Source organism: Halobacillus shinanisalinarum (genome assembly GCF_022919835.1).
In the GTDB taxonomy this organism is placed as follows: Bacteria; Bacillota; Bacilli; order Bacillales; family Halobacillaceae; genus Halobacillus_A; species Halobacillus_A shinanisalinarum.
This window is the reverse complement of record NZ_CP095074.1, coordinates 922,177-1,383,549: the sequence shown is the minus strand read 5'-3', so window position 1 is coordinate 1,383,549 and position 461,373 is coordinate 922,177. Positions and strand designations below refer to the sequence as shown.

At 40.8% G+C, this 461,373-nt stretch carries 399 protein-coding genes, 1 tRNA gene, 1 other RNA gene, 16 pseudogenes and 2 riboswitches (2 of these 419 cut by a window edge); of the genes and pseudogenes, 320 read left to right on the top strand and 97 right to left on the bottom strand.

The features are described from left to right. The 8 genes from MUO14_RS06985 to MUO14_RS06950 all read left to right on the top strand — a co-directional run. Window positions 1-901: the 3' portion of a M6 family metalloprotease domain-containing protein gene (locus MUO14_RS06985; protein WP_244754528.1), read on the top strand. It extends 1,091 nt beyond the left edge of the window; the window shows 901 of its 1,992 coding nt (coding positions 1,092-1,992); its start codon lies beyond the left edge, outside the window; the stop codon is at window positions 899-901. Between the two features lie 415 nt (window positions 902-1,316). Then, window positions 1,317-3,374 (top strand): BglG family transcription antiterminator, encoded by a 2,058-nt coding sequence (locus MUO14_RS06980; protein ID WP_244754527.1) that lies wholly within the window; start codon window positions 1,317-1,319, stop codon window positions 3,372-3,374. A gap of 39 nt (window positions 3,375-3,413) precedes the next feature. Further along, entirely contained in the window at window positions 3,414-3,899 is a 486-nt protein-coding gene (locus MUO14_RS06975) for a PTS sugar transporter subunit IIA (RefSeq protein WP_244754526.1), read from the top strand. A gap of 2 nt (window positions 3,900-3,901) precedes the next feature. Continuing rightward, complete coding sequence (locus MUO14_RS06970; RefSeq protein WP_244754525.1) at window positions 3,902-4,186, top strand: PTS sugar transporter subunit IIB; 285 nt, start codon at window positions 3,902-3,904, stop codon at window positions 4,184-4,186. Window positions 4,187-4,242: 56 nt separating this feature from the next. After that, window positions 4,243-5,502, top strand: coding sequence for a galactitol-specific PTS transporter subunit IIC (locus tag MUO14_RS06965; RefSeq protein WP_244754524.1), 1,260 nt, complete (start codon window positions 4,243-4,245; stop codon window positions 5,500-5,502). A gap of 45 nt (window positions 5,503-5,547) precedes the next feature. Continuing rightward, window positions 5,548-6,579: a zinc-binding dehydrogenase gene (locus MUO14_RS06960; RefSeq protein WP_244754523.1), complete on the top strand. Its 1,032-nt coding sequence runs from the start codon at window positions 5,548-5,550 to the stop codon at window positions 6,577-6,579. A gap of 29 nt (window positions 6,580-6,608) precedes the next feature. Beyond that, window positions 6,609-6,767 (top strand): hypothetical protein, encoded by a 159-nt coding sequence (locus MUO14_RS06955; protein ID WP_244754522.1) that lies wholly within the window; start codon window positions 6,609-6,611, stop codon window positions 6,765-6,767. A gap of 29 nt (window positions 6,768-6,796) precedes the next feature. Then, complete coding sequence (locus tag MUO14_RS06950) at window positions 6,797-7,849, top strand: galactitol-1-phosphate 5-dehydrogenase (protein ID WP_244754521.1); 1,053 nt, start codon at window positions 6,797-6,799, stop codon at window positions 7,847-7,849. A 65-nt stretch (window positions 7,850-7,914) separates the two neighbouring features. Here MUO14_RS06950 and MUO14_RS06945 read toward each other — a convergent pair whose 3' ends face one another. Next, entirely contained in the window at window positions 7,915-8,763 is an 849-nt protein-coding gene (locus MUO14_RS06945; RefSeq protein ID WP_244754520.1) for a coiled-coil domain-containing protein, read from the bottom strand. Between the two features lie 634 nt (window positions 8,764-9,397). Here MUO14_RS06945 and MUO14_RS06940 point away from each other — a divergent pair. Then, complete coding sequence (locus MUO14_RS06940; protein WP_396265811.1) at window positions 9,398-10,957, top strand: BCCT family transporter; 1,560 nt, start codon at window positions 9,398-9,400, stop codon at window positions 10,955-10,957. A gap of 497 nt (window positions 10,958-11,454) precedes the next feature. Here MUO14_RS06940 and MUO14_RS06935 read toward each other — a convergent pair whose 3' ends face one another. The 5 genes from MUO14_RS06935 to rbsK form a co-directional block, all read right to left on the bottom strand. Next, on the bottom strand, window positions 11,455-13,560 hold the full coding sequence (locus tag MUO14_RS06935) for an SA1320 family protein (RefSeq protein WP_244754519.1): 2,106 nt from the start codon (window positions 13,558-13,560) through the stop codon (window positions 11,455-11,457). Between the two features lie 15 nt (window positions 13,561-13,575). Then, the gene (locus tag MUO14_RS06930) at window positions 13,576-14,499 is read right to left on the bottom strand and encodes a DUF1672 family protein (protein ID WP_244754518.1); all 924 of its coding nucleotides are present in this window, start codon (window positions 14,497-14,499) and stop codon (window positions 13,576-13,578) included. A gap of 706 nt (window positions 14,500-15,205) precedes the next feature. Continuing rightward, window positions 15,206-15,469 carry a hypothetical protein gene (locus MUO14_RS24535; RefSeq protein WP_318036017.1) on the bottom strand — a complete coding sequence of 88 codons (264 nt, stop codon included), beginning with the start codon at window positions 15,467-15,469 and terminating at the stop codon, window positions 15,206-15,208. Window positions 15,470-16,087: 618 nt separating this feature from the next. After that, window positions 16,088-17,011 carry a nucleoside hydrolase gene (locus MUO14_RS06920; protein ID WP_244754516.1) on the bottom strand — a complete coding sequence of 308 codons (924 nt, stop codon included), beginning with the start codon at window positions 17,009-17,011 and terminating at the stop codon, window positions 16,088-16,090. Window positions 17,012-17,063: 52 nt separating this feature from the next. After that, entirely contained in the window at window positions 17,064-18,002 is a 939-nt protein-coding gene (rbsK, locus tag MUO14_RS06915) for a ribokinase (protein WP_244754515.1), read from the bottom strand. 478 nt (window positions 18,003-18,480) lie between these two features. Here rbsK and MUO14_RS06910 point away from each other — a divergent pair, with 478 nt between their 5' ends. After that, a complete protein-coding gene (locus MUO14_RS06910; protein ID WP_244754514.1) occupies window positions 18,481-19,125 on the top strand; it encodes an excalibur calcium-binding domain-containing protein in 645 nt (214 codons plus the stop codon). 199 nt (window positions 19,126-19,324) lie between these two features. Then, window positions 19,325-19,930 carry a class D sortase gene (locus MUO14_RS06905; protein ID WP_244754513.1) on the top strand — a complete coding sequence of 202 codons (606 nt, stop codon included), beginning with the start codon at window positions 19,325-19,327 and terminating at the stop codon, window positions 19,928-19,930. A 106-nt stretch (window positions 19,931-20,036) separates the two neighbouring features. On the opposite strand, the gene MUO14_RS06900 is transcribed toward MUO14_RS06905, so the two are convergent. After that, window positions 20,037-21,257 carry a DUF819 family protein gene (locus MUO14_RS06900; RefSeq protein WP_244754512.1) on the bottom strand — a complete coding sequence of 407 codons (1,221 nt, stop codon included), beginning with the start codon at window positions 21,255-21,257 and terminating at the stop codon, window positions 20,037-20,039. A gap of 400 nt (window positions 21,258-21,657) precedes the next feature. On the opposite strand from MUO14_RS06900, the gene MUO14_RS06895 reads away from it, so the two are divergent. The 4 genes from MUO14_RS06895 (at window position 21,658) to MUO14_RS06880 (ending at window position 26,761) form a co-directional block, all read left to right on the top strand. Then, window positions 21,658-22,053 carry a YndM family protein gene (locus MUO14_RS06895; RefSeq protein WP_244754511.1) on the top strand — a complete coding sequence of 132 codons (396 nt, stop codon included), beginning with the start codon at window positions 21,658-21,660 and terminating at the stop codon, window positions 22,051-22,053. Between the two features lie 459 nt (window positions 22,054-22,512). Further along, window positions 22,513-22,665, top strand: coding sequence for a hypothetical protein (locus tag MUO14_RS06890; RefSeq protein ID WP_244754510.1), 153 nt, complete (start codon window positions 22,513-22,515; stop codon window positions 22,663-22,665). 131 nt (window positions 22,666-22,796) lie between these two features. After that, the gene (locus tag MUO14_RS06885; protein ID WP_244755495.1) at window positions 22,797-24,713 is read left to right on the top strand and encodes a BglG family transcription antiterminator; all 1,917 of its coding nucleotides are present in this window, start codon (window positions 22,797-22,799) and stop codon (window positions 24,711-24,713) included. A 95-nt stretch (window positions 24,714-24,808) separates the two neighbouring features. Next, on the top strand, window positions 24,809-26,761 hold the full coding sequence (locus tag MUO14_RS06880) for a PTS fructose transporter subunit IIABC (RefSeq protein WP_244754509.1): 1,953 nt from the start codon (window positions 24,809-24,811) through the stop codon (window positions 26,759-26,761). Window positions 26,762-27,126: 365 nt separating this feature from the next. Here MUO14_RS06880 and MUO14_RS06875 read toward each other — a convergent pair whose 3' ends face one another. Further along, window positions 27,127-27,846, bottom strand: a complete 720-nt coding sequence (locus MUO14_RS06875; protein ID WP_244754508.1) for a GntR family transcriptional regulator — start codon at window positions 27,844-27,846, stop codon at window positions 27,127-27,129. Window positions 27,847-27,947: 101 nt separating this feature from the next. After that, window positions 27,948-29,042, bottom strand: coding sequence for a tartrate dehydrogenase (locus MUO14_RS06870; protein ID WP_244754507.1), 1,095 nt, complete (start codon window positions 29,040-29,042; stop codon window positions 27,948-27,950). Window positions 29,043-29,235: 193 nt separating this feature from the next. On the opposite strand from MUO14_RS06870, the gene MUO14_RS06865 reads away from it, so the two are divergent. From MUO14_RS06865 to MUO14_RS06820, 10 genes are all read left to right on the top strand, one after another. Then, window positions 29,236-30,870, top strand: coding sequence for an SLC13 family permease (locus MUO14_RS06865; protein ID WP_244754506.1), 1,635 nt, complete (start codon window positions 29,236-29,238; stop codon window positions 30,868-30,870). Window positions 30,871-31,220: 350 nt separating this feature from the next. Then, window positions 31,221-31,967 carry an SDR family NAD(P)-dependent oxidoreductase gene (locus MUO14_RS06860; RefSeq protein WP_244754505.1) on the top strand — a complete coding sequence of 249 codons (747 nt, stop codon included), beginning with the start codon at window positions 31,221-31,223 and terminating at the stop codon, window positions 31,965-31,967. 582 nt (window positions 31,968-32,549) lie between these two features. Continuing rightward, window positions 32,550-32,696, top strand: coding sequence for a hypothetical protein (locus MUO14_RS06855; RefSeq protein WP_244754504.1), 147 nt, complete (start codon window positions 32,550-32,552; stop codon window positions 32,694-32,696). A gap of 202 nt (window positions 32,697-32,898) precedes the next feature. Continuing rightward, on the top strand, window positions 32,899-34,239 hold the full coding sequence (locus tag MUO14_RS06850; protein ID WP_244754503.1) for an alpha/beta hydrolase family protein: 1,341 nt from the start codon (window positions 32,899-32,901) through the stop codon (window positions 34,237-34,239). A gap of 367 nt (window positions 34,240-34,606) precedes the next feature. Beyond that, on the top strand, window positions 34,607-35,329 hold the full coding sequence (locus MUO14_RS06845; protein ID WP_244754502.1) for a cation diffusion facilitator family transporter: 723 nt from the start codon (window positions 34,607-34,609) through the stop codon (window positions 35,327-35,329). Between the two features lie 41 nt (window positions 35,330-35,370). Then, window positions 35,371-35,508, top strand: coding sequence for a hypothetical protein (locus MUO14_RS06840; RefSeq protein WP_244754501.1), 138 nt, complete (start codon window positions 35,371-35,373; stop codon window positions 35,506-35,508). Between the two features lie 520 nt (window positions 35,509-36,028). Then, complete coding sequence (locus MUO14_RS06835) at window positions 36,029-36,943, top strand: DUF4047 domain-containing protein (protein WP_244754500.1); 915 nt, start codon at window positions 36,029-36,031, stop codon at window positions 36,941-36,943. After that, window positions 36,918-37,475: a signal peptidase I SipW gene (sipW, locus tag MUO14_RS06830; RefSeq protein ID WP_244755493.1), complete on the top strand. Its 558-nt coding sequence runs from the start codon at window positions 36,918-36,920 to the stop codon at window positions 37,473-37,475. Before MUO14_RS06835 ends, sipW begins: the two co-directional genes overlap by 26 nt. 74 nt (window positions 37,476-37,549) lie before the next feature. Then, window positions 37,550-38,143 carry a CalY family protein gene (locus MUO14_RS06825; RefSeq protein ID WP_244754499.1) on the top strand — a complete coding sequence of 198 codons (594 nt, stop codon included), beginning with the start codon at window positions 37,550-37,552 and terminating at the stop codon, window positions 38,141-38,143. Between the two features lie 61 nt (window positions 38,144-38,204). Further along, window positions 38,205-39,869, top strand: a complete 1,665-nt coding sequence (locus MUO14_RS06820; protein WP_244754498.1) for a M4 family metallopeptidase — start codon at window positions 38,205-38,207, stop codon at window positions 39,867-39,869. Between the two features lie 41 nt (window positions 39,870-39,910). Here MUO14_RS06820 and MUO14_RS06815 read toward each other — a convergent pair whose 3' ends face one another. The 3 genes from MUO14_RS06815 to MUO14_RS06805 form a co-directional block, all read right to left on the bottom strand. Next, window positions 39,911-40,132, bottom strand: coding sequence for a hypothetical protein (locus MUO14_RS06815; RefSeq protein WP_244754497.1), 222 nt, complete (start codon window positions 40,130-40,132; stop codon window positions 39,911-39,913). 47 nt (window positions 40,133-40,179) lie between these two features. After that, the gene (locus MUO14_RS06810) at window positions 40,180-41,142 is read right to left on the bottom strand and encodes a helix-turn-helix domain-containing protein (protein WP_244754496.1); all 963 of its coding nucleotides are present in this window, start codon (window positions 41,140-41,142) and stop codon (window positions 40,180-40,182) included. Between the two features lie 461 nt (window positions 41,143-41,603). Further along, window positions 41,604-43,727, bottom strand: coding sequence for a helix-turn-helix domain-containing protein (locus MUO14_RS06805; RefSeq protein WP_244754495.1), 2,124 nt, complete (start codon window positions 43,725-43,727; stop codon window positions 41,604-41,606). Between the two features lie 219 nt (window positions 43,728-43,946). On the opposite strand from MUO14_RS06805, the gene MUO14_RS06800 reads away from it, so the two are divergent. From MUO14_RS06800 to MUO14_RS06790, 3 genes are all read left to right on the top strand, one after another. Next, entirely contained in the window at window positions 43,947-44,657 is a 711-nt protein-coding gene (locus tag MUO14_RS06800; RefSeq protein ID WP_244754494.1) for a DUF5058 family protein, read from the top strand. Window positions 44,658-44,918: 261 nt separating this feature from the next. After that, window positions 44,919-45,632 (top strand): small-conductance mechanosensitive channel, encoded by a 714-nt coding sequence (locus MUO14_RS06795; protein ID WP_244754493.1) that lies wholly within the window; start codon window positions 44,919-44,921, stop codon window positions 45,630-45,632. A gap of 30 nt (window positions 45,633-45,662) precedes the next feature. Continuing rightward, window positions 45,663-47,027: an amidohydrolase gene (locus tag MUO14_RS06790; protein WP_244754492.1), complete on the top strand. Its 1,365-nt coding sequence runs from the start codon at window positions 45,663-45,665 to the stop codon at window positions 47,025-47,027. 424 nt (window positions 47,028-47,451) lie between these two features. Here MUO14_RS06790 and MUO14_RS06785 read toward each other — a convergent pair whose 3' ends face one another. From MUO14_RS06785 to MUO14_RS06775, 3 genes are all read right to left on the bottom strand, one after another. Continuing rightward, window positions 47,452-48,003, bottom strand: a complete 552-nt coding sequence (locus tag MUO14_RS06785; RefSeq protein ID WP_244754491.1) for a hypothetical protein — start codon at window positions 48,001-48,003, stop codon at window positions 47,452-47,454. 32 nt (window positions 48,004-48,035) lie between these two features. Then, window positions 48,036-48,386 carry a hypothetical protein gene (locus tag MUO14_RS06780; protein WP_244754490.1) on the bottom strand — a complete coding sequence of 117 codons (351 nt, stop codon included), beginning with the start codon at window positions 48,384-48,386 and terminating at the stop codon, window positions 48,036-48,038. A 333-nt stretch (window positions 48,387-48,719) separates the two neighbouring features. Then, window positions 48,720-49,100 (bottom strand): hypothetical protein, encoded by a 381-nt coding sequence (locus MUO14_RS06775; RefSeq protein WP_244754489.1) that lies wholly within the window; start codon window positions 49,098-49,100, stop codon window positions 48,720-48,722. A 346-nt stretch (window positions 49,101-49,446) separates the two neighbouring features. Here MUO14_RS06775 and MUO14_RS06770 point away from each other — a divergent pair, with 346 nt between their 5' ends. From MUO14_RS06770 to MUO14_RS06725, 10 genes and pseudogenes are all read left to right on the top strand, one after another. Beyond that, window positions 49,447-50,961: an AbgT family transporter gene (locus tag MUO14_RS06770; RefSeq protein ID WP_244754488.1), complete on the top strand. Its 1,515-nt coding sequence runs from the start codon at window positions 49,447-49,449 to the stop codon at window positions 50,959-50,961. A 621-nt stretch (window positions 50,962-51,582) separates the two neighbouring features. Then, complete coding sequence (locus tag MUO14_RS06765; RefSeq protein ID WP_244754487.1) at window positions 51,583-52,332, top strand: DeoR/GlpR family DNA-binding transcription regulator; 750 nt, start codon at window positions 51,583-51,585, stop codon at window positions 52,330-52,332. Between the two features lie 13 nt (window positions 52,333-52,345). Further along, on the top strand, window positions 52,346-53,629 hold the full coding sequence (locus MUO14_RS06760; RefSeq protein ID WP_244754486.1) for a four-carbon acid sugar kinase family protein: 1,284 nt from the start codon (window positions 52,346-52,348) through the stop codon (window positions 53,627-53,629). A 17-nt stretch (window positions 53,630-53,646) separates the two neighbouring features. Further along, a complete protein-coding gene (gene pdxA, locus MUO14_RS06755) occupies window positions 53,647-54,648 on the top strand; it encodes a 4-hydroxythreonine-4-phosphate dehydrogenase PdxA (protein WP_244754485.1) in 1,002 nt (333 codons plus the stop codon). 29 nt (window positions 54,649-54,677) lie between these two features. Continuing rightward, window positions 54,678-56,048 carry a GntP family permease gene (locus MUO14_RS06750; RefSeq protein WP_244754484.1) on the top strand — a complete coding sequence of 457 codons (1,371 nt, stop codon included), beginning with the start codon at window positions 54,678-54,680 and terminating at the stop codon, window positions 56,046-56,048. 630 nt (window positions 56,049-56,678) lie between these two features. Next, the gene (locus MUO14_RS06745) at window positions 56,679-58,499 is read left to right on the top strand and encodes a sigma-54-dependent Fis family transcriptional regulator (protein WP_244754483.1); all 1,821 of its coding nucleotides are present in this window, start codon (window positions 56,679-56,681) and stop codon (window positions 58,497-58,499) included. Between the two features lie 135 nt (window positions 58,500-58,634). Then, entirely contained in the window at window positions 58,635-59,831 is a 1,197-nt protein-coding gene (locus MUO14_RS06740; RefSeq protein ID WP_244754482.1) for an iron-containing alcohol dehydrogenase, read from the top strand. A 4-nt stretch (window positions 59,832-59,835) separates the two neighbouring features. Beyond that, window positions 59,836-59,991, top strand: a pseudogene (locus MUO14_RS06735) (GntP family permease); the annotation flags it as partial. A 22-nt stretch (window positions 59,992-60,013) separates the two neighbouring features. After that, window positions 60,014-61,474, top strand: coding sequence for a CoA-acylating methylmalonate-semialdehyde dehydrogenase (locus MUO14_RS06730; RefSeq protein ID WP_244754481.1), 1,461 nt, complete (start codon window positions 60,014-60,016; stop codon window positions 61,472-61,474). Window positions 61,475-61,774: 300 nt separating this feature from the next. Next, a complete protein-coding gene (locus tag MUO14_RS06725; protein ID WP_244754480.1) occupies window positions 61,775-61,996 on the top strand; it encodes a YczF family membrane protein in 222 nt (73 codons plus the stop codon). On the opposite strand, the gene MUO14_RS06720 is transcribed toward MUO14_RS06725, so the two are convergent. Genes MUO14_RS06720 through MUO14_RS06710 form a run of 3 tightly spaced genes read right to left on the bottom strand, consistent with a single transcriptional unit; the run spans window position 61,993 to window position 65,897 of the window. Beyond that, entirely contained in the window at window positions 61,993-63,087 is a 1,095-nt protein-coding gene (locus MUO14_RS06720) for a GerAB/ArcD/ProY family transporter (RefSeq protein WP_244754479.1), read from the bottom strand. The genes MUO14_RS06725 and MUO14_RS06720 overlap by 4 nt on opposite strands. Window positions 63,088-63,102: 15 nt before the next feature. After that, entirely contained in the window at window positions 63,103-64,308 is a 1,206-nt protein-coding gene (locus MUO14_RS06715; RefSeq protein ID WP_244754478.1) for a Ger(x)C family spore germination protein, read from the bottom strand. Between the two features lie 26 nt (window positions 64,309-64,334). Next, window positions 64,335-65,897, bottom strand: a complete 1,563-nt coding sequence (locus MUO14_RS06710; protein WP_244754477.1) for a spore germination protein — start codon at window positions 65,895-65,897, stop codon at window positions 64,335-64,337. A 389-nt stretch (window positions 65,898-66,286) separates the two neighbouring features. Here MUO14_RS06710 and MUO14_RS06705 point away from each other — a divergent pair, with 389 nt between their 5' ends. The 4 genes from MUO14_RS06705 to MUO14_RS06690 all read left to right on the top strand — a co-directional run bounded on the left by MUO14_RS06705 (window position 66,287) and on the right by MUO14_RS06690 (window position 71,246). Then, the gene (locus MUO14_RS06705) at window positions 66,287-67,204 is read left to right on the top strand and encodes a proline dehydrogenase family protein (RefSeq protein WP_304654216.1); all 918 of its coding nucleotides are present in this window, start codon (window positions 66,287-66,289) and stop codon (window positions 67,202-67,204) included. 30 nt (window positions 67,205-67,234) lie between these two features. After that, window positions 67,235-68,782, top strand: coding sequence for an L-glutamate gamma-semialdehyde dehydrogenase (pruA, locus tag MUO14_RS06700; RefSeq protein ID WP_244754476.1), 1,548 nt, complete (start codon window positions 67,235-67,237; stop codon window positions 68,780-68,782). Window positions 68,783-69,081: 299 nt separating this feature from the next. Beyond that, window positions 69,082-70,344, top strand: a complete 1,263-nt coding sequence (locus MUO14_RS06695) for a PucR family transcriptional regulator (protein ID WP_244754475.1) — start codon at window positions 69,082-69,084, stop codon at window positions 70,342-70,344. 440 nt (window positions 70,345-70,784) lie between these two features. After that, complete coding sequence (locus MUO14_RS06690; protein WP_244754474.1) at window positions 70,785-71,246, top strand: hypothetical protein; 462 nt, start codon at window positions 70,785-70,787, stop codon at window positions 71,244-71,246. On the opposite strand, the gene MUO14_RS06685 is transcribed toward MUO14_RS06690, so the two are convergent. Then, window positions 71,234-71,455 carry a hypothetical protein gene (locus MUO14_RS06685; protein ID WP_244754473.1) on the bottom strand — a complete coding sequence of 74 codons (222 nt, stop codon included), beginning with the start codon at window positions 71,453-71,455 and terminating at the stop codon, window positions 71,234-71,236. The genes MUO14_RS06690 and MUO14_RS06685 overlap by 13 nt on opposite strands. A 131-nt stretch (window positions 71,456-71,586) precedes the next feature. Further along, window positions 71,587-71,892 (bottom strand): PTS sugar transporter subunit IIA, encoded by a 306-nt coding sequence (locus tag MUO14_RS06680; RefSeq protein WP_449768901.1) that lies wholly within the window; start codon window positions 71,890-71,892, stop codon window positions 71,587-71,589. Between the two features lie 695 nt (window positions 71,893-72,587). On the opposite strand from MUO14_RS06680, the gene MUO14_RS06675 reads away from it, so the two are divergent. The 16 genes and pseudogenes from MUO14_RS06675 to MUO14_RS06600 all read left to right on the top strand — a co-directional run bounded on the left by MUO14_RS06675 (window position 72,588) and on the right by MUO14_RS06600 (window position 87,463). Continuing rightward, on the top strand, window positions 72,588-73,757 hold the full coding sequence (locus MUO14_RS06675; protein WP_244754471.1) for an acyl-CoA dehydrogenase family protein: 1,170 nt from the start codon (window positions 72,588-72,590) through the stop codon (window positions 73,755-73,757). 55 nt (window positions 73,758-73,812) lie between these two features. Next, the gene (gene fabG / locus MUO14_RS06670) at window positions 73,813-74,577 is read left to right on the top strand and encodes a 3-oxoacyl-ACP reductase FabG (protein ID WP_244754470.1); all 765 of its coding nucleotides are present in this window, start codon (window positions 73,813-73,815) and stop codon (window positions 74,575-74,577) included. Between the two features lie 70 nt (window positions 74,578-74,647). Beyond that, window positions 74,648-75,097, top strand: a complete 450-nt coding sequence (locus tag MUO14_RS06665; protein WP_244754469.1) for a MaoC family dehydratase N-terminal domain-containing protein — start codon at window positions 74,648-74,650, stop codon at window positions 75,095-75,097. Beyond that, on the top strand, window positions 75,094-75,495 hold the full coding sequence (locus tag MUO14_RS06660; RefSeq protein ID WP_244754468.1) for a MaoC/PaaZ C-terminal domain-containing protein: 402 nt from the start codon (window positions 75,094-75,096) through the stop codon (window positions 75,493-75,495). Before MUO14_RS06665 ends, MUO14_RS06660 begins: the two co-directional genes overlap by 4 nt. A 51-nt stretch (window positions 75,496-75,546) precedes the next feature. Then, window positions 75,547-76,752, top strand: a complete 1,206-nt coding sequence (locus tag MUO14_RS06655; protein WP_244754467.1) for an acyl-CoA dehydrogenase family protein — start codon at window positions 75,547-75,549, stop codon at window positions 76,750-76,752. A gap of 20 nt (window positions 76,753-76,772) precedes the next feature. Further along, a pseudogene (locus tag MUO14_RS06650) lies at window positions 76,773-77,545 on the top strand (SDR family oxidoreductase). Window positions 77,546-77,580: 35 nt separating this feature from the next. Then, window positions 77,581-78,749: pseudogene (locus MUO14_RS06645) on the top strand (thiolase family protein). A gap of 72 nt (window positions 78,750-78,821) precedes the next feature. Continuing rightward, window positions 78,822-79,391 carry a TetR/AcrR family transcriptional regulator gene (locus MUO14_RS06640; protein WP_244754465.1) on the top strand — a complete coding sequence of 190 codons (570 nt, stop codon included), beginning with the start codon at window positions 78,822-78,824 and terminating at the stop codon, window positions 79,389-79,391. Between the two features lie 78 nt (window positions 79,392-79,469). Then, window positions 79,470-79,871 carry an acyl-CoA thioesterase gene (locus MUO14_RS06635; RefSeq protein WP_244754464.1) on the top strand — a complete coding sequence of 134 codons (402 nt, stop codon included), beginning with the start codon at window positions 79,470-79,472 and terminating at the stop codon, window positions 79,869-79,871. Between the two features lie 77 nt (window positions 79,872-79,948). After that, on the top strand, window positions 79,949-80,737 hold the full coding sequence (locus MUO14_RS06630) for an SDR family NAD(P)-dependent oxidoreductase (RefSeq protein WP_244754463.1): 789 nt from the start codon (window positions 79,949-79,951) through the stop codon (window positions 80,735-80,737). Window positions 80,738-80,995: 258 nt separating this feature from the next. Further along, window positions 80,996-82,675 (top strand): long-chain-fatty-acid--CoA ligase, encoded by a 1,680-nt coding sequence (locus MUO14_RS06625; RefSeq protein ID WP_244754462.1) that lies wholly within the window; start codon window positions 80,996-80,998, stop codon window positions 82,673-82,675. A gap of 106 nt (window positions 82,676-82,781) precedes the next feature. Continuing rightward, entirely contained in the window at window positions 82,782-83,645 is an 864-nt protein-coding gene (locus tag MUO14_RS06620; RefSeq protein ID WP_244754461.1) for a branched-chain amino acid ABC transporter permease, read from the top strand. Further along, window positions 83,646-84,683 carry a branched-chain amino acid ABC transporter permease gene (locus tag MUO14_RS06615; protein ID WP_244754460.1) on the top strand — a complete coding sequence of 346 codons (1,038 nt, stop codon included), beginning with the start codon at window positions 83,646-83,648 and terminating at the stop codon, window positions 84,681-84,683. It abuts the gene before it with no gap. 3 nt (window positions 84,684-84,686) lie between these two features. Continuing rightward, complete coding sequence (locus MUO14_RS06610) at window positions 84,687-85,451, top strand: ABC transporter ATP-binding protein (RefSeq protein ID WP_244754459.1); 765 nt, start codon at window positions 84,687-84,689, stop codon at window positions 85,449-85,451. Beyond that, window positions 85,444-86,151: an ABC transporter ATP-binding protein gene (locus tag MUO14_RS06605; protein ID WP_244754458.1), complete on the top strand. Its 708-nt coding sequence runs from the start codon at window positions 85,444-85,446 to the stop codon at window positions 86,149-86,151. The genes MUO14_RS06610 and MUO14_RS06605 overlap by 8 nt, the downstream gene beginning before the upstream one ends. Window positions 86,152-86,239: 88 nt before the next feature. Beyond that, a complete protein-coding gene (locus MUO14_RS06600; RefSeq protein WP_244754457.1) occupies window positions 86,240-87,463 on the top strand; it encodes an ABC transporter substrate-binding protein in 1,224 nt (407 codons plus the stop codon). Between the two features lie 377 nt (window positions 87,464-87,840). On the opposite strand, the gene MUO14_RS06595 is transcribed toward MUO14_RS06600, so the two are convergent. Together MUO14_RS06595 and MUO14_RS06590 are read right to left on the bottom strand one after the other, a co-directional pair. Next, window positions 87,841-89,043, bottom strand: coding sequence for an iron-containing alcohol dehydrogenase (locus tag MUO14_RS06595; RefSeq protein WP_244754456.1), 1,203 nt, complete (start codon window positions 89,041-89,043; stop codon window positions 87,841-87,843). Window positions 89,044-89,174: 131 nt separating this feature from the next. Beyond that, window positions 89,175-90,044, bottom strand: a complete 870-nt coding sequence (locus MUO14_RS06590) for a R2-like ligand-binding oxidase (protein WP_244754455.1) — start codon at window positions 90,042-90,044, stop codon at window positions 89,175-89,177. A gap of 124 nt (window positions 90,045-90,168) precedes the next feature. On the opposite strand from MUO14_RS06590, the gene MUO14_RS06585 reads away from it, so the two are divergent. Further along, a complete protein-coding gene (locus tag MUO14_RS06585) occupies window positions 90,169-90,855 on the top strand; it encodes a LuxR C-terminal-related transcriptional regulator (protein WP_244754454.1) in 687 nt (228 codons plus the stop codon). Window positions 90,856-90,924: 69 nt separating this feature from the next. Here MUO14_RS06585 and rpoN read toward each other — a convergent pair whose 3' ends face one another. Then, entirely contained in the window at window positions 90,925-92,244 is a 1,320-nt protein-coding gene (rpoN, locus tag MUO14_RS06580) for an RNA polymerase factor sigma-54 (protein WP_244754453.1), read from the bottom strand. A gap of 399 nt (window positions 92,245-92,643) precedes the next feature. Between rpoN and MUO14_RS06575 the strand changes: the two genes are divergently transcribed. The 30 genes and pseudogenes from MUO14_RS06575 (at window position 92,644) to MUO14_RS06430 (ending at window position 128,649) form a co-directional block, all read left to right on the top strand. Further along, entirely contained in the window at window positions 92,644-93,855 is a 1,212-nt protein-coding gene (locus tag MUO14_RS06575) for an acyl-CoA dehydrogenase family protein (RefSeq protein ID WP_244755490.1), read from the top strand. 112 nt (window positions 93,856-93,967) lie between these two features. Then, on the top strand, window positions 93,968-94,300 hold the full coding sequence (locus MUO14_RS06570) for a DUF3870 domain-containing protein (protein WP_244754452.1): 333 nt from the start codon (window positions 93,968-93,970) through the stop codon (window positions 94,298-94,300). Between the two features lie 236 nt (window positions 94,301-94,536). After that, a complete protein-coding gene (locus tag MUO14_RS06565; protein ID WP_244754451.1) occupies window positions 94,537-95,802 on the top strand; it encodes a hypothetical protein in 1,266 nt (421 codons plus the stop codon). 54 nt (window positions 95,803-95,856) lie between these two features. Continuing rightward, window positions 95,857-96,108 (top strand): hypothetical protein, encoded by a 252-nt coding sequence (locus MUO14_RS06560; RefSeq protein ID WP_244754450.1) that lies wholly within the window; start codon window positions 95,857-95,859, stop codon window positions 96,106-96,108. Next, window positions 96,069-97,553 carry a sigma-54 interaction domain-containing protein gene (locus MUO14_RS06555; RefSeq protein WP_244754449.1) on the top strand — a complete coding sequence of 495 codons (1,485 nt, stop codon included), beginning with the start codon at window positions 96,069-96,071 and terminating at the stop codon, window positions 97,551-97,553. The genes MUO14_RS06560 and MUO14_RS06555 overlap by 40 nt, the downstream gene beginning before the upstream one ends. Window positions 97,554-98,077: 524 nt before the next feature. Beyond that, complete coding sequence (locus tag MUO14_RS06550) at window positions 98,078-99,226, top strand: acyl-CoA dehydrogenase family protein (RefSeq protein ID WP_244754448.1); 1,149 nt, start codon at window positions 98,078-98,080, stop codon at window positions 99,224-99,226. A gap of 54 nt (window positions 99,227-99,280) precedes the next feature. Next, a complete protein-coding gene (locus tag MUO14_RS06545) occupies window positions 99,281-100,546 on the top strand; it encodes an MFS transporter (protein ID WP_244754447.1) in 1,266 nt (421 codons plus the stop codon). A gap of 54 nt (window positions 100,547-100,600) precedes the next feature. Next, window positions 100,601-102,232: a long-chain-fatty-acid--CoA ligase gene (locus MUO14_RS06540; protein ID WP_244754446.1), complete on the top strand. Its 1,632-nt coding sequence runs from the start codon at window positions 100,601-100,603 to the stop codon at window positions 102,230-102,232. Beyond that, window positions 102,222-103,085, top strand: coding sequence for a 3-hydroxyacyl-CoA dehydrogenase family protein (locus MUO14_RS06535; protein WP_244754445.1), 864 nt, complete (start codon window positions 102,222-102,224; stop codon window positions 103,083-103,085). The genes MUO14_RS06540 and MUO14_RS06535 overlap by 11 nt, the downstream gene beginning before the upstream one ends. A 24-nt stretch (window positions 103,086-103,109) precedes the next feature. Next, window positions 103,110-103,883 carry an electron transfer flavoprotein subunit beta/FixA family protein gene (locus MUO14_RS06530; protein ID WP_244754444.1) on the top strand — a complete coding sequence of 258 codons (774 nt, stop codon included), beginning with the start codon at window positions 103,110-103,112 and terminating at the stop codon, window positions 103,881-103,883. Window positions 103,884-103,901: 18 nt separating this feature from the next. Then, window positions 103,902-104,878: pseudogene (locus MUO14_RS06525) on the top strand (electron transfer flavoprotein subunit alpha/FixB family protein). Window positions 104,879-104,884: 6 nt separating this feature from the next. Continuing rightward, a complete protein-coding gene (locus MUO14_RS06520) occupies window positions 104,885-105,730 on the top strand; it encodes a 3-hydroxyacyl-CoA dehydrogenase family protein (RefSeq protein WP_244755488.1) in 846 nt (281 codons plus the stop codon). 104 nt (window positions 105,731-105,834) lie between these two features. Beyond that, entirely contained in the window at window positions 105,835-106,983 is a 1,149-nt protein-coding gene (locus MUO14_RS06515) for an acyl-CoA dehydrogenase family protein (protein WP_244754443.1), read from the top strand. Window positions 106,984-107,094: 111 nt separating this feature from the next. After that, window positions 107,095-108,279: a thiolase family protein gene (locus MUO14_RS06510; protein ID WP_244754442.1), complete on the top strand. Its 1,185-nt coding sequence runs from the start codon at window positions 107,095-107,097 to the stop codon at window positions 108,277-108,279. Further along, on the top strand, window positions 108,266-108,541 hold the full coding sequence (locus MUO14_RS06505; RefSeq protein ID WP_244754441.1) for a hypothetical protein: 276 nt from the start codon (window positions 108,266-108,268) through the stop codon (window positions 108,539-108,541). The genes MUO14_RS06510 and MUO14_RS06505 overlap by 14 nt, the downstream gene beginning before the upstream one ends. A 904-nt stretch (window positions 108,542-109,445) precedes the next feature. Beyond that, entirely contained in the window at window positions 109,446-110,225 is a 780-nt protein-coding gene (locus MUO14_RS06500) for an enoyl-CoA hydratase/isomerase family protein (RefSeq protein WP_244754440.1), read from the top strand. A gap of 14 nt (window positions 110,226-110,239) precedes the next feature. Beyond that, entirely contained in the window at window positions 110,240-110,641 is a 402-nt protein-coding gene (locus MUO14_RS06495; protein WP_244754439.1) for a PaaI family thioesterase, read from the top strand. 356 nt (window positions 110,642-110,997) lie between these two features. Further along, window positions 110,998-112,161, top strand: coding sequence for an ROK family transcriptional regulator (locus tag MUO14_RS06490; protein WP_244754438.1), 1,164 nt, complete (start codon window positions 110,998-111,000; stop codon window positions 112,159-112,161). 16 nt (window positions 112,162-112,177) lie between these two features. Then, window positions 112,178-113,290, top strand: a complete 1,113-nt coding sequence (locus MUO14_RS06485; protein ID WP_244754437.1) for an extracellular solute-binding protein — start codon at window positions 112,178-112,180, stop codon at window positions 113,288-113,290. A 30-nt stretch (window positions 113,291-113,320) separates the two neighbouring features. Next, window positions 113,321-114,424 carry an ABC transporter ATP-binding protein gene (locus MUO14_RS06480; RefSeq protein ID WP_244754436.1) on the top strand — a complete coding sequence of 368 codons (1,104 nt, stop codon included), beginning with the start codon at window positions 113,321-113,323 and terminating at the stop codon, window positions 114,422-114,424. Between the two features lie 7 nt (window positions 114,425-114,431). After that, window positions 114,432-116,117: an ABC transporter permease gene (locus tag MUO14_RS06475; RefSeq protein WP_244754435.1), complete on the top strand. Its 1,686-nt coding sequence runs from the start codon at window positions 114,432-114,434 to the stop codon at window positions 116,115-116,117. A gap of 29 nt (window positions 116,118-116,146) precedes the next feature. Further along, window positions 116,147-117,544 carry an argininosuccinate lyase gene (argH, locus tag MUO14_RS06470; RefSeq protein ID WP_244754434.1) on the top strand — a complete coding sequence of 466 codons (1,398 nt, stop codon included), beginning with the start codon at window positions 116,147-116,149 and terminating at the stop codon, window positions 117,542-117,544. Window positions 117,545-117,639: 95 nt separating this feature from the next. Then, on the top strand, window positions 117,640-120,153 hold the full coding sequence (locus tag MUO14_RS06465; protein ID WP_244754433.1) for an NEW3 domain-containing protein: 2,514 nt from the start codon (window positions 117,640-117,642) through the stop codon (window positions 120,151-120,153). A gap of 356 nt (window positions 120,154-120,509) precedes the next feature. Beyond that, window positions 120,510-120,818, top strand: a complete 309-nt coding sequence (locus tag MUO14_RS06460) for a PTS sugar transporter subunit IIB (RefSeq protein WP_244754432.1) — start codon at window positions 120,510-120,512, stop codon at window positions 120,816-120,818. A 22-nt stretch (window positions 120,819-120,840) separates the two neighbouring features. Next, window positions 120,841-122,142: a PTS cellobiose transporter subunit IIC gene (gene celB / locus MUO14_RS06455; RefSeq protein WP_244754431.1), complete on the top strand. Its 1,302-nt coding sequence runs from the start codon at window positions 120,841-120,843 to the stop codon at window positions 122,140-122,142. A 27-nt stretch (window positions 122,143-122,169) separates the two neighbouring features. Next, window positions 122,170-122,490 carry a PTS sugar transporter subunit IIA gene (locus MUO14_RS06450; RefSeq protein ID WP_244754430.1) on the top strand — a complete coding sequence of 107 codons (321 nt, stop codon included), beginning with the start codon at window positions 122,170-122,172 and terminating at the stop codon, window positions 122,488-122,490. A gap of 15 nt (window positions 122,491-122,505) precedes the next feature. After that, entirely contained in the window at window positions 122,506-123,894 is a 1,389-nt protein-coding gene (locus tag MUO14_RS06445) for a glycoside hydrolase family 1 protein (protein WP_244754429.1), read from the top strand. Between the two features lie 49 nt (window positions 123,895-123,943). After that, window positions 123,944-125,278 (top strand): 6-phospho-beta-glucosidase, encoded by a 1,335-nt coding sequence (locus MUO14_RS06440; protein ID WP_244754428.1) that lies wholly within the window; start codon window positions 123,944-123,946, stop codon window positions 125,276-125,278. A 106-nt stretch (window positions 125,279-125,384) separates the two neighbouring features. After that, window positions 125,385-127,322 (top strand): BglG family transcription antiterminator, encoded by a 1,938-nt coding sequence (locus MUO14_RS06435; RefSeq protein WP_244754427.1) that lies wholly within the window; start codon window positions 125,385-125,387, stop codon window positions 127,320-127,322. Between the two features lie 460 nt (window positions 127,323-127,782). Continuing rightward, window positions 127,783-128,649 (top strand): ROK family protein, encoded by an 867-nt coding sequence (locus MUO14_RS06430; RefSeq protein ID WP_244754425.1) that lies wholly within the window; start codon window positions 127,783-127,785, stop codon window positions 128,647-128,649. Between the two features lie 54 nt (window positions 128,650-128,703). Here the strand turns inward: MUO14_RS06430 and manA are convergent, their stop codons facing one another. Continuing rightward, window positions 128,704-129,660: a mannose-6-phosphate isomerase, class I gene (gene manA / locus MUO14_RS06425; RefSeq protein WP_244754424.1), complete on the bottom strand. Its 957-nt coding sequence runs from the start codon at window positions 129,658-129,660 to the stop codon at window positions 128,704-128,706. 151 nt (window positions 129,661-129,811) lie between these two features. Here manA and MUO14_RS06420 point away from each other — a divergent pair, with 151 nt between their 5' ends. From MUO14_RS06420 to MUO14_RS06405, 4 genes are all read left to right on the top strand, one after another. Further along, entirely contained in the window at window positions 129,812-130,540 is a 729-nt protein-coding gene (locus MUO14_RS06420) for a MurR/RpiR family transcriptional regulator (protein ID WP_244754422.1), read from the top strand. 131 nt (window positions 130,541-130,671) lie between these two features. Beyond that, a complete protein-coding gene (mngA, locus tag MUO14_RS06415; RefSeq protein ID WP_244754421.1) occupies window positions 130,672-132,630 on the top strand; it encodes a PTS 2-O-a-mannosyl-D-glycerate transporter subunit IIABC in 1,959 nt (652 codons plus the stop codon). A 24-nt stretch (window positions 132,631-132,654) separates the two neighbouring features. Then, window positions 132,655-135,270, top strand: a complete 2,616-nt coding sequence (mngB, locus tag MUO14_RS06410) for a mannosylglycerate hydrolase (RefSeq protein WP_244754420.1) — start codon at window positions 132,655-132,657, stop codon at window positions 135,268-135,270. Between the two features lie 867 nt (window positions 135,271-136,137). Further along, on the top strand, window positions 136,138-136,911 hold the full coding sequence (locus MUO14_RS06405) for a putative hydro-lyase (protein ID WP_396265810.1): 774 nt from the start codon (window positions 136,138-136,140) through the stop codon (window positions 136,909-136,911). Window positions 136,912-136,965: 54 nt separating this feature from the next. Here the strand turns inward: MUO14_RS06405 and MUO14_RS06400 are convergent, their stop codons facing one another. From MUO14_RS06400 to pxpB, 4 genes are read right to left on the bottom strand one after another with little or no spacing between them, the layout of a single operon-like run. Continuing rightward, complete coding sequence (locus tag MUO14_RS06400) at window positions 136,966-138,153, bottom strand: NRAMP family divalent metal transporter (RefSeq protein WP_244754417.1); 1,188 nt, start codon at window positions 138,151-138,153, stop codon at window positions 136,966-136,968. Window positions 138,154-138,176: 23 nt separating this feature from the next. Next, window positions 138,177-138,947 carry a LamB/YcsF family protein gene (locus tag MUO14_RS06395; RefSeq protein ID WP_244754415.1) on the bottom strand — a complete coding sequence of 257 codons (771 nt, stop codon included), beginning with the start codon at window positions 138,945-138,947 and terminating at the stop codon, window positions 138,177-138,179. After that, complete coding sequence (locus MUO14_RS06390; RefSeq protein WP_318036016.1) at window positions 138,948-139,955, bottom strand: 5-oxoprolinase subunit C family protein; 1,008 nt, start codon at window positions 139,953-139,955, stop codon at window positions 138,948-138,950. It lies immediately after the preceding gene. Next, the gene (gene pxpB, locus MUO14_RS06385; protein ID WP_244754412.1) at window positions 139,942-140,655 is read right to left on the bottom strand and encodes a 5-oxoprolinase subunit PxpB; all 714 of its coding nucleotides are present in this window, start codon (window positions 140,653-140,655) and stop codon (window positions 139,942-139,944) included. The genes MUO14_RS06390 and pxpB overlap by 14 nt, the downstream gene beginning before the upstream one ends. Window positions 140,656-140,746: 91 nt before the next feature. Between pxpB and MUO14_RS06380 the strand changes: the two genes are divergently transcribed. From MUO14_RS06380 to MUO14_RS06355, 6 genes are all read left to right on the top strand, one after another. Further along, a complete protein-coding gene (locus tag MUO14_RS06380; RefSeq protein WP_244754407.1) occupies window positions 140,747-140,887 on the top strand; it encodes a hypothetical protein in 141 nt (46 codons plus the stop codon). Between the two features lie 417 nt (window positions 140,888-141,304). Then, a complete protein-coding gene (locus tag MUO14_RS06375; protein WP_244754405.1) occupies window positions 141,305-141,691 on the top strand; it encodes a YwqH-like family protein in 387 nt (128 codons plus the stop codon). Window positions 141,692-141,703: 12 nt separating this feature from the next. Further along, window positions 141,704-141,988, top strand: a complete 285-nt coding sequence (locus tag MUO14_RS06370; protein WP_244754404.1) for a YwqI/YxiC family protein — start codon at window positions 141,704-141,706, stop codon at window positions 141,986-141,988. Beyond that, on the top strand, window positions 141,985-143,403 hold the full coding sequence (locus MUO14_RS06365) for an LXG domain-containing protein (protein WP_244754403.1): 1,419 nt from the start codon (window positions 141,985-141,987) through the stop codon (window positions 143,401-143,403). The genes MUO14_RS06370 and MUO14_RS06365 overlap by 4 nt, the downstream gene beginning before the upstream one ends. Before the next feature lie 146 nt (window positions 143,404-143,549). Continuing rightward, complete coding sequence (locus tag MUO14_RS06360; RefSeq protein WP_244754402.1) at window positions 143,550-144,233, top strand: hypothetical protein; 684 nt, start codon at window positions 143,550-143,552, stop codon at window positions 144,231-144,233. Between the two features lie 270 nt (window positions 144,234-144,503). Further along, the gene (locus MUO14_RS06355) at window positions 144,504-144,932 is read left to right on the top strand and encodes a hypothetical protein (RefSeq protein WP_244754400.1); all 429 of its coding nucleotides are present in this window, start codon (window positions 144,504-144,506) and stop codon (window positions 144,930-144,932) included. A gap of 123 nt (window positions 144,933-145,055) precedes the next feature. Here MUO14_RS06355 and MUO14_RS06350 read toward each other — a convergent pair whose 3' ends face one another. Further along, the gene (locus MUO14_RS06350) at window positions 145,056-145,541 is read right to left on the bottom strand and encodes a hypothetical protein (protein ID WP_244754398.1); all 486 of its coding nucleotides are present in this window, start codon (window positions 145,539-145,541) and stop codon (window positions 145,056-145,058) included. Window positions 145,542-145,660: 119 nt separating this feature from the next. Further along, complete coding sequence (locus MUO14_RS06345) at window positions 145,661-145,876, bottom strand: hypothetical protein (RefSeq protein ID WP_244754396.1); 216 nt, start codon at window positions 145,874-145,876, stop codon at window positions 145,661-145,663. Window positions 145,877-146,326: 450 nt separating this feature from the next. Between MUO14_RS06345 and MUO14_RS06340 the strand changes: the two genes are divergently transcribed. The 9 genes from MUO14_RS06340 (at window position 146,327) to MUO14_RS06300 (ending at window position 157,373) form a co-directional block, all read left to right on the top strand. Next, window positions 146,327-146,620 (top strand): WXG100 family type VII secretion target, encoded by a 294-nt coding sequence (locus MUO14_RS06340; protein WP_079527526.1) that lies wholly within the window; start codon window positions 146,327-146,329, stop codon window positions 146,618-146,620. Between the two features lie 503 nt (window positions 146,621-147,123). After that, window positions 147,124-147,399 (top strand): YwqI/YxiC family protein, encoded by a 276-nt coding sequence (locus MUO14_RS06335; protein ID WP_244754394.1) that lies wholly within the window; start codon window positions 147,124-147,126, stop codon window positions 147,397-147,399. Window positions 147,400-147,590: 191 nt separating this feature from the next. Then, window positions 147,591-147,830: an ESX secretion system protein YukD gene (locus MUO14_RS06330; protein ID WP_244754392.1), complete on the top strand. Its 240-nt coding sequence runs from the start codon at window positions 147,591-147,593 to the stop codon at window positions 147,828-147,830. 23 nt (window positions 147,831-147,853) lie between these two features. Beyond that, window positions 147,854-149,077, top strand: coding sequence for a type VII secretion protein EssB (essB, locus tag MUO14_RS06325; RefSeq protein ID WP_244754391.1), 1,224 nt, complete (start codon window positions 147,854-147,856; stop codon window positions 149,075-149,077). 21 nt (window positions 149,078-149,098) lie between these two features. Further along, a complete protein-coding gene (gene essC / locus MUO14_RS06320) occupies window positions 149,099-153,577 on the top strand; it encodes a type VII secretion protein EssC (RefSeq protein ID WP_244754383.1) in 4,479 nt (1,492 codons plus the stop codon). Continuing rightward, a complete protein-coding gene (gene esaA / locus MUO14_RS06315; protein WP_244754374.1) occupies window positions 153,574-156,495 on the top strand; it encodes a type VII secretion protein EsaA in 2,922 nt (973 codons plus the stop codon). Before essC ends, esaA begins: the two co-directional genes overlap by 4 nt. Continuing rightward, window positions 156,476-156,952 carry a type VII secretion protein EssA gene (gene essA, locus MUO14_RS06310; protein ID WP_244754369.1) on the top strand — a complete coding sequence of 159 codons (477 nt, stop codon included), beginning with the start codon at window positions 156,476-156,478 and terminating at the stop codon, window positions 156,950-156,952. The genes esaA and essA overlap by 20 nt, the downstream gene beginning before the upstream one ends. Before the next feature lie 24 nt (window positions 156,953-156,976). Next, window positions 156,977-157,171: a DUF5344 family protein gene (locus MUO14_RS06305; protein ID WP_244754360.1), complete on the top strand. Its 195-nt coding sequence runs from the start codon at window positions 156,977-156,979 to the stop codon at window positions 157,169-157,171. Next, the gene (locus MUO14_RS06300) at window positions 157,155-157,373 is read left to right on the top strand and encodes a DUF4176 domain-containing protein (protein ID WP_318036035.1); all 219 of its coding nucleotides are present in this window, start codon (window positions 157,155-157,157) and stop codon (window positions 157,371-157,373) included. Before MUO14_RS06305 ends, MUO14_RS06300 begins: the two co-directional genes overlap by 17 nt. Window positions 157,374-157,477: 104 nt before the next feature. Here the strand turns inward: MUO14_RS06300 and MUO14_RS06295 are convergent, their stop codons facing one another. Both MUO14_RS06295 and MUO14_RS06290 read right to left on the bottom strand, forming a co-directional pair. Next, window positions 157,478-159,394 (bottom strand): TRAP transporter permease, encoded by a 1,917-nt coding sequence (locus MUO14_RS06295; protein WP_244755486.1) that lies wholly within the window; start codon window positions 159,392-159,394, stop codon window positions 157,478-157,480. Between the two features lie 122 nt (window positions 159,395-159,516). Beyond that, on the bottom strand, window positions 159,517-160,533 hold the full coding sequence (locus tag MUO14_RS06290) for a TAXI family TRAP transporter solute-binding subunit (protein ID WP_244754356.1): 1,017 nt from the start codon (window positions 160,531-160,533) through the stop codon (window positions 159,517-159,519). Window positions 160,534-161,034: 501 nt separating this feature from the next. On the opposite strand from MUO14_RS06290, the gene MUO14_RS06285 reads away from it, so the two are divergent. The 13 genes and pseudogenes from MUO14_RS06285 to MUO14_RS06225 all read left to right on the top strand — a co-directional run bounded on the left by MUO14_RS06285 (window position 161,035) and on the right by MUO14_RS06225 (window position 177,547). After that, complete coding sequence (locus MUO14_RS06285) at window positions 161,035-162,795, top strand: sigma-54-dependent Fis family transcriptional regulator (RefSeq protein ID WP_244754354.1); 1,761 nt, start codon at window positions 161,035-161,037, stop codon at window positions 162,793-162,795. 177 nt (window positions 162,796-162,972) lie between these two features. Continuing rightward, on the top strand, window positions 162,973-163,977 hold the full coding sequence (locus tag MUO14_RS06280) for a 2-keto-3-deoxygluconate permease (RefSeq protein WP_244754347.1): 1,005 nt from the start codon (window positions 162,973-162,975) through the stop codon (window positions 163,975-163,977). Between the two features lie 30 nt (window positions 163,978-164,007). After that, entirely contained in the window at window positions 164,008-165,339 is a 1,332-nt protein-coding gene (locus tag MUO14_RS06275; RefSeq protein WP_244754345.1) for a four-carbon acid sugar kinase family protein, read from the top strand. Continuing rightward, a pseudogene (gene pdxA, locus MUO14_RS06270) lies at window positions 165,302-166,296 on the top strand (4-hydroxythreonine-4-phosphate dehydrogenase PdxA). The gene MUO14_RS06275 and the pseudogene pdxA (MUO14_RS06270) overlap by 38 nt, the downstream one beginning before the upstream one ends. Before the next feature lie 333 nt (window positions 166,297-166,629). Then, window positions 166,630-167,673, top strand: coding sequence for an asparaginase (locus MUO14_RS06265; RefSeq protein WP_244754344.1), 1,044 nt, complete (start codon window positions 166,630-166,632; stop codon window positions 167,671-167,673). Between the two features lie 275 nt (window positions 167,674-167,948). Continuing rightward, window positions 167,949-168,692 carry an IclR family transcriptional regulator gene (locus MUO14_RS06260; RefSeq protein ID WP_244754342.1) on the top strand — a complete coding sequence of 248 codons (744 nt, stop codon included), beginning with the start codon at window positions 167,949-167,951 and terminating at the stop codon, window positions 168,690-168,692. A gap of 16 nt (window positions 168,693-168,708) precedes the next feature. Beyond that, window positions 168,709-169,662, top strand: a complete 954-nt coding sequence (locus MUO14_RS06255; RefSeq protein WP_244754340.1) for a sugar kinase — start codon at window positions 168,709-168,711, stop codon at window positions 169,660-169,662. 13 nt (window positions 169,663-169,675) lie between these two features. Further along, window positions 169,676-170,311 carry a bifunctional 4-hydroxy-2-oxoglutarate aldolase/2-dehydro-3-deoxy-phosphogluconate aldolase gene (locus MUO14_RS06250; RefSeq protein WP_244754333.1) on the top strand — a complete coding sequence of 212 codons (636 nt, stop codon included), beginning with the start codon at window positions 169,676-169,678 and terminating at the stop codon, window positions 170,309-170,311. A 5-nt stretch (window positions 170,312-170,316) separates the two neighbouring features. Next, on the top strand, window positions 170,317-171,465 hold the full coding sequence (gene dgoD, locus MUO14_RS06245) for a galactonate dehydratase (RefSeq protein WP_244754331.1): 1,149 nt from the start codon (window positions 170,317-170,319) through the stop codon (window positions 171,463-171,465). 91 nt (window positions 171,466-171,556) lie between these two features. Then, window positions 171,557-172,915: a GntP family permease gene (locus MUO14_RS06240; RefSeq protein WP_244754329.1), complete on the top strand. Its 1,359-nt coding sequence runs from the start codon at window positions 171,557-171,559 to the stop codon at window positions 172,913-172,915. Window positions 172,916-173,504: 589 nt separating this feature from the next. Continuing rightward, window positions 173,505-175,166 carry a catalase gene (locus MUO14_RS06235; RefSeq protein ID WP_244755485.1) on the top strand — a complete coding sequence of 554 codons (1,662 nt, stop codon included), beginning with the start codon at window positions 173,505-173,507 and terminating at the stop codon, window positions 175,164-175,166. A 186-nt stretch (window positions 175,167-175,352) separates the two neighbouring features. Continuing rightward, the gene (locus tag MUO14_RS06230; RefSeq protein WP_244755483.1) at window positions 175,353-176,678 is read left to right on the top strand and encodes a D-serine ammonia-lyase; all 1,326 of its coding nucleotides are present in this window, start codon (window positions 175,353-175,355) and stop codon (window positions 176,676-176,678) included. A gap of 227 nt (window positions 176,679-176,905) precedes the next feature. Continuing rightward, window positions 176,906-177,547 carry a YczE/YyaS/YitT family protein gene (locus MUO14_RS06225; protein ID WP_244754328.1) on the top strand — a complete coding sequence of 214 codons (642 nt, stop codon included), beginning with the start codon at window positions 176,906-176,908 and terminating at the stop codon, window positions 177,545-177,547. A gap of 81 nt (window positions 177,548-177,628) precedes the next feature. On the opposite strand, the gene chbG is transcribed toward MUO14_RS06225, so the two are convergent. Beyond that, entirely contained in the window at window positions 177,629-178,366 is a 738-nt protein-coding gene (gene chbG, locus MUO14_RS06220) for a chitin disaccharide deacetylase (RefSeq protein WP_244754326.1), read from the bottom strand. Window positions 178,367-178,381: 15 nt separating this feature from the next. Next, entirely contained in the window at window positions 178,382-179,098 is a 717-nt protein-coding gene (locus tag MUO14_RS06215) for a GntR family transcriptional regulator (protein WP_244754325.1), read from the bottom strand. Between the two features lie 175 nt (window positions 179,099-179,273). Here MUO14_RS06215 and MUO14_RS06210 point away from each other — a divergent pair, with 175 nt between their 5' ends. The 14 genes and pseudogenes from MUO14_RS06210 (at window position 179,274) to MUO14_RS06145 (ending at window position 193,677) form a co-directional block, all read left to right on the top strand. Further along, window positions 179,274-180,599 (top strand): 6-phospho-beta-glucosidase, encoded by a 1,326-nt coding sequence (locus tag MUO14_RS06210; RefSeq protein WP_244754324.1) that lies wholly within the window; start codon window positions 179,274-179,276, stop codon window positions 180,597-180,599. Further along, a pseudogene (gene celB, locus MUO14_RS06205) lies at window positions 180,596-181,932 on the top strand (PTS cellobiose transporter subunit IIC). Before MUO14_RS06210 ends, celB (MUO14_RS06205) begins: the two are co-directional and overlap by 4 nt. After that, window positions 181,929-182,258, top strand: coding sequence for a PTS sugar transporter subunit IIA (locus MUO14_RS06200; protein ID WP_244754323.1), 330 nt, complete (start codon window positions 181,929-181,931; stop codon window positions 182,256-182,258). The pseudogene celB (MUO14_RS06205) and the gene MUO14_RS06200 overlap by 4 nt, the downstream one beginning before the upstream one ends. Next, window positions 182,258-182,560 (top strand): PTS sugar transporter subunit IIB, encoded by a 303-nt coding sequence (locus MUO14_RS06195; protein WP_244755481.1) that lies wholly within the window; start codon window positions 182,258-182,260, stop codon window positions 182,558-182,560. Before MUO14_RS06200 ends, MUO14_RS06195 begins: the two co-directional genes overlap by 1 nt. 157 nt (window positions 182,561-182,717) lie before the next feature. Continuing rightward, window positions 182,718-184,499: a helix-turn-helix domain-containing protein gene (locus MUO14_RS06190; RefSeq protein ID WP_244754322.1), complete on the top strand. Its 1,782-nt coding sequence runs from the start codon at window positions 182,718-182,720 to the stop codon at window positions 184,497-184,499. Between the two features lie 126 nt (window positions 184,500-184,625). Next, the gene (locus tag MUO14_RS06185) at window positions 184,626-185,792 is read left to right on the top strand and encodes a hypothetical protein (RefSeq protein WP_244754321.1); all 1,167 of its coding nucleotides are present in this window, start codon (window positions 184,626-184,628) and stop codon (window positions 185,790-185,792) included. 20 nt (window positions 185,793-185,812) lie between these two features. Further along, a complete protein-coding gene (locus MUO14_RS06180; RefSeq protein WP_244754320.1) occupies window positions 185,813-187,072 on the top strand; it encodes a metal-dependent hydrolase family protein in 1,260 nt (419 codons plus the stop codon). Continuing rightward, entirely contained in the window at window positions 187,065-188,363 is a 1,299-nt protein-coding gene (locus MUO14_RS06175; RefSeq protein WP_244754318.1) for a M20 family metallo-hydrolase, read from the top strand. The genes MUO14_RS06180 and MUO14_RS06175 overlap by 8 nt, the downstream gene beginning before the upstream one ends. A gap of 71 nt (window positions 188,364-188,434) precedes the next feature. Beyond that, window positions 188,435-189,253, top strand: a complete 819-nt coding sequence (locus tag MUO14_RS06170) for a DUF3100 domain-containing protein (protein ID WP_244754316.1) — start codon at window positions 188,435-188,437, stop codon at window positions 189,251-189,253. Between the two features lie 2 nt (window positions 189,254-189,255). Further along, window positions 189,256-189,708, top strand: a complete 453-nt coding sequence (locus MUO14_RS06165; protein WP_244754315.1) for a hypothetical protein — start codon at window positions 189,256-189,258, stop codon at window positions 189,706-189,708. A gap of 197 nt (window positions 189,709-189,905) precedes the next feature. Next, window positions 189,906-190,901 (top strand): dihydroxyacetone kinase subunit DhaK, encoded by a 996-nt coding sequence (gene dhaK, locus MUO14_RS06160; RefSeq protein WP_244754313.1) that lies wholly within the window; start codon window positions 189,906-189,908, stop codon window positions 190,899-190,901. Between the two features lie 19 nt (window positions 190,902-190,920). Next, window positions 190,921-191,541, top strand: coding sequence for a dihydroxyacetone kinase subunit DhaL (gene dhaL / locus MUO14_RS06155; RefSeq protein WP_244754311.1), 621 nt, complete (start codon window positions 190,921-190,923; stop codon window positions 191,539-191,541). Window positions 191,542-191,546: 5 nt separating this feature from the next. After that, a complete protein-coding gene (gene dhaM, locus MUO14_RS06150; protein WP_244754309.1) occupies window positions 191,547-191,927 on the top strand; it encodes a dihydroxyacetone kinase phosphoryl donor subunit DhaM in 381 nt (126 codons plus the stop codon). 475 nt (window positions 191,928-192,402) lie between these two features. After that, entirely contained in the window at window positions 192,403-193,677 is a 1,275-nt protein-coding gene (locus MUO14_RS06145) for a glycosyltransferase family 2 protein (RefSeq protein ID WP_244754301.1), read from the top strand. 26 nt (window positions 193,678-193,703) lie between these two features. Here the strand turns inward: MUO14_RS06145 and MUO14_RS06140 are convergent, their stop codons facing one another. The 4 genes from MUO14_RS06140 to MUO14_RS06125 form a co-directional block, all read right to left on the bottom strand. Next, window positions 193,704-194,828, bottom strand: coding sequence for a DegT/DnrJ/EryC1/StrS family aminotransferase (locus tag MUO14_RS06140; RefSeq protein WP_244754300.1), 1,125 nt, complete (start codon window positions 194,826-194,828; stop codon window positions 193,704-193,706). A 15-nt stretch (window positions 194,829-194,843) separates the two neighbouring features. Further along, complete coding sequence (locus tag MUO14_RS06135) at window positions 194,844-196,145, bottom strand: nucleotide sugar dehydrogenase (RefSeq protein ID WP_244754298.1); 1,302 nt, start codon at window positions 196,143-196,145, stop codon at window positions 194,844-194,846. A 472-nt stretch (window positions 196,146-196,617) separates the two neighbouring features. Next, window positions 196,618-196,998, bottom strand: a complete 381-nt coding sequence (locus MUO14_RS06130; RefSeq protein ID WP_244754292.1) for a glycosyltransferase family protein — start codon at window positions 196,996-196,998, stop codon at window positions 196,618-196,620. A 26-nt stretch (window positions 196,999-197,024) separates the two neighbouring features. After that, window positions 197,025-197,843, bottom strand: coding sequence for a glycosyltransferase (locus MUO14_RS06125; RefSeq protein WP_244754291.1), 819 nt, complete (start codon window positions 197,841-197,843; stop codon window positions 197,025-197,027). Between the two features lie 237 nt (window positions 197,844-198,080). On the opposite strand from MUO14_RS06125, the gene MUO14_RS06120 reads away from it, so the two are divergent. The 3 genes from MUO14_RS06120 to wecB all read left to right on the top strand — a co-directional run bounded on the left by MUO14_RS06120 (window position 198,081) and on the right by wecB (window position 201,170). Further along, window positions 198,081-198,836, top strand: coding sequence for an SDR family NAD(P)-dependent oxidoreductase (locus MUO14_RS06120; RefSeq protein WP_244754290.1), 756 nt, complete (start codon window positions 198,081-198,083; stop codon window positions 198,834-198,836). 28 nt (window positions 198,837-198,864) lie between these two features. Further along, window positions 198,865-199,602 carry an NAD-dependent epimerase/dehydratase family protein gene (locus MUO14_RS06115; protein WP_244754289.1) on the top strand — a complete coding sequence of 246 codons (738 nt, stop codon included), beginning with the start codon at window positions 198,865-198,867 and terminating at the stop codon, window positions 199,600-199,602. Between the two features lie 485 nt (window positions 199,603-200,087). Continuing rightward, window positions 200,088-201,170, top strand: a complete 1,083-nt coding sequence (gene wecB / locus MUO14_RS06110) for a non-hydrolyzing UDP-N-acetylglucosamine 2-epimerase (RefSeq protein WP_244754283.1) — start codon at window positions 200,088-200,090, stop codon at window positions 201,168-201,170. Window positions 201,171-201,256: 86 nt separating this feature from the next. Here the strand turns inward: wecB and MUO14_RS06105 are convergent, their stop codons facing one another. The 4 genes from MUO14_RS06105 to MUO14_RS06090 form a co-directional block, all read right to left on the bottom strand. Beyond that, complete coding sequence (locus tag MUO14_RS06105; RefSeq protein WP_244754281.1) at window positions 201,257-202,261, bottom strand: glycosyltransferase family 4 protein; 1,005 nt, start codon at window positions 202,259-202,261, stop codon at window positions 201,257-201,259. 70 nt (window positions 202,262-202,331) lie between these two features. Further along, on the bottom strand, window positions 202,332-203,555 hold the full coding sequence (locus MUO14_RS06100; protein ID WP_244754279.1) for a glycosyltransferase: 1,224 nt from the start codon (window positions 203,553-203,555) through the stop codon (window positions 202,332-202,334). Window positions 203,556-203,637: 82 nt separating this feature from the next. After that, on the bottom strand, window positions 203,638-204,318 hold the full coding sequence (locus tag MUO14_RS06095; RefSeq protein ID WP_244754272.1) for an N-acetyltransferase: 681 nt from the start codon (window positions 204,316-204,318) through the stop codon (window positions 203,638-203,640). Window positions 204,319-204,336: 18 nt separating this feature from the next. Continuing rightward, window positions 204,337-205,257, bottom strand: a complete 921-nt coding sequence (locus tag MUO14_RS06090) for a glycosyltransferase (protein WP_244754271.1) — start codon at window positions 205,255-205,257, stop codon at window positions 204,337-204,339. A gap of 147 nt (window positions 205,258-205,404) precedes the next feature. Here MUO14_RS06090 and MUO14_RS06085 point away from each other — a divergent pair, with 147 nt between their 5' ends. Then, complete coding sequence (locus MUO14_RS06085) at window positions 205,405-206,346, top strand: Gfo/Idh/MocA family protein (RefSeq protein ID WP_244754269.1); 942 nt, start codon at window positions 205,405-205,407, stop codon at window positions 206,344-206,346. A 376-nt stretch (window positions 206,347-206,722) separates the two neighbouring features. Here the strand turns inward: MUO14_RS06085 and MUO14_RS06080 are convergent, their stop codons facing one another. From MUO14_RS06080 to MUO14_RS06070, 3 genes are all read right to left on the bottom strand, one after another. Then, complete coding sequence (locus MUO14_RS06080) at window positions 206,723-206,935, bottom strand: hypothetical protein (RefSeq protein ID WP_244754267.1); 213 nt, start codon at window positions 206,933-206,935, stop codon at window positions 206,723-206,725. A 13-nt stretch (window positions 206,936-206,948) separates the two neighbouring features. Further along, window positions 206,949-207,329 carry a DUF2642 domain-containing protein gene (locus MUO14_RS06075; RefSeq protein WP_244754265.1) on the bottom strand — a complete coding sequence of 127 codons (381 nt, stop codon included), beginning with the start codon at window positions 207,327-207,329 and terminating at the stop codon, window positions 206,949-206,951. A 176-nt stretch (window positions 207,330-207,505) separates the two neighbouring features. Then, the gene (locus MUO14_RS06070; RefSeq protein ID WP_396265834.1) at window positions 207,506-208,900 is read right to left on the bottom strand and encodes an NADP-dependent glyceraldehyde-3-phosphate dehydrogenase; all 1,395 of its coding nucleotides are present in this window, start codon (window positions 208,898-208,900) and stop codon (window positions 207,506-207,508) included. 281 nt (window positions 208,901-209,181) lie between these two features. On the opposite strand from MUO14_RS06070, the gene MUO14_RS06065 reads away from it, so the two are divergent. The 4 genes from MUO14_RS06065 to MUO14_RS06050 all read left to right on the top strand — a co-directional run bounded on the left by MUO14_RS06065 (window position 209,182) and on the right by MUO14_RS06050 (window position 214,251). Next, window positions 209,182-209,973 carry an SDR family oxidoreductase gene (locus tag MUO14_RS06065; protein WP_244754263.1) on the top strand — a complete coding sequence of 264 codons (792 nt, stop codon included), beginning with the start codon at window positions 209,182-209,184 and terminating at the stop codon, window positions 209,971-209,973. Window positions 209,974-211,027: 1,054 nt separating this feature from the next. Continuing rightward, the gene (locus MUO14_RS06060; RefSeq protein WP_244754262.1) at window positions 211,028-212,029 is read left to right on the top strand and encodes an ABC transporter substrate-binding protein; all 1,002 of its coding nucleotides are present in this window, start codon (window positions 211,028-211,030) and stop codon (window positions 212,027-212,029) included. 265 nt (window positions 212,030-212,294) lie between these two features. Next, entirely contained in the window at window positions 212,295-212,930 is a 636-nt protein-coding gene (locus tag MUO14_RS06055; RefSeq protein ID WP_244754260.1) for a YczE/YyaS/YitT family protein, read from the top strand. Window positions 212,931-213,360: 430 nt separating this feature from the next. Further along, a complete protein-coding gene (locus MUO14_RS06050) occupies window positions 213,361-214,251 on the top strand; it encodes a DMT family transporter (protein WP_244754259.1) in 891 nt (296 codons plus the stop codon). A 34-nt stretch (window positions 214,252-214,285) separates the two neighbouring features. Here MUO14_RS06050 and MUO14_RS06045 read toward each other — a convergent pair whose 3' ends face one another. Beyond that, window positions 214,286-215,062: a hypothetical protein gene (locus tag MUO14_RS06045; protein ID WP_244754258.1), complete on the bottom strand. Its 777-nt coding sequence runs from the start codon at window positions 215,060-215,062 to the stop codon at window positions 214,286-214,288. Between the two features lie 222 nt (window positions 215,063-215,284). Here MUO14_RS06045 and MUO14_RS06040 point away from each other — a divergent pair, with 222 nt between their 5' ends. Beyond that, the gene (locus MUO14_RS06040) at window positions 215,285-215,521 is read left to right on the top strand and encodes a hypothetical protein (RefSeq protein WP_244754257.1); all 237 of its coding nucleotides are present in this window, start codon (window positions 215,285-215,287) and stop codon (window positions 215,519-215,521) included. A gap of 158 nt (window positions 215,522-215,679) precedes the next feature. Beyond that, window positions 215,680-216,309, top strand: coding sequence for a LysE family transporter (locus MUO14_RS06035; protein ID WP_244754256.1), 630 nt, complete (start codon window positions 215,680-215,682; stop codon window positions 216,307-216,309). 11 nt (window positions 216,310-216,320) lie between these two features. On the opposite strand, the gene MUO14_RS06030 is transcribed toward MUO14_RS06035, so the two are convergent. After that, window positions 216,321-217,640 (bottom strand): amino acid permease, encoded by a 1,320-nt coding sequence (locus tag MUO14_RS06030; RefSeq protein WP_244754255.1) that lies wholly within the window; start codon window positions 217,638-217,640, stop codon window positions 216,321-216,323. A 233-nt stretch (window positions 217,641-217,873) separates the two neighbouring features. Here MUO14_RS06030 and MUO14_RS06025 point away from each other — a divergent pair, with 233 nt between their 5' ends. Next, window positions 217,874-218,713: an MBL fold metallo-hydrolase gene (locus tag MUO14_RS06025; RefSeq protein WP_244754254.1), complete on the top strand. Its 840-nt coding sequence runs from the start codon at window positions 217,874-217,876 to the stop codon at window positions 218,711-218,713. A gap of 212 nt (window positions 218,714-218,925) precedes the next feature. Here the strand turns inward: MUO14_RS06025 and MUO14_RS06020 are convergent, their stop codons facing one another. Then, a complete protein-coding gene (locus tag MUO14_RS06020) occupies window positions 218,926-220,347 on the bottom strand; it encodes a hypothetical protein (RefSeq protein ID WP_244754251.1) in 1,422 nt (473 codons plus the stop codon). A gap of 478 nt (window positions 220,348-220,825) precedes the next feature. Here MUO14_RS06020 and MUO14_RS06015 point away from each other — a divergent pair, with 478 nt between their 5' ends. The 5 genes from MUO14_RS06015 to melA all read left to right on the top strand — a co-directional run bounded on the left by MUO14_RS06015 (window position 220,826) and on the right by melA (window position 226,600). After that, complete coding sequence (locus tag MUO14_RS06015; RefSeq protein ID WP_244754249.1) at window positions 220,826-221,893, top strand: LacI family DNA-binding transcriptional regulator; 1,068 nt, start codon at window positions 220,826-220,828, stop codon at window positions 221,891-221,893. 253 nt (window positions 221,894-222,146) lie between these two features. After that, window positions 222,147-223,400, top strand: coding sequence for an ABC transporter substrate-binding protein (locus tag MUO14_RS06010; protein WP_244754247.1), 1,254 nt, complete (start codon window positions 222,147-222,149; stop codon window positions 223,398-223,400). Between the two features lie 87 nt (window positions 223,401-223,487). Further along, window positions 223,488-224,420, top strand: a complete 933-nt coding sequence (locus tag MUO14_RS06005) for a carbohydrate ABC transporter permease (RefSeq protein ID WP_244754240.1) — start codon at window positions 223,488-223,490, stop codon at window positions 224,418-224,420. Next, complete coding sequence (locus MUO14_RS06000; RefSeq protein WP_244754238.1) at window positions 224,420-225,250, top strand: carbohydrate ABC transporter permease; 831 nt, start codon at window positions 224,420-224,422, stop codon at window positions 225,248-225,250. Before MUO14_RS06005 ends, MUO14_RS06000 begins: the two co-directional genes overlap by 1 nt. Before the next feature lie 30 nt (window positions 225,251-225,280). Further along, window positions 225,281-226,600, top strand: a complete 1,320-nt coding sequence (gene melA / locus MUO14_RS05995) for an alpha-glucosidase/alpha-galactosidase (RefSeq protein ID WP_244754236.1) — start codon at window positions 225,281-225,283, stop codon at window positions 226,598-226,600. A gap of 74 nt (window positions 226,601-226,674) precedes the next feature. Here the strand turns inward: melA and MUO14_RS05990 are convergent. Continuing rightward, window positions 226,675-227,996: pseudogene (locus MUO14_RS05990) on the bottom strand (short-chain fatty acid transporter). A 370-nt stretch (window positions 227,997-228,366) separates the two neighbouring features. After that, a complete protein-coding gene (locus MUO14_RS05985) occupies window positions 228,367-229,503 on the bottom strand; it encodes an IscS subfamily cysteine desulfurase (RefSeq protein WP_244754234.1) in 1,137 nt (378 codons plus the stop codon). A 98-nt stretch (window positions 229,504-229,601) separates the two neighbouring features. Here MUO14_RS05985 and nadB point away from each other — a divergent pair, with 98 nt between their 5' ends. From nadB to MUO14_RS05965, 4 genes are all read left to right on the top strand, one after another. Further along, window positions 229,602-231,161, top strand: coding sequence for an L-aspartate oxidase (gene nadB, locus MUO14_RS05980; RefSeq protein WP_244754226.1), 1,560 nt, complete (start codon window positions 229,602-229,604; stop codon window positions 231,159-231,161). Then, the gene (gene nadC / locus MUO14_RS05975) at window positions 231,142-231,996 is read left to right on the top strand and encodes a carboxylating nicotinate-nucleotide diphosphorylase (protein WP_244754224.1); all 855 of its coding nucleotides are present in this window, start codon (window positions 231,142-231,144) and stop codon (window positions 231,994-231,996) included. The genes nadB and nadC overlap by 20 nt, the downstream gene beginning before the upstream one ends. Next, window positions 231,993-233,099, top strand: coding sequence for a quinolinate synthase NadA (gene nadA / locus MUO14_RS05970; RefSeq protein ID WP_244754222.1), 1,107 nt, complete (start codon window positions 231,993-231,995; stop codon window positions 233,097-233,099). The genes nadC and nadA overlap by 4 nt, the downstream gene beginning before the upstream one ends. 171 nt (window positions 233,100-233,270) lie before the next feature. Further along, window positions 233,271-234,281, top strand: a complete 1,011-nt coding sequence (locus MUO14_RS05965; RefSeq protein WP_396265809.1) for a class I adenylate-forming enzyme family protein — start codon at window positions 233,271-233,273, stop codon at window positions 234,279-234,281. 81 nt (window positions 234,282-234,362) lie between these two features. Here the strand turns inward: MUO14_RS05965 and MUO14_RS05960 are convergent, their stop codons facing one another. Beyond that, on the bottom strand, window positions 234,363-235,457 hold the full coding sequence (locus tag MUO14_RS05960) for a PRK06851 family protein (RefSeq protein ID WP_244754219.1): 1,095 nt from the start codon (window positions 235,455-235,457) through the stop codon (window positions 234,363-234,365). A 213-nt stretch (window positions 235,458-235,670) separates the two neighbouring features. On the opposite strand from MUO14_RS05960, the gene MUO14_RS05955 reads away from it, so the two are divergent. The 20 genes from MUO14_RS05955 (at window position 235,671) to MUO14_RS05860 (ending at window position 258,370) form a co-directional block, all read left to right on the top strand. Beyond that, on the top strand, window positions 235,671-235,952 hold the full coding sequence (locus MUO14_RS05955; protein ID WP_244754217.1) for a YhdT family protein: 282 nt from the start codon (window positions 235,671-235,673) through the stop codon (window positions 235,950-235,952). Continuing rightward, window positions 235,949-237,418, top strand: coding sequence for a sodium/pantothenate symporter (panF, locus tag MUO14_RS05950; RefSeq protein WP_244754215.1), 1,470 nt, complete (start codon window positions 235,949-235,951; stop codon window positions 237,416-237,418). The genes MUO14_RS05955 and panF overlap by 4 nt, the downstream gene beginning before the upstream one ends. A 238-nt stretch (window positions 237,419-237,656) precedes the next feature. After that, window positions 237,657-238,097, top strand: a complete 441-nt coding sequence (gene hutP / locus MUO14_RS05945) for a histidine utilization transcription antiterminator HutP (protein WP_244754213.1) — start codon at window positions 237,657-237,659, stop codon at window positions 238,095-238,097. 93 nt (window positions 238,098-238,190) lie between these two features. Continuing rightward, window positions 238,191-239,708 carry a histidine ammonia-lyase gene (gene hutH / locus MUO14_RS05940; RefSeq protein ID WP_244754204.1) on the top strand — a complete coding sequence of 506 codons (1,518 nt, stop codon included), beginning with the start codon at window positions 238,191-238,193 and terminating at the stop codon, window positions 239,706-239,708. Window positions 239,709-239,738: 30 nt separating this feature from the next. Further along, window positions 239,739-241,070, top strand: coding sequence for a Na+/H+ antiporter family protein (locus MUO14_RS05935; RefSeq protein ID WP_244754203.1), 1,332 nt, complete (start codon window positions 239,739-239,741; stop codon window positions 241,068-241,070). 221 nt (window positions 241,071-241,291) lie between these two features. After that, window positions 241,292-242,161: a YitT family protein gene (locus MUO14_RS05930; RefSeq protein ID WP_244754201.1), complete on the top strand. Its 870-nt coding sequence runs from the start codon at window positions 241,292-241,294 to the stop codon at window positions 242,159-242,161. A gap of 153 nt (window positions 242,162-242,314) precedes the next feature. After that, window positions 242,315-243,352 carry an acyltransferase gene (locus MUO14_RS05925; protein WP_244754199.1) on the top strand — a complete coding sequence of 346 codons (1,038 nt, stop codon included), beginning with the start codon at window positions 242,315-242,317 and terminating at the stop codon, window positions 243,350-243,352. 271 nt (window positions 243,353-243,623) lie between these two features. Then, complete coding sequence (locus tag MUO14_RS05920; RefSeq protein WP_244754198.1) at window positions 243,624-245,027, top strand: TcaA NTF2-like domain-containing protein; 1,404 nt, start codon at window positions 243,624-243,626, stop codon at window positions 245,025-245,027. A 20-nt stretch (window positions 245,028-245,047) separates the two neighbouring features. Next, entirely contained in the window at window positions 245,048-245,878 is an 831-nt protein-coding gene (locus MUO14_RS05915) for a DUF6574 domain-containing protein (RefSeq protein ID WP_244754196.1), read from the top strand. Window positions 245,879-246,359: 481 nt separating this feature from the next. Continuing rightward, window positions 246,360-247,655 carry an ABC transporter substrate-binding protein gene (locus tag MUO14_RS05910; RefSeq protein ID WP_244754194.1) on the top strand — a complete coding sequence of 432 codons (1,296 nt, stop codon included), beginning with the start codon at window positions 246,360-246,362 and terminating at the stop codon, window positions 247,653-247,655. Window positions 247,656-247,840: 185 nt separating this feature from the next. Continuing rightward, complete coding sequence (locus MUO14_RS05905) at window positions 247,841-248,701, top strand: carbohydrate ABC transporter permease (protein ID WP_244754192.1); 861 nt, start codon at window positions 247,841-247,843, stop codon at window positions 248,699-248,701. Next, on the top strand, window positions 248,701-249,525 hold the full coding sequence (locus MUO14_RS05900; RefSeq protein ID WP_244754190.1) for a carbohydrate ABC transporter permease: 825 nt from the start codon (window positions 248,701-248,703) through the stop codon (window positions 249,523-249,525). The genes MUO14_RS05905 and MUO14_RS05900 overlap by 1 nt, the downstream gene beginning before the upstream one ends. 34 nt (window positions 249,526-249,559) lie before the next feature. Beyond that, window positions 249,560-250,594, top strand: coding sequence for a LacI family DNA-binding transcriptional regulator (locus tag MUO14_RS05895; RefSeq protein ID WP_244754188.1), 1,035 nt, complete (start codon window positions 249,560-249,562; stop codon window positions 250,592-250,594). Between the two features lie 73 nt (window positions 250,595-250,667). Further along, window positions 250,668-251,387: a ThuA domain-containing protein gene (locus MUO14_RS05890; protein WP_244754186.1), complete on the top strand. Its 720-nt coding sequence runs from the start codon at window positions 250,668-250,670 to the stop codon at window positions 251,385-251,387. 11 nt (window positions 251,388-251,398) lie between these two features. Next, a complete protein-coding gene (locus tag MUO14_RS05885; protein ID WP_244754185.1) occupies window positions 251,399-252,430 on the top strand; it encodes a Gfo/Idh/MocA family protein in 1,032 nt (343 codons plus the stop codon). 6 nt (window positions 252,431-252,436) lie between these two features. Next, window positions 252,437-253,477 (top strand): Gfo/Idh/MocA family protein, encoded by a 1,041-nt coding sequence (locus MUO14_RS05880; RefSeq protein WP_244754183.1) that lies wholly within the window; start codon window positions 252,437-252,439, stop codon window positions 253,475-253,477. A gap of 20 nt (window positions 253,478-253,497) precedes the next feature. Continuing rightward, window positions 253,498-254,466 carry a sugar phosphate isomerase/epimerase family protein gene (locus tag MUO14_RS05875; protein ID WP_244754181.1) on the top strand — a complete coding sequence of 323 codons (969 nt, stop codon included), beginning with the start codon at window positions 253,498-253,500 and terminating at the stop codon, window positions 254,464-254,466. A gap of 31 nt (window positions 254,467-254,497) precedes the next feature. Next, window positions 254,498-255,205: a YesL family protein gene (locus MUO14_RS05870; RefSeq protein ID WP_244754180.1), complete on the top strand. Its 708-nt coding sequence runs from the start codon at window positions 254,498-254,500 to the stop codon at window positions 255,203-255,205. Between the two features lie 270 nt (window positions 255,206-255,475). Continuing rightward, window positions 255,476-257,854 (top strand): immune inhibitor A domain-containing protein, encoded by a 2,379-nt coding sequence (locus tag MUO14_RS05865; protein ID WP_244754179.1) that lies wholly within the window; start codon window positions 255,476-255,478, stop codon window positions 257,852-257,854. Window positions 257,855-258,193: 339 nt separating this feature from the next. Next, window positions 258,194-258,370 (top strand): DUF7685 domain-containing protein, encoded by a 177-nt coding sequence (locus tag MUO14_RS05860; protein WP_244754177.1) that lies wholly within the window; start codon window positions 258,194-258,196, stop codon window positions 258,368-258,370. 97 nt (window positions 258,371-258,467) lie between these two features. Here the strand turns inward: MUO14_RS05860 and MUO14_RS05855 are convergent, their stop codons facing one another. Continuing rightward, complete coding sequence (locus tag MUO14_RS05855; RefSeq protein ID WP_244754176.1) at window positions 258,468-261,119, bottom strand: MMPL family transporter; 2,652 nt, start codon at window positions 261,117-261,119, stop codon at window positions 258,468-258,470. Continuing rightward, complete coding sequence (locus MUO14_RS05850) at window positions 261,116-261,568, bottom strand: MarR family winged helix-turn-helix transcriptional regulator (RefSeq protein ID WP_244754174.1); 453 nt, start codon at window positions 261,566-261,568, stop codon at window positions 261,116-261,118. Before MUO14_RS05850 ends, MUO14_RS05855 begins: the two co-directional genes overlap by 4 nt. Before the next feature lie 250 nt (window positions 261,569-261,818). Here MUO14_RS05850 and MUO14_RS05845 point away from each other — a divergent pair, with 250 nt between their 5' ends. The 8 genes from MUO14_RS05845 (at window position 261,819) to MUO14_RS05810 (ending at window position 269,334) form a co-directional block, all read left to right on the top strand. Then, window positions 261,819-262,091 carry an AbrB/MazE/SpoVT family DNA-binding domain-containing protein gene (locus tag MUO14_RS05845; protein WP_244754169.1) on the top strand — a complete coding sequence of 91 codons (273 nt, stop codon included), beginning with the start codon at window positions 261,819-261,821 and terminating at the stop codon, window positions 262,089-262,091. Between the two features lie 264 nt (window positions 262,092-262,355). Next, window positions 262,356-263,129, top strand: coding sequence for a glutamine ABC transporter substrate-binding protein (locus MUO14_RS05840; RefSeq protein ID WP_244754167.1), 774 nt, complete (start codon window positions 262,356-262,358; stop codon window positions 263,127-263,129). A 92-nt stretch (window positions 263,130-263,221) separates the two neighbouring features. Further along, window positions 263,222-263,878, top strand: coding sequence for an amino acid ABC transporter permease (locus MUO14_RS05835; RefSeq protein ID WP_244754165.1), 657 nt, complete (start codon window positions 263,222-263,224; stop codon window positions 263,876-263,878). Then, window positions 263,878-264,600, top strand: coding sequence for an amino acid ABC transporter ATP-binding protein (locus MUO14_RS05830; RefSeq protein ID WP_244754163.1), 723 nt, complete (start codon window positions 263,878-263,880; stop codon window positions 264,598-264,600). Before MUO14_RS05835 ends, MUO14_RS05830 begins: the two co-directional genes overlap by 1 nt. A gap of 627 nt (window positions 264,601-265,227) precedes the next feature. After that, a complete protein-coding gene (locus MUO14_RS05825; RefSeq protein ID WP_244754157.1) occupies window positions 265,228-266,718 on the top strand; it encodes a peptide MFS transporter in 1,491 nt (496 codons plus the stop codon). 267 nt (window positions 266,719-266,985) lie between these two features. Continuing rightward, entirely contained in the window at window positions 266,986-267,912 is a 927-nt protein-coding gene (locus MUO14_RS05820; protein WP_244754155.1) for an LCP family glycopolymer transferase, read from the top strand. 69 nt (window positions 267,913-267,981) lie between these two features. Continuing rightward, window positions 267,982-268,392 (top strand): VOC family protein, encoded by a 411-nt coding sequence (locus MUO14_RS05815; RefSeq protein WP_244754149.1) that lies wholly within the window; start codon window positions 267,982-267,984, stop codon window positions 268,390-268,392. A 66-nt stretch (window positions 268,393-268,458) separates the two neighbouring features. After that, entirely contained in the window at window positions 268,459-269,334 is an 876-nt protein-coding gene (locus tag MUO14_RS05810) for an NAD(P)-dependent oxidoreductase (protein WP_244754147.1), read from the top strand. A gap of 93 nt (window positions 269,335-269,427) precedes the next feature. Here the strand turns inward: MUO14_RS05810 and MUO14_RS05805 are convergent, their stop codons facing one another. Further along, window positions 269,428-269,853, bottom strand: a complete 426-nt coding sequence (locus tag MUO14_RS05805; protein WP_244754145.1) for a YkvA family protein — start codon at window positions 269,851-269,853, stop codon at window positions 269,428-269,430. Between the two features lie 121 nt (window positions 269,854-269,974). Here MUO14_RS05805 and MUO14_RS05800 point away from each other — a divergent pair, with 121 nt between their 5' ends. After that, on the top strand, window positions 269,975-271,894 hold the full coding sequence (locus MUO14_RS05800) for an SEC-C metal-binding domain-containing protein (protein ID WP_244754143.1): 1,920 nt from the start codon (window positions 269,975-269,977) through the stop codon (window positions 271,892-271,894). Window positions 271,895-271,982: 88 nt separating this feature from the next. Here MUO14_RS05800 and fdhA read toward each other — a convergent pair. Next, window positions 271,983-273,196 (bottom strand): annotated as a pseudogene (gene fdhA / locus MUO14_RS05795) (formaldehyde dehydrogenase, glutathione-independent). A 360-nt stretch (window positions 273,197-273,556) separates the two neighbouring features. On the opposite strand from fdhA, the gene MUO14_RS05790 reads away from it, so the two are divergent. Continuing rightward, on the top strand, window positions 273,557-274,462 hold the full coding sequence (locus MUO14_RS05790; RefSeq protein WP_244754141.1) for an EamA family transporter: 906 nt from the start codon (window positions 273,557-273,559) through the stop codon (window positions 274,460-274,462). 95 nt (window positions 274,463-274,557) lie between these two features. Here MUO14_RS05790 and MUO14_RS05785 read toward each other — a convergent pair whose 3' ends face one another. Further along, entirely contained in the window at window positions 274,558-274,809 is a 252-nt protein-coding gene (locus MUO14_RS05785) for a GlsB/YeaQ/YmgE family stress response membrane protein (protein ID WP_244755480.1), read from the bottom strand. Between the two features lie 262 nt (window positions 274,810-275,071). Between MUO14_RS05785 and MUO14_RS05780 the strand changes: the two genes are divergently transcribed. Then, a complete protein-coding gene (locus MUO14_RS05780) occupies window positions 275,072-275,980 on the top strand; it encodes an acetamidase/formamidase family protein (protein WP_244754140.1) in 909 nt (302 codons plus the stop codon). A gap of 68 nt (window positions 275,981-276,048) precedes the next feature. Here the strand turns inward: MUO14_RS05780 and MUO14_RS05775 are convergent, their stop codons facing one another. The 3 genes and pseudogenes from MUO14_RS05775 to MUO14_RS24525 form a co-directional block, all read right to left on the bottom strand. Next, window positions 276,049-277,416: a TrkH family potassium uptake protein gene (locus tag MUO14_RS05775; protein ID WP_244754138.1), complete on the bottom strand. Its 1,368-nt coding sequence runs from the start codon at window positions 277,414-277,416 to the stop codon at window positions 276,049-276,051. A gap of 417 nt (window positions 277,417-277,833) precedes the next feature. Next, window positions 277,834-278,064 (bottom strand): LCP family glycopolymer transferase, encoded by a 231-nt coding sequence (locus tag MUO14_RS24530; RefSeq protein ID WP_318036052.1) that lies wholly within the window; start codon window positions 278,062-278,064, stop codon window positions 277,834-277,836. 72 nt (window positions 278,065-278,136) lie between these two features. Then, window positions 278,137-278,456 (bottom strand): annotated as a pseudogene (locus MUO14_RS24525) (LCP family glycopolymer transferase); the annotation flags it as partial. A gap of 542 nt (window positions 278,457-278,998) precedes the next feature. Between MUO14_RS24525 and MUO14_RS05765 the strand changes: the two are divergent. Further along, a complete protein-coding gene (locus MUO14_RS05765; RefSeq protein WP_244754136.1) occupies window positions 278,999-279,373 on the top strand; it encodes a hypothetical protein in 375 nt (124 codons plus the stop codon). A gap of 142 nt (window positions 279,374-279,515) precedes the next feature. Next, window positions 279,516-279,701: riboswitch (cobalamin riboswitch) on the top strand. A gap of 134 nt (window positions 279,702-279,835) precedes the next feature. Then, the gene (locus tag MUO14_RS05760) at window positions 279,836-280,309 is read left to right on the top strand and encodes an acyl-CoA thioesterase (protein ID WP_244754134.1); all 474 of its coding nucleotides are present in this window, start codon (window positions 279,836-279,838) and stop codon (window positions 280,307-280,309) included. 86 nt (window positions 280,310-280,395) lie between these two features. Here MUO14_RS05760 and MUO14_RS05755 read toward each other — a convergent pair whose 3' ends face one another. Next, window positions 280,396-281,121: a DsbA family oxidoreductase gene (locus MUO14_RS05755; protein WP_244754133.1), complete on the bottom strand. Its 726-nt coding sequence runs from the start codon at window positions 281,119-281,121 to the stop codon at window positions 280,396-280,398. Window positions 281,122-281,446: 325 nt separating this feature from the next. On the opposite strand from MUO14_RS05755, the gene MUO14_RS05750 reads away from it, so the two are divergent. Continuing rightward, entirely contained in the window at window positions 281,447-284,557 is a 3,111-nt protein-coding gene (locus tag MUO14_RS05750) for a chitobiase/beta-hexosaminidase C-terminal domain-containing protein (protein ID WP_244754132.1), read from the top strand. A 73-nt stretch (window positions 284,558-284,630) separates the two neighbouring features. Here MUO14_RS05750 and MUO14_RS05745 read toward each other — a convergent pair whose 3' ends face one another. Beyond that, window positions 284,631-285,485 (bottom strand): MurR/RpiR family transcriptional regulator, encoded by an 855-nt coding sequence (locus MUO14_RS05745; protein ID WP_244754130.1) that lies wholly within the window; start codon window positions 285,483-285,485, stop codon window positions 284,631-284,633. 289 nt (window positions 285,486-285,774) lie between these two features. On the opposite strand from MUO14_RS05745, the gene MUO14_RS05740 reads away from it, so the two are divergent. The 5 genes from MUO14_RS05740 (at window position 285,775) to MUO14_RS05720 (ending at window position 290,017) form a co-directional block, all read left to right on the top strand. Further along, window positions 285,775-286,653, top strand: a complete 879-nt coding sequence (locus tag MUO14_RS05740) for a BadF/BadG/BcrA/BcrD ATPase family protein (RefSeq protein WP_244754128.1) — start codon at window positions 285,775-285,777, stop codon at window positions 286,651-286,653. 41 nt (window positions 286,654-286,694) lie between these two features. Continuing rightward, entirely contained in the window at window positions 286,695-287,603 is a 909-nt protein-coding gene (gene murQ / locus MUO14_RS05735; protein WP_244754126.1) for an N-acetylmuramic acid 6-phosphate etherase, read from the top strand. 234 nt (window positions 287,604-287,837) lie between these two features. Beyond that, window positions 287,838-288,023 (top strand): hypothetical protein, encoded by a 186-nt coding sequence (locus MUO14_RS05730; protein ID WP_244754118.1) that lies wholly within the window; start codon window positions 287,838-287,840, stop codon window positions 288,021-288,023. A 29-nt stretch (window positions 288,024-288,052) separates the two neighbouring features. Further along, window positions 288,053-288,346, top strand: coding sequence for a DUF4212 domain-containing protein (locus MUO14_RS05725; protein WP_244754115.1), 294 nt, complete (start codon window positions 288,053-288,055; stop codon window positions 288,344-288,346). Between the two features lie 15 nt (window positions 288,347-288,361). Further along, window positions 288,362-290,017, top strand: coding sequence for a sodium:solute symporter family protein (locus MUO14_RS05720; protein ID WP_244754114.1), 1,656 nt, complete (start codon window positions 288,362-288,364; stop codon window positions 290,015-290,017). A 40-nt stretch (window positions 290,018-290,057) separates the two neighbouring features. On the opposite strand, the gene MUO14_RS05715 is transcribed toward MUO14_RS05720, so the two are convergent. Continuing rightward, window positions 290,058-290,612, bottom strand: a complete 555-nt coding sequence (locus tag MUO14_RS05715; RefSeq protein ID WP_244754113.1) for a transposase — start codon at window positions 290,610-290,612, stop codon at window positions 290,058-290,060. A 198-nt stretch (window positions 290,613-290,810) separates the two neighbouring features. On the opposite strand from MUO14_RS05715, the gene MUO14_RS05710 reads away from it, so the two are divergent. Beyond that, window positions 290,811-291,707: an AEC family transporter gene (locus MUO14_RS05710; RefSeq protein WP_244754112.1), complete on the top strand. Its 897-nt coding sequence runs from the start codon at window positions 290,811-290,813 to the stop codon at window positions 291,705-291,707. A gap of 67 nt (window positions 291,708-291,774) precedes the next feature. Here MUO14_RS05710 and MUO14_RS05705 read toward each other — a convergent pair whose 3' ends face one another. The 6 genes from MUO14_RS05705 to MUO14_RS05680 all read right to left on the bottom strand — a co-directional run bounded on the left by MUO14_RS05705 (window position 291,775) and on the right by MUO14_RS05680 (window position 296,744). Next, on the bottom strand, window positions 291,775-291,933 hold the full coding sequence (locus tag MUO14_RS05705) for a hypothetical protein (RefSeq protein WP_244754111.1): 159 nt from the start codon (window positions 291,931-291,933) through the stop codon (window positions 291,775-291,777). A 187-nt stretch (window positions 291,934-292,120) separates the two neighbouring features. After that, complete coding sequence (locus MUO14_RS05700; protein WP_244754110.1) at window positions 292,121-292,405, bottom strand: hypothetical protein; 285 nt, start codon at window positions 292,403-292,405, stop codon at window positions 292,121-292,123. 523 nt (window positions 292,406-292,928) lie between these two features. After that, a complete protein-coding gene (locus MUO14_RS05695) occupies window positions 292,929-293,300 on the bottom strand; it encodes a hypothetical protein (protein ID WP_244754109.1) in 372 nt (123 codons plus the stop codon). A gap of 186 nt (window positions 293,301-293,486) precedes the next feature. Further along, entirely contained in the window at window positions 293,487-294,395 is a 909-nt protein-coding gene (thrB, locus tag MUO14_RS05690) for a homoserine kinase (protein ID WP_244754108.1), read from the bottom strand. Next, entirely contained in the window at window positions 294,392-295,447 is a 1,056-nt protein-coding gene (gene thrC, locus MUO14_RS05685) for a threonine synthase (RefSeq protein WP_244754107.1), read from the bottom strand. The genes thrB and thrC overlap by 4 nt, the downstream gene beginning before the upstream one ends. A 1-nt stretch (window position 295,448) precedes the next feature. Further along, window positions 295,449-296,744: a homoserine dehydrogenase gene (locus MUO14_RS05680; protein ID WP_244754106.1), complete on the bottom strand. Its 1,296-nt coding sequence runs from the start codon at window positions 296,742-296,744 to the stop codon at window positions 295,449-295,451. Window positions 296,745-297,013: 269 nt separating this feature from the next. On the opposite strand from MUO14_RS05680, the gene MUO14_RS05675 reads away from it, so the two are divergent. From MUO14_RS05675 to MUO14_RS05660, 4 genes are all read left to right on the top strand, one after another. Continuing rightward, window positions 297,014-297,241, top strand: a complete 228-nt coding sequence (locus MUO14_RS05675; RefSeq protein ID WP_244754105.1) for a hypothetical protein — start codon at window positions 297,014-297,016, stop codon at window positions 297,239-297,241. A 201-nt stretch (window positions 297,242-297,442) separates the two neighbouring features. Beyond that, window positions 297,443-297,898, top strand: a complete 456-nt coding sequence (locus MUO14_RS05670) for an IDEAL domain-containing protein (protein ID WP_244754104.1) — start codon at window positions 297,443-297,445, stop codon at window positions 297,896-297,898. A gap of 348 nt (window positions 297,899-298,246) precedes the next feature. Continuing rightward, window positions 298,247-298,744, top strand: coding sequence for a VanZ family protein (locus tag MUO14_RS05665; RefSeq protein ID WP_244754103.1), 498 nt, complete (start codon window positions 298,247-298,249; stop codon window positions 298,742-298,744). Between the two features lie 316 nt (window positions 298,745-299,060). Continuing rightward, complete coding sequence (locus tag MUO14_RS05660) at window positions 299,061-300,776, top strand: phospho-sugar mutase (RefSeq protein ID WP_244754102.1); 1,716 nt, start codon at window positions 299,061-299,063, stop codon at window positions 300,774-300,776. A 138-nt stretch (window positions 300,777-300,914) separates the two neighbouring features. Here the strand turns inward: MUO14_RS05660 and galU are convergent, their stop codons facing one another. Then, complete coding sequence (gene galU / locus MUO14_RS05655) at window positions 300,915-301,805, bottom strand: UTP--glucose-1-phosphate uridylyltransferase GalU (RefSeq protein ID WP_244754101.1); 891 nt, start codon at window positions 301,803-301,805, stop codon at window positions 300,915-300,917. Between the two features lie 213 nt (window positions 301,806-302,018). Between galU and MUO14_RS05650 the strand changes: the two genes are divergently transcribed. The 7 genes from MUO14_RS05650 to murJ all read left to right on the top strand — a co-directional run bounded on the left by MUO14_RS05650 (window position 302,019) and on the right by murJ (window position 309,188). After that, on the top strand, window positions 302,019-302,951 hold the full coding sequence (locus MUO14_RS05650) for a glycosyltransferase family 2 protein (protein WP_244754100.1): 933 nt from the start codon (window positions 302,019-302,021) through the stop codon (window positions 302,949-302,951). 1 nt (window position 302,952) lies between these two features. Continuing rightward, window positions 302,953-304,698 (top strand): DUF6020 family protein, encoded by a 1,746-nt coding sequence (locus tag MUO14_RS05645; RefSeq protein ID WP_244754099.1) that lies wholly within the window; start codon window positions 302,953-302,955, stop codon window positions 304,696-304,698. Then, window positions 304,691-305,041 (top strand): EamA family transporter, encoded by a 351-nt coding sequence (locus MUO14_RS05640; protein ID WP_244754098.1) that lies wholly within the window; start codon window positions 304,691-304,693, stop codon window positions 305,039-305,041. The genes MUO14_RS05645 and MUO14_RS05640 overlap by 8 nt, the downstream gene beginning before the upstream one ends. After that, entirely contained in the window at window positions 305,034-305,363 is a 330-nt protein-coding gene (locus MUO14_RS05635; RefSeq protein ID WP_244754097.1) for an EamA family transporter, read from the top strand. The genes MUO14_RS05640 and MUO14_RS05635 overlap by 8 nt, the downstream gene beginning before the upstream one ends. 192 nt (window positions 305,364-305,555) lie before the next feature. Further along, entirely contained in the window at window positions 305,556-306,653 is a 1,098-nt protein-coding gene (locus MUO14_RS05630) for a glycosyltransferase family 4 protein (protein ID WP_244754096.1), read from the top strand. 62 nt (window positions 306,654-306,715) lie between these two features. After that, the gene (locus tag MUO14_RS05625) at window positions 306,716-307,450 is read left to right on the top strand and encodes a 7-cyano-7-deazaguanine synthase (protein ID WP_244754095.1); all 735 of its coding nucleotides are present in this window, start codon (window positions 306,716-306,718) and stop codon (window positions 307,448-307,450) included. A 220-nt stretch (window positions 307,451-307,670) separates the two neighbouring features. Next, complete coding sequence (gene murJ / locus MUO14_RS05620; RefSeq protein WP_244754094.1) at window positions 307,671-309,188, top strand: murein biosynthesis integral membrane protein MurJ; 1,518 nt, start codon at window positions 307,671-307,673, stop codon at window positions 309,186-309,188. A gap of 589 nt (window positions 309,189-309,777) precedes the next feature. On the opposite strand, the gene MUO14_RS05615 is transcribed toward murJ, so the two are convergent. Continuing rightward, window positions 309,778-310,794, bottom strand: a complete 1,017-nt coding sequence (locus MUO14_RS05615; RefSeq protein ID WP_244754093.1) for a glycosyltransferase family 4 protein — start codon at window positions 310,792-310,794, stop codon at window positions 309,778-309,780. A gap of 92 nt (window positions 310,795-310,886) precedes the next feature. Continuing rightward, window positions 310,887-312,320 (bottom strand): O-antigen ligase family protein, encoded by a 1,434-nt coding sequence (locus tag MUO14_RS05610; protein WP_244754092.1) that lies wholly within the window; start codon window positions 312,318-312,320, stop codon window positions 310,887-310,889. A 254-nt stretch (window positions 312,321-312,574) separates the two neighbouring features. Here MUO14_RS05610 and MUO14_RS05605 point away from each other — a divergent pair, with 254 nt between their 5' ends. Genes MUO14_RS05605 through MUO14_RS05595 form a run of 3 tightly spaced genes read left to right on the top strand, consistent with a single transcriptional unit; the run spans window position 312,575 to window position 315,935 of the window. Next, on the top strand, window positions 312,575-313,921 hold the full coding sequence (locus MUO14_RS05605; protein ID WP_244754091.1) for a phenylacetate--CoA ligase family protein: 1,347 nt from the start codon (window positions 312,575-312,577) through the stop codon (window positions 313,919-313,921). Beyond that, on the top strand, window positions 313,918-315,213 hold the full coding sequence (locus MUO14_RS05600; RefSeq protein ID WP_244754090.1) for a nucleotide sugar dehydrogenase: 1,296 nt from the start codon (window positions 313,918-313,920) through the stop codon (window positions 315,211-315,213). Before MUO14_RS05605 ends, MUO14_RS05600 begins: the two co-directional genes overlap by 4 nt. Beyond that, window positions 315,210-315,935, top strand: a complete 726-nt coding sequence (locus MUO14_RS05595; RefSeq protein WP_244754089.1) for a WecB/TagA/CpsF family glycosyltransferase — start codon at window positions 315,210-315,212, stop codon at window positions 315,933-315,935. The genes MUO14_RS05600 and MUO14_RS05595 overlap by 4 nt, the downstream gene beginning before the upstream one ends. 170 nt (window positions 315,936-316,105) lie before the next feature. Here MUO14_RS05595 and MUO14_RS05590 read toward each other — a convergent pair whose 3' ends face one another. Both MUO14_RS05590 and tagD read right to left on the bottom strand, forming a co-directional pair. Then, the gene (locus tag MUO14_RS05590) at window positions 316,106-317,296 is read right to left on the bottom strand and encodes a CDP-glycerol glycerophosphotransferase family protein (RefSeq protein WP_244754088.1); all 1,191 of its coding nucleotides are present in this window, start codon (window positions 317,294-317,296) and stop codon (window positions 316,106-316,108) included. Next, the gene (gene tagD, locus MUO14_RS05585; RefSeq protein WP_244754087.1) at window positions 317,289-317,687 is read right to left on the bottom strand and encodes a glycerol-3-phosphate cytidylyltransferase; all 399 of its coding nucleotides are present in this window, start codon (window positions 317,685-317,687) and stop codon (window positions 317,289-317,291) included. The genes MUO14_RS05590 and tagD overlap by 8 nt, the downstream gene beginning before the upstream one ends. Window positions 317,688-318,034: 347 nt before the next feature. Here tagD and MUO14_RS05580 point away from each other — a divergent pair, with 347 nt between their 5' ends. Further along, window positions 318,035-322,657 carry a PA14 domain-containing protein gene (locus tag MUO14_RS05580; protein ID WP_244754086.1) on the top strand — a complete coding sequence of 1,541 codons (4,623 nt, stop codon included), beginning with the start codon at window positions 318,035-318,037 and terminating at the stop codon, window positions 322,655-322,657. Between the two features lie 44 nt (window positions 322,658-322,701). Here the strand turns inward: MUO14_RS05580 and MUO14_RS05575 are convergent, their stop codons facing one another. Continuing rightward, window positions 322,702-324,276: a glycosyltransferase gene (locus MUO14_RS05575; RefSeq protein WP_244754085.1), complete on the bottom strand. Its 1,575-nt coding sequence runs from the start codon at window positions 324,274-324,276 to the stop codon at window positions 322,702-322,704. Between the two features lie 172 nt (window positions 324,277-324,448). On the opposite strand from MUO14_RS05575, the gene MUO14_RS05570 reads away from it, so the two are divergent. The 9 genes and pseudogenes from MUO14_RS05570 (at window position 324,449) to MUO14_RS05530 (ending at window position 334,769) form a co-directional block, all read left to right on the top strand. Beyond that, window positions 324,449-325,918, top strand: coding sequence for a glycosyltransferase (locus tag MUO14_RS05570; protein WP_244754084.1), 1,470 nt, complete (start codon window positions 324,449-324,451; stop codon window positions 325,916-325,918). Between the two features lie 131 nt (window positions 325,919-326,049). Next, the gene (locus MUO14_RS05565) at window positions 326,050-328,098 is read left to right on the top strand and encodes a CDP-glycerol glycerophosphotransferase family protein (protein ID WP_244754083.1); all 2,049 of its coding nucleotides are present in this window, start codon (window positions 326,050-326,052) and stop codon (window positions 328,096-328,098) included. A gap of 155 nt (window positions 328,099-328,253) precedes the next feature. After that, on the top strand, window positions 328,254-329,072 hold the full coding sequence (locus MUO14_RS05560) for an ABC transporter permease (protein WP_244754082.1): 819 nt from the start codon (window positions 328,254-328,256) through the stop codon (window positions 329,070-329,072). Window positions 329,073-329,088: 16 nt separating this feature from the next. Next, on the top strand, window positions 329,089-329,895 hold the full coding sequence (gene tagH / locus MUO14_RS05555) for a teichoic acids export ABC transporter ATP-binding subunit TagH (protein ID WP_244755479.1): 807 nt from the start codon (window positions 329,089-329,091) through the stop codon (window positions 329,893-329,895). A gap of 255 nt (window positions 329,896-330,150) precedes the next feature. Next, a complete protein-coding gene (locus tag MUO14_RS05550; RefSeq protein ID WP_244754081.1) occupies window positions 330,151-330,882 on the top strand; it encodes a WecB/TagA/CpsF family glycosyltransferase in 732 nt (243 codons plus the stop codon). A 40-nt stretch (window positions 330,883-330,922) separates the two neighbouring features. Continuing rightward, window positions 330,923-332,050, top strand: a complete 1,128-nt coding sequence (locus MUO14_RS05545) for a glycosyltransferase family 4 protein (protein WP_244754080.1) — start codon at window positions 330,923-330,925, stop codon at window positions 332,048-332,050. Between the two features lie 53 nt (window positions 332,051-332,103). Beyond that, a complete protein-coding gene (locus MUO14_RS05540) occupies window positions 332,104-333,150 on the top strand; it encodes a glycosyltransferase family 4 protein (protein WP_244754079.1) in 1,047 nt (348 codons plus the stop codon). Between the two features lie 170 nt (window positions 333,151-333,320). Beyond that, a complete protein-coding gene (locus MUO14_RS05535; RefSeq protein ID WP_244754078.1) occupies window positions 333,321-334,079 on the top strand; it encodes a YveK family protein in 759 nt (252 codons plus the stop codon). Then, window positions 334,069-334,769 (top strand): annotated as a pseudogene (locus tag MUO14_RS05530) (CpsD/CapB family tyrosine-protein kinase). Before MUO14_RS05535 ends, MUO14_RS05530 begins: the two are co-directional and overlap by 11 nt. 198 nt (window positions 334,770-334,967) lie before the next feature. Here the strand turns inward: MUO14_RS05530 and MUO14_RS05525 are convergent. Beyond that, window positions 334,968-335,711 (bottom strand): glycerophosphodiester phosphodiesterase family protein, encoded by a 744-nt coding sequence (locus MUO14_RS05525; protein ID WP_244754077.1) that lies wholly within the window; start codon window positions 335,709-335,711, stop codon window positions 334,968-334,970. Between the two features lie 252 nt (window positions 335,712-335,963). Between MUO14_RS05525 and MUO14_RS05520 the strand changes: the two genes are divergently transcribed. From MUO14_RS05520 to MUO14_RS05510, 3 genes are all read left to right on the top strand, one after another. Continuing rightward, window positions 335,964-336,176 carry a YkvS family protein gene (locus tag MUO14_RS05520; protein ID WP_244754076.1) on the top strand — a complete coding sequence of 71 codons (213 nt, stop codon included), beginning with the start codon at window positions 335,964-335,966 and terminating at the stop codon, window positions 336,174-336,176. A 47-nt stretch (window positions 336,177-336,223) separates the two neighbouring features. Further along, window positions 336,224-336,336: riboswitch (cyclic di-GMP riboswitch) on the top strand. Window positions 336,337-336,379: 43 nt separating this feature from the next. Beyond that, window positions 336,380-336,484, top strand: a complete 105-nt coding sequence (locus MUO14_RS05515; RefSeq protein WP_244754075.1) for an anti-repressor SinI family protein — start codon at window positions 336,380-336,382, stop codon at window positions 336,482-336,484. Window positions 336,485-336,778: 294 nt separating this feature from the next. Next, complete coding sequence (locus tag MUO14_RS05510) at window positions 336,779-338,041, top strand: TcaA second domain-containing protein (protein ID WP_244754074.1); 1,263 nt, start codon at window positions 336,779-336,781, stop codon at window positions 338,039-338,041. Between the two features lie 44 nt (window positions 338,042-338,085). On the opposite strand, the gene MUO14_RS05505 is transcribed toward MUO14_RS05510, so the two are convergent. The 3 genes from MUO14_RS05505 to MUO14_RS05495 all read right to left on the bottom strand — a co-directional run bounded on the left by MUO14_RS05505 (window position 338,086) and on the right by MUO14_RS05495 (window position 341,508). Further along, window positions 338,086-339,546: an APC family permease gene (locus MUO14_RS05505; RefSeq protein ID WP_244754073.1), complete on the bottom strand. Its 1,461-nt coding sequence runs from the start codon at window positions 339,544-339,546 to the stop codon at window positions 338,086-338,088. Window positions 339,547-339,912: 366 nt separating this feature from the next. Further along, the gene (locus MUO14_RS05500; protein ID WP_244754072.1) at window positions 339,913-340,824 is read right to left on the bottom strand and encodes an LCP family protein; all 912 of its coding nucleotides are present in this window, start codon (window positions 340,822-340,824) and stop codon (window positions 339,913-339,915) included. Window positions 340,825-340,875: 51 nt separating this feature from the next. Beyond that, complete coding sequence (locus tag MUO14_RS05495) at window positions 340,876-341,508, bottom strand: YigZ family protein (RefSeq protein ID WP_244754071.1); 633 nt, start codon at window positions 341,506-341,508, stop codon at window positions 340,876-340,878. Window positions 341,509-341,675: 167 nt separating this feature from the next. Here MUO14_RS05495 and MUO14_RS05490 point away from each other — a divergent pair, with 167 nt between their 5' ends. From MUO14_RS05490 to MUO14_RS05405, 18 genes are all read left to right on the top strand, one after another. After that, window positions 341,676-342,815, top strand: coding sequence for a sensor histidine kinase (locus MUO14_RS05490; RefSeq protein ID WP_244754070.1), 1,140 nt, complete (start codon window positions 341,676-341,678; stop codon window positions 342,813-342,815). A 160-nt stretch (window positions 342,816-342,975) separates the two neighbouring features. Next, window positions 342,976-343,653 (top strand): response regulator, encoded by a 678-nt coding sequence (locus MUO14_RS05485; protein WP_244754069.1) that lies wholly within the window; start codon window positions 342,976-342,978, stop codon window positions 343,651-343,653. A gap of 171 nt (window positions 343,654-343,824) precedes the next feature. Then, on the top strand, window positions 343,825-344,670 hold the full coding sequence (locus tag MUO14_RS05480; RefSeq protein ID WP_244754068.1) for a DegV family protein: 846 nt from the start codon (window positions 343,825-343,827) through the stop codon (window positions 344,668-344,670). Between the two features lie 106 nt (window positions 344,671-344,776). Next, entirely contained in the window at window positions 344,777-346,201 is a 1,425-nt protein-coding gene (locus tag MUO14_RS05475; RefSeq protein WP_244754067.1) for an ATP-dependent helicase ComFA, read from the top strand. 173 nt (window positions 346,202-346,374) lie between these two features. After that, a complete protein-coding gene (locus MUO14_RS05470; protein ID WP_244754066.1) occupies window positions 346,375-346,872 on the top strand; it encodes a ComF family protein in 498 nt (165 codons plus the stop codon). 66 nt (window positions 346,873-346,938) lie between these two features. Beyond that, window positions 346,939-347,361: a TIGR03826 family flagellar region protein gene (locus MUO14_RS05465; protein WP_244754065.1), complete on the top strand. Its 423-nt coding sequence runs from the start codon at window positions 346,939-346,941 to the stop codon at window positions 347,359-347,361. 63 nt (window positions 347,362-347,424) lie between these two features. Then, on the top strand, window positions 347,425-347,694 hold the full coding sequence (gene flgM, locus MUO14_RS05460) for a flagellar biosynthesis anti-sigma factor FlgM (protein WP_244754064.1): 270 nt from the start codon (window positions 347,425-347,427) through the stop codon (window positions 347,692-347,694). Next, window positions 347,648-348,193, top strand: coding sequence for a flagellar protein FlgN (locus MUO14_RS05455; RefSeq protein WP_244754063.1), 546 nt, complete (start codon window positions 347,648-347,650; stop codon window positions 348,191-348,193). The genes flgM and MUO14_RS05455 overlap by 47 nt, the downstream gene beginning before the upstream one ends. A gap of 19 nt (window positions 348,194-348,212) precedes the next feature. Continuing rightward, window positions 348,213-349,748: a flagellar hook-associated protein FlgK gene (gene flgK, locus MUO14_RS05450; RefSeq protein WP_244754062.1), complete on the top strand. Its 1,536-nt coding sequence runs from the start codon at window positions 348,213-348,215 to the stop codon at window positions 349,746-349,748. A gap of 10 nt (window positions 349,749-349,758) precedes the next feature. Beyond that, complete coding sequence (gene flgL / locus MUO14_RS05445; RefSeq protein WP_244754061.1) at window positions 349,759-350,634, top strand: flagellar hook-associated protein FlgL; 876 nt, start codon at window positions 349,759-349,761, stop codon at window positions 350,632-350,634. A 109-nt stretch (window positions 350,635-350,743) separates the two neighbouring features. Continuing rightward, window positions 350,744-351,295, top strand: a complete 552-nt coding sequence (locus MUO14_RS05440; protein WP_244754060.1) for a DUF6470 family protein — start codon at window positions 350,744-350,746, stop codon at window positions 351,293-351,295. 19 nt (window positions 351,296-351,314) lie between these two features. Then, window positions 351,315-351,767 carry a flagellar assembly protein FliW gene (gene fliW / locus MUO14_RS05435; RefSeq protein ID WP_244754059.1) on the top strand — a complete coding sequence of 151 codons (453 nt, stop codon included), beginning with the start codon at window positions 351,315-351,317 and terminating at the stop codon, window positions 351,765-351,767. Next, window positions 351,754-351,981, top strand: coding sequence for a carbon storage regulator CsrA (csrA, locus tag MUO14_RS05430; protein WP_244754058.1), 228 nt, complete (start codon window positions 351,754-351,756; stop codon window positions 351,979-351,981). Before fliW ends, csrA begins: the two co-directional genes overlap by 14 nt. Before the next feature lie 125 nt (window positions 351,982-352,106). Further along, the gene (locus MUO14_RS05425; RefSeq protein ID WP_304654214.1) at window positions 352,107-353,165 is read left to right on the top strand and encodes a flagellin N-terminal helical domain-containing protein; all 1,059 of its coding nucleotides are present in this window, start codon (window positions 352,107-352,109) and stop codon (window positions 353,163-353,165) included. 256 nt (window positions 353,166-353,421) lie between these two features. Continuing rightward, entirely contained in the window at window positions 353,422-353,619 is a 198-nt protein-coding gene (locus tag MUO14_RS24700; RefSeq protein ID WP_396265808.1) for a flagellin, read from the top strand. A 73-nt stretch (window positions 353,620-353,692) separates the two neighbouring features. Next, window positions 353,693-353,944 carry a hypothetical protein gene (locus tag MUO14_RS05415; RefSeq protein WP_244754057.1) on the top strand — a complete coding sequence of 84 codons (252 nt, stop codon included), beginning with the start codon at window positions 353,693-353,695 and terminating at the stop codon, window positions 353,942-353,944. A 222-nt stretch (window positions 353,945-354,166) separates the two neighbouring features. Next, window positions 354,167-354,535, top strand: coding sequence for a zinc-ribbon domain-containing protein (locus tag MUO14_RS05410; protein ID WP_244754056.1), 369 nt, complete (start codon window positions 354,167-354,169; stop codon window positions 354,533-354,535). A 265-nt stretch (window positions 354,536-354,800) separates the two neighbouring features. Further along, window positions 354,801-354,995: a hypothetical protein gene (locus tag MUO14_RS05405; protein ID WP_244754055.1), complete on the top strand. Its 195-nt coding sequence runs from the start codon at window positions 354,801-354,803 to the stop codon at window positions 354,993-354,995. Window positions 354,996-355,061: 66 nt separating this feature from the next. On the opposite strand, the gene MUO14_RS05400 is transcribed toward MUO14_RS05405, so the two are convergent. Genes MUO14_RS05400 through MUO14_RS05390 form a run of 3 tightly spaced genes read right to left on the bottom strand, consistent with a single transcriptional unit; the run spans window position 355,062 to window position 357,614 of the window. Further along, window positions 355,062-356,060, bottom strand: coding sequence for an ABC transporter substrate-binding protein (locus MUO14_RS05400; RefSeq protein WP_244754054.1), 999 nt, complete (start codon window positions 356,058-356,060; stop codon window positions 355,062-355,064). 17 nt (window positions 356,061-356,077) lie between these two features. After that, the gene (locus tag MUO14_RS05395; RefSeq protein WP_244754053.1) at window positions 356,078-356,839 is read right to left on the bottom strand and encodes an ABC transporter permease; all 762 of its coding nucleotides are present in this window, start codon (window positions 356,837-356,839) and stop codon (window positions 356,078-356,080) included. Further along, window positions 356,817-357,614, bottom strand: coding sequence for an ABC transporter ATP-binding protein (locus MUO14_RS05390; RefSeq protein ID WP_244754052.1), 798 nt, complete (start codon window positions 357,612-357,614; stop codon window positions 356,817-356,819). The genes MUO14_RS05395 and MUO14_RS05390 overlap by 23 nt, the downstream gene beginning before the upstream one ends. 330 nt (window positions 357,615-357,944) lie before the next feature. On the opposite strand from MUO14_RS05390, the gene MUO14_RS05385 reads away from it, so the two are divergent. The 13 genes from MUO14_RS05385 (at window position 357,945) to MUO14_RS05325 (ending at window position 371,372) form a co-directional block, all read left to right on the top strand. Next, window positions 357,945-359,489, top strand: a complete 1,545-nt coding sequence (locus MUO14_RS05385) for a flagellar hook-associated protein 2 (RefSeq protein WP_244754051.1) — start codon at window positions 357,945-357,947, stop codon at window positions 359,487-359,489. Between the two features lie 26 nt (window positions 359,490-359,515). Further along, a complete protein-coding gene (gene fliS, locus MUO14_RS05380) occupies window positions 359,516-359,905 on the top strand; it encodes a flagellar export chaperone FliS (protein ID WP_244754050.1) in 390 nt (129 codons plus the stop codon). 5 nt (window positions 359,906-359,910) lie between these two features. Next, window positions 359,911-360,258, top strand: a complete 348-nt coding sequence (locus MUO14_RS05375; RefSeq protein WP_244755478.1) for a flagellar protein FliT — start codon at window positions 359,911-359,913, stop codon at window positions 360,256-360,258. Window positions 360,259-360,270: 12 nt separating this feature from the next. Then, entirely contained in the window at window positions 360,271-360,654 is a 384-nt protein-coding gene (locus MUO14_RS05370) for a DUF8042 domain-containing protein (RefSeq protein WP_244754049.1), read from the top strand. Between the two features lie 280 nt (window positions 360,655-360,934). Further along, window positions 360,935-361,489, top strand: a complete 555-nt coding sequence (gene hpf, locus MUO14_RS05365) for a ribosome hibernation-promoting factor, HPF/YfiA family (RefSeq protein ID WP_244754048.1) — start codon at window positions 360,935-360,937, stop codon at window positions 361,487-361,489. A 284-nt stretch (window positions 361,490-361,773) separates the two neighbouring features. Next, the gene (locus MUO14_RS05360) at window positions 361,774-361,974 is read left to right on the top strand and encodes a hypothetical protein (RefSeq protein ID WP_244754047.1); all 201 of its coding nucleotides are present in this window, start codon (window positions 361,774-361,776) and stop codon (window positions 361,972-361,974) included. A gap of 199 nt (window positions 361,975-362,173) precedes the next feature. After that, on the top strand, window positions 362,174-364,693 hold the full coding sequence (secA, locus tag MUO14_RS05355) for a preprotein translocase subunit SecA (RefSeq protein WP_244754046.1): 2,520 nt from the start codon (window positions 362,174-362,176) through the stop codon (window positions 364,691-364,693). A gap of 73 nt (window positions 364,694-364,766) precedes the next feature. After that, window positions 364,767-365,868 (top strand): peptide chain release factor 2 gene (gene prfB / locus MUO14_RS05350; protein ID WP_244754045.1). Its coding sequence is split into 2 segments (ribosomal slippage): window positions 364,767-364,838 and window positions 364,840-365,868, totalling 1,101 coding nucleotides; the frame shifts between segments, so codons are not numbered across the junction. A 418-nt stretch (window positions 365,869-366,286) separates the two neighbouring features. Beyond that, complete coding sequence (gene cccB, locus MUO14_RS05345) at window positions 366,287-366,655, top strand: cytochrome c551 (protein WP_244754044.1); 369 nt, start codon at window positions 366,287-366,289, stop codon at window positions 366,653-366,655. A gap of 358 nt (window positions 366,656-367,013) precedes the next feature. Further along, entirely contained in the window at window positions 367,014-367,700 is a 687-nt protein-coding gene (gene ftsE / locus MUO14_RS05340) for a cell division ATP-binding protein FtsE (protein WP_244754043.1), read from the top strand. After that, window positions 367,690-368,583, top strand: coding sequence for a permease-like cell division protein FtsX (gene ftsX, locus MUO14_RS05335; RefSeq protein ID WP_244754042.1), 894 nt, complete (start codon window positions 367,690-367,692; stop codon window positions 368,581-368,583). Before ftsE ends, ftsX begins: the two co-directional genes overlap by 11 nt. A gap of 24 nt (window positions 368,584-368,607) precedes the next feature. Next, window positions 368,608-370,056, top strand: coding sequence for a murein hydrolase activator EnvC family protein (locus MUO14_RS05330; protein ID WP_244754041.1), 1,449 nt, complete (start codon window positions 368,608-368,610; stop codon window positions 370,054-370,056). 164 nt (window positions 370,057-370,220) lie between these two features. Further along, a complete protein-coding gene (locus MUO14_RS05325; protein WP_244754040.1) occupies window positions 370,221-371,372 on the top strand; it encodes a D-alanyl-D-alanine carboxypeptidase family protein in 1,152 nt (383 codons plus the stop codon). Between the two features lie 66 nt (window positions 371,373-371,438). Here the strand turns inward: MUO14_RS05325 and MUO14_RS05320 are convergent, their stop codons facing one another. From MUO14_RS05320 to MUO14_RS05305, 4 genes are all read right to left on the bottom strand, one after another. Further along, the gene (locus tag MUO14_RS05320) at window positions 371,439-371,798 is read right to left on the bottom strand and encodes a spore coat protein (RefSeq protein WP_244754039.1); all 360 of its coding nucleotides are present in this window, start codon (window positions 371,796-371,798) and stop codon (window positions 371,439-371,441) included. A gap of 29 nt (window positions 371,799-371,827) precedes the next feature. After that, window positions 371,828-371,971 (bottom strand): hypothetical protein, encoded by a 144-nt coding sequence (locus MUO14_RS05315; protein WP_244754038.1) that lies wholly within the window; start codon window positions 371,969-371,971, stop codon window positions 371,828-371,830. A gap of 164 nt (window positions 371,972-372,135) precedes the next feature. Then, window positions 372,136-373,209, bottom strand: a complete 1,074-nt coding sequence (locus MUO14_RS05310; protein WP_244754037.1) for an NAD(P)H-dependent flavin oxidoreductase — start codon at window positions 373,207-373,209, stop codon at window positions 372,136-372,138. A 230-nt stretch (window positions 373,210-373,439) separates the two neighbouring features. Further along, window positions 373,440-374,429, bottom strand: coding sequence for an ABC transporter substrate-binding protein (locus MUO14_RS05305; RefSeq protein ID WP_244754036.1), 990 nt, complete (start codon window positions 374,427-374,429; stop codon window positions 373,440-373,442). A 190-nt stretch (window positions 374,430-374,619) separates the two neighbouring features. Between MUO14_RS05305 and MUO14_RS05300 the strand changes: the two genes are divergently transcribed. The 7 genes from MUO14_RS05300 (at window position 374,620) to MUO14_RS05270 (ending at window position 383,100) form a co-directional block, all read left to right on the top strand. Continuing rightward, the gene (locus tag MUO14_RS05300; protein WP_244754035.1) at window positions 374,620-375,624 is read left to right on the top strand and encodes a FecCD family ABC transporter permease; all 1,005 of its coding nucleotides are present in this window, start codon (window positions 374,620-374,622) and stop codon (window positions 375,622-375,624) included. Then, window positions 375,621-376,652: a FecCD family ABC transporter permease gene (locus tag MUO14_RS05295; protein ID WP_244754034.1), complete on the top strand. Its 1,032-nt coding sequence runs from the start codon at window positions 375,621-375,623 to the stop codon at window positions 376,650-376,652. The genes MUO14_RS05300 and MUO14_RS05295 overlap by 4 nt, the downstream gene beginning before the upstream one ends. Before the next feature lie 275 nt (window positions 376,653-376,927). Beyond that, window positions 376,928-378,427, top strand: a complete 1,500-nt coding sequence (locus MUO14_RS05290; RefSeq protein ID WP_244754033.1) for a S41 family peptidase — start codon at window positions 376,928-376,930, stop codon at window positions 378,425-378,427. Between the two features lie 210 nt (window positions 378,428-378,637). Continuing rightward, window positions 378,638-379,819 carry a PDZ domain-containing protein gene (locus MUO14_RS05285; RefSeq protein ID WP_244754032.1) on the top strand — a complete coding sequence of 394 codons (1,182 nt, stop codon included), beginning with the start codon at window positions 378,638-378,640 and terminating at the stop codon, window positions 379,817-379,819. A 223-nt stretch (window positions 379,820-380,042) separates the two neighbouring features. Further along, complete coding sequence (locus MUO14_RS05280; RefSeq protein WP_244754031.1) at window positions 380,043-380,888, top strand: ABC transporter ATP-binding protein; 846 nt, start codon at window positions 380,043-380,045, stop codon at window positions 380,886-380,888. 139 nt (window positions 380,889-381,027) lie between these two features. Continuing rightward, window positions 381,028-381,297: a hypothetical protein gene (locus tag MUO14_RS05275; protein WP_244754030.1), complete on the top strand. Its 270-nt coding sequence runs from the start codon at window positions 381,028-381,030 to the stop codon at window positions 381,295-381,297. Between the two features lie 63 nt (window positions 381,298-381,360). Then, the gene (locus MUO14_RS05270) at window positions 381,361-383,100 is read left to right on the top strand and encodes a sensor domain-containing protein (RefSeq protein ID WP_244754029.1); all 1,740 of its coding nucleotides are present in this window, start codon (window positions 381,361-381,363) and stop codon (window positions 383,098-383,100) included. A gap of 49 nt (window positions 383,101-383,149) precedes the next feature. On the opposite strand, the gene MUO14_RS05265 is transcribed toward MUO14_RS05270, so the two are convergent. Continuing rightward, complete coding sequence (locus MUO14_RS05265; protein ID WP_244754028.1) at window positions 383,150-383,806, bottom strand: haloacid dehalogenase type II; 657 nt, start codon at window positions 383,804-383,806, stop codon at window positions 383,150-383,152. Window positions 383,807-384,199: 393 nt separating this feature from the next. Between MUO14_RS05265 and MUO14_RS05260 the strand changes: the two genes are divergently transcribed. Next, the gene (locus MUO14_RS05260) at window positions 384,200-385,081 is read left to right on the top strand and encodes a COX15/CtaA family protein (protein ID WP_244754027.1); all 882 of its coding nucleotides are present in this window, start codon (window positions 384,200-384,202) and stop codon (window positions 385,079-385,081) included. A gap of 132 nt (window positions 385,082-385,213) precedes the next feature. Here the strand turns inward: MUO14_RS05260 and MUO14_RS05255 are convergent, their stop codons facing one another. Beyond that, complete coding sequence (locus MUO14_RS05255; protein WP_244754026.1) at window positions 385,214-388,414, bottom strand: DEAD/DEAH box helicase; 3,201 nt, start codon at window positions 388,412-388,414, stop codon at window positions 385,214-385,216. Between the two features lie 310 nt (window positions 388,415-388,724). Here MUO14_RS05255 and MUO14_RS05250 point away from each other — a divergent pair, with 310 nt between their 5' ends. The 31 genes and pseudogenes from MUO14_RS05250 to MUO14_RS05100 all read left to right on the top strand — a co-directional run bounded on the left by MUO14_RS05250 (window position 388,725) and on the right by MUO14_RS05100 (window position 420,333). Continuing rightward, window positions 388,725-390,308, top strand: coding sequence for a peptide chain release factor 3 (locus tag MUO14_RS05250; RefSeq protein ID WP_244754025.1), 1,584 nt, complete (start codon window positions 388,725-388,727; stop codon window positions 390,306-390,308). A gap of 291 nt (window positions 390,309-390,599) precedes the next feature. Further along, the gene (uvrB, locus tag MUO14_RS05245) at window positions 390,600-392,585 is read left to right on the top strand and encodes an excinuclease ABC subunit UvrB (protein WP_244754024.1); all 1,986 of its coding nucleotides are present in this window, start codon (window positions 390,600-390,602) and stop codon (window positions 392,583-392,585) included. Window positions 392,586-392,592: 7 nt separating this feature from the next. After that, window positions 392,593-395,465, top strand: a pseudogene (gene uvrA / locus MUO14_RS05240) (excinuclease ABC subunit UvrA). A 72-nt stretch (window positions 395,466-395,537) separates the two neighbouring features. After that, window positions 395,538-395,909 (top strand): YojF family protein, encoded by a 372-nt coding sequence (locus MUO14_RS05235; protein ID WP_244754023.1) that lies wholly within the window; start codon window positions 395,538-395,540, stop codon window positions 395,907-395,909. Next, window positions 395,902-396,558, top strand: a complete 657-nt coding sequence (gene bshB2 / locus MUO14_RS05230) for a bacillithiol biosynthesis deacetylase BshB2 (protein WP_244754022.1) — start codon at window positions 395,902-395,904, stop codon at window positions 396,556-396,558. The genes MUO14_RS05235 and bshB2 overlap by 8 nt, the downstream gene beginning before the upstream one ends. Before the next feature lie 102 nt (window positions 396,559-396,660). Continuing rightward, window positions 396,661-397,692, top strand: a complete 1,032-nt coding sequence (locus MUO14_RS05225; RefSeq protein ID WP_244754021.1) for a DUF4097 family beta strand repeat-containing protein — start codon at window positions 396,661-396,663, stop codon at window positions 397,690-397,692. Between the two features lie 26 nt (window positions 397,693-397,718). After that, on the top strand, window positions 397,719-398,063 hold the full coding sequence (locus tag MUO14_RS05220; RefSeq protein WP_244754020.1) for a phage holin family protein: 345 nt from the start codon (window positions 397,719-397,721) through the stop codon (window positions 398,061-398,063). A 123-nt stretch (window positions 398,064-398,186) separates the two neighbouring features. Continuing rightward, window positions 398,187-399,122 (top strand): HPr(Ser) kinase/phosphatase, encoded by a 936-nt coding sequence (gene hprK / locus MUO14_RS05215; protein WP_244754019.1) that lies wholly within the window; start codon window positions 398,187-398,189, stop codon window positions 399,120-399,122. 14 nt (window positions 399,123-399,136) lie between these two features. Next, a complete protein-coding gene (lgt, locus tag MUO14_RS05210) occupies window positions 399,137-399,970 on the top strand; it encodes a prolipoprotein diacylglyceryl transferase (protein ID WP_244754018.1) in 834 nt (277 codons plus the stop codon). Window positions 399,971-399,983: 13 nt separating this feature from the next. Then, on the top strand, window positions 399,984-400,940 hold the full coding sequence (locus MUO14_RS05205) for a nucleoside recognition domain-containing protein (protein ID WP_244754017.1): 957 nt from the start codon (window positions 399,984-399,986) through the stop codon (window positions 400,938-400,940). Then, a complete protein-coding gene (ppaX, locus tag MUO14_RS05200; RefSeq protein WP_244754016.1) occupies window positions 400,915-401,553 on the top strand; it encodes a pyrophosphatase PpaX in 639 nt (212 codons plus the stop codon). Before MUO14_RS05205 ends, ppaX begins: the two co-directional genes overlap by 26 nt. A 3-nt stretch (window positions 401,554-401,556) precedes the next feature. After that, a complete protein-coding gene (locus MUO14_RS05195) occupies window positions 401,557-402,090 on the top strand; it encodes an acyltransferase (protein WP_244754015.1) in 534 nt (177 codons plus the stop codon). Between the two features lie 4 nt (window positions 402,091-402,094). Next, window positions 402,095-402,640 (top strand): glycerol-3-phosphate responsive antiterminator, encoded by a 546-nt coding sequence (locus MUO14_RS05190; protein WP_255822163.1) that lies wholly within the window; start codon window positions 402,095-402,097, stop codon window positions 402,638-402,640. Between the two features lie 204 nt (window positions 402,641-402,844). After that, window positions 402,845-404,338 carry a glycerol kinase GlpK gene (gene glpK, locus MUO14_RS05185; protein WP_255822162.1) on the top strand — a complete coding sequence of 498 codons (1,494 nt, stop codon included), beginning with the start codon at window positions 402,845-402,847 and terminating at the stop codon, window positions 404,336-404,338. A 241-nt stretch (window positions 404,339-404,579) separates the two neighbouring features. Further along, a complete protein-coding gene (locus MUO14_RS05180) occupies window positions 404,580-406,247 on the top strand; it encodes a glycerol-3-phosphate dehydrogenase/oxidase (protein ID WP_244754014.1) in 1,668 nt (555 codons plus the stop codon). 95 nt (window positions 406,248-406,342) lie between these two features. Next, window positions 406,343-407,164, top strand: a complete 822-nt coding sequence (locus MUO14_RS05175) for a hypothetical protein (protein WP_244754013.1) — start codon at window positions 406,343-406,345, stop codon at window positions 407,162-407,164. Between the two features lie 288 nt (window positions 407,165-407,452). Beyond that, complete coding sequence (locus MUO14_RS05170; protein ID WP_244754012.1) at window positions 407,453-408,637, top strand: ATP phosphoribosyltransferase regulatory subunit; 1,185 nt, start codon at window positions 407,453-407,455, stop codon at window positions 408,635-408,637. After that, window positions 408,630-409,268, top strand: coding sequence for an ATP phosphoribosyltransferase (gene hisG / locus MUO14_RS05165; RefSeq protein ID WP_244754011.1), 639 nt, complete (start codon window positions 408,630-408,632; stop codon window positions 409,266-409,268). The genes MUO14_RS05170 and hisG overlap by 8 nt, the downstream gene beginning before the upstream one ends. After that, window positions 409,265-410,539, top strand: a complete 1,275-nt coding sequence (hisD, locus tag MUO14_RS05160; RefSeq protein WP_244754010.1) for a histidinol dehydrogenase — start codon at window positions 409,265-409,267, stop codon at window positions 410,537-410,539. Before hisG ends, hisD begins: the two co-directional genes overlap by 4 nt. Continuing rightward, window positions 410,536-411,129 carry an imidazoleglycerol-phosphate dehydratase HisB gene (gene hisB, locus MUO14_RS05155; protein ID WP_244754009.1) on the top strand — a complete coding sequence of 198 codons (594 nt, stop codon included), beginning with the start codon at window positions 410,536-410,538 and terminating at the stop codon, window positions 411,127-411,129. Before hisD ends, hisB begins: the two co-directional genes overlap by 4 nt. Then, on the top strand, window positions 411,130-411,759 hold the full coding sequence (hisH, locus tag MUO14_RS05150; protein ID WP_244754008.1) for an imidazole glycerol phosphate synthase subunit HisH: 630 nt from the start codon (window positions 411,130-411,132) through the stop codon (window positions 411,757-411,759). Between the two features lie 12 nt (window positions 411,760-411,771). Continuing rightward, a complete protein-coding gene (gene hisA, locus MUO14_RS05145; protein WP_244754007.1) occupies window positions 411,772-412,503 on the top strand; it encodes a 1-(5-phosphoribosyl)-5-[(5-phosphoribosylamino)methylideneamino]imidazole-4-carboxamide isomerase in 732 nt (243 codons plus the stop codon). After that, window positions 412,503-413,261 (top strand): imidazole glycerol phosphate synthase subunit HisF, encoded by a 759-nt coding sequence (hisF, locus tag MUO14_RS05140; protein ID WP_244754006.1) that lies wholly within the window; start codon window positions 412,503-412,505, stop codon window positions 413,259-413,261. The genes hisA and hisF overlap by 1 nt, the downstream gene beginning before the upstream one ends. Next, complete coding sequence (hisIE, locus tag MUO14_RS05135; RefSeq protein WP_244754005.1) at window positions 413,258-413,887, top strand: bifunctional phosphoribosyl-AMP cyclohydrolase/phosphoribosyl-ATP diphosphatase HisIE; 630 nt, start codon at window positions 413,258-413,260, stop codon at window positions 413,885-413,887. The genes hisF and hisIE overlap by 4 nt, the downstream gene beginning before the upstream one ends. Window positions 413,888-414,218: 331 nt before the next feature. Further along, a complete protein-coding gene (locus MUO14_RS05130; protein WP_244754004.1) occupies window positions 414,219-415,235 on the top strand; it encodes a tetratricopeptide repeat protein in 1,017 nt (338 codons plus the stop codon). Window positions 415,236-415,316: 81 nt separating this feature from the next. Further along, window positions 415,317-416,267: a thioredoxin-disulfide reductase gene (gene trxB, locus MUO14_RS05125; RefSeq protein WP_244755475.1), complete on the top strand. Its 951-nt coding sequence runs from the start codon at window positions 415,317-415,319 to the stop codon at window positions 416,265-416,267. A gap of 267 nt (window positions 416,268-416,534) precedes the next feature. Continuing rightward, complete coding sequence (locus tag MUO14_RS05120) at window positions 416,535-417,002, top strand: 8-oxo-dGTP diphosphatase (RefSeq protein ID WP_244754003.1); 468 nt, start codon at window positions 416,535-416,537, stop codon at window positions 417,000-417,002. A gap of 16 nt (window positions 417,003-417,018) precedes the next feature. After that, window positions 417,019-417,903, top strand: coding sequence for an RNase adapter RapZ (gene rapZ / locus MUO14_RS05115; protein WP_244754002.1), 885 nt, complete (start codon window positions 417,019-417,021; stop codon window positions 417,901-417,903). Between the two features lie 3 nt (window positions 417,904-417,906). After that, window positions 417,907-418,859, top strand: a pseudogene (locus MUO14_RS05110) (gluconeogenesis factor YvcK family protein). A 125-nt stretch (window positions 418,860-418,984) separates the two neighbouring features. Continuing rightward, the gene (whiA, locus tag MUO14_RS05105; protein WP_244754000.1) at window positions 418,985-419,944 is read left to right on the top strand and encodes a DNA-binding protein WhiA; all 960 of its coding nucleotides are present in this window, start codon (window positions 418,985-418,987) and stop codon (window positions 419,942-419,944) included. Between the two features lie 137 nt (window positions 419,945-420,081). Then, window positions 420,082-420,333: an HPr family phosphocarrier protein gene (locus MUO14_RS05100; RefSeq protein ID WP_244753999.1), complete on the top strand. Its 252-nt coding sequence runs from the start codon at window positions 420,082-420,084 to the stop codon at window positions 420,331-420,333. Window positions 420,334-420,463: 130 nt separating this feature from the next. On the opposite strand, the gene clpP is transcribed toward MUO14_RS05100, so the two are convergent. Continuing rightward, window positions 420,464-421,084 (bottom strand): ATP-dependent Clp endopeptidase proteolytic subunit ClpP, encoded by a 621-nt coding sequence (gene clpP, locus MUO14_RS05095; protein ID WP_255822198.1) that lies wholly within the window; start codon window positions 421,082-421,084, stop codon window positions 420,464-420,466. Window positions 421,085-421,341: 257 nt separating this feature from the next. Here clpP and MUO14_RS05090 point away from each other — a divergent pair. The 11 genes and pseudogenes from MUO14_RS05090 (at window position 421,342) to MUO14_RS05040 (ending at window position 431,228) form a co-directional block, all read left to right on the top strand. Beyond that, window positions 421,342-421,417, top strand: a tRNA-Arg gene (locus MUO14_RS05090). Window positions 421,418-421,769: 352 nt separating this feature from the next. Further along, window positions 421,770-421,997: a hypothetical protein gene (locus MUO14_RS05085; protein ID WP_244753997.1), complete on the top strand. Its 228-nt coding sequence runs from the start codon at window positions 421,770-421,772 to the stop codon at window positions 421,995-421,997. A gap of 70 nt (window positions 421,998-422,067) precedes the next feature. Next, on the top strand, window positions 422,068-422,301 hold the full coding sequence (locus MUO14_RS05080) for a glutaredoxin family protein (protein ID WP_244753996.1): 234 nt from the start codon (window positions 422,068-422,070) through the stop codon (window positions 422,299-422,301). Between the two features lie 142 nt (window positions 422,302-422,443). After that, window positions 422,444-423,472 carry a sugar-binding transcriptional regulator gene (locus MUO14_RS05075; RefSeq protein WP_244753995.1) on the top strand — a complete coding sequence of 343 codons (1,029 nt, stop codon included), beginning with the start codon at window positions 422,444-422,446 and terminating at the stop codon, window positions 423,470-423,472. A gap of 35 nt (window positions 423,473-423,507) precedes the next feature. Beyond that, the gene (gene gap / locus MUO14_RS05070) at window positions 423,508-424,515 is read left to right on the top strand and encodes a type I glyceraldehyde-3-phosphate dehydrogenase (RefSeq protein WP_244753994.1); all 1,008 of its coding nucleotides are present in this window, start codon (window positions 423,508-423,510) and stop codon (window positions 424,513-424,515) included. A gap of 184 nt (window positions 424,516-424,699) precedes the next feature. Then, window positions 424,700-425,880 (top strand): annotated as a pseudogene (locus MUO14_RS05065) (phosphoglycerate kinase). Between the two features lie 20 nt (window positions 425,881-425,900). Then, on the top strand, window positions 425,901-426,662 hold the full coding sequence (gene tpiA / locus MUO14_RS05060; protein ID WP_244753993.1) for a triose-phosphate isomerase: 762 nt from the start codon (window positions 425,901-425,903) through the stop codon (window positions 426,660-426,662). Beyond that, a pseudogene (gpmI, locus tag MUO14_RS05055) lies at window positions 426,655-428,189 on the top strand (2,3-bisphosphoglycerate-independent phosphoglycerate mutase). The gene tpiA and the pseudogene gpmI overlap by 8 nt, the downstream one beginning before the upstream one ends. A gap of 15 nt (window positions 428,190-428,204) precedes the next feature. Beyond that, the gene (gene eno, locus MUO14_RS05050; protein ID WP_244753992.1) at window positions 428,205-429,491 is read left to right on the top strand and encodes a phosphopyruvate hydratase; all 1,287 of its coding nucleotides are present in this window, start codon (window positions 428,205-428,207) and stop codon (window positions 429,489-429,491) included. A gap of 538 nt (window positions 429,492-430,029) precedes the next feature. Further along, on the top strand, window positions 430,030-430,614 hold the full coding sequence (locus MUO14_RS05045; protein ID WP_244753991.1) for a YdcF family protein: 585 nt from the start codon (window positions 430,030-430,032) through the stop codon (window positions 430,612-430,614). Window positions 430,615-430,628: 14 nt separating this feature from the next. Continuing rightward, window positions 430,629-431,228, top strand: coding sequence for a nitroreductase family protein (locus tag MUO14_RS05040; RefSeq protein ID WP_244753990.1), 600 nt, complete (start codon window positions 430,629-430,631; stop codon window positions 431,226-431,228). Here the strand turns inward: MUO14_RS05040 and ytzI are convergent. The 6 genes and pseudogenes from ytzI to MUO14_RS05010 form a co-directional block, all read right to left on the bottom strand. Further along, window positions 431,225-431,392 carry a YtzI protein gene (gene ytzI, locus MUO14_RS05035; RefSeq protein WP_244753989.1) on the bottom strand — a complete coding sequence of 56 codons (168 nt, stop codon included), beginning with the start codon at window positions 431,390-431,392 and terminating at the stop codon, window positions 431,225-431,227. The two genes, MUO14_RS05040 and ytzI, sit on opposite strands and share 4 nt — an antisense overlap. Before the next feature lie 76 nt (window positions 431,393-431,468). Beyond that, complete coding sequence (gene ptsP, locus MUO14_RS05030; RefSeq protein WP_244753988.1) at window positions 431,469-433,187, bottom strand: phosphoenolpyruvate--protein phosphotransferase; 1,719 nt, start codon at window positions 433,185-433,187, stop codon at window positions 431,469-431,471. Window positions 433,188-433,191: 4 nt separating this feature from the next. Continuing rightward, window positions 433,192-433,458 carry a phosphocarrier protein HPr gene (locus tag MUO14_RS05025; RefSeq protein WP_244753987.1) on the bottom strand — a complete coding sequence of 89 codons (267 nt, stop codon included), beginning with the start codon at window positions 433,456-433,458 and terminating at the stop codon, window positions 433,192-433,194. A gap of 57 nt (window positions 433,459-433,515) precedes the next feature. Next, window positions 433,516-435,401: pseudogene (locus tag MUO14_RS05020) on the bottom strand (PTS fructose transporter subunit IIABC). Beyond that, entirely contained in the window at window positions 435,388-436,329 is a 942-nt protein-coding gene (pfkB, locus tag MUO14_RS05015) for a 1-phosphofructokinase (protein ID WP_244753986.1), read from the bottom strand. Before pfkB ends, MUO14_RS05020 begins: the two are co-directional and overlap by 14 nt. Next, complete coding sequence (locus MUO14_RS05010; RefSeq protein ID WP_244753985.1) at window positions 436,326-437,075, bottom strand: DeoR/GlpR family DNA-binding transcription regulator; 750 nt, start codon at window positions 437,073-437,075, stop codon at window positions 436,326-436,328. Before MUO14_RS05010 ends, pfkB begins: the two co-directional genes overlap by 4 nt. Window positions 437,076-437,639: 564 nt before the next feature. Here MUO14_RS05010 and secG point away from each other — a divergent pair. The 3 genes from secG (at window position 437,640) to rnr (ending at window position 441,113) form a co-directional block, all read left to right on the top strand. Then, on the top strand, window positions 437,640-437,873 hold the full coding sequence (gene secG / locus MUO14_RS05005) for a preprotein translocase subunit SecG (protein ID WP_244753984.1): 234 nt from the start codon (window positions 437,640-437,642) through the stop codon (window positions 437,871-437,873). Between the two features lie 168 nt (window positions 437,874-438,041). After that, window positions 438,042-438,785, top strand: a complete 744-nt coding sequence (locus tag MUO14_RS05000) for an alpha/beta hydrolase (RefSeq protein WP_244753983.1) — start codon at window positions 438,042-438,044, stop codon at window positions 438,783-438,785. Window positions 438,786-438,824: 39 nt separating this feature from the next. Beyond that, window positions 438,825-441,113 carry a ribonuclease R gene (gene rnr / locus MUO14_RS04995; RefSeq protein ID WP_244753982.1) on the top strand — a complete coding sequence of 763 codons (2,289 nt, stop codon included), beginning with the start codon at window positions 438,825-438,827 and terminating at the stop codon, window positions 441,111-441,113. Between the two features lie 36 nt (window positions 441,114-441,149). On the opposite strand, the gene MUO14_RS04990 is transcribed toward rnr, so the two are convergent. Further along, complete coding sequence (locus MUO14_RS04990) at window positions 441,150-442,013, bottom strand: GNAT family N-acetyltransferase (protein ID WP_244753981.1); 864 nt, start codon at window positions 442,011-442,013, stop codon at window positions 441,150-441,152. 159 nt (window positions 442,014-442,172) lie between these two features. Between MUO14_RS04990 and smpB the strand changes: the two genes are divergently transcribed. The 3 genes from smpB to MUO14_RS04975 all read left to right on the top strand — a co-directional run bounded on the left by smpB (window position 442,173) and on the right by MUO14_RS04975 (window position 444,120). Beyond that, a complete protein-coding gene (smpB, locus tag MUO14_RS04985; RefSeq protein WP_244753980.1) occupies window positions 442,173-442,637 on the top strand; it encodes an SsrA-binding protein SmpB in 465 nt (154 codons plus the stop codon). Between the two features lie 90 nt (window positions 442,638-442,727). Continuing rightward, window positions 442,728-443,089: a transfer-messenger RNA gene (gene ssrA, locus MUO14_RS04980) on the top strand. 236 nt (window positions 443,090-443,325) lie between these two features. Next, window positions 443,326-444,120 (top strand): DUF2935 domain-containing protein, encoded by a 795-nt coding sequence (locus MUO14_RS04975; RefSeq protein WP_244753978.1) that lies wholly within the window; start codon window positions 443,326-443,328, stop codon window positions 444,118-444,120. A 194-nt stretch (window positions 444,121-444,314) separates the two neighbouring features. Here MUO14_RS04975 and MUO14_RS04970 read toward each other — a convergent pair whose 3' ends face one another. After that, complete coding sequence (locus MUO14_RS04970) at window positions 444,315-444,674, bottom strand: DUF2512 family protein (RefSeq protein ID WP_244753976.1); 360 nt, start codon at window positions 444,672-444,674, stop codon at window positions 444,315-444,317. A 327-nt stretch (window positions 444,675-445,001) separates the two neighbouring features. Here MUO14_RS04970 and MUO14_RS04965 point away from each other — a divergent pair, with 327 nt between their 5' ends. Continuing rightward, window positions 445,002-445,838, top strand: coding sequence for a manganese catalase (locus MUO14_RS04965; RefSeq protein ID WP_244753975.1), 837 nt, complete (start codon window positions 445,002-445,004; stop codon window positions 445,836-445,838). Between the two features lie 45 nt (window positions 445,839-445,883). On the opposite strand, the gene murB is transcribed toward MUO14_RS04965, so the two are convergent. Further along, window positions 445,884-446,804 (bottom strand): UDP-N-acetylmuramate dehydrogenase, encoded by a 921-nt coding sequence (murB, locus tag MUO14_RS04960; protein ID WP_244753974.1) that lies wholly within the window; start codon window positions 446,802-446,804, stop codon window positions 445,884-445,886. A 339-nt stretch (window positions 446,805-447,143) separates the two neighbouring features. Between murB and MUO14_RS04955 the strand changes: the two genes are divergently transcribed. The 10 genes and pseudogenes from MUO14_RS04955 to MUO14_RS04910 all read left to right on the top strand — a co-directional run. Then, window positions 447,144-447,974, top strand: coding sequence for an MIP/aquaporin family protein (locus MUO14_RS04955; protein WP_244753972.1), 831 nt, complete (start codon window positions 447,144-447,146; stop codon window positions 447,972-447,974). 68 nt (window positions 447,975-448,042) lie between these two features. Further along, window positions 448,043-449,535 (top strand): annotated as a pseudogene (gene glpK, locus MUO14_RS04950) (glycerol kinase GlpK). Between the two features lie 226 nt (window positions 449,536-449,761). After that, on the top strand, window positions 449,762-451,456 hold the full coding sequence (ilvD, locus tag MUO14_RS04945) for a dihydroxy-acid dehydratase (protein WP_244753971.1): 1,695 nt from the start codon (window positions 449,762-449,764) through the stop codon (window positions 451,454-451,456). A 773-nt stretch (window positions 451,457-452,229) separates the two neighbouring features. Continuing rightward, entirely contained in the window at window positions 452,230-452,808 is a 579-nt protein-coding gene (locus MUO14_RS04940; RefSeq protein ID WP_244753969.1) for a histidine phosphatase family protein, read from the top strand. 279 nt (window positions 452,809-453,087) lie between these two features. Next, entirely contained in the window at window positions 453,088-454,440 is a 1,353-nt protein-coding gene (locus tag MUO14_RS04935; protein WP_244753968.1) for an aspartate aminotransferase family protein, read from the top strand. Window positions 454,441-454,446: 6 nt separating this feature from the next. Beyond that, window positions 454,447-455,970, top strand: a complete 1,524-nt coding sequence (locus MUO14_RS04930; RefSeq protein ID WP_244753967.1) for a pyridoxal phosphate-dependent decarboxylase family protein — start codon at window positions 454,447-454,449, stop codon at window positions 455,968-455,970. Continuing rightward, entirely contained in the window at window positions 455,967-457,757 is a 1,791-nt protein-coding gene (locus MUO14_RS04925) for an IucA/IucC family protein (RefSeq protein ID WP_244753965.1), read from the top strand. The genes MUO14_RS04930 and MUO14_RS04925 overlap by 4 nt, the downstream gene beginning before the upstream one ends. After that, on the top strand, window positions 457,747-458,313 hold the full coding sequence (locus MUO14_RS04920; RefSeq protein ID WP_244753964.1) for a GNAT family N-acetyltransferase: 567 nt from the start codon (window positions 457,747-457,749) through the stop codon (window positions 458,311-458,313). Before MUO14_RS04925 ends, MUO14_RS04920 begins: the two co-directional genes overlap by 11 nt. Beyond that, window positions 458,300-459,652: a lysine N(6)-hydroxylase/L-ornithine N(5)-oxygenase family protein gene (locus tag MUO14_RS04915; protein WP_244753963.1), complete on the top strand. Its 1,353-nt coding sequence runs from the start codon at window positions 458,300-458,302 to the stop codon at window positions 459,650-459,652. Before MUO14_RS04920 ends, MUO14_RS04915 begins: the two co-directional genes overlap by 14 nt. Beyond that, window positions 459,636-461,373, top strand: partial view of an IucA/IucC family protein gene (locus tag MUO14_RS04910; protein WP_244753962.1) — the 5' portion only. 62 nt of this gene lie beyond the right edge of the window; the window shows 1,738 of its 1,800 coding nt (coding positions 1-1,738); the start codon lies at window positions 459,636-459,638; the stop codon falls past the right edge of the window. Before MUO14_RS04915 ends, MUO14_RS04910 begins: the two co-directional genes overlap by 17 nt.

The window sequence follows — 461,373 nt, the reverse complement described above, 5'->3', positions numbered from 1 at the left end:
TCTTGATATTAGTCGAGACGAGCTTGCTGAAACTGGACCAGTATTTGCTGACATTATAACTCGCGAAGTTCCAACTGGTGAAGCATTTGGACGTACAGGGTTCCAAGGCATCAACATAAATATGGTCGATTTAACACCTGAGAACTCCTTAGAAGACGATTGGCGCGCGGATATGCAACGCGGCGAAAAGTGGTACGATAACTACACAATCGAGGTAGTTGATCAGGTAGGGTTTGACTCTTTTCTCCCGGATTCTGGCGTACTCATGGCCAAAACAAAAGATGAGGAAAGAGCGCCGAACATCTGGGTTATTGACTCTCACGAAGAGGATATCGATCAAGTAGACTTTGTGAGGCCTGACGGAACTAAAGCAATGTACTCCAAGGGCGACTATCGCCAGTTAGCAGATGCCCTATTTAAAGCAGGAACTGGGGATGGAGTGATTAGTGAATACAAGGACGAGCACAACCGTCTCCATTTCTATGTATTAGGGAAAAATCGTGACGATGAAGATGTACTTTCTTATCGAGTAGCTGTACGGCACATGGATGGAGCAGGTCCGTATGAGCGTGGGATCGATGCAGCCAGCGGTTCAGTCGACTTTGCGGTCCCGGGTCAAGTAGCTGCTTATCATTTCAGTGTAACAAACACAGGCGAAGCAACCGACCTTATCCGGATTAATGCAGAAACGGAAGCTGGTTGGGACGTTCAGTTGCAGCATGAAGTGATTGAAGTAGAGGCTGGTGAAACGGTGGATGTTCCCGTTTATACGAAGATACCTAAAGGGGGGCAAGGTCCTAAGCCGGCTCCAACAGAACTTACTTTTACGAGTACGTCAGAGACAGACTCTAGCAAGATGGCTACTGTGACTCGTCGGGTGGGTCCTGGAAAAGGGAGATAAAGATGTATATCTCATTCCCAAAGCGTTAAAATTTTTGAATAAACATACTAAAAAAGTCCGACAACTGAGCATACATTGCTCAGTTATCGGACTTTCTTGTCTCCATGTAACAGCGAATAAAATGTCAGGACCATTAAGAATTTACCTCTCCATTATGTTACAAAACAAATTATGGAATATAGTTCAAAATTTAAGGCTGTCTCTTAATTAAGGAGGCAGTCTTTTTTGAGGTATGCTTGGGGAGTTGTGGTTAGTACCCCTTATACTAATGAATTACTGAATAAACTTGTGCATCAACTGTGTTTTTTAATGTTAATCACTATGTTGTACATTAAATGTACGTTTGTTTGAGATGAAAGCGTATACATTCAGCTTTTTCTGAATGCTACAATAAATTTTGAAAGGGGGCCTAAGGTTGTCACTTGATGACAGAAGTAAGCGGATTTTGGATAAATTGGTCAGCAATCCAAGCATCACTAGTATGGATCTTGAGAAGAAATATGACTTAACTCGTCGACAGCTCGGATATAGCTTCAATAAAATCAATGAGTGGCTGATGACCAAGAACCTTCCAGTGATAGAGAGAACGAGAAGGGGTCACTTTATCATTGAACAATCCGTTTTTACGAAGCTTAATGGTGAAGAAGAAAGTCCCGCCCTAGACAAAACTGTTCTTTCGGAGAATCAACGAGTTTATCTTATTATCATGATGCTGCTAAGCAGCGAGGAAGAGCTTTCCCTTAATCATTTTACGATCGAGTTGGATGTGAGTAAAAATACCATTCTTAGTGATATGAAGCGTGTAAAGAACGAATTAAACGATTATGACTTGACCATTCAGTATACAAGAAAAGCCGGTTATTTACTTGAGGGTAATGAGTTTCAGATTCGAAAACTACTTATTCATGTCACCTATCAATTGCTGCAAGTGCATAGTGGGCAAAATAAGATAAAAGAATTAGCCAATATTGAAAAAAAACAATTACATGAATTTAATCAACGAATTGAAAAAGTAGAGAGCAAGCTGAACTTGAAATTTACCGATGAAAAATTGGCAACGATGCCTTATATTCTTATTTTAAATTTAAGAAGGATTGAGCAAGGCAATGAAATTAACTCCTTTTCTATCGAGTATGAGGAATTATCCGATACGAAAGAATATCAGGCGACAGAGGAAATTTTCCATGACTCCAGGCAAATCCCTGTTGAAGAACGCTTGTTTATCACACTGCATCTATTGACGACAAATGTATATTGGTCGGAATATTTAACGGATGATGATGCGATCCCGAGATTGGTCCCAGCCATCGATAACATGCTGCGTTTATTTGAAAAGAGTGCCTGTATTTATCTGCAGGGCCGTGAGCAGTTGATGAATAAACTGCTGCAGCATATCAAGCCCGCCTATTATCGAATTAAATATCAACTTACTGAAACGATGGATATGCAAGATTCTTTAAATAAGGAATTCAAGGAATTGCACCATCTGGTCAAACGGTCAACTGGGCCTCTGAAGGATTTAATCGGCAGTGATATTCCTGAGAGCGAAACAACCTATATCACTATGCTGATTGGTGGATGGATGACGAAGCAGGGTGACAGCATTGAGAAAAAGATAAAGGCGATTGTTGTCTGTCCCCAAGGAGTGTCGGTTTCAAGACTGATGTTTACTGAATTAAGGGAGCTATTTCCGGGATTTGTGTTTCTAGATTCCTTGTCTGTACGAGAATTTCTTGACTACGGCTTGGATTACGATATCGTTTTTTCTCCAACATCTTTGGAGACAGATAAAAAACTGTTTATTTCCAATGCTTTTCTTGGGCACGAGGAAAAATACCGGCTGCGCAAACAAGTCATGCTTGAGCTGCACGGTTATATTCCAAGGGACATTAACGTTGATCATTTAATCGACATTATAAGAAATAATGCAGTGATCAAAGATGAAAAGACTCTGACCGAAGATTTACAAAAGTATATTGATCGAGATGAAGAAGCATCCGTTAAACAACCTATGAAAACTAGGGAGATAAATCTAAATGACCTCATTCCGGCAAATCATATAACAATTAGAAATTCAGTCCAATCTTGGGAGGAAGCCATCCATGTAAGTGCAAAGCCATTAGTTGAGAGCGGTAAAATTGAGCGGGAGTATGTGGAAGCGATGATACGTCGTACGGGTGAGGATCCCTACATTGTCATTGGTCCAAACATCGCGATCCCGCATGCAGCCCCTGAAGAAGGCGTCAATGAAGTGGGAATGAGCCTTTTAAGGTTGGAAGAGGGCGTGAATTTTACAAAGGATTACAGGATAAATCTAGTGGTTGTCATCGCTGCAGTAGATAAGCAGCAGCATATCCATGGATTAATGCAGCTAATGAAGCTTGCTGGTTCGGAAACAGACCGAAATCGTGTCATAAGCGCTGATTCAGTCGAAGAGATTCAAAAGATGATTGCATTATATTCCGTCGATTGAACAAGCCGCCATTATAAAAGCAGATCGTGAGGTTAGAAAATGAGAGATGTCTATTTGGATGAATCTGTCATTCTACTCGATGTAGAAGGTGTCGCGAAAGAAGAAATTTTAACAGTAATGGGCCGAAATCTAGTGGATAAGGGGCTTGTTAAGGAAAGCTTTATCCAAGCTATTATTGCACGAGAAGGGGAATTTGCCACAGGTTTACCAACAGCCGGTATTTCTGTAGCCATTCCACACACTGATGTAGAGCACGTAAACAGAAAAACCATCAGCGTAGGAGTTTTAAAAAAAGCTGTTGATTTCGGGGTGATGGGGGATGAAAGTGAGATCACACCTGTGAAACTAGTATTTATGCTGGCCATGGATGAAGCTCATTCCCAACTATCCCTGTTACAACAGTTAATGCAAATCTTCCAAAGTGAAGAGACTTTGAAGTATTTAGTAAGTGAAAAAGATAAAACCAGCATTAAACATCTACTAGAAGAAAAATTAGACTTTATGGCATGTAAAGGAGATGAGTAAGAATGGAGAAGAAACAAGTATTGGTCGCGTGTGGAGCAGGGATTGCAACATCTACGGTGGTTAACGGGGCTATTGAAGAAATGGCAAAAGAACATAACCTTAAGGTTGATTTAGTTCAAATTAAAATTGCTGAAGTAGACAGCTATGTAGATACCGCAGATTTACTCGTAACAACTGCGATGACGAAGAAAGAATATCCATTCCCAGTTATTAATGCACGTTCATTCCTAACCGGTATTGGAACAGAAGATACGAAAAAGCAAATATTAGAGGAGCTGCAGAAATAAAAAAGCTCGATTTTTGACGGAGAGGTTCGCTTTAAAATGTGGGGAGGATGAAATAGATGCAAGGGTTTGTTGATATTATACAAGGCTTTTTAGATTTAGGAGCAACAGTAATCCTGCCGGTTGCCATCTTCTTATTAGGTTTACTATTTGGTCAGAAACCAGGTAAAGCCTTTCGCTCCGGTTTAACGATCGGTGTGGCTTTCGTTGGTATTTTCTTAGTTGTAGATTTACTTGTTAATAATTTGGGGCCTGCAGCCCAAGGGATGGTTGATAGATTAGGAGTAGAATTAAACGTTATTGATGTAGGTTGGCCGGCGACATCGTCCATTGCCTGGGCATCAGTGGTCGCAGCTTTTATCATTCCGCTTGGTTTAGCTGTAAACGTTATCATGCTCGTTACGAAGACGACGAAAACCATGAACGTGGACATTTGGAACTATTGGCACTATACATTTATGGCTGCCTTGGTATACGCGATTTCAGGGAGCATCATCCAAGGTCTCATCGCTGCAGTACTATTCCAGATTGTCTGTCTTAAAGTCGCTGACTGGACAGCACCTATGGTTAGCGAATTCTATGAATTACCTGGGGTCTCCATCGCAACGGGCAGTACCATTTCCTATGCCCCAGGGATCTTCCTCGTAAAGTTACTGCAAAAAATCCCTGGAGTTAGAAATTGGAATGCTGATCCTGATACGATTCAAAAACGATTTGGCATTTTTGGTGAATCGATTTTCATAGGGCTGTTTTTGGGAGCGGCTATCGGGGTCCTTGCAGGTTACAATGCTGGGGAAGTGATCGAAATTGGTATGGCCATGGCTGCGGTTATGGTATTGATGCCGCGTATGGTAAAGATTCTTATGGAAGGGTTAATGCCTGTATCCGAATCAGCCCGAGAATGGTTATCCAAGCGATTTGGTGATCGAGAAATTTATATCGGACTTGATGCAGCTGTCGCCCTCGGGCATCCCGCGGTCATTTCCACAGCCCTGATTCTCGTTCCGATTACAGTTGTTTTAGCCGTCATTTTACCAGGGAACTCCCTACTGCCGTTTGGTGACTTGGCTACAATTCCGTTTATTGTAGCCTTTATTGTCGGCGGTGCCAGAGGGAATATTGTTCATTCCGTTATTGTAGGGACAATTATGATTGCGTTGTCGCTCTATATGGCAACAGATGTGGCACCAGTTTTCACAGAGATGGCGATCAATACTGACTTTAATATGCCGGAAGGGTCAGCCAAAATTTCAAGTATTGACCAGGGTGGTAACTTAGTCAACTGGATTATCTTTAAGTTATTTAGCCTATTTAATTAATCCGATTAAATCACACAGAAATAGATTGAACTGGAGGAGTTCAACATGAAAGCACTAGTAAAAACAGAACTCGGATTTGGACATTTAGAAATTCAGGATAAAGAAGAACCACAAGTCGGTAAAGATCAAGTGAAAATTGAAGTGATCTATGCAGGAATCTGTGGGTCTGATATTCATACCTATGAAGGGCATTACAAAGTTGGCGTCCCCGTGACATTAGGGCACGAATTTTCCGGAAAAGTTGTTGAAGTTGGCGAAGGGGTAACAGAATTTAAGGCTGGCGACCGCGTGACTTCAGAAACGACATTCTATATTTGCGGTGAATGTGAATATTGTAAGGCCGGTGATTACAACCTCTGTAACCATAGAAAAGGACTGGGCACCCAGCAAGATGGCGGCTTTGCAAAGTATTTAATTGCCCGTAAATACAGTGTCCATCACCTTCCTGATCATGTAGATGACCAATCCGCAGCCATGACAGAACCGTTGGCATGTACACATCACGCCGTTATGAAAACGGAGATCAATGAGGGAGACATTGTCGTTGTCATTGGCCCTGGACCGATTGGTTTGTTTACGGCCCAGGTTGCTAAAAGCCAAGGGGCTAAAGTTCTGATCACAGGATTAACGAACGATAAGGTCCGTTTAGATAAAGCGAGAGAATTAGGAATCGACTATGCAGTGGATACGCAAGAAAAGGATATTAATGAACTGGTGAACAGCCTGACAAATGGCTATGGGGCAGATGTTGTTTTTGAATGCTCGGGCGCAGCCCCTGCCGCCAAACAAGGACTTGATCTGTTACGTAAAAAAGGGCAATACGGCCAGGTGGGAATTTTTGCTCAACCAGAAGTTTCCTTCGATCTTGAAAAAATCATTCAAAAAGAAATCCGCGTTGTAGGGAGCAGAAGTCAAAAGTCAGCGGACTGGGAACCCTCTCTTGAATTAATGAATAACGGAAGTGTCAACGCCAAAGCGATGGTGACACATCAATTTGATATTACCCAATGGGAAGAAGCATATCAGGCCATTAAAAGTGGGAAAGCGATCAAAGTATTATTAACTCCTGTTGATTAAATGGATTCTTAACGAAATGAGGGGATACGATGACAGATGCACTGTTGGATTTTATGTTAGGCCCCATGCGGGTCATCGGTGATGTTTACTATGAATACCAAGTGATCTTCAACACACTTGTCGTAGGTTTCGCCTTATATAAAATGATTTTCAGAGGAAAGAAAACTCAACAATCATCAGCCAACTAGTAAAGGATCGATAGAAAGGGGGAAGAAAGATGAGAGCCCTTAATCTTTATGACGAACAAGATATACGTTTTGAAGAATCGCCAGAACCGATCATTGAACAAACAGATGACGTTATCGTCAAAGTAAAAGCGGTTGGGATTTGTGGTTCAGATATATCTAGATACAAAAAGCTAGGCCCCTATGTAGAAGGGATGACATTTGGCCACGAATTTGCAGGAGAAGTTACTGAAGTTGGCGCGGATGTTGAAGGCATTAAGGTCGGTGATCGCGTGGCAGGCTGCCCAACTTACTATTGTGGTGAATGTCTAAGCTGTCAAAAAGGTGAGTTATCACGCTGTGAAAAACTAACCGTAATAGGAGCTCGTCATCCCGGCGCCTATGCCGAATATGTAAAACTGCCAGCAGAGCATATCGTCCCACTTCCAGACAATGTAGATTACGATACAGCAGCATTGGTGGAACCATCTTCTGTTGTAGCCCACGGTTTTTACCGTACAAGTATTCAGCCAGGGGCAGAAGTAGCGATTATGGGATGTGGAAGTATCGGGTTACTAGCCGTCCAATGGGCAAAAATTTTCGGCGCAAAAAAAGTGTATGCTATAGATATTGACGATACAAAGCTCGAAGTGGCCAAGCAAGTGGGGGCTGATGTATTAATAAATTCGCTAGATAAACCAGCACATGAGCAGATTCTTGAACAAACAAAAGATATCGGGGTTGATTTAGCAGTAGAATCAGCAGGATCTCCCATTACTTCTGCCCAAGTATTTGCTGTTCCTAAAAAAGGCGGGGAAGTCGTCTTCATGGGGATCCCTTACTCTGATATTAATATTGAACGTTTTTATTTTGAAAAAATTGTACGGAATGAGTTAAAAGTATTGGGGTCGTGGAATGCAATTTCGGCTCCTTTTCCAGGGAAAGAGTGGCGATCTTCGATTCACTATATGAGTACGGGTCAGATTAACGTTAAACCGATGATTTCTCATCAGTTGGACTTGAAAGACGGACCTGAAACGTTTGATCATTTGATTAATAGAAGGGGTTCTTATGTGAAGGTGTTGTTTTATCCTGAGAAAGGGTAAGTAAGAATAGGGACAGAATTGTGTGTTTTCCACAACGCTGTCCTTTTTTGCACTGCACACTAATATTAATCAACTGGAATTAACTTTATTTTTCCGTGCGTCTCTATGACATTTCCTTCTTCAGTAAAAAATACATAATCCCCACTACCGTGATCGTTCCCTAATATTGTATTAACGATTGCATAACCATCGGAATCATATACGAAGAAGTTGGTTCCGCGGCCAACATTGGTTACTTGATACCGTCCCACTGGTATATCGGGGCCTACCGTGTACTGACCGGCAATGAGCGAAATTGGTTCAGTTTTCTTTTTATTAATTACATTCCCGATGTTTTCTAATTCGCTTTCTTTAGTTTGAATTTTGTCTTCGAGTGCAGTTAACTCATTTTCTTCCGTTTTAATTTTATCTTTAAGGGTAATTAACTCACTTTCTTTAGACTTAATTTCACTATCTTTACTACCGATTTTATCATTTGCTGAATCGACCTCCTTCCCCAGTTTTTCAATCTCTTTTAGGAGTGCGTCCTTTTTGTCTATATAAGATGTGACTTCGACAAATTCCTCTTTTTTACTGTTTAGGTTATCCTTCTCAACTTCAATCTCATCTTTTATTTTCGTTAATTCCTTTTGAGAGTCACTAATTTCATCTTTCACTTGCTCAAATTCAACTTCAATTTTCTTAACTTCTTCTTTCATTTTCTCCTTTTCTTTGTAAATCGTAGATGCCCTTAAAGTCTCCTCATGAGTAGGGGGTGGGGAAGTGGTTATACCTACAAAGAAACTAACAACGAAAATAGTTAAGATTATGGCATTTCGTTTAAGTTTACCGTTTTTCATAATGAGTCCAAATAGTAACACTACAATCATTACGACAACACCTGCAAGCCCTAACATCATTAGAAACATGGACATTGTTCAAACCTCCCATTTCTCTTTATTAAAATAATTATACTCACGGCCCCTGAAATGTATATAATTATTTTTTGAAATTTGGGGGATTTTCTATGCGTACGAGCACAGGTCTAACATATGTTGGGTAAGGTGCGCATCTATCCCGACCTTGCTGTTTGAGCTGGGAAGGTCATGGGTGCTCTAATTCAAAAATTCCGCGGCTGCCTTCTTCCTCGCGTTCCCAAGTCAGTTTCCTTACAAAGAGTATGTACCACAGACACCCACGGAAAACTGATGCACCCTCGTTTCACAGGGCTGGGGGATAGCCTGTTGCACTTCATTTCACCTAAATGTGTTGTGGACTTTTACACGGGTGTTGAGCCGGAATAACTGGCAATTCCCCGCCAAAAGGTAACATTCACTTTATACGATTAGGGTTGGAGGGGCAATTGCTGTATAATGAAAAACTGCTGTTATTTGTGCTGTTCCTTTCATCCACTATAGGATAGAAGCCATCGGTTTTTGTAGATGCAATAACTTAGGGGGAAGCAGGACCGTAACATTAAATTGTCCAAGTTCTTGCGCGAAACAATGAACACTAGAGTGAAAATTAGAAAGTCTATCAATCAAGCAATTACTTACATGAGGTGAATGAATGTCAAATCGTTATTGGATTTCTTTAAGGGAAAGAGTGAATTGGCCCGTTTTTATTTTAAGTGGCGGTCTTCTGCTTCTCTTCGTTTTACTTTCAATCTTTAAGGTAGATATGGTGAAAAATTATGTGGATATAGGTTTTGAATTATCGATTCGTTATTTTGGAGTTTATTGGCAATTTCTTTTGTTAGCGACGTTTATTGTAGGGGCTGTGATCGCTTTCTCAAAATATGGACAAGTAAAGCTTGGTAACCCGAGTAAACAGCCGGAGATGAGCCTTTTCAAATTTATTGCTATTGTCGTTACTTCAGGACTCGGAGCTGGCGGAGTTTTCTGGGCTGCCGCCGAGCCGATGTATTATTTCATGGAAGTTCCACCTATGTACACAGGGATTACGGCTGGGACGAAAGAGGCGGTGGCGCCGGCACTTGCTCAAAGTTATATGTCATGGGGGTTTACGGCTTGGGCAGTTTATGGTGCTATCAGCACAATTGTGATTATGTATACCCATCATCATAAGGGCATGCCCCTGAAGCCGAGAACACTTTTGTACCCTATTTTTGGCGAAAAAATTCGTAATAGTATTTGGGGAACACTGGCTGATGTTTTTTGTATTATTGGAGCGGCTGCTGGAACGATCGGCCCCATCGGGTTCCTTGGCTTACAAGTGAGTTATGGGGTCAACGCTGTGTTTGGATGGCCTGACACGTTTAGTACGCAGGTTGTCATCATTTTAGCACTCATCACGGTTGTTTTAATTTCTACATTAACTGGTATTGAGAAGGGGATTCAATGGTTAAGTAAAGTAAACATTGTTATGGCAGTTATCATTGCTTTCTTCTTATTATTATTTGGCCCTGGTGGGTTTATCATTGATTCCTTCCTTTCATCCTTTGGGATGTATACCAGCGAATTTATATCGGTTAGTACATTTCGCGCAGATCAGGAGTGGTTAGGAAGTTGGATGCTCTTTTTCTTCGGCTGGTTCATAGGTTTTGGCCCGTTAGTTTCTCTGCTTGTCGCGAGAATCGCTGGGGGACGAAAGATTAGAGAGGTCTTCCTTGTGGTGGCTATTATCGCACCTTTAGCAGCCAATTTTTGGTTTACCATTCTAGGCGGGACAGGAATTTTCCAGGAGTTGAGGAATGCAGGTTCCATCAGTGCTCCTTTAATGGAAGGTGGGCTGCCTGCGGCGATCATCGCCATCGCAGAAAAGATGCCATTAGGCTCCATTATGCCGTTTGTCTTTCTGATTTTAACTATGCTCTTTGTCGTCACTACTGTTGATTCAATGGCCTATTCAATTTCGATGAGTGTGACAGGGGCAGGGAACCCGCCGAAAGTGATTCGTGTGTTCTGGGCAGTGATTATGGCTGTGATTGCTACGATTTTAATTAAAATTGGTGGGGGAGGAATCGGGGCATTGCAATCATTTGTTGTGATTGCTGCTGTTCCCGTCTCCATTTTAATGCTCCCGTTGCTGTGGCATGCGCCCCGGATCGCGAAACAATTAGCTAAAGAACAAGGAATAATAGCAGGAAAATCTGAGAATAAAAGATAAGTGTATAGCTAGTAAACTGTGGAACTTCGAACCCTTTATGAGAAGGGTATCGGGGTTCTTTTGTTTGCCTGTATTTCCCTCAATGGTGAGAGTCACTTGGGCTCACACCTCATTCAGCTTGAGGAAAAAGGTTATATTTTGAAACACATTTTAAAATTCCATGTCACCTTTCCTAACACAAAGATTTAAAGGCTTTAAATAAGATGCTATCTTTATATTAATCAGAATAGGGAAAAAAAGGAGGGATGTAAGATGAAAAAAAACAAAAATGTTAATCCATTTACATTTATAGTGCTGGCTATCAGGCTATCACTGGCTAAAAATTTCTGATAGGAAGGTCAGGAGAGGGAGTGAAAATTACGGTAGGAAAATTAGTAGAGGAGCAATGGGGGGGCGTGCCGTGTTTAGGGAACGAGTCAGGGTAGTTAAAAAACAAAGCCGGAGTTTACATCTCCTTTGGCTTTGTTTTTTATTTATTGGAGTTAGCCTCCAAAAGATTAGCTCATCGTTCCGCGGTTGACTTGCTGATTTAGTAGATTCATATTCCCTAACACACTCTCAGATACTTTTCTTAGGGCAACAACAGCATCTGCTTTATGATCGGATAATTGGTGGACAATGTCTGTGAAAAGCAATTCCATTTCTTCGATAATAGACATGGCTGCAACATTATAAAGGTGCACATTCTGATACCCTGAGTCATGGAAGAGAGCATTGTCTACGTAAGGCTTTAAATTCGTTAATAATACGGGGTAACGGATCATGAGACTGTCAACGCCTTTTCTGATTCCCTCAATGTTGGCGGCAACTTCGTCAAGTGGCTGCAATGTGCTTGCGACACTGCTTTTCACTTTATCATCAAAGTCGGTAAAAATGCTAATCAAAGTCCCAGGCAAACTTCCATGGAGGAGCAATTTGGTTGCTCCTTTAACAGTGCTAGATAAAATTTCTAATGTATTTTCGATAATGGTGAGAAACCATTTCAATCCATTGAATATGGGAAATAAAATACCATGGGTTGAACCAGCGAAAGCTCCAAACGCTGCATCCAGGTGGATATCCTTCATGCGCATTCTTTCTAACATATATGGAGATTCCGCAATGGTGTAAACATTCGTTGGCTGGACCTTGACTCCCCCTTCAATTCCCCCCGTTTTCCCCTCAATAGCCTGCCCTAGACCTTGGTCCTCGCTTTCAAAAGCTGAAGCGATGTCGTGAACCTGTCTTTGATATTCTGTTAATTGATGCAGGACCTTATCCTTATTCCCGTCAATAATTTGATAATGAGCCTGCAATTCGCCAACAACGGCATCAATAAATAGCTCTTTTCCACCTTCAAACAATTCGGGGATTTTGTCGGTAATGATATGTCCTGTCGCACTGGTTAGTTCACTGACTTTGTCTTTTAGGCTGTATAAATAACTTCTGGCTTCGCCAAACAAACTTTCAACGCTGACATTCGTGGAGGCTATATGCTCGAGCAGTTCGGCTGGGGGAGAGTTCAAGATGCCATTTAGGAATCTGCACTGTTCTTCCGCAACGTGCAGTAGGCTAATAAGTCCATCAATGTGGGTCTGGAGGATGTAACCTGATGTTGCAATGCCGTTAAATAACGGATCGCCGATCGTCGCTTCAAAAGCATCTTTAAATATTTCTTGCAGTTGACTGACACGTGTAGTAAAATGATTTCCTTCATGTTCCACAATATCAGTAGAGTTACCTAAGTAGTCTTGAACTAAACTTACTTTATGGATCACACGGTCTTCTAGAGCGGTTGCCAGCAAATGAAGGTTTTCTGGATTAATGTCGATGCGTTCAGTCTGTCCCCCGCCATAAAGAGGCATTCCCGACCAAATACTCGTCACAATGTGTTCGTCTGCTGCCATATAAATTTTCCCGAAACCAGGCTGGCCCTTAACACCAATTGTGTAAAACTGTCCCTCGCCTCCACTTGAGATCCCTGTTGTTTTTTTATAGCCCGTATGGTTTGTGGGAAGGTGTGAAAACTCAGGTACGCCATTATTAATTTCGTAGTGTTTGCCGGGAATTCGATCTCCTAGATTTAAAGATACTTCTGTCTTGGTGAGGACGTCATACTTGCTAAAATAATTGGTGATGTTGTCGTATGTCTTGTTAGGGTCCACCATCCCTTCAGGCAATAGGGCAGGGTTTAAGTTAACTGCCTTTACGTCAGGATTTTTGATCGCCACTGTATTTGTATAAGCCCCTGCTAATGAGTTTCCACTTACGGAACTAATCCCGTATTTCTCATCCATCTCGTTATAATAATCTACGGCGTGTTCGAGTTGGACAGGAGGGATGTCACCGAGCAGTTTGGCGTCGGTGATAACATCTTGTTTATCTCCAGTTCCTGTGTAGACGATGGTATATTCTTTGGTTTCTATGTTTTGAACGGTTATAGCGTCCATACCCGTGGGGTCATCGTAATTTACATCTTTGACAACGAAATCTTTTCCATTAACGGTAAGGGTACTACGCAACTCATGTTTTAAATAGGCACTGTAACCTGATAATTCAACTAAATCTCTATCACTAGTAACAGGTTTTATCATATCTTCTGATGTAGATGTTGATACACCCATTTTACTTTTCACCCCCTATTTTTTGATTATTGGGTCGACTAATCCTTTTTCTAACGTGTTATCTTTGCTTCCCTTACCTGACGACTTAGATATCTTATTGTCATTTAAGAAAATCCCATATGATCCACTTGGGAAATCTGCCGCCTCTTCTATATGTTTACAAATCTCTTCAAATAACTTTTTGTCTGGCTGCACTTGTTTTTTTTCCATAAATAATTGTATAGTAATAAATATCTTTTCCGGCTCAACGGTATCCGGTTGATAAACACTCTGAAGTTCTTCGTTTGTGATTTGAGGATTATCCATATAAGCTTCATATAAATGCTTCAAGGAATCACCGGCAACGTCTGCATAATAATAAGGAGTCATAAGGCCGACAGCCCCGGTATTTTCTATTGCTTCCTCGGTTTTACCTACGACAGGTTTATTTCGTACTAAGTTTTCAAGGTATTTGTCTAACTGGTTAAACGCCTCTTCATTAACTATTCGATAAAGGCCTGTTTGGATCGCTTGTTCCACCTGGCCTTCCTGGGACCATACTCCGTCTAATAAGGGTTGCTCATTCTTTATTGGAATAATGGCATAGGTGTAAAAATGAGGGGCGCCTTTGGATTCAACGAACACAGTAGCTCCGTCTTTCGCGCCTATCAGGTTATGAACGGTTACCTCTGTTTTATATTCGTTTAGAAAGAACTCTTCGACAGCCTTGTCAACCTCTTCACGATGAGCTTCGGCAATCTTATCTGTCTCTTCACCACCATTAAGATCGTAGCCTTGCCCTTTGTAATCTTGGACGCTTACGTATGTACTTCCTTTTTGTGTTTCTTCAGCTGAGTTGCTGTCACCATTTTGGTCATTATTTGATTCGCTCACACCACAACCTCCGATCAGTAACGATATTCCGATAGTAAGTGCCATTATTTTTTTCTTATGTTTCATTAAGTTAAGCCCCCTAAGTATGGTAGGTAGGTGCACAGTTGTATGTATAATTTCTTGTTTAAGAGGATGTTCAAAAAGTCACCAAATGATAAAAGGCGAATGTGGTCGTTGCTCGGTTTTTTTCCGGTCCTCACGTATGAAAGGTCCTTAAACCTTCGCGCCTCGAACTCCTTGCGACGCACAAGGAACGTGCTCGTGTCGACTTTGTCACAGGATGTGACGATCTTTGTCGACATTCTCATTCGTCAGCTTTTTGAACACACACTTTAAATACATAACAAGAAAATCCATGAATATCCATTTCATTATAATAAAACAAGGAGGCCTTGTGAACATAATACAGTATTTTAGTAATAACTAACCCCGCTAAACTGTTCGGTGCAGGGCTTTTTACCCTTTCGCATCATTTTTTCCTTTCTTTACAACTACAACATTGTCTGACTTCACTTGCTTCAAGTGTTACTTTTTATGGCGGCGGCCGGGCTTGTTTTTTAAGAACATGAACTTATTCTTTCGCATTAACAGCTAATTCAAGTTGTGTAGTTATTCTACATAGGATTGCAATCGTGTATTTTCAGGGGACTCATTGATACGCTCTGTACTTCAGTATAATGTAGGTTTAACGATCCGATCGCATTAGTGGGTTGTTCTTTTATACTATAGAGGATATTTTCCAACATTCTAATACAGTTAGGATAATAGTCATTTATAAGCCTCTTATTAGCATCCCATCCTCTTCTCGTACTTTGTCATAGGACTCCAATAGCTGTTCAGGTACCAATGTTCTCCCATATTCCCAAGCATTAGTTTCTATTATTGATTTTAGATTTGCTATTTCTTCTTCTTCCCCATACATTAAAGTCTTTAAATCATGTTTGTGTTTCTTAAAAGTTAAATAATAACCAATCTCATGATAAAGAATAATTTTAACGAAGTCTTCATCAGTCTCCTTAATTCTAATTTTACTCATATAACCGTTAACTTGAAGATAATGAAAGTTTATAGTATTTGTCGATACGTTATAACTCATAGGTGCAGTTAGATTGTTGTTAGATACAAAATCTATATCTAAATTATGCTCTTGTAAGGTGCTTTTAATTATCTTCTCGATATTCCATATGTATAGCATCCCATTAATCACTATCCTTTCAAGTACTTATTTCATTCAGTATAATTTAAGACATTCTTGTTTATCAATATAACTGAATTTTTCGTCAATTGAAACTGTTACGGATCATATAAAGGAGGTAAAAGTACTTTTAGAAATGTTTTGTATTAAATATTCTTTTGAGCACACAGGTGTTAAAAGCGCTACTGCGGTGAGGCGTCTCTCTCTGCTTCACCAGGTGTATAGATCAGGTTTAAGGTGGATGGTTTCATGAGATCCCTAATTAGGAAAAACTTTATACTAAAAAATTTATCTCCTTTTAATTGTGACCCTTCCCAGTGAAGAGAATATAAAAAACACGTCTTGATCCACAGTGGTCAAGACGTGTTACATATGGCTTTCTTTAAGGATTGACAAACACTCATCTTTATTTCAACGATAATGAAATAGTAACAAGTCATTTATAATAATGTCTGACCTTCAGGTAATTCTTTGCAAAAAATGGGATACAAACCGGTCCACATCGATTTCAAGACAAACATCGACGTTCCGCATTCCTTGTTTAACCTCATGAGTATTCCCTAATGACTCTCCCCGTTCTAAGTCAACCTCAACGTGCATTGGTACAGTTTTTACAAACGATGGATCGATCAGAACCCCAACAGCCAGCGGATCATGCAAGGCACAACCACCTAAAGAGGAATCAAATTGATGATAGGCGTCGATATAATAGTTGCAGATGGTTTGCAAAAATTCGTTATAAGCCGATTTAACGTTACTCCATTTGCTCACTTGCTCTGAACTTAGTAGCGTCTGCATGGTCACATCAAGACCAACGAGTGTCACGGGCATGCCTGATTTAAACAAAACAGAAGCCGCTTCTGGGTCGGCGTATATATTTGCCTCTGCGTGGGGTGTGACATTTCCCGGAACGGTAACGGCACCGCCCATGATGACAACACGTTTGGCAAGGTTGACAATGTCGGGATCCTTTTTAATCGCCGTCGCAATATTGGTCTGGGGTCCCACAGCTATAACAGTGACCTGGTGTGGATGTTGTTTGACTTGTTCTATGATGAAGTCGGCTGCTTCAGACGGTAATGGCTTGCGTTCCGGAAGTGGTAAGCCACTGTTGCCAAGCCCGTCTTCTCCGTGGATGCTGGTAGCTTTTGCTTTTATATGGGTACCAGCTAATGGTTTATCTGCTCCTGGAATCACTAGGATCTCGCTTTCAACATTCAGCACATCAAGAACTTGGAGTGTATTTCGGGTCGCCTCTTTTTCTGAAACATTTCCAAAGCTCGTGGTGATTCCTAGTATATTCAATTCAGGGGAATGGACAGCATACGCAATCGCCAGTGCATCATCAATCCCCGTATCGACATCTAAAATAACGTGTTCCATTGTTGTCACCTCTCCAAAATAATAATCTCTGCATAATTATTTAATCAGTAAATCAGTTACCATCTTTGTTGAGTGGGGGCGTGTCAAACGCTTCAACTGCTTTCCTATCAGGCATTCCGGCTTGTGCACCAAACTTTGTAACAGACAAAGCAGACACTTTACTTGCAAAGCTTACCGCTTCAGAAATATCCTTATCCATACCAATAGCGTAGCTAAGACCGGCATTAAAGGCATCGCCTGCCCCTGTAGTATCGACAACAGGAACTTGATAGGCAGGGGCTGTTTTTACAGCTGATTCCTGACTTTTATAAGTCGCCCCTTCCGATCCTAAGGTGGTAATCACATTGTCCACGCCGGATCTCTGTAATATCTCCATCGCTCTGTTCAAATCAAAGCCCTCTTGGTCCATCTTTGATAGAATACCTAACTCAGAGTGATTTGGAGTTATGTAATCAACATTTTGTAATAATTCCTCGGGCAATGAGCGTGCAGGAGCGGGGTTTAAAATAACAGTCTTGCCGAATTTTTTTGCAATCTTAGCCGTAGTTATCACCGTGTCAAGCGGGATTTCCAGCTGAAGGAGGACCAGATCTGCTTTTTCAATAAGGTCTTCGTGCTCTCTTATATCCTCGGGAAGACAATCATCATTGGCACCTGGCACCACAACGATCCGATTGTCGCCTTCAGCTAACAGGATAGATGCAATTCCTGTCGGGGCATGATCGACTTTTTTTATTTGGCCAGTTTCTACTCCGTTATCTTTGAGCGAACGTAAGAGACTGGTACCAAAAGGGTCGTTTCCTACCGCGCCAAGCAACGTAGTCTGGGCGCCGAGTTTTGCTAAAGCTACGGCTTGATTAGCTCCTTTTCCACCGGGAATAAAACTGGAGTGTTGGCCCATGATTGTTTCGCCTGCTAAGGGTGCACGATCTGCCTCGATAACAATATCCATATTCAAACTGCCAACAACTAAGATATTTGGCTCTTTCATGGAGAAGTCCTCCTTTGTAGATGTTCTCGGTTTCATATTATCTTTATCAGCAATCGGTTTCAATTCTTGGTTACATTCCATTTCAGTCGTTCGCTATTATTAATACTGAACCTCACTATTTCGTTAACAAAAACATATAGTTATGGTTACCACTATGGTTGTAACCTATTTGGTAGAATACATGAATAGGTATAGTTAGTCAAATGATAGTTTAGATGAACGATCATTAACGCTTGTGTACGGGGACTTTAAGTAGAGGACTTTTATCTAATCCCAATTTGTAAAACACGTAAAAGTTTGTCTTATCCCCTCTTTTATAGTAGATAATTATCTTTTTCCCTATAGAAAAACGCTTTTTCTATGAGACTAATAAACTATTTTTAGGGTTTACATGTAAAGTAATCTAGTTTATTCTTGTGGTATAGGAAATATATTCTTTGGAAGGGATGATTTTCTAAAAAAAGGGGTATATATTTTAATGATGAAGAAATTAATAGCAGGGATTTTTGCCTTTGTTTTAACAATTGGTGGATTTTCTACATTAAATGTGGCCTATGCAGCTGACACTAAGAATTGTAGTGACTTTGATACACAACAAGAGGCCCAAAGTTTTTGGGATGAAAATGGGTACACTAATGACAATGACCCCCACCAGTTAGAGGGGAATGACGATGATGGTCTCGTATGTGAAAGTCTTCCAGATGGTACTGACAGCCCAGCTGACACAGAGGACACTCCAGAAAATGAGGAGTCGGCAGAAGAAGCTGCTCCAGTTAGCGATAAGGACTGTAAACATTTTGCCACACAGCAAGAAGCACAGAATTTTTGGGAAAAGAATGGTTATTCCAAGGACAACGACCCGCATCGCCTAGATCGAGACAAGGATGGAATCCCATGTGAAGAAGACGGTTCCGATGTTTCTGAGCAATCTGGCGAGCAAGGTACTTCAGAAGAGGGAACCACTCAACAAGACGATACCACTGCTGGAACAGATAGTAGCGATCAAGAACAAGGCGGAGAGCTTCCAAACACATCTACTTCATATGCTACATACACATTATTTGGATTAGCACTTGTTGTTTTAGGTGGATCACTTTTCGCGATTCGTAAGCGTTACCAATAATATATTAATAAAATCATCCTTTCCTGGGTGGGCGCATATGCCTACCCTTTTATTTTATATTGATTTAAGTGAAGACTTTAAGACGAGGATGAAGTTTGATTATTCTAATGTTTCGGTTGATTATTGATGGTAATATATAGGTAGTATATGGATAGGTGTAACTTCCTGTTTTTTATAACTCCAAAAAGTTGGTGAACACATGAAGTATGTAGCAATGGCACTCATATTGATTGGTCTTTCTTTTGCGGGATGGAATGCTTTCTTGTGGTGGCAAGGAACACAATCAGTATCTGAGATTGAGTCTTCCACCTCAACTAAATCAGTTCAAGCGAAGGAAAAAGAAACGACGGAGAGTGAGCCGAGATCAGATAATCCCATACAAACTCTCTCGTACAACCATGATAAGGGCGAGAATATAGCCAAGTTAAAAATCCCTTCAATTAATCAGCAATTTGAAGTCTTTTGGGGAACAGGTGAGGATACTTTAGATAAAGGAGTAGGAATGTACGTCAGCAAATGGACGTCTGTTCCAAACAAGGAGAAGGGTCACACCGTATTAAGTGGCCACCGGGATACCGTATTTACTGAACTAGGCAATGTTGAAGAAGGAGATATAATGACGACAGTTTATGATGGAGAGGAATATAAATATAGCGTCGATAAGATTTGGATCACCGATGCTGATGACCGAACCGTTATTGTTAAAAAAGATCAACCGACTTTAACGTTAACTACATGCTATCCATTTGACTATATTGGTGATGCGCCAGATAGGTATATCATTCAAGGACACCTCGTTAAATAAGAGGTGTCCTTCGGTTTCTTCTTAAAACCTAGGGAGAGCTATCCATGCAAGCGTGAAATAGCATTAGAAAAGACTCCAACTTCATAAACGAAAAACTAGTAGAGTGCTAAAATCCACTAAACCATACACCGATTCCTGTACCAATATAATTTCCAACAATATAACCCAGCGTACCTACTAATAAAATAGGAACAACCAATCTCGTCCAACCTTTGGCAATCGCCATCGCAGCAGCTGTTGTCGGCCCGCCGATATTAGCATTTGAAGCTACAATCACTTCCTCAAGGCTAAATTTGAATATCCTGCCTAGTAAGAAGGAGATGATCATATTACTCGCTACCACGATAAATACAAAGACTAGGAGAAGCGGAGCATTTTGAAAAATGAGAGCAATAGAGGCTGGTACTCCAATGACGACGAAGAAGATGTAAATAAGGTATGTACCAAGCTCCTGAGATCCTCGAATTCCTTCAAAGTATTTTGGGAAAACGGTGACCGCAATCATGGTTAGCGTTGTCAGCATGAGGTAGTCGTCTCCTAATATCCCGTTAAAGAGGTTAGCTATAAAGTTTACGTCATCACCTGAAGGAATAAGTTCATCCATCCAGCCTGCAATGAGAAAGGAAACAGCGACAAGGGCAAAGGAAGTCCCGATAGCCATACCAATGTCCTGTAACGATATTTCCTTCCTGCGCCAATAAGAAGCAGCCTCCGTTTGATTGGTATCATCCCCATTTTGTGCTCGTTCATCCATGTAAGGTGTTTTAAATTTTTCTGTAAAAAATTTGATAGCTGGCAATGCCATTAACACGAAAAAATATAAGGCCATCATCATGTTGTCGGCTACTACAGCGGAAGAAACCAATTCCCCTGGGGCTTCGAACTTGGTGGAGAGGGCGGCGAAATTAACGCCCCCTCCTATGTATGATCCAGTCATCATCGCTCCTACTTTATCAAGTCCGGGAACAAATTCTTTCAATAGGAAGAAACCTATAATGGCTCCAGCCACAGTACCTGCTGCACTTAAGAAAAAGATGAGCAGAAGTCTGCCACTTTCGTTCCATATTTTTCTGATATTTGCCTGAAAGAGTAGAAGGGGAATGGCTAGGGGGACCACATAGTTCCACACTGTATCGTAAACAGGAGATTCAAGTGGGATGATTTGCAAGTTAGCTAAAACCATCGCCCCCACCAAGGCGATAATAGCTCCAGAAACCTTTGAAGCCCACTTAAAGTTTTGTTCAAGATAAATGCTTATCGCAGCCCATCCAGCTAGAAAAGCACAAAGTAACCAGATGTCACCAGATTGAATGAGAGAGTTATCCATAATAAAACCTCCTAATTTGATATATCATTTTATACGTTTGGTATGCCTTAATCAACCCTGCATTTACCTTGTTAAAACAATAACTGGACAGAACTTCTATTGCTTTATGGTGTACAGAGCAGCAAACGTCTCCTTTTACTCGAGAAAGGCTACGTGTAGCTTTGTCAGCTTAAGTATCTATCCCATTAGTTGCCGAATCGCATTATAAATTTTTAAGTGGAAAGTTAAAATTCTCATTCCTAAGTGTGATCCTGGTTAAGTGATTGAAATTTTTTATATGATCTCATTTTTCTTACAGTTATGTTTTTACTCCTGACATAAAGAGTCAGGTTAAAGAAGAAGAAATGGGACAAAATAACGTGAGAATAGGAATTCTAATGAATGAGTAAAGGAGTACAAAATGAAGTATATACAAGCATTATTAATAAAATTTGTTATGATGACAGCTGTATTATGGTTCTTTCTAGGAGTATTTTTTGGGATTTCCTTTTTCGATATTCTAATCACAAGCATTGCATTAACTGTCGTTTCATATATTATTGGCGATCTGTTGATTTTACCTAATATAGGAAATACAGCAGCTACCGTGGCTGACATGTTCCTAGCCTTTGTTGGGGTGTGGGTTTTGGGCTCTTTGTTATTTGAAACATCTGTATCGTTAGGAACTATTTCGTTTTTCCTGGCAATTGCTATTACGATTGGAGAGTTCTTTTTCCATGGTTATATGAAGAAATTAATTTTGAAAGGCTTATCATCGGAAGACAAAGCAAGTACGGACTTGTTTGCGGAAAAATAAAGGAACCCCTCTTGGAAAGTAAATAAGTGGAGTATAGACATTTTTAATTCTACATTCGAGCAAATGCTAAACCATAGCCTAACGAGAATTTTCGACTAAAGCACTTTGGCTGGGCAGACCCAGGTACTCGACTAGAAAAGTTTCATAGGTATTCAAATCTTGATCCCGAGGCAAAGCAGGGAATCTGCATCAATCCAAATCTTATTCCTTGGATTAAATAGTAGTCCATTATCGTATGTTACGGGCGCTCAGACGTTTTTCTGGGCGCCCTATTTTTGGTGAGAATTAGTTACCTAATCTGTTTTACTGATATAGACTTCAGGAGAAAAAATAGGTTCGCCATAGTAAGACTTGCCATACATAGGGCAAAAGGTTTTAGAAAATGACAGAGCTATGATTCGTACATCGATGAGGAAAGGGATAAGATAGATTCACTAAAAGCAGAGGGGGCAGGGAAGTGTGAAGGTAGTGAAATGTGTATTCTGCAATAAACCGACAGATCAATTAAGGGTCGTGCCTATCACAAAGGATCAAAAACTTTGGGCAAAGCTGTGCCTGGAGTGTTGTGACTTTTACATTATGTTGTTCGAAGATGATCCTGTTCAATCATAAACTAGCTAATTTTCTGCCGTTGGGTACTCTTTCTAGAGGGGGGCTCCAGCAAAAAATAAGCGAAGATTTGTCGATCTACTCTCTATGAGATAGAATGAAAGTGATTTCATAGGAGGCGGAAGGTGTACGGAATGAATGATCGGCAAAAAGAACTGGTGCGTACGTTGATACTAAACTCGAACGAATTCAGTCATGTGCAAGATTTATCAGTATCTCTTGCTTGTTCAGAAAAAACGGTGCGTAATGATTTAAAAGTCGTGGAAGAATTTTTGAAGGGATATCCCACTGCTACACTCGTCCGTAAACCAGGTGTAGGTGTACATCTTTCCATCGAAGTGGAAGAAAAATCTCGCTTGTTCGATCGGCTCTCCCAATCAAAAACGAAATCTCAAGAGGATCGTCTGATTGAAATTACGTATCAGTTACTGGTTAATGATCGTCCTGTTACATTGAATGATCTGGCTAAGCAGTATTACACGAATAAACCTGCGATTAAAAGTGACTTAGGTCAAATCGCACGTTGGCTTAAAAGGTTTGAACTGGAGTTGATATCTAAACAGCGTCTTGGTCATATCGTCAAGGGCAGAGAATTGCAGAAACGCAATGCGTTAGCACGTCTTCCGGATATCGTCTCTTCTACTTTTACAAAAAGTACCGAGATGTTAAATCTATTCCCTGCGAGCGAAGTGAATGTTGTGCGTAAATTGCTTGGTGATATGCAGCATCATTTTTCTATTATTTCTACAGAGGGTGACTTTGAAAGCTTGCTCATTCATGTACTCGTCATGCTTAAGCGGACGAAACAGCGATCTCCCATTATGCTTGAAGACTCGATGGGATCATCTGTTTCTGAAACGGAGGAGTATGGAATGGCTACGTGGTTCTTGAACCGGTTAGAACGAATGCTTCGTGTGTCATTTCCGGAGGATGAACGGAGATATTTCACTAGGCATCTTCTCAGTAGTAGGGGAAGCCACTACTCATCGAAAAGGAACTCCAATATCCTCGCAGCTAATGTTGTCGATCAACTGATTTCTCAATTAGAGAATGTTACGGTGTTAGATTTTTCAGATGATCAGACCTTGAATGATGGTCTTCATACTCACTTGGAATCGACCATCAATCGTCTCCAATATGGCTTCACTATTCATAACCCCATGTTAGAGGAAATTAAGAAAATGTACCCTTATATGTTTAGCATGGTGGTCCTCTCTCTTGAGAAAGTGGGGAGGGCACACAATCTGATCATTCCGGAAGATGAAGCGGCTTATCTGGTTTTGCATTTTCAAGCCTCCATCGAACGGTTACAGAAACAGCGGGACAAATTGAAGAAGGTACTGATCGTCTGTGATTTGGGTGTCGGCATGTCTCATTTGCTGCAAGCAAAGTTAGAACAGACGTATAAGGGATTCGATATCATCGGTTGTATAGGGGAGTGGGAAATCGATGAAGTATTGACACAGTCATCCGTCGATCTCATCATCTCTACAAAAGCCCTACAAAACATCGAAGCCCCCATCATTGTTGTTTCGCCCCTTTTGGAAGCTGAAGACAAAAAAAGATTGGATCAGTTCTTAAAAACTATGGAACGTGGGAATAGAGAGGATAAAGGGGTAGGAGCCATTGGGCACTTTCTGAATGAGGAGTTTATCTACCTTGATGTCAGACTTGAACATCGGTTTGAAGTCGTCGAAATGCTCGCAAATGGTTTAGTAGAGAAGGGGAGGGTCACGAAGGCCTTCCCACATAGTGCGTTAGTAAGAGAACGATCGTCTGCTACTTCAATTGGAGGAGCAATCGCCATCCCCCATGCCCACCCCGAAGAGGTTCAACGTTCAACTGTCGCTACGGCCATTCTTCACGAGCCATTGGAATGGGGGAGTGAGCGAGTTTCGATTGTGTTTCTTTTGGCAATGACCAGAGAAGATAAAATGATGACAAAACCGCTCATTCAAGCGATATCCACTATCAGTAGAAGACCAGAGCTCATACAAAAGTTAATAGAGGCACAGGGGGCAGGATCAATACGCCGATTGCTGAATCAATAATTCATTTTTACCGTAGTTCCGGTAAAAATGAATTATTTTTTATGAATAAATCCGCCGTAAACTAGAGATACAAATAAAGTGAGGGAGGAAATGTTATGAAAGTACTAGCTGTTACTGCTTGCCCAGTCGGGATTGCCCATACTTATATGGCTGCTGAAAATCTGCAGAAAGCAGGCGATGAGATGGGGGTCGACATCAAAGTCGAGACACAGGGTTCTATCGGTGTTGAGAATGCACTGACAGAGAAAGATATCGAGGAAGCAGATGGGATCATTATTGCGAGTGACAAAGAGGTATCTAAAGAACGTTTTGCAGGAAAAAAGCTGATCGTTGCCGGTGTTCAGGAAGGGATACGTCAACCTGAAAAATTAATACAGCGTATTTTGGACGGGAATGTAACCATTCACAAAGGCGAAACGCCATCAGCTGACGCCATCAAGAAACAAAAGAAAGAAAAGGAAAATCCGATCTACCGCCACTTGATGAACGGGGTTTCCTACATGATTCCCTTTATTGTCGTTGGCGGGCTACTGATCGCCATTTCGTTGGCCTTAGGAGGCAAACCAACGGATGCAGGACTTGCCATTCCTGAAGACTCGTTCTGGAAACAAATCGAGAGTTTAGGTGCCGCCTCATTTAGCTTTATGGTACCCATTTTAGCTGGGTTTATCGCAGTAAGTATAGCGGATCGTCCAGGTTTAGCACCTGGTATTATCGGTGGTTATATTGCAGCTAATGGAAGTTTTTACGGAAGTGAAGCAGGCGCTGGGTTCATCGGAGGAATTATCGCTGGGTTTCTAGCAGGGTATGTCGTACTAGGAATTAAGAAAATTAAGGTGCCTAAATCCGTGCAACCGGTTATGCCGATCATTTTCATTCCTGTTTTTGGTTCATTAATTGTCGGATTGTTGTTCATATTTGTTATCGGTGCACCTGTTGCCGGTATTTTCGAAGGATTGACACAGTGGCTTGAAGGGATGCAAGGAACGAGCTCAATCGTACTGGCTCTCATTCTTGGCGGGATGATTGCCATCGATATGGGGGGACCATTTAATAAGGTAGCCTTCTTATTCGGAGCGGCCATGATCGCGGAAGGAAACTATGAGATTATGGGGCCGATTGCGGTCGCCATTTGTATTCCGCCACTTGGGATGGGGCTGGCCACATTTTTGAATAAGAAAAAGTATAACCAAGCTGAGCGTGAAACTGGAAAAGCATCATTTACGATGGGGTTATTCGGGATTACAGAAGGAGCGATTCCTTTTGCTGCCCAGGATCCTATTCGCGTAATCCCGAGTATTGTCGTCGGCTCTATGGCCGGGTCAGTTGTGGCGATGCTTAGCAGTGTGGGCGACCGTGTCGCGCATGGAGGTCCAATCGTTGCTGTCTTAGGAGCTGTTGATAACGTGCTTATGTTTTTCGTAGCAGCGGCAGTTGGTGTAGTGATAACAGCCTTTATGGTAAATGCTTTGAAAAAAGATGTCGTCACAGCAAGCGTTTCAGCAGGTATAACATCCTATTCTACTTCAAATGATGAAAATATAGACTTAGATAACCAACCATCTGAAGAAAAAGAAGAACAAGTAGAGATCACGAAACTGACTGATATCACAACACCTGAACTCATCGATGTCGATTTGACTGGATCAACCCGAGATGACGTGATTGACGAATTGATTCAAACGTTGGATGCAGAGAATGTGTTGAATTCACGAGAATCATTTAAAGAAGCCATTTTGAACCGTGAAAAGGAAAGCACTACAGGACTTGGGATGAACATCGCTATTCCACATGGGAAATCTTCAGCCGTTAAAAAGCCTGCTGTCGTTTTTGGCATCAAACGTGAAGGTGTCGATTGGGATAGTATGGACGGAACGGATGCGAAACTAATTTTCATGATCGCTGTTCCGAAAGAAAGAGAAGGAGATGACCATTTGAAGATTCTCCAAATGCTTTCAAGACGGTTGATGGATGAGGGATTTAGGGAAGAGTTGTTAAGTGTTTCTACCAAAGAGGAAGCTTATCAGTTGCTGGAAACGATACAGTAAGAAGCACGTCGAGTGTTTTTAACCTACTTTAGCTCGTCCGTGACTTTCATGTCTTGGCATATGTAAAGATTTCCACTGTTAGTTAGAAGCATCTTTTGGTGAACTAAGGTAAAGGTTTTGCTTTCCTTGATTGCCCATTTTTTTGAAAGAAAGAATAAAGAAGCATCAAATCTTAGATGAATGCATCGATTTTTTGGCAAACAAATATCTATAGGTTCTCTTTTGATGTTTGTTTAAGAATTATAAAGGATCGTACATATTGGTAAGGACTAATATGTACGATCCTTTATTTTTTCGCGCAAAATAATGTTCATCGCCCTTTCTAACATTCTTATATAACCATAAAAAAGTTTCATACACTTTTTTCATAAAGCTTTAAGAATTTCATTTCGTGCTCGCTTTCGATGAGATTGCATGGATTCTTGAGCTGCTTTTCCGTCGTTTGCCCGCATGCAGGCTATTATTGCTCTATGTTCAACGATTGAGCGAAAAGGCAGTGGACGTTTATTTATTGTAAATAGACGAGTTCGATATAATTGATCTGCGTGTACTTCGATAACATTCGTTAATCTCTTATTATCGGCGTAATTTATAATTTTGAAATGAAATAGGTCATCGTGTTTAGCCCATTCAGTCAGGTCATTTTCTTTTAAGGCTCTTTCCTGTTCGTCAATGAGGGCTTCAAGATCATCTAACTCTTGATCATCAATTTTATCAGTTGCTAATTTTGCGGTTAACCCCTCCAACACCTCTACCACTTCGTATGTTTCACGTAGATCATCTGTCTCGATGGGTTCAACAATAAAGCCCCTTCGAGGTATAAGCCTAACAACCCCCTCTGTCTGTAAGCGAATCAATGCTTCTCTTACTGGTGTCCGACTCATCCCCAGAACTTCTGCCATTTCTCGCTCAAGAAAAGTTTTCCCTGGCATAAGCTTTAAATCTCTAATTGCTAATCGTAAAATTTGATAGGCACGTTGTGGAAGTTTGGTATCCTTTACATTATTCATGATATGCACTAATTCTTCTTGAACCTTTTTAATATTAATAGATGTTTCTGAATTCTTATCATTGTGCTCTTTCATATTTTCACCACTTCATCATTTATATCTTCATGTTAATTATAAATCTATTATAACTAATTATGAAGAGAGTAGTTATAAAAAGAGGGGGCGTGGCCCTCTTTTTATACATTTGTGTACATTTTGGATAAGTGAGATATGATTGAGTCAGTAACTTCTTTCGTTGTATTTTCACCTCCGATATCGGCAGTTACTACTCCATCTTCTGTAGTTGCCCTAATAGCTTCATTTATCATCTTTGCTTCATCAGGCAATCCTAAATGTTCTAACATTAATGCTGCACTTCCTATAGTTCCAATAGGATTGGCTATACCTTTTCCAGCGATGTCCGGAGCAGATCCATGAACCGATTCGAACATACTAGGGAAACGACCTTCAGGATTAAGGTTTGCACTTGCTGCTATTCCAAGACTACCGGCTAAAGCGCTTCCTAAATCAGATAGGATATCAGCTAGTAAATTAGAAGCTACCACGACTTCTAACTCCTCAGGATGAAGAACAAACTGGGCTGCCATAGCATCTACTAGCCATTGGTCTGTTTCCACTTCGGGATATTCTTTACTTACTCTTTCAAAAACTTCGTCCCATAAAACCATCCCGTATTGTTGAGCATTGCTTTTTGTAACACTGGTCACTTTTTTCCTTTTTCGTTTAAGGGCTAATTGGAATGCATGCCTGATTACTCTTTCGCAACCTTCTTCCGTGAAAATGGATGATTGCACGGCAACTTCTTTCCTATTCCCTCTTCCAGTGAAGTTACGTCCTCCAATACCAGAGTACTCACCTTCTGTATTTTCTCTGACTAGTATCCAGTTTAAGTCTTCTTTATTGGGATGATTCAGTTTACTTTGGATACCAGGGAGAAATTCGACTGGTCTAATATTCGCCCACTGGTCAAACCCCTGACAGATTGCTATTCGAAGTCCCCAAAGACTGATGTGATCTGGCACAGTTGGGTAGCCAACTGCCCCAAAGTAAATAGCGTCATGATTTTTAATTTCCTCCAATCCATTTTCCGCCATCATTCTTCCATGGTCTAAATAATATTGACAACCCCAAGGGAAGTAATCGCTTTCAAATGAGAACTTGTTAGATGTATCTGCTAGATGTTCAACAACTCTTAGCCCTTCGTTTACTACTTCTTTACCAATGCCATCTCCGGGAATCACCGCTATACGAAAATGCTTTTTATTTTCCATGACTATTCCTCCTAAATAATTTTAATTTTGTGTCACTAACACCTAATATAGATAATGTATACGTAAATGTCAACATAACTAGGTGTTTTAGCGTTAAAACTTAATTTAAGAAAATAAATTGACATTAACGTATACATAAAGTAAGGTGTGTTTATGAAAGCGCTAGCAAAAATTAAGGAGGGGAAGGGGTAAAATGTTTTTACAGTCACTATGGGGACGATTATGGCAATGGGATGCTGAAGTTAGAAGGGATGTAAAGAAAACTACAACATTATTATTTTCTAAAAATCCAGGGAATGCAGCTGTACGTGAAGAAGTTGATACTTCCCAACATAAGGTTAATGATGATAGACCTCCGCAACCCGGAAATTACTCTTCGGCTCAAAAAATTGGATTATTTGTCGGTCCTTTATTGTTTCTTTGCATTTCTTTATTACTTAATCCGGAGGGAATGACTAGGGATGCTGTACTGATGCTTGGTCTCATTGCTTGGATTGCTACTTGGTGGGTAACAGAAGCTTTGCCTATACCAATGACTTCATTGCTTCCACTTATTTTATTTCCGATGACGGGTGTTATGGAAATAGGGGACGTATCCTCTTCGTATGGGGATCCACTCATTTTCTTATTTGCTGGTAGTTTTATGATTGCTTTAACAATGGAAAAATGGAATCTTCATAGACGTATTGCTCTTGCTATTATTGCTTTTATTGGAAGCAGTCCCAGTATGATTGTTTTAGGATTTATGGTTGCTACAGGATTTTTATCCATGTGGATTTCGAATACTGCTACTACAATGATGATGGTTCCAATTAGCTTAGCTGTTACTAAACATGTGGCCGAATCGTTTGGAAACGATTCAACAATCGCTACCTCTCCAGGAAAATTCCCGTTTGGAACTGCGTTAATGCTTGGAACTGCCTATTCAGCCACTATAGGTGGATTCGGCACTCTCATTGGAGCCCCGGCCAATACAATTTTAGCTGCAACAGTTAATAATTTGTATGGCATAGAGATATCATTTGCAAGATGGATGATTTTTGGTTTGCCCATGGTTGTCTTACTAATACCGATAGCATGGTTTTATCTTGTTAAGATCGCCTACCCGATGGATAAAAAAAATATACCAGGGGGGAGAGGGATTATTAAAAAGGAACTTCAGGAACTTGGGAAGATGAGTTATGAAGAAAAAGTTGTGCTAACTATATTTACTCTGACAGCAATTGGTTGGATCACACGAAGCTTGCTACTTGAAAAACTCATTCCAGGAATAGATGATACCATTATTGCTTTACTGGGTGCTTTCGCTTTATTTTTGATACCGGCTAAAAATAAAAAAGATAAAATTTTAGATTGGGATACGGTGTTAAAGCTTCCATGGGGAATATTATGGCTTTTTGGCGGAGGACTAGCTCTTGCTGCTGGAATCATGAGTACCGGTTTGGATAAATGGATCGGAAATCAGCTTGTTAACTTCAGTGATGTCCCCTTCTTTATCACGATAGCACTAATCGTTGGTGTTATAACCTTACTAACGGAGTTCACCTCTAATACTGCTACATCCACTATGGTTTATCCGATCGTCGCGGCGGGGGCTGCTGCTTTGGGGACTGATCCAATTATACTTATGGTAGCTGCATGTATGGGTGCAACATTTGCATTTATGTTCCCTGTTGCTGCCCCGCCAAACGCAATTGTATTTGCTACAGGGTATGTAAAGATGAGCAGAATGGCACTGACTGGTGTGTGGCTAAACCTATGCGGAATTATCTTTTCCGTCATTATTATTTACTTTTATGTTCCTCTTGTCTTTGGTGGATTGATGTAATAGACACTAAAATAAGATGATAAAAACATTTATTTCTACGAGGCACTGAAAAACTGCTGAACATCCATTTCAAATTATAAAAACCGGCTCGCTTCGGAATAATTTTCTCCGAAACGAACCGGTTTTTTCATGTTTAAGGTGTTGAAATAATAGTGGCTAATAATAATCCTAATATAGAAGGTATCAAAAAATTATCCCGGAAGAAGACGCCACTATCTGTTCAAAAGAAGTAAACCTCTCCACCTAAATCTTAGATTTTGGTGGAGAGGTTTACGGACCATAATAATAAATGCTGTATTTGGACATTGTATGTTAAAGTATCATAAGACAAGACTAAGGAGAGAAAGAGTATGCCTGACTTAAAAGAACAAGTAATCCTTATTACTGGTGCCAATCGTGGTCAGGGAAAAGCTATCGCTGAGCACCTTGCCTCATTAGGTGGCATTGTGGTGGTTGGGGCCCGGAATTATGACAAGGCTCAGGAAGTGGCAGTGGCTATAGGTAAAGACCACGCATATCCAGTGCAGTTGGATGTCACAAAGGAATCACAGTGGAAAGCAGCTGTGGATGTGATTATGGACAAATTCAGTAAAATCGATGTGCTCGTTAATAATGCCGGAGTTCTAAAACGCAAACCATTCACAGACACAACTATAGATGATTACCAACAGTTGATTGATGTGAATCAGCTCGGAGTATTTCGGGGAATGCAAGCAGTTATTCCGCATATGGAAAAACAGCAAAAAGGTTCTATTATAAACAATTTATCGATCTCTGCGTTTGCCCCAATCGGTAATTCTTCAGCCTATGCCGCGACAAAAGCATCCGTAGTTGCTATGTCTAAAGCTGCAGCTATTGAATTGGGGCAAAAAGGAATCCGGGTAAACATGGTCCATCCGGGTGGAATCGAAACAGAAATGGCCACCCAAGGTAAGGGTGTTCCGGATTTTTACAATTCAGTTCCACTGGGACGTATCGGGCGGCCGGTTGAAATTGCCCGGACTGTAGCGTTCCTTGCTTCTGATGAAAGTTCATACTGTACGGGAACAGAGATTGTGGTTGATGGTGGGATGACATTGGGGACCGAGGAAGAATAAGAAAAGAAATAAGCCCGTATTTAAAAAAGACTTTTTAAGTTCAAGAAATGTCTTTATTTTTGTGTAGCATTGATATTAGATCGCCACTGGGCGTTTCTGCAATAGACAAAAATATAATGGCAAGGGTTACTACTGAGGCTGCAAAAATTGATTGTAAAATATGCATTTGATGATTGAAATTGCATCGTATAGTAGCTGGAGTACAGCCGTATAATATTAGCTCTATACGGGATTAGGAAAATCGGGTTCTATCAAGAAGCCATTACCAAAAAAATGAAACAATTACTTTTTGAAAGTGCGCGATTATTCAATAAGAATAGTCGCCGCTAAAGCTGGCGTTTTTGATGTGCCCTAACATGGCACGCTGGGAACTCCAATACCGTCATGAATATGAGTATGCAGGCAAGCTTATCCTCCTTTACCGAAGATGGACAATTGTTTGCTGAAGGGCTGGCGAAACGATAAAGTCAAAAAATACGACCGGTACATGGCGATCCAGTAGATGAGTGACTACCAACGAACTTCTCCTACGATAAACGATTAGCTGGAAAGTCTATTCAAGGTTCAACCGATGTTGGAGATGTGAGCTGGATTACGCCAACAGGGATGATCAGCACTACCTGTCCGCCAGTCGGTGTACAGCTTCATTCTTGGCAGGCCACCGCTTCTTTTGGAACCTCCATTGGCTACCCAAGGCATGCACTTAGCGGCAAAAACCATTTGATATAAACAAGAAAAAGATCACCTTTCTCTAAAAAATGTGAGGGTGGCTTTTTTTCTTTAATATGGGTGGTGAAACCCATATTCAGTGTGTGTTTTTGTATTTCATGTTAATTGTTGCCTGCTATGAAACTTTTTTAACCTTCATTCGTAACTTTAGAAAGGTAAAGTGAAAAGTCTCGAGTTTGGTTTTTCATGAGGGGGAGAGTCAATGAAAATGAGTGGGATGAAAATCAGTTTGCTTTTAGCTGTCATGATTTTTATCGTTGGTTGCAGCGATCATTTGGATCCAAAAAAACAAGAGCAGAATAAATCCAAAAATGGTGGGACATCCGTCGAAGGTTTAGCAGGTGTTTGGAGGGGTACGATAAACGTACCGAACCAACCGTTACCTATTATGGTTACCTTTGAAGACAAGGGTGGATGGAATGGAACGATTAGCATTCCGGTTCAGGGCGTAAAGGATTATCCGCTTTCTAAAGTAAGGACTGACCAATCAGCCATTTCTTTTCACATAGAAATGGCAGGACAAACCATCACCTTTAATGGGGAGAAAGGTGGGGGAACAATAGCGGGCACTTTTACTCAGGCGGGTCAATCATTCCCTTTTGAATTAAATAAAGGAGAGGCCGAAAAAAATGGCACGGAGCAAGAAGAGGGGCAATTTCTAAGTGTTGATACCAACGAAGGAAAGCTGTATGGGGAGTTGGAGACACCTAAAGAAAAAGGCCCGCATCCAGTTGTCATCATTATTCCAGGCTCAGGTCCCACCGATCGAGATGGTAATTCCGTTACTTTACAAGGGAAAAACAACAGTTTGAAACTTTTAGCAGAAGAATTAGCTGAACAGGGAATAGCTAGTGTACGTTATGATAAACGCGGTGTAGGAAAAAATCAAAGTGCCGCTATACCTGAAAAGGAACTTCGGTTTGATCAATTTGTAAAGGACGCTGCTGCATGGGTGGAAATGTTAAATAAAGACGAACAATTTTCAAAAGTCGGTGTCATTGGCCACAGCCAAGGGTCTTTAGTTGGAATGGCAGCAGCCGCAGAAACAGATGTTGATGCTTTTGTATCCATTGCAGGAGCTGGCCGACCGATAGATGAAGTCCTTTATGACCAGCTGAAAGTAAATCTCACTGAAGAATTGAAACAGGAAAGTAAAGAGATTCTAGAAAAGTTAAAGCAAGGCGAACAGGTTGAGAGTGTAAGTAAAGAATTACAAAGTATGTTTCGGTCATCTGTTCAACCCTTTCTGGCTTCATGGATACAATATAACCCTGTGAAGGAGATACAGAAATTAGAGATCCCTGTCCTAATCATTAACGGGAAACATGATCTTCAAGTACCTGTTAGTGAGGCTGAAAATCTCTATGAAGCAAAAGTGGAGGCTGAACTTTTACTTATAGATAGAATGAACCATGTCTTAAAAGAGGCTCCTAAAGATCGAGCAGAGAATTTGCAGTCCTATTCTAATCCGGATCTACCTTTATCAGATGGGTTAGTCAAAGGGATTGTAAGCTTTTTAAAAGATGCTGAATTTATAGAATGAATGAATTTCATAATTGAATACCCTGTGCCCCAAGTATTCAAAACGTAAAAAAAGGAAGTACCTCCCCATGTCTTGTATAATGGTAGGCATCTGCCAAAAAGTTTATTAAAATTACGACAGGTTTACGTCGGTACACAGCGCGAGCTCGCGGGTCAAAGGCTTGTAAACAAGCTTTATAAAAAAGACAGTAAATATTGATAGAAGTGAAGAAATAGAAAGTCAAATAGATCGCTTTTTGCCAAATTGCCTCTATCGATGAACAAGTAGGATATTATACAATCGTCTGTTTGAGAAAGTACTTACTATAAAATCAATATATTAGGGGATTATAAGGATATCGATTTTCACAAGCAAGGAGAAAGTTAGTATGGAGAAGAGAAACGACTCGAGAATTTTACGATTATCAATAGCAGGTTCTTTAGTTTTTACGGCCATAGGGGTCATTTGGGGAATTGCAGCCAATTCTCAAATGATTATCTTTGATGGATTATATTCTTTCATCAGCTTGGCCTTATCCGCTCTATCTTTGATAGGGTTTTCTTTTATACAGAAAAAAGAGCCTCAGCGTTTCCACTATGGAAAAGAGATCGTCGAACCTTTAATCATTACATTTAAGGCAAGTGTAATTGCAGCGTTGTGTTTATACGCTTTATCTTCTTCTTTAATTGATATATTCAGAGGTGGAAGGGATGTGGAGCTTGGGTCTGCTACGATCTATGCTTTGGTGGCTACCATACTTTGCTATGTCGTTTATAAGTTCATGAGTAAAAATAGAAATGGATCTGAGTTCGTGAAAGCTGAATCTGTCCAGTGGTTAATGGATACTTTGTTAAGTGCAGCCGTTTTGATTGGGTTTATCATCGCTGTCTTACTCAGTCATACAAAGCTTGATTATCTTACGCCCTATATAGATCCGGGGATGGTTTTCATTGTTTCTCTCTATTTTTTAAAAACGCCGGCTAAGATGTTTAGTCAAAATATCAAAGAGATCTTAATGATGCCTCCTCCCCGAAAACACTTGATTTCATTCAACAAAAGATTGACAAAGTCAAGGAATTTTACACTATCCAGGAAGACGTCACAAGAGTAACTAAGGTCGGAAAAACGATCTATATAGAAACAGACTTTATTTTGGATGACTATTCGAGTGTTCGTAATGTAGAAGATATGGATGAAGTGAGGGAAATGGTCGATAGAGAACTCACTTTTGACGGCCGTGCCAAGTGGCTAACGATCTCCTTTACGAAGAATAAGAAATGGGCTTTATAGGTGAGAGCTTGGTTGTAATAAGCGGGTTGATTAGAGCTGTCTTTAGTAAAAAAACGTCGTCGGAACTTTTTTGAAGTTATTAAGTAATAAGACCTGTGTGCGGTGATAAAGAGAGTTAATGTAGGTGAATAGAAGTAGGTCTGGATGATCTTAAGAAGTACCAGCTGTTTTTCTCAGGGTTATAGCAAGGTCGTAAAAATCGATGTGAAAGTGCTCGCCTGGTATTTGGGCGAGTGCTTTTTTTTCGGCCGAAAGTTACAATTTTTTAGATGATTATGTCATAGATGGTATGAACTATTTCGCATCTGAGAACTTATACCTTATTAGGGGGATTATTGTGGTGCTTACTTAGTGCTATTAAGATTGTAACCCTATATATGACAAATTAGCAAATGATTTTACAATTTATTCAAGGAAGATTCCCCCATTTACACTAAACGGGAATCAGCTTATTGTATTTCCTAAGGGCAAATGAAATCTAATAGATTCCAAAAGAATCAAGCGAATTGCAGGTGAAATCATGATTCTTCGAAAGGTTACAGTGCTGACATGTTTATGTAGTATTACATTTTATTTAACCTCTAGTGTTGTAGATGAAACAGAGGCCGGATTTACTGAACAGGAAGTAGCGACATCAATGATCACCGCTGCAGTTGTGTTTCCTGAAACGATTGACGAACTGGTGAAAGAGGCTGAGAAGTTATCCACTCGATTGAATGATACATATGATCACGTGTTACATGTTGCCCTTGATGGTTTAACCATAAATCAGACTGAAGCTAAGCTTGAGGAAGTGCAAGGAGAGCGGAAGGAGATCAAAAGCCATCTACAATCGTTAAGAGACATTTACGATAAAGTGAAAGAGTATGTGGAAAGGGCCCGAACGTCAGATCTCGGAGAGGATTCACACAAGTATGTACAAGCTGGTTTGAATAAGATCCAAAAGCTCTTTGAAAAAGCTAGTGAGAGAGAAGACTCACCGCAATTAGATCGTGTAATAACGGCTTTACAGGAAGAACTCGGGGCACTCAAGCAAAAACATGAGGAGTCCGGACAGCCATCACCGGCAATAAAGAAACAGTCTGAAACAACAAATAAGAAGACAAATGACCAAAAGCAAACCACTGAAGAGCCAGTACCACAAAAAGATCAATCCACCAAGAGATCGACCACGAAGGCAGAATCCAGTAAGGAATCAGGAACGCAAAAAGCCGAATCCACCAAAGACACTCCAACGCAAAAAAACGAGTCCATCAAAGCCTCTATAACGCAAAAAGAACAACCCACCAAAGAAGCAGTACCACAAAAACAAGACAAAACGTCAGCAACAGAAGAACAGTCAGAATCTGTGGAAGCGAGTGATAAGCAAGAAGAAAGTAAACCAAAAGAGGGGGAAAACGATAAAGATGATGAAGAAAATGTTAAAAGTAACTAGCAGTCTCCTTACGTTGCTTATGATTGGGATCATGATCTGTCTAGCTATTGTAGTCATTTCCTCGAAGGCAAGCGGCGGAGAACCAGCCATATTTGGTTATCAGTTGAAGACGGTACTTTCCGGGTCGATGGAGCCTACCTTCCAGACGGGCTCGATTATAGCTATAAAACCGACAAAAGAGGGGATGACATACGAAAATGGAGATGTCATTACATTCCGTGCGGAAGACGACAAAGTGATTACACACCGAATTATTGACACTAACAAAGTAGACGGAAAATCGATCTATACCACAAAAGGTGATCATAACGAATCAGCCGATGTAGATCCTGTTCTTTCACAGAACGTCATTGGTAAATATGTCGATTTTACCATCCCATATGTTGGGTACTTGCTAAGCTATGCAAGTTCGAAAGCTGGTGCTGCATTATTACTCGTTGTGCCTGGTATCATTCTATTCTTGTACTCTATCGTTTCCATCTTTAACACAATAAGAGAGATCGATGGAAAAAAAGAAAGTCCATCTGTTTAATCTGGTTATTCTTCTTTTGTATTTTTCCATATACATAGGAGTTTAATATAACAATCAATTGGGAGGAGATTCATATGGGTATGAAGAAAAAATTGGGGATGAGTGTTGTCACGGCATCACTTGGTATATCGTTAATCGGAGGAGGGACGTTCGCATATTTCAGCGACACAGAAGCCACAAGCAATACGTTTGCAGCAGGGACGTTAGATTTATCTGTAGATCCTCAGAAGATTATCGATGTTAGCAATCTGAAACCGGGGGACAAAATGGTCCGGGAATTTAAGCTAACCAATGACGGAACCGTGAAAATTGACACTGTGAATCTGTTAACGGACTACACAGTAGTAGATGCGCAAGGTGACAATGCATCCGCAGACTTTGGAAAGCATATCAGAGTGAATTTCATATTTAACTGGGAGCAGGAAAGTGAACCTGTCTTTCAAACCACTCTACATGAGCTAAAGAATATGGATCCTGATGTCGTTCAAAGAGAAGTATGGGACCCACTATGGGAACAGAAAGGCGGACTTACTTCCGGTACGATGAATGAATTATGGGTGGAATTTGAGTTTGTTGATAATGGCGAAGACCAAAACATGTTCCAGGGCGATCAGCTTGAACTGGACTGGGAGTTTAACGCAACACAAGGAGAAGGCGGAGATAAATAAGTCGATTAAGCTAAATCCCTAAAGATGTTTCATCCTAAATAAACTGAAGGAGTGGTTTGTCGTGAACAAAAAAATAGTATCTTCCACATTGGCACTATCCCTTGCATTAGGAGGGTTTGCCTCACTAGGCACAACCGCCTATGCTGACGAGAAAAAGGTTGAGTTCAACGAGAAATACAATACGCCATCCTATATCATTGGAAACTGGCAAGCACCGCAACCAAAGAGTTTAACAAAAACAGAACCGTTGAGTGAAGAGGAAGTCGCGTTGGCCTTCATGAAAGCTAACGGTAAATTGTTTAAGTTGAAAGGGGATATGAAACAACATTTCAAAGTCGTAAAGCAAAAAGCGAGTAAGAAAAATGGAACCCACCATCTCAGACTTGTTGAACAATACAAGGACATACCTATATATGGGTCGGACCAAACCATTACCTTGGATGAAAATAACCATGTGACATCTTTCTTTGGGCAAGTTGTCCCTAACCTTGATGAGAAAAAGATTCCAACTGAGCCTTCGATTTCAGATGATGAAGCCGTAGAAATCACTAAGCAGGCGATCGATAAGAAAATCGGTCATGTCGAGAATTACGACGGCGATATTAGCAGCAAGCTATATATCTTTGAACATGAAGGGGAGTTTCATCTTACTTACCTTGTGAAAGCCTCGACTTCAGAGCCTGAACCAGGCTATTGGCACTATTTTATTGACGCTACGAATGGAAATGTTATTCAAATGGTTAATGAAATAGATCACGTAACCGGTTTCGGGAAGGGTGTGCTCGGTAATAAACAGATGTTTGAAGTGACCAAGGGCGATGAAGGAAACTATTTCCTATTTGATGGAACGAGAGGTGAAGGGGTTCATACATTCCACGCGCAGCATATTGATCCACTTATTTTCAATCTTCTATCCCAGCTTACTGATTATACGGGAGAAGAGCTGACGAGCGACCATAAATATTTCTCTGACTCTGCTGCGGTTTCAGCACAAGTAAATGCAGCAGACGTCTACGATTACTACAAAGAAACATTCGGACGCGACTCTTACGATGATCAAGGAGCGAAATTAATTTCTTCCGTCCATGTGGGTGAAAACTGGAATAATGCGGCATGGAACGGAAAGCAAATGATGTATGGTGACGGAGACGGGGAGACGTTCATCTCGTTATCTGGGGCAAAAGACGTCATCGCCCATGAACTTACACATGCTGTCACAGATACTACTTCAGATCTGGTTTACGAAAACGAATCAGGAGCATTAAATGAATCCATCTCTGATATCCTCGGTGTCATGGTTGACCGTGAAGATTGGAAGATTGGAGAAGATGTTTATACCCCGGAGATTGAAGGGGATGCCTTACGTACATTGAAAGATCCAGCTTCCGCAACAAACGCTCTGACAGGCCCTTATCCTGACCACTACAGCAAAAAATACACCGGTGAAGAAGACAATGGCGGCGTTCATATTAACTCAAGCATTAACAACAAAGCAGCCTATCTTATTTCTGAAGGTGGTACACACTATGGAGTTACTGTTGAAGGAGTCGGACGAGAAGCCACAGAACAGATCTATTATCTCGCTAACACGCAATACTTAACAGCTTCATCTGATTTCAGCATGATGCGTCAGGCAGCAATCGAAGCTGCGACAGCGATCTATGGTGAATCTTCAGCAGAGGTAGAAGCCGTGAAGAAGGCGTATAAAGCTGTAGGCGTACAATAACTATTTATGAACGACACTGCCACACAAATGGCGGTGTCGTTTTAGTTTTCATAATTCATGACGGGTTGTGCGAGGGCTACTGCTTTCTTAAATTGACCGATCTTGGAGTAGTGGTTGAAGAGTTCTTTTTCGGATCGTTTGATTAAATAAACATGGCCGTATCGTTTAAAGAAGGGTAAGGCATGGTCATTTAAGTAGGTATAATACCCTGCGTACTCTTTTTTTATTAAAAAAATGGTAAGTTTAAGAATATAACTATACAATGGCGTCTCCATTTCATTAGCCGTGTCTATCCCTTCTTGAGCAAGGCTTAATAGCTTACCAGAAGGTGTTTGCTCCCCTTTAAGCAGCTTTGAATGTACCCCTCTAAGGACAATAAATATTTGCCCGATTTTTTATCCTTCAGATCCATAGATTGTTTGTATAGTTTTCCCGCTGTTTCATAATACTTTATAACAAAATATTCGAAAGCCATATTATGTAGCATTACTGCCTTTCTTGCCGAGGTATGGCACAGCTCACAACTTTGGATTAAAGCTTCGTATTTTCTGCACCTATCATTGAAATCGTGGTGTTTGTCATGACTTTTCAGAATTAAAATAAGCATTTCTACATCGATGATTCTTAAGAAGTTACTTGTTTCTTTAAAGTATCGAAGCGCTTCTTTAGCACAGGAGTAGGCCATATGCTTAGCGTCATTAGCCTCGTAAGCAATCGCCAAATGATAAAAATACTCTGGGTTTTTGTATGTGTCATTATTAATCGATTTCAAGGTTTCAATGGCTTGCTGATATTCCTGATTTTTTAAAAGAAGGATCCCCAGAACGTGTTTATATAGGTTGCTTTCATATGGAGGAAGTTCTTTATCGCCCTTTTTAAAAATTCTTATGATGTCACAGGCCACATCGTGCTTTTCGTTTAAAAGATAGTATCTGGCTAAGAGTAATTTGTAGAAAGAATGATACTCAGATATTTCAATGATGTTATTGTTCTCAAACTCGCTCTTTATGGTTTCTACTTCCTGCTTCCTTTCCATAATCATGGCATTAAGCCATTGGTCAAGCCCTTGTTTTGTCTTTTTAAAAGCATTGATTTCTTCTTTAATATTGATGTTGAGACGTTTGGACACCAGTGTTATGATTTCCGGAGAGTAATGGGTTTGCCCGAGTTCAATTTTGCTGATATGCGTAACAGAACAAACTCCTTTTCCAAGCTGTTCCTGTGTCATTCCCGACTGCTCACGGTAAAATTTTATAATCTTCCCTTCATTCATAATGAGATCCCCTTATATTAAATTAATGAGTTTAAAATAGGTCTTTATAGAACGAATCAATCCATTTTCATTTACTTAGAGCTATTCACGCATTATGAGTGAGTTTTTGTGTTTAGAATTTTCAGATGTATTTATTAAATTAGCGTTTGGTTATACAAATTCTCTCGTAATCTTACATTTCCCCTCCCATATACTAACAATTTTACAGTAAGGATCTTTCTTGCGCTACTAAAAAAGGAAATTATTGGAGGCGATGCATGATGTAATTGAGGGATAAATTGGAGTAAATGAAGACCTTAAATCATTAAATATAACAACAGAGGTTTAACAAACAAAATCGCCTTAAACGATTTTAAGACGATTTCATGACAGCAAAATATGTTTACGAAGAGCAAATAGAGCAACTCCTCAACCAAGGGATTATCCCTGGCTAAAGTTAACTCGTAGAACTCGATTTTTATTTAGTTTCTGAGTACAGCCATATGAGATCTTTTGAGATGGCAAGCAAGCTGTATTTCCAACATATCTTCACTATCACGTAAATCAATATTCAGTAAGTCTTCAATTTTTTTTAATCGTTGATAAAGTGTATTAATGTGAATATGAAGATGATCAGCTGTTTTATTGGCAGAACGGTTCAGCTCCATGTAGATAAGCAACGTTTCTTCCAGCTCCTTATGCTTCTCGTTAGTAGGGGAGAGGGGCGAGAGCGTTTCATTAATAAATTGTTCAATTTCTTCTGTAGGCTGGTTTAAAAATAATCGATTTAATCCAATGTCTTCATACCGAATAATTTCTGTCCTGTTGCGATGATTTAGATAATCCAAGGTTTTATTGGCCTCCTCATAGCATTTCTGGATATTCTCAAGCCCATCATAAACATTACTTAGCCCGCCGCGAAGGATCTGACTATCGGTGTTCTTCCATTCTTCTCTCACCACATACAGCCTTTCATGAATACGCTTTAATTCGGCTGGTCCTGGAAGCGAGATCAGTAAAATTACTTTGTTATAAAAACCATAGGCCAGTTTTTCTGTAGAGGGAAATTCTGTATTTACGCCAGAAATGAGTTGATATATGGCTACATCTAAATACTGAGTATCAACGGAATACTTTGGTATTTCTAGGATGCAAATCATCCAATAGGAAGACGGATTGAGACCAGACTCTTTTCCTAATTTCCGCAAGTGGGAAAGATCTTCACACTGGAGTAACTCTTGAAATTTCTCATAGGTTTTTCGGTTGTAAATAGTTGTAACTGTCTGTTTTTTTACTAACTCCAACGCTATAACCGAGCTGCCTTGTTCAAGTGTAATTCGGTCAGATTTAGAAAGTGAATGGTTTAGTTGGATGATTAGGCAGCCAAGAAACACAGACCCATTATAAATGGGGAATAAATAAAACATATTCTCCGTTTGTACAACGACTTTCACGTGAACAGCCTGGCGTTTCTTCGAAAAAATTGTTTTAACCTCAAATATGCTGAAATATGGTATTGAACTTGGATCAGTAGAATAAAACGTATTGTCAAGGCCGTTAAATAACCATACTTTCCTATCAATCATTTTTTCCAGCTCATCAACCAGCAGATTCATTCCTTTATTTCTCAAAGAAATGCTCATTAATGTTTCATGGACTTCCTGCCGTTGTTCCAGTTGTGAATTTTTTTTTGTTAACTCACTACTTAATGCCGTAATTTCCTCGAGTCTCTGGCTGGTTTCTGTGTGAAATCGGGCATTTTGGATGGCAATGGCTGCCTGTACGGCAAAACCTTGTAACAAATTTAAATCATGTTCAGTCAGTTTTCGCTTGATTTTCCACTGGTGAATAATCATTACACCGATTCTTTCTTCATCAATTGAGATAGGAACACAGATGGCTCCCTCAGTAAATTTGGATGAATGAATAATATACTGAAGGTTTTCAGCTGATATATTGTTTGTATGCATCTCATCAAAAAGCTCTTTTCGGGAATTGAAGATCCTCCCTTTTCCGTCTTCAAAAACCTTCCCTGTGATGGCTTCACCTACTTTTACATTAAATTGATAAATTAAGTCATTAAATCCTACAGGGGCTTTCGACTTTAGTTTTTTCTCATCAGGATCATAAAGCATTAAATAGCCTGCATCTGCTGCCGGGATTACCTTTAACGCATTCCTAATAATGTTTTCCAACACTTGATCAAGATGGAGGGTGGAGGTGATCGAACGAATGCTATCCACCATTGTCTTCATTTCTGTTGTTTTTAGTTGGATCGTTTGTTCAAGATCGAATACACGCATGAGGTGATAGGCGTGCTCCACGTCCTCGTTCGTCAGTGGAAATGAGTCGTGAAAAATACAAATCGCTACCTGAGTTCCCTGTTCGTAATAAAAATACAAAGTTACTTTATTGTGCTGCCTTTTTATTTTATACCTAGAATCACCGGGTGGGGACTTGGGAAAACTCGGTGGTGCACCCTTTTGGTGACCAGAATCATACATTAAATAAATATCATTTTTATAGTAGTCATAACTCCAAATACAAAAGTTGTTATTTTTTAACTTGCTCTTTAAAAAGCGGTACCCATATTCAAGCGTACTCATCTATTCCTCTCCTCACGCAATGTAAAAACCTACATATAATCATTATAAATTATAGATAAATATACATTGTATTCTCATCATCCTAATTGTATAGTAAACTGAATAGTTTGAAAATATCTAAGGGTTAAATGTAAGTGCTTACATGATTTTCTAGTTGGACCATCACCCGCAAGAGTGGTGTAGATTAATTAAACTTTTTTAGAAAAGAGGCGATGATTTTTGGAAGAGGTAATGAGGTTAGCTAATAGTGGTATAGTTTGGATCATTGCAACACTCGTTCTGGCTATTGTTGTTTTTCAGGCTATAAAGTTTATCATGTTGGCTGCTAAAACAAGCAAAGAGATAGGCATGAGTACGGAGGAAGTACATAGCGCACTTAAAACGGGAGCCATTGCAGCAATAGGTCCTTCGTTTGCGATAATAATCGTCGCTATTTCTCTTATTCCGCTCCTTGGGGATCCCCTCACTTTAATGAGAATTGGAATTATTGGTTCTGCTCCAATAGAATCCGTGGGAGCGAGTCTTGGTGCGGATGCCTATGGGACTGGCTTGGGCAGTTCCGATTTTAACTATCAAGCATTTACCACCGTTGCCTGGACCTTATGTCTTGGAGGAGTAGGTTGGTTAGTATTTACCGCTTTGGCCACTAAGTCGATGAGTAAGGTAGAGAAAAAAGTAACAAATAAAAGTGAAAAAAGTAAAAAAACGATGATGGTTGTCACAACTGCGGCGATGGTTGCAGCCTTCGGTAATTTAGCAAGTGCTGAAATGATCAAAGGTTTCGCCTACATCTTGGTTGTCATTACAGCGAGTATAACGATGATCATTTCAACTTCACTTGCCAACAAACATCAACTTAATTGGTTACGAGAGTGGTCACTAGGATTTTCGATTATTGCTGGTTTATTCGTCGGTTACTTCGCATTATAAGAGGTTTGTTCAAAAAGTCACCAAATGATAAGAGTCGAATCTCTTCGTTGGTTTGCTTTTGAAGTACGTGTGCACCTGCGTCTACAAGCCTATTCAAGAAGTAAATTCCTCGGTGCTCAAAACTACGCCACCTTGATCTTCTTGCGATGCACAGGACGTGCTAGTGTCGACGTTGCTCGCGTGTCGTGGTGACCTTAGTCGACCTTCTCATTTGGCAACTTTTTGAACACTCACTATTAGGAAACGAGGAGGGATTGTATCATGAGCGTAAACCAAGAAACTGTTGAGAATAAGGAACTTTCCACAAATACTCAAAATTTCGCCATGGACAAGTTTCATGGTAAGGCTCACTTCTGGGGGCGACTAACGCTGTGGGCTGCTATCATTTTAACGCTGTCGCTGCCTGTATATCTTTCATTTGTTCTCGGATATCACCCTGGTTGGACGATTATTCTCGCAGGATTTGTTGCCTATGCTGGAATCGTTGCGGTTGTGTGGGTACTGGAACCTATCATGTATTTCCCTGTGTTGGGTGTATCAGGAACGTATATTAGTTTCCTTACAGGGAACATAGGAAACATGTGTCTGCCTTCTGCTGCAGCGGCCCAAAATGCGATTGGTGCCGAGCCAGGGACAAAAAAAGGAGAAATTACAGCCACCTTAGGAATAGGAGCAGCCTCACTAGTTAACAAGGTGTTTCTTATTCCTATCATCTTAGGTGGATCCGTTCTCATTTCAGCTATCCCGGAAAATATTCAACAAATTTTCCCGCTTGTTTTACCAGCGATCTTCGGTGGAGTGTTAGCCCAGTTCGCAATTAAAAAACCAATTTACGGAGTCATAGCATTATTGATCGGACTTATCATAAACATGACTGCACTTGTTGTTTATTTAAAAATGTTACTATGTATTGTGTTGACGATCGGCATTTGTCTTCTATTAGAAAAAAGAAACGATGCTAAGCAATCAGTATAGATTCCATTAGAAAAAGAGGAGGGGAACATCTTGAGTAGAAGTGATTTATTACAATGGATCGAACAAAATCAAGACAAATTCACGGAAATAGCACAAAATATCTGGGACAATCCCCAGCTTGCTTATGAAGAAAAATATGCTTCTAACCTGCAAATGACTACATTAAAGGAGGCAGGTTTTCGCATAGAGAATCCAGTTGGTGATGTGAACACAGCATTTGTGGCTGAATTTGGCAGCGGCAAACCTATTATTGGAGTGTTAGGTGAGTTTGATGCTTTACCGGGACTTTCCCAAAAAGCGGGTTTTACACAAGAAGAAGTTGTTCCGAATGGTCCTGGTCACGGGTGCGGCCATAATTTACTTGGGACTGCCGGAGTCGAAGCAGTTATTGCTTTAAAAGAAAAAATGACAGAGGAAGACTTAAGTGGCACGATCCGCTATTATGGTTGCCCGGCGGAAGAAGTCCTTGCCGGGAAAACCCACATGGCTAAAGCTGGCGTTTTTGATGATTTGGATTGTGCCTTAACATGGCACCCTGGGAACTCCAATACCGTCATGAATATGAGTATGCAGGCGATGGTTTCCATTAAATTTCACTTCAAAGGGATTACGGCACACGCCGCAGCCGCACCTCATGCGGGTAGAAGTGCTCTTGACGGTGTGGAACTCATGAATGTCGGAACGAACTATCTTCGGGAACACGTGCCAGATGGGACACGGATTCACTATGTCATAACAAATGGAGGGCTGGCACCTAATATTGTTCCTGAAGCAGCGAGCGTCTGGTACTATATAAGGGCCTCATCCAAAAATCAGGTCGAGGACATCCTTACAAGAGTAAAAAATATTGCCAAAGGTGCGGCCCTGATGACCGAAACAGAGGTCGAACATGAAGTTTCGGCATTCCCTTATGATACGTTGCCAAATGACAGTTTAAATGAGTTGATGTTCAGCACTATGCAAGAAGGTAGCTTGCCCTCCTTTACCGAAGAAGAACAATCGTTTGCTGAGAGGCTTGTAGAAACGATAAAGTCAAAAAACACGACCGGCACATTTGGTAATCCAGTAGATGAGTTACTACCAACGAACTTCTCCTATGATAAACAATTAGCCGGAAAGTCTATTCAAGGTTCAACCGATGTTGGAGATGTGAGTTACATTACGCCAACAGGGATGATCAGCACTACTTGTGCGCCTGTCGGTGTACAGCTTCATTCTTGGCAGGCCACCGCTTCTTTTGGAACCTCCATTGGCTATCAAGGCATGCACTTAGCAGCTAAAACCATGTCATTAACAGCTTATGATCTATTATTGAATAGGAACAATATACTCGAAAGAGCGAAGGAAGAGTTTAACGAACGGTCAGAAGGCAAAAAGTATGTAGCTGGTATATGAAATAATAGAAAAAGCGCCACTATCTTATGAGCCTTTGTATCCATTGCTAGAATTAAAATGTTTAGGTCATCATTAGAAGGAGTGAAGGTAACGATTAGACCGAGTAAGAACTGAAAGCAAAAATAGGAAAGCGCCTCTTGATTAAGAGTATCAGGAGGCGCTTTTTAACTTAGCCCTCTCACCCTGGGATTAGTCATTCCCTTTGTTTGATATTTAATCAGAATTCATAAAAGGAGCGAAGGTTGTATGTATTGATTTGTTTCCCCGCAAAAATTCATTCTAATTTAAAGACTTATTTTGCAATTTTATTTAGGTTGGTTGAAAGAATGAGAAATAATCTAAATGGGGAAGAGTGAGATTTTAATTTGGTTTCTGTATTCCAAGGTAGGGATTGAAAGCAGAGAGACCTTCATCCTCCTGCTATTCACTTCTTCCTCCACTTACCCAAGTATTTCTTCCGATACTTGCTATCTTCTACTGTATCCACTAACTCCATTGCTTTTTGTTCAATTTCATCATCTTCCACTTCATCATATAAGTGTCGCAAACCTTGAATAATGTCACTTCGAATCAGGGTATAATTCTTTTCATCCTCACAGTTTCGAAAACGGTCTACAAGATGATCGACCACCATCTTCTTTTGTTTAGGACCAGCCAAACCTACTTTCCAAATGGCTTGCAAGCTGTGTCTTGCAGTAACAAACTTAGGGTCTTTCGTCACTTCCCATACAGCCGGAAAATCTTCCAGTATTATCCTGGAAGGATCACTTTTGGATAAGCTGGCTAGGAATTGGGCAGCCCTTGAACGCCGATGATGATCGGGGTGAGTCAGGTCTTCTTTGAGCTGATCCCATACGTCATAAGCCCAATCTACTTGTTCATTGGTAGCTTCCATAATATTGGTATAAGCATCGTATTGAATGTTCTTGTCTTCCGAATTTAGATTTTCAAAATACATTTGGGTGTTCTCGTCCATTTGAATTCACCTCTTTTAGAGGATGATTAATCTTAGGAGTTATAGGATTGGATGTCGATGTTTTTTATGCCGTTTGAAATGAATTCTTCTTCATATTTTCCTTCTAACTCATATAATCTCCGAAAATATTCATCCTGGTCCTGAATGACAGCTCTTTCCTTTTCCAGATCTCTTTTTGCCAGGCGCTGACCGAGTTGATCCCAAAATACTTCGTTATCATTTTCTTCAATGACAACATGTAATCGTTCTTCAAATTCCAATGATGGGAAATATCCATCCAACTGTTTATCATAGATGATCACATCATCATAACCGAATTTTTTAGCAAAAGATAATACATATTGGAACAAGGCCTCGTAATCTTCGTTTCTATCATCTTCCACTTTAGAAGAATTTACCGTCCATTCCCCTAAATGGAGTAGCTCTATTAAATGGTGATATTGTTTTTTTTGTGAAGTTGATTTTTATAATAAATTCTCCTCTTTACTGTGACTTGCTCGAAATATGAAGAATAAGCATTTTCCTATTTGTAAGAACTAAATATAAGAGGATATCATCCAAGATAGTTCCAGCCCAAATTTAAGAGTGATGAATTAAAAGATGTGTTGAGAATAAAAAATGGGGGGCAACTTAGTGTATCGTTCGAGGAAGGAAAAGTCGTGAGCTTTAGCTTTTTTGTGATTGGGATCGTATTCACGACGATGAGAATGTTTTAATTATTTTACCTTCTTTTTCAAAGTGAATATTTCTTGTTCATTCTCCCGCGTTTTGTGTGAAAGAAATTCAACATGTTCTTCCATGTTTTCAAAACGTTCATTTGTTTCTTTTCGAAAACTTCTCATTTCTTCCTGAAAGCCCATCGAATCTTCTTTATAGCTTGTCATTTCCTCTTTAAAGCTCAACATATCCTTCTTAAAACTTGACATTTCTTCTTTAAAGCTCAACATATCCTTTTTAAAGCCTGTCATTTCTTCTTTAAAGCTCAACATATCTTTCTTAAATCCTGTCATTTCTTCTTGAAATTTTTCTGCTGTTCCTTGATTTGACTTTACTTCTTTGTGAAGCTCTTTGATGGCTTGTAAAATTTCCTTTTCCACTATGTTTCCTCCTCCCCTGCTTAACTCAATCTATTATAACAAGAAAAAAGAGTAGAAACCATTTTTATATTAAGGGGGAAGACCATGAATGTTTCTGGGTAGAAGTTCATTTCCGCGGGTCCATAAACATGGTCATGTCATCCATAGAATAGCTATTTTTAATAAAGGTAAAGTTTGCCTCCATGTCCTAATAAGGTTTTCCCCTTTAAATCGTACTATTATACTTGGTATTACACGTCGTGTATAATATTTAGCAGTTCAAACAAGTATGCTTTATGCAGTGATGAAACGCACATACTAATTGTACTAGTTGACATAGAAAAACAACAGCTGAGAGGTGAACTAAATGAACAAACAAGAGGGTAACACTAAATTATCCAAGCTCTTAAATGGAATTGAACGGGTTGGCAATAAATTACCCGACCCTTTTATACTTTTTGTTTATTTGGCAGTCGGCGTTATTATTTTATCATGGATTATTTCCTTATTTGATGTCACTTTTACCCTTCCAGGTAAAGAAGAAGAAACGGCCATAAAAAACTTAATTTCTGGTGAGGGTCTTCAGTACATGTTGACCTCCATGCTAGATAATTTTGTTGGATTTAAACCACTCGGCATTGTGTTAGCAATGATGCTCGGGATTGGTTTGGCAGATAAAGTTGGCTTAATTGAAACATTTATTAAAAATACGATTTTAAAAGCACCAAAATCGCTCATTACCTATGCAGTCATTTTCACAGGCATCTTAGGAAACCTTGCTGCAGATGCTGCGTTTGTTATTGTTCCTCCATTAGCGGCAATGGTTTTCTACAACGTAAGGCGACATCCATTAGCAGGGCTAGCAGCCGGATTTGCTGGGGTAGGGTCTGGTTTTACGGCAAACATCCTCGTTACCAACACGGATGCAGTTCTATCCGGAATATCTTCCGAAGTTATGCAAACACTTGATACAGCAGTTACCGTTACCCCGGTAGATAACTGGTATTTTATGATTGCATCAGTTGTTGTTCTATCCGTGACAGGGGCAGTGATTACAGAAAAAGTTGTTGAACCACGTCTTGGTGTCTATCAAGGAAATGTACAGAAAGAATTTGAAGATACCACTCAAGTCGAAAGAAAAGGGTTACGTAATGCAGCTATAGCCAGCATAGTCTATATTGGCTTGCTCGTACTTGCTATAACTTTGCCGAACTCGGCACTTAGGAACGAACAGGGAGGACTTGTTCCATCACCATTTCTTGATGGAATTGTCCCAATCATTATGCTTTTCTTTATTACCGCTGCCGTAGCATATGGTGTAACGGTGAAGAAAATTGAATCCACCCGCTCCATTGCTAAATTTATGGGGGAAGCGATGAAGGACATGTCCGGATTTATCGTTCTCATCTTTGCAGCCGCCCAGTTTATCGCATATTTCGAATGGACAAATATCGGATCATGGCTAGCTGTAAGTGGAGCCGAGTTCCTGGAGTCGGTAGGTGTGACGGGGATAGTAGTCGTCATAGGTTTCGTGTTCCTAACAGCTCTACTCAATTTACTGGTATTTAGCGGATCAGCACAATGGGCATTAGAAGCACCGATTTTCTTGAAAATGTTCTATTTCCTTGGTTATCATCCAGCATTTATCCAGACCGCTTATCGTATTGCAGACTCATCAACAAATATTATTACTCCGATGAACCCATATATTATTATCGTGTTAGCATTCATGAGGGAATATGACAAAAAGGCGGGCTTAGGTACACTGATTGCTCTTATGCTTCCGTATAGTGTGACTTTCTTGTTAGTATGGATTGTCTTATTATTAGCTTTCGTATTCTTAGGCATTCCGTTTGGTCCTGGTGTTGAAGTGTATTTATAGTGCACAGTTAAAACTGCCTTTTTATGTATTTGTTACATTTGAATGGCGGACGGCTCCTTGCAAAGAAGGCGGAGGCAGCCATGTGGGTACGAACCCTCGGTCGAAACCCATAGCTTGAACTCCTTTCTTAGAGAGTGGGGGTAATTATTTACGTCATGGGAATGTAAGAACGAGATTCAAAACATAGGATGCCTGGATACGAAGGAGGCTATGGATGGTACAACTAGGAAGTTGGCGTTATGGTAAAGAATCTCCACAGCCTTTTTAGAAAGAAATGAGTATTGTGGAATTTGCGTAAAAATTGATTTTCATAGGACTGTGCACCGTATCGAATTAACTTTATTATACTTTCCGATTCCGAACCTGAACATAATCTATCGTTGTCACATAGACAAGGTTTGGGTCAAACTGCCAGTGATTGTGTTTATTTAATCCCTGCTAATAAACAATTTTGTGATCTGACCGTAGATGCACCTACATCTGCGGTTTTTTCTATTATAATCACAAAAAAACAAATTATTAAACAAAAGTGAACATTGATTATCAATAACTTATTGACTAATTGTGATTGTAGTATTATGATATAACAAAATCGAACATAAAATAACAAGGGTGAACAATATGCTGCAATTAGAAAGACGTCAACATATTATGAATAAGCTCGGAGCGCAAGGAACAGTTCATATTGAACAAATTGCATCAGACTTGGGAGTGTCCAGTATGACCATAAGGCGTGACCTGGCCTCCCTGGAAAAAGAGGGAAAGCTTGTGCGCTCTCACGGTGGAGCCATACTTCCTGAAAGAATGGCTCAGGAAATCCCTTATCAAACTAAACTTTCGAGCTATAAGGGCGAAAAAGAATTCATCGCAAAAAAAGCAGCTGAAATGATTCCCGAGAATGCAAAGGTTTTGTTAGATTCTGGAACAACGAATCTTGAAATCGCAAAATTAATCAAGACACGCGGTGATTTGCTTATCGTAACGAATGACGCCAAGATATCTATGGAATTGCTGTACTCAGACTCTGAAGTGATTTCCACAGGCGGTGAACTTCAAAAAGATATTGGAGCGTTTATGGGGACCCACGTACAAGCGCTATTAAATCAAATCAGAGTAGATGTGGTGTTTTTAGGAGCTAATGCTATCGATTTGAATGGGGGTATATCCGCACCTTCTATGGAAAAGGCTTTCATTAAAAAACTTATGTTGGAAAGCGCTACGATGAAATGGGTAGTAGCAGACCACAGTAAATTCAATCGACGAGCTTTCGCCCACGTGTGCCACTTGAATACAATTAACGGAATTATTACAGATAACCAACTCGAAGAACATGATCGAAAGAAATTAGAACAAGAGACAAATCTTTATTAGGGAGGTGAACAGAATGGATGTAGTTGTTGTGTGTGATGACTTAACTGGTGCGAATGCAACCGGTGTCAAACTATCAAAAAAAGGATTAAAGACTGCGACCGTTGTACATGGACTTCCTGTACCCGAGAGTGGTTATGATGCGCTTTGTTTGGATACAGATAGCAGATATGTGTCAGAAGAGCAAGCACGCTCCCGTGTGAAAAGTGCCCTTGAAGCCAGTGAAAGTAATGGAAGGGCTATTGTTTACAGTAAGAGGATTGATAGTACATTAAGAGGAAACGTCGGAGCTGAAATAGAGGAGATGCTCCATTTTTCTGGTGAAAATTCAGTAGCAATTGTGGTGTCTTCTTTTCCTGAATCCGGAAGAAGTACTGTGGGGGGATATTTGTTAGTCGATGACGTTCCTCTACAGGAAACGGATGTAGCTAAGGACCCTGTCAGTCCGATCAAAACTTCTAAGGTAAAAGAAGTGATCCAAAATCAAACCAATCTCTCTATTAGTTCTGTTGGTCTTGATATTGTAATGGAAGGACATGAATCCTTGGCAAAATCTCTAAAAAACTTAGGGGCGGCATCCAAGGTTATTTGTATAGATGCCGTAACTGACGAACATATTGAAATGATTGCAAATGTAGTTAAAGAATGCTCATTCCCAGTTGTAACTGTTGACCCCGGGCCTTTTACTGCAGTTTACTCAAGTAAGTATTTGGGTGGTGTGAAAAAGGATAAAAAGTACTTGGTTACAGTCGGAAGTGTCACTTCACAAACAGGACAACAATTGGATTATTTCATTAATAAATGGAAAGTCAAACCGATTTATGCCAAACCTCAGAATCTCGCTAGCTTTACGGACAAATGGCAGAAAGAGGTTGATCGTGTCATTGTAGAAGCGGAAGAGCAAACCGGTCAGTCCAAAATCCTCTTAGTCACCACCTATCACCCGGGGCAGAAGCATCTTGATCTAGCAGAAATTGCTGAAGCCGAGAATACGACGGAAGAAGGATTAGCTAAGAGAATTACCGACGGACTGGCTTCCATCAGCAGAAGAGTTTTGGAAGAGAATAAAGAAGACTTTGCGGGGTGTTATTTGAGTGGTGGTGATGTTACGGCATCTGTATGTTCGATCACGAGAGCACAAGGAATTGAACTTGCGGATGAGGTTATTCCCTTAGCTGCTTACGGAAAATTCATAGGTGGGTATTTAGATGGTATGAATGTCATTACTAAAGGGGGAATGATTGGAGACAAGAAAACGCTCAGCACCTGTATGAACTATTTGGTTTCAGTAACTCATTAATAGAGAGGAAGATTTATATGGAAAACAAATCAATTATCGTAATACCAATCGGAGACCCAGCGGGAATAGGACCTGAAATTGTCATAAAGTCACTAGCAGAAAAAGAAATTTATGAAATCTGTAAACCTATCGTTGTCGGAGATCGTGACGTACTAGAGAAAATCATGGATGCAGTTGACGTGCACTTGCAAGTGAATGTAGTTAATGAATCCTCCCAAGGTAAGTATCAATTCGGCACAATCGACTTGATCAATCTCGATAATATTGACATTGAGAAATACGAAATGGGTGTTGTCTCCGGAATGTGTGGACAAGCCTCTTATGAGTACATTCAGAAGGCAATCCAAATGGTACAGGAGGGGGAGGCGGGATCGATCTGTACACCGCCGATCAACAAGGAGTCCCTTCAAGCAGGAAAAGTGCCTCACATCGATCATACAGCGATGCTTTCAGCGTTCACTAATTCAGAAGATCCTATGACAATGTTTGAAGTGAATGACCTAAGAATATTCTTTTTGACTCGTCATTTATCGTTGAAAAATGCTATCGGGCAAATGACAAAAGAAAGAGTACACACTTACCTTAACCGCTGTAAAGGTGCGTTGGAGCTATTAGGAATTGAAAATCCTACATTAGCACTTGCGGGGTTAAATCCTCATTCAGGTGAAGGTGGTCTATTTGGAAGAGAGGAAATAGATGAGTTAGTACCAGGTATCGAAGCTGCCCGAAAAGATGGTGTAGATGTAACAGGTCCAGTTCCGGCTGACTCTGTATTTCACCAGGCACTTCATGGAAAATATGATGCTGTACTGTCCCTATACCATGATCAAGGGCACATTGCTGCAAAAATGGCAGATTTTGAACGTACCGTGTCTCTTACCAATGGACTCCCATTCTTAAGAACTTCAGTCGATCATGGAACGGCATTTGATATTGCAGGTAAAGGAATTGCGAGCTCAGTAAGTATGGTTGAAGCAATTAAAGCTGCTGCAAAATATACTCCATATTTCAACAAATAAATAAAATTTTCGAGGGAGGGGAAGTAATCATGGAAGCACCAGGTGGTCAAATTATTTTAGGACTTGTTATTGGTGTAGCGTTATTAGTGTTCCTTGTAATGAAAACAAAGATTCATGCGTTCATAGCTCTGATTATTTCTGCTTCTGTCATCGGATTGATTGCGGGGATGACCCCGCCTTCCGTTGCGGAAGCCATTACATCAGGTTTTGGAGGGACTCTTGGCTCAATCGGTATCGTTATTGGATTTGGGGTTATGTTAGGACGTGTGATGGAAGTAGCGGGTGCATCTGAACGTTTAGCCTATTCTTTCGTAAAAATGCTAGGTAAGAAAAGGGAAGACTGGGCAATGGCTTTGACAGGGTACGTCGTGTCCATCCCCATCTACGTAGACTCAGCCTTTGTTATTCTTGCACCATTAGTGAAAGCGATTTCTAGAAAAACAGGACGCTCGGTCCTAACATTAGGAGTCGCATTAGCAATAGGTCTTGTCGTTACACACTCATTAGTACCACCTACTCCGGGACCTCTAGGTGTCGCAGGAATTTTCGGAGTAAGTGTAGGAGTCGTAATTCTATGGGGGCTATTATTTTCAGTTCCTCTTATTATTGTAGGTGTACTGTATGCGAAGTGGCTTGGAAAGAAAATCCACCAAATTCCTGATGAATCAGGTTTAGGTTGGATCCGTCCGGAGCAAGCATCTAGTTATGAAGAATTCGTGGAACAACAAGAAAGCAAGAATTTGCCTTCATTATTTATATCCATGGCACCAATCCTTATTCCCATCATTTTAATTTTTGCCAATACAGTGGTAACCGCATTGGAATTGAGTGAAGGTGTGTTTGGTTATATCCAATTCGTGGGTAATCCAGTCATCGCTGTAGGCATCGGCCTTATTTTCGCAATCTATACGCTGACATCCCAATTGAATCGTACAGATGCAATTGACAGGATGGAAGAGGGCATCAAGTCAGCGGGTATTATCCTTCTCGTGACAGGTGCAGGTGGAGCATTAGGTAATGTGCTAAATGAAAGCGGTTCCGGTGATTATGTAGCTGAATTAATCGTTGGTTTTTCCGTACCACTTGTTTTGCTGCCTTTCTTTGTTTCAAGTTTTGTCAGATTGGTTCAAGGAAGTGGAACAGTTGCTATGATTACTGCGGCATCTATAACTGCCCCGATCTTGTCAGGGGTTGACGGCGTGTACATGCCTTTAGCCGCAATCGGTGCTACAACAGGTTCATTGTTATTCTCCTATTTCAATGATAGTTTTTTCTGGGTAGTGACCCGTATGTTGGGGATCAGAGATACAAAGGAGCAAATTTTAACATGGTCGGTCCCGACTACTTTAGCTTGGTTAATGTCATTAATATTACTAGTTGTTTGTTCTTTGTTCGTCTAATAGAAGGCAGGTCATATTCAACGAATGATCGAGGTTCTGCAATAAACTGGTTCCTGTATTCTGCAGGGGCCATTTTTTTATTGGAAACAATTAAAATTATAGACTGTCATGTTTGGTAGCTTCTCCAAATTTAAGGTCTTGAGTTAACTCAAAAACCAACTTTTTTCAGTAATTTTGCAAAAATATAATTGAAATTCAACTTATCTGTTCAGTTGAGTGTACCCGGTACACTTTAATGCCAGGAGCATTCTTGTTATGAAAAAATTTGAGGTCTGGATACGTTGCGTCGATACCTTGTTATCGTAACAAGGGACTCCATTTGTGGAGGACTTGAAACGAATCATAATCAAGAAAAAACTTGCAAATCACACCATCAAGGATGATCATGAGGTTGATGTGGACCAAAAACCATCTGGCAAACGGGTATACTTTGAAAATCGGATAAAAAGGTTTGAGACCTTTTTGACATGGAGAAGAGGCATACTAAGGATAAAGGTAAAATACATAATTGTTGACCTCCATGGAGCCTGCAGGCTATTACCGTAAGAACTTTGCCCACTACCTTGCAAGGGATATGATATTGTGCTTATGAAAACAAAGAATAATTAACCTCATTGAGGGGGGAGATTGATGATTCAGGATTTCGTTCAAAGTTCAGAACATGAGCTTGAGAAGGAAGAGCTGTTGAAAGTCGAGAGATGGATGATACCGGATCACTGCTCTATTCCAAAAGATAAATCGTTACGAGAAGCGGCGGAAATGATCGAACATCTAAACGTAGAATGTCTGCCGGTGGTTGATGGGAATAAGCATCCTATTGGAATGGTCACATTACCAATACTGCTGAACCGTTTTATTTACGGCCATGCAGAAGAGTCAGTAGCAGATTGCTGCACAAAAAAGAATCATTCTGTTGTTCATTCAAATGTCTCACTTTTGGAAATATCAGCTATGACTTCAGCTCATTTCTCTATCGTTGACGAGCAAGAACGTTTAATAGGTGTGCTATCAAGAAAGGAAATTTTGAAAGGGTTTTCGTTATACATTCGAGAGCTTAATCAGATGGAACATACAGCAGAAATTTTAAATGGCATTTTGGAAAGTGCCTATGAAGGTGTGGCTGTAGTGGATGAAGATGGAATTTTACGGGAGTTTAATGAAGCGTATAGCCGTTTTACAGGGATTGCAGCAAAAGATGCCATTGGACGGCATGTTAATGAAGTAATTGATAACACTAGATTACCTTATACAGTGCAAACTGGTATGCCTGAACGAGGAGTTGTCCAATATATCCAAGGTCAGGCCATGATTGTCCACCGCATTCCCATATGGAAGAACGAGAAAGTTGTTGGCGCTATCGGTATGTTGATTTTTGAGGGTGTCACAGAAGTGTATCGTATTTATGAAAAGCTCCAGGAAAATTCGCTTCATAAGCAACCAAAACCTTTTCCATCCCAAGCCAAATTAAAGGAAAGCCGTTCCATGACACTTGATCAGATTATTGGCAATAGCGAAAGTACGGCTCATATCAAGCGCTTAGCCAGAAAGGTTGCCAAATCGGAGGCTACCGTTTTAATTACTGGTGAAAGTGGGACGGGAAAGGAGATGTACGCCAAGGGCATTCATCATCTCAGTCCTTTTTCATCCGGTCCGTTTATCAGTTTGAATTGTGGGGCGATTCCTGAACATTTATTTGAATCAGAGTTATTTGGTTATGAAGAAGGGGCTTTTACCGGGGCGAAAAAAGGTGGAAAGCTTGGTAAATTCGAATTAGCTCAACATGGCACATTGTTTTTGGATGAAATTGGCGAAATGCCGCTTATGATGCAAACCAAATTATTGCGAGTTCTTCAGGAGAAAGAGGTGGAACGTGTCGGTGGCAATCAACCATACGAAATTGAGACAAGAATCATTGCAGCTACCAATCGGAATTTAAAAGATATGATCGAAGCAGGAGAATTTCGTGAGGATCTCTATTATCGAATAAATGTTATCGAGATCCCTCTGTCCCCTCTTCGTGAGCGGACAGAGGACATCCCCCAATTGGTCTCCTATTATTTACATGCCATCTGCAACAAGTATCAAATGTCAGTGAAAGTTTTCACCTCAGAGGCGATGGCTGTCTTCCTGCATTATCATTGGCCTGGTAATATAAGAGAGCTTATGAATACACTTGAAAAGCTTGCTGTTTTGGTTGATGGGAATACCATTAACAGTCATCACTTACCGGATTATATGATAGATAAAGAGACTTTCAGAAAGGAAGAATCCAATGAAATTACAACTCTGATGAAGCAAGCCAAAAGTCTCGAAAATGAAAAAGAGAGAGAGATTATTCGAACAGTATTAAGGAAAACAGGTGGAAATAAATCAAAGGCAGCGAAACAATTGGGGATTCATCGGACCACTTTATATCAAAAATTGAAAAAGTATGATCTAAACGAACTGTAGTGTAGTTGATCCGCTATAAAATGTAGGTAAAATACTACACAAATAATTCTTAAGTGTCAGTATAATCAGTCATTTAACTTGGCGCGTTTCTTGCATTTGATATAGGTGAATTTATAAAAAAGGAGTGTCAGTTAAATGGACAACTATGCTGTCCTTCGTATGCCGCGGATGATTACCTATGGACGCCATGCACTTGAGAAGGTTGGTAAGGAAGCAGCTGCAAGAGGGAAGAAGGCGCTTATTATCAGCGATAAAGTGATGGATGCTCTGGATTATGTAAGTGAAGGGCGGGACTATCTTACAAAAGCCGGAGTTGAAAGTGTCGTTTATTTAGGGGTTGAGTCCGAGCCAACAGATACCTATGTTGAGGAGGCTCTAGAATTATTTAAAAAGGAAAACTGTGATCTTGTGATATCGCTTGGAGGCGGAAGCTGTATTGATACGGCGAAGGCCATTGTTGTACTCGCTACGAACGGTGGTTATATCGGGGATTACATGGGCGAGAAGAAAGTGGCCGAGGTCGCACCGATCCCACATATCGCCATTCCAACGACAGCCGGAACCGGCTCAGAGGCAACAGATGCGACAATCATCACAAACACTTCCAATGATGTAAAAATGATGATTAAACAACCGGCATTTATGCCGGATGCTGCAATTGTTGATCCCATGTTGACACTGTCTTCACCACAGCACGTAACAGCAGCTACAGGAGTTGATGCACTTAGTCATGCAGTAGAAGGTTATATTTCTAAGCGTTCTCATCCGATGACAGATATGCTAGCGCTCTCAGCGATGAAGCTGATTGTAGAAAATATCCAAGCAGCATATGAGAATGGGGATAATCTTGACGCAAGAGAAGCCATGTCACTAGGGTCTTTACAAGCTGGTATTGCCTTTTCGAATTCGTCCGTATGCTTAGTGCATGGGATGTCTAGACCAATTGGAGCGCTATTTCACGTTCCTCACGGATATTCGAATGCGATGCTATTGCCAGCCGTTTTAGAGTTTAGTAAAGAACACGCTATTAAAAGGTTGGCTGATTTAGGAAGATTTTTCTCAGCTGAAGCTGAACAGTATTCCGAGAAAGAAGCTGCCGATTTAGCTGTTTCTTCTGTAAAAAATCTATGTTTACAGTTGAATATCCCGAATTTAAGTGGATGGGGTATTGATAAGCAAGCATTTGAAAGCGCTGCTGGGAAAATGGCATCAGATGCATTAGCAAGTGGCAGCCCAGCAAACAATCCAAGAGTACCGATACAGTCAGAAATCGAGGAACTCTATAAAGTCTGTTATGAGTATAAGTTTTCAACAGAAAGTACAGTAGGCTAAGAGGATTGATTCACTTCCACGTAATGGCTACGTTGTTACGACAGTTCGCGCTATTTGTGGAGAATCGCATAAAAGAGCCTATAAACCTATTTTTGTGGTAAGCGTCGTTGTGCCTTTAGTTATTATGTTCTTAGCAGTATTCTTATATTCTATTTTATAATCTATTTTAGGGGGAATTTGATATGACTCAAACAAAAGTAAAAACACTTCAGAACTATGTTGGTGGAGAATGGATAGACGCTAAATCAGACGAAACTGAAGCAGTATATAACCCGGCAACAGGTGAGGTTATAGCCCATGTCCCTATTTCATCACAAGAAGATGTAGACCATGCCGTTAAAGTAGCGGACGAAGCTTTTAAAGAGTGGAAGGAAGTACCTGTCCCCAAACGTGCACGTATTCTATTTAAGTATCAGCAATTACTTGTGGATCACTGGGATGAGCTTGCAGAAATCGTAACCATTGAAAATGGGAAAAACTTTAAAGAGGCACAGGGTGAAGTATTACGTGGCATTGAAAATGTTGAATTTGCATCTGGTGCTCCATCACTCATGATGGGTGAACAATTACCTTCCATTTCAAATGGCCTTGACTCAGGTGTCTACCGTTATCCAATCGGGGTTATTGGTGGAATCACACCATTTAATTTCCCAATGATGGTTCCCGCTTGGATGTTCCCAATGGCTATCGTGACAGGAAATACATTCATACTAAAACCGTCCGAGCGTACACCATTACTTGCTAATCGCTTAGCAGAATTACTTGAAGAAGCTGGATTACCTAAAGGTGTATTTAATATCGTACACGGGGCACATGATGTGGTAAATGGCTTATTAGACCATAAAAATGTGGCGGCCATTTCTTTCGTAGGTTCTCAGCCTGTTGCTGAATACGTATACAAACGCGGTACTGAAAATCTTAAACGTGTCCAAGCACTTGCTGGAGCTAAGAACCATTCCATTGTATTAAAAGATGCGAACCTTGATAATGCGACAACACAAATTCTTAATGCCGCCTTCGGTTCCGCCGGCGAACGGTGTATGGCCGCTTCTGTTGTGGCCGTCGAAGACTCCGTTGCCGATGAATTCATTGAATTGCTGACGGAAAAAGTAAACGAAGTGAAGATTGGGAACGGACTAGATGAAGGGGTATTCCTCGGACCAGTTATCCGTGATACCCATAAAGAGCGTACCCTTCAATATATTGAAACAGGGGAAAAAGAGGGCGCGAAACTTGTTCGTGATGGGCGTAACGATGAAGATGCTCAAAAAGAGGGCTATTTCGTCGGACCGACTATTTTTGACAAAGTTACAACGGAAATGAAAATTTGGCAGGATGAAATCTTCGCACCGGTTCTCTCGATTGCACGAGTGAAAGATCTTCACGATGCTGTTGAACTAACCAATACGTCACGTTTTGCCAATGGTGCTTGTCTCTTTACAAATGACGGCGGAAGTGTACGCCAATTTCGCGAAACCATTGATGCAGGGATGTTAGGTGTAAATATTGGTGTACCAGCTCCTATGGCATTCTTCCCATTCTCTGGCTGGAAAGATTCCTTCTATGGTGATCTTCATGCCAATGGAAAAGACGGACTTGAATTCTATACACGTAAGAAGGTTCTTACGACTTGCTGGGTGTAAGGGGAAACTTAGAGACGGATTCCGTGCTTTACTGTACGGGTCCGTCTTTTTTTAAAAAGGATGTGGTGACCATGAACCAAGAAGTTAGTGAGAAACTTAAAAAAAGTAACTATTTGGTTGACCTGAGAAAGTCTTTAGTCAAGCATGAACGTTAACAAAAGCCTTATGGACAGTGGTTTATTCTTCATCTAGTAGTAGATCACCATATAGGCACCAATTAAAGATTCAATTATAATGACTTATAATCTGAATAAGATTCTTCCTTAAGACAGATGATAACCAAAAATGTGGGTGTTTGGCATGAAAGTTCTTTTAATCTTTCTATTTACGCTTCTCGGCATGATATCGATTCATTATGGAATGGATTTATTGATGGGCTTTGATAGAAGTATCGCTATAATCAATTTGTTTAATCCTTTTTGGGTAATGACACCTTTCGGTTATTTGCTTATCACTGTTTTATTCTTAAGTTTCTTTTTCAGCCTGATCATTTCTTTTATTAGAAAAAAGTCAAAAGGTTAACGGGTCTTAAAGTGTCTCCGGATCAACGCAATAACGAGAAGAAGCAACGGGATTCCCGTCTGCAACGGAAGGCTGACATAATAAGTGGTGGCTTTGAGGCCCTCTTTAATATGACCAGCATAATTATTGGCCACCGTCATCGATGAAAGTAAAATGACAATACTAAAAGGTAGAACTAGCCTAGTAAATGTCGATACACGAAATATTTCTGTCGCACTTATAAGTGCAGCGTAAAAAAAGACGGCGATCTTAAAAAAACCACCAATGATGAGGGTCAATACGACAACGACATCTAGTCGCTGAAAGAATCCGGTCATATTAACCAGCCCGATGGACGATAGCAAAGGAAAGGTTGAACGAGTGGCTACGTAAACACCTAGAACGGCAATGTCCATGGCCACGACCCACATTAATAGGATTCCGCTGAAACTCATTGCTGACCAGCCTACCCTGATGCCTAGTTTGGGACGGTTTAAATAAGGTAGTAATACAGTGAACGCGATCATTTCTCCAAAAGGAAATGTATAGGTGACTGGCCACGTAGTTAATACAGGTTTCCAGCCATTTTCCAAGACGGGAAGGAGTTGTTTGACCTCGAGCATTCCGGAAACAAATACCATAATGGTCCCGACAATTCCTACGAACATTAAGACAAAAAAGAAAATCTCACCCGTTCTAGCGAGCACCTCGATTCCGTGACGCAGAACAAAAGCAACAGCTAGAATCATGATGGCATTGATCACAAACATCGGCGTATAGATATAAGTGGAAGCAGTCAACAGTTCACCAAAATCACGCAGGTCTCTTGCTGCAACATATAGAAAGTAAAAGAGGTATAATATTCCGACAATACTCCCTATATATTTCCCAAGTATTTCCTTTGTATACTCCGTTAAGGGTTGGTCGGGGTAGAAACGGTAAAGCGTATAATAGGCGAGAAAAAGAATCATACCCGTGATTAAGCCGAGCAAAACGGCTAACCAAGCATCCTTTTCGGCCCCAAGCCCCGGCCCGATCACGATAGCAGTGCCAAGTTCAAATAGAAACATTAATATAAACAATTGTCCTCCGCTGATTTTAGCCTTTTCCATGCCTTCCCCCCTTTTTTAGTTTCCCTGCAAAATTAAAGGTTGTTTTCGTAGCCCTGTACCACGGATGAAAAACTCGACATTTATTTGGACATCCATGTCAGCAAACGTTTCGTCCCACTGTTTCTTCATTTGTTTCCAGGCTTTCGGATTAGCACGATTGATTGCTTCACCAAAACCAAAGACGTCGTTTTTCTGTTCCTGTGCGATCTTCACAGCTGTGGTTATTTCTTGTTCAATTTGTGACTCGAATGTGTTATTGAGTTGGAAGATAAGCTTAGGATTGGTAAGGTCAATCGGACACGTGATTTCTTCCAAATGGCCTTCCCCACGGATCGCTACTGTTATCTCAGGTTTGCCTTGCTTCACTGTTGCCTTTATTTTTGTATTGGAACGAAGGACTTCAATCGCCATGGTTCCGTCATTCTTCTTACATTTTGATGACAGTACTGTTTTTTTGATTTTATTTTGAATCCATGCCACACCGCGGGCTTCTTTATCATCTAGCCAGCCTTTCAGTTTTCCATCTTTGAAGAGGGCTAATCCGTTAATCTTAACAAGGGTGGTCGGTACGGCTTGTTTAGTGTTTGCTGACGTCTGTCCCTCCGTCAAATTTCCAACGAGAGAAATCCCACCTAATGAAAGTCCCTTGCTTTTACTGGATAACGTTTGAACCACATCATTGATGTTCCGCTGAGGTGTTTCTCCCCATACTCTTTCTGTTTTTTGCACAGTCTCTTGAATTTTCATGGCGGGTATTCTTTCCAAGGGACTAAGAATACTTAAAATTGGAAGGGCTTGTCCCTCCCTTGCAACAAGCACAAGGGCTGTCGAGCGAAAGTCGTAATATCTTTCGGAGAAATCCAAAATCATGGGGAGTCCGCCTTCCGTTGCTAAATCCTCTCCGATGATAAGAACCACAGTGTGCGAAAAACTAAGTAGACGTGGCACTTTTTTTGATATTTTGCGTACAGTTTCAAATATGGTCCTCCCTGTTTCACTATAGGTAGTAACAGCTGTGCCTCGACCTTGTCCCGTTTCTCCACCGGCTACTTGTCCTGGATTCACAATCTGGAATGAAACACGGTATAAATTGTCCTCCTCCGTCTTATCGATCCCCATTCCCATAACCAATGCAATGTCCCCTGATTCCCGATGATCCCAACAGGCTGTTAACAGAATCATTCCCGATAAAAGCCATAACAGCAAAATCATATGTTTCATTATCTCATCACCACTCTATTCCTTTCCTAAGCAGAGTTGTCTGTGTCTGGCGGGGTTGGTTTTTGACTTTTATCTTGCCGTTTAAGATTCTGTTGGTTGATCAGTTTGGGCCTGAGAAGCAAGGACCATAACGGCTGACGCACAAGAGTATCTTTAATATCTGACCAAACAAACGGTGCAAAAGGACTTAGATAAGGGATTCCAAAAGAGCGCAAGCTGCTCAAGTGGGCTACAAGAATAAATAATGCCATTGCCACACCATAGAGACCTAAGCTTCCTGCTAGGATCATCATTAAAAAGCGCAGTAGTCGCGCAGGAACACCAATAGTATAGGAAGGGAACGCAAAGCTTGCGATCCCTGTAAGCGAGACAACAATAACCGTTGCTGCAGAAACAATTCCAGCTTGGACGGCGGCTTGGCCAAGTACAAGTCCACCAACAATGGAAACAGCTTGACCAACGGCACGCGGCATACGGACACCAGCTTCACGTAAAATCTCGAAGGTGATTTCCATCAGCATGACCTCGACAAAAAGAGGAAAGGGAACGCCTTCATTTTGGGCAGCCAAGCTGATTAATAGACGTGTCGGAATCATTTGCGGATGGAAAGTTGTTAAGGCTATATAAAGTGCTGGCGTGAGTAAGGTAATAATATAGGTGGATAGTCTTAACAATCGTAAAAATGAACCAATAAAAAACTGTTGATAATAATCGGCAGGAGATTGAAAAAACTGAATAAATAAAGCTGGTATAACTAACACAAAAGGCGTGCCATCTACCAGGATAGCTATCCTTCCCTCAAGTAAATTACCTACAATAGCATCTGGTCGTTCTGTATTATAGATGGTTGGAAAAGGGGAATAGGGATGGTCCTGAATAAGCTGTTCGATATAACCAGACTCAAGAATTCCATCGATATCAATTCTGCCTAAACGCTTTTTTGTCTCTTTAAGCACCTTCTCATTAGCCACACCTTTTATGTACATAAGAGCGACATCCGTTTGGGTGGTACTTCCAATTTGCATCGTCTCAAGCCATAAATTCGGGGTTTTAATTCGTCGTCGAATCAAGGCTGCATTTGTCCCGATCGATTCAGTAAATGCTTCTTTTGGCCCTCGAATGACGAGTTGGGAAGTAGGTTCTGACACCTGTCGAGTTTCTCCGCCTTTTGTATTGCCAGTGAGGATCTTCGCACAACCATCAACCAAAATTGCCGTATGCCCCGATAAAATGGCCAGAATTAATGTGTTCCATTCTTGAATGACTTTAACTTCTCCAACCGAGATGGCGTGGGTGTTAATAAATTCAAAAACATTTTTCTGATTGATCGCTCCCTCCTCAGAGGACTCAACCTTTATCGACTCCAATACAAATTCATTAACGGTCTTTTCATCCACCAAGCCGTCCATGTAGATTGCCGCTGCATTTAGGCAAAGGTCATCACCTATCGTGAATTTGCGCACAATTAAATCACTACTATTGCCGAGTTCTTTTTTTATTTTTTTTAGATTATTCGCTAACTCATTGTCAAAGTGATCATTTCCTGTATCAGTTGTATTATTTTTATCACGCTTTCCTTCTGAGGTCATTGGATCTTCTCCCGTTCTAGTACTATGAACTTATTATTGACAGAGGCAGGAGGAATTTAAACATATTAGATAGTTATAGGTGTTATTAGCACATTTGGTGAGAAAAAATGTATCTTTTAATCAAGTGTGAGGGATGGCAAAATCGTAAGTGTTCGCTACGTGACGGATCATTGAAATTCTTATGTTTACTTGACCCCCTCAGTGGATAAACATGAAGTGAACCATTTGTGTAATAACCATAAAACCATGTAGGAAAGTTTGTGGTTGGAGCACGTTGTCTCCACCCGGACATAATCGTTATAATTTTCTTAACAGATGAAATTCAATACATTCCATCTGAAAACCACATGGTTACAGTTAATAGAAGAAGATAAAGGAGTGTGATGATCTTGGAAGCCATTAGTAAGAACTTTTTCTTATATCTTTCCAATAACAAGTTATTAGATCGCTTAGCTAAGCGTTTTGGAACGAGTTTTGGGGCTGACAAGATTGTAGGGGGAGAAACATTTTCTCAAGCAATTCCGTTGATTAAGCAGCTGAACCATGATGGGTTGCAAGTTACTGTTGACCACCTTGGGGAATTCGTTGAATCCGAGGCAGAATCGAGAAAGCGCTGTCAGGAAGGTGTTGAGACGATCCAGGCGATTGCTCATCATCAGCTGGATTCCGAGATGTCTTTAAAATTGACTTCACTTGGTCTTGATATTAGCAAGGAATTGGTCATGGAAAACATGGAACGAGTACTTGAGGAAGCTGCAAAATATGATATTACGGTGACCATTGATATGGAAGATTCTTCTAGATGTGAGCCGACCCTTGAGATTTACAAAGCATTAAAAGAAAAACATGCAAATTTGGGAACGGTGATCCAATCCTATCTTTATCGTTCCAATGATTATGTAGATGAGCTGCAGGCTTACGATCCTTATTTAAGACTTGTAAAAGGAGCCTATAAGGAATCGGGCAAGGTGGCTTTTGTTGATAAGCAAGAGGTTGATGCAAACTTGAAACGTCTCATCGAAAAGAATCTGTTGAACGGTCATTATACGGCCGTAGGGAGTCATGATGATGCTATGATTGATTTCACTAAAAAATTGGTGAGAGAACATGGAATTTCAAAAGATCAATTTGAGTTTCAAATGTTATATGGCATGAGAAATCAAACGCAATCAGAGCTGGTGAAGGAAGGGTATACTGTAAGAGTTTACCTTCCTTATGGCGAGGATTGGTACGGGTACTTTATGAGGCGTTTAGCTGAAAGACCTGCGAACATCGCCTTTGCTGTAAAAGGAATGTTCAAGAAATAATTTTTCAAAAATGGAGAGGGGAATTTTATTATGGTAACAGCTTACAAACACGAACCATTTACAGATTTTACTGTCGAGGAAAATAAAAAGGCTTTTGAAGAAGCGTTGAAGCAAGTGAAAGAGGAATTAGGTCAAAAACATGATTTACTTGTAAACGGGGAAAGAATTAGAACAGATGACCAAATTGTTTCCACGAACCCTGCCAATACAAAACAAGTCGTTGGTTCGGTATCAAAAGCGAATCAGGACATTGCTGAAAAAGCTGTTCAATCCGCTGCAGAAGCATTCAAAAGCTGGAAGAAGTGGGATCCAAGAGCACGCGCAGAATTACTTTTCCGTGCTGCCAGCATTATTAGAAGACGTAAGCATGAATTTTCCGCGTATTTAGTATATGAAGTAGGGAAACCGTGGAAGGAAGCGGATGCTGATACGGCAGAAGCCATTGACTTCCTAGAGTATTACGCTCGCCAAATGATCGAATTGAAAGACGGAAAGCCTGTTGAAAGCCGTCCAGGCGAACAAAACCGCTACATTTATACGTCTACAGGTGTGGCTGTAGTCATTCCACCTTGGAACTTGGCTTTTGCGATTATGGCAGGAACAGCCGTTGCACCGCTTGTAACAGGAAGCACAGTGGTGATGAAGCCTGCTAGTAACAGTCCTGTTATCGCAGCAAAATTCGTTGAGGTACTTGAAGAAGCTGGCCTTCCTAAAGGTGTCTTGAACTTTGTACCAGGAAGCGGCGGAGAAGTCGGTGACTATCTTGTCGATCATCCAAAAACAGCGCTGATTTCCTTCACAGGCTCACGTGATGTTGGAACTCGCATCATTAAACGTGCCGCTGAAATTCAAGAAGGTCAGAATCATCTGAAACAAGTAATCGCTGAAATGGGTGGTAAAGATACTGTCGTTGTTGATAGCAGTGCCAACCTAGAGACAGCTGCTGAAGCCATTATCGTGTCTGCCTTTGGTTTCTCCGGGCAAAAATGTTCTTCAGGTTCTCGTGCCGTCGTCCATGAAGATGTCTACGATGAGGTGCTCGACATGGTCGCGAAGCGTGCAAAAGAACTGACTGTTGGAAATGCTTCTGAGGACAATGTTTACATGGGTCCTGTCGTTGACCAAAGTGCTTATGATAAAATTATGAGCTATATCGAAATCGGTAAAGAAGAAGGACGTCTAGTAACAGGTGGTAAAGGTGATGATTCTAAAGGATATTTCATCGAACCGACTATCTTTGCTGACCTTGCTCCAGATTCCCGCATGCAGCAAGAGGAAATTTTTGGTCCAGTCGTCTGCTTCACTAAGGCAAAAGATTTTGACGAAGCAATTGAAATTGCCAATAACACAGAGTATGGCTTAACAGGGGCCGTGATTTCCGATAACCGCGAACACCTTGAACAAGCGAAATATGATTTCCACGTTGGTAACCTTTATTTCAACCGTAATTGCACAGGCGCCATTGTTGGATACCAGCCATTTGGTGGATTCAAAATGTCCGGTACTGATTCAAAAGCCGGCGGTCCAGATTACTTGGCCCTGCATATGCAAGCGAAGACAATCTCAGAAATGTATTAAGAGTTATTTCAGAAAGCTCTCCCATCACGGGGGAGCTTTTTTAACGTGTGAAAGTGATAAGCGCCGATAAAAGGAAGAATTGCGCCGGTAAAAGGGGAGAACGCGCCGATAAAAGAAAGGATTGCGCTGATAAAAGAGGAGTAAGCGTTGATAAATAGAGTAAGTGCCGGAAATATAAGCTAGTTAGAAGCAGTTAAACAAATGTTTTCCTTTCTCTTTCCTCGACAACTCGCTATAATAGTGTGTAATTAGGTGACCTATACAGTAAAAATAACCTGCTTGGAAAGGGAAGGGTTCATATGGAAGCAAGACAATTGATCCTCCAAGTAGAGGATATTCATAAAGCCACTGAACTGATCAGTTCGAAATTACGAAAGCCCGTCATTATAGAAAATAAAAATTTCGAATTAATTTCGTACAGTTCATCCATTGAGGAGTTTGATCAGACCCAGCAGAAGACTATTCTTTCAAAAAAGTGCCCGATCTTCATTATCGATCGGTTGAAGAAGGAAGGAATCGTGCAGCGGCTAGAAAGTCATCCTGATCCAATCCGTGTCCATCCTATCGAAGAATTAGGGTTTCATCAGCGTGTCGTGGTGGCTGCCCAGCACCTCGGCCATACAATGGGATATATTTGGGTTCAAGAATCTGACCATCTCCTAAAAGACGAGGAGCTCGGCTTCCTTGAGGAAATTACCCCACACCTAGGCAAACTGATCTATGATGTTTATGAAAGGATCAATGCCAAAGAAGGAAAGAGAGAAGAGTTGTTGTGGAAGCTTCTTCATCATGAGTACGGAAGCGAAAGTCAATTCCGTCATGACGCATCCCTAACCAAGCTTACCTTACCAGAGCGTTTTTCCGTTGTCGTTTTTTCTGTGACAACACCTCAATATAAATATATGCTCGATTATCTTGAGAAGACAGTTCACTACTCATCCAGTAAGAAACAAATTCATTACTTGAAAACAGAATTCCAAGTGATTTTAATCCTTTATGGTGAGCCAGGAGAAGAAGTATCTTCGCGTAATTTAGCCAGAGAAATAATTGAAAAGGTGAAAAGTGAAGCAGGAGAAGAGGAGTTTTACAACTTTTTGATCGGGGTAGGGAAAGAATATACAACTTTGTATCATATGAGAAAAAGTTTTCTCGAAGCCCTCGAAGTGATTGAAATAGCAAACTTCATAACCCCTAGACCTGAATCCATGCCTCGAGAGTTCACAAAACTAGGGATTTACCGTTATTTAGCTACACTGTATGAAAAAAACAGTTCAGAAGACTATTACAGTGATGATTTATTGACCCTCATCCAGAATGATACAGAAAAGCAGACTGATTTACTGCGGACCCTTGAAGTGTACTTGGCCAATAATGGCAAAGGTAAGCAGACAGCCAATCAATTATTCATCCACCCCAACACGTTAAATTACCGAATTAAAAAAATACAGGAACTCACGACGATTGATTTCCATGATTTCAATATGAAAACCTACTTATATACTGAATTGTTGCTACTTAATAATGTGGAGGCATATTATCAGCGTTATAGGGATGCCCTGTAACCTACCCCATTGAAGTAAAAACACAAAAGCGTCGTCAACGTTGTAGGAAGAAGGCTTGAGAGATATATAAGCTCAAGTAAAAAAATTAATTAAGCGTTTGACCAATTTGGGGTTTTATTACAATAGGGAACACTATTCGTCACAACATGAGAAGAGATACGGAATTATTCTCTGTAAGGTAATGGGGGGACACAAGCTAGACAACAAAATAAACGATCAATTTTAATGAACGTAGCGAATCACTTCTTGCTTGGAATATAGAAAATAGATTTGGAAAAGACGAACCAATAAGTTTGTTTTCATTCTGGAGTCTTGCAAAGAGAATCTTTGCAAGGCTATTTTTATAACACCCAATTAGATGTGGCTTCCGCTCTTGTACCTAAATTTAGGTTTTTGTGCATAGATTAGTCGTACAAGGCAACGAGGCGGGAGCGATTTTAGTGAGGAAGAAAAGTAAATTTAAGATGTTCGTAGCTTTAGCCTTTTTAATTGCAGTTATTATTCTGATTGGTGCACTTTTCCTACGTCAGACGCCAAGTCAACAAGCCAAAAAGACAGTGCAATCCTTCTATGAGTATGAGCAAGAAGCGCGGTTCGCGGAATCTTGGGGGCTGTTTCACCCATTAATGAAAGAAAAATTTACTAAGGGACATTACATTCAGGATCGCGCCCATGTATTTATGAATCACTTTGGTGTTACCACATTTTCTTACTCATTAAGTAACATGGAAAAAGTTGAAGGCTGGTCAATGACAAAGGATGCTGATTCCATAGGGGTTGTTTATGCCACGACCGTTGTTCAAACCTTTAAAGGAAAGTATGGTACATTCGATTTACACCAGGAAGTATTTGTGACTGAAGTGGAAGGGGACTGGCTGATCTTGTGGGATTATAACAAATGAATAGGTTCTATATCTGAATGATCTATAGCCAGTGGAACCACAGTAAAGGATATAAAAAGCTCCTTGACACACGTAATTTCAGTTTGTTTCCCAAGGCCAATAATACTTGACGTTAATCTATCCTTCTTCCATTTCTTTAAAAAACTAAATCCAGCGGGGTGAATATTCATTCTCTTATAAATAGAAAGCACATGGGCAATGTACTCCATGTGCTTCTACTGCTAACTAAAGAATTTGTGATAAATGATACAATCCCTTAGAAACCATACACTCCGCCTTTCACTATTAGTGTATATAATTGACACAAGTTAGTGGAGCCACTGATTTTTAATATCGTTTGTTAAAAAAGTTTTCTATGAATCTTAATGATTTCTTCCGCCAGATCTGTAATCGTCATTGCATTCATCAAGTGATCCTGTGCGTGAATGAACAATAAACTTATGTCTTTTTTTTCCCCTCTTGCTTCTGCTTGGATGACCTCTGTTTGAACTCGATGTGCTTCTCTTAGTTCTTTTCTTGCTTCACCTATACTTTCTTCAGCGGACCTGAAATGTGTTTCTCTTGCAGAGTGGATGGCTTCCATAGCGGAACTTCTGGCGTTTCCTCCATGTGAAATCAATTGGAAAATAATCTCTTCCGTGTTCACGATGACTCCCCCTGTCGAATGATTTGGTCTTATCATGACTTTGTTTTTCCTCTAGATGTTTTTAACGACCTTGAAAAGGAAAATAGAAAGATACGGTAACTAATACGACTTGTAAAATCGCCCCAGAGATACTTCCGGTAAGGATATAGCCTTGAAGGATAGAAGGCATTGTCCACGGCGGAATGACACCAATCGGCTTGGCAACTAACCCTATATCCAAAGCGACATAATTACGAAAACTCCTTGTGTTAGCATAAGGAAATAATCATTAATGGGCTTAAGCGATTTAGTTGTTTCATCTACTAGCTTTTGGCTACAAATAACACAGTTAGGATGCTAAGCTGATTCCCTGCCTCTAGAAAATGAATAAACTTGGCACAATCTAGTTAATCAAACTTTGTGAAAAATGCTCTTTTAGCTATATATATCAATTTTGATTGGGATTTATGAAAGAAATATAATATCCCTACTTAAGGGAACGAGCAATAGAAGACTCGAAAAAATAAGTGCGATTATGGACTTATTTTTCCGGTTATTCGACATAAAAATCTATACTTATGGGTTGTATTTTCTGAAATTTTAAAATAGTATAGAAACATAACATACTAACCAGTAGGTATGTGAAAATGGTTCAAACTATTTCAGCACAAAAAAGCTGATTCTGAAAAAATACTTAAAAGAATGGGGATCGTTTCATGCATTTACGTTTAACGGATGAACAACAAATGGTACAAAAAACGATACGAAAGTTTGTAGAAAAGGAATTAATGCCTCTAGAAAATGAAGTCTTGCGAAACGAGAGGGAAGGAAAGCCGAGTCTTCCTCCTGAGAAAATGAAGGAATTGCAACTAAAAGCAAAAGAGGCTGGTTTTTGGGGGATCAATACTCCGGAAGAATATGGTGGGGCTGATTTAGGACAGATGATGATGGCGATCGTCCTCATGGAAGTTGCCAAGACGTTCGTTCCATTTCAATTCGGGGGATCGGCTGATAATATTTTATACTATGGAAATGAGGAGCAAAAGGAAAACTACCTCATTCCAACGATCAACGGCGAGAAGAAATCTTGTTTTGCGATGACAGAACCTGATGCCGGCTCTGATACGAGGAATATCCGAATGACAGCTGTGAAAGACGGCGATGAATGGGTGTTAAATGGGGAGAAGACCTTTATTACCGGGGGCAATGAAGCGGACTTTGTCATGGTGATTGCGATCACGGATAAAGAGCTGCATCAGTCCTCTTCAGGTCGAAAAGGGGTGACCTGTTTCATTGCGGATCGATCCATGGGCTGGAAATCTGAATACATCGATACGATGGGAGAGTGGGGTCCTGCTGGGCTCGTCTTCGATAATGTTCGTGTGCCAGACGAGAATATATTAGGTGAAGTTAACGGTGGGTATGATCTGGGACTTGAGTGGATTGGATTTGCGCGATGGATAGTCGGTGCACGTGCTGTAGGGGCGTCTGAAAGATTATTGAACATGGCGATCGATTATGCGAATGAACGTAAAACATTTGGCAAACCGATTGCTGCTAGACAGGCGATCCAATGGCAAATTGCAGATTCTGCAGTGGAAATCGAAGCGGCCAAATGGCTTGTACTCAATGCAGCGTTTACCCTCGATCAAGGTGAAGATAACCGCCATGCTGCTTCGATGGCGAAATTATACGGTTCCAATATGGGGAATCGAGTTGTTGACCGTGTCCTTCAGATCCATGGGGGGATGGGCTACACAAGGGAATTGCCGATTGAACGTTGGTATCGTGAAGCAAGGTTGTGGAGAATTTATGATGGCACAGATGAAATCCAGCGTTTAATCATCTCAAGGAATCTATTAAAAGGACATGTAAAGCTAGGATAATATGTCAGCTAATTTTGTAGACTAGTGCATCTAATTAATACTGGAGGAATGACATATGGCAGGTAGATTTGATGGAAAAATAGCTTTTGTAACAGGTGGGAGCCGAGGAATCGGTAAGGGAATTGTCCAGCGGTTCGCTGAAGAAGGAGCCAAAGTAGCTATTATTGATGTAAATGAAGAAGCGTTAAATGAAACGGCAAACGAGTTCAAGGAAAAAGGGTTTGAAATTTTTCCACAGGTGGCGGATGTGGTAGATTTTGAACAAGTTGAATCGGCTGTGAAAAAAGCTCATGAGAAGTTTGGATCGATTGATATTCTTATAAATAATGCCGGAGTTATCCGTGATAACATGTTATTTAAAATGACCGATTCAGACTGGGAAACCGTCATGAATGTTCATTTGAAGGGTTCTTTTAATGCAGCACGTGCCGCTCAGAAATATATGGTCGAAAATAAATATGGGCGGATTATCAACATTTCCTCAACTTCCGCTCTCGGTAACCGTGGCCAAGCAAACTATGCCACTGCAAAAGCAGGATTACAAGGATTTACGAAAACGCTTGCTATTGAATTGGGGAGGTTTGGAATTACAACAAATGCAGTTGCGCCAGGATTTATCGAGACGGAAATGACAAAGGAAACGGCGGCTCGCATCGGTATTTCGTTTGAGGATTTAGTGAAAGCAAGTGTTGACAACATCCCTGTAGGAAGAAGCGGGAAGCCTGCGGATATTGCCAATGCTGTAGCCTTTTATGCTGATGAGAGTTCATCGTTTGTTAATGGGCAAGTATTGTATGTAGCTGGAGGTCCAAAAGATTAAAGGGGCTATCTATGCCACGAAATTATGATCTGGTAACTTTTGAACATATTTTTTAAGTGAGGTGGTCGTTGTGTTAAAACATGGCATTGGAAAAAGATCTAATAAAGTGAAGAACACAGTTGAAAGAGGAGCTGTGAAAAAGTTTGCTGAAGCGATTGGCGACTTGCATCCGATTTTTATTTGTGAGGAAACTGGAAAACAATCGAGGTATAAAAATAATATTGCCCCACCTACGTTTCCAAGGGTGTTCGACTATGGAACCATCGAAGAGTTGAACTTACCCGCAAAGGGTTTGATCCACGGGGAACAAATCTATCATTATGAACGGCCGCTAATGGTTGGAGAAAACATTAACTGTTATTCGGAAGTGAAAGATTACTATGAAAGAAATGGAAAAAGTGGTGAAATGGGATTTCTACTTTTGAAAAGGTATGGGGAAGATCTTGAAGGAAATCTCATCTTTACGGAGGAGCAGGTTGTCATTATAACGGAAGCGGTGCGGAAGGAGATGATGGTGTGAAGGAGCTAAAAGATTTACAAATCGGTGAATCACTTGAGGATGTAACCCTTTCGCCCGTTTCCAGGCTTGACCTGATTAAGTATGCTGGTGCTTCAGGCGACTACAACCCGATCCATACTATAGACGAAGAGGCAGAAAAGGCGGGATTACCTGGGATCATCGCCCATGGGATGTGGACGATGGGCAATCTTGCAAAACTTTTTACTCCCTATTATGAAGAAGGGTTTATTGAAGATTACACGATCAGATTTAAAGGGATGGTCTTTTTAAATGACGTGATCACCCTGAATGCGATTTTAGATGACAACAAAGAAGAAAAAATGAAATTTAAAGTGAACGCGACCAATCAGGATGGAAACGAAGTGATCAAAGGAAATGTGGTGCTTTGTAAGGTTTAAACAATAAACCCTACATAAACGGTTGGTTATTTATAAGGAGGTGCTGAATGTATGAACTTTGAATATACGGAAAAAGTACAGGAATTGCAGAGGAAACTGAATGCATTCATGGAGGAATACATTTATCCTAATGAGTCGGTCTATGGGGAACAACTTAACAAGGAAGCACGCTTCGCTTCCGTTCCGCCAATCATGGAAGAGTTAAAGGAAAAGGCGAAAGAAAAAGGGTTATGGAATTTATTTTTACCTAATAGTGAGTATGGAGCTGGATTAACAAACATGGAATATGCTCCGTTATGTGAAATTATGGGGCGTTCAAGCATTGCTCCGGAAGTTTTCAATTGTGCGGCACCTGATACAGGCAATATGGAGCTTCTTGAGCGGTATGGTTCCAAGGAGCAGAAGGAAAAGTGGTTAACCCCATTATTGAATGGGGAAATCCGGTCTTGTTTTTCCATGACGGAGCCTGACGTCGCTTCATCGGATGCAACGAACATTAAGACAAGTATTATTCGTGATGGTGACGAGTATGTCATCAATGGGACGAAATGGTGGTCATCTGGAGCGGGAGACCCGCGCTGTAAAATAGCGATTGTAATGGGCAAAAATGATCCGGATGCGCCTAAGCACGAGCAGCAATCGATGATCCTGGTTCCACTTGATACGGCTGGGGTCGATATTAAGCGAACGCTTCCGGTCTTTGGTTATGATCATGCTCCACATGGTCACGCTGAAATTGAGTTTAACAATGTGCGCGTCCCTGCTGCCAACCTTATATGGGGAGAAGGGAAAGGATTCGCCATTGCTCAAGGAAGGCTCGGTCCAGGAAGAATCCATCATTGTATGAGAACAATTGGTGCGGCTGAACGGGCATTGGAGGATATGTGTAAGCGGGTAAATGAACGGGAAGCTTTCGGGAAAAAGCTTGCGGATCAAGGTGTGATAGGAGAATGGATTGCGGAATCGAGAATTGATATAGAACAGGCCCGGTTACTTACATTAAAAGCCGCCTATATGATGGATACCGTTGGAAATAAGGAGGCGAAGGCAGAAATCGCCATGATTAAAGTCGTAGCCCCTAACATGGCACTGAAAGTAATCGATCGAGCGATTCAAGCCTTCGGAGCAGCTGGCGTTAGCGACGATTATTCATTGGCAGCGAAATGGGCGAACATTCGAACATTACGTTTAGCCGATGGCCCCGATGAAGTGCATCGTAGAGCAGTTGCAAAATATGAGCTGAGAAAAAACCAATAACGATCAAGGGAGGAAAACCCATGCATATAAAGGAACTGTTTGACCTTTCGGGGAAAACCGCGATTGTAACTGGTGGAGGCAGAGGGTTAGGAAAACAGATTGCTGAAGGATTTGCTGAGTCAGGGGCTAATGTTGTTGTCTGTTCAAGGAAAGAAGAGGCCTGTCAGGAAGTCAGTGAACAATTGACCAAATTAGGTGTAAAATCCCTCGCATTAAAATGTGATATCACGAATCCTGATGATATCCAGCATGTAGTGGATAAGACCGTGGAGCAATTCGGACGGATAGATATTCTCGTGAATAACAGTGGGGCGACATGGGGAGCTCCTGTCGAAGAAATGCCGATAGAAGCATGGCAAAAAGTCATCAATGTAAATGTGACGGGAACATTTTTGATGTCCCAGGCAGTTGGGAAGGTCATGCTTGAGCAAGAGTCAGGAAAGATCATCAATATTGCATCTGTGGCGGGGCTTAAAGGTTCCAATCCGGAGTATATGGATACGATTGGCTATAATTCAAGCAAAGGAGCAGTCATTACTTTTACGAAGGATTTGGCTGTCAAATGGGGCCAAGGGGTATTTATGTAAATGCGATTGCTCCAGGATTTTTCCCTACTAAAATGTCCAAAGTTTTAATTGAAAAAGGAGAAGAGGCCTTTCTTAAAGGAACACCTCTAAGAAAGTTCGGTACGGAAAATGATTTGAAAGGTGCGGCGGTCTTCCTAGCTTCCCCTGCATCAAATTATATTACAGGCGACATTATGGTCATAGATGGTGGTTCTCATGCAATGTAATCATCTTATTAAACAGGATAAGGGAGCGGAAATAGATGAATAGAGATGCAGTGATCGTATCTGCTGTTCGAACAGCTATTGGCAGACAGGGTGGAACGTTAGCTTCCATACCAGCCCATGTCTTAGGGCAGAAGTGATCAAGGAGTCGGTAAAACGTGCTGGCGTTTCACCAGAGCTGATTGAAGATGTGATTTTTGGTAATGTCTTGAGCGGCGGAGGAAATATTGCTAGATTGTCTGCCTTACAATCAGGGCTCTCTATCAATTTGCCTGGATTGACCGTTGATCGTCAATGTGGATCAGGGTTAAATGCTGTAAATCTAGCAGCACAGGCTATCCGGGCAGGAGACGGAGATGTGTATGTGGCGGGTGGAACGGAAAGTATGAGTCGAGCGCCATATTTAATGGATCGTCCTGAGAAAGCGTATAGCCCCATTCCCCCTAAATTCAGAAAATCTCAGCTGTCACCACAAGAAATAGGCGACCCCCCAATGGGGATTACAGCTGAAAATCTGTCAGAAAAATACAAGATTAGTAGAGAGGAACAAGATGAATTTGCCTACCAGAGCCAGCAGCGAATGGCAAGTGCCATAGAAGAGGGTCGGTTTGATGAGCAAATTTTATCTTTAACTGTTCCTGTTCGTAAAAGAGATCCGATTGAATTCAAAACAGATGAACATCCAAGGCCGCAAACAACGATGGAAGCACTGTCCAAACTGCGACCGGCTTTTCTTGAAGGTGGGTCAGTAACTGCCGGGAATAGTTCAGGTTTAAATGATGCAGCTTCTGCCTTGACATTGATGTCGAGGGAAAAAGCGGAGGAGTTGGGGTTTACTCCTTTAGTCACTGTGCGCGAATCAGCAATAGCAGGTGTGGATCCAAACATCATGGGGATTGGTCCGGTTCCTGCGACAAAGAAGGTTTTGCAAAAGTCCGGGCTTACGCTTGAGGACATGGATATCATCGAAATCAATGAAGCCTTCGCTGGGCAGGTTCTTGCCTGTAACAGGGAGCTTGAGATGAACCTAGATAAGGTGAATGTTAATGGGGGAGCGATTGCCCATGGACACCCGCTTGGAGCCACGGGAGCCATTCTAACGACGAAAGCGATTTACGAACTGGAACGGTCAGGTGGCAGATATGCTCTTATCACGGCATGTATCGGCGGCGGTCAGGGAATTGCAACCATTATCGAACGTGCATAATATCTGGGTAAAGTAGAGTGGTTTAGATATGATATACTCTTATAACATATCTAAGTGAGGAGAACATTCTAAATGAGACAAAAGATTATAGATAAAAGTATTGGTTTATTTGATAGAAAAGGGTTCACGGAAACATCGATCCAGGATATTGTGGATGAACTCGAGGTAACTAAGGGCACGTTTTATTATTATTTCAAAAGTAAACAAGAGCTGCTTCGTGATATTCATCTCGGCTTTATTGAATATTTGCTGAAACACCAAGCAGTTATTATAAATGATGACTCTAAGGATAGTAGGACAAAACTCCACGATGCGATTTACATGATTATTCACAGTATTAAGCATCGGAAACAAAGTGCCAGGATTTTTTTCAGGGAAATGCGAAATCTTGGCCCGGAGTACCTTGAACAGAATGTAGAAAAAAGGGACCAGTTTCGAAGGAATTTGCAAAGTCTCATAGAAGAAGGGATAAGCAAAGGGGAGTTTCAAAGTGATCTGAATTCCGATATGATTACCCGTGGAATTCTTGGGGTGACGAACTGGAGTTACTATTGGTTCAATCCTGAAGGGGACGTTTCGGATGAAGAGCTTGCCAGCATTTATCTTGAGATGATCTTAAATGGGATTAATAAAAAAGATTGAGTCATTTGATCATGCCGTAAGAAGGGATAAAGTCAGCATACTGACTAGTTGGTTTGTTAAAGAGCGGAGGTGAAATTCATGAGCCATGATATAGATGTCACGGTGAGGTTTTGTGAAACAGACGCTGCTGGACATGTAAACAATACGAGTTACTTCATATATTTAGAGGAAGCACGTGGGAAATTTTTCGAAAATGTTCTACCGAATAATGAAACGTCAGGAAGGTTTATCATAGCTGGGACGGAATGTAACTTTCTGAGTCAAGCCTACTTTAATCAAAGATTAACCGTTTCCACGTGGGTTTCGAAAATAGGCACGAAGAGTTTCCGTTTCAAACATACCATTAAGGCAGCTGACACAGGAGTGTTGATTGCTGAAGCGGAAGCAGCTATCGTTTGCTTCAATTATGAGGAGCAAAAGAGTGAACCTATCCCATTATCTATCAGGCAAGTGTTAGAAGAACAACTTATGGCCAATTAGCGGTTACAGTATCTAAAAATAAAACATGTTGAAGTTCGTTTTCAGGAATTATGAATGGAAAAGGTGGTGGAGAAGGATTGAATAGATTTATAGACTCTATAGCGGTTGTGACAGGAGCGGGCAGTGGTATCGGGGAACAGACAGCCATTCAATTGGCTGAACAAGGAGCTAGGGTAGTGTTAGTAGGGCGCACACCTTCTAAGCTTGAGAGAGTGGCAGATACAATTAATAACTCTTTTCCTGAACCCGTCGCAGATATTTTTCAAGCCGATGTGACAAAGGAAGAAGAGGTTCAGGAGCTTGGGAAGTTTATTCAACAAAAATATGGTGACCTCCATGTGTTGGTGAATAACGCAGGGGCTTCAGGTAAATCTACCATATTAGAGATGGAAGCAAGTGAATGGGAGCGGATTCAGGACACGAATTTAAAAAGTGTCTTTCTCGTATCGAAAATACTTGGCAAGATGATCATAGAGAGCAGTGAGAAAGAGGAACAGAACGAAAATAAAGCCAACCGTTCCATTGTCAATGTTGCTTCGTTGTCAGGTCATAAAGCGGGAGCTAAGATTCCCCATTACAGCTCTTCAAAAGCGGCTGTCATCAACTTTACAAAAGCATTAGCAGTGGAGTTTGCTCCATATGGAATACGAGTCAATTCAGTATCCCCAGGTTTTGCTGAAACCCCGCTAACTGAAGAAGGATTAAAGAACAAGCGATTTGAAGAAGCCATTCAAAGGAATACAGCGTTGAACCGGGTTGGGAAGCCGGAGGAAATCGCAAGTGTCATTTCATTTGCAGCTTCGAGTGAAGCTTCCTATATGACAGGAACCGATCTATTAGTAGATGGTGGATGGCTGGTTACTTAGAGCCATAGAAAAAAGCGCATCTTAAATTTACAGAATATTAAACCTATTAAAAATAGGAGTTTTTTGAGACTGAAAATGACAGCGTTTACAAAGAGCGCGGATGATTCGGTAGTTGGGAATAACTTGTGAATATTCGTGCATGACGGAAACTTTAAGTATGGGGCGAGAGACGTCCAATTTAAGGATCAATCCATAAGGGAGGTATTGAATAATAGGCTGCTCGGTCATCTATCAAAAAGTAAAAAAGGAGAGATACTCATGCAAACCCGTCACTTTGAATTTTGGCCAAAATTATCAAAGTCCATAACTTTCCCTGAAACTCCTCTTATTGATAATCTAACTGTTTCTGCTGCCAGATACCCTGATCATGAGGCCATTTATTATTATGGACAAATCATAACGTATCGTCAGTTGATGGATGAGGTTACATCATTGGCTGGATACTTGCAGCAAAACTTAGGGGTTGCAAATGGGGAAAAAGTATTGTTGTTTATGCAAAACTCTCCTCAGTTTGTGATCGGCTATTATGCGATTTTAAGAGCGGGTGCTGTTGTGGTCCCGATCAATCCAATGCTGAAGACAAATGAGCTTGAGTTTTACGTGAAGGATTGTGGAATCGAAAATGGAATGATCGGTCAGGAGCTGGTTGAACAAGTTCAGCCTTTAATAGACATCACCTCCCTTCAGAACCTTGTGATCGCATCTTATTCGGATTACAAGGGTGACGAATTTGACGAGATGTTACCGGCAGAAGTGGCTGCACCTCGGGCATCTTTTGAACATCCCGGTTTCTTTTCATGGGAGGATGCTGTACAAACAGGAGCAAAACCAGGGGAGCAAACTAGCAATGCCGATGACCTTGCCGTTCTTCCTTATACATCCGGGACGACCGGTCTTCCTAAAGGATGCATGCATACGAACCGAACTGTCCAGGCAAATACAGTGGGAGCGTATCACTGGTCTCGTTCCACAACGCATTCGAAGAGTCTTATGACCTTACCATTGTTTCATGTAACCGGCATGGTCCACAGTATGCACATGCCAATTTTTAGTGGGAGCACAATGGTGATTATGACGAGATGGAATCGTGAAACGGCGCGGAAGCTAATAAGGGAACAACAATGTACGCACTGGGTGACCATTAGTACAATGTTAATTGATTTCCTTGCCAATCCGGATGTGAAAGCGGAGGATCTTACTTCACTCTTGGGTATTTCTGGCGGAGGAGCTGCCTTCCCGAAAGCTGTCGGCGAGAGGCTGTATCAACTAACAGGACTGGAGTTTGCGGAAGGCTATGGTCTGTCCGAGACGATTGCCCAAACACACTTTAATCCACCAGAGCGTCCAAAAATGCAATGCTTAGGAATTCCTTCGTTTGATGTAGATTCTCGTATTATTGATCCGGTAACAAACGATGAAGTGGGAACAGATGAAATTGGAGAAATTGTCGTCAACGGCCCTCAAGTTATGGTCGGTTACTATAATCGGGAAGACGAAAACGAAAGCTCGTTTATTGAAATTGAAGGAAAATCTTTCTTCAGAACGGGTGATATAGGTCGTGTGGATGAAGAAGGTTATTTCTTCATTGTTGACCGTGTCAAACGAATGATCAACGCTTCGGGGTATAACGTCTGGCCTACGGAAGTAGAATCCCACCTATATGATCATCAGGCTGTCAAGCAAGCCTGTGTAGTTGGAATTCCTGATCCACGCAAAGGGGAGAACATTAAGGCTTTTGTCATTTTGAATGAAGAGTTCGAAGGCGAAATAACGGAAGAGGAAATGATTGAATGGTCTAAACAACATATGGCTGCTTATAAATATCCACGAGTTGTTGAATTTAAAAAGGAATTTCCAACAACGAACAGCGGAAAAATTTTATGGCGTAAGCTGCAGGAAGAGGAAAAGGAAAAAGTTGAGGGGGCCAATAAGCCGTAATCGAAAAGTGGCTAGCAAGAAAGGAATAACTGTTTTAAGCAAATGGGGTCAAAGGGGGACATCCTGGCCTCATTTTTTAAAAATAACCGGCTGAAGGGGGAGTAAAATGGATATTTTAACACAGCAACTTTTTAATGGGTTAACGATAGGGAGTGTTTACAGCCTTGTAGCTTTAGGCTTAACCCTCGTTTATGGGATTTTACACATTCCTAACTTTGCCCATGGAGCTTTGTATATGCTGGGGGCTTATATAACGTTAACCTCCATGCTTTTATGGAATTTTAATTACTGGCTGGCCATGGCCATTTCCATCCTGGTTGTTGGGTTGCTTGGTGTATTGATGGATCGACTTGTTTTCCATCAATTGAGAAATGCACCACCCATACACGACAAAATCGCTGCAATAGGAATATTATTGTTTCTTGAGGCCTTGGCCCAGTTAATCTGGGGGGCTGATTACCGCAGTATGGATACCCCTTATGGGCAAGTTGTGGATGTTTTTGGCTTAACAGTAACGATGCAGAGAGTTCTCATCAACGTTGGGGCGATTGCTGTCATGGTTGTGTTGTACCTGTTTTTGAAAAAGACATTCATTGGTTCAACGATTATCGCGATGGCTCAAAATCGTCAAGGAGCTCATCTGGTAGGAATTAACACAAATAAGGTGGCCATGTTGACCTTTATGATCTCTGGTGGTTTAGCCGCTATTGCTGCTTCGCTTTCGGCCCCCATTAATCTCGTTTTCCCGGGTATGGGACACCTTGTTATTTTGAAAGCATTTGTCATCATCATTCTTGGTGGAATGGGGAGTATCCCAGGGGCAATTATTGGCGGTTACATCCTCGGCTTTAGTGAGAGCCTTGGTGCTACTTATATATCTAGTGATTATAAAGATATCATTGCCTTTGTGTTATTAATCCTTATTCTATCGATCAAGCCAAAAGGGTTATTTTCCAGGGAGGGATTCTAAATGTCATCACTTCTAAGGAAAAGAATAATGATCATTGGCTTAATTGTCATTGCCGGGGTTTTTCCGTTTATCACGCAAAATGAGTATTGGCTTCATATTTTAACCTTAGCGTTTATCTGGATGATTGCCGTATATGGACTGAACTTATTAGCGGGTTATACAGGTTATTTATCTCTTGCCCATGCAGGTTTCTTTGCGATCGGAGCTTATTCACTAGGATTGTTAACAGTCAAAGCTGGTATGGGTTACTGGTCTGCGCTGGCTTTAGCTTGTTTGATTACTAGCTCGATTGGTCTTTTAATTGGATTAGTTGCCCTAAGAACAAAAGAACACTTTTTTGCAATCTATACACTATGTGTTGGATATGTTATCTATCTAGTCATTGACAAATGGGATAGTTTAACGGGAGGGGTCCGCGGTTTAATTGGCATTCCCGCACCTTCTAATATTGGTCCGATATCCTTCCAGAGTCCACTCTCACAATATTATCTTATTCTATTTTTCCTTTTACTTACTGTTTTTGTTATGTATCGAATCGTTCACTCTCTTACTGGGCGAACATTCATCGCGATTAGAAATAGTGAGGAACTGGCTCAGACAATAGGAATATCAACAATGAAAAACAAGTTAACCGTTTTTGTCTTATCTACCTTTTTCGCAGGTTTAGCTGGTGCTTTGTATGCCTCCTTTATTCGATTTATCGGTCCAGACATCGGCTACATTACCATTATCTTTGACTTTCTTACGTATTTGCTGGTGGGAGGAATCGGTACACTCGCAGGGCCGATCGTTGGTACGTTCCTTGTTGTTTGGGTATCACAGTCCCTTCAATTTTTACAGGATTATCGAATGCTCATTTTCGGACCTCTTTTAACATTGCTTATCATCTTTTATCCAAGAGGAATTGTAGGAGCGTTTTTTGACTGGAGAATTAAACGGTCATATAAGAGGACGAAAAGATCCTCAAAAGCCAGGCATTCGAAAGGACAATATACGGATTCTCAATCAGAGTCTGAGCAAAAGATTAAGGAGGGGTGAGTCTTGTTTTTAGAAACGAAGAATGTAACGAAAAAATTCGGTGGTCTAGTTGCTGTAAACAATGTGGATTTTTCCATAGAGAAAGGGAAGGTCAACGCGATTATTGGTCCAAACGGGGCAGGGAAATCAACATTCTTTAACTTGGTTAGTGGAACCTACCCTTTAAGCTCTGGTCAGGTTATTTATAAGGGGAAGGATATCACAAGACTTCCTCCTAATAAGATTGCCAAACTTGGTATCGCACGAACGTTCCAGACAACCAATCTATTTGAAAAGTCCACTGTACTCGATAACGTTATTGTAGGGCATCGATTACGTACAAAATCAAATTTGATTGATGCTATTTTAAGGACGAAACGATTCAAAAGGGAAGAACAAAAATGTAGGGAAAAAGCGATGGAGGTTTTAGAGTTTGTCGGATTAACAGGTATAGCTGACAAAATGGCTGCCAATGTAACACAAGAAGAGAAAAAACGTGTTGCCTTCGCGCTTGCTCTGGCAACTGATCCAGAAATTGTTTTTTTAGATGAACCAGCAGCGGGCATTAACCCAGATGAAACAGAAGGCCTTGCTGAATTAATGAGAAAAATGGTGGAAAACGGAATAACCGTTTGTTTAATTGAGCACAAAATGCAAATGATTATGAAACTGGCAGACCACATTATGGTTTTAAATTACGGTGAAAAAATTGCAGAGGGTACCCCAGAGGAAATTATGAATAATCAGACGGTTATAGAAGCTTATTTAGGGGGCGACGCCAGTGCTTAACCTTTCAGACCTAACTGTTAAATATGGCAGCTTTACCGCAATAGAAGATGTGAATGTCGAGGTAGGGGAAGGTGAATTTGTTGTTTTGCTAGGTTCGAATGGCGCAGGAAAAAGTACGATATTCAAGGCAATCAGTGGTCTTGAGAAACCTAGTGAAGGGAAAATTCTTTTTGAAGGTAACTCGATAGGTGGGCTATCACCGGAGCGTCTTGTCAAATCAGGAATTGTTCATTGTGCGGAAGGCCGTGAATTATTCCCGAGAATGACAGTTAATGAAAATTTGATCATGGGGGCATACGTTCACCGAAAAAAGAAAAAGGAAATCAAACAGTCGATAAAGGATGTCTATGAGCTATTTCCGATTTTACATGAAAAAAGAGAGGATGCTGCTGGATCTTTAAGTGGAGGACAACAGCAGATGCTGGCGATTGGAAGGGCTCTCATGGCAAAACCGAAACTGATGCTGTTAGATGAACCATCGATTGGTTTGGCTCCATTAATTGTTGAACAAATGTTTAATGTGATTCAACAGATTAATAAAGATGGGACGACGATTCTATTAGCCGAGCAAAATGCCAATGCAGCATTAAAGATTGCCAATCGAGGCTATGTTTTTGAAAACGGCTCGATTGTTGTACAGGGGACATCTGATGAACTGTTCACGAATGATGAAGTGCGCAAGGCATACATCGGTGCCTGAAGCTAATTTATACTCAGGAAGGGAGTTGATCCTTTACTAGCATTGTCCGTTAGGTTATGTGAATACCACTTTAAGAGGAGGAATTAGAATGAAGCAGTTCCGATTACTAGCCTTATTGATTGTATTAGCCTTTGCGTTTGTTTTGGCAGGATGTGTTGAAAATCCGGATAATGAAGAGGCTAGTGGGGGTGAAGTAGAAACGGAAACAGAGGCTCCTGCTACGGAAGAAGGGGAAAAGGTAGTAAACATCGGCTATAGTGGTCCATTGAGTGGTCCAGCGGCTTACTATGGAGAACGTACACTGAATGGTTTGAAAATGGCAGCCGAGGAAATTAACGAAAATGGTGGTTTTGAGGTTGATGGGCAAACGTATAAACTTAACCCAGTTGCCCTAGATGATAAATATTTACCTAATGAAACGGCAGCGAATGCGAAAAGGTTACTGCAAGAAAGCCAAACACCAATTATATTTTCACCACATAGCGGTGGAATAAAAGCCATGCAAGTGTTCAATGAAAAAGAAGAATTCCTGATTGCAGCTTATTCGAGTGAACCCGCTATCACAGAGGCCGAAAACTCCTTAACTGTCAGAATTCCTCCTCGATATGATGGGTACATGGAGCCTTTCACAAACTACTCTATGGAGCGATTTGGTAAGAAAATTGCTGCGATCCCAACTGCCTCCCAGTACGGTAAAGACTGGACGGAAATGTTACTACCTTACTGGAAAGAGCAAGGAGGAGAAGTCGTTTATAATTCTTCCGTTGATTTTTCCAAAGATACGGATTTCTTCACGATGGTAACGAATGCATTAAAGGAAGAGCCTGATGTTCTATTTATTGGCGGTCCTTCTGAACCAACAGCAAAATTAGCTGAACAAGCCAGGAAACTTGGGTTCGAAGGCGGATTTATCATTATGGACCAAGCCAAGCTTGATGAGATGAAGAATGTAACAGGAACGTATGAAACATTTGAAGGGGCTATTGGAGTCATGCCGCTCGTAAATGCAGATTACCCGGGTACACCGGAATTCGTAAAGAAATATAATGAAAAATACGGAGAAAATCCGGGGTCGGAAGCAGGTTTCCATTATATTGCAACCTATATCTTTATGGAAGCCATGAAAGCAGCTGGCACTGTCGATGATGCAAAAGCGATTCGAGCTCATATCGAAGAAGGAATAGCTCAAATACCTGAAGATAAACAAGTATATTCGATTTCTGGCATTGGGGAAGATGGAGGATTTATAACAGGTTTAAGTGTCGCAGCTGTTGAAGATGGAGAAATTGTATCCATCGAAGTTAAACAATAGTATAGGGAAGTTTACAAAAAGAAAAAAGCCAATCGATGCTCGACCTGCATCGATTGGCTTTTTGTATTTACTGTCCATTCCAACTTGCACTCAAAGTGGCTACGCTGCTTAATTGGATAGTTAACTGGTGAACGTAACTGAATCTGAAGCTGATAGTACATGGAAGTGGTAGGTGAATGAGATTCTCACCTAAATCTTATCGATTCGGATTCTTACCAAACCGTTAAAGATTCTACCTAAATTCAAGCAGATTTTTCTCTAATTGGAAAAAGGAACAAATCCAGGTACCTGGATTTGTTCCTTTTATAAAACTACCGCTAGAAAAGCTTCAAGACTAGAATTGGGTGCCTCCACTACCCAAAAACAGACTATCTCACTTATAATTTAATCTCGGATCCCGCTACTTCATTTACAACATTCGCAATAATTTCTTCTGGAATACGGAAGAAAACTCCTGAAGGGTCTGATTGGACAGCCGTCACAATCTCTTCTAACTGCTTATGATCGATGGCCACTTCCTCAAATGTGTTCGCTAGCCCAATCTGACTTCTGAGGTCGCGAATATAGGTTGTCACTTGTTCAAGACACTTTTCAGGGGAATCTGAGATATTTTCGATCCTTAAAGCCTCCGCAAAACCCTTGATTCTTGGTAAATATATAGATGGCAGACTTTCCATGACATTTGGCAAAAGGACAGCATTGGCCAGGCCATGAGGGATTCCGTATCTAGCACCTAATGCATGGGCGAGGTTGTGAACGGGGATCGCATTAAGAGCAAGGCTGAACGCAGAGATTGCCATCGAACTGGCCATCAGCATATTTGCTCGTGCCTTAATATTTTCGCCCTCATGTACAGCCGTTTCAATGTTTTCTTTGATCATTCTGGTGGATTGCAATGCATAGGCATCTGTCATTGGGTTGGCATCAGGAGAAAAATAGGCTTCAATTGCATGGGTCAGGGCATCGAACCCAGTGAATGCCGTGATCTTTGGAGGCAGTCCAACGGTTAATTCCGGGTCCAGAACGGCCAGGTCTGCATTAATAAAAGGGTGAATGATACTTACTTTCACGTTAGCATTTTCATGAAATATAACAGAAATCGGCGAGACCTCTGCGCCCGTTCCAGCGGTTGTCGGCACCGCCACATGTGGAATAAAACTTGGCTGTACATCGGGCCAGGATTCGAGTACGCTTCCTAAGAGATGTTCATGGATGTCTGAGAACTTGTTGTCCAGCATCCATTTCACCCCTTTGACTGTATCTAGCACACTGCCGCCTCCGAGGGCTAATAAAGCATCCCCATTGTTTTCTTTGAAAAACCGAACGGCTTGGTTAATAACAGACGATTTTGCATCCTGGACAATATCATCAAAAACCCCTGCAAGTTCGACATCTCCAGGCATCAGTTCAAATAAATCGGTGATTTTTTCAGTCACCCCTGCCTTTGTTAATCCTTTATCCGTAAATAATATCACCCTTTTACCGCCGAGGTCTTTGATTAATTCAGGGAGCTTTGTACGTGAGCCGGCTCCGTTGTGAATAACGGTACGGACAGAAAACTGGAAATAAGATGTTACCATAATATCACCTGCTTCATTAGATTTGGTCAATCATCATTACGAATCTGTTCCTAATAGACGCCATACCATGCTCTTCAAGCTCGGTTAAAGAGAAGAATGGACGTGGAACAGGACATCATTGTAACTTTACTTTATACACTTTCCTTCGGCTTATAGATTTCCTCGATCGTTTTTCCTCTTGCACGAGCGACTTTTTCAAGACGGATCGATAACTGGTTTTGAGAGAACTTGACCGTTTCCTCAAGTGGAACATCGTAAGCGGATTGCTCGGCTCCTTCCTGGTTTAATTGCAGTGACAGTGGTGCAAGGTCGTTCAATTTTTGCGTAATATGGTCATACAGATGCGGGTGTTCGCAGACAAGGCGTTGCAGCAAGAAAGTCCCATAAGCAATATGCCTCGATTCATCACGCTTTAAATACTCAATCCCCTTCATTAGACCAGGCATTTTTCCAAATGAATCTAACATTCTATAAAAGGACCAGTAGCCTGTTTCTGCCAAAACTCCTTCAACAAACATGTTATACACGACGGCTGCTTCCGCGAGCGCTTCAGGGGATTCATCGGTGCGGAGACGGTTCATCGCTTCAGGTAAAATTTCATAAAAAATCTGCTTATACGTATCACTATGGAAGTGAGAGAGATCTCCTTCTGCACCAATTACGTTCAAAACGATCCGAAAGAACTCTGTATGTTTGGCTTCCTCAAATAGAAACGTTGTTAAAAACATTTCTTCTTCGATCCGGCCTTGTTTAGCGATTAACATGATCTCGGGTAAAAGATCGAGCGTAACAGCTTCTTCACCTGCCTGAAACTGAGAGATGAGCCGTAGTATGGACTGTTGCTGTGGTTGAGTTAATGCCTTCCAATCTTCTTTGTCCTGTGTGAAATCAATATCCCTTGGATCCCATACACCTAACCTTTTTGCCTTTTGATACAATCGAAACGGGAATGAGTCCTCTTTGAGCCCACGTGCGCTTGTCGTCAAAATTTCCTTTCTCATTTTTCAGCTCCTCTGTTAAATTTTGAATTTACTGATTATTTTTGTTAAAATGTAAACACTTACATTGATGATAATATAAGTCTATGTCCATTTATATCCCTGAAAATGTAGGGAGGGGGAGCCGATGAACGCTGAAGTGATTGGAAATTATGTGAAGGAGATTCATCCTGCCGAACAACACGATAAGAAGATTCACATCGCAGTGAAAGGGTTTGTTGAGTTGTTTCCATTTTTGCGTGTCTCGTTATTTGCCTATTCACCGTTAAGTTTTATCGGTGAGGGGATCATTAGAATGGACGAATCGGGATCCTATGGAATGAGTGATATTCGTGAAGATGTCAGAGGAATACCACCAGTATATTCGGTTGTCCACTCAAAAAAAGCGACGTTTGTCAATAATGTAAGAGAGGCTAATTCCTTCCCTGACAAGTATGTTAAACGGTTTAATTTGTCTTCTCTGATTATCGTACCAGTCATTCAATCTTCGACAGTCGTCGGTGCTATTTTTTTGGACAGATATACGGGAACCGGCCCGCTCACAAAAGAATTGATCACCTCCCTGGAACAGTACGGGAAGTGTTTGGGACAGCTCTTATATGAACCAAGCGAGAAGAAAGTAATCCTTAGCAAACGTGAAACAGAGGTGCTGCAAGAATTGGCATTTGGTTATTCTATAAAAGAGATTGCTGGCTCGTTTGGAATTAGTCCGTTTACTGTAAGGGATTATGTTGGCTCTGCTTTGAGAAAGCTGAATGTGAAACATCGTGGTCAGGGGATAGCTGAGGCGATCCGGTTGGGGTTGATTCATTAAAAGATTCCTACTTCTATCTATAAAAAGCCCTAGTCAAACTAGGGCTTTTTATCATGAATTCCACTGGAGCTAGAAGCTAGACCCCTTACGCTTTGATGATGATAGAATATTTAATTCTTCTCTATACTTAGAGATCGTTCTCCGTGACACCTTAACCCCTTCTTGATCGCTAAAGTATGCTGATATTTTTTGATCTGAAAGTGGTTTTCTCTTATTCTCATTCTTAACTAATTGCTTTAGCAATGCTTTTACTTTAGCCGTAGAAGTTCCGATCTCGTCTTTTCCAAGTTTGGAGGAAAAAAACATTCGAAGTTCAAATGTCCCCTTAGGTGTTTGGATGACTTTATTTTTTGTTGCGCGGCTGACCGTTGATTCGTGAACATCTATTTCCTCTGCAACGTCCTTTAACGTAAGCGGTTTAAGTGAAGCAGTACCGTTGTTTAAAAAATCAATTTGTTTATCGACCATTACCTCGGTAATTTTTAAAATAGTGGCCCGCCGTTGTTCGATACTATTTACTAACCATAAATATTTTTGATAATGTTTTTTCAAGTAGTGGGATGTTTCGTTATTTTGCCCAAGGTATGATGTGTATTGTTTGTTCATATTTATAGTTGGTGTGAATTTGTCGTTAAGTGAAATGGTATATTTGTCTTTCACCTTTTCAATGATAATATCTGGAACCTGATATCTTACGGGTACGTGATAAATATCTGCACAAGGTTTAGGATCAAGGCTTTGTATGAGTGTAACAATAGATTTCACCTCTTCAAGTGAAATCTTGAAGCAGGAAGCAATTTCCTTCCATTTATTATTAGCGACCAGTTCGAGATAGTCGGTGATTACTTGCTCGGTCATTCGTTCGTTTGGGTGATACGTTCGTAATTGCAGCAGCAGACATTCCTTTAAACCTCTGGCTCCAACACCTGCTGGCTCGAGTTGTTGAAGGAGATCGATGGCAGATATGGCTTCTTGTTCAGGTACATTTAATAATTGCGAAATCTCTAATGTACTCAATGGTAAATAGCCATTTTCATCCAGGTTAAGGATTAGATAACGCAATATAGTTCGTTCTGTTTCTTCAATATCAAGAAACTGTGCTTGTTGTAATAAATGCTCCCACATCCCTTTTTCTTCACTTTTCAGATAGTCAAGTGGGTTTACTTCGGAATGATGACTTGAAAAGTTAGATTGACTTTTAGAAATAGGAACGTCTTCCTTGAACGAGATCTCATGATTATTTTCTTCCAACTCAATCAGCGGGTTTTCCATTGCCTGTTCCTGTATGAACTGTTCCATTTCAACCGTACTATATTGAAGCATTGTAATTGCTTGGTTTAAATCGGGTGTCATCACCATCTTTTGTTTTTGTAGAAGTTCTAATTTCAATCCCTGTCACCCCTTTGAATACGCTTACAAAAAATGTATCTGTACTGGTGAGCCATTGTATATCCCCTTGAAGTTTTCTTCGTCAGTTGACGTCTTTCTAATAATAAAAGGCTTTACATTTATTATATATGTTTTTGTCGATCATTTCATTTTATAATTTTTAAGCTAGACAGAAAATTAAAATAATTATATAATGGTTATACAATGTTCACTCCTAGAAAGATAACCTCTTTCATGATCAGTGAACCCGAGATTCCGTTTAGCAAAATGAATGACTACGACTGTGAATCTTCGTGTCCTCATTATCGTGGGGAGTTTAACGTGGATCTAAGCCAGTTATATCAAGCTTTTTTGATATGGCTGGCTTTTTTACTTTAAAAAATTGGAGGGTTTAGGATGATGAACTTTGAATTAACGGAAGAACAAGAAATGGTTAGAAAAATGGTGCGGCAATTTGTGGATAAAGAAATTAATCCTTATATACAGCAATGGGATGCTGAAGGACACTTTGAGCCGTCGATCATGAAGCGATTAGCTGATCTTGATTTAATGGGAGTTTGTATTCCTGAACAATATGGTGGCAGTGGAATGGACTATAATACACTGGCCATAGTATGTGAGGAGTTAGAGCGCGGAGATACAGCCTTCAGAACCGCCGTGTCCGTCCACACAGGATTAAATAGTATGACACTATTACAGTGGGGAAATGAAGCACAAAAGCAAAAATATCTCACTCCGCAAGCGAAAGGGGAAAAGGTCGGAGCATTTGGCTTAACGGAGCCCAATGCTGGCTCTGATGTTGCCTCGCTACAGACAACGGCTGTCAAAGATGGCGATCATTATATTTTAAATGGGCAAAAGACGTGGATCTCGCTTTGCGATCACGCCGATCACTTTCTCGTTTTTGCCTATACAGATAAAGATGAAAAACATAGAGGGATCTCTGCCTTTATTGTGGAGAGGACCATGCCAGGCTTTTCCTCCAAAGCGATTAAAGGAAAATTGGGGATTAGAGCCGGAAACACAGGAGAATTATTTTTTGACAGTGTGAAGGTGCCAAAAGAAAACCTTCTTGGGGAAGAAGGGGAAGGTTTTAAAATTGCTATGGCCGCTTTAGATAACGGCAGATTTACCGTCGCAGCTGGTGCTTGTGGTCAGATCCTTGCGTGCATTGAAGAGAGTATTAACTACTGTCATGAAAGAAAAACCTTTGGAAAAGAAATCGGAAAACATCAGTTAGTCCAACAAATGCTAGCTAAGATGGAGGCAGGTTACGAAATGTCTCGTCTACTTGTCTTTCGTGCCGGTTCCTTAAAGAATCAAGGAAAAAGGAATACGAGAGAGACATCACTGGCTAAATGGCAGGCTTGTGACTATGCCAATGAAGCGGCCAACGACGCTGTTCAAATTCATGGAGCTTACGGCTATTCAAACGATTATCCAGTTGAACGGTTTTTGAGAAACTCTAAGGCACCTGTTATCTACGAGGGCACAAGAGAGATTCATACCGTGATGCAAGCTGAATATCTTCTTGGATACCGATCAGATAAGCAACTGTCCAACTCCTTACCTGTTTGGCCTTTTGAAGAAACGAAAGAAGAAGTGAAATAGAGAAAGCCATGAATATGTGATGAGTTTCCCATAATCTACTTTGTAAAGAAGGAATTTTTTAGATAAAGGAAGAATTGATTAAAGACGATCATTCATACAAAGGGGTAGAAAAATGGGAAACTCACAGATACTTTTTATTGCCGGCCATGCAAGATTGCCTGAAGGAATGGCGGCCCAAAATATGTATGAAACCATTACGGTCACTGCCGAAGTGGATCGTGTATATGGAGTTGTTTTAGAGGCATCATGTACACTAGCTACTGAGCATGGCAGAGACTATATCGGAAGGATCTTAAAAGGGTTTAGTCTGCGTCATAATATAGAGGCAGCTATTACATGCATAGAAGAACAGTATTATGGAAAGGCAGCGAATGCGATTATTGCTGCATTAAAAGACTTACACTATCAATTTCAGCAAGTGAAACAAGTACAGTCTCCCCGTTAGAGTGGGTTATCTGTAATAAGCTAAATAGCCAGAACAAAGCTTTCGCTGAAAGACCGGCGAAAGCCTTCGTTTTTGTGTCAGAAAAAGAATGGGTGAGATGGGTGAAAATGACCTATATGTTTAGCATTCAGAAATGGAAAGCAATTATTATCTTAACTATGTGCTTTCTATATATATTTCACTTCTTTTTCCCATCGGAACCGCTTTTTTACCTGGTGTCAAGTTTTGGGGTTTTTGTGTTTTTAATCAGTGCGTTTTTTGTTCGTGGGGTCCCAAAGTACGTTACTCTGACGTTACTGTTACTAGGTTTTGCAATTAATGGGATCTACAAGGAGCAACCAATTATTGCGAGCCTTCAGGGGATCCAACAAAACCTGCCGCTTTTAACCTTAATCATCCTAGTGCCCATGCTGTCGCTCCCATTAAAGACGGGCGGCTATTTCCATTCACTCAATTATTTTATAAAAAAGTGGGAAAATAATCCTAGACTTGCTTTCTTCGGTCTTTCCAGCTTTATTGCGTTAATAAGTCCGATCTTAAATATGGGTTCAGTCAAAATGGTTCATGAAATGGTTGACAAATTAAATATTAATCCAATGATCCTAGGCAAGTCTTATTTAATTGGGTTTTCATCCGCTATGCTTTGGTCACCTTACTTTGCTTCAGTGGCTATTGTATTACACGAAGTAGGAGGAGAGATTAGCAGATACATAGGAATAGGGTTGACTGTAGCTATCATTCAATTAGCAATCGGGAACCTATTATTCAGGAACTCCTCCAAAAAGTTGTATTTACCTGATGACGAGAAGGATGATAAGGAAGGAATGGAGGCTTTTGGGAAAGAGGGAGGGAATACAAGTACCCATCTGAGAATTATTGTGAAGCTTCTTGGAATGCTCGTAGCTTTAATCACGTCTTTATTAGTACTAAAATATCTTACTCACCTTTCCATGCTTATGCTCGTCAGTTTAATAGCAATCATCATGCCAATCTTGTGGGGAACGCTCACTTTTAAATGGAAGAAGCTATTCGATGAATGGAAAAATTACACCCGATCTGTTTCATTGATGGATAATGAAATTACATTATTTTTAAGTGCCGGATTATTTGGAAGTGCTATCACAAATACGGTGTTTGCTGATTGGATTCAGTCTTTTTTGATGGGATTTGCAGAAGCTTCCCTCTTATTATTTGTTCTTGTGATTTTTGTGGTTGTCCTCATATTTGCCTTCGTGGGTGTTCATCAGATTGTAGTCATCCCGATTCTGGCTGCCCAAGTTTCAGCGACAGGTCTTGGTATTTCACCGGAATTTTTAGCTCTCATTTTCATTATTTCCTGGTCAATGACGGCTGTATTGTGTCCGTTAAATGCGATTAATATTATTGTGAGTAAATGCCTGCGGCGTAATGGGCTGACCATAGGTTTTCGGTGGAATGGTGCCTATATTATGAGTTTGGTCAGTTTGGTGATCGTCGCGATTACTGTCTACGGATTTTTGTGAAAAAGCGTCAGTTATCTACCTAGAGAAGTCCTTAAAAAAGGAGGCGGTGAAACAGTGATTCTCATTGATGTAGTCGAGCAAATTCCTCTTCCAGCTGTCGTCATTAATCAAGATGGACTCGTTCTTTCCTATAATCATTTGATGGAATCTAGCTTACAAGGGAAAATGGAAACAGGGGTAAGCTTGAAGGATGCTTTTTCACGGTGGGAAACGAGTGCCCGTTCCAAAATTATAATGGCAGAGTCCATGGGAAGCGTTTTGTTTTTATGGAGGGTTCCTTACATGCCTCGAATGATGTTTTACTGATTGGTACAGAAACATCGGAACTGTCTGCACTAATAAACGAGAACAAAGAGCTTAAAAAATTGACCCGAGAGTTAGATGCCATTATCGAAAATTCATATGACGGTATTTATATTACTGATCATACAGGGGTAACATGGAAAACGAATTCAGCAATCGAAAGAATCACAGGCATCCCGAAGGAATATTATATCGGTAAACATGTGGATACTTTGATTAAAAGGGGAATATTAAAAAGCTCCGTTACTCCTAAGGTGGTCAAACAGCGGAGGACGGTTTCGCTCGTCCAGGACAATTATGCTGGAAAAGAAACCCTAATCACGGGAACCCCAGTTTTTAATGAAGAAGGGGATGTTGAAAAGGTTGTCACCAATATTAGAGACTTATCGGACCTAAATGAACTGCAAGCTGAGTTAAGTAAAGTGAATGAGCTAAATGATAAATACAAGAGAGAATTGGCTTTGCTAAAAAATAAGTCGGATCGGTTAGATGGCATTGTTGTGAACAGTGAACGAATGAAAATGATTTATGACACGGCTGACCGAATAGCAGATGTGGATGCCACTGTATTAATATTAGGGCAAACGGGTGTCGGCAAAGACATTCTCGCCAAACACATCTTCACAAATAGCATGCGTTCAAAGGAAGGAGAGTTTATTAAAATAAATTGCGGTGCCATCCCACCTGACCTCTTAGAATCTGAATTATTCGGCTATGATGGCGGTGCTTTTACAGGGGCTAATCGACAAGGGAAGCCTGGCATGTTTGAGGTGGCAGATAAAGGCGTGCTTTTTTTAGATGAAATTGGTGAACTACCATTAATGCTTCAAGTTAAATTACTGAGGGTTCTTCAGGAAAACGAGATTCAAAGAATTGGCGGAACAAAGCCAAGAAAAATAGATGTTCGAATCATTGCCGCTACGAATCGAAATTTGAAGGATATGGTGGAAAAAGGTGATTTTCGTGAGGATTTATATTACAGGCTGAATGTGCTGCCGATTTCTATTCCGCCGTTGAAAGACCGTCGGGATGACATTTTACCGTTGATCCAAACTTTTTTAAAACAGGCGAATGAAAAGTACCATATGACCAAAATGATAGACAGCAAGCTGAAGGATTTCTTTTTCACCTATGATTGGCCCGGAAATTTAAGAGAACTTTCCAATCTGATTGAAAGATTGGTTGTGACCACGCCGAAAGACATCATAAAAATGGAGAATCTCCCCTCTGAATATAGTGAATCTAATGAAACGGCTATAAGTCCAACCCCTATTGTGTCATTAAAGGAAGCAGCAGAAATGGCAGAAGCGAAAGTGCTGCGTCTAGCGGTAGAAAAATATCCGAACACTTACGAGATGGCAAAAGCATTAGATACAAGTCAGCCGACAATTGTTAGAAAGTTGAAGAAATACAACCTTAATTGTAAAAAAGGGGAGGAGTATGAATGAACATTGGTGTTGCTGGGGCAGTAGGTTGTTAATTTGGCGGGTTACTAAAAAATGCAGGTTATCAATTCATAGAGAGAACGATGACTTACATATTACTAGTGAATTTACCGATAACCCAAAGGACCTGGCTAGCAAGCAGATGCCCTCGAAATGGCCACACCAACACTCCAAACCATTTACGGCATTCTAAACTTTATGGACAAACAATCATAGAAGCCGGAGCCGATCTGGTTTTCCTGAGGGGATAACCAAGTATTTAATTCATTTATGAATCGGATCATTCATTTTTAAATCATGCACGAACCCTTTAAATCGTCAAAATGATTTGCTTTTGAATTATCGGTGTCGATTTGAAAATGTAGAAGCTATATAATTTTCTTAATTTTTAAAAACTAAAATTCTTGACTTATGGGCTAAGGCTGCAATTTGCAGTCTTTTTTATATGCTCTTAAAAAGGGAGTTTCGATTTGGCATGATTATTGCATTCTAAACAGTGACGATAAAAACAGGAAGGGTGTTCTAACATGCCGGTTACAGTGACAGATGAGCTACAGCAAATGAAAACGATGATTAAGAATTTTGTAGAAAATGAAGTCGAACCGTATGCACAACAAATTGAAGATGAGGATGCGATTCCACAGCATTTAGTTGAGCAGGCGAAAGAACTCGGGTTGTTTGGCATGAGCATTCCAGAAGAATACGGAGGAATTGGTCTAAACACAGTCGGGAAAGCGACAGTGCTAGAGCAGCTCGGGAGAACACATAATGGATTTGTTTCTTTAATCAGTGCTCACACAGGAATTGGCAGCACCGGGTTAGTGAAACTTGCCTCTGAATCATTGAAACAAAAGTATCTACCAGATATGGCTGCTGGAAATAAGATTGCAGCATTTGCCTTATCAGAACCAGGTGCTGGCTCAGATGCGACAAATTTATCAACCCAAGCTGAGAAAAAAGGGGATCAGTGGATTGTTAACGGGACAAAGCATTTTATTACGAATGCACCTGTTGCAGATGTATTTACAGTATTTGCCCTAACCGATAAGGATAAAGGTGCTAAAGGCGGGATTACAGCATTTTTAATAGAAAAAGACTTTCCGGGGCTCATTGTTGGTAAAAAAGATAAGAAGATGGGGCTGCGAGGATCCTATACTGCCCAAGTCATTTTTGATAACTGTATTGTGCCGGAAGAGAATGTTATCGGTGAAGTAGGCATGGGGTACATGAACGCTTTAAAGATTCTCGGTGAAGGCCGTATCGGTTTGGCAGCGAGAGCAGTAGGCTCTTGCGATAAGTTAATTGAACTGTCAGCAAGCTATGCCAAGGAACGCATACAGTTTGGGCAGCCGATTGCTAACAACCAAGCGATCCAGTGGATGTTAGCCGACATGGCGACCGAAACAGAAGCTGCCCGGACTTTAACAATGATGGCGGCTGAGAAGGTGGATGATGGAAAGAAAGTAATTAAAGAGGCATCGATGGCCAAACTGTTCGCTTCCGAAGTATTTAATAAAGTGGCCGATAAGGCTGTTCAAATCCATGGTGGGATTGGCTACATAGGGGAATACCCTGTCGAGCGTTTTTATCGTGACGCAAGAATCACGAAAATTTATGAAGGTACGAATGAAATTCAACGGCTGGTCATCGCTAGACGTATTCTTGAAGAAAATTGAACGGGAAAACCGATGCCTTACATTTAACTAAACTTTAAGAAAAGAGGGGTTCACATGCGTTGGGTTGTTCTCGTTCTCTTATTCTTTGGAATGATCATAAACTTTGCAGACAAGTCCATCATCGGTCTTGCTGCTGTACCGATAATGGAGGATTTAAATCTTAGTTACGCCGAGTGGGGGCTCGTCGGAAGTGCCTACTACTGGCTCTATCCTGTAACTGGCATTGTGGGCGCCGCGATTGGTGACAGATTCGGTGCTAAAAAGGTGCTTGGGGTCATCATGCTTGTATGGGCGGTGCTACAATTTGGGGTGCTGGCCGTTGCCGCTTTACCACTATTAGTTGTTTATCGTATTTTACTAGGTGCTTTTGAAGGTCCCTTTAGTCCGATTGCCTATAGCCATGCGAATAAATGGTTCCCGCCAAAGCTCCGGGGTTTCGCCAATTCAGTGGTTGTATCTGGAGGAACTGTAGGGGCGATGATTGTTGCACCTGTTCTAGTTGCTTTAATTAGCATTTTTGGGTGGAAAATAGCTTTTGCCTGTTTAGGAGCGACCAGCATTGTCTGGGCAATAGCCTTCCAGTTTTTGACGAAGGAAAACCCTGTTAAAGCTTATGAACAAACGAAGAAGAAAAAGAAAGCTAAGTTAGAAAAATTAAAGCTTAAAGATTTCGGGAGATTACTTGTTTCACCTCCAGCCTTGTTTACGACACTAGCCTATTTCTCCACCTACATTTTAGTTGTATGGATTGCTGTGTGGCTCCCTGTTTACCTTGTTGAAGTCGTAGGGATGTCTCAGGGTCAAATGGGATACGGGGTGATGATTATCGGGATCGCCTCTGTGCTCATTTATATGGGAGTTTCCACATTATCAGATCGTATGTTTAAGAAGAATCAGAATTGGCGTATATCGAGAGTTTATGTAGTAGGGACATCTATGATTATCGGAGCAATATGTTTGGCCTCTATTATGATTTTTCAACATCCGGTTTGGGTCGTTGCAGCGATGTGTATTGCCAAAGGATTAACTTATGCAATTTTGCCGATTGGTCCAACGATTATGATCAATGAACTCCCTGAAAGAGGGGGATTGATGACTAGTATTTTAACCTCATCAGGGAATATTGCTGGAATTGTTGCCCCTTTGATTACTGGATTTATCCTCAATCTAGCTGGAGCAGATGAGATCTTAGGGTACAATCTTTCTGTATTGTTCATGGCGATTCTCGTTTTTATCTTTGCGATTTTATTTTTAACATTAGTGAAACCAACTATCCGTAAACAAGAAGAATCATTGGAGTCACAAGCATCTGGAAATTAGACAATCGTTTGGAGTAGTTAAGATATCTTTTCAATCTGTTAGGAGGGACTATTTATGCAAGGATTAACAAGCCGACCTTGGCATAAGTATCACCACGGACAACGGTTTCAATCGGAGTTTCCTGAAACCTCTCTTTATTCAATTTTGACGGAATCCACAAAGAAATATGGAGAGCATACGGCGATTACTTTTGCAGGTGAGGCAATGACTTACCATGAATTGAAAAGCCGAACGGATCAATTAGCAGGAAGCTGGCAGAAAATGAACTTTAAAAAAGGAGAACGGATTGGATTGATGGTTGGCAATCATCCCGATTACATTGTCTCCTATTATGCAGCGCAGTCGCTCGGGTTAATTGTTGTTCAACTCAATCCTTCGTACACAACAAGGGAACTGCTGCAAATCTTAACGGATGCTGATGTTTCTTATATCGTGGCAGATGCCACCTCGTTACAAACCGTTTGTGAAGTCGATAAGCTTTATTCCTTTAAGGAAATGATCGCTTCGCAAGTAGACATATCTGAATGCCGTGATCGATTTTGGCAGCTGGAGGAGTTAGTTCATTCAGATACAGTACTTGATTCTCCTGCATCAGTGGACATGGAGGATGTGGCTGTGATTCAGTACACAGGAGGCACGACAGGCAAAGTAAAGGGCGCTATGCTGACCCAGCGTAATTTAACAACAAATGTCTATCAAAGTTTTACGATGTATAGGCAAAGGGCAGTTCTAGGTGGGGAAACGATTTTGACCGCTACACCGCTCTATCATGTTTACGCGATGACCAGTGCTATGAATCTAGGGATCTATATGGGGGCCAATATATTATTGGTTGCGAAATTTAATGTAGATGACGTGATGGATCTTATAAAAGAATACCAGCCTACTTTCTTTCCAGGCGTACCAAAAATGTATATATCATTCGCAAACTACCCAAACGCAGAAACCTATGGATTAGATTGTTTCAACGTTTGCTCCTCGGGGTCTGCCCCACTGCCTATTGAGGTGATTAAAAAATTTGAAGCTGTATCCGGTGCGAAAATTCTAGAAGGGTTTGGCATGTCGGAAACTTCACCGACCACCCATCGAACGCCCATTAATGGAGAAAGGAAAGTGGGAAGCATAGGCATCCCCGTCCCTGACACAGATTGCTGTATTGTTGACCAGGATCAAAATGTGCTTGAGGCCAATTTTGTTGGTGAATTAGTAATAAAAGGTCCCCAAGTCATGAAAGGGTATTGGAATAACGAAGTGGAGACGAGCCATGCCCTACAGAGCGGCTGGCTGTTTACAGGTGATCTGGCGATGATGGATGATGACGGTTACTTCTATATTGTAGGAAGAAAGAAAGAGATGATTATTAATGGTGGATTTAATATTTATCCGCAAGAAATTGAAAGCGTTTTATATGAACACCCAGATGTAAAGGAGTCCGCTGTTGTAGGGATACCTGATCGGGAAAAAGGAGAGGTGGTAAAGGCTTATATTGTACCAAAGGCCGGTCATACCATTGATATCGAAGAATTGAAAGGTCATTGTTACCGTAATTTAACTCGTTACAAAGTTCCAAAAAGGTATGAAATTATGGACGAACTGCCTAGAAACACAGTAGGGAAGCTTTTAAAGCGAACACTTGTTGAGGAAGAAAAGAGGAAATTGGAGGAGGAATTAAACAATGGCAATTAATGAGATGGAGACAGTTGCCGTGATCGGCGCAGGCGCAATGGGTTCACAGATTGCGATGGTCTGTGCTCTTAAGGGGTATAGCGTCATTCTAAATGATATTGAAGAAGATAGCTTAACAAAAGCAAAGGAATCGCTTAAGGGTCACATGAATCGCCGCATTCAAAAAGGGAAGCTGACTGAACAACAGGTTGAGGGTGCCTTTGGACGACTGACCTTCGATGCCAATCTTGCGTCTGTTAAGGATGTGGATCTTGTCATCGAAGCCATTGTGGAGAAGCTTGATGTGAAAAGGGAATTGTTTGCAACACTTGATGAAATTACGCCAGACCACACGATTCTTGCTACAAATAGCTCAACCATCGTCAGCTCAAAAATCGCCGATGCAACGACAAGGCCAGATAAGGTCTGTAATGTGCATTTCTTTAACCCCCCACTAGTGATGGAATTAGTTGAAGTTGTCAAAGGACCGCATACCTCTGATGAAACGGCCCAGGCTGCCTATGAATTTATTGAAAAGATAGGGAAGGCTCCTGTCCTGTTAAAGAAAGAGATTTCTGGATTCATTGCCAACCGTATCCTTGGGAAGTTAATGGATGAAGCGCTCTTCCTTTTGGAAAATGGATACGCGACCCATGAAGAGATCGATACCGTCTGTACAAAAGCATTAAACCATCCGATTGGTCCCTTTGCCTTAATGGATCTAACGGGCATTGACGTGAACTATTTTGTCAGGATGCAACGGTACCAGGAATCTGGAAACGAATCAGATAAACCTGCAAAGATCGTAGAAGAAAAGGTGGAAAAAGGTGATCTTGGGCGTAAAACAGGCAAAGGTTTTTACCAATATAGCTAAACGGAAATTGAAGGAGGATGAACTATGAATCTATTTGTACTTATGAAACGCACGTTTGATACCGAGGAAAAGATTGTCATTGAAAATGGTGGGATTGCCGAGGAGAGTGCCGAATTTATCATTAATCCTTATGACGACTACGCCATAGAAGAGGCTGTTCAATTAAAAGATGAACACGGTGGGGAAGTGACCGTTGTGACGATAGGCGGTGAGGACGCAGTAAAGGAACTGCGGACCGCACTCGCGATGGGAGCAGATAAAGCCGTGTTGATTAATACGGAAGATGATCTGGAAGACGGGGATGCGTACACAACAGCTAAGATTTTAGCGGAATTTTTCAAAGAAAAAGAGGCGGATCTGATACTGGCTGGAAACGTCGCTATTGATGAGGGCACAGGCCAAGTGGGTCCAAGGCTGGCTGAATTTCTCGGGATTCCATCTATCACTACGATAACGAACCTTGAAGTAGAGGGAGATCGAGCTGTGATTGAACGAGATGTGGAAGGTGATGTCGAAAAAATTGAAGCTGAACTGCCTCTGCTAGTTACGGCACAGCAAGGGCTAAACGAACCTCGTTATCCTTCTCTTCCTGGGATTATGAAGGCGAAGAAAAAGCCGCTTGAGGAGCTGGAATTAGATGATCTTGACCTTGAGGAAGAGGATGTCGAAGCTAAAACAGAGACAGTAGAAGTATTCCTTCCTCCTGAAAAAGAGGCTGGAAGAATACTAGAGGGAGAAGTGGGCGCACAAGTAAATGAATTAGTGTCATTACTGCAAAAGGAAGCAAAAGTAGTTTAATAGAGGAGGCGGACACATATGAACAAAAAAGTAGTAGTACTGGGAGAAGTTAGTGAGGGAAGCCTGAGAAATGTCTCATTTGAAACGATAGCGGCTGCTAAAGCAGTTGCCGGTGACGGGGAGATCGTAGCGCTACTAGTCGGCGAAAGCGTGGAGTCATTTGCACATGAAATGATTCATTATGGCGCAGACCGGGTCCTTACGGTTGAGCATGAGAATCTTAAAAACTATACTTCCGATGGCTATACACAAGCATTAAGCCATGTAATTGAATCAGAAAATCCAGAAGGGCTTATTTTTGCCCACACGGCATTAGGAAAAGACCTTGCCCGAGACTTGCGAGCAAATTAGAAACAGGGCTCATATCTGATGTGACAGAGATTGAGCAGCAGGGGGAAGAGGTTCTTTTTACAAGACCTATCTATTCTGGTAAAGCCTTTGAGAAGAAAGTCATTAAGGAGGGAACGATTTTTGCAACGATCCGTCCTAATAATATAGAACCACTTGAAAAGGACGAAACACGTACTGGCGAGATAATCTCAAGTGATGTAGAGATTAAAGATTTGCGAACGACCATAAAGGACATTATCCGCAATACAACCGATGGTGTGGACTTATCCGAGGCCAAAATAATTATCGCGGGCGGCCGAGGTGTAAAAGGTGAAGAAGGTTTTGAGACGCTGCAAGAATTGGCAGATGTTTTAGGTGGGGCTGTAGGAGCTTCCCGTGGAGCATGTGATGCGGAATATTGTGACTATGCACTGCAGATTGGTCAAACAGGGAAGGTCGTAACACCAGACCTCTATATTGCCTGTGGAATCTCTGGGGCCATTCAACATTTGGCGGGAATGTCAAACTCTAAAACGATTGTGGCGATTAATAAGGATCCTGAAGCCAATATCTTCAACGTAGCCGACTATGGAATTGTTGGCGATCTATTTGAAGTGGTTCCATTGTTGACGGAAGAATTCAAGAAATTGAAGGTCGGTGTGTAAGCAGTGATCCATCATGTGAGTGTGATTGGTGCAGGGACCATGGGAAGGGGGATCGCCTTTTCATGTGCCCTAGCCGATTTATCCGTTTTCGTTCAAGACATTTCTGAGCAAGGCCTTGAGGATTGTAAGCAATATATCGAAAAGCAATTTCAAAGAAGTATTCAAAAAGGGAAGATAACAGAGGAGCAAGCGAAACAGCTACGAGGGAATATTCACTATTCCCTCAGCATTGAGGAAGCGGTAGCAAATGCTGACTTAGTCATAGAAGCTGTGCTCGAAATAATGGATGTAAAAGTGGAGACGTTTAAAAAGCTCGACATCTATGCGCCGAAGCACGCTATTTTAGCAACAAATACGTCGACTATGAGTCCCACTGAAATTGCGGCACAAACCAATCGTCCTGACCAATGTATTGCCTTGCACTTCTTTAACCCGGTACCTAAAATGAAACTCATCGAGGTCATTTGCGGACTCGAAACATCTGAAGAAACGATAGCGAAGTCCTTCCAACTCGGTGAAAAGATGGGCAAAGAATCCGTGCGAATCAATGAATTCCCTGGATTCGCCGTCAGTCGTATGAATTGCCTGATTGGAAATGAAGCGATGAATATGGTCATGGAAGGTGTTGGATCAGCTGAGGATATCGACAAGGCGATGAAGCTCGGGTTAAACCACCCCATGGGCCCGTTAGAGTTGGCTGATTTAGTTGGTTTGGATACGAGGCTGCGTAACATGGAGTACTTATATCAAACATTGGGAGAAAAATATCGTCCCTGTCCGATTTTGACAAAGTATGTGAAAGCAGGTCATTTAGGTAAGAAAACGGGCAGAGGATTTTACAGCTATTCATAAAATGGGTGTTTAAAAAGTTACCAAATTAGAAGCAAGCCAACGAAGAGATTCGCCTCTTATCATTTGGTGACTTTTTGAACACACACTTAAAGGGAGTGAAGCAGTTGAATTTCAATTTAGAGGAAGACATTCAATTTTTAAAAAAGAATGTGCATGATTTTGTCCAAACAGAAGTAGAAGCTGTCGCGATGGATATTGAAAAAGAAGACAAGATCCCTGAACGAATTATTGAAATGTCTAAAGAAATGGGACTGTTCGGCCTAAGTATCCCTGAAGAATACTGCGGATTAGGGATTGGAATGGTAGGCAAGTGTGCTCTATATGAAGAAATAGGAGCAACCCACAATGGGTATACAACATTGATTGGTGCACATACAGGAATTGGCACAGTGGGCATTGTTGAAATGGGAAATGAGCAGCAAAAACAAAAATACTTACCGAAACTTGCGAGCGGTGAATTCATAGGTGCCTTTGCTCTCACAGAGCCAAGTGCTGGGTCGAATGCGACGAATTTAAAGACCACAGCTGTTAAAAACGGAGATCACTATATTTTAAATGGCACAAAACATTACATCACTAACGCAACGGAAGCCGATGTCTTCACAGTCATGGCGGTGACCGATGCTAGTAAAGGGGCGAAAGGAATTACCTCTTTCATTGTTGAAAAAGATTTCCCTGGCTTTCAAGTTGGTGCGATCGAGCCGAAGATGGGGTTGCACGGTTCCCAATCTGCTGAAATTATTTTAGAAGATTGCAAGGTTCCAGCTGAGAATGTGCTCGGAGTTGAAGGTCAAGGCTACGTCAACGCCTTAAAAATACTGGCTAACGGCCGAGCTGGTCTGGCAGCTAGAAACCTTGGCTCCTGCCAAAAGCTGTTAGACTTGTCGATGGAATATGTCCAAGAACGTGAGCAGTTTGGCGTGCCTATTATCGACCATCAGGCGGTCGGTCATATGGTATCTGAAATGGCCGTTGAGATTGAGGCACTGCGATCATTTACCTATCGAGTGGCATGGATGGTGGATGAAGGACAGAAAGTTATCAAGGAAGCGGCGATGCTGAAGCTATACGGATCAGAAGTCTATAATCGCGTGGCTGATAAAGCGGTTCAGGTTCACGGAGGGATCGGGTATATTTCTGATTATCCAATTGAACGATTTTTCCGCGACGCACGGATTACTAGGATTTATGAAGGTACATCGGAAATCCAAAAGAACATTATCACTGGTCAATTGAAAAAAGAGTATAGCTAATCTTGTTATGGACAGTTCCACCGATCTGAAGGTCATAGGTTTTACTTCTGCTTTCTTTAGGAGGAGGGGGCTGTCATTCATGCCGACCAAACCATTGAGGAGGATCAACATATGAAAGAGGATATTGTCATTGTTAGTGCTGTGAGAACACCGATTGGCCGCTATGGTGGCTCCCTAAAAGGCATATCTTCCGGCCATTTAGCCTCTATCGCTATAGAAGAATCTATAAATCGAGCCGGGATTTCCCCTGAACAAGTAGATGAAGCCATCATGGGCGAGGTGCGGCAAACGACGGAGTCATCGAATGTGGCGAGAGTAGCCGCGTTACGGGCAGAGATACCGGAATCGGCCACCGCTTATACAATTAACCGTCTATGTGCGTCAGGTATGCAAGCTGTGGCTTCAGGTGTTCAGCAAATCGCTTTTGATCAAGCGGATATTGTGGTGGCTGGCGGAGTCGAAAGTATGAGTCGTTCCCCTATTTATCTAAGAAACTCAAGGTTTGGCGGGGATCAGACGACGCTAATTGACTCAAACTCAGAAGCGGGTCAACAGCCACAAGAAATTTACGGAAAGAACTTAGGAATGGGGATGACGGCCGAAAATGTTGCCGAAAAATATGCTGTTTCACGAGAAGACCAGGATGCCTTTGCGATTGAAAGCCAAAGACGAGCTTCACAGGCGATTGAGGAAGGAAAGTTCAAGGATGAAATCGTTCCTGTAGAGGTAAAAGAAAAAAAGAAAACTCATGTCGTCGATACAGATGAGCATCCCCGCCCTCAAACAACGATCGAAAAGCTGGCGTCACTACGACCAGCATTCAAAGAGAATGGAACGGTAACAGCCGGGAATGCCTGCGGCCGAAATGATGGTGCGACAGCCTTAGTCATTATGAAACAATCTCAAGCAAAAGCTTTAGGCCTAAAACCACTTGCACGGATTGTGGATTGGGCGACAGCTGGTGTTTCACCGGAAGTCATGGGAATCGGACCCGTACCTGCCGTGAAAAAGCTGCTGGAGAAAACCTCTAAACAAGTACAAGACATCGGATTACTCGAGTTAAATGAGGCATTTGCTTCCCAATCCTTAGCCGTTATTCGAGAGCTCTCCTTAGACCCAGAAAAAGTAAATGTAAATGGTGGAGCGATCGCGCTTGGCCATCCGGTCGGTGCGAGTGGGGCACGAATTATCACTACACTTTTACATGAAATGATAAAAAGAGACGAACAACTTGGAATTGCTACCCTATGTGCAGGTGGTGGTCAAGGGATGGCCATGATGATTGAAAGGATTTAAATTTGAAAAGTCCCAGGGCGGGGCAAAAGTTCATGGAGGGCCTAAGCATATGAACGATCAATCTTCTTTTTTTGACTATATGGGCTATAAGAAAAATAAAGATGAAAAAGGTTATGTCACCATAGTTTTAAACGTGAACGAGGATGTATTAACTGCAGAAAAGACGATCCCAGCAGGCGTATTTGCAAGCATGCTTGATGGCGTTATTGGTTCCACATTTGGTACCGAGATTGATCAACCGACAACCGAATCAATTTTATAATTGCTCTTTTTAAATGCCAAAGACTGGCATAATATAAGGCTCTTTTCGAAAAGGTTCAAAATTGGATTCTTATCCAGCAGATTTTAGTTTCCGTTTTATAAAGAAGTTTGATCACTTTCTATCCATGTTGCTTCACATCGCCGCCTTATCCTGGAGACTCAGCTCCGAGACACTTAGGTCCGTTTCCCAGCCACTCCACTTGTTTTGTGATGAACGGAGCCATTCGTATTCCGAATGAGTATCCAATGTTCAGAGGGCTTTATCCATCATGATGTGGCATAATAACCGCGTCACAGAGAGATTTTTAGCTCTCTGATAAGAAGTTCTTCTGTCGTTTTGGGTGACTTGTGAACCTGGAGTGTTTCCGTTCTTCTCACAAACACAAGGAGGTCCGGGAAATGGCGAGGCAGGTGAGACCCCGGAGGACAGAGTCCGAGGAGGCTCAGCGCATGCCTACGGAAAGCGAGTGATTTCCCGGACCTCCTTCTCCGTTCAAGGAAACGGAAACCTATCTCGAGATGGAGTCTTCCAGATTACTGTCCTTAACCTAATAAAAATGATTTCAAATACTTGGCTAGATTTGTGGAGGCACATCCTTTTCCTTGGGACAGAAGGGGCTTAAATTATGAAATTTATTCAATCACGGTACATTTAAATTTTACCTTTTTTGACCTAACAAATAAGGGACCCTATACATCTTCAGCGTCTATTACGAATCATGACGGAAAAATGATCACAGGTGAAGGAATCGTTGTGGATAGGAATGAGAGCATTGTCGCAAAAGCGATCGGAACGTTCAAGGTGCTTTCTTCTATCAGACATGACTAAGTTCCTTATGTGTGACCGGATTCATATACTCGTCACCGAGGTTAACATCATCAATCAAAAAGAAAGGGATGACAACATGCCATTTGAAAACATCGAATTAACAACGAAGGATCAGCTTGCCTACATTACGATTAATCGACCGGAAGCACGTAATGCATTAAATAAGGAAACGTTAGATGAGATGGTCGAGGCTTTGGAAAGGTTATCCCAGCAAGAGGAAGTAGGAGCGGTTGTTTTTACCGGGCAGGGGGAAAAATCCTTTGCTGCAGGTGCCGATATTAAACAACTAACAGAAAAATCTGCGATGGATGCTTTAAACCCTCAAGGAATGCAATATGTTTATGACATGATTGAAAGCTATGAAAAACCTACAATTGCAAGGATTAATGGGTATGCCCTTGGTGGCGGCTGTGAATTGGCGATGGCTTGTGATATCCGTATTGCCTCTACAAATGCAAAACTAGGACTACCTGAGCTTAACTTATCGATAATTCCAGGTGCTGGCGGTACACAAAGGTTAGCGAGATTAGTCGGAAAAGGAAAAGCCCTTGAGATGATTTTGACAGGAAAAATGATGGGTGCCCAAGAAGCGGTACAGTTTGGATTGGTATCCGAAACAGTAGCACTAGAGGATTTAACTGCGAAGGTAGAGGAGGTAGCCTCAAAGATTCTCGATAAAGGGCCATTAGCTGTGAAACTTGCGAAACTGTCTGTTCATATGGGGACAGAAACAGATATGAAAACAGGCTTAATGCTTGAAAAGCTTTCCCAGGCGATTTTATTTAACTCAGAAGATAAAAATGAAGGAACACAAGCTTTTATTGAGAAACGTAAAGCAGTCTTTCAAGGGAAGTAGTGGAGGGTGTTAGGATGACGAAGGTAATTGATGAGGTGCGTGAAAGCTTTGAATCTAGTCCATTTTTCTCGCATATAGGCTTTGAGATCCTCAATTTTGAAGAAGGAAACGTTTTTCTTAAGCTTCCTATTAAAGAGCAGTTATTAAATGTAAATGGAACGCTGCACGGTGGTGTTCATGCCACAATGCTTGATTTGATCTTAGGTATGGCCATCCGATCGACCACGAAAACCCGGTGCACAACGATAAATCTTAATGTGAACTATCTTGCCCCTTCCTCAGGTGGGGAGGTTTTTGCAAGGGGAAGGATTTTGCAACAGGGGTATCGGACCGTAACGGCAGAGGGTGAATTATATGATCACGAAGAGAAGATGCTCGCGAAAGGGATAGGGACGTTTAAGCTCATTCGTGATTGAAGAATATAAAGTGATTGTTGTTATTAACAAAGCAATATGAGCTCAAAATAAAGCTTACCCGAATTAATAGATGGGTAAGCTTTTTTGTCTTACCACTAAAGAAATACATAAATCCGAGTATGAACCCCGTCATTAAAGATTCACTCCCTATGTTTGTAAGGAATTATATTCATGATGCACTATGTGAACTCTGAAAGGCTTTTAGCCATTCAGAGTTTTTTAATACGGATTTCCAAAGTTCTAAGTCCATACTTACTGGCATATCAATGAATCAAACGAGTTAGTAAGTAAACTTTACTAACTGATATCTCTTAAAAATAAAACCTTTAAATACGAAAGGCTAAGGGGCATGTTCAATGCGGAAAGGAAATGCGGGTTACATTAAGAATATGAATCAAAAGATGATCTTAAAGTGCATTATGGAAGAGGAATCTGTCTCTCGGGCCAATATTGCTAAGAAACTTTCATTAAGTAAACCTACAGTATCCACACTTGTTGACGTGCTTTTAGAAGATGAATGGATCTATGAGACCGGTAACGGTGAAGCGTCAACAAATGGAGGGAGAAAGCCCGTAAATCTAGCATTTAACCCGAAAAAAGCATTTATTATCGGGATGGACATTGGTGGTACAAAGGTAGCAATAGGGATAACGGATTTATACGGCGAGGTATGCGTCTATAGGGATTTTCCTACCCAGGATCACTTGGAACGCGACTTGTTCGAGGTAATAAAAGACCAGGTAGAAATGATGAAAGAAGAGTTGAAGATTGATGATACAAAAATTCTAGGTGTTGGTGTAGGGATACCTGGCATCACAAATATAGAAGAAGGAATGGTTAAAGAAGCTCCTGCTTTAAAATGGAACCGTTTTCCTATTCGTAAAAGGCTCCAGGAGATTTTTGACCTGCCAATATATATAGATAATGACGTGAATATAAATGTCTTGGGTGAACATTGGAAAGGGGTTGGAAGGAACAAAAATAATCTGATATATATTGCAATTGGTACAGGGATTGGCAGTGGGTTAATGATCAATGGAAGCCTATACCGAGGGAGTACTTATAGTGCTGGGGAAATTGGTTATTTGGTCACTGATCGAGTCCATGCAAAGAACTACCACCCAGTATATGAGGGGTATGGTTTTTTAGAAAGTATCGCTAGTGGTTCTTCGATTGGAAATCAATTGTCTGAGCGCCTAGGAAAAGCAGTTTCCGCAAAAGAAGCTTTTGAACTTTATCAACAACAGAATAAGGACGCCCAAGAGGTGATTGATTTTGCTATCGAGAATTTGGCGCTTGGTATTGCGAATTATGTGTCGCTTTTCGATCCTGAGCTCGTGATTTTAGGGGGTGGTGTCAGCGGGTCTTATTCTGTCATCCGTAAGCAGATGATGAACGTCATAGAGCGGTACACTCCAGAAACGTGTGAGGTTGTACAAACAACATTTGGGAAAGAATCGGGAGTTGTCGGGGCGGTGGCGTTATTCCTGAAAGAGTTTGATACATTAATTGACATTTAATTGGGGGTATTTTGTCATGAAGAATCTAAGAAAATCATATGTGATTTCATCATTATTATTAGCTGCATTAGTCTTTGTCCTTGCAGGATGTATGGCGGGTGGATCGAGTGATGAAGCAAGTGATGAACCAGATACTGATAAGAATTCAGAGTCGGCTAATGATCTGGAAGAAAAAGTCGTGGTGTATTCTCCACACGGGAAGGATATATTAAGCGAATTTGAGAAGCAGTTTGAAGCAGAATATGATGTGGATATGCAATTTTTAGACATGGGTTCCCAGGAAATATTAGACCGTGTTCGCTCTGAGAAAAATAACACGCAAGCTGATGTATGGTGGGGAGCTCCTCAGGTAAACTTTGATAAAGCCAAGGAAGAAGAGTTATTGGCCGAATATAAACCTTCCTATGCAGATACTCTCCCTGATATGTACCATGACGAAGATTGGATGTGGTCAGGAACGTCCATTACTCCAGAGGTCATTTTATACAATACAAAAGAAATTTCCGAAGAAGAGGCACCTAAGGATTGGGATGATCTCCTTGACCCTAAATGGAAGGATGAAATCATTATTCGCTATCCATTAGCGTCAGGAACGATGCGTACCATCTTCTCATCCATGATTTATCGTACGTATCAAGATACCCAAAGTCCTGAAGAAGGCTACGAATGGCTACAAAAGCTCGATGAAAACACGAAAGAGTACTCTGCAAATCCAGAAATTATGTATAACCAGGTTGCCAAGGGTGTCGGCTCCTTATCCGTATGGAATATGCCAGACACAGTCATGTTAGCTAAGGAAAAAGGCTATCCTTTTGACTATGTTATTCCTGAAAGTGGAACACCAGTTTTAACAGAGGGGATCGCCCTCATTAAAGATGCTCCACATCCAAAGGCTGCAAAAGCTTTTTATGAGTTTGTGAATACGAAAGAAGCTGCCAAATTACTAGCCGAAACATATTACCGTATTCCTACACGTGAAGATATCGAAGACCTGCCTGCTTGGATAACAGAGACCGACATTAAGCCGATGGAGATTGATTGGACTCTATTCCAAGAGAAGTCTCAAAATTGGATGGAACATTGGGATAACAAAATCAAGAACACAGAGAAAGATAAGAGCGGAGAATAGAATGCTCTAAATGAGGGGAGTTGTTGTTATATGTCAACAGTGAATTTATCTACCATTACAAAACGTTTCGGTAACGTGACGGCAGTTAAAGGGTTGGATCTAGTTATCGAAGAAGGCGAGTTCTTTACCTTTTTAGGTCCAAGTGGATGCGGGAAAACAACAACTCTTCGAATGATTGCCGGCTTCTATTACCCTTCGAGCGGAAAGGTCAAGTTTAATGAAAGAGATATGACGACTGTTCCACCTGAAAAAAGAAATACGGGCATGGTTTTTCAAAACTATGCCTTATTTCCTCATATGACCGTATTTGAAAATGTTGCCTTTGGCTTAAATGTAAGAAAAATTAATAAAGCCAATACGAAAAAAAGGGTAGAAGATGTGCTGAATAAAGTTCGTCTCGATCAATATATTACTCGCCAAGTAAGTCAACTGAGCGGGGGACAGCAGCAACGAGTAGCCTTAGCAAGAGCTCTTGTAATTGAACCCGATATTTTACTATTAGATGAACCTTTGAGTAACTTAGATGCTAGATTGCGAGATGAAATGCGTACGGAAATACTAAGGTTGCAACGTGAGTACGGCATTACCACCATCTATGTGACGCATGATCAAGTGGAAGCACTGACCATGAGTGATCGAATTGCCGTGTTTAACTATGGAGAGTGCCAGCAGATAGGCACCCCAACCGACATTTATAATAAGCCGGTTAATGACTTTGTGGCTGAATTTATTGGAGAAACGAATTTATCACCGATTATATTTGAAGAAAAAGCATTGGGTGATGATCTGGTTTTTCACTCAAACCTATTAGAAAGTTCGATCCATGTTAACCATTCGGAATTAAACATAGCTGCTTACGATGGAAGTGATGAACTTGTGATGTCGATCAGGCCAGAAGCTATTCATATTGATGGAAATCAGACCACAGGTAAGAATAATGTATTCACAGGTGAAGTTTCGCTTGTGCAATTTACCGGTGCATCTGTTCATACGTTTATAAAACTGAACGATAATTTTACGATTAAGGCGACGGATTTAAATCGAGGTCCTAGTACGTATTTTAAAGAAGGAACAGAGGTCAGTGTTCATATGCCAGAAGATCAAATACGAGTAATCCCAAAGGCAAGGGAGTGACAAGGGGATGCTAAATGCAGAAAAGAGAAAAACACTTTTCTTATTGATTCCAGTACTATTAGTATTGATTGGATATGTACTCTACCCGTCGATTGAGACGATACTTGAAAGCTTTAGAAAAAATGAAGGCTTTTCCGTCCAAAATTATACGGACTTTTTCGGGGAAAAAGCGGCTGCCAATTTAGAGGCATTGTGGAACTCCGTATATATTTCTCTGTTGTCCGTTTTCTTTAGTGCCTTAATCGGAATTCCTTTAGCCTATATTTTCAATCGCTACGATTTTCCTGGACGTCAGTTTTTCTCAAATATTGCCATCATGCCTATTGTCCTCCCTTCATTAGTCGGTGTTATGGCTTTCATGTTCCTATATGGCGAAGCAGGATTAGTTCCAAATTTCATAAAAGATGTCTTTAATCTGTCGGAAATCCCCTTTAGTATCGGTGGGGTTTCGGGTATTCTGTTAGTCCATGCGTACACGATGTATCCCTATTTTTATATGACCACGTCATCCGCTTTAAATAACATTGATCCATCTTTAGAAGAAGCGGCTTATAATCTAGGTTCCAGTAAATTTACAGTATTTAGAAAAGTGACCTTTCCTTTGTTAACACCTGGATTAGTTGCAGCTTCTTTATTAGTTTTTATGGTTTCGATGGCTTCTTTTAGTGCCCCCTTTCTACTAGCTGGTGGTTATCGGGTCTTAAGTTTACAAATTTACTTTTCCAAAGTGAATGGTGACTTAGAAATGGCTGCAACCCAGTCTGTAATTTTGTCTGCCGTCTCGATCTCCTTTCTCTTATTTATGCGCTGGTATCAAGGTCGAAAAGATTATCGAATGGCAAGCAAGGGGATTGGGGCTCATCGCAGCGAAGTGAGTCATCCATTATTAAAGTGGTTTATGGTAACACTTGGCGTCATCGCGATGATCATCTTGCTATTGCCGCATATGACCCTATTGGTTTTATCTCTTGTACCTGAAGGAGGGTGGACGTGGCAAACCTATCCACAAACCTTTAGCTTAGAGAACTTCAGATTGTTGTTTGAAGACCCTAATATATGGGATCCTGTGAAAAACAGTTTAATTATGTCCGTTCTTGCCTGTGCAGGTGTGTTTGTATTTGGCATTATTACATCTTATGCCCTTGTGAAGCGCAGTTTTATTGGAAAAAACTTGCTAGATATTTTGGTAATGATTCCTTGGGCATTACCAGCTACAGTTGTCGGGATGAATTTAATTTTAGCCTTTAATCAGTCGTCACCGTTTTCGTTTGGAAAAGTTCTTGTCGGAACCTTCTGGATTTTGCCGCTTGCCTATTTTATCCGATTTATTCCACTTGTCGTAAGGTCGACATCGGCCGTACTTGAGCAAATGGATGACTCGATCGAAGAAGCTGCACAAAACTTAGGAGCAAAGTGGATCTACACCTTTAGACGTATTGTCATACCAATCATCATGCCGGGGGTGTTGAGTGGTACGTTACTAGCTTTTGTTCAGGCTGTAGGAGAATTTCCGACATCTGTCTTGCTTTACACCATAGGCAACCGTCCTATTTCCATCGAAATCATGAACCAATTGAGACAATTTAATATCGGTCAGGCGGCAGCTTTCGGAATGATTCAAGTTGGTTTAATAGCGATCGTCATGTACGTGGCTTATCGGTTTTTTGGCGTCAAATCAGAAAACACATTATAAATTTTATTGATATATTGGGGTGCTTTTTGATGAGTAATGCAAAGCAGCAATTTGAATTAAGTGACGGTATTGCATTTCCAGGTAAAACATACGTGGAATCGTTACTAAAGCCCGTATTTTACGATCAAAAAGAACATCTAATTGATGCGATGTTCATGATTCATAAAGCGCATACGATCATGCTTACGGAACAAGGGATGCTTACCCAAGCGGAAAATGAACAAATTTTAAAAGGCATGGAGGTAGTAAAAGGGCTTGATCAAAGTCAACTAGAATACTCAGCGGCGTGCGAAGATTTATTTTTTCTAGTGGAGTCCAAAATTGGTGAACGAATTGGTGACGATCTTGCAGGAAAGATGCACATAGCTAAAAGCAGAAATGATATGGGCGAGGCGATGTATCGAATTGTCATCAGGGATTACATCAAAAGGGCGATAAGCGATGCAGAGCAACTTAGCGAGGCTATTCTAGATCAGGCTGAACAGCATGTGGAGACGGTTATGGCCGCCCATACCCATACACAGCCTGCCCAACCTACAACGTTTGGTCATTACTTAGTAGCCATTTATGATAATTTGCAAAGAGATGTGACGAGGCTGAAACAAGCCTATCGAACAGTGAACCAATCACCCATGGGAGCGGTGGCTATTACAACCACCGGCTTTTCCATAAATCGTGAACGAATGGCAGAGCTGCTCGGGTTTAATGGACTAATCGAAAACTCATATGATGCGATTGCCACAGGTGATTATTTGATTGAGGCTGCTCAAGGCTTAGTGAGCTTGATGACCAATATAGGGAGATGGACGCAAGAATTTTTGCGAATGGCATCAAAAGAAGTCGGTTTGTTAAAAGTGTCTGATGCCTATGTGCAAGTCAGCAGTATCATGCCGCAAAAAAGAAATCCCGTTTCAATTGAACATTCACGCGCCATAGCAAGCAGTGCAGCGGCGGAAGGAATGGCAGTCGTTCACATGATTCACAATACACCATATGGAGATATCAATGATACCGAAGATGATTTACAGCCGCACATCTATGGAGGATATAAGAAAGCGATTCGTGTATTACGTTTAATGCGTGCTGTAGTACTGACGATGGATTTTAATAAGGAGAAGGCCCATCAACAAGCAAGGGAAAATATGATTACGATCACTGAGCTTGCCGACGTACTCGCACGCGATTATGGTGTTTCATTTAGAAAAGCTCACCACAAAGCAAGTGTAATCGCGAAAAAAGCTATTCAAATGGAAAAGGAACTATACGAAATTTCTTTGAGCGAAATAAATGATTGGATAGAAGGCGTTGCGATAACCGAAAAGGATTGGCAATGTATTATTGATCCCGTTTGTTTTGTGGAAAGACGAAAGATTACAGGGGGACCAAATCCAAATGTGGTAAAAGCTATGATTAGAGCAAGGAAATGATTCGGTGTTTGTGCCAAGTATTATATCTTATGGTAGGTGGTTCATCTCTTCTAATTCGTTCCATCTCTTTACCAAACTTTGAAAGGGGAAATTCAATGGGAAAGCTTTTATCATTATTCCTGATTTTGATTTTAATCGTTCCAATGGTGACGCCTAAAACATCACATGGGGAAGAAAAAACAAAACCTGATGTTGACTTATGGAACACACTTAAGCCGCTAGACACCACATTAAGTTTCTTAAATACTGGAGCTCACCCTGACGACGAACGTAGTCACCTTCTTGCCTACTTGTCGAGGGGACTTGGGATAAGAACGGCAAGCCTCATAGCCAATCGTGGTGAGGGCGGACAAAATGAAATCGGGAAGGAACTTGGTAATGCACTGGGGATTATCCGTTCAAATGAACTCATTGAAGCATCCGAGGTTACAGGTGTAGAGGTGTTTCATTTAAGTGAAACGACGAACGATCCGATTTATGACTTTGGTTTCTCAAAAAGCCCTGAAGAGACATTGGAAAAATGGGGAGAAGAACTTACTTATGAACGATTTATCCGTAAAATCCGAACATATAAGCCTGATATCCTTTTCCCTTCTTTCCTGGATATCGATACACAGCACGGACACCATCGGGCCATCAATCAACTTACAGTAAGAGCATTTGAAGATGCAGCCGACCCAAACGTCTTTCCAAAACAACTTGAAGAAGGTTTGTCTACCTGGCAAGTAAAGAAGTTATACCTTCCTGCTGAGTCAGACCATGCGACGACTTTATTGGAAATCGGTACGTATGATCCGATTTATGGCATGACCTATCCGCAATTAGGTGAAAAGTCACGCTTTCTCCACAAAAGTCAAGGAATGGGTGACGACATTCCGGCAGAACCAGAAACCATCAACTTGAGACTTGCAAAATCGGTTACGGAGATCCCAAAAGAAGAAAACATGTTTGATGGTCTGGCTTACGACTTTACTGAAATAGCAGCTCGTTTAACGGATAACAATCCAGCTATTGGTTCAAAACTCAAGCATTTTCAAAAAACGCTTGATAAGGTAATCGATCAATATCCAAATCGTTCCCAGGCTCTGAAAAAGGCTCACATCGCCCTTAAAGAAGCTAGAAAGCTACAATCAGAAATCCAAGAAGCTAATTTAGAAACAAACATAAAAGAGGACATCTTGTTCCGTCTTGACGTTAAAGAGAAACAGCTACTTGAGGTCAGTAAAGTTGCTTCCAGTTTAGCAGTAGAAACAGTTGTTGAAGACGTTACTCTCGTTCAGGATGGTCAAACAACAGTGACAATCGTTGTCGAAAATAATGGTAAACACCCCTTGAAAGATGTTCAGGGAGCACTAAGTCTTCCTAAAGGATGGACCGTTAATCATACTCCTAAGCCATTTCGTCTGAAAGCAGGTGAAAAGAAAACAATTGAATATCTTGTCCAGGTCCCTGAAAATGCGGAATACTTCGAGCCTTATGATGAACCGAAGATGAATTCGAAACTCTCCTATTCGGTAGGACCTACAAAAGTTGAACAGCGTTATCAAACTGAAAGGACAGTGGCTGTTTTACCGGACGTATCAGTGCAGACGGACCCAACGAAGCTAGTGGTGAATACACTAGACATTCCGGAAAAAGTCAACGTCAAAGCAGAAGTCCAAAATAATACTTCGGGTTCTCTTAATGCATCTGTTGAACTAAATGTTCCTGAAGGATGGACTGTAAAACCTGAGTCAAAGTCTGTTAATTTTAGTGAAGAAAACGAAATAAAAACGGTTTCCTTCACAGTATCCCCGGGAACTGAAGTAAACAAAGGTGAGTTTTCTTTAGAACCAATAGTAAAGACTAACGGAAAATCGTTAAGCACTTACGTTCAAAAAATTCAGTATGACCATATCTCGACTTCTTATTACCTACAACAAGCTAAGGTAAAAGGAGTAGCCTTTGATCTGAACCTGCCGGATAACTTAAAAGTCGGCTATATCGACAGCGGCTTTGATAAAGTAGCAGAACGATTACAAGGAATTGGTATGAATGTGACAAAACTAGGATCCGAAGATTTACAAACAGGTGACTTATCCAAATACGATACAATCGTAACAGGCGTCAGGGCCTACCTTTCCCGCGAAGATTTAAGAAACAATAATGAAAGACTTCTTCAATACGCCGAAGACGGAGGTCATCTGGTTGTTCAATATAACAAACCATGGGACAACTGGAACCCAGAGCAAACCGCACCATATAAACTTGTTATCGGTCAGCCCTCCATCGAGTGGCGGGTAACCGACGAAACCGCCGCAGTCGATGTACAAAAACCGGATCACCCACTTTTTAATTTTCCAAACACTATTAAGGAAGATGATTGGTCCAATTGGATCCAGGAACGTGGATTGTACTATCCAATGGAATGGGACGAAAAGTTTGAAACATTTGTCAGTATGGCTGATCCAAACGGAGAACCGTTTAATGGTGGTATATTGATGGCGGACTATGGAGAAGGAAGTTACTTATACACGAATCTCGTCTGGTACCGCCAAATTCAAAATCAAGTACCAGGTGGATATCGTATTTTCACTAACCTTGTGAGTTACCCGCTTCATAATGAATAATTAAATTAAACTAGTACGAAAAGCCACGGATGGTGACCATCCGTGGCTTTTTAGGTTGTTTACAGTCAACCTGCATATTCCTTCTTAAAAAACTGAAGTAATTGATTTTCTATAGACTTTATTTGGCCTTTAAATAAAGAACTTTGATTGCTTACGGAGGCCATTTTAATGGGGATACGTTACTGATAAGGTTCGTTATTAAGATGGAGTTATAGAAAATGATTCGGAGCCCCGCATGACTACTACATGGTCAACAATTTCCGCTTCTTAACGGAAAAAATATAGGTGTAAATGTAAGCGCTTATAAAATAGACTGAAATTAGTTCAAAAAATATCTATTAAGGGGGAAACTTATTATGAATCGAATATTATTAGCTTGTTCTGCTGGAATGTCTACTAGTCTTTTAGTTACTAAAATGAAAGAAGCCGCTAACGAAAAAGGAGTGGATTGTGAGATATGGGCAGTGGCCCAGGATAAAGCTCCAAAAGATATGGAGGAAGCGGATGTGTTATTGATTGGTCCGCAAATGAAGTTTATGAAAAAGAAATTCGAGAAAACCGCGCAGGAAGTTGGTATACCAGTCGATGTCATTGATCCAATGTCTTACGGGAGGGTGGACGGAAAAGCCGTCTTGGAGAAAGCTCTTGAATTAATGGAGAGATAACTTTATAAGGGGGAGATGAACAGTGAGCAGATTCATGGATGTATTGGAGAATATTTTAATGCCTATTGCAGATAAGTTGAATAATAATCGTTATTTAACCTCTTTGCGAGACGGCTTTATGATTGCATTGCCATTAATTATTTTTGGTTCGATCTTTGTTGTTATTGCAAATTTACCATTCCTTGATAAGTTGATTGGAGCGGAAGCGTATGCTGAATATCAATCAGCGCTAGGCGCTGCTTCTGCTGGAACACTCTCTATTATGGCTACTTTTGTCATTGTAGGTATCGGATACAAATTAACGGAATATTACAAGGGGGAGGCGGTCTATGGAGGGGTAACGGCTCTTGCGGCATTCCTTATTCTAACTCCCCAGATAGTAGGAGATGTGACGGGAGTAATCGCTGCCGAAAACTTAGGTGCTAAGGGGATGTTTTTGGGGATTTTTACAGCCTTTGCTTCCGCAGAGTTATACCGATTCTTCACGGAAAAGAACTGGACGATTAAAATGCCTCAAGGCGTCCCAGAAGCTGTGTCACGTTCTTTTAGTGCACTTATTCCTATCACCTTTACATTAACGATCTTTTTAATTATACGAATTATTTTTAGTTATACAACATTTGGGGACGTGCAAAACTTTATCTATACAGTCGTTCAAGCACCACTAACTTCACTTGGGAGTGGACTACCGGCTACCATTGTAGCTGTCTTACTCATTCAAATATTTTGGTTTTTTGGTCTGCACGGACAGATCATCGTCAACTCCGTCATGGACCCGATTTGGTATTCACTTGCTACGGAAAATTTGGCGGCATTTAAAGCGGGAGAAGCCGTTCCTCATATTGTGAACAAGCAATTTATTGAGTCATTCATTGTGGGAATGGGTGGCTCGGGAATGACCTTGGCTGTTATACTTGGAATCTTTTTAATAGGACGAAGCAGACAAATGAAGGATATTGGAAAGTTAGGGGCCCCGGCTGGTATTTTCAATGTGAATGAGCCGATTATCTTTGGTCTGCCGATCATTATGAATCCTCTTGTCCTTATTCCATGGTTAGTGGCCCCGGTAGTTGTAGCTATCATTACGTACCTTGTAATGGCATCCGGATTAGTTCCGCCACCGACAGGGGTAATCGTACCATGGACAACACCAACCATCTTAAATGGAGCGATTGCTACCAATTCGTGGCAGGGAGGGGTTCTTCAGGCCTTTAATATCGGAGTCGTGTTCCTCATTTGGTGGCCGTTCTTAAAAATCATGGATAATCAATATTATGAATCTGAAAAAAATGATAATGGAGAATCAAACGATAAAAGTGCCTAATTTATTATGAACCTCAGGGGTGAACAAATGGAAAACAAAACTGAAAACAATATTACGGAAATAGCCTTTCAAATCATATTATATGCTGGCAACGGCAAATCAAACGCAATGGAAGCGATTCAGGAAGCGAAAAAGGGCAACTTTGAGGAATCAGATCGTTTAATCGAAGAAGCTGGAGAAGAACTAGTCAAATCACATAAATATCAAACAGAATTATTACAAAAAGAAGCAAGCGGGGAAGAGAATCCTGTGAATGTATTGTTGATTCATTCCCAGGACCACTTAATGACCTCGATGACTGTCCGGGACTTAGCTCAAGAAATTATCGAAATTTATAGAAATAAGTAAGGGGAGGAAGCAATTATGTCAGTCGATTACACATTTCCTGAAGGTTTTTGGTGGGGGAGTGCCACGTCAGCCACGCAAATCGAAGGAGCAGCATCACAGGGGGGGAAAGGACAGAATATATGGGATTATTGGTATGCTAAAGAGCCTAACCGCTTCTTTGAAGGCGTAGGACCGGAAACAACTTCTAATTTCTATTACACTTATCAAGAAGATATTAAAAGAATGAAAGAAATAGGGCATAATACGTTTCGCTTCTCTATATCCTGGTCGAGATTAATTCCAGGGGGCAAGGGGGAAATCAATCAAGAAGCAGTGCAATTTTATAACCGTGTCATTGATGAATTAATGGCTCACGATATTGAGCCGTTCGTTAATCTTTTCCATTTTGATATGCCGCTTGAAATGCAGGAAATTGGCGGTTGGGAGAACAGAGAGGTTGTAGACTTATTTGTAGAGTATGCGAACACATGCTTTGAACTTTTTGGAGATCGAGTGAAGAAATGGTTCACCTTTAACGAGCCAATCGTGCCGGTCGAAGGCGGATACCTTTATGATTTTCATTATCCCAACGTTGTTGATGCGAAGCGTGCCATTCAGGTCGGCTATAATACTATGATTGCTAACGCCAAATCTATCAAGGCATTCAGGTTCCATCAATTTGATGAAAGTCAAATCGGTGTCATATTGAATCTAACCCCTTCTTATCCGAGAAGCCAAAATCCTGCTGACCTAAAAGCATCCCAGATTGCTGACTTATTTTTTAACAGAAGCTTTTTAGATCCGGCAGTGTTAGGGAAGTATCCGCAAGAGTTAATTAAGCTCTTAGAAGAACATGGACACCTTCCCCAAACAGAGGAAGGTGATGCAGTCTTAATGGAAGCAAATACAGTTGATTTGCTGGGAGTAAACTATTATCAGCCTCGTCGAGTCAAAGCAAAAGATCATTTGCCTAACCCTTATAGCCCATTTATGCCAGATTGGTTTTTTGACAACTATGAAATGCCAGGTAGAAAAATGAACAAATACCGTGGCTGGGAAATCTATGAAAAAGGGATATACGATATTATGATGAATCTTAAGGAGAATTATGGGAACATAGAATCGTTTGTTTCAGAAAATGGAATGGGCGTTCAAGATGAAGGACGTTTTATCCAAGATGGCATTATTGAGGATGACTACCGCATTGAGTTTATTAAGGGTCACCTCCAATGGCTTCATCAAGCGATTGAAGAAGGTTGTAACGCAAAAGGCTATCATTTATGGTCCTTTATGGACAATTGGTCATGGATGAATGCTTACAAAAATCGATATGGATTCTTCTCAGTAGATATTGAAACCAAAGAACGCAAACCAAAGAAAAGCGCCTATTTTATTAAACAAGTTGCTGACAAGAATGGTTTTTAACTATAGAACGGATATAATTTTCTGGCAATAGGTTATAAGGGGTGAACTGATGGAAGAGATTAAAGTAGTCACGATCGGGGGAGGATCAAGCTATACACCTGAACTTGTCGAAGGGTTTATTAATAGATATGAAGAACTGCCGATCAAGGAACTTTGGCTGGTAGATATTCCAGCAGGAAAAGAAAAATTGGAAAGCGTCGGGGCATTGGCCAAGCGGATGGTCGAGAAAGCTGAAGTCCCGATAGAAATACATTTATCCTATAATCGTAAAGAAGCCTTGGAGAATGCGGATTTTGTGACAACCCAAATTCGTGTCGGACTTCTTGAAGCTAGAGCCTTAGATGAACGTATTCCTTTAAAATATAACGTTATTGGACAAGAAACAAACGGACCAGGCGGCTTATTTAAAGGACTGCGAACCATTCCAGTGATCTTGGATATTTGTCGTGAGATGGAACGGTTGTGTCCTGATGCATGGCTTATTAACTTCTCAAATCCTGCGGGAATGGTGACGGAGGCCGTTTTACGATATAGTAATCTAACTAAAACCGTCGGCTTGTGTAACGTCCCTATTGGTATGAAGATGGGTGTGGCTGAGATGCTCGGAGTTGATTCTGAACGTGTTTACATTGAATTCGCTGGTTTAAATCATATGGTTTTTGGAACGGATGTTTATTTAGATGGTGAACGAATAACGGATTTGGTGTTAGATAAACTTAGCAATGGTACTGGTTTAACAATGAAAAACATTGTGGATTTGGGATGGCAGCCAGAATTTATTCAGGCACTCGGGATCTTACCTTGTCCCTATCACCGCTACTATTACCAGACAAGTGAAATGCTGGAGGCCGAACTGCAGGAAATGAACGAAACAGGCACCAGAGCCGAAGTGGTCAAAGAGCTGGAAGGTGAACTATTTGAACTGTATAAAGACCCGGACTTAGCAACCAAGCCTCCCCAATTAGATGAACGAGGAGGAGCGTATTATAGTGACGCAGCTTGTCGTTTAATCAGTTCGATATATAATGATAAAGGGGACATACAGCCTGTAAATACAAGGAATAACGGAGCAATCAAAAGTTTACCTTATGATTCTGCGGTAGAAGTGAACTGTGTCATTACTAGAAGCGGACCGAAGCCTATTAGTGTTTGTGACCTACCTGTAGCAGTAAGAGGGCTTGTCCAACAAATCAAGTCGTTTGAACGCGTTGCATCAGAGGCAGCTGTGACAGGTAACTATAATCAGGCTTTGTTGGCGATGACGATCAATCCACTCGTTCATTCTGACTCTATTGCAAAACAAATGTTAGATGAAATGTTAGAAGCTCACCAAGATTACTTACCTCAATTTTATTCAACTGAGCTCAGCCTGAACAAGGATTAATAACCATGAAAGTTTGCTTGGTGCAGGAAAAGGTTCTGATGGTCTCATCAGAACCTTTTTGCACACTTGTAGGACATTACGGAAAATAGAAGTGAGAGGATTCAAAATGCTAAACTACCGAATGACCACTATATTACGCGAACTCATGGCTGCTGATACAGCCATAACGAGTCAATACTTGGCCAAAGTGACCGATGTAACCTCTAGAACGACTAGGGATGACATCAAACATTTGGATGAATTACTTGAGGGGGCAAAGATCGACTCCATCAGAGCGAAAGGTTATCAACTTGATATTCAAGATAATCAGAGATTTCTTCATTACTTAAAGAAGGTCTACCAAGAACAAGTGGTGACTGACTCCATTATCCCCAATTCTCCCGAAGAGAGAATACGATATATGATTAAACGTCTTCTTTTGGAAGACAGCTACATTAAGTTAGAAGATTTGTCGGAAGATATGCATATTAGCAAGTCAACGATTCAAAACGATTTGAAACGTGTAAAAAAAATACTGAAAAAATATGATATCGATATGGATAAACGCCCAAACTACGGATTAAAGCTGCAAGGAAGTGAACTGAAATTGCGGTTTTGCATGTCAGAGTATGTATTTGATCGAGCTAAGAAAGCCGAAGCCTCGAATGAGATACGAACTGATCAACTTTTTTCGTTAACAGAAACTGAATTATCAGTGATATGGACAATAATGATTGAAGAAATCCAAGAAAACGAAATCACGCCTTCTGATATTGCAATAAAAAATTTATATATCCATATTGCGATCGCCTGTAAGCGAATAAAATCAGGTAACCATGTTTCCATTTATAAGGCAAATTTAGAAGAAATCAGAAATCAAAAGGAATATAATGTCGCAGATCGCATCGTTGCTAAAGTAGAATATTGTCTTCAGCTCACATTTCCACATGAGGAAGTTGCTTATATTGCCATTCATTTAATGGGGACAAAAATGATTTCACAGACGAATATGAACGAGGAAAAAATCAGGGATTTTCTTGATGAAGACATTCAACAGGTTACCTTAGCGATCTTAAATAAAATAGAGGAGAAGTTTGATCTAGGTATTCGTCATGATCGCGAACTCATTGTTGGCTTAGCCCTCCATTTAAAACCAGCTATCAATCGTTATCGCTATGGGATGAATATCCGTAATCCTATGATTGATGATATTAAAGCTAACTATCCTCTAGTTTTTGAAACTGGAATCGTTGCGAGCATGGTTCTCGAAGAGGTGATGGGTGTCACGATAGACGAAAATGAAATAGGATATCTTGCGCTTCATATTGGTGCGGCGATCGAACGAAGAAAGATGAAAAAGGGACCTAAACGTTGCCTGATAGTTTGTGCTTCGGGATTTGGGAGTGCGCAATTATTAAAGTACAAATTGCAATCTGAATTTGACTCCAAATTGGAGATTGCTGCTACGACAGAGTACTATAAACTCCAGCAATGTTCCCTTGAAAACATTGATTTTATCGTAAGTTCGATTCCTATTCCAGATTCCCTTCCTATACCTGTTATAGAGGTTAATACGATTTTAGGGGAAAATGATCTAGAGAGAATTAAAACCATGGTATTTAAAAATTCAATCAGCCTATTTGATTATGTTAAGGAATCTCTCGTATTTCTGGATCAACCCTTTTCAACACAAGAGCAAGTGTTGAATTTTCTATATGATGAATTGAGAAATAAAGGTTTAGTACACCATGGTTTTCTTAAAGCTTTATACGAAAGAGAAGCGGTGGCGCCTACTGCATTTGGAAATTTAGTTGCCGTACCTCACCCGATCACACCTCTGTCCGAGCAGACCTTTTTAACCTTTTGTACACTGAAAAGACCGATTGAGTGGGGAGAGAAGCGTGTTCAATTCATTTGTTTATTATCCGTGAAAAAGGATAGCACCGAAGATTTACAATCCATGTACGAGATGCTCGGTAAAATAATTGATGATGTGTCATTAGTTGAAGATCTAATAAGGAGCAAATCCTGTAGTGAATTTATTAAATTACTTGTACCAAAATAAACTCCTTAGCCTTCCCCATTGGAATTGCTGATGGGGTTATTTTGTTCGATTAGGAGTCACCCCTTGATAGATAGACATTCTTTCCCATTTCCCATAAAATAAGTGTAGATATAGCATACCCGCTTTGTAGAGTTGGAACGAAGATTTGAATTCTATGCCCTGCAAACGACGTGTGATGATAAAGGAAGACGACTGCAGCCGACCCATGATTACCACTGGATACACAGTATGACGATCCCAAGGGAGTGTCGCATGCCTCAAGGGTTAAAACAGCTGCAATTGTATATCGATCGTTCCGATTTTTATTAATGGTGGAGAAGAATTGTTCACATCAAGGATGTTTGCTGACCCTGAGTAACGAGGGCTTGAACTTAAGACTAGCAACTCAACCTCAATGAATGTGCAGGTTTGGAGTTTGAGAGAAGACGCGGTCTATATTTAATAGAGAGGAAATGATGGAATGAAATTAGGTGCAATTGAAGCTGGCGGTACGAAGTTTGTCTGTGCGATTGGCAATGAACAAGGAGATATTTTTGAGAAAACAGTCATACCGACAGAGCATCCGGATGTAACGATGCCTGCTGTTTATCAGTTTTTCAAAGGAAAAGGGATCGAGCGGATCGGGATTGGCAGCTTCGGTCCCATTGATGTAAATCAACAGAGTGATAGTTATGGAACGATTCAAAACACACCGAAGATCGACTGGGTGGACTTTCCGCTTGCCAAAAGGCTTGCTGACCAGTTAAATGTATCAGTGAAGGTGGACACAGACGTCAATGTAGCCGCTTTGTCTGAGGCGGAGTGGGGAAATGCAACAGATGTGGATTCCTGTCTCTATATTACTGTAGGCACGGGCATTGGAGCAGGAGCAATCGTGAATGGGACGACTTTGAACGGGTTATCACACCCAGAGATGGGGCATATTGTCGTGAAACGTCACGAGGACGATTCGTTTGCAGGGGCCTGTCCTTACCATAATGATTGCTTAGAAGGAATGGCTTCTGGACCCGCACTTGAGAAGCGTTGGGGGAAAGCAGGACAGGAATTGGCTGACGACGAGAAAGTATGGGAAATCGAAGCACATTATTTAGCCCAAGCTCTCGTTAATTATATTTATATTTTGTCACCAGAGCAGATTATTATGGGTGGCGGTGTGATGCAGCAGGAACACCTTTTTGACCTGATTCGAAAAAATGTAATTGAAAGCTTAGCGGGTTATGTAAGCTCACCGTTTCTATCTGCAGAAAACATAGATCGATATATTGTCCCTCCTGGATTGACGGATGAAGCAGGGATTAAGGGTGCGCTTCTTTTAGCATCAGAATGAAAAAACAAGCCACATTCCAATTGGTAAAAAGGAATGTGGCTTGTTTTTGTATCGTTACTTATTTGAATGTGAAGTAATGAGTGAAGCTTTTCCCTCTATCGTATAGGATTCAACGGTTGCAGGGATGATGAAGTGATCCCCTTTAGTGAATGGAAAAATCCCTTCACCCGTGGTAATGTTGCCTTCACCATCTAAAACGCTGAAAAGTTGATAGTTCTCGTAAGTTATTGGATTACTTTTCCCATCTAAACTTAGGTGATGAACAGTGAAATAGGCTTCCTCCACTAACATCTCAGTACGGACGCCAGCTTCTAGTTGATGCTCTCGTTCAAGAAATGGATTCACGTGCGGCACATTCGTCACATCAAGTGAACGATCTAAATGCAGCTCGCGTTTCTGGCCATCTTTGTCTGTGCGATCGTAATCGTAAACACGATAGGTAATATCAGAACTTTGCTGTGTTTCCAAAATTTGAATGCCTTCACCGATCGCATGAATCGTCCCACTTGGAACATAGTAGAAGTCCCCTGGCTTGACAGCTATACGATGAAGCAGGTCTTCCCACTGGCCATTCTCAATCATTGTGGCTAGCTCTTCTTTGCTGTTAGCATTGTGGCCAAAGATAATTTCGGCCCCTTCCTCACAATCGATGACATACCAGCATTCCGTTTTCCCATAAGTTTCATTTTCAATTTTCCTGGCATACTCGTCGTCAGGATGAACTTGAACAGATAAATCCTTTTTTGAATCCAGTATTTTAACGAGTAGTGGAAACTCATCGCCTTCTTCATTTGCGAAAAGTTCTCTATGATTACTCCAGGCTTCAGCTAATGTTTTGCCCTGAAGTGGTCCATTCTTTATCTGGTTTGATCCATTAGAATGTCCTGAAATCCCCCAGCATTCGCCGGTGGTTTCCGAGGGGATCTCGTAATTGAAAATCTCTTTAAGTTTCGTTCCGCCCCATAGGCGTTCTTTAAATTCGGGTTGTAGAAAAATAGGTTGATTATACATTGTTGTTTTACACCTCTTTGAATAGTTCAGTTCATTAAAAGTCATTGTATCATAATAACGCCTTCTCACAGGAAGATATTTTGCAAGCTGTCGTATCATGGCATGTTATAATAGGATTACTTTGAACACGAACGATAGAGGTGAGTTAGCGATGAACCTGCAGGACCGTGCTCATAAATATGAGTACAAATTGAATGATACAGATGATCAGATTATTGACTATATACTTGGGAATAAATCCACTGTGGTTGCGATGTCCATTCAATCTTTAGCGAAAGCACTGTACACGGTGCCTAATACGATCACTCGTTTATCAAAAAAGTTGGGGTACGACGGCTTTTCGCAGTTGAAGAATAATCTTAAGGAAGAAGTACAGGAAGAAGACTTAGACCAGGACAACAGTATTCAATACAATATGAAACGTACCCTCGAGCTGATGGATCACGATAGGCTCGCTCAAATCGCAAAGAAGATTCATCGGGCCGACCACGTCTACGTTTTTGGCGTCGGGGATACAGCTCCATTTTGCGAAATTCTTTCTACTCACCTTAAAATCGGGGGAAAAGCAGCAGAGTTTTTTCTGCACCGTCATGATGCAGTTTATGCGATTAACCATGCCAACAAACAAGATGTTCTCTTTTTAATCAGTATGTCCGGCGAAACGAAGCAAATCATTGAAATGGTTGACTTAGCTAAGTCAAGAGGTGTCACGATCATCTCGTTAACCCACTTTACACGCAATACATTACAGGATAAGGCGGACTACAAATTTTTCTTTTATTCCCCTAAGCGTATGCTTGAGAACTATAATACCTCTGATAAAACTCCAGTGATGCTTGCCCTTCAAGTATTATCTTCTATTATTTGGGAAACCGTATAGTGTGTATAAATACACATGAAAACGGTTTCCTTTTGTTTATTCGTGTACTTTTTTAAAAATGAGCAAGCGCTTACTTGCCCTATGCTAAGCTGAGGTCAAGTTTCAATTATGCACTTGAGGAGGCAAAAGTGATGAGATTACAAAGTTTGACCTCATCTAACTTAATAAGTACGAATCAGCCCTTTTCTACAAAAGATGAAGTGATTCGTTATTTGGTAGAACAGCTGAATAACAATGGCAAACTTCACTCCCAAGAGGATTTCTACCAGGCTGTTCTCGAAAGAGAGTCTCTATCTCCTACGGGGTTTGAAGGAGGTTTAGCCATTCCTCACGGAAAATCTACTGCAGTAAAGGAAGCAGCCTTTGCGGTTGCTACACTTGAAACCCCTTTAGAGGATTGGGAGAGTATTGACGAGGAGAACAAGGTTGAGCTCGTTATGCTGTTAGCGATCCCGGAAAATGAAGCCGGATCGACTCACCTGAATTTGCTTGCTGAGCTCATGACAAGGTTGGCGGATCCAGCTTATAAAGAAAGCCTTATGCAAGCGAAAACAAGTGAACAATTTTTTGAGGCTCTTGACCATGAAGATGAGAAGCAAGAGGTTACCGAAAAACAAGTTGATAAAACAATTCTTGCTGTTACGGCGTGTCCTGCAGGGATCGCTCACACATACATGGCTGCTGAGGCTCTAGTTAGAGCAGGGAATGAATTAAATGTAAAAGTTTCCGTTGAGAAACAGGGCGCAAACGGCATCGAGGATCGTCATTCGAAAGGCCAAATTGCCCGGGCTGATGCGGTGATTTTTGCAGCAGACGTTGCTGTGAAGGATCAGGAAAGATTCTCGCGCTTGCCACGGGTTACGACAACGGTTGCTGCTCCTTTGAAAAATGCTAAGGGGATTCTTGAAGAAGCGATAGAAAAGTCGAATCAATCCCCGAAGGCAGCAGAAGACGTCCAAGAAACAATAGAGGACGACGAGCCTGAGAATAAACCGTTTAAGACAGAGATAAAAGACTCAATTATGACTGGTATTTCATATATTATTCCGATTATTGTAGCAGGGGGAATGACGCTAGCCTTTGCTGTATTAGTTTCTCAAGCGTTTGGATTACAGGATGTCTACGCAGAGGAAGGCTCCTGGCTTTGGCTGCTTCGTCAATTAGGTGGAACGATGCTTGGCACAATCATGGTCCCGGTACTGTCTGCTTACATGGCCTACTCTATTGCCGATAAACCAGCACTTGGACCAGGTTTTGCTGCTGGTATCGCTGCGAACTTGATTGGCAGTGGCTTTTTAGGCGGTATGCTCGGTGGTTTTCTAGCTGGTTATATTATTAAGTTTTTGAAGAAAAATGTACAAACGTCCGGCACATTTGCAGGCTTCGTAAGTTTCTGGCTCTATCCTGTTGTGGGGACGCTTTCTGTCGGTGCGATTATGCTGTTCGTTATTGGAGAGCCTCTGGCTGCACTAAACAATGGACTAATCAGTTGGCTTGAAGGGTTATCAGGGGGAAATGCTATTTTGCTTGGAGTGATTCTAGGTGCGATGGTTTCCTTTGACCTTGGTGGACCTGTCAATAAGGCTGCCTACACGTTCTGTATTGGAGCGATGGCAAGCGGTAATATTATGCCATACGCTGCCTTCGCTTCTGTCAAAATGGTTTCAGCTTTTGCCGTAACAGGAGCTACGATTATCGGCAAGAAGTATTTCACGAAGCCTGAACAAGAAGTTGGAAAACAGACGTGGCTGCTTGGTCTAGCCGGAATTACGGAGGGAGCGATTCCGTTCATGATTAATGATCCGCTCCGAGTTATTCCTTCATTAGTTGCCGGTTCAGCAGTGACAGGCGGAATTGTGGCTTACTTTGGAATAGGGTTAAATGTTCCAGGAGCCGGAATCTTTTCCCTGGCCTTACTTGAAGGGCCGCCATTACTAACCGCTGCAAGCGTCTGGTTTGGTTCTGCTTTAATCGGTGCATTTATATCTATGGTACTACTGATTATTACACGTAAGAATAAATTAAAAAAGCAACCTAGAACAAAGACACAAGCTGAGGAAAACGTACAAATGGAAACAGCTGTGAACTAAAAGAAGTAAGGGAAGGGATTACGAATGAAGCAGGTGCACATCGTCCCCCATATGCATTGGGATCGTGAATGGTATTTTTCTACAGAGGAATCACGTATTTTACTCGTTAATAATATGGAAGAAATCATGGACCGTTTAGAAACTGATCCTGACTATCCCTACTATGTATTGGATGGACAGACCTCAATACTAGAGGACTATTTCGCTGTTAAACCTGAAGCTAAGGAACGTGTAAAGAAACTTGTGCAAGCAGGGAAACTCATCATTGGTCCATGGTATACGCAAACCGATGAAATGGTGGTAGGCGGCGAGTCGATCGTAAGAAACTTATTGTACGGGATCAAAGACAGCAAGGAATTTGGTAATCCGATGATGATCGGTTACCTGCCTGACTCCTTTGGGCAGTCGGCACAAATGCCTCATATTTTTAATGGGTTTGACATTAAGTACACGATTTTCTGGCGTGGTACGTCCGAACGACACGGGACCGATAAAACAGAATTTCATTGGGAGACGAAGGATGGATCTAACGTTCTCGTGCAACTGCTGCCACTTGGTTATGCAATTGGCAAATACTTGCCGCAGGACGAAACGGCTTTACAGCAGCGAATGGAGAAATATTTCCCGGTACTTGACCGCGGAGCTACAACTGATCATCAGTTACTTCCAAATGGTCATGATCAAATGCCGATTCAAAAGGATATCTATGAGGTTATGGAGAAGCTGAAGCAGCTCTATCCAGATCGTGAGTTTTTCCTTAGTAAATATGAAAATATCTTTGCTGAAATTGAAAAGCAAGCGAACCTCGCCACTTTAAACGGTGAATTCTTAGACGGAAAATATATGCGTGTTCACCGCAGTATTTTTTCAACACGGATGGATATTAAAGCAGCCAATACTCGTGTCGAAAACAAGATTACCAATCTACTAGAACCGTTAGCTTCGATGGCTTACGATTTAGGCTTTGAGTATCACCATGGATTGATCGAGTTGATTTGGAAGGAAATTATGAAAAATCACGCCCATGACAGTATTGGCTGCTGTTGTTCCGATAAAGTTCATCGTGAAATAGCAAATCGTCTGTTTTTAGCGGAGGAAAAAACAGACCAGCTGATCGAGTTTTACAAACGGCAGATTGTCGATTCTATGGAAACGAGCCATGACATGGATCGCTTAACCCTGTTCAACTTTCTTCCTTTTGAACGAGAAGAAGTGGTAACGACGGAGATCATCTCGAAGTACAGTGCCTTTTCGTTGGTAAATGAAGAGGGAGAATCAATAGATTACGAGATTCTTCAAGCTGAGGAGATCGATCCTGGCTTGATTGATAGACAGATTGTTCATTATGGAAATTATGAACCGTTTATCAAGTATAAAATCCAGCTTAAAGCAACACTTCCGGCGATGGGCTATCGAACCTTTTTTATCAAAGAGGCTCAGAATATTCATGGCGATAGCAATCAACGTAAACAGTCTATCGAAACAGACTATTACACCATTTCAGTTAATGAAAATGGTACGTTGAATATTTGGGATAAACAACTGGAGAAATCCTTTGATCAAGTTCTTTTATTAGAAAATGGCGGCGATGATGGAGATGAGTATGATTATTCTCCACTTGAAAACGAAGAGCTGATTTTCAGTGATGATGTGGATGCTGAGATTTCCCTTGAACAAAACGACTACGCGGCAACCATAGATATTCGCTACTCCTTGGATGTGCCAGAAGACATCAAGGAACGAAAGGTTGGGAAACGAACAAGTAAGGTGGATGTACAATTTAAGCTTTCCATCTCAAATCATAAACCAACTATTGAGATTACTTGTGAATTAGACAATTTTGCTAAAGATCATCGGTTGCGTGCGTATATTCCAACAGGACTTAGCTCGTCCTTCTCCATTGCTGATAACCAGTTTGGTCATATCAAAAGAGATGTCTATGATTCGGCTATGGATGTGTGGCAAGAGGAAAACTGGAGTGAACGTCCAGATTCGATCTATCCGATGTTGAGTTTTGTTGGCTTATCCAATGAAGAGTACGGGGTAAGTGTTCTGACAAACAGTACGAGGGAGTATGAAATCGTAGGAGAGTCTTATGATACGATTGCACTAACATTGTTCAGAAGCATTGGCCATCTAGGGAAAGCTGATATGGTACGCCGGCCGGGCAGACCCTCAGGAATTAAACTTCCTACACCAGACTCTCAAATGTTAGGAAAGCTTAAGCTGGACTTTGCCTTATTGCCACACGAAGGAAGTACGCTGCAAGCAAATGTGGCTAGAACAGCAAAAGAATATCTAACCCCTGTTCATACGTATAACAAGATTCCTTATAATGCGATGAAATTAAACGAATCAGGCATTAAAACACCTCTATCGTTTCAACTTTTGAAAGAGGAAAGTACACACGCTATACTAAGTACACTGAAAAAATCTGAACAGGATGACTCTTTGGTCTTAAGGGTATTCAACTCATCCGATAAAGCTTCTGAAGCTATCTATCATTTTGGAGACGAAGTAAAAGAAGCTTATCAAACCAATTTGAATGAAGAGCGTAAGAAAGAATTAATTCAAGATCAAGGAACTCTGACTGTTCCATTAAAGGTAAATCAATCACAAACGATTTCGATAAAAAGATAAGAAGTGAAGGCCAGGGAGCATACCCCTGGCCTTCATTTTAGTGTCCTATTTGATTCTGATAAAATAGGCGATGACAAAAGATAGTAATCAGGTTATTCGAGGTTAAAACTCAAATTTTATTATAGTGAAAATTAGAAGTGCATAAAGATGTAAGAGTAAAGGATGGTAGTCACTTTGATAATAGTGACTTTTTGAACAACCTCTAATAGTCTTTTATATAATCTGATATAAAATCGTAATAGCAACTATATAGGCAAGGTGGCGGCTGATTCCCCGCAAGAAAGGGGGAGGCTTATGACGGCATATGAAGCATTCAGTCTAATCGCGCAATTAGCTTAGTGCTAACCGCGGTATTGACATTAATTGTGACCATTGTCGTCTATCTAAACAAAAAGAAATAGCCACCTGCTCAGCAAAGTGAGGTGACTATTTCTTTTAGAGTAATCTTACTTTGTCAGCCGCTGCTCATGCGGCGTGTAGTTGCTTCGACCGGGTGTTAGCGCACTCGGTCTCTTTTTATTATAGGTTTTATCTAACTAAATTGTAACGGATCGCGGTTGTGTTTTCAATATTTCAGTACTAATGCGTGTCCATCCTCCTTGTATGATTCGGGAATGGAGCCATCCAAAACTGAAAGGATTCCTATTCTTACTAAAATAACAATGATTCTACCGAAAATCACGAGGATTCTTACTTAACTTGCAATGATTCTACCCAAACTCACTGCGATTCTTCCCAAATTGTAAGAAACTGCTTTCAAGACACAAAATTGAGGGTTTGTAATTTAAGTTATGGCAATCTTCTTTTATAATGAAGTAAATTTTAAATATAATCATGTGAAGTACGGTTCAGTGAAGATCAAAGTAGATGGAGGCGATATATATGAAACCGAAACAGCAACGTGAAAAATTTCGTTCAAACCAATACACGGGCACGACGTCCGGAATGTGTGACAACTATTTACAAGCTAACATGATCATTTTGCCGAAAGAGTATGCCTTTGAATTTCTCCTGTTTTGCCTGCGGAACCCTAGGTCATGCCCTATAGTAGATGTGCTGGAAGAAGGGGTGACTCAACCTCGTATAGCTGACGCTGATATACGAACCGATTTACCGAAATATCGAATTTATCGTAAGGGGAAACTAGAAAAAGAAGTCGTTGATATTACAGATGAGTGGAGGGACGATTTTGTTACGTTTCTCATTGGCTGCAGCTTTACATTTGAAAAGTCCTTGATAGGGGAGGGGATCGGGCTCCTTCATCAGGAACAAAACAGGGTCGTTCCAATGTTCAAAACAACTATTCCTTGTGAGAAAGCAGGCCGCTTTGAGGGGAACATGGTTGTTAGCATGCGTGCTTTGAAAGAGGATGAAATCGAAAAAGCGGTTCAAATTACTGAGAAGTTTGAGACCTCTCATGGTGGACCTGTCCATATCGGTCACCCTGAAGAAATTGGCATTGCTGATATCCAGAAGCCTGATTATGGGGAAAGTGTTTCGTTTGATGAAAATGAAAGAACCCCTGTCTTTTGGGCCTGTGGTGTAACACCGCAAAATGTAGGACTCAATGTCAAACCATCAATCATGATTGCCCATGCGCCTGGACACATGCTAATTACTGACCAACTGGAAGAACAGTAATCTAATAAAAAAGAAGTCAACAGACGTGTTCGTTCTGTTGACTTCTTTTTGTATTTAACTGAATAATTGCGGAATGCCATTAATGAGGGTAAGAGCACCCATGTAGGCCATCGCGACAACGATGATTGCTCCAAATATTGTCATCCAAGCTGGATGTCGGTAGTCCCCCACAATTTTTGTTTTATGTGCAGCAATAAGCATCACACCTAAAGCTATTGGTAAAATTAATCCGTTTACTGAACCAACTAATACTAGAATACTTACAGGCTGACCGACAAACACGAAAACAAGGGTAGAGATCGTGATAAAACTGATTGTCAGCCATCTGTGGTATTTTTCTAATACTGGACTGAACGATCTTAGGAATGAAACGGACGTATAGGCAGCTCCTACAACAGAAGTGACAGCTGCCGCCCACATGACGACACCGAAGATTTTATACCCTATATTTCCAGCTGCGTGCTGAAATACGGAGGCAGGCGGATTGCCATCGTCTAAAGGCAGGCCTTGGGATACAACACCTAGAACGGCTAAGAATAGAAAGATTCTCATGATCGAAGCAACCCCAATGGCGTAAACAGAGCTTTTGGTCACTTCTGGAAGGGCTGCTTTCCCTTTCAACCCAGCATCGATCAAACGATGCCCGCCGGCAAAAGTGATGTAGCCGCCAACTGTTCCGCCGACTAACGTAACAATAGCTAAAAAGTCAATCGTATCGGGCACGAATGTTTTGGCAACTGCTTCACCTATAGGGGGCTGGGCCGTGAACATCACATAAATGGTAAGAGCAATCATGACAAATCCGAGAAGCTGTGTAAAACGGTCCATCACACGCCCCGCTTCTTTCACTGTGAAAATTCCAATAGCAAGTACACCGCTTAGAATCGCTCCCAGTTTAGGATCTATGCCGAGCAAAACATTTGTTCCTAATCCCGCACCGGCGATGTTTCCAATATTAAAAGCGAGTCCGCCGGCGACGACTAGGGCGGCGAGGAAATACCCTAATCCCGGGAGGACGTCATTTGCGATATCTTGGGCTCGTTTTTCACTGACGGCAATAATCCGCCATATGTTCATTTGTGCTCCGATATCAATAATAATTGAAATGAGAATAACAAATCCAAAACTCGCTGCGAGCGTTTCAGTAAATACAGTCGTTTGTGTTAAGAAACCTGGTCCTATGGCTGAAGTAGCCATTAAGAAAGCGGCACCAATCAAAATACTGCGGTTGGTCGTTTTCATCGGATTGTACTCCTTCTTTGGTGTTATAGTATATCTTGGATTTTTTCAACTGCAATATCGGCTTCTTTAAGCGTTGCTGATATATTTTTAGCGAAGTCGAGCGCGGTCACACCGTCACCGTGGATACAAATCGTATCGGCCTGTATCGTAACGTCTGAACCTTGAACACTCATCACTTGTTTTTCTTTGACCATACGAATGACTTGTTTGATTGCTTCTTCCGGATTGGTAATAAGGGCATTTGACTCAGTTCGTGACGTAAGAGACCCATCCATTTGATACGTTCGATCAGAGAAGACTTCGTTCGCTGTTTTTAATCCAACTTTTTTCCCTGCTTTAACGAGTTCGCTTCCAGATAAACCGAATAGAATCATCCCTGGGTCGACGTTATAGACCGCTTCTGCGATGGCTTCAGATAGCTCAGCGTCTTTAGCAGCCATATTGAATAAAGCTCCGTGTGGTTTAACGTGCTGAATGCGACCTCCTTCTGCTTTTACAAAACTGGAAAGGGCGCCGATTTGATAAACGACTAAATCATAGGCTTCCTTAGGCGAAATGGCTATATTTCTTCGGCCAAAACCTGCTAAGTCTTGAAGGCCCGGGTGGACCCCAATCCCTACATTTTTCTCGAGAGCGAGCTTGACTGTTTTTCTCATTGTTGACGGGTCACCTGCGTGAAAGCCACAGGCAATGTTTGCTGAGGTCACGTAATCGAGGATTTCCTCGTCACGCCCCATTGTGTAGGCCCCGAAGCTTTCACCCATATCACAATTGATGTCTACTAGATAACTCATTTAGACTTCCTCCTGTTCTTTTAATGTAATCGATCTCTTTAAGAGTTGAATCGCCTTTTCTTGATGGATTAAAGCTTTTTGAGCATCTTCCAGTGTTACCTCTTTGAAGGTGATTTGATCACCTGGTTTGAGCTGACTTACAAGAGGTAAATCAACGGAAGCAATCTGTCCAATTTTTGGGTAACCACCTGTCGTCTGCCGATCTGCCATCAGGATAATTGGATTTCCGTCAGGTGGAACTTGGATCGAACCAAAGGCCACAGCTTCCGAAATGAGCTCTTTAGGATCTTGTAATGAGAGGGCAGTTCCATTCAAACGATAGCCCATTCGATCTGATTGGGAGGAGATAGAGAAAGGTTCTTCATAAATATTCCGCTGACTCTCTTCATTAAAGAGCGAATATTGGGGTCCTTTGATTAGTTGGATCAGCGGCTGGGAAGAATATTCAGGGATCATATCGGCCGACGGTGTCCAATCCGTTTCATAAAAATGGCCGTTTTGCATTTGTTTACGCATATGGGCCAGTTTGCTTTTTTGCTGATGATCTGGTGGCCGAATCGCAATCTCATCACCGGATTTTACTGCCCGTCCTTGATAACCTCCGATTTTTGCCCTTATATAGGTAGACTGACTGTCCATAACATTTGGTATATCCATGCCGCCGGCTACCGCGATATACGCTCTGCACCCTGACTGACTTTTACCAAATTTTAAAATAGAACCTGCCTTTACATAAATTGCTCTCCACATGTGTACTTTTTCCCCGTTAATTGTTGGAGAAAGGTTCCCGCCACAAATGGATAGGAGGACATCGTCTTGACATTCGATAGCAGGACCAAGCAGCGTGGCCTCAAGCGTAGCCTCGGCTTCATCGTTTCCAACTAGTAAGTTAGCCATTCGATGGGCATATGGATCCATACTGCCACTTACAATCACACCATATTTCTGATAGCCTGTCCGGCCTAAGTCTTGCACACTTGTCAGCAATCCTTCCTTAATTATTTTCATCAATAGGGCCCTCCCAGTTGTGGTACTCTTCTTCACTAATTTCTTTAAAAGTAATCAAATCCCCAGCACGCAGTAAACTTGGGGTCTCTTGTTCGGGAGTGAATAATCTCATCGGCGTTCGGCCAATCAATTGCCAGCCCCCAGGTGTTTCAATAGGGTAGACACCAGTCTGCATCCCAGCAATTCCAACCGTTCGTTCAGGAATGGCGAGCCTAGGTGAGTCTCTTCTCGGTGCAGCAATTTTCTCAGACATTCCACCTATAAAAGGGAAGCCAGGCGCGAAACCAATCATATAGACGGTGTACTCACCACTGCTGTGAATGTCAATCACTTCTTTTGTTGAAAGGTTATTATGCTCGGCTACGAATTCTAAATCAGGACCAAACTCACCACCGTAACAAACAGGAATCTCAATGGTTCTAGCTGACTCAGCTTCACCTGCTTTCACAGTTGAGAGCAGGGATTCAACCTTCTTCTTCACTTCTGAGTAAGGTGCTACACCATCGCTAGCTAGTTGAAGAGGATTATAAAAAAGTGTGACCGTCGTAAATGCGGGTATGTATTCAACCATCCAATCAGGCTTTTCTTGATCGAACAAATGGGAAAGGATACGGACTTTATTTTGTGCATCTTCATTAATTTCATCACTAACAGTAATAACAATGGCCTGATCACCAAGGGGGGATAAGGAGTAATTCACTGTTTCACCTCAAATCGGTTAGGTTGTTTAATTTTTCTGAAAGATAATTTAATTATAGATCATTGAAAAAAATGTGACAAATTGTTGATGAATGTGCTGGGCTGGTGAAGGGGATTACTCTGGAGAGGTTTTCAGCTATTCAGTTGATACAGGTAATGACTTATGGGGCGAAAGTGTTGATAATGGCAATGATGAATGGAGTGATTATGTAGAGGAAGGAAACGATCGATAAAAAGAATCAACAATAACGATAGTCACTGTACAGATGATCATGTTAACGATAATATTGAAGTCGTCTTGTCTATAAAAGAGAACGTTTCTTATAGCCCATTACTTAAGCGTGAACTGTTAAGTTGTGGGCTTTCTATTTGCCCCCCCTGTAATAAAGGATTGATCCGCCGTACCCCTCGAAAATAACCATGTTGTTTCTAAAGGAAAGAGCATCAACGTATTTCTTTATAAGCCAATTTTCTATATACTAAATGTTAATAATATGGAAAAGGGTTGGTCCACATGAAAGTGTTGGATGTTACCTTAGGGAAGATAAAAGAGAAAGTGTACATATTCAGCAGTATAAGAATTTCCAACTTAATAAGCAACATGTGCATATAATCTTCTCTAGGGTATCAATAAAAAAGAGGTGAACGAATTGTCAGAAAATGAAATAAGGGTTATGAGTTTGTATAATGATATCTCCTTGCTTCGTAATAATTTGCATGATAATCAGGAAAAATTACAGCGCTTGCGTCTTGCAAAAAGTGAAATATCAAATGAACAGGGAGAACTCTCAGCACAGAAAAGACTCCTATCTGAACCAGATCTATCTCATTCTCTTTGGGCAGGGAAACATGCTACTGAATTTCTAAACATACGTGAAAATATAGAGCAATCCTATGTAACTATTATTACACAACAGGTAGAAGCTTTGCTCGAAGATATCGAAGGGAAAATTACACAGTTAGAGCATGCTAATAATGGGATTTCAACTAGCATAGTGTCAAAAAACGAAACTATAGACCAATTAAAAACTAAATAGCGGGGTGATATGATGGCGGAAATAAAGATCAACCGCAGCGTTGCTGAGCCGGTCTTTAACGATTTTAAATCAAACACGAATGACTTAGATACCACGAAACCAAATCTAGAATTTAACCAATCAACACTCGATTTTATTCAAAAAATAGAAGAGATTGAAAGCACCTACTCTCAAACAATACGTGATTACAAGGATGTCCTGTTAAAAGCAGAGAGTGATGCATGGTCAAATATTGAATCATTCATTCAAATAGAGGAGGCCATCGGGAGCAATATTAGTAAGGGGTCCGGACGATGAAAGTATTAAAGGCTTCGGAAGTTCTAACCGGTATCGAGCAATCGATTAGAAAAAAAGAACAAGAACAAGAACAACTTCTATCCCTACGTGATTCAATGCACAAGGTGATAGATTTAGATGATGCATTAAAAGGAGAAGGCGGGGCCGCAATCAAAGAGTACTTCAAAGTTCTACATATCCCAGTCCTTCTGCTTCTCAATCAATTCTTAGATCAATATATAAAAAGTTTAAAAGACATACAAATGAATGTTAGAAATTACGAGACAGAAGATGGTGTGGTAAGAGAAGATTTTATTACAACAGAAGTAAAAAATGGCCTCGATAGGGCTGTTCAGGTGACTCAAGACTCTGTCGGTACTATAAATGATCGATTCATGGGAATCAGTGATTTGATTGGTGGTTCGCCAGTCTCTACATCTCAATTCGATTCACAGGTAGACGGTGCAAGGAGCCATAATCAAAAAACGATTGAAGATTTAAAGACTGTAGATGAAGAAAATACTTCGAAACTTGATGAACCTGCCAATGAGTTACAAGGGGTTCGGCATCTTGTTAGTAAAATTCAAGGGTGGTCTAAGAGTGGAATATTCCTAAACAGTCAAGAAATTAATGAAGTAACAGACTATTACCTGAAAACAGATTCCTTAAGGGATATGATTATAGAAGGAGAAATATTATCAGCACCAATTAATTCGACAATGGGTGGTAATCATCGTAGCATAGATAGTGCAATGGTAGATTCAGCTAAATTCGGAGCACTTGCCACTATGCAAAGAGTAAAAAACAATTTAACGGTATCTAACCCACAAGCATCTGTACCAGAGGAATATAGAAAGAGTTCAGAACCGATGTTAGGTAATGGATTAGAGACTTTAGGATTGGTTGCTGGCAGACCGGTCAAATCTGGTAGTACTTTAATGCAAAATATTTATGGTGCTTCTCAAGCCGCTAAACATGCGAAAATCAAGGCTTTGGGAGGTAGCGTTAGAAAAGAGACATACTTTACTGCGCAAGGTGAGCAAAGATTTAGACTTAGACTTACAAAACCTGAATTATTTGGAGTTAAGAAAAATACTTACACAGGGTATAACACTAATCAAGGTAAGGTAGCGGATGTTCGTAATTTAGTTGACGGTAAAAGTAGTTTTAAAAACAGTTTTAAAGGTGTTGCTGGAAAGGTTGGTTATCTAGGAATAGGACTTTCTGCAATTTCCGATGTCACCTATGGTTTTAACCATAATCAATCAGGAAGTCAAATAGCGGGAAATGTGGTTAGTAGTACAACAGTCGGTGTTGTTTCAATAGCATCATCAGCGTATCTTGGGGGCAAATTGGTGCATATGCAGGTGCTTGGGCAGGTCCTGTTGGAGTGGCAGCTGGTTTCATTGTTGGTATGGGTGTATCTTATGTGTTAAGTGAGGTTAAACCATTAGATATAGATGGTGATGGGGAGTTTGATTCATTAGGAGATATTATTCAAATAGGGACCACTAACGCGATCGAAGGTGTTAAAAACTTTTTTGGGCACGTATTTTAAAGAGGAAGATGTGATTATAGTAGCATGAAAAAAAGTATTTACAACAATTATTTAAAACTAGAAGACCATGGTGAAGTTAGGTCGAGAGGTATTCTACATGTTTTAATTTTAACTGACTTGATGGGACTTTTTGCTTTACTTGGTCCTTCAGAATTAACATTTGCATTACCGATCGCAACTGTTCTTGGAATTATTTTGAACGCTTGGGCTTTGTTATATTTGATTGCCCCTTACAGGTTTGAAAGTTCGTTTTATTTATTCTTCGGCGTCTGGGGATTGTTTACTTCATTTATAATGTTTTTAGTTATTCAAAAGTTCCTTTACAATATTTTTCAGTATCAATCACTTCAATTTTTCTATATTTCTTTAGCCCTATATGTTCTATGTATTATTGGTGTACAAGTGCTTCATTTATTATTTCTATATGAAAGGCTGAACCCTCCCAAAGGTCCAAAGAGAAACTGGACTCCTCTGGTGGCTATCACTCCTGCTTTAAGTTACGTAGTAGGGCAGCTTATTTATTCAATTATAGTAAGCGAAGACATTAAAGCATTAATCTTTGTAGCATGTGAATCTCTACTTATTCTTTATCCTATTTTTTGTATTAAATTTATTCACCAATATTATTTTTTAAGAAAAAACAAACAAACTTTGAATGAGAAGTATCCGAATTTGAATTTGCCTAAAAAAAATAGGAGGTTGGGTTAGAAGGTAGAATCAATTACATTATCTATTTAAGACAGTAATAAGCCCTCTCGATGATCGAAGTACGGCATCACTTTGAATTCTTAAGGATTGCAAAAGTATGACTGAAAAACCTTGAAAAGTATTTAACAATTGGATATATACCTCATGAACAATTTTTCATATAACGCTTTTCACCGATTTTATGGGCTTTTGCATGGTATAGATAGAATTCGATAGAAAAGTACAAAGGGATTAATGAACTGAAATAATTGCAAATAAGGAGTGGTGTTATTGACTGCATACCCTGAGTTTCATTATGGAGTTTATATTCTGGATCTAAATGATGATCTTTCTGATGAGGGAATAGAAGATGTAGTCCATGAAATTGGATATTATTCTGAAGCAGATGACCTTGAATTACATGTTTTGAAACACGAACATGTTACGGAAGAACAAGACCGAGTTCTAAAAGAACAAATAAAACCTAACCAATATCCATATTTCCTAATTATTAGAGGTGAAAATGAAGAGTTAAATAGAATTAAAAACAGCTATAAAAAAAACCATCCAATACGAAATTTTTTTAAGATGATACATCCAGATGAATTACAATATTCTACTCAAGATTATATGCTCAATTTTGAACGTACCGTATATCATGCTGATAACACTAAAGATACCATAGCGTATCTGGTTGAGTATTTAGAAATTCTTGATTAGTGTTTTTTATAAGAGAGTTAATATTAGTTCTCAAAATAAATGTACATAAAAAGACAATTCAGTACCTTGAAGGTACTGAATTGCTTGAAAAGCTTCTAGGAATTCTCAAAAAACTTGGTTTGGTTAGTTTAGTATTATGTGATTTTTATCTTTTAGTGTGCGTTCCAAAACTGCACCATATTCCTTCGTCAGTCCAAATAAATCAACTTGTTTAGCTTGAAGGTACTCCTTGTTGTTTCTTTCAGTCATTCTTAGCGTCCAATTATTTGAAGGTGAAAACAAGGAATAAACACCTTCTACTCTCCAATTATTATCAATGAAGTAATACATCATCATTCGGTTAACACGCTCAGTTCGGTTTAGAGATTTTTTTAGGTCTTTCCATAGGCCTGAGCTTTGAATATTATTATTTATAGTACTAACAATTTCATCGAATACATTGAGATTACTATTGTTGTTAAGCCACTCATTTATAAGTGTTCCAGGTAGAGTTAGCGTTCCCGATTTGGATGCCTGTTTATGATCAAGACCTGCTCTAGGAAAAATCACATTCTTGATAGATACTCTTGGTTCATCATGTTGTTGCAGCCTATATAGATTATTATTCACTTTTTCACACTCTATAACAAATTCGTGGGTGACATAGAAGGTAGACTGTGATGTGATTTTGTAAAGGGAGTCAACTTGTATAACCATATTGGAATAAGTCATAACGGATAGTGCGGTAATCATTTCTTCATCGATCCAGAATACTCCATCTTCCCCTTTCCAACCAGCTCTCGATCCTTTAGGTCGATAATAACTTCCTCCCACTCTGTCTTTATCTTTTGATCCGATAAAGCAGAAAAAGGATCTTCTATCCCAAAGGCAATTGGTGCTTCGAGTAAACCTAGCAATACATAAATTTCCTTATGGTTTAAATATAACGCTTCCATATCCCCCATGCATTTGCATCCTTTCATTTATCCAGTAATCAAGTTCCAGATTTTAAATAACTGTTAGCTTGATCTCTATAATACTAGACTAGAAAAAATGTTGCATACCTAAAATGTTTTTTAAAACATAGTTTGAAGCGGATTCATCCCGGTCTTCAACCGTCATTTACTAGAATTCGTCTGACAGTAAATTGAAAGTGCTGTACAATCCTTAGATGATCAAGTAGAAGAAATGAAGACTTGAAAACTAACGATCACTTATGAGAACACTTCCTCAGCATAGTGATCAGTTTTCAGAGGGAGGCCTGAGTTGTTATGTAATTAAATGGTACTAAAATAGCTATTATTATGTGTGCTTACACGAAACGAATGGGTAATTATTACTGATTGCATATAATCAATTGACTGGTAAAAATATCAAGGGTACCATAAAATTAAACTGGAAAAGGAGTGGATTTTATGTCGAATAACATTCGTTTGACACCTGATGAACTTAGAGAGTTTGCTAGACAGTATAATACCGAAAGTTCCAATGTACAAGAATTGATCTCCCGTTTGGATGGCATGAGCGGCCAGCTGCAAGAAATTTGGGAAGGTGCTTCCAGCGAAGCGTTTGCTTCTCAGTATCAGGAGTTGCGTCCTTCATTTGAACGAATGAGCACGCTGTTAGCTGAAGTATCACAACAATTGAACAGTACAGCTACAACATTAGAAGATACGGATCAGCAAATTGCCGGACAAATTCGCGGCTAATGAATGGTTTGACAGGAGAAAGCACCCTTTTTGCGGTGCTTTTTCCTTATATTTCTTTTTTGTATTACAGGCGCGGATACAAAAAAGAAATATAACTAAACCTTGAGAAAGGAGTTTGAACATTCTAGCGAACACTTTATATTACTATAAATGGTTACATACCCAAAAGCAGGATGAGTTACAGCGGTTGCGTAAAGCGTAGCGGTCAATAAGTACTTATTGAGCAGAATTTGCAAGTCACAAAAAACTCTGCTCACGGCCTGATCTCTCCAATCATTCAGGAGCAAAGCAGCTCGCTGAGCAATTTAAAGGCTTTAGAGAAACCGAAGTTTTACACAGTTCAATAGAGAATCAGCAGTTTTCTAATCTAATCGAAACGATTGAAGGTAAAATAAATCTTCTTCAGCAGGATATTTCTTTCTATAATCAAAGGATTTCATTTTTGCGCCAGGAGGTTGAAAATTTAGGCCAGAAATAATCTCACTGAAAAAGGGGGAGTGGTTGTGAGTCATGAAATCAAGATAAGAAGTAGTGAAGTGGAGCAAGCATTGTCTAATTTACAAACGACCGTACAAGTGTTGCAAGCTCTATTAATAAAAGATATGGCTGCAGAAAATCAATTAGAAACGGCTGATCAGATAAACGAATTGAATGCAGATCTTGTTCAGTTGATTGAAAATTATAAAGCACTGCTTTTAAAAAATGAAAAGGAGACTAAAAAATCTGTAGAAGCCATGTTCAAGGCTGATGAGTTGCTAGCTGGTCCTATGAAAAGGTGAGTTTTATCCCATGGCTATGAAACTCACCTTTGAATGGCAATCACTAAAAAAGTACCGAACAAAAGTAACTAATTGATGAAATATGGAGAATTTTAGGGTGGATTGATGTATCATTTAACTATGGTTTTTAAATTAAATGATCCTACATAATGCTAGGGAAAGTCATAACGATATAACAGGGAGGGTGGCTCGTGTACATCCAAGTATCTATCGATTTACAAAACTATCATAAGAAAGAGCTAGATTTACGATTATCTAACCGTTCAAGCGTAAAGAGGTTAATCGATATCGTTTGGCAGGTGTCTCAATTGGAAACGCCCCCTCATGATGGAGACTGGATTCGTATTGTTAATAAACAAATGGTTTGCGCCGGGAGCGCTACTCTGGAAGAAAGTGGCATTACTTCCGGTGACAAAATAGAAATCTTGTGAGCATTTAAAAGGAGCAGCGTGCGATGTCAGATGTAAAACATTCCTATTTTCATGAAAAAACGGAAGCAGTTCTAGAGAAGAAGGATGATGCTTATCTCCTTACGTTTCAAAAGGCTCGTCTGAGGTTGCAGGAGGAGCTTGAGATCGAGCTGATTCGTGAGGTTGATCATGAATTGAAAAAAGAGATTCAAGTGGATGAAGATGAGGTTAACATAACGATACATACTCCTTCGTCGTTCATAGATTTTAAACAAATTCACAACAAGCCATCGTATGCCAAATGGCTGCTTGCTGATCAATTGATAAAAAAAGTGGAAGACCATCGTGTGAGAAGGTTGAATCTGTTGATTTGTCCTGAAAATATTGTGATTGATTCTAGTATGGAACCGCATTTTCTTCACTATGGTGTGACAGAAAGTTTGCCCCCTTATGAAAAGGAGGAGGAGCGGGTATTTGAGGAGCTTAAGGCTGCGGTGGCAGCAGCGGTCGATCGTTCACAGAGCTTCGAAAGGTACTTGAAATACCGGGACACGTTAAAGTTATCAGATGTTATAAAAGAAATCCTGTTTGCTGAAGATACCAAAGCATTGCGTGAATTGATTGAACGCCATATTCGGGGCCTTGAAAACAAAGAAAAAGAGCTGATTAAGGAGCCGAAAAAGAAATGGAAAATACGCAAGTATATGTTTATAGGGAGTATCGTGCTTCTCGTACCTGCATTTGCATTTGTGGTTTATTCGTTATTTTTTATCCAGCCTAAACAAGCAGCCTACATAGAGAGTAGTGAGTACTTTTTAAACAGTAATTATAGTGAAGTCGTTGCGACATTAGATCGTTATGATTCAAAAGATATGCCATACGTTACACAGTTTCAATTGGCATCCTCCTATATCGTTAATGAATCATTGACGGACGAGCAGAAGAAAAACATTCAGAACACGATCACTCTTCAGTCTGACAACAGATATTTTCTATATTGGATTTATATTGGCCGTGGCATGAACGAAAAAGCTGTTGATTTGGCAAGGTCTCTCGAAGATCGTGATCTAATTATGTTGGGGCTTCTGAAGCTTCGGGAGGATATTAAAGATGATGATAGTCTTTCAGGTGAAGAAAAACAACAAGAATTAGACAACATACAAGCAGAATTGGATGAGTACGTAAAGGAAAAAGAGCAGCAGGAAGAAGAACAAAACCAGCAATCTGAGAATCCTCCTAATGGGGGACAGGAGAATAATGAGGAATAACTCTTTCCGGGAGAGAATGTTATGAGTCAATTATATATATTTTATAAGAATCAATATCAATGTTACCCGATCAATGATGATCAAGAACTTGATATCCAGATTGGAAATGGTGAACATTTTGACCTCTCTTTACGAACTTTAGAGTTAGATGAAGAGCCTATCCGAATACAAAAAGGCATCCGCGAGAACAATTTGAAGGTTATCCAAGGTGAAAAACAACAAGAAGCGCTAATGGACGGGGAAACTTCTACGATCGTCACAGGTTCTGATACACTATCTATTGTTCATAAGTCCAGTAACCGCTCGGATGCCACCTATTACGTTGGCCATCATAATGAAATCACGATTGGTTCCCACGATGGGGCTATGATTAGAAAGGAGCCTGTTTCTCCTAGCGAGGACAGCCCTTTCGGTTTTAGCCTTTTTCGCAGAAAGCAAGGCTGGATTTTAAAGACTAAATCTAGTAGCAGCGTATTTGTTAATGGTCAGGAGATTGAAGAGAGAATGAACATCCAGGTGGGAGACGTGATATTTTCCCCCTTTTTGACGCTCACTTTTACAGATGACGATATGTTAATGGCCAGTAGTGAAGAGAATTACAAAAGTCAATTGACTCTATCGAAACTTCCTATTTCAGAGATGAAAAAACAATACCCTCACTACCGGAGAACCCCTCGGATGATTTATGACCTTCCCGAGGAAAAAGTGACGTTCTCCTCTCCTGGGCAAGAGGGGGATGACAATCAGCGCTCATTGTGGTTGATCATTTTGCCTCCATTAGTCATGTTGATTGTCATGGGAGTTGTGGCATTAGTCATTCCAAGAGGGATTTTTATTCTTATCTCGATTATGATGTTTACTACGACTTTAATCACATCGACTGTTCAGTATTTTAAGGAACGTCGTCGGACAAAAGAAAGAGAAGAAAAACGTCACCGGGTTTATAACAATTACTTAGAGCAAAAACGGGAAGAGTTGCAATCCTTGAGAGAAAAGCAGAAAGAAGTGTTGTTCTACCATTTCCCTTCTTTTGAACGGATGAAGTACCTAACCTCTTATATAAGTGATCGCATTTGGGAGCGAACGTTAGAAAGTGAAGACTTTTTAGAGTTAAGAATGGGCAAAGCTACTGTACCTGCAAGATATGAGGTATCGGTAGGATCAGGAGATTTCGCAAACCGCGAAATCGATGATCTGCTAGAAAAATCTCAGCAAATGGTCCAAGCTTATAACTATGTAAATAACGTTCCTTTATCCATTCGTCTTGCTGAAGGTCCTTTAGGCATGGTTGGCAAGAGAAGTATTGTTCGAAAAGAGATTCATCAATTAATCGGGCAGTTAGCCTTTTTCCATAGCTATCATGATGTAAGATTCATCACAATTTTTAACGAGGAAGAGTACGAGGAATGGAAATGGATAAAGTGGTTACCTCATATCCAACTTCCTCAGTCCTTCGCTAAAGGATTGATTTATAACGAACAAACGAGAGATCAACTTCTTTCTTCGATTTATGCGATGGTAAGGGATCGTGATCTGGATGAGGACAGGAGTAAAAAGATTTTCACACCACATCTCATCTTTATTGTTACGGACCAGCAATTGATCTCAGAACATGTGATCATGGAGTATTTAGAAAGTGAAGCAGAACATCTTGGAATTTCCGTTGTTTTTGCCACGGATACGAAGGAAAGCTTATCTAACCATATTCACACATTGGTGCGTTATGTGAATGATCGAGAAGGAGAAATTTTAATTGAAGAAGGAAAAGCGGCTCATAAGCCATTCGCTTTAGATGACCACAATCATGAAGGTAATGAGTCTTATGCTAGAATGCTGCACTCATTGGAACACTTGACTGGGGTTAATAATTCGATTCCAGAGGTGGTTTCCTTTTTAGAACTTTTACATGCTAACGATGCCGGTCAATTGCCAATTCAGCAAAATTGGGTAACGAATCAATCTTCCAAATCACTAGCTGTTCCTATTGGTTTAAAAGGCAGAGAAGATGTCGTTGAATTAAATTTACATGAGAAAGCTCATGGGCCACATGGATTGCTTGCAGGTACGACGGGATCTGGTAAGAGTGAATTGTTGCAAACGTACATTTTGTCACTCGCTGTTCACTATCACCCACACGAAGTAGCTTTTCTATTGATCGACTATAAAGGTGGCGGCATGGCCCAACCTTTTGAAAACATTCCACACTTACTGGGAACAATTACAAACATAAATGAGAGCAGTAACTTTAGTGCTCGCGCTCTAGCATCGATCAACAGTGAGCTTAAACGACGTCAAACTCTTTTTGACCGTTATAAAGTCAATCATATTAACGACTACACGAATCTTTATAAAGAAGGAAAAGCTGACGACCCCTTGCCGCATCTGTTCTTGATCTCCGATGAATTCGCAGAACTGAAGAATGAAGAGCCTGAGTTTATTCGTGAATTGGTAAGTACAGCGAGGATTGGACGTAGCTTGGGGGTTCATCTGATTTTGGCTACACAAAAGCCTGGTGGAATTATCGATGATCAAATCTGGAGTAACTCCAGGTTTAGGATTGCCTTACAGGTTCAAGATGCTAATGATAGTAAGGAAATCTTGAAAAATAGTGATGCGGCTGATTTGAAAGTAACGGGGCGCGGCTATTTACAGGTTGGTAACAACGAAATTTATGAGCTGTTTCAATCCGCGTGGAGTGGTGCTCCTTATCAATCGGATACATATGAGGGAGAGAATGAAGTCTCGATCGTGACAGATTTAGGACTGATTCGTGTTTCAGATGTTGAAGCACCAACTGATCAGGGACAGTCTCGTAAGCTTACCGAAATTGAAGCCACTGTTGAACAAATTTCAGAGGTTCAAGAAACCATGGGTCTAAAGAAATTAGCTAGTCCATGGCTGCCTCCTTTACCTGCAAGATTATTTAGACAGGAAGACATGAAGCTTGAAGAGGGACAATTCGCAGTTGCGTTTAAAGACGAACCAGAGAAACAAAGCCAAGATCCATATATCTATGATTTTATTAATGATGGAAATATCGGTATTTTCGGATCTCCAGGCTTTGGAAAATCTACAACAGCGATGACATTATTACTCGATTTTGCGAAAGTCTATAACCCAGAACAACTTCATTACTATATGTTTGATTTTGGAAATGGTGCGCTTTTGCCTTTGCGTCAGCTGCCGCATACGGCGGATTATTTCCGTTATGATAATCATAGAAAAATAGAGAAATTCATGAAATTGATGAAATCCGAAATCGAACATCGCAAACAGCTTTTCTTGGAATCAGAAGTCAGTACGATTCGATTATATAATCAATTGAATGAGGAAAAGCTGCCGATCATTTTCATTACGATTGATAATTTTGATTTAGTCAAGGAAGAGCTGCAAGACTTAGAAAATCAATTTATTCAATTTGCAAGGGATGGCCAAACGCTTGGAATATTTATGATCTTTACGGCTACTCGAATTAATTCGGTTCGCCAGCCGCTGATGAATAATCTAAAAACGAAAGTCATTCATTATTTGATGGATGCCTCAGAAAAGTATTCATTAGTAGGTCGTACCCCTTATGAAGTAGAGGCCGTTCCAGGAAGAGCGATTATTAATAAGGAGACATCCTACTTGACCCAAATCTTCCTGCCCGCTCATGGCGATGATGATTTAGCCGTTCTTTACCATGTTAAAGAGCAGGTTCAAGAGATACAACAGAGCTGCCGGGGCATGAGGGAGCCAGACACAATTCCGATGCTTCCTGCACGCCTAGACTATGAATCTTTTATCGAGTCCTATGTGACAGCGCCGTCTGATGATCGAGTAGCTGTAGGACTGGATGAAGAAACGGTTAAACCGATTACGATTGATTTAACTTCTCATTGTCTAGTAACAGGCCAATCCCGCAATGGAAAAACAAATGTTCTTCGAGTCATCATCCAGCAATTGTCGGATCAGCCGATAGAATCTATGGCCATCTTTGATGGTATGGACCGTGGCCTTTCTGAGTTTAATAAAGTGGAGAAAGTGTCCTATATCGAAACAAAAGAGCAAATCCAGGATTGGTTGAATCATATTGAACAGCTTTTGATCCAAAGAGAAAAAGCGTTCTTGGATACCATTCAGGAAAAATCGAATCATCATGAAAGTCAAGGTGCAATCTGTCTATTGGTAGACAGCCATTCAAGGTTTCAGCAAACCATCGACAGTACAATCCAAGGTAAAATTGCTTCATTGATGAAGCAATACAGTCATTTAGGCTTTAGGCTTATTATTGCTGGCAATGTCAACGAATTTACGAAAGGCTTTGACCCGTTATCTAACGAATTGAAACAAATTCGCCAAGCCGTTCTTCTCATGAAAAAATCGGAGCAAAGCTTGTTTACCTTACCATTCTCACGCAAAGAAGCGGAGATACAACCAGGGTATGGCTATTACGTTTTAAATGGAAAAGAAAGAAAAATACAAATTCCTTCAAGTGAGTCAGTAGGAGTGAAAATATGAAAAATAAAGGGAGCACAATAAAGCTAATTATAGTTATGTTGGCCATTCTAATCTTGCCTACGTTGTATTTTACCTACATTGGTGAAAACCCTTTGCAGGAAAGTGAAAAGGCGACAGGTAAAATTGCTGTCGTTAACGAGGATAATGGTACAAAGATTGCAGGTGAGTCTGTAACTTTTGGGCAAGACCTTACAGCGTTAGTATCGAATCAATCTGACTATGAATGGGAAACAGTAAGTCGTGCTACGGCACAAGGAGGTCTGTCAGATGGAGAATATGATGCTATTTTTCATGTGAAATCTAATTTTTCGGAGCATGTTATGTCGTTTGAGGAGCAACAGCCGACAAGAGCTTCAATTGATTATCAGATCCAGCCCAATTTAGAAGTAAATAATCAAGAAGAAGTAAAAAGCGCATTAGAATCAGCTGGAAAAATCATTAACGGAGAAATTTCCTCTTTGTATTGGAGTAATGTTTCACAGGAAATTGAAGATCTTCGCAACAAGTTCGATAACATCGTGGAAAGAGAAATTGAATTCCAACAAACGATGTATGCTTTTTATTCACCGAACTCTCAAGATATTGCCCAAGAAATTGACAAACAGCGCAGTATGCTGAAGGACTTGTTCTCAACAGTAGAAGATGCAGAGAATACTTCGTCTAGTTCGAAGGAGTCTTTGCAAGCCGCGGAAGATCAAGTAGCCTCCTTTTTAAATAACGTGGAGCGTTATCAGGAATACCAAAAGCAGCAGCAACAGCTTTTTCTAGAAACAAACAATGAAAACGTGCAACTCATAGAAAACAGAGGAAGTAATCTCAATTCCAACCTGCAAGAGGGGATTCAATCAATCGGGCAAGATATTCTTAATAAACGGATGACCATGCAGGAGATGGGACTACGAGATAATGTTTCTTCTGTTTCTTCTAATTTAAATGGCCTGTTACAGCAAAATCAATCTTTGCAAAATAGATTCGGTACTGTGAAAAATAATGTAAGCCAATTGCAGACCTCTATTAAAGAGCAAGGTTTGCTTTTGAAAGAGAAAGAAGCAATGATCACAAAGCAACGAGAGATTTTAGAAAAGGTTAGCGGAGTTGTAAGCGATATAAGTGGCAAAAAGGCTGATTTAAGAGATGATGTAACAAATAATTACCAAGCAGTTATAAGTGAATCAGGTCCAGATCCACAACCAGAAGTTCCAGATGATTTCGTTCCTACACCTCCTGGAGAAATAGTTTCAGGAGAAGAAGGATCTCAAGAACTTGAACAGATGAAGAAGAGTAATCTAAGTGGCGGTCTGGCAACTCTTGAAAAAAACTTGGAACCTCTCATTCAGGGAATAGATAAGCCGCAAGAACAAAAGCCTCAAGAAGATAAGAATGCCGCCTGGAATACTATTCAAAAGAATATTGATACCATACGCGTTCAAATCGGCAAACTTGGCAAATCCTCAGAGAATACAGGCGACAAAGGTATAATAGAAGAATACAGGGTTCTTTACAACCAATATCAGGACTTAATAAAACAGTTAGGTAAGCTTCCAGACGATAAAGCGAATCTAGCGAAAGTCAAGGAAATGATCAAAGGAAAAGAGAGTGAAGTCCTTTCAAAGGATCCATATTTGCAAAATAAGATCGGCGGAGAGATATCAAGCAACAATATTGCATCACTTGCTGCATACTATGGTTCTCTAACAACGTACGCTGAACATCTCGAGTATGCCTCTAGTCTAGAGGGGGTTAATGGTCAAATTCAGTCACTGCTTGCTGATGAAAGCATGGGCGAGAACCCTAGTGTAGAAAAACCACATAAAAGCACGGTCAATAAAAATTTGAGCAATGTTGAGCAAGGTTTAACTACAGTTGAAGATGGTCTGTCAAGCTCAGAAAAAAATGCGGATTTAATTTTATCGCAAATGAAAGAATATGATGCTTCTATAAAAGAACAGCAAGAACAAATGAGGTCTGCCCTCGCTAATATCCAGGAAAGTGGTCAACAAATTACCGCTTCTATTCAAGAAGATATTGTACAGCTTGAACAAGAACCACCTCCAGTCGAACAGTTGAATGGAGAAATTGTTCTTGAGACTCGGCAGTCAACAGTGGGCTCTGTTGATCAAATTGCTGATCTAGTCAATTCATTATCAGAACGTCAGTCGAACGTGATTGAATACACTGGTGACTTGCAAGCACAGATAAGTTCTGTACAAGGGCGAGCTGACAGCCTTAATAACAAATGGGCATCAAACGTTAATGCAACAGAAAAAGTTCAAGGAGACGTTAATGATATTTTGGATAATACCGTGGTTGACGGCCAAGTAAACAACTATGTTTACGACTACTTATCCACTCCTGTTAACGTAGTCGGTTCGGCTACAGATGATACAGAAGAGACTCCGATTTCTCCTGTGGTTATGTTAATTATTATTTTAATTAGTGGTTTAATCATAGGGTTCTTTGTCAATTATTATTCCAATGTTCCTGCGCTAGTTAACCTATCGTTATTCCTGCTATTAACTATATCTGTAGGATTAATTATTAGTATTTATGGTTTAAACATTTATTCTTTAGAAGAAACAGAGTCAATCAAATGGACGGCATTCACAGTACTTGTATTGTTTATGTGTTCAAGCCTGGTTAGATTGGCCTTTTCGGTTGGGCCATTTTTGGGATGGTTTACCGGACTGTTGTTAGTGGTATTTTTCGTCACCCCGTTATTAAATGTGATTTTGCCTAATTTCAGCATCAATCACCCTATCGCTGAAGTGTATATGTCGATTCAGTATGGTGATCAATCAAGTTTCTACCCAGCTGTCATTATTTTAGCTGTGATCACCGTAGTTGCCGGGTCCATTCCTTATATAGTGAAATATTTTCAAAGGGAAAAGGAAGAGTCCGATGACATTCAAGAAGCTTAATATTTATTTGATCATAAGTATGGCGGTGCTTTTATTCCCCGCGGTGACGAAGGCCGATGAAGGAGAATTAAATATAGAGCCTCATTACTATGAAGAAAACAGAATTATTTTAGAGATTGATCGTCACTCAGACGGTCAATCTCAACAAATTGAATCCTTGCCGGAGGAACTAAAGAGTCTTACCTTTGACAGCGGGCAAAGAGAAACCTATAAGGATATTAGTACTATTCTTTTTACTAGCAGTAACACGGAAGAGGATTCGATTACGTCAAAAGCGAAGAAAATGAGTCTTTTTGCATCAGAGGGAGGAAATAATCGAGCGATAACTCAAGAACAAGAGGGAGATCCAACTGAGGGGAGCCTAATGCTGCCCTTATTGTTAGGGATTATCGTTATGGCTCTTGTTTTGATTATGTTCTTTGTGCTTCTTCCTAAAATGAAAGAGAATGCAAAATAGATACATAGAAAAGGATGGACTTTAATGAGTGAGGAAATTAAAATTGATAATTCATCTATTAAAGGCGCGTTGGCTGAGTTGAAATCATCTATCCACTCCCTGGAAACTTCTATTTCAAAAGAAGTAGTTAATGAAAATGTGTTAGACATGACTGATAAACTTAATGAGACCAAGCGGTTATTTGAAGAGATCATAGCATCCTATAATGATCTATGGTAGAAAGCAATTGCTCATGGATGAAGAAAAAGCAGAGAATGATGAATTGACTATGTATGATTATTTGGGAGTTCCTTATCCAGAGGGCTACGTCAATCCAGAGTATACATATGTATTTAACGACTCAAATATAAATAAAATTATTTTTACAGGTTATGCGAATGAAGAGGAGGATGAATTTCAACATATTTTGCGGCAAGCATAAGATATAATTGGTTAAGTTACAGCTATCTCAAATAATTTTATACAAAAAGAAGGGTTTGTCCCAGGTATTCATGAACCTATGGACAGACCCTTTTACATATATTTTTATAAAGTTGTTGCCTCTTGTTGCCCAGGACCACTCTTATTATTTCGAATAAGTTGAAGAACAGTCACAATACCAAAGATAGCTAAACCGGCTAAAGAGATCATATATGCAGGATAGACGAGCAATAATCCGCCTGCGAATAAAATGATACGTTCAAGCCAATTCACCTTGCTGACAAAATAACCAATCATGGCAGCGCTAATACTGGCCATTCCTAACAAAGCTGTAACGACCGCAATCGAAACATTCATGACGTTGGCATCTCCCTGCAAGAGCAAAATAGGCTGGGAAACAAATACATAAGGAATAATGAAAGCTGCGATAGCCAGTTTTACCGCTGTGACTCCAGCCTTCATTGGGTTCGCCCCTGCAATCCCCGCTCCAGCATAGGCGGCTAAACAAACAGGCGGTGTGATATCCGCTACGATTCCAAAATAAAATACGAACATATGAACAGCGATAACTGGAACATCAAAGGCTAACAAGGCTGGTGCTGCCATCGTTGCTGTTACTACATAGTTCGCTGTCGTAGGGAGCCCCATACCTAGAATTATACAGGCAATCATCGTAAAGAACATGACGAGGAAAAACTGTCCTTGCGCAAGGTCGATAATGCCACCTGCAATTTTCGGTCCAAGCCCGGTCGTCGTTACCGTTCCTGCAATAATTCCGGCCGTTGCACAGGCAGCAATGACAGGAAGCGCTACTCTCGCACCCTCTTCCAGTAACTTTATGATGCCTTTTAAGGACATTCGTGTATCGTTTCGGAAAAAGCTAATCACAAAGGCTGTTCCTATCGCAAATAACGCAGCATAAGTTGGTGTGTAACCGATAAGTAAAAAACCAATAATGATGACCAATGGCAAAAATAAGTCGATTCGTTTTGCCAGTTTTTTTGTTTTCGGGAGTTCCTCTTTTTTGAGACCCATAATCCCTTGTTTCCGCGCTTCAAAGTGAGTACCTAAGAACACCCCTGCAAAATATAAGACGGCCGGAATAATGGCTATGACGATGATCTCGTTATAAGGGATCCCTGTGTAAGAAGCCATAATAAATGCGGCAGCACCCATAATAGGCGGCATGATTTGTCCACCTGTTGAGGCAGAGGCTTCAGATGCAGCTGCAAAATGTGGTTTAAATCCAGCGTTTTTCATCATAGGAATGGTAAAAGATCCGGAGCCCACTGTATTTGCCACAGAACTTCCGCTTACCATTCCTTGCAACCCACTGGCTGCTACGGCTGCTTTAGCTGTACCACCTGTGTAGCGTCCTGTTAAACGTAAAGCAATATCGTTAAAGAATTGCCCGATATTCGTTTTAACTAAAATAACTCCAAAGAAAAGGAATAAATAAATATAGGTTGATGATATTTGAATTGGGATACCGAAAATGGAACTAGAACTATAGAACATCTCTGTTGCTAGTGTAGGCCAGTCATAACCGGCGTGACCGATGATCGGGATAAATTGTCCAAACAGCCCATAGAGCAAGGCCGCGATTGCAATAATGACAATAGGAAGTCCAACGACACGGCGTGTTGCTTCTAGCAATAAAAGTACACCAGCAGTTGCGACAATCTGGTCCATATAAGTAAAACCAAAAATAATCGCTTCATTTATTAAGCGGTTATAGTTGTAGATAATGTAGTAGTTAGCAAATAATGCGGCAATCGCTAAGAGTGCATCATACCATGGGACCCCGCGATTCTTAGTCATGGAAGATTTGATTGGGTATAAGAGATATACCAAACATAGGGCTGCCCCTAAGTGAATTGCCCCTTGGATCAGCGATACATAAGCTCCTCTAAAAGCTGTATACAGCTGAAAAATAGTCAAGGCACCGCCGAGGATCAATGTCACCCATCCCCATGGCCCTAAATTCGTACGAAAGGCACTTTCTTTATCATACTTGGCCATCAGTTCGTGTTTGTCTATTTCTTTATTATCATGTGTAGCCACTGTTCAACCTCCGTTTCCCTGTGAAAAATAGCAATGAGGTGAAAGAACCGGACATCGATGTCCGGTTCTTACGCCAACTACTATTCGATGATTCCTGCTTCCTTAAAGTACTTCTCAGCACCCGGGTGAAGAGGAAGATCCTTAGCGCCAGTCAGCGCGCTATCATTTGTAATTAATTTTGCTTGTGCAATCGTCATTTCGCCAGCTTGTTCATAAAGTGTCTTCGTCATCTTGTAAGCTAAGTCCTCACTTACTTGATCCTTAGATGCTAATAATAAAGCCATAGCTGTAACTGTTTGTACAGGCTCGTCTTGCCATTCGTATGTGCCCGGCTCTACTGTATAAGCTTCATATTGGCTGTTTTCAGTTACTTTTTTGAGTGCTTCTCCTTCGATGTCAAGGAAATTCACTTCATTAGTAGCTGCAGCTAGCTCATCTGTTGTTGATGAAGGCACACCGACAACGGCAAATGAAGCATCAATTGTACCGTTTTGTAATTTACTTTTAGCGTCACCGAAACCTTCTTCGTACGCTTCGTAATCGCCTTCTTCCAGACCATAGGCTGATAAAACAAGTTCGGCTGCTTCACGAGTCGCTCCGCCTGGCGGTCCAATCGCAACACGCTTTCCTTTTAAATCCTCAATTGACTCAATTCCAGTCGAGTCCAATGTAACAACTTGCAATGCTTCAGGATAAAGGGACCCGATCACTCCTACATTATCCATTTTCTTCCCTTCGAATTCTCCTTTACCTTCTGTAGCGTTAATCATCGTTGTATTTTGAGCAATCCCAAGCTGGAATTCACCCGCTTGTATTTTAGCGATGTTCTCAACAGAGGCACCAGACTCGACAGAACTTACGTCAAACCCTTCTACATCAATATTATCTGTCCAAAGGTTTGCCATTTCTCCACCTAGCGGATAATAAACGCCTCCAACACTACCTGTTCCCATAGTAAGGTTAGTCTTTGCTTCTCCGCCTTCGCTTCCACCCTCACCATTGCTGGAACCGCCGCCTTTTCCGCTCTCGCCACAGGCACTTAGAATCATGCCGATAGTCAAAACTAATACGAATAAAAATAACGTTCTTTTCTTCAAAAGAATACCCCCTTATAATTTTTTATGCATATTTAAATCATATTGATAGATTACCAATATGTTTAAAACAAAAATTATTAGCTTTCAGAAAAAGAAAGCGTTTTATTTCGTATTCTACCTTCTATTCAGGAAAATAACAAGCTTAATAGCGCAGTTTCATATGCATTTAAACCCCTTTTTTAATTCTACTAGTAGTGCTTCTCGAAATCAGTTATGAATAAGGTAGAATTTTGCAGTTGATAAAATGTACGATAACATGCGTAGCTGTTCCTAAAGGGATAGCCTATTTATGCGGATGTATGAATCGTGAGGGGGCAACCCACTAGGACTATTTTATTATACGTGTTTCTAAGCTGAGTTATAACTTGAAAATGTACCGAAAGAATAATACCTATAGAATACAAGGTACTTTTCTAAAAGTGTTTCCTGCTTCTTGCTAATCCGATTAAGTTGTGAAACAATAAAATTGTTGAAAAATGCAACAAGTAATGAGGGATGATTATGATAAAAGTTCTGGTGGTAGCACCTTACCAGGGATTAGCGGAAGCGATGAAACTTTGGAAGTTTGAGCAGGATCAATTAAGCATTGATATTCATATTGGAAACTTAGAAGAAGGGGTAAAGATTGCCCGTAACGCAGAATCACAAGGATATGATGTGATTATTAGTCGTGGAGGTACAGCCTCTTTAATTGAAGAAGCTGTTGGAATGCCAGTTGTCGATATAAAAGTAACGGGATATGATATGTTACGTGTTTTTACTTTGCTTAAAGGAATGCGAGGTAAAGCAGCTCTAGTCGGTTTTCCTAATATCTCTCAAGGGGCCTCCACGATATGCAGTATTTTAGATATGGATGTTAAAACGGTAACTATTCAAAATGAAGAAGAAGTTGCTGGGCACTTGAAGGTGTTGAAACAAGAGAAATACGGGGTCGTAATTGGTGATGTGGTAACTGTTCAAAATGCAGAGAAAGTTGGGCTTCAAGGTATATTGATCACCTCAGGAAAAGAGGCGATTATGGAAGCATTTGATGAAGCGAAAAGAATGCATAAACTTTTTGATAGATTACATCGCCACCATTCGTTGCATGCACAGTTATTGGATACTCTACCCCAGGCTCTTCTCATGGTAGATGCCAATGGAAAAATCATTGTAGAAAATAAAATTTTAAAAGAAGTATTGGGAGCAAAAGATGTGATGGAGCTCCCCATGATCAACCAGATGTTAAGCCGAGTTCTTGAGGATAAGCGTAGTCAATGGAGTAAAGTTGAAATAAATCATACGATGTACGAGGTCTACGGGTATTTAGCAGATATAAAAGAGCGAATTGTGTGTTTTTTATTTCAAAAATCGTACTTTAATAAACGTGTAGAGGGAATGCAAGTAGCTACACATACGTCACATGTACCCATTTCAGGGAGTAGTTCGATAGCTATACAGATGGAGGACAATTTAGCGGATTATGCTAAGGTGGATTCTTCTATATGGTTGGAGGGAGAACCAGGTACGGGGAAAATGACCTTTGCCCGTAATCTACATTTTGAAATGTTTGGTCAATCTGCGCCTATTGTTTTAATGGATGCAGAGTATTTATCTTCTCAGGATCTGAAAATATTAATCGAAAATGAACACCCTCCTTTGCTTGAACCAGGTACTTTCGTCTGCAATAATATTCATAAACTTAATTTAGATGCCCAAGGTCTTATGCTGAAATTGCTCTATCGATTATCCAGTCAATTTCGCATCATAGCCGTTTCTGATCATTCCGTGCATTCCCTCCTAGAACAAGGGCTGTTTAGTCATGATTTGTATTATAAAATGGCAAAGCTAAATATGCATTTTCTTCCGCTGAGAGAACGTATGGAAGATATACAGGAGTTTATACAATCGTTTATCACAGAAGCTCATACAAAAAATGGTTGTGAAACCATCGGAATACGGCCTAAAGCTTTAGAAATACTCCAGAATTATCATTGGCCGGGCAACATTGATCAATTAAAACAAGTTACGGAAGAGTTAATCCTAAACAGTAGCGGCTACTACGTTGAACCATCAGGTGCTGCGAAAGTGATCAGCAAGTTAAAACAAGGTCATTCTACCGAAGAGGATTCATCCGAAAATCTTCACATAGAGGGTGATCTAAAGCATATGGAAAAAACGATTATCCGAAAAGTCATGGAGCAAGAAGGTATGAATCAATCGAGAGCAGCTAAAAGACTTGGAATAAATAGAACGACATTGTGGCGCAAGCTTAATTCATAAGCTTGCGTTTATTGTTGCAAAAATAAACATATTTATGATTGGTCTAGTATTTTCATTTATTATTTCTTTTTAATTTGTTGCATATTAAGACTTTTTATTTTAAAATGGAATATGAAAACGTTTTAATTATATTTAGTGTTTAATTATTCAACAAAAATAAAAGAGGGAGGAAGAAAGATGAAAATCAAAGCAACTTTGGAGAAGATTCCCGGCGGTATGATGGTAGTACCGTTGCTATTAGCAGCAATTCTTAATACACTCGTCCCCGATTTACTGCGGATTGGCAACTTCACGCAAGCATTGTTCGTAGATGGTGCCAGTACGTTAATTGCCTTGTTCCTTTTATGCACAGGGGCTCAAATCAACTTGAAGACTGTAGGGGTCAGCCTTGGTAAAGGAGCTACACTTCTAACGACTAAATGGATAGTGGGAGCTGCTTTTGGCCTGTTGGCATACTTCTTTGCTGGTGAAAACGGACTTTGGCTGGGTCTTGCTCCTATCGCCATCATCGCTGCAATGACCAATAGTAACGGTGGTCTTTATATTGCAGTAGTTGGGCAATACGGTAATAAAACAGACCGAGCCGCGTATTCATTGCTAGCTCTAAACGATGGACCTTTCTTTACGATGGTAGCCTTATCTATTTTTGGTGCGATGGGATTTGTTGATGGATTATTCTCTATCACTTCATTTATCGCCGTTTTACTGCCTATTATTGTAGGGATGGTGCTAGGTAATCTTGATGAAGAAATGAGATCGTTCCTCGACCAAGGAAGCTCCATGCTCATTCCGTTTTTCGCTTTTGCACTTGGTATGGGCATTGATTTTAGCAAAATTATTGAAGGTGGCTTATCAGGAATATTACTAGGTTTGGCCACTACATTTGTTACAGGTACAGCAGGATACTTTGTATTTAAAGCCTTCAAATGGAACCCTATAGCAGGAGCAGCTGAAGGATCAACGGCTGGAAATGCTGTCGCGACACCTGCGGCCATTGCAGCAGCTAACGCGGGTTTTGCTGGGGTTGTTGAACTAGCAACAGTCCAGGTTGCCGCATCCACTGTAACGACAGCGATACTACTTCCGATTTATGTTGGTTTCTTAGTCAAACGATTAGAGAAAAAAGGTGTCAAATTACCTGATGACTATGCAGAAGATTATAAACGTAATGCCACAGCATAGTTAGTTTTCGATGGAAGTGAGGAGTTGCGGATGAACTATAAATTTGGAATTATTGCAGACGATCTAACTGGTGCTAATGATAGTGGTGTGCAATTGAAAGAGAAAGGCTTGGAAACCTCTGTATTTTTCCAGATTCCTGATCAAGATCAGAAACTCGATGAAACCATTGTCATTGATACAGATTCAAGGGCCCTTAGCAAAGACCAAGCCTATCAAACTACTAAAAAATCAGCTCAATTCTTATTTGAAACTGGTTATCAGCATATTTATAAGAAAATGGATTCGACGTTAAGAGGGTATATAGGAGTTGAACTACAGGCAATGAAGGAGGTTTTTGCCCCTACCTTCCTTGTAGTTGCCCCTGCCTTTCCCCCTTACGGACGTACTACCGAAAAGGGGGTCCATTTGCTGAAAGGAACCCCTATTTCGGAGACGGAGCTTGCACAAGACCCGAAACATCCTGTAAAAGAAGCTCGTATTGCTTCTATTATTCAAAAGCAAACAAACGAGAAGGTAGTAGAGATTGACACACAGGTATTATCAGGGGGCACAGAAGCTTGGCAGGAGAAATTAAAACGTTTAGAGCAAGAAGGTGTTCACTACCTAGTTTGTGACGCGCGGGATCAGGGCGATTTAAAAGAGATTGCGGAGCAGATAAATAAGTACACTGATCAAGTTGTGTGGGCAGGGTCTGCGGGTTTGGCGGAAGTGCTTCCAGATGTTCTTCAGATTAGCGGGGAAAAAGTTCATAAAGAAACGATTCCATATTCACAGGTTCTTACCGTATGCGGAAGTCTTTCTCAAACTACACAAGGTCAAATTAAATATGCTGTTACGCAACAAGACACGCAATCGGTAGAAGTAGAGACAGAACAAATTTTTCGAGACGAATGGGATAAATATAAACAGATATATATAAATTCTTGTGTAGAAGCATTTAACAACCAAAAAAGTGTTGTTTTATATGTACCTTCTACACAAGAGGCAAGAGAGAAAGTGAAAGCTTTAGCTAAGCAAATGAAAATGACGCCGATGGAAGTGGGAAGCAGAATCTCACAAGCATTAGGAGCAATTACAAAAGAAGTGATAGAACAAGTTTCTGATTTGCGTGCCTTAGTTTTAACTGGAGGAGACACGGCAAAGTATGTTGCTCATTGTTTAGGCGCTACAGGATTCAGACTCACCCGTCAACTTGAAGCGGGGATCCCTCAAGGAAGCCTGCTCGGTGTAGAAACTTCAATCCAGGTTATTACAAAAGCAGGAGCCTTTGGAGAACCTGCGTCTATTTACAATGCTATTCAACAGTTGAAAGGAGAAAGTGAAAATGAGCAAGAAACCAATCATCGGTATCACTATGGGTGATGCAGCAGGTGTGGGGCCGGAAATAATCATGAAAAGCCTGGCTCACCACCGTATTAATGACCAAGCCATTCCATTAGTCATAGGGGATCAAAAAATGCTTGAGCGGGCGGCTCGGGTGCTTGACATTGATGTCACGTTCAAGACAGTGAAAAAAGACGAGGAATTCAAAATTCAAAATGATGATATTCTCTGTCTTGATCTAGATCTCTTACCGGAAAATCTAGCCTACGGAGAGGTATCTACTGAAGCAGGTCATGCTGCATTTGAATATTTGAGTACAGCTATTGAACTTGCTAACAAGGGGAAAATCGATGCGATTTGTACCGCTCCTCTTAATAAGGAAGCTCTTCACAAAGGGGGCATTTGTATCCAGGTCATACGGAAATACTAGCAGAACTGACAAACACGAAAGATTTTTCAATGATGCTGTCCTCTCCTAAATTAAAAGTGATTCATGTGACAACTCATGTTGGATTACTAGATGCAGTGAAAATGATTAATCCTGATCGTGTCTATGATGTAGTGAGGATGGCCCATGATACACTAAAAAGCGCAGGGAACAATCAGCCAAAAATTGCGGTGTGCGGGATTAACCCTCATGCTGGTGAAAATGGTTTGTTTGGAAATGGCGAAGAAGAAGAAAAAGTGATTCCTGGAGTGGAGCGTGCCCAGCAAGAAGGGATTGACGTACAAGGTCCCTTGCCTGCAGATACCCTGTTCTTTAGGGCTGTAAGAGGAGACTTTGATATTGTGGTGGCTATGTACCATGATCAAGGGCACGGGCCAATCAAGGTTCTGGGGCTTGATGCAGGAGTGAATATCACAGTTGGTCTTCCGATCATACGTACAAGTGTAGATCACGGGACAGCATTTGACATTGCCGGCTCAGGGGTGGCTGATGAGAAAAGTATGCTTGAAGCTTTAAATCAAGCGATTGAGTTAGCTCCTGCAAAATAAGAAGTTGATCTTTTGTTTTATTGGAAGAGTAAAGTCCATGGCTTGGGTAGTTTATAAAAAGTCATGGGCTTTTTATCCTATAATTTATTCGAAGTACTTAACCCCTTATAGTGAGTGTTCAAAAAGTTGCCAAATTAGAAGCAAGCCAACGAAGAGATTCGCCGCTTATCATTTGGTACTTATTGAAACAACCTCTTATAGTGTCAAAGCCTACAATAGCATTTCACTGGAACATGACCATATAGGTTCTAAGTTAATTGACAGAAAATTATTGTCGACGTATATTCACACTAGTTAGTATATATTTGCTAATAAGTTCCGGGGGTTTTACGTATGTCATATAAAAAAGTTATTGAAGTACATAGAGGCGGTAGAATGGAAAGTTCTCACTTTGGTCATGCTGCGATTGTAAACACTGACGGTGACCTGTTATATTCTATCGGTAATCCGCAGCGAGTCACTTATGCTCGTTCATCTGTCAAACCGATTCAAACGATTCCGATTGTAGAAACGGGGGCTGCAGATTATTATAACTTGCAGGATAAAGACTTAGCACTGTTTTGCTCTTCCCACAGCAGTGAAGAACAGCATACTTCAACGGTGTCCAACTTATTAAAAAGGGCTGGTCTATATGAAGAAAATCTTCAGTGCGGAAGTCACATTCCTTTCTCGGATGATGTTTATCGCTCTTTGATTCAACAAAAACAAGAACCAACACCGCTTTACAGCAATTGCTCTGGGAAACATACGGGGATGCTGCTCACAGCTAAGTACCTCGGGGAATCCTTGGATGATTATTATAAGCAGGAACATCCTGTCCAACAACGAATTTTGAATACAATGGCGGAAGCAGCACAGTATCCTAAAGCAGAAATAGCAATTGGATTGGATGGCTGCGGTGTGCCTGTGTTTGGGCTGCCGATTGATAAACTGGCTCATACTTTTGCCAGACTTGCCCGCCCAGAGGCGTTTGGTGAAAAACGTGCGAATGCAGTCGCACGTATTACGGGCGCTATGACAAAGCATCCTGAGATGGTGGCTGGTACAGATCGATTCTGTACGGACTTCATGAACGTAGGAAGTGGAAGGTTTTTTGGAAAATTAGGGGCGGAATCTGTTTATTGCATTGGTGATAAAGAAACAGGGCTCGGGATAGCTGTGAAAATAGAGGATGGGGATTATAAGAGAGCCTTATACCCATTTGTAATGGAAATCCTAGTTCAATTAAACATACTTACAGATTCTCAGGTGCAAGGATTAGACAAGTACTATCAACCAAAGATTCGAAATGCGAGGAATGAAATTATTGGTGAAATCATCCCGTCATTCGTACTGGAAAAGTCGCAATCAGGGTTTAATTCAAATCATTTATCATAATCCTTGAGAACAGGTTTTAAGATTAATAGAGAAAGAAAAATAGTCGATGGATTTAGTTTACTCCACTAAATCCATCGACTTTTCTCTATTCTAAATGGGTAAGAAGCTGTGTGTACATAAGCTTGAAAGTTGATGTGACTCAGCCCCATCAGAATGGTCTGAACGAAACATAATGTATTTTGTCTATTGATGAAAGCGTTTTATTGTGATAGCATTTATTTAGAATTCATATATAAGAAGTTGATTCACATACGTGAATAAAAGGGTGTGAAGCGATGACAGTTAAGTCTGCTGATCGTGTGATGAATATACTAGATTTATTAAAGGAGTTTCCGGGAGGACTGACACTTAGGGAAATTGCTGATAAACTATCGCTGCCGCAAAGCAGTACCTTTCATTTGCTGCAAACGATGGAGATGAGCCAGTTTTTATCAGTAACAGAGCGAAAGACCTATAAACTCGGTCCGAAGCTGATTCAGATCGGGACAAGAGCGCTGGAAACCCTGGATGTGAATGCTGAGGCCCAGCCGTATCTCCGGCAGTTAATGGAGAACGTGGAGGAGACCGTTTTTATGGCGGTGATGTTAGAACAGGAACTCGTCTATCTTGCAAAGGTTGATAATTATCGATCGGTTCGTACGAGTGCGCAAATCGGGATGAGAAAGCCGATGTACTGTACAGGACTCGGGAAAGCCTTTCTCGCCTTTTTACCAGAACAAGTCAAAAACAATATCCTATCACAAATGGAGATGCCGGCGATTACAAAAAATACAATCACAGACCCAGATGCATTAAATGAACAGCTTTTACAATTCCGCGAACAAGGCTATTCCATTGATGATGAAGAGAATGAGGGCGGTCTTTATTGTTTAGCTGCGCCAATATTCAATGCAGCTGGAGAAATGATTGCAGCAATTAGTGTTGCTGGACCAAAAAACAGAGTGTACCCACGCCAATCGGAAATTGCTAAAGAGTTATTGTCTACAGCAAAGACGATTTCTGAACGGACTGGGTTTTAGAGAGGAGGCGAACGTTATGGATGTGATTACACTTGGGGAAACGATGGTGTTGTTCACTCCGAAATCTTCCGGACTTATGCGTTACGCTGGTGATTTTTCAACAAAAGTTGCCGGTGCTGAATCCAATGTGGCGATTGGACTTGCCAGGCTCGGCCATCAGGCAGGTTGGATCAGTCGGCTTGGAAAGGATGAATTCGGCGAAAAGATCCAATCCTTTATACGAGGAGAAGGGGTCGATGTCAGTCAAGTTACGTTTGATGATTCTGCATCGACGGGGCTTTATTTTAAGGAAAAATTAACGGCCAACGAATTAAGGCTGAAGTATTATCGAAGTGATTCGGCGGCGAGCCGGATGTCAGATGATGACTTAGATGAAACGTATATTTCGAACGCGAGGTTTCTTCATGTAACAGGCATTACCCCGGCACTAAGTGAGCATTGTTTTGAAACCGTTTTAAAAGCAATGGAGTATGCCCGTAGAAATGGTGTGACGGTTGTCTTTGACCCTAATTTGCGACGAAAGCTATGGACTGATAGCTACGCTAGACAGGTGCTTCGTAAGTTATCAGGGATGGCTGATATTGTTTTGCCGGGTATTGATGAAGCAGAATTTATATTTGGTCAATCAGATCATGAGTCATTAGCTCAAGCGTTCTATGATAACGGGGCGAAAACGGTAATTATGAAGCTTGGTAAAAAGGGGGCTTATGTTCACTCTGACCGGTCCACAGGTTTTGTCGGGGGCTTTCCTGTTGAACAAGTGGTGGATCCCGTTGGAGCAGGTGATGGCTTTGCTGCCGGGTGCTTGTCAGGGATAATTGATGGACTTGAGTTGAAAGAAGCTGTCAGACGTGGGAATGCCGTTGGAGCAATGGTGACAATGGTTGATGGAGATGTGGAAGGATTGCCTGGGAAAGCAAGACTCACTGATTTTATAAACAAAACGCATCGGGATGATGTTGAGAGATAAGGAGGCTGATAATATGACAGAGACATTGCAGCGAATGATGGAACATAATCTGGTTGCCGTTATACGCGGTGCAGAAGGTGAAGATGTTTTGTCCATCGCACGAGCCCTTCAGGAGGGTGGGGTTCACATTCTAGAAATTACAGCGGATACGCCGGAAGTGGAAGGTTTAATCAGAAAAGTAAATGAGGAATTCGGTGATCAAATGATTGTCGGTGCAGGTACTGTTCTTGATCCGGAAACGGCCAGAGCAGCAATCATGGCAGGAGCCCGTTTCATATTTTCACCGACAGTCAATAGGGAAACGATTCGGCTGACGAAGCGCTATGGTGTTGTAAGCATTCCCGGTGCATTGACGCCAACGGAAATATTAACGGCCTACGAACATGGAGCTGACCTGATTAAGGTATTTCCTGCTGGGGCAATGGGGCCGAGCTATATGAAGGATATCCACGGTCCATTACCACACATTCCATTAATGCCGACCGGAGGAGTGGATTTGTCCAATATTCGTGAGTATTTTGAAAAAGGTGCTGTCGCAGCCGGGCTAGGAAGTGCCCTCGTTAACACAAAACAGCCGATCAATGCAGAGGCATTAAAAGGAATCACTGATAAAGCACAACAATTTGTAGAAGCGATAAAGGATGTGTAATCGTTATGAAAATTACTGATTTTAAACTATACCAAGTACCACCACGCTGGTTATTTTTAAAAATTGAAACAGATGAAGGGGTCGCTGGTTGGGGAGAGCCCGTTGTTGAAGGTCGCGCTCACACAGTATTGGCTTGTGTCACAGAGCTGATGGATTATTTAATTGGTCAAGATCCACGCAAAATTGAAGATCATTTTCAAGTTCTATATCGTGGCGGATTTTACCGAGGCGGCCCAATCTTAATGAGTGCCATCTCAGGCATTGAGCAGGCGCTATGGGACATTAAAGGGAAGTTTTACAATATGCCCGTGTACGAAATGCTCGGTGGGGCTGTTCGGGATGACATTCAAGTTTATTCTTGGATCGGCGGGGATCGTCCGCAAGATGTCGGTGCAGCGGCTAAGGAAAAAGCTGAAGCTGGCTTCACAGCGATCAAGATGAACGGAACCGAGGAAATGAATTATATAGATAATTACTCGAAGGTGGACGCAGCTGTTAACCGGGTCGCTGCGATTCGTGAAGCTGTTGGAAACGACTTTGGCATTGGAATTGATTTTCATGGCCGTGTACATAAAGCGATGGCTAAAATCCTTGTGAAGGAACTTGAACCCTATCGCCCGATGTTTATTGAGGAGCCAGTACTCGTTGAAAATCTCGAGGCGTTCAAGGAGATTGCCAACCACACAACCACGCCAATTGCGACAGGTGAACGCAATTATACACGCTGGGGGTTCAAGCAAATGTTGATGGACGGCACCGTAGATATTATACAGCCTGATCTCTCACACGCAGGAGGGATCCTTGAAGCGAAAAAGATCGCCACGATGGCTGAAACGTTTGATGTAGCTGTTGCGCCGCATGCGCCGCTTGGACCAATCAATCTTGCTGCTTCCCTGCAGGTGGATGCATGTACACCGAACTGCATTATTCAGGAACAAAGCCTTGGCATTCATTACAATAAAGGCAGCGACTTGCTTGATTATCTTGTTGATCCAACGGTGTTTGAATATCAATCAGGAGCAGTCAAAATGCCAAAAGGAGCCGGTCTTGGCATCGAAATTAATGAAGACCGTGTAAAGCAAGCTTCCAAAGAAGGCCACCAATGGAAAAATCCGATCTGGCGTCATGCTGATGGCACAGTAGCGGAGTGGTAGAGAATAGCTATGTTCAATGCTTGAAGTATGTTACAGAGTTTGGTGAAAGCGTTTTTGATATAGTTTAAAAAAATGGAGGGGAAAAATTAAAATGTCTACAACAGGGTTAATTTTGCTCGCTGCTTTCGGGGTTGCGTTATTGTTATTTCTCGTTATCCGCGTAAAATTGCAAGCGTTTATTGCATTAATTGTTGTTAGTTACATCATTGGTCTTTTGGCTGGGATGAGCCCTACGGAAATTTTTACAGCCGTACAGGATGGCATGGGAGGAACCGTAGGAGAGATTGCGGTCATCATTGGTATCGGTGCCATGTTTGGGGAAATATTGAAAGTCTCCGGTGGTGCTGAGCGATTAGCGATGACACTGATGGACAAATTTGGTGAAAAACGTGTAAACTGGGCGCTTGTCCTAACTGGATTTATCATTTCTATTCCTGTCTTTCTTGATGTTGCTTTTGTTATTTTAGTGCCGATTTTATACAGTTTGACACAGAGAACTGGGAAATCATTGCTATTCTATGGTATCCCATTGCTTGCTGGTTTAGCGGTTACACACAGCTTTGTGCCGCCGACACCCGGGCCGATCGCTGTTGCTTCATTATTAGGAGCAAACATTGGCTGGGTGATCCTATTTGGTTTGCTTGCGGGGATTCCGGCAGCGATTATTGCTGGTCCTATCTTCGGTACTTATATTTCTAAAAAGATTCACGTTGAAGTGCCGACAGTGATGTTGAAGAACATGGCTGAAGAAGCCAAAGACAAGAAATATGATAAAGAGCTTCCAAGTTTCGGCATGATTGCTACCCTTATCTTATTGCCGCTTTTTCTTATTCTATTAAATACATTTGCCGGTGTGCTACTTGATGAGGGCAGTACACTGCGAACAATCGTGACGTTTATCGGGAACCCAGGTGTTGCACTGACGATCACGGCCTTGCTAACCTTTTATTTACTGGGCACACGACGCGGTTACTCTAAGGAAGAGATTCAGGACATCGCAACGAAATCTCTTGAACCTGCGGGGATTATTATTTTAATTACTGGTGCAGGTGGCGTCTTCGGTCAAGTGTTAGTTGAAACCGGGATTGGAGATGTATTGGCAAATACGATGAGTGATCTGAACATGCCGATCCTCGTCTTTGCTTTCCTAGTTGCTTCAGCCGTCCGTATTGCGCAAGGTTCCGCGACGGTTGCGATGGTTACGGCAGCCAGTTTAATCGCACCGGTGATCGATACACTTGGTATCGGCGGCCCAATGCTGGCCTTGCTCGTTATTACCATTGCATCAGGGGCAACCATTGCCTCACATGTGAACGACTCAGGCTTCTGGATGGTCAGCCGATTCTTTGGTTTGTCTGAGAAAGACACATTGAAATCTTGGACGGTTATGGAAACGATCATTGCCTTGGTTGGATTTGGAGTTTCGTTGACAATCAGTATGTTTATTTAATAGTGAGTGATGAAGGGCTGTAACCGGAATATATATGTTCCGGTTACAGCTTGTTTAGTTTATTAGATTTAAGGTTTTTAAAAGTCTGCAATGAGAAAAAGTGTTCATATTACTCTAATAGAGAATGTTCAAAAAGGCACCAAATGATAAACGGCGCATTTCTTCGTTGCTCGGTTTTTCCGGTCCTCACGTAGGAAAAGCATACGCTGTGGTCCTCAAAACTGTCTCGCCTCGAACTTCTTACGACGCACAGGACGTGCTAGGGTCGACGTTGTCGTTCGTCAACTTTTTGATGGAGATTTCGTTGATAGCTATTTTGATTATTGAGATAGAATCTTAAAACATACGAACTCTTTAAAAGCAAAAAAAGAAGTAGTTTCTATTTTGAATATGTTTTGGAAAATAAACCCACCTCAGGTCATCCAAATTATGGGTTTTGTTGTTGTCTCGCAAATTTCAATAGGTACCAGTGTGTTGTGAGTATAAGAAACAAACAAATTATATAATAAGTGGAATAAAAATCCTTCTTAAGAGCAACGTATAATTGTACTATTTTCCAGGGAGGTTTTTTGTATTGGATAGAGACAACATGAAGCAAGGGCAGGAAGGCGCTAAGGACAAACGTTTTTCAGAAGAGGAAAACGAAAACACACTAACAACTAGACAAGGACATCCGGTTAGAAATAACCAAAACTTGAGAACAGTTGGAAACAGAGGTCCCTCAACGCTAGAGAATTATGATTTTATTGAGAAAATTTCACACTTTGATAGAGAACGTGTGCCAGAACGAGTCGTTCATGCTCGTGGGACAGGAGCCCATGGCTACTTTGAAACATACGGAAAAGCTGGAGATGAGCCTGTGGAAAAGTACACAAGGGCGAAGGTTTTCTCAGATGCTGGAAAACGAACACCTGTCCTTGTACGTTTCTCAACGGTCACTCATCAGCAAGGTTCCCCGGAAACGTTACGTGACCCGCGAGGATTTGCGGTGAAATTTTATACTGAAGATGGAAATTGGGATCTGGTTGGGAACAATTTAAAAGTGTTTTTCATTAGAGATGCGATGAAATTTCCTGATTTAATTCATGCTTTTAAGCCCGACCCTGTTACAAATATTCAAGATAGTGAGCGTATATTTGATTTTATCAGTAATACACCTGAGGCGATGAATATGATCACGTATTTGTTCTCACCTTGGGGGATTCCAGCTAATTATAGACAAATGCAAGGTTCAGGGGTTAATACTTACCGCTGGGTGAATGAAGAAGGAAAGGGCTGCTTAATTAAATATCACTTTGAACCTTTGAAACAAGGGATAAAGAATTTAACGCAAGAAGAAGCGAACGAGATTCAAGCGGAGAATTTCAATCATGCTACACAGGATCTTTATGAAGCCATCGAGAATGGAGACTATCCTGAATGGGAGCTTTGCGTACAGATTATGGAGGATCACGAACATCCAGAACTGGACTTTGATCCATTGGATGATACGAAGATTTGGCCCGAAGATCAATTTCCTTTTTTAAAAGTTGGCAAGATGGTATTAAATAAAAACCCCGACAATTACTACAATGAAGTGGAACAAGCAGCTTTTGGAACAGGTGTACTTGTTGATGGGCTAGATTTTTCAGATGATAAGATGCTTCAAGGAAGAACTTTTTCCTATTCGGATACTCAGCGATACCGGGTAGGGGCAAACTATCTGCAACTCCCTGTCAATGCGCCCAAAAAGCATGTGGCTACCAACCAAGAAGGTGGTCAAATGTCTTATCAAGTGGATCGACCGGAAAGCGCTAATCCTCACATTAATTATGAGCCATCCTCTTTAAATGGCTTAGAGGAGTCCAAGCGAAAAGTTGCTCATCATAGACCATATGTAGAAGGGGAGCTGACAAAAGAGCCGATTGATCGTGAAAATAATTTTAAGCAGGCTGGAGAAAGGTATCGTTTATTGGAAGATTGGGAGCGGAAGGATTTAATCAACAATTTAGTCAATTCCTTAAAGCCGTGTCAATCCCACATTCAGCAAAAAATGATTCACTTGCTTTCTCAATGTGATGAAGACTATGGAAAAAGAGTAGCAGATGGGTTAAGCATGGATATGGATGCTACGAAGGAAGAGTATAGTGAAGAAATCACCCCAACCAAGGGCAAGCTACCGAAGAAAGGTGGCTCACCACTGGGAAATACAGGTGCAAGTGACGCAGTTGAGAAAGCAGAAGAGAAAGGGCATGAGAGTGACCCTTATTAAAGGATGGTAAATAACCCCACCTCAGGTCATCCATAAATTGGATGACCTGAGGTGGGGTTTTATGGGAATTATTCTGATGCATATTAAACTAGGTGGAAGGTGTAAAACGTTCTCAAAAGGGAAGAACAATATATAGATAGGATTGGAGGAATTTTTGTGGAAACATTTAAGGTACTAGGAAAACCAATGAAAGATTGGGTAAACGAATTCCCTTTGTTGACAAACGTAACAAGCCTTGAATCAGTGTTTTGGACTAATTCAAATTATAAAGAGATGAAGAGAGTACCGTCACTGCCTGTTAATGAAGAAGATATGTTCGAAGCTGAACGGCTTTGGGAACGCTTTGCCCCCTTTTTGGCAAAAGCCTTCCCGGAAACTGAAATGGCAGGCGGAGTGATCGAATCACCTTTGAAGGAAATACCTAAAATGAAAGATCTGATACAGACATATTATAATAAAACCTTTGAAGGTCATCTTTATTTAAAATGTGACAATGAACTACCAATTGCAGGATCCATAAAGGCTCGTGGAGGTGTCTACGAGGTTTTAAGTTATGCAGAGAAACTTGCTCTTGAAAATGACATGATCTCAAAAGGCGATAATTATCAAGCGTTTCTCGATCCGACATTTAAACAATTCTTTAACCAATATACGATAGGTGTAGGTTCAACCGGCAACCTTGCCCTAAGCATTGGTACAATCAGTGCTAAGCTTGGATTCAACGTGGAGGTGCACATGTCTGCGGATGCAAAACAATGGAAGAAGGATCTTTTGCGGGTAAGAGGTGCAAATGTTTATGAATATGAAGGGGATTTCAGCGAAGCAATTACAAATGGAAGAACTAACACCACTCAGGACCCAAAAGGATACTTTGTTGATGATGAGGATTCAAAGGATTTATTTTTAGGTTATAGTGTGGCGGCATTGAGGCTTAAGAATCAGCTTGCTAAGGACAATATTTCGGTTGATCAAGATCATCCTTTATTTGTTTATCTGCCATGTGGTGTAGGTGGCTCCCCTGGCGGTATTACATTTGGATTAAAGCAAGTTTTCGGGGATAATGTCCATTGTATTTTTGTTGAGCCGACTCATTCACCGTCTGTATTACTTGGAATGATGACAGGGGAAAACGAGAAGATAAGTGTACAGGATTTTGGCATAGATAACCGCACGGAAGCAGACGGTTTAGCTGTTGGCCGTCCATCACGTTTTGCAACTGAAATCAGCAGTCATCTAGTTAGCGGCATCTATACAATAGAAGATGAGGAACTTTATAAACTATTAGCATTACTGGCAGATAGTGAAAATATTCATGTCGAGCCATCTGCTGCGGCTGGATTGCTGGGGCCGATGGTTGTACAAAATACAAGTTATATAGGGGAGCATGATCTTCAGACAAAAATGTCTCAAGCCACTCATATTTCTTGGGCAACAGGTGGAGCGCTCGTTCCTGAAACGGATATGGAAGCATCCTATCAAAAGGGTAAATCGTTACTGGAAAGAGACAAGTGAAGTACCTGAATAATGGGAATAATACTAAAAATCCCCACCTCAGGTCATCCAGATTCTGGATGACTTGAGGTGGGGGTTAAATGCTTTTACGGGAATATATTCCTAATCCTTTTTTTACCGTAATTTGATCTATTGACGTGTGAAATAATCGCTAATAAAATGTGATCACGAGTTTGAAGAGTCACCTCTTTTTATTTCGATTTTTATTAGAGGGGAGGGGGATCGTTATGCTTTATCGAGCTACGGTTTACCTTCTGGGTATGGTCATCAATTTTCTTGGGGTTACGCTCATCATTAACGCTACTCTCGGTGCAGGTTTCTGGACAGCGTTTTTTATCGGTGTTTCGGATAAACTTGGTTTTACCGTAGGATTCTGGTACGGAGTATTTCAGTTTTTCATCATTTTTATAAATGCAAAGTTGATGAAGCAGTTACCGGAAATGCGAGCGATTATCCCTGTGTTATTAGAAAGTGTTATTTTGGACTTTTGGGTTGAGATTGTTTTCGCAAATGTTGATTTAACGACAGCACCATTCGTACTGCAAGTAGCTACTTTACTCGCAGGGGTTGCTATTGTGGGGTTGGGAGTCGCTATTTACATCCTTCCGCAATTCCCGAGAGCCCCCGTTGACCAGCTATTCCTGGCCGTCAGTCACCGATTTAATTTAAGCTTGCAATCAGGTCAAACGCTAGTTGCGGTGGTGATGACGGGGCTAGCCTTCGTTATCGGCGGCCCAGTAGGCATTGGAACACTCACACCGATGCTATTTCTCGGACTAATGATTCAACTCTGCTACACACGCGCTTATCCGCTATATTACAAACTTCATCCAAGCGGCGAACAAGAACTGCAAAAACAATTGATGTAATATATATGTAAATTACTACCACCTCAGGTCATCCATATTATGGATGACCTGAGGTGGATTTTTATGGAAGTGTGTACAGTGTTAAATGGAACGATAATGGGTTAGCTCAAACATATTGTGGTTTTTGTAGGTCTCTTTTAATGCTTTATCTGTCAACAAAGCTAGTTCATCCACCCGGGGATAATTAAATGATGAGCCATTAATAATAGCTTTATCCAAATAAGCAGGGTGAGTCATTACTTCAATAGATTGAGCATCAGAAAACTTTTCTGCTAATTTGATAGGGTCTTTTATTGTATCTATTTTGTATTCAAATGCTTCAGTTGTTCGAATGGTGCTCAGCTCATTAGTTTCTGGTTCAAATACTCGGCGTACAGGCAAATCGAACTCTTTTGCAAGGTCGATAACTACTTCTGTTAGTTCTCCATATGAATGAATATGGTGATGGCTATCCAGGTGTGTGGGTTGAATACCATTAGCAATGGCCTGCTTAATCTGGGCCTTCCATTCCTCGTAAACTTCCACTAAATCGACATCAAAGAAACCCAAATAGTATTTTAAGTTGCGAAAATGGCCATTCTCATCTGTTATGGTTTGGAGATGCTTGAGAATAGGGCTTCCAGCCGTCAACGTTAAGTGTATCCCTACCCCTAGAGTAGGGGTTTCATTTGCTAACTGATAAGCATGGGAAGCACCTGGCATGTTTGTCATTAGAGTCGTAGAAGTTAATACCCCATTGTGGTGGGCATCAATGATACCAAAGTTGATTCCTCTTGAATAACCGAAATCATCCGCATTAATTATAAGTTTTTTTCTCATCGTTTTCCTCACATTCTATTCGTAATTTCTTTCAATTAAGAACTCTACTCGATCCCCACGAAAATAAGCTTCTGAGTATTCGACAATATCTTCTGAATTTAAAAAGGTTTTCGTTGTGATTTGAAAACAAGGAGAACCTGAAGAAATATTCAGGTTTCCGGCAACTTCCTCATCTGATATGACAATTTTAATTTGTTCCTCGGTTCGATTTATTTGATTGCCTTGATTTTTAATAGACTCGTATAAGGAATGGCCAACCATTTTAGTGGTTAGCTCTGGAACAAGATCCTGACGAACATAGGCAACCTCAAATTGAATTTCTTCATGATCAGCAAATCTTGTCCGTTTAACCTGGTGGACCTTAGTCCCCTCTTCGACATTTAGGATCCTGCTAATTTTGGCTGGTGGGACTAACAACTGCAGGTCGTTGACTTCAATTTTAGGCTTGAGACCTTGGGATTCTAGCTGAGCAGCATACTGAAGTTTACTTGAACTGAGGACCTGTTTTACTTTTCCTTTTGCTACAAAGGTACCTTTTCCTTGTTTACGGTAAATGTGACCTTCCATAATGAGGTGATTGAGAGCTGTACGTACGGTCGTCCGGCTGACGTTGTAAATGTTACAAAACTCGGCCTCGGTCGGAAGGTTTTTCCCTGGACGGTAATAACCATTTTCAATTTTTTCTATAATATCTTTTTTAATTTGACTATGAAGTTGATCATTTTTAGGCATCTCATTACTCCTTTAAAACAGCTTAACTAAACGGTGTATGCGCTTAAAAATAGCATAACATGATTACTTAGCTTATAAAATAAATTTGTTATTACAATCTGGTATAGACAAATTTGTTATGATCTGTTACTATTCATCTAAGAAAACGTTTTCAAAAATTGAGGGAGGTTCACTCATGGGTCTGAAAGTTGTCATTATCGGTGGCGGATCGAGCTATACACCTGAGATTATTGATGGGATGATTAAGCGTCATTCCCAATTTCCTGTTTCAGAAATTGTCTTAGTTGACATCAATGAAGGGGCACGAAAACTAGAGATTGTAGCAAATCTAGCTAAACGAATGATTGAATACACTGGAGCTCCGATACAACTTCGTTACACAAAAAATAGAAGGGAAGCTTTACAAGGAGCCGATTTTGTGACCACGCAAATTCGGGTCGGTGGACTAAAAGCACGGGCATTAGATGAAAGAATTCCGTTAAAACATGGAATGATCGGTCAGGAGACCAATGGAGCGGGAGGAATTTTTAAAGCCTTTCGTACCATCCCGATCCTACTTGAGATTGCTGGTGACATTCATGAAATCTGTCCTAACGCATGGCTCGTGAATTTTACGAATCCAGCTGGAATTGTTACCGAAGCTGTTATGAAGCATAGTCAACATCAAAAAGTTATTGGAGTCTGTAATATTCCCTATAACATGAGAAGTGGTATTGGTGAGATTTTCGATGTAAGTGTTGATCGTGTCATGATCGAATTTGTTGGACTCAACCATTTTGTATTTGGAAAACGAGTGTTTATTGATGGAGTTGACCAAACAGATGAGGCTATGCGGCATCTCATTTATGATGATCTTAATTATTCACCGGCTAATATTGTTTCACTTCCATGGAACAAGAATTTTTTGCAATCACTCAACATGCTTCCAAATCCTTATCATCAATATTATTTTCAGCATGCAGAAGTCTTGAAGAAGGATCTTCAGGCTTATAAAGAGAACGGGACGCGTGCAGAAGTCGTTATGGAAGTCGAAAAAAAACTTTTTGAAAAGTACAAAAACCCTAAACTTAAGGAGAAGCCTCAAGAGTTAGAGGAACGTGGAGGGGCTTATTATAGTGAATCTGCTTGTAGTTTAATGGCATCTATTTATAACAACTCAATGGATATCCAAACGGTCAATACTTTAAATAAGGGGAGTATTCCAGATTTACCATCTGAAGCTGTCATTGAAGTAAATAGTGTAATTTCAGCAAGTGGCCCTATCCCGTTAGCTATTGGCCCTTTACCTGACACCATAAGCGGCTCGATTATACAATTGAAAAAATTTGAACAACTCGTTATAGATGCCGCCGTTACGGGTGACTACAAAAAAGCCTACGCCTCTATTATCATGAATCCACTTGTTACTTCAGATGAGAACGCCCAATTGGTATTAGACGAACTTTTACAGGCTCACAAACCATATTTACCCCAATTTGATAGGGAGGTAGTAAACGTATGAAACAAAGTGGATTTATGAACCTCGTCGAATCAAAATTAATGCCTATAGCTGGGAAGATCGGATCGCAACGTCATCTGGTTGCGATCCGTGATGGCTTTGTTGCTATTATGCCGCTTATTATTATTGGGTCATTGGCCATTCTAATTAACAATTTCCCAATACCTGCATTCCAAGACTTCATGATGAATGTTTTTGGTGAAGGATGGAAGTCTGTTGGTGGTGCTATCTGGAACGGTTCTTTTGCCATATTGAGTTTATTAGTAGCAGCTGCCATTAGCTATAAACTTGCCGAATCTTATGGAAGCGATGGGTTATCAGCAGCACTCATCGGTGTCGGTGCATTTGTCGTTCTTACCCCGACCACCGAAGATTTTGGTCTCGCAATGACCTGGTTAGGTGCACAAGGACTATTTGTGGCCGTTTTAACAGCCATAGTGTCAACGGAAATTTTTCGTCTGTTCTCCCAGTCAGAGAAACTTAAGATTAAAATGCCAGCAGGTGTACCTGATGGTGTAACAAAATCGTTTAATGCTCTGTTACCAGCGGCTGTTATACTCTTTATCGCCGGTTTATTTAACGCAATTATTGTAAATCTTACAGGACAAAGCATCCACGAACTAGTATTTTCATCTATACAGGAACCTTTACAAGGGTTGTCCAACACACTAGGTTCAGCTCTTATATTCTCATTCCTTAACCAGCTTTTATGGTTTTTCGGACTTCACGGTACGAATATTTTAGGACCGATTATGGAATCTATTTATCTTCCATTGATCCAAGAAAATCAGGCCTTATTTTCCGAAGGCATGAGTGCGTTTGATGTACCTTATATCGTGACAAAGCCATTCTTTGATGCCTATGTATTTATGGGGGATCGGGAGCTACACTTGCTTTAATTATTGCGATCTTTATCGTTGTAAAATCAAAACATTACCGAACCGTTGGGAAAATTTCTGCAGCTCCGGGAGCGTTTAATATTAATGAGCCTATGCTATTTGGCTTACCGATTGTTTTAAATCCAATTATGTTCATTCCATTTATTTTAATCCCAATTGTAATGACGATGGTAGCCTACTTTGCCCTTGCACTTGGCTTCGTACCGAAAACCGTTGCTATACTGCCATGGACAACGCCGCCGATTGTTAGTGGCTATCTTGTCACTGGAGGGTCCGTGAGCGGTATTATATTGCAATTGATTAACTTGACCATGGCCACAATCCTTTACATTCCATTTATCATGGCTGCCGACCGTGCAAGCTTAAAAAATACTGGAAGTGGAGACAGCTCATCAGAAAATGAACCTAGATCAGAACAAAGGAGAAATGCACAATGACTGAAACGATCAACATTGAACAAGTCTCGTTTGAAATCATTTTACATGCTGGCAATGCGAGATCCTCTGCGATGGAGGCACTCCAAGTAGTCAAACAAGGAGAATATAAACAAGCAGATAATAAAATGGAGGAAGCTGAATCTGAACTTCATAAAGCTCATCAAACTCAAACATCTCTTTTACAAAAAGAAGCATCAGGTGAGAGAACCACACCTTCCGTCTTACTTGTACATGCACAGGATCATTTAATGACGGCCATGACGTTAAAAGATATGGCGAAAGAAATGATTGATTTATATAAAGAAATTAGAGGAGGAAAAGAATGATGAAAATTGCTCTCGTTTGTTCAGCGGGTATGTCTACTAGTATGCTTGTTCAAAAAATGCGCCAAATAGCTAAAGATAAAGGGCTAGAAGCAGATATTGATGCCTATGCCGAAGCAGATTTAAATAAGCATATGGAGGATCTTGATGTTATCCTAATCGGGCCTCAAGTGCGTTATCTGAAAGGACAGATTTCTAAGAAAGCCGAGCCGTATGGCACACCGGTAGATATTATTGATCAGATGGCATACGGTACGATGGATGGAGAAAAAGTTTTAAGGCAAGCGAAAGAATTAAAGAAATGATAAATACCATATACTACCACCTCAGGTCATCCATAATATGGATGACCTGAGGTGGATTTTTATGTAAAAAGGTTGTTCATTGTAGAAAGGGTAAGTGTTTTCATGGTGGAACTTGTGTTACCTTTGTTAGTAACTATACATGTTAGGAGATGGCGTAATGGAAAGTGAGAAACGGCTGATGAGCTTAATCAATTCCGTGCGTGTTTTAAACTCAACAAGAGACCTTTCAGAAGTATTAAACCAGCTAATTAAAGAAGTGCATAACGTAATTGGTGGCGCCAATGCCAGTGTCTTGTTTCTATATGATAAACAATTGGACAGGCTCTATGCCAAAAGTGCTATCGGATTTGATATGGAGTATATGAAGCATGCATATTTACGCCCCGGGGAAGGAATGAGTGGCCGCACTTTTTTATTGAAAAAAGGAAAGATCTTTTATTCAGAGGATGATACCACACATGGAATGTCTAATGTCTCTCCTGAAACGGAACACTTCTATGCTAAGTCTTTAGGCAGACTGGAATACCCGATGAGTGCGATTTGCGTGCCGCTGATATCAAATGATGACTGTATCGGGGTGCTGACAGTCGATATTTATTCAGAGGATATTCAGTTTGATGAAGCAGACCTGCAGCTGCTTGAGACGTTCGCTGGGCAAGCGGCTATCGCGATTGAGAACGCCACGCTTTTTTCACAAAATGAGCGCACGAAGAAGATCCATGAAGAATTATCGAAGGTGTCGCTTTCGAAGGGTGGCTTGAGTGACATCACCAAATCGCTCGCACGTTTAATGGGGAAGTATGTAATGGTGTTCAATGAGTTCAATGATTCATTAGCGATATCAAGTCCGGAAGCAGGCCCGTTAGCAGATGAACTTAGTAAGAATTTCGTTCCGTTATTGGAAACGAGTATCACTAAGCAAGGTTTCTCGTCTCATCGCACAAGTTTGTTTCAAAAAGACCACTTTATTTATTTCTTTCCCATTAAGACGGAAAAGCAGACGCTCGGTCTGCTCACAATCATCACGGAAGATTTATCCGAACTGGATCCATTAGATAGGATCGCTATTGAACAGGCGATTACGATTTTCGCGATGGAAATCGACCGGCAGGAACGCCTTTTGGCAGAGGATTTTAGTCATTCAGGATCCATTTTAGAACAGTTGATCCATGCCCCCTATGATGAGTTTTCCTCTAATCATTTGGCAAAACTCAACTTTCCTGAGCATGACTCACACCATTATGTCATTGCACAGCTCTACATCAAGAACCCGCTGCTCGCTTTTGAAAAGATTAATGAAAAGAAGCAACAATTGATGCGGATCATTTATCGAGAGGTGTCTAGACTTCCATATAAGACGTTGGTGTATGATAAAAACATGGAGGTTACACTGATGTTCACGGTTTCTTCTTCAATGGATGAAGAACGAGTATTCCAGCATTTAGGGGATCTATTTTCAAGAATCATTCGAATTTCTGATGAGAAATTGGCTCTGGATAACTTAGCAGGATTTGGCCAAGTCGTAGAAAAATTGAAGCACGTTCACTTGTCATACAGGGATGCGAAACGTTGTGTGCAATATTTGCAGTCAGCGTACCATGGAAAATCACTGTTGACGTATAAACAGCTTGGACCGCATCGGCTCTTTTTAAAATTTGACCAAAAAGAATTGAAGGAGTACGTCGACGAAATTTTAGGTGTTATTATCAGCCATGATCACAACCATGATACTGAATTGCTGGAAACGTTACGAGTTTACTTGGAATCGAATCAGAATATGGAAAAATGTTCCAAGGAACTGTTCGTCCATGTTAATACCGTCAAGTACCGTTTGAAAACGATCTACGGAATATTGCGTATTGAAAAGTTAACAGGTAAGGAAGCATTCGAATTGCAGTTAGGGTTCCGTATTCTTGAGTATTTGAATGCAAAAATTTAACCCATTATGGATAACCGACAAAAATCTAACTCATTTTTTGTCGGTTATCCATATATTTTATCTATTTGAATTATCTTATAATTTTGACTACTAACTTTTAAAACAAAAGGAAAAGGATGTGTAGGAATGGCGCCCATATTTATTGTACTGATCTTAGTTTCTATTATTGCTTTAGGGGAAGTTCTCTCACTGTCATCGAGAGCAAAGATTCCTACATTATTAGTGGTTATAGCTGTTACTTTTGTGTTGCTGCAAACTGGTATATTGCCGGAATCTTATATCGAAGCATCGACTTTCGTGGCTGCTGGAGGTGTGCTCGTTCCCGTATTGATCGTACACTTGGGGACGATGATCCCTCTATCAGTTATCAAAAAGCAATACAAAGCAGTTCTTGTCACATTGATAGGTCTTCTGTTTTCTGTCGGAGCGATGCTCATCATCATTTCGCTTATTTTTGATTATAAAACAGCAGTCGCGGGAGCAGGCCCGCTGACCGGAGGAATTATTGCCTACATTGTCACACAGGAAGGATTAACGGAAGCTGGTTTCACTTCGCTTGCCGCAATTCCAGTTGTCGTGTTTGCCCTACAAAATCTTGTTGGCATGCCGCTTACTTCTACATTATTAAGTAAGTATGCTGTCTCCATAAGGGATGATTTTTCTGATGGGAAATATACTGATCAAGAAGATAATCAAGTGGAGGGGGAAAGCAAAACTAAGGGATTATTGCTTCCAGATCGCTTTATGCAAAGTAATTTCTTTCTTCTGTTCCTATTATTTATTGGCGGGGCGCTTGCTACTTGGCTAGGTGAAATAACTGGCATCAATTATAGCCTCTGGTCGCTCGCAATCGGAATCATGGGATTTGCTCTCAGGATTTATCCCGACAAGGCGCTGGACCGGTCGAATAGTTCGGGCCTTGCGATGGTAGCGTTGATCATCGTCGTTGTTCATTCACTCGTTGGCATCACTTGGGACCAGGTTGTATCTTCACTTGTAGCCGTTTTAATCGTGATTGTAGTAGGGACGACAGGTCTAGTGATCGGTGGAATGATTGGAGCGAAAATTTTCAAATGGAAACCGACAAAGGCAGTACCGATCGTACTGACAGCGCTGTACGGCTTCCCTGGAGATTATTTGATCGTAGAAGAAGTAAGCAGAAGTATTGGACGTAATGAAGCCGAACAAAAAAGGATTATGGATGAATTACTCGCACCAATGTTGATCGGGGGATTCACTTCAGTCACCGTTGGATCAATCGTTATTGCAAGCATTTTGATAGGTACACTTTAGTGAAAGGGAGAGATTGAATTATGGTATATACACTAATTACAAATGGAACGTTGATTGATGGTCAAGGAAATGCACCGGTCACCGAAGCAGCCGTATTAATTAAAGATAATTATATTGAGCAAGTAGGAAAACCGGGAGAAATTTCAATCCCAGAGGATGCCACTGTGATCGATGCTGCCGGTAAGTATATTTTGCCTGGCTTAATTGATACACACGTGCATATGGCAATGGAGTTGAGAAATATTCAAGACGCGATTCTGACGCCTTTTTCCTATCGTTTTTATGAGAGTGTCCATTATTTGAAACGTACATTGGATGCAGGCATCACCGCTGTGCGTGATGCAGGCTTTTCCGATGCCGGTATGAAGAAGGCAGTAGAAGACGGGCTTGTGGAAGGACCGCGCATGCAAGTAAGTATCAATCCACTAACGATTACCGGAGGGCACGGAGATAATTGGAATCGCTCTGGAGTAGACACAACAATGCAGACGTATCCAGGGATGCCTGACCCGATCTGTGATGGCAAAGAAGCTGTTCGCAAAACAGTGCGTGAAATGCTGCGTGCTGGAGCGGAAGTGATTAAAGTCCATGCGACAGGAGGAGTAACGAGTCCAACTGATCACCCAGAGTTCACTCAGTTCTCACAGGAAGAACTAGAAGTGATGGTGGAAGAAGCCCATTTTCGTAAAGGTGTAAAGGTGATGGCCCATGCCCAAGGAGCAGAAGGTATCAAGAATGCTATCCGAGCAGGTATCTACTCTATTGAACATGGCATCTATATCGATGATGAAGCAATTGAACTGATGCTTGAGAATGGAACGTTCCTCGTACCTACCTTGTTAGCTCCTATTTCTGTACTAGAGTCGAGTGAGAGAGACGACAAGATGGCACCATATGCTGTCGAGAAATCAAAGGAAGTCGTTGAAGCTCATAAAGCCAGTATTGCAAAGGCTTATAAAGCTGGTGTGAAAATCGCGATGGGGACCGATGCAGGGGTGATGGCACATGGTACTAACCTCCGCGAGCTAGGTCTCATGTGTGATATCGGCATGTCACCGATGGAAGCACTTATGGCCACGACTAAAACGGCGGCAGAATGCCTTGGCTGGGAAGATCAGGTTGGAACGATCGAAGCAGGAAAACTTGCCGATGTCATTTTGACTGATGTGGATCCTCTTAGCGATATCCGCGCCTTAGAAAACAGTGATCATATCACAATGGTTATGAAAAATGGCTCCGTCTATAAACATCTAGCGGAAAGGAAGGGTACACATGTCTAATGATTGGGATTTATATACGAGATTAATAGAGGACTACAGTCCATCCTTTTCCTCGGGTGGCATCGATGGGGATAGGATGGCAAGAAGGCTCCATGAGATTTCCAAGATCGGTCTAACGGAAGATGGAGGAAGCAGAAGAGTTGGTTTCTCCCAGGAGGAAAAGCAGGCGAAAACATTGGTTAAAGGATGGATGAAAGAACTAGGTCTTTCTATCACAGAGGATGGTGCTGGGAATGTGTTCGGCCGCCTAGAAGGAAAAAATCCTTCCTTGCCGGCGATTGTCAGTGGCTCTCATCTGGATAGCGTCCCAAATGGCGGTCATTTTGACGGGCCTCTTGGTGTGCTTTCTTCGCTAGAACTAGTGGAAGCCTGGAAGGAAACCGGTTATCAGCCGACAAGATCGTATGAAGTGGCGATTTTTTCCGATGAAGAGGGTTCTCGTTTCAATAGTGGTTTGACTGGGAGCAGGGCGATGACTGGTGATGTCGACATGGAACTTCAGCAGAATCTCATCGACCAAGATGGGAACTCATTTGAACGTGTGATGAGTGAAGTAGGGTTATCTGCGGAGAGTTTCGCCGGTGCTGCTCGAAATCTGAACGAGGTGGGATCGTTCGTTGAGGTTCATATTGAACAAGGGAAGAAATTAGAAGAACAAAACCTTCCCATAGGTATCGTATCCGGGATTGCAGGTCCAAGCTGGCTAGCGGTCGAATTTTATGGAAATGCAGGCCACGCCGGAAATACACCGATGACCGATCGGCAAGACGCATTAGTTGCTGCCGGGGAATTCATTAGCCACATCCATAGTCTGCCAGGACAGGTGAGTGATTCTGCTGTTGCTACAGTTGGGAAACTCCACGTCTACCCGAATGGAGTCAATGTCATCCCTGGAAAAGTCGCCTTGCATGTCGATATTCGTGACATCCATGAAGACACGCGAACAGAGTTGACTCAATTAATTATCGATGAAGCAGAGAAGGCTTCCCAGAAATTCGGGGTACGATGCAATCATAAACAAACATTACAAGTCACTCCTGTTCCGATAAAGTCTGATATCAAGGAACACCTGCGCCAGGCAATGGAACAGCATCAGATTCCCGCGACAGAACTCCCAAGTGGTGCCGGGCATGATGCACTAATCATCGGAAGCCACCTTCCAGTAGCCATGCTATTTGTGAAAAGTAAAGACGGCGTAAGCCATAACCCTGCAGAGTGGTCATCCTTGAATGACTGCGTTCAAGGTGTCCATGTATTGAAGTCATATGTGGAATCAATTGATCAGGCCTAGCATGCAATAGGTAGTCAGCCAGGTTAAAGAATCTGCCTTACAAAAAAGACCAAGGATTAGGAGGTGGGCATATGTCCGAAGTGCAAAAAAACCTATGGAAGGATTGGCGACTGCATGCACTTGTATTAGTTATTGTAGTGATAACAGAGTTGATGGGCACACACGAATTTTCTGTTGGACCAGGGGTTATTCTGTTACTTCCTATGCTTTATGCGATCATTATAGGTCTTGCTCTGTATTTCACTCCAATTATTAAAGAAAAACAATCTAAACATGCCGAACCTTTAATTGTTCTAGGGGTCACGTTATTAATTGCAAAAATTGGTGTGATCATAGGCCCTTCCTTACCGCAAATTATTGCCGCCGGACCGGCTTTATTGCTGCAGGAGTTTGGAAACCTGGGGACGATTTTCATAGCCCTGCCGATCGCTGTTTTTCTTGGCTTAAAAAGAGAAAGCATCGGCATGACACATTCCGTTGCCCGTGAACCCAATGTGGGGCTGATCATGGACAAATATGGATTTAACTCACCTGAAGGGCGTGGAGTCATGGCCATTTACATCTTTGGCACGGTGTTTGGCGCCGTATTTATGGGACTCATCTCTGGATTTTTAGCGACCATTACACCACTCCACCCGCTATCCTTTGCAATGGCTTCAGGAATCGGAAGCGGCAGTATGATGGCAGCTGCTAGTGGCTCGCTTGTTGCCGCTTTTCCTAGTATGGAAACGGAAATCCTTGCTTTCGCTGGGGCGAGTAACCTCCTGTCATTATCGACCGGTTTATATATGAGCATATTTATTGGACTGCCATTGACGGAAAAATTATATAATGTACTAAATAAACGAAAAGATAATAGAACAGGTGCTAACACGGGGAGAGGTGAGTAACCATGCTGAAAAATATACAGGAATGGACATTGTTATTGCTGATCTTTGGAGTTGTCTCAATCCTTGGCAACTGGATTGGATATAACATCTTCCCAGTAGAGGCCGTGCCGGGTATGATCATTCTCATTTTGATCGCTTTAGCAGGGCTGATTTTGCAAAAACTTCTCCCAATAAGGATTCCCAGCATAGCCTATGTTGCCATTATAGGTGTGCTAGTGTCGATGCCATGGATGCCTGGATCTGAACAAATCGTAGCCATGACAAACTATATAAATCTCTTAGCCCTTACCACACCCATTCTCGCCTACGCAGGTATTGCCATCGGTCGTTCATGGACCGATTTCGTTAAACTTGGGTGGAGAACGATTGTCGTAGCGTCTTTTGTTATGGTCGGCACTTTTCTTGGATCAGCGGTTATAGCAGAACTTGTTTTGAGAATGCAGGGGATCATTTGATAGATTGTATAACTTTCGGAAATACAATGAGACTACCATTGAAAAAGTCGGTTAGTTAAGCTTCTGGTGCTTAACTAACCGACTTTTTTACATGCAAGTTAAGAATCATTGTTATAAAATGATAACCAAGAAGCCTTCCAGAAAAACAGAAGTTATATCACTTTAAAAATTGCTGTAGGAAAAGGAGAGGGTAAAAGATGAAGAAAATCATTAATAATCCTGAAGAGGTCGTTCAAGACATGCTAAAAGGGTTGATTGCCGCCCATCCGGAGTCACTTAAGCAAATTCCTAATACGACAGCCATCGTTCGAAAAGATGCCCCCGTCGCTAACAAGGTTGGAATTGTCAGTGGTGGTGGGAGTGGTCATGAACCTGCTCACGCCGGCTATATAGGTGAAGGGATGCTTGATGCAGCTGTATGTGGTGAAATGTTCACTTCACCTACTCCCGACCAAGTGTTTGAAGCAATCAAAGCGGTAGACAGCGGTTCAGGTGTGTTTCTTGTGATTAAAAACTATACGGGAGACGTAATGAACTTCGAGATGGCTGCCGAGCTTGCTGAGGCAGAGGGAATCGATGTCGAAAAGGTTGTAGTTAATGACGATGTGGCTGTAGAGGACAGCTCCTTCACCACAGGACGGCGCGGTATCGCTGGAACGGTTTTTGTCCATAAGATTGCTGGGGCAAAGGCTGATGCAGGAGGGTCTTTACAAGAAGTGAAAGATGTCGCTGAAAAAGTGGTGGTTAACGTCCGCTCCATGGGCATGGCCGTAACTCCTTGTACGGTACCGGCTGCTGGAAAACCTAGCTTTACTCTTGACGAGAATGAAATGGAAATTGGCATCGGCATTCATGGTGAACCGGGAATCGAAAGGAAGAAGTTGACTTCAGCTGACGAAATTGCTGAAGAGTTGACGCAAAAGGTACTTGAGGACATTGAATTTAACAGTGGCGATGAAGTAGCTGTCATGATCAATGGAATGGGGGCAACCCCTGAGATGGAATTGTACATTTTGAATGGAAGGGTCCAAGAGATCCTTCATGAGCGCGGTCTTAATGTCCATAAAACCTTCGTCGGTGAGTATATGACTTCACTTGAAATGGCTGGTTGTTCCGTTACGTTGCTCAAACTCGATAAAGAAACGAAACAATTACTAGATTCAGATTCAAACGCGTCGGCCTTCCACAGTTAATATGAAAGGGGTATCTAATATGGAACTACAAGTTGAACAAATCGTGACATGGATGGAAAAGGCGAACGAAAAAGTCCAAGACAACAAAGAATATTTAACATCGTTGGATCAGGCAATTGGAGATGGCGACCATGGCATCAATATGGCTCGTGGCTTCAAGGAAGTTGTCCAGAAAGTGTCTGGATCTGATTATGAAACAGCTTCAGATATTCTGAAAGATGTTGCGATGACGTTAATGGGAAAGGTTGGTGGTGCAGCAGGACCGTTGTATGGTACAGCCTTTTTGAAATTGTCGGCATCAGTGAAGGGGAAGAAATCCATTGATTATGGAAGCTTTGTTACAGGCTTAGAGGAAGCTTTGGCAGGTATGAAGCAGAGGGGAAAATCAGAGCAAGGAGAAAAAACTCTAATTGATACTTGGGCTCCTGTTATTGAAGAGATGAAAAAAGCGGACGGCTTTGATTGCGATCTCCTTTCAGCAACAGCTAAAGCAGCTATGGAAAAAACAAAAGATATCAAAGCGACGAAAGGCCGGGCATCTTACCTAGGGGATCGTTCAATTGGCCATCTTGACCCAGGCTCCGTTTCGTCCTACTACCTATTCACATCCTTAGCAGAAACGATCAGAGGAGGAAAGTAATTCTTATGTCACAAGTAGGCATTGTCCTGATTTCCCATAGTCCAAAAGTAGTTGAAGGAATCAAGGATATCATTAATCAAGTTGCTAAAGACGTACCTGTCGAACTTGCCGGTGGGACTGATGAGAACGAAATCGGTACAAGTGTTGAAAAAATCCAAGCAGCCATCGAGCGGGTCCACACTGATAAAGGTGTGCTTTTGATCTACGACTTGGGCAGTGCAATGATGAACGCTGAGCTAGCCGTGGAAATGTCCGATTACGAAGACATTGAAATAGCTGAAGCACCACTTTTAGAGGGAGCTTATGTTGCTGCTGTTGAATCTGGTATGGGCAAAAGTTTGGAGGACGTAAAGAAAGCATGTGAAAGTGCACTGAAGAATGAATAAGAGAACCATCCACTGACTCTTTGAAGATAAAAAATAACACAGGCCATCCACACTCTGGACGGCCTGTGTTATTTAGGGGTGTGTGAACTACTTACTTTGAGTACCGCTATAAACCAAGCATCCTACCACAATAAACGGCCTCCCCTTAGCAGACCTCATAATTACTTAAATCGCTGAATAGTTATAGAAATGAATCAATTTCATAATTTAAGCCCCTTCTGCCAAGGAATTCAAAAGGAAGTACCTCCCCAAATCTAGTCAAGTAGGAAATTTGAAATCATTTTTATTAGGTAAGGGCAGTGATCTGGAAGACTCCATCTCGAGATAGGTTTCCGTTTCCTTGGATGGAGAAGGAGGTCCGGGAAATCACTCGCTTTCCGTGGGCATGCGCTGAGCCTCCTCGGACTCTGTCCTGGCTAGACGTGAGTCAGGTATAAGATTAAATATGAGCTATAAAGGGAACGGAGGTTTACTGTTGAAAGATATAACCGCCATCCTCATTCATTATTCCAATAAGGCAGCATTGCAAAAAGCGCTATACTCTTTACAAAAAATAAGCTCCAGGATTAAATCGATTGTGGTTCTTCAGGAGCAGAACATGTCTTTAAATAGCATTGACGATTGGTTTGACCAGGTTCAATTTATTGCCATTAAAGATAGTGACGTAGGGCAGACACTGAATGATACTATTTCCAAGCTGACCAGTTCTTATGTTTTATTTCTTCAGGATAAAGATTATCTTTCTTCTACTGCAAATGTCGAATCCTTTCAGCTTTCCCAACCAAAAACAATGTTAGGGGCTGTTTATCATAATCGAAACATGGCTATCCATCAGCCTTTACTCGTTCACACATCCCTCCTCAAAAAGCAACGTTTGTTATTAGACCTCCAGCTCCCCTTCAAGGAGGCTCGTTTTCCTGCTTGGCTTTCCAATGTGGAATCTTCTCTCACGTTCTTTAAAGAAGACCTTGTCAGGCAATCAAGGAAGAATAGCTCCGCCAATACAATAGAAAAGTTAGCGTTCATACAGAAATATCAGTTGAAAAAAGTCAAAACAGAGCACCCTTCCCTATCCGTTGTAATTTCAAATTATAATATGGAGAAATATGTTGAAACGGCTGTTGCTTCATGCCTTTTACAAAGTGAACAACTTGACCAATTACTCATTATCGATGACGGGTCAACGGATAACTCCTTTAAACAAATTCAACGATGGAGCGACGGGGAAAAGGTGAAAGTGTTTAACAAAAAGAATGGGGGAAAGGCCAGGGCATTAAATGAACTATTACCTCACGTAACGTCGGACTTTATATTGGAACTTGATGCAGATGACTGGCTTGATCCTGATGCAGTTTCTGTTATTAAAAAACAGGTAGCAGATCTTCCACAGGATGTTTCAGTGCTGTACGGTAATCTTAGAAAGTGGAAGCAGTTAACGGGGGATGTGCTCTATAAAGGGATCACCAAAGGAACCACAGTCAATGGAAGGGCTGACTTACTGTCTTATCGCTTTCCTCTTGGGCCAAGGGTTTACCGAACTTCACTTTTAAAAAGGAAGGGAGGGTTTCCGGTGGTTAAGTTTGAAAATGGGAAGCTTTATGAGGACGTAAGTGTCCTAAATCAATTAATAAAGGATTATCGGTTTCGTTATCATGATTTTACTGTTTATAATGTACGGGAACATAATGAAAGTATCACAAAAAGTAATCCTGCAAAATGGAATGATTTTTTAAAAACATTAGATGTATAACGAAAGAGACCAATGGATACTGTGGGCTATCCGCTGGTCTCCATAAATTTCTTGACCGTTGAAATAATATGGTCTTGTTTTTGAAAAGATAGCATCGGAAAAATAGGGAGTGCCAATATTCGTTTAGCTGTCTTCTCTGCAATCGGAAAATCGCCTTCCTTATAGTGAAGATCATGAAAAGCTTCTTGCAGGTGCAGAGGAATAGGATAATAAATAGCTGAAGCAATTCCATTATTTTTAAGTGCTGCAGCAAGTTCATCCCTGTTGTCTAATTCAATACAATATTGATGAAAAGTATGCTCTCGATTATCTATGGTTGATGGGGTTTTAAAAAGACCGCTAAAGTGCTCCGTGTATCTATTGGCAACTTCCTTTCTCTTATGCAAGAAAATGTCTAAATAATATAATTTGACAAGTAAAACAGCTGCCTGAAATTCATCAAGTCTACTATTCATCCCGATTGAGGAATGATGATATTTCTTTTCACTCCCATGGTTCCGAAGTTCACTAAGTTTTTCATGCAATTGTTTCTGATTGGTTACGACTAAACCAGCGTCGCCAAACGCCCCAAGGTTTTTTGAGGGAAAGAAGGAGAAGCAGCCAATGTCGCCTAGTGCTCCGACTCTTGTTCCATCATATTCTGTTCCTATGGCCTGGCAGGCATCTTCTATGACTCTCAAATGATGTGTTTTTGCGATCTCGACAATTTCTTTCATTTTAGCAGGTTGACCGTACAGATGGACGACAATTATAGCTTTTGTATGTTGAGTTATCGCTTGCTCAATTTTAGATGGATCCATGTTATACGTTTCCTCTTCTATATCAACGAAAACAGGTTTAGCCCCTACTTGGGCAATGGCCTCACCGGTGGCAAAAAAAGTAAATGGTGTCGTGATTACTTCATCACCAGGACCAATGTTTAATGCTCTTAGCGATAATTGTAAAGCATCCGTGCCGTTTGCTACTCCAAGACCATAGGAAGCGTCTACATACTGGGCCAATTGCTTTTCTAGCTGCTCTCCTTTGTCCCCGAGGATATAATCTCCACTATCTAAGACTTCTGTTAACATCGCTAATACCGGGGCTCTTATTAATCTCAATTCTTCCTTTAAATCAACCATTGGTATCTGTTCAAATTTGTTGTCTGACATTTTTACACCTCCTGTTTAATTTCCTATTCCTTCATATTTCATGCCTAACTGGGAAATTTCTTCTTTATCTAATTTATTCCGTCCGTCTAAAACGAGCTCACATTTACTAAACTTGCTAAAGTCTAGATTGCTATATTCTTGATGAAAGGCTTGAAGGATAACCACATCAATTTCAGAAACAAATGAATCCTTCAACGATAAAGGGTCAGCTCCATATTTTATAATTTCACTATCTGTAAATAGTGGATCATTTAGTAATAGATTCGCCCTTTTCTTCTTAAGTTGATCAATCAGCAGCAAGGATGTCGATTTTGTTGGCTCTTTCACATTTTCCCGGTAGGATAATCCTAAAATAAGCACATTTTTATTCTCTAAGGATCCTATCTCTTTTTCAATTTTTGTAATGGCATAGTTGGCCATGTTGTCATTAATTTCCCTGGACATAGGGGTCAGTCCGCGATCTAATCCTTTATTTATAAAAAAGTAAGGATAGATTGGAATGCAATGTCCACCCACACCAATACCAGGGGAGTGTAAATGCGAATAGGGTTGACTATTACTAGCTGTTATGACTTCGGCCATATTTACGCCTTTTTCTTCTGCAAACACAGCAAGTTCATTCGCAAGAGCAATATTTACATCACGGTATACACATTCTGCTACCTTTGAGAATTCTGCCGTTTCTAAAGAACTAACTTCAATCAACTTACAATCGAGAGCTTTTTTATAAAAATTTGATGCAAGTTCAAGACTTTGCTTATTTAAGCCTCCAACTACTTTGGGATAGTTTTTTAAGTCTTCAAGAATCCGATTTGAGTACACTCTTTCAGGGCTATAGGCGAGGTGGAAATCTGTTTCCATACTCAAACCCGAAAGTTCTTCTATTTTTTTCCCGAACCTATTTTTTGTGTCGCCAGGTGGAAGTGTTGTTTCAAACATTACTAACGAGCCCTTCTTCATCCCTTGGGCTATATCTTGAACGGCGGAATCAATAAATTGGTAATCTACATTATTTTGGTCATCAACTAGAACGGGGACAATCACGACGATGATATCCGACTGGGCAACAGCTTCTGTTGTTACTGAAGTAGCCGATAGTGTGTTATTTTTATGGGCGTGTAAGACGAGCTGGTCTAAGCCTGGTTCATTGTTAATATGGGATTTCCCTTGATTTACTAAAGTGACCACGTCTTTATTTATATCCGCACCAACTACTTTAAAGCCATTATTGGCGAAAACGGCAGCTAGAGTCAGTCCTATTTTTCCGAGCCCAACCACTGCTACCTTAGGCAATGACTGGCTTTGGTCTAATGACATATTTCATCCTCATTTCTTTGTTCATTAAAAAGTTCATTTCATACTTTATGTGTATTAAAATCAATGTGTTTGGACTTTTTCGCTAAGTCGGTTTCACCTTTTACAAAAACTCTTTTAACTATCAATATGGTGAGCTCCGACCTTATTGAAGAGTGCCTGTATTCTAAGTTCTTTCTATCTTACAGACTTTTTATGGGTACGTTCGTTATGAGAGGGAATGGTATAACAACTGAGGACATTAGCAGGGTCTTTATCTACCCGCTTACTTTCTTATAGAGGATGATTGGGCATTTGAATAATGGTGGCCTAAATTGATCTATATCTACTCCATGGGTGAGGGGTAACGTGGGTACGTTTATATAAAAAGTTTAGGGATAACCGCATGGGGGCTATGTTTTTCTTCTGTCAATAGGATTTCCCTTAGTGGTCTCTTCCTACTAATAATTAAACAGATTCGTTGTATTTAACTTTTTTATAGATCTTTCGCCAATTGATCATAAACTGTAAATAGTTTCTTTTCCATGTGTCTCCAGCTGAAATGTGATTCCATGACCTTGCGTGAATTTAGACTCATCTCCTGTGTTTTACTTCTATTTGAATGGAGATGGAGGAGGGCTTGAAAGTAATCCTGGGCAGTGGCTTGAAGTTTTTTAACGACATGTCCACATTTATAAGTTTGAATGAATTCTTCCATATCTGTGCATTGATTTACTAAAACAGGGACGCCATTATTTAAATAACTAAAAAATTTGTTTGGCATAGCAAACCGGTTATTCAAGGAGTTTTCTGCGTCTAAGTCTATCCATCCTACGTCAACATCCTTCATGGCTTCAGGGATCGAATCATAGCTCACCCATCCGGTAAACTGCACTTTATCTTTTAAGTGGGGGGAACACTAAGGTTATGCTCTTCGGTCGAACCCTTTCCTCCTCCGATAATTTTGGCTTTCAGGTCAAATCGTTTATTACACATTTCCAATACAGCCATCAGCTTATTGAAATTCCCCCTTTTCTTATCCATTACACCCTCATAACCAATGACAAATTCTGATGTATTACCTTCTCCTGGTGCATAGCCGACAGCTAGTGGAGGGGAATTATGGATCACTTCTATAGGGAGTTGTGGGTCTAACGAGAGGTAATACGATTTAATAGATTCTGATACAGTTATCACGTAATCTAGTTCTTCTAACATGTATCCAAGCATTTGCCTTTTGATTTTTTTGGTGTTTTGGGGTTGATAAACCAGGGGGTCTGGCTCCAATTCATGGCTATCATAAATTAGTTTGCTTCTTTTTCCCTTTGCAGTTAAAGCACGTTTGATTCCGACTCCCGAATAGAGCGAGAAAAACTCGTGTGCGTGGTAGAAATCAGCTTCCTGTGCAATACCTAGCTGTGTTAATCGATCGTTAAAACGAGTATAGTTTCCAGTACGAAGATTGTAATGAAGATTTTTGACGTCCTTCTCAGGATACATCTGTTCATACGTGATCACTTCGATTCCCTCATAAGTGAAAGCTTTCGATCGGAAGGTTTCACTAAAAGTACTGCCATCCACATCAAAAAGATTCCCATCTCTTCTAGGAACGATCATCGTCACTTTATAACCTTGTTTCACGAGGCTTTTGGCTTCTTTTTTAAAGATACGTGCATCTAAAAATGGGTGTTCAGTTACTAAAAAGCAAACATTTTTGCTCATCATTTTCCTCCAGATAAGAAGGTATTGGGTTCGGTTAGAGACTAAAGTTTCTTTCCATATGGTTGACTCCACAAGCACCGGCTTTTTTGTTCAAGTTGTGGTTATTTTATAGTCCTAATCGACCCTCCTAATAACGTATTAACACCCTAACTACATTATTCATATAAATAAGACTGAATATGATTTCTAGTCTTTCTTTTATTTAGGCATACGTCTTTAAATGTTGGGGGAACAAGGATGGAGTTAAATCTTAAAGGAAAAAGGGTGTTAGTGACCGGTGGTTCAAGAGGAATTGGAAAGGCAATAGCTGAAGCCTTTTTGAATGAGGGTGCCTCTGTTGGGATTACAGCTAGAAGTCATGCAGAGCTTTTACAAGTACAGGAGAATCTAGGAGTACAAACGTATCAAAAAGACCTTGCGAAACATGAAGATAGGGAACGATTAATGAGTGAATTCATTGATGATTTTAACAGCATTGATGTTCTTGTTAATAATGTCGGTGCAAGTCATGGGGAGAAGGTTTTAAAAACTTCCTCCAGCGTATTTAAAGAAGCAATGGAACTGAATTTCATCTCTGCTGTCCATTTAAGTCAGCTGGCCAGTAAACAGATGATACCCAAAGGAAAGGGAGTCATTATAAATATTTCCTCGATCTATGGGAAAGAATCCGGTGGTATTCCTTCTTATAACGCTTCAAAGGGTGCCTTAATTAGTTTTACAAAATCCTTTAGTTCTGAGGCAATTAAGAATAATATTCGTGTAATTGGCATTGCTCCAGGGGCCATCTATCATCCAAATAAAGAATGGCAACGCCGTTTACAACTTGATCCCGATTTTTTGAAAAACTATGCGCGTGATAAAATCCCAGCTGGACGACTTGGAAAACCTGAAGAGATTGGAAATGTCGCAGTCTTTCTGGCATCCGATAAGGCCTCTTGGATAGTGGGATCTACCATTACTGTCGATGGGGGACAATCCCGATTGAATTTTTAACTACGAAACGGAAGGGAAGTGGCACATATTGAAACGACCGTCACTTGTTAATAGCACCATTTTAATTATTGGAGGAGCCGGTTTTATCGGAAGTCATTTAGTAGACAAACTACTAAAAGAAGGTGCAGCTCAAATTATAATTGTTGATAATCTATTTGTGGGGAAAAAGGAAAATATAGAACATGCTCTAAAGAAAGGCGCAATCCTTCATGTTGATGATGCTGAGAATCAAGAAGCCCTTAACTATATTATGGAAAAATACGATATCGACATCGTTTTTAACTGCGCCACCAAAGCGTTAAATTATTCGTTTATAAATCCGTCCAATGCGTTTTTGACAAATGTTTTAGTCTTAAAAAACTTGTTGGAGCTTCAAAGGAAAAATGCATTTCAAACATTGTGTCATTTTTCCTCTTCAGAAGCGTATGGTTCGGCTCAATACGAACCAATGGATGAAAAACATCCATTGGTTCCAACGACAACCTATGCTGCAGGAAAAGCAGCGGCTGATTTAATGTTACAGTCTTATGTTAGAATGTTTGATTTGGATGCCTTTCTTGTTCGGCCTTTTAATAACTATGGACCCAGGCAGAACTTTGAAGGCGCCCTAGCTGGCGTAATTCCTCTTACCATTAAAAAGATTTTAGAGAAGGATGCACCCGAGATTCATGGGGGGGTCAACAAACTAGGGATTTTATTTATGTTGAGGACACCGTTGACATCGTATCAAAAGTCTTTCCTATTATTTCGCCTGGTGAATGTGTAAATATTACTACAGACCAACAATTATCGATCGAGAATGTAATTGAAACGATAATAGACGTTATGAAATATAAGGGGAAGGTTCTGAGAAAGCCTAATCGAACAGCAGACGTTAATAGCCATAGGGGGTCATTGGAAAATTTAAAAAACATGATTGGTCAGTATCATAAAACTCCTTTTAAAGATGGAATTGGGGACACTGTATATTGGGTGAAAGCCAATGTTACAAAGGATGGCTGAGGCACCAGTCATCCACAATAACTTACTTTTCAAATCGACCTACTAGAAAGAGAGAATGGAACACTGTTCTTGAATAGTGTAATGAACACGCACTTATAGAAATTTATCTCCATTTTCTCTCAAAAGTAGATTAGCCTTCAAGCTCTCATATTTTTTAAAGGAGTTTGTATGTTTGTTATATCAATAGATGGATCACAAATAAAGAGTGACGAATAATGGATTGAAAAAGTTTTAGGAAAGGAGAATGGAATGAAAATATTAACAGTAGTAGGAGCAAGGCCACAATTTATAAAGGCATGTATGTTGTCTAAAACCTTAAAATCTAATTCAAAAATTGAAGAAATTATCGTACACACTGGCCAACACTACGATGATAATATGTCGGCCGTTTTTTTTAAGCAATTGAATCTCCCGAAACCAGATTATTATTTAGGTGTCGGTTCTGGATCTCACGGGGAACAAACAGCCAAAATGTTAATGGATCTAGAGAAGGTTATGACCTCCGTTAAACCAGATATTGTATTAGTATATGGGGATACAAATTCTACTCTTGCTGGGAGCTTGGCCGCATCAAAGCTTCATATCCCAGTAGCCCATGTAGAGGCAGGGCTACGTAGTTTTAACAAAAAAATGCCTGAGGAGATTAATCGAATGATTACAGATCATCTATCTGATTATTTGTTTTGTCCCTCAAATAGTGCAGTTGAAAATTTAAGACATGAGGGGATTAATAACAGAGTATATCAAATAGGGGATATCATGTATGAATCTGTTTCTCACTTTAAACCTTATGCACTGCGACAATCCTCTATCCTGAAGGACTTGTCGCTTACGGAAAACAAATATTATTTGGCAACCCTTCACCGAGCCGAAAATACAGATGATCCCGCTCGCTTAAAATCCATACTTGAAGCTATACAACAACTACAAATAGAGGTTGTCCTCCCCTTACATCCGAGAACCAAAGGTAAAATAAACCAATTCAAATTGACGGATATAATCTCGTCCCCTTCTATTAAACTAATCGAACCTCTAAATTATCTTGATATGTTAGCCATTGCTTCGAAGGCAAGAGGAATCTTAACGGACTCGGGTGGTTTGCAAAAGGAATCTTACATGCTTCAAGTGCCTTGTATCACCCTTAGGGAAGAAACGGAGTGGGAGGAAACTGTGCGGCATGGTTGGAATCGTTTAGTTGGTTCATCTACACAGCAAATTTTAGATGCTGTAACAACAATTCAAATCCCTAAAGAACACCCTTCGCTTTTTGGTGATGGAAAAACTTCACAAAGGATAATCGAAATTCTGATGAAGGATTTTGAAAAGAAGTAGCCACAGTTTGAGTCAGGGAAAAGCGTTCCTTTCAACCTCTGATAAATCTAAATTTCTTGTATTATGCAAAGGGAACCTGCATGCCCCTATAATTTATTGTAGATGTCAATATACTGATTAACGACTTTTTCAGCCATATGGTTCTGTGTGACGTAAGTTCTCCCATTAAAACCTGTATTTCTTCTTTGTCTTGGGTTTTTAATTAAATTCTCTAAAACCGTAGTAATGGTGTCTGGATTTGCATTGATAATGGGCAAACCACCAGGATATTTATCTACAAGGTCTTCTCTTATATAGCATATAACTGGTTTCCCTAACGCCATCGCCTCAGAACTAACATAGCCATATGAACCAATTCTTAACTGATCTATGACAATATCCGCTTGGGCAAAAAGATTTTTAGCTTCATCGTTGGATAGGCCTTCAACTAGTTTAAATCGAAATGATAATCCCGATCGCTGCAGCTCCTGAACTGCCTTTACTATGAATTCTGTTCCTTTTATATGTCGTGAGGTCGGGGCGTGAATGACGAGAGGAGAAGTTTGTTTGACCTCAGGGTATTGTGGTTTGAATTGATGTACGTCAATTGTATGAGGGATAACATGTGTATGCTTATACAAATTTGAAATGTATCCCTCTAATTCAGGATCCTGGACAATTGCATGATCAATATATTTTGATAAAGCGGCTACGTTATTATATATTTTTTCTTCTGTCCATTCGGGCTTTACCTTAACATAGGGGTTATTTATTCTGGCAGCCGAAAGAAGTCGAATATCTGAACCGTGATGGTGTACAACCATCTTCTTTCCAGCGCGCTTTAGAATTTCCATGTCGCTTTTATCAGAGAAAAATGTTTCGCCAAAATGAAAATGAAAGATGTCATACTTTTGTACAGATTCTTGTAAAAATTGTTCGATTTTGTTCTCTCTTTCTTGTTTTGGAAGCTGATTAAGCTTTAAACATATATCGGGTTGAAATTTAAAAGGATGTTCATCAAAGTGGCAAGAGGTGGCTTGAACTCCTTTTGACTGTAATGCCTTACACAATTCGACCATAGGAGATCCATAAGAAATATGCAGTACTCTCAATTTTATCTTTCCTTTCTTTTTATATCGTGGTTGTAAAAGGTAATCCCACTGGTTACTTACTTTTAGTCATTTACTTCGTTAGTAGCTGTTGATAAACATTAAATAACCGTTCCTCCATCTTCTCCCACGAATATGAGTTTTCCATTACCTTACGACCATTCATGCTCATTGTTTTCAATTTGCTTTTATTTTCACTAAGATATAATAAAGCATCTGCATAATCTTGAGATGTAACGTTCGTTTTTTGGACAACAAACCCACATTGGTGTGCGTCTATAAAGGCCTCCATTGAATGGCATTTGTTCACTAATACCGGTATGCCATTGTTCAAATAACTAAAAAATTTATTTGGCATGGCGTAGTTGTTATTGAGAGACGTTTCTACATTTTCCAAATCAATCCACCCAATATCGACATCTTTCATATATTTTGGAATGTTAAGGTAATCGACCCATCCGGTTAACGTTATATTACTCTGAAGATGTTTTGGTATGACAAACGGATTATCAAATCGACTTCCTCCAATAATCTTGAATTTAAAATTTAACTTCTTAGAGCATAATTCTGTAATGCCAATGATTTTTTCTCTCATGCCTTTTTTATCATCAAGGTTTCCTTCATAACCAATAGTTAACCCATTTGAACTATACTGTTTAGGTAGATAATTTTTAGAAAGGGGAGGTGAGTTATAGATCACTTCCACAGGTAGTTTGGGTTTATGAGATAAATACCATGATTTGATTGAGTTTGAAACAGTAATTACATAGTCGACTTCATCAAGCATAATAAGAAGTTTCTGTTTCAAATTGTCTCTCTGTTTCTCAGTATATCTGGGGTGCAAAGGATCAGGTGTCAATTCATGGCTATCATAAATTAACTTTATATCCTTTCCTTTTCTTTTCTTCATTAACCGTTTTATACCCACTCCAGCGAAAAGAGATAGGTATTCATGGGTATGATAAATATCTGCATTTTGCTGAATAGCGAGCTGCGTTAATTGATTTGTAAATCCTTGTGTTTCCCAAACATTTTCATTGCTTGAGACTTTACTCAATTGTTTTCTACAACTCTCCCATTCGTATGTGACGATCCTAATTCCTTCGTGGGTAAAAACTTTGTTTCTGAAACGATTCGTAAAAGGGGTACCATCGATGTCAAATAAACGTCCATTCCTTCTCGGAACAATCATCGTGACATGGTAACCCTTTTTTTGTAAGCTTTTTGCTTCTTTTTTGAAAATCCTCGCGTCCAAAAATGGATGATAAGCAACAACCATGCAAACTCTTTTTGACACAGGCCCCCACCCCTTCTTGAGCATTAAGTTTCATGTTAGATTTGTGGTTTTCTCCATACATGCATTACCAACTTTAATAATCTCATCGGTTGATTTTCTTTGCAGGAACGCCTGCAGCAACTATGTTATCTTCCGTATCCTTCGTTACCACAGCTCCCGCACCTATTATAGTGTTGTAACCAACCGTAACACCTGGTAAAAGCGATGCGTTATTTCCGATTTTAGCTCCTTTTTTAATGTGTGGACCTTGTAGGGAATAGGCTTGAGCACCCATGTACTTGTCATTTGACATTGATACACATGGACCGATAAATACATGATCTTCAAGGGTCGTATCACCTGTTACATAAGCTTGTGTCTGCACCGTGCATCCTTTTCCGATCTTTGTATTTAATTCCACGATAGCGGCTCTCCCAATGACAGATTCCTCAGCTACCGAAACATTTTCCCGAATGCTAGCGTGATCGCCAATAAACACATCTTTCCCGATTTGAGTTCCAGAATAGATGGAGACCAAATGCCCAATTCGTGTACCAGATTGGATCACCAACTGTTGATCTGTCTTGGAGGACTTTCGCATTCTTTGATTAACAGCCGGGCGGATTCCAAGCACACAATGACAACCAACTGTCACGTTATCACCAATTTCGGTCCCCTGTAAGATAACAGAATGATGACCGATCACAACATTTTTTCCGATTTTTACATCTTTTTCAATGACGACGCGTTCTCCCAGTTGAGCACTTCCGTGGATATCAGACATGTGACAACCTCCTTCTTACTAATGAAGTATACTTTCTATTTTTTGAACCAGCTGCTGAGTTCGTCGTTTAACTGAATGCCTTTGGCGGATGAAATGGTACCCCTGTTCAACAACCTTTAACCGGTCCGAATCATTCTTTAAATAGGCTGCTGCTTTTTCTTGAAAGTTATCTTCGTCTATTGGTACAAAATGAACCCCTGGAATAAAGCCGAGATCCTCCAATTCTTTAAAGGTTGGAGCTAGCAAAAGGGTCTTGCAAGCAAGCGCTTCAAAGTATTTTAGAACAGGGTAATTTAGAACTGAAGGACAGGTGAAGAAAATAGTAGTACGGTTGAGTTCCTTGCCATAGACATGACCAATCAATTTTTGGCCTTCTTCTTTTTTACTAAATTCTCGATAACCGGGGTGGTTGTGATAGACGAAATCTGGATTCCCTTCATACGTCTTCATTATTTTTTGTCTTAATGGATAAAAGTCGTTAACAGCCCCCATCATTAACAAATTGATATCCTTTTCTAACCCATAGTCCCTACATAATTCTGTATTAACAAAGTGAGGGAACCATTCCATTTTATTTTTAAATTCCGGATAAGTTTCTATAAATTTGTCACGAACAACAGTGAATAAATAGGGAATATTGTGTTTAGCTATATAGTTTCTTCTCAAACTTGTAAACCGATGAACATCATTCACAAATAGTCCCGTGGGAATATCGGTATTAGCAAGCCCTTTAATCATGGGTGTCATTTGGTGATCAATATCATTTAACAGCAATATAAAGTCGGGGCGAGTGGGGAGTTGTTTCAAAATATAGCTAATATGGCCAGGTTTTCTCCATATCGTTAAATTTACTACTTTGGAAAGTTCCTGCTCTAAATAATAAAAGTTTTTATTCAACAATCTTGATGTATCTTCTGCAATAAACAATAGATTAATCAAGCTATCACATCCTCTCTTTTAAACGAACCAGTACATGAGTAACCTGACAAACGCCAATTTTATTTTGTCTGTTATGGCAGTCTATTTCGTTTCAAAGCTGGCGCATAGAATAATTTAGTAGTTTATAAAGAGTGAGGAGATTTTTTTATGAAAGTCGGTGTAATTGGAACGGGAAATATGGGAGAAAATCATGTACGTACGTACTTATCGATGCATGACCATTGCCAGCTTGTCGGTATATTCGACAATGACGAGAAGAAGTGCCATCAGATTGCTAAGAAGTATAAAGTAAAACAGTTTCAATCGATGAATGAACTTCTTAAATCAGTGGACGCTGTCAGCATTGCTGTACCGACTGAATATCATTATGATATTGGTTTAACTTGTATCGAACACCACGTACACATGTTGATGGAAAAGCCAATTACGAGTACAGTCGCTCAGGCTGAAGATTTACTCGACAAAGCCCTCAAAGCAGATGTTAAAGTGCAAGTGGGGCACATTGAACTTTTTAACCCATTAATCCAAGTTCTTACAAAAGAGTTAGAGAATGAAGATATTATTGGAGTTGTCTTCCAAAGAATGAGTCCGTATGATGAAAGGATTAAAAACGTTGATGTTGTGAAGGATCTAATGATTCATGACCTTTATATTTTAAAGGCGCTCCTTAAAGATAAGATAACGGAATTTTATGCGCTTGGGAACATTATTGAGAATACCCCAAAACATGCTATTGCCATTGCTAGGTTTTCCCAAGGGGTAACAGCACAATTGACAGCCAGTTTTAAATCAAAGCGAAAAGTTAGAAACATCCAAATTCTTACTGAGGACGCTTTTATTGAAGCTGATATCTTAAATAGAGAAATCAAGCTAACACGTTCTGTATTAGAGGATAAAAGTAATTCTCCAGTAACGTTAACGGAGAATATTCAGATTGACGATTCTATACAACCACTAAGAATCGAATTAATGGATTTCATAAATTGTATTAAATTTGAAACAGATCCTTCTGTATCAGGCGAAGATGGGATGAAAACCCTAATGATTACGAATAAAATTAGTGAATCCATTCGTAATATGAAAGCCTGACATGCGCTAATGAGACAGTAAAAGAGTAGGGTATCCTTGAAATGAGGGGATGCCCTATTTATATGGGAACTAGTATAGGAAAAGTTACCTTTGATATCTCATGAACCGCTTGTGAAGAGGTCGACTTATAGGATATTAATTCAAAGTAAATCATTTAAATAGCCCGTTGTCGTAATTTTTGAGTACCTGTCTTGTGTATTTAACATAGTATCTTAGAAGTAATTAGCTTCACTGGCTATTTATATGTTGATAACCGAAGATTATTTCCAAAATTCACTTTTTCCAAAAACATGAGAGTAAGCTATACAAAAATACCCTGGCTTAGTGAACCAGGGTATTTCCCAAATACTAATTCTGTTCGAATGCATGTTTAGTTTTATGCCGCTACGAGAAAACGAACAAAGTTGATAGCATCTACTGAGATAAATTGTTTGTTATTTGATCCATAACCAACATCAACCTCAATAACTAGAACCAAGTCTACTGTAACGGTTGAAAGAATCCCTTCGATCAAATTATTATCTGTAGCTACTTCAACTCTTGAACCAATACGTGTAGCTAGTTCGGCAGCAAAAGTCTCTTCAAACATCTAAATCCCTCCTTTACAATTCACTGACTAGTTCAACTTTTTCAATACGGACTAGGACTTGAGCTCCAGAACTTTCAATAATTACAATATAGTCGCTTCTTACGACTAGCAGTGTTCCAGTTACTGTACCAAACGGAGTAGTGACTGCTACTTGTTCATTAACTAAGGTTAACAACACTTCTCTAATTGTCGTAGGAGTTGTAGGGTCCGTAGGAAGTTCAGGAGAAGGTGTTACTGTATCATCTCCTCCTAAACCGACATCGACATCAACATCTACATCTAATCCTGGTAAGTCAAGTGAATTATTTGAACTTAGTCCATTACCAGAAATGATATCCTGTGACAACTGGTTAGCCAACCTTAGAAGGTTTGTCTGGCGATTTGTTAGAGCCAACTGTATTCATCCTTTCTATAATAGTTTCTATTTACTATATGTCTGTTTCTTCCGTCCGTAAGGGCATTCACATAAAACAATAGAGAATTCCACCAATAACCTAGAATTATAGAGCACAAAAATAAAAAAAACTCAGGTCATCCAATATTTGGATGACCTGAGGTGGAATTTTATGGTTATTTATTCAGGATGAACAATTTATCTTGGGTCATGGATTCGATGCTTCGGCGGATACCTTGGGATCCAAGACCGGATTTCTTTGCGCCGATGAATGGGAAATGATCCGGGCCGCGTTCAGTTTTTGCGTTGAACTGTACCGACCCGACATGGAGTTTTGCACCAATGTCCATTGCTTTTTGAACGTCGGCAGTAAAGATACTTGCTTGCAGGCCATAGTCTGATTCGTTCGCCAGTGATACAAAGTCAGTTTCATTCTTAACGCGAATGATAGGGAGTACGGGGCCAAATGGCTCTTCCCATGCGACCTTCATGTTTGGCTGCACATGATCAAGTAATGTAGGGTAAATCAGATTGTCTTTTCGTGTATTTCCTGTAATGAGTGTTGCACCTTTTTGCAAGGCATCATCAATTAACTCTTGAACGAAATTGGCTGCGTTTGTATCGATTAAGGGTGTGACGGTAGCGTCATCTTCAGGAGCTCCAACCGATAGGCCCTCTACTTTTTTCTTGATTTTATCAGTAAGTGCATCGGCCACGAGATCATCGACCAATACACGTTTAATGGCGGTGCAGCGCTGTCCAGAATAGGAGAAGGCACCACTGACGATTTGCTCTGCGGCTAAGTCGAGATCGGCATCGTTGAGTACAATGGCTGGATCTTTGCCGCCTAATTCAAGTACGACAGGGATCATTTTTGCTTTCTTGGAAATGGATTGACCTGTAGCGGTGCTTCCAGTGAATGTAATCATATTAATTTGTGGGTGAGTGACAAGAAAGTTACCAATTTCAGAACCCTTTCCGGTGACACATTGTACGGTACCCTCAGGCAGTTCTGTCTCAAGCAAAGATTCAACCATTAATTGCCCACTTAAAGATCCTTGAGAGGCAGGCTTGAAAACGACGGCATTTCCGGCCATTAAAGCTGGGGCAATTTTTGAAGCAGCTAAGTTAACGGGATAGTTAAATGGTGAAATCGCTAAAACGACACCAAGCGGTTCACGTTCAACCATAGCTATCTTGCTGGAACTTCCTCCACGGAAAGAATCCCCGCGCAGCGTATCACCATGGATGCGACAGCCTTCCTCGGCCGTATAACGGATGAGGTCTGCCGTGCGGACCACCTCTTTCACTGCAGAAGATCTATTTTTTCCGACCTCTTTAGAAATCATTTCACCGATTTGTGTCTGTTTTTCTACTAAACGATCGGCCCAATTATGCAAAACATCGGCCCGTTTATAAAGTTCTGTTTCAGCCCAACCCTTTTGAGCCTGGCTAGCCTTCTGAATCGCTTGCTCTACTTCTTCCTGTGACATCAATGGAAGAGACCCAAGCACTTCATTTCCTGACACTGAATAAACTTTCTTTTCTCCTGTGATTGTAATGCTGATAATCCATCACTCCTCTTCAATAATTAGACTATTCTGAGTATTAGGGAAAATAGATGGAATATCAAATGCGATAAAAGCGTTAACATCATCCATTTAAGCGTTTGCATGTGGATTATCATTCAATATACAAGCATATTCTTGTTTTTCCACATTAATGTGATAAAGTTAATTGACTGAAAATGATATGACTTATAGTTATAATGAAAACTAGAGAGTGTACAAAAATTCAAATGTTGATTCAGAGGTTAAAATGCTTTTAAATCACTAGAAAGGAATGAAAGAGAATGGATTTAGAACTAAAAGGTAAATCAGTTGTAGTAACAGCCGCAAGCAAAGGATTAGGTAAGGCAACTGCGTTAGAATTTGCAAAAGAAGGCGCGCGCATTTTAATTTCGAGCAGAAATGAAAAAGAACTTCAAGAAGCCCAAGCTGAGATCAAGGAAGTCAGCGGGAATCCCCATATTGAGTACACCGTTTGTGACATGATGAACGCTGAAGAGATCAAACAATTAGCTAAGAAAGCTGTCCGCTTGAATGGTACAGTCGATGTGTTGATTAATAACACCGGCGGCCCTCCAGCCGGAACCTTCGATAACTTTGAGGATGAGGACTGGAGTCATGCATTTGAACTGAATCTATTAAGTTTTATTCGCACAATTCGAGAAGTGCTCCCTTCTATGAAAAAACAACAAAGCGGTCGAATTATAAATATTGCTTCTTCTTCTATTAAACAAACGCTGGATAATCTTATCCTATCCAATACCTTTCGTGCCGGAATAGTAGGGCTTTCTAAAAGCTTATCTCAAGAGCTGGCACCAGATAACATTCTAATTAACACGGTCGGACCAGGAAGAATTGCAACGGACCGCGTCGCTTCTCTTGACGAAAAGAATGCTGAAAAATTAGGTGTGTCTCCTGAAGAAATCAGGAAGAAAGCTGAGCAATCGATTCCAATCGGACGTTATGGTGAACCTGGAGAATTTGCTAGGGCGGTTGTTTTCCTAGCGTCTGGAGGAAATACGTATTTGACAGGTCAATCATTAGTTGTGGATGGCGGATTAGTGAAGGCATTATAATGATTTTGCTAACAGGAGGAACCCTTGGGTTTGATGATCAAACTGAAGGGTTTTTCTGATTACTAATTGACAAAACATCAATATAGGGATATGATCACAATTGATAATGATAATCTTTATCGATTGCGGCTTGGAAGATACATACATAATCTTTTTAAAAAGGTCTAATTGGAATGAATTTCATAATTTAAGTCCCTTCTGCCCCAGGGGATTCAAAATCTAAAAAAGGAGGTACCTCCCCAAATCTAGTCAAGTAGGAAATTTGAAATCATTTTTATTAGGTAAGGGCAGAGATCTGGAAGACTCCATCTCGAGATAGGTTTCCGTTTCCTTGGATGGAGAAGGAGTTCCAGGAAATCACTCGCTTTCCGTGGGCATGCGCTGAGCCTCCTCGGACTCTGTCCTCCGGGGTCTCACCTGTCATGTTTATCCCACAGGAGTCTCTCCATTTCCCGAACCTCCTTGTGTTTGTGAGAAGAACGGAAACACTCCAGGTTCACAGTACCTACCAAAACGACAGAAGAACTTCTTATCAGAGAGCTAAAAATCTCTCTGTGACGCGGTTATCATGCCACATCATGATGGATAAAGCCCTCTGAACATGGGAGACTTATTCGGAATACGAATGGCTCCGTTCATCACAAAACAGGCGGGGTGGCTGGGGAAACGGCGAGACCCCGGAAGGCTTCGCCTGAGGAGGCTTGCTGTTTAGAGGAAGTTCGACTAAGTTCGGCACGTCCTGTGCCAACGTCGAACGACCCCACGTCCTGTGGGGCCGCAGGAAAGCGAGTCGTTTCCCAGCCACCCCGGGCCTTCATACCGTAACGGACCTAAGTGTCTCGGAGCTGAGTCTCCAGGATAAGGGGACGATGTGAAGCAACATGGATAGAAAGTGATCAAACTTCTTTATAAAACGGAAACTAAAATTTGGCTGGATAAGAATCCATTTTAAACCTTTTCGGAAAAGAGCCTTATATTCTGCCAGTCTTTGGCGTTTTAAAAAGAGCAATTATGAAATTGATTCATTGAAATAAAAAACGGGAGTGGGAGATGAATGACGAAAAAGATTGGATTCATTTTGTTTATTTTTTCAGTAATGGTTTTAGCTGCCTGTAATGAGGAGTCTGGTAAGGATCAAGCAGCAAGTGCTTCGGGAGAGCAAGGATCAAAGGGAACACATAATACTGTGACCATTGAAGATGGAATCGGGAAACAGACGATTGAAGGCGTTCCAAAAAGAGTCGTTGTGCTGGAATGGACCTATGTAGAACATTTGCTGCCGTTAGGAATTGAGCCTGTCGGTGTGTCAGACGTAGAGGGCTATAATAAATGGGTGAATGTAGGGGAGCCACTAGCGGATTCCACTACGGATGTTGGAACACGGGCAGAGCCTAACTTAGAAGCGATTGCCCGACTTAAACCAGATATCATTATCGGGGCAAAATACCGTCACGAAGGGATTATAGATGAATTAGAGTCCATCGCTCCGACCGTCTTATTTGCTCCATACTCAAAAGAAGGTGCCGATAACCAGTATCAGCATTTACTTGACGAATTCAATACCGTCGCTAAAATTTTCGATAAACAAGATCAAGCTGAAGAAGTAAAGCAGAATCTGGAGCAGACTTTTAAAAAGCAAGGAACACGTATTAAAGAAGCAGGGTATAAAAATATCGAAGCGGTTGTTACTCAAGCCTTCACATCGCAAAACACACCAACCATGAGACTTTTCACAGATAACTCTGTAGTTGCAGGCGTGTTAGAAAAAATGGATGTGGGAAACGCGGTTGAAAATGATCAGCCAGAGGCCTACGGATTTATTTCAACTACAGTTGAGGCTTTGCAAAATTATCAAGATGCCCACTTATTCTATCTCGTTCAAGAGGATGATAACATCTTCAGCAATCAATTTGCGGATAATCCTGCCTGGACAAACCTTGATTTTGTAAAAGAAAATCGAACATATAAATTGCCAGGTGATATGGGTACATTTGCCGGTCCATTATCTGCTGAAAGACTTGCTAAAGAAATAGCTGATTCATTGGTAGAAAAGTAAGGAGAGTTTTTCTGTATTCTTAAAAAAGGACGGTCTATCCTAGGATGGATCGTCCTTTGCATCCTTAGTTTGTAGTGTTTCATTGACTGGATCACCTTCTTAACCATCTATTTAACTTAACCCACCTCTTGCTCCATCCCCTCCTCCAATCATCCCCGAAAGATGACATTAGTTCCATTTTTCTTTTTTTCGAACTTTTCAATTTTCATTTATTTGATTTTGAGATAAGCTAAAAAGACGTAATCTTCTAGAAAGAAGGAGTGTTATGAGGTTCAACTTCCTTTTCTTTGCATTAGGCCTCATTTTATTTAGCTATGGGATTTCTATAGCCATTCAAGTTCAGTATCTTGGCATTCACCCTTGGGATGTGCTGAATGTTGCACTATTTGACAAGTTCGGCCTTACGATAGGTATGTGGAACTTGGCTATTGGTGTACTGCTGGTACTCGTTTCATTGATCGTGGATCGTAAGTACATTAGGATAGGCACCATAATTAACGCTATTTCGATCGGTCCGCTGATTGACCTCTTTTTGTTCATCGATGTTTTTCCAAGGTCTTTTTCTACTGTAATGGATATCGCTGTCCTATTATTAGGGATTGTATTGATGGGTATAGGAGGTGGCATGTATTCAGCTGCCGGTTTTGGTGCAGGTCCACGTGATGGATTCATGCTGTCGCTATCAGACAAACTGGGGTATTCCATCAGCAGGACACGAATTGCTGTAGAGAGTCTCGTGCTTATTATCGGACTTTTATTAGGTGGCCCAGTTTTTATCTTTACGCTGATTTATACGTTTATTCAGAGTCCGATCTTCCAATTCTCTTTTGTAAGGGTAACCGAATTTTTGAAGAGAACCACGAAAACCAATTATTCTGATGAAAAAGTGGGATCCGTTTAAAAAAGGTAAGGGCTGGTCCTTTGGTTGTTGGTGAAATGCTGAACAGCATTTCACCTTTATTATTTTACATAAAATAATAAAAATGGCGAGTTATTACTATGGGGCCTGGATAAGAAGCATGCCATTACCACTGTTTTTAACGTTTTATACAGAAGATCATAGATTAGTGTCTAGCCAATAGGGTTATAAGCGTTGGTTTTGTTCAATTCAACCGCTTCATTTTTTAAAGGGTTAAATAAATTTGAGGAGGAAGGGCTCTTTTTGTATAAGCTCTTCCCATTAGAAGTGATCGAGTTTTCTTTCGTCATTTACAGTTTTACGAAAGTGTAAGCCATTTCCAAAATCTTTATGTGAAGTGATATAGTGAGGGAATACAAAATAAATTAATCGTGAAAGAATCTTGGTGATAACTTTGAAGAGAATCTACTTTATGTTAATGCTAGTCATGATGTTGTGGGGATTCAATGTCTCCGCCATCAAAGTTCTCGTCTCAAATATGGACCCGATCCTCTTAACTTCAGTGAGGATCTTTACAGCGGGAATTGCAGTGCTGGCTATCCTTGGTTTTATGAAAATTTTACGGCTGCCGACGAAGAAGGAAGCCTGGATCATCTTTTATATCTCTATCTTTAATGTGATCGCTCATCACAGTTTCATGGCCCTTGGGCTTTTATACACATCTGGTGTGAATGCTGGGTTGATTGTCGGTATGGGTCCATTGCTTACTATGGTGTTATCGACCATTTTGTTAAGCAAAAAGGTCACCATTTTTAAAAGTTTCGGCTTTGTATTAGGGTTTGTCGGGGTAATTGCTACGACGCTGACAGGGGCGGGTGGAATGACAGCTGTATCGATAGGTGATGTGATGGTGTTCATTTCTATTGCTGTCCAGGCCTTCAGCTTTATTTTGATTAGTAAAATGAATCCAGAGCTTGATCCGAGGTTGTTGACAGGATACATGATGGTTCTTGGTTCGATATTCATTTTCTTCATTAGCATGATGGTGGAAACGAACCCAGGGCAGATCACCCAGTTGTTCGATGTAAAACTGATGCTGATCTTTTTATTTAGTGCTCTCATTTGCACGGCTTTCGGGCACATGGTTTACAATTTTGCCATTCAACAGGTTGGTCCGGCTGAGTCTGCGATATTTATTAACTTCAATACTTTTTTTGCTATTGTAGGTGCTGCGTTATTCCTTAATGAAAGGATTATGGCCAGTCATATTGCGGGTCTTGTGCTAATTGTGTGCGGTGTGCTGATTGGGACGGGAGCATTTGAATATATCGTTGGGAGAAAAAAACGGGCTAGATCCGCGTGAATGAGGAATTGTGTTTGAGAAAGCGTCTCGCTTCCTATGTGTGAATACGTGGGGAGTGGGCATTATTCTGTTGAGGTGTCTGCTTTCGTGATTTTATAGTGATCATTGGAAAATTGTCGTTGATACGCTCCTGTTTTTCCACTAACTCCTGACTTCTTGCCTCAAAGGTTTCAATAGCAACACTCATTCCTCCTAAACAAATTTCATCGACGACTTTGCATTGATTTTCCCAATTAAGCTGATCAAAAGACTGGTTGATCTCTTCCAATACGTTTTTAATTAAGAGCCACGTTTGATGAGTAAAAGTCTTTGGTAATTCACCATGCCCTAAAATAAGCTGAAGAATATATAATTCAGTTTTCCCTTTAAAATAATGGTTCTTCTTCATGAACATAACTGCATCTTCCATACAAGTCCTGAACCTTCTCTTTCTAGCCAAATCAAGATAGGGTTTATATTTATCCTCTCGATAATTATATTTGAGCAACTCACTTACAGGGATGTTGATCTGTTTTGAAATGCTTATAAGCGATAGAGGACTCAGGCGGAGCTTATCCATAATGTAGTATTTATCATTAAATGAAGAGTTTGCTTTGCCGTCGACTAAGTATTTAAAGAGCTCCAAATAACGCTCTGTATCATCCGAAAAAGTCTTAAGTACGCAGATGAATGACTCGTTTTTATAATGTGTTTTGTAAAGCTCCAGGTTTTCCTTACATGTAATAAGCCTGTATTCTCCGATACCTATTTCCTCAATAATTGGATCACCTTCCATGAAGCCAAAATAATCATAAAACCGATGTAATCTCATTGCTCCTCTATTGCTGTACTCATAATCATAGAATGTTTCTACAATTTGCTCTGACTGAACACGGATGTAAACCAGTTCGATCTCCTCCTTTGTAATGGTTTATGCAACGAGGAGTTTGTCTTATGATTGCCGTCGTCTCGTCTTTCGATCAAAAATTTCTTTACCTGGATGTATAAAATAAGCAGAAAAAACAAAATTATGAGTAAGACAGGAGGGAAAGAAATGAATTTTGATCATGTCAAGAATCAATTGTCCAATGCACAGCGAGCAGTAGAAAGAGCGCAGGAAGATCGGGCAGGGTTTGTGGAGGCTCAAACCCAAGTAAAGCTGGCCGAAGAGGAGTTAGCTAAAGCGAAACATGATCCATCGGTCAATACAGAGGAAAATGCCCAGCAAATTCAACGAGCCACTGATTTATTAAGATTGATTGAAGAGACCAACCAGGCTAATAATCGATAGACGAGAAGAACACATTGTGATTCAGGCAATGTGTTTTTTGGTGTCCTTGAAACAAGATCTTACCTCTTTGATTCTGAAAATGCGGTGAGAGTAATAACATGAACTGCTGAAGAATACATTTGGTACAAGCCAGTCCTACTAATAGAGGAGTGAATGTATTGGGTGTATTCTTGAGTTATATTTTCCTTGGATTATCTTTGGCAGCACCGCTGGGTCCGATCAATGCGGCCCAAATAGATCAGGGTATTAAAAATGGCTTTTTCCATTCATGGATTATTGGACTAGGTTCTCTTGTTGCAGAGCTGCTTTATATCCTGGCCGTTTTCTTTGGTGTCATTCACTTTTTGGAAATCCCTTTTATGAAAACGTTCCTATGGTCGTTCGGAGCCTTCGTCTTAATCTACACAGGCTTTGAGAGTATTGACAGTTCGCAAAAGTTGGAAATCAATCATAGCCGAAATAAAGATCCCTTGAAGAAAACGTTCGTCTCCGGCTTTTTACTATCGATTTCTAACCCACTTTCGATTTTATTTTGGCTTGGCATATACGGCTCTGTATTAGCTAATACGATCACTCGCTATGACCAGTTCCATTTAGTTTTGTATGGTGCAGCGATTATCATCGGTTTGATGATATGGGATGTAACGATGGCTTTTGTATCGAGCGGATTTAGAAGGTTTCTAAACACACGTACATTAAAAGGAATTTCTGTCTTGTCCGGACTTTGTATGTTTGGCTTTGCGGGTTATTTTGGCTACCAAGCAGTTAAGTTACTTTTTCATTTATAAAAGGGACAGGCCTAACCTGAAGCTTGCTGCCATCTTTTTCTCATTAAAAAGGTGATTGTACCAATCACTAGCAGAAACACTAGGCTGATAAAAAAACCGATTCTGCTTGTGGAATCAAAAAGCGTTCCACTAACGGCGGCAGCAATTAGCAAGATTCCCACGAACCGTTTTACATGGTCAGCTGTTGTTAGTTTCATTAATTTTTTATAAGAGAAGAGGATAAATAGCCAGTTATATAAAAGCATTAGGCCTGCTGCAGTAGTTAAATATTCAAAAATCTTTTCAGGTAGCAGCAAGGCTACAAGGATGGATAAGCATAAGCCACCAATAGTTAGGAAGAGGGAATGAATGGGCACACCTCTTTTACCTTTCGCAGCAAAAAAAGCTGGTGCATCTCCATCTTCTGACAAGGTAGCTAAGATGGTAGTGATTGCATAAAGAGATGCGACCATCGTGGAGAAGCCTGCAATGATCAATGCTCCATTAAATACGTGTGGAACAAACGCCAAATCAGATTGACTTAACGCGGTAATGAAAGGACTTTCGTCCGCATTAAACTTATCCCATGTTATGAGAAGTAAGGCTAATCCTAAAGAAACGACATAAATGATGCCGAGGAGGATGAGCATGACTCTTCCGGACTTTGATGCATCTTTAGGATTTTTTAATTCGTTTGCCATAATTCCCATGACTTCAATCCCGCCAAACGCATAAAAGGCGTATAGCAAGGCAGCCCAAACTCCGGTTAGTCCTTCAGGAAATAACCCATCAAAGCTCATGCTTACCGTTTGTTCAGAAGGGTTTCCATTGATAACGCCTGATAATGCTAGGGCGGCAATTACGATAAACATGAAGATAGCAGCCGTTTTAATGACAGCGAAAATATTTTCAACCCGTTCAAAACCTGATACTCCTGTAAAGATGACACCAATTCCAAGCACACCAAATATGGTCGACAACAGCCATAGAGGAAGGTTTGGAAACCAGTATTGCGAGAAGATGGCGAGGGCCGTCAGTTGACTGCCCATAATTAATAATTCAGATGACCAATAGACCCATCCATTACTGAAGCCAGCCCACCGTCCATAAGCCTTTTTCGCATACGAACGAAACGATCCCTTTTCAGGATGCTCTGCCGTCATTTTCGCTAAAGCTTGAAACACGATATAAGTACCGATGGCTGCTAAAATAAAAACAAAGACAACAGCAGGTCCACTACTTTCGATGGCAAGTGAGGATCCCAGGAAAAAGCCAGTACCAATCGTGCATCCCACACCAATAAGTGAAAGCTGCCACCATTGAAGTTTTTTATCTTTTGTTTGCTTATTCATATTCTTTAGCCCCACCCATCCTGACTGTAACTGAATCTATATTTTTAACCCTACACAAAAAAATATTCCTCCCAGAAACTCCCACCTCAGGTCATCCAATATTTGGATGACCTGAGGTGGGAGTTTCTGGGAGGAACTAGTGCTTGATTACACACTCACGCCCGGTTTAGTAAACGTTATAATAAGTTACCAATTTCGGAACACAATAAGGGGATAGGAAGGAGGCATATTCAATGGAAGATCGATTGATTCCCGTTACCTCAATTGCCAGTGGAATTGAGCAGTTGGTGGCGAATGATATTCATTGCTTGCCCATTCAAGTAGTAAACGCCTGTTTAATCGGAAATCCTGAACGACCTGAAGATTGGGTGTTGGTCGATGCGGGCATGCCGAAGTCTGCCGACGATATTATTGATGTAGCAGGAGAGCTTTTTGGTAAAAGGTATAATCCAAAGGCTATTATTCTTACACATGGACACTTCGATCACGTCGGGGCCGCTGAGGAACTTGCAGATTATTGGGATGTTCCCGTTTATGCACATAAATTAGAAATGCCTTACTTGACAGGGGGAAAAGATTATCCAGAACCAGATACTACAGTTGAAGGCGGTTTGGTATCAAAGTTATCACGTATGTTTCCTAATGAGGGGATCGATTTAGGAAACCACGTTCAAGCTTTGCCGGATGACGGAACTATCCCGCACTTACCTGGGTGGCAATGGATTCACACACCTGGGCATACAGAAGGTCATGTCTCCCTATTCCGGGAAAACGACCGCACGTTGATCGTCGGCGATGCATTCGTCACAGTCAAACAGGAATATTTATTCAAAGTGCTGACCCAACAACAAGAAATTAGCGGTCCGCCTCGCTACCTAACATCTGATTGGGAGGCCGCTTGGGAGTCGGTAAGAAAACTTGAAGCCTTGAAACCCAATGTAGCAATCACAGGTCATGGGTTCCCGATGGCAGGAAAAGAACTGACAGATAATTTAGAGAAACTGAGTCGTGAGTTTGATCGAATTGCCATCCCAGATCATGGAAGGTTTGTAGATGGTGAGAAAGAAAGATAAGTGTGAAGCGAGCTTGGGTTCCAGACTCGTCTTTTGAATTTTAAATGATCCGGAACGACCTTTTAGAAAAAATCGGTAGTAATTATCTAAGATGCCCTAACCAAATAATGATATTTTTATTTAGGGCATTATTATTCATCGTTGAGCCGCTATCCTTTTGAGTTGGGACGTTATCTCTCCGCGTTAGGACACTCTCAATTTTCCGACCCGTTTTAAAAAATGAACAAAGCAATTGTAGTCGATAAAATTAATGCTAATATGACCGGAATGAAGTTTTTCCTCACAAGATCCATGACGGATATACCACAGAAACCGGCAATCGCAATCATCGAAGACCAGGCGATGATCGTTCCTCCACCTGTCCAGATCGATCCCATTTGTCCAATAGCTGCTAAAGTGGACGGATCGATGTGGGCATTTGCCAGGGATGCTGATAGAGCACCAGTCAGCGGCAGGCCTGAGAATCCTGAGCCATCCAGTCCTGTAATGATTCCGATAATTAAAACACTAAAAGCTGCTAAAAAAGCGCTCTGTGGCAGAAAATCCTGTGTGGATTCAACTAAATCAAACAGCAGGGCGGGGGTATTATCTGCGGAAACGGAAAGAATTTCACCTGCAAAATCCGGGCTTCCTAGAAAGAAAAATCCCGCAATCGGAATAACCGGCCCCATCGCTTTAAAGGCAAAAACGAATCCGTCCGTAATGTGATCACTAATGTAATCGAGTGCGCGATGTCTTCCGAACGCTATCGTCGAAAGAAGGAGAAGGACTACTGCAACACCCCCGATAAATGCAGCCCCATTACCACCTTCAAATCCTCCCATCCTTCCAGAGCCAAGTTTTGTCGAAACCATATAAAGCATGACGGCAAGCATGGAAAGAGGGACAGTTACCGCAAAAACTTTACTCCACGCGTTCATATTTTTACTTTGGGTTTTGTGCCCTTCTTTTAAGCCTTGCATAGCTTTTACCTCAAGCTCATTTTCCGGATCAAACTTAGAACGGAACGATTTTCTGTTCAATATATAAGCAAGCCCAATTGCTACAAAACCCGTAATCAGCGATAAAACTAGTGCTTGATCCATAACTGTAGTTGTATCAACCCCAGCCGCCTTTGCTGATAAACCAGGCGCAACTTGCACGACATAGTCTGATGATAAAGCCATCCCCTGCCCGGCAAGAGCTACGGCAACAGCCGCCATCATTGCTGGAAGACCCGATCTGATTGCGGCGGGTACAAGCAGCGCACAAATAAGCGGTACCGCTGGCGTCGGCCAAAAGAATAAGGAAATTACATATGTGGCCCCTACTAAAACAAAAAAGGACACGTGACTATTGACCATAATCTTTTGAACTGGCTCAATCATTCGTTTATCTGCACCAAGGTCCTTTAGTGAATGCAAAAGAGCCACCATGAATGTAATGATTAGGAATATATTGAATAACTCTTTAGCAGCCACTAAGTTTGCATTAAAAATACCCATGAATCCGCTAATTAAACTACCATTGTAAACCCAAGCAACAATGAACGTACCAAGTAAAGTCGGCAGTACAACACCTTTACGGAATACCATTGTAATGATAATTAGCAACGTGAATAATCCATATAACCAATGGGAAAGTGTTAATTCCACGAGACAAAGCCTCCTCGATTTCGCCTCACCTGTACGGCGTTCTACGGTGTAGACTATGCTCCGTGGGATTAATGGGTGTCCGGCTCAATCAATGCTTATGAAAAATTTATTCCTTTCAATCGTTTAAGAGGATGTTCAAAAAGTCACCACATGATAAACAGCGAATTTTCTTTGCTGCTCGGTTTTTCCGGTCCTCACGTAGGAAAGGCACATTTCCATTCGGCAACTTTTTGAAGACACACTTTAAGTGATTTTTACTAAAAAATAGTAAAAAGTTTTTGTGTTATATACTAAAACATCTTTGCGCGAACTGAATATTTTAAATAAATAACCTTAGGATCATAGGTTTTAAAAATAATGTAGTTTTCTAAAAATTTAGTATTTTATATTGAAAGCGTTTAATATATCTGGTAACATTCATATGAAGATAGTGAAGTTTACTAAAATTATTAGTTTAATAATGAAGAAGGGGATCCTTATGACAACAATAAAAGAGATAGCAGAACGGGCTAATTTTTCAAACACGACAGTCTCTAGAGTTCTCAACAATGATAAAACTTTCTCAGTGGGGACAGAGACTCGTCAAAAAATATTAGATGTAGCCAAAGAAATGGGGTATAAAACGTTACAGGAACGCAGGAAAGAGAGGCAAGCCCCTGAAGATGTTTCTGCATCCAAAATTGGAATTCTACTCTGCCATTCCGTGGAAGAAGAATTAAATGATGCTTATTTCTTATCAATAAGACAAGGGGTCGAGCATGAATGTCTGGAGAGAGGTCTTACTACAACAGAGTTATTTCGACTTACCAATTTGAATTCTGGTGGGATTAGCAGTGATATTAATAGCTTGATTGTAGTAGGGAGAATCAATTCGGATATTCTTGATCAAATCAGTAACCAATTAAAAAACATCGTCTACATCAACCATACAGTGGACGAGGACAAGTATGATTCTGTCGTTATTGATTTTGAAAAGGCAACGAATCGTGCAATAGATCATTTGCTCGATCTTGGTTATAAAAAGGTGGGGTTTATTGGAGGGAAGGAAAGAGAGCATTTAAATGATAGCAAAGTAGATTATGAAGATGAAAGAAAGTCTACCTTTCAAAAAACCATGATGGAGAAGGGATTATTCAACCCTGAATCATTTTATATTGGGGAGTTTACCATGGCTGACGGCTATGAACTGATGAAGTCGGCCATTCACCAAGGCGATTTACCAGAGGCGCTATTTATAGCTAGTGACGCAATGGCAATCGGAGCAATGCGGGCTTTACAAGAAAATCAATATAAAGTTCCAGAAGATATAGCCATTGTAAGTTTCAATGATATTGAATTAGCTCAATTTGCCAGTACCCCCTTAACGACAGTAAAAGTACAAACAGAAGAAATGGGAAGATTAGGTGTTAAATTGATGGTTGATCGGCTTAATGGCAGGGAGATTCCATTAAAAGTTACTGTTCCGACAAAATTAGTTGTAAGGGATAGTTGCGGCGCCCGTCATATACCGAATGCCGTCGAACAAAAGAAAGGGGTGATATCTTAATTGAAATTTCCCGGGAAATAGAGGAGGTGATGTCGAATAGAAAAGGACGAAGATGAAGTGTATAAGGGTAGTTTTTGTAAAAAGGATAAGGATGTACACCTGCATCATAGTTTGAGAGAAAGCAGGTGCACATGGAAGTAGATGAAGGTTTATTCTGCGAAAATAAACTCTTTCAACAGTCAAATTATAACTGAATTGATTTACGACTACAATTACTTGAGATTATACATGAACAAGTTTAAGGAGGATTTTGATGAGGAGAAGATGGTTATTCCTATTACTTGTTATAGTTGTCTGTATGATTACGTCTGGATGTTCCAGTAGTAAGACTTCAGGTGATGGCGGTGGTACCACTTTGACATTTTATTCAACAGCTACTTCCGAAGAAGATAAAAAAGTGATGTCGGAAGCAGTTGCAGCTTTTGAAGAAAAGTATCCGGAAATTGATATAGAAGACAATTACCCAGGGGATGGGTATGAAGACATGTTGCGAGTAAAGATGGCAGCTAATGACTTACCGGATCTGTTTGATACCCATGGTTGGGCTAAACAGCGATATGGAGAATATGTTGCAGATTTGAGTGAGATGGATTGGGTGAAGAATCTGGATCCTGCTCTTGATACAATTTTAAAAGATGATGAAGGCAAAGTTTACGCTTATCCTCTAAACCAGGCGAAGGACGGAATCTCCTACAATGCCGGCTTGTTAGATGAGTATGGAATTGAACCTCCTACAACCTTCGAGGGCTTTATGAAAGCCTTGGAAAAAATCAAAGAAAAAAGTAATGGGGAAGTCACCCCGTTTTGGTTTAATGGTTCGGATAAATCAGCTTTTGGACAGTATTTCGATCAATTTGCGACACCCCTGTTAGTGACAGATAAAGAACATAAATATGAAGAAGAACTATTGAATGGAACATTTGATTGGTCTCACTATACATTCCTGCCTGAAAAGCTAAAGGAAATGCAGGAAAAAGGGCTGCTTAATAAAGATGCGTTAACGGCACAAATTCAGCAACAAACTCAATTGATGGCACAGGGGAAAATTGGATTTACTTTGGCGAGCGGCTCGCTTGGGCCATCAGTAGAAAAACTGAATCCTGAAGTGCAGGTCGGAGTGATTCCAATGCCAACTATTCACGAAGGAGACGAACCGAGCTGGATCGGTGGGGAACGACATACTGTAGCAATTTGGAAAGAGACGGAGCACATGGAAGAAGCGCAAAAGTTCATTGAGTTTCTAGCACAACCAGAAGTTGCAAAGAAAATTGCAGAAGGAACGTCTCTTCCGGCAGGCTTGAAGGATATTGATGCTGAAAACTATTATTCCGAATACTACAAGAAGTATGAAGGTGTGAAAGTTCAGCCCTATTTTGATCGGGTGTACTTACCAAGTGGAATGTGGAATGTTATGGGATCTACTGGACAACAATTACTTTCAGGTAAGATGACGCCAGCAGGAGTTTCTGAAAAAATGGCCGAGGAATATAAGAGGTTGAAAGAGTAATAATTGGATTAATGAGTGGGGTGGTAGTCTTGATTTACTGCCCTGACTATATTCTAACGGACCAAGCTTATAGGAGTTGTTGCTAATATGAGTGAATTGGTTAATAAATCACAGCGCGCCATTGCTCGTAAGGGAGTGGTTAAGTCTCGTAAGATGAAAAAACAAAAATCGTTATGGTGGATGTATCTTCCGGCACTAATCGTTGTCAGTGTTTTTATTATTTACCCTTTTTTAAGCGGAATTCGGGTTTCTTTTACTGATTGGAACGGATTTTCGCAAACGAAAAACTGGGTAGGTTTAGAGCAATATAAGCGGATGTTCCAGGATTCTGATACGTGGTTAGTTGTAAAAAATACGTTGCTTTATGGGATTGGCAGTACAATTTTTCAAAATGTTATCGGTTTACTTTATGCTCTACTGCTTAATAAGAGCATTCGATTAAAGTCGTTAACACGAACGATCATCTATCTTCCTGTGATCATCAGCCCGCTCGTCATGGGCTATATCTGGTATTTCTTTTTTGCCTATCAGGGAGGGGCATTAAATGATGTCTTGATGCTGTTAGGTCTAGATAAAATCAATGCTTTAGGCAATCCCGATGTGAACCCATGGATCATTGTTTTTGTTAATACTTATCAATTTGTAGGTATTGCCATGATTATTTATTTAGCCGGCTTACAGAGTATTTCAAAGGACTTTTACGAGGCGGCTGATATTGATGGGGCTTCAGTATTCCAGAAATTCAAAACTATTACTCTACCTTTATTAATGCCCGCTATTACAATTAACGTAGTGCTAAACATCATTGGAGGATTAAAACTGTTTGATGTCATTCTTGCACTTACTGGCGGGGGACCGGGAAATGCTTCCCAGTCGATGTCAACGTTTATGTATTCTCTTTATTTCAGCAGGCAGGATGCTGGTTATGCAGCTACACAAGGGGTGTTAATGGCGTTTATTGTTCTAACTTTCAGTCTGCTAGCACTCGTTTACTTTAAACGCAAGGAGGTCGATGCTTAATGAAGAACAGGGAGAGAAAATCGAGAAGATTCTTCACAATCGTAGCCATTGTCGTGACATTGTTTCATTTAATCCCTTTCTATATATTAATAACTACCTCACTAAAAGCAAGTAATGATTTTAGTTCTAAATGGTCCCTGCCAAGCTCAGTACATTTTGAAAATTTTTCTAAGGCTTGGGAACAAGCAAGCTTGGGGAATGCGTTCATCAACACAGCCATCATTACAGCTGGTGCAGCTTTGCTATTGATCGTGTTCGGATCACTTGCTGCCTACCCGTTAGCTAGAATGAATACAAAGCTGAACAAGTTCGTCTACTTTTTGTTTATTGCGATTATGATCGTTCCCCCGTTGACGGCTCTCGTCCCTTTGTACCAAATGGTCGTTGATATGGGAATGATGAATACACATGAGATTGCGATTCTAAACAATATGGCAGCATTCCTGCCTTTAACGATTTTCCTCTATGCTGGCTTTATTCGCTCAACTATCCCTAAAGAGCTTGAGGAGGCGGCAAAAATTGACGGAGCAAGTACGTTGAAGATTTTCTTCAAAATCGTGTTTCCGTTGCTGAAGCCGATTACCGCGACCGTGCTAATCATTTCCTGTGTATTTATCTGGAATGATTATCAATTTGCGATATTCTTCCTTCAGGATGAAAGTGTTCAAACATTAACGGTGGCATTGGCGGGCTTCTTCGGCCAGAATCAAAGCAACTTGAATTTAGTCGCATCGGCTGCCATTATGTCAATGCTGCCAATGACGATTCTGTTTCTCTTTTTACAAAAATACTTTGTGGCAGGTCTTTCTTCAGGATCTGTAAAAGGATAATAAACTTTAGGTAGTGTTAGGAGAATGTTTATGTCAAAAATCACATTTCTAGGTGCAGGCAGTACGATTTTCGCAAAAAACGTTTTAGGAGATTGCATGTTAACACCAAGTATTCAGGAGTTCGAATTTGCTCTCTATGATATTGATCATCAAAGGTTAAAGGATTCAGAAAATATGTTGAATAATCTGAAGAAAAGCCTTGGCAGTAACGTGACGGTTAAAGCTTATACGGATCGAAAAGAAGCGTTACGGGAGGCAAAATATGTTATTAATGCGATTCAGGTTGGCGGCTACAAACCGAGTACTGTAATCGACTTTGATATTCCGAAAAAATACGGCCTCCGTCAAACGATAGGGGATACGATTGGGGTTGGAGGGATCTTCAGGACGCTAAGAACCATTCCTGTCATGCTTGATTTTGCGAAAGATATGAAGGAGGTATGTCCGAACGCCTGGTTCTTGAATTATACAAATCCAATGGCTGCGCTAACAGGTGCAATGCTTCGTTATACAGGAATAAAAACGGTCGGATTGTGTCACAGTGTGCAAGGTGCTGTTCCAGATTTGTTCAAGTCCCTTGAAATGGATACGGAAGGTGTTCAATGGAAAATTGCCGGGATCAATCACCTGGCATGGCTTTTAGAAGTAACAAAAGACGGGAAAGACTTGTATCCTGAAATTAAGAAAAGAGCTAGAGTAAAGCAAAAGGAAAAACATGAAGACATGGTTCGCTTTGAATTGATGAACCGGTTTGGTTACTATGTGACAGAATCATCAGAGCACAATGCAGAATATCATCCTTATTTTATTAAGAGCAATTATCCTGAACTGGTTGAGAAGTTCAATATTCCGCTTGATGAATATCCGCGCCGTTGTGTAGAACAGATTGAGGATTGGGAGAAAATGCGTGAGGATGTAGTTAATAATCAAAATCTTACACATGAACGTACCCATGAATATGCTTCCTATATTATCGAGGCCATGGAGACGGATAAACCATTCAGAATTCATGGGAACGTCCTTAACACCGGTGGATTAATCAGTAACTTACCAACGAATGCCGTGGTTGAAGTTCCATGTCTTGTAGATCGAAATGGTGTAAATCCATGCTACGTCGGTGAACTTCCGGAACAATTGGCTGCCTTAAATCGCACCAATATTAATCCCCAGTTGTTAACGATTCAAGCTGCCATAACTGGGAAGAGAGAACATATCTACCATGCGGCGATGCTTGATCCCCATACCGCAGCAGAATTATCGATTGACGACATTGTATCTCTTTGTGATGACCTTATTGAAGCACATGGGGATATACTGCCGAAGTTTGATCGTGAAAAAGTGACGGTATAGAACATAGTGAACTGATCAGACTGAAAATAAGACAAAGAGGCCGTATCAATTTTGATGCGACCTCTTTGTCTATATTAGAAGAATAATAGACCGATAGAAATAGGTATGAAACTCCACAGTAGGATAACCACGCAAAAACCCATAATATCTTTTACTTTCAACCCGGCTATAGCAAGAAGCGGTAACGCCCAAAATGGCTGAATCATGTTCGTCCATGCATCTCCCCACGCTACGGCCATCCCTGTTTTTGCAGTATCCACTCCAAGATCAAGGGCTGCGGGGATCATGATGGGTGCTTGAACGGCCCATTGTCCACCCCCGGAAGGAACGAAGAAATTCACGATTCCGGCACTGATAAACGTGAATAATGGGAAGGTAAAGTCGTTTGAGACACTGACAAACCATAGGGACATTTGTTCAGATAATCCTGAAGCGACCATCATGCCCATGATCCCTGCGTAGAATGGAAACTGTATGATGATTCCTCCTGCATTTTTCACACCATCTGTTACACTATCCAGGAAACGCCTTGGGGTTTGATGAAAAATAATCCCGAGGAATAGGAAGATGAAGTTGACGATATTAATATTTAAGTCGAGACCATTTTTAGCAAAATGGTAGATAACAAAAGCCAGACCCAACAATCCAATAATAAGGGAAAGGAGTTTACTATTTTCAAGTCGTTCAGCAGGGGTCATGTTTTCCTGTACAGGTGTAGTCTTCGGTTCCTGTGTATAAGTCTCATTACTTAAGAAATCATGGTTATTTTTTTCTAAGTCTTCGGTAGAATTCATCAGTAGTCGGTTTAACAAGGGAAGAGTTACTAGCAGAGTACCTACGATAAATAGGTTCATCCCACTGAAAATCGTTTCTGTAATGGGGATAACCCCAATTGAATCTGCCATAAAATGACCATCTGTCGCAATAGTTAAAGGAATGGAACCAGATAGTCCCCCATGCCAAAGCAGAAATCCACTATAGGCACTAGCCATTAAAAGTCGGTAATCGACAGAATGCACACGCTTGGCTACATGAATGGCGAGTAATGCTCCGACAACTAAACCGAAACCGTAATTAATTAAACAAGCGACAGCCGCTGTAAACGTGACCAACAAAATGGCTTGACCGGGAGTGGTGGCTAACTTGCTGAGTCTCGTTAATAACGATTTTATGATCGGGCTGTTTGCTAAAATATACCCTGTAACTACAATTAAGGACATCTGCATGGCGAAGGCGAGGAGATTCCAGAACCCATCCCCCAATACTGGACCATTTCAGCTGGTGAACTACCAGTAAAGCCTATACCTAGACCTAAAACAATTAAAGTTAGAATAATAGCGAATAAGAAGGCATCTGGTAAGTAACGCTGAACTAAACGATTAAAGAACAAAGTCATCGATCGCAACACGGTAATTTAATCCCCCTTTATTATTTTGATAACGCCTACAAAAGAGAAGTTGTCCCCTACGAAATATGTATTATATCAAGACCGGGATTATACTCGTCATTGGTAAATCTCAATATTACTACTTTGCTAGAACAATCCTGAAGGTATAAACGGAGAAGATAAATTGTAGAAAAAGTGCTGCCTAATCCAACAGTAAGAAAAGGCAGTTTATAAATTAGGGGCCAATAATGAGAACGCCAACATTCCAAGATTTAAAATGCTATTATAGTTAAGCTAGAATGTTGCTGTTAAGGGGGGATATCATTGCGTTAGATCACTATCAACTCTCGTTAAGTCGCACTCTACAAAATCACATTTATTAAACAGTTCTTTCCCTCTCCCAAATCACTTCCTTAATACATGCTGCCAATCCCCGGACATCCTCCAAAGTTTGATCAAATCCAAATGAAATTCGGATGAATGTTTTCGCTTCTTCTTCTGAATACCCCATAGAAAGCAAGGTTTTCGGGGGCCCTCCACTTCCGACTTGACACGCACTTCCGATTGAAAAAAAGTAGCCTCTACGGTTTCCTTCAAGCATCATATGTTGACCGTCGATTTCGCTAATGCAGAGTCCAAGTATAGGAACAGGTGAGTCTGTATTCGGACCCATTACTCTGACAGAAGCGTTCACGTCCGCTAAAGCATTCAAGAATTCTCTCTTTAGGAAAATAATGTCCTGCTGGTAGGATTTGAGATTCGTCAGTTTCGTCTGAGCGGCTGTCGTAAAGGCAGCGATTCCTGGTGTATTCAAGGTACCCGGTCGGACTCCGCTTTCGTGGGAAACGTTTGGTAAAAAAGGAGTAAAGGAAATGGCGGGGCGGATGTACAACGCACCGACACCTTTTGGTCCGTATATTTTGTGGCTTGAAACTGAGAAGCTGTCTACTAAGGAAGTGACCCTAGATAGATCAATTTTTCCAAAAGATTGGACACAATCGCTGTGAAGCCAAGATCCGTTTGACCTGCATAACTTATGAATTTCTTCAATCGGCTGAATGGTGCCTATATCGGAATTTACATGCTGGATCGAGACGAGTACGGTATCCTCACGCATTAGAAGCTTTAATTCTTCTAAATTGATGATGCCTTCCTCATTCAACGACACTTTGCTAACCTCATAACCTTCTTCTTCAGCGAGCTTTGCCGTTATATTATGGATCGAGGAATGTTCACCGGCTGATATGACGATATGTTTGCCTCTACCAGAAGTAGCAAGGGCGTACAAAGCGAGCATATTGCTTTCCGATCCGCCGCTGGTAAAAGTAACCCCTTCTGCATCGACCTTCAATAGGCCTGCCAATGTCTGCCTGCAGTGCTCGGCCAATGAATCTGCCTTTGTGCCAATATCATGAACGCTGCGGGTATTCCCGAAGTACTCCTTGGATGCCTGTATATATGTTTGTAGAGCTTCCTCGCTAATCGGACAAGTCGCTGCGTAATCAAAATATCTCATAGGTGATCCTCCCCTTTTTAATAAAAAGACCTTGTATTCAATTAAAATATATGTAAATATAGGTGTCAATACATGTGTAAATATTAGAGGTGTTAATTTTGAGAAGAGCGGACGTAATAATTGTGGGAAGCGGGATCGCTGCATTACAGATTGCCGTTCATCTTCCTAGGCATTTGCATGTGATTGTTCTCACAAAGTCACAGACGAAAAAGAGTAATTCATCATTGGCTCAAGGGGGGATTGCTGCTGCAATTGGGGATTGGGATCAACCCTCTGTACATTATAAAGATACGATGGAAGCGGGTAGGAATGTGAATAATCAAATGGCCGTTCATCGATTAACGGAAGAGGGGCCAGCGATTATTCGCGAACTTGTCAATGTTCAATGTCAATTTGATCGAGACGAAAATGGCAATCTTCAGCTTGGAAAGGAAGGAGCACATAGTCACTCAAGAATCATACACGGCGGAGGCGATCAGACTGGCCGCAGGATCGTTGATTGTTTAGTAGGAAAATTGGGTCCAAACGTAGACATTTATGAGAATGAATGTGTGTACGAACTCCATATTGAGGATGATGGTCGCTGTTATGGGATCAAAAGTAAAACAAGCAATGGGGCATCACATAGCCTCCTTGCTCCTTACGTTATTTTGTCTACCGGCGGATGCGGACAGCTTTATTCATTCACATCAAATGCAGAGGAAGTAACCGGAGATGGGATTGCGCTTGCTTATTGGGCTGGGGCGAGAGTAAGAGATATGGAGTTCGTGCAATTTCATCCAACGCTGCTTTTTTGCAATGGAGAAGGGAAGGGGCTCGTATCAGAAGCTGTGCGCGGGGAAGGGGCACGGCTCGTGGATGATGCAGGAAACTACCTTATGGATGGCGTTCATCCAATGGGTGATTTAGCACCAAGGCATATTGTCGCGCAGGCCATTTTTAGCTCGATTCAAAATGGCCGCTCTGTTTACCTGGATATTGCATCGATTTCTGATTTTGAAAAAAGATTTCCCACAGCCGCCAAGTTATGTCAACGAAATGGAGTGAGTGGGAGCATTCCTGTTGCTCCCGGTTGCCATTTTCTTATGGGAGGAATTGAAGTCGATGATAGGGGGAGGACGAATGTTCCTGGTCTTTACGCAGTTGGGGAGGCTGCCTGTACAGGGGTTCACGGAGCAAATCGACTCGCAAGCAACTCTTTGCTTGAAGGATTGGTCTACGGGAAAAGACTTGCTAAGCATATTACAGAACAGGCTCCAGCCCCCTTTATCGATGAGCCGCCAAACTGTCATTATTATGAGGATTTATCTGGCTTAAACCTGCCGACAATAGAAGAAATTCAATGTAATATGATGGATCGGGCAGGGATTGTTCGTGAAGAAAAATCCCTGCTTGCACAACTCAAATGGATTGAATCGTTTGAGCTTGAAAAATGGGTGAGAACGGACTTTAGTCAGCTTACTAAACAGCAATGGTCTATTCTGGCCATGCTGCAAACATCCTGGCTGATCATAAACGCCGCTCTCAAGCGGACAGAAAGCCGCGGGGGTCATTTCCGCAGCGATTTCCCATATGAAAGCGATGAGTGGCAAAGGAAACATACAACAGAGATTAGGTATTCAGAAAAGAGGAGATCTTATGAATCAGTTCAAGCTTAAACAAGCGTTGGAGCATTTTTTCATAGAGGACATTGGTGATATCGATGTAACAAGTGATTATTTATTTGAAGACCGTCATAAAGGGGAAGTCGTTTTTGAAGCGAAGCAATCGGGAGTTTTATGTGGAACAGCCGTGATCCTTACAGGCTTTCAAATGCTGGATCCGTCGATTAACGTTCAATTATTGAAAAAGGATGGGGACGCCATTTCTCAAGGAGAGACAATCGCTATCGCTAATGGGGAATGGGCGAGTTTGTTGAAAGGAGAGCGGGTAATCTTAAATCTTGTACAGCGAATGAGTGGGATTGCGACATTGTCGCGTAGAGCTGTTGCAAACCTAAATAGCGGCCACACGAGGATTTGTGATACCAGAAAGACGACCCCAGGCCTTCGGATGTTTGAGAAATGTGCGGTTCGAGCTGGAGGCGGTTTTAATCATCGTAATGGGCTTTATGATGCTGTCATGATTAAAGATAACCATATTACTTTTGCAGGATCTATTAAGCAAGCAGTGGGGCGAGTGCGCAAGAGAATCGGTCATATGGTGAACGTGGAAGTTGAGACAGAAACCGAAGAGCAAGTGCTTGAAGCAGTCGAAGCGGGCGCAGATTGTATTATGTTCGACAATCGCAGTGTTGAGGAGATTCAGAGATTTGTACAACTCGTACCACCGCACATCACGACCGAAGCATCTGGAGGGATTGCAATAAAAGACCTTTTAAATTACAGCGACTGCGGTGTTGATTATATTTCCTTAGGCTGTTTAACACACTCTGCACCCTCACTAGATATCAGTGTCAACGTAGATATGAAAGAGAGGAGGAGTCAGGGATGAATATTTTTGAAACAATGAAAAGCTCTACACCGACAATTCCGGACAAATATATGCAAATGGATAACAGCGAGCTAGCTGAACGTGTTCGCCAGGTAAAGAAACAAATGGGGACGCGTCTGTTCTTACCTGGCCATCACTATCAAAAAGATGAAGTCATTGAATATGCCGATTCACGAGGAGATTCATTGCAGCTGGCTCAAATTTCTGCTTCCCAGCATGAAGCGGAGGCCATTGTCTTTTGTGGTGTCCATTTTATGGCCGAAACAGCGGATATTCTAACAAGAGATGATCAAAAAGTGTATCTGCCAGATATGCGGGCAGGCTGTACGATGGCCGATATGGCAAATTTCACCCAGACGGAAAAAGCATGGGAGCAGTTGATGGCAGATTTCGGTGACACCATTCTCCCGTTGACCTATGTCAACTCAACAGCTGCCATTAAAGCATTTGTCGGAAAGCATGGGGGGGCAACCGTCACTTCGTCGAATGCCGAGAAAATGATTCAATGGGCTTTCACTCAAAAGGAGCGGATCCTCTTCTTACCTGATCAACATCTAGGTCGAAATACTGCTTACGATCTCGGCATCTCTCTTAATGACATGGCCGTCTGGGATCCGATTAACGAGGAGCTTGTCTATGAAGGGCATCTTGATGATATCAAAGTGATTTTGTGGAAAGGCCATTGTTCTGTCCACGAGAACTTTACTGTAGCCAACGTACACCAAGTCCGGGAGCAGTATTCTGAGATGAGAATCATCGTTCATCCGGAATGCCGCAGGGAAGTGGTCGCCTTATCTGATGACGCCGGTTCTACGAATCATATTATTAAAACAATTGAGCAAGCTCCACCTGGCAGCTCGTGGGCAGTCGGTACAGAGATGAATCTCGTTAATCGAATCATCCAAGAACATCCGGATCAGCATATTATTTCCCTGAACCCAAACATGTGTCCTTGTTTGACGATGAACCGAATCGACTTGCCTCATCTAGCATGGTCGCTAGAGTCAATCGCGCAGGGGGATCCTACTAATTTAATCGAAGTAGATAAAGAGATTGCAATCGATGCAAAGAAGGCTCTCGACCGCATGCTTGCGAGAGCATAAAATTGGTTGAATTGCACTTTAGGCCGAGTGTACCCACACTCGGCCATTTTATTTTTAAAAGAGGAGTAGATCGCGAGTGCCTAAACATTTTGAGATAAGATCTATCCTCTATCCTCCCTCGTTATAATCCTACTACTAACCACTTAAAGAGGTTGTTCAAAAAGTCACCAAATGATTAACGGCGAATGTCTTCGTTGCTCGGTTTTTCCGGTCCTATGGAATGCGATTAATACTATTATTAGCTGGAACATAGTGAAGGAAGATCGAACGCTGACTTGTCTCCCGATGTTCCATACTGGGGGACTGAATGCCCTATCCCTTCCTATTTTATTAATGGGCGGCACTGTTATTATTTCGGAAAAGTTTGATCCGGAACAGGCTGCTCGTGACTTACAAAGCTACCAATGTACCATCGTCCTACTCGTGTCAACGATGCACCACATGTTAGTGCAAACTCCATACTTTCAGCAAGCCAGGTATCCGAATATGAAAGTGTTTTTATCAGGAGGAGCACCGTGCCCGTTGACGATTTATAAGCACTACCATCACAAAGGCCTGAAGTTTAAGGAAGGCTATGGACTGACGGAAGCTGGACCGAACAATTTCTATATCTCACCTGAGGATGCCCAAAAACATGTTGGCTCCGTAGGAAAACCAATGATGTTTAATCAAATTCGCATCGTTGACAAGGATTGTAATGATCAGTGCCCAGGAGAAGTAGGAGAACTTCTTCTTTGGGGTGACCATACCTTCGAATATTATTGGAATAATCCTGAAGAAACTGACGCAGTTTTTCGAGATGAGTGGCTGCACACAGGGGACTTAGCCAAACAGGATGATGAAGGTTTTATTTACATCGTTGGTCGGAAAAAGGAAATGATTATTAGCGGTGGTGAGAATATTTTTCCTCTGGAGATTGAACAGTGGCTGTTATCAAATCCTGAGGTAAATGAAGCTGCTGTGATTGGAATCCCTGATGAGAAATGGGGAGAGCGTGCCGTTGCCTATATCTCCCTTAAAAGTGATGGTATTTCTATCGAAAAGTTGCAAAGTCACTGCCGTGAAAAGTTTGCAGGATACAAGGTTCCTAAACAATTTTATGTGCTAGAAGAATTGCCGAAAACGGACGTTGGTAAGATAGATAAACAATCTCTAATTGAGCAGTCCTACGTCCCTGAATAAGCAAGGACGCTTAAAACTAAAAAACCTGTGAGTTGGTCATATTGAGATCAACTCACAGGTTCTTTCATGATAAAATTTTACTTACTCTAAAATGCTCGCTTTTTTTCCGAACTCTAAGTGGATTGACTCAAAAATACGATCTGTGACAGAAGTATTAACTGCATCCCTATAAATAAATGCAAGCTCATCGTCGTGTTGTTTAGCCTCTTTTAAATAAGCGACCCCTTCTTTCATATAAGATTTATAACCACGGGTGAGATTATCAATTTCGTCAGCATACTTTTCATCTGTACCAGGAGTGACCGCTTCTGCATACACATCGACGATTTCATCCCCTTCTCGATCTGGAAAATACTCATGGGGATCGGTGCTGTCAAAAACGCAAAATCCTAGTTCACGTATGATTACCATGTCAAGGCTCAAGGGGTCAAACCCACAATGGTAAATTTCTACATTAAATCCAAGGTTTTCGCCAGCTGCAGCTATTTTCTTGAGGATAGTGGATTTCCCTGTTCCTGCGCGTCCTTTGATGAAATAGCGCTTATCTAAGTCTTCGGTTAAATTCGGAATATAATCAACCACTCCCTGGGGTGTAGAAGCACCGAAGAAGCGTCGCTTGACTACAGAATCATTATTGGCTGCCTTTTGATTGTTAAATAACTGATGTATCAATTGATTGGTTAACTGATTTGCTTTGGTAAAATTCATCTGATTAATATAAACATCCTCAAGGTCATCATGGATGTCAAGACCAGCTTTAAATGAGTTCTGTGCTTCCTGGTATGCATTTTTCATTTTTTCTTTTAGTTGAGTAATTGTATCTTTTTTATCGTTTAAACTGTCAAAATTTACGGCAGTATCCATATTGATGTATTCCAGGTTTTCATCGTTAAAAACAAATAATGGAGTTTCCCCGCCATAAATGCCCATTTTCAATTGTGGAATGATTACTCCGTCTACTGCTTGATTATCGGAAGAAGAATGAATCATTTCTATATCGAAGCCCTCATCTTTCCATTCATCTGCCAACTTTTCCATAAGGCTTGATTTCCCTGTGTAAGGTAAACCTTGCAGTATAAATACACGTTCAAGTCCCTGATAATTGAAAGCATACAAAGGATAAAATCCTTTTGCCGTATGATCTCCCGCAAAAAAATGATGCACTTTACCTGCCATTTTATCACTCTCCCTCAAGCAAATGATCGTTCCTGTTACTTCAAGGTATGCAGAAATCATGTGTGGGTGATTGACTAGGTTCTTTTAAAGATAGGGGGCCGTCAAAATGATAAAAATAGATTCTTTCTTTGGTAGCTTCAATCTTAAATTTGGTACACTAAGGAAAACATCAGGTGTAAGGCTTAATTTCTTAAATAATGGGGGAATGAAAAGATGGCTGGAAAGAAACATGACCATCGCTTTATGATTGCAAACCGTGAAGCTATAATTGGCGTTGCTTTAGCCGTGATCAACTTTGTTTGGTGGTTCGCCTTTGCTTATGGGTTAGGTAGTAAACCACCAGAGGAATATAGTTACGTCTTCGGGCTGCCAGCGTGGTTTTTTTATAGTTGTGTAGTCGGGTTTATCTTAATAGCTGCTTTGGTTATTTTTGTTGTAAAGTTTTTATTCGTGGAAGTATCGTTCGAAGATGAACGGAGCGGTAATCAATCATGAATTTCGCTGTCATTGTACCATTGTTGATTTTTCTCGTTATTATTTTCATGGTGGGGTTTGTAGCTAGTGGCTCATTGAAAAAGGCCAATTATAATTTTTTAGAGGAATATTTTCTGGGCGGGCGTCAGTTAGGTGGCTTTATTTTAGCTATGACAATGATTGCTACATATGGAAGTGCGAGCAGTTTTATAGGCGGTCCCGGGGTAGCTTATACAGAGGGCTTAGGCTGGGTTTTGCTATCCATGTCTCAAGTGGTTACTGGTTATTTTGTTCTCATGATCTTAGGTAAAAAGTTTGCCATTATGTCAAGAAAGTATAGAGCCGTTACGTTAACCGACTTTTTAAGGGGGCGTTATCAAAGTAAATGGGTTGTGTTGGTGGCTGCCTTTAGTATCATTATCTTTCTATTTTCAGCGATGGCAGCCCAGTGGGTTGGTGGAGCTAGATTAATAGAGTCATTAACTGGATTATCTTATCATACAGCTTTAGTTATTTTTGCAATATCAGTCCTTATCTATGTGATTATTGGGGGATTTAAGGCAGTCGCGTTAACAGATGCTGTCCAGGGGGTAGTTATGTTTGGTGGTACACTCATCCTTCTCATAGCAACAATTATTGCCGGTGGGGGCATTTCTAACATTATGGATGGATTGGCAGCTGAAAATCCCAATTTAATAACGCCGTTTGGTGCAGATGGCAGTCTTACCCCTGCCTATGTCTCCTCCTTTTGGATTCTCGTTGGCGTAGCTGTTGTCGGGCTTCCCCAAATAACAGTGCGGGCGATGTCTTATAAAAGTTCGAAGGCGATGCATCGAGCTTTGATTATCGGAACAATTGTTGTCGGATTTATCATGTTGAATATGCATTTGATAGGAGTGTTTGCGCGGCCGATCTTACCCGGGATTGCAGTAGGGGATAAGGTGATGCCGCTTATAGCCTTGGAAGTGTTGCCTGCATGGCTCGCTGGTGTCGTATTAGCTGCGCCCATGGCTGCGATCATGTCAACAGTAGACTCGTTATTGCTTTTAGTCAGCTCATCTGTTGTGAAGGATATTTACGTGAACTATGTTAAACCAGACGCTTCGTACCAAAGGATAAAAACGTTAAGCTTTGGAGTGACAGCTGTCCTTGGAATACTAGTATTTTTAATGGCCATCAATCCACCAGATCTACTAATCTGGCTCAACCTATTTGCATTTGGCGGCTTGGAAGCAACGTTTATTTGGCCTGTTGTGATGGGGCTTTATTGGAAAAGAGGAAACAAATATGGAGCACTTTCCTCGATGCTTGTTGGTGTCGGCTCCTATATTATGATCGAACAGTTCTTTTCCTCACCTTTTGGTATGCATAGTGTCGTCTTACCGATTATCCTGTCGTTTATTGCCTATGTTGTTGTTAGTTTAGCCACAAAACAGGCTACACTGGACGACTATATGGCTCAACAGCAAATCGAAGAAAGCACGTGAAAGTAAGATAATTATGAATAAAGGTCGTCTCCTGTACTTATGAGGGACGACCTTTATTTGACCATATATTACCACCTCAGGTCATCCATAAAATGGTTATTGCTTTAGTGTGCTACTTAATCACTACAATAGAACACTAAAATTTTCCATATAACCATTGACAGACAATTGAGAAAACGTTTACAATTTACATAGTCAGTAGTAAATAGTTGATTATAAGTTGAATTAGGTGAAGTAAATGACGCAGAAGATTCCAATCGGGAAGTTAGCTATGCTGGTGGTCTCATTAACACCAGAAGAGTTGGAGCCATTTTCTACACGTTTGAAAGATGTGGAGTATTGCCAGGGGAAAGCAGGCTCCATGAATATGCAGAAAGTTATTTCAGCGGTGGAAACTGCCGCGAAAAGAAACCATATTATCTCTGATGAGCTGTATCGTGAAACGCATGCTTTGTATCATGCTATCTTAGAAGCGTTAGAAGGTGTGATGCGCGGTCAAATTGGTGCGGGAGACATGATGCGGACGGTAGGCTTGCGTTTTGCTATTGTCCGTGGATCCCCTTATGAACAGTTTGATGAGGGTGAATGGCTGGCGGTCGCTTTTTATGGAACGATTGGCGCGCCAGTGAAAGGGCTCGAACATGAAACGTTCGGGCTTGGAATCAATCATATAGGGTAACAGCTGCCTATAGTCAAAAGTTTTGAGGAGGCGGCAATGGTGTTTCGTATGCCATTGTCGTCTCTTTTTTTATTATGGAAAGGAGAAATTTTTATGATTCAGTTAAATGGTTCGGACTTAACATTGAAGCAGATGAAAAGTATTATTTATGGGAAGGAATTCGTTGCGATTAATCCAGAGAGTATGAAAAAAGTGAGGAAGAGCAGGAATGCCGTAGAAAGGATTGTTTCAAATGGGGAAACGGTTTATGGCATTAATACGGGGTTTGGAAAGTTTAGTGATGTTCGGATCCAGGATGAGGACGTTGATGACTTGCAACTGCATTTGATTCGTTCGCATGCTTGCGGTGTGGGGGAGAATTTTCCGGAAGTTGTCAGCAAGGCAATGGTGGTACTACGACTCAATGCATTACTTAAAGGATTCTCTGGCGTACGTCCATGTGTGGTGGAACGTTTGCGTGACATGGTTAATGAGGATATTTTGCCAGTCATTCCTAGTCAAGGCTCGCTTGGTGCTTCGGGAGATCTTGCACCGCTTTCACACCTTGCATTAGTACTAGTAGGGGAAGGAGAGGTTCATAACCATGGTAAAATTAAGCCGACACAAGAAGCTTATCAAGAGTTTGGCTATGAATCTCTTACACTGAAAGCAAAAGAAGGCCTTGCTCTTATTAACGGGACGCAAGCGATGACAGCGATGGGTGTGATCAATTATATTGAAGCAGAACGTCTAATTGACCAAAGTGACTGGGTTGCATCGATGACGTTAGAATCGCTTGAAGGAATTATTGATGCCTTTCATCCAGCTATCCATGAAGCAAGAGGCTATCCTGAACAAGTGGAAGTGGCAGAAAGAATTCGTGCGATTACGAGTGACAGTAAACTTGTTACACATCAAGGGGAAAAAAGGGTGCAAGATGCCTATTCACTCCGCTGTATCCCACAGGTCCACGGGGCGTCGAGGCAGAGCCTAGCTTATGTAAAAGAAAAGCTTGAGATTGAGATGAACGCTGCAACAGATAACCCACTGATTTTTGACGATGGGGAGACGGTGGTATCTGGGGGGAACTTCCATGGTCAGCCGATTGCACTTGCCATGGACTTCTTGAAAATCGCAGTAGCGGAAATGGCTAACATCTCAGAGAGACGGGTGGAGCGGCTCGTAAACCCGCAGTTAAATGACCTGCCAGGCTTCTTAAGTCCAGATCCTGGTCTGCAATCAGGGGCGATGATCATGCAATATGCTGCGGCCTCCCTCGTTTCCGAAAATAAAACCTTGGCTCACCCCGCCAGTGTGGACTCGATCCCATCCTCTGCGAACCAGGAGGACCATGTCAGTATGGGAACCATCGGGGCTCGCCATGCGTACCAAATCATTGTGAATGCACAAAAGGTAGTGTCTATTGAGTTGATTTGTGCGATGCAGGCTCTCGAATACCGCGATACCTCGTTAGCCTCATCTTCCGTTCAAAAACTTTTTACAAAAGGGAGAGAAGTAGTGCCATCGATAACGGAGGATCGTGTTTTTTCAAAAGATATAGAAACCCTTTCAACATGGTTAAGCGATGATCAATTTGATTGGACGATACAACGTAAAACCATATCTAGTTGAGATGAAATTGAATAGTAGAGGGGGAATTAGATGTTCACAAATGCTGTAATCATTAGTGTGTTAGTCATGGTCATATTGAGTCTCGTTCGTGTCAATGTCATTTTTGCGATATTGATCGCGGCCATTACAGCAGGCGTAGTCTCAGGAATGAATGTTTCGGAATCCGTGTCAGTTATCGTTTCTGGGATGGGCGGTCAATCCAATACGGCGCTTAGTTACATTCTACTTGGGATATTTGCTGTCATGATCGGCTTGTCGGGAATAACGAGCATTTTAGTAAATAAAATGCTCAAGGTGATAGGGAATCGGAAACTTGTGCTCGTTCTTACCATTGCAGGAATAGCATGTCTTTCACAAAACGTTGTTCCTGTACATATTGCGTTTATTCCGATTTTAATCCCGCCATTGCTTTCATTATTTGATCGAATTAAATTGGATAGAAGAGCAGTTGCGTCTGCCCTAACATTTGGATTGAAAGCACCTTACATTATGATTCCAGCTGGGTTTGGGCTGATTTTCCAAGGCATCATACGTGACGAAATGAATGCAAATGGCATGGAGATCTCTCTTAATAAAGTGACGCTTGCCATGCTATTCCCGGGCCTTGCCATGATCGTAGGCTTATTATTTGCTCTATTGATCACTTACCGAAAAGATCGGGTTAGTCATAATGGAAAACCTGATCCGAAAATAGCTGATGATGAAGGAGTACCTGAAGAGGTATTTCATAGAAAAGAAATTCGTTGGAGTATGGAGCATTGGATGACGGTTCTCGCTATTGTTGCAGCTCTTGGTACACAACTTTATACTGACTCGCTAGTGATCGGCGCTCTTTCGGGAATTATCGTTATGTTTGCTACGAGAGTAGTTAAATTATACCAGGGTGAACGCGTTGTCCATGAGGGGATCGGGATGATGGGCATGATTGCTTTCGTCATGCTGATTGCCTCTGGGTATGCCACGATTTTAAAAGAAACCGGAGCTGTGCAAGCACTTGTCGATCAAACTGAAGGACTTTTAAATGGATCGCATTTGCTCATTGCCATTGTTATGCTCCTGGTTGGTTTACTGATCACCATGGGGATTGGTTCCTCATTCGGTACGATTCCAGTAATTGCGTCACTCTACGTACCTATTTGTCTAACTGCCGGTTTTTCACCGATGGCTACCGCTGCCTTGATCGGTACGGCTGGTGCACTCGGGGATGCAGGTTCTCCTGCCTCAGACAGTACATTAGGACCGACGTCAGGTTTAAATGCGGACGGCAAACACCATCATATTTGGGAAACATGTGTGCCAACATTCTTGCATTATAATATTCCGCTGTTCATTTTTGGAATTATTGCAGCGGTAATCCTTTAACATAGCAAAATGTGAAGTCATCCTGTTTGGGGTGGCTTCTTTATTTTGCATGTCATTAACCGATTAAGCTGCTGCCACTATGAGGTAATCGTTATTCCTGAAGTCATTGTATGCGTTAAAACATCCTCACCGGACAGTTAACTTAGGGATAAAAGGAATAAGAGTTTTGTCGAGATATATGTTAGAATAATGGAGTTCGTGTGAGAAAGGATAGGATATACATGACACAGAAGTCACCTCAAATAAAACTATTTATTGAATACTGTTATATTATTATCGGTTCAGCTTTTGTTGGTTTAGCATTTAATATGTTTCTACTGCCGGCTAAATTAGCTTCAGGCGGTGTTTCCGGTATTAGTACCATTTTATATGAGTTGTACAAGTTTAACCCCGCTTATGTCCAATGGGCGATTAATATTCCATTGTTTATTTTGGGAATTATTCTTCTTGGAAAAGACTTTAGCTTAAAAACGTTAGTAGGAACATTATTTGTGCCGTTCATCATCTGGCTTACCACAGATCTTCCCTTCAAAGTAGACAACCCCTTGCTGGCTGCCATTTACGGTGGAATTCTGTTAGGTGTCGGTCTTGGAACGGTTTACCGGGGAAAAGGATCGACTGGCGGCACAGCCATGATTGCACAGGCTTTGAAAAAGTACACAGGTTTTTCGAGTGGTTTTTCCCAATTAATTGTAGATGGATTTGTTGTGATTACCTCTGCGATCGTGTTTAATTTAGAACTTGCTTTATTCGCGATGATGTCGATTTATGTGACAAGTAAAGTGATCGATTTTGTTCAACTACAAACGTCTCCATCAAAACTTGTTCTGATTATTTCTGAAAAGGAAGAACTTATTCAGTCAATCATAAAAGATGAAATTGATCGAGGCTTGACAAAGATACGGACAGTTGGAGGTCATTCCAATACCGAAAAGACAATGATTCTTTGTGTTGTAGAGCAGGAGGAAGCGATTTATTTGAAAAAAGCACTGCAAGAAAAAGAACCGACTTCCTTTATTGTCTTCCTCAATGCTTCTGAAATTCTCGGACGAGGTTTTTCTTTATCAAAGTTATATGAAACAGGAAAGTAGCAGGAACCCCTCACGATAGATCGCTAAAATTGATCTTACGTAAGGGGTTTTTTATATTTCATTTCTATTTCAATTTCTTGACTCCCCCCGGTTGATCAAGAATTAGACCGAATAAATATCTCACGAGAAACGCTAGTAAGTGAGGTATAAGTGATGAAACGAATTTCTTCAATTGATTTTATAAAATTTATAGCCATGTTTTTTATTGTATATATTCATTCGCATTCATTTAAAGAAGTCGACCTCTTTGGTATCGAGGGCGATAGGATAGACTTCCTAATCGACACCTTTGCCAGGTTTGGAGTTCCCTTTTTCTTTATGGTCTCTGGTTACCTTGTTGTCAAACAAGTGGAACGTAAGGGTGGAGGCTACTTCCCAAAGTATGTGGGAACGTTGATTCACTTGTATGTAGCCTGGTTCTTATTTTTCTTCCTTTATGATTTAGTGATGGTCATTCTCGATAAAGGATTTAAAAGCGAACCCATCATTGAGTATATCAGTACATTTTTGACCTTTGATATCTTCTACTACGGTGCAGGCCATACTCAATACCATCTTTGGTATTTGCTGGCTGCGACCTGGGCTATGATCTTATTTGCTCTGTTTTATTACTTTGGGAAAATTGAGCTTCTGCTAGTGGTCAGTTTTATTTTATACGTAGTCGGGCTCTTTGATCAGTCCTATTCAGGGATTTATGATCTTAGCTTGGAATCTCGTGATGGTGCATTTTTCGGTATATTTTATATTACGTTAGGCGGAATATTTGGAAAATATCAATCCCATTTCATTACGATTTCACGGCGGTTTAAGCCATGGGTATGGGCATTAGTGTTCATTGGTTTTTCCTTATTACAAGTGGTCGAAAGGGAAATCACAGCACATGGTCTCGATGGAAATAGCGGAAATTATTTTATTTCAACGATTCTAGTCGCAGTCACATTATTTATGTTTATATTCAGCATGCCTAACATTGGAGAAGAATCCCTCGTTAATAAAATTGGGAAAAACACTGTGGGGATCTATGTCATTCACACGGTCATTATGGATATAACAAATCGTTTGGTCGATTTTGTTGGACTAAGTGTTATACGTGAGCATCTATTATGGGGACTTCTATTCACCCCTTATCTATTTATTGTATCTTATTTAATTTACATGAGCCTTCAGCGTCTTAAGCCTAAGTTCGGGTAACGATTTTATTTTTCATCTAGGGGAAAAATGACATTCTAAGTGTGGAAAGAACATAATATTAATACCTCATACTTAAACTCAAGTATGGGGTTTTTTGTGTTTGATGAAAGGTGACCAAGAGCTACTACCATGGAGTGGGGAGGGAGGGTCATAAGTAATACATATAGAATACTTTTTCTTATAAAATTGCTATAATATTAGATTGATAAGCATACATAAATGCTATGTGCCTAATTTTAGAGGCGGAATCTGCGTTTCAGAGAGGAAGGGTGTGGATCATTTGTCCTATTGTAAACAATGTGGAAACTCTTTAGCAGAAGGAGAACAGTATTGTACATCTTGTGGAACAAAACAGACAGGTACAACGAAGAAAACTGAAACAAACAGTAAGAAGGTCACCACCTCAGAGAAGACAATGTCGAAAAGGTCAAGGGTTTTGATAGGGATCTTTGTTGGAGTAGTAATACTATTATTCGGAGCGCATTTTGCCCTTTCATCATTCTTAGATCCGATCAAACAAATTAAAGCGATGGATCGTGCGGTGTCTGAGCAAAATAGCGATACTTTCTTAGATTATGTCACGATTGATGAAGAGGCACTTATGAATTCTGAAGAATATGTGAGTTCACTTGCAAATGCTGATTGGGAGGCGATGCGGGAACAATTTATGGTACACCTGGAGGATGGAGTCGGTGATTTTGACCAAACCGTTACAGATAGTCATGGTCATGAGCGTTTTATTGTGAAGAAAAATGACATCGCTTTAGGACTTTATACTACATATGAAATTGAGGCCCTCCCTTTCCATGTTTCGATTACATCAAATTATGATCACTCTGCCTTTGCTATTGAGGATATCAACATTAAAGTTGAAAAAGCGAATGAGCCTAGTAAGCCTTTTAAAGCCTATCCAGGCACATACGAAGTGACTGGGACGATGACAAATGCTTTTGGTGAAATTACGATGGCGGAAGAGATTACGGTTACTTCTCAGGAAAGCCAAACCCAATTAAATTTTCCTGAATCTAACGCTTGGCCCACGTCAGATGTAGACGGAGCCACTTTGTTTGTTAATGGAGAAAGTACAAAGAAAACAGTAGAAGAGTTTGAAGCACTCGGCCCTTTCCCTAAAGGTAAGGAAGTATCCATGCATGCCGAATGGAAGACTCCTGATGGCGAAACGATAAAATCGGAACCGATCACGGAAGACGGAGATGACTTCGGAAATTATCATTTTGCATTTGAACTTCCTGTTATGAAAGAAGAAGGGAAAGAGGCAGTAAAAACAGGTGAGGAATTTACCGTGGACGCTGCAGGAGAATTTGTATTGGGTTTTAGGGATGCATACGAATTTTCCTTGAATGAGCGTGATTACTCGTATATTGAAGAGTACTTATTAGATGGAAGCGATGCAGATATTGGATTGTCCGAATATATTGGGGATTTAAAAGATGAAGATTATACGTATGACTTTACCGAAAACTTTATTACAGGAGCTGAGCAGGTCAAAAAGGGTCTGTTTAAGGTATTTACCAATGAAAAGTTTCTATTTACAAACCATCTAGGCGATCAAATCGATTACGAACGCGAAAAAATCTATACAGTTGTTACACACGAAAAAGGTTATCAAATTAAGAAAATTGATATTAATGAAACGAATCGCAATGAACTTTAATTAGGGAAGGAAGTCATAACATGATCTGTACAAATTGTAATCATGAACAGGAATCAGGGAAGTATTGCGGCGTCTGTGGTGCAGAGATTTCAACGGAGCAGCAAGCACATCGATCGGAAGACCTTGCTCAACGTCAACAAGAGCAGCAGCAACAGGCCCAAGCCGCTGAAACCATTGCCCAATCCGATAATATGGCAAAGGCGAAACACGCCTCCCGTCAGTTTGGGAAACATGCCCTGCAGCTGCTGAAACGGCCGTCGGGCGCATTTTCATCGACAGAAAACCAATTCGTTTCAGGGCTGATTACGATGGCAATTTATATCATAGCCTTTACGTTAAGTCTTTATTTTCTAGCCAATAAATTATATCAGTTAACCATAGGAGGATTCAGTTCATTCATGGGTGAGCCAAATGTGCAGCAATCTCTTCCATTCTTTAAGATGGCATCACCAATCTTTCTCTTTGTCCTTCTATTCATAGCTGCTGCTACAATTACGATGATTGCGGCCATTAAAATGATGAACATAAATCTCTCATTTCAAAAAGTTATTGCTCAATATGGAGGATTAATCATACCATTTACAGCATTAAATAGTATGGCTATTCTTTTTGGAATCAGCGGTTCAATTGGATTCACGCTGGCAGCCTTATACGCATCTCTTGTATTCACTGTTTTCATTTTGCCAGCGATTGTGGTCTATCATTACGGTGTGAATAGTCCCCATGAGACAAGAAATATCTATTGGAGTGTAGGTACGAGTGCTGTTATTATGTTAATTGCCTATTTCATCGTACGCACATTTGCGCTTGATTTTATCGGACGCATGCAAGAGTTTACTAGTTTTTTATAATTACGTTACTCTCCTATGTGAAGATTAATATAAATAGGTAGAGTCCATAAACTGATAATGGACTCTATTTTAGTACAAAAAAACGTTAGGAAACAATCATGCTGAGGTAGGGATGAATGGCAGTACGTTAGAGAACAATCTAAAAGATATATAATTTAACTTTTAGAATCTACTGTTGATCGATGCTCCCCCTTGGTCCAAAGGGCTTTTAAGCACAGGGTAAATAAAATTCTGAAAAATTAGGTTGCCAGACCGTAACCCCCGTGATATGATTTGTTTAATGAATTTTGTGCAAACGTATTCACGAATTGTAATTGATATCTTATTTATTCTCTAATAGACGTTCTCGTGATACATAAAGGACGTTGTTTACAACAAAGCGCAAACGTATGCATTTTAGGCATCGACGCTAACAAAAATTTTTAGTGGATTATGGAAGCGCATTCATTCATTGATTAAATCATACTAGGGAGTGGAACAGATGAAGAAATTTTATTCAGGAATAGCTGCTGCGTTGTTGGCATCTAGCGTTGCGTTAACAGGGTGCTCGTTTTCTTCTGGTGATGAGGAAGCAAGTAGTGGTTCGGAAGATGCTGTAACGGTAGATGTATTCCAGTTTAAAGTAGAGTTCAAAGAGCAATTTGAAGAACTAGTTGCCATGTATGAGGAAGAAAATCCGGATGTAAATATTAATGTTAAAACAGTTGGCGGAGGTAATGATTATGGGGCTTCCTTGAAAACGTCTTTCTCTTCCGGTGAAGAGCCAGATATTTTCAATATCGGCGGTCCGACAGATGTTGACGAATATGAAGAGTATTTAGCTGATCTTTCAGATACAAAGGCTGCAGATGCTGCACTTGATGGTACGCTTACAAGTGTCAAAAGAGACGGCCAAGTCTTAGGACTTCCGTATAACCAAGAAGGTTACGGTTTGCTTTACAATAAGAAAGTTTTTGAAGAAGCAGGAATCAACCCGGATGAGATCAAAACATTTGAAGAATTGAAAAAGGCTGTTGAAACGCTTGATAGTAAAAAGGACGAGCTTGGAATCAAAGCACCATTTGCCTTCCCGGCTAAAGAAAAGTGGGTAATGGGGAACCACATGGCGAACACCTACTTGGCTGATGAATTTAATCATGATGTAATGGAAGCCTATAATGCAGATACGGTTGAGTTCGCAATGGGTGATCAATTGAAACGCTTCCTTGATTTACAGAATAAATATTCTGTGCAACCGACGTTGAGTTTAGACTACTCTCAACAGGTGGAAGAGTATTTTTCCCTAGGTAAGGTTGCAATGATCCAACAAGGGAACTGGGTATATAACACGATTGCATCAATGGATGAAGAATTCGCTCAAAACAATGTCGGACTTCTGCCAATACCTGTAGAGGGGTATGAGGGAAGCATTCCTGTAGGCGTACCGAACTATTGGGTAGTGAATAAAAAGTCAGAGGATGAAGTGGTACAAGCTAGTAAAGAATTTTTGGACTGGATGTACACTTCCGAGACAGGTAAGAAATTTGTAACTGAAAAGTTTAAGTTCATTCCTGCTTACGAAGGTTACGAAGATCTAGAAATCGCGGATCCGATTTCCAAAGAAATTTATGAATATGTAAAAGAAGGAAATACGTTGGGATGGGTATTCCTAGGGGCGCCCGTTGGTTGGACTGAAGGTGCTTTTGGTGTAGCTGCACAAGAATATATCGCAGGGAACATCTCATGGGAAGAAGTAATAAAACAATCGAAAGAAGATTGGGAGGAATCTCGCAAGTAAGAAATGATAAGTGCTGACAAGGGGGATGAGACTTTCTTGTCAGCAATCAATTAACGTCTCTCTATTAGAATAGGAAGAAGTCTAATAGATGAGATGTTTTATTTTAAAGAATTACTGAAATCGATATCATACCCACATGCATTAGCTTATAAAAAGTTATTGTATCAGCATTGGAGGGCGTGCACATGCAAAATCGCAGTATATGGTTTTGGCTTTTTCTCACACCAGTTATTTTAGGATTGGGGATTGTCGTAGTCATTCCGTTTATTTATGGGTTCATTTTTTCCTTTACAGACTGGAATGGAATTACAGCGACAAAGTTTTTAGGATTTGAACATTATATCAATCTATTTCAAGAAGATGAGTTCATGGATTCCATATGGTTTACAGTTAAATTTGCGGTCATTACAGTTATTCTTCTCAATTTTTTTGGACTTGGACTTGCACTGCTTGTAACCCGTAACATAAAAACCAATAACTTACTTAGAACCGTATTCTTCATGCCTAACTTAATTGGCGGTCTCATTCTAGGATTTATCTGGCAGTTTATTTTCGTCAGTGTTTTTGATGATATAGGAACACTATTTGGCATCGAGAATTTGCAGGGCTGGCTTTCAACAACGGGTACTGGTTTCTGGGGTCTAGTTATTTTAACGGCATGGCAAATGGCCGGTTATATTATGATCATTTACATTGCTTACTTGGAAAATATTCCGAAAGACTTGATTGAAGCGGCAAAAATCGATGGAGCGAATGGATTCCAGCGATTTAAAAATATTACTTTCCCGCTTGTAGCCCCTGCTTTTACAGTCAGCATGTTCTTAACGCTATCCATGGCCTTCAAGATCTATGATCAAAACTTGTCACTGACAAACGGAGGGCCTTTTAACTCCACGCAAATGGTAGCGATGGAAATTGTTCGAACCGCATTCTCAGACCATCAGATGGCTTATGCTCAAGCGAAAGCGGTTATTTTCTTCTTCATCGTAGCTGTCATTGCGCTGACACAGGTGTACTATAATAAGAAGCGGGAGGTTGAGATGTAATGAAGAAAAACAAAGAAAAACGGAATTTATTCTCAATCGAAATCCTTGGTATTGTATTAGGATTATTGTGGATAGCACCGTTCTATCTTATGCTCGTCAATGCCTTTAAAACAAAGAGGGAAATTTTTGGCGGTGTTTTAGGATTACCTGAATCACTCGCCTTTGAAAACTTTGTACAAGCTTTTATTGATCTTGAGTTCTTAAAGTCTTTATTTAACTCTGTGTTGATTACGGGGCTGAGTATCCTTGTCATCATCTTGTTCTCTTCGATGGCAGGTTATGCGTTAGCACGTAATAAGAGTAAGCTTAGCGGCATTATTTTCTTTATTTTCGTCGCCGCCATGCTGATTCCGTTCCAATCAGTCATGATTCCACTTGTATCGATCTTTGGTCAGGCGAACATGTTGAATGCCGGCGGTTTGATTTTCATGTATCTCGGTTTTGGATGTAGTTTATCAATCTTTCTGTACCACGGAGCAATGACAGGCGTATCTAAAACGATGGATGAAGCAGCTATTATTGATGGCGCCAACCGTTTTCAGTTATTTTGGTACATTATTTTCCCCCTACTAAAACCGATTAGTGTTACAGTAGGTATATTGAACGTCATTTGGATTTGGAACGATTACTTACTTCCATCACTTGTACTGAGTGAAGCCAATGCAACGATCCCACTGAAAATGTTCTATTTCTTCGGTCAGTATACGAAGCAATGGCATTTAGCGCTGGCAGGGCTGACGATTGCGATCATTCCGGTCATCATCGGTTACTTTTTTGCTCAGAAGCAAATTATCAAGGGCGTTTCTGAAGGCGCTGTCAAGTAAGTCCGGGCTAATATGATTAGAGGAGTAGATGAACGTGTCGGTCACAATTAAAGATGTTGCAAAACAGGCGAACGTGGCTCCGTCCACGGTCTCCCGTGTTATTTCAAATAATCCGAGAATTAGCGAAAAAACGAAACGTAAAGTACGCAAAGTTATGGAAGAGATGGGGTACCATCTTAATTTTAATGCTCGCGTACTTGTCAGCCAATCTACACAAACGATTGGTATTGTTATGAAGAATTCGTCGAGTCATTCATTTGAAAACCCTTTCTTCTCAGAATTACTGCGTGGGATCAGCAGGGCATGTAATGAAAATGATTACGGTATCAATCTGACAACGGGTGAGTCAGAGGAAGCGATTTATAATGATGTGGTCAAAATGGTCCAGGGAAAGAGGGTAGATGGAATTATTGTCCTTTATTCTAAAAAGGATGATAAAGTGGTTCCTTATTTAATGGAACATGATTTTCCGTTTGTGATGATTGGAAAGCCACTCGTCGATTCATCCAATGTGATGTATGTAGACAATGACAACGTCCAAGCCTCTCGGAATGCGACCAACTTTTTAGTGAATCTTGGCCATGAAAAAATCGGTTTCATCGGTGGGGATTCTCATTTCGAGGTAGCTAATGCACGTCTAGAAGGTTTCAAATATGCTGCAAACGAACACAAGCTGAATTTACCTGAGAGCTATTTAAGGAATATAGAAATTGAAAATGGAGATAGCACACAGATCATCAATGAATTGATGGACTTGTCTGAACCACCTACTGCCTTAGTGATTACAGATGATTTTAATGCTTTGAAAGTTATGGCGACATTGCAAGAACGAAACATTAAAATGCCAGAAGAAGTAAGCATAATAGGATTTAATAATACGATGATTGCTAAATTGTCGAATCCGCCACTAACGACGGTAGATACGAACTCTTACCAGCTGGGATATGAATCCGGCCAGAGTTTAATTCAATTGCTGCATGATCCTAAGATGCTAAAGCGAAGCGTAATTGTACCAACAACAATTGTAGAAAGAGAATCTTGTATTAAAAAAGACCTAGCTGGTTTTTGAGTACATACGCTTTTTTCCTATGCGAAAAGATGCAAACGTTTGCCACTATAATAACTAAAAAGGAGCGAATACAATGAACATTACAGTATGGAACGAATATCGCCATGAAAAAGAAAATCCAGTCGTTACAGACATTTATCCTGAAGGGATTCATACATGTATAGCAGAATTCCTTGAAGGGGAGGACCACGTTGTTAAAACCGCGACACTTGATGAAGAAGAGCACGGCTTGACGGATGAGGTACTTGCCAATACGGACGTATTAGTCTGGTGGGGACATAAAGCTCATGACGAGGTGAAAGATGAAGTCGCTGAAAGAGTGAAACAACGTGTCTTAGATGGGATGGGCCTCGTTGTCTTGCATTCTGGCCATTTTTCCAAAATATTCAAAAAGCTGATGGGTACGACATGTGATTTGAAATGGCGTGAGGCTGATGATCGTGAGCGTATGTGGGTGGTAGATCCGACGCATCCGATCACAGAGGGGATTGGCGAATATATTGAGATCGAAAAGGAAGAAATGTATGGAGAACATTTTGATATTCCGACACCTGATGAACTTGTCTTTGTAAGTTGGTTTGAGGGTGGCGAGGTGTTCCGTAGCGGGGCGACGTTCAAGCGTGGCCGTGGTAAGGTCTTCTACTTCCGTCCAGGTCATGAAACGTATCCGACGTACTATCATAAAGATGTACAAAAGGTGATACAAAATGGTGTGAAGTGGGCCAATAATGATGGTACGCCGAAGAATGTGTATGGGAATTCCCAGCCCTTAGAGAATATTTCTGAAAAATAGGAGGAGATCGCATGGTTAATTTGAAAGTAGCAATTATCGGGTGTGGAAGTATCGCACAAAATCGTCATTTGATGGAGTATGAAGCGAATGATCAAGTGGATATCATAGCAGTTTGTGACATTGTGGAAGAGCGTGCCATGGTGACTGCGGAAGCGTTTGGTGCCCGTTCTTACACGAATTACGAGGATCTTTTGCAAAAAGAAGATGTGGATGCCGTTAGCGTATGCCTGCCAAACTACTTGCATGCACCGGTATCGATTGCTGCATTGAACGCAGGCGCACACGTTTTATGTGAAAAGCCGATGGCGACATCACGTGAAGAAGCGGAAGAGATGATTGAAGTAGCTGAACGTAATAACAAGAAACTAATGATCGCCCATAACCAACGATTTGTTGCTTCCCATGAAAAGGCTCGTCAGTTAATCGAATCAGGGGATCTCGGAAAAGTTTACAGCTTCCGAACAACATTTGGCCACGGCGGCCCAGAAGGCTGGAGTGCAGATGGGGCGGATAGCTGGTTCTTCAAAAAGGATCAGGCCTTCATCGGTGCGATGGGTGATCTTGGTGTACATAAATCCGATTTGCTTCGCTACCTGTTGGGAGAAGAGTTTGTTGATGTGGCTGGGTTTATTGAGAATAACGCAAAAGAAGGAATTACCGTCGATGATAATGCGGTTTGTATATTGCGTACTGAGTCTGGCGTAATCGGAACGCTAACAGCAAGCTGGGCATACAAGCCTGAAGAGGATAACTCAACAATTATTTATGGCGAAAAGGCGACATTGCGTTTAGAAGACGACCCCGTTCACTCGCTTGTTGCTCAGTATGCTACTGGAGAAGTCGTAAAATATGAGCTTGGCCAAATCCAGTCAAATGACGAGGGTGGTCAGACGAATACGCACGTGATCGATCATTTTGTTGATTGCGTAGTGAATGATAAGCAGCCGTTAATCGATGGTCATGAAGGAAAACGTGCGCTGGAAGTGATTTTGGCCGCACTCGAATCAGGTAAAACACGTAAAATTTCAAAGTTAGAGAAGTGATGTAGTATGAGCAAATTGAAAATGGGAGTGATCGGTGTTGGCGGGATTGCCCAGGAGCGGCATATCCCTGCTTTTGCCGGAATGAAGGAGACAGTAGAGCTGACAGCGATCCAGGATATAAATATTGAGCGAGCTGAATCAGTTGCGACAATGTTTGAGATCCCATATATTTTTGAAAAATATGAGCAGCTTTTTGAAGTGGTCGATGCCGTGACAATTTGTACACCAAACAAGTTTCACGCGGAAATTGCTGTAGCTGCGCTTAATGCAGGCGTTCACGTCCTGTGTGAAAAGCCAATGGCAATGACGACAGAAGAATGTGAAGCTATGATAGAGGCATCCAAGCGGAATGATCGTCTGCTATCGATCGCCTATCATTACAGATACACTCAAGAGGCGAAGCTGGCAAAGGAAGCAATTTTTAACGGCGAAATCGGCGATCCACTAGTGACACGCGTCCAAGCGATGCGTCGTCGTAAAGTGCCGGGGTGGGGTGTATTTACGAATAAAGACTTACAAGGCGGAGGAAGTTTAATTGATTTTGGCTGTCACTTGCTAGATTTGGCTTTATGGCTGCTAGACGACCCAAAACCTGTTGAAGTCATCGGAAAGACATATGATCGTTTAAGCAAAACACCGGGTCAAGTGAATGATTGGGGAGCGTTCGATCATGAAACGTTCAATGTCGATGACCATGTAACGAGTTATATCGCTTTTGAAAATGGCCTATCCATGCAATTTGAATGCTCATGGGCGGCTAACATCAAAGAAGATCATACAACATTAAGTATTTCTGGTGTAGATGGCGGCATGGATGTTTATCCATTTGCACTTTATCAGACGAAGTACGGAACAGTCTGGAATACCGAAGCCAAGATTCCTGAAGGTATGCTCAGTCCAGGATTTTTACAAGCGCAGAATTTTGTAGATAGCTGTTTAGGAGAGTCGGAATTGGTCGTTAAACCGGAACAGGCACTAAGGGTGACCCAACTGATGGAAGCGATTTATAAAAGCAGTGCAACGGGTTCAAGTATTAAACTAACATAATTTGAATGGAGGAGATTGTCATGAAATTAGGCGTGTTTACAGTGCTTTTTGCCGATAAATCATTTGAAGACATGCTCGATCATGTGAAAGAATCCGGTCTCAAAGCCGTCGAAATCGGCACAGGGGGCTATCCGGGCACCGCCCATTGTAACGTGGACGAACTGCTTGAAAACGAAGAGAAACGCGTCGAATTCCTGGACAAAGTTCACTCTCGCGGGTTGACGATCAGTGCGTTCAGCTGTCATGGAAACCCGATTTCTCCAGATGAAAAATTTGCTCAGGAGTCACACGATTCTTTTGTTAAGTCGGTTAAATTAGCGAGCCTGCTTGATGTACCAGTCGTCAATACGTTTTCGGGAACACCAGGCGGATCCGAAGCGGATACGTCGCCGAACTGGCCCGTCACTCCATGGCCAGCTGAGTACTCTGACGTATTAGAGTGGCAATGGAATGAGAAGCTGATTCCCTATTGGAAAGAGCAAAGTAAGTTTGCTGAACAACATGGTGTTAAGGTAGGGCTAGAGTTGCACGCAGGCTTCCTCGTGCATACACCGTATACGATGTTGAAACTACGTGAAGCAACAAGTGATGCAATTGGTGCTAACCTTGACCCAAGTCATCTTTGGTGGCAAGGGATCGATCCCGTTGCTGCAATTAAAATATTGGGCAATGCCGGGGCGATTCATCATTTCCATGCGAAGGACACGTACATTGACCAGGATAACGTTAACATGTATGGACTGACTGACATGCAGCCCTATTCTGAAGTCAAAACGCGTGCTTGGAGTTTCCGTTCGGTCGGTTATGGGCATGGAATACAGGAGTGGTCTAATATTGTAAGTGCACTTCGCACATATGGTTATGATCATGTGATCAGTATCGAGCACGAAGATCCGATCATGTCGATCAGTGAAGGGTTCAATCAAGCAGTGAAAAACTTGAAAGCTGTTATTATTGAAGAACCACCTGCCGATATGTGGTGGGCGTAAATTAGTTTTTATCGGAAGGGGGAGATTGATCGTGAGAAGCAATATAGGTGTTATGGGCGGGTTTTATGTAATTAGTGAATGGATTATGCGATTTTCACTGTCAAACTTGCTGTGGGCACTGTACAACTTACCGATCGGACTTCTTCTTCTCAGTTTATTATACCTAGAAAATAATGCTGGGGTTCTGTATTTAACGGTTCCGTTGATTGTGCTGTTGCCATTTTTGTTCTTCCCTGCTACTACCGCGCTCTTTGCGAAGGCCCGTGAATGGGTTAGGAAAGAAGAGGATCCGGGCAATGCGCGGACATTCTTCAACTACTATAAGGAAAATTATAAGACTAGTTTCTTCGGTGGTTTGATTTTTGTCATTATATGGGGAGTGCTAGTCGCTGATATCTATTATTTTTCCAGCCGAAATGAATTATTAATGAACCTATTTATGATTATGGGCATTCTCATTTTCGTATGGATGTTGAACTTTTTATCTGTCATTGTGCATTATGATATGAAGATCGGCGCCTTATTCAAACATTCTTTCTTGATTACAATAGGGAGTCCACTGTTGTTTGTTGCGGTCGCGATCAGTTCGGGGATTATCCTCTATATCAGTCTATATATGTTTCCCCTACTGATCCCACTATTTACGGGATCACTCCTTTCTTTCTTATCATTTTCGGCATTTTACCGATTGCATATGAAGGTGTCGAATAAGGCACTCCCAAAAAAGCCTGCTGTTTGAGCTACTGTAGCCCAGATGAGCAGGCTTTTATATTTGGAGACAATCCAAAAACTTCCACCTCAAGTCATCCATAAATTGGATGACCTGAGGTGGAAGTTTATTACATAATTATATTTACTTATAAATTACTTTAATACTTTAAATTGGAATTTAGGTAATATTAATTATTTGTAAATTGTTTTTATTCAAACGATTGATTATTCTGAATAAATTGCTATATTAGTATATAGTGATTTTATATCATTAAATCTTGAAAGGGGAGAAATAATTTTGAAAAAGTCTAGTAAAATTGTTACCTCAGCCCTGGCTCTGACTCTAGCGTTCGGACCATTAAGCGCAAGTGCTCTTGAAAGCCCTGGTAAAGCTCAGTCAGATGTACATAAGTCACACGCACATGAAAAGGGAGGTTCACCTTTTGATGTCGCGATTGCGAATGATGAAAGATTAATTGAGATGTTGAAAGAGAGCGGGAAACTATCAAAGAATGCTTCACCTGCTGAAGCAAAAGAGGTATTGAATAAATACCTAAAGTCTAAAGCGGATGCTGCCTCTAACAAAGCCAAAAAAGACAATAAAGGAAAATTGTCCAAAGAGAAGCAGGAGAATCGTGCTAAACTACAAGATAATGCAAATAATAATAGTATGACGAATGGTAAAGGTAATAAATTGGGGAAAGCGAAGAAAAACAAAGTAAATTCAGTAGAAGAAGAAGCATGGAACGGTGAAAAACGTACTGATAATGTTTTAGTTTTACTAGTCGAATATCCGGATAAGCCACATAATTCTATGTCAGCAAGTGAAACAGACATGTACTATGATGGTGAGAACGCCTATTCTAAAGAACATTATGAAGATATGTTGTTTGGTGATGGCGGTTGGACAGGTCCAGACGGTAAAAACTATGTATCTATGCAGCAATATTATGAGCAACAGTCCGGTGGGAGTTATTCTGTCGAAGGAACTGTTGCTGGATGGTACCAAGCTGACAAACCAGCTGCTGCTTACGGTGCAAATGATCCGGCTCCAGATGGAAGTGACGTAAATGCTCGTGGACTTGTTAAAGAAGCATTGAACGCTGCAGCTCAAGACCCAAATGTGGATTTAAGTAATTTTGATGAGTGGGATCGCTATGACCTTGATGGTGATGGAAACTATCTGGAAGCAGACGGACTAGTAGACCATCTAATGGTTATCCACTCCGGTGTAGGTGAAGAAGCGGGTGGTGGATCACTAGGTTCAGATGCCATTTGGTCTCACCGTTGGAGTCTTGCAAAGCCTACTCCAATTGAAGGTACAGAGGCAACTGTAGATAGATGGGGCGGACAGATGGCTGCATTTGATTACACCATTGAGCCGGAAGACGGTGCAGTTGGGGTAATGGCGCATGAATTTGGTCATGACCTTGGTCTCCCAGATGAATATGACACACAGTATTCAGGTACCGGTGAACCAGTAGCCTATTGGTCTATCATGGCAAGCGGAAGCTGGGCCGGTGATATCCCTGGAACGATGCCAACAGGTTTTAGTCCTTATGCGAAAGAAATGCTTCAAGGTACAGCTGGCGGAAACTGGTTGACGGGTACTGAAATCAGTTCAGATGAGGTTTCCAAGCAAGGCTTTGAAGTACTGCTGGATGAAGGTATTACAAAAGGAAAAAATAATGATGCTGTCAAAGTAACATTGCCAGATAAGAAAACCGTCATTAATGAACCGTTTAGTGGTCAATATGAATACTTTAGTGGCAGTGACAATAGTTTGGAAAACACGATGACAAAAACCGTGGATCTCTCAAATGCTTCCAGTGCAGAGCTGACATTCCAAACTTGGTATGACATTGAAAACAATTGGGATTATGCTTATGTGACGGTAAATGGTGATCCAATCAAAGGTGCCATTACTACTAATGAAAATCCAAATGGGAATAATCTTGGAAATGGAATTACCGGATCTTCTGAAGGATGGAAAGAAGTCAGCTTTGATCTTTCTGCCTATTCAGGACAAGAAGTGGAAGTAGGCTTTAAGTACAAAACAGATGCGGCAGCTATTTTGCCAGGATTCTACGCAGACGATATCAGTGTTCAAGCTGATGGTGAAGAAGTCGTGTTTGATGATGCAGAGGGCGAAAGCAGCTTCGAGTTAAACGGCTTTACTAAATCTGATGGGAAGAAAACTTCTGAACACTATTATTTACTAGAATGGCGCAGCCAGAACGGTGTAGATAGAGGTCTTGCTAATCTTCGCCGCGGAAACAGTCTAATGGAATATGATGAAGGTTTAGTGGTGTGGTATGTGGATAATAAGTACACTGAAAACTGGACAGGAATTCACCCAGGTGATGGCTTCCTTGGTGTAGTAGATGCCGATCAGCACACACTCAACTGGAGTGATGGTACAGCTGCTTCGACTCGTTATCAGATTCATGATGCTGCCTTTAGTATAGATAAGACTGAGAAAATGTTCATTGATTATGGTGATCGAACAATGAAAGATAACTTTACGAAGCGCACTCCGCTATTTGAGGATAGTGCGAACTATCTGAACGAAGGAATGGTTGATGCTGGTCGTGATGTTCCAGAACATGGGCTTAAGTTCCGTGTAGCAGGACAAAGTCATGATGGAACAGTAGGTAAAGTGCTTATTTATAAATAAGCGAAATACTTCTTAATTAGAAGAGGTCCCATAGTTGGGGCCTTTTTCTATTATAAAGAGATAATAGAAAAACCCTAAGACACCAAAAAAAGAACTTTATCCATATGTAAATAATTTACCACCTCAGGTTATCCAATATATGGATTTTAAGATGGAAAAGTGTCATTATTGGTGAATCGTTCGGCTATGTAGTTTGGAAAGCAGATTATATATTAGGGATTTCTATAGAGTTAGAGGTTATATTAGGGCGAAGATGCAATAATAGGGAGTCGATATTTAATGGGGAGGTCACTATACTTATGCTATAAACATTGAATCAAATGACGGGGAGCAAATGGTATGAGTCATTATGAAAATATGAGCAGATTTGAAAAAGAATCTTTAACTAACCACACTGTACCTTGCTGGAAGTGTAAAGAACAGGTGGATGAACATGACATTATAGCTGTGACGGATGGAAGAACGTCATGGATGGAACTATGTCAGGACTGCTATGATTTTTTTATCAAGAACTGAAAGATCCTTTAGAACAAAATTGAGCAATAGTTGGGGAGGATTAGAAGAGTGAAGACTCCCTTCTGAAGTGATTTACTTAAGAAGAGAGTCTCTAAACCTAATTTTTTCTTTGTTTAAACGGCCACCATACACCATTACCAAAAGAAACCGTAATAGCTGGAATGAGTAATGGAAGGATAATTAATCCATATAGGAGCAGGCCTGTAATCACGATTGTTGCAATTTGAATTAAGCTTAATACCCCTGATGGCATCATGGCACCAAATGTACCTGCGAGTATAATTGCTGCCGTAATAACAACCGTCCCCATTTTCGCCATAGAAGTCATCATGGCCTCTTTGACATCTAGTTTTGCCTCTTCATTGAAGCGGTCGAGTAGGAAGATAGAATAGTCAACACCTAATGCGACGAGCATGACAAACCCGAAGAAAGGCACCGCCCACGTGATTCCATCATAGTTTAATAGGTTAACAAATATTTTCTCTGCAATGGAAACAGATGTATAATACGTTAACAATAAGGACCCGATCATATAAATAGGCATGATCATTGATCGAAATAAGACGGTAAGTACGATGAATAAACCGACAAGCATAATAATCATCGTTCTAGTAAAATCAGCTTGGGATATTTCTGATAGATCCTCGTTGGTACTTGAAATACCACTGTAGGCTATAGTCATATCTTCGAGAGGGGTTCCTTTAACTTGATCTTCTACTGTCTCTTTAATGGCTTCAGTCGTATCGATTGCCTCTTTAGAGTAGGGATCATTGTTTAAGAGAACTTCAAGCATAATGCCTTGTTCATTATCGAAAGAATAACGGTCAATGGCTGGCTTCAAGTCTTCATTATCAAGTGTACCCTCAGGAATAAACACACCTGTTTCACGAAGAGAATTTGATTCTCCCATAGCACTGACAATTTCTTCTGCATCGCCTAGACCAGATTCAATCTTATTTAAGCCTTCGTTTGCAGCATCGACTCCTTCGGCTAATTCCGCTAGTCCGCTTTTTAAATCTCCAATTTGAGCAGCCTGCCCTTGTGTACTGGAAGAAGCTCCAGCCAGAGATTGCTGGATTTGTCCTAGCTGCTGCTGAACTCGGGCTAATTGCTGGGAAGCCTGAGCTACATTGCCTGTCTGCTCAAGATTTTGGTTAATCGCAGTAAGTTGATTATTCACTTGTCCAAGAGCATTTGCAGCTTCGCCTAGTCCGCCTGTATTAGCATTTGAACCTGAAGGAAGCTGGGCTGACATGTTTTCCAGACCTGACTGAATGTCCGATAGTCCGGATTGGGTCTCTTTAATGCCTTCACGTGATTGTTGTAATCCATCTGCTACTTGCTTTAGTTGACTGTCAGCATACAAATCATCGAGAACCTCTCCTGTAGGTCTTGTAATGGTACGGATCGAGTCAACATTTTCATTTTTCGTTATTTCTGAGCTCAATTCTTCAATAAAAGGGATGACATCTCTAGTAACAAGGTCATTACCATTTTTAATAATAATGTTTAATGGAAGCGATTCTCCTTTTCCAAATCCTTCTTCTATCGCATTTAATCCTTTAACAGAGTCATAGCCATCACCGATTTCATCAACTGTATTGAACGACAATTGCCCGTTATAAGTGAGCAAAAACGGAACCGTAATGATGGCAACAATAACTAATGACCAGATAGGTCGATAGACAGAGAAGCGGCCGAGTAACGTCCACAGTTTACTGTCCTTATGTGAAGCGGACTTTTTCGATGGCCAAAATAACTTTTCTTTCAAAACGGCCATGAAAAATGGGACAAGTGTGCATAAGACAATCATGAGTACGGCTATACCAACAGCTACACCTACTGCTGATTTAAATATTGTAAATTCCGCAAACCCTATGGCCACAAAACCGATGAAAACAGCAATGCCACTAATAAGCAATGTCCGACCAGCTGTTTTATACGTATTGACAATCGCTGTTTCAGTGGAATGACCTTGAGTAAGTTCTTCCTTATATCGACTTAGTAGTAGAATACAGTAGTCTGTTCCAATTCCGAACAAGACAGCTACCAGGAATATTTGTGTATAGTTTGATACAGGGAAACCAAACCAGTCAATAAAAAAGGATACGATTGACTGACTTAATAAATAAGTGACTCCAACAGCTACCAGTGGAATAAATGGCGTGATGATCGAACGGAACACAGCTAGCAGCAGAACAAAAATAAGAACAACGGTAATAATTTCAGTTCGTTCAAGACCTTCTTGACTGCTTTCATTTACATCCTGGTTGATGATTGCTTGGCCTGTAACATACGCTGTTATGTCATCTGGTAACAGATCTGAATTAATTTGATCAGCGAGCCCATTTATTTCCTCATTCGTTCCATCAACCGTTATCGGAACGAGGATCGTTTTCTCATCCTTTGACACAAGTTGTTCAGTGGTTTCTTTATTTTCATAAGGCATGACTACATTAGTAATCGGACCTTCTAGTTGCTTTACTTGTTCTGCAATGGAAGTGATAGTTTGTTTCATGTCTTCATTTGCTGGTTCATCCAGTGCGAAAACAAGTGAAATTGTTTCATCGTTTGCGCCAGCTTCTTCTAAAATTGCTGCGGCTTTTTGTGAATCTGCATCTTCAGGTAATTGCAGAGTACCTGCTTCTTCGGCTTGTTTAGTTAGATTAGGGGAAACAATGAACAAAACGGTAGTTAATATAATCATGGCTATAGCAATGAGCCATTTAAACCTCAATATAACCTTCATTTTAAATCGTCCTCGACTTTCAAAATAGTTTTTACTTTATTGAATATGCGAATAAACTCATCAATCTCGGAATTCTTAAGTTCATCGTGAAGCAGATCTTCTATATGATTTGAGATTAATTCATTTGACTGCTGAATGACATCTCTTCCTTCATCGGTTAATGAAATGGTCTTACCCCGCTGATCTTCCTTCGAATCAATAACTTTAACGAGACCATTTTGGGTTAATTTTTTCACCCTGTTTGAAACAGCACTTTTATGGACCCCTTGAAGTTCTGCCAGTCTTCCAGGCGAAGCTTTTTCTACTTTGGATAGAATTTGCAGCATATGAACCTGCTCAGGCGAATAGAAATCATAAATTTCATGTTCAATCGATTTAATGATTCGTTCTGTACCAAAAATCATTACTTCTTTAAATAAATCTACTGCCTCATCTAATCGTTTGTTCATTTTAGACCTCCCTGAAAATTAGTTCATGCCCTAAACTAATATATAGTTTACACCCTAAACTATATAGAAGCAACCATTTAATAAATAAAGATGGCTAGAACCAAGAATTTTAAGAGACTGATTTAAATATAGTTCAGGAGATGAGTTGATTCATCATACGCTTAAGATATGTTAAACTGAGGTCTAAAGAAATATAGTTTTGAGACAAAGAATCTATAAAACTATTAACAGGTGTTAGGGGATGAAATGGATGAAAAGTACAGGTGTAGTAAGGAAGGTAGACGAACTAGGAAGAATAGTAATACCGAAAGAGCTTCGTCGTACGTTACAGGTAGAAGAGAAGACACCGCTTGAAATTTTTGTTGAGGATGAAAAAATTATTCTAAAAAAATATAAAGCGAGTAAAGAATGTGCCATTACTGGAGAGATCAGCGATGACAATCGTGAGTTTGCAAATGGGCTTGTGTTGAGCCCGAGAGGCATTGAACTGTTGAAACAAGATTTAGAAAAGGTTGTACAGTAAGATCTTTGGCCAGCATTGAAATAGCATAGTGAGTTAACGAGAAAAACCGTTCTTTTAAAAGAACGGTTTTTTTTTATGAAATGAATAATAACCTCACGTCAAGTCCTTCTACTAGAAGGTTAACATGGGTTTTTTTACTGATGATCAATTAGGTATTCCAACTTATTGTTCTTAAAGTAATCGGGTGTGTATAGATTAGAGAAAGCACTTATGTAAATCGTTTATAATATGTAATTTTTACTAATTTTAAGAGGGGGAATACAAATGACTAGAAAAAGTGTAGGTGTATTGTTGATTGGTTTATTAGTAGCAATCGTGATCTCGGGATGTAGTATGTTCGGGTCGGGCGATACATACACAGTCGCTACAGACAACAATTTTGTTCCGTTTGAGTTTATGAATGAAGAGACTGGAGAGATGGAAGGATTTGATATTGATTTAATTAAAGCAGTTGCAAAGGAAGCAGGCTTTGATATTGAAATCGAATCGATGAAATTTGATGGAGTTGTAGCGGGGATGCAATCCGAACGCTATGACATCGGTATTGCCGGGATGACAATTACGGAAGAGCGTAAAGAAACGATCGACTTCTCGGATCCGTACTATGATGCAGGTCTAATGCTAGCTGTACAGGAAAGCAATAACGAGATTAAATCAGAAGCTGACCTAGCGGGTAAAAAGGTGGCTACACGTTCGGGTACCACGAGTGAAACTTATTTAAAAGAGAATCATCCTGACGCAGAGGTAGTCACTTTTCCGGGTATAGTGGAGGCTTATATGGATCTTCAAACAGGTCGTGTTGATGCGGTGATGTACGATGTACCTAACGTTAAATATTATGTAGCAAATGATGCGGACGGCACGTTGAAAACGGTTGGAGATATATTACAAGGTGAGCAGTATGGTATTGCTTTTCCTAAAGACTCTGAACTCGTTGAAGATGTAAACAAGGCATTACAAACGTTAAAGGACAATGGTACGTATGATGATATTTATGAAGAATGGTTTGGCGAGCGTAAATATGGTACAGAAGGGTAGCATCTTTGTTTCTGTAAAAGCGTAGCAAGTTCCATGCTTGTTGCGTTTTTCATTTCCGTGAACAGGCAAATTACACAAGGAGTGTATTGCATATGGACTTTATAATGGAATCACATTATATAAAGGTTATGCCTTTTTTGCTTGAAGGTCTAGTCTATACCTTACTTATTACGGGTGTGGGCCTGCTATTTGGATTTATTCTAGGGGCGGTTTTTGGACTGGCCCGTTTATCGAAAAATAAGTTTATCTATGGAATTGCTACTGTTTATGTAGAAGGGCTTAGAGGCACACCTATTTTAGCCCAAATTTTATTTATCTATTTTGGTTTGCCTGATTTGCTTGGGTTAAATATTGATAAAGTTTCGGCCTCTATTATAGCCATAGCGATCAATGCAGGTGCCTACATTGCTGAAATTGTTCGCGGGGCAGTTTATTCCATTGACAAGGGACAAAGTGAAGCCGGACGCTCCATTGGTTTAACAAAAGTGCAAACGATGCGCTATATTATCTGGCCCCAAGCGTTTAGAAGAATGATTCCTCCCCTTGGGAATCAGTTTGTCATTAGCTTAAAGGATACATCACTATTTTCTGTGATTGCAGTTGGCGAATTGTTATATATGGGACAGCAATATTACGGGATAACCTTTGCCGCTTTTGAAGCGTTAACCATGGTTTGTTTAATGTATCTCCTAATTACTGTTCCGACAGCTGTCTACTTGAGAAGAGTTGAAAGGAGGATGGACGTGTAATGATTAACGTAAAAGATTTACACAAATCCTTTGACGCAACAGAGGTTCTAAGAGGAATTAGCCTCAATGTTAAAGAGAAAGAAGTGGTCTGTATCATAGGGCCTTCGGGGTCAGGGAAAAGCACACTTTTACGTTGTTTGAACTTATTAGAGGAGGTAACCTCTGGAGACGTGCTTATTGCTGGAGAGAACTTAACTGATTCCCGTGTAAATATAAATGAAGTACGTTCAAGAGTAGGAATGGTTTTTCAGCACTTTAACCTTTTTCCACATATGACAGTGCTAGAGAATATTACCCTTGGACCGAAAAAAATTAAAGGCATTAAAAAAAGAGAGGCCGAGGATGCTGCTTTACCTTTACTTGCAAAAGTAGGTCTGGGTGACAAAGCTAATGTGTACCCGGATAGTTTATCGGGAGGACAAAAGCAACGCGTGGCAATAGCAAGGTCACTTGCCATGAACCCCCAAATTATGCTTTTTGATGAACCCACCTCAGCGCTTGATCCCGAATTAGTCGGTGATGTGCTGTCCGTAATAAAAGATTTGGCAAGAGAAGGGATGACGATGGTCGTCGTTACACATGAAATGGGTTTTGCCCGCGAGGTAGGAGACCGGGTCATTTTCATGGATGAAGGAATTGTGATGGAAGAAAACACTCCGGACAAAATATTCGGTGAACCAGATAATTCAAGAACCAAAGAATTCCTAAGTAAAGTCCTATAAGTGTGTGTTCAAAAAGTGGACGAATGAGAATGTCTACAAAGATCGTCACATCCTGTTCCAAAGTCGCACTAGCATGTCTTGTGCGTCGCAAGAAGCTTGAGGTGCGAAAGATTTGAGGATCACAGCGTATGCCTTTCATACGTGAGGACCGGAAAAACCGAGAAACGAAGAAATTTGCTGTTTATCATTTGGTGACTTTTTGAACATCTTCTATAAGTAAAATAAATACTAATAAAAGCCACTTCAGGTCATCCAATATCTGGATGACCTGAGGTGGCTTTTATTTACATATTAAAGATGGTAAATACATCATGCTTTTTTTGAATAATTTGTGTGAAAGTTTGTGTATATTATTCTGAAATACAGTGACGTTTAGCCTATTTTTTTAGGATGTGTTGATAGTTTAGTTTTAGTTAATAGCGGGAGTTTAGAACCTAAGTGTTAAAAAATTCAATTTAATTTGAATAGACTTCCTATTTGGAATTTATAACAATTGATTGATTTTTGTCTTGAATAGGGAATATACTTGTTCGATGTTAGGGGGATTTCGACAAAAAATATTTTGAAAATTCCTTTAAGTAATAATGTTCTCATGCATAACTTGCAAAATCAGGGAGGTTTAAGGTCATGTCTAAATACAGTAAAGAAGATATTGTAAATAGCGTCCCTCAAAAAGGGTTCTTTGGTCACCCTAAGGGATTGTTTACTTTATTCTTCACTGAATTTTGGGAGCGCTTTTCCTACTATGGAATGCGCGCTATTCTCTTATTCTATATGTATTACGAAGTGTCAAAAGGTGGTCTCGGTTTAGACGAAGGGACAGCCGCATCAATTATGGCGATCTACGGGTCGCTAGTTTATATGTCGGGCATTATCGGGGGTTGGATCGCTGATAGAATCCTAGGTGGTACATCAACCGTCTTTTATGGTGGTGTCCTCATCATGTTCGGGCACATTGTACTCTCTCTACCAGGAAATTTAACAGCCTTTTTCATCTCGATGGTACTGATCGTTATCGGGACAGGTTTATTGAAACCCAACGTATCCAATGTGGTTGGAGATCTATATGCACCTGAAGATTATCGTAGAGATTCCGGGTTCAGTATTTTCTATATGGGAATTAACCTTGGTGGATTTCTTGCCCCATTAATTGTCGGAACAGTTGGACAGGAGTATAGCTTCCATGCAGGATTTGCCATTGCTGCTGTTGGGATGTTCTTTGGTTTAATTACCTTCATGCTGACCAAGAAAAAGAATCTTGGTTTAGCTGGAAAAAATGTCCCGAACCCATTGACGAAAGCTGAGCGAAGTAAGACCTATAAACGCGTCGGTATTGGGGCCATTATCATTATCATCTTATTCGCTTTGACTATTCCGACGGGGATCTTAACAATTAGTGGTTTAACCTATATCGTTAGTTTTCTAGGTCTCTCCATACCAACAGCTTATTTCATCGTCATGTTTCGCAGTAAAAAAACAACAACAGATGAACGTTCAAGACTTCTGGCTTACATTCCTTTATTTGTAGCGTCGATGATGTTTTGGTCTATTCAAGAGCAAGGGTCCATTATCTTAGCGCAATATGCTGACCAACGTGTAGACTTGAGCTTTGCTGGGTTGGGTATTCAGTCATCATGGTTTCAATCATTGAATCCGCTGTTTATTATCTTTCTAGCACCTGTCTTTGCATGGTTATGGATTCGGCTTAGAAGTAAGCAGCCTAGCACACCGAAGAAATTTGCTTACGGTCTAATGTTTGCTGGGGTTTCTTTTCTGATTATGATGATCCCTGCAATAATGAATGGGGATAATTTAGTCAATCCACTATGGCTTGTACTAAGCTTTCTCCTAGTAGTCCTTGGTGAGTTACTTCTATCGCCAGTCGGCTTATCAGCGACAACGAAGCTGGCTCCAGCGGCCTTTGCTTCACAAACCATGAGTCTATGGTTCCTTTCTAATGCAGCGGGACAAGCTATGAATGCTCAGCTTGTAAAACTTTACAATATTGATACTGAAGTGGCTTATTTTGGTATCCTTGGCGGTGCTTCTGTGTTATTGGGAATCATTTTGTTTGCTTTTGCGCCTAGAATTTCGAAATTAATGAAGGGTGTTAACTAATCCTTCTCTAATAAAGCCGTCCCTTGTGAGGTTGTATTACAAGAGACGGCTTTTTTTATAGAAAGGAAAAGGCCCACTTGATCTGCCATTTCCTGAAGAACCCCTTGCCTAGACTCTTCTTCATGCTAAATCCATTTTAAATAAATTTTGCAAAAAAAATAGAAACATGTAAAATAAAGAGTCAAGTCTATTGTGAAAAAAATGTGTTTTAAAAAAATTGAGGGTATGATTATAAATAGATTGAAAGAGTATGAAGGAGTGTACGAAATGGCAACGAGGAAAGCTAGGCGTAAAAAGAAAAAGAAGTGGCTATGGATATCCTTAGCAGTTGTCTTGCTTATAGCAGGTGGTGGATCTGCTTATTTATATTCCATCTATCATAACGTGAGAACGACCGTTGATGAAGAAATTCATAAGGGTATCTCTGGAATTGACCGCGAAGTGACGAAAAAGAAAGTGGAAGGACAGGAACCTATTAATGTTCTATTGCTTGGAGTCGATGAGCGTGAGAATGATAAAGGGCGCTCCGATACAATGATCGTCATGACGCTTGACCCAGCAAATGACCGTATGCAAATGGTCAGCATTCCAAGGGATACAAGGACTGAAATTGCAGGGAGAGGGGTTGACGATAAGATCAACCATGCCTATGCATTTGGCGGCAGCGACATGTCTGTCAATACGGTAGAAAATTTTCTTGATATTAGCTTAGATTACTATGTTCGCATGAATATGGAAGGTTTATCACAGATGGTAGATACTGTTGGCGGAATTACAGTAAACAATGATTTCGCTTTTTCACAAGGGGGCTATAACTTTTCAAAAGGGCAAATCGAGCTTGGCGGAAAAGAAGCTCTTGCCTGGGTTCGTATGCGTTATAATGATCCTCAAGGAGATGCTGGTCGTAACGAACGTCAGCGCCAAGTTATCCAAGGTGTGATTGATAAAGGATCAAACATTAATATTGTGAATAATATTGGTTCAGTAATGGATGTTCTTGGGGAAAATGTAGCAACGAATATGAGGTTTGAAGATATGCGTAATTTAGCGATGAATTATCGTGACGCAAGAAAGAATATGGAAACCTATCAGATGACAGGACGGGGAATACGGATCAATAATATTTATTATCTTCAAGTGCCAGACTCTGAAGTGCAAAAGACGCATGATATGATTAAAGAATATAGTTCTTAAAAAAGGGAGGCTTCGTGCTTCTTTTTTTTATGATAAAATATAGAAAACCAATAAAGGAGAGACGAGGAGATGAAAAAGCAAGCCAATCCATATTTTACGTTTAACGGAAATGCAAGAGAGGCACTGGACTTTTACAAGAGTGTGTTTGATGGAGAAGTAACAGATATTCAAACTTTTGGGGAAGCTGACTTTGACACACCACCAGAAGCAGATGAGAGAATTATGCATGCTCGTTTTACAAAAGAAGGCCTTTTCTTTATGGTTTCAGATACATTCCCTGGGGGCAGTTCTGAAGCAGGCAACATGATTTCTTTGGCATTAGAATTGGACGGTGAAGCTGAAATTAATAAAATCTATCATCGTTTAAGTGAAAGTGGAACGGTACACATGGAACTTCAGGACACATTCTGGGGTGCAGCGTTTGCCAAGGTAAAAGACCGTTTTGGTGTGACGTGGGATTTAAACTATCAAAAATCATGAGAGAGCAAGACTCGAAAAGGGAGAGTCTTGTTTTTTTAACTACATATATAGAGGAGAGGGTAAGAAATGGCAGAATTGAAAAGTCCGACAATCGGCTGGATTGGTACAGGAGTAATGGGAAAAAGTATGGCGGGTCGTTTGCTAGAATCTGATTACAACGTAAATATATTTACCCGCACCCCTGCCAAAGCAGAAGAACTGCTTAATTTAGGGGCGCAGTGGAACGAAAGCGTGAAGAGTCTAGCAGAAGAATCCGATATGATTATTACGATGGTTGGTTATCCTTCAGATGTTGAAGAGGTGTATTTTGGGGAGGATGGACTTTTACAAAATGCCGCAGAGGGCACATATATCATTGATATGACAACATCCTCTCCAGAATTAGCTGTGAAAATGGATCAAGAAGCAAGTAAGCGTAAGATACGTGTCTTGGATGCTCCTGTTTCCGGCGGAGATGTGGGGGCAAAAGAAGGAACACTTTCCATTATGGTTGGTGGTGAAGAAGCAGCCTTTCACGATGTTCGCTTTCTGTTTGACCTGCTAGGAAGCCAGACTGTACTACAGGGGCCAGCAGGTTCAGGACAATTCACAAAAATGTGTAATCAAATTGCTATTGCCTCTAATATGATGGGGGTTTCTGAGTCACTAGTGTACGCTGAAGCGGCTGGACTTGATCCGAATACCGTCCTTGAAAGTATCAGCGGAGGTGCAGCTGGGAGTTGGTCATTGAGTAATCTTACTCCAAGGGTTATTAAAGGGGATTTAGAACCAGGGTTTTATGTAAAACATTTTATTAAAGACATGAAAATTGCTATTGAGTCAGCGGAGAAAATGGAACTTAACCTCCCAGGACTAAAACTCGCCAAGCAATTATACGATCAAATCTCAGCAGACGGGTACGCCAACAGCGGTACCCAAGCCCTCTACAAATACTACAAATAATTCTTGTAATGGGGTAAAGTTCCACCTCAGGTAATCCAAATTATGGATGACCTGAGGTGGGTATAAATGTAATGTCAATGGCAGCGTCTAGGTTTAGTTGTTTAGTGGTGAATGTTTTTTAGGTTCTTTAGCGAGCCATCGCTTATAGGCTTGTAGATCTGAGTTGACTTGTTTAATGACTAAATTAATAATATAGACGTCATCAATAAGTCCGGCCACAGGAATGAAGTCAGGGAGCACGTCAAGCGGTATAACGAAATAAAGTACTCCCCCAACAATGGCGACAATCGAACCTTTAGGTGCTTTTTGATAATCGCCCCTCGCCCAGTCCCGTACCATTTGAAACATAAGCTGGAGCTCTTCCCAGACTTTCGAGAGTGGACCTTGATGTTCCTCTGATTTTTCCTGTGCCTGTTCGATGATTTGTTTCGTTTTTGCAGGATTTTGAACGAGTGTCCCAGCTCGCTTCTTCAATTTCTCAAAAAGCTTTCCTGCTTTGTTTTTTTCGGCCTTCTTCATGACGTCCACCTCCAAGTAGGTGTACTCGTTTTTTGGTGAAAGATAATGAGCCTTGCTTTTTCCTTTTCCTCTAAAACCTTTATAATAAACTTAAGAAGTATAATAAGAGAGGAGATTTTATATGGAAAAGATCGGTAGAAATGATCCGTGTCCTTGTGGGAGTGGGAAGAAGTATAAGAAATGTCACGGAAAGACAAATGTCATCGAATTCCCTTCAAGAAAGGTCGAAGAGGAACTAGACCGTTATTTGTTGCAATTTCAAGATTTTATGTACGACAATTACCCTCATTTATTTCCCCAAACTAAGGCTGCATCTCAAGAAGAAGAAATCGAGCATTTTATCAGACTCTTATATAAGGGATTATTTATGCCGCAAACTGATGGACAAACTGTTTTTCAACACTTTTTTATGCAAAAAAAGAAATCGGTTGTCCGTCCAGCAACAGCGGATGCTCTGGCGTCTTGGGGAAACTCGAAAGCTAGCATTTTTCACTATTTAAAAGAGGAAACTAGCGGACTTGTGCACATTGAAGATGTACTAAATGGTAGTGAATACAAGGTAGGGAGAGAGAGGATTCCGCTTGATAATGAGGACTTAAAGAAGGTGCCGTATTATATTGGCATTGTAATGAATTGGGGGACCTTTCATAACTTTATTCCACTAGCGCTGCCGAATACGCAGGCAGGCTATGACTATTATATCTCGAAATTAGAAACAGAGTTCAAAGCACAGTCAGAGTCTGCAACGATCGGTGACTTCCTACATCATACCTTTTTAAATCAGTTCCCTAAATGGCTTTATATGGAAAGTCCAGACTCATCGGATTTGGCTTGGAATGGGACTCCTCAGCAGCTTGAGGTATTAAAGCTTCTTGACGAGCACGTAGAGGCTGAAGATCAACGGTTTGAAACGTATGAATTGCTGAAAAATCTGTGGATGAAGTTTTGCGATGAACAAGCTCCGATTATTAGGAAGCCAGCTGTGCTTGCAGCAACGTTAGAATATTTCCTCCATGATATGCCTTATTTAGGCGGGGATCAAACGGTTACGCAAAAAGAAGTGGCACAAAAATATGAAGTCAGTACAAATAGCATTTCTAAACGTTATCATGAAATAGAAGAATTCTTTTTTGAGCTCCTGCAGAGTAAGAATCAAGGAATTAGTGGTCCTGAATTGCAATACTATGTAAAGCCGAGTGCACATTTAGACATCGAAAGGCATACGTACGAATTGAATAAAAAGGTGGAACAGATGAATTTTAGTTCAACTGATGAGATTAATGATTATATGAACCACCATAGGAATGACCCTTTTATTCCTTCTAATGATAAACAGCGTGCACAAATCAAAGCGTATGAAGCCTATGAGTCGGAGAATGAAGAAAAAAAGAGAATATTGGTGGATGAAGTTTTGAAATTGGATGAAGGGAATGTGGACGGTCTCGCTCTCCAGGCCCACTTTACGAGTACAATAGGGGAAAAGGTGCTTTTTGTCTTAAAGGCTATCAATTCGGGATATCGTCGTTTGGGTATTGAACAGCCTGATACAGAAGTCGCTCTCTGGCAAATCGTGGAGGCCCGTCCACTGTTAAGGGCTATCGAGTTTTTGGCAGAATTATATGAAGAAAATGGAGAGATAGAACAGGCGATCGAATCATATGAGGATATCATTGAACTGAATCCAAATGATAATCAAGGTATTCGTTCTCGATTAATCCCACTTTATATCCAAGAAGAAAGATATAAGGACGTACAGTCATTACTTGATATGTTCCCTGATGACATTTCGGTGGAAAACCTGTTTACGGTTTCGTTGTTAATGATTCGGTTAGGAATGGATGCTGACGATATCATGGCTCAATTAAAAATGGCTCATTTTAGAAACGAGTCTGTATATTTGCTGCTCACTGGTAAGGAATCGATCCCAGAAAAACTTCCAAAGCAGTTTACACCTGGTTCGTTAGAAGAAGCAGTCATCTATGTTCACCGCAACGGTTATCTATGGAAACCACACCTCCATTACCTAGAGTCAATTATGTAATGGAAATGAATGGAATACCTGAGGTGGAAGGGAATGGAAAAACCTCCCTCGCTTATTTTGTAAGCGAGGGAGGTTTTTTTATTGCTGGTTAGCTTTTGAGTTGTCCGTGAGGGTCGAGGACAAATTTCTTAGGTACACCGCTGTCAAATTCGCTGTAGCCTTTCGGTGCATCTTCCAGTCCGATAACTGTAGCATTTACCGCTTTTGCAATATCAGCCTTGCCATTTAAAATGGCTTGCATCAATCCACGATGATATTGCATAACTGGAGTTTGCCCGGTGACGAAGGTTTGTGCTTTTGCCCAGCCTAAACCAAAATTTAGTTTCAATGCTCCTTGGCGGGCATCTTCATCAGAGGCGCCTGGATCTTCTGTGACGTAGAGACCGGGAATCCCGAGTCCGCCGCCTGCTTTCGTTGCCCCATAATGGAGTTTAATACAACGGCGGGTGCTTCTTCATGACTGTGACCGTGTGCTTCAAAGCCAACACAATCCACGGCTGCATCTACTTCGGGAACACCTAATATTTGTTCGATTTGTTCGGAAATATTGTCATGCTTGCTTATATTAATTGTTTCACAGTCAAAGCTGCGTGCTTGTTCAAGCCTTTCTTCAATTAAATCACCAACGATGACAACGGATGCACCGAGTAGTTGAGCAGAGTGTGCTGCAGCTAACCCCACTGGACCAGCTCCTGCGATATACACGGTGGAGCCTATTTTGACACCTGCTGAATAAACACCGTGGAATCCAGTTGGGAAAATATCAGAAAGCATCGTTAAGTCGAGCATTTTATCCATAGCCTGATCTTTGTCGGGAAACTTAAGCACTTGAAAGTCAGCGTATGGGACCATGACGTATTCGGCTTGTCCGCCTACCCATCCGCCCATATCGACATATCCGTAAGCAGAACCGGGGCGGTCGGGGTTTACGTTTAAGCAAATGTGTGTTTTTCCTTCAATACAGTTTACACACCGTCCACAAGCAATATTAAAAGGGACGGAAACGAGATCACCTTTGTTGACGAATTCAACATCTCTTCCCGTCTCAATCACTTCGCCCGTTATTTCATGGCCAAGAACTAATCCTTCTGGTGCTGTTGTACGCCCGCGAACCATATGCTGATCACTTCCACAAATATTAGTAGAAATAACTTTCAAGATTACACCATGTTCGCATTTACGGCCAACGTTTGCCGGGTTTACACCTGGTCCATCTCTTAGTACAAGTTCCGGGAAATCAATATCCTTTACTACTACATCACCATTTCCACTATATGCAACTGCGCGGTTATTTGTTGCCATATTAAGTCCTCCTTTGCTAATCTCAAGACATACGGACAGGTCAACACTTAGCTTAGATACAAGTGGTCGCTTCAAATCTCGATGTATGGCGTTTGCCAGGTTTTGAGTGTAGTAGGGTGATAGGCGAATATGTAGTAAGGTATTTTTTTATTTGACAGGTTGTTTTGACAAAACATTCACACAAAGAAATGTACAGTAATATTACCCTGACACTAAAGGATTAAACATAAATGATTGGGTTAAATTACCACCTCAAGTCATCCATTTTCTGGATGACTTGAGGTGGATTATATTTACATGTTTATTGTATAGAATATGTTAAGATTGAGGCGGCTAATTATATGAAACGTGGTGATGTGGATGAGTAGGAATAGAGGGATTACTTTTGTGTTGTTAGGTGCGGCGAGCTTCGGGTTCACGCCTATTTTTGTGAAACTGGGATTCAGACAGGGCTATACTCTAGGAGAAATAAATATCATCCAAATGCTTATCGCCTTTGTTGTGCTTTGGGGTACGGCCTTAGTTGTGCGTGCAAAGGTAACTGGATTACGTCGAAGAACGGTGCTGAAGATTATGATGACAGGCACCTTTGTAGGGTTAACAAGTATTTTTTATTATGGTGCGATTCAGCATTTAACAGCTTCATTAGCCATTATTTTGCTATTCCAGTTTGTGTGGATAGGGATCTTTTTTGAATGGGTGTTTAATAAAAGAAAGCCGACGTTACTTGCTATTTCTTCAATGATTGTTACACTGGTCGGTGTATTTTTTGCGTCGAATATTTTAAGTAATGGTGCGATTGAACTTCCTGCCATCGGTCTTATATTTGGCATGTTATCTGCTTTTACTTACGCCGGTTTTATATTCTTCAGTGGTCAAGTGGCCGTGGACGTTACGCCATGGATTCGCAGCCCATTAATGGTAACAGGATCTTTAATCTTAGTCAGCATTACATTTATGAAAGATGTTCCGTCGCTGCCGCTTGGAGATCTTAATTTATGGATCGTGGGAGGGGGAGTGGCTTTTTTCGGGGGCATTATTCCACCGTTGTTCTTTGCCTTTGGTTCTCCTGGGTTATCAGATGGATTGGCTAATGTACTTAGTGCAATTGAGTTACCTGTCGCACTTATATCAGCCAACCTTATTCTTTCGGAGTCAATTACCTCCTTGCAATGGCTTGGAGTTGTTTTCATCATTGTCGCCATCTTCCTAAACAACACACGAGGAACTAGTAAATTATCTGAAGTAGATAAACAATCAAACTAAAGTTATTGTGGGATTTTCTGGATGACCCGAGGTGGAAAATTCACCCATAAGAAAAGCCCGCTAAGCCAGTTTACGTTTGGCGGGCCTTTTCGAAGTTACCACTTTCTGGTGCTGCGCATGATTAAACTTAAAACAAAAATAAAAATGATGGCTCCTATTAACGCAGGAATAATGGCCATTCCTGCTACACTAGGACCAAAAGAACCGAGAAGTTCTCCGCCAATCCAGGCACCCACAATTCCAGCGATAATATTTCCAATAATTCCACCTGGCATATCCTTACCAAGGATGAAGCCAGCTAACCAACCTAACACGCCTCCAACGATCAGATATAATATTACAGTCATCATTGAGTTCCTCCTTAGTTTTGAGTTTCCCGTGTTTCGATATCTTTGAAGCCTTTTATGCGCCTTGAAGTCATTCTACTCTGTCCCCTCCGACCTTATGCAAATTAATGTTATTGGATTTTTTCCCCACCTCAGGTCATCCAGAAAATGGATGACCTGAGGTGGGTTTTTATGGAATTACTGTATTTAAGGAATATCTAGTAAATGTTTTCTAACAATTCTGGTAGAATGAGAACCAATGAATAGGGAAAGGTGGAATACTATGGTTCATACATTAACTAAAGAGTCATTTGTCTATGCGATGGGTAAGGAAAACAAACCAGCCTTAAGGGTTACCGCAGGAGAGCAAGTGGTGATTGACACGTACGATTGTTTTGAGAACCAGGTCCAATCAGATGATGCATCGTTTACTAGTATTGACTGGGAGCGAATTAACCCTGCTACAGGGCCTGTTTATATTGAGGACGCCCAGGAGGGGGACATTTTAAAAGTAAAAATAGATAATATTGAGTTTGGTGAACAGGGAGTAATGGCTACTGGACCAAAGCTTGGTGTGATGGGGCATCGAATAGAAGACTTTCAAGTGAAGATAGTTGAGATAAAAGGAAATGAAGTAGTTTTTAATAATAACATTTCCCTGCCGTTGCAGCCCATGATAGGCGTTATTGGTGTTGCCCCAGAAGATGAAGCTGTGTCTTGCGGGACGCCGGGTGCCCATGGCGGTAACATGGATACGAAACTTGTGACTACTGGGGCGACCCTTTATTTTCCTGTTTTTCAGGAGGGTGGTTTATTTGCCTTGGGTGACTTGCATGCAGCAATGGGTGATGGCGAGGTATGTGTGTCGGGTGTAGAGGTTCCGGCAAAAGTGACGGTTACGCTAGATGTTATTAAGGGTCACTCGATTGACTATCCTTTTATTGAAAATGAAGCGGGGGCAGCCTCACTTGTTTCAAGAGAAAGCTTGGATGAAGCGTCTGACCTTGCTGTGGAAAAAATGATTGATATACTGCAGCCGCAAACAGATTTATCATTGGCGGAATTTACGATGCTAATGAGTGTGGCAGGGGAGGTACAAGTGAGTCAAATTGTCGATCCGCTGAAAACCGCTCGCTTTTTTGTACCGAGAAGAGTATTAGATGGGTATGGTATAAAGCTGTTTAAACAGTAAAAATATACATTTTAACCCACCTCAGGTCATCCAGAAAATGGATGACCTGAGGTGGAATTTATATGGGGTTATCCGATGATCATTGGTTCTTTAGGGTAGTGATAATTTTCTTTTTTAACTTTTCCTCTTAGGATAAATAGGAAAGAGAATATTCCGATTCGGCCAATGAACATAAGAGCGATGATTATCAGTTTACCTACGGTTTGAAGTTCTGAAGTGATCCCCATAGATAAACCGGTTGTTCCAAATGCCGAGGTTGCTTCAAAAATTATTTCTATTAAAGTGAACTGTGGTTCGAAATAATTTAATAACACAATCGCAAGACCACAAATAACTGTAGCAGTATTAATGACGATAAACGAGCGAAAAATGTCCTCTGGATCAATTTCTCTTCTAAAGATTCGAACATTACTTTTTCCTCGGGCATATGCGATCACACTTAATAAAGTAATCGCAAAGGTTGTTGTGCGAATCCCTCCCCCGACACTGCTTGGAGAAGCCCCTATAAACATAAGCACACAGATTACTAGTAACGTAGGTGTTGTGAATTCACTAACATCCATGGTGGCAAGCCCGCCGTTCCTAGTCGTTACTGATTGAAAAAGGGAAAAGAACAAAGACTCATGCCACGTTTTTCCAGCAAAAAAGTGGGTACGATCAAACAAATAAATAAGGATAGCACCTACTATAACTAATGCTGCAAAAGTGACAGAGGTCAATTTCGTAAATAACGAAAATTGAACACTGTTGTCATGGCGGCGAGTAAGATAATCTTTCATTTCGATTAATACAGGGAACCCAATAGCTCCCAGTGTTAACAAGAGCATATTTATGAATTGAACAAAATAATCATCCTCAAACATAACTAGTGATGACCCGGTAATATCAAAACCTGCATTGGTTGTGGCGCTCACTGAGGCGAACAACCCTTGAACGAAGGCCTCTCCTGCGGTAGGAAAATAGTTCATAAAATAAATGCCAAGCAGAAGAGCTCCCATTAACTCAATGGCAATGATAATGATCAGGATTTGCCTTATGAGTTTTACTAGTCCAGAAAAAGTCGTGCGATTTTGATCTGTTTTTATAAGCTGACGCCTTCTGAGACCAATTTTCTTGCCCAGTAATAACCATATAAAAGTACCTAATGTCATTACACCAATTCCACCGAATTGAAGAATGAACATGAGTACAAAGTATCCCGCCGTGTTAAATGTCTCCGCTGTTGATACGACGGATAATCCAGTCACACTAACCGCACTGACAGCTGTGAATAAACTATCAATAAAGCTCAAGTGGACCCCTTCCCTATGTGAAAACGGGAGATTTATAAGCAGTGTTGATAGGAAAACAGCTGAAATATAGAATAGAACAATGATTTGAAAAGGCGATAGACGGTCAATAAAATGACGTTTAAAAATGGGACTGTTACGTGACATCCATATTACTCCTCACTCAACAAAACCTATGTAGTGGATTCTATATATAAAATGACTAAATGACAATAGGGAAGATGAATTTATCACACACATGACGTTAGGATTTAGTCCTGTCTCCAGTTTTTATGAAAATTCATACTTAAAACACCGTCTTTTTTTAGGTGAACGGTGTTTTTGGTGATCAAAAAATGATAAGGCACTTCTCTATTAAAAATCTGACGTGTGACAAGATCTCCCGGAAGCACCTTACTACTTCGAGATTAGGTGCCTCGGCCATTGAATGAGAGGGATACTTATCTTAGCCTGACAAGCAGGACTAGGAAGTTCGTCACTGCATCGGGCGTATCGGTTTTAACCAAACGTACATTTTCGAACTTAAGCGACCTTCCTGCTTCCTGGGCACGTCACGTCTCCGTTCTATGAGCCGAAATTCACAATCATATCATGTGTTTTTTGAATTTCTTCCTTAGGCATTTCGATCAAATACATTCCAGAGCTTCTAATGGCGCTGCCTGACATTTGATAGGTAGAAACGTTTTTACGTGCGCTGCTATAATTCATTGCCAGGCGGCGCATATCGCCAAACTCCATATTTGTTTTCATATTACTGCCTAACACACCCAGGATCTCATCAATCTGATTAAGCATATTCAAGCTAGCCCCTTTTTCAATGATCCCTTGAATAATCTGGCGCTGTCGCTCATTACGACCAAGGTCTCCCTGGGGATCTTCTTTACGCATACGTACATAAGCGAGAGCTTGTTCCCCGAAAGTTGTAGTTGACCTTTCGGGAACTGAAAACCGTCTTGGGTGAATGCCATTCTATTATTTGCTGTGACGCCATCCACTGCATTTACAAGCTGTGCCAACCCTTCCATGTTCATGGCTACATAATAATCGATGTTGATATCTAGAAAGTTCTCAACGGTTTTAACTGCCATGTCACTTCCACCATAAGCATAGGCATGGTTAATTCGAGTAACGCGCCCATCCCCGGCAACTTCTACTTTTGTATCTCTGGGTAGGCTTACTAGCTGCATTTGATCATTATTAGGATCAAGAGTCATAACAATCATCGTATCCGAACGGCCTTGGTCATTTTCACGTTCATCTACACCGAGCAGTAAGATGTTGATTGGTTCATTACTGTCTAGTTTTTTGTCTGTAACAGTTGTGTCTATAGAGGACACATTTTCGTGCAATTTATTATTAACGGTATTTTTGACGTTATTGAAGATTGTGAATGCATAGACGCCTCCGCCTATGAGCAGGAATACGATTACGAGCAAGATGATTTTCCACCATAGGCCCTTCTTCCTCTTCTTTTTCTTCATTTCTTTACGTCCCATAATTCCACCTCGATTATGTAAAATACTCGAACTATTTATTTATTATACTGTTAATGGCGATTATTGTAAAAGCTATTATCAGAAACTTATAAATAATTACAGGGGATAAATTCCACCTCAGGTCATCCATAATATGGATGACCTGAGGTGGAATTTATTGGGGCTTCGAGCTATTGATAAAGGTCAAGAGTGTGCTACTATGAATTATAGTTATTCTGAGAAGGTGGTTATAAATGAAAGAAATGGTTGTTCTATTAGCTGAAATTGTAAATACATTTCATGATATTTTCTTGGGGCTCTCTCATTCTTTAGGTTGGAACCTTACAGACAAGGAGCTTCACTTTTGGATTATTGGAATGCTAGGGATCATGTGCTTGATTTTTGTAGATGTCATATTTCATGCGCTAGCTAAATGGAGCGTAACGGCAATATCGTTTTTATTTACACTTTCAATGGTGCTCGTATTTGTTCTCGCTGTTGAGATCCAGCAGAAAATAACAGGGAGAGGTGCCATGGAATTTAATGATGCAGCCGTAAGTATCCTTGGATTCCTGGCCTTTTGCACCGTTTACTTTCTTGTCAAAATGATAGTGAAATGGATTCGCTGATTAAAAGTACGCAACATATACAACCATAAAATTCTACCTCAGGTCATCCAGATAATGGATGACCTGAGGTGGAATTTTATGGGGTGATGATTGACTTTGGGTTTGTTCTCGTAGATAGTTAGGATAGGGGAGTAATCCTCGATAATTTAATAGGCTTTATGGTGGCTTCGTTATGAAGCTGAAAAGGGAAGATTGGTGTAATTCCAACGCGGTCCCGCCACTGTGAAGAGGAGGCTTTTCAATTCCACTGTTTCGCAATGAATGAAATGGGAAGGAGAAGGAGCTGTTGAATCTGAGCCAGGAGACCTGCCATAAAGAAGAACATGTTTTTCCTACGGGAGATAGGAGGATGTTACGTGATGAGATTTCAGTTTTTCTAGCTGTGCCATTTTTTGAATTCTCATAGATCGGTAAACATCTTCTTTATGAAGGTGTATTTTTTATTTAGAGAGGAAGAGGGAAATGGACAGTGCTTTGCCAGTACAAGCTTCAAAAATGATGCAAACCCGACTGGTACTTCCGCCAGACACCAATCATTTGGATACGATTTTTGGCGGAAAGGTACTTGCTTATATTGACGAAATTGCTGCTTTAACAGCGATGAAGCACTCGAACTGTGTAGTTGTAACAGCGTCGATAGACTCGGTCGATTTTCTATCATCTGCGAAAGTTGGGAATGCTTTGACACTTGAAGCATGCGTTACCTATACAGGGAGTTCTTCAATGGAAGTGTATGTAAAGGTGTTTGCTGACGACTTGCTTCAAGGGGAAAAAGTTATGACGACAGAATCGTTTCTTACAATGGTCGCTGTCGATTCAAGCGGGAAGCCTACCCCCGTTCCCCGAGTTATACCTGAAACAGCAGAAGAGATAAGACTGTACGAAACAGCTCCAGCTAGAAAAGAACACCGGAAAAACCGCTCCACCTTGAGATAATTACAGAAAACCCCACCTCAGGTCATCCAGAAAATGGATGACCTGAGGTGGGGGGATTTGGAAAGTTGGGGGCTTCATGTTTTCTTTCAGTTGTTGTTTGTTGGCATTTCACAGCTTTCGTCTGTGCAAGCTGCGTCTTTACTGTTCGGTGTTAAGCTTTGGATGGTGGGTGTTTCTTTTTCTTCATCAATTACTTTTTGCAAGCTTTCAACGAAAATTTCTGTAGGCTGAGCGCCTGAGATTGCATACTTGCGGTTAATGACGAAGAAAGGTACACCTTGGACTCCGATCTCCACTGCTTCAGCTTCCTCCGCACGCACAACCTCACCATATTGTTCGCTCGCTAGTACATGTTTTGCCTCATCGCCATTTAAACCAACTTCTTCAGCAAGCTCAAGCAATGTTTCGTGATTTCCTACATCCTTTGAGTCAGTGAGAACAGCATAGAAGAACCGTTCTGCTGCCTCTTTGCCCAGTCCTTTTGATTCGGCAAATTTAGCTAAACGATGGGCATCAAATGTATTAGTAGGAACTGTTGTGTCAAGATTATAAGTCAGTCCAACACTGGCTGCTTGCTGTTCCATATTTATATTCATTTCTTGCGCTTCCTCTATGCTTTTCCCGTACTTTGCAGCAAGTTTTTCGGTGTTCGACATTCCTGTGTTTTTCTCTGCCTGTGGATCAAGTTCAAAACTCTTGTAGACGACTTCTGTTTGATCACCGTCTGTCACCTGCGCTAGTGCCTGTTCAAGTCGACGCTTTCCAATATAACAAAATGGGCAGACAAAATCTGACCAAACTTCTATTTTCATATTCATCACCTCATGGTTATTCTTTCACATTTATTATTTTACGATCCTATTCTATGAAATGCCATTAATCTGATTGTAGCCTTGCTTATAGTAATTATAGTGATGTTAGATAAGTAAAATATTATCAGATAAAGAAAATCATTCCACCTCAGGTCATCCAGAAAATGGATGACCTGAGGTGGAATGGTTCTAGTGGTCGGACGTCTTATGTTGTGTCTTTTGATGTAATTTGTGATTTTTACATAAAAAAGATAAATATGATCAAATTATCTTTTATACTTGGGGAGGATTAATAGATTTATACTACTATTTTAGGAGGAATTGGATGAGATTCAAAAAGACGGTCGTCACAGGTTTAGCAGCTGTTTTGGCATTAAGTCCATTTTCAAGCGTGATCCCTCAAAGTCATGCAGCGGAAGAGCGCAGCGATTTATTTTTTTCAGAATACATAGAGGGCAGCAGTTATAACAAAGCAATTGAACTCTACAATGCCACGGATGATGAGGTAGATTTATCTGCCTACACAATTGAGATGTATGCGAATGGCTCACTAGAACCGACGGGTACTTTCGGTCTATCCGGCACACTTGCCAGCGGAGAGGTTTTTGTTGCGGCTAACAGTCGTGCGAATGAAGAGATCTTAGCGAGTGCCGATGCGACAAATAATTCGGCGATTAACTTTAACGGAAACGACCCTATTGTATTGAAAAAGGATGGGGCAGTCGTAGATTCTATAGGTCAAATTGGCAGTGAGGAATCATTTGCTGGTGACGTTACGCTTGTTCGCAAAGAGTCAGTGACCGCTGGTGATACAAACACAGAGGACGCGTTTGATACGACAAAGGAATGGGATAGCTATGCTAAAGATACAACGGAATATCTAGGAAGCTATCAAATGTCGGATGTACCTCCGGTTGAATTGCAATCTATTGCTGATGTACGGGCAAGTGAACCTGGGTCAACTGTTAAAGTCGAAGGTGTGGCGACAGCAGCTTTTAACACAGGAGGGCAGACCAACCTGTACATTCAGGATGAAACAGGCGGCATCATCGTTCGGGCTCCTGGGTTGTCTGCTGAAGTCGGGGATAAGGTGAGCGCAACGGGTGAGTTCTCTGACTATTACGGAATGCAACAAATTCTTGCTTCTTCAGCCAATGTTGAAGTGGTGACAGCTGATGTGGGCGTACCTGGTCCACAAAAAGTAACTTCCGAGCAATTTTCCAAAGAGGAAGGCGAAGCGATTGAAGGAGAATTTGTTCAAGTCGGAGATGTTGAAGTTTTATCGAAAAATAGTTACGGAGATTTTACCGTAGCAGGTGAATCAGGAACATTTACCATTACACCAAACAATGAAGATGCTTTAGAAGTTGGAAAAACGTATGAGCAAATATCTGGTGTTGTTAGCTATAGTTTTAATGAATATAGGCTTGTTCCGCGGAATGAGCGGGATATTGTTGATGAAGTTTTCGCTGTTCAAGCGAATCCTGCCTCAGGTTCCCTTGTGATAGGTGAAAAAGTGGAGCTTTATACAGCGCAGCCAAATGGGACGATCCACTATACGACAGATGGATCTGAACCGAATGGAAGCAGCGAAGAGTACACAGAACCGATCGCAATCGAGCAGGATACAACGCTTAAAGCGGTGGTCGTTAAGGAAAGCGGTGAAGTAAGCCCAGTAGCTAGCTTCGATTATACTGTGTTGAAACCTCTTGATGATGTTGATATCCATGACATCCAAGGGGCGAGTCATACATCACCATATGAAGGAAATGTTGTGGAAAATGTGGAAGGTGTCGTTACAAAACTTGATGGTACGAACGGCTTTTACATGCAGAGCTTAAAGTCAGATGACAATGTGGCTACATCTGAAGGGATTTATGTGTACGACCGTTCAGGTACAGTAAAAGTGGGCGATCATGTAGAAGTAGCCGGTGAAGTCACAGAGTGGCGTGAAGAAGGTTACTACGATGCAGAGGATTTACTGACAACACAAATTAGTGCATCAGAGGTGAGCGTTCTAGCGAATGAAACCGAACTCCCGAACCCGATTGTGTTAGGCGTTGACCGCCAGCAGCCGACGAAAGTGATTGAAGATGATGGGATGGAGTCTTTCGATGCCAAAGAGGATGGCTTGGACTTTTACGAAAGTCTTGAAGGAATGTTGATTGGCATTGAAGATGCGACGGTTGCGGCGCCGGTAAAATATGAGGAGCTTGCGGTGTACGGTGAGGCGAGTGAGGACCAGCAGTTTACCCGTGCAGATGGCTTATTGATTTCACCTGATGATTATAATCCTGAGCGATTGTTGATTGATGTTGATGGTCTTGGAGTTGACGCTGTGACGGGGGATTACTTTAATGAAATGATCACAGGTGTTGTCAGCTATGGGTATAGCAACTTTAAGATTCGTCCAACTGGTGAGTTTCCTGAGCTAATGGATGGGGAAACGGAGCGCGAGGTGACGGAGCTTAAGAGTTCGAAACAGAAGCTGACCGTGACGAGTTATAATGTTGAGAATTTCTCAACGGCGAGTGATCCGGAAAAAGCCGCTCGTTTAGGTGATGCGCTTGTTAAGAATTTGAACGGTCCTGATATTGTCGGGTTGACTGAGGTTCAAGATAATAATGGCCCGACAGATGATGGGACAGTTGCAGCGGATGAGAGCTATCAGGCCTTAATTGAAGCGATTGAAGCTGCAGGAGGACCAAGTTATAAGTTTGTTGATATTGCGCCGGTCGATAAGATGGATGGCGGCCAGCCAGGTGGAAACATTCGTGTTGGGTTCCTTTACAATCCGAAGCGAGTGTCGTTGACGGATAAGCCTAAGGGCGATGCAGTGACAGCTGTTGATGTGAATGAAGAAGGCCTGACGCTCAATCCAGGGCGTATTGAGCCAACGAATGATGCCTTTGATGATTCTCGTAAGCCATTGGCTGCTGAATTCAAATTCAATGGTGAAAAAGTGATCGTTGTCGCGAACCATTTTAATTCAAAAGGTGGCGATGGGGCATTGTTTGGAGCAGAGCACCCAGTCGTACTTGGAAGTGAAGTACAGCGTGTACAGCAAGCTGAAGTGGTAAATGATTTTGTTGAAGAAGTTGATGAAGAAGTGAAGAGGGAGAATATAGTTGTGCTTGGGGATTTGAATGACTTTGTGTTTTCAAAACCAGTGCAAACACTCGCGGGTGATGATTTAACGAATATGATAGAAGAACTTCCGACTGAGGATCGTTATTCCTATATTTATCAAGGGAATTCTCAGGTGCTCGATCATATTCTTGTCAGTGACCACTTGAAAAAAGATACGAAAATTGATGCGGTTCATATTAATGCCGATTTTTCTGAAGCAAGCGGGCGAGCAAGTGACCATGACCCAATTCTAGCCCAAATCCATGTAAAAAAAGGAAAAGGCACACACCCTGATTTCCATAAATAGAGTTTCCTTAATTAACCACCTCAGGTCATCCAAATTTTGGATGACCTGAGGTGGTGTTTTTTTCCATCTTATTTTAGTTCTTGTGTTGGTCGATAGCGGCCCTGGAGCGATCGAGTGATTGGATGACTTCATCATAGTGGTTGGATACATAACTCATAAATAGAGTGTCGATGACATGAAGCTGGGCTAGTCTTGATGAGGTAGCAGCACTGCGAATCATCGCTTCCTGGGTTGATGACGTGTAAAGAGCGATGTCAGCAAGCTGTGAGATGGTAGTAGAACCATATTTAGTAATACTGATGGTCTTCATGCCATTTTTCTTAGCCAGTCGAATAAATTGAACCGCTTCTTTCGTTTCACCGGAAAAAGATACAACGACGGCTACATCATTTTCCCTCGCATTGGATAACGTTGTATAAGACATGTGGGGATCTTGTAAATAAAAAGCGTACCGTCCTGCCCGCAAGAACTTCTGCTGTCCATCAGCAGCCACAAGCCCTGAGGCACCGATGCCAAACAAATGGATTGAATTCGCTTCATGGATGTCCTGAACCGCCTGCTCTACATCTTCCCGTCTAAGCATTTCCTCGGTTTCTTTTATAATTTGAACCCCATTATGTGTCATTTGTTCAATGATATGGTGAATCGATTCCCCTTTATCAATGTCTCGGTATTCCGAAGAAGATGGCTTTTGAACATCTCCGGCAATCCTCATTTTTAGTTCTTGGAAACCTTTTAAATCCAGTGATTTACACAAGCGAATGACGGCAGCAGAACTTGTCTCACTTTGCTCAGCAAGTTCTTTTACGGTCATCGTTATGACAGGTTCCGGTGAGGATAAGATATATTTAGCAATCTTTTGTTCAGAAGTGGGCAGGGTATTTTCTACACTTTTTAACATGGCTAAGCCGCCAGATGTGTACGACATGGTGATTCGATTCCTCCTCTGTACTTATATGATCGAACTTACATTATATATTAAAATGAACGAAAAGCTGACTGGTAAGGTTTCAGCGGATAACAGGTTTGCTGAGTAATTATTAATTAGAATTAAAACGCTTACATTACAAGATAATTATATGATATAATGAAATTAAATTTCAATAAAATTTTGATAAAAATGAAATTATATACTGTGTGGGAGGCGTTTTAAGAATGAATAAGATTCATATGTTAGTCCTATACCATCAGTCACCGATGCATCGGGAAGAAAATACATGATCATAGGTATAGATGCAGGTGGAACGTCTACGAAAGGTGCACTCATAAATGAACAAGAAGAGGTCCTCTTCACCTTTGAATCAGGATACGGAAATCCTTTGGTGAATGAGCACAAGGCCTTTCAGCATATTGAAAACGTGATAGGTGCCTGTATGCAAGCTACCCTAGAACCTGTTAATCATATTGTTATCGGAATGGCAGGGTATGAAACTTTGAAAAACAAAATCGTCATTCCAGATTCGTGGCATTCGACTGAAAAAATCACGCTGATTAGCGATGCGGAACTGGCTTACGAGGCAGGTTTGGCTGCTCAGGAAGGGATTCTTACCATTGCAGGTACGGGATCCATTCACGTAGGAAAGAAAGATGAGCAACTTTTTATCCGTGGTGGGTGGGGGCACTTGCTTGGGGATGAAGGAGGGGGTTACGATCTCGGTCGATCTGCGGTTCAACGAGTGGCATATACCCTTGAAATGGACTTGAAACGTTCGCCCTTTTGCCAAAAGATCTTGACCTATATGGGAGTCACGGACGTTAATGGCGTGAAGATGTGGTTCTATGCTCAGGATAAATCCGGCGTGGGTAAGCTTGCCTTACTCGTGGAACGGCTTGCTAAGGAGGGAGACCGGGAGGCTTTGGAACTGCTTGAGGAAAAAGCTTGTGAGCTTGCTGCACAAGTGCAACAGCTATACACGAGGATGCAGCTTGATGAGAGGTCGACGCTTGTGATCGCAGGGAGTGTGCTGTTAGAAAGTGAACATTTTCAGTCTTATTTCACCAGAAATCTCACCTGCACTTTCTGTGAAGTGAAACGACTTGATCGTCCCGCTTATATGGGGGCGTTTTCGGTTGCTAGAAAAAAAGAGAACTGGTAGTTCTGTGGTTCGTCAATTTTGGATAAGAGAGGGATCAGTCTATGAATATAAAGGAAATTTCTACGGAGCGGAGAAATTCAAGCACATTGACGATTGACCAGGCCAATAGTTTGGAAATCGTACAGTTAATGAACAAGGAGGATAGCCAAGTTCCTCAGGCTATTGGAAAAATTCTGCCGGAGATTGCATCGGCTATTGATGGCATTACGGAACGCATGGGGCTAGGCGGACGACTGATTTATGTGGGAGCGGGCACGAGCGGCCGTCTCGGGATTCTAGATGCATCTGAGTGTCCTCCTACGTTTAGTACTGATCCTGAAGATGTTCAAGCGCTCATTGCTGGCGGGGAAGCGGCGATTACAAGTTCTTTTGAAGGGGCAGAGGATGATGTGGAAAGGGGACGTGCTGATTTACAAGGAAGAGAGGTCAGAAGTCAAGATGTGGTGGTTGGAATAGCGGCGAGTGGGCGTACCCCGTATACGATTGGGGCTATGGAATTGGCAAAAGAAAAGGGAGCTCTTGTACTTGCGCTTGTCTGTTCACAGGATTCAGAAATGGAGAAGGCTGCAGATCGAACGTTGGTTGCAGAGGTGGGGCCCGAGGTGATCACGGGATCGACTCGATTAAAGGCAGGGACCGCACAAAAGTTGATCTTAAATATGTTATCGACGGGCACAATGATCAAACAAGGGAAAGTGTATAGTAATTTAATGGTTGACGTGCAGCCGACTAACAAAAAGTTACAAATTCGCTCAAAGCATATTATTATGGAGGCGACGGGTGTCATCGAGGAAGAAGCGGCACAGGCACTTGTTGAATACGGGGCCGTAAAGCCAGCGATCCTATCCTTACTAACCTCTCTTAAAGGCGATCACGTTCATGCAGCTCTTACTAAACATAACGGGCACATAGGCAAAGCAATCCAAGCCCAGCAAAAAGAAGAGAAATAAAAGCAAATGCCAAAAAACCCCACCTCAGGTCATCCAAATTATGGATGACCTGAGGTGGGGTTTTTTGACATCTATGAATAGGTCTTTTTACATGATTGACATTTTTTTCTGTTTTTCTGTAATATTATACATAACATTTTTGTTTTCAGATTATTTAGATAAAAGGTGAGGATCGGTCATATCCTCTTTTTATTTTGCGTAAAATGATAACGTTTCAAAATAGGAGGACTAGCTATGACAGCAGTAATCATTCTTTCATTAATTACAATTGTTTCCGTCGTTCTTGCTTTAAGAAGAAAGAAAGTGGTCTTTATGTTTGTTCCATTATTAAGTCTTTTTGGATTTGCTTTTGTAAAAGTGCTGATGGTTCCTATGCCGTTCTGGGACACGGTTCGTTTTATTTTTAATTTGCAAGGGTGAATTTTTCCCTTAGGAAAGGAGGTGTAGAAATGAGGAAAATGGATCCGGCCAAGGCTGAGGCTTATTTTAAATATAGAACGACGATGATTGTCATTTACTTAACAGTTGGTTTTCTTGCATCTTATCTTGTTGTGTTTTTTGCCAGAGGCCTTTCCTCCATTACTGTAATGGGTATTCCTTTTCACTATTATATGGGATCTCAAGGCGCAGTGGTAACTTTTATTATTTTACTTTTTATTAATGCAATAATTAGTGACAAAATTGATAAAAAATTCGGCTTCGATCCAAAGTTTGTAGATAGTACAAATCAAACAGTCGATTAATGGAGGGATTTTATTGTGGATGGACAGTTTACTGTATCACTCATCCTCATAGTCGCTACCTTTTCTCTGTATATAGGGATCGCGATCTTTAATAGAGCACGTGCCACGTCAGACTTTTATGTGGCTGGTCGCGGAGTTCCACCTGTTTTTAACGGGATGGCTATTGGTGCTGACTGGATGAGTGCAGCTTCTTTTATTGGTATGGCTGGTACCGTTATGGCACTTGGTTATGATGGACTCGCTTATATTATGGGGTGGACAGGCGGTTACCTGCTTTTAACTTTTTTACTAGCACCACAGCTTAGAAAATATGGACGTTATACAGTTCCGGAATTTATCGGAGATAGGTATCGTAGCAATACGGCACGGCTTATTGCTGCAATTGCGACGATTATTATTAGTTTTACGTACTCCGTTGGTCAGTTATCAGGATCAGGTGTTGTTATTGGACGTCTACTTGAAGTGAACACAGCGACGGGTACAATGATCGGGGTTGTACTCATTGCCTTTTATTCTGCGATGGGTGGAATGAAGGGGATAACTTGGACACAAGTGGCTCAATATCTCGTCCTCATTATTGCTTATTTGATTCCAGTTATTTTTATGTCTTTACAGCTTACACAAAACCCTGCACCTTGGTTATCTTACGGTCAAATTATTCAGGAATTACAGGTGCTTGATCAACAGCTTGGCATCACCGAATATGTAGTTCCTTTTACGGAAGCGACAAAATGGCAGTTTCTTGCATTAATGTTTACATTGATGGCAGGTACAGCAGGGCTTCCTCACGTTATTGTTCGGTTTTATACGGTTGCTACGATGAAAGCGGCACGATGGAGCGGGGCGTGGGCACTTCTCTTTATTGGCTTACTGTATTTATCTGCTCCAGCTTATGCAGCTTTTTCAAGGTTCATCCTTATGACGGAAGTAGCGGGATCTTCATTGACCAGCCTGCCAGCTTGGACACAGGCTTGGATTGATACAGGGGAGTTATCTTTAGCAGATTCTAATGGTGACGGTGTTTTACAATGGACAGAAATCATGATCAGTAATGACATTGTTGTTATGGCTACACCTGAAATTGCTAATCTCGGCGTATTTATTATTGGGTTAATGGCTGCTGGCGCGATGGCTGCAGCACTATCAACAGCTGGTGGGTTAATGATTGCGATCTCAGCAGCGCTTTCACACGATATTTATTTCCGTAGTATTAATCCTAACGCTAGTGAAAAGAAACGACTAGCTGTGGGAAGGTGGTCGATTGTCCTTGCTACTGTTTTTGCCGGGTTGATCGCATTAAACCCACCAGGAGCCATCACACAAATTGTTGCCTGGGCCTTTGCTTTAGCATCAGGATCCTTTTTCCCTGCTTTGTTCCTTGGTGTTTGGTGGAAACGGGCAAATGGACCTGGTGTTATAGCTGGAATGCTCGTTGGTTTAACGGTTACGCTTAGCTATATTTTTGCTGCTAAGTATGGAGGGTTTACTATCTTAGGAATCATCGATACGGGAGCAGGTGTATTTGGTGCTACAGCAGCTATTCTAACAAATATCATAGTGTCACTATCTACGGCACCACCAACACAAGAAGCACAGGATGAAGTAACCGATCTAAGGTATCCGGAACAAGTCCAGTACAAAAATGGAGAAGTTTGGCTTAAAGAAGAATAAAAGGAATGAAGGTAAAAATTTCCACCTCAGGTCATCCAATTTATGGATGACCTGAGGTGGTTTTTAATGGTAATTTTACAAACGAGTCATATTCCTCTTTGTCTTTGAAGTAGGAGAGGAGTGTTGAGGTGGTAATAAGTGTGTTGGGTGGTCGTTTTGAAAGATAGTGGGGATAACTGCTCCATCGATATTCCTCAGGTGAAGAGGTAATATTTGCACGGCAGGGGTTTAAATGAATATACCGGCTGACTTGAAGCATGGCATTTATGTCATCTTGAAGCTCCGCCTTATATGGCCCTTGAAAGAGGTGACCTACATAGTCGTATTTCTTGTTAAAATACATGGCATAGTTGGAATGGAGTTCCTTCATGAAAATTCCGGGAGGGTGGTCGATCGTTTCAATTAGCAGGTGAACGTGATTTGTCATGAGGCAATATGCATGGAGGTGAAAAGGATAGCTTCGTTTATTTCTGGCAAGGAGCTCAAGGTAATAATAGCGATCGCTTGGGTCGAAGAATATATCGGCTTTTCGGTTTCCTCTCGAAGTAATGTGGTAACTGGCGTGAGGAAACCATACACGTTTGGGATTCGCCATAACAACATCCTTTCTTTTTGAACCTTTAAATTACTATTCGACACCCTCCCTAAAAATCCTGCAGGAAATTTAAAAGGATAAATATGCCACCTCAGGTCATCCAAAATCTGGATGACCTGAGGTGGCATATTATGTATAACGACTAATTTTTTGATAAACTAATAGAGTTCATTTTATTTATTTTTTGGGGGATTGCTTATGACAATATTCTTCCAGGTCGTATTGCCCGTTGTCCTTGTTTTTCTAGCAGGGTTTGTCCTGCAAAAGTTTATGCGGCTTGAAATTAAATCATTATCAACGGTAGTTTTATACATCATGCTTCCATGTCTTGTATTTGAGACGTTTTATCAGGCGGAGTTTAACAACGAGTATATTATGATGTTAGTGTTTTCGGTACTGTTACTATTCAGTATTCTATTGATTAATAAGGTTGTAGCCAAGGTGGTGAAATTTGATACTTCGATAGAAAGCGGCATGATTTTATCAACAGCCTTCATGAACGCGGGAAATTACGGTGCGCCTATTGTCCTGTTTGCCTTTGGAGAGGCAGGGTTCGTCTACTCTGTATCCTTCATGGTGCTGCAACAAATTGTGATGAATTTCTTTGGGGTATATTATGCGGCAAAAGGAGCGGCAGGGGTGAGGATGGCGATCTCTACGGTACTGAAAATGCCACCAACCTATGCGGTTATTATTGCATTAATCATGAAATTTTTACCTATTACTATTTCAGAGAATCTGATGTCAAGCGTGTCCCTTGTAGGGAACGCAACGATCCCGACGGTAATGATTTTGTTAGGAATGCAGCTTGCTAATATTACGGTGAAAAGCTTGGATTGGGGTAAAATCTCTTATGCTGCTACACTGAGGTTAGTGGGTTCTCCCTTAATTGCGTGGGGCTTGACGGTCTTGCTTCCAATGAGTGATTTAATGGCAAATGTGTTGATTATTTCAGCAGCTATGCCTTCAGCTGCAACAACGACGATGTATGCTGTTCAGTTTGACTCTAAACCTGATCTCGTCTCAAGTATTACATTAATCACCACCATCATCAGCGTTGTCACCATACCGCTTGTCCTAAACATCCTAACATAAGCGTTGAATTACCAAAAACCCCCACCTCAGGTCATCCAATATATGGATGACCTGAGGTGGGGTATTTTTACTTTTTTTCTTCTTTTCTGTTTTTGAAGAACATGTACAAGTTTGTGAGGACGAGTGTAATTGATAACACGACGGCAAATGATGAGAGTTCTAGCTCTGTAAGGTAGCCGACTATTAAATAGATGATAAAAAAAGCAGCAAACAATAAATAAAACAATGGGATCTTCCTTTCTTTTGTTATGTAAAAGATAACATAAGAATTAAGACAGGATCCACAAAAGCCTGTCGTATGCAGATGTTCGTTTTAAGCATCACTATAAACATTCGCTAAAGTAAATCTAAAAAATTCCACCTCAGGTCATCCAGATTCTGGATGACCTGAGGTGGAAGTAAAAGGGAGGGGGTTAGGTTGGTGGATACATGAAGAAGCGGTAGATGGTGAATTCGTTACCTGTTGAGACATCAAAAGATTGGATGTCGTTGTTTGGATAGAAGTGGCCGTTATCCTGCTCGAATGAGATTTGTAAGACGTACTCTCTATCTTCAATGAGTGGGATAGGGAAGGGGTTAACCACCTCAACCATCCACTCATAGTCAAGCCGTTCAACAAAAGCATGGGTAAATGAGGTGGGGAGATCATCAAGCCAAATTTTCACAATAGGTGCAAGTGGTCTAGAATGATGGGTCATGTATCAAAATGTCTCCTTTTTAAGTTTTTCTAATTTCCTCCGAAGTCTTAAGAGATACGAACCAATATCATAGAGAAAATGAATCTATCATTCTATTTACCCTATTTTAGAAAAATTATTATGAAAAATCGGAAAACGTAAGGTAGAATACGATTAAGATTTGGGGAAGGCACACTAATAGAGGATGTTCAAAAAGTCACCAAATGATAAAGGGCGCATTTCTTCGTTGCTCGGTTTTTCCGGTCCTCACATGGGAAAGGCATACGCTGTGGTCCTCAAAACTGTCCCGCCTCGAACTTCTTGCGACGCACAAGGAACATGCTTGTGTCGACATTGTCACAGGAGGTGACGATCTTTGACAACGTTCCCATTCTTCAACTTTTTGAACATACACTAATAAAGAGTTCTTGTAGACTTAATGAATCGTAAAGAGGGGTTCATTAAGAGAAACACGTCCTAATAATTTAACAATCGGGACGTGTTTCTTTTTATGAACACCTGCCAGGTCCATCGGGGACATGGCTCATTTCTCAATGGTAATGTTTATTTTACTCAAGCCCAGAGCTCTAGCTGCTTTAATCATCCTTGCTGCTTCCCGCTCGGCATCTTGAATGGAAATGTTATTTCTTGAGATGTTTAATGTCGTTCCATCGAAAAGTGGTGCAGGCTCATGCACTTTTTCTCCAGGTGAGAAAATGGCGGATTGTGGTAATTCTGTAACAATATCGTGTTTGCTGCGATTGACTCGGCCACGAATTTTACGTCCGTGATAAACGACACTCGCATAAGGGCAGCCTGTATTTTGAGCTATTTCGCGGTAGTTTTTGTCGGTTTCTTCGATTTGTCGTTTTACTTCCCTTAAATCGTAGTCATATTGTTTGCTTTTTTTCCCCATAGTCGTATAACTCCTTTTTAAATTCTCTCATTCTATTGTATCCAATTAACCCCCACTTTTATAGTATAACTTCTCGGATTTTTCACACATTATCAAACATTTTTTCAAAAAAATTCGCTCATTAGTATGAGATATATTTTAATGATTTAATGGAATAAATTTTAACAAAAGAGACCAGTGAAATGATCACTGGCCTAGACGTACGGCTGTTCTTAATCCGGTTGTATCTATCGTTAAAAATTCTACTCTATGTTTTTGAAGCTTGTCCAAGATAATGGCTCTTTGATCGGTTGTCAGGTCTTGAAATAAGCCGATCATTGTTGGACCAGCCCCGCTAATGTAACTCCCGAGCGCACCATGTTCGTCCAGAATCTTAGAAACCGTTGGAAAGTCGGGAATGAGTTCAGAGCGGAAAGGTTGATGCCATTGATCACGCTTCATCATTTTACCGACCATCTCCCAATTTTTTTCTGCTAGAGCGGCCACTAATACGTTTGCGGTTCCACTAGCGAGAACGGCTGATTTGTAACTCATACTCTCTGGCAGAACGGCTCGCGCTTTTTCTGTTTCCACATGATAACTTGGAATAACAGTGACCCATGACAGCTCGTCCATCCCTTTTGTAAAGTGAACGTAATCAAGGTTGTTCCCATCATAATTGGAAACCATGATTCCACCGAATATGGCTGGGGCAACATTGTCTGGGTGACCTTCAATACTGCAGCCTATTTTCAGTTTGTCATAATCACTTAATTGTAAGTCAAGAATTTGATTAGCAAGCTCAATCCCGGCTACAACTGCTGTCGAAGAGCTGCCGAGCCCTCTTGAAACCGGAACATCGTTCGTCATTGTTACGTGATAAGGCGGCAGATGTTCAATAGCGTATTGAAAGGCAGTGAATAAGGCGGATTTATAAATAAGATTCGTTTCCCCACTCGGGATAAAGGGCTGATCCCTTTTGGCAACAGAAAAGTGCCATTGGTCAGCTGGTTGACACTCAAGGGTGACATATTTCGATAAAGCGATACCAATCGAATCGAAGCCAGGCCCGAGGTTTGCCGAAGTGGCAGGGACTCGGATGGTGATCCCTTTCATGAGTGGACACCTGTGATGGCATCTGCAAATTGCTGGATGTCGTTTTCGATGACTGTTGGTTTAATTTGGCTCGTATCAATCGCCGTCACAGGATCTTTTAGGCCGTTTCCTGTCAGCACATGTACGACACTTGCCGCTTTAGGAATCGTGCCATCCTTCACCTTTTTAATTGTTCCAGCTAGAGATGCACAGGAGGCTGGCTCTGCAAACACGCCTTCTGTTCGGGCTAGCCACTGGTAGGCCTCGACAATTTCTTCGTCTGTGACTTCATTAATGCTGCCGTTTGATTCTTTGGCTGCTGCAACAGCTGGCTGCCAGCTTGCTGGGTTCCCTATTCTAATGGCGGTTGCGATTGTTTCTGGATCTTCAACGACTTCATCCCTTACGATGGCCGCTGATCCGCTTGCCTCAAATCCAATCATTTGCGGCAGCTGATGGCCATGCCGTTCATGGTACTCTTTAAAGCCACGCCAGTAAGCCGTTATGTTGCCGGCGTTACCTACAGGGATGGATAGAAAGTCTGGTGCTTTTCCTAACGTGTCACATACTTCAAAGGCAGCTGTTTTTTGACCTTCGATACGATATGGATTTACCGAGTTCACAAGAGTGATCGGTTCCTTGTCAGCAATTTCCCGGACCATTTTTAATGCCTGGTCAAAGTTCCCTTTAATTGCAAAAATCTCTGCGCCATACATAACCGCCTGAGCCAACTTACCCTCAGCAATCTTTCCATCAGGAATGACGACGATGCAGCGCAGTCCGGCACGGGCGGCAAAAGCGGCAGCGGAGGCTGAAGTATTCCCTGTTGAAGCACAGATCACGGCCTTTGATCCTTCTTCGATCGCCTTAGCCATCGCGAGAACCATCCCTCTATCTTTAAATGAGCCTGTCGGGTTGGCTCCTTCGATTTTTACATAAGCTTCGATACCAAGTTCCTTTGATATCGTTGGAATTGGGAGGAGGGGAGTGTTCCCCTCATATAAAGTTAAACTTGGGGTTCTTTCATTAATTGGTAATAGGTCTGGATAGCGATTCAATAATCCTTTCCACATGTCATTCCCCTCCTTCTACTCGAAAAACGCTGTCAATTGAACGGATCGTCGACAGTGCTTCAAGTTCATTGTAGGCTTTGTCAAAATCTTCTTCGCTCACCTGGTGTGTAACCATCATGAGCTCGCGTTCATCATTGTGATCCGCTTGACGTTGGATAATTTGGTCAAAAGATATACCGTATTGGGCAAAAATCTTCGTCAGTTCCATGAGCATCCCGGGTTGATCCATAACATGCAGACGTAGATATTTTTTCGTGAGCTGGTCTTTTCTCGTCTTGATATGTTTAGGAAACTGGGGCTGAACGTAGGCAGATCCAGAAGTGCCTAAACGTAAATTTTTAATGACGGCAATTAGATCAGACACGACAGCCGTTGCTGTAGGAAGTTTCCCAGCACCAGGACCGTAAAACATCGTTTCACCTACTGCGTCTCCGTACACATAGACTGCGTTGTATTCGTTATGAACAGAGGAAAGTGGATGAGCGACGGGCAGCAAAGCAGGTTCCACACTGACGGAAGCACCTGTCTCATTATGATCGGCAATTCCTATTAGTTTAATAGAATAACCCAACTGCTTGGCATATTTGATATCAGATAAAGATAATCCGCGAATTCCTTTCACGGCAACGTCTTCCAAATTAAACGGCATGGAGAACCCTAAGATTGATAGAATGGTCATTTTACGAGCCGCATCCAAACCATCAATATCAGCAGACGGATCCGCTTCAGCAAACCCTAAGTCCTGTGCTTCCTTCAGTACCGTATCAAAGTCAACGCCTTCCCTTGTCATTTTAGTCAAAATGTAATTGGTTGTACCGTTGACAATACCCATCATTTTACTAATACGGTCCGATGATAATCCATCTAAAATCGGCCGGATAATTGGGGTTCCGCCTGCCACACTTCCTTCATAGTATAAATCACAGCTATTTCTCTGACTCGTTTCGAAAAGTTGAGCCCCGTGTTGGGCGATCAAATCCTTATTAGCCGTTACAATATGTTTTCCTTTTTCCATTGCTTCCAATACGATCGTTAACGTGTGATCGATTCCTCCCATCACTTCGACAACAACATCAATCTCTGGATCTTCCGTAATATCTTGATATCGATCTGTTAATTGAGTTGTGTTTGTAGGAAGATGGCGAGGCTTTGCGATGTCATGCACTAGAACGGTCTTAATGGTTACATGACACCCTGTTTTATGTTGAATGCTTTCTTCATGATCGTTAAGAATTTCAATGACGCCGCTTCCCACTGTACCTAAGCCTAATAATCCTACTGTGATGGTATTCTCCATTTGTCACACTCCTGTCCACTTGAAATAAACATATTATTACGTGTAATGGACATTGTAACGGAAAGTGTTTCTCTTCACAAGGATGAATTACGCAGTTTTTAAAAAAGAACGCTGACTTCCGAGACATACTTTGCAGAAATTGCAGAATAATGACGAACGATAATAGTTGTCAAAAATTAACTAAAGATTATAATCAATATTACCTACTAAAAAAAGTAATGGGATATGAAAAAAGTACACGAAGGTAACTTGAAAAGGAGAAGAAGTTTATGAAAGAGATGATTTATCAAGCTTTTACCGACATGAAAGATTATGAAACAGTTGTTCTTCAAATCATTTCAGATATGGGCGTAATAGGAAAAAAGGATGACTTTATGGTGGAAGGGTTACAAGCCATACATAAATATAAACAACTTCATCCCGAATACTCAACCAACTATCAAATATACTTAGCTGTTCAAGATCACTTCCGTTCACTTTTAGTCAGCCATGATTAACTAACTCAATATAGGAAGGTATGCAGTATTTCATTTTTCCGGAAATTTTTGTTTCGCATCATAAAAAATGAGGAATATATATGTATAGATGAATTTTTGTAGTATAAATGAAGGCGTTTTCATTAAATCCTTTCAATTTCTTAACAAATCAGCGATAATAGAGTAAAATACTGAATATTCTGATTCAAAGGGGTGGGTGATATGCTAAACGTTAAAATGTTGAAGCCATATTATGTAAAAGAAGATAAGCGATTTATCCGAATTGTTTTAGCCTACCAGTATTTTTCCCTGTTTATTGATGAGGAATTGTATCAATTTATTCCTAAAGAGTCGCGTGAGATTATTATTGACCGGAAACGTAAGCGCGTTCATAATGTATTCGATATTTTTGTATTCCAGCGTGGGAAGCGTATTGTCTATGTGTCCGTAGCCGATTTATTGGAACTTCCAGATTTTCTGACCCATCTACACTCGATCACTTCACCATACTATCAAGAGGATGTGGAGGATATTATTGAGGAAAATCATGATATCTCAGTCATTATCGAGGAACTTGAGAAAAGTAACTTGCAGCGTTTAATTGATCAGTCATTGGATATTCGTGATCAAGAAGCTTTCACGAGCTTGACAGAGACGCTACATTCAGAGTATAGCTAGCCTATAATAGTAAAAAAGCGCTACAAGGAGTAGCGCTTTTTTACTTTGGGAAAATGTCGGTTTATGGAAGTGTCCACTATTTAATCACTCTTTGTTTCCGAATTAACAAGAATGACAATATACGAAGGTGTCCTGAATCTTAATAAGGAACACAGGCTTGCTAGAGCCTTCTTTCTATTGTGAAAAACTCTAGTCACTAATTACATATCTGGTCCTGATTCAGAAAGACCGGTGTACGTTGAATAATCACGGCCAGTAATTATAGAATATTATTTTTTTGTAAAAAACTCACAATCTATGGTGAAATATGCTAAAATATAAACTAGTTTTACAAAATGTGGGGAAACTATGAAAAAACTCGTATATTGGATCCCTTCCATCGTTTGGATGGGTGTTATTTTTTATTCATCATCTACACCTTATCAGGAGCAAGATGTAAAGCCGTTCCTTAGTGACTGGTTTGAGCTCTCAGGACTTGCCCCTCTGTTTGCTGGAATTTCTTTTACTTATCATCATAGTGAGGTAAGCGTGGCAACTTTAGGTATAGCAGGTTTTATAGAATTCTTTATTAGAAAAGGTGCACATGTAACGGTTTACCTTTTGTTAACCTTACTTATCTTCTACGCGCTTCACAGGACTACGAATAGAAACTATCAATCAATCATGCTTATTTCTTGGATTGCAACAGTACTTTATGCCATAACTGATGAACTTCATCAAGGAATTACACCAAACCGTACGCCTTATGTAGGTGACGTGATGTTAGATGCTCTGGGTGGTTTGATTGCCACTTTACTAATCAGCGTTGTCTATTTTATTCGACGGCGCAATGATGCTAGATTATAAGATTTTTGCTGAATACCGACGAAAATGGAAGTTTACTATCGAAATATTGAGGATATAGAGTATATTAATGGAGATGATAGAAAAGGTGGGTGCTATGAAGGCAGAAGACTTGAAAGATATCCTTCAGGCGATTATTCATCAAACCGAGAAGTCAGAATTGGCTTCGTCTGAAGATGTAATCAATCGATTGATTCAACAATTACAAAGTTAGGTTACATGGACAGGTTTTCCTGTCCTTTTTTCGTGTCTAAATCTACCTTTAATTATGCTATAATTTATATCAATACATATAACAAAAGTACAAAGGAATGATGAGATGAATTGGACTCAGGAATATAAACGCTGGCAAACTTTCGCGTCCCTCGATGATAAGCTTCGTACTCAGCTGGATCAGCTGCAAGACGATGAACAGTCACTCGAAGATGCCTACTATAAAAACCTTGAATTTGGCACAGGCGGGATGCGTGGCAAGCTGGGACCAGGTACAAATCGGATGAACATTTACACAATCCGTCGTGCTGCTAACGGATTGGCTACCTATGTAGCAGAGCAGAACGGTCATGAAAAGGGGGTAGCTATTGCTTACGATTCCAGGTATATGTCAAAGGAGTTTGCTGTTGAAACCGCACGCGTTCTTGGCAACCATGGTATACAATCGTACGTTTTTTCTTCGCTGAGACCTACCCCGGAGCTTTCCTTTGCTGTTCGGTATTTAGGAGCAGCAGGTGGGGTCGTGATTACCGCTAGTCATAACCCGCCGGAATATAACGGTTTTAAAGTGTACAACGAAGACGGGGGACAGATGCCCCCTGAAGAAGCAGGAACTGTCATCGATTTTGTTAACCAGGTAGAAAATGAATTAACTGTCGAGGTCGCTGAGCAAACTGAGCTTGAAGCGGCTGGTTTACTAAAGTGGATGGATGAGGAAGTCGATCAAGCTTACTTAGACCATCTAAAAACCGTTAGTGTGAATGCAAACGTGACAGAGTCTGCTGGTGATTTTAGCGTTGTTTTCACCCCTTTGCACGGAACTGCTAAAATGCTTGTTGAGAAGGGGCTTAAGCAAATCGGCTTGATCCAAGTCCATACAGTTGCCAAGCAAGCAGAACCAGATCCTGAATTTTCAACAGTAGCCTCCCCGAACCCAGAGGAGCATCAAGCATTTGAAATGGCCATTGAGAAAGGGAAGCAACTCAATGCAGATGTGTTGATCGCAACCGACCCTGATGCCGACCGTCTGGGGATAGCCGTTCCAGATGATGATGGGGAGTATCAAGTATTAACAGGAAACCAAACAGGTGCACTTATGCTTGATTATTTGCTATCACAAAGCCCAAGTCTCCCAGACAATGGAATCATGATTAAAACAATCGTAACCTCGGAGTTTGGCCGTGTGATCGCCAATCATTACGGTGTAAGTTCACTAGATACATTAACAGGATTTAAATTTATTGGGGAAAAAATTAAAGAATACGAAGAGACAGGCCAACATACCTTCCTGTTTGGCTATGAAGAAAGCTATGGCTATTTAGTGAAGGATTTTGCACGTGATAAGGATGCTGTTCAAGCAGCGGTGCTTTCAGCAGAAGTTGCGGCATATTGGAAATCTAAAGGTAAGACGTTGCTTCAAGCTCTAGACGAACTGTATGAAAAACATGGATATTTCCTTGAAGATCTGCAGTCCTTAAAAATGGAAGGGAAATCGGGCTCAGAACAAATCCAGTCGATTATGGATGATTTCCGTGCGAATCCTTTGAAGGAAGCCGGCGGACTTAAGGTTGAAGCTGTTGAAGACTACACTACATCTGAAAGAATGAAAGCGGATGGCAAGGTCGAAACGATGGAGCTGCCGAAAGCCAATGTTCTGAAATTCATTCTAGAAGATGATTGCTGGTTCTGCCTGCGTCCATCAGGTACCGAGCCGAAAATTAAGTTTTATTATGGTGTAAAGACAGACTCTCGAGAAGCGAGCAATGAGTTGCTTCAAGCTGTTAAAACGTCTGTTAATGAACAAATTCAGCAAAACATTTGATACTGTAGAAAGTTTCCAAGTTTAAAACGAATCATGTCTATTATGGAATTCACCCCGATAGAGTTGGAAAATTCCCTCTAGCGGGGTTTTTAAATTAAGAAAGCTGACTTCACAAAGTAGGAGTCAGCTTTTGATATGTTAGAGTGATTTTGTTGTACGTTTACGAGATTCAACCAATTCTTCCAGAAGAGCCATGACATCATCCTGTAAGTCTTCGCGTTCTAGAGCGATCTCAATCGTCGTCTTAATGAAGCCTAGTTTCTCTCCAACATCATAACGTGCTCCCTCAAAGTCATAGGCGAATACTCTCTGAATGGTATTCAGGTGTTGTATGGCATCCGTTAATTGAATTTCGCCTCCAGCCCCTGTGCCTTGTTCTTCTAAAAAGCTCATAATTTCAGGTGTTAATATATAGCGCCCCATAATCGCGAGGTTGGAAGGCGCCTCTCCTTGGGGTGGCTTTTCAACAAAATTTCTGACTTGATATAAATTTCCGTTCTTCTCTTCAGGCTCAATCATGCCATACCTATGAGTTTGATCTTCGGGTACTTGTTGAACACCAATAACCGACGCATGAGTTTTATCATACTGATTCATCAGTTGTTTTAAGCCCGGTTCTTTTGAGCGAATAATATCGTCACCGAGAAGTACGGCAAAAGGCTCATTGCCAATAAACTTGCGTGCACACCATACAGCATGTCCTAACCCTTTTGGTTCTTTTTGACGAATATAGTGTATATCAACATTTGATGTCTCGTTCACCTTTTCTAACATATCAAACTTTTCTTTTTTCATTAAATTATCTTCAAGCTCGAAGTTGTTATCAAAATGGTCCTCGATTGCACGCTTGCCTTTACCCGTCACAATGATTATGTCCTCAATACCTGATTCAATCGCTTCTTCGACAATGTATTGAATTGTCGGCTTATCAACGATAGGCAGCATTTCTTTAGGCATGGCCTTTGTCGCTGGTAAAAAACGAGTCCCTAATCCTGCTGCAGGAATGATCGCTTTTTTTATATTTTTCATATTTACAAAACAACCTTTCTTCACAAATCTTAAGATTCCCATTTCAGGTAGTATCCGCTATTATAGCAGGTTTTATTTTTTTATGGATTGTTAAGAGTATAACTTTACACAACTTAACAAAACTTAACAAAAATAATGTGGAAAAATGCCGTTTCCTGTTTTAGAGTGTAGGAACGATAACTTAAATTGATTTGTAAAAAGGAGTTCGTCGTTGTGAAAGTAGCTGTTTTGATTCCTTGTTATAATGAAGAACAGACGATCGGAAGTGTTATTGAAGATTTTAGAAAAGAACTCCCCCAAGCTGATATTTATGTCTACGATAATAACTCTAAGGATCAAACATCTAAAGTGGCCAGAGACAATGGTGCTATTGTAAGGAAAGAGTTCAGACAGGGGAAAGGGAATGTGGTTCGTTCTATGTTTCGTGATATAGAAGCGGATTATTATGTAATGGTCGACGGAGACCGAACATACCCTGCAAAATTCGTACATCAATTGTTGGAGCCTTTGATTAAGCAAGAAGCAAATATTGTAATTGGAGATCGTTTATCCAATGGTACATATATAGAGGAAAATAATAGGAAGTTTCATAATTTGGGTAACAATCTGGTTCGTAACCTGATCAATTTTTTATATAAAAGTGATTTGAAAGACATCATGACAGGGTATCGAGCATTCGACCGATTATTTGTTAAGTCGATGCCGATTTTGAGTCCGGGGTTTGAAATTGAAACGGAAATGACGCTTCATACATTGGACAAGCGTTTTGCCATTAGAGAAATCCCGATTGAGTACAAGGATCGCCCAGATGGTAGTGAGTCTAAATTGAACACATTTAGTGACGGCTATAAAGTGTTAAATAAGATTTTTAACTTATTTAAAGAATACAAACCTATGCTGTTTTTCTCTTTTTGGTCTGGGCTTTTGCTGCTGTTGGGTCTTTCAGCAGGAATACCCGTCATTATTGAGTTTATTAATACGGGGTATATTTCAAAAGTACCTTCTGCTATCTTGGCTGTAGGCCTTGTGATCCTATCTGTATTATCTCTTGTTTGTGGTTTAATTCTGGACACAGTTGCCGCGAATTTTAATAAGCAATATGAACTCGAATTGAATAAGGTCAAATCAGATATGAAGGGCTATTAAAATGAAGAAAAAATTAATGCTCATCCTTGTTAGTATGATTGTTGGTTTAATCAGTACGATAGCTTTCATTTCATTATATCAAGAGTTTTCAACTACCTCATGGAAAGTGATAACCCTTGGATATATAGGATTTACCGTTTTAACGCTGTTGATGATAGTTTCTTATAAAAGAAGAAGAAATGAGTACCATGTATTTATAAAGAAGCCCATAATAGCCATCTTCGTTGCTGTCTTTTCTTTCTTGTTATTTTTTAGTTTAAAAAATACGAACCAATACTTGGACGCCTATCCTTGGTTGTTCAAAGCGTTTGTTTATAGCATGTCGTACCTTCTAATTTTTATAGGAGTAACTTGGCTGCTTTATTTGCTCGTTCATACTTCTTTACAAGTAAAGATAAGAGAAGTGTCGCGCTGGAGGATATTGCTATATGCTATTCCTGCCATTCTAGTCTGGTCTGTTTATTTAGTCGCTTATTTTCCAGGAACAATGACTCCTGATTCATTTTCACATTGGGAGCAAATCCATACCTTGGACTTTAGTAATTGGCATCCAGTCATTTATACGTGGTACATACTGGGACTTACAAGTTTATGGAAGTCTCCAGCGATCGTTGCCTTCTCCCAAATTGTAGTGATCGCGATCATAAGTGGATATATGGTGTACAGTTTGGAGAAAAGAGGCATTCCTCATAAATGGCTTTGGCCTGGTATGATATTGTTCGCTCTTTTTCCTTTAAACGGCATCTTTGCAATCGCCATGTGGAAAGATATCTTTTTCAGTGCATTCATTTTCCTTTTCACTATTATTGTTTACAATATTGTCTCTACAAAAGGAAGGTGGCTATCATCGAATGGACATCTAATTATATTCTCTTTAACCGTATTGGGAGTCAGTTTTATGCGAAGCAATGGCTTACCTATATTCATAGTGATGGCTATCTTAATGATGATTGCCTATCGAAAATATCTGAAACGCTTAATCATTACAGTGGGTATAGTAGGGATAGTGTATTTTGTTGTGACTGGTCCGTTCTATAACTACATGGAAGTTAGTCCGACAAGTCCAAACGAAGCATTGGGTATTCCTACACAACAAATAGCTAGGGTTATCGTTGAAGATGGCGGTGATCTTACAGAAGAACAGCGCACCTATCTCAATAAAATACTACCGTTAGAAAAATGGGAAGAAAAGTATAACCCTTATATAACTAATCCGATTAAGTTCGCAGGGAAATATAATCAGGAGGTTATTTTTAATGACTTTCCATATTATCTAAAAACCTGGGGGTCCATCGTAAGCAACAACCTTGGATTGACGGTAGAAGCTTACCTGGACCAAACATCGCTATTATGGCAAATCAACCCACCAGATGACGGTTATACGAGTACGTTTGCTAGGAACGTGTATTTGTATAATGATTATGGCTTAAAAACAGATCCTTTAAGCAATCCAGTTTATCGCTTTATCAATTATGGGCTGGGGTGGGTAGATAATAACTTGCGTGAAGTTATTTTACGACCAGCTACTTACACATTTCTTATCATTCTTACGGGGGTGGCAATGGCGTTAAAAAATGGGCCGCGCTCTTTACTGGTGATTTTGCCAGTATTACTAAACACGGGTACAATGTTCTTGGCTATACCGGCACAGGACTTTCGTTATCAGTTAGCAAATGTGTTTATAGCGTTTCTCATGATTGCAGTCGTCTTTCTGAAATTTGATACTGGGAAGGTTAGACATGAATAATTTTAAGCAGTCACTAAAAACAAATGGGATAGGAATATTATTAATGGTGTTAGCGTCTCTCCAAACAGCTCTTGGTCAAATGTTTTGGAAGATGTCCAATGGGGAAATTAATGGAACTTTAATTCTCGGGTTCCTGCTTTATTTCCTCGGGGCGATTTTTATGATTATTGCCTTTCGTTTTGGAAGTTTGTCAGTGCTTCATCCATTATTAAGCATCGGTTACGTGTTTGCCTTATTTCTTGGAAGTATGATCCTGCAGGAAGAGATTACGGAAAGCAATTTCCTGGGAACACTTTTTATTATTGTAGGTGCAGCCTTAATAGGAGGTGGAGATCATGATTAAGTGGGGATTGCTCATCATGGTTTTTACCTTACTAGGAGCTATTGGTGGATATTTTTTTAAAAAAGCGACCAGTCATGGATTTTCGATCAACGGCTACGTTATGAAAAATCTAATCATAGGCGGATCTTTCTATGGGATAGGGGCAATTCTGAATATCATCACTCTAAATTACTTGCCCTATACAATTGTTTTTCCATTAACTTCGATCACTTATGTATGGACGATGTTGATTTCCTATATCTTTTTGAGCGAACTCATTTCAATGAAAAAAATAATAGGACTCTTATTTATTGTGATAGGGTCATTTTTACTCGTCACCTAGGAAAAAGTAAACGATTGAATTCACATCTGCGGGGAATAAATTTCAACTGAGTTCGACTTATTTGTGTAAATGAAGAGGGAGTTGATTCCCCCCCCCCCCCCCCCCCCCCCCCGCTTCGTATAATTGGGTTATGGTATAATGAAACGGAAATATGCCTAAACCTACAGACTTTAATAAAAAATGAGGATTTTTATGAATGAATACATCCAAATAGGAATAGCACTCGCTATATCCATGCTTGTGAGCTATCTGCTCGTTTTCCCAGTCCTAAAATTAGCTGTAAGATGGAGAATGATGGACTATCCAGAAGAACGAAAAATCCATAAAGTAATTACTCCACGGATGGGCGGTATAGCCATTTTCGGAGGAGTGGTTGCAGGAATCCTCTATATTAGGCCTGATATTGATTATTTGATTCCGATAAGTATCGGTGCATTTATTATTGTACTTACCGGTTTGCTTGATGATCGCTATCAAATCAATCCAATCTTAAAATTGACAGGTCAAATTAGTGCTGCTTTCGTGGTGATAATTTCTGGGTTGAAGATTGATATTATTACAATCCCTTTCTTAGGAATGATCCCACTAAATGAACCAATCAGTGTTGTCTTCACATTCTTTTGGATTATCGGGATTACGAATGCTATTAATTTAATCGATGGACTTGATGGATTAGCCACTGGTGTGACTACTATTTCTTTAATAAGCATTGCCATTATGGCGCTAGCAATTGAGCCACAAATAGCCATCGTCTATTTGTGTGTTGTGTTAATTGGAAGTAATGCTGGGTTTTTAATCCATAACTTCTACCCGGCTAAGATTTATATGGGGGATACAGGTTCCCTATTTCTTGGTTACTGTATGGCGATTATTTCTATGGTAGGGTTATTTAAAAACGTAACATTGTTCAGTTTTATTATTCCAATCATCGTGTTAGCTGTACCATTATTCGATACGGTATTTTCGATTTTAAGGCGTATTATAAATAAACAAAAGATCATGATGCCTGATAATAAACATATTCATTACCAAATATTAGCGGAAGGGTTTAGCCATCGCACGACTGTTTTAATCATCTATGCATTCAGCGCAGTGTTTGGCTTCCTCGCAATCATGTTTTCGTTAACTTCCTTTGGCATTTCTCTAGCCATTACATTTATAGTACTCTTTCTCCTTCATTTATTCGCTGAATTAACAGGAGTTGTTTATAAAGGAAAGCGGCCATTATTGGATACAATTAGAAAGCAAGGATCCAGAAAAGATAGGAAGCAAAAAGATATAAACAACTAAATCGTTTGTCATAAGACTATTCTAAGTTCTTAATCATATTGCATTTACACAGGGAGGTTTGTATGAAACATAATGTTTTGTGGACTGGCGGTTGGGATTCAACATTTAGAGTTTTAAATTTGGTCATAGATAAAAATGAAAAAGTACAACCTTATTATGTACTTGATCCGGTAAGGCCGTCTACTGAAATGGAGCTTCGTACGATGGCATCGATTAAAAGACAATTGGAAAAAGACTTCCCAGAGGCTCGAAAAAATATTTGTTCAACAATCGAAATAAAAAAAGAGGATATTCCTCTTAGCGACGATTTTACTAGGGAATACAACAAACTCGCTTCCTCAGATCATCTGGGGGACCAATATGATTGGTTAGGGAGATATGCCATTTCTGAAAACCTCGATCATCTAGAATTAGCTGTGCATTTGCATGATAAGGTACAAGGTCTCATCCAGGATGATGCATACAAAGTAGATGAAGAGAATGATCATTACTATCGAGTGAAAGAGGAGCCCTCCAGGCCGGAATACAGTATTTTTCACCCCTATCGTTTTCCATTGTTAGAGCTTTCAAAGCTAGACATGGAAAAAGCAGCAAAGGAGAGTGGCTATCAACATTTGATGGAGATGACCTGGTTCTGCCATACACCGAAAAAGAATGGTACTCCATGCGGCTTATGCAATCCATGCAAATATACAAGAAACGAAGGCTTACAAAGACGCGTACCTGAACCAAGTAAAGCGGAGGAATTTAAATATTTCTTGTTTAAAGTAAAAAGAAGACTGAAAAAGGTGTTATAAAATAGTACATGAAAAGAGCCTCAGTTGGGCTCTTTTTTCGTCATCAGGAAATTATAAAAATATTTGCCTGGATAAGCTTACATGAAGTTAGCCACATCCAGCTCAAAGCGGACCTCGATAAAGAATGAAGAGGGAAAATTGCGTTATTTTCAGTTATAATAATTAATGCTAGTATGTGGAATAGTGTTTATAAAGCATAGAAAAAATGAGGTATACATATATGTCCAAACTAAAAAAGGCAGCGTTGTGGATTACAATTTTAGCTTTAGTTTTAAAATTAGTGGGTTTCGTAAGGGAAAGTCTTATTGCGAAAGAGTTTGGTGCTAACGCTTATACCGATGGATTTCTGTTATCTTTTACTTTTGTCACCTTAATGAAAACTCTGATTAAAAATGGTTTTAATTCTGTTTTCTTACCACAATATGTAAAGGGAATGCGCGAAGATGTAACCTTAGCGCAACGCAATGCGAACAGTTTGTTGAACTATTGCATCCTGCTATTAGGAATCATGACAGTGATCACCTATTTTTCAACACCCTTTATCGTTACGACTGTGTTTGGTGACATGCCAGAAACAACAGAAACCGTAGCAATAAAGATGACCAAAATCTTTTTTCTTTTCATGCTCGTGATTGGCTTGACTAGTATTTTAGAATCTTACTTACAAGCAGTACGAAGCTTTGTACCAAACCAAATCGTAAATTTATTAGGGGCTGTGATGGCCCCTGTATTCATCTTGCTTTTTGCGGAGAGATGGGGAATATACAGTATTGCTTACGGTTTTTTGTTTGGGCTTTCATTAGGTTTACTTATCCAACTGTGGTACTTATATAAATATGATTATAAGTGGCGCCCTACATTACATCTAGATAATAAATTCGCCAAAACTTTCGTTATTTTACTCATCCCTGCCATTTTGCACTCCTCAGTGGGGCATATTAACGTATTCGTAGACAAAATGTTTGCCTCAGGGACAGTGAAGGGTGCGGTTACTTATTTAAACAACTCTTCTTTATTAATGAGCATTCCAAGTGCGATTTTTCAAACAACCATTGTTGCAATTATTTTTACATTATTATCTGAGCAAAGTGATGATAAAAATAAGTTTAAGGATACATTGTACATGGGGTATCAAGTAGGGTTAATGGCATTAGTGCCAATAGCTGTCGGGGTCTTGCTTGTAGGTGAAGCGGCTCTTTCATTTATATATGAACGGGGTGCTTTTACACCTGAAGATACACAGAATACTCTTGATGCACTGTATATGTACATTCCGCTAATTGTTACACAGGGGATGCTTATGGTCCCGGTAAAGGGGATGTATGCTCAAGGGGCAACGAAAAGCCTGCTTAAAATTAGTTCAACAACCGTGTTATTAAATATAATTTTGAACTACGTGCTGCTCATTCCCTTAGGATATCCAGGTTTGGCGTTAGCCAGTACGATCGTTTCTTTCTACTATTTAGTATTTATTACGTTGGTTATTTATAAGGAATACCCTCGAAGCGAATTGTATAGACTTGTTAAATTACTGGTGAAGGTCGCCATTCCGACACTTATAATGGCAGTGCCGATCCTGTTGATTCAATGGTTTACTCCCGTAGGACAATTATATTCGTTATTCCAGTTGCTTATCCTCGTTCCTATCGGAGTCATTTTTTACATCGTCGGCTTATACATGTTTTACCGTGAAGGGTTCCAACAGATGTTATCTGTAATTAGAAAAAGCAATGCATAACCCACCGATCCCTACTAATTACCTATATAATGGGATTATTTATTACAGTGATGAGGTATTTGAGGCAGAGGAAGGGACTCTCGAAAACGACTCGCTTTCCGTGGGCGTACGCTGAGTCTCCTCCGGCTGCTGCCTTCCGGGGTCTCACCGATTTCTTCACCCTTTGCCAAATAAATGGAACGGAACCATCAAAAGCATCAGAACATCTTTTGATCAACTTGAGATTGTCCCCCGATTATAATTACGTTTTGTCAAATCCAAGGAGTTGGAATAGTTGTAATTATTATTTTAGGTGTACCCACAGATGTAGTGCGATTAAAATCATACAAAGTGGGCAAATAGTTATCTTGGAAAGACCAGCTAATAGAAGCTCGATGTTATTTTAAGATAGATTCTCTATTTAAGTTTTCATGATTTGGTGAGCTGTTCTGGAATAGATAAACTATCCTCATGACGATCTTCAACAATCGTAGATGATTATGATAAACTAGAAAGCCTAAGATATACAGGATTTCATTTTCCTGTATATCTTAGGCTTTTGTTATGCAAAAAACATACTGCTAGATTGCCAAATACACTCTGCTTTTTGTTAGTTATTATTTTTTAAAAAGTCATCATAGATTGATTCAAGTTTTTCGTTTAATTGTCCAAAATCATAGTGCCTAGCTTGCTTCTTATTATGCTTTGCTATTCTCTGCATGGTCTCCTGATCTAGTTCGACTATTTTGTCCGAAAAAGCTTCGACATCCCCAGGTTCAAATAGGTACCCCTCTTGGTCATTTTCGATAATGTCTGGAATGGCACCGACATTAGTTGATAGTACCACATGACCAGCAGCCATGCCTTCTAGGTTAGATAGACCGAGCGCTTCAAAATAAGAGGGAAGAATAAATAGATTAGCGCGTTCGAATTGTTCGGCTTTTTGTAAACCTGATAGTGTCCCTAACAGTTCCATATTTAAGTTGTGGCTATCAATTGCTTCTTCTAACACATGTTTTAATGGGCCGTCCCCCATGATCAGAAACTTAATCCCGGCATGGCTTTTCAACCGTTTGGCTACCTCGATAATATCGAGTATCCCTTTAATCTTGATCAGCTTCCCAACAAAAAGTATCGTTTTCCCTTTCTCTGGTGGTAAAGGTTCTACATGACTGAACTCTTTTATAAAAATGGCATTTGGCAATACGGTATATCGGTCTTCTTCCACAGAGAACGTATTCACAAATAATTCCTTCCAAATTTGAGACAAACAAATGATTTGATCGCTTTGTTGTAAGGTGAGATTAATCATATTTTGCCGCTTCTGATTACTGGTCTTATAAAACTCAACAAACATCCCACTGTGAATATGTAAAATAACTTTCTTCTTTCTCCATTTTGCCAACTTCACGAAAAACATACTCTTTGTAAAAGCCCGATAAGCTGCAGTATGAATATGAATGATTTCAGGTTTCTCCTTCTGAAGTGTCCATAGAAATTTAAGTAATACAAAGATGTTGAAAAAGATCTTATTTACTTTCCTGTTCTTCTTAGGAAAAATGTTAAAAAAACTTAATTCATATCGGCTGCTTTTAAATTTTTGTAGATTACTGAGAAATACGGACATCCCTCCGATAGGGGAGGGAGCGGGCCTACCTGTAATACTTTTATCCTTGACATGATTTGTCTCCTAACATGTATTGAAGCTTAAGCAGTGGCTTAAGCTTCTTTACGTTGTTTATTCAATTTAAGCATATTGATAATCAGTAATACCATCGAAATCGCTAAGTAAATATTGACAGCTGGGGCATACAATACATGCCCTGCTAAGAATGCAATCCCTGTACCTAACCCTATAGAAAGGAGGATAAGCATATTCTCAGGATGTAATAAACGTCCAGGGACTTGGAATAATAACTTGACAAATAGCCCGACAATCAAAAGAAAAGGGACTAAGATGAAAAGAAAGCCCATGATCCCATAGGAAAAAAATAAATCAAAGAAATCCATTTCAATAAGTTTCGGATTTTCTTTATAGTTTCCCGCATATCCCATGCCGAACATTTTTTGCATCGGTGCAGCATCAAGATAATCATTATATAGCTCAGTAAAGTAGATGTTTCTAGAGCTTAGGATAATCTTTAAGATAGGTGATTCCATCAGATTTTGTTCTTTATTCTTTTGATCTTGCTCGGGTTCTGTTTCTTCTCCCGGCTTTTCAGAAGGTTCACCATTACTTTTATTTTGTTCTGTCTCGTTGTTTTTTTGTTCGGCTTGCTCATTAATGGCACCTACGTCTCCTGATACATTAGAGAAGCTAGGTGAAAATGGTGTGACTAGTAAAAACAAGGCCAAAAATACAAAGGAGAAGATAAGGCGCATATTCGTCAGCGGTTCTTTTGCCTTCCTGATCATTTGAATACTCCAATAGACGAGATAGCATAGAAAAACAATGATGCCTGCTCCTAACACAGCAAAGTAACCCACTTTTGTACCTATTAAGATAGAAACGGCGGCAAGCATAACTACAGGTATGAAATAGTAAACCTTTTTCAATCCGTCACTCTTGATTAGCGCGTATAGGTAAGTTAGCGGGAAACTGACGGCAACAATAGAACCGAGCTCATTACCCGAAAAGAACCACCCTTTAAACCCGAACTTATTCCATTCATAAGTGCTTGAGGAAGTTCCTGTTAATATCGCTATAAACATTGTTAAAGAAACAATAAACATAGCAACCGATACAGCTCTCAATATACGATGGCTAACATCATTTTTACGGTCGATATTTGTAAAAAGTAGTAAATAGGAACACAGCATAATAAAGAAATAGACCGTTTTAGCAACAAACTGAAGTTCAACGAATGGGTCAAAGATTGGTTTTGCAAAATAATTATAGACGAGACCGATGCCGAATACAACAAACATAGCCATTAAATAGAAGATGACATATTTCTTCAGTCTGCTTGAATTACCGAAAAAGATAAACCATAAAGACACGACCATAAACAGCACCCTGAAAATAATACCAACGGTCACGTTTATATTCAATGACTGTATTGAAAAATATGTAAGTATATCTAGGACTGGCTGGACAATAATGAAAAGTAACAGAAGCTTTGTATAAAATTCTTTATTTATAAACCTTAGCATCTAATAAGCACCTCAAAAGTATTTTCTCATTTTACACTGAAGTATAAACCATTATTTTTATAGTGTCTATAAAGCATAAGTAAAGTTACTTCTCTAATTTTTAACTAAATCTTTACATTAAAGGTGTTGTATGAATGAAGAGAGAAGAAGTAGAATTACCCGTACAACCCATTGTTTTAAGTGAAGTATTTGAAAAGTGAATAAGCTAATGAACTTCTCATCATAAGAGCAGCTAAATCTAAGGAGAGAGAATAGTGAGTTTGATTAATCGGTTGAAAATTTTCGTTATGGAAAAGAGCAGAAGAACAAATGGAATGCACTACTATAAAATATATAAACGGAGTCAGTGGCAAGACCAACAACAATTGGCCACTTTACAATTTAAACAATTAACTAATCTGGTGGATCACGTTTATCATCATGTTCCATATTATAAGCATTATATGGAGGAAGCGGGCATAAAACCTAAGGATTTTACTTCACTAGAGGATCTAAACAAGCTCCCCATAGTAGGCAAAGATGAGATGAAACGTCATAAAAATGCAATGGTGGCTAATAATATAAAAGAATACAGGGCAGAGGAAAAGCGGACAGGTGGATCGACGGGCAGGCCGTTAAAATATTTCGTGCCAAAAGTGTCTCATTCATTGATGTGGGCGAACATTTGGCGCGGATGGAATGTAACAGGTTACCAGCCTGGTGATAAAATCGCTGTGTTAGCTGGAGGCTCATTATTATCAGGTTTTGATATAAAAAGAAAATTATACTATTTTTTGAACAATTGGATTCCCTTTTCTTCCTATAACATGTCAGATGACACGATGGGGTCTTACTTAAAGAAACTGAAAAAAGGTAAAATTAAATTTCTTTATGGCTATTCATCATCTACGTATGAGTTGGCAAACTTCATCATAAAAAAAGGTGAGACTTTGCAATTGAATGGGGTGATCACCACATCAGAAGTCCTGTTACCACATTACCGCGAAGCCATAGAAAAGGCATTCAACTGTCAAGTGTTTGACCAATACGGAGCAAATGACGGAGGAGTGACAGCCTTTGAGTGTCGACAACATGACGGGTTACACATTGGAATGGAGCGCTGTTATGTTGAAATTGTCGATGAAGAAGGACACGCTGTTCCGGACGCAGTGGAAGGTAGAATCCTGCTCACTGACTTAACTAACTATGCTATGCCATTTATACGATATGAAGTAGGGGATTATGGGTCATTAACTACAGAGCCATGTTCATGTGGCAGAGGTTTACTACGTTTCACACACATTAAGGGAAGGCAACAGGAATTCATTTACTCAGCAGGAAACCGGAAAGTACATGGAGGCTTCTTCTCAACTACTTTCCGGCAATATGATGCTGTGGAACAATTCCAAGTGACACAAGATAAAGTCGGAGAGGTAATGATAAAGCTGAAGTTATCAGACCCGCAGTTTGAACAAAAACTCGAACGTATTAGGCGAAACATTTTAGAAAAAGCAGAATTAAAAAAAGTATCCTTTGAAATTACGGATCATTTTGAGAAAACCAAAGGTGGAAAGCATAGATTTGTCATAAACAACGTGACTGAAAGGGAGTATCTGCAATGAAGAAATCATTATGTGTAGTTGGTTTAGGGTATATTGGTTTGCCCACCTCAGTTATGTTTGCCATAAATGGTCATCAGGTCCATGGCGTGGACGTAAATCGTCAGGTAGTGGAGATGATAAGTAGGAAACAACTTCATATTGAAGAAAGTGGACTGTCCGAACGACTGAAGGATGCGATTGATACGGGACTATTCAAAGCTTCCATAGAGCCGACAGAGGCTGATGTATTTATCATCGCTGTTCCATCTCCAATCAAAGCAGATAAAACAGCAAATCTGGAATATGTCCGAAGTGCTACTGAATCAATTGTTCCTTTTCTTAAACCAGGAAACCTTGTCATCTTGGAATCCACTGTACCCCCAAGAACAGTTGAAGATGTCATGATACCTGTTTTGAGCGAATCTGGATTAGAGCTAGGTGAAGAATTATTTGTGTCCCATTCACCTGAACGTGTCATCCCAGGAAGAGTCTTTCAAGAGCTGGTCGATAATGATCGAATCGTTGGAGGTATCGATGAACAATCATCACAAATGACAATGGAGTTATATCAATCATTTGTACGAGGAAATATTCACTTAACTGATGCAACAACTGCAGAAATGGCAAAGGTTATTGAGAATACTTACCGTGACGTCAACATTGCATTCGCGAATGAGCTCGCACTAATAAGTGAAAAAATCGGTGTCAATTCATGGGAAGCCATCAAGCTGGCCAACTATCACCCACGTGTGAATATCCACACACCAGGTCCTGGAGTAGGAGGGCACTGTATCGCAGTTGATCCATGGTTCTTGGCTGAAATCGAACCAGATCTGTCAAACATCATCCAGCTTTGCCGACATACGAATGATCAAATGCCGGTATTTACGGCTGATAAAATTGAAGAACTGTTGAAGGATAATTTTATAAGGGATCCGAAAGTGGCACTATTTGGAATATCTTTCAAGGCAAACATTGATGATCAGCGGGAGAGCCCTTCCTTGAAGGTTATTGAAAAAATGGTAGAACGGGGAATTGATTTCACAACGTTTGATCCCCATATAAAAGAGAATGTTGTTTTGAATCAAACCCAACATATGGAGACAGCCTTGAGTGAGGCAGATATAGTTGTCTTCTTAACAGATCATGATGAATTTAAGACCCTTGACCCTGAAGTTGTAAAAAGTACAATGAATAATAAGTTGATTTTTGATACGAAGAACGTTCTTAACTTAGATGAATGGAAAAACGCAGGATTTATTGTCAAAAGGTTAGGCGATTCTAAAATTAATAAGGTCAAGGTAAAATCATGAAGGAAAAATTTCTAGGAGTTGACGTAAGTAGTTATACTTATAACCAACTCAAAAAAAACATTATATCTGACATCGAGCAAAATAAACAGTCATTTATCGTAGCCATTAACCCTGAAAAAATTCTCCAGGCCCAAAAAAATGTAATATTGTTACGCTTATTAAATCAAGCCACTTACCAGATCCCTGATGGTGTAGGCGTTCTACTGGCTTCAAAAATATACGGTGGGAATATTTCCGAGCGCGTAACAGGAATAGATATGTTACTTACACTTTGTGAACAAGCATCGACCTATGGTAAGTCGATATTTCTATATGGTGCCCAGCCAGGAGTGGCTGAGAAAGCAAAAGAAAACTTGCTCAGAAAATATCCGAATTTGAACATAGTTGGTGTGATGGACGGATATGTAGATGATCACGAGTATATCAAGAAACAAATCAATGCTGCTAAACCTGATATTCTATGTGTTGGTCTAGGCAGCCCACGTCAAGAAAACTGGATTGTTGATAACATGAAGAATCTTGATGTCCGAATTTTTCAAGGAGTAGGCGGGTCCTTTGATGTATTGTCAGGTAGAGTGAAACGAGCCCCGGCCACGTTTCAAAGGTTTGGAATAGAGTGGTTGTATCGTTTGATCACTGAACCATGGAGGATCAAAAGACAGATTAAGTTGCCCATGTTTTTGTACAAAGTTTGGAAAAATAAAAAATATAATTACTCCTGATACCCTGATCTTTTACACGATTTCATTTTCAATCATATAATAAGTCGAATAAGAGACAGCTGTTATTTATTAAAATCAGGTTGTTTTTTACATAACGCGATAGGTGCAGGTATTTATGCTTGAAAAGATTAAAAAAAGAAAGATAACCAATGAAATATCTAGTTCATCGGTTATCTTTGCTTGAACAGTACGTCTTCTTTCTCTGTAACGTCCCCATAAAGTGCTTGAATGAGTTGCAGACTAGATTGTCCATTGGAATATTCATTCCAATCTTGTGCAAATTTATTCACAACCTTCATATTATAAGGTTCATTGAGAATAATTTCGACGATCTCCTCACTTGTATAAGCAACAGGGCCAGGGACCATTGAGTGATAGTCTTCCCAAAAACCTCTAGCTCTCGAATAATCTTCTAGGTCGTAAGAGTAGAAAATCATCGGTTTATTCAATAATGAGAACTCATAAGGAATGGATGAATAATCGGTAATCAAAAGATCAGTAACCATCAATAGTTCATTGATATTTTCGCCTGTAGAAACATCAATAATAAAGTTAGGATAAGAATTTGCAAATGTTGTCTTTACGGCAGGATGAAGTCGCATCATAAGGACATAGTCATCTTGCAATGTTTCATATAACAACTTCAAGTTTAACTGGATATCGGGATCAGTCAGCTGGTGATCACGAAACGTAGGCGCATACAAGATGACTTTCTTCCCTTTAATCCTAGGGTGTTTCTTCTCCATATTTGCTCGAATCCTTGAAGAATCACTATGCTCGAAAAAGAAGTCTGTCCGAGGTACGCCAGTTCTTAAAATTTTGTCATCAGACAAACCGAAGCTTTCTTTAAATATCTTGGCCATTTTATCTGATCCAACGACAACGTGATCAAACTTGTCATACACCTGTAGGAAGCGATCATTCGCACGTTTAGTTCTCGCTTCAATAGATGGGTCCTTTAATCCAAACCGTTTTACAGCACCAGAAGCATGCCAAAGTTGAATACACTCCACATTGTCACGAAAATCAGCCGCAGCTAAAAAACCGAAATAGTTGTCGACAAAGACTTTCTCGCATGTAGCTAAATGGTAGATAGAAAGAATAAAAGCATAAGGATTTTTCAAGTCAAAAGGAAGGACAGCGGTTTGTGGGTCTTCCTTATAACTATATCGACAGCCACTATCCTTTAAAATTACGATGCTTCCACTGTACTGTTTTTTCAAGGCTTCAACGGTGTACAAAATATTATCCCCAAAAGAAGAAACAAACACCGTTTTCTTCCGTTGGGGACTCAGTTTAAAAGCGTTAAATAAAATTCTTACAGTAAGCAAATACATGCTTACCAAAAATTCCCTAGCCATTGTTCACATCTAATATGTCGTTCTTAATTTTAGATGTTGATATGCCTACAGTACGTGGAAGATAAACAACTTCACAATATTCTTTCAAGTGATCAAACTTCCCTCTCCAATCATCGCCCATAACAAATACATCAATGTCGTGGTCTTGAACGTCATTGACTTTTTGTTCCCAATTGTCCTCGGGAATAACCTCGTCAACATAACGAATAGCCTCTAAAATCATTTTACGGTTCTCAAAGCTATGATAAGCTTCTTTATTTTTAATGGCATTAAATTCATCAGAAGAAATCGCTACAATCAAGTAGTCTCCAAGGTCTGCCGCACGTTTCAGTAAATTTATATGTCCCCAATGCAACAAATCAAATGTTCCATAAGTGATTACTTTCTTCATTATTGTATTCCTCCTAAAAGTCATAAAGACTGTTTATCTAAAAAAACATATGCTGTCAATTTACTATTATAATAACCTATTTTTACACGCTCTTAACATGAACTTAACAATTTATTTAAATTTAACCTAAAATTCTCTTAAATTCGACCGATATAATATAAGACGTACTGGGTAATAGTTTAACAGTTTAAGCAGTTAGGCACAAGGTATTACCTGAAAGTACCAGTCTTTGAACATCGTTAATTGTCGGTTTCTTGAAAGGAATATAAAATGTAGTCGAAAATAGTCTTATATTTTTCATCTTGTATAATTATCGATGTTTCAATAAATTTAAAATGGAGGTGCTAGTGATAGTTTTAAAGTTAAAATTGAATATGAGGTTGTCTTTGTTTTTGGTTCTTATTATCATCTTAACTTCTTTATTAGGAAAAGAAGTGGCAAATGCAGCAGAAGGTAATTGGTCAGGGGCATTTTACAACAATCGTACTTTATCTGGAACTCCAATACCAGCAAGGTATGAAAGTTTATCTTTTAATTGGGGTTATAAATCTCCTGAAAAAGGTGTTGATGCCAATAACTTCAGTGCTAAGTTTCAGAAGCAAATAAAAACGGATGGAAAGACCGGTTATTTTCTTCATACATATGCTGATGATGGTGTACGTCTATCTGTTGATGGGAACAGGAAAATTGATAGGTGGAAAACTTCTGCCGGAGAGTTGGATAAAGCATTGCTACCTAACCTTAGTGCAGGAACACATACTGTCACTTCGGAATACTTCGAAGCGAGTGGGGCAGCGAATTATTTCACCGATGTCCGTCCATTTGGAGAGTGGGTTAGTTATTATTACAATAATACATCGCTGAGTGGTGATCCGGTTTATAGTGAAGCTATATCGACACGTAATAAAGGCATCCTCTCGTTGGATCATGGTTATAACTCCCCCTCTTCTAAAGTGGACAATAACAAATTCTCTGCTGAATATCATACAGCTATGAGGTTAAAAGAGGGAGAATATATCATCACTCTAGGCGCGGATGACGGCGTTAGAGTGTTCATTGATAATAAGCTAGTCTTGAATAACTGGAATCCACAAGCATTTTCTAATGATAGGTTTAAAGTCAAGGTGAATGATTCTAAAGAGAATGGAGACATTCATTGGGTAAGAGTAGAATATTTTGATAAATCAAGCGTTGGAAAACTTGACTTTTCTATTAATCCAATTAAAAAGGAGTTATCTACAAACTCATGGATGAACACTTATTACAAGAATGACAATCTTGCGGATCTTGCTAAGGTTTATGGTGGAAAACAAGCTGTAATTAATGACATCTATTACAATTTTCGTTTAGGAGAACCGATTTATGGGTATCCTAAAGATTTCTTTTCAGCTTCTTATTACAAACTGCTAGAAGGAAACAAAGATTACTTTGTACAAACTTATGCTGATGACGGTGTGAAAGCATCGATCAACGGTAAAGAAATATTAAACCGTTGGGGTAATTCAGCAGGTGAAATCGACCTAGGCCACATTACCAATCTTAATTCTGGTAATCATGTGTTACGAGTGGATTATAAAGAGGCGAGTGGTGCAGCTGAAGTAATAGCTAACGCTGTTCCTTTTGGGGATTGGGAAGCTTATTACTATAATAATACTGAACTAACTGGCATGCCTGTCTCAAAAGAAGTAATTAGATCAAACAATAATACCTTCTCCATTGACTATGGTTACGGAAGTCCGAGTCCTGATGTTAACTCAAACGAGTTTTCAGCAAGGTATGTTACTTCAAAAAGGCTCCCAGCTGGCGATTATATTTTGCGTACTAGAGCGGACGACGGAATTAAGGTATATATTGATGACAAATTAATCGTTAATAGGTGGTTAACAAGTGCCTTTGGAGAAAAGGATACTAGACTTATTAAAATAAAAAATAAGGATGGTGGAAATGTCCACGATATCCGAATAGAATATTTTGATAAATCCAGTGTAGGAAAGGTAGAACTTTCTCTCTCATCTGTTAGGGAGGAATCTACTACTAATGATTGGTTAGGTGTCTATTATTCAACTCCTGAATTTGCAGGCAAAACCTCCGTTGAAGGTGGGCAATTATCAGGTTATAAAGTTAAAGATATTTTCTATAATTGGGGTAATGGAACACCGAAACCTGGGTTTCCTCGAGACAACTTCTCATCTAAGTTCTATAAAAAATTAGAACGAGGGAAAAGTTATTTTGCCCACACATACTCAAATGACAGTGTGCGTGTCAGAGCAGGAAACCAACTGATTATTGATGATTGGAAGGATCAAGAAGGGGAAATCGCAACTGGATTAATACCCTCTGTTAATGAAAATAATGAGTTATTGGAAGTTGACTACAAAGAAGGAAAGGGGAATGCATCCCTTGTAGCAGATGTCTTAGAAACAGGGGATTGGATAGCCTATTACTTTAATAATTCTGAGGTGAAAGGTCCTCCTGTAGATAAGGAAGTCATAAAGAACTACAATGGTAATTTATCTTTTGACTTCGGTTATGGGAGCCCTAGTGAAGCGGTCAACAGTGATGATTTTTCAGCAGTGTATACTACTTATACAAAGTTAGAACCTGGTAATTATATTATGCGCACAAATGCGGATGACGGCATAAGGGTGTATATTGATGGGAAACTTGCTTCTAATTCATGGGAGCTGAGTAAATATGGCGACCAAAAAACTCACGAAATAAACGTTAGTGGTAACAAGTTTCATAAGATACAGGTGAAATATTTTGATAAAGGTAGTATTGGTAAGTTTGACTTTTCATTACAACCTATAAACAATGAGATTCCTAAAAATGAGTGGTTAAGTTTATATTATAATAATCCTGATTTTAATGGAGTTCCGGTAAGTGACGGCGGGAAATATTCCACTGTTCCACTTTCAAGAATTGCTAATTATTGGTGGATGGACTCACCCTCAACTAATATAAAAAACAATTACTTTTCAGCGAAATATTTGACTAAAATTGATGGGAATAAAGATTACTTTATTTCTGCCTTTGCGGATGATAGTTTGGAAGTATTTGTGAATGACAACAGGGTTATCCGTCAAGCAGCTTACACTGGTGATCCAGTTAAAGCATTACTGCCTAATCTGCCAGCAGGTGAGCATACAATAACGGCAAATTATGTTGAAAAGTCTAGTGCGGCTGTATTATATAATGATGTAGTGCCGTTTGGGCAATGGGTGTCCTATTATTACAATAATACAAAATTGGATGGTCACCCTGTTAACTCAAAAGTTATTCCATCTAATTCAAATAATGGCTTTGCTGAAAATTTTGGATACGGAGCGCCGATGGAGAAAGTTTCAGATGACCAGTTCTCGGCTAGATATGTTACAGCTAAAAGGTTGAATCCTGGAAACTATATACTAGAAACGAGGGTCGATGATGGGGTCCAAATTCTGGTGGATGGTGAAGTTGTTGTAGATCATTGGAATACAAAGGGTGGAAAGTTAGATAGAACTCGATTAGATTTACAAAACACATCAAACGGAAATATTCATTGGATAGAAGTAAGATACTTTGACCAAAGTAGTGTTGGTAATATAGACTTCTCTATAGTACCTTATGACCAATCAAAATTACTCTCTGCTAATAACTGGTTAGCTGAGTATTATAACGGCGTAATTGATCCAAATCAACCAAGTTCTACGACGGGTAAATCTTTTATTTTTGGTGGGGAAAACTCCCAAGAAAAAATTGATTCTATCAATTTTGATTGGGATGTAAATTCCCCATATAAGGATATTAATGCAAACTACTTTTCAGGAGTATTTAGTAAAGTAATTAGCATACCTGAGACAGGAGATTATGAATTTAAATTACAAGCTGATGATGGTGTCATTCTAGAAATTGATGACAAGCTAGTTATTGATTCGTGGGAAGCTAGCAATAATTCTTCCAGAACAGAAAGGGTTTCTTTATCAAAAGGAAATCATAAAGTTGAAATTAAGTATTTTGAAAGAACTGGTGCTGCGTCTTTAAAGTTTGATTATAAAATTGTTAAAAAGAAGGAAGTAAATACGACCTATAAAAACTATGCTATCAGTTTAGAAGAAATGATTAATATTCAAATGACAGCAACTCCTCAAACTGATAAAAGGTACAAGCTATGGTTAAGGGAAGATGGCTTGACTAATATTTCAGGAGGTAAGGGAACAGTTACAGGTAATGTCTGGAATTTGCGTAAAGGTCCGCATACAAGCTATACAGTCGGTGATCGGGTCAGTGGTGGATCGAGGCTCTCGTTATACTCTAGCGTAACTGGACCTGATGGATTTACCTGGTACAATGTGAAAAATACAAGTGGTTGGGTCATTTCTAATAAGGAAGATTTAGCTTACTATTTAAAACCAAATAATTTTATTGGCAACTTCAAAGACTCGTTACAATTTGCTAAGTTGTCTATGCCATCAGACATTAATCCAAAAGAGGTAAACAATAAGATCTTAAATGGCAAAGGGATTCTTGAGGGTAAAGCAGAGGCATTTGTAGAAGGCGGTAAGGAGCATGGTGTAAACGAAATTTACTTAATATCTCATGCACTACTAGAAACCGGAAATGGGGCATCTGCTCTGGCTACAGGAGTTTCCTATAATGGTAAAACAGTTTATAATATGTATGGAATAGGTGCATACGATAGTTGTCCCCTCTCATGTGGTGCAAAATATGCCTATGATGCTGGATGGTTTACACCTGAAGCTGCCATAAAAGGTGGTGCTGCATTTATAGGTCAAGGATATGTAAACAAAGGGCAGGATACATTATATAAGATGAGATGGGATCCTGACTTTGCAGCCCAATATGGAAGATTTGGACACCAATATGCAACAGACATAGGCTGGGCAAGTAAACAAACATGGAAAATGGAACAATTATACGGCTTGCTAGAATCATATTCTATTACATTAGAGATACCGAGGTACCAATAATATATAAAAAAGGAGCGCGAACTTAGAGCGCTCCTTTTTTATAATTACTTTTCACTTTTTTTATATTGCTCCGCTTTTTCAATGGAAGATATGAACTTCTCCTTATACAATTCTTTATTAAAGTTTCGATTTATATAATCAGAACCTTTAACACCTAACTCCTTAGCTTCCTCTGGATTCTCAAATAGGTAAATCATCTCTTGAGCTAAGGAATCGATATCTTTATCCTCAACTAATTTACCTGTAACGTTATCCTGAATTAAATCACTTGGCCCGTATTTTATATTGTAGCTGACTACCGGTGTTTTATTTACCATACTCTCTAAAACTGATAAAGCAAATCCCTCGCTTTTAGAGGTCAGAATGGAGAATAAAGCTTTCTGATAGATTTCATCAGGTTTATGTGTATATCCTTTTAACTCAACATTGTTTGATAGATTTAGTTCATTAATAAGACTGGCTAACTTTTCATCTTCAGTACCTGTACCCCATATTTCAAGTTTAGCATCAGGTACGTGTTCTACTACAGTTTTAAATGCCTTGATAGAATGGTCCACACGTTTTAAAGTAGATAATCTACTTACGATTACAGCTAGTTTAGGGTTTGTAGATGTATTAGTAAACAATCCTTTTATACCCTTCTTATTGTTATCTTCATGATAGTGAGGTACCACGTGGAAAAATTGGTCTTTACCATATCTATTAACCAAATCCTCTTTCTGTTCATTTGTTAGAACGAAGGCACCGTCATAGTTATTTAAATTAGCAATACCCGTTTTTACTTTAGAGGTAATTTCACCATTTACATCAAAAGGATAATTCACATGACTACTATGCAACCTCCATATTTTAGTCGCTAATTCAGGGTTTAATTTGGCTAAAACATCATCTGTGCTTCGGGTATCAGAAATGACAATTGGCTCGTCCATGTTAACCAGAATATCCTCTAACCAGTCCTTTTTAAAAATTGTACTACCACTTGTATAGACCCTTTCAATTTCACCAGTACTTGTGTTAAATAAGTTTATCCTCTGGATTTTAGCATTTTTAGGGTTGTTCCATTGAGAAAGATAGGCCTTTCCATCCTGGTTATAAAGAATGATCTGTCTCGCTTTGTTTTCTAAAAAGTCCATATAAGAAATTTTTCTAATTTCCCCTGTAGTATCATACTCCACTCTTTTTGTTCGGTATCTATTTTCATTAAAATAATCTATAAGTTGGAGACGATCTTTACCATCGAATGAAATGTATCTAGTATATAATCCATTCTCATAGACTCTATAAGCATTATGACCTTCTCGTTTATCGGCGGTCTCCTCATTAGTTAATTCACTAAGGATGGTTTTTTTTAGTATAGAGCTAGAAGTAGAAAGAGTATCATTATCTCCTTCAAGTTCCTCATACAAATTTCTAATAACCACGTTCGGATTAACTTTACCCATTTTAATTAGTTTTTCTCTAATTTTGGGATAATTAAGGTTATAATTAAATGTAATCATCTGTACCTCATAACCCATTTCTGCGAAGGTTGATGCTTGATTTAAAGATGCTCTTGTTAGCCCGCCTCTAACTAAATCAATAGAGTTCATTAAGAAAAATATAGGTTGCTTTTTTTTCACAATTTCACCTGCTTTTTAGTGTGATTTGAATTATGGAAAGTATGGCTAGATAGCTATTCTATCATATAGTAAAATAAAAGAAATGTTTTGGAAATATATACATTTTCCTACTAAGGAAGGTGAAAATTCCTATTAAATCTTAACCGTAATAATAATCCGTGGGGGAATCTAATTGAAAAACTATGTTATCACTACTACTTTACCATATTCTTTTGGTGGACGTACGAAAGCATTGCTCAGACGAACAAGATTACTTAATCAAGAAATCAATACGAATTTCATATTAGTTAGCACGAACTTTAATCCAAACTATGAAGAGGTTTATAAACAGTATATTGAGAAAGAGTTTGTACAACCAGACACACAGTTTATTAATATTTATGATGATTTAATTCCAAGGTCATTTCCTTCTTCTATAGTCACTCATAGTATTTCAGAGAGTGGATTTAAAGCGGAAAAACTTAAAAAAAGGAATGGATATAAACTATATAAAAATAGAAATTATTCAATGTTTAAAAGTTTTGAATATGAAGGAGGGCAGTTAAAGTTCATAGATTATATTAGAGAAAACACCACTGATAGAGAATATAGAGATTATTACAATAAGAAAGGAAACAAGTGCAGAAGGATATATTATGACGAAAACGTACATGTTTACAAGGAAGAATTATTTGATGCTAGAGGGAAAGTCTATCTAACAAAAAACTTGTGCCAGAAAAATGGGGTAAGCGTTGTAAATAAAATAACTCTATACAAGAATTACATATTAAAAAAAACACATGAATTTGAGAGTGAAAATGATTTTTTTTCATTTTGGTACGAGAAAATAATTGAAGAAGGTTCAAATGTAATTTGTGATGCAAGAAAAATTGATGAAGCACTGTTAAATGTACGAAAAAATATAAAAAAAATTATTCAACTCCATTCTAATCATAAAACAATATCTGATTACTACTCGAGAAGCTACATTGTTAGGTATGCTAATAGAGCTGATAAGATTATTTTTTTAACAGAAGAGCAGCAACTGGATTTTCATAGGGATACGAATTCCAGTAAAGAAAGGCTATTAACAATCCCACATTATATTGAAGAAACATCATTACAAAATACGGTAAGAAATAAGGATAGTATTTGTGTTATATCAAGATTAGATCCGGATAAGCAAATTGATCACATTATATTAGCTTTTAAAAAGATTCAGAACAAGTACCCTGAAAAAAGTTTATACATATATGGGGATGGAAAAGATAAAAAAAGACTTGAGGAATTAATTATATCTAAAGGATTATTTAACAGTGTAAAATTAATGGGTAGAACGGAAAACCCTGATAGCGTATTTCAAGAAAGTGCATTTTCTGTATTCGCTAGTAAACACGAGGGGGTTGGTTTAGTAATATTAGAAAGTCTAAATAATGGTTGCCCTGTGGTAGGTTATCATACTAATTATGGGCCAAGTGATATGATTGCCCATAAGGAAAATGGGTTCTTAGTGAAATATAATGATAGGTTCGATTTAGAAGAAAAAATGGATCTCATGATTCAATCGAACATAGAAAAGATGTCATTACGAGCAGTGATATTAGATCGTAAATTCAGAAAAGACTCTTACGTAGACAATTGGAAGGGTGTTTTAGGTTTATGATATTATGGGGAGAGGATTTTTCATCATAATACTATCAGAAGTATAGAACAGTTGCTATTGAAACTTTCAGACTCTCAGAAGTAAATATATTATAATGAAATTATAATCGGATAAAAAATAAGGAGTATGTTATGAGACCAAGAACTAACCAACAACCTTCAGTTGCAGATATCAAATTACATGATAGTGAAAGATTATCGATCTTTATACCAATGTCTAAAGATAAAGATCGAAACAACCGCTTAGTCCTTGTTAATCGTCAATCTCAAGAAGAAATCAATATCCCGTTAAAGAAGAAAGATGTGAACAGTGATACCTGGCTTCTTTATGGAGTACTGGATTATTCTATACGGAAAGAAATATTACTTGAAGGAAAGTATTGGGACCTTTATTTGCAAAATAGCGAAGGTACACAACGGGTAAATAGTACAGACAATTCGATTGAATTTGCTAGGATAAACTTAGATGGTGTTACTTTTCATCCGTATATTACTAAAAAAGGCAACGTTTCATTTAGACACAGTGAGATTGAGCTTTTTGCAGGTATAACTGATATTGATCTTCAAAATGATGGGGCTCTAAATATAGAAGGTCTTATAGAGAAAGTGGATTCAGATAAAGTTAGAGAAAGCAACCTGATAATTACTGATACGTCTAATAATGAAAACAGAATACCGGTTCAAATTATAGAGAAACCAAGAGAGAATTTTGATGTATTTAAAACTCAGTTCAAACTTAATGAAACTTACTCAGGTGTCCTTCCTAATTCTTTAAAGTTTGCATTAGGAGTAGAAGTTACAGATAAGGAGTCTGTTTTAGTTAGGGAAAGTCCAAGATTAAAATATCATGGGCCGGCTACATTCGAGCAAGATCATTTAATTTATGATGAAAAAACAAAAATAAAGTTTACAATTAAACCAACTAAGAAGAGGAGATACCTATCCGTTAAAATTCTAGAGGACAACCCTATTAAGGAGACTATTGAAAAGGTTGAACTAAAAGTTGCTAAAATTAGAAGAGGAAAACGTGCACTAAAGATTTATAAAAGTATCTTTCGGTTTGCTAGTATCCTTCCAAGGAAGAATAATTTGGTTGTGTTTGAAAGCTTTCATGGCAAGCAGTATAGTGACAGTCCGCGTGCGATATATGAATATATGAAAGAGTATGAACCTAACTATAATTTAATATGGAGTGCAGATCGAAGGTTCTATATGGAACTCAAGGAGAAAGGCTTGCCAGTCATAAGACGATTTTCAATTCAGTGGCTGCTGGTAATGACTAGGGCTAAATATTGGGTGACAAATACACGTCTCCCTAACTGGATGCCAAAACCTAAAGGTACAGAGTATTTGCAGACTTGGCACGGCACTCCTTTAAAACGACTAGCAACTGATATGGATGAAGTTCATATGCCAGGTACTAACACGTTTAAATACAAAAGTAACTTCATTAAAGAAACTGGAAAATGGGACTATTTAGTCGCACCTAACCAATATTCCAGCGATATATTCGAGAGAGCATTCTTGTTTAACGGAACTATGATTGAGTCGGGTTACCCAAGAAATGATTACTTAATCCAACAGGATAACAAGGAAACGATGAATGGATTAAAAAAAAGTTTAAACATACCAATAGATAAAAAAGTGATATTATATGCTCCAACTTGGAGAGATAATCAGTTTTATCAAAAGGGAAAATATAAGTTCGATCTTAGTCTAGATTTAAAGCAAATGAGAGAAGAGTTAGGGGAAGAGTATGTAGTAATTCTGCGTATGCATTATTTAATTGCAGAAAACTTTGACCTTGGTCCCTTTGAAGGTTTTGCCTATGACCTTTCTAAACATGAAGACATTAGAGACCTATATTTAATCTCTGATGCGTTAATCACCGATTATTCATCTGTTTTCTTTGACTATGCTAATTTAAGAAGACCGATTATCTTTTATGTATATGACCTTGATGAGTATCGTGATAGCCTAAGAGGATTTTATTTGGACTTAGAAACGGAAGCTCCTGGACCATTGACTAAAACAACTAATGAGGTTATTACTTCAATAAAAGAATTTGAAAATAGTAACTATCATCTAGGTGAAGCTTTTGAAGAGTTTTATGACCGCTTTTGTTCCTGGGAGGACGGGGAATCCTCTAAACGTGTTGTCGAGGAAGTCTTCAAAAAGTAATGCTTAATAAATAATCGGCGTCTTTAAGAAAAAGGACGCCGATTATTTGTTGTTTCCAGTATGAACTAGGAATATATAGTGTTGTGTTTTATGTCGGATATTAGTATAATTTGATGAGTGTTTTTGACATTTGCTTTCTTAAGGAAGGACAGAATATGAAGTCATCGATTACAGTAATAAAGGAACAAATTAAATATTTTTATCTCGTACGAAGACTATCTTTGTATGAACTGAAAAGCGCTAATAATAATAATTATTTAGGAATGCTTTGGGAATTACTAAACCCAGCCATTCAAATTTCTATTTATTGGTTTGTTTTTGGTATTGGTATTCGAGGTAACAGAGTTGGTGAAGGGGGAATGGACTTTTTCCCTTGGATGCTTTCGGGTATTGTTATATGGTTTATGTTTAACCAGGGATTGATTCAAGCTTCCAAGTCCATTTACACTAAAATAAAAATATTATCGAAGATGAACTTTCCGATGAGTGTTATTCCCAGCTATGTTATTTTTTCGAAGTTTTATCCACACTTATTGTTATTAGTTTTGGTCTCCGTCATCTTAACGATATTAGGTTTTCCAATTAATATTTATTATTTGCAACTACCTATATATATGGGTGCGGTACTGGCCTTGCTTTATGCACTTTCACTAATAATGTCGACACTTTCCACAATCGTACGTGACGTACAGATGTTTCTTCAGTCTGTGTTGAGGATGTTGCTTTACTTATCTCCGATCCTTTGGGATGTTAACCAGTTGGGGGAGGAGCTAGCGTGGCTTAAAGTAATTATGAAAATTAATCCCTTCTACTATATCGTAGAAGGTTATCGTACCTCCTTATTAGGTCAAGGCTGGTACTTCATTGATGAATGGCAGTATACGTTGTACTTCGTCGGAGTTGTGGCAGTATTGTTTATTATTGGCTCTGCGTTGCACGTTAAATTCAGAAGGCACTTTATTGATTTTCTATAAAAACGGAAGTGATAACATGGCTAAATCAGTCATTGTAAATGATGTTACAAAGATATATAAATTGTTTAGCAGCCCGAAAGAGCGGTTACTTGATCTTGTGATTCCTAGGAAATCCTATGGAGAAGACTTTTATGCGCTTCAGAATGTCAGTTTCGATGTGGACGAGGGTGACATCGTAGGCTTTGTCGGAGTGAATGGTTCAGGAAAGTCCACTTTGTCTAATATTATTGCGGGCGTTGTTCCGGAATCTTCTGGATCGGTAGAAGTGAAGGGACAAGCTGCTATAATTGCAGTTAATTCTGGACTGGATAATAAGTTAACAGGTCGTGAAAATATAGAATTGAAGCTTCTTATGTTAGGCTTTAATAAACAGCAAATCAATGAACTCGAGAATGAGATTATTGAATTTGCAGAAGTTGAAAAGTTTATTGATCAGCCAGTAAAGTCGTATTCAAGTGGGATGAAGTCACGTCTTGGCTTTGCGATCTCAGTTAATGTGGATCCTGATATATTGCTAATTGATGAAGCCCTATCTGTTGGTGATAAAGCATTTGCCGAAAAAAGTTTAGCGAAGATGTATGAGTTTAAAGAGAGCGGGAAAACAATGTTTTTTGTCAGCCACTCGATTGGGCAGATGAAGAAGTTTTGCGAGAAGGTAGTCTGGCTTGAATATGGCAGAGTAAAGGAATATGGAGCTGCTAAGGAAGTTCTCGAGCACTATGAAGAATTTTTAGAGAAGTATAAGAAGATGTCTAAAAAAGAAAAACAGGAATATCAAGAAGAAGTAACGCGTAAACAAAGTGGAATAAAAGAAGCAACGTAACAAAAGGCACCCACTCTTAATAGGAGTGGGTGCTTTGTTATGTTAGCTAAACTATAAATTTTCGATTTAGGAATTTGGCTCTTATTGTGACGTTGGTCCCATTTCTGAAAATCTCCTTAGGTTTCGAGAATTAATTGTCGTTTTCATCCCAACCCTTTATAATAAACTTGGTACATAGTACAAGACAATAAACCACATGTTTTATTTTGTAAACTTCATATTAATTATTGTAAAAACCTAGGAAGGTGTCTTGTCATGGAAAACAATCAAGAGTATGTTGAAATTAAAGGAATTCCTTTTATAAAAGTTAGCAACCAACAGCTGTTGGATGATCATTTATACCCTGCACTTAAAGCTAAAAGGAAAACGTTTATTGTGACAGCCAATCCGGAAATTGTTATGGAAGCTGAAGATAACAATACTTATAAGCAAATTATCAAGCAGGCTGACTATGTGGTTGCGGATGGCATTGGGGTAGTTATTGGTTCAAAGTTGATAGGAAATCCGCTTCCTGAAAGAATTGCTGGTTATGATTTAATGCAACAGCTGCTTGAACGGGCAAATCAAGAGCGGCTTAGTTGTTATTTTCTTGGATCAAACGAGGTGGTCCTAGGTAAGGCAGTAGAGAATATTGCTAACATTTTTCCTGATTTAGTTGTGGCAGGAAAACATCATGGCTATTTTGACCTCGATGATGCTGCCGTTGCCGATGCCATTGAAAGAACTCAACCTGATATCATTTTTGTAGGATTAGGGTTTCCAAACCAGGAGAAATGGATACACCGTTATTATAGCCAATTTAACCACGGCTTGTTTATGGGGGTCGGTGGCAGCTTGGACGGTTTGGCTGGCTATGTCAAGCGTGCACCTAAGATCTGGCAGAAATTGAATGTAGAGTGGCTTTATAGGTTAATCAAACAACCGTCACGCTGGAAACGGATGTTACAGTTGCCGCGATTCATTTGGCATATCTTATGGAAAAAGTGACATTCTAAAAGCAAGTACGGTAGGAGAGAGGGATAAGGCTATGAAAGTTTTACACTTAAATGCAGGGAACGAAACGGGCGGCGGCATGAAGCACATCCTGTCTTTATTAAACGAATTAGACCATGATCAGGTGGTTTTAGGAGTGTTTGAAGATGGGGAAATGGTTCAGCGAGCGCAAGAGTTAGGTATTGAAACAGTGCATTTTAAACAAGCTTTCCCTTTTGATTTATCAGTTGTCTTTCAAATTAACCGTTATATTCAGCAGGAAAAGATCGATATCGTTCATACCCATGGTCCAAGAGCTAATGTATTAATGAGGTTGCTAAAGCCGAAACTTCAGATACCGTGGGTTCTTACACTCCATAGTGATCCGGACGATGACTTTATTGGTCATGGTGTAAAAGGTGAGCTGTTTACACGCCTTCACAAGCGGGCAATCCGTTCAGCTGATCACTGCATGGCTATATCTGAGCGTTTCCGTAAACGGTTGCTGCAAATGAATGTACCTAACCATAAAATTACGACCATTTATAATGGGATAGACTTTTCAAAAACGCCAGAAATGAACTGGGAACGAAAGAACTTTGGCTTTACAGAAGAAGACTTCTTAATAGCTATGGTTGCACGATTTGAACCGGTAAAACAGCATGAACTAGCCATCGAGGCGTTTGCAGCTTTTAAGCAGAGGAATGAAAATGCTCATTTACTGCTGATCGGTGATGGTACACTTGAGAATCAATTGCGTAAACTTTGCGAGAAGTTAGAAGTTGATAAAAGTGTCCATTTCTTAGGTTTCAGAAACGATGTTGGAGCCCTTCTGCCAATGGTTAATCTTACTCTCCTTACATCAAAGAGTGAAAGTTTTCCATTAGTTTTATTAGAATCAGCAAGGGCGAACGTACCTGCGGTGACGACAGATGTAGGTGGCGTCGATCAGCTGATCCCTTCCAAAGGATATGGATGGATTGTTGACCAGTCTAAGAGCGAATCAATAGCTAACGCGCTTAACCAAGCTGCTTTATTAAACGGAAGTGAGCTTCAGGTGATAGGAGAGAGATTCCGTGACTTTGCATCAAATCGTTACTCTACACAACACTTTGCTGATCAAGTGGAAAATGTATATGATTTTTTATATAAATTACCTTCTAAAATAGGGTATAATATTTGAAGATTGTCTAATAAAAAAGAAACTGGTCGTTTAAGAGTGGAAGGAGGGGCCTCATGGAGTTTCAGGCTTTTTTGTTTTGTTTTATAGCTGTAGTTCTACTTACACCTTTCATAAAGAAGCTGGCGATCACTATCGGGGCAACAGATAGCCCCGATCATCGCAAAGTCCACAAACACTTGATGCCAAGGCTAGGCGGATTAGGGATCTTCCTAAGTGTGTTGTTTGGAATAAGCTTATTTATGCCAGACAATATGTACACGTGGCCGATTATGGTCGGTGCTACGATTATTGTGGCAACCGGAGTAGTTGATGATATCTTTGGACTATCCCCTTTGTATAAATTAAGTGGACAAACACTAGCTGCAGTTATTGTAATTGTCAATGGAGTAGAAGTGGAATTCATTAATCTCCCCTACGGCGGACAGCTGGACTTTGGAATGCTAAGTTTTCCCATTACGCTTCTATGGATTGTAGGGATCACTAATGCGATAAATCTTGTTGACGGTTTGGACGGACTCGCCGCAGGCATCTCGGCCATTGCGTTATTAACGATTTCCGGCATGGCCATTACAATGGGAAATACTTTTGTTATGTTTGCTGGACTGATGATGTTTGGTGCCACCCTTGGATTTCTCATCTTCAACTTTTATCCCGCCAAAATATTTATGGGGGATACAGGAGCAATGTTTTTAGGGTTTATGATCGGAGTTTTGTCGTTACTTGGATTCAAAAATGTGACGTTATTTTCATTAGTTATCCCCATTTTAATCTTAGGTGTCCCGATTTCTGATACGATTTTTGCGATTGTTCGAAGGGCTATGACAGGGCAGCCCATCATGAAACCTGATTCTGCTCATTTACACCATAGCCTATTGAAACTTGGGTATAGTCATCCTGAAACGGTCATTATGATTTATACCATGAGTGCATTATTCAGTTTGTCGGCTGTGTTTTTCTCTCAAGCCACTCTAGTAAGTTCACTGCTTATGATGGGGATCATCCTTATCACCATAGAGTTAATGGTAGAAATAACGGGAGTAGCTGGGGAACGGTATCGTCCTATTTTAAATCGGATAGAAGCGGCTCGAAGCAAAGAGTAAGAAGATCTCAAGCTTAAAGAGATCTTTTTTTCTTTTGGTAGATAAGCCCTATGAGAAAATAAAATTATATTACCATTTAGTAAAATTTTGCTATCATTCCTTCAAATCCTGACATACTGTGATATAATGTGTATATATTTTTGAATAAGTTACATAGTGGAGGTACATCTATGGAGGAAACGATTTCTCTGAAAGAAATTTTTGAAGTGTTGAAAAAAAGAATGTGGATGATTATTGCAGTAGCTGGGGGAGCTGCCATTATTAGCGCAATCGTAACTTTATTTGTTTTAACCCCCACCTATCAGGCCTCATCTCAATTTATTGTAAATCAATCAGCAAGTCAGCAGGAAGAATCCCCTTATGATATTAACGATATACGTACGAATGTCGAGTTAATTAGTACATACAACGTTATTATTAAAAGTCCGGCTATTCTTGATCAGGTGATTGACTCAATGAACCTTGATATTTCATCGGATGCATTGAGCAATAAAATACAAGTTACAAGTGCTGAGCAGTCCCAGGTTGTTACGGTAACGGTAACTGATGAAAGTCGATCTATGGCTGTTGAGCTAGCAAATAGTACGGTTGAGACGTTCCAGCAAACCATCCCAGATCTAATGAGTGTGGATAATGTTAATATTCTCTCCCCGGCAGAAGAAGTGGAGAATCCTCAACAGGTAAGTCCTAAACCCGCACTGAACATAGCGATTGCCTTAGTTGTAGGTTTAATGGTAGGTGTCGGCTTAGCCTTCTTACTTGAATATCTTGATAATACGGTTAAGACGGAGCAGGATATTGAGAAGACATTAGGCCTTCCTTTAATGGGAGTCATTTCTACTGTTACAGAGGAAGATTTAGGTCCAGAAACGATGAATAGACAGCACAGTCGATCGTCAAAGGTAAGAGGTGAGTCCGTTGGCACGTAAATCTAGAAAGAAACAAGTTGCCATGAAGGCACGTAAAATTATTGCAAATGATAATCCGAAGTCGCCCATTGCCGAGCAATATCGTACGATTCGAGCTAATTTACAGTTTGCTTCTGTTGATAAAGAGCTGCAATCATTACTCATTACCTCAGCAGGTCCGTCAGAAGGAAAATCAATGACTGCAGCCAACATGGCAGCTGTTTTTGCACAACAAGGCAAGCGCGTTTTGTTAGTAGATGGTGATTTACGTAAACCGACGGTCCACCATTCTTTCCGTTTAAACAATACAAAAGGCTTAAGTAACTTCTTAGTTGGCCGCCAAACATTGAAAGAAACAACGCAAATGACTGCTGTCGATAATCTGGATGTATTGCCAAGTGGCCCGATTCCGCCGAACCCTTCCGAACTTCTAGGCTCAAAAGCGATGCATAAGTTAATGATGGAAGCCCGTCAGCATTACGACTTAATCATTCTCGACACCCCCCAGTTCTAGCGGTTTCCGATTCGCAAGTACTGGCAAGGGAAGTAGATGGTGTTATGTTAGTCGTACGCAGTGGCCAAACAGAATTCCAGGCAGCTGAACGTGCTAAAGAACTGCTTGACCAATCAAAAGCGAATATCCTTGGTGTCGTTTTAAACGACCGTGAGAAAAAGAATAGCAATTACTACTATTATTATGGTAATTCTTAAAAAAACGGAGCAAAGGCTCCGTTTTTTTTTAACCTTATTAACGATGATGCCAGGTTGAAGTGGAGTTCGAATTTACTTAGTTCATAATAGTTTCAAGTTAAAGTGAGCGACTTATAACTGAAGGTGGACGTTAGGAAAGTCAATTTTTGAATTAAGTACGTTAGCACGTTACTTCCAATAAAAAAACAGCACCAGCTGTTAAGGCTGATACTGTATGTAATTCGTAAATATTCCGTCTACCCCCAGTTGCTTCATTCGTCCCGTCATTTCGTGTTCATTTTCATAGAAAAAAGCGTGGCCCTCCAGGTTTAGCAATTTTAATTTAAGCAATGTGAATCGGTCATAATAGTTAGCTTCGTTACCTATTCCGTCTGCGTATGTTGCTATATGTTCCAAATTTATAGCGCTAAAAGGTTCTGAATAGAGTTTAATACGTTTGTATTTGTCGTCGATCTTCAATAAGGAAGACTTATACCAGGATTGAAACATGATGTTTTCTGTTTTGATATTGTATTTTTTAATCATATTCTGCACATCATCTTCCATTACAGGTTTATCGTTAACTACTCGGGTTTCAATATAGTATTTAACGCTATTGCCATATCTATTGAATATCTCTGATAACGTGGGCACCTCCGAACCTGCAAATTTAGGTGAAAACCAACTTCCTGCATCTAAACGTTTAACCTCTTCTAACGTTAGATCACTAATATGCCCTTTCCCATCTGTTGTTCGATCAACCGTTTGGTCATGCATTGCTACAATTCGATTGTCCTTTGTCATCCTAAGGTCAATTTCAATATAATCAGCGCCGTAATTAATGGCTTGATCATAAGCATCTATCGTGTGTTCAGGTGCAATAGTAGAAGCACCCCTGTGTGCATAAACTTCAACATCGTTAAATACATTTAAAAGGTTTAAAATCATCATTAATGTTATCATGATCTTCTAATTCATTCCCTTATTACCAAATATGGAGTGATTCGCAATATCATAGTGCGAACTGCCGAGCACATGAGTAGGCCTTGCTAAACAGTCAGTGACATGTCATAAAATGATTTAAACGAACCTGCTTAGATACTATTTCTAAAATTCATTACAAATAAATGACATTTTTGTGAAAAAGGTTGTCGAATATTGAAAGTTCATTTATGCTATAATCTATATTGTTTTTAGTTGAAAGGGGTCTTATGTGTGTTTAAAACAGATACGAAGATAGCCAATCCTGGGAACATTGTAGAATTTGAAAGAGATGAGACACTCTTCAAAGGGAAAGTCCTTCCAAGTCAATGCCAACGATCTGTTATTGTAGATTTAACGATTATGGAAAACTTTGAAGAAATTGATTTTGAATATGAACGTACTGTTGTCGCTCATGAGAATTATCGAATATTATCTAAAAAATAACTGCGTTTTAACGAACTTAGATTTATAATAGCTATATCAAATAACTTCTCCTTGAAAGGCGAACTTATTGAAAAGTAAGGACGCAAAGCTACGTATCTAACGCCTAGCCTTGTGCTGTTACATACTTCCAATAAGTGGTCATGGCCGCCGAGCTGCCTAAGGATGGATGATGGTGGGATCATTCATTGGAAAAGGTAAAGGATATGAGAAGTTTCGATACTGACTGGATAGCTTTAGTGAAGCTAGCGAGAGACATTGGTTTTAGTAAAGAAGAAATCAAACAATTTATTATGGAATACAGACAGTAACTGTTAAACAGGGCTTCTCTTAATAGAGGAGCTCTTTTTAGTTTTTGAAAAAGATCCTTGATTATTCTTGTAGAATGTGGAAATCAGCTAAGAGGAGAATCTTTAGGCATTAGGGCTGAATCACTATGTGCTATGTCAGGTTCTTTCATCGTTGAGTAGAATCCAGACAACAAGTTGAAACGCTGGCGTCCACACCTAGGGCTTAAACTAGCCGATTGAGGAAAAAATCAAAATACCACGTTGGTCGTTTTATGGTAAAATAGAATTAGTTTTTGTAAGAAAAGGGGGGATTGTGTGGGAGAGTGTCGGAAATGTGGAAGAGAAATCTCTCCTTCTCGGGAGGAATGCGAAGAATGTAGTTCAGAACAAAGAGCGAAACAGCCAGCTGAATTCGCAGAAAATCATGAGTGGTTAAATGCCAGCAATTATTATAGTGAACATGTGGAAGAACAACGATCCTATCGCAAGAGGAATTGGAGAAAGGTTTTTATTACTTTCATATCTATCGCTTTATTTATCGGGTTTGCGACAACGTTGTGGTTGTACCTTAGTAAAGTAACATCGGCTCAGCATGTGGTTCAAGAATTTGAGGAAGCTATAAATGAAGAAAATGCGAATAAGCTTGTTGATTTAATTACATTTGATCACGTGAAGCAGACATTTAATGAAGGCCAAGCAAAACTTATGATTGATTATTATCATAATAACTCTGATCAGTTTGTATCAACGCTCAGTTATTTACGTTCAGCCTCAGGCAAAAAAGAAGAGGGAACTGATTCAGAATATGCACTGCACTTACAGGATCAAGGATCACAGTGGCTTGTTTTTGATCAGTATGCTCTAGCATTAGATCCAGTTAGTGTAGAAGTGTCTTCAAATGTAAAAAATGTCAGCTTATTTCTTGATGGGGATGAGGTTGGAACACTTGTGGGAGATTCAATATATGAGTTAGCGGGCTTAACACCTGGGGGACATATTGTGAAAGGAATCGCTGACGTTGATGGTAACCAGCATGAGGAAATCATATCGATTAATACATACGAAACGTCTGATCCTATCCAATTGACTTTTGAAAACGTAAATCCTGACGTAACAGCAGAAAGTCTTTCTAAATCACTTGAGAAAGACTTAAAGAAAGCGATCGCTGAGCATGTGGAACAGTACATTGCTGCATATGAATCGAAGGACATAGCTGAGTTTAAAAGGATGAAAAGTGAAGAGTACTTGGAGAGTGCTCAGAATCACATAGAAGATCTTGAAGCAATGGGAGAAAATTTTGCGGGTGAAGTAACTGAAATCGTCTACGATACGGGCAGTATGAAACTAACAAGCGGGGAAGAGGAACGCCCGTTCACTTCAAGTTTGTATGTTTCGTTCACGTTTAATTCTGGCTATTATCATGATGACGAAGAGCCTTCAGATATGGTGAAAGAGGAAGAGACATTTATTTGGAATTATAATCTAACCTATGATGGGGCCGAAGCTATGTGGTTTATTACATCGGGGAAGCCTGTATCATCTATGGAAACTGAAGAAACAGAAGTTGTTGAATTTTAACAAAAAGAAGACTCACCTTCTCGTAATGGTGAGTCTTCTTCGATCTACAATTCTTCTTTCCCAAGAATGAGGTAGTTCATTTCTTTTTCATCAATTTTGTTATATCGTGGGGCATTAACAAGATAGAAAACAATTCCAAATACTACCCATATTCCTAAGGCAATGTAAGATTCTTTACCGAGTGAAGCGGGCGACTGTGGAAGTAATAATAGGATGAGAAATCCTATGGAACTGATCATTCCGATTAAGGATAGTAATTTTTTACCTGGTGCAACAGTACTTGCGGAATGTTTGTCAGGTTGTTTGTCTGACCACTTAAAGATCTTGTATGCAGTAGCTGTGCAGAAAAAGTAAGCTATAGCAACGCCAGTTGAAGACATATCAACGACCCAGAGCAGTGCTTGCCTGCCAAACCATGGGGCAATCAGACAAACAGCTAAAGTAAACAAAATCCCCACATATGGAGTTTGGTATTTTTTATGAAGTTTACGGAAAGCATTTGGTAAAATTCGTGCACGTCCCATTGCAAAGGTTAAACGGCTAGATGAAATAATGAACCCGTTAAGGCCGGTGAAAATCCCCATAATGACAGCGATAGCGATGACAAATACGCCTGTTCTGCCCATATAGCTCTCAATGGCATCACCGGTGCCCCATACAGAATTCTGAGATTCTATTTGTGCGAGAAGATCTTGCCATGGCATCGTACTTGCCGTAACGATGATCATGATTGCATAAGCTATCCCTGCTGCGAGTAGTGACCAAATAATAAGTCCAAACGCTTTATTTGCTTCGAATTTAAATTCTTCTGCCGCTTGGGGAATGTTATCGAATCCTACATAAGCAAACGGTGCGATCGCGAGTATCGTTAATATGGAGGCGATTGCCGTTTGATTAGGGAGAAAAGCCGGGGATAAGTTTGATAAACTCGGCCCTTCAGAAAAAATGGCGCCACCAGCAAGCAATAAGATTCCGAAAATAAGAATCATACTAAAAACAAATTGTGTTCGTCCTGAGAAGCTGGTTCCGCGAATATTTAGTAATGCAAAAACAATTAATGCTGCACTTGCAATTAAAACCTGAATAATGGAAACATCATAACCTGCAACAGTATAGAGGTTTCCGGTTCGAACAAAATCAGGAAATAGAAATTTAGCTAACAGAGCAAGGGCTGAAGCATTTAACGCAACGATACAGATGTACCCAAGTGTCAAAAACCAACCTGCTAAAAAGGCAAAGCTTCTGCCAAACCCTATATAAGCATATGAAAATTCTCCGCCTGTTACCGGAAACTTTTCAATTAGAAAACCATAACTTACTCCAATGATCATCATAAGAATAGCACCGAGTAATATCCCGATCACAACACCTAGGGGCCCAGCTTGACCAATCCAATCCGGGGGCAGCACAAAAGCTCCCCAGCCGATTGCGGAACCAAAAGCAATTGCCCAGACCCAGTGTGGTTTTAATGAACGTTGTAATTTTTGTCTTTCCCGTTTAGCCATAAACGAATAAAGCCTCCTAAAAATATCTAAATATAATTTCTAATAACAACAGATTCTTACATTATTCTATACAATAATTCTTATGTCACTCATCCTTTACATAATCGTGAGTATTTCTTCTATATACACTTTCCAGCTCCAATCTAAACATAAAAACCTACTTCATGAATGACATAAGAAGTAGGTTTGGCTATCTTATCTGAAAAAAGTCATTTATTTTGACGATATTTCCCGGGGAATAACTAGATTATTGTAGGGAATTGTTGTTGGGGGTCTCCTTATCTTCCCCAGCAAAAGAACTGCTGTCATTGGATAGTTCGTTAACACCCAAATGAGCTTGTATGGTATTCTGGATATTGAGCAGGCTCATTTGATGAACTTGGTAGTACCAACCACCGTTAATATATCCCCCTCACCGTCGAGTTGCATTTCCTCAAAATTCAGCCCGTCTTGCTGGAGGATATAATCTTTATAGGCAGTCATTTCAGAAAAGGTTAGGTTCGTCTTTAAGTTGTTGCCGATGGAATTAATGACATCACCATAATTGGTTATGGAACCTACTTGTGATGCTTTTTCAATAATAGCCTCAATCATTTCCATTTGACGTTGCCCGCGTGCTAAATCACTGTCATATTGTCGAGAGCGAACAAGAGCTAAGGCTTCTTCTCCTGATACAGTCTGGTAGCCTTCCTCAAGGTGGATGGCTTTTCCTTCATCTTCACTATTTTGCTCTGTTAGTTCAAAAGGAACATCAAACTTTACACCGCCGAGTGAATTAATCACTTCAATAAATGAATTAAAATTGAGTCGTACATAATAATCCACAGGAACATCTAAAAAGTTCTCAACTGTTTTTACTGTGGCATCGGTTCCGCCGAAAGCGTGAGCATGTGTGATTTTATCCTGATATCCGACTTCTGGAATGTACACGTAAGAGTCACGAGGAATACTTAGTAATTTAACAGATTTTTTCTCATTATTAAATGTAGCTAACACTAAGGCATCCGACCTGCTTGTATGGCCTTGAGGATTGCCATTGGAGCGTGTATCGCTGTCATCGACCCCTATAAATAATATCGAAGTGTTATCAAACTCTGGCTGAACTTTAGTGTTCCGCATGTCTGACTTTACGCCTCGTTCGAGTGACTGGTGGGATTCATTGGCGGCTTGACGGGCTTTATCGGTTAGAAAAGCTGCATATCCAACCGCTGCGCCCACAAATACAAGAAGGACTGCCGCCAGCGACCATAAAATTATTTTTAGTTTTTTACTTCTCATAATACTCTTCCCCTTTGAATCACAATAAACTGGCCACTTTAAGAACGTATGCTATAGGGACGTTTCCATATAACTGCATTCGCCTTGTATAATATCAGCTTGGCCACTCGTTAAATCAGTTATCCAAGTTTCAAAGGCATCCGTTCTATTTGTTTCTACTTTTACGTCTATTTCGACCTTCTCCAAATAATGAATCGTATCCATATAGTAAGAAGAATTTCGTATTTCATTTTCAAGCTTTCCGAGCATTGAGTAGTCAACGGTAACTTTGATTGTGTATGTTAAATGTCGTTTAACAAGACCAGTTGTTTTGATAGCTTCTGAAACTGCACTTGAGTAGGCACGAATTAAACCACCTGCTCCGAGTTTAATTCCTCCAAAATATCGTGTGACGACAACAGCTGTATCCTTTAGCTCCATCTTTTTAAGGACTTCAAGCATCGGTACTCCGGCTGTTCCACTAGGTTCGCCATCATCGTTAGCTTTCTGTATCAAGTCATGCTCTCCTATCATATAAGCGGAACAGTTATGATTGGCATCGTTATATTTCTTTTTGATAGATTGAATGAAATTTCGAGCTTCTTCTTCCGATTCACAACGCTTCACATGTCCAATGAAACGTGACTTTTGGATGGTGATTTCTTCTGATCCTTCGGGGTTTACTGTATAATAGCTTTCTAACATAGGTTTAATTGAACCTCCTAAGCTATTATTATATAACGTTTTTATAGGTAGGAGCAAATGTATATATATGAAGAATATAGAAAAAAATTAGGTTTTTACGGATAACCCCCATAAATTGACTTAGGTCAATCGAATGATTATGTGAATATTGATGAAGGAGATTTGTTATGAACGAGATGGAATCTGGGGATAAAGCACTTGACTTTATTATCAGGGAAATGGTCGACACTGTAACGAATAGTAAGGATGAAATTTTCCAGATTGGTGAAGACTCCCGAGGCGAGTTCGAGAAGCTTAATAAAGAGTTACTCGAAATTAAGAAACAGGTCACGGGCTTGATTGATGAAGGAGACGAACTTGAACAAAGAGTTCGTTTATCCAGAATACGCCTCTCGGAGGTTAGCAAGCAATTTCAACAGTATTCAGAAGAAGAGATCCGAAAAATTTACGAACAAACCCATTCCTTGCAAATGGATTTATCCATGACAAGGGAGAAAGAGAAGCAGCTTAGAGAACGACGTCATGAAATAGAACGTCGCCTCCGTAACTTGGATGATACGATTCAGCGTGCAGAAGCTTTAGCGGGTAAAATTTCTATCGTGTTAAATTATTTAACCGAAGATTTCAAACATGTTTCTGATGCTCTAGCATCCGCTAAAGAGAAGCAGGAGTTTGGTTTGCAAATTATTGAAGCACAAGAAGAAGAACGCCGGAGGCTCTCACGGGAAATCCATGATGGTCCTGCGCAGATGCTGGCCAATGTTATGCTTCGCTCTGATCTTGTTGAGCGGACGTTCAATGAGCGGGGGATTAACGAAGCTCTTTCTGAGATGAAGAATGTTCGTAAACTTGTACGTTCGGCCCTTTACGAGGTGCGCCGTATCATTTATGACCTTCGTCCAATGACTTTGGATGACCTGGGTCTAGTTCCAACACTTAAGAAATACTTGGCAACAACCGAAGAGTATAATAACATCAAGATTTCCTTTACATTGATTGGGGAAGAGCGCAGGCTTGAAGGGAAGTATGAGGTGGCATTATTTCGTCTGATCCAGGAGGCGGTCCAAAACGCAGTCAAGCATGCAGAACCTTCTGTGATTCAAGTAGCCTTTGAGATGAAACCTCAGAACACGAACATTTTGATTAAAGATGATGGGAAGGGCTTTGACCCGACTATAAAAAAAGAAAAATCCTTTGGCCTCATGGGTATGCGTGAACGTGTAGACATGGTAAATGGAGATCTAAACATAGATTCTTCACCAGGTGAAGGGACCATCGTCACGATTCGAATTCCTATTACTAGTTAAATTCTAAATCAACTATGTAAAAAGACTTGAATCGTTTATAATAGGATATAGGATTAGGGTAATGACCGATAAACATAATAAAAAGAGAAAAATTAGAGACGATCTTCATTCTATTAAATGGAAGAAGAGGAATCGAATGTATTCATTAGGAGGAAGATTCATGGCGACTAGAATAGTCTTGATTGATGATCATAAATTGTTTCGTGAAGGTGTAAAACGTATCCTCGATTTTGAGTCAAGCTTTGAGGTAGTGGCTGAAGGTGATGACGGTAATGTGGCCCTTGAGCTAATTGAGAGGCATAACCCAGATATCGTTCTTATGGATATTAACATGCCGAGCATGAATGGTGTGGAAGCAACAGCTGAACTCACAAGTCGATATTCTGACTTAAAGATCATTATTTTGTCTATTCATGACGACGAGAATTACGTAACACATGCATTAAAAACAGGCGCCCAGGGCTATTTGCTTAAAGAAATGGATTCGGAAGCTCTGATTGATGCGATTAAAGTCGTTAGCGAAGGCGGTTCCTATTTACACCCTAAAGTTACACATAATTTAGTTGCTGAATACCGCCGACTCTCTGAAACGAAGGAAGGCAATGCTTACCGTGCCGTTGAGTACAGAAAGCCACTTCATCTTTTAACACGTCGAGAATGTGAAGTGCTGCAACTTCTAGCTGATGGGAATAGTAACCGTGGTGTTGCGGAATCGTTATATATTAGTGAAAAAACGGTTAAAAACCACGTTAGTAATATTTTGCAGAAAATGAATGTAAACGACCGTACCCAAGCTGTGGTAACTGCGATTAAGAATGGCTGGGTGGAAGTTGTTTAATTAATTGATGAATAGAAGCTCTGAAGATAACGTTCTTCGGGGCTTCTTTTTTCTTGTTTATGATTATATATTGTTGGTGCAAATGAATATTCATTCATGTAAAATATAGAGTACAGAATAGACAAGCATACATACATGTATTTTAATACTGGGATAAGGAGGTAGATTCCTATGAAAACCGCGATACTGACTGATAGTACGGCTTATATACCTAGGGATATCCGGCAGGCTAGTCAAATTCACATGGTGCCGTTAAATGTGATCTTTGGTTATGAGTCCTATCAGGAAGAAGTTGATATTACTACTGAAGATTTCTATGATATGGTCAAAGAAAATCAGGAACTACCAAAGACCTCCCAGCCATCTCTCGGGCTGATGACGGAAAAGTTAGAGGAGCTGGCTCGTGATTATGATGCTGTCGTAGCGATTCACTTATCTAGCGGAATTAGTGGAACGTATGAAGGGATGATAGCTGCTGGGAACATGGTTGAGGATATTAATGTCCATGTGTTTGACTCGGAAATCAGCTGCTTGATGCAAGGTTTTTATGCGCTTGAAGCGGCTGAGCTGGCAAGCAATGGCGGTACACCTGAACAGATTATCAATCGTCTTCAGGAAATGAGGTCGTCCATGCATGCTTACTTTATGGCCGATGATTTAAGCCACTTGCACCGAGGTGGGAGGCTGAATGGTGCTCAAGCTTTTGTCGGCAGTCTACTGCAGGTGAAGCCCGTTCTTCATTTTGTTGATACAAAAATTGTTCCGTTTGAAAAAATTCGCACACGCAAAAAGGCGCTCAAACGTATCCTCACGCTCTTTGAAGAAGATATTAATCGTGAAGGCACATTTCAGGCAAGTGTCATTCACGCTAATCGTCCTCAGGAAGCCCAACAAATTAAACAAGCCATCGAAGAGCAGTTTGATCACGTGGAAGTGACTATCAGTTATTTCGGCCCCGTCATCGGCACTCATCTCGGTGAGGGTGCGATGGGTATTGGTTGGTATAAGAAATCTTAAGCTGATCTGTTTGTGAGATTCAAGACCCCACTTGACGTGGGGTCGCTAGACTTTAAAATCGAACGTTTTGTTCCCCGCTTTATAAAAAAATAGGAAGGTGATCACTTTGCCTCAACTAGTTTCTACACGAAAAAATTCCTCTCCCTCACCGCCTGGCACGCTACAAATCATTCCAGAACAGGCTCCCCACAAATGGATCACAGGTAAACTTCTCACTCGTCAAGAAATTCCTTTATTAGATGAAGAATTTACAGCATTAGTTACAGAAGGTCAAGTTCAAAAAGTCTTATCGATTGAAAAGCAGCGTTCAGGTTATGTTTGCCGTCGGTGCGGCAATGATAAGAGCTATTTGTTTGCGGCTATGCCACATTTAGCTTGTCAAAAAGAGTGTGTGTACTGCCGAAACTGTATTATGATGGGACGTGTGCTTGAATGTGAGCCGCTCTATCTTGGCAGTCCTCACTATCCTTGGCCGGCTATCGAAGAACTCTGTGCTTGGGAAGGGGAGCTTACGTCTAGCCAAAAAAGGGCTGCAGATGAAATCGTTGCTACTATTTCCAAGGGGAATAGTGAGCTGCTCGTTTATGCCGTCTGTGGGGCGGGAAAAACAGAGATGCTTTTTCCTGGAATAGCGGCTGCACTGAAGCATGGACAAAGGGTTTGTATCGCTACACCCCGAACGGATGTTGTCCGGGAACTGGCCCCCAGACTGAAACTGGCTTTCCCAATCGTCTCCATTCAAGCTTTGTATGGAGATAGTGAGGAAAAGCTTGGTGATGCACAGCTTCTGCTGTCAACTACACACCAACTTTACCGGTTTGCTTATGCATTTGATGTAATGATTATAGATGAAATTGATGCCTTTCCTTATCACAACGATTCCTCCCTCCAATTTGCTTCGGAACGCGCAGCAAAGCATGATGCGTCCCTTGTCTATTTAACAGCAACTCCAAGGGCAAAGGAGAAAAAGCGTATCAAGCGTAAACAACTTCCTGCTGTCTTCATTCCCAAACGTTTCCATGGTTATCCGCTTCCTGTTCCCCAGTTAAAACTTAGTCCCCTCCTGCGAAAAAAGTTAGCTAGCCAAACGCTCCCTCAACCAATTTTTCAATTGATTCGTTCTCAACAGCTTGGGGGCAGGCAGCTTCTGTTATTTACTTCAACCATTGAGTATGCTCATTTAGTTACTGACATCTTAAAGCCGATGTATCCCGAGATTACTTCGGTTCATGCAGAGGACCCTGAGCGTGAAGAGAAGGTGCGTGCGTTTCGAGATCAAGCCTATCGGATATTAGTGACAACGACGATTTTAGAGCGAGGCGTGACGTTTCCCTCTGTAGACGTATATGTTCTTGATGCGGGCCATGTTGTGTTTGATGAAGCGGCTCTCGTGCAGATCGCTGGGCGGGCGGGGCGCAGTCATGAGGACCCGACCGGGGATGTGTTCTTTTTTCACATTGGTAAAACGAATGCGATGCTTGATGCGCAGGAAGCGATTATTAAAATGAATCGATTGGGGCAGCAATCATGAGATGCCTGATTTGCGTAGAAGAAATCGTCCCAAAAGTGGGATGGAGTCAGTTTTTGCTTCCCCAGAGAAGAATCAATCTGTGTGAGGTGTGTTCAGCAAGATTAGCAAGAATCGATCAGGCTGGTTGCTCGAAGTGTGGTCGTGTGGATGCAGAAGGAGTCTGTCATGATTGTGTGCGCTGGGAACAGTCGGAGCAGTATGCGGGGTGCTTAGAGAAGAATGTTTCGGTGTATACGTACAATGAGTTTGCCAGGGAGGTTGTTGCGAGGTGGAAGTATAGGGGGGACTTTATACTGGTTGAGGCCTTTGCTGAAGCTTTACAGACGACGTATCATCAGCACTTCCAGGATGTGGGTGCGGATCTGGTGGCGATTCCGCTTAGTGGGCAGCGGATTCAGGAGCGGGGGTTTAATCAATCGGACGCAATTATTGCTCAGCTCGGGTTTGAGGCTGTCGACTTTTTTACGAGAAAGGGTAGTGAGAAGCAGTCGAAGCGGGGGCGAAGGGAGCGGGTGTCGTCGGAGAATCCGTTTGTGTTGGTGGGGGAACCGAGGAAGCCTGTGCTGTTGGTCGATGATATTTATACGACGGGGATGACGGTGCGGCATTTGGCGTCGTTGCTTAAGGGGCATGGTTGTCCGGCGGTTTATTCGTTGACACTTTTTCGTTAGTACATCTTTGGAATATGGGATGTTTGCCGATATAATAATAAAAGAGAGGTATAGGGGGATTTGGTGATGGCTGAGTTGGCGAATTGTCCGAGGTGTTATGGATTGTATATCAAGGGTTCGGCTTTGGTTTGTCAAAATTGTTTGAAGCAGGAGGAGCGCGATTTCCAAACAGTTTATGCGTTTATGCGGAAGAAGCAGAATCGGACGGCGAATGTCAGGGAGATTGTTGAGGAGACGGGTGTTGATGAGAGGACGATTCGCGGTTTCGTGAAGTCAAAGCGTCTGCATCCAGCTCAGTTTCCGCAATTAACGTATGATTGCTCGAAGTGTGGGGCGCAAATTCGTGAGGGTCGTCTGTGTGAGAGCTGTACCAATGAGCTTCAGGACGGGGTTCGAAAGCAGGGGGAAATTGATCAGCTGAGTGAACGAAATAGGAAGGACGATATGGGTCAGGTGACTTATTATACGGTGAAGCGGGATAAAGTCTAAACTTATTTGGTGGATATCCGATATATAGGGTAGCGATTTTAAATGGCGGAAGAGGTGAATGAAATGAAGATCAATGGTCCAAACCATTCTAATTTTAATCCTTATAAGAAGCATGTGAATCAGCAGGCTGATGTTCAAAGGCAAAAGCAGAGTAAGCAGGATAAGGTCGAAATTTCACACCAGGGAAAGGCATTGCATGAATCAGAGCAGAAGAGCTCGGCACGTCAGAAGTATGTGGATGAGATTAAGGCCGCTGTGAAGGATGGCAAGTATCAGGTGGATCCGAATGCAACAGCGAAGAAAATGGTTAATTTCTGGTCGAACAAGGGATAAAGGAGGATGGGCCGTGAACATCGATAGCATCGTAGATCAAATGGAGCGTTTGAAGCAGCTTCATGAAAGTTTGTTAACCGTTTCGAATAACAAGACTGAGGCATTGAAATCGAATGACACGGAAGCGTTGCAAGGGATTCTTGCTCAGGAGCGAAAGCATGTTCAAGCGATTAACAGCTTAGAGAAGAAGCGGTTGGCGGTCGTTGCTGAGTGGTCTGTGGCGGCAGGTTTTACTCATGGGGATCCGACGGTTTCTGACATATTGGATGTTGTTGAAGGGGCGGAACGGGAGCGGCTTCAAGAAACGTATGATTCCTTTATTATCGTGCTTGCTGATTTGAAACAGCAGGAAGTGTTAAATGCGGAGCTGACGAAGCAGTCGTTACAGTTTATCCATGTATCATTAGATTTACTGCAGCCGTCGCTAAGTCAGATGAACTACGGCAAGCCTGCGGGAACTGAGGGGCAGAAGCGGCCGGTATTCGATTCGAAAGCTTAAGAAAAAGAGGAGAATTTATATGGTTTCAACCTTTCATGGTTTAGAAGTGGCTAAGCGTGGTTTATTTACGCAGCAATCGGCTTTATATACAACAGGGCACAATATTTCCAATGCGAATACACCCGGCTATACACGCCAGCGCGTCAATTTTGAACAGACGGGTCCGTTCCCGGCGGCTTCACGGAATCGTCCTGAGATTCCAGGGCAGATGGGGAGCGGTGTACAGGCTGGTTCGATTGAACGGGTGCGTGTGGGTTTTCTGGATGATCAATTTCGCGGTGAAAATAGTAAAACGGGTTACTATGAAGCACGTTCTGATGCGTTTGGCAGGTTGGAATCATTAATGAATGAGCCGTCTGATAGTGGATTAGCTAAGACGATGGATCGTTTTTGGCAATCGTTACAGGACCTGTCTGTTAATCCGCAAAATTCGGGTGCTCGTGATGTTGTTGTTCAGCGAGGACAGGCTGTAGCCGAAACGTTCAATTATTTATCAAATACACTACATAGAATGCAGAATGATATAAAAACGGAAGTGGGCGTAACAACGAAAGAGGTGAACTCGTTATCAAATCAAATTAATCATTTGAATAAGCAAATTGCTGAAGTAGAGCCGCATGGTTATGTGCCGAATGATTTGTATGATGAGCGGGACCGTTTGATTGATCAGCTTTCAGGGATTGTGACGATTGATGTTTCCTATGAGGATACCCCTCGTTCTGCTGATCCACTTGCGATGGGAAAAGCGACGATTTCATTAGTGGGGAGTAATGGTCAGGCCTTGGCTCCTACGCTTGTAGATGGTGCAACGAACAGTGTGAATGAGGTGAAAGTTGACTATCCTAACGATGGAACGCCGGTTGCTGAGTCGATTTCTATCGGTGATCGCTCTTATGATGTGGAAGATTTTTCACAAGGGAAGTTGAAGGGGTTAGTTGAATCTGGTGGTTACATGAGCGGAGGCAAAGCTAAAGGAACGTATGAGCAAATGGTTTATGACCTTGATAAAATGGCGACCGCTTATGCAACCGCGATGAATACGGTTCAAAAGGGTGGAGAGTCATTGAATTCGATGGAAGATGGGACAGAGCCTCCGAATTTCTTTTTCGTAGATGATACGCTCGATACGGATGAAGCGGGAGTCGTGCGCGGGCTTGCAGGTTCACTTGATGTAACGGATGCGGTGAAAGCGGATGCCGATCATATTGCTGCAGCGAATTCGGAACTTGCCGGGAATGGCGGGAATGCCCTTGACTTAGCCAATGTGTTGGATGAGCCTGCCGCTATGTTAGGTGAAGAAACGTCAGTGGGCACCTTTTATGAATCGATGATCGGAACTATGGCGGTAGAAGCGCAAGAAGCCTATCGGATGCAGAGTAACTCTGCGACGTTGAAGGCGTCTGTCAATCAGCAGCGTCAATCGGTGAGCGCGGTCTCCTTGGATGAAGAAATGACGAATATGATTAAATTCCAACATGCTTATAATGCGGCGGCTCGGAATATTACCGTTGTTGATGAAATGCTTGATCGCATCATTAATCAAATGGGAAGGTAGGTGAGTGATCATGCGTGTTACCCAAGGAATGCTAACGAATAATATGCTTCGTAACCTCAGTAATAGCTATAGCCAGCTGGGGAAATATCAGGAACAGCTTTATACCGGGAAGAAAATTAGTCAGCCGTCGGACGATCCAGTTGTAGCGATGAAAGGGATCAATTATCGTTCACAGCTGACAGAGGTGCAGCAGTATAAGCGCAATATTGGGACAGTGCATAACTGGATGGACAGTAGTGACGCAGCATTGGATAAAGCAACAAAAGCGATGCAGCGGATTCGTGAGCTCACCGTCCAGGCGAGTAATGGTACATATGAAGATGGTCAGCGTGAAAATATTGCCAAAGAGATTCGGCAGTTGAAGGAGCATTTAGGCACGATCGCCAATACGAAGGTCAATGACAAGTATATTTTTAACGGAGCGAACACGACGGAAGCTCCTGTGAATATGGAAGATTTTACGGTTGATAGTGAGGCGACGCCTGTTAAAATTGAAGTCTCAGCCGGGGTGAAAATACAGGTGAATGTTGATCCTGAGCCTGTTTTTGAACAGGAACTTTTTGATGACATTGAAGCGTTTGCCAATGCGTTGGAAGGTGATAGTAGTGATGAAGAGCTCGGTGATTACCTGGAAACGTTTGATAAGCATATCAATGACATTATTAATGAGCGAGCTGATTTAGGTGCACGGATGAATCGTGTCGACCTGATTGAAGATCGGATTCATGCACAGGAAGTTAGCGCAACGAAGATGATGTCAGACAATGAAGATGCCGATATTGAAAAAGTAATTACGAACTTAAAAACGCAAGAAAGTATTCATCGGGCGGCGCTTGGAGTAGGATCACGGATTATTCAGCCTACGTTGATGGACTTTCTAAGATAGGGCTGTCTCTTCAGGGGGCAGCCTCGTTTTATAGAGTGGAGACGTTCGGTGTTGGCACAGGACAGGACTTGCCGACTTTAATCGAACTTCCTTATAAGGAGGGATGCGGATGTCCATATCTAAGGTTCAAATTCACACAACAGAGGCTAGAATTGGAATAAATGTTCAAACAGGAAAACAAACGATTCGTCAGCATAAAGTCGAACAGTCGATCCAGCAGCCGAAAGCGGACATGACCATTCGCCAACGTCCAGGGAAACTAACGATTGATCAAACGAAGGCCTGGCATAACCTAGATTTGAAAAATGTGCTTGTACGGACGGAAGAGTTAGTTGGGGAAGCAAGACAGATTTGGTTAGAGGGCATTGCCCGTGTTTCTCGTGAAGGGGATGAATTGATGCGGATCGAGGACGGTGGTAATCCAATTGCGGCTCATGCGAAGCAGAATGCCGGGTTTGAATTTACGATGCAGCCTGGGGGGCGGCCAGTTTATGATTTAGTTGATTTTAACTATGTGCCAGGTGAAGCTGAGATTTCCGTTGACCCTCAAGATCCCATTATTAAGGCGCAACCCCGGGAACCTGAAATTTCTTATCAGTCGGGAAATGTTGATATTTATATGAAACAATACGGTGACATTCAAATTGATTGGAAAGTGTAATACAAAGGATGGATGAAAAATGAAGATTGAAACGAAATATTTTGGTATTGTTGAGGTAGAGGAGAACGAAAAGATTCGTTTTGAACAAGGATTGCCGGGATTTGAGGGCTATCGTTCATTTGTGCTGTTGCCTGTTGATGAAACTGGGGTCTACTATGCTCTGCAGTCTTGTGAGGAGCCGAGTGTTTCCTTGATTGTTGTGAGCCCTTACTTATTTTATAAAGCGTATGAATTTGAATTGGGCGAACAAATGCAACTTGATTTAGGGATTGGAAAGCCAGATGATGTGGTGGTTTATAGTGTTGTAACTTTGAGGGAGCCATTTAAAGAATCTACCATCAACCTGCAGGCTCCTATTATTGTTAACGTGAATAATGGAAAAGCAAAGCAGTTGATTCTAGTGGATGAAGTCTATCAAACTAGACATTCTCTTGGTCACGAAGAAGGCGGTGAACAGCATGCTCGTCCTTAATCGCAAGGCTGGGGAGTCGATTCGCATTGGTGACGATATTGAGTTGAAAGTTGTTTCCGTTGAAGGCGGGCAAGTGAAGCTGGGTATTGATGCACCGAAGCATGTGGAGATACATAGGCAGGAAGTTTATGCTGCGATTCAGAGTGAAAATACGGAAGCGGCTACGTTCTCTGAGAATTTGTTGGATCTGTTAAAAAGTTCAAAAAATGATTAAACTCCTATGGAAGTCGTCCGATATAAGTAATGTAGCACATTACAAAGTCGGCCGGCTTTTGTTTTGTAAACAAAACAGCACCTCACAAGGACGTGGGATGACCTATTCAAGGAGGAATTATTAAAATGAGAATTAATCACAACATCGCGGCACTTAACACGTATCGTCAGTTAGGGCAAGCTAACAATGCTATGTCTGGATCAATGGAAAAACTATCTTCAGGTTTACGTATCAACAATGCTTCTGATGATGCAGCAGGTCTAGCAATTTCTGAAAAAATGCGTGGGCAGATTCGTGGTTTAGACATGGCTTCTAAGAATGCTCAAGACGGCGTAAGTTTAATACAAACTGCTGAGGGCGCACTGAATGAAACACATAGTATACTGCAACGTATGCGTGAATTAGCTGTACAATCTTCTAGTGATACTAATACTGAAGCGGATAGAAAAGAACTACAAAAAGAAGTTGATCAATTAGCTTCTGAAATAGATAGAATTGGCAATACTACAGAATTTAATACACAAAAACTCTTGAACGGTGATAAGGAAGGGCTATCAGCTGCCAAAACAGGTTCTTATGATATCCAAAGTAATACAAGAGCCGATATAACAGTAGGTACTACAGATACAGATTTAATAGATACCTCAGGTACTATTACAATCACTCGTGTAAATAATGAGGCAGGAGAAACACAGTTTGTTGTGGATGACCCAGCTGGAACAGGATTCGCGTTGGATGTTGACACTGAAGCAGCTGCTGCGATTACTGGAACAGGTGATACGGTTTCAATTGGCGGTTTGACAGATATGGGCGTTGGTGAAAGTGTGACTATTACCTTTAATAAGGCAGAAGCAGCTCAGACTGATGCTTCTAAATCCTTATCACTTCAAATTGGCGCGAACAGTGGTCAAAACCTATTGGTAGGAATTGAAGATATGAGATCTGAGGCTCTAGGTCTTCGTGATGCTAATGGAACTGCTATAGACATTACAAGTTCAGGTAAAGCGTCAACAGCTATAACTACTATTAACAATGCTATTGAAACTGTTTCTGGAGAGCGTTCTAAACTAGGTTCATATCAAAATCGCTTGGAGCATACAATTAACAATCTTGGAACGTCATCAGAAAACCTAACTGCTGCGGAATCTCGTATCCGTGACGTAGATTATGCTTTAGCTGTATAAGCTAAGCACAGTCGTCCTAGCTGGTAACGGCTAGAGATCATTATCGGGTGAATTGCTGGAAACCCCTTAGAACTTTTCTTACCACAACGTAGTTGGAAACGACATGCGTGAAGGTGTGAAAAAAGAAAGGATTGGGCGATCAGCAGCCAAGCTCCTGACTTGAAAGAGTGGAGAAGGTTCAACGACTAGGATAAACCATCTAAGGAGAAAGCTATGATGATGAAATCCGTAGGTGACACAATGTAGGTTCAACATTGTGAATCCGAAGTGCCCGACCCCTACTAGAATGCTAGAGGGTGAAGATATAGTCTGGTCATTTATGAAAATAAATGTTCGCACGATGGCGAAAGAAATGATGAACCAAACAAAACAAAGTATCCTTGCACAAGCTTCTCAAGCAATGCTTGCAAAAGCAAATCAACAACCACAAGGTGTACTTCAGTTATTACGTTAATATTTAGATTACAATATGGAGACTCTAGCTATGCTAGGGTCTTCTTTTTGATATGTAGAAGGTGGTGAAAGAGATGGAGTTAGTTGAAAAATACTTAAAGATTCAAATTTCTTGGTTGATTATACAAATTTACTTACAAAATGATGGAGTCAGTCTAGATGAAAATATAGACCATTGGGAGGCTATACAATATCTTTTATATTGGAATGTGATCCCTGTTAATTTATTTGAAGAGTTGTATGCTTTATTGGAGAATGACGAAGTAATCCTAAATGTTCATGAAATACATTCCAGACTATTAGAAATGTTGAAGAATATAGATTGAAGTAATTCGAGAGCCTGACCCCGATAGGTTAAATTGCCTCCTCATAGTCACCACCTATGATAGGCTTGCTCTACGATGGAAACTTTCTTTTAATACTAGGGTTTAGAGATTCTATATTTTATTGAGGTAAGCCACTTTCTTTTTCGTGACCCTAAGGTCGCATATTCGTTCAATGGAACTCATATACATGGATGAATGTGCCATCAAGATAGGGGGAGTTACGTGTATTGTTCAACATGTGGAAATGAAATTAAGGATGATGATGCTTTTTGCCAAGGTTGCGGTAAACAACTTGATACTGATCAAGGTTCTGAAAGCCAACATTCTCATCCTCAAACTTCTGTCACCAATTACTCCCATTCAAGTAGCCAAGTTCCATCAAAGAATCATAAGACTTATATCATTTTGGGTTGGGTATTCTTTGGAATTTCTATACTCTTTATCCCAATCCTTTTTGGTGCCGGAGCCTTTATAATGGGTTTTTTAACGTACAAGAATAATAATGATACCCATGGTGTTATTTTAATGGTGATGGCAATAGCGGGTGCTATTTTAGGATCTTTGTTGGGAATGGCAGCGGCACCTTATTAATAACTTGGTAAGAATTAAGAGTTGTTGTTAATAATAAGTTGACTATAGTAACGAGAGTCCATTCTAAACGAGTGGGCTTTTTGTTTTAACGGTATAGGGGATACTTCTTCCTTTTCATGATGCAAGTGGGGTCGGAGGTTCCAGGATATAGAAATATAGTCTCATTCATCGGAGCGAAGATGTTGAATCCTAGGGAGAGGCAGGTGGTTATTGAAACTAAAGAGGCTAAGGCTTTAGTAGACACCTATTTTTAGGAGAGATAGCCTTGAAAACAGAATTCCTTGATCTAGAGAATGCACGACGGTTGGAAGAAACTGTGAAGGATGGTGTTTATGTAAGACCGAATACACCTTCTAAAGTGAGAGACTCAATTACTAAGAAGAAGATTGAGGCTTTGAAAAAGCGTAAAGCAAAGACTCAAGAGACATTGGACAAGGGGACTAGGAAAAGTTCAACTTAATAGAGTAAAACAAACCTATTTTTTTTCATAAACAAAAAGCCAGCCGCTCCCGGCTGGCTTTATCTATTATTTAATAAAACTCGTATCCACTAGCCCTTCTAAATCAGGCTTCTTCTTCAAAAACTCAAGCTCATAAGAAGAATTCGCAAAATCCTGCAGTGTATTTCCGTCAATGTCATAAGTGAAATCGATACGTTCCCATGCATTGTCAATGACGGATTTAGATAGCTCTTGATCAGTGATCTCTTTAATCTTATCAATCGCGATGGTTTTCGCTTCTTCTGGATTGTCTTTAATAAACTCTGTTGCTTTCTTATGGGCGTCTACGATGCTTTGCACCATGTCTGGGTTATTTTTGACTAAGTCTTGGGATGTTACAAACACGGCGGCTGGTAATGTTTCGCCATAAGCGACTTCAGGTGTATCTACGAGAACTTCGCCGCTGCCTTGTGCTTCGATAACAGATGCCCATGGTTCAGGGACTGTGGCTGCATCGACGTTTCCTGCGTTAAACATGCTGTGATAGGTGGCTGGTTTTCCTGTGACGTGTTTCATTGTTCCATCAATGCGGTCAGAGGTGATGTCGTATTCTTCCATCATCATGGTTTCGAATTGGACGTCATGTGTACAGCCGACGCGTGGGGAGATGAAAGTTTTTCCTTTTAAGTCTTCGGGTGTTTCGATGTTGGCGCCTTTTCTGGCCATAATCACGGTTCCGCCGGTTGATCCTGCAGCTACGACGTTAATCTTCGCGCCGCTTGTAAAGTGGTTCATGGCTGGGCCTGGTCCGACGAGGCCGCCTTGTACTTCGCCTGTTTCGACAGCCGTCATGAATGCTGAGCCATCAGGGAAGTATTTGTAGTTTACTTTTGTTCCATCTGGCAGCGTTTCTGAATAGAGGTCTTGTTCTTCGGCTACCATGCCGGCAACGTGGTTAATGTTTGGGAAGTATCCGATGGTAATTTCTTTTGATCCGTCTCCACTTGCTTCTTGCTCGCTGCTTCCACAGGCAGCTAATATGAGACTAAGTGTAATGAGTGTCATAATTGATAAAAATTTCTTCATGTACATTCATCCTTTCTTTATTTTGCTAAACCCCATCGTTTCATAACATTTTTCTCTAACTTGGAAAATACGAGCTGATCGACGACGGCGCCTATCACTCCGATGATAATAATAATGCCAATGACTTGATCCATACGGGCATAATCTTGTGCGTATCTCAGTGAATAGCCTAAGCCCGGTCCGTTACTGAGTAATTCCCCGGCCATTAAGGCGCGCCAACTGAAGGCCCAGGCGAGTCGAACACCTGACATGAAGTATGGGATACTTGCTGGGACTTCAACAAGGTAAAATAAGCGGAATCCTTTTGTTCCCATTGTTCTGGCTGCCCTTACGAGGTGAGGGGGGACATTATGAATGGCTGATCGGACGTTTAAGGCCATAACGAATGTTCCTCCTAAAACGACGACGAAAATGACGGCAAATTCTGTGAAGCCAAAGAGCATAATGGCAAGCGGTACCCAGACGATACTTGGGATACTTTGCAGGGCGATTAAGTACATTCCAGCGGTTTCATCTGCCTGTTTTGATTTTCCAAAAATGACCCCAACGATCGTGCCAAACAAGATCGCCATTGACATTCCAGAGAGCAAATGCTTAAAGCTTGCTCCTAACGCTTCGACAAGGTCTCCACTTGCGAATCCTTCATATAATGCTGTCCAAACTTGATTTGGTGATGGGAAAATAATATCTTCAAACACATTTGCTGAATAAATCAGCTGCCATAATCCGATGATTGCGACTAAAAATAATACACGTTTAACGACTATATTCAATTTCATTTGATAGCTCTTCCTTTAAGACTTTGTTAATTTCGCCTTCAAGCAAATCCATGACTCTCTTCTCAAGTTCGATGATTTCTTTATTATCTCGTTTTCTTGGTCTAGGTATATCTATTGTAAAATCGGCGATGATTCGTCCGGGGCGCGTTCCCATAACGACGACACGATCTGATAGTTTGATAGCTTCTTGGATGCTGTGTGTAACGAAGAGAATGGTTTTTTGTGTTTCTTGCCAAATTTTTATTAACTCATCGTGCAGGATATGGCGTGTTTGTTCATCGAGGGCACCAAATGGTTCATCCATTAGCAAAACTTTAGGGTCCATAGCTAGTGCCCGGGCAATGGCGACACGCTGCTGCATCCCTCCTGAGAGTTCATAGGTGAAGCTTTGCTTGAAACGGCTTAAGTGAACCATTTTTAAGAAGTGATTGGCACGGTCGTTGGCTGCTTTTTTACTCATTGTTCCTTTTAATGGGAAGGTGACGTTGTCGCGGACATTGAGCCAGGGAAATAAGGAAGGCTGCTGGAAAACCATACCGCGGTCGGGTCCGGCTTGCTTTATTTCTTTTTCTTGCAAGGTGATGGTGCCCTCTGTAGCCTTCTCGAGTCCTGCGACCATAGACAATAGTGTCGATTTCCCACATCCTGAAGGCCCTAGGATGGATACGAATTGGTTTTCGGATATACTTAAGTCAATATCGGAAAAAACTTCAAAGGACGATTGCTGATCTTGATCGGTAAAGGTTTTTCCAACATGATTCATTTGTAAAAACAACGAACTACCCCCTTATGACTATAATTCCTATCAAAAAAGTCGGCTTTAAACATTGTATTAAATTATACAGATTTGTTGACAGTGGTGTCAATTGTTTTTCTTACTAAAAGTAAGCGGATTCTATCCGCACCATGCTTGGTTCTAACCTAACGTCAGAGGATTTTTACGAAATGGAAAAAGATTCTTCCCTGATTTGAAATCATTCTGACTAAATGCCGAGTGATTCGAACTTAACCCGATTTTTTCTTATTATGTATTCAACTCTGTTCAACTATTGCCGATATAAAGAAAAATAGATGTGTTGACGATAAAAGATTAGAAGGTGAACATATGAGTGATATGCGGATAGGCGGTTTGGCATCCGGGATGGATATTGATAAGCTTGTGAACGATTTAATGAGAGCAGAACGCCAGCCTTTGAATAAAATGGAACAAGATAAAACGTGGACGGAATGGCAGCGTGATGCCTATCGTGACGTCAATAAGCAGCTTTTTGAGTTAGATAGTATGACACTTGATATGAATCTATCAAAAACCTATCAATCGAAAGAGGTTACGTCACCATCTTCAGCAATTAGTGCGGAGGCTTCTGCAGGCGCTGGGGAAGGGAATTACAATGTTCAAGTGACCCAGATGGCCACAGCGGCTTATAATTTGAGTGAGACAAGGCTATCGAAAGCGGGCGAACAAATTGATCCAACAGCCTCATTGTCGTCGGAAGAAAGTAAGTTTGCCAATGGTTTTGATGGGGGTGACTTCACTATTACAACCTATGGAGAAGATGGTCCTTCCACACAAACGTTCTCTATCGATATGGAACAGTCCTTAAATGAAGTGTTAGATGAGATTAGTAATTCTGATTTAGGCTTACGAGCTTTTTATGACAGTAGTGCGGATAAGATTATGATTGAACGCACACAAACAGGTGATTACAATACGGACAACTCTCAGTTTCTAGGGGCCGAGATCGGTTTTGATAGTACTACTGCAGGATTTCTTTCTAATACTTTAGGAATAAAAAATGGTGATAATTCTTCTGGGACTTGGAAGCTGAATGAAAAAGGCGGGCAGGATGCTGCATTCAAATACAATGGCTCTTTAGAAATTACAACTCATGATAATAATTATACATTAAACGGTGTCACCTTTAACTTTCATGCGGTGATGGATACGGCAGTCAATGTAAATGTATCGAACAATATTGACAGTGCTGTTGAGAACATCACGAAGTTTGTAGACAAGTATAATAAAGTTATTGAGAGTTTGAATGAACAAGTATCAGAGAAACGGTATCGTGATTTTCCTCCTCTCACTGAGAAACAAAAAGAGGATTTGGAAGAACGGGAGATTGAACTTTGGGAAGAAAAAGCAAAAAGCGGGATGCTTCGTAATGATTCTACGATCCAGAATGCCTTATTTGAAATGCGTTCCAATTGGTACGGCACGGTTGATACTGGTGGAGAATATACACAGTTGTCGCAAGTTGGGATTAAAACGAGTGCCAACTATTTAGATGGTGGCAAGCTTTTGATTACGGAAGACGAGCTGCGAGAGGCTCTAAGGGAAGACCCAAAGGCTGTCCAAGAGTTATTTGCAGGAAACAGTGAAACAGGAAGTAAAGGGATTATTGATAAGTTGGAAGAGACGATCGCTGACACCCGTCAAACCATTGAGCGTAAAGCCGGTAAACCAACGAGTACCGAAGAAACGTACATGCTGGGCCGGCGACTTGAAGATATGGAAGATCGGATGGAGGCGTTTGAGGATCGTCTTGTTCAAATTGAGGACCGTTATTGGTCACAATTTGGCCAAATGGAACAAGCTATTCAGCAATTAAACTCTCAGTCCGCCTTTTTGATGTCAAACTTTGGCTAACATTTTTCAAAAGGAGTGTCGGGTAGATGTCGATTCAAGCCTACCAAAATAATTCAGTAGAAACAGCTTCCCCAGGAGAGCTTACGCTTATGTTATACAATGGATGCATTAAGTTCATTCGTTCAGCGAAGAAAGCGATAAGCAATGGTTCCATCGAACAAAAGAATGCCTCGATCCAAAAAGCTCAGGCCATCATTCGAGAGCTAATGCTGACAATGAATCAGGATTATGCTGTATCAAAAGAGGTCCTTCCCCTTTATGATTATATGAACCGTCGGCTGATGGAAGCGAACAGTCAAAACGATAGCGCGATCCTTGATGAAGTAGAAGGTCTCGTTACTGAATTCCGTGATACGTGGAAGGAAGTTATTTTGCAAACGAGAAAAGCCCAGCACGGGGCAGGCGGGAATGCGTAGTGACTATGTGGGAACAGTTCGCCTTGGTTACTGCCCAGCTTGATGAAACGGTTCATCAAAAGGTAACAGATCAGAACCGGAAGGATGTTTTAGAAGAAGTGGAGAAGCTCTTGGATCAGCGGGAACAGTTTTTAACAAAGCTTCCACAGCCTCAAACTTCAGAGGAGCAAGCGGTGATCGAAAGAATTATCAAACGAGAACCGACATTGAATCAAAAGCTTGAATTTTTGTTAAACGATCTGAAGGTCGATTTACGCAACATGAAAAAGCAGAAATCCAGCAAGCAGCGTTATACGAACCCCTATCAAAGTGTTTCGGCATATGATGGGATGTTTATGGATCACAAAAAATAGTAGGAGACGATTATGTCAGAATTAACAGCTGCCCAACATCACATGCTCCAAGAATATAAACAATTGTTAGCGGTTATTAGTGAGGGATTCGAATACTTAGAAAATAATTTAGAGAAAGAAGCATTACCGCAAGTCCAGCAGGTGTTTGAAGATATACTAGTTGCGTTTCAACAAATAAGTCATACACATGAAAGTCTTCTTGAACTTCTTCAAGAAGAAGCGCGTACAAGAGAGCTTGTGAACGAGTTTCACGATATCGTCAAGCTGCTTGAGAAATGGTTCACACTAGGAACCAATCAAGAAAAGCGCCAATTACTTATTCAGGAGGTCATTCCTGTTTATGAAAACTGGCGTTCCCGGATGCAGTCATTCATTAATCCCTATACAGCCCATTGAGTGAGTAGAAGCGCCTCGTTTTATATAAAACAAGGTGCCTCTTTTTTTATTAAAAATCCCCCTTTTTTGAAAGAAATATTCTGCCGTAATCGAGTTTGAATTCGTTTGTTGGTGTCGAAAAAACACTTATCATGCACTGATTAAGCTCTATTCTGCAATGATCTACTAGGTTTCAGCATTCCCTGACACCATTTCGTCAAAAAATTCCGAAAGTTTATGCAGGAATGAGGCAGGGTATGGTAGAATATAAACACATAAGGATGAAAGGAGGACACTTGTAATGAATTACAACATTCGTGGTGAAAATCTTGAGGTGACGGATTCCATAAAGGAATATGTGGAGAAAAAGGTGAGCAAGCTTGAACGCTATTTTGACACTCCGCTAACTTCAGAAGTTCACGTAAATTTAAGTGTCTATAATGATGAGCAGACCATTGAGGTAACAATTCCGATGAAGAACTTGCTTCTTCGTGCAGAGGAACACAATACTGACTTATACGCTGCCATCGACCTTGTGGTGGATAAACTTGAAAGACAAATCCGAAAGCATAAAACGAAAGTCAACCGAAAATCTCGACAAGAAGGTGCTCCTAAATACGTCTTTGCTGAACTGGAAAGGGAAGCACAACAGCAACAGCTTGCAGTAGAAGATGAATCTGATATTGAAATTGTAAGAACGAAGCGCTTCGATCTTAAGCCAATGGATAGTGAAGAAGCCGCACTTCAGATGGATATGCTTGGACACGCATTCTATGTGTTTACCAACTCTTTAACAGACGAAACGAACATAGTTTATAAACGTCGAGATGGTCGTTACGGCTTAATCGAAACTTGATAAGTTATCTTAAAGGAACAGCAGTCCCGTAAATATGGGGCTGCTGTTCCTTTGTTATAGTACGTATGTGATTACGGACGTTCATCAAAGCTCTATTTTTTGTGGGAAAAGCACTAATTACTTACATTTAGTTTTTCCATTATCGATGAGAAATGATTTTTTAAGTCGTAAAAACTCGTTTTATGAAATCAAAAGATTAATTGAAGTGGATAACCATGCATTTTCCTTCCTATATAAGAGGTGTTATAACTAAGTTGTATCATACCTGCCAGGGAGGCGAACCAATGAAAAATACTTATATGTGCTCGGACTGTGCTCATCTTTACCAAAAGATGCGGCAACAGGAAGAAACCATTGCCCAGCTTGTTGAAATAATCGGTGCCACGAATCGCCGTGTTTATGATCTCGATCAAAGACAACTAGGCATAACGCATGAGCTTATTCGTGAGCGACAACCTCGTTTTGTTACCTCTTCTACCTCTTAATCGCCTCCTCCAAATAGACAATCCATCCCCGGATTGTCTATTCGTCTGTTATGTAAGTGAAGCTGGTCCAGCATCTGTACTTTAGTAAGGCGCTCTACGCATGGCCTGTTTGTTGTCAGCCTGCTTCCCTTAGTGTTATGATAAAGAATGGATTATACTACTCAACCGAAGATTGGAAATCAATAGAGGAGCGGTTGCAATGCTTGGAACTTTAAAGAAAATATTTGGTGATGATAATACACGTCAACTCAAGCGTCTGGGAAAGATAGCTGAGCAAATTGATGCCCTAGAATCTGATATGGAACAGCTTTCAGATGATGGGTTAAGAGAGAAAACAAATGAATTTAAACAACGCTATGAAAAAGGCGAAAAACTGGATGATATGTTAGTCGAAGCCTTTGCGGTCGTTCGTGAAGGTTCTAAACGTGTGCTTAATATGCGCCCGTTTACGGTTCAGCTTATAGGTGGAAATGCCTTACATGAAGGAAATATTGCCGAGATGAAGACAGGGGAAGGGAAGACCTTAGCCTCTACCATGCCTGCCTATCTTAATGCAATTACAGGCAAAGGTGTTCACATTATAACGGTCAATGACTATTTGGCAAGCCGTGACGCCACAGAAATGGGTGAGCTTTATAAGTTTCTTGGACTGACAGTCGGTCTTAACACGAATGGATTGTCTAAGGATGAGAAACGTGAAGCCTATGCTGCTGATATTACCTATGGAACAAACAATGAATTCGGTTTCGATTATTTGCGCGACAATATGGTTTTATATAAAGAGCAGATGGTTCAACGTCCGCTCCATTTTGCCATCATTGATGAGGTTGACTCGATTTTAATTGATGAAGCCCGTACACCGCTCATTATATCCGGTACGGCTTCGAAATCAGCTGATCTCTACCAATCGGCGAATTCGTTCGTTCGATTGCTTAGTAGTGAAGAAGACTTTACCTATGATGAAAAAACGAAAAATGTTCAATTGACGGAAGAAGGAATTAATAAGGCTGAGAAGTTTTTCAAGATTGAAAACTTGTTTGACTTATCCAATGTCTCACTGATTCACCACATTAATCAGTCATTAAAAGCTCACGTAACTATGCATCGTGACACCGATTATGTCGTCGATGAGGGTGAAGTGGTGATCGTTGACCAATTCACCGGGCGCCTTATGAAAGGCCGCCGTTATAGTGATGGTTTGCACCAATCGATCGAAGCAAAAGAAGGCCTTCAGATTCAAAATGAAAGCATGACCTTAGCATCGATTACCTTCCAAAACCTTTTCCGTATGTATGAAAAACTATCTGGTATGACGGGTACAGCGAAAACGGAAGAAGAAGAATTCATGAACATTTATAATATGCGGGTTGTCATGATTCCGACGAACAAGCCGATCGTTCGTGATGATAAGGCAGATCTCGTCTATAAAACAATGGATGGGAAATTCAAAGCTGTTGTCGAGGATATTAAAGAACGTTACCAAAATGGACAGCCTGTGCTTGTCGGTACAGTTGCTGTTGAAACGTCTGAGATCATTTCACGTTATTTAACAAAAGCGAAAGTGCCGCACAATGTGTTAAACGCGAAGAACCACTTCCGTGAAGCAGAGATCATTGAAAATGCTGGTCAAAAAAGTGCGGTTACTATTGCAACGAACATGGCTGGACGTGGTACAGACATTAAACTAGGAGAAGGCGTTATTGAAGCCGGAGGTCTTGCTGTTATCGGTACAGAGCGACACGAGTCTCGTCGGATCGATAACCAGCTTCGTGGTCGTTCAGGACGTCAAGGTGATCCTGGTATGTCGCAATTTTATCTAGCCACGGACGATGAGTTAATGCGCCGCTTCGCTTCAGATAATATGCGGGGCATGATGGAACGTCTAGGTATGGATGATTCCCAGCCAATTGAAAGTAAAATGATTTCCCGTGCTGTTGAATCTGCTCAAAAACGAGTGGAGGGCAATAACTTTGACGCACGTAAAACAGTGCTTTCTTATGATGATGTACTTCGTCAGCAGCGTGAAGTGATCTATAAGCAGCGTTATGAAGTGCTGACTTCAGATAACTTGCGTGAGATTATTGAACAGATGATTGAGCGTACAGTTGTAGAAACCGTTCAAGTCCATACGGCAGATGAAGAAGATGAAAACTGGGATCATGCAGCTATTGTTGAGTATCTTCGTGCCAATCTTCTTGACGAAGGTGACATTACGGTAAGTGACCTGAAAGGGAAAGAGCCTGAGGAAATGCAAGAGCTTATTTTGGAAAAAGTGAAGATGCGCTATGACGAGAAAGAGGAAGAACTCTCAGAAGAACAAATGAGAGAATTCGAAAAGGTTATCTTGCTTCGTTCTGTCGACCAAAAATGGATGGACCATATCGATCAAATGGACCAGCTCCGTCAAGGGATTCATTTGCGTGCCTACGGTCAAAACGATCCATTGCGTGAATATCAATTTGAAGGCTTTAGTATGTTTGAAAAGATGGTCAAAACGATTGATGAAGAAGTCGCACGCTATGTCATGAAAGCTCAAATTAGAAGCAACTTGCAGCGTGAGGAAGTGGCTCAGGGAGCAAAAGCTGTTTCCAGCAGTAGCGGTGAAGAAAGTAAAGAAAGTAAAAAGAAATCGCCTTATGTGAAGAAAGATACTGTTGGGCGGAATGATCCTTGCCCATGCGGCAGTGGTAAGAAATACAAAAACTGTCACGGAAAGTAATAGGATATTGAGGCACTCTCTGCTTGGGAGTGTCTTGCCTTGTGTTTAACGAACATTAATAGGAGTGATCTAGATGGATATGGCAGAAATTCGCCACGAGTTAGATAATACAGCTAAGCAGTTAGCTGATTTCAGGGGGTCTCTTTGACGCCGATCAAAAGAAGATACGCATTGCTGAGCTTGAAGAACAAATGACTGAACCCGGATTTTGGGATGACCAGGATACCGCTCAAACGGTGATTAATGAAGTAAATGCTTTGAAGGGACTGGTCCATACCCTTGAGGATCACGAGGAAACCCATGAGAACCTTGAAGTGTCTTATGAGTTGGTTAAAGAAGAAGAGGATGAAGATCTTCGTGCAGAACTTGAAGAGCAAGTTGGAAAATTGACATCTGACTTAAATCAATTTGAACTCAACATTTTGTTAAGTGAACCTTACGATAAAAACAATGCGATCCTCGAACTGCACCCAGGCGCAGGTGGGACCGAGTCTCAAGACTGGGCAAGCATGCTTTTGCGTATGTACACAAGGTGGGCCGAGAAAAAAGGATTCTCCGTACAAACGATGGATTATCTTGCTGGAGATGAAGCGGGAGTGAAAAGTGTTACCTTACTCATTAAAGGCCACAACGCATACGGTTATTTGAAGGCTGAAAAGGGAGTACACCGCCTCGTGCGTATCTCGCCATTTGATTCTTCCGGCCGCCGTCACACTTCATTTGTGTCGTGTGAAACCATGCCAGAATTTAATGATGAAATTGAAATTGATGTGCGGACAGAGGACTTGAAGATTGATACTTACCGTTCAAGCGGGGCGGGCGGGCAGCATGTCAACACGACAGATTCAGCTGTTCGAATCACTCACCTCCCAACAAACACGGTGGTTACTTGTCAGTCCGAGCGTTCTCAAATTAAAAACCGTGAGCAGGCAATGAAGATGTTAAAGTCTAAGCTCTACCAGTTGGAAATCGAGCGCCAGCAAGCTGAGATTGACGACATCCGTGGCGAGCAGAAAGAAATCGGCTGGGGCAGTCAAATTCGTTCTTACGTTTTTCATCCTTATTCGATGGTAAAGGACCACCGTACGAATGTAGAAAATGGGAACTCCCAGGCTGTCATGGACGGTGAACTCGATAAATTTATAAATGCTTATTTACGATCTAAAATGAATTAATCGTTCCCCTTGTCATGCTTAGACAAGGGATTTTCGTTTTTGCGTTTGAATATGAAACTTTCTTCGCGGAAATAATGAGAAAGTCACGAATAAAACTAAATAGCGGCTCAATCGCGCAACCTAAACCCCTTCTTTCCTGCCACGAAAGCGATGCCGAAAGAAATACTTACAATTGTGGACAAGCCGACAATTCAGTATATGGTCGAGGAAGGATATGCGTAACGAGGTCTTCAAGAATTTGTTGAAAAAGAAGCATCAAAATTATAAAGATGGTTACACTATAAACAGATCTTATTAGGTTTTAGCTATATGTGTTGTCCCTAGAAGGAAATCTTTAGAAGAAAATGGTTTTAAAGCAATTTAAATGGGTTATACTAAAAACTATCATGGCTATTTTTATCTACAAGGAGGTACAAGAATGAATAAGAAATTGTTAACAGCATTGTTTGGAACAGCATTAGTCTTAGGTGCCTGTGGAGGCGGAGGCGGTGATGAAGGGACTGACACTGGCGGAGGAGATAACGGGGGAGGTTCAACGAGTCAGGAGCAAGCTGGTGGAGACGTTGATACTCAAGCAGCAGAGCAAGCTTATGAGCAAAGCTGTGCCAGTTGTCACGGCGGGGATCTTACAGGAGCAGTAGGCCCTAACCTAACTCAAGTTGGATCTAAATATTCTGCAGATGAAATTGCTGATATTATTAAAAATGGTAAAGGCCAAATGCCGGCCCAAGGTGGAAACGTGGAAAATGTTGAAAACTTGGCCAACTGGTTAGCAGCAAAGAAATAAGAATCTTTATACTTAATGAACCCGACTGAAATTCAGTCGGGTTTTTTAGCGGCTGTATGCCATTTTTTTAAAATTGCAAATCAGAATTTCACATTATGTATTTTCCCACTATCGGAAATATCTCTGATATCACGGTATTTTAACGGTTATCAGCTCTCCAAAAGCCGGCAGGATTTTTAAAAGATTTGACGAATTTTATCTATATCACGATATTCTTGAAATATAAATGTAATAATTTTATGTCTAATAATATCGAAATTAGATGTTATAATGAACGAGGACTGTGACTTGTACGTTACATTGATTGAAGAAATGGCAGCTTAGAGTGACAACAATTAAGGAGTTAAGGTGAAGCAATATGATAGAAATGAAGGGAGTCTACAAGACTTATCCTAATGGTGTTACGGCTTTAAATGGAGTCGATGTACATATTGATCAAGGGGAATTTGTTTATATAGTTGGTCCAAGTGGTGCAGGGAAGTCAACTTTTACGAAGTTGATGTTCCGTGAAGAAAAGCCAAGTGAAGGGTCAGTTATTGTTAACGATTATAATTTAGCAACGATTAAAGAGCGGAAAGTTCCATATTTACGCCGAAATATTGGTGTAGTTTACCAAGATTTTCGATTACTTCCCAGATTAACCGTTTATGAAAACGTCGCATTTGCTTTAGAGGTTATTGAAGAATCTCCAAATCAAATTCGACGTCGCGTTATGGACGTTCTGGATCAAGTGCGTTTGAAAAATAAGGCTCGGTTTATTCCCGATGAATTGTCTGGGGGAGAGCAACAGAGAGTATCGATCGCACGTGCAATTGTCAATCATCCGAAACTGCTCATTGCAGACGAACCCACGGGGAACTTGGATCCTGATACCTCATGGGAAATCATGCACATCCTAGAGGAAATTAACGGAAATGGGACTACAGTTCTTATGGCTACTCATAGTCAAGAGATTGTAAACACCATACGCAGACGTGTGATTGCAATTGAGGATGGGCAAATCGTAAGGGATGAAGCACGGGGGGAATACGGCTATGAAATTTAGAACCCTCGGCAGACACACACGTGAAGGAAGTAAAAGTGTTTGGCGTAACGGATGGATGACTGTTTCCGCGATTGGAGCTGTGACGACAACACTGTTGCTTGTCGGTGTTTTTTTGGCACTCATGCTTAATTTGAACGAGATCGCGTCAAATATTGAAGATGATGTAGAAGTTAAAGTCTTACTTGAGCTGACAGCTTCAGAGGAGCAAATTACTAATCTAAGGGAACAAATTGAGGACATTTCTGAAGTTGGAGCGATTTCTTTTTCTTCAAAAGAAGAAGAATTAAATCAACTGATTGATAGTCTTGGTGATAAGGGACAAGCTTTTGAATTATTTAAACAAAGTAACCCTTTAAATGACGCGTTTGTTATTAAACCGGAAAACCTTATAGATGCGGTTGATATAGCGGAAGAAATAGAACAGATGGAGCATGTGTATCAGGTAGATTACGGTGAAGAAGTCGCTCAGCAGATTTTCCAGTTTAACCAATATGCAAGAACAATCGGACTGGCATTAATTATTGGACTTGTCTTTACAGCTATCTTTCTTATTTCAAATACGATCAAAATAACAATTATCGCTCGACGCAAGGAAATTGGAATTATGAAACTGGTTGGAGCAACGAATTCGTTTATCCGTTGGCCGTTTTTTATCGAGGGACTGCTATTAGGTGTCCTTGGATCAATTATTCCAATTGCTGCGGTAGGTACAGGGTATTATTATCTTTATTTCAACTTGCGAGATAAGATTCAATTTGAATTTATTGAACTGCTGCCATTTTATCCATTTGCCTTGCAGCTATCAGGAATTATTTTGGCAATTGGGGCCTTCATTGGCGTTTGGGGAAGCGTAATGAGTGTTCGTAAATTCTTAAAAGTATAAGATATGGGGAGGAGAAAGGATTCGATGAAAAAGATAAACACAGCAATGTTTGCGGTTTTATTCGTAGCAGGGTCCCTACTATCCACAACGGGAAGTGTATTGGCCAATTCAGAACTAGATAACGTGAAAGACAAGTTAAATGACTTACAAGGTGAACAAGGCAGTGTAAATGAACAGCAAGGTGAGATTTCAGAGAAGAAAGAAGAAACTCAAAGTAAAATTTCAGAGAATGAAGAAGAGCAGTCAGAAACAGAGTCTCAGATCGCTTCAATTGATAAGGAACTATCAGAGACTCAAGAAAAACTTCGCGCTAAAGAAGACGAGATTAAAAAAAATGAAGAAGCCATTCAGAGAAATGAAGCAGAGATCAAAAAGTTGGAAGAAGAAATAAAAGCACTCAAGAAACGTATTGAGAAAAGAGAAGAGCTTTTAACAGAGCGTTTACGTGCTATGCAGCAAAGCGGTGGAGACATTAAATATTTAGAAGTAATTATGGGCTCCCAAAACTTTGGGGATTTCATTGATCGCGCATCTGCAGTAACAACGATTATGGACCAGGACAAAGATATCATGGATACCCATATGGCTGAGAAAAAACTGCTAGAGGAAAAGAAAGTTGAAGTAGAAGAAAGAAAGCAAGAATTAGAGAAGCAAAAGCAGGAATTAGAGAAACAGAAACAAGAATTAGATGCTATTAAGCAGGAACTTGATGGGAAATTAGCAGAAAAAGAAGAGCTGATGGCTGATCTTGAACTTCAGCATGAACAGCTTCACAAGCATAAAATGGATCTAGAAGAAGAACAATCGATATTGAGTAATCAGGAAGCAACGATACAACAGGCAATTGAAAATGCAAAAAGTGAACAGTCACAAATCCAAGCAGAGATTGAGAGACAACAGGAGCTGGAAAGACAGCGTGAACTTGAAAGACAAAGAGAAGCTGCTGCAGCCAAAGAAGCACAAGCTGGCAGTTCTGACGCTAACTCCGACTCCGACTCTGGCTCTAGCTCTAACTCTAACAGCGTAAGTGCAAGCAGTTCACCTGCTCCAGAGCCAACACCTGCGCCAGTCGCTTCTAGTAGTAATTTCATGCGTCCAGCCAGCGGCCCTGTTACTTCTGGATATGGTCCCCGCGGGGGAAGCCAACATCCAGGGATTGATATTGGAGGGAACGGAAGACCAGTTGTAGCGGCTGCTTCCGGTACAGTATTAAAATCCTATTATTCTAGCAGTTATGGAAATGTTGTATTTATTACACACTATATTGATGGACAAGTATACACAACTGTTTATGCCCATATGCAAAACCGTAATGTAAGCACCGGTCAATCTGTAAGTAAAGGGACACAACTTGGTCTGATGGGTACAACTGGTAATTCCACCGGACCACACTTGCATTTTGAATTACATGAAGGTTCTTGGAATGCATCAAAGAGTAATTCTACTAACCCTAGAAACTATGTAAACTTCTAGATGATAAAAGCAATAAGTAATGCACACCATGTCGATAGACGGACATGGTGTGCATTTTTCGGAGTGGTGTGCAAAACTTCAAGGTATTATTTTTTATAAGCAAGCAGAAAGTTAGGTAATTCAGTTTTATGAAGTTTATATTAATAGTATGGGGAGGCAATAACATGAAAAAAATGCTACTGATCATAACAGCTGTAATAACTATCTATTCGTTATTGGTTCCCACGACATTTGCTCAATCGGATGCCTCTCCCCCAACCATAGTAAGCGAAGCTGCCATTGTTATGGATGCCAAGTCGGGCGAAGTAATTTACGAGAAGAATGCGAAGGCCCAAAAGTATCCTGCTAGCCTAACTAAAATTGCAACCGCCATTTACACGATAGAAAATGCTGACCTAGATGAGAAGGTTACAGTCAGCAAAAACGCAAGGCATACTGAGGGTACTAGGGTCTATCTTGAAGAAGGGGAACAAGTAACTCTAAAGAAACTCCTTCAGGGGTTGTTGATCAATTCAGGTAATGATGCTGGTGTAGCGATTGCTGAACACCTGAGTGGCACTGTGGATCAGTTCGCTACTGAGATAAACAACTACTTAAAGAATGACATTGGTGTAAAAAACACCCATTTTAAAAATCCCCACGGCCTTTTTAACTCTGAACATGTAACTACAGCAGAAGACTTAGCAACCATTACTCGGTATGCCATGGAAAATGAAGTGTTTAGAAACATATTTGGCACAAAAAAGTTTGAATGGAGTGGTGAGGCCTGGGATACAACACTTTTTTCCCATCATAAACTAATGAGGAAAAAGCCATACGAGGAAATTATCACAGGTGGAAAAACCGGTTATGTGGATCAGTCGGGATTCACTTTGGCTACCACGGCTAAGAAAGAGAACGTTAGTTTAATTATTATCACTTTGAATAGTGATGCTCAACGGGGCGCATATAATGATACAATGAAGTTACTGGAGTATGGATTCGGAAATTTCGAGACTTCCAGTATTCCAAAAGGGACAACATTTGTGGGTGAGGGAACAGATTATATAACCTCAAAAAAGTTATATTTTACTCATCCATTAAATGAGCAAGTGAAAAAAGAAGTGAAAGAAGACGGCAGCTTGCATATTACCGATCAGAATGGTAAGATCCTATCCTCCTTTCAACTAAGTGAAATTAATAATGATACAGAAGATGTTAGACAAGCAAAAAGTATGAGCACGGTGGATTCTGGGTTACCAATGGAGAACCAGCTTCCCAATTTGTTCATCAGTATTGGTTTAAGTATTGTTGATTTGTTCTATAAGTATACTTGAGAAACAAAAATAGGAAACTGCCAATTACCTTTTCGGGAGAATGGCGGTTTCCTATTTTTGTTTGTATTAATTGTATTCATGAAAAAGGGTCTGAAAATGCTGGTAAGTGTTGATTTGATCAGCTACACCAACATGGGGTGAGAATGACCATCCTCTTTGCTTAATCACTTCTGCAAAACCTTCTTGCAATGTTATCTGCTGTAATGCCATTTCAATATGGGCATACCTAACATTTGTGTCCCTCATCATAAGGGCAGAGGTAAAGTTTGTTTCTGCCATAGACTTTGATGCAGCATGTGATTCTAGAGCGATCCATTTGTTATCATGAGAAAAACTGTGGTGGCCGAATGCGTCGGCAGAAGATGGGTTTTTCATAGAATACAGCAAAGGGGGTACTTCAACATATCCACTATGGTAGGGATTCATCAAGGTTAACATCACTCTGACGTGAGCACTCATCGTATTTTTTGTATGCTGAGGATCTCTTTCAAGGCTACGATGGATACCATGCTGTGGTAACGTTTAAGTTTACTAATTATCCCTTTATGTGTGGTCAAATGTTCGGCCATTAATCCTAAATCTACAACTGGTAATGTCATGGCGCCCGCCTCCATATAAATTAGTGCTCTTATAGCTATATGAAGGAGGACGATATTGGTTAACCACCTATGAGTTTAGTGATTGTGTTTGGATGGGGTGACTTTGTCCTCTAGAAGAGATAAGGTTGAATGAAAAACAGGCTGTCGGGGGAAGAACAGCCTGTTTATGAATCGTTATTAAATGTTGTGAGAATCACTTCTGTATCTTTTATGATACTTAATAAAAGATCTGTTGCAGATGTTTTCTGGCTGAGTAGTGGACTCTGTCCAGCCCAGAGCGACATATAGTGAGGTTTGTTTTGTTCAGCAGCTGCCTTTCTTATCCCTTTTGTTAATGTGTTCTGAATAGGATAATCCGGCAAAATATTCTCGTGTTGGCGCATCTCCTGAATGAACTGGTTATCTATCCCTCTGGCTGGTTTCCCGCTAAATGTAGTGGTCACTGTAGTAGCGTCTTCTGTACTAGTAGTAATCGCTTCCTTATGTTGCTTCTTAGCTCCGCTCTCTTCACTAGTAACAAAGGCAGTTCCCATTTGCACTCCTTGAGCACCCAACATCAGGGCAGCGATTACGCCGCGGGCATCCATTATCCCGCCAGCGGCAATGACAGGAATAGACACATGATCAACCGTCTGAGGTACCAACGACATTGTTCCGATCATGGAGTTTTCAAATGGACGATCGAATGTCCCTCGATGTCCTCCGGCTTCACTTCCTTGAGCAACCACTGCATCCATTCCTGCTTCTTCATTTAGAATCGCTTCTTTGACGGTAGTTGCTGTGCCAACTAACAAAATATGATGTTCTTTTAATTTATCGATCACAGGTTTGGATGGAATCCCGAACGTAAAGCTGCAAATCGGCACTTGCTCTTCAATGATTTTGTCGATTTGCTGCTCAAATACACGGGGGACTTCACCATCGTTTGCTTTTATTGCTAAGTCATTTAAGAAAGGCTGTAACAGCTTGTTGGCTTTTTCTATTTGTTCTGGGTTGTGTTTTGGTGTTTCGGGAACAAATACATTTACTGCAAATGGATGTTTCGTCTTTTGTTTAATGTCTTGAATGAGCGTCTGCATTTCCTTAGGGTCCATATACCCTGCTCCTAGCGACCCTAGTGCCCCGGCATTTGAAACAGAGGCTACAATTTCTGACGTAGTGACTCCGCCAGCCATGCCTGCTTGGATAATTGGAAACTTAATGTCTAACGTTTCGGTTAATTTCGTTTGGTTCCACAATTCGTACCCCTCCACAAGAACAGTTTCTTTAACCTTAAGTGAGGGCTTGCGTAAACACAAGTGAAATAGGTTAGGTATTATGCGGAATGCTCCTAGTTACCATTAAAAAATTCCCCCTCTTTGGAATAGTGATCTTCTTATGTGTTTATCCTTGATCGTGTTGGAAAAGTGTTTATTATAAAACAACGAAAAAGCAGGCGAGGGATAACCCTAAGCCTGCTTTACAAGTCTTACTTAAAATATTCTTCTATGTCCTCAAGCATTTTATTGGCTGCAATGACCCCGCCTGCTGTATTCCAAATCGCGTCATCAACTTTTTTTACGTTACCTTCCTGGACGGCACTCAGTTTCTTCCAAAGTGGATTCGTTGTCCATTCTTCTTCTGTTGCCAGTGCTTCCTTGTCGCCATCTGGCGCATAAGTGAAGTGGAAAATATGATCTCCGTCCATCTCAGGGATTAACTCTTTGCCAACTTCTACAGCAAATACACCCATTTTGTTATCTTCATCGAATAATTTCTTTTGTTCTTCTACGCGGTTAAAACCAATCTGTTCAAGAATAATACCGGAAAATGAGTCTTTCCAATAGATTCTAGTTGTTCCAGCCATGAAACGTACAACAGATATCTCTTGATTTACTTTATCACCAAGGCTTTTTCTTACTTTTTCAACATGGGCATCAAAGTCATTAAGAACTTCTTCTCCTTTGTCCTCACGGTTTAAAGCTTTAGCGTAGAGTTTAAAGTTTTCTTGCCAATCTCCTCTTAATGTTTCAGAGAATACAGTTGGGGCAATCTGACTCAGCTTGCTGTACATATCTTCTTGACGCATTTTATTACCGATAATTAAGTCAGGTTTTAAAGAAGCAATTTTTTCCAAGTTAATTTCACTTTCCACTCCTACGACTTCCACGCCTTGCATGTCTTCACTAATATGATTATACCAAGGATCTCCTAACCAAGACTCTACAGCACCAACGGGTTTAACCCCCATAGATAACAGTGCTTCTGTTCCTTCGTTTGTTAGAATAACGACTTTTTCTGGAGTGCCGCTAATTTCTGTTGTACCCATTGCATGTTCTACAGTGTAACTTGATTCATCGCTTGCAGATGTACCTTCTGCATTTGTTTCTTCCTCATTTGTACTTCCACAGGCCGCCAGTACGATTAGTGTAAAAAGGGCAAGAACCGTAAAAAAACTAGTTTTTTTATGTAATTTCATCTTTCTGTACCTCCCATTTAGTGATATTATGAAAATGATAATCATTTTCAATTGAAGAGCCTACTTCATAATATAGCAAGTGTTGAATGCCTGTCAAGGTATATATTGTAAATGATTTTCAAACTCCTATATCAATAGTTCTACAGATAAAGTAGACTATGGTTTATAACGAAAAGGAAGGATAGCTGTTGTGATTGAAAAGAGTACATATAAAGGGATATCAGTTATAGTTACATTTATACTTTTACTGTTTTTCATTGGATTGAGTATTATTTTAGGTTATACCGATACATCGATTCAAACTTCATATAAAGCGTTTACACAATTCAATGAATCTGAAGAACACATCATTATTCAAACGATACGTTTACCAAGAGCACTTATAGCTGCTTCTGTTGGTGCGTCCCTGGCAATAGCGGGAGTTTTGATGCAAACACTAACGAGAAACCCATTAGCTTCACCGAGTATTTTAGGAATTAATGCAGGGGCAGGTTTTGCAGTCGTCATCGCTGTAACATTTATGCAAATCACCAACCTGCAAAGTTTCACATGGATCTCGTTACTTGGAGCAGCTGTCGCGGCTGTTGGTGTTTATGTTATCGGTTCGGCAGGGCGTGAGGGATTAACTCCGATGAAACTAACACTTGCGGGGGCGGCTATGACAGCATTATTTGCTTCCTTTACTCAAGGTTTATTAGTTACGAATGAAGCGGCTTTTGAACAGGTATTATTTTGGCTCTCCGGTTCTGTTCAAGGAAGAAAGCTTGAAGTATTGCTTTCGGTTCTTCCATACTTATTAGTTGGATGGACGGTCACCTTACTTATTTCTTCTAAAATGAATGTACTAGCAATGGGAGATGACTTAGCAAAGGGACTAGGTTTAAAGGTGGGTCTGATTAAAATTGTTGTTGGCGTACTTGTTATCTTATTAGCAGGCAGTTCCGTAGCGATTGCCGGACCAATAGGGTTCATAGGTATCGTCATTCCCCATATTGCGAGGCGTATTATTGGCACGGATCATCGTTGGCTTCTCCCTTTCTCAGGTTTGTTAGGCGGGATCCTGCTGTTAGGTGCCGATATTGGTGCAAGATACATTATAATGCCGCAGGAAGTACCAGTAGGTGTGATGACAGCATTCATAGGTACACCTTTCTTTATCTACATAGCTAGAAAAGGAGGAGGTAACCAATCATGAACATGCGTAAACTAGTCTTCAAATGTAAAAACAAGATAACGATCATATTAAGTATCCTTCTTCTTATCATTGCAGGGGTGTTTATAATGAGCGCAGGATTAGGAGATGTGAAGTTGACTCCCCTTGCTGTCCTAAAAGTGCTCTTTGGGGGTGGAACAGAGTTAGATCAACTTGTCGTCGTTGACTTTCGCCTCCCAAGAATCATTTTGGCATTGTTTGTTGGAATGTCACTTGCCGTAGCTGGCGGAATACTCCAAGGGATGGTCAGAAACCCTCTCGCTTCACCGGATATTATTGGGATTACCGCCGGAGCTAGTACTGCGGTTGTGGCGTTCCTTTGGATATTTAGCGACGGAAATCATGCCTTAATGGTTAGTATTCAATGGTTGCCTGTTGCTGCCTTCATCGGTTCGACCCTGATTGCGTTTCTCGTCTATTATCTTGCCTGGAAAGATGGTGTTTCACCTGTTCGTTTAGTGCTTATCGGTATAGGAATTGCTTCTCTAATGCAAGCAGCTACGACCATGTTTATGATTGTAGGGCCGATTTATAGAGCTACTCAAGCTAATATTTGGATTACGGGAAGTCTAAATGGAGCTACATGGGAGAATGTGTGGGTTCTTATGCCTTGGACGATCGTGCTATTACTCATTGCATTTACTTCAGCGCGGACGATCGATATTCAAGAGCTTGGTGAAGAAGTGGCGACAGCAGTTGGGAACAATGTGGAACGAAGCCGCTTTTTACTCCTGTTAATTAGTACAGCATTAGTTGGAGGCGCAGTAGCTTTTGCTGGGGGCATTGGATTTGTCGGGTTAATGGCACCTCATATGGCTAGAAGATTAGTGGGATCTTCGTTTGCCGCTTTGTTGCCGACTTCTGCATGTATTGGAGCTATTCTAGTGATGGCAGCCGACTTAATCGGACGTACACTGTTTTCTCCTTTAGAGGTTCCAGCTGGTGTGTTTACAGCGGCAATAGGAGCACCTTACTTTATTTTCTTATTATATAAAACCAAAAGTTCATAAAATAATGTGAACACATAGGTGTGACAGAAGTATGCTTTTTTCGATTTTTGTGTGGCAGTAAACGGTTTTGTGGTAGTATTTAGTTAATTGAGGCTGTATAATCATGTAAGATTAAAGGTTAAAATAAAAGACAGAGTGAGATAGAGTCATGCTGGACATGCCTTAGTGTTTGGTGGCATAACTTAAGGAACAGGACATCGCACATTTACGGTGTGGTGTCTTATTTGCTAGGATAGAGTCATCCATAGAAATTAAATTATAGAAGGGTGAATGCGATGAATGTGAAAGCGCGTTACGCCGCGATTATAGTGGTGCTTGCCGTTCTTATAGGAGCTGCGGGCTCGTATGTAGGAATGCAGTATTTTGGAGTAGGGGAAGAAAGCCCATCAGAACGGCTCGCAAACGCTAGTCAAGGTGGGGAGAACTTTGGCAATCTTTCTGAAGAAGAACAAAAAAAATTCATTGAAAATATGGCGGGTAGTACAAACTTAAAAAAAGTAGAGCAAGCGTTCGGGGTCATTAAGGATAATGCTTTAAAAGATGTAGATCAACAGAAGCTGGTTGAAGGCGCTATCCAGGGGATGCTTGATACATTAGAAGACCCGTATAGTGTTTACATGGATAAGGAAACGATGGATCAATTCAGTCAAACGATCGAATCGTCTTTCCAGGGAATTGGTGCGGAAGTAAGTATGGTTAACGATAAAGTGACTATTGTAGCACCGATTAAAGGGTCACCTGCTGAAGAAGCTGGGCTTAAGCCGAATGACCAGATCCTCCAGGTGGATGGTGAAAGTCTGGAAGGCCTTGATTTGTATGAAGCTGTCTTAAAAATTCGTGGTGAAAAAGGATCCGAGGTCACCCTTAAAGTGGAACGTCCGGGTGCAAGTGAACCGTTGAGTATTGATATTGTTCGTGATGATATTCCACTAGAAACGGTCTATACAGATACGAAAACGATAAACGGCAAAGAGGCCGGTGTCATTGAAATTACGTCCTTCTCTGAAAAAACAGCAGAGGACTTTAAAAAGGCACTTAAGAAACTTGAGAGTGACGGGATGGAAGGTCTTGTCATTGATGTACGAGGCAATCCCGGCGGTTTATTTACAGATGTACAGGAAATTCTAAAGGAATTCATTCCGAAAGATCAACCGATCGTCCAAGTAGAGGATAGCAAGGGAGAGGTTTCACGCTATTTCTCAGATATTGAGTCTAAGAAAGATTATCCGATTACTGTACTAATGGATGAAGGTAGTGCGTCAGCATCAGAAATTCTCGCTGCAACCATGCATGAAGCCGGAGGTTACGAGCTTGTGGGAACGAAAAGTTTCGGTAAAGGAACCGTCCAACAGACCATTCCGATGGGGGATGGCAGTACGATTAAGCTGACCCTTTTCAAATGGTTGACCCCTGACGGTAACTGGATTCATGAAAAAGGGGTGAAACCGACTGTTAAAGTGAAACAGCCTGCATATTTCTATACAAATCCAGTTGAAGTAAAAGAACCACTCACTTTTGACAGCAACGGTGAAAAAGTTAAAAATATCCAAGAGATGTTAAAAGGATTAGGTTATTCTCCTGGACGAACCGATGGATATTTCAGTGAAGAAACGAAAGCTGCTCTAGAGAAGTTTCAGACCGATCACCAATTGGATGTATCTGGGGAAGTGGATAAAGAAACAGCAGGTAAAATTGAAGAGTTAATCGTTAAAGAAGTACGGGATGAAGAAAATGATCGTCAAATGAAAAAAGCTTTAGAAGTTCTATTTCAATAAGCAGGAAATGGATGACTTTTAGCGAAATAAGTCCGTAGTCTTAGACTGCGGATTTTTTCTTGAGATAAGACAATGTTGGTTGGTTAACTTAAACAATGAGATACGAAATCCTAGTTCAGGTGGTTGGACGTCACTAAAGAGTTCCGAATTTAGTCGAACTTTCTGAAGGGATGCTTTGCGTTTGTCTTTAGACTGAGAGGAGAAGTGCTAATGGATGCTTGGTGGAATGAGATATGGAATGGATTGGCAAGACTTTTTATTCAGCCGTTATTTTATTGGTCTGTCATCCTCTTATTTATGTTATCGATTCGTAGAATAAAAAAAGAACGAAGAAGTTTTGGAACGAGAGTATTTGATATATTCGCTGAAGGCAGAAGTACATGGCGCGTCTCGGTGGTCGGCGGGTTCTTCTTATCGTTATTAGCCATTGGTGGAGGGATCGTTTTCACCTATCCTTTCCTACTTCTATTAAGTGTGGTCACTGTTATTTTAAGTCTGACATTAAAACTAACCTGGCTGTCGGCAGCTTATACATTTGGTTTAACGTACCTGTTGCTTCTAATGGCTCCATACATACCTGAAGGCATTTTACCTGACGCCTGGCTTGTTGTTTTAGAGAATACTCCTCTCACAGGTGTTGCTCTAACAATGAGTGTATTATTAATGATCGAGGGTGTGATTTTGGCGAAAACCTCCTCGAGGAGAACCTTTCCTGAACGTGTTAAAGGGAATCGTGGAAAAATGGTTGGCCAACACCGGGTGAAGAAGCTTGTCCTCATCCCGATGGTTGGTCTTCTGCCGGGTGGAATGATTGAATCTTTTGCTCCATGGTGGCCGCTATTTTCAATTGGCGAACATAGCTATGGATTTATACTTGTCCCCTTGCTATTAGGATGGGAATGGGTTGCCCGTGCGCAAACACCGAAATTGGTAGCCATCAAGGTAGGGCGTCAAACCACAGCTATTGCTATCCTATCATTCGGGTTATCTGTCGCTAGCTTATATGTGTCTATTTTGTCTCTTGCAGCGGTGGCAGTAAGTTTGTTAGGAAGAGAAATGATCTATGCTGTCCACCGAATACGTGAGAATCGTCAGCCGTTTTTTACAGCAGATCATAGAGGTGTACGGATTCTTGGTACGATTCCGGGGAGTCCGGCTGATGAGATGGATCTGCTTCCAGGTGAGTTGATTTTGAAAGTGAATGCGATTCCTGTTACATCTGTAGAAGAGTTTTACGAGGCCTTACAAACAAATGGGGCATTTAGTAAGATTGAAGTGAGAGACTTTAGGGGAGAAAATCGGTTTACACAACGTGCTATGTATGAAGGCGAGCATCATGAGCTTGGAATCTTATTTGTTCAGGAGGCTGTTCGTGAACAAATAGCGGAATAACCCCCTTTTGCTAAAAGCTTTGATTTCAAGGCTTTTAGCTTTTTTTGTTCTAGTATAAGAAGTACATACATAAGATTTCCTAATGAAAATGATTCTCAAATTCATTGACAAGGGTTTATTTTGCCCATAAACTATAAAGAGTAGATGAAATGGACGAGAATTTTAATATACTTAACCAACATACAAATGGAACTTTAGCATTTGTAAAGGGGAGATATAGCATATGGATTCACTGTTGGCGAACGATCTAACACTAGGATATGGCGATCAAGTTATCATAGATTCTTTGGATATAAAGATCCCTAAAGGGGAAGTAACTGTTTTGATCGGCGGAAATGGCTGTGGTAAATCCACATTGCTTCGTTCATTGGCACGGCTATTAAAACCTAAATCGGGGCAAGTTGTGCTTGACAGCTCGGACATATCAAAAATGCGTACCAAAGACGTAGCTAAGAAAATGGCAATTCTGCCTCAAAGCCCGACAACGCCTGAAGGTTTAAGTGTTTACCAGCTCGTGAAACAGGGACGTTACCCTTATCAAAGCTGGGCAAAGCGCTGGGCAAAAGAAGATGAGGAAGCCGTTAATAAAGCACTGACAGATACCAACTTATTAGAATTGAAAGACCGCTCAGTTGACTCGTTATCCGGTGGACAGCGTCAGCGTGCATGGATTGCGATGACTCTAGCCCAGGATACTGATTTACTATTATTGGATGAGCCGACAACGTACTTGGATATGTCACATCAAATCGATATACTCGATTTATTGTTTGATCTTAACAAGGATAATGGACGTACAGTTGTCATGGTTCTCCATGATATTAACCTGGCCTGTCGTTACGCTGATCACATTGTCGCTGTAAAGGATAAAACAGTGTATGCACAAGGTAAACCTGAAGATGTAATTAATTGTGATTTAATGCAGCATGTCTTTGAAATGACATGTGATGTCCGGGAAGACCCTATTTTCGGTACGCCAATGTGCATTCCCCACGGCAAAGGTCGTTGCTTAATTAAGCAGGCCCAAGCAGAAGCACAACAACAAACAGTACAAAGACAGACAGTTTAAAATTTAAAAAAGTCACGAATGGGCAAAAAATCCTATTTGTGGCTTTTTTTTATGGTTCACTTCGTGTAATATTTTGAATAAGAGATAAGATTTGTGCGTATTGGAGTAGGTAACGAACTGGGGAAATGAGGAGATAGGTATGAAGTTCTACGAAGGGTTGCATAGGGATAACGGTCTGCAAGCAGTATTTCAAGCACCAGATAGGCAGGTACTAAGTATCCTTATGGAGGGAATGTCCGATTTAGTATTCCTCATGGAAGTCATTGATTACGATACGTATGAATATTTGTATATAAACCATACGTCTGAACAGTGTTACCAGTTAGACCGCTCGAATTGGAAGGGTAAGCTGATAGAAGATATGCTTGAACCTAAGAAGGCATTATACATAAAAAGCTATTATAATTAGGTTGTTGAGACAGCTGCGTCTGTTACGTATAGAGATACAGTAGATATTAATGGATATGAATTTTTGGGACATACCTTACTGACGCCATTTATGGACGAAACAGGCAAAGTCGTCCAAATATTAGCGATGACAAAAGATATTACTGAGCTCGCTAAAAAGGAACAAGAACTTGATCCAGTTCACGCTGTCTATCGTTCCTTACTAAAAAATACAGCGGATGCGATTCTAATTGTAGAGCTTGATGGGAAGGTTCTTGAGACCAACCCGGCTTTTGAAAAGTTGTATGGGTTTACAAAGGAGGAGTTAAAGAAGGAGCGTTTTCCTTTTGTTCCTTTTTCCTTGAAGTCTGAAGCAGATGAATTAATTGAAAAAGCAGTCCGAAAAAAGCATATTTCCGCTTATGAAACGAAGCGCCGCCATAAAAATGGGGACTGGGTCGATGTCTCAGTGACCGTTTCACCTATATATGGAAACGATGGAACCGTCATAGGGGTTAGTTCAATCATAAGAAACATTAGTGAGCAAAAAATTATGAATCAGAAGTTAAAGGCTGGTCGTTCACGATATCAATCCTTGTTCGAATTCAACCCACATCCTATCGTCACATTAACCCTGAGAGGAACAATTACAAAGGCAAATCCGGCTGTGCTCCAAATGCTCAACCTCAAGGAAGACGAACTTCTGCACTCATCTATTACAAAATGGGTCCACGGGGAAGAAATAGACCATGTCAAACAGCATATGAGAGGGAGTATTTCTGGAAAGAAAATGTGGTTTCAAACAAGATTTATGGCAAGGAGTAATGAAAGAATTGTAAACGTATTCCTGACTCCGATTTTAACAGGACAGAGAAAAGACGGGATGTATGCGATTTTAGAGGATATTACTGAAAAAGAGGCAGCAGTAAAAGCATTAAAACAAAGTGAGGCTAAGTTTAAGCTGATTGCTGATCATTCGCAAGACCTTATTTCTGTCTTTAGTCCTTACGGAAAGCTTATGTATGGCTCCCCTTCACATGTGGACTTTTTTGGCTTTGATCCTACCGATGCTGATGTCGATAAAATAGCAACAGTTGTCCATCCAAAGGAGATGGGCCAACTGGCCGAGCATTTTGTTCATTGTTATAGAGGTACGGATCCATTTTTTATGAATCTGCGGTTCTTGAATGCCCTTAAAGAATGGGTGTGGTTTGATGTGAGGGGGATCCCTGTGTTAGATGATCAAGCCAAGGTGACTCATATTGTGGTGGTTTGCCGGGATATTACAGGACAAATCAATTATGAAGAGATGCTGAAAAGTTATGCCTTCTATGATTATTTAACAGAGTTACCGAATCGCCGAAAATTTGAAGATTGTTTAACGGAAACGTTGGCGAAATCAAGGGAAAGTCATCTTCCGTTTGCGCTTCTTTATTTAGATGGCGATAGTTTTAAACAGATCAATGATGACCTTGGTCACGATAAAGGGGATACTTTTCTAAGATTAATTGGGAAACGGTTGGCGCAATGGGGGGATAACAAGTCTGTCATTGCTAGAATCGGAGGGGATGAGTTTGCTATTTTGCTTAAGGATTTAGCAGATGTTAAAGAAGCGAGGAATAAGGCAGAGGATTTACTAATTAAATTAAGGGAACCCTATCAAGTTGGGGAACATACCGTTTATTCGTCCTTTTCTATTGGCGTATCCCTTTATCCGCTTGATGCCGATACGAAAGAGGAACTATTTCACAAATCAGATCAGGCGTTATACTACGGAAAACAGCAAGGTAAGGACACGATCTTTTTTTATCAAGATATGAAGTGAACCAAAGAATGGCTTGAGGTTCCTACTATGAGGAACCTCAAGCCATTCTTCAATTGTTTGTTGGGATCTCCTGTAAGTCAGTTAAAATGTGTGTTGGTTTTAAGCCTAGTTCTGGCCATTTTACACCTTGACGGTTCACCCAGGCTGTGTGAAATCCATAGTGCGTAGCTCCAGCAATATCCCACGGATTACTTGAGAAGAAAAGAATCTCTTCTTTTTGCTGGTTCAGCTTATTTTGCGCAAACTGATAAGCCTCAGGATGTGGCTTATACACTTCTGCATCATCTGCACTAAGGAGGGAAAAGGTATTCGTAAGCTGATTGTTTTTAAGTAGCGGCTGTAACATGGGCCGTGTTCCGTTGGAGAAGATCGTCAATTGTTTATCAGGGTTGTTCTCAGCTAAACGGGATACTTCAGTGTATGGCTGCAAATGTTGATATTGGTCCATTAATTTTTGAATAGTCTCATCGCTATAGTCTACGTCGTTCATAGCAAGTGCATCAATTAAAGCCCACTTTGTAACCGTATCAAAAGGTTGGTAACCTTGAATGAGCTGGCGAATCATAAAATAATGAACTTGACGTTCACGCCAGGATTCACTTATTGATGATCCCTTCTCTGGATAAAGGTTGTGTATCGTATCTTTAACTGAATGGACATCAAATAAGGTTCCATATGCATCAAATACATAGGCTTGGTAACTCATCGGGGATCGCTCCTTTCCCATTTAATCTACCCTTTCCTGTGATAGGATAAACAGTTAAAAGATGACAGAGGGAAGTCAGGAAGAGTACACTAAGGACTAGAAGAGCGCGTTTATTACCCACTTGCATGATATCGTTGAGCGTCCCATAGTTTCTGTTCCTTCTGCAAGCTGGTAGTATATGATGCTGACCTGTTTCTCAAGTATCCATTTTGTCTTATTTAGATTGTCTTCTCTGTATGTACCTTGGGAAAAGTTTAGAGAACGGAAGAAGTTCACAAAAAATTCATGAGGCTGGGGCATTTCCTGCTCTTGCTTTGTGCTAATTCATGATATGATTTGATAGATAGATTATTTATATTAAAATTGTATTTTCAATATAGAAAGGGTAAGACGATGAAGAAATTCTCAATAATAACCACATTCGTCACTTTTCTTGCGCTCATCCTTGGAAATCTGGTTGTGGCAACGAAATCAGGTGATGCTTGCGGAACGACATGGCCGATTTGCAATGGGGCAATCTTTCCGGATATTACAAACTACCACGTGATCATCGAATACTCCCATCGCTTAATGGTTCCATTACTGGCTATGTTTACGTTTATTAATGCGGTAGGGGCGATTATAAAGCATCGTGAAAGGCGTTCTGTCCTTATCTTGGCGGTTATGAGTCTTGGTATGCTTGTCTTTCAATCATTAATCGGCGGCTTGAACGTCTTATTAGGAACACCCCCAGGGTTTACAACATTAGACGTTACATTCAGTCAGATTCTTCTGCTCATACTAGTGTTATTAAGCTATAGTCTTCATACTGAGAAAGTTGAGCTGGACAGGACAAGTTGGTCAACAATTAATCTGAGTTACCGTGCATTTCTAATAGGGTTTACGATTTATATGGTTCAAGTCATCTTAGGTGCATTTTTCAAACATAGTGCAGCTAGTAATGTGATGCTTGATATCCCTGCAATAGAGTATTTAACGAAAAGTGAGTCCATTGCCAATATGCTTTACTCGCTTCATTGGGTTGCGACAGTGGTTATTTTCGTCGCTGCTATTTGGTTCGTTATTTATGCGTCGAAATTTAAATACCATGTCCTATTATCGTGGTTGTATTTAATCTCGATTTTGTTGAATGCTGTTGTTGGATTTGTGATTGTCGTGACAGGAAATGTTGTCGTGGCTTCTTCTCTTCACATGATTCTTTCCACGCTAACAACCGTGATTGGTGGCTGCATCCTTGGAGGGTATTGGTTTAAATTGCAAAAGAGAACGGTGTAATTCATACGTGAGGCGCTGTGGGAGCTTTGCTCCTATAGTGTCTTTTTATGTAATAGTAAAAGCTATCCTGGTAAAGTTTAAAGAAGAGCTTTACCAGGATAGCTTTTTTATCCCTTCGTGAGGGACCGTTACTTATTGAAACAATTCGCGAATTTCCTTTTCACTTAACGATGTAAGCATTGATTCACCAGGTTGGATAATCTGGTCAACTAAATCGCGCTTTTTCTGTTGGAGCTGGAAAATTCGTTCTTCAATCGTTCCTTCAGAAATCATCCGAATGACTTGAACAACTTTTTCTTGACCGATCCGATGGGCACGGCCGGCCGCTTGCTCCTCTACAGCCGGGTTCCACCATAGATCATAGAGAATGACGGTGTCCGCACCCGTTAGATTCAAGCCTGTGCCACCAGCTTTCAATGAAATAAAGAAGGCGTCTTTCTCGCCTTCGTTAAATTGTTCAACCATGTCAACACGATGCTCACTTTTCGTGTTTCCGTCTAAATAAAAAGCATTAATCCCCGTATCCGATAATTCTTGATAGAGAATTTTTAACATGCTTGAGAATTGGGAGAAGATAAGCACGCGATGGCCACTGCTTTTCAGTTCGGAAGCCAGTTCTTTAAGCTGCTCAAGCTTTCCGGATTCCCCTTCATAATTTTCTAAGAAGAGTGCAGGATGGCAGCAAATCTGGCGAAGGCGTGTGAGTCCGGCTAATATTTCGAGTTTGCCACGCTGAATCCCTTTTGTAGCAATCGTTTCCTGAATATCTGACTGAATTTTTTCCAGATAAGCTAAATAGACTTCTTTCTGTTCCCGTGTCAGTTCGGAATATTGCACAGTTTCCAGTTTATCTGGTAGTTCTTCAAGTACTTCTGTCTTCATCCTCCTTAAAATGAAAGGTCGGGTCATTCGCGCAATTTTTTCCGGCTTCATTTGCAGGAATTTCTTCTTACTTGTATAAAATCCTGGCATGATCGTTCGAAATAAAGACCAAAGCTCACTCAGAGAATTCTCAATGGGTGTGCCGCTTAACGCGAACCGATGAGTAGCTCGTAAGCTGCGAACGGCTTGGGCCGTTTTCGTTGCTTCATTTTTAATCGCTTGTGCTTCATCTAAGATCATTGCATGAAAAGGTACTTCCTTGTAGGCAGGAGCGTCCTGTCTCAGTAATGGATAGGAAGTGATCAAAATATCTGACGTATTTTGTTCAATTTGTTCCCTTCGAGTCACAGGATCCCCAGTGATGACTTGAACCGTCAGAGTCGGGGAAAATTTCTCGAACTCTTTTTTCCAATTGTAAACAAGTGATGCCGGTGTAATAATCAGGGCTGGATTTTCCATAAGCTGCTGTTCTTTTTCATAAAGAAGAAAGGCAATGCTTTGGACTGTTTTTCCAAGCCCCATGTCATCGGCTAAGACACCACCTAACCCGTAAGTTGCGAGCGTCTTTAACCAACGAAAGCCTGTCAGTTGATAAAAACGGAGGTCGGCTTCTAGACGTTCAGGTGGGTCAATCATCAGTGATTCCGGCGACTTCAGACGCTGAACGAGCTGATTAAATCGTTCATCTCGCTCTTTCGCTTCCAAACGAAGGGCTTCATCTACCTGTAAGCTGCGTGCTTTAGCTACTTGTAAGGAATGATCATCGATATCTGATACACTTAAATCAAGTTCATCCGCAAGCCTCTGAAATCGTTCAAAGGAATCTGAGGTGAGCGAGAGTAAAGCACCGTCAGATAAACGATAGTATTTCTTTCGTTCAATGGCAGCTTTTAGAGCAGCTGTCACATCATCATTTGATATGCCATCAATACCAAAGCTTACATCCAGCCAACTTCCGTCACTTTCAATTTCAACGGAAGGGACGAGTTCCCGATGTTGATTGTCAAGTAGTGAGCGGACAGGTGAAGAGGTGTACACTTCAGCCAGCTCACGCAATTTTGGCAAGTACTCGCTGATAAACTCTTCAAGGACCTCATCCTCCTCAATATAAACCGTTTCACCGTCAAATTTAAATTCGGCCTGTTCAATGATTTGAATAATCGCTTGTTCTGTTTCGCTATCACGTTGAATGATCACCTGGTCTGAGGCCTCGGATTTAGTGAAAGGGAGAATCGTATGCTCCCCATAATGAAACTGTACGTCAATCGTCAATGACCAATTAGTAAAGTCGAGATAGGCTTGAGGCTTCAGCTCTTCTTGAATAATTCTTTCTTGTGCTGTTTGGTTTAGCTGCACATCAGCAATGGTTTCGAGTTCCGGGAGAACGTAAGAAACGATTCCTTCCATGTCCATTTGTCCTACGGTATGGTTGCCGTTCGAATTATAGGGGAGCAGCGAATGTAATGTGCGAACGGTCTCTTCTTTTTTTTGATCGAGCAAATAAAATCCGGCATCCTTATAAAGAAGATGATAATCTTTCAAGTATTCATAGGATTTTAACTGATTCATATGCATATGATAACTTCCGCGTTCTTCAGAAATATAAAAGGATAGTTCAGGGAACTCCTCGTTCACGTGTAAAGCTCCTACGTTTTCTCCTCGTTCAATAACCTCACAATGCTGATTTGCAAGAAGCTGAAGGAAATCAGGTGCGAAAGAAGGAGGAAGTGTTAATATCTTCTGTTCTCCGGCATTCCAGTGACGCTCGTAAAAAAGTTCTTGTTCGTAGGCGCGTGATAGCATCTGAAAGACTTGCTCATCTTGCTCTGTTAAATAATGTTCCGCTGGATCATAGCTGAATTTTTTTGAGAGCTTATATGGTTGTTCTTGTTGAACATGCTGGAGGAGTTCGCGAATATCTTTGATCACGTAAGCATAATTTTCTCCAAGCTTCAGTTCAATACCAAGACTCTTGCTGCCTAATAATGATTGAATATGCAAGAAATATTGGATGTGTAAAGGGCGTTTAGCTGCGCGAGTGTATTTATTTTCCTGACGGTCTCGGAACGCCTCGGAAAGTCTCTTGGCAAAGACGCGATCATTCTTCATTGGTGCCAATTGTTCTTGTGTTTGCACCTTCTGGTTATTCGGGGATGATTGCAAAATGGCTTGCTCGCGAATAGCAAAGAGAACGGCTGCAATGTGCTTACAACTATAATAAGTATCATAGGCAGGGCATTCACATCTTGCTTCTAAATCATCATCTTCAAAAAAGAAAACGCGTACCTCATAGTCATGAGTACCCGTTACTACGGCGCGCCAGGATCTAATGGCGCTATTGTGGGAAAGTCCGTACACTTTCCCTTGGTTGTAGTATTTTTTCCCACGTTCGTAAAACGTTTCGCCGGTTATTTTCTTTATATCATTAGGTTGTAAAAGGTATGACTGCATAGCTGGCATCCTAACTGTCTTTTTTTATATTATAACAGGAGAAGGGGGAACATTTCTCCCTAAAAGCTTCCCTTCCCTTTTCCTTCCACCTCAGGTCATCCAAAATTTGGATGACCTGAGGTGGAAGGAAATCCCAGGATTGATTTTACTGGTGGGGTGTGCTACCTTTCAAGGTATGGAGAAATATAAATTGAGGAGGTCGCTTGCTCGGGTGAGCGGCTTTTGTATGGAGTGAAGAGGCCAATGTGATACGTATATCCTGCCTATAGCCTATTTGAATTAAAGAGATTACGATTTGGAGGATATCACGATGACGATACGAGATGAGATGAAAAAACGTCGCACGTTTGCAATTATTTCCCACCCGGATGCAGGGAAAACAACGATAACAGAAAAAATGCTGTTATTTGGAAATTTAATTCGCTCAGCGGGAACAGTTAAAGGGAAGAAATCAGGTAAATTTGCGACCTCTGACTGGATGGAAATTGAGAAACAGCGTGGAATTTCTGTTACCTCAAGTGTAATGAATTTTCCTTATAAGGATTACCAAGTAAATATTTTAGATACACCGGGTCACGAAGATTTTAGTGAAGATACGTACAGAACGTTAACAGCTGTTGACAGTGTTGTCATGGTCATTGACGCAACGAAAGGGATCGAGGCGCAAACGCTGAAACTGTTTAAAGTATGTAAAATGCGCGGTATTCCGATTTTTACTTTTATCAATAAAATGGACCGCGAAGGACGCGAACCTCTTGAATTAATGGAGGAAATCGAATCGACATTAAACATTGAGACGTATCCGATGACATGGCCAGCAGGGATGGGAAAACGTTTCTTAGGTGTGTTTGATCGTCACAATGAGCAGTTTGTCCAGTACACTGGAAACGAAGAAGAAATGTATATTCCTTATGATGAGCTTGAGAACCATAAAGAATTAACTGAAGATGCAACTTATCAAGAAGCAGAAGGTGAAATGTTGCTGGTAGATGAGGCGGGAGATGGTTTTGACTTGGAGAAAGTGATGAAAGGGGATCAAACACCTGTCTTCTTCGGCAGTGCGCTTGCGCCATTTGGTGTGGAAACCTTTTTCAATACGTTTATTGACTTTGCACCTGAACCGGCTCCGCGCCGTTCTACGGAAGGCATTGTCTCACCTGACCAGGAAGAATTTTCGGGTTTTATTTTCAAAATACAAGCCAATATGAATCCACAGCATCGCGACAGAATTGCCTTTGTACGAATCTGTTCAGGAAAGTTCGAACGTGGAATGAATGTGACGCTGTCCAGAACAGGGAAAACGTTCAAGCTCGCTCAGTCTCAGCAGTTTGTTGCCTCTTCAAGAGGGACGGTGGAAGAGGGATATGCAGGGGACATTATCGGAATTTATGATCCAAATATCTATCGCATTGGTGATACAATAGTGACAGGCAAACAGAACTTCGAATATGATGAGCTACCGCAATTCCCTCCAGAACTTTTCAAAAAAGTAACGGCCAAAAACGTGATGAAATCGAAGCAGTTTAAAAAGGGATTGGAGCAGCTTGTTCAAGAAGGTGCGATCCAGTTGTTCAAGCGGTATCGCTTTGAAGACTATATTATTGGTGCCGTCGGAGAGCTTCAATATGAAGTGTTCGAGTATCGTATGAAGAACGAGTACAACGTTGAAGTCGAGCTAACATCGATGGGGGAAAGGATTCCTCGCTGGATTCCTGAAGAACAAGTGGATGAATCGATGTTTGATGAACGCAATATGCTTGCTGTTGATCGAGAAGGACTTCCGCTTGTTTTATTCAAGAACGACTTCTCATTACGTTGGTTTAAGGATAAGCATGAGGATATCGAATTAATTGACCTGTTTGAAGTCAATCAGTATGATCAATCCTATCAGTAAAAGAATCGAAAAATCTCACTACATCTTTATGTAGTGAGATTTTTTGATCGTTCTGCGTAAATGTGCAATAAAAATCTAAATACGCAATTATGCTCACAAGCGGTGCAATTAATCATTTTTTTATGTCCAATTATGCGAGGTTTCGTGCAAATAATATTCCTAGTAACGTATCAAGCCGCCACTCCAGTCGTTTCACAAAATAAAAACCGAATGTTTGTTCGTTTTATGTTAGAATGGTAAACTATTGTGGTAAACTATGGTTGAATAGTGTATTGAACGGAGGTTGTCCTAATGGAAACGGAGAATCAATTTGAATTAGTATCTGATTATAAGCCACAAGGGGACCAGCCTAGAGCGATAAAGGAACTGGTCGAAGGAATAGAGCGCGGCGAGAAGCACCAGACTCTACTTGGCGCAACAGGGACAGGGAAAACATTTACCATGTCCAATGTTATTGAACAAGTGAACAAACCCACATTGATTATTGCCCACAATAAAACATTGGCAGGTCAATTATATAGTGAGTTTAAGGAATTTTTCCCAAACAATGCAGTCGAGTACTTTGTTAGTTTCTATGATTACTATCAGCCGGAAGCTTATGTGCCGCAAACGGATACGTTTATTGAAAAAGACTCCAATATTAACGATGAAATTGATAAACTGCGTCACTCGGCAACAACCTCCTTATTTGAGCGGAACGATGTCATCGTTGTTGCAAGTGTTTCTTGTATTTATGGGTTAGGTTCTCCGGAAGAATACAGCAGTCAAGTGCTATCTATCCGTCAAGGTATGGAACGTGATCGTGATGAATTGCTTAGACTCCTCGTAGATATCCAATATGCGAGAAACGACATCGACTTTCAACGCGGAACCTTTCGCGTCCGCGGGGACTCGGTGGAGATCATTCCGGCGTCAAAAGAAGAGCATGCGATACGTGTTGAGTTTTTTGGTGATGAAATTGATCGGATTCGTGAGATTGATGTTCTTACAGGAGAAATTGTTGGAGAACGAGAGCATGTAGCGATTTTCCCGGCATCACACTTCGTAACGAGGGAACAAAAGTTAAAAAAGGCGATTGAAAATATAGAGAAAGAAATGCACGCAAGAGTGAAAGAACTTAAGGATCAGAATAAGTTGCTGGAAGCACAGCGCTTAGAGCAAAGGACGAATTACGATTTAGAAATGATGAATGAAATGGGCTTCTGTTCCGGCATTGAAAACTATTCACGTCATCTAACCTTTCGAGAAGAGGGTGCGATGCCTTACACCTTACTCGATTATTTCCCTGATGACTTTCTCATTATGGCGGACGAGTCGCATGTGATGCTTCCGCAAATTCGCGGCATGTACAATGGGGACAGGGCGCGTAAGCAGGTACTTGTCGATCATGGATTCCGACTCCCTTCTGCTCTCGACAACCGTCCACTGACTTTTGGGGAATTTGAAAAGCATATCAATCTCATCACATATGTTTCTGCCACTCCAGGAAATTATGAACTAGACCATACTGAGAAATTGACCGAGCAAATCATTCGTCCGACTGGACTACTTGACCCTGAAATCGAGATCCGTCCGATTCATGGTCAAATAGATGATTTAGTTGGTGAGATTAACAAGCGCAGTGAACGGAACGAACGGGTGCTTGTTACTACGCTAACGAAAAGGATGTCCGAGGATCTTTCTGACTATCTGAAGGATTTAGGAATAAAAGTAGCCTACCTGCATTCGGAAATTAAAACATTTGAGCGGATTGAAATTATTAGAGACCTAAGGCTCGGTAAATATGACGTTCTTGTGGGAATCAACCTTTTAAGGGAAGGTCTGGATATTCCTGAGGTTTCATTGGTCACCATATTAGATGCCGATAAAGAAGGTTTCTTACGTTCCGATCGTTCACTTATCCAGACAATTGGACGAGCTGCACGTAACCAAAATGGAATTGTTATTATGTACGCAGATAAGACAACGAAATCGATGCAATATGCCATCGATGAGACCTATCGCCGCCGCGAAAAGCAAATTGCTTATAATGAGAAACATGGCATTACGCCAAAAACAATCAATAAACAAATTCGCGATGTCATTCAAGTAACGAAGGTTGCAGAAGATAGTACGACATATGGAACAGAGAAAAAACCTTCAGAAATGTCGAAAAAAGAACGCGGCGAATTGGTTGATAATTTAGAAACAGAAATGAAACAGGCAGCTAAGGATCTCGACTTCGAAAGAGCAGCCGAGCTTCGCGACATTGTTTTGGAATTAAAAGCGGAAGGATGATTGGCTTATGGCCAGTAAAAATATCAGTATTAAAGGAGCAAGAGCACATAATTTAAAAAATATTGACATCGACATCCCCAAAAATAAACTTGTGGTTATGACAGGACTTTCTGGTTCAGGGAAATCATCCCTCGCCTTTGATACGATTTACGCTGAGGGGCAACGTCGCTATGTAGAGTCACTAAGTGCGTATGCCCGTCAGTTTCTAGGGCAGATGGATAAGCCTGACGTAGATTCAATCGAAGGCTTGTCCCCAGCTATTTCGATTGACCAAAAAACGACAAGTCGTAACCCGCGTTCAACAGTGGGAACGGTCACAGAAATCTTTGATTACTTACGCCTGCTTTTTGCGAGAATCGGACGACCGACTTGCCCAAATCACGGCATTGAAATCGACTCGCAAACAGTGCAGCAAATGGTTGATCAGATCATGGAGTATCCGGAACGAACGAAACTTCAAATTCTATCACCTGTCGTGTCAGGACGAAAAGGTGAGCATGTCAAAGTCTTTGAACAACTGCAAAAAGAGGGGTACGTCCGTCTAAGAGTGGACGGGGAAATGCGTGAAATTTCCGAGGAGTTTAAGCTCGAGAAAAATAAAAAGCATTCAATTGAAGTGGTTGTTGACCGAATCGTTGTGAAGCAGGGTGTTGAGGGGCGTTTATCTGACTCTCTTGAAACCGCGCTTAACTTGGGAGCAGGGAATGTCATTGTTGATGTGATCGATGGAGAAGAAATCAGCTTCAGTGAGCATCACGCTTGTCCAATATGCGGGTTTTCGATTAGCGAACTTGAGCCGCGTATGTTTTCCTTTAACAGTCCTTTCGGGGCGTGTAATCGTTGTGACGGTCTTGGAACACAGCTGGAAGTTGACATGGATTTAGTGATTCCAGATTGGAATAAATCGTTAAAACAACATGCTATTGCTGCCTGGGAGCCGACAAGTTCACAATATTATCCACAGCTGCTTCAAAGTGTTGCGGATCATTATCACATAGACTTAAACAAACCTGTGAAAGACTTATCGAAAGAACAGATGGAGCGGGTTTTATATGGCAGTGGCAACGAAAAAGTCTTTTTCCGTTATGAGAACGACTTCGGTAAAGTCAGAGAAAATGAGATTTTCTTCGAAGGAGTTATCCCGAATATTTCTAGGAGGTACCGTGAGACGAGCTCCGATTTTATCCGCGAACAAATGGAAAAATACATGGCTCAAAAGTCATGCCCGAAGTGTGAGGGAAACCGCCTGAATCAAGAAGCTTTAGCTGTGTTAATTAACGGGGAACATATTGGCCGGACTACTGACTTTTCTGTGACAGAAGCGAGGCAGTTCTTTGAATCGTTAGAACTGACTGAGAAGGAAGAAACGATTGCCAGAATGATCTTAAAAGAAATTTGTGAGCGGTTAAGTTTTCTCGCAAACGTTGGACTCGATTATTTAACATTATCTAGATCTGCTGGAACATTGTCCGGCGGGGAAGCTCAGCGAATTCGCCTGGCCACTCAAATTGGTTCTGCCTTAACAGGGGTGTTGTATGTGCTTGATGAACCGTCGATCGGCTTGCATCAGCGTGATAACGACCGCTTGATAAAGACACTTAAGCGTATGAGAGATTTAGACAATACCTTGATTGTGGTAGAACATGATGAGGATACGATGCTGGCGGCTGATTATTTAATCGATATCGGACCAGGAGCAGGTGCCCATGGCGGTGAAATTGTTACACAGGGAACACCGAAACAAGTGATGCGATCTAAGAAATCATTAACGGGCCAATATTTGTCTGGGGAAAAATTCATTCCGTTACCTGCTAAGCGTCGTAAGCCGGATGGCCGCTATCTTAAGATAAAACAAGCTGAAGAGAACAATCTGAAAAAAGTGAACGCGAAAATTCCTCTAGGCTTATTTACAGCCGTGACTGGTGTGTCCGGATCGGGGAAAAGTACGTTAATTAATGAAATTCTGTACAAGTCGCTTTCTATGAAACTGCATAATGGTAAACAAAAGCCAGGAAAGCATAAGGAGATTCAAGGCATCGAGATGCTTGATAAGGTAATTGATATTGATCAGTCACCGATTGGGCGGACTCCACGTTCAAACCCTGCTACTTATACAGGAGTTTTTGATGATATTCGTGATGTTTTTGCACAGACAAATGAGGCGAAAATTCGCGGTTATAAAAAAGGTCGTTTCAGTTTTAATGTGAAAGGCGGCCGTTGTGAAGCATGCCGTGGGGATGGGATTATTAAAATTGAAATGCACTTCCTGCCTGACGTATACGTTCCATGCGAAGTGTGTGATGGGAAGCGCTATAATCGTGAAACATTAGAAGTAAAGTATAAAGGGAAGAGTATTGCCGATGTCCTTGGAATGACCATTGAAGAGGCACTCGACTTTTTTGCTAATATCCCGAAGATTAACCGGAAGCTGCAAACTGTTGCCGATGTTGGACTTGAATACATTAAACTCGGCCAGCCTGCGACGACATTGTCAGGTGGGGAGGCCCAGCGGGTGAAGCTGGCTAGTGAACTTCACCGTCGTTCTAACGGTAAATCCTTTTATATACTGGATGAACCGACGACTGGCTTACATGTCGATGATATCTCAAGGTTATTAGACGTATTGCAGCGTTTAGTAGAGAATGGTGATTCTGTATTAATCATCGAACACAACCTTGATGTGATTAAAGAAGCAGATCATATTATTGATCTTGGTCCAGAGGGTGGTGAAGGGGCGGGAAAATTATTGCAACAGGGACCCCCGAAAAAGTAGCAGAGGAACCCGAATCTTATACTGGGAAATATTTGAAACCAGTGCTGCAGAGGGATAGGAAACGAATGGAAGACAAGTTGAAGTCAAAAGAAAAAGTTTTAAAGTAAGTAGATGCTTTGACGGTTCGATCGATATTAAGTATCGTTAAACAAGAGATGTTTTAACGGGAGGAATTCGGAATGAAAGTGATCGAACAGTCAGTTGTTCAAGAAAAAATCAATCAGCTTGCGAACCAAGCTGTTTATGTACATTTAGAAACAACAAATGGCGCCTATGCCAGCCATTTTGATGAGAAAGCATACAATGTAGGTGCTTTTATTCGTAATGCTCAGGTTACTTATCAGCATGGCAAAATTGTAAGCACAGGCGGTTCTTACCGGGTAGGATTGAAGCTTGAGCTGGGCTGGGTTTACGCAGAAGGTGTTACGGACTATGAAATTGATGACCTGGGACGCCTGCTGCTAGCCGGTCATGATCGGGAAGGCCGCTTAATGGTTGCCCTGGAAATTAGCAAATCTCCTTTTTCTCATGAGGCGGAGCTACATGAGTAAGCAGCACGTCGTTGTTATCTTTCCGCACCCGGACGATGAATCATTCGGTGCCTCTGGTACGATTTCTAAATTTCGAGCAGAAGGCATTCCAGTGACTTATTTATGTGGAACGCTTGGTGAAATGGGCAGAAATATGGGCAACCCCGTTTTTGCTAATCGTGAGACACTGTCATCTTTTCGCAAAAAAGAATTAACCGAAGCGGCTAAACAACTCGATATAGACGTTGAGTTGCTAGGGTATCGTGATAAAACCTTAGAGTTTGAACCGAGGGAAGAGGTGGCTGACTACTTGCAGCAAAAGATAGAGGCGTTGCAGGCAAGCTTAGTCATCACACATTATCCCGGTTATGCGGTCCATCCAGACCACGATGCGTTAGGGGCCGCGGTTGTAGCCGCTGTTGAAAAAATCGATAGGGAATCGCGTCCGGAAATATGGATGCACGCCATTTCCAACCAGCACGAAGATGATCTTGGAAAACCTGATATTATTTTTGATATCGCACCATACTGGGAACAGAAATTAGCAGCCATTTCAGCACATTTATCACAAGCAGATGGCATGATGAGCTTAATAGAAATTCATGATAAGAAACACGAGCAAACGGAGCGTTTGAAAATGGAACGCTTTTATAAGTGGACGTTTTCTTAAAAGCTTAGGCACCTTAGACAAACAGCATTGTCTTCAAGGTGCTTTTTTTAGTTTTTCTACACCCTAAATAGGGAATGCTTATTAAAAAGGAGCGAGTGTCCAATGAATGAAGAACGTATGAGAATATTGACAATGATTGAAAAAGGAACGATTACCGCGGAAGAAGGGGCCAAACTTCTTAATGCTGTGGAGGAAAAGAAGACGAATAAGAACAAATCAACCAATTCGAGTAAAAAGAAATACGGGTTAAAAGATTTTGTTGGAGAGGCCGTTGATAAAATTAAAAATGTCGACTTTGATTTATCTTTCGGGGAATCCGCTGAATTTCATCACCACTTTGAAACAGAAGCTGATTTTCATGACATCGATGCCTCCATTGCGAACGGATCATTGGAAATTGAACCATGGCAAGAGACACATGTTCGCGCGGAGTATAAAGTTAAGGTCTACCAGGTCGAAGAGGTGGGAGAGGCTAAAGAAAAGTTTCTTGCCGATCATCAATTTGAGGCGAACAATAATTTGCTTCGAATTGCCAGTCCATCCAAAAAAGTAAAAGCCTTTGTAAAGCTTTATTTGCCGCAGAAGAATTACGAATTTATTAAGGTGAAGTTATCGAATGGTTCGATTACTTCCACTACGATTGATGCTGAACATTTCCACCTTAAAACAGCTAACGGCTCTATTCAGCTGAAAGGGGCTCAAGGGGAAGTCAGTAAACTTTCAACGGGGAATGGTTCGATCACAGTAAGCGATAGTAAGTTTGAAACGTGTGAAACGGAAACCGTTAATGGAAGCATGACATTAAATGGTCAATTTGGTAAAAATGAAGCGTCCACTATTTCAGGAGCTATTAGCGTCGTTAATAGTGGCAGCCATGCTCATACAGGCTTTTTCAAAACGGTTAAGGGCAATATTGCTGTTACACTGCCGCCTCATAAAAGGATAGATGGAAGGCTTAAGTCTTCAGTTGGAAGCCTGAATTGTGAACTTGATAACTATAAAATTCTGAATAACAAAAAAGAAGTCATGAGTAAGGAGCTGCAATTTGAGGCACACGAGGAGTATGAACCTGCGTATCATTTAGAAGCAGAAACAAAAACGGGTTCTGTCACGATTAGAAATCCTCGCTTGTAAATGCTGCTGGAATTGAGGGATAGAGATTGAAAAACTGGCTATTACACATTCTGGTGAATGCGGTGGCAATCGTTGTAGTAGGAGCGTTATTTACTTCAGTGTCGATTGACGGGTTTGGCGGTGCTTTACTTGCTGCCCTTATTTTGTCAATATTGAATGCGATTGTCCGTCCGATACTAGTGGTCCTAACTCTGCCGATCACAGTAGTAACACTTGGTTTGTTTCTATTTATCGTTAACGCGATCACATTAGCAATGACAGATGCCTTTCTAGGAAGCACATTTGAGATCACCAGCTTCGGGATGACGATTGTTGCTGCCATTGTCATTTCACTGATTAATCTAGTGCTGAACAGCTTTATTAAAGAATGATGATCCATAATGGATTCGGTTCGCTTTCCTGACAGCGGACCGAATTCTTTTTTATCCTCGTTTTTTAAAACGTGCTACAATAGGGAAAGTGATTATACGATTTTTTCTTGAGGAGGCAAGTCCATGAGCAAAGTGAGAACAGAACAACTGCTTGAGCAGTTTAACATTGAGCTAGTTGCTGGGGAAGATGGCATTCACCGAGAAATACATATGAGTGATATATCCCGCCCTGGTGTAGAAATGACGGGGTACTTTAAATTTTACCCGAAGGATCGCCTGCAATTATTAGGAAAGACAGAGCTATCGTATTTTAATGAACTTACACATGAGCAGCGTATGGATCGTGCTGAGCGTTTATGTACAGATATAACACCTGGAATCGTGATAACGAGAGGGATGGATATTCCCAAGGAGCTTCATGTGGCAGCAAAAGAAGCCGCTGTTCCATTAATGAGATCCCCACATAAAACGACAAGGGTTATCAGCCGCTTGACTAATTTTCTAGAAACGAAATTTGCCCCGTTTACTGCCATCCACGGAGTGCTTGTAGATATTTATGGGATTGGAGTATTAATTACAGGGCAAAGTGGTGTCGGTAAAAGTGAGACAGCCTTAGAACTTGTAAAACGCGGACATCGGTTAGTAGCTGATGATAGTGTTGAGATCAGGCAGGAAGATTATGATACGTTAATTGGGAATAGCCCTCCGCTCATCGAACACTTACTTGAGATCCGCGGACTTGGAATCATTAATGTGATGACATTATTCGGGGCAGGGGCTGTGCGGAACTTTAAACGGATCACCCTTGTGATTAACCTTGAGATTTGGGATAAAAACAAGCAGTATGATCGACTGGGACTTGAAGAAGAGACCATGAAAGTCATGGATGTTGAGATTCCTAAAGCAACGATCCCTGTACGTCCTGGCCGTAACTTAGCCGTCATTATTGAGGTGGCAGCAATGAATTTCAGATTGAAGCGTATGGGCGTTAACGCTGCAGAGGAATTTTCTGAACGCTTAACTAAAGTCATTGATGAAGATCAAACGAATGAAGAGTAAGGGAGGAAGACCTTGTGGCTTGTACACCTGAAGCACTAGACCGTGTATTATTACAACTAGGACCATTATCCATTTATTGGTACGGTGTGATTATAGCAACTGGAGCGTTTCTTGGACTATGGCTGGCAACAAAAGAGTCTGAGCGAATTGGCTTGAAAAAGGATTACATGGTAGATATCGTTGTTTATGCGATTCCTGTTGCGATTGTATGCGCGCGTATTTACTATGTACTGTTTGAATGGGATCGCTACGTTGGTGGCCCGTGGTGGGACGTTTTTGCTATTTGGGAAGGCGGTATTGCCATTCATGGTGCATTAATTGGGTCTGTTTTAACGGCTTATATTTATACAAAACTAAAAGGCATATCATTTTGGATGATGACCGATATTGCTGCACCCAGCATTATTTTAGGTCAAGCCATTGGCCGCTGGGGTAACTTTATGAACCAGGAAGCACATGGTGGCCCAGTTTCTGAGAGTTTTTATAACAACTATATGCAATACTTACCCGATTTTATTAATCAGCAAATGTGTATTGGCGGAACGGTCTATCATCCAACCTTCTTATATGAATCACTGTGGAATATTGCCGGTTTCATATTCTTATTGATCTTAAGACATAAATTTAACCCGCGTCGTGGGGAAGTATTTCTGAGCTATGTGATTTGGTATTCTGTGGGACGCTTCTTTATTGAAGGAATGCGTACAGACAGCCTGTATTTGTTTGGTGAAATTCGTACAGCCCAATTGATCTCAGTTGTACTTGTGGTAGGAGCGACTGCACTTATGATTTACCGACGCAAAAAAGGGTTAGCGAATAAATATTACAACGGTAAAAAAGTAAAATAGGGGAGGGTGGAGTATGATAGGCATCCTAGAGCGTGGACTAAAAAAAGGCTTACAGCTTACGTGGACATTAGGGAAAGTGATATTTCCCGTCACCCTCATCGTAACGATCCTTCAGTTCACGCCCATTCTTCCATGGGTAATCGGAAAACTAGAGCCGTTGATGGGCTGGTTAGGACTCTCCGGTGAAGCGGCTGTCCCACTCGTCCTTGGAAACTTTCTAAACCTGTACGCGGGAATTGCTGCGATTATTTCGTTTGATTTTACCGTGAAGGAAGTGTTAATTTTAGCGATTATGCTATCCTTTTCACACAACCTCTTAATTGAGTCGACCGTTGCGAAAAGGGTGGGTGTAAGCTGGTGGTTTGTTGCAGGAGTAAGGCTCAGCCTAGCTTTTGTATCTGCTTTTCTTATTAACACGTTTTGGAAAGGTGGTCAGGAGCAAGCCGTTTACGGTTTTGCTCCCGAGCAGCAGGCTACACCTGAGGGCTGGACTGAGATTATTATACATGGTATTCAGACAGCTATGATGGGAATTGTTCAATTGGCACTTATCGTTATTCCATTGATGATCTTTATGCAATATTTACGAGAAAGAGGCTGGCTCGATCGGTTTTCGGAGTGGGTGGCACCAGCGACTCGCTTCCTTGGAATGGAACGCAACACCTCTATGACGCTTGTTGCCGGCCTAACGATCGGATTGGCTTATGGGGCGGGTCTAATGATTCAAGCGGTAGAAGAGGATGGCGTTTCTAGAAAAGATATGTATTTGGCTATTTTATTTCTAGTTTCATGTCATGCGGTCGTGGAGGACACGTTGATCTTTATTCCGCTTGGGATACCTGTTTGGCCGCTGCTTTTGATTCGTTTGTTAACAGCGATCGTGTTGACGGCTTCTGTTGGATTAGTATTAAATAGGTTACAGCGTGAGAGAAAGGAAACTTCTAATGAGCATACGTACGATACTTTTTGATTTAGATGGAACATTAATTGATACGAACGAGTTGATTATCGCTTCGTTCACTCATACGATTGAGTATTATGGCAAGCGTCCCTTCAACCGGGAAGAGATTATCAACTTTATCGGACCACCGTTAAAAGATAGTATGAGGCAGATTGATGCTGATCGTGTGGAGGAGTTGATTGAGATATATCGTTCCCACAATCTTGCGAACCATGATGATTATGTTACCGCCTATGACGGAGTGGTTGAGACGATTCAGTCGTTAAAAGAGCAAGGTTTTCGTTTAGGTGTAGTGACGACGAAAATGCGTCAAACTGTCAATATGGGGCTAGAACTTGCAGGACTAGACGGAATGTTTGAAACGGTTATAACGCTCGATGATGTAACAAATGCAAAACCGCATCCCGAGCCGATTGCTAAAGCTCTTGAGGCACTAGATTCCCAAGCTTCTGAAGCATTAATGGTGGGAGATAGTACGCACGATATTGAAGCAGGTAAAAATGCGGGGACAAAGACGGCTGGTGTAGCTTGGACCGTTAAAGGCTCGGCAGTATTGGATGAGCTTAATCCTGATTATATGTTGACGAATATGAGGGACTTACTGGACATTATGGGAGGATAAAGGATGCGTAATACAAAGCGTTACCGAGTAAATGGAGGAAATTCCCTGTGGCACATATATAGGACAGTGCCGTTCTTAAAAGTGGTTAAAAACTTTATTATCATACAGGTCGCAAGGTATATGCCTTTATTACGAGTGAAAAATTGGTTATACCGCACGTTCCTTCGTATGAAAATTGGGGATGAAACAGCATTTGCTCTCATGGTCATGCTGGATATTATGTTTCCTGAGAAAATTTCCGTAGGTCAGAATTCTGTAATTGGTTACAATACTACGATTTTAGCGCATGAATATTTAATAAAAGAATATCGCTTAGGCGATGTGAAAATTGGGGATGAGGTGATGATTGGTGCTAATACCACCATCCTTCCTGGTGTTCATATTGGTGACGGAGCGATTGTTTCAGCAGGCACTCTTGTCCATCAAGATGTGCCTGCTGGTTCATTTGTAGGCGGGAACCCCATGAGACTTATTTACACGAAAGAAGAAATGGACGAGCGTGCTAAGCGTGATCAATTTTTTAAGGACGAGGTGTAGCGTTGTGACGATTAATCAACGGATTTTGCCTGCTATTAAGCATATGAAAGAATTTGAATCTCTACTTGAATCCACATCGGAGTACATTATTTTACTTGATACTCGTCTTGGACTGCTGAAAAAAATAGTAAATGCTGGCCAAAAGGCTGGCAAAAAGGTTCTAATCCATGTTGATTTAGTCCAAGGATTAAAGGCAGATGATTATGGGATGGAGTTTCTCGGCAGGGAAGTTAAACCGGATGGGGTGATTTCGACAAGGTCCACTGTGATTCAACGTGCGAAAAAGTATGAGTTAATTACAGTGCAGCGTTTATTCCTTATTGATAGTCAAGCCATCGAACACAACGTCCAAATAATAAAAAAAGCACAGCCAGATTATGTAGAAGTTTTGCCTGGAATATTACCGGGAATGATACAAGAAGTTAAAGATCGATTAGGTGTTCCGGTCATAGCAGGCGGGCTGATTCGTACTATGGAGGAAGTAGATGAAGCGATCCAATCAGGCGCTTCAGCTGTTACTACCTCTCGTACAGAGCTTTGGAAGTTTTAGTTTTTTTAGAATTACATAATTATTCTAAGAGGAAGATAGTAGTAAAAACGAAGGGGTGTTTTATCAGGCGATATTTGGAGCGTGTCCAAATCTATGATTTTGGCTTGTTACCATTCTCTTTATAGCTAGCTTATCAACCTCATTACGAACTGAGCTTAGAAAAGCTCAGCAGCCGCTTAATTAGATTAGAGGAGGATGATCAGGGTGGAAAAATATATTTTATCCATTGACCAGGGAACGACGAGTTCGCGTGCGATGTTATTTAACCATGACGGGGAAATTGTCGAGACAGCACAAAAGGAGTTTGAACAATACTTTCCTAAGCCAGGCTGGGTTGAGCATGATGCCAACGAAATTTGGACGTCTGTGTTAGCTTGTATGGCGGATGTGCTTACCAAAGCAGATGTGGAAGCCGAACAAATCGCTGGGATAGGGATTACGAATCAGCGGGAAACGACGGTTGTCTGGGATCGTAATACAGGAAAACCGATTTATAGAGCTCTTGTCTGGCAATCTCGTCAGACTCAGGAGATTTGCAACGATCTTCGTGAGCAAGGCTTAAATGATATGTTCCGTGATAAAACAGGTTTGCTGCTGGATCCTTATTTTTCCGGCACAAAAGTGAAATGGATTCTTGACCATGTGGATGGTGCCCGGGAGAAAGCAGCCAATGGTGAGCTAATGTTCGGAACTATTGATACATGGCTCGTCTATAAGCTATCGGGGAAGAAAGAGCATGTGACGGATTATTCTAATGCGTCAAGAACCCTTATGTACAATATTTATGACCTGGAGTGGGATGAGGAGCTGCTTGATATTTTAGGTGTCCCAAAGAGCATGCTTCCTGAAGTGAAGCCTTCTTCAGAAGTGTATGCCCATACAGTCGATTATCATTTCTTCGGCAGCAGCATTCCAATTGCCGGGATTGCAGGTGATCAACAAGCTGCGCTCTTCGGACAAGCTTGTTTTGAAAAGGGGATGGCTAAAAACACTTATGGTACAGGCGGGTTTATGCTGATGAATACGGCTGAGGAAGCGGTGCGTTCTGATCAAGGGCTTCTGACTACGCTTGCCTGGGGTGTCGGCGATAAAGTAGAATACGCCCTTGAGGGAAGTATTTTCGTGTCAGGATCCGCGATTCAATGGCTCCGTGACGGTCTAAATTTGATAGAGTCCTCTAAGCAAAGTGAAAGCATTGCAGGTGAGGTGGATTCGACTGACGGCGTGTATGTTGTTCCAGCATTTGTCGGGCTTGGCACCCCGTATTGGGACAGTGAAGCTCGCGGAGCCGTGTTCGGATTAACTAGAGGAACGAAAAAGTCTCACTTTGTCCGTGCTACTCTTGAATCATTGGCTTATCAAGCGAAGGATGTCGTTGATGCAATGGTAGAGGATTCCGGGATTGAATTGAAGAAACTGCGTGTTGATGGCGGGGCAGTCAAAAATGACCTGCTAATGCAGTTTCAAAGTGATTTGCTGAACGTACCTGTCGAACGCCCGAAAATAAATGAAACGACAGCACTTGGAGCAGCCTATTTAGCTGGTCTGGCCGTAGACTTCTGGAAAGATCAGAAAGAAATCTCTAAGCAATGGTATGTGGAGAAGGATTTTGATCCACAAATGAACGAAGAGAAAAGCGCTGAACTTTATGAAGGCTGGCAAAAAGCAGTAGAGGCTGCACGCGTTTTTAAGTTATAAGAGACTAATTCTTTACCGTTCCACAAAAGTCTGTTACAATAAAAATAAGTTAATATGATGAGGTCGGAGATACGGAGAGACCACGACACTTTATAACGATACAGTTATAGAGATGCTCGTGGTCTATTTTTTTGTGAATCGATACACTTGTAGCAAGCATATACACATATTTTTACCGTTTTCAGGGAATACCCGTAGCAGATGACCTCATTAGAATCGAAATGGCTGAAGGAGAGATTATATGAAACCATTTTCTAGTTATCATCGACAAGAACAATTTGAAAAGCTTAATAAAGAACAGTGGGATATTCTCGTGATCGGAGGCGGGATAACTGGGTCAGGCATCGCTTTAGATGCGGCAAGCCGCGGGATGAAAACAGCGGTCGTAGAAATGCAGGATTTTGCAGCAGGAACCTCAAGCCGCTCAACAAAGCTGGTGCACGGCGGACTTCGCTATTTAAAACAATTTGAGGTTAAGATGGTAGCCGAGGTCGGGAAAGAACGCAAGATCGTTTATGAGAATGGCCCCCACGTTACAACTCCTGAGTGGATGATGCTGCCGTTTCATGAAGGTGGCAACTTTGGTCCGTTCACAACAAATATAGGTCTCAGGGTATATGATTACTTAGCAGGTGTGAAGAAAAGTGAACGAAGAACCATGCTTAGTCCTGAAGAGACGCTTGAACATGAACCTTTAGTGAAACATGATGGCCTTAAAGGCGCAGGCTTTTACGTTGAATATAAAACGGATGATGCCCGTTTAACCCTTGAGGTAATGAAGAAGGCTGTGGATTATGGAGCTGTTTCTGCCAATTATGCAAAAGTTATTGATTTTCTGTATAACGAGCAAGGTACGATAGAAGGCGCAATTGTTGAAGATACGATAAGCGGCGAGACTTACCAAGTACAGGCGAAAAAAGTTGTAAATGCCGGCGGCCCTTGGGTTGATGAATTGCGCGAAATGGATGGATCTAAAAAAGGAAAAACCCTTCAATTGACCAAAGGGGCTCACCTCGTATTCGATCAAGAAACGTTTCCTCTGAAGCAGGCGGTTTATTTTGATACACCAGACGGCCGTATGATTTTTGCGATCCCTAGAGACGGAAAAACCTATGTCGGAACAACAGATACGGAATATGATGGTGACATTTCCCACCCAAAACTGACGATTGCTGATCGTGATTATATTTTAGATGCGATTCACTTAATGTTTCCTTCTGTTGAGGTCAAGGCTGCTGACGTTGAATCTAGCTGGGTAGGGGTAAGGCCGCTCATTCATGAAGAAGGAAAAGATCCGTCAGAAATTTCCCGTAAAGATGAAATTTTCACTTCCGAATCGGGGCTCATCTCAATGGCTGGTGGAAAACTTACCGGATACCGTAAAATGTCCCAATCCGCTGTCAATTTGGTTCGCGATCAGTTAGCTGAGGAGTATGGCATTCGTTACTCAGATTCAGAAACGATCCACATGCCGATATCAGGCGGCGAAGTGAGCGGTTCAAAAGGGTTTAAGAAATTTAAAGAAGAACGTATTCAGGTTGGAAGGTCAATGGGTCTGACAGCTGAACAAGCGAATAAGCTCGTAGGTTTATATGGAGCTAATGTCGATATTGTTTTCCAAGTATATAAGAACAAAAAACAGTCGGCGGAAAAAGCACAAATTGATCCGGTAGTTTTCGCTCAGCTTGTTGTAGCATTGGAGTATGAATTTGCATATAAACCCGTTGATTTCTTTGTCCGCCGAACCGGTGCTTTGTTCTTTGATATTGATTGGGTTAGGAAGCATCAAGATTCAGTCATTAACTTTATGGCGGCCGAATTGGACTGGACGACACCACAGAAGCAAGGCTATAAAGATGAATTAAATCAGTTGTTGAGCGAAGCTGTCGAGCCAGTAGAAATAGGATAATGATATAGTAAGACGATCCCTTTGCCTATTGAGGGATCGTCTTTTTCATTGTATAATTTTACTAATTATACTCGTGTTTTATGGGAGGATATGACATGACTGATGTGCAAAGTTTAATTCGCAAGGACGCAAAGAGACAGCTATTAATGGGAAGCCTGTTCATTACTGGTATGCTCTCCTTTACTATCACATTTCTGTACACCATGGAAGAAAGTCTTCTCATTGGAGCTTTCTATGGAATCTTATTTGGTGCGATTGGGATCGCTCTTGTTAGAAGCGGCTGGAAGGACTCCATCAAAGCGAAGCAATCATTACAGTTTGTTCATGATTGCTCTGTAGAAACTTTTAAGAGAGTTCCTAAGAGAATGTATATCGGTCATAGAGCTTCGTCGATTTTTCATGCCAAGTTATATGACATGGATGGAGAAGTTTACAGTGAAATTCGACAACAGAAGCTGCGCGGGAGTCGGGTTATTGGCACGATTTCTTCCTTTTATGCAGGGGGATGGATGGCACCAGCCACTTACCAAATGGTCGGGGCAGATGGTGAGACCTCTTATAAGATTGACAAAAAAGGTGGTACATATTGGCGAGGCTATGTTCAACATTCTAATGGGAATTATGTAGCTTATACCGATTTGAAGCGTAGTAAGAAAACAGGAAAAAGCACCTTTTATTATATTGAAAAGGATTACTATCATTGGAAGGCTGAGGGAGATTCACATATCGGCCACTTCGAGGTAACAGATGGAGAAGGACGACTGTGGGCTGTTGCGAAACGGGGAGCCATTCCTATTGAAGCCGCAGACCGTTTTGATCAAATGCCAGGCTATTTAATTGAATGGAAGGTTAGGGATGATGTGCCTCATTCGTTAGTAGCTTTTCTATTTTTATTACAGACCAGTAGGGATGTTTAAAGTCACTGTGCTATCTTCCACAGTGACTTTTTTGGTGTTAATCTAAACGTTATTCTGAGAGTGAGTATGAGATGGAAAAGAAATGGGGGACAGACACCCAGGTTGGCGGACGGTATCAAGGAAATTTTAGGAGACTTCGTGTTTTGGTAATAAAACCTCATTTTTTTATTCTGTTTCTTCCATAGTAAGAAGGGAAGATTATAGAGATACGACGATTGACGGTTTTACTTTTTCTTGTTAGCATATTAGCATACTAAAGGATTTTTCAAATGAAAGGTTGGAGCACCAATGGCGAAACGATTGATGTTTGAAAAACCACTGGGAATGCGCGACACGCTTCCTTTTTTTTATAACCAAAAAACGAAAGCGAAAGAAAAATTAACATCAGCCATTCTTTCCTATGGCTATTCGATGATGGATACACCGTTGCTCGAATACCATGAAACGGTTGGAAAAATGAGTGCGACGTTAGAACAGCAGTTATTTAAATTATTAGATCAACAGGGACATACGCTCGTGCTGCGTCCAGATATGACCGCACCGATTGCTAGGGTTGCAGCCTCTCAGCTAAAGAATGCAGAGTTCCCTATAAGACTTGCCTACGATGGACCGGTCTTTCGTGCTCAGCAAACGGAAGGGGGGAAGCCCGCCCAATTTGAACAAGTGGGTACAGAATTAATTGGTGATCATTCTTCCTATGGAGATGCTGAGGTGATTGCCCTTCTAGTAGAATCACTGAAACAATCCGGTTTGGAGGATTTTGTGATTACCATTGGTCATATTGGGTTTGTGAAGGCCTTTTTCAATGATTTGCTTGGTGATGACGATGAAACAACAGAGCTATTATTACAACATCTATATAGGAAAAATTATGTAGGTTTCCGGGAAGATGTGAAGAGGAGCCAGCTTCCAAGTGACACGAAAAATGCATTGCTATCCCTTTTACAGCTTCGCGGTGGAGAGGAAGTTTTCACGGCGAGTAAAGCGTTGGCAAGAAATCAATCTTGTATGCAGGCAGTAAATGAATTAAAGCAGCTTTATAAAATTTTAAACCAATATGGGGTAGACCAGTATGTTCATGTAGACCTTAACCTAATTAGTCATATGAACTACTATACAGGAATTTTGTTTGAGGGATATGCTCCAAACTTAGGTGCCTTGCTTTGTAATGGAGGTCGTTATGATACATTACTGCCATCTTTCCAATTGAATGCTTCAGCCACAGGCTTTGCTATTCACTTAGAACGTTTAATTGAAGCACTGGATGTCCAAGAAGAGGAAGATGTTCGAATGGGCGTTATTGTTGATGATGATACACATGCTGAAGGGATAAAAAGGGCAGCGGAATTACGTAGCGAAGGACACTTGGTGTTATTGCAACACGTCGATCAAATCCCTGATTTAATCAAATTCAAGGAACAACTTAATGACAGTATTGACTTAACTGTAAAAGGAGGCGGACTTGATGAGTAAGCCTTTAACCATCGCAATGCCTAAGGGCCGGATATATGAAGAGGCCGCGGAACTTATGAAGCGAGCGGGCTACTTTTTAACTGCAGACGCTGAAGAGTCAAGAAAGCTGATTTTAGAGTTTCCAGAACAAAATATTCAAATTATGATGGCAAAACCAATGGATGTGGTAACATATGTGGAATATGGGGCAGCGGACATCGGTATTGCTGGGAAAGATGTTCTCTTAGAGCAGGACCGTGATGTATATGAGGTGCTGGATCTGCAAATTAGCCCTTGCTATGTAGCCGTTGCAGGATTGCCCGACAAACCACTTGGGCGTATTGCACCCAAAATTGCGACTAAATATCCGAAAATCGCTTCTGATTATTTTAGAGAACAAGGCGAACAAATTGAGATTATTCCATTGAATGGTTCCATCGAACTAGCTCCGCTGATCGGACTAGCTGATCGGATTGTCGATATCGTTTCTTCAGGACGAACATTGCGAGAAAACGGCTTAATGGAATACGAGAAAATAGCCGATATTACCTCAAGGCTGATCGTTAATCCAGTTAGTTATCGAGTCAAAAGTAAAGATATAGATGAAATGGTTCGCAAGTTAAGTGGTGTTGTGGAGGTGGAAAGTTCATGAAAATCATGAAGAGATCAGATCTCTCTTCTTTGAGAAGAAGTGTGGATCAGGGCACAGAAGAACAGAGACGATCCGTTCAAAGGATTATTCAAGAAGTGAAGGAGAATGGCGATCAGTCGGTCAAAACTTACACGGAACAATTTGATGGTGCGGATATTGTAAACTGGCGTGTCACCCAAGATGAGTTTGATGAAGCCTACATGTCTATTGATGGGGGCTTTGTAGAGATTCTAGAAGAAGCTGCAGCGAACATTCGAAGTTTTCATGAAAAGCAGCGGACAACGTCATGGTTTGAAACAAGTGAAGACGGTACAATTCTCGGGCAAAAAGTGACTCCAATTGCTGCTGTGGGCGTGTACGTACCGGGTGGAACAGCGGCTTATCCTTCCTCAGTTTTTATGAACGTAATCCCAGCACAAGTCGCAGGAGTCAAACGGATTGTCATCGTCACGCCTCCAGGTAAGGACGGTAAGGTTCCTGCCGGGGTCCTTGTAGCTGCTCAGCTTCTAGGGGTGGATCATGTCTATAAAGCAGGGGGAGCTCAAGCGATTGCCGCCTTAGCTTACGGAACTGAAACGATTGCTCCCGTTGACAAAATAACAGGGCCGGGGAATGTTTATGTTGCTTTAGCGAAACGGGAAGTGTTCGGGGATGTCGATATTGATATGATAGCCGGGCCAAGTGAAATTGCTGTTTTGGCGGATCATACTGCAAAAGCTGAAGAGGTAGCAGCAGATCTGCTGTCACAAGCCGAACACGATGCCAGGTCATCCAGTGTTCTCGTCACTACAGATGAGTCATTAGCAGAAGGAGTTCGGACCGCTGTATATGAACAGCTTCGCTCACTGCCTCGGTACAATATTGCCAAAGCCAGTATTGACGAATATGGAGCCATTATAGTGTGCGACACCAAGCCGGAAGCACTTGATACCATAAACGAAATGGCTGCTGAACACTTAGAAATTGTGACAGAGAACCCCTTTCAGGATATGGCACAGGTTAACCATGCAGGTGCGATTTTTCTAGGGCCTTATAGCAGTGAGCCGGTTGGCGATTATTTTGCGGGACCGAATCATGTACTTCCGACAAGTGGGACAGCACGCTTTTCAAGTCCGCTTACCGTTGATGATTTTGTGAAAAAATCGAGCATTATTTCTTACAGTGAACAAGCTTTACAAAAGAATGCCGACAAAATTGCTCAGTTTTCCAGGTTAGAAGGATTAGAAGCACATGCAAGGGCCATAGAGTCACGTAAGGAGCGATGGAAATGACCAAGGATAGAAAAGCTTCGATTACTCGAACGACCCGTGAAACGGATATTAATCTGGAATTTTTAATTGATGGAGAAGGAAAAGCAGATCTTGAGGTGCAAGTCCCTTTTCTATCCCATATGCTTGAGCTTTTTACAAAGCATGGATTGTTTGATTTAACGGTAACAGGTAAGGGGGACGTGGAGGTAGATGATCACCACTTAACGGAAGATATCGGCATCTGCCTTGGACAAGCTTTGCGGCAGGCTCTGGGGGATAAAAGTGGTATTAAACGTTATGGATCCATGACGCTTCCGATGGATGAAACGCTTGTTACGGTTGCTGTTGATTTAAGTGACCGGCCACATTTGGAATGGAAAGCTGACTTGCCAAAAGATCGTGTAGGAACGTTTGATACAGAGAATGTACATGAGTTCTTTTGGAAACTCGCCGTTGAAGCCCGAATGAATTTACATATCGTTCTTCACCACGGTCACAATACGCATCACATTATTGAAGCGATGTTTAAAGCATTGGCGAGGGCTCTAGATGAAGCAACGCAAATTGATCCTCGTATTAAAGGGGTGCCGAGTACGAAAGGAAGTTTGTAAATGATTGGAGTCATTGATTATGGGATGGGGAATTTATTTAGTGTCTCAAAAGCCCTTGAACGTCTTGATGTCCCTTATAAAATAGGAAATCGACCGAACCAGCTTGAAGATTGCTCTGGCTATATTCTGCCAGGAGTAGGCGCTTTTCCCGATGCCATGCAGGCTTTACATGAACATAAATTCATCGATTTCATTAAACGGAAAGTGGATGAAGGTGTACCTTTATACGGGATTTGCCTCGGGATGCAGTTATTATTCGAGGAAAGTGAAGAAGGCGGCGAAACGAAGGGGCTCGGTTTATTTCCTGGAAAAATCAAAAGATTCACAGGAAAGAATGATGCAGGTGTCTTTTATAAAGTTCCACATATGGGGTGGAATCAGCTGGAGATCCAACAGCCGAATCAGCCTCTCTTGTCCCAGGTAGAACAGGAGTATGTGTATTTCGTCCATTCCTATGTTGTTCATACAAATGAGCAGCAGCTTCTGTATGCAACAGCCGATTATCATATGGCTGTCCCGGCTATCGTCGGGAAAAACAATGTTGTGGCGAGCCAATTTCATCCAGAAAAAAGCGGTCGTGCCGGCATGCAGTTATTAGAGAATTTTTGCAAACGGATGGTACAACAGTGAGGAGCATGTGTAATGAGTTTTACAATTTATCCGGCCATTGATATGCGTAACGGGAAGTGTGTTCGTCTTGAACAAGGTGATTTTAATAAACAAACTGTGTATGGCGATAACCCTTTTGAAGTAGCCCAAAAGTTTGCAGAAGCGGGAGCCTCCTGGATCCATATGGTTGATTTAGATGGAGCAAAGGAAGGATCGAAGCAAAATGTTGAACATGTAGTAAAGGTCGCACGTGAACTTCATTGTAAGGTTCAAATTGGTGGTGGAATCCGCTCTGAAGAGGATGTTACTTATTATTTGGACCGTGGTGTGGACCGGGTGATTATCGGTTCGTTGGCGATCCGTGACCTTCCGTTAACGAAACAGCTTTTGAAAAAATTCAAAGAAAAAATCGTCATTGGCTTAGATGCAAGAGATGGCTATGTAGCCACAGAAGGCTGGCTTGAACGCTCGGAAGTGACGGCTGTTGATTTAGGAAAAGAACTCGCCGAAGCTGGTGCGGAAACATTTGTTTATACCGATATTGCAAAAGACGGAATGCTTCAGGGGCCAAACACGGAGGAAATCGTCCGTTTAGGTTCAGAAACGTCTGTCAACGTGATTGCTTCTGGAGGAATCCAGGGACTCGAAGATTTGCGTGAACTAAAAAAATACCAAGAGCAAAACGTCATCGGTTCGATAGTAGGAAAGGCGTTGTACACGGATCGATTCCAGCTTTCTGATGCACTTAGGGAGGAGGTACGCTAATGTTATCGAAGCGGATTATTCCCTGTTTAGATGTAAAGGAAGGCCGAGTGGTAAAAGGGATTCAGTTTGTTGATATCCGTGACGCCGGCGACCCGGTTGAACTGGCGAAAGTGTATGATGAACAGGGCGCAGATGAGCTTGTGTTTTTAGATATCTCTGCAAGTCATGAAGGTAAAAAAACAATGATCGATGTTGTTCGGGAGGTAGCTTCCGAGCTTGCCATTCCTTTTACGGTTGGCGGTGGGATTCGCACGCTTGAAGATATGAAGGAAACGTTAAGAAATGGTGCAGATAAGGTTTCTCTGAATTCTGCGGCTGTTAACCGTCCTGAGGTGATTCGAGAAGGTGCAGACTATTTTGGAAGCCAATGTATCGTTGTTGCGATTGATGCACGCTATGACGAATCAGTGGGTACGTGGCGTGTGTATACGCATGGCGGGCGGACACCGACAGAGTGGACGGTAACCGACTGGGCTCAAGAAGCTGTCCGGCTTGGCGCTGGTGAAATTTTGTTAACTTCAATGAATAAAGATGGCGAGAAATCAGGATTTGACTTACCGCTCCTGAAGGCCATTCAGGAAGTGGTGGGGGTACCGGTCATTGCTTCAGGCGGGGCTGGCGCAGCTGAACATTTCTATGAAGTTTTTGAAGAAGTAGATGCAGATGCAGCATTAGCGGCTTCTATCTTTCATTATAAAGAAACATCGATCCGCAATGTGAAGGAATATTTAGCAGGGAAGGGAGTCGTTGTACGATGAATCTTGATGCCATTCAATTTGATGAAAAAGGATTAGTGCCTGCCATTGTTCAAGATGCGCGCTCGAAATCTGTTTTGACTCTTGCCTATATGAATCGGGAATCAATCAACCTAACGTTAGAAAAAGGGGAAACCGTATTTTATAGTCGCTCACGAAATGAACTTTGGCACAAAGGAGAAACCTCTGGAAATACGCAAAAGGTTGTAAACATTCATTTTGACTGTGATCAGGATGCCCTGTTAGTCCAAGTGATTCCATCAGGACCTGCTTGTCATAAAGGCGAGTATAGCTGCTTTAATGAATCGTTACTCGACAAGGGTGATAAAGGTGTTGAACAGCAGCCTTATGCGATACTGGACCAATTAAGAAATGTGCTCTCTGAGCGAAAGACAACTTTACCTGAGAATTCCTACACATCACAACTTTTTCAGGAAGGTGTGGACCGGATTGCCAAAAAGATTGGGGAAGAAGCAGGAGAGGTAATCATAGCAGCAAAAAACGATGATCCAGAAGAGCTTTCGATGGAGTCAGCGGACTTATTATTCCATTTGTTGATGCTGTTGACGGATCGCGGAGTAAGCTTGGATCAAGTCTTAGCTGTGTTAGAAAAACGGCATCAATCATAGATTCAGGCTGGACATCCCTGACTAAATTTGTAGTTAGGGATGTCTTGTCCTGAACAGATGGAAAACTTTATTCTGCCCAATTGCTTTGTAATTCTACCCAAAATTGATAGGAATCTACCCCGAAATTCAACGATTCTCCCGGAACTGCTGAACATTCTACCCAAACCTCAGGGGATTCTCACCAAACTCCAAAGGATTCTTCCCTAATCAAATAATCTTCAGAAATCCCTACATGAATCTACGAATAAATACAAAATTCTTCTATTTCATCAAGCCTTTCTATGTTATACTGCATAATTAGTGAGATGGACACGGAAATAGGGGGACAGTCATGACGACATCACCGAATCCTACTGCAACGAATGAAAAGACAAATGTGATCCCTTTTTTACCAACAGGGAACTTTTACTTTTCTCATGGGATCCATGCCTTTAAAAAACGGCGGTTCAATGCTGCCGTTAAGTGGTTGAGGAAAGCCATTGAGATGAGTCCGGATGAACCACTATACTCTTGCCAACTCTCAGTCGTCTATACTGAAGTTGGCTCTTATCATGCTGCGAATCAGCTGTTAAGTGAAGTGATTGTTAATTTCGGAGACCAATATGCAGATTGTTATTACCTAATGGCCAACAATTATGCACATCTTGGCTTATTGAATGATGCAAAAAAATATGCGGAAAAATATTTGGAACGAACCAATGATGGGGACTTTGAAGAAGCTGCCGAACAACTTCTCGAGATGCTTAACTCCTTAGAAGAGGAAGATGTTGAAGATGAGTTTGCGTTCGATGATGAGGATGAACTTATTATCTATCAAGAAACAGCCTTTTATCATTTAGAACATGAGGAATGGGACCAAGCGTTGCCTGTTTTGCAGGAAATGATGGAACTGTTTCCCGAATTCAGTCTTGCTAAACACAAGTATGCCTACGCTTTGTTTTATAGCGGAGAAGAAGATGAAGCAATTGAATTGGAGAAAGCTTGGTTAAAGAAAGACGAGAAAAATATTCACAGTTTTGTGAATCTAGCTTGTTTTTATCTTGCTAATCAACAGGATGAGCAAGCAGCATTGTTGATTGAACCACTAAGGAACGTATTCCCAATGCATGAACAACAAAAGTTAGCCATAGCTGAAACATTAGCACGTGCTGGTTACTATAATGAAGCAATGGAGCGTTTCCGTGCCTTAAAGAATAAACAAGTAGTTTGTAGAAGAAACTACTATAAATGGTTTAGTATTTCGTGGTATCACACAGGCAATCCTTCCCGTGCACTGCAGCTTTGGGAAAAGGGCTGTAAGCAGTTCCCGAAGCTTAGTGAAGAGGGCGGGCCTTGGATTCGCTCTTAAGCACATTAATGGACGCTTTTGAATAGATTTACTATGATGTTTACAGGATAAGCTAGAGTGAAACAAGGAGTTGATGATTCAATGACGGAAGAACGAATTTATGATGTCATTATTGCAGGCGCCGGACCGGCCGGAATGACGGCAGCTGTATATACTTCAAGGGCGAACCTTGATACCTTGATGATTGAACGTGGTATTCCTGGCGGTCAGATGGCTAATACGGAAGATGTTGAAAACTACCCTGGTTTTGACCATATTCTTGGACCTGACCTTTCAAATAAGATGTTTGATCATGCCAAAAAGTTCGGAGCAGAGTATGCTTATGGTGATATTAAAGAAGTAATTGAAGGAAAAGAATATAAAACGGTGATTGCCGGTAATAAACAATATAAAACACGGTCCTTAATCATAACGACAGGTGCTCAATACAAGGCTCTTGGTGTAGATGGTGAAAAAGAATTAGGCGGCCGTGGTGTATCTTACTGTGCAGTTTGTGACGGAGCGTTTTTCCGCGACAAAGAACTTGTCGTTGTAGGCGGTGGAGATTCAGCCGTCGAGGAAGGGGTTTACCTTACACGCTTCGCAAGCAAGGTAACGATCGTTCACCGTCGTGATGAACTACGTGCCCAGAAGATTCTTCAAGACCGTGCTTTTGACAATGACAAAATCAATTTCATCTGGGATACGGTCGTGAAAACGATCAATGACAAGGATGGAAAAGTAGGCAGTGTAACGCTGCACAATAATAAAACAGATGAAGAGTATGAGTTCGAGACAGATGGCGCCTTTATTTATATCGGCATGATTCCGCTCAGTAAACCATTTGTAAGCCTTGGTGTTACCAATGAACAAGGTTATATCGAAACAGATGAAAAAATGGAAACAAAAGTGCCAGGTGTTTTCGCAGCAGGAGACATTCGCGAAAAAGAGTTACGTCAAATCGTTACAGCTACAGGCGATGGTAGTATCGCTGCCCAGTCTGCTCAGCATTATATTGAGAACTTGTTAGAGGAGTTAAAAGCAGTTAAATAAAAAGTAACTCCATTTTAACCCCCCTGTAACACGTATGAAACATTGATGGGGTACAATATAAGTGATTAATTGACCCCCTTTTAATAGATAGATCTCTATTAAGGCACAGGTGTTTATCACCTGTGCCTTTTTTTTTGTTGTGTGTTTTTGATCATGAAATCACAAACAGAACGGCTCTTTCAGAGAAGCATAACATTGTAGCCACATGCGTATTCATTGTATAATAGATAAAGAATGCCCTCTAGAGAAAAAATGAGGTGACAAGACGTGCAGCGTGTTGCTAATTGTATATTAAGAATAGATAATCAGATTTTAATGTTAAAGAAGCCAAGACGTGGGTGGTATGTCGTTCCTGGTGGTAAAATGGAAGCAGGAGAGAATATTAAAGACTCCGTCGTACGTGAATTTAAAGAAGAAACAGGGCTGCAAATTAAAGATCCCGAGCTGAAAGGATCATTCACTTTTATCATGAAAGAACAGGATAAAACAGTTCAAGAATGGATGATGTTTACCTTCCATACTACAGATTATCAAGGAGAGCTTTTAGAAGTCAGTGAAGAGGGTCAGCTTGAATGGGTAGCTGTAGAAGATGTGCTTGATAAGCCAATGGCAGAAGGGGATCGTTATATTTTCAAACATATTTTATCAAGTAAAGAACAAGTGTATGGAACATTTGTTTATACGACAGATTTTAAACTGATAGATCAGGACCTTGATCCGTCTCGACCTATGTAGTGAGGAGCGAAGGCAAATGGCAGAAAAAGAAAATAATACTCAACTTGTTATCATTACTGGAATGTCTGGCGCAGGAAAAACCGTTGCTATACAAAGCTTCGAAGATTTAGGCTTTTTTTGTGTAGATAATCTGCCGCCGGCGCTTTTACCTAAATTTCTGGATTTAATGAAAGATTCAACAAATAATATAAAAAACGTTGCTCTCGTAATGGACTTAAGAGGACGCGAATTTTTTGATTCGTTATTTGATGCATTAGACCGTTTGGGCAAAGAAGAGTGGCTAGATAGTCACATACTTTTCCTGGATGCAGAGGACCAATCCCTCGTTTCCCGTTATAAGGAAACGAGGCGCTCACATCCATTAGCTCAAGATGGGCTCCCGTTAGAAGGCATTCGTCAGGAACGGAAGATGTTGGATGAACTGAGGGGTCGTGCGCAAACACTTATTAATACATCAAGCTTGAAACCAAAGGAACTAAGGGAACGAATTCTTGATCGATATAAGGCTCAAAAGCATCAAGTGTTTTCCGTACAGATGGTTTCATTCGGATTTAAGTATGGTGTCCCGATTGATGCAGACTTAATGTTTGATGTACGCTTCTTACCTAATCCTCATTACGTTGAACACATGCGCCCATTGACAGGATTGAATACAGAAGTATCTTCGTACGTGTTCAAATGGTCAGATACCCAAAAATTTCTTGAAAAGCTCAAGGACTTGCTGCAGTTTATGCTTCCCCAGTACAAACGAGAAGGAAAGAGCCAACTCGTCGTAGCAATCGGGTGCACGGGCGGACAACACCGCTCCGTTGCTTTAGCTGAGGATCTCTCTAATTATTTTTCAAATGACTTTGTGACCCATGTTACGCATCGAGACATCGACAAAAGAAAGGGTTTGTAAACCATGGATCGTCTTAAACAGCCCAGGGTTGTAGTCATTGGGGAGGAACAGGAATGCCTGTTTTACTACGAGGGCTTAAATACTTCCCTATTGATTTATCAGCCATTGTTACCGTAGCCGATGATGGGGGGAGTTCAGGAAGATTAAGAGATGAGCTTTCTATTCCTGCACCTGGTGATATAAGAAACGTTCTTGCAGCCTTGTCAGATGCAGAACCCATGCTGCTTGATTTATTTCAACATCGTTTTGCAAACGGGAATGGACTTTCCGGCCATTCGATGGGAAACCTGTTGTTAGCAGCCATGACGTCGATGACGGGAGATTTTTACCACGGTATTAAAGAAATTTCGCGTGTGTTAAATGTGAAAGGGAACATCTACCCGATTGCCAACCACTCTATGAACCTTCATGCAGAAATGGAAGATGGGACTTTGGTGACGGGCGAATCCAATATTCCTAAAGTAAATAAACGCATCAAACGCGTGTATGTCAGCCCTTTGCCTATCCAACCTCTGCCAGAAGCCATGGAGGCAATAGCATCGGCCGATTTAATCGTTATTGCACCAGGAAGCTTGTACACAAGCATACTTCCAAACATTATTATTCCTGAGATTAGTCAAGCGTTAAGGGAAACAAATGCGAAAGTAACATATGTATGCAATGTAATGACACAAGCAGGGGAAACGTCAGGTTACACGGCTGCTGATCATGTGCAAGCTTTACATGACCATGTAGGGGAAGGCTGTATTCATTCAGTTATTGTTCATAATAAACCGATCGGGCAAAATATTAGGAAAGTGTATGCCGAAGAAAATGCAGAGCCAGTTCATTATGATATGGATCGTATTAAAACAATGGGGTTGAAAATTATTGAGGAAGACATCATTGACAAAAGTAAGTCAGCGATCCGTCATGATACAAATAAACTAGCTCGTTTGCTTCATTCATTATTATAGATTTTCTTATGGAACAGGACGTGCGATCCTATCCGTTGTCCCCGAACTTAACCGGACATTCTTGAATCCTTGTTCCACGACGTTGCTCTGCTTTATACGTTTTTCTAAATAGGGGGTGAACATCTGTGTCGTTTGCATCAGAGATAAAAAAAGAATTAACGAACGTTGATGAAGCAGATGAGAGCAGTAATGAATCAGAATTGGCGGCTCTCGTCCGTATGAACGGGACATTCTCGTTATCAAATCAATCTTACTTGTTGGATATCCAAACAGAGAATGCTGCCATCGCCAGGCGTATTTATACATTGTTGAAGAAGCTGTATCCATACCCAGCGGAACTTTTAGTTCGCAAAAAAATGCGTTTGAAGAAGAATAATATATATATCGTCAGAATGAAGGATAATGCGGAAAAGGTATTAAAGGATTTGGAAATCTTAAATGGCCCACTATCTACTAATCCAGAAATCCCGAAAAAGTATTTAAATTCAACGGGCGGTAAACGTGCCTATTTACGCGGGGCCTTTTTAGCTGGTGGATCAGTCAATAACCCTGAAACCTCTTCCTATCATTTAGAAATTTACTCGTCTGATGAATCTCATAATGAAGCTTTATGTGAGCTTATGAACAGCTTTGGTCTACATGCAAGGACATTGGAGAGAAAAAAAGGTTTTATTACTTATTTAAAGGAAGCTGAGAAAATTACTGAATTAATCAGTAATATTGGTGCACATCAAGCTTTATTCAAATTTGAAGATGTACGTATTGTCCGGGACATGCGTAATTCAGTAAACCGCCTCGTCAACTGTGAAACAGCTAACTTAAATAAAACAATTGGGGCTGCGTTTAGACAAGTAGAAAATATAAGGTTTATTAAAAACTCCGTAGGTTTAGATGCACTCCCTGATAAACTTCAGGAAATAGCCACTTTACGCTTGCAGCATCAAGAGGTATCATTGAAAGAATTAGGTGAATTGGTCTCAGGAGCCCCGATAAGTAAGTCAGGTATAAACCATCGTTTGCGAAAAATTGACGATTTTGCGAACAAAGTAAGGCTTGGAGAAGTGAAGGAAAGTAATCAAAACTAATGTAATCTAAAATATTTCATGCTATAATGATTTACAATTAAGGAACGCTTTCAACTGGAGAGCGTTCTTTATTTAAAGGGATTGTATGCGCTTTCTGAAAAATAATCGAAATAACGATAGAGAGAGGAGAATGATTAGTGATTGAACAGTCGATAACCATTGAATTAGAAACAGGGTTACAAGCAAGACCTGCTGCACAATTTGTACAACGGGCTAACCGTTTTTCCGCAGACATATTTATTGAAAAAGATAAGAAGCGGGTGAACGCCAAGAGCATCATGGGACTTATGAGTTTGGCAGTAGGTCATGGAGAAGAAATTACCTTGATAGCAGATGGTACAGATGAAGAAAATGCGGTAAATCAGTTAGCCGACTTTGTAAAAGAATAGTAGACTTTTTCATGTGAAAGTATGAACAATTTGTGAATGATAAGGGAATGTTCTCAGATGATGCACTTTGTTGGATTGCCCTTAAAAGATAAAAGCCCGCTGGCGGAACCAGTGGGCTTTTACTAAATAATTATTTATCGCTCGTCTTTTCCATAACCTTATCGATCAGACCATAGTCAACGGCCTCATGTGCAGACATGAAGTTATCACGATCAGTATCGCGTTCGATTACTTCAATTGGTTGACCTGTACGTTCGGAGAGAATTTTGTTCAATTTCTCGCGCATTTGAATGATACGTTTCGCATGAATTTCAATATCAGATGCTTGACCCTGTGTACCACCTAGTGGTTGGTGAATCATGACCTCACTGTTAGGCAGGGCATAACGTTTACCTTTAGCACCGGCGTTAAGAAGGAAAGCACCCATGGAAGCGGCCATACCTGTGCAGATTGTAGACACGTCAGGTCCAATAAACTGCATCGTGTCATAGATAGCCATACCAGATGTAATGGATCCACCCGGAGAGTTGATATAAAGGGAAATGTCTTTCTCAGGATCCTCAGCAGCTAAGAACAATAGCTGGGCGACGATCGAGTTGGAAACATTATCATCAATAGGACTGCCTAGCATAATTATCCGATCTTTTAATAAACGGGAATAAATGTCGTAGGCGCGTTCTCCGCGATTTGTTTGCTCGATTACTGTTGGGATTAAATTCATTTGTAATTCCTCCTTTTCATCATTACATATATGATGGAATATGTTTTTATCATACAGTTAAGGTCAATAAAGGTCAAACGAAAAGATTGTACCATTTTGACCTATTTCCTAAGTACTTAGACGAATTTCTTCAGAATCCGTTTTAATCGAACTTCCCTATACCATCATACCCTAATTTATTGGGGATAAACGTATGACTTATAATGAAAATTCGTTAAGATTAAATACAAATGGATCTTGATTTTCCTGACGAACAACCGTATAATAGATTTTGCCGTTCGTAATTTGCGCCCGTAGCTCAGTTGGATAGAGCGGTAGATTCCGGTTCTACGTCAGTCGGGGGTTCGAATCCTCTCGGGCGCGCTATGATGTTTGATATGATTTTGCTCCCACTCTGCTTAGCGCTTGCAGATGGGAGTTTTTAGTTGAATACTTTAGCTGTTTTCAGTAGTATTTAACTAAATTATTAAGTATGTTAATCTTTAGGATATAAGAGGATGTTCAAAAAGTCACCGAATGATAAACAGCGAATCTCTTCGTTGCTCGGTTTTTCCGGTCCTCTCACGTTTGAAAGGCATACGCTGTGGCCTCAAAACTGCCGCGCCTCGACCTTCTTACGACGCGCAAGGAACGAGCTAGTGTCGACGTTATCATTCTACTTTTTGAACACACACTATAGGGTAAACTGCTTGCTTTTCCATGAAAAGGAGATATTATGACAACTATTATTCGTTTCAAAATCATATCAACAGAACAGATTCCAGAAGATCGAAGAATCCATGTTTTTGATATACAGCAACAAGAAAGGCTGTCATTTAATTTAAAGTCACTGTATCGTTCTCTGGAACGCAATGAATGTGGCATAGAATTAAAGGAGTTTTTAGAAACGAAGAAGTTTAAAATCGACCACGGTTATTATGATTTCAAGAGTCACGTTTCTTAACGTGGCTCTAGTTTTTTTAAATAAAAAATGGATCACTGGTAAACATTATAGGTAGAGGGAGAATGAGCCATTGAATACGCTAACGCTTTATACAAAGAAGAATTGCAAATTATGTGATGAAGTAAAAGAGCTGATTGATATTCTTAGTATGGATTATCAAATAACAATGGCTGAAGTGGATATAGAACAAGATGCGCAGTTGTTAACTACCTATTTTCTTGAAATCCCTGTTCTTTTTATTAATGGTGAAAAAATAGATTATCGTGGAATTGATATCTTTTCCTTAAGAGAGCGTTTACACTAATTTTATAAGTTGCACAGCACGATAGGGACTGATAATATATAAGGTGAAAAGGATATTTTTTTGCTCCGAGCGGGACGGATTATGACTGCCTGGGACATATCTATCCCGATGAATATACTTTTCAATATAAAGGGGCTTTTTCATGAGAGCTTTAATCGACTTACAAAAGAAATTATTTCCTGATGTCCTTGAAATTATGCAACGCCGTTATCAACTGCTTCACTATATCAGATTGATGCAGCCTGTAGGCAGAAGGGCGTTATCTGATAACAGCCAGCTTGCGGAACGGACGGTGAGAAGTGAAGTGGACTTTCTTAGTAAACAAGGTGCTGTAGAGATCACTTCAAGAGGTATGCATTTAACATATGAAGGGCACACCATTCTTGAACAACTTGCTGAGTTTATAAAAGATGTTACCGGCATAAAGGTTTTAGAACGACAGTTAAAGGAAAAATTAAAGCTAGACAATGTCGTTGTCATTCCAGGGGATAGTGATGAGTTAGAATGGGTTAAACAGGAAATGGGCAAGGCCTGTGTTGAATACTTGAAAACACATTTAGATACAGGAGAGACGGTTGCCATTACCGGCGGGTCGACTATGGCTGCCGTAGCAGAAATGATGACACCTCTTGAAAAAGCGAATCATTGTATGTTCGTTCCTGCCCGTGGAGGTCTCGGAGAGCGGGTAGAGAATCAGGCAAATACAATTTGTGCTGAAATGGCGAAAAAAGCACGGGGTGATTACCGGTTGCTTTACGTACCTGATCCCCTAAGTGAAGAATCTTACCAGACGATCATTGAGGAACCTTCTATTAAAGAGATTCTTAACATGATTCGTAATGCAAGCATTGTTATTCACGGAGTGGGGGATGCTATTACAATGGCGGAGCGTCGTAAAACACCGCAGACCCAATTGAAGATTATTAATGAAAGACAAGCAGTAGGAGAAGCCTTTGGCTATTATTTTAGTCAGACTGGCGAGATTGTTCATAAAGTACGGACAGTCGGTCTGCAGTTAGAAGATTTGCCATCGGCTGGTGATGTAATTGCTGTAGCTGGCGGGAAATCCAAAGCACAGGCGATTGCCTCTTACTTCCAACCAGGTCAAAGTAATGTTCTAATCACCGATGAAGGTGCTGCACTAGAGTTAATAAGGGATTATCCCCTTTAAATAAAAAATGTTAACCATTCAAGGAGGAATTTAGCATGACTGTAAGAATAGGTATTAATGGTTTCGGTCGTATAGGGCGTAACGTTTTCCGCGCTGCACTAAAAAATAACGAGGTAGAAGTTGCAGCAGTAAACGATTTAACGGACGCAAATATGCTTGCCCACCTGCTTCAATATGACACAGTACACGGTAAGCTTGAGGAAGAAGTTACTGTGAATGGTGACAATCTAGTAGTAGGCGGCAAAGAAATTAAAGTTCTTTCTGAGAAAGATCCTGCCAACCTTGGCTGGGGAGATCTTGGAGTTGAAATCGTCATTGAGTCTACTGGACGTTTCACACAACGTGACGATGCGAAGAAACACCTTGATGCCGGTGCGAAGAAGGTTGTCATTTCTGCACCTGCGAAACAAGAAGATCTAACAGTGGTGATGGGTGTAAACGAAGATCAGTATGACAAAGATCAGCACCACGTGATTTCCAATGCTTCTTGTACAACAAACTGCCTTGCACCATACGCAAAAGTATTAAACGATAAATTTGGTCTTAAACGTGGAATGATGACAACGGTTCACTCTTACACAAACGACCAGCAAATCCTTGATCTTCCGCACAAAGACTATCGTCGTGCCCGTGCAGCGGCTGAAAACATAATCCCAACAACTACAGGTGCTGCTCAAGCCGTAGCGAAAGTTCTTCCTGAGCTTGATGGCAAGCTTAGTGGTATGGCTATGCGCGTTCCAACATCGAACGTATCTATCGTTGACCTTGTAGCTGAACTAGATAAAGATGTGACTGCTGAGGAAGTGAACGAAGCACTTAAAGCAGAAGCTGAAGGCAACCTTAAAGGAATTCTAGGCTATAGTGATGAGCCGCTTGTTTCTACAGATTATAATGGAAACACTCACTCTTCTATTATTGATGGTCTTTCTACACTTACTCTTGAAAACAACATGGTTAAAATTGTTTCATGGTATGATAACGAAACAGGCTACTCTAACCGTTGTGTAGACCTTGCTGTATATCTTAAGAGCAGAGGACTATAATACAAGTATCCCTGCTTAACAATTTCATGTATGCTATAAGAAAAGGAGGAGGTCCAGCATGTCCTCCTCCTTTATCCATGTTTTTGAAGGGTTCCTGGTTAGGCGTTTTCATAGAAAAGTAACGTGGAAACGTACATAATGGACAGGAACGGATCCTGACCAATTTAAAGGAGGTTGTCCAATCATGAATAAGAAAACAATTCGTGATGTAGAGGTTCGAGGAAAAACCGTGTTTTGCCGCGTAGATTTTAACGTGCCGATGAGCAGGGGAGAGGTCACTGATGACACAAGAATAAAGGCAGCATTGCCGACCATTAAACACTTGTCCAGTAATGGCGCCAAAGTCATTCTTTCAAGTCACCTCGGACGACCGAAGGGACAGGTCGTAGAAGAACTTCGTCTAGATCCAGTTGCCAAGCGATTAAGTGAGCTAATCGGTCAAACCATTACGAAAACGGATGGCGTTGTTGGCGAAGAGGTAAACACAGCACTCTCTGAAACACAGGGGGCGATATTCTCCTAATAGAAAATGTTCGCTTTCATCCTGGCGAAGAGAAAAATGATCCAGAGTTAGCCAAAGCCTTTGCTAATATGGCTGATTTGTATGTGAATGATGCGTTTGGGGCTGCCCACCGTGCTCATGCATCAACGGCAGGCGTAGCAGAACATATCCCTGCAGTAGCCGGCTTTTTAATGGAAAAAGAAATCAATGTGCTAGGCAAAGCGTTATCGAATCCTGACCGTCCATTCACGGCAATTATTGGCGGCGCGAAGGTTAAAGATAAAATTGGCGTCATCGACAACCTCATTGATAAAGTGGATCACTTGATCATCGGGGGAGGCTTGGCTTACACATTCGTGAAGGCACAAGGTCACGAAATTGGGAAATCACTACTCGAAGAAGATAAGATTGAACTTGCGAAAGAATATATGGAGAAAGCTGAGCAAAAAGGTGTCGATTTCTTGATACCTGAAGATGTCATCGTTGCTGACGATTTCTCTGATTCTGCTCATACGAAAGAAGTAGCGATTGATAACATTCCAGCAGACTGGGAAGCGCTTGATATTGGTCCAAAAACGAGAGCCAAATATGCAGAAGTGATAAAAGATTCCAAGCTTGTCCTTTGGAACGGGCCAATGGGTGTATTTGAACTAGAAACATTTGCGAATGGTACCAAAGATGTAGCTAAGGCTCTCGCTGATACAAAAGGCTATACTGTTATTGGCGGTGGGGATTCGGCTGCTGCTGTAGAGAAATTCGGCTATGCAGACGATATGGATCACGTATCGACTGGCGGAGGCGCTTCCTTAGAATTTATGGAAGGGAAAGACCTTCCTGGTGTCGCTCTGCTAAACGATAAATAATTTTTGGAGAGGTGATTGACATGCGTAAACAAGTGATTGCAGGTAACTGGAAGATGAACAAGACTCACACAGAGGCTGAAGAATTTATTCAAGCGGCAAAGAATGAAGTTCCTTCTACAAATGAAGTGGAATCCGTCGTTTGTGCTCCGTTTCCATTTCTTCAAAAAATGGTAGAAGAAACAAAAGGAACGGCACTTGAAATTGGAGCTCAAAATATGCATTTTGAGGAAAGCGGTGCATTCACTGGTGAAGTAAGCCCGGTTATGCTCAAAGAACTTGGTGTATCCTATGTTGTTCTTGGGCACTCTGAACGTCGGGAAGTTTTTAAAGAAACTGATGAAGAAGTAAACAAAAAAGTTCATGCAGCATTTAAGCATGAGTTAACTCCGATTGTTTGTGTTGGTGAAACCCTTGAACAGCGTGAAGCGGACCAAACGATGGATCATGTGGAGGCACAGGTGAAAAAAGCATTAGAAGGTTTGTCAGATGAACAAGCATCCAACACCATCATTGCTTATGAGCCAATTTGGGCGATTGGCACAGGCCGTACAGCCACTTCTGAGCAAGCGAATGAAGTCTGTACACACATTCGCAAAGTGGTTGGCGACTTTGTTAACGCGGATGCAGCTGAAGCTGTACGTATTCAGTATGGCGGCAGTGTGAAGCCAGCTAACGTGGACGAGCTTCTTTCCCAGTCTGACATTGACGGAGCATTAGTTGGAGGAGCAAGCTTAGAGGCTGATTCATTCTTAAACCTTGTGGAGGCAGGTAAGCATGAGTAATCAAAATTTAGCTGCTCTCATCATTCTTGATGGTTATGCCATTCGAGATGAGGAGATGGGGAATGCAGTTAAACAAGCAAACACTCCAAACTTTGATCGGTATTGGAGTGCATTTCCACATGCACAGCTACAAGCCAGTGGTGAATCTGTCGGTCTACCCGACGGTCAAATGGGGAACTCTGAAGTGGGCCACTTGAATATTGGTGCAGGCCGGGTGGTTTACCAAAGCCTAACCCGTATCAATTTATCGATTCGTGAAAAAGAATTTATGAAAAATGATGAACTAATCAATGCAGTGACCCATGCGAAAGAGAATAACAAAGCCCTTCATATTTTTGGTTTGCTATCTGATGGAGGTATTCATAGCCATATTAATCATATGTATGCACTTCTGCAGTTGGCGGCAAACTATGGTCTTGAAAAAGTGTATGTACATGGCTTTCTTGACGGGCGTGATGTTGATCAACAATCGGCCCTTACTTACATCCAACAAGCACAAGAGAAAATGCAGGAGCTTGGAGTTGGCCAGTTTGCGACGATTGCAGGTCGTTATTATGCGATGGACCGCGACAACCGCTGGGATCGTGTGAAGAAATCTTATGATGCAATCGCCTATAGTGAAGGTCCGGCATATGCGGATCCTCTTGAGGCAGTTAAAGAATCTTACGAAAAAGAGATCTATGACGAATTCGTTGAACCTGTCGTGATCACAGATAAAAATGGACATCATATTAGATCGATAGAAGATGAAGACGCTGTTGTGTTTTTCAACTTCCGTCCAGACCGTGCGATTCAAATTTCCCGTGCTTTTGCAAATAATGATTTCAATGATTTCGATCGTGGGGGAAAAGCCCTAAGAACCTTCATTTTGTAGGTATGACACAATACAGTGATGCGGTAGATAGTAAAATAGCCTTTGCACCGAATGAATTGAAAAATACCGTTGGGGAAGTATTGGCTAACAATAACATGAATCAGCTGCGAATTGCTGAAACGGAGAAATACCCACATGTTACCTTCTTTATGAGCGGCGGCCGCGAGCAAGAATTTGAAGGGGAAGAGCGCATCCTCATTGATTCTCCTAAGGTTGCCACTTATGACCTGCAGCCTGAAATGAGTGCCCATAAAGTGACAGAGGCTCTATTGAAGGAACTGGACGCAGATAAGCATAATGCGATTATATTGAACTTTGCTAATCCAGATATGGTTGGGCATTCCGGAATGCTTGAACCTACCATTAAAGCCATTGAGACTGTGGATGAATGTTTAGGTAAAATCGTTGATAAAATCCACAATAAAGGCGGACATGCCATTATAACCGCTGATCACGGAAATTCAGACGAAGTAACAACTCTTGAAGGTAATCCGATGACGGCTCATACGACGAACCCTGTACCAGTTATTGTTACAAAAGAAGGGGTACATCTTCGTCAGGATGGAATATTAGGTGACCTATCACCAACCCTACTGCAACTGCTTAAAGTTGAGCAGCCAAAAGAAATGACAGGAAAGTCATTAATTAAATAATAAGGAGAGATTTTTATGCCATATATTACAGACGTATACGCACGTGAAGTCTTGGATTCACGCGGGAACCCAACCGTTGAGGTTGAAATTTATACAGAATCTGGAGCTTTCGGCAGTGCCCTAGTACCAAGTGGTGCTTCTACTGGAGAATACGAAGCGGTCGAACTGCGTGATGGTGACAAGGACCGTTACCTTGGTAAAGGGGTTATTCAGGCGGTTGAGAATGTTAATGAAGAAATCGCTCCTCATCTATTAGGTATGGATGTAACGCAGCAAGTCATCATTGATCAGCTTATGATTGAACTTGACGGAACAGAAAATAAAGGAAAACTAGGCGCTAACGCCATTCTTGGCGTATCCATGGCTGTTGCTCATGCAGCTGCTGATGTTGTAGGTCTTCCTCTCTATAAATACCTTGGAGGCTTTACGGCAGCAACCCTTCCAACGCCAATGATGAATATTCTAAATGGCGGGGAGCATGCAGATAACAATGTCGATATTCAAGAATTCATGATCATGCCTGTTGGTGCCCCAACCTTTAAGGAAGCTGTTCGCATGGGGGCAGAAATATTCCACTCCTTGAAAAAAGTATTAAAAGCGAAGGGCTACAATACAGGTGTTGGTGACGAAGGCGGGTTCGCTCCTAACCTGCAATCAAACGAAGAAGCTCTGTCAACGATCATTGAAGCCATTGAAGAAGCGGGTTATAAGCCTGATGAAGAAGTGAAGCTTGCCATGGACGTAGCCTCTTCTGAAATCTACGAAGATGGCAAATACAACCTTAAAGGTGAAGGCGTTGTTCGCACATCTGAGGAAATGGTTGATTGGTATGAAGAGCTCGTTAATAAATATCCAATCGTTTCTATTGAAGATGGACTTGACGAAAATGACTGGGAAGGCACCAAGCTGTTAACAGACCGTATTGGTGACCGTGTGCAGCTAGTTGGAGACGACTTGTTCGTTACGAACACAACCAAGCTTGCTCGTGCGATTGAAGAGGGTGTAGGCAACTCTATCCTTATTAAAGTAAACCAGATTGGTTCCCTTACAGAAACATTCGAAGCAATTGAAATGGCGAAGCGTGCAGGTTATACGGCTGTAATTTCACACCGCTCTGGTGAAACAGAGGATGCAACCATTGCTGACATCGCTGTTGCTACGAATGCTGGCCAAATTAAAACAGGTGCACCGTCTCGAACAGACCGTGTAGCTAAGTACAATCAACTGCTTCGTATTGAAGATCAGCTGCTTGGTACGGCCACTTATGCTGGCGGAAAAGCATTTTACAACTTGAACAAGTAATAGGTGAATAAGTCTTTCTTACAAGAGACCACTGGCTAATGTGCTAGTGGTCTTTTTGAGTGATTTTTTCTTGCAAATGTTTCCTAAATGATGGGGAACGACCCGCTTTCCGTGGGCGAACGCCGAGCCTCCTTGCTTCACTAAGGGGGCTCGTTAAGTCCGGTGTTTCCACAGGAGTCTCGCCGTTTCTCTGCCCCCTTATGATCGTTAAGATGAACGGAACCGCTACTATTAGAACGTGATAAATGACACCTGTGATAAGAAATCACTTGATATAGGTATTCCATTTCCGTAATCATTGGTGAATATTTTCACGCGTACATCCTTAACGTTTAGCTAAACGTTCTTAACTTTTATGCTGACGTGGGGCAGTTTGGTGTTAACATAGGACATGACGGTTTTAACCGAACTTAGTCGAACTTCCTCTGTCGTGTTTACACGCGCTTTTGTTCTTTTTGGATAAAGTTGCATTCAAGGAACTATTATTCTGTGTTATTATGGAGGATAGCTGTAAGATCAGATAGTAGGAGAGCAAAGTATGAAGAGATGGATAGCCATTACCATTTGGCTGATCATTAGCTATGTAGCTTTTACTGGCTATTCGATATGGACATATGGGGAGAATCAAGATAACCAGCAAGCAGAAGCAGCCATTGTTCTAGGGGCAGCTCAATGGAATGGGGAACCCAGTCCTGTTTATGAAGGACGTTTGAAACAAGGGATTGAATTATATAAGGACGGTCGGGTAGACTATTTAATTTTTACAGGTGGTTCAAGTGAGGATGCTATCGCCTCAGAAGCTGAGGTGGGTCGTGAATATGCACTTAACAAAGGTGTTCCCAAGTCAGATATTTTCATTGAAAGAACCTCACAAGTTACGAAAGAAAACTTAAGTAATGCTAAGCAAGTGGCAAAAAAGGAAGATGTAGATTCCTTTTTAATTGTTAGTGATCAGTATCATTTAAAAAGGGCTGTAGCTATGGCAAAAGAAAAAGGAATGGATGCAGCGGGTGTTCCCACAGATTATTCTGCCTATCAAACATTGGAAACAAAAATGCCATTTTTCCTAAAGGAATGGGGTTACTTTATCGGTTATAAACTTTTGGATCCTTTTCGTTCGTGAAAGAGGGTAATGGAATGCAATTAATAGAAGCAATTGAAAATCGACGATCCATTCATGATTTTAAGAGAGTGCTTGTTGATGAGGCTGTCATGAAAGAAATATTTAGATTGGCAAGCTGGGCGCCCAACCATCGATTAAAACAACCGTGGGAAGTGATGATGTTTCAAAATGATGGTGTCCGTGATTATGCGGATCTAGTAATTGAAAGCTATCTAAGAGAAGGTTTTGCTGAAGGATATGATTCTGCTAAAACAGATAAAATGATGCAGGGGATTATACAGTTTCTCATTGATATCCCACATCATGCCTTAATTTATATGGAACGGGATTCTGACTTTCATAAATTTGAAGAAGATTATGCATCTGTTTGCGCCTTTATTCAGAATGCACAATTAGCAGCGTGGGAAAAAGGGATTGGTGTACTATGGACAACCAGTCCTTACATACATGATGTTGACTTTATTGAAGGAATTGGGCTTAACCCCGAACTTCATAAAGTGGCAGGAGTCTTACAGATGGGCTATCCTGCCCGTGTGCCTAAGCCGAAGCCCAGGTCGCCTGTGGATATAACCTTTCGTAACGATTCTTTTAACAAAAAATCTGATGCCCGTTAAGATGGGGCATCAGATTTTTTCTGTTCTTCATTTCTTTGCTTCTCATCAGGCAATGGATCAACTGTGTGTTTATAATTATATCCCTTTGAAATAGCTGCCGCAAAAGCACCAGCGACTCCGAGGACAATAGCAATACAGATAATCATAACGATCGTAAATGTCATGGGAAACACTTCTTTCCTATTACATTTGAAAAGAATTCTTTTCAATGATCATTTTGCCATAGATTAATGAGAAATTCTATATTAGGTTGGCTTTTTCTTTGATAAAGGCAACAACTTCTTCTGTTGTACCCATTGATAGAATCTCATCTTTATAGGAAGCTAGTTCCTGTTTAGAAAGGGATTTAATCTGGGTACGTGCAGGAAGAATGGATGTCGCACTCATGCTGAACTCATCTAATCCAAGTGATAGAAGGAGTGGTATCGCAATTTCGTCTCCGGCCATTTCTCCACACATGCCAGCCCATTTGCCTTCAGCGTGTGCTGCCTCGATCACATTGTTTATTAAATTCAGGATAGCTGGATTATAAGGCTGATACAGGTAAGAAACGCGCTCGTTCATACGATCTGCAGCCATTGTGTATTGAATTAAATCATTCGTACCAATGCTGAAGAAATCAACCTCTTTGGCAAATTGGCGCGCAATGACAGCTGTCGCAGGAATTTCTACCATCATTCCTACCTCAATTTGATCAGAGACGTCTTGTCCTTCTTGAACAAGCTTGTCCTTCTCCTCATCAAGGATGGATTTTGCCTGACGAAATTCTTCTAGTGTAGCGATCATTGGGAACATGATTTTTAGGTTTCCGTGAATGCTGGCACGAAGTAAAGCACGCAACTGTACGCGGAAAATATCATCGCGTTCTAAGCAAAGACGAATCGCACGGTACCCAAGAAATGGATTCATTTCTTTTGGAAGTTCCAAATAATCCAGTTCTTTGTCTCCACCGATATCGAGTGTTCGAACGACCACAGGTTTATTGCCCATTTGCTTGAGTACAGAGGAGTAAGCGTCATATTGTTCTTCTTCTGTAGGAAGTTGATTTTTCCCCATATAAAGGAACTCTGTGCGGTACAAACCTACACCTTCTCCACCGTGATTTAATACGCCGTCCACATCTTCAGGTGTACCGATGTTAGCAGCGAGCTCGACATGTTCTCCTTCAGCCGTGATCGTTGATTCATCTTTAAGTTTGGCCCATTCTTGTTTCTTCTGTTCATAATCAACGTGTTTTTGTTTGTACGTTTCAATTTGATCAGCTGAAGGATTAAGAATGATGTCTCCATCAATTCCATCAACAATGATCATGGTATCGTTCTCAGCCTGGCTTGTCACATTCTTCGTCCCGACTACGGCTGGGATCTCAAGAGAGCGGGCCATAATAGCGGAATGGGACGTGCGACCGCCGATGTCCGTCGTAAAACCTTTCACGTATTGTTTATTTAACTGAGCTGTATCAGAAGGTGTAAGATCATCAGCAACAATGACAACTTCTTCATTAATCAATGCTGGGTCAGGGAACGTAACTTGAAGTAAATGTGCCATGACACGCTTTGTCACGTCTTGGATATCAGCTGCACGTTCTTTCATATATTCATTGTCCATATTCTTGAACATGTTAATAAACATGTCAGCCGTTTCGTCAAGAGCGGCTTCAGCATTTACATCATCTGATTTGATTTTATCCTCAATCGGGCTTATTAATTCTGGATCACTTAAAACGAGCAGGTGGGCAGAAAAAATTTCTGCATGTTCATCACCTAATGTTTTTTTTGTGTGACTTTTAATTTTTTCAAGTTCGATCTTAGAAATCTCAAGTGCTTCGTGGAGCCTGCTTATTTCCTCAGCAGGTTGGTCAATTTTTGTCTTGTTGTAAGTAAGATCTGGAGCTTCCAGACGGTAAACCTTAGCAATGGCAATTCCGCTGGAAGCTGCGATCCCTTGAAGTTGTGTCATACAATTATTCCCCCAAGCCTTCATTCTTCATTGTGCTTGCCAAGTGATCGATGGCTTCTTGCTCGTCACTGCCTTCAGCTGTAAGTTTAACTTCAGCACCAGACGGGATGCCAAGGCTCATAATGCCCATAATGGATTTCAAGTTTACGGACTTCTCCTTGTAATGAAGATTTATATCAGACTCGTACTTTCCTGCATTTTGTACAAGGACTGTTGCCGGACGAGCGTGAACTCCGTCTGCTGATGTAATATTAAATGTTTTTTCGACCATGATCATTCCTCCTTGATAAATAGGTGCTTCGTGCAAAGATACCCTAACTATACTATTTTAAGCTTTTCTTAGGTCCTTTTTCAAGAATCCTACAATAATTGCAGCTACAATCGAGCCAATTACGATGGCTAGAATGTATAGCAATGCTTGGATCAAGCCGCCTTGAACTAATCCAATTACAACGATACCCCCGTGCGGTGCAGTGAGGCTAATGCTGAATAACCCTGTCAACAAACCAGTCAATGAAGAGCCAACGACCATGGATGGGATGACTCTGACTGGGTCAGCAGCGGCAAAAGGAATGGCACCTTCTGTAATGAAAAAGGCTCCAAGGGCGTAAGCAGTTTTACCTGTTTCTCGTTCTTGTTCTGTATATTTATTTTTGAAAAGAGTTGTAGATAGTGCCATAGCTAATGGAGGAACCATTCCCCGGCCATTGCCATGGCTATGATTTCGTAGTTTCCAGCATCAAGTGTTGCTAACCCAAAGGTATAAGCAGCTTTATTGATAGGACCGCCCATGTCTATAGACATCATACCACCAATAATCAGGCCAACTAGTGCGATATTCGCGCCTCCCAGACCCTCTAGCCAGCTAAGCAGCCCAGTATAAATGCTAGTCAAAGGAGGATTGATCAGTAATATAATCATTCCGGTACCAAAGATAGATAAGACTGGATAAAAGAGAACTGTTTTCAAACCATCGAGAACATTTGGCAGACCGTCAAGCATTTTCTTAATTCCAACTGTGAGGTAACCCGCTAGGAAACCAGCGATTAAGCCTCCCAAAAATCCGGATCCTGTGCCGTCTGTACCTGACGTAATCGCAATTAAACCACCGACCATACCAGGAGCAAAACCGGGACGGTCAGCAATACTGGACGCGATAAAACCTGCTAATACAGGGACAAGCAGGAACATAGCATTTCCGCTGCCGATGGTATTTAACATCTCGGCAAAGCGGTTGTATTGATCACTCGAAGGATCGGCAGAGTTAATCCCAAAGAAGAAGGAAATCGCAATTAAGATGCCGCCGCCAACAACGAATGGCAGCATGTTGGAGACACCATTCATCAGGTGCTTGTAAAAACCTGTACGCTCATTTTTACTACCAGAAGAATCTGAGTTGCTTCCATCTCCCTTATAGATTGGCGCATCCTTATTTGTGGCTTTGTTTATTAATTCTTTTGGTTCATGAATGGCTTTGGCGACAGGAACTTCAATAACAGGTTTTCCGTCAAAAACATTCATTTCCACTTTCGTATCAGCTGCTACGATAATCGCATCAGCTTGGGCAATATCTTCTTCAGTTAGACGATTTTTTATACCACTTGAGCCATTCGTCTGAACTTTAATATCTACCCCCATTTCTTTTGCCGTATCCTTTAATTTATCTGCCGCCATATACGTATGCGCGATCCCAGTAGGGCAAGCGGTTATGGCAAGGATTTTACCGCTTGGAGAACTAGTTTCCTCGTCCTCCTCATCTTCTGCTTCTTTTTCGTTAATTGCTTCAATAACATCACTTTCCGTTTTAGCCGTTTCCAGTTTAGCACGGAAGTTTTTATCCATTAAGAAGGAGGACAACCGTGAGAGTGTTTCTAAGTGCGTTTGGTTTGCTCCTTCTGATGCAGCGATCATGAAAAAGAGGTTCGTTGGCTGTCCGTCTAAGGATTCATAATCAAGTCCTTCCTGTGAACGACCGAAGGCGATGGCTGGCTCTGCAACTGCAGAAGTTTTTGCGTGAGGGATAGCAATCCCTTCACCAATGCCCGTTGTACTTTGTTGTTCGCGTGCTTCAATCGCTTTCTTGTACTCATCCCTGTCAGAAAGCTTCCCTGCTTCATCTAATTTACCGATCAACTCATCAATCGCCTCTGGCTTTGAAGAAGCACTCATGTTCAAAACGATCGTATTCGTTGTTAATAGATCAGTAATTTTCATTGACTTTTCCCTCCTTGAATAGTGGAGTAATTGTAATGCGGTTAACCAGTTCATCTACGTCCGATTGCTGGCATAAATCATCCTGAAAAGCCGTGGCACTTCCCGCAGCAACTCCGTATCTAAACGCTTCTTCCAGCTGTTTGTTTAAAGTAAGCGCGGAAATGAAACCTGCGACAACAGAATCACCTGCTCCTACTGAATTTCTAACCTCACCTTGAGGGGCAGTTGCAAACAATTGCTGATGTTCGTTTACATAAATCGCTCCTTCACCGCCCATCGAGACGATGACATGCTTGGCCCCCTGTTGAACAAGCTTTTGGGCATAATGGGCTGCTGCTTCTTTTGTTGTGATTGTTGTATTAAACAGCTCACCAAGCTCATGATTGTTTGGTTTTAGTAAGAATATCGATTTTCCGATAAGCTGTGTTAAAGCTTGACCTGAAGTGTCTACGACAAGTGAAATTCCGTTTGCTATGCATAAGTCGGCTATTTTTAAATAGAAATCTTTTGGTAAAGATGAGGGAACATTTCCAGCCAGGATGAGAATATCATCGGTTTTAAGTTGTTTGATTTGTGTAAGTAATTCATCAAGTTGACTTCTTGATACTTTTGGACCGGGACCGTTTATTTCAGATTCCTTGTCACCCTTTAGTTTTACATTGATCCGTGTATATTGACCTGTGTCAACGAAGCTGTGCTTTACCCCTTCTTCATCTAAAAAGTTGGTAATGAATTGACCTGTAAAATTACCGAGGTAGCCTAGGGCAACGGATTGAACGGTAAGTCTTGCCATGACTCGAGAAACGTTAATTCCTTTCCCCCCAGGGTAATATAAGGTCCTATCTGCACGATTCAGTTCACCTAAATTGAAGTCATCCACGTGCATGACATAGTCAATGGAAGGGTTCAGTGTACAAGTGTAGATCATGTTGTCACAACCTTTAAGCTAGTTTTTTCATTGTAAGATGTATATAAAAGCCCTTGATAATTAGTAATAATATTGGCTTCTTCTAATTCGGCAATTTTTGAAAACGCTACTTCCTCGAATTTAGAATGGTCAGCAAGAACAAACCTTTTTTGAGAAAGGGATAAGGCCATGCTCTTAATCGCAGCTTCTTCCGGATCTGGTGTTGTAAAGCCATCTTCAAGGGTAATGCCGTTCACTCCTAGAAAGCACTGGTCGAATCGGTATTGTTCTAAGTTTTTAAGGGCACCTGTACCAACAACAGCCCTCGTCCTTTGTTTGACATAGCCTCCGAGCACATACGTATCAATGGAGTAATCTGTCAGTGCATCTAAATGAGTTAGACCATTCGTTACGACCGTGATATCTTTGCCGGATAAATATGAGATCATTTCATAAGTTGTTGAGCCGGCATCGATGAAAATGCAGTCCCCTTGCCTAACAAGAGACGAGGCTAAGCTTGCAATCATGGCCTTTTCCTGTTGATGCTTTGTTGTTTTCTCGCCCATACTAGGTTCTTCGCTTGTTCTCTGTCTTATGGAAGCACCGCCATGTACCCGTTTAAGTTTCCCTAATTGTTCTAACTGATCCAAATCACGTCTGATTGTTGATTCGGAAGAAGTTGTGCGTTCAACAAGTTGCCTTATTTTCACTGTATGATGAGCATGTACCATTTCGAGTATTAATCGATGTCGTTCGGGAGTTAACAACCATTTTCTCCTCCTTTCCTAGCGCTTTTAACTCTATTGTAAAGTAAGCCCTTACAGAAATCAATCATTAACAACCATAATAATTCAAATTCAATCAATTATGAGTCATAAACCACCATTTAATTAGAAGTATAGACGAACAGCATTTTAAGATCTTCCTATTATTAAGGTTTTAAGTATGTGTTCAAAAAGTTGCGAATGAAAACGTCGACACTGGCACGGTACTGTGTGTCGCAAGATGTTCGAGGCGCGAAAGTTTTAAGGACCACCGCGTATGACTTTCCTACGTGAGGACCGGGAGAACCGAGCACGGAGAAATGCGCCGTTTATCCCGCATGAACAGTCAGCAAATTTCCGATTTTAAGGAACACAGACTAAGGTCGCCACGTCCTGTAGGCCTCAACGAACCATCACTGAAAACCCCACTGATGGAAGTATTCTTTTATTATTTGGTGACTTTTTGAACATCCTCTTAAATTGGTTTGAATTATCTTGCTGAATGGGACCTTTTATGCTACATTTAAGAATAGTTATCTGTACGTCTTTAGGAGGTGTTGGCACATCATGGAAACACTTGCAATTACTTTACTAGCCATTGATACGATTGCACTAATTGTTCTTGTGCTATTACAATCAGGGAAAAGTGCTGGTTTATCTGGAGCGATCTCTGGAGGAGCTGAGCAGTTGTTTGGTAAGCAAAAAGCCCGCGGTATCGATGCCGTTCTACATCGGGCAACAGTCATAACGGGAGTACTTTTCTTTGTACTTGCATTCTTAGCCACCTACATTTTAGGATAAATTCGATAATGATTAAGGGAGCCGTGCTGTAAGGACAAGCGCGGCTTTTGTTATGGGAAAACAGGATTTAATGTGATTTATGACTGAATTTGGTAAGATAGAAACATTGCAAATGAAGAATGAATTTTTTAAATATGGAAATAGTTGAAGTAAGGAGAGCAAAAATATATGAAAATAAAACAACCAGAACCATTCACATTTGAAGGAGGAGAGCGGGCGGTACTCTTGCTCCACGGTTTTACAGGACATTCTGCGGATGTTCGTATGTTAGGCCGCTTTCTACAAAAGCAAGGGTATACGAGCCATGCTCCGATTTATCGCGGCCATGGAAAAGAACTCGAAGCATTGATCGATGTAACACCTGAACAATGGTGGGCAGATGTTCAAGAAGCGATCAATCACTTACGTGAGCTGGGCTATGAAAAAATTGCAGTAGCCGGACTCTCGCTCGGTGGGGTTCTTGGACTGAAACTTGCATACTCAGAGGCAATTAAGGGTATTGTGACGATGTGTGCCCCGATGTTTTTTGATAATGAAACACAATTGACACAAGGTTTTCAATTCAAAGCTAAACAATACAAGCAGCTTGAAGGTAAAGATAAAGAGACGATAGAAAAGGAAGTACAACAATTATTAAATGAATCAGAAGGTATGTTTAAGCAGCTTGGTGAATTTATTACAACCGTTCATGATGAAGTCGATCAAATTTACACGCCTGCTTTCGTCGTTCAGGCAGAACAAGATGAAATGATTAACACGGAAAGTGCGAGTTATATTTATGAGCAAATTGAGTCCGATCAGAAAGATATCAAATGGTACAAAAACTCTGGCCACGTGATCACAATGGATAAGGAAAAAGAACAGCTTCACGAGGACATCCTCGCTTTTCTCGAATCCCTTGATTGGTCCTAAGCCTTGAGTCTTGTGCTTTACTTGAAGGAGGTAAGGCAAATGAATACAGAACTAAAACAACAGATACGTGAATATTTTAACGAAACGGCCTCAAAGCCGTTATCTGTGCAGGAGCTAGAGGATGCCCTGGAACTTACGGATACAAATGAATTTAAAGATCTTATGAAAGCTTTAAATTCTCTTGAGGAAGAAGGGGAACTTGTCCGAACGAGAAAGAATCGTTTTGGGCTGCCTGAAAAAATGAACCTCATACGCGGCAAAATTCAAATGCATGCGAAGGGGTTTGCGTTCTTAATCCCTGAGGATGATGACAAGGATGATGTGTACATACATCACTCTGATTTACATTCAGCCATGAACAACGATAAAGTTCTCGTCCGGGTAGAAAAGCGAGATGAAAACGGACAGCGCCCTGAGGGAACAGTGATTCGAATTGTTGAACGTGCGACCACACGAGTCGTAGGGACGTATGAATCAAGCCGGAATTTTGGCTTTGTCGTTGCGGATGATAAACGTATTCCAAATGATATATTCATTCCAAAAGGACAAACAAATGGGGCAGCAGATGGGCATAAGGTTATTGCATCGATTACCAAGTTCCCTGAAGAGCGAATGAGTGCAGAAGGGGAAATCGTTGAAATTCTTGGTCATAAAAATGATCCGGGAATTGACATTATTTCGATTATTCATAAACACGGAATTAAAACAGAATTTCCTGGGGAAGTACTTGAACAGGCAGGGGAAGCACCAGATCAAATTTCAGAGGATGAAATTAAGAACCGCCGGGATCTCCGTGATGAAATGATCGTCACGATCGATGGGGCTGACGCCAAAGACTTAGATGATGCTGTAACTGTAAAACAGCTTGATAATGGAAATTATAAATTAGGGGTACACATTGCCGATGTTACCTACTATGTCGAGGGAAATTCCCCGATTGATAAGGAAGCTCGCGAGCGCGCAACAAGTGTCTATTTAGTTGATCGGGTTATTCCAATGATTCCGCATCGGTTATCAAACGGAATTTGTTCACTGAACCCGCAAGTAGATCGTCTAACTCTGTCGTGTGAGATGGAAATCAACGACCGCGGGGACGTCGTAGGTCATGAAATTTTTCAAAGTGTAATTAAAACGAATGAACGAATGACATATAGGGATGTTAATTCGATTTTAGAAGATAATGACGAAGCATTAATTGAGCGGTATAAAGATCTTGTACCCATGTTCCGTGAGATGGAAGGATTGGCAGCGATCCTTCGTAACAAACGTTTCGGCCGCGGGGCAATTGATTTTGACTTTAAAGAAGCTGGCGTTATTGTAGATGAAGAGGGTAAAGCTGTAGATGTCAAACTGCGTGAGCGATCGGTAGCAGAACGCCTAATCGAAGAGTTCATGCTGGCAGCCAACGAAACTGTCGCTGAGCACTTCCACTGGATGGACGTGCCGTTTATCCATCGTGTTCACGAAGATCCAGACGAGTCAAAACTACAAAATTTCTTTGAATTTGTAGCTAATTTAGGTTTTGCTGTGAAGGGGACTGCTGATAATATTCATCCCCAAGCACTACAAAAGGTGCTTGAAGAAGTAAAAGAGACGCATGAGGAAATGATTATTTCAAAACTCATGCTTCGCTCTATGCAACAAGCAAAATACGATCCGCAAAGTCTCGGTCACTTCGGCTTATCAACGGAGTTCTATACTCATTTCACTTCACCGATCCGTCGTTACCCTGACTTAATTGTACACCGTTTAATTCGTACCTATCTGGTGGAAGACCGACTGGATTATAAAACTCGAAAGCATTGGAAGGATCAGCTGCCTGAAATAGCCAAACATTCTTCAGAGATGGAAAGAGCCGCAGTAGATGCTGAACGTGAAACAGATGACCTGAAAAAGGCCGAATATATGGAAGATAAGATAGGTGAAGAGTTTGATGGTGTAGTTAGCTCAGTGACGAGCTTTGGATTATTTGTGGAACTGCCGAATACAGTTGAGGGACTCGTCCATGTAAGTACGCTGACAGATGACTATTATAACTTCCAAGAGAAACAATTTGCTATGATTGGGGAACGGACGGGCAACATCTTCAGAATTGGTGATGAAATTAGAATAAAAGTCGTTAATGTAAACTTGGATGAGCGGGTAGTAGACTTTGAAGTAGTTGGAATGAAGCCAAGAAAAGAACGAGAACGTAAAGCTCGTCCTAAGCAAATACAGACAGAAGCACCTGATAAGAAAAAAAATAAGAAAAAGAATAAACAAAAAGGGAACAAGCCATTCTTTCGCAACAAAGGAGTGCCAAAAAAAGGCCGCAAGAAGAAAAAGTAAGAAGAAAAACGCGCGGAATTACCTCCCGCGCGTTAGTTATTTCCATGTGCCATAAAGGGTCCAAGGATCTTGAACTTCATATGGTGCCAAGTCAGGGATGTTCTTGAACCCTTGATTAGAGAAGTCAATCCAACAGCCATAATTGTCAGGATTTTTTCGCCAATGATCAAGAATGGTCTCAAACAAACCTGGCTGCTCATAATGATCATTCCAGAAATATTTTATGTGAGAATACTGGTACTTTTTCTGATCATTCTTTATCAAAACAACCCTGGTTTGACCAGGATTCACGTACATACTTGCATCCTCTAAGTATCCATCCGTAAAAAAGGCCTTGTCATATGGAAAAGAGTAATAGCATTCATATGGGAATAATCCGAGCTCATTATCTGAAAGATTGAGTAAAAGCGAACGCTTTTGAGTCACATCGTGCACTTCTTCCCATACAGGCCCAGGCATATGTTCTTTTAAAAGATCGGGGGCTGTCAGTGTCAAGTAATGGATGATCGGACCAGATTTTAAGCCTATCTTCTCAAGAACCCTGCGAGTCGGAAGATTATGGACATGCGTATTCGCTCCAATCCATTTAACATGGGATAAGGAGTTGAGTTCCTCCATTACTTGAATGAGAAGCTCTGTGGAATACCCTCTGGATTGATACCTGCGATCACTTCTCAATCGTCCAATCATTGCGAATTTTTTATTGCCAAATAAGCTGTACCCTCCAATAGATACCAGCTTTGTATCTTGAAATAACCCGAATAACTCTTGAGTATTTGAGGCTATTAACCGGTCATAAATTCGAATAATATAGTCATCATCAATCCCAGTATTCATTTGCTCAAATGCAGTAAGATCTTGGAGGGTTAATTTTTTCACATCCATAACTTGTGGTTCCATATGCTTAACTCCCTTTGCTGACATTTGTAAGAACATAATCTCATTTTAAACTTGCAGTGTCCACTGAGATTGTTTACTTCCTTGACCTTATTGACTTCAAATTGGAAAGACAACGTATATTTGGTACAATTAAATTCACGTAATAGAGGAGGAACCGCTATGCCAAGAGGAAACGGGAAAACGATCGCACAAAATAAAAAAGCAGGTCATGACTTTTTTATAGAAGAAACGTATGAAGCGGGAATCGTACTACAAGGAACTGAAATCAAATCAATCCGGGCAAGTCGGGTCAATTTAAAGGATAGCTTTGCGCGAATTCGAAACGGGGAAATTTACTTGCACAATTTGCATATCTCCCCCTATGAACAAGGAAATATCTATAACCACGATCCTACAAGAAGCCGTAAGCTGCTGCTTCACCGCAAACAAATCAATCAGCTGATTGGGCAAACTCAGCAAAAAGGATTTTCTCTTGTACCGCTTAAGATTTATATTAAAAACGGTGTAGCCAAGGTACTAATCGGTCTTGGAAGAGGGAAGAAGAAATATGATAAACGGGAAGACCTTAAGCGTAAGCAGGTCAACCGCGAAATTGACCGTGCGATAAAAGAGAGTTTAAAATAAGTGACTTGACTTTTATGGCTATTTTGATATAATGACTATGTCGCATTAGAAATGAATAAAAAAGCTTGATGCACTATCCTTAATCCTAACGGGGACGTTACGGATTCGACGGGGATAGGTCGAGCTTGGGTTGCAAGTCGAGGCGACGACTCGTAAAACGTCATTTGCCTATAATAACTGGCGAATCTAACGATAACCTAGCTGTAGCTGCGTAAGTAGTCTATAGCTGATCCTTCCTGGCATCGCCCGTGTGCTAGATGAAGGGTCTCAAACTGAAGCGGGCTACGCGTTTTTCCACCGCCTGAGGAAAAGCGAAGAGACTAATCAGGCTAGCTGCTCGGAAGCCTGTTGATAGGCCGAAGAGACAGTGAAATATAGTATATCAACTACGCTTGTAGAAGCCCGAGTGCCGATATCTCCGGACGTGGGTTCGACTCCCACCGTCTCCACCAATACATAAATTGGTGGTTTTTTTGATTCATTGCAATGTAAAGCGTATTGAATTAGACTTTAGCAGATACAAATTGAATGATCATACCAGAGGTACACTACGGATCACCAAGTAGTGTACTTTTTTTAATTGAAATTTTTAAGCAGTCAGTGGCTTCCCTGACTTCCTTAAAGTTGTCATATTTCTTAATAGTCAAAGATATGTTTTTAAGAGTATGTAACAAAGGGGAGAAATTCAATGGCGGATTTTGAAAAAACAGCGAAATTCGAACATGGTTTTTGGCTGCAAGTATTGGGTGATCATGCCCGTTTTATCCACGATTCACTCGCTCCACAACAAAAGCAGGAAATTGACCTTGCTGAGTACTTTATTCAGACATTTGATCAGCTGCTCGCAAGGGTTGAGGTTGACAATCTGATGGCATTAAGTGAAAAAGCCCAGGAAGAAGGAAACAGATTACGAGAATTTAAGCTTCATTTAATTGAACAGCATTTAGTTGGAAAAATTACAATGGGATTAGGGCCAACCTTCATCAATCATATGGTCAATGAGTTGGAGGAGTATTTACGAATTCTAGATTATTTGAAAAAGGGAGAAGTTCCACCAGTCTTTCATGAGCTTCATCACCACTTATTATGGCTTCTGGATGCAGCGGGGCATGCTGGAGCGATCTCAGATAATATGGATAGAATTGAAAAGAAAATTAAAATGAAAAGTGATGACTTTACAAAGGATTTTGAAGAGTTCTATTTAAAAGCGGTTGAAATGACAGGTTTTTTAAGAACAAATTTATCCTCTTTTCCAGCTTTGGAGAGGTTCAATAGCGATGTGTCTCTGGAAATGAAGCTGTTTACAAATTTTCTAAATGAAATAGAAGAATTAGAGTTAAGCAAAGAAGCTTTAGGTACATTTGCTGCTTTGATGGCTGATCATATGATGAGAGAAGAGTGCTATTATTTAACTAAGTTGGCAGAGTCGACAGAGCTTCAACAGCCAAATTGTGATCCAACTAAACCACGCTTAAAAAATTGAAAGGGAGCATGGAAAAATTGGAACCTTCCATCTGTCATTCCCTATGTTTTTACAGGAGACCTACTCAAAAAGTAGGTCTTAATTAATTTCTACTGTTAAACACTTAATCCGTAATTGGCATTGGCGAATTCTATTATGCATAAAGCTGTTTAACAAAGAATACCGAAGCTATTGCCCCGGTATTCTTCATTTCATTAAGCGGGTGACTTAACTGCTTTTCTCGTGCTTATAAGGTGTTTATGAAGCAAGTATTCACTAATGCCTATGACTAAAGAAGTAAGAAGAGCCCCTACAAAAGTGACTTCAGCGCCTGCAAAGATATTCGAAAATCCCCAAATAATTATAAACGATGTTATAAAATCCAGGATGGTACTTTTCCATAACGAACCTTCATCTTTAAGGAGCATATATTCCATAACTATTCCAATAGCTGTAAGTACAATCGCTACCATGATAGGCTGCCATATTGAACCGTAATTCACACTCTCCAAAAAGTACATAGCTAATATTAAAACAATCGGTAATGTTACGATTTTAACTAACAAACTTGTCACACGATCACCTCCAATCTAGGACGTGCTTGTGCGTGAGTGGTAGGACAAGCTAATCCTTTTCTTATTCAATCGAAGATTTTACTTCGTTTAAATAATTCCAAAGCCGAATATTTTCCCTAGTAAAGGCGTCCTTTTGTGACAATTCCCTTAATCTGCTTCTGTAATTTAGGATTCATTTAGTATTATTTTTAAAAAGCAAATTTTTATTCATTTTGGTAAGAATAGTATCAGCAAATGATAAATGAGTTAAATGTTTGAATAGACAAACACCTATACTTTTCCTTTACATATGGTTATTGAGTGTAGTTTATAAGAGGAGTGGATTAAATGTTCTATCATGTAAAGGAGTTACAATATGAGGCAAAGGTTTCACGTCCTGATCCCGAGTATGCAAAAAAACTTCAGGAGGTTCTAGGCGGTCAGTGGGGAGAAATATCTGTGATGATGCAGTATCTCATGCAAGGATTTAATGTTAGAGCAAATAAAAAGTATCGTGATTTACTTTTGGACATTGGAACAGAGGAAATCGCTCATGTTGAAATCCTTTCGACCTTAATTGCCCGTTTATTAGATGGTACGTCGCTGGAATGCGTTGAAGCTCAAGAAAATGCGTACAAATCTGATCCTGCAGTTGCAGCTGTTCTGGGTGGAATGAATCCGCAACATGCGATTGTTTCTGGGCTTGGGGCCATGCCTTCTGATAGTGTGGGAAATCGTTGGACGGCAGATTATATTATTTCAAGTGGTAATCTTCTAGCCGATTTCCGTGCTAATTTAAATGCGGAATCACAGGGACGTCTGCAAGTAGCACGTCTTTACACTATTTCAGACGATCCTTTAGTTAAAGATACATTAAGTTTTCTATTAGCTCGTGATAATGCCCATCAAAACCAATGGATTGAAGCCATTCATGAACTTGAACAGGAAGCTCAGGATGTTGTTGTTCCTACAACCTTCCCTCGTGAATGCCAGTTGCAGGCGGCATCTTATGATTTCTACAATACTTCAAGAGGTCAAGCAGATGCTGATGGTCCTTGGGCACAGGGGGTTGCACCTGATGGAAGAGGAACGTTTAACTACGTATCCCAACCTGTCCCTTATGGGGGTAAAGCAAAACTATCTCCAGCACCAAAAGATGTTTATGATACTCCGCCTTCCTACTAGATATAATATAAAAAGCTGCGTATCACTTGATGCGCAGCTTTTACATTATTTTTTGTCTTCACCAATAATTCTTACTTCTCTTTCAAGTTCTACACCAAATTTCTCCTTTACTGTCTTTTGGACATGTTCGATCAGAGAAATATAGTCCGTTGTTGTTGCATTATCCTTGTTCACGATAAAGCCGGCATGTTTCGTTGATACTTCAGCACCACCGATATTTGTTCCTTGAAGCTTACTGTCTTGAATCAGCTTGCCTGCAAAATATCCCGGTGGGCGTTTAAAGACACTTCCACATGATGGGTATTCAAGCGGCTGCTTGGACTCTCTTTTATGTGTGAGATCATCTACCACGGCTTTAATTTCTTCATATTTGGCAGGTTTAAGGTTAAAGGTTGCTTCGATAACAATATCGCCCTTATCTGGAATATTACTCGTTCTGTAATCTAGGTCCAGCTCAGATGCTAATCTTTTTACGATATTCCCCTGTTTATCGACAACATAAGCATAATCGAGTACATCTTTGATTTCACCACCATAGGCACCTGCATTCATGTAAAGAGCCCCGCCTACTGTCCCAGGGATCCCGCAAGCGAATTCAAGCCCTGAGAGGCGCTGTTCTAAGGCATGAAGTGAGGCATCAATGATTCTCGCACCACTTTGTGCGACAAGGGTATTTTCTTCTGAAGAAATCTCCTTAAGATGGGTAAGATTGATAACAATTCCGCGAATGCCCCCATCTTTTATAATCAAATTCGACCCATTTCCTAGCAAAGTAAATGGAATGTTCTCTTCATTTGAGAATTTTACGACATTTTGAATTTCTTCATAGGTGGTAGGGGTGATAAAGAAGTCGGCTTTCCCGCCCAGTTTTGTATATAAATGATTTCTTAAATCTTCTTCAGCTTTAATGTTTTCTGCTTTCACAAGCTGTAACAATTTATCGTGCGTTTTTTGTTTATTGAACATGAACACCATTCCTATTTGAAGTTTTCTTCATTACTGAAGTTTATAATAAATCTCATCATAATCAAAGTGATTTTATACAATTATATCGTAGGACAAGTAAAATAATCCTTGAAAAAGCAAATTGATTTAAAAAAGCTCCTTAATAATTTAGGCGAAACTGTTGACAGCGTTTTCAATATCGTATAAATTGTAAGTAACAAGTTAACTACGTGACGGAGACATGGAGACTCACACTAATTTTAGCATTTTACTTTCTACTGAAGGGAAGTGCTTGCGATTTAGTGTGGGTCTCTTTTTTGTTTTTAGAATTAGGTTAACTAGAAAAGGAGTGAGAACACTATGTCGGAATTTGTTGCTGAACTTATTGGTACGATGATCCTTGTCATTTTGGGTTGTGGAGTTGTCGGTGGAGTCGTATTAAAAGACACTAAGGCTGAAGGGGCAGGCTGGGTCGTGATTACGATTGGATGGGGGCTGGCCGTTACAATGGGTGTTTATGCTGTTGGAAGCTTTACTGGTGCCCATATTAATCCGGCTGTAACACTCGGCTTTGCTGCAGCAGGGGAGTTTCCTTGGGCAAAAGTTCCATTATACATTAGTGCCCAGCTGATCGGTGGCATTATTGGGGCGGTGATTGTATTTTTCAATTACTTGCCGCACTGGAAAAAAACGAAGGATCAGGGAGCGAAACTTGGTGTATTTGCTACAGATCCAGCTGTGCGCAGTCCTTTTTCAAACTTAGTTAGTGAAATAGTTGGTACGTTTGTTCTGGTAATGGGTCTAATGTTCATTGGTGCGAATGACTTTACAGAAGGGTTGAATCCCTTAATTGTTGGTGCCCTAATTGTAGCGATCGGCATGTCACTAGGTGGAGCAACGGGATATGCGATTAACCCAGCACGTGACCTCGGTCCGCGAATTGCCCATGCTCTACTTCCTATTCCAGGAAAAGGGGGATCGGATTGGGGATATGCCTGGATTCCGATAGTTGGTCCCGTATTAGGAGGGATCTATGGTGCTGTATTTTACCGTGCCTTATTCTTAGGGGAATTTACAGTTGTGTTTTGGATCTTAAGCGTGGTCATGGCAGTGATCTTGATTGGTGCAGCCAGATCTGAACTGAAAAAAGGTGAAACTATGGCAGATAAGATTGAAGAAAAAGTAGTCTAAGGTTAAAAGAGGCTATATAAAAAGTCAATTTTTAAAAGGTATTAAAAACATACATGGAGGCGATCTTTATGAGTGAGAAGTTTATTCTATCTTTAGACCAAGGTACGACAAGTTCACGGGCTATTCTCTTTAACAAGAAAGGGGAAATTGTTGAAACAGGGCAAAAGGAATTCGAGCAATTTTTCCCGAAGCCGGGCTGGGTAGAACATGATGCGAATGAAATATGGACATCAGTTCTCGCATGTATTGCCGACGTACTTAGAAAAGCAGACATCGAGCCTGATCAAATAGAAGGGATTGGCATTACCAATCAACGAGAGACAACGGTTGTGTGGGATAAACAGACAGGAAAGCCGGTCTATAAAGCGATTGTATGGCAATCTCGTCAAACGGACGATATTTGTAAGGAATTGCGTGAAAAAGGTCATAATGATCTGTTTAGAGAAAAAACAGGACTTCTGCTAGATCCTTATTTTTCTGGGACGAAAGTGAAGTGGATTCTGGATAACGTCGATGGAGCCCGTGAGAAAGCAGAGAACGGTGATTTATTGTTTGGCACAATGGACACTTGGCTCGTCTATAAGTTATCAGGGGGAAAAACTCATATCACAGACTATTCCAATGCTTCACGAACACTAATGTTCAATATTTATGCTCTTAAATGGGATGATGAGTTACTGGATATTTTAAATGTGCCGAAAAGCATGCTTCCTGAAGTGAAACAATCCTCAGAAGTGTACGCAAACACGGTTGATTATCATTTCTTTGGTCATGAAGTACCGATCGCCGGAATTGCTGGAGACCAGCAAGCGGCCTTATTTGGGCAGGCCTGTTTTGACAAAGGAATGGCTAAAAATACGTACGGTACCGGTTGCTTTATGTTAATGAATACCGGAGAAGAGGGGTAACCTCTGATCATGGATTGCTAACGACTTTAGCGTGGGGGGTAGACGGCAAAGTAGAGTATGCGCTTGAAGGAAGTATCTTCGTAGCGGGATCCGCGATTCAATGGCTTCGTGATGGATTAAATCTTATTGAAAGTGCTCCCCAAAGTGAAGATTTTGCAAAAAACGTTGATTCTACTGAAGGAGTGTACCTCGTGCCGGCGTTTGTAGGATTAGGGACGCCTTATTGGGATAGCGATGCACGCGGGGCTATGTTCGGGTTAACGCGTGGCACGTCAAAAGATCACGTTGTTCGGGCAACATTAGAGTCATTAGCTTACCAAACGAAGGATGTCCTTGATGCGATGATTGCTGATTCAGGAATCGAATTAAAAACATTACGAGTCGATGGCGGTGCAGTTAAAAATAACTTTCTAATGCAATTCCAAAGCGATATCCTCAGCGTTCCAGTTGAACGTCCGGTTGTGCAAGAGACGACGGCTTTAGGCGCGGCATATCTAGCAGGATTGGCTGTCGGCTACTGGAAAGATAAAGAGGAAATTGCAAAACAATGGCAAAATGAATATACGTTTAAAGAAAAAATGGAAGATGAACAGCGGGATAAACTTTATGAAGGATGGAAAAAAGCTGTTGCGGCAACTAGAGAATTTAAGTAAAGAGTAGTAAAAGAGGCTCCAATCCTACTAGTTTAGCTGTCTAGTATGGATTGGAGCTTTTTTTACAGAAAAAATTTCAGATTGGTATAAAAGCAAAGAAAGCGCTTTATTAATAAGAAGGTTCCATATTTTCTGAATATTGATTGCGAATTTTGTTGGAAATCTGTATCATACTTGTAAATAGATTTTGAAGATATTCATGCTGATAATAGAGAGGATGGGAACAATGGATGAAAAAAAAGATTTGCGTATCCGCAGTAAAGTGATCAGTGAAGGGGTAAACCGTGTTCCTAACCGTTCCATGTTGCGAGCAGTCGGCTTTAAGGATGAAGATTTTAAAAAGCCGATGATTGGTATTGCCAGCACATGGAGTGAAGTTACTCCTTGTAACGTACATATTGATGACTTGGCGAAAGAGGCTAAGCAAGGAGCGGCTGACAACGGCGGAGCTCCGATGATCTTTAACACGATTACGGTCTCTGATGGGATTGCGATGGGACATGAAGGAATGCATTATTCACTGCCAAGTCGGGAAATCATTGCCGATTCGATCGAAACAGTTACGAATGCAGAACGATTGGACGGGGTTGTAGCCATTGGCGGCTGTGACAAGACTACGCCGGGTTGTGTAATGGCCATCGGGCGCTTGAATATTCCTTCCGTCTATGTCTATGGGGGAACGATCCAGCCCGGTAAGTTGGATGGTAAGGATATCGACATCGTCTCTTCCTTCGAAGCTGTCGGCCAGTATCATGAAGGAACGATCAATGATGATCAACTTCATAAAGTAGAATGTCATGCCTGTCCGGGCGCTGGAGCATGTGGTGGGATGTACACAGCCAATACGATGGCCGCGGCGGTAGAAGCTTTAGGAATGAGCATTCCAGGTTCATCTTCTACGCCAGCCGTGAATGATTATAAGGAACAAGAATGTAAACAAGCAGGTGAAATGGTTGTTGAGCTTCTTGAAAAAGGGATCTACCCTCGTGACATTATGACTAAGAAAGCTTTTGAAAATGCAATAACCGTAGTGATGGCTCTTGGCGGGTCAACGAATGCGCTGCTTCATTTAACGGCAATGGCGCATTCAGCAGGGGTTGATCTTTCCCTTGATGACTTTGAAAGAGTACGTCAAAATGTTCCCCACATTGCCGACATGAAACCGAGCGGGAAATATGTTATGCAAGATTTATATGAAAGCGGTGGTGTCCCTGCCGTAATGAAGCTGCTACTTGAGCACGATTTGCTGCATGGTGATTGCTTAACGGTGACTGGAAAAACTTTAGCTGAAAATCTTGCTGAAGCAGACCCATTAAAAGAGGGGCAAAAAGTGATCGTACCGTTCGATGAACCGATCAAACCGAACGGCCCACTTGTTTTGCTAAAAGGTAATCTTGCGCCTGAAGGGGCAGTTGCAAAGATGTCTGGTCAAAAGATCAGCCGTTTTGAAGGGCCGGCACGTGTTTTTGATAGTGAAGCAGAGGCGACAACGGCAATTGTTGAAGATCAAGTGAAGGAAGGCGATGTCGTCATCATCCGTAACGTTGGTCCAAAAGGTGGGCCCGGAATGCCGGAGATGCTGTCGATCACATCGATGATTGTCGGAAAAGGTCTCGGGGGGAAAGTAGCTCTATTAACGGACGGGCGATTCTCAGGGGGTTCCCATGGATTTGTGATTGGACATGTCGCCCCTGAAGCGTTCGTTGGTGGTCCAGTCGGGCTTCTAAAAGAGGGTGACAAGATTATGATCGATAGTGATACACAACAAATTAATTTTGACGTAACGGATGAAGAATTGGAGCAGCGTAAGAAGGAATGGGTCAAACCCGAGCCGAGGCATAGGACAGGTATGTTGGCAAAGTATGCGCGTCTTGTTTCCTCGTCTGCAAAAGGTGCTGTTACTGATCTTGATCTAGAATAAAATTATAAAAAAGAGCCATTTCGGCTCTTTTTTAATGGAATGAATCAATTTCATAATTTAAGCCCCTTCTGCCCCAAGGGATTCAAAACACACATAAGGAACTACCTCCACAAATCTAGTCAAGTAGGAAGTTTGAAATCATTTTTATTAGGTTAAGGGCAGTAATCTGGAAGACTCAATCTCGAAATAGGTTTCCGTTTCCTTGGATGGAGAAGGAGGTCCGGGAAAATCACTCGCTTTCCGTGGGCATGCGCTGAGCCTCCTCGGACTCCGTCCTCCGGGGTCTCACCTGTCATGTTCATCACACAGGAGTCTCGCAATTTTCCGGACCCTTGTGTTTGTGAGAAGAACGGAAACACTACAGATTCACAGTACCCAAAACGGCAGAAGAACTTCCTATCAGAGAGCTGAAAATCTCTCTGTGATGGGGTTATTATGCCACATCATGATGGATAAAGCCCTCTGAACATTGGAGACTTATTCGGAATACGAATGGCTCCGTTCATCACAAAACAGCCACCCCGAGCCCTCATACCGTAACGGACCTAAGTGTCTCGGAGCTGAGTCTTCAGGATAAGGGGACTATGTGAAGCAACATGGATAGAAGGTGATCAAATTTCTTTATAAAACGTAAACTAAAATCTGCTGGATAAGAATCCAGTTTGAACCTTTTCGGAAAAGAACCATATATTCTGCTAGTATTTGGCATTTTAAAAAGAGCAATTATAAAATTGATTTGAATGATAAAAACGACAGCAATAGGAGGTTCAAACATGACGACACTTGGTCTAATAAGACATGGAAGTACACCATGGAACCAAGAAAAAAGGGCGCAGGGGAATTCGGACATTCCATTAGATGATCAGGGTATAAGGGAAGCACAAAAGCTTGCTGATCGATTGTTCCATGAGAGCTGGGAGATCATTTACTCGAGTCCTCTAAAAAGGGCAAAACAAACCGCAGAAGTTATAGCTGAGCGGTTAGACATTGACGAAATTGATTTCGATCAAAGAATTAAGGAAGTTGCTGGTGGTCAAATAGAGGGCACGACGGAAGACGAGAGAATAGAGAAATGGGGAGATGATTGGCGTGATCTTGATCTAGGCATCGAACAACAGCCGAGTGTAATCAAACGAGGTACGTCATTTATCAAGGAAATTATCGAGAAACATCCCAATCAACGGGTGCTTATTGTGAGTCATGGTTCTTTTATTGGTCATCTTGTACAAGTGTTGGATGCAAGCTTTAAAGAAGATAAGAAGTTAGATAATACATCTGTAACTACTTTGAATAAAGCTGACGAAAAGTGGATATGTGATTTATATAACTGTACAAAACATTTAGCTTATTGATTTAGTTAAAAATACCCCTTGATTAAAACCCAACAATATACACCGAAATTTAATTAGTTTTCAAGAAGAAAGAGATACGTTTATCAGGCGTATCTCTTATTTTATTGGGATTTTTCAGTAGTCAGTGAGGTTGAATACGAAAAGAAATCATACTGGTAATTTTACTAACTTCTATTCATCAAGTGGTACACAAGTTTCATTGACATTGATAATCATTATCAACTATGCTTGTGTTGCGATCAATTGAAAATAATTATCAATTAGTGGAGGGATTTTTCCATGCAGACTCAAGCGAAGGAAACGAATCAGTCATTATTAAAGACACAAGAGGTAAGAGAATCCAATGCTCGCTCATACCCGCGCAGGATTCCGATAGCAATCGATCAGGCAAAAGGAATTTATGTTACAGATATGGATGGAAAACGGTACTATGACTGTTTAGCAGGAGCGGGCACATTAGCTCTCGGGCATAATCATCCCACCGTAGTGGAAGCCATGGAAGTTATGTTAAAAAGTGAAAAACCTTTACACACACTCGATCTGACAACACCTGTAAAAGAAACATTCGTAAGTGAGTTATTTTCTGCGCTGCCAGAGGGGTTTGCTGAAAAAGCTAAAATTCAATTCTGCGGTCCTACAGGTGGGGATGCGATCGAGGCAGCTATGAAACTAGTAAAAACAGCAACAGGCAGGAGTGGCATTCTATCTTTTCATGGGGGTTACCACGGGTCTACACATGGAACGATGGCGATTAGTGGAACCTTAGGGCCAAAGGAAAACGTTCAGGGACTAATGCCTAATACGCACTTTTTACCCTATCCCTACGCTTATCGCTGCCCATTTGGTGTAGGAGGGGAAGAAAGCCACCAGTTAAGCAGCCGGTATATTGAGAACATGTTAGATGATCCTGAGAGTGGAATCCTGCCGCCTGCAGCTATGATCTTAGAAGTCGTTCAAGGTGAAGGCGGATCGGTTCCTGCGAATGTTGAGTGGTTGAAAGAAATGAGACGGATAACAAGAGAAAGAGGAATACCGCTCATTATCGATGAGATACAAACAGGTATCGGCCGGACAGGGAAGTTCTTCGCTTTCGAACACGCAGATATCGTACCTGACGTTATTGTTTTATCCAAAGCTATAGGAGGCAGCTTGCCGTTATCCGTAGTTATTTATGATAAAGAGTTGGATAAATGGGCTCCAGGTGCTCATATTGGCACGTTTAGAGGAAATCAATTGGCTATGGCAGCGGGTACCGCAACGATCAAATATATTAAAGAGAATCATTTGGCAGCACACGCGGAAGCGATGGGGGAACGATTGATAAACAAGTTAGGTAATATGCAAGAAAAAGTTCCTGAATTAGGAGACGTTAGGGGCAGAGGATTGATGGTTGGGATTGAAATGATCGACCCGACGAAGAAGCAAGCCAGCAATGGAAGCTATCCTGCTAACCCAGACTTGGCCAGTGCGATTCAACGCCATTGCCTTGAGCGGGGATTGATCGTGGAGGTAGGAGGGAGACATGGAAGTGTTATTCGAATGTTACCTCCATTAATCATCACTAAAGACCAAATTGATGAAGTGGCGGTTATTATGCGTGAATCTATTACAACTGCACTAGAAATGAGGTAGTTTCCAGTGGAATCCATACATCAAACGAAGGATAATAAACCATTCGAGGACCTTTTTTTTCATAAAGGTCCTAAAGGAATAAAAGCTTATGAAGATGTCGTGAAACAAGTATCAACTAAGCTCATTGATATTTACTCTAATGTTAATCAGCCATACGTCGGTAAGAAGTCTGAGGAAATCAGAAAAGAAATACAAGGCTCATTGCATTCAACTAAGCAAGAGGAATCGTTAAGTGATTTCTTAGAGGCAATAGATGTTCCTATTTTAAGAAACAGCCTTCATGTAACTCATGAGAAGAGTGTCGCCCATTTACATTGTCCCCCACTGCTCCCAGGGATAGCAGCAGAAATGATGATCAGTTTACTTAATCAGTCCATGGATTCATGGGAGCAAAGTACAGCAGCAACGTATGTAGAACAAGAAATGATTTCATGGTTAACGAAACGATTTGGGCTTCCTGCTGAAGCAGATGGAGTATTTTCAAGCGGCGGCAGCCAATCCAATTATATGGGTCTCCTATTAGCCAGGGATTCCTTTTGTGAACAGCACTGGGGCTGCAATGTACAAGAGCATGGGTTACCTGAAGGGTTTAAAAAGATGAAGATTCTATGCTCTGAGGAGGCCCACTTTACTGTCCAGAAATCCGCTTCGCAGCTAGGGTTAGGAGCAGATGCGGTCGTAACAGTAAAGACAGATCATCATCACAGGCTTAGTATTCCTCATTTATATGAAGCATTACGTGTGTTAAGTGACGAAGGTTCTTTGCCGTTTGCTTTAGTTGGTACTTGCGGGACGACGGATTTTGGCAGCATTGATCCACTTGATGAACTGGCTGAGGTGGCTCACTCGAATGGGTTATGGCTTCACGTTGATGCTGCGTTTGGCGGGGCGTTGATATTAAGCCATACTCATGCCTATAAATTAAATGGAATTCAATTGGCAGATTCAATTACAGTCGATTTTCACAAATTATTTTATCAGCCGATTAGTTGTGGGGCTTTTCTAGTCAATGATAGACGTTCATTTAACTATACGAATCATCATGCGGACTATTTAAATCCTGAATCAGATGAAGCAGAAGGAATTGTCAATCTAGTAAACAAATCTATTGTGACTACAAGAAGATTTGATGCGTTTAAAATTTTTGCCTCCTTAAAAATTGTCGGTACAGATCAGTTCCGAGAAATGATTGATCACACTTTTTCACTTGCAAAAAGATCCGCACACCTTATCGATAGATTAGAGCTATTTAACGTATTAAATGTAAATCCAGAGTTAAATACGATCATCTTCCGTTTTCAACCTGGAGATGTTCCTGAAGATGAACTGAACACATTAAATCATTCTATCCAGCAACGATTGCTGCATGAAGGAACAGCTGTTATTGCAAAAACTAAAGTTCAAAAAGCTACGTATCTGAAATTCACCTTGCTTAATCCAAGAACGCAAATTCAAGATATCCATTCGATTGTAAAAGACATAGAATTACTTGGGTTAAAGGAACTGGAAAAAAGGAGGATCATTCAATGACTCAGACTACATTAATGGCAGAACAGGCTACTATGCAAAGCTTTGTAAATTGTTATCTACGTGAAACAGGTCAATTTAAAATTGAAAGCAGCAAAAATTTATCTCAGTTAGCGATGAACGTAGAAAAAGTTATTGTCTGTGAGTTGCCCTACCAAAATAGGACACTATTCTTTCCTGTTGATTATTGGTCACTTACGGGGCGTCATAAATTGATCTTTCCGCTTTATTTAAAAACTGGAGAGCGTGATGAACTCGTATCCCTTGATTATATTACGCTCGTTTCTTTGATTACAAAAGAACTTTCACTAAAGCATCGACAGCAGGAAGCACAGGATGAACTAATGCTAAGGGTGATTCTCAGCTGTCAGAACATGAAAAGGTATATTGAAAATCGAAGAGAAGAAGCAGAGAAGCTCGTTGGCGCTGATTTTGATTTTATTGAAGCGGAACAATCGCTATTGTTAGGGCATTTGTTGCATCCGACACCTAAAAGTAAACAAGGGATATCGAATAAAGAGGACAACCTCTATTCGCCAGAAATGAAAGGAGAGTTTCAACTGCACTATTTTAGGGCGGATAAAGATTATATTGTCCAAGGCAGCAGTCTAGCTGATTCTGCAGGTGACCAAATGATAGAGCAGCTGAATGGTGACCCTGAAATAGATGTTGAAACGTTAGAGCGAATTCTTGAGAAAAGTGAGAATTCGGTGGTATTTCCAGTGCATCCACTGCAAGCTAAGCAAATGCTTGAAGATGATGAAGTTTTATCATTGATGGATAAGAAAGAGCTAGTCTATCTAGGTCCATTGGGTTCAAAATACTCACCAACATCATCATTCCGTACCGTGTTTAGGAAAGATTCCAAATATATGTATAAGTTTTCGCTTCCCATAAAAATTACAAATTCGTTGCGAATCAATCAGCAAAAAGAATTAGACAGAGGAGTTGAGGTCTCAAATCTGCTAAAAACAGGAGTTGGAGAGAGCTTATCTAATGCTTACCCGAGTTTTCAAGTAATCCAAGACCCTGCTTATATCAAACTTAAACTTCCTCACTCAAATTCAGCTTATGACGTCGTTTTACGTAACAATCCTTTTCGTATAGAAGGTGACCAAGTAACGTTAATTGCTGGCTTATGCCAGGACCATGCGTATAGTCAACGATCAAGATTGCAAGTAGTCATAGAGAAGATTGCCAGGGCTGAAGGAAGATCATTAGAAGCAGTAAGTCTGGATTGGTTTAAGCGATATTTATCGTTAACCTTGGAGCCGCTCATGTGGCTGTACAAGACCTATGGAATTGCCCTTGAGGCCCATCAACAAAATTCCTTAGTAAAGTTGGAAAACGGCTATCCTGTTCACTTTTATTACCGTGATAATCAGGGATACTACTTCAGCGAGTCGAAAGCGGATCTGCTGAGAAGTCATTTACCAAGATTAAACGAGGAAAGTGATACAATTTGTTCTGATACGATCGCTGTAGAACGGTTTAGGTATTACTTTTTCATTAATCACTTATTTGGTTTAATCAATAGCTTTGGAATGAATGGATTAATAAAAGAGGAGTATTTACTTGATGTTTTAAGAGAACGGCTAGCATACCATAACGACCAAACGAATGAATTATTGAATTCGCTTTTGAATGACTCGACATTGCCTTGTAAAGCCAATCTATTAACACGCTTCTATGACCTGGATGAATTGGTTGGTTCTTTAGAAAACCAATCGGTATATACCTTCGTGGACAACCCTCTTTGCAAGGAGGCACAAGAAGTATATGGAACATAAGGTTTTTGATCACACGGTAAAACAATCGATTTCATTTAGACCATTTGATTTAAACAGGGATTTCCCGTCAGTTTTTAAGTGGATGCACGAGAGTCATGTTATTCCTTACTGGCAACTCAATTTCCCTAAAGAAGAATTGTTTCAGCATATGAAGAAAGCGGTGCACGATCAGGATCAGTGTTTATATATAGGATTACTGAATGGACAGCCAATGAGCTATTGGGAGGCTTATTGGGTTAAGGGTGATGTAGTAGAAGGAAGCTATCCGGCAGAACCATTTGACCAGGGCATTCACCTATTAATTGGTGAAAAGGATTACCTCGGTAAAGGATTGGCTCTCCCACTCTTAAGGGCTATGGTGAACGTGCAATTTAGACATAAAGCCACCCAAAGAGTGATCGCTGAACCTGATTACAGAAATAAGAAAATGATTCATGTCTTCGAAAAGTGCGGTTTTAAACAGATGAAACCTATTCAACTGCCAGATAAAAAAGCGATGTTAATGTTTTGTGAGCGAGATGTTTATGAAAAGAGGTGGCCCCATGTCTACTCATGAAAAAGACCAGGAACAACACATTTATGATGTCATCGGAATCGGTTTAGGGCCTTTTAACTTAGGGCTTGCCGCCTTATTAGACGACATTGATGAGATGAATGGCATTTTCCTTGATAAGAAACAGGAGTTTGACTGGCATCCAGGAATGATGATAGAAGGCACCACGCTTCAAGTTCCTTTTTTTGCTGATCTAGTAAGTATGGCGAATGTAAAGAGTGAGTATAGCTTTTTGAATTACTTGCAGCGGCACGGGCGTTTATATCATTTTTATTTTCTAGAAAAATTCCATATCTCACGTAAGGAATATAACCATTATTGTCGTTGGGTGTCTAATCAACTAAACAGATGCAAGTTTAATATGGATGTACAATCTGTTCATCAACTTCAACTGGATGATGGGGAAGAAGTGTATGAGGTACATGTGGAAAACCTAATCCAACAGAGAAACGAGCGATTATTGACGAGAAACCTCGTTGTAGGGATAGGATCTGTCCCTGCTGTTCCTGCAAACCTGGAAAAGAATGTGGGGGATACAGTCTTTCATACGTCAGATTATTTAGCAAAAAAGGAAGAGGTATCAAAAGCAGATTCGATTACGGTTGTCGGATCGGGACAAAGTGCAGCGGAGGTATTTCTTGACTTGCTTAAGGAAAGAGGGGAAGAAGCTGAATTACATTGGTACACACGGTCTAAAGGCTTTTTTCCAATGGAATATTCAAAACTGGGTCTTGAATACTTTTCACCAGATTATACCAATTTCTTTTATAAACTACCTCAACAGAAGAAGGATACCCTATTAAAAGACCAGGATCTTTTATACAAAGGGATAAGTACGGAAACGATCTCAGAATTATACGATTGTCTGTATGAGGGAACGGTCGGAAATGAAAGCTTGGATGTTCATTTACAGGCCATGTCCGAAATCATGTCTATTGATGAAGGAGGCTCGAGGTGGAGAATGAGGGGGAGCCACTTCGTAACAGGGGAGGATTTTGAACATGAAAGCAATGTCATTATCCTTGGAACAGGCTATAAAACGGCGGTCCCACAGTTCCTGTCCCCGATTTCCCATCTTATTAACTGGGATGATCAGGGAAGGTATCAAGTAGAACAGGATTATAAGGTTTCCAGTGACCATAAGATCTTTGTTCAAAACGCTGAGATGCATACACATGGTGTGGGAGCTCCTGACCTTGGGCTAGGTGCTTATCGAAATGCTGTCATTATTAACAGTATCACTGGAAGAGAAGTCTTTCCGCTGGATGATCAAAATGTCTTTCAAACGTTTGGAACTGTAAAACAACATAGAAAGAAGGGGTATCATGTTATACAAGGATAAATTAAAAGGAATTTTGAATAAGGAACGATGGGGGCAAGTGAACAAACAGCTTTTAGCAAAGATGATTTCTGAATATATGTATGAGGATATGATTCAGCCCCAGGTTATTTCTGAAAGTGACCTTACAGCATATAGACTCGTTATTAACCAACATAAGTCCTATCAATTTCTAGTGAAAAAACGATATTTTGATAGTTTCGATGTTCGAGCAGATTCTATTGAAATCGTGGAAGATGGAGATGTAAAAGAGGCTGTGAGTGCGATTGAGTTTCTCCTTGATCTACAGCAGTTGATTGCCATGTCACCCGAAACGGTCAGTCATTTAATCAAAGAACTAAACCACACATTGTTGGCTGATGCCCATATTGCAAGGGAAGAGTCACCAAGCTCTGATCAATTAATACATGAAGACTATGCGTGGCTTGAGGGGGAAATGACGGGTCACCCCTGGATTACGTACAACAAAGGACGAATCGGATTTGGTTATGATGACTATTTAGCTTACGCTCCTGAACAACAGCAGGAAGTAAAATTACTCTGGATCGCTGTTCATCGCAGAAGGGCAAGCTTTCTTTCTGTTCAGAGCCTTTCCTATGAAGCTCTTATTGATCAAGAGCTTTCCACTCATGAAAAAGAACAATTTACGAGTGAGTTAACGAAATACGGGGTTCAATCAGAGGATTACTACTTTATGCCAGTTCACGTATGGCAATGGAAAAATGTGATTATTCAACAGTTCGCTGAAGATATAGCGAATGAGTATATTATTCCAATAGGCGAGGGAAAGGATAACTATTTACCGCAGCAGTCAATTCGAACATTAGTAAATCAATCCAATCATATGAAAAACCATGTCAAGCTGCCGATGAGTATTTTAAATACTCTCGTCTACAGGGGGCTCCCTTCCGAGCGGACAGTCATTGCCCCACAAATTACTGAATTCATAAAAGGTATTTATGAGAAAGATTCGTTTTTAAAGAATAAATGCCGGGTGATTCTGCCAGGTGAAATTGCCAGTATCAATGTCGACCATCATTATTATGATCAGGTCAAGCAAGCCCCTTATCAGTACCATGAAATGCTGGGAGTCATTTTTAGAGAGAGCATATATTCATACCTTGAAGAAGGAGAGCAGGCCATCACGTTAGCTGCTTTGCTTCATGAAGATAAACAGGGAAAGCCTTTTATACAAAGTTTAATTGAGAACTCCGATCTATCTGCAGACAAGTGGATGGATGATTTGTTCCAAGTAGTAATGGAGCCGCTTCTACACTTTCTGTATCAATATGGGACGGTATTTTCCCCGCACGGTCAAAATACCATCTTAGTATTAAAAGATCATAAACCTCATCGTTTAGCCGTCAAAGATTTTGTTGATGATGTCAATATTAGTGACCAGCCTTTTGAGGAGTTGTATGGGCTGACAGATGAGCTTAAGCAAGTACTTAGAAGTGAACCGCCGGAAGGGTTGACTCAGTTTATTTTTACAGGGTTATTCATTTGTCATTTACGTTATTTGGCCTCTATTATGGACAACCACCAGTTATTATCTGAAAGGGAGTTCTGGGATAAATTAACTCGTGCGATTACTGATTATCAAAATAAGTTTCCTCAATTGGAAGAACGTTTCAAACTGTTTGACTTTTTTAAAGAGGAGTTTACTAAGCTGTGTTTAAATCGTAACCGCATGATTGACTACGGATACGAAGATGGCGAGGATC

Excerpts from the sequence above, each read along its gene's own strand:
- ptsP (WP_244753988.1), bottom strand. The coding sequence starts at position 433,187 with ATGACACAACTTCAAGGGATCGCAGCTTCCAGCGGAATTGCCATTGCT.
- MUO14_RS06000 (WP_244754238.1), top strand. The coding sequence starts at position 224,420 with ATGAAGAACAGGGAGAGAAAATCGAGAAGATTCTTCACAATCGTAGCC.
- ilvD (WP_244753971.1), top strand. The coding sequence starts at position 449,762 with ATGGATGAAAAAAAAGATTTGCGTATCCGCAGTAAAGTGATCAGTGAA.
- MUO14_RS06030 (WP_244754255.1), bottom strand. The coding sequence starts at position 217,640 with ATGAATAAGCAAACAAAAGATAAAAAACTTCAATGGTGGCAGCTTTCA.
- MUO14_RS05565 (WP_244754083.1), top strand. The coding sequence starts at position 326,050 with ATGAGACCAAGAACTAACCAACAACCTTCAGTTGCAGATATCAAATTA.
- MUO14_RS06730 (WP_244754481.1), top strand. The coding sequence starts at position 60,014 with ATGACTCAAACAAAAGTAAAAACACTTCAGAACTATGTTGGTGGAGAA.
- hisF (WP_244754006.1), top strand. The coding sequence starts at position 412,503 with ATGTTATCGAAGCGGATTATTCCCTGTTTAGATGTAAAGGAAGGCCGA.
- MUO14_RS05730 (WP_244754118.1), top strand. The coding sequence starts at position 287,838 with ATGACAGCAGTAATCATTCTTTCATTAATTACAATTGTTTCCGTCGTT.
- MUO14_RS06465 (WP_244754433.1), top strand. The coding sequence starts at position 117,640 with ATGGGAAAGCTTTTATCATTATTCCTGATTTTGATTTTAATCGTTCCA.
- MUO14_RS06080 (WP_244754267.1), bottom strand. The coding sequence starts at position 206,935 with ATGTTTGAAGAGACTTTTGCTGCCGAACTAGCTACACGTATTGGTTCA.
- MUO14_RS06885 (WP_244755495.1), top strand. The coding sequence starts at position 22,797 with ATGAATGATCGGCAAAAAGAACTGGTGCGTACGTTGATACTAAACTCG.
- MUO14_RS06280 (WP_244754347.1), top strand. The coding sequence starts at position 162,973 with ATGAAAATCAAAGCAACTTTGGAGAAGATTCCCGGCGGTATGATGGTA.
- MUO14_RS05250 (WP_244754025.1), top strand. The coding sequence starts at position 388,725 with ATGACGATACGAGATGAGATGAAAAAACGTCGCACGTTTGCAATTATT.
- MUO14_RS06255 (WP_244754340.1), top strand. The coding sequence starts at position 168,709 with ATGGATGTGATTACACTTGGGGAAACGATGGTGTTGTTCACTCCGAAA.
- MUO14_RS06895 (WP_244754511.1), top strand. The coding sequence starts at position 21,658 with ATGAAGTATATACAAGCATTATTAATAAAATTTGTTATGATGACAGCT.
- MUO14_RS06500 (WP_244754440.1), top strand. The coding sequence starts at position 109,446 with ATGCCATTTGAAAACATCGAATTAACAACGAAGGATCAGCTTGCCTAC.
- MUO14_RS24530 (WP_318036052.1), bottom strand. The coding sequence starts at position 278,064 with ATGCTTAATCAGATTGATGAGATCCTGGGTGTGTTAGGCAGTAATATG.
- MUO14_RS06445 (WP_244754429.1), top strand. The coding sequence starts at position 122,506 with ATGTCAGTCGATTACACATTTCCTGAAGGTTTTTGGTGGGGGAGTGCC.
- MUO14_RS06835 (WP_244754500.1), top strand. The coding sequence starts at position 36,029 with ATGATTCTTCGAAAGGTTACAGTGCTGACATGTTTATGTAGTATTACA.
- MUO14_RS04920 (WP_244753964.1), top strand. The coding sequence starts at position 457,747 with ATGGAACATAAGGTTTTTGATCACACGGTAAAACAATCGATTTCATTT.
- MUO14_RS06510 (WP_244754442.1), top strand. The coding sequence starts at position 107,095 with ATGAAAGAGGATATTGTCATTGTTAGTGCTGTGAGAACACCGATTGGC.
- MUO14_RS05695 (WP_244754109.1), bottom strand. The coding sequence starts at position 293,300 with ATGGGGAAAAAAAGCAAACAATATGACTACGATTTAAGGGAAGTAAAA.
- hisB (WP_244754009.1), top strand. The coding sequence starts at position 410,536 with ATGACCAAGGATAGAAAAGCTTCGATTACTCGAACGACCCGTGAAACG.
- MUO14_RS05625 (WP_244754095.1), top strand. The coding sequence starts at position 306,716 with ATGAAACATAATGTTTTGTGGACTGGCGGTTGGGATTCAACATTTAGA.
- MUO14_RS06675 (WP_244754471.1), top strand. The coding sequence starts at position 72,588 with ATGCATTTACGTTTAACGGATGAACAACAAATGGTACAAAAAACGATA.
- MUO14_RS06760 (WP_244754486.1), top strand. The coding sequence starts at position 52,346 with ATGGATGTAGTTGTTGTGTGTGATGACTTAACTGGTGCGAATGCAACC.
- MUO14_RS05820 (WP_244754155.1), top strand. The coding sequence starts at position 266,986 with ATGGCAACGAGGAAAGCTAGGCGTAAAAAGAAAAAGAAGTGGCTATGG.
- MUO14_RS06135 (WP_244754298.1), bottom strand. The coding sequence starts at position 196,145 with ATGTCATTAGACCAAAGCCAGTCATTGCCTAAGGTAGCAGTGGTTGGG.
- MUO14_RS05785 (WP_244755480.1), bottom strand. The coding sequence starts at position 274,809 with ATGACTGTAATATTATATCTGATCGTTGGAGGCGTGTTAGGTTGGTTA.
- MUO14_RS06170 (WP_244754316.1), top strand. The coding sequence starts at position 188,435 with ATGTCCGAAGTGCAAAAAAACCTATGGAAGGATTGGCGACTGCATGCA.
- MUO14_RS05490 (WP_244754070.1), top strand. The coding sequence starts at position 341,676 with ATGAACGAGATGGAATCTGGGGATAAAGCACTTGACTTTATTATCAGG.
- MUO14_RS06395 (WP_244754415.1), bottom strand. The coding sequence starts at position 138,947 with ATGAGTTATCTAGTAGACATCAATTGTGATATGGGTGAAAGCTTCGGG.
- pruA (WP_244754476.1), top strand. The coding sequence starts at position 67,235 with ATGGTAACAGCTTACAAACACGAACCATTTACAGATTTTACTGTCGAG.
- MUO14_RS06575 (WP_244755490.1), top strand. The coding sequence starts at position 92,644 with ATGAACTTTGAATTAACGGAAGAACAAGAAATGGTTAGAAAAATGGTG.
- MUO14_RS05965 (WP_396265809.1), top strand. The coding sequence starts at position 233,271 with ATGATTAACGGCGAATGTCTTCGTTGCTCGGTTTTTCCGGTCCTATGG.
- MUO14_RS06430 (WP_244754425.1), top strand. The coding sequence starts at position 127,783 with ATGAAATTAGGTGCAATTGAAGCTGGCGGTACGAAGTTTGTCTGTGCG.
- MUO14_RS05630 (WP_244754096.1), top strand. The coding sequence starts at position 305,556 with ATGAATGAATACATCCAAATAGGAATAGCACTCGCTATATCCATGCTT.
- MUO14_RS06305 (WP_244754360.1), top strand. The coding sequence starts at position 156,977 with ATGAGTGAGGAAATTAAAATTGATAATTCATCTATTAAAGGCGCGTTG.
- MUO14_RS05465 (WP_244754065.1), top strand. The coding sequence starts at position 346,939 with ATGGCTGAGTTGGCGAATTGTCCGAGGTGTTATGGATTGTATATCAAG.
- MUO14_RS05515 (WP_244754075.1), top strand. The coding sequence starts at position 336,380 with ATGAGAAGTTTCGATACTGACTGGATAGCTTTAGTGAAGCTAGCGAGA.
- MUO14_RS06710 (WP_244754477.1), bottom strand. The coding sequence starts at position 65,897 with ATGACCTCAGAAGGAAAGCGTGATAAAAATAATACAACTGATACAGGA.
- MUO14_RS06625 (WP_244754462.1), top strand. The coding sequence starts at position 80,996 with ATGCAAACCCGTCACTTTGAATTTTGGCCAAAATTATCAAAGTCCATA.
- MUO14_RS06825 (WP_244754499.1), top strand. The coding sequence starts at position 37,550 with ATGGGTATGAAGAAAAAATTGGGGATGAGTGTTGTCACGGCATCACTT.
- MUO14_RS06725 (WP_244754480.1), top strand. The coding sequence starts at position 61,775 with ATGAAAGTTCTTTTAATCTTTCTATTTACGCTTCTCGGCATGATATCG.
- fabG (WP_244754470.1), top strand. The coding sequence starts at position 73,813 with ATGGCAGGTAGATTTGATGGAAAAATAGCTTTTGTAACAGGTGGGAGC.
- MUO14_RS05265 (WP_244754028.1), bottom strand. The coding sequence starts at position 383,806 with ATGAGTTACCAAGCCTATGTATTTGATGCATATGGAACCTTATTTGAT.
- MUO14_RS05280 (WP_244754031.1), top strand. The coding sequence starts at position 380,043 with ATGGATTCACTGTTGGCGAACGATCTAACACTAGGATATGGCGATCAA.
- MUO14_RS05385 (WP_244754051.1), top strand. The coding sequence starts at position 357,945 with ATGAGTGATATGCGGATAGGCGGTTTGGCATCCGGGATGGATATTGAT.
- MUO14_RS06975 (WP_244754526.1), top strand. The coding sequence starts at position 3,414 with ATGAGAGATGTCTATTTGGATGAATCTGTCATTCTACTCGATGTAGAA.
- MUO14_RS06720 (WP_244754479.1), bottom strand. The coding sequence starts at position 63,087 with ATGGAAAAGGCTAAAATCAGCGGAGGACAATTGTTTATATTAATGTTT.
- MUO14_RS05225 (WP_244754021.1), top strand. The coding sequence starts at position 396,661 with ATGAATGAAGAACGTATGAGAATATTGACAATGATTGAAAAAGGAACG.
- MUO14_RS05725 (WP_244754115.1), top strand. The coding sequence starts at position 288,053 with ATGAGGAAAATGGATCCGGCCAAGGCTGAGGCTTATTTTAAATATAGA.
- chbG (WP_244754326.1), bottom strand. The coding sequence starts at position 178,366 with ATGAGAAAAAAACTTATAATTAATGCGGATGATTTCGGTTATTCAAGA.
- MUO14_RS06175 (WP_244754318.1), top strand. The coding sequence starts at position 187,065 with ATGTCTAATGATTGGGATTTATATACGAGATTAATAGAGGACTACAGT.
- MUO14_RS05900 (WP_244754190.1), top strand. The coding sequence starts at position 248,701 with ATGAAGAAAAACAAAGAAAAACGGAATTTATTCTCAATCGAAATCCTT.
- MUO14_RS05610 (WP_244754092.1), bottom strand. The coding sequence starts at position 312,320 with ATGCTAAGGTTTATAAATAAAGAATTTTATACAAAGCTTCTGTTACTT.
- MUO14_RS06450 (WP_244754430.1), top strand. The coding sequence starts at position 122,170 with ATGGAAAACAAAACTGAAAACAATATTACGGAAATAGCCTTTCAAATC.
- MUO14_RS06765 (WP_244754487.1), top strand. The coding sequence starts at position 51,583 with ATGCTGCAATTAGAAAGACGTCAACATATTATGAATAAGCTCGGAGCG.
- MUO14_RS05635 (WP_244754097.1), top strand. The coding sequence starts at position 305,034 with ATGATTAAGTGGGGATTGCTCATCATGGTTTTTACCTTACTAGGAGCT.
- MUO14_RS05765 (WP_244754136.1), top strand. The coding sequence starts at position 278,999 with ATGAAAGAAATGGTTGTTCTATTAGCTGAAATTGTAAATACATTTCAT.
- MUO14_RS05780 (WP_244754140.1), top strand. The coding sequence starts at position 275,072 with ATGGTTCATACATTAACTAAAGAGTCATTTGTCTATGCGATGGGTAAG.
- MUO14_RS06960 (WP_244754523.1), top strand. The coding sequence starts at position 5,548 with ATGAAAGCACTAGTAAAAACAGAACTCGGATTTGGACATTTAGAAATT.
- murJ (WP_244754094.1), top strand. The coding sequence starts at position 307,671 with ATGTCCAAACTAAAAAAGGCAGCGTTGTGGATTACAATTTTAGCTTTA.
- MUO14_RS05815 (WP_244754149.1), top strand. The coding sequence starts at position 267,982 with ATGAAAAAGCAAGCCAATCCATATTTTACGTTTAACGGAAATGCAAGA.
- MUO14_RS06955 (WP_244754522.1), top strand. The coding sequence starts at position 6,609 with ATGACAGATGCACTGTTGGATTTTATGTTAGGCCCCATGCGGGTCATC.
- MUO14_RS06860 (WP_244754505.1), top strand. The coding sequence starts at position 31,221 with ATGCCTGACTTAAAAGAACAAGTAATCCTTATTACTGGTGCCAATCGT.
- MUO14_RS05595 (WP_244754089.1), top strand. The coding sequence starts at position 315,210 with ATGAAGGAAAAATTTCTAGGAGTTGACGTAAGTAGTTATACTTATAAC.
- MUO14_RS05375 (WP_244755478.1), top strand. The coding sequence starts at position 359,911 with ATGTGGGAACAGTTCGCCTTGGTTACTGCCCAGCTTGATGAAACGGTT.
- MUO14_RS05740 (WP_244754128.1), top strand. The coding sequence starts at position 285,775 with ATGATCATAGGTATAGATGCAGGTGGAACGTCTACGAAAGGTGCACTC.
- MUO14_RS05760 (WP_244754134.1), top strand. The coding sequence starts at position 279,836 with ATGGACAGTGCTTTGCCAGTACAAGCTTCAAAAATGATGCAAACCCGA.
- rapZ (WP_244754002.1), top strand. The coding sequence starts at position 417,019 with ATGGCAGAAAAAGAAAATAATACTCAACTTGTTATCATTACTGGAATG.
- MUO14_RS06275 (WP_244754345.1), top strand. The coding sequence starts at position 164,008 with ATGAACTATAAATTTGGAATTATTGCAGACGATCTAACTGGTGCTAAT.
- MUO14_RS06920 (WP_244754516.1), bottom strand. The coding sequence starts at position 17,011 with ATGGAACACGTTATTTTAGATGTCGATACGGGGATTGATGATGCACTG.
- MUO14_RS06440 (WP_244754428.1), top strand. The coding sequence starts at position 123,944 with ATGGAAGAGATTAAAGTAGTCACGATCGGGGGAGGATCAAGCTATACA.
- MUO14_RS06065 (WP_244754263.1), top strand. The coding sequence starts at position 209,182 with ATGGATTTAGAACTAAAAGGTAAATCAGTTGTAGTAACAGCCGCAAGC.
- MUO14_RS06545 (WP_244754447.1), top strand. The coding sequence starts at position 99,281 with ATGCGTTGGGTTGTTCTCGTTCTCTTATTCTTTGGAATGATCATAAAC.
- MUO14_RS06015 (WP_244754249.1), top strand. The coding sequence starts at position 220,826 with ATGACAACAATAAAAGAGATAGCAGAACGGGCTAATTTTTCAAACACG.
- MUO14_RS05235 (WP_244754023.1), top strand. The coding sequence starts at position 395,538 with ATGAAAGTGATCGAACAGTCAGTTGTTCAAGAAAAAATCAATCAGCTT.
- MUO14_RS06210 (WP_244754324.1), top strand. The coding sequence starts at position 179,274 with ATGGGTCTGAAAGTTGTCATTATCGGTGGCGGATCGAGCTATACACCT.
- sipW (WP_244755493.1), top strand. The coding sequence starts at position 36,918 with ATGAAGAAAATGTTAAAAGTAACTAGCAGTCTCCTTACGTTGCTTATG.
- MUO14_RS06530 (WP_244754444.1), top strand. The coding sequence starts at position 103,110 with ATGAATCTATTTGTACTTATGAAACGCACGTTTGATACCGAGGAAAAG.
- MUO14_RS05275 (WP_244754030.1), top strand. The coding sequence starts at position 381,028 with ATGAAGTTCTACGAAGGGTTGCATAGGGATAACGGTCTGCAAGCAGTA.
- MUO14_RS05525 (WP_244754077.1), bottom strand. The coding sequence starts at position 335,711 with ATGATAACATTAATGATGATTTTAAACCTTTTAAATGTATTTAACGAT.
- MUO14_RS06045 (WP_244754258.1), bottom strand. The coding sequence starts at position 215,062 with ATGAGATTACATCGGTTTTATGATTATTTTGGCTTCATGGAAGGTGAT.
- MUO14_RS05330 (WP_244754041.1), top strand. The coding sequence starts at position 368,608 with ATGAAAAAGATAAACACAGCAATGTTTGCGGTTTTATTCGTAGCAGGG.
- MUO14_RS05315 (WP_244754038.1), bottom strand. The coding sequence starts at position 371,971 with ATGACATTACCAGTTGTAGATTTAGGATTAATGGCCGAACATTTGACC.
- MUO14_RS05040 (WP_244753990.1), top strand. The coding sequence starts at position 430,629 with ATGCAATTAATAGAAGCAATTGAAAATCGACGATCCATTCATGATTTT.
- MUO14_RS06460 (WP_244754432.1), top strand. The coding sequence starts at position 120,510 with ATGAATCGAATATTATTAGCTTGTTCTGCTGGAATGTCTACTAGTCTT.
- MUO14_RS06620 (WP_244754461.1), top strand. The coding sequence starts at position 82,782 with ATGGATATTTTAACACAGCAACTTTTTAATGGGTTAACGATAGGGAGT.
- MUO14_RS05415 (WP_244754057.1), top strand. The coding sequence starts at position 353,693 with ATGGAGTTAGTTGAAAAATACTTAAAGATTCAAATTTCTTGGTTGATT.
- MUO14_RS05545 (WP_244754080.1), top strand. The coding sequence starts at position 330,923 with ATGAAAGTTTTACACTTAAATGCAGGGAACGAAACGGGCGGCGGCATG.
- MUO14_RS05550 (WP_244754081.1), top strand. The coding sequence starts at position 330,151 with ATGGAAAACAATCAAGAGTATGTTGAAATTAAAGGAATTCCTTTTATA.
- MUO14_RS06880 (WP_244754509.1), top strand. The coding sequence starts at position 24,809 with ATGAAAGTACTAGCTGTTACTGCTTGCCCAGTCGGGATTGCCCATACT.
- MUO14_RS06550 (WP_244754448.1), top strand. The coding sequence starts at position 98,078 with ATGCCGGTTACAGTGACAGATGAGCTACAGCAAATGAAAACGATGATT.
- MUO14_RS06695 (WP_244754475.1), top strand. The coding sequence starts at position 69,082 with ATGGAAGCAAGACAATTGATCCTCCAAGTAGAGGATATTCATAAAGCC.
- MUO14_RS04975 (WP_244753978.1), top strand. The coding sequence starts at position 443,326 with ATGGCGGATTTTGAAAAAACAGCGAAATTCGAACATGGTTTTTGGCTG.
- MUO14_RS06435 (WP_244754427.1), top strand. The coding sequence starts at position 125,385 with ATGCTAAACTACCGAATGACCACTATATTACGCGAACTCATGGCTGCT.
- MUO14_RS06230 (WP_244755483.1), top strand. The coding sequence starts at position 175,353 with ATGAAAGATTGGGTAAACGAATTCCCTTTGTTGACAAACGTAACAAGC.
- MUO14_RS05130 (WP_244754004.1), top strand. The coding sequence starts at position 414,219 with ATGACGACATCACCGAATCCTACTGCAACGAATGAAAAGACAAATGTG.
- MUO14_RS06770 (WP_244754488.1), top strand. The coding sequence starts at position 49,447 with ATGAACAAACAAGAGGGTAACACTAAATTATCCAAGCTCTTAAATGGA.
- MUO14_RS06420 (WP_244754422.1), top strand. The coding sequence starts at position 129,812 with ATGAACCTGCAGGACCGTGCTCATAAATATGAGTACAAATTGAATGAT.
- MUO14_RS04990 (WP_244753981.1), bottom strand. The coding sequence starts at position 442,013 with ATGGAACCACAAGTTATGGATGTGAAAAAATTAACCCTCCAAGATCTT.
- MUO14_RS06365 (WP_244754403.1), top strand. The coding sequence starts at position 141,985 with ATGAAAGTATTAAAGGCTTCGGAAGTTCTAACCGGTATCGAGCAATCG.
- MUO14_RS05830 (WP_244754163.1), top strand. The coding sequence starts at position 263,878 with ATGATTAACGTAAAAGATTTACACAAATCCTTTGACGCAACAGAGGTT.
- MUO14_RS05825 (WP_244754157.1), top strand. The coding sequence starts at position 265,228 with ATGTCTAAATACAGTAAAGAAGATATTGTAAATAGCGTCCCTCAAAAA.
- MUO14_RS05175 (WP_244754013.1), top strand. The coding sequence starts at position 406,343 with ATGACTGATGTGCAAAGTTTAATTCGCAAGGACGCAAAGAGACAGCTA.
- MUO14_RS06370 (WP_244754404.1), top strand. The coding sequence starts at position 141,704 with ATGGCGGAAATAAAGATCAACCGCAGCGTTGCTGAGCCGGTCTTTAAC.
- MUO14_RS06685 (WP_244754473.1), bottom strand. The coding sequence starts at position 71,455 with ATGGAGTACATTGCCCATGTGCTTTCTATTTATAAGAGAATGAATATT.
- hprK (WP_244754019.1), top strand. The coding sequence starts at position 398,187 with ATGAGCAAAGTGAGAACAGAACAACTGCTTGAGCAGTTTAACATTGAG.
- MUO14_RS06740 (WP_244754482.1), top strand. The coding sequence starts at position 58,635 with ATGGACAACTATGCTGTCCTTCGTATGCCGCGGATGATTACCTATGGA.
- thrB (WP_244754108.1), bottom strand. The coding sequence starts at position 294,395 with ATGAAAGGGATCACCATCCGAGTCCCTGCCACTTCGGCAAACCTCGGG.
- MUO14_RS05930 (WP_244754201.1), top strand. The coding sequence starts at position 241,292 with ATGACACAGAAGTCACCTCAAATAAAACTATTTATTGAATACTGTTAT.
- MUO14_RS06060 (WP_244754262.1), top strand. The coding sequence starts at position 211,028 with ATGACGAAAAAGATTGGATTCATTTTGTTTATTTTTTCAGTAATGGTT.
- rnr (WP_244753982.1), top strand. The coding sequence starts at position 438,825 with ATGAATACAGAACTAAAACAACAGATACGTGAATATTTTAACGAAACG.
- MUO14_RS06265 (WP_244754344.1), top strand. The coding sequence starts at position 166,630 with ATGTCATATAAAAAAGTTATTGAAGTACATAGAGGCGGTAGAATGGAA.
- MUO14_RS04955 (WP_244753972.1), top strand. The coding sequence starts at position 447,144 with ATGTCGGAATTTGTTGCTGAACTTATTGGTACGATGATCCTTGTCATT.
- MUO14_RS05925 (WP_244754199.1), top strand. The coding sequence starts at position 242,315 with ATGAAACGAATTTCTTCAATTGATTTTATAAAATTTATAGCCATGTTT.
- tagH (WP_244755479.1), top strand. The coding sequence starts at position 329,089 with ATGGCTAAATCAGTCATTGTAAATGATGTTACAAAGATATATAAATTG.
- MUO14_RS06475 (WP_244754435.1), top strand. The coding sequence starts at position 114,432 with ATGCTAAATGCAGAAAAGAGAAAAACACTTTTCTTATTGATTCCAGTA.
- pfkB (WP_244753986.1), bottom strand. The coding sequence starts at position 436,329 with ATGATCTACACTTGTACACTGAACCCTTCCATTGACTATGTCATGCAC.
- MUO14_RS05305 (WP_244754036.1), bottom strand. The coding sequence starts at position 374,429 with ATGAAATTACATAAAAAAACTAGTTTTTTTACGGTTCTTGCCCTTTTT.
- MUO14_RS05500 (WP_244754072.1), bottom strand. The coding sequence starts at position 340,824 with ATGAGAAGTAAAAAACTAAAAATAATTTTATGGTCGCTGGCGGCAGTC.
- bshB2 (WP_244754022.1), top strand. The coding sequence starts at position 395,902 with ATGAGTAAGCAGCACGTCGTTGTTATCTTTCCGCACCCGGACGATGAA.
- flgM (WP_244754064.1), top strand. The coding sequence starts at position 347,425 with ATGAAGATCAATGGTCCAAACCATTCTAATTTTAATCCTTATAAGAAG.
- MUO14_RS06850 (WP_244754503.1), top strand. The coding sequence starts at position 32,899 with ATGAAAATGAGTGGGATGAAAATCAGTTTGCTTTTAGCTGTCATGATT.
- MUO14_RS06400 (WP_244754417.1), bottom strand. The coding sequence starts at position 138,153 with ATGAAAACGACCAACCGCAGTATTTTGATTGGTGCCGCTTTCTTAATG.
- fliS (WP_244754050.1), top strand. The coding sequence starts at position 359,516 with ATGTCGATTCAAGCCTACCAAAATAATTCAGTAGAAACAGCTTCCCCA.
- MUO14_RS06165 (WP_244754315.1), top strand. The coding sequence starts at position 189,256 with ATGCTGAAAAATATACAGGAATGGACATTGTTATTGCTGATCTTTGGA.
- ftsE (WP_244754043.1), top strand. The coding sequence starts at position 367,014 with ATGATAGAAATGAAGGGAGTCTACAAGACTTATCCTAATGGTGTTACG.
- MUO14_RS05505 (WP_244754073.1), bottom strand. The coding sequence starts at position 339,546 with ATGGCTAAACGGGAAAGACAAAAATTACAACGTTCATTAAAACCACAC.
- MUO14_RS06945 (WP_244754520.1), bottom strand. The coding sequence starts at position 8,763 with ATGTCCATGTTTCTAATGATGTTAGGGCTTGCAGGTGTTGTCGTAATG.
- essB (WP_244754391.1), top strand. The coding sequence starts at position 147,854 with ATGTCAGATGTAAAACATTCCTATTTTCATGAAAAAACGGAAGCAGTT.
- MUO14_RS24535 (WP_318036017.1), bottom strand. The coding sequence starts at position 15,469 with ATGAGTAAAATTAGAATTAAGGAGACTGATGAAGACTTCGTTAAAATT.
- MUO14_RS05540 (WP_244754079.1), top strand. The coding sequence starts at position 332,104 with ATGGAGTTTCAGGCTTTTTTGTTTTGTTTTATAGCTGTAGTTCTACTT.
- melA (WP_244754236.1), top strand. The coding sequence starts at position 225,281 with ATGTCAAAAATCACATTTCTAGGTGCAGGCAGTACGATTTTCGCAAAA.
- cccB (WP_244754044.1), top strand. The coding sequence starts at position 366,287 with ATGAATAAGAAATTGTTAACAGCATTGTTTGGAACAGCATTAGTCTTA.
- MUO14_RS06540 (WP_244754446.1), top strand. The coding sequence starts at position 100,601 with ATGCAAGGATTAACAAGCCGACCTTGGCATAAGTATCACCACGGACAA.
- argH (WP_244754434.1), top strand. The coding sequence starts at position 116,147 with ATGAGTAATGCAAAGCAGCAATTTGAATTAAGTGACGGTATTGCATTT.
- MUO14_RS06185 (WP_244754321.1), top strand. The coding sequence starts at position 184,626 with ATGGCGCCCATATTTATTGTACTGATCTTAGTTTCTATTATTGCTTTA.
- pdxA (WP_244754485.1), top strand. The coding sequence starts at position 53,647 with ATGGAAAACAAATCAATTATCGTAATACCAATCGGAGACCCAGCGGGA.
- hutH (WP_244754204.1), top strand. The coding sequence starts at position 238,191 with ATGATTCAGTTAAATGGTTCGGACTTAACATTGAAGCAGATGAAAAGT.
- MUO14_RS06795 (WP_244754493.1), top strand. The coding sequence starts at position 44,919 with ATGAGCGTAAACCAAGAAACTGTTGAGAATAAGGAACTTTCCACAAAT.
- manA (WP_244754424.1), bottom strand. The coding sequence starts at position 129,660 with ATGTATAATCAACCTATTTTTCTACAACCCGAATTTAAAGAACGCCTA.
- MUO14_RS05775 (WP_244754138.1), bottom strand. The coding sequence starts at position 277,416 with ATGTCACGTAACAGTCCCATTTTTAAACGTCATTTTATTGACCGTCTA.
- MUO14_RS06215 (WP_244754325.1), bottom strand. The coding sequence starts at position 179,098 with ATGCCTAAAAATGATCAACTTCATAGTCAAATTAAAAAAGATATTATA.
- MUO14_RS05660 (WP_244754102.1), top strand. The coding sequence starts at position 299,061 with ATGAATTGGACTCAGGAATATAAACGCTGGCAAACTTTCGCGTCCCTC.
- MUO14_RS05960 (WP_244754219.1), bottom strand. The coding sequence starts at position 235,457 with ATGGCAGGTAAAGTGCATCATTTTTTTGCGGGAGATCATACGGCAAAA.
- MUO14_RS05075 (WP_244753995.1), top strand. The coding sequence starts at position 422,444 with ATGAGAGCTTTAATCGACTTACAAAAGAAATTATTTCCTGATGTCCTT.
- MUO14_RS05640 (WP_244754098.1), top strand. The coding sequence starts at position 304,691 with ATGAATAATTTTAAGCAGTCACTAAAAACAAATGGGATAGGAATATTA.
- MUO14_RS06595 (WP_244754456.1), bottom strand. The coding sequence starts at position 89,043 with ATGGTAACATCTTATTTCCAGTTTTCTGTCCGTACCGTTATTCACAAC.
- MUO14_RS06295 (WP_244755486.1), bottom strand. The coding sequence starts at position 159,394 with ATGGCCAAGTATGATAAAGAAAGTGCCTTTCGTACGAATTTAGGGCCA.
- MUO14_RS05835 (WP_244754165.1), top strand. The coding sequence starts at position 263,222 with ATGGACTTTATAATGGAATCACATTATATAAAGGTTATGCCTTTTTTG.
- panF (WP_244754215.1), top strand. The coding sequence starts at position 235,949 with ATGAATTTCGCTGTCATTGTACCATTGTTGATTTTTCTCGTTATTATT.
- MUO14_RS05810 (WP_244754147.1), top strand. The coding sequence starts at position 268,459 with ATGGCAGAATTGAAAAGTCCGACAATCGGCTGGATTGGTACAGGAGTA.
- MUO14_RS06190 (WP_244754322.1), top strand. The coding sequence starts at position 182,718 with ATGGAAAGTGAGAAACGGCTGATGAGCTTAATCAATTCCGTGCGTGTT.
- hisD (WP_244754010.1), top strand. The coding sequence starts at position 409,265 with ATGAAAATCATGAAGAGATCAGATCTCTCTTCTTTGAGAAGAAGTGTG.
- MUO14_RS06095 (WP_244754272.1), bottom strand. The coding sequence starts at position 204,318 with ATGTCTGATATCCACGGAAGTGCTCAACTGGGAGAACGCGTCGTCATT.
- MUO14_RS05320 (WP_244754039.1), bottom strand. The coding sequence starts at position 371,798 with ATGAATCCCTACCATAGTGGATATGTTGAAGTACCCCCTTTGCTGTAT.
- MUO14_RS06810 (WP_244754496.1), bottom strand. The coding sequence starts at position 41,142 with ATGAATGAAGGGAAGATTATAAAATTTTACCGTGAGCAGTCGGGAATG.
- MUO14_RS06490 (WP_244754438.1), top strand. The coding sequence starts at position 110,998 with ATGCGGAAAGGAAATGCGGGTTACATTAAGAATATGAATCAAAAGATG.
- MUO14_RS05675 (WP_244754105.1), top strand. The coding sequence starts at position 297,014 with ATGAAAGAGATGATTTATCAAGCTTTTACCGACATGAAAGATTATGAA.
- hisA (WP_244754007.1), top strand. The coding sequence starts at position 411,772 with ATGAGTTTTACAATTTATCCGGCCATTGATATGCGTAACGGGAAGTGT.
- MUO14_RS06040 (WP_244754257.1), top strand. The coding sequence starts at position 215,285 with ATGAATTTTGATCATGTCAAGAATCAATTGTCCAATGCACAGCGAGCA.
- rbsK (WP_244754515.1), bottom strand. The coding sequence starts at position 18,002 with ATGAAAGAGCCAAATATCTTAGTTGTTGGCAGTTTGAATATGGATATT.
- MUO14_RS05535 (WP_244754078.1), top strand. The coding sequence starts at position 333,321 with ATGGAGGAAACGATTTCTCTGAAAGAAATTTTTGAAGTGTTGAAAAAA.
- MUO14_RS05915 (WP_244754196.1), top strand. The coding sequence starts at position 245,048 with ATGATCTGTACAAATTGTAATCATGAACAGGAATCAGGGAAGTATTGC.
- gap (WP_244753994.1), top strand. The coding sequence starts at position 423,508 with ATGACTGTAAGAATAGGTATTAATGGTTTCGGTCGTATAGGGCGTAAC.
- MUO14_RS05425 (WP_304654214.1), top strand. The coding sequence starts at position 352,107 with ATGAGAATTAATCACAACATCGCGGCACTTAACACGTATCGTCAGTTA.
- MUO14_RS06495 (WP_244754439.1), top strand. The coding sequence starts at position 110,240 with ATGACGAAGGTAATTGATGAGGTGCGTGAAAGCTTTGAATCTAGTCCA.
- mngA (WP_244754421.1), top strand. The coding sequence starts at position 130,672 with ATGAGATTACAAAGTTTGACCTCATCTAACTTAATAAGTACGAATCAG.
- MUO14_RS05680 (WP_244754106.1), bottom strand. The coding sequence starts at position 296,744 with ATGGAGAATACCATCACAGTAGGATTATTAGGCTTAGGTACAGTGGGA.
- dhaL (WP_244754311.1), top strand. The coding sequence starts at position 190,921 with ATGGAACTACAAGTTGAACAAATCGTGACATGGATGGAAAAGGCGAAC.
- hutP (WP_244754213.1), top strand. The coding sequence starts at position 237,657 with ATGACGCAGAAGATTCCAATCGGGAAGTTAGCTATGCTGGTGGTCTCA.
- MUO14_RS06340 (WP_079527526.1), top strand. The coding sequence starts at position 146,327 with ATGTCGAATAACATTCGTTTGACACCTGATGAACTTAGAGAGTTTGCT.
- MUO14_RS05285 (WP_244754032.1), top strand. The coding sequence starts at position 378,638 with ATGGATGCTTGGTGGAATGAGATATGGAATGGATTGGCAAGACTTTTT.
- MUO14_RS05295 (WP_244754034.1), top strand. The coding sequence starts at position 375,621 with ATGAACATGCGTAAACTAGTCTTCAAATGTAAAAACAAGATAACGATC.
- MUO14_RS06260 (WP_244754342.1), top strand. The coding sequence starts at position 167,949 with ATGACAGTTAAGTCTGCTGATCGTGTGATGAATATACTAGATTTATTA.
- nadC (WP_244754224.1), top strand. The coding sequence starts at position 231,142 with ATGAATCAGTTCAAGCTTAAACAAGCGTTGGAGCATTTTTTCATAGAG.
- MUO14_RS06055 (WP_244754260.1), top strand. The coding sequence starts at position 212,295 with ATGAGGTTCAACTTCCTTTTCTTTGCATTAGGCCTCATTTTATTTAGC.
- ytzI (WP_244753989.1), bottom strand. The coding sequence starts at position 431,392 with ATGACATTTACGATCGTTATGATTATCTGTATTGCTATTGTCCTCGGA.
- MUO14_RS05395 (WP_244754053.1), bottom strand. The coding sequence starts at position 356,839 with ATGAAATTGAATATAGTCGTTAAACGTGTATTATTTTTAGTCGCAATC.
- MUO14_RS06600 (WP_244754457.1), top strand. The coding sequence starts at position 86,240 with ATGAAGCAGTTCCGATTACTAGCCTTATTGATTGTATTAGCCTTTGCG.
- dhaM (WP_244754309.1), top strand. The coding sequence starts at position 191,547 with ATGTCACAAGTAGGCATTGTCCTGATTTCCCATAGTCCAAAAGTAGTT.
- csrA (WP_244754058.1), top strand. The coding sequence starts at position 351,754 with ATGCTCGTCCTTAATCGCAAGGCTGGGGAGTCGATTCGCATTGGTGAC.
- MUO14_RS05890 (WP_244754186.1), top strand. The coding sequence starts at position 250,668 with ATGAACATTACAGTATGGAACGAATATCGCCATGAAAAAGAAAATCCA.
- esaA (WP_244754374.1), top strand. The coding sequence starts at position 153,574 with ATGAAAAATAAAGGGAGCACAATAAAGCTAATTATAGTTATGTTGGCC.
- MUO14_RS06870 (WP_244754507.1), bottom strand. The coding sequence starts at position 29,042 with ATGGAAAATAAAAAGCATTTTCGTATAGCGGTGATTCCCGGAGATGGC.
- eno (WP_244753992.1), top strand. The coding sequence starts at position 428,205 with ATGCCATATATTACAGACGTATACGCACGTGAAGTCTTGGATTCACGC.
- MUO14_RS05590 (WP_244754088.1), bottom strand. The coding sequence starts at position 317,296 with ATGGCTAGGGAATTTTTGGTAAGCATGTATTTGCTTACTGTAAGAATT.
- MUO14_RS06140 (WP_244754300.1), bottom strand. The coding sequence starts at position 194,828 with ATGTCAGACAACAAATTTGAACAGATACCAATGGTTGATTTAAAGGAA.
- MUO14_RS06240 (WP_244754329.1), top strand. The coding sequence starts at position 171,557 with ATGTCTACAACAGGGTTAATTTTGCTCGCTGCTTTCGGGGTTGCGTTA.
- MUO14_RS06905 (WP_244754513.1), top strand. The coding sequence starts at position 19,325 with ATGAAGTATGTAGCAATGGCACTCATATTGATTGGTCTTTCTTTTGCG.
- MUO14_RS06405 (WP_396265810.1), top strand. The coding sequence starts at position 136,138 with ATGGAGGCGATATATATGAAACCGAAACAGCAACGTGAAAAATTTCGT.
- MUO14_RS06715 (WP_244754478.1), bottom strand. The coding sequence starts at position 64,308 with ATGAAACATATGATTTTGCTGTTATGGCTTTTATCGGGAATGATTCTG.
- MUO14_RS05180 (WP_244754014.1), top strand. The coding sequence starts at position 404,580 with ATGAAACCATTTTCTAGTTATCATCGACAAGAACAATTTGAAAAGCTT.
- MUO14_RS05745 (WP_244754130.1), bottom strand. The coding sequence starts at position 285,485 with ATGTCGTACACATCTGGCGGCTTAGCCATGTTAAAAAGTGTAGAAAAT.
- MUO14_RS06005 (WP_244754240.1), top strand. The coding sequence starts at position 223,488 with ATGAGTGAATTGGTTAATAAATCACAGCGCGCCATTGCTCGTAAGGGA.
- MUO14_RS05290 (WP_244754033.1), top strand. The coding sequence starts at position 376,928 with ATGAATGTGAAAGCGCGTTACGCCGCGATTATAGTGGTGCTTGCCGTT.
- MUO14_RS05755 (WP_244754133.1), bottom strand. The coding sequence starts at position 281,121 with ATGAAAATAGAAGTTTGGTCAGATTTTGTCTGCCCATTTTGTTATATT.
- MUO14_RS05700 (WP_244754110.1), bottom strand. The coding sequence starts at position 292,405 with ATGACCCATCATTCTAGACCACTTGCACCTATTGTGAAAATTTGGCTT.
- MUO14_RS06635 (WP_244754464.1), top strand. The coding sequence starts at position 79,470 with ATGAGCCATGATATAGATGTCACGGTGAGGTTTTGTGAAACAGACGCT.
- mngB (WP_244754420.1), top strand. The coding sequence starts at position 132,655 with ATGAAGCAGGTGCACATCGTCCCCCATATGCATTGGGATCGTGAATGG.
- MUO14_RS06655 (WP_244754467.1), top strand. The coding sequence starts at position 75,547 with ATGAACTTTGAATATACGGAAAAAGTACAGGAATTGCAGAGGAAACTG.
- MUO14_RS05480 (WP_244754068.1), top strand. The coding sequence starts at position 343,825 with ATGAAAACCGCGATACTGACTGATAGTACGGCTTATATACCTAGGGAT.
- MUO14_RS05000 (WP_244753983.1), top strand. The coding sequence starts at position 438,042 with ATGAAAATAAAACAACCAGAACCATTCACATTTGAAGGAGGAGAGCGG.
- MUO14_RS05370 (WP_244754049.1), top strand. The coding sequence starts at position 360,271 with ATGTCAGAATTAACAGCTGCCCAACATCACATGCTCCAAGAATATAAA.
- smpB (WP_244753980.1), top strand. The coding sequence starts at position 442,173 with ATGCCAAGAGGAAACGGGAAAACGATCGCACAAAATAAAAAAGCAGGT.
- MUO14_RS06125 (WP_244754291.1), bottom strand. The coding sequence starts at position 197,843 with ATGAGCAAAAATGTTTGCTTTTTAGTAACTGAACACCCATTTTTAGAT.
- dhaK (WP_244754313.1), top strand. The coding sequence starts at position 189,906 with ATGAAGAAAATCATTAATAATCCTGAAGAGGTCGTTCAAGACATGCTA.
- MUO14_RS05875 (WP_244754181.1), top strand. The coding sequence starts at position 253,498 with ATGAAATTAGGCGTGTTTACAGTGCTTTTTGCCGATAAATCATTTGAA.
- MUO14_RS06900 (WP_244754512.1), bottom strand. The coding sequence starts at position 21,257 with ATGGATAACTCTCTCATTCAATCTGGTGACATCTGGTTACTTTGTGCT.
- murQ (WP_244754126.1), top strand. The coding sequence starts at position 286,695 with ATGAATATAAAGGAAATTTCTACGGAGCGGAGAAATTCAAGCACATTG.
- secA (WP_244754046.1), top strand. The coding sequence starts at position 362,174 with ATGCTTGGAACTTTAAAGAAAATATTTGGTGATGATAATACACGTCAA.
- MUO14_RS05360 (WP_244754047.1), top strand. The coding sequence starts at position 361,774 with ATGAAAAATACTTATATGTGCTCGGACTGTGCTCATCTTTACCAAAAG.
- MUO14_RS06480 (WP_244754436.1), top strand. The coding sequence starts at position 113,321 with ATGTCAACAGTGAATTTATCTACCATTACAAAACGTTTCGGTAACGTG.
- MUO14_RS06010 (WP_244754247.1), top strand. The coding sequence starts at position 222,147 with ATGAGGAGAAGATGGTTATTCCTATTACTTGTTATAGTTGTCTGTATG.
- MUO14_RS06640 (WP_244754465.1), top strand. The coding sequence starts at position 78,822 with ATGAGACAAAAGATTATAGATAAAAGTATTGGTTTATTTGATAGAAAA.
- flgK (WP_244754062.1), top strand. The coding sequence starts at position 348,213 with ATGGTTTCAACCTTTCATGGTTTAGAAGTGGCTAAGCGTGGTTTATTT.
- MUO14_RS06965 (WP_244754524.1), top strand. The coding sequence starts at position 4,243 with ATGCAAGGGTTTGTTGATATTATACAAGGCTTTTTAGATTTAGGAGCA.
- MUO14_RS05325 (WP_244754040.1), top strand. The coding sequence starts at position 370,221 with ATGAAAAAAATGCTACTGATCATAACAGCTGTAATAACTATCTATTCG.
- MUO14_RS06195 (WP_244755481.1), top strand. The coding sequence starts at position 182,258 with ATGAAAATTGCTCTCGTTTGTTCAGCGGGTATGTCTACTAGTATGCTT.
- MUO14_RS05885 (WP_244754185.1), top strand. The coding sequence starts at position 251,399 with ATGGTTAATTTGAAAGTAGCAATTATCGGGTGTGGAAGTATCGCACAA.
- galU (WP_244754101.1), bottom strand. The coding sequence starts at position 301,805 with ATGAAAAATATAAAAAAAGCGATCATTCCTGCAGCAGGATTAGGGACT.
- MUO14_RS05195 (WP_244754015.1), top strand. The coding sequence starts at position 401,557 with ATGCGTAATACAAAGCGTTACCGAGTAAATGGAGGAAATTCCCTGTGG.
- MUO14_RS06865 (WP_244754506.1), top strand. The coding sequence starts at position 29,236 with ATGTTTTTACAGTCACTATGGGGACGATTATGGCAATGGGATGCTGAA.
- MUO14_RS06845 (WP_244754502.1), top strand. The coding sequence starts at position 34,607 with ATGGAGAAGAGAAACGACTCGAGAATTTTACGATTATCAATAGCAGGT.
- MUO14_RS05645 (WP_244754099.1), top strand. The coding sequence starts at position 302,953 with ATGAAGAAAAAATTAATGCTCATCCTTGTTAGTATGATTGTTGGTTTA.
- MUO14_RS06785 (WP_244754491.1), bottom strand. The coding sequence starts at position 48,003 with ATGGACGAGAACACCCAAATGTATTTTGAAAATCTAAATTCGGAAGAC.
- MUO14_RS05905 (WP_244754192.1), top strand. The coding sequence starts at position 247,841 with ATGCAAAATCGCAGTATATGGTTTTGGCTTTTTCTCACACCAGTTATT.
- MUO14_RS05840 (WP_244754167.1), top strand. The coding sequence starts at position 262,356 with ATGACTAGAAAAAGTGTAGGTGTATTGTTGATTGGTTTATTAGTAGCA.
- MUO14_RS04965 (WP_244753975.1), top strand. The coding sequence starts at position 445,002 with ATGTTCTATCATGTAAAGGAGTTACAATATGAGGCAAAGGTTTCACGT.
- uvrB (WP_244754024.1), top strand. The coding sequence starts at position 390,600 with ATGGAAACGGAGAATCAATTTGAATTAGTATCTGATTATAAGCCACAA.
- MUO14_RS05850 (WP_244754174.1), bottom strand. The coding sequence starts at position 261,568 with ATGAACAAACGATTAGATGAGGCAGTAGATTTATTTAAAGAAGTAATG.
- wecB (WP_244754283.1), top strand. The coding sequence starts at position 200,088 with ATGAAAATATTAACAGTAGTAGGAGCAAGGCCACAATTTATAAAGGCA.
- MUO14_RS05710 (WP_244754112.1), top strand. The coding sequence starts at position 290,811 with ATGACAATATTCTTCCAGGTCGTATTGCCCGTTGTCCTTGTTTTTCTA.
- MUO14_RS04915 (WP_244753963.1), top strand. The coding sequence starts at position 458,300 with ATGTCTACTCATGAAAAAGACCAGGAACAACACATTTATGATGTCATC.
- MUO14_RS05485 (WP_244754069.1), top strand. The coding sequence starts at position 342,976 with ATGGCGACTAGAATAGTCTTGATTGATGATCATAAATTGTTTCGTGAA.
- MUO14_RS06085 (WP_244754269.1), top strand. The coding sequence starts at position 205,405 with ATGAAAGTCGGTGTAATTGGAACGGGAAATATGGGAGAAAATCATGTA.
- MUO14_RS05790 (WP_244754141.1), top strand. The coding sequence starts at position 273,557 with ATGAGTAGGAATAGAGGGATTACTTTTGTGTTGTTAGGTGCGGCGAGC.
- ppaX (WP_244754016.1), top strand. The coding sequence starts at position 400,915 with ATGAGCATACGTACGATACTTTTTGATTTAGATGGAACATTAATTGAT.
- MUO14_RS04925 (WP_244753965.1), top strand. The coding sequence starts at position 455,967 with ATGACTCAGACTACATTAATGGCAGAACAGGCTACTATGCAAAGCTTT.
- MUO14_RS06235 (WP_244755485.1), top strand. The coding sequence starts at position 173,505 with ATGAAGCAAGGGCAGGAAGGCGCTAAGGACAAACGTTTTTCAGAAGAG.
- MUO14_RS05860 (WP_244754177.1), top strand. The coding sequence starts at position 258,194 with ATGAGTCATTATGAAAATATGAGCAGATTTGAAAAAGAATCTTTAACT.
- MUO14_RS06485 (WP_244754437.1), top strand. The coding sequence starts at position 112,178 with ATGAAGAATCTAAGAAAATCATATGTGATTTCATCATTATTATTAGCT.
- MUO14_RS06250 (WP_244754333.1), top strand. The coding sequence starts at position 169,676 with ATGACAGAGACATTGCAGCGAATGATGGAACATAATCTGGTTGCCGTT.
- thrC (WP_244754107.1), bottom strand. The coding sequence starts at position 295,447 with ATGTGGAAAGGATTATTGAATCGCTATCCAGACCTATTACCAATTAAT.
- MUO14_RS05615 (WP_244754093.1), bottom strand. The coding sequence starts at position 310,794 with ATGTCCGTATTTCTCAGTAATCTACAAAAATTTAAAAGCAGCCGATAT.
- MUO14_RS05845 (WP_244754169.1), top strand. The coding sequence starts at position 261,819 with ATGAAAAGTACAGGTGTAGTAAGGAAGGTAGACGAACTAGGAAGAATA.
- MUO14_RS05750 (WP_244754132.1), top strand. The coding sequence starts at position 281,447 with ATGAGATTCAAAAAGACGGTCGTCACAGGTTTAGCAGCTGTTTTGGCA.
- MUO14_RS06585 (WP_244754454.1), top strand. The coding sequence starts at position 90,169 with ATGAACGCTGAAGTGATTGGAAATTATGTGAAGGAGATTCATCCTGCC.
- MUO14_RS05880 (WP_244754183.1), top strand. The coding sequence starts at position 252,437 with ATGAGCAAATTGAAAATGGGAGTGATCGGTGTTGGCGGGATTGCCCAG.
- MUO14_RS06535 (WP_244754445.1), top strand. The coding sequence starts at position 102,222 with ATGGCAATTAATGAGATGGAGACAGTTGCCGTGATCGGCGCAGGCGCA.
- MUO14_RS06745 (WP_244754483.1), top strand. The coding sequence starts at position 56,679 with ATGATTCAGGATTTCGTTCAAAGTTCAGAACATGAGCTTGAGAAGGAA.
- MUO14_RS05400 (WP_244754054.1), bottom strand. The coding sequence starts at position 356,060 with ATGAAGAAATTTTTATCAATTATGACACTCATTACACTTAGTCTCATA.
- MUO14_RS06940 (WP_396265811.1), top strand. The coding sequence starts at position 9,398 with ATGTCAAATCGTTATTGGATTTCTTTAAGGGAAAGAGTGAATTGGCCC.
- MUO14_RS06750 (WP_244754484.1), top strand. The coding sequence starts at position 54,678 with ATGGAAGCACCAGGTGGTCAAATTATTTTAGGACTTGTTATTGGTGTA.
- hpf (WP_244754048.1), top strand. The coding sequence starts at position 360,935 with ATGAATTACAACATTCGTGGTGAAAATCTTGAGGTGACGGATTCCATA.
- dgoD (WP_244754331.1), top strand. The coding sequence starts at position 170,317 with ATGAAAATTACTGATTTTAAACTATACCAAGTACCACCACGCTGGTTA.
- MUO14_RS06050 (WP_244754259.1), top strand. The coding sequence starts at position 213,361 with ATGTTAATGCTAGTCATGATGTTGTGGGGATTCAATGTCTCCGCCATC.
- MUO14_RS06285 (WP_244754354.1), top strand. The coding sequence starts at position 161,035 with ATGATAAAAGTTCTGGTGGTAGCACCTTACCAGGGATTAGCGGAAGCG.
- MUO14_RS06120 (WP_244754290.1), top strand. The coding sequence starts at position 198,081 with ATGGAGTTAAATCTTAAAGGAAAAAGGGTGTTAGTGACCGGTGGTTCA.
- MUO14_RS05045 (WP_244753991.1), top strand. The coding sequence starts at position 430,030 with ATGAAGAGATGGATAGCCATTACCATTTGGCTGATCATTAGCTATGTA.
- MUO14_RS05805 (WP_244754145.1), bottom strand. The coding sequence starts at position 269,853 with ATGAAGAAGGCCGAAAAAAACAAAGCAGGAAAGCTTTTTGAGAAATTG.
- MUO14_RS05800 (WP_244754143.1), top strand. The coding sequence starts at position 269,975 with ATGGAAAAGATCGGTAGAAATGATCCGTGTCCTTGTGGGAGTGGGAAG.
- secG (WP_244753984.1), top strand. The coding sequence starts at position 437,640 with ATGGAAACACTTGCAATTACTTTACTAGCCATTGATACGATTGCACTA.
- MUO14_RS05440 (WP_244754060.1), top strand. The coding sequence starts at position 350,744 with ATGTCCATATCTAAGGTTCAAATTCACACAACAGAGGCTAGAATTGGA.
- flgL (WP_244754061.1), top strand. The coding sequence starts at position 349,759 with ATGCGTGTTACCCAAGGAATGCTAACGAATAATATGCTTCGTAACCTC.
- hisH (WP_244754008.1), top strand. The coding sequence starts at position 411,130 with ATGATTGGAGTCATTGATTATGGGATGGGGAATTTATTTAGTGTCTCA.
- MUO14_RS06360 (WP_244754402.1), top strand. The coding sequence starts at position 143,550 with ATGAAAAAAAGTATTTACAACAATTATTTAAAACTAGAAGACCATGGT.
- MUO14_RS06950 (WP_244754521.1), top strand. The coding sequence starts at position 6,797 with ATGAGAGCCCTTAATCTTTATGACGAACAAGATATACGTTTTGAAGAA.
- essC (WP_244754383.1), top strand. The coding sequence starts at position 149,099 with ATGAGTCAATTATATATATTTTATAAGAATCAATATCAATGTTACCCG.
- MUO14_RS05670 (WP_244754104.1), top strand. The coding sequence starts at position 297,443 with ATGCTAAACGTTAAAATGTTGAAGCCATATTATGTAAAAGAAGATAAG.
- murB (WP_244753974.1), bottom strand. The coding sequence starts at position 446,804 with ATGTTCAATAAACAAAAAACGCACGATAAATTGTTACAGCTTGTGAAA.
- MUO14_RS05205 (WP_244754017.1), top strand. The coding sequence starts at position 399,984 with ATGATAGGCATCCTAGAGCGTGGACTAAAAAAAGGCTTACAGCTTACG.
- MUO14_RS06935 (WP_244754519.1), bottom strand. The coding sequence starts at position 13,560 with ATGGGTGTATCAACATCTACATCAGAAGATATGATAAAACCTGTTACT.
- MUO14_RS06390 (WP_318036016.1), bottom strand. The coding sequence starts at position 139,955 with ATGAAAATAATTAAGGAAGGATTGCTGACAAGTGTGCAAGACTTAGGC.
- MUO14_RS06555 (WP_244754449.1), top strand. The coding sequence starts at position 96,069 with ATGGAGGGTTCCTTACATGCCTCGAATGATGTTTTACTGATTGGTACA.
- MUO14_RS05910 (WP_244754194.1), top strand. The coding sequence starts at position 246,360 with ATGAAGAAATTTTATTCAGGAATAGCTGCTGCGTTGTTGGCATCTAGC.
- MUO14_RS06930 (WP_244754518.1), bottom strand. The coding sequence starts at position 14,499 with ATGAAACATAAGAAAAAAATAATGGCACTTACTATCGGAATATCGTTA.
- MUO14_RS05085 (WP_244753997.1), top strand. The coding sequence starts at position 421,770 with ATGACAACTATTATTCGTTTCAAAATCATATCAACAGAACAGATTCCA.
- MUO14_RS06380 (WP_244754407.1), top strand. The coding sequence starts at position 140,747 with ATGTGCTGGGCTGGTGAAGGGGATTACTCTGGAGAGGTTTTCAGCTAT.
- MUO14_RS06180 (WP_244754320.1), top strand. The coding sequence starts at position 185,813 with ATGGTATATACACTAATTACAAATGGAACGTTGATTGATGGTCAAGGA.
- MUO14_RS06025 (WP_244754254.1), top strand. The coding sequence starts at position 217,874 with ATGGAAGATCGATTGATTCCCGTTACCTCAATTGCCAGTGGAATTGAG.
- MUO14_RS05935 (WP_244754203.1), top strand. The coding sequence starts at position 239,739 with ATGTTCACAAATGCTGTAATCATTAGTGTGTTAGTCATGGTCATATTG.
- MUO14_RS05855 (WP_244754176.1), bottom strand. The coding sequence starts at position 261,119 with ATGAAGGTTATATTGAGGTTTAAATGGCTCATTGCTATAGCCATGATT.
- MUO14_RS05495 (WP_244754071.1), bottom strand. The coding sequence starts at position 341,508 with ATGTTAGAAAGCTATTATACAGTAAACCCCGAAGGATCAGAAGAAATC.
- fliW (WP_244754059.1), top strand. The coding sequence starts at position 351,315 with ATGAAGATTGAAACGAAATATTTTGGTATTGTTGAGGTAGAGGAGAAC.
- ftsX (WP_244754042.1), top strand. The coding sequence starts at position 367,690 with ATGAAATTTAGAACCCTCGGCAGACACACACGTGAAGGAAGTAAAAGT.
- MUO14_RS06570 (WP_244754452.1), top strand. The coding sequence starts at position 93,968 with ATGGGAAACTCACAGATACTTTTTATTGCCGGCCATGCAAGATTGCCT.
- MUO14_RS06910 (WP_244754514.1), top strand. The coding sequence starts at position 18,481 with ATGATGAAGAAATTAATAGCAGGGATTTTTGCCTTTGTTTTAACAATT.
- MUO14_RS05170 (WP_244754012.1), top strand. The coding sequence starts at position 407,453 with ATGGCGAAACGATTGATGTTTGAAAAACCACTGGGAATGCGCGACACG.
- tagD (WP_244754087.1), bottom strand. The coding sequence starts at position 317,687 with ATGAAGAAAGTAATCACTTATGGAACATTTGATTTGTTGCATTGGGGA.
- MUO14_RS05025 (WP_244753987.1), bottom strand. The coding sequence starts at position 433,458 with ATGGTCGAAAAAACATTTAATATTACATCAGCAGACGGAGTTCACGCT.
- trxB (WP_244755475.1), top strand. The coding sequence starts at position 415,317 with ATGACGGAAGAACGAATTTATGATGTCATTATTGCAGGCGCCGGACCG.
- MUO14_RS06200 (WP_244754323.1), top strand. The coding sequence starts at position 181,929 with ATGACTGAAACGATCAACATTGAACAAGTCTCGTTTGAAATCATTTTA.
- essA (WP_244754369.1), top strand. The coding sequence starts at position 156,476 with ATGACATTCAAGAAGCTTAATATTTATTTGATCATAAGTATGGCGGTG.
- MUO14_RS05665 (WP_244754103.1), top strand. The coding sequence starts at position 298,247 with ATGAAAAAACTCGTATATTGGATCCCTTCCATCGTTTGGATGGGTGTT.
- MUO14_RS05955 (WP_244754217.1), top strand. The coding sequence starts at position 235,671 with ATGGCTGGAAAGAAACATGACCATCGCTTTATGATTGCAAACCGTGAA.
- MUO14_RS05255 (WP_244754026.1), bottom strand. The coding sequence starts at position 388,414 with ATGCAGTCATACCTTTTACAACCTAATGATATAAAGAAAATAACCGGC.
- MUO14_RS05455 (WP_244754063.1), top strand. The coding sequence starts at position 347,648 with ATGCAACAGCGAAGAAAATGGTTAATTTCTGGTCGAACAAGGGATAAA.
- MUO14_RS06805 (WP_244754495.1), bottom strand. The coding sequence starts at position 43,727 with ATGAGTACGCTTGAATATGGGTACCGCTTTTTAAAGAGCAAGTTAAAA.
- MUO14_RS06225 (WP_244754328.1), top strand. The coding sequence starts at position 176,906 with ATGCTTTATCGAGCTACGGTTTACCTTCTGGGTATGGTCATCAATTTT.
- MUO14_RS05715 (WP_244754113.1), bottom strand. The coding sequence starts at position 290,612 with ATGGCGAATCCCAAACGTGTATGGTTTCCTCACGCCAGTTACCACATT.
- hisIE (WP_244754005.1), top strand. The coding sequence starts at position 413,258 with ATGAATCTTGATGCCATTCAATTTGATGAAAAAGGATTAGTGCCTGCC.
- MUO14_RS06615 (WP_244754460.1), top strand. The coding sequence starts at position 83,646 with ATGTCATCACTTCTAAGGAAAAGAATAATGATCATTGGCTTAATTGTC.
- MUO14_RS04940 (WP_244753969.1), top strand. The coding sequence starts at position 452,230 with ATGACGACACTTGGTCTAATAAGACATGGAAGTACACCATGGAACCAA.
- MUO14_RS06590 (WP_244754455.1), bottom strand. The coding sequence starts at position 90,044 with ATGAGAAAGGAAATTTTGACGACAAGCGCACGTGGGCTCAAAGAGGAC.
- MUO14_RS04935 (WP_244753968.1), top strand. The coding sequence starts at position 453,088 with ATGCAGACTCAAGCGAAGGAAACGAATCAGTCATTATTAAAGACACAA.
- MUO14_RS05600 (WP_244754090.1), top strand. The coding sequence starts at position 313,918 with ATGAAGAAATCATTATGTGTAGTTGGTTTAGGGTATATTGGTTTGCCC.
- nadA (WP_244754222.1), top strand. The coding sequence starts at position 231,993 with ATGAATATTTTTGAAACAATGAAAAGCTCTACACCGACAATTCCGGAC.
- tpiA (WP_244753993.1), top strand. The coding sequence starts at position 425,901 with ATGCGTAAACAAGTGATTGCAGGTAACTGGAAGATGAACAAGACTCAC.
- hisG (WP_244754011.1), top strand. The coding sequence starts at position 408,630 with ATGAGTAAGCCTTTAACCATCGCAATGCCTAAGGGCCGGATATATGAA.
- MUO14_RS05985 (WP_244754234.1), bottom strand. The coding sequence starts at position 229,503 with ATGAGATATTTTGATTACGCAGCGACTTGTCCGATTAGCGAGGAAGCT.
- MUO14_RS05260 (WP_244754027.1), top strand. The coding sequence starts at position 384,200 with ATGAAGAAATTCTCAATAATAACCACATTCGTCACTTTTCTTGCGCTC.
- MUO14_RS06970 (WP_244754525.1), top strand. The coding sequence starts at position 3,902 with ATGGAGAAGAAACAAGTATTGGTCGCGTGTGGAGCAGGGATTGCAACA.
- MUO14_RS05560 (WP_244754082.1), top strand. The coding sequence starts at position 328,254 with ATGAAGTCATCGATTACAGTAATAAAGGAACAAATTAAATATTTTTAT.
- MUO14_RS06345 (WP_244754396.1), bottom strand. The coding sequence starts at position 145,876 with ATGGGGGATATGGAAGCGTTATATTTAAACCATAAGGAAATTTATGTA.
- MUO14_RS06875 (WP_244754508.1), bottom strand. The coding sequence starts at position 27,846 with ATGAAAGAGCACAATGATAAGAATTCAGAAACATCTATTAATATTAAA.